The organism is Vreelandella azerica (genome assembly GCF_013112225.1).
GTDB classification, from domain to species: domain Bacteria; phylum Pseudomonadota; class Gammaproteobacteria; order Pseudomonadales; family Halomonadaceae; genus Vreelandella; species Vreelandella azerica.
Genome location: NZ_JABFHI010000003.1, coordinates 57,672 through 469,004, shown reverse-complemented (window position 1 = coordinate 469,004; position 411,333 = coordinate 57,672). Strand labels below are relative to the sequence as shown.

General features: G+C 56.2%; 309 protein-coding genes, 10 tRNA genes and 73 pseudogenes (1 of these 392 cut by a window edge). 154 read left to right on the top strand and 238 right to left on the bottom strand.

Annotation, left to right across the window (positions count from 1 at the left end; genetic code table 11):
• Window positions 1-40: 40 nt before the first annotated feature.
• Window positions 41-418, bottom strand: coding sequence for a L,D-transpeptidase scaffold domain-containing protein (locus HLB35_RS16505; protein WP_216601476.1), 378 nt, complete (start codon window positions 416-418; stop codon window positions 41-43).
• Window positions 369-794, bottom strand: coding sequence for a L,D-transpeptidase scaffold domain-containing protein (locus HLB35_RS10075; protein ID WP_171702465.1), 426 nt, complete (start codon window positions 792-794; stop codon window positions 369-371). Before HLB35_RS10075 ends, HLB35_RS16505 begins: the two co-directional genes overlap by 50 nt.
• Before the next feature lie 127 nt (window positions 795-921).
• On the opposite strand from HLB35_RS10075, the gene HLB35_RS10070 reads away from it, so the two are divergent.
• On the top strand, window positions 922-1,641 hold the full coding sequence (locus tag HLB35_RS10070; RefSeq protein WP_171702464.1) for a murein L,D-transpeptidase catalytic domain family protein: 720 nt from the start codon (window positions 922-924) through the stop codon (window positions 1,639-1,641).
• 88 nt (window positions 1,642-1,729) lie between these two features.
• Here the strand turns inward: HLB35_RS10070 and HLB35_RS10065 are convergent, their stop codons facing one another.
• Both HLB35_RS10065 and HLB35_RS10060 read right to left on the bottom strand, forming a co-directional pair.
• A complete protein-coding gene (locus tag HLB35_RS10065) occupies window positions 1,730-3,478 on the bottom strand; it encodes a methyl-accepting chemotaxis protein (protein WP_171702463.1) in 1,749 nt (582 codons plus the stop codon).
• A gap of 281 nt (window positions 3,479-3,759) precedes the next feature.
• Complete coding sequence (locus tag HLB35_RS10060) at window positions 3,760-4,317, bottom strand: DUF1415 domain-containing protein (protein ID WP_171702462.1); 558 nt, start codon at window positions 4,315-4,317, stop codon at window positions 3,760-3,762.
• 165 nt (window positions 4,318-4,482) lie between these two features.
• Here HLB35_RS10060 and HLB35_RS10055 point away from each other — a divergent pair, with 165 nt between their 5' ends.
• From HLB35_RS10055 to ltaE, 4 genes and pseudogenes are all read left to right on the top strand, one after another.
• The gene (locus HLB35_RS10055; protein ID WP_171702461.1) at window positions 4,483-6,324 is read left to right on the top strand and encodes an ABC transporter ATP-binding protein; all 1,842 of its coding nucleotides are present in this window, start codon (window positions 4,483-4,485) and stop codon (window positions 6,322-6,324) included.
• A 115-nt stretch (window positions 6,325-6,439) separates the two neighbouring features.
• Window positions 6,440-8,009: pseudogene (locus HLB35_RS10050) on the top strand (Re/Si-specific NAD(P)(+) transhydrogenase subunit alpha).
• A 66-nt stretch (window positions 8,010-8,075) separates the two neighbouring features.
• A complete protein-coding gene (locus HLB35_RS10045; RefSeq protein WP_422822443.1) occupies window positions 8,076-9,521 on the top strand; it encodes an NAD(P)(+) transhydrogenase (Re/Si-specific) subunit beta in 1,446 nt (481 codons plus the stop codon).
• 519 nt (window positions 9,522-10,040) lie between these two features.
• Window positions 10,041-11,066, top strand: coding sequence for a low-specificity L-threonine aldolase (gene ltaE, locus HLB35_RS10040; protein ID WP_171702460.1), 1,026 nt, complete (start codon window positions 10,041-10,043; stop codon window positions 11,064-11,066).
• Here the strand turns inward: ltaE and HLB35_RS10035 are convergent, their stop codons facing one another.
• A complete protein-coding gene (locus tag HLB35_RS10035) occupies window positions 11,067-11,681 on the bottom strand; it encodes a LysE/ArgO family amino acid transporter (RefSeq protein ID WP_171702459.1) in 615 nt (204 codons plus the stop codon). It abuts the gene before it with no gap.
• A 124-nt stretch (window positions 11,682-11,805) separates the two neighbouring features.
• Between HLB35_RS10035 and HLB35_RS10030 the strand changes: the two genes are divergently transcribed.
• On the top strand, window positions 11,806-12,675 hold the full coding sequence (locus HLB35_RS10030) for a LysR family transcriptional regulator ArgP (protein WP_171702458.1): 870 nt from the start codon (window positions 11,806-11,808) through the stop codon (window positions 12,673-12,675).
• Between the two features lie 24 nt (window positions 12,676-12,699).
• Here the strand turns inward: HLB35_RS10030 and HLB35_RS10025 are convergent, their stop codons facing one another.
• A complete protein-coding gene (locus tag HLB35_RS10025) occupies window positions 12,700-13,257 on the bottom strand; it encodes a cytochrome b (RefSeq protein ID WP_171702457.1) in 558 nt (185 codons plus the stop codon).
• Window positions 13,258-13,591: 334 nt separating this feature from the next.
• On the opposite strand from HLB35_RS10025, the gene HLB35_RS10020 reads away from it, so the two are divergent.
• Window positions 13,592-13,933: a septal ring lytic transglycosylase RlpA family protein gene (locus HLB35_RS10020; RefSeq protein ID WP_171702494.1), complete on the top strand. Its 342-nt coding sequence runs from the start codon at window positions 13,592-13,594 to the stop codon at window positions 13,931-13,933.
• Window positions 13,934-13,946: 13 nt separating this feature from the next.
• On the opposite strand, the gene HLB35_RS17265 is transcribed toward HLB35_RS10020, so the two are convergent.
• On the bottom strand, window positions 13,947-14,165 hold the full coding sequence (locus HLB35_RS17265) for a cytidine/deoxycytidylate deaminase family protein (RefSeq protein WP_235937107.1): 219 nt from the start codon (window positions 14,163-14,165) through the stop codon (window positions 13,947-13,949).
• Between the two features lie 53 nt (window positions 14,166-14,218).
• Window positions 14,219-14,422, bottom strand: a complete 204-nt coding sequence (locus HLB35_RS17260; RefSeq protein WP_235937106.1) for a hypothetical protein — start codon at window positions 14,420-14,422, stop codon at window positions 14,219-14,221.
• A 110-nt stretch (window positions 14,423-14,532) separates the two neighbouring features.
• On the opposite strand from HLB35_RS17260, the gene HLB35_RS10010 reads away from it, so the two are divergent.
• On the top strand, window positions 14,533-14,709 hold the full coding sequence (locus tag HLB35_RS10010) for a hypothetical protein (RefSeq protein WP_171702456.1): 177 nt from the start codon (window positions 14,533-14,535) through the stop codon (window positions 14,707-14,709).
• 12 nt (window positions 14,710-14,721) lie between these two features.
• On the opposite strand, the gene HLB35_RS10005 is transcribed toward HLB35_RS10010, so the two are convergent.
• Window positions 14,722-14,798: transfer RNA gene (locus HLB35_RS10005), tRNA-Ile, on the bottom strand.
• A 116-nt stretch (window positions 14,799-14,914) separates the two neighbouring features.
• On the opposite strand from HLB35_RS10005, the gene HLB35_RS10000 reads away from it, so the two are divergent.
• Window positions 14,915-15,490, top strand: a complete 576-nt coding sequence (locus HLB35_RS10000) for a hypothetical protein (protein ID WP_171702455.1) — start codon at window positions 14,915-14,917, stop codon at window positions 15,488-15,490.
• Here the strand turns inward: HLB35_RS10000 and HLB35_RS09995 are convergent.
• Window positions 15,487-15,793: pseudogene (locus HLB35_RS09995) on the bottom strand (ABC transporter); the annotation flags it as partial. The gene HLB35_RS10000 and the pseudogene HLB35_RS09995 sit on opposite strands and share 4 nt — an antisense overlap.
• A gap of 294 nt (window positions 15,794-16,087) precedes the next feature.
• On the opposite strand from HLB35_RS09995, the gene HLB35_RS17255 reads away from it, so the two are divergent.
• The 7 genes and pseudogenes from HLB35_RS17255 (at window position 16,088) to HLB35_RS09965 (ending at window position 24,815) form a co-directional block, all read left to right on the top strand.
• Window positions 16,088-16,501: a TonB-dependent receptor plug domain-containing protein gene (locus HLB35_RS17255; RefSeq protein ID WP_268895901.1), complete on the top strand. Its 414-nt coding sequence runs from the start codon at window positions 16,088-16,090 to the stop codon at window positions 16,499-16,501.
• A pseudogene (locus tag HLB35_RS17250) lies at window positions 16,498-18,212 on the top strand (TonB-dependent receptor domain-containing protein). The gene HLB35_RS17255 and the pseudogene HLB35_RS17250 overlap by 4 nt, the downstream one beginning before the upstream one ends.
• Before the next feature lie 101 nt (window positions 18,213-18,313).
• Window positions 18,314-19,189 carry an AEC family transporter gene (locus HLB35_RS09985; RefSeq protein ID WP_171702454.1) on the top strand — a complete coding sequence of 292 codons (876 nt, stop codon included), beginning with the start codon at window positions 18,314-18,316 and terminating at the stop codon, window positions 19,187-19,189.
• Window positions 19,190-19,269: 80 nt separating this feature from the next.
• Window positions 19,270-20,487 carry a PQQ-dependent sugar dehydrogenase gene (locus tag HLB35_RS09980; protein ID WP_171702453.1) on the top strand — a complete coding sequence of 406 codons (1,218 nt, stop codon included), beginning with the start codon at window positions 19,270-19,272 and terminating at the stop codon, window positions 20,485-20,487.
• A 324-nt stretch (window positions 20,488-20,811) separates the two neighbouring features.
• Complete coding sequence (locus HLB35_RS09975) at window positions 20,812-21,237, top strand: universal stress protein (RefSeq protein ID WP_171702452.1); 426 nt, start codon at window positions 20,812-20,814, stop codon at window positions 21,235-21,237.
• 70 nt (window positions 21,238-21,307) lie between these two features.
• Complete coding sequence (locus HLB35_RS09970) at window positions 21,308-22,963, top strand: BCCT family transporter (RefSeq protein ID WP_171702451.1); 1,656 nt, start codon at window positions 21,308-21,310, stop codon at window positions 22,961-22,963.
• 205 nt (window positions 22,964-23,168) lie between these two features.
• Window positions 23,169-24,815 carry a BCCT family transporter gene (locus tag HLB35_RS09965; RefSeq protein ID WP_171702450.1) on the top strand — a complete coding sequence of 549 codons (1,647 nt, stop codon included), beginning with the start codon at window positions 23,169-23,171 and terminating at the stop codon, window positions 24,813-24,815.
• Window positions 24,816-24,907: 92 nt separating this feature from the next.
• Here HLB35_RS09965 and HLB35_RS09960 read toward each other — a convergent pair whose 3' ends face one another.
• The 3 genes and pseudogenes from HLB35_RS09960 to HLB35_RS09950 all read right to left on the bottom strand — a co-directional run bounded on the left by HLB35_RS09960 (window position 24,908) and on the right by HLB35_RS09950 (window position 28,198).
• Entirely contained in the window at window positions 24,908-25,633 is a 726-nt protein-coding gene (locus HLB35_RS09960) for a 3'-5' exonuclease (protein WP_171702449.1), read from the bottom strand.
• Window positions 25,633-27,545, bottom strand: a pseudogene (locus tag HLB35_RS09955) (DUF294 nucleotidyltransferase-like domain-containing protein). The gene HLB35_RS09960 and the pseudogene HLB35_RS09955 overlap by 1 nt, the downstream one beginning before the upstream one ends.
• Before the next feature lie 263 nt (window positions 27,546-27,808).
• Window positions 27,809-28,198 (bottom strand): DUF4168 domain-containing protein, encoded by a 390-nt coding sequence (locus tag HLB35_RS09950; protein WP_171702448.1) that lies wholly within the window; start codon window positions 28,196-28,198, stop codon window positions 27,809-27,811.
• Between the two features lie 238 nt (window positions 28,199-28,436).
• Between HLB35_RS09950 and HLB35_RS09945 the strand changes: the two are divergent.
• Window positions 28,437-29,310 (top strand): annotated as a pseudogene (locus HLB35_RS09945) (DMT family transporter).
• A 29-nt stretch (window positions 29,311-29,339) separates the two neighbouring features.
• Here HLB35_RS09945 and mtgA read toward each other — a convergent pair.
• The 6 genes and pseudogenes from mtgA to rpsU all read right to left on the bottom strand — a co-directional run bounded on the left by mtgA (window position 29,340) and on the right by rpsU (window position 36,675).
• Window positions 29,340-30,071, bottom strand: coding sequence for a monofunctional biosynthetic peptidoglycan transglycosylase (mtgA, locus tag HLB35_RS09940; protein ID WP_171702447.1), 732 nt, complete (start codon window positions 30,069-30,071; stop codon window positions 29,340-29,342).
• A gap of 9 nt (window positions 30,072-30,080) precedes the next feature.
• A complete protein-coding gene (fghA, locus tag HLB35_RS09935; protein WP_171702446.1) occupies window positions 30,081-30,935 on the bottom strand; it encodes an S-formylglutathione hydrolase in 855 nt (284 codons plus the stop codon).
• Window positions 30,936-31,046: 111 nt separating this feature from the next.
• Complete coding sequence (locus tag HLB35_RS09930; RefSeq protein WP_171702445.1) at window positions 31,047-32,156, bottom strand: S-(hydroxymethyl)glutathione dehydrogenase/class III alcohol dehydrogenase; 1,110 nt, start codon at window positions 32,154-32,156, stop codon at window positions 31,047-31,049.
• 196 nt (window positions 32,157-32,352) lie between these two features.
• Window positions 32,353-34,203 carry an RNA polymerase sigma factor RpoD gene (gene rpoD / locus HLB35_RS09925; RefSeq protein ID WP_171702444.1) on the bottom strand — a complete coding sequence of 617 codons (1,851 nt, stop codon included), beginning with the start codon at window positions 34,201-34,203 and terminating at the stop codon, window positions 32,353-32,355.
• A 229-nt stretch (window positions 34,204-34,432) separates the two neighbouring features.
• A pseudogene (gene dnaG, locus HLB35_RS09920) lies at window positions 34,433-36,252 on the bottom strand (DNA primase).
• Between the two features lie 207 nt (window positions 36,253-36,459).
• A complete protein-coding gene (gene rpsU / locus HLB35_RS09915; protein ID WP_086622362.1) occupies window positions 36,460-36,675 on the bottom strand; it encodes a 30S ribosomal protein S21 in 216 nt (71 codons plus the stop codon).
• A 299-nt stretch (window positions 36,676-36,974) separates the two neighbouring features.
• On the opposite strand from rpsU, the pseudogene tsaD reads away from it, so the two are divergent.
• From tsaD to folK, 3 genes and pseudogenes are all read left to right on the top strand, one after another.
• Window positions 36,975-38,032: pseudogene (gene tsaD, locus HLB35_RS09910) on the top strand (tRNA (adenosine(37)-N6)-threonylcarbamoyltransferase complex transferase subunit TsaD).
• A 90-nt stretch (window positions 38,033-38,122) separates the two neighbouring features.
• Window positions 38,123-38,476 carry a dihydroneopterin aldolase gene (gene folB, locus HLB35_RS09905; RefSeq protein ID WP_171702443.1) on the top strand — a complete coding sequence of 118 codons (354 nt, stop codon included), beginning with the start codon at window positions 38,123-38,125 and terminating at the stop codon, window positions 38,474-38,476.
• 2 nt (window positions 38,477-38,478) lie between these two features.
• On the top strand, window positions 38,479-39,024 hold the full coding sequence (folK, locus tag HLB35_RS09900) for a 2-amino-4-hydroxy-6-hydroxymethyldihydropteridine diphosphokinase (protein WP_171702442.1): 546 nt from the start codon (window positions 38,479-38,481) through the stop codon (window positions 39,022-39,024).
• On the opposite strand, the gene HLB35_RS09895 is transcribed toward folK, so the two are convergent.
• The 7 genes and pseudogenes from HLB35_RS09895 to HLB35_RS09865 all read right to left on the bottom strand — a co-directional run bounded on the left by HLB35_RS09895 (window position 39,021) and on the right by HLB35_RS09865 (window position 46,914).
• Window positions 39,021-40,184: a tRNA nucleotidyltransferase/poly(A) polymerase-related protein gene (locus HLB35_RS09895; RefSeq protein WP_171702441.1), complete on the bottom strand. Its 1,164-nt coding sequence runs from the start codon at window positions 40,182-40,184 to the stop codon at window positions 39,021-39,023. The genes folK and HLB35_RS09895 overlap by 4 nt on opposite strands.
• A pseudogene (locus tag HLB35_RS09890) lies at window positions 40,181-40,997 on the bottom strand (symmetrical bis(5'-nucleosyl)-tetraphosphatase). The gene HLB35_RS09895 and the pseudogene HLB35_RS09890 overlap by 4 nt, the downstream one beginning before the upstream one ends.
• 58 nt (window positions 40,998-41,055) lie before the next feature.
• Window positions 41,056-41,433 carry a Co2+/Mg2+ efflux protein ApaG gene (gene apaG / locus HLB35_RS09885; protein ID WP_171702440.1) on the bottom strand — a complete coding sequence of 126 codons (378 nt, stop codon included), beginning with the start codon at window positions 41,431-41,433 and terminating at the stop codon, window positions 41,056-41,058.
• Window positions 41,430-42,248 carry a 16S rRNA (adenine(1518)-N(6)/adenine(1519)-N(6))-dimethyltransferase RsmA gene (gene rsmA, locus HLB35_RS09880; RefSeq protein ID WP_171702439.1) on the bottom strand — a complete coding sequence of 273 codons (819 nt, stop codon included), beginning with the start codon at window positions 42,246-42,248 and terminating at the stop codon, window positions 41,430-41,432. Before rsmA ends, apaG begins: the two co-directional genes overlap by 4 nt.
• Before the next feature lie 56 nt (window positions 42,249-42,304).
• Window positions 42,305-43,383: pseudogene (gene pdxA, locus HLB35_RS09875) on the bottom strand (4-hydroxythreonine-4-phosphate dehydrogenase PdxA).
• Entirely contained in the window at window positions 43,383-44,441 is a 1,059-nt protein-coding gene (locus HLB35_RS09870; RefSeq protein WP_171702438.1) for a peptidylprolyl isomerase, read from the bottom strand. The pseudogene pdxA and the gene HLB35_RS09870 overlap by 1 nt, the downstream one beginning before the upstream one ends.
• A gap of 31 nt (window positions 44,442-44,472) precedes the next feature.
• Entirely contained in the window at window positions 44,473-46,914 is a 2,442-nt protein-coding gene (locus HLB35_RS09865) for an LPS-assembly protein LptD (protein ID WP_171702437.1), read from the bottom strand.
• A 70-nt stretch (window positions 46,915-46,984) separates the two neighbouring features.
• On the opposite strand from HLB35_RS09865, the gene HLB35_RS18380 reads away from it, so the two are divergent.
• The 5 genes and pseudogenes from HLB35_RS18380 to speD all read left to right on the top strand — a co-directional run bounded on the left by HLB35_RS18380 (window position 46,985) and on the right by speD (window position 50,101).
• Window positions 46,985-47,503, top strand: coding sequence for a phosphotransferase (locus HLB35_RS18380; protein WP_328731492.1), 519 nt, complete (start codon window positions 46,985-46,987; stop codon window positions 47,501-47,503).
• The gene (locus tag HLB35_RS18375) at window positions 47,461-48,006 is read left to right on the top strand and encodes a phosphotransferase (RefSeq protein WP_328731490.1); all 546 of its coding nucleotides are present in this window, start codon (window positions 47,461-47,463) and stop codon (window positions 48,004-48,006) included. The genes HLB35_RS18380 and HLB35_RS18375 overlap by 43 nt, the downstream gene beginning before the upstream one ends.
• Window positions 48,003-48,664: pseudogene (murU, locus tag HLB35_RS09855) on the top strand (N-acetylmuramate alpha-1-phosphate uridylyltransferase MurU). The gene HLB35_RS18375 and the pseudogene murU overlap by 4 nt, the downstream one beginning before the upstream one ends.
• A gap of 61 nt (window positions 48,665-48,725) precedes the next feature.
• Window positions 48,726-49,145: an OsmC family protein gene (locus tag HLB35_RS09850; RefSeq protein ID WP_171702435.1), complete on the top strand. Its 420-nt coding sequence runs from the start codon at window positions 48,726-48,728 to the stop codon at window positions 49,143-49,145.
• A gap of 161 nt (window positions 49,146-49,306) precedes the next feature.
• Window positions 49,307-50,101, top strand: a complete 795-nt coding sequence (gene speD, locus HLB35_RS09845; RefSeq protein WP_171702434.1) for an adenosylmethionine decarboxylase — start codon at window positions 49,307-49,309, stop codon at window positions 50,099-50,101.
• Window positions 50,102-50,214: 113 nt separating this feature from the next.
• On the opposite strand, the gene lpxL is transcribed toward speD, so the two are convergent.
• The 12 genes and pseudogenes from lpxL to HLB35_RS09785 form a co-directional block, all read right to left on the bottom strand.
• Window positions 50,215-51,129, bottom strand: a complete 915-nt coding sequence (gene lpxL, locus HLB35_RS09840) for an LpxL/LpxP family Kdo(2)-lipid IV(A) lauroyl/palmitoleoyl acyltransferase (RefSeq protein ID WP_171702433.1) — start codon at window positions 51,127-51,129, stop codon at window positions 50,215-50,217.
• Window positions 51,130-51,135: 6 nt separating this feature from the next.
• Window positions 51,136-52,253: pseudogene (gene alr / locus HLB35_RS09835) on the bottom strand (alanine racemase).
• A gap of 181 nt (window positions 52,254-52,434) precedes the next feature.
• Window positions 52,435-53,412 carry an RNA polymerase sigma factor RpoS gene (rpoS, locus tag HLB35_RS09830; RefSeq protein ID WP_171702432.1) on the bottom strand — a complete coding sequence of 326 codons (978 nt, stop codon included), beginning with the start codon at window positions 53,410-53,412 and terminating at the stop codon, window positions 52,435-52,437.
• 191 nt (window positions 53,413-53,603) lie between these two features.
• Window positions 53,604-54,620, bottom strand: coding sequence for a peptidoglycan DD-metalloendopeptidase family protein (locus HLB35_RS09825; protein WP_171702431.1), 1,017 nt, complete (start codon window positions 54,618-54,620; stop codon window positions 53,604-53,606).
• 8 nt (window positions 54,621-54,628) lie between these two features.
• Window positions 54,629-55,556, bottom strand: a pseudogene (locus HLB35_RS09820) (DUF368 domain-containing protein).
• Between the two features lie 38 nt (window positions 55,557-55,594).
• Entirely contained in the window at window positions 55,595-56,275 is a 681-nt protein-coding gene (locus HLB35_RS09815; RefSeq protein WP_171702430.1) for a protein-L-isoaspartate(D-aspartate) O-methyltransferase, read from the bottom strand.
• Window positions 56,259-57,008, bottom strand: coding sequence for a 5'/3'-nucleotidase SurE (gene surE, locus HLB35_RS09810; RefSeq protein ID WP_171702429.1), 750 nt, complete (start codon window positions 57,006-57,008; stop codon window positions 56,259-56,261). Before surE ends, HLB35_RS09815 begins: the two co-directional genes overlap by 17 nt.
• A gap of 14 nt (window positions 57,009-57,022) precedes the next feature.
• Entirely contained in the window at window positions 57,023-58,105 is a 1,083-nt protein-coding gene (gene truD, locus HLB35_RS09805; RefSeq protein WP_171702428.1) for a tRNA pseudouridine(13) synthase TruD, read from the bottom strand.
• Window positions 58,102-58,584, bottom strand: coding sequence for a 2-C-methyl-D-erythritol 2,4-cyclodiphosphate synthase (ispF, locus tag HLB35_RS09800; protein ID WP_171702427.1), 483 nt, complete (start codon window positions 58,582-58,584; stop codon window positions 58,102-58,104). The genes truD and ispF overlap by 4 nt, the downstream gene beginning before the upstream one ends.
• Before the next feature lie 37 nt (window positions 58,585-58,621).
• A complete protein-coding gene (gene ispD / locus HLB35_RS09795) occupies window positions 58,622-59,320 on the bottom strand; it encodes a 2-C-methyl-D-erythritol 4-phosphate cytidylyltransferase (protein ID WP_171702426.1) in 699 nt (232 codons plus the stop codon).
• Window positions 59,317-59,673 carry a cell division protein FtsB gene (gene ftsB, locus HLB35_RS09790; RefSeq protein ID WP_171702425.1) on the bottom strand — a complete coding sequence of 119 codons (357 nt, stop codon included), beginning with the start codon at window positions 59,671-59,673 and terminating at the stop codon, window positions 59,317-59,319. The genes ispD and ftsB overlap by 4 nt, the downstream gene beginning before the upstream one ends.
• Window positions 59,674-59,813: 140 nt before the next feature.
• Window positions 59,814-61,001: a GNAT family N-acetyltransferase gene (locus HLB35_RS09785; protein ID WP_171702492.1), complete on the bottom strand. Its 1,188-nt coding sequence runs from the start codon at window positions 60,999-61,001 to the stop codon at window positions 59,814-59,816.
• A 309-nt stretch (window positions 61,002-61,310) separates the two neighbouring features.
• Between HLB35_RS09785 and HLB35_RS09780 the strand changes: the two genes are divergently transcribed.
• Both HLB35_RS09780 and HLB35_RS09775 read left to right on the top strand, forming a co-directional pair.
• Window positions 61,311-61,544, top strand: coding sequence for an EAL domain-containing protein (locus HLB35_RS09780; RefSeq protein ID WP_171702424.1), 234 nt, complete (start codon window positions 61,311-61,313; stop codon window positions 61,542-61,544).
• Window positions 61,525-62,387 (top strand): annotated as a pseudogene (locus HLB35_RS09775) (MurR/RpiR family transcriptional regulator). Before HLB35_RS09780 ends, HLB35_RS09775 begins: the two are co-directional and overlap by 20 nt.
• 13 nt (window positions 62,388-62,400) lie before the next feature.
• Here the strand turns inward: HLB35_RS09775 and HLB35_RS09770 are convergent.
• Window positions 62,401-62,775: a RidA family protein gene (locus HLB35_RS09770; RefSeq protein WP_171702423.1), complete on the bottom strand. Its 375-nt coding sequence runs from the start codon at window positions 62,773-62,775 to the stop codon at window positions 62,401-62,403.
• 170 nt (window positions 62,776-62,945) lie between these two features.
• A tRNA-Leu gene (locus tag HLB35_RS09765) sits at window positions 62,946-63,032 on the bottom strand.
• A gap of 140 nt (window positions 63,033-63,172) precedes the next feature.
• Between HLB35_RS09765 and queA the strand changes: the two genes are divergently transcribed.
• The 5 genes from queA (at window position 63,173) to secF (ending at window position 68,752) form a co-directional block, all read left to right on the top strand.
• A complete protein-coding gene (gene queA / locus HLB35_RS09760) occupies window positions 63,173-64,204 on the top strand; it encodes a tRNA preQ1(34) S-adenosylmethionine ribosyltransferase-isomerase QueA (RefSeq protein ID WP_171702422.1) in 1,032 nt (343 codons plus the stop codon).
• A gap of 78 nt (window positions 64,205-64,282) precedes the next feature.
• The gene (gene tgt / locus HLB35_RS09755; protein WP_479694263.1) at window positions 64,283-65,401 is read left to right on the top strand and encodes a tRNA guanosine(34) transglycosylase Tgt; all 1,119 of its coding nucleotides are present in this window, start codon (window positions 64,283-64,285) and stop codon (window positions 65,399-65,401) included.
• 75 nt (window positions 65,402-65,476) lie between these two features.
• Window positions 65,477-65,803: a preprotein translocase subunit YajC gene (yajC, locus tag HLB35_RS09750; protein ID WP_171702420.1), complete on the top strand. Its 327-nt coding sequence runs from the start codon at window positions 65,477-65,479 to the stop codon at window positions 65,801-65,803.
• Window positions 65,804-65,937: 134 nt separating this feature from the next.
• Window positions 65,938-67,794: a protein translocase subunit SecD gene (gene secD, locus HLB35_RS09745; protein WP_171702491.1), complete on the top strand. Its 1,857-nt coding sequence runs from the start codon at window positions 65,938-65,940 to the stop codon at window positions 67,792-67,794.
• Window positions 67,795-67,828: 34 nt separating this feature from the next.
• Complete coding sequence (gene secF, locus HLB35_RS09740) at window positions 67,829-68,752, top strand: protein translocase subunit SecF (protein WP_171702419.1); 924 nt, start codon at window positions 67,829-67,831, stop codon at window positions 68,750-68,752.
• Window positions 68,753-68,888: 136 nt separating this feature from the next.
• Here secF and HLB35_RS09735 read toward each other — a convergent pair whose 3' ends face one another.
• On the bottom strand, window positions 68,889-69,683 hold the full coding sequence (locus HLB35_RS09735) for an inositol monophosphatase family protein (protein WP_171702418.1): 795 nt from the start codon (window positions 69,681-69,683) through the stop codon (window positions 68,889-68,891).
• A 290-nt stretch (window positions 69,684-69,973) separates the two neighbouring features.
• On the opposite strand from HLB35_RS09735, the gene trmJ reads away from it, so the two are divergent.
• The 16 genes and pseudogenes from trmJ (at window position 69,974) to der (ending at window position 83,613) form a co-directional block, all read left to right on the top strand.
• Window positions 69,974-70,753: a tRNA (cytosine(32)/uridine(32)-2'-O)-methyltransferase TrmJ gene (gene trmJ, locus HLB35_RS09730; protein ID WP_171702417.1), complete on the top strand. Its 780-nt coding sequence runs from the start codon at window positions 69,974-69,976 to the stop codon at window positions 70,751-70,753.
• A gap of 132 nt (window positions 70,754-70,885) precedes the next feature.
• Window positions 70,886-71,787, top strand: a pseudogene (cysE, locus tag HLB35_RS09725) (serine O-acetyltransferase).
• Window positions 71,788-71,842: 55 nt separating this feature from the next.
• A complete protein-coding gene (locus HLB35_RS09720) occupies window positions 71,843-72,310 on the top strand; it encodes an Rrf2 family transcriptional regulator (protein ID WP_171702416.1) in 468 nt (155 codons plus the stop codon).
• Between the two features lie 28 nt (window positions 72,311-72,338).
• A complete protein-coding gene (locus HLB35_RS09715) occupies window positions 72,339-73,496 on the top strand; it encodes an aminotransferase class V-fold PLP-dependent enzyme (protein ID WP_171702415.1) in 1,158 nt (385 codons plus the stop codon).
• Between the two features lie 20 nt (window positions 73,497-73,516).
• Entirely contained in the window at window positions 73,517-73,843 is a 327-nt protein-coding gene (locus tag HLB35_RS09710; RefSeq protein ID WP_171702414.1) for a HesB/IscA family protein, read from the top strand.
• Between the two features lie 153 nt (window positions 73,844-73,996).
• Window positions 73,997-74,422: a nucleoside-diphosphate kinase gene (ndk, locus tag HLB35_RS09705; RefSeq protein ID WP_171702413.1), complete on the top strand. Its 426-nt coding sequence runs from the start codon at window positions 73,997-73,999 to the stop codon at window positions 74,420-74,422.
• Between the two features lie 88 nt (window positions 74,423-74,510).
• Window positions 74,511-75,695: pseudogene (gene rlmN, locus HLB35_RS09700) on the top strand (dual-specificity RNA methyltransferase RlmN).
• A gap of 130 nt (window positions 75,696-75,825) precedes the next feature.
• Window positions 75,826-76,545 (top strand): type IV pilus biogenesis/stability protein PilW, encoded by a 720-nt coding sequence (gene pilW, locus HLB35_RS09695; RefSeq protein ID WP_171702412.1) that lies wholly within the window; start codon window positions 75,826-75,828, stop codon window positions 76,543-76,545.
• A 49-nt stretch (window positions 76,546-76,594) separates the two neighbouring features.
• Window positions 76,595-76,819 carry a helix-turn-helix domain-containing protein gene (locus HLB35_RS18370; protein ID WP_328731482.1) on the top strand — a complete coding sequence of 75 codons (225 nt, stop codon included), beginning with the start codon at window positions 76,595-76,597 and terminating at the stop codon, window positions 76,817-76,819.
• A gap of 17 nt (window positions 76,820-76,836) precedes the next feature.
• Window positions 76,837-77,727: a DUF4115 domain-containing protein gene (locus HLB35_RS09690; protein ID WP_328731481.1), complete on the top strand. Its 891-nt coding sequence runs from the start codon at window positions 76,837-76,839 to the stop codon at window positions 77,725-77,727.
• Between the two features lie 8 nt (window positions 77,728-77,735).
• Window positions 77,736-78,847: pseudogene (ispG, locus tag HLB35_RS09685) on the top strand (flavodoxin-dependent (E)-4-hydroxy-3-methylbut-2-enyl-diphosphate synthase).
• 157 nt (window positions 78,848-79,004) lie between these two features.
• Window positions 79,005-80,297: a histidine--tRNA ligase gene (hisS, locus tag HLB35_RS09680; protein ID WP_171702411.1), complete on the top strand. Its 1,293-nt coding sequence runs from the start codon at window positions 79,005-79,007 to the stop codon at window positions 80,295-80,297.
• 63 nt (window positions 80,298-80,360) lie between these two features.
• Complete coding sequence (locus tag HLB35_RS09675; protein ID WP_328731479.1) at window positions 80,361-80,897, top strand: YfgM family protein; 537 nt, start codon at window positions 80,361-80,363, stop codon at window positions 80,895-80,897.
• Entirely contained in the window at window positions 80,887-81,021 is a 135-nt protein-coding gene (locus HLB35_RS18365) for a hypothetical protein (RefSeq protein ID WP_328731477.1), read from the top strand. Before HLB35_RS09675 ends, HLB35_RS18365 begins: the two co-directional genes overlap by 11 nt.
• Window positions 81,018-82,213 (top strand): annotated as a pseudogene (gene bamB / locus HLB35_RS09670) (outer membrane protein assembly factor BamB). The gene HLB35_RS18365 and the pseudogene bamB overlap by 4 nt, the downstream one beginning before the upstream one ends.
• Complete coding sequence (gene der / locus HLB35_RS09665; protein ID WP_171702410.1) at window positions 82,210-83,613, top strand: ribosome biogenesis GTPase Der; 1,404 nt, start codon at window positions 82,210-82,212, stop codon at window positions 83,611-83,613. Before bamB ends, der begins: the two are co-directional and overlap by 4 nt.
• Here der and HLB35_RS09660 read toward each other — a convergent pair.
• Window positions 83,614-84,482, bottom strand: a pseudogene (locus tag HLB35_RS09660) (ATP-binding protein).
• 136 nt (window positions 84,483-84,618) lie between these two features.
• Between HLB35_RS09660 and HLB35_RS09655 the strand changes: the two are divergent.
• Both HLB35_RS09655 and HLB35_RS09650 read left to right on the top strand, forming a co-directional pair.
• Window positions 84,619-85,421 (top strand): annotated as a pseudogene (locus HLB35_RS09655) (M48 family metallopeptidase).
• Between the two features lie 36 nt (window positions 85,422-85,457).
• On the top strand, window positions 85,458-85,715 hold the full coding sequence (locus tag HLB35_RS09650; RefSeq protein ID WP_171702409.1) for a hypothetical protein: 258 nt from the start codon (window positions 85,458-85,460) through the stop codon (window positions 85,713-85,715).
• A gap of 44 nt (window positions 85,716-85,759) precedes the next feature.
• Here the strand turns inward: HLB35_RS09650 and aroE are convergent, their stop codons facing one another.
• The 5 genes from aroE to HLB35_RS09625 are packed head-to-tail and all read right to left on the bottom strand — an operon-like array spanning window position 85,760 to window position 90,442.
• A complete protein-coding gene (gene aroE, locus HLB35_RS09645) occupies window positions 85,760-86,578 on the bottom strand; it encodes a shikimate dehydrogenase (RefSeq protein ID WP_171702408.1) in 819 nt (272 codons plus the stop codon).
• A gap of 29 nt (window positions 86,579-86,607) precedes the next feature.
• Window positions 86,608-87,537: an oxygen-dependent coproporphyrinogen oxidase gene (gene hemF, locus HLB35_RS09640; RefSeq protein WP_171702407.1), complete on the bottom strand. Its 930-nt coding sequence runs from the start codon at window positions 87,535-87,537 to the stop codon at window positions 86,608-86,610.
• A 58-nt stretch (window positions 87,538-87,595) separates the two neighbouring features.
• Window positions 87,596-88,153, bottom strand: a complete 558-nt coding sequence (tsaC, locus tag HLB35_RS09635) for an L-threonylcarbamoyladenylate synthase type 1 TsaC (protein ID WP_171702406.1) — start codon at window positions 88,151-88,153, stop codon at window positions 87,596-87,598.
• A gap of 51 nt (window positions 88,154-88,204) precedes the next feature.
• On the bottom strand, window positions 88,205-89,353 hold the full coding sequence (gene dprA / locus HLB35_RS09630; protein WP_171702405.1) for a DNA-processing protein DprA: 1,149 nt from the start codon (window positions 89,351-89,353) through the stop codon (window positions 88,205-88,207).
• 51 nt (window positions 89,354-89,404) lie between these two features.
• Entirely contained in the window at window positions 89,405-90,442 is a 1,038-nt protein-coding gene (locus tag HLB35_RS09625; protein WP_171702490.1) for a LysM peptidoglycan-binding domain-containing protein, read from the bottom strand.
• Window positions 90,443-90,646: 204 nt separating this feature from the next.
• Here HLB35_RS09625 and def point away from each other — a divergent pair.
• From def to HLB35_RS09590, 7 genes and pseudogenes are all read left to right on the top strand, one after another.
• Window positions 90,647-91,158 (top strand): annotated as a pseudogene (gene def / locus HLB35_RS09620) (peptide deformylase).
• A 3-nt stretch (window positions 91,159-91,161) separates the two neighbouring features.
• Complete coding sequence (gene fmt / locus HLB35_RS09615; protein WP_171702404.1) at window positions 91,162-92,142, top strand: methionyl-tRNA formyltransferase; 981 nt, start codon at window positions 91,162-91,164, stop codon at window positions 92,140-92,142.
• Window positions 92,139-93,475 (top strand): annotated as a pseudogene (rsmB, locus tag HLB35_RS09610) (16S rRNA (cytosine(967)-C(5))-methyltransferase RsmB). Before fmt ends, rsmB begins: the two are co-directional and overlap by 4 nt.
• A gap of 51 nt (window positions 93,476-93,526) precedes the next feature.
• The gene (locus tag HLB35_RS09605) at window positions 93,527-93,733 is read left to right on the top strand and encodes a dodecin (RefSeq protein ID WP_171702402.1); all 207 of its coding nucleotides are present in this window, start codon (window positions 93,527-93,529) and stop codon (window positions 93,731-93,733) included.
• 89 nt (window positions 93,734-93,822) lie between these two features.
• Window positions 93,823-95,195, top strand: a pseudogene (gene trkA / locus HLB35_RS09600) (Trk system potassium transporter TrkA).
• A 39-nt stretch (window positions 95,196-95,234) separates the two neighbouring features.
• A pseudogene (locus HLB35_RS09595) lies at window positions 95,235-96,681 on the top strand (TrkH family potassium uptake protein).
• A 74-nt stretch (window positions 96,682-96,755) separates the two neighbouring features.
• Window positions 96,756-98,004, top strand: a pseudogene (locus tag HLB35_RS09590) (TraB/GumN family protein).
• Between the two features lie 9 nt (window positions 98,005-98,013).
• Here HLB35_RS09590 and HLB35_RS09585 read toward each other — a convergent pair.
• The 3 genes from HLB35_RS09585 to aceK form a co-directional block, all read right to left on the bottom strand.
• Window positions 98,014-98,751 carry a tRNA-uridine aminocarboxypropyltransferase gene (locus HLB35_RS09585; RefSeq protein ID WP_171702401.1) on the bottom strand — a complete coding sequence of 246 codons (738 nt, stop codon included), beginning with the start codon at window positions 98,749-98,751 and terminating at the stop codon, window positions 98,014-98,016.
• Between the two features lie 94 nt (window positions 98,752-98,845).
• On the bottom strand, window positions 98,846-99,556 hold the full coding sequence (locus HLB35_RS09580; RefSeq protein WP_171702400.1) for an SIR2 family NAD-dependent protein deacylase: 711 nt from the start codon (window positions 99,554-99,556) through the stop codon (window positions 98,846-98,848).
• A gap of 30 nt (window positions 99,557-99,586) precedes the next feature.
• A complete protein-coding gene (gene aceK, locus HLB35_RS09575; RefSeq protein ID WP_171702399.1) occupies window positions 99,587-101,341 on the bottom strand; it encodes a bifunctional isocitrate dehydrogenase kinase/phosphatase in 1,755 nt (584 codons plus the stop codon).
• 446 nt (window positions 101,342-101,787) lie between these two features.
• Between aceK and HLB35_RS09570 the strand changes: the two are divergent.
• A pseudogene (locus HLB35_RS09570) lies at window positions 101,788-102,425 on the top strand (class I SAM-dependent methyltransferase).
• Window positions 102,426-102,449: 24 nt separating this feature from the next.
• The gene (locus HLB35_RS09565; RefSeq protein ID WP_171702398.1) at window positions 102,450-102,725 is read left to right on the top strand and encodes a TIGR03643 family protein; all 276 of its coding nucleotides are present in this window, start codon (window positions 102,450-102,452) and stop codon (window positions 102,723-102,725) included.
• Window positions 102,726-102,732: 7 nt separating this feature from the next.
• On the opposite strand, the gene HLB35_RS09560 is transcribed toward HLB35_RS09565, so the two are convergent.
• The 8 genes from HLB35_RS09560 to lptF all read right to left on the bottom strand — a co-directional run bounded on the left by HLB35_RS09560 (window position 102,733) and on the right by lptF (window position 109,532).
• Complete coding sequence (locus HLB35_RS09560) at window positions 102,733-104,730, bottom strand: RecQ family ATP-dependent DNA helicase (RefSeq protein ID WP_171702397.1); 1,998 nt, start codon at window positions 104,728-104,730, stop codon at window positions 102,733-102,735.
• A 34-nt stretch (window positions 104,731-104,764) separates the two neighbouring features.
• Complete coding sequence (locus tag HLB35_RS09555) at window positions 104,765-105,001, bottom strand: DUF1653 domain-containing protein (RefSeq protein ID WP_216601475.1); 237 nt, start codon at window positions 104,999-105,001, stop codon at window positions 104,765-104,767.
• Window positions 104,979-105,818 carry a tRNA cyclic N6-threonylcarbamoyladenosine(37) synthase TcdA gene (tcdA, locus tag HLB35_RS09550; RefSeq protein ID WP_171702396.1) on the bottom strand — a complete coding sequence of 280 codons (840 nt, stop codon included), beginning with the start codon at window positions 105,816-105,818 and terminating at the stop codon, window positions 104,979-104,981. The genes HLB35_RS09555 and tcdA overlap by 23 nt, the downstream gene beginning before the upstream one ends.
• 33 nt (window positions 105,819-105,851) lie before the next feature.
• Window positions 105,852-106,628, bottom strand: coding sequence for a pseudouridine synthase (locus HLB35_RS09545; protein ID WP_171702395.1), 777 nt, complete (start codon window positions 106,626-106,628; stop codon window positions 105,852-105,854).
• A gap of 236 nt (window positions 106,629-106,864) precedes the next feature.
• On the bottom strand, window positions 106,865-107,185 hold the full coding sequence (locus HLB35_RS18360) for an RDD family protein (protein WP_328731517.1): 321 nt from the start codon (window positions 107,183-107,185) through the stop codon (window positions 106,865-106,867).
• Window positions 107,101-107,361, bottom strand: a complete 261-nt coding sequence (locus HLB35_RS18355; protein WP_328731469.1) for a hypothetical protein — start codon at window positions 107,359-107,361, stop codon at window positions 107,101-107,103. The genes HLB35_RS18360 and HLB35_RS18355 overlap by 85 nt, the downstream gene beginning before the upstream one ends.
• A gap of 30 nt (window positions 107,362-107,391) precedes the next feature.
• Window positions 107,392-108,456, bottom strand: coding sequence for an LPS export ABC transporter permease LptG (lptG, locus tag HLB35_RS09535; RefSeq protein WP_171702394.1), 1,065 nt, complete (start codon window positions 108,454-108,456; stop codon window positions 107,392-107,394).
• Complete coding sequence (gene lptF, locus HLB35_RS09530) at window positions 108,456-109,532, bottom strand: LPS export ABC transporter permease LptF (protein WP_171702393.1); 1,077 nt, start codon at window positions 109,530-109,532, stop codon at window positions 108,456-108,458. The genes lptG and lptF overlap by 1 nt, the downstream gene beginning before the upstream one ends.
• 137 nt (window positions 109,533-109,669) lie before the next feature.
• On the opposite strand from lptF, the pseudogene HLB35_RS09525 reads away from it, so the two are divergent.
• From HLB35_RS09525 to HLB35_RS09495, 7 genes and pseudogenes are all read left to right on the top strand, one after another.
• Window positions 109,670-111,188, top strand: a pseudogene (locus HLB35_RS09525) (leucyl aminopeptidase).
• Window positions 111,189-111,338: 150 nt separating this feature from the next.
• The gene (locus HLB35_RS09520) at window positions 111,339-112,439 is read left to right on the top strand and encodes a branched-chain amino acid aminotransferase (RefSeq protein WP_171702392.1); all 1,101 of its coding nucleotides are present in this window, start codon (window positions 111,339-111,341) and stop codon (window positions 112,437-112,439) included.
• A gap of 52 nt (window positions 112,440-112,491) precedes the next feature.
• Window positions 112,492-112,923, top strand: a complete 432-nt coding sequence (locus HLB35_RS09515) for a DNA polymerase III subunit chi (protein WP_171702391.1) — start codon at window positions 112,492-112,494, stop codon at window positions 112,921-112,923.
• 124 nt (window positions 112,924-113,047) lie between these two features.
• Window positions 113,048-113,461 (top strand): Fic family protein, encoded by a 414-nt coding sequence (locus tag HLB35_RS17240; protein ID WP_171702390.1) that lies wholly within the window; start codon window positions 113,048-113,050, stop codon window positions 113,459-113,461.
• Window positions 113,462-113,524: 63 nt separating this feature from the next.
• Window positions 113,525-113,905, top strand: coding sequence for a hypothetical protein (locus HLB35_RS09505; RefSeq protein ID WP_171702389.1), 381 nt, complete (start codon window positions 113,525-113,527; stop codon window positions 113,903-113,905).
• A gap of 85 nt (window positions 113,906-113,990) precedes the next feature.
• Window positions 113,991-115,078: pseudogene (locus HLB35_RS18890) on the top strand (MFS transporter).
• Window positions 115,079-115,178: 100 nt separating this feature from the next.
• Window positions 115,179-118,026, top strand: a pseudogene (locus tag HLB35_RS09495) (valine--tRNA ligase).
• A gap of 77 nt (window positions 118,027-118,103) precedes the next feature.
• Here the strand turns inward: HLB35_RS09495 and HLB35_RS09490 are convergent.
• Window positions 118,104-119,162, bottom strand: a complete 1,059-nt coding sequence (locus HLB35_RS09490) for an NAD(P)-dependent alcohol dehydrogenase (RefSeq protein ID WP_171702388.1) — start codon at window positions 119,160-119,162, stop codon at window positions 118,104-118,106.
• A 423-nt stretch (window positions 119,163-119,585) separates the two neighbouring features.
• Between HLB35_RS09490 and HLB35_RS09485 the strand changes: the two genes are divergently transcribed.
• From HLB35_RS09485 to HLB35_RS09450, 9 genes are all read left to right on the top strand, one after another.
• On the top strand, window positions 119,586-121,346 hold the full coding sequence (locus HLB35_RS09485) for a sensor domain-containing protein (protein WP_171702387.1): 1,761 nt from the start codon (window positions 119,586-119,588) through the stop codon (window positions 121,344-121,346).
• A 13-nt stretch (window positions 121,347-121,359) separates the two neighbouring features.
• Window positions 121,360-122,178, top strand: a complete 819-nt coding sequence (locus HLB35_RS09480) for an alpha/beta fold hydrolase (protein WP_216601474.1) — start codon at window positions 121,360-121,362, stop codon at window positions 122,176-122,178.
• Window positions 122,179-122,522: 344 nt separating this feature from the next.
• Complete coding sequence (locus tag HLB35_RS09475; protein WP_171702386.1) at window positions 122,523-123,344, top strand: bacteriorhodopsin-like; 822 nt, start codon at window positions 122,523-122,525, stop codon at window positions 123,342-123,344.
• A 34-nt stretch (window positions 123,345-123,378) separates the two neighbouring features.
• Window positions 123,379-124,524: a polyprenyl synthetase family protein gene (locus HLB35_RS09470; RefSeq protein WP_171702385.1), complete on the top strand. Its 1,146-nt coding sequence runs from the start codon at window positions 123,379-123,381 to the stop codon at window positions 124,522-124,524.
• The gene (locus HLB35_RS17885; protein ID WP_216601473.1) at window positions 124,521-125,183 is read left to right on the top strand and encodes an FAD-dependent oxidoreductase; all 663 of its coding nucleotides are present in this window, start codon (window positions 124,521-124,523) and stop codon (window positions 125,181-125,183) included. The genes HLB35_RS09470 and HLB35_RS17885 overlap by 4 nt, the downstream gene beginning before the upstream one ends.
• Window positions 125,108-126,094 (top strand): phytoene desaturase family protein, encoded by a 987-nt coding sequence (gene crtI / locus HLB35_RS17880; protein ID WP_216601486.1) that lies wholly within the window; start codon window positions 125,108-125,110, stop codon window positions 126,092-126,094. The genes HLB35_RS17885 and crtI overlap by 76 nt, the downstream gene beginning before the upstream one ends.
• Before the next feature lie 55 nt (window positions 126,095-126,149).
• Entirely contained in the window at window positions 126,150-127,169 is a 1,020-nt protein-coding gene (locus tag HLB35_RS09460; RefSeq protein ID WP_171702384.1) for a phytoene/squalene synthase family protein, read from the top strand.
• 2 nt (window positions 127,170-127,171) lie between these two features.
• On the top strand, window positions 127,172-128,371 hold the full coding sequence (locus HLB35_RS09455; RefSeq protein ID WP_171702383.1) for a lycopene cyclase family protein: 1,200 nt from the start codon (window positions 127,172-127,174) through the stop codon (window positions 128,369-128,371).
• 1 nt (window position 128,372) lies between these two features.
• Window positions 128,373-129,236, top strand: coding sequence for a Brp/Blh family beta-carotene 15,15'-dioxygenase (locus HLB35_RS09450; protein ID WP_171702382.1), 864 nt, complete (start codon window positions 128,373-128,375; stop codon window positions 129,234-129,236).
• A 2-nt stretch (window positions 129,237-129,238) separates the two neighbouring features.
• Here the strand turns inward: HLB35_RS09450 and HLB35_RS16485 are convergent, their stop codons facing one another.
• The 7 genes from HLB35_RS16485 to HLB35_RS09425 all read right to left on the bottom strand — a co-directional run bounded on the left by HLB35_RS16485 (window position 129,239) and on the right by HLB35_RS09425 (window position 136,387).
• On the bottom strand, window positions 129,239-130,753 hold the full coding sequence (locus HLB35_RS16485; protein WP_216601472.1) for a PH domain-containing protein: 1,515 nt from the start codon (window positions 130,751-130,753) through the stop codon (window positions 129,239-129,241).
• On the bottom strand, window positions 130,750-131,343 hold the full coding sequence (locus tag HLB35_RS18340) for a PH domain-containing protein (RefSeq protein ID WP_216601471.1): 594 nt from the start codon (window positions 131,341-131,343) through the stop codon (window positions 130,750-130,752). The genes HLB35_RS16485 and HLB35_RS18340 overlap by 4 nt, the downstream gene beginning before the upstream one ends.
• Before the next feature lie 45 nt (window positions 131,344-131,388).
• Window positions 131,389-131,676, bottom strand: a complete 288-nt coding sequence (locus HLB35_RS09435) for a hypothetical protein (protein ID WP_235937104.1) — start codon at window positions 131,674-131,676, stop codon at window positions 131,389-131,391.
• 104 nt (window positions 131,677-131,780) lie between these two features.
• On the bottom strand, window positions 131,781-131,903 hold the full coding sequence (locus HLB35_RS17875; protein ID WP_268895900.1) for a hypothetical protein: 123 nt from the start codon (window positions 131,901-131,903) through the stop codon (window positions 131,781-131,783).
• A gap of 118 nt (window positions 131,904-132,021) precedes the next feature.
• Window positions 132,022-133,866: an efflux RND transporter permease subunit gene (locus HLB35_RS17870; RefSeq protein WP_268895899.1), complete on the bottom strand. Its 1,845-nt coding sequence runs from the start codon at window positions 133,864-133,866 to the stop codon at window positions 132,022-132,024.
• The gene (locus HLB35_RS17865) at window positions 133,836-135,143 is read right to left on the bottom strand and encodes an efflux RND transporter permease subunit (RefSeq protein ID WP_268895898.1); all 1,308 of its coding nucleotides are present in this window, start codon (window positions 135,141-135,143) and stop codon (window positions 133,836-133,838) included. The genes HLB35_RS17870 and HLB35_RS17865 overlap by 31 nt, the downstream gene beginning before the upstream one ends.
• A complete protein-coding gene (locus HLB35_RS09425; protein WP_171702380.1) occupies window positions 135,143-136,387 on the bottom strand; it encodes an efflux RND transporter periplasmic adaptor subunit in 1,245 nt (414 codons plus the stop codon). The genes HLB35_RS17865 and HLB35_RS09425 overlap by 1 nt, the downstream gene beginning before the upstream one ends.
• Window positions 136,388-136,513: 126 nt before the next feature.
• Here HLB35_RS09425 and HLB35_RS17225 point away from each other — a divergent pair, with 126 nt between their 5' ends.
• From HLB35_RS17225 to HLB35_RS09405, 5 genes are all read left to right on the top strand, one after another.
• The gene (locus HLB35_RS17225) at window positions 136,514-136,900 is read left to right on the top strand and encodes an ABC transporter transmembrane domain-containing protein (RefSeq protein ID WP_235937103.1); all 387 of its coding nucleotides are present in this window, start codon (window positions 136,514-136,516) and stop codon (window positions 136,898-136,900) included.
• A 14-nt stretch (window positions 136,901-136,914) separates the two neighbouring features.
• Complete coding sequence (locus HLB35_RS09420) at window positions 136,915-138,294, top strand: ATP-binding cassette domain-containing protein (RefSeq protein ID WP_328731459.1); 1,380 nt, start codon at window positions 136,915-136,917, stop codon at window positions 138,292-138,294.
• Window positions 138,295-138,345: 51 nt separating this feature from the next.
• Window positions 138,346-138,540, top strand: coding sequence for a hypothetical protein (locus HLB35_RS09415; protein WP_216601470.1), 195 nt, complete (start codon window positions 138,346-138,348; stop codon window positions 138,538-138,540).
• A 91-nt stretch (window positions 138,541-138,631) separates the two neighbouring features.
• A complete protein-coding gene (gene mntA, locus HLB35_RS09410) occupies window positions 138,632-139,042 on the top strand; it encodes a type VII toxin-antitoxin system MntA family adenylyltransferase antitoxin (protein WP_171702379.1) in 411 nt (136 codons plus the stop codon).
• A 155-nt stretch (window positions 139,043-139,197) separates the two neighbouring features.
• Complete coding sequence (locus HLB35_RS09405) at window positions 139,198-139,968, top strand: DNA methyltransferase family protein (RefSeq protein WP_171702378.1); 771 nt, start codon at window positions 139,198-139,200, stop codon at window positions 139,966-139,968.
• A 37-nt stretch (window positions 139,969-140,005) separates the two neighbouring features.
• On the opposite strand, the pseudogene HLB35_RS09400 reads toward HLB35_RS09405, so the two are convergent.
• Window positions 140,006-141,137: pseudogene (locus tag HLB35_RS09400) on the bottom strand (IS3 family transposase).
• 294 nt (window positions 141,138-141,431) lie between these two features.
• Here HLB35_RS09400 and HLB35_RS09395 point away from each other — a divergent pair.
• Window positions 141,432-142,016 (top strand): hypothetical protein, encoded by a 585-nt coding sequence (locus HLB35_RS09395; RefSeq protein ID WP_171702377.1) that lies wholly within the window; start codon window positions 141,432-141,434, stop codon window positions 142,014-142,016.
• A 62-nt stretch (window positions 142,017-142,078) separates the two neighbouring features.
• Entirely contained in the window at window positions 142,079-142,414 is a 336-nt protein-coding gene (locus tag HLB35_RS09390; protein ID WP_171702376.1) for a YnfA family protein, read from the top strand.
• Window positions 142,415-142,904: 490 nt separating this feature from the next.
• On the opposite strand, the gene HLB35_RS09385 is transcribed toward HLB35_RS09390, so the two are convergent.
• The 6 genes and pseudogenes from HLB35_RS09385 to HLB35_RS09360 all read right to left on the bottom strand — a co-directional run bounded on the left by HLB35_RS09385 (window position 142,905) and on the right by HLB35_RS09360 (window position 147,336).
• Window positions 142,905-143,714, bottom strand: coding sequence for an Ldh family oxidoreductase (locus HLB35_RS09385; RefSeq protein ID WP_216601469.1), 810 nt, complete (start codon window positions 143,712-143,714; stop codon window positions 142,905-142,907).
• 294 nt (window positions 143,715-144,008) lie between these two features.
• Window positions 144,009-144,929, bottom strand: coding sequence for a heme o synthase (locus HLB35_RS09380; RefSeq protein ID WP_171702375.1), 921 nt, complete (start codon window positions 144,927-144,929; stop codon window positions 144,009-144,011).
• A pseudogene (locus tag HLB35_RS09375) lies at window positions 144,922-145,976 on the bottom strand (COX15/CtaA family protein). Before HLB35_RS09375 ends, HLB35_RS09380 begins: the two are co-directional and overlap by 8 nt.
• 162 nt (window positions 145,977-146,138) lie before the next feature.
• Window positions 146,139-146,417 carry a hypothetical protein gene (locus tag HLB35_RS09370; protein ID WP_171702374.1) on the bottom strand — a complete coding sequence of 93 codons (279 nt, stop codon included), beginning with the start codon at window positions 146,415-146,417 and terminating at the stop codon, window positions 146,139-146,141.
• Window positions 146,414-146,557 carry a hypothetical protein gene (locus HLB35_RS09365; RefSeq protein ID WP_171702373.1) on the bottom strand — a complete coding sequence of 48 codons (144 nt, stop codon included), beginning with the start codon at window positions 146,555-146,557 and terminating at the stop codon, window positions 146,414-146,416. The genes HLB35_RS09370 and HLB35_RS09365 overlap by 4 nt, the downstream gene beginning before the upstream one ends.
• Window positions 146,558-146,568: 11 nt before the next feature.
• A complete protein-coding gene (locus HLB35_RS09360; RefSeq protein WP_171702372.1) occupies window positions 146,569-147,336 on the bottom strand; it encodes an SURF1 family protein in 768 nt (255 codons plus the stop codon).
• Between HLB35_RS09360 and HLB35_RS09355 the strand changes: the two genes are divergently transcribed.
• Complete coding sequence (locus tag HLB35_RS09355) at window positions 147,332-147,523, top strand: DUF2909 family protein (RefSeq protein ID WP_171702486.1); 192 nt, start codon at window positions 147,332-147,334, stop codon at window positions 147,521-147,523. The genes HLB35_RS09360 and HLB35_RS09355 overlap by 5 nt on opposite strands.
• 33 nt (window positions 147,524-147,556) lie before the next feature.
• Here the strand turns inward: HLB35_RS09355 and HLB35_RS09350 are convergent.
• The 8 genes and pseudogenes from HLB35_RS09350 to HLB35_RS17220 all read right to left on the bottom strand — a co-directional run bounded on the left by HLB35_RS09350 (window position 147,557) and on the right by HLB35_RS17220 (window position 156,393).
• Window positions 147,557-148,431, bottom strand: a pseudogene (locus HLB35_RS09350) (cytochrome c oxidase subunit 3).
• Entirely contained in the window at window positions 148,424-148,990 is a 567-nt protein-coding gene (locus tag HLB35_RS09345) for a cytochrome c oxidase assembly protein (protein WP_171702371.1), read from the bottom strand. Before HLB35_RS09345 ends, HLB35_RS09350 begins: the two are co-directional and overlap by 8 nt.
• An 18-nt stretch (window positions 148,991-149,008) precedes the next feature.
• A pseudogene (ctaD, locus tag HLB35_RS09340) lies at window positions 149,009-150,561 on the bottom strand (cytochrome c oxidase subunit I).
• 196 nt (window positions 150,562-150,757) lie between these two features.
• Window positions 150,758-151,903 (bottom strand): cytochrome c oxidase subunit II, encoded by a 1,146-nt coding sequence (gene coxB, locus HLB35_RS09335; protein ID WP_171702370.1) that lies wholly within the window; start codon window positions 151,901-151,903, stop codon window positions 150,758-150,760.
• Window positions 151,904-152,035: 132 nt separating this feature from the next.
• On the bottom strand, window positions 152,036-152,773 hold the full coding sequence (locus HLB35_RS09330; protein WP_171702369.1) for a DUF2189 domain-containing protein: 738 nt from the start codon (window positions 152,771-152,773) through the stop codon (window positions 152,036-152,038).
• A 499-nt stretch (window positions 152,774-153,272) separates the two neighbouring features.
• Window positions 153,273-154,592, bottom strand: a complete 1,320-nt coding sequence (locus HLB35_RS09325; protein ID WP_235937102.1) for a serine hydrolase domain-containing protein — start codon at window positions 154,590-154,592, stop codon at window positions 153,273-153,275.
• A 321-nt stretch (window positions 154,593-154,913) separates the two neighbouring features.
• Window positions 154,914-156,083 carry a metal-dependent hydrolase family protein gene (locus HLB35_RS09320; RefSeq protein ID WP_328731456.1) on the bottom strand — a complete coding sequence of 390 codons (1,170 nt, stop codon included), beginning with the start codon at window positions 156,081-156,083 and terminating at the stop codon, window positions 154,914-154,916.
• Complete coding sequence (locus HLB35_RS17220; RefSeq protein WP_235937101.1) at window positions 156,034-156,393, bottom strand: hypothetical protein; 360 nt, start codon at window positions 156,391-156,393, stop codon at window positions 156,034-156,036. Before HLB35_RS17220 ends, HLB35_RS09320 begins: the two co-directional genes overlap by 50 nt.
• A gap of 217 nt (window positions 156,394-156,610) precedes the next feature.
• Here HLB35_RS17220 and HLB35_RS09315 point away from each other — a divergent pair, with 217 nt between their 5' ends.
• The 4 genes from HLB35_RS09315 to HLB35_RS09300 are packed head-to-tail and all read left to right on the top strand — an operon-like array spanning window position 156,611 to window position 161,374.
• Window positions 156,611-158,011: a TolC family protein gene (locus HLB35_RS09315; RefSeq protein ID WP_171702367.1), complete on the top strand. Its 1,401-nt coding sequence runs from the start codon at window positions 156,611-156,613 to the stop codon at window positions 158,009-158,011.
• Window positions 158,008-159,009 carry an HlyD family secretion protein gene (locus HLB35_RS09310; RefSeq protein ID WP_171702366.1) on the top strand — a complete coding sequence of 334 codons (1,002 nt, stop codon included), beginning with the start codon at window positions 158,008-158,010 and terminating at the stop codon, window positions 159,007-159,009. The genes HLB35_RS09315 and HLB35_RS09310 overlap by 4 nt, the downstream gene beginning before the upstream one ends.
• Window positions 159,006-160,154, top strand: coding sequence for an ABC transporter permease (locus tag HLB35_RS09305; RefSeq protein ID WP_171702365.1), 1,149 nt, complete (start codon window positions 159,006-159,008; stop codon window positions 160,152-160,154). The genes HLB35_RS09310 and HLB35_RS09305 overlap by 4 nt, the downstream gene beginning before the upstream one ends.
• Window positions 160,151-161,374 carry an ABC transporter permease gene (locus HLB35_RS09300; RefSeq protein WP_171702364.1) on the top strand — a complete coding sequence of 408 codons (1,224 nt, stop codon included), beginning with the start codon at window positions 160,151-160,153 and terminating at the stop codon, window positions 161,372-161,374. The genes HLB35_RS09305 and HLB35_RS09300 overlap by 4 nt, the downstream gene beginning before the upstream one ends.
• A gap of 49 nt (window positions 161,375-161,423) precedes the next feature.
• Here the strand turns inward: HLB35_RS09300 and HLB35_RS09295 are convergent.
• From HLB35_RS09295 to doeA, 12 genes and pseudogenes are all read right to left on the bottom strand, one after another.
• Window positions 161,424-161,770 (bottom strand): annotated as a pseudogene (locus HLB35_RS09295) (putative quinol monooxygenase).
• A 76-nt stretch (window positions 161,771-161,846) separates the two neighbouring features.
• Window positions 161,847-162,522: pseudogene (locus HLB35_RS09290) on the bottom strand (haloacid dehalogenase type II).
• 156 nt (window positions 162,523-162,678) lie between these two features.
• The gene (locus tag HLB35_RS09285) at window positions 162,679-164,112 is read right to left on the bottom strand and encodes an aspartate aminotransferase family protein (RefSeq protein WP_171702363.1); all 1,434 of its coding nucleotides are present in this window, start codon (window positions 164,110-164,112) and stop codon (window positions 162,679-162,681) included.
• Between the two features lie 118 nt (window positions 164,113-164,230).
• Window positions 164,231-165,732 (bottom strand): annotated as a pseudogene (locus tag HLB35_RS09280) (NAD-dependent succinate-semialdehyde dehydrogenase).
• Window positions 165,733-165,960: 228 nt separating this feature from the next.
• A complete protein-coding gene (locus HLB35_RS09275) occupies window positions 165,961-168,738 on the bottom strand; it encodes an aminotransferase class I/II-fold pyridoxal phosphate-dependent enzyme (protein ID WP_171702362.1) in 2,778 nt (925 codons plus the stop codon).
• Window positions 168,739-168,829: 91 nt separating this feature from the next.
• Window positions 168,830-169,870, bottom strand: a complete 1,041-nt coding sequence (locus HLB35_RS09270; RefSeq protein ID WP_235937100.1) for a C45 family autoproteolytic acyltransferase/hydrolase — start codon at window positions 169,868-169,870, stop codon at window positions 168,830-168,832.
• Window positions 169,870-170,952, bottom strand: coding sequence for a biotin carboxylase (locus tag HLB35_RS09265; protein ID WP_235937099.1), 1,083 nt, complete (start codon window positions 170,950-170,952; stop codon window positions 169,870-169,872). The genes HLB35_RS09270 and HLB35_RS09265 overlap by 1 nt, the downstream gene beginning before the upstream one ends.
• Complete coding sequence (locus tag HLB35_RS17215) at window positions 170,853-171,341, bottom strand: hypothetical protein (protein WP_235937098.1); 489 nt, start codon at window positions 171,339-171,341, stop codon at window positions 170,853-170,855. The genes HLB35_RS09265 and HLB35_RS17215 overlap by 100 nt, the downstream gene beginning before the upstream one ends.
• A 255-nt stretch (window positions 171,342-171,596) precedes the next feature.
• The gene (locus tag HLB35_RS09260; protein WP_171702361.1) at window positions 171,597-172,466 is read right to left on the bottom strand and encodes a carbon-nitrogen hydrolase family protein; all 870 of its coding nucleotides are present in this window, start codon (window positions 172,464-172,466) and stop codon (window positions 171,597-171,599) included.
• Window positions 172,467-172,643: 177 nt separating this feature from the next.
• The gene (locus HLB35_RS09255) at window positions 172,644-173,120 is read right to left on the bottom strand and encodes an Lrp/AsnC family transcriptional regulator (protein ID WP_171702360.1); all 477 of its coding nucleotides are present in this window, start codon (window positions 173,118-173,120) and stop codon (window positions 172,644-172,646) included.
• A 33-nt stretch (window positions 173,121-173,153) separates the two neighbouring features.
• On the bottom strand, window positions 173,154-174,170 hold the full coding sequence (gene doeB / locus HLB35_RS09250) for a N(2)-acetyl-L-2,4-diaminobutanoate deacetylase DoeB (protein WP_171702359.1): 1,017 nt from the start codon (window positions 174,168-174,170) through the stop codon (window positions 173,154-173,156).
• A 27-nt stretch (window positions 174,171-174,197) separates the two neighbouring features.
• Complete coding sequence (doeA, locus tag HLB35_RS09245) at window positions 174,198-175,400, bottom strand: ectoine hydrolase DoeA (protein WP_171702358.1); 1,203 nt, start codon at window positions 175,398-175,400, stop codon at window positions 174,198-174,200.
• 221 nt (window positions 175,401-175,621) lie between these two features.
• Here doeA and HLB35_RS09240 point away from each other — a divergent pair, with 221 nt between their 5' ends.
• From HLB35_RS09240 to HLB35_RS09225, 4 genes are all read left to right on the top strand, one after another.
• Window positions 175,622-176,548: a 2-hydroxyacid dehydrogenase gene (locus tag HLB35_RS09240; protein WP_171702357.1), complete on the top strand. Its 927-nt coding sequence runs from the start codon at window positions 175,622-175,624 to the stop codon at window positions 176,546-176,548.
• A 204-nt stretch (window positions 176,549-176,752) separates the two neighbouring features.
• The gene (locus HLB35_RS09235) at window positions 176,753-177,409 is read left to right on the top strand and encodes a hypothetical protein (RefSeq protein ID WP_235937097.1); all 657 of its coding nucleotides are present in this window, start codon (window positions 176,753-176,755) and stop codon (window positions 177,407-177,409) included.
• Between the two features lie 3 nt (window positions 177,410-177,412).
• Entirely contained in the window at window positions 177,413-178,345 is a 933-nt protein-coding gene (locus HLB35_RS09230; RefSeq protein ID WP_171702356.1) for a LysO family transporter, read from the top strand.
• A 31-nt stretch (window positions 178,346-178,376) separates the two neighbouring features.
• The gene (locus HLB35_RS09225) at window positions 178,377-179,642 is read left to right on the top strand and encodes a nucleoside recognition domain-containing protein (RefSeq protein WP_235937096.1); all 1,266 of its coding nucleotides are present in this window, start codon (window positions 178,377-178,379) and stop codon (window positions 179,640-179,642) included.
• A gap of 130 nt (window positions 179,643-179,772) precedes the next feature.
• On the opposite strand, the gene HLB35_RS09220 is transcribed toward HLB35_RS09225, so the two are convergent.
• The 8 genes from HLB35_RS09220 to HLB35_RS09185 form a co-directional block, all read right to left on the bottom strand.
• The gene (locus tag HLB35_RS09220) at window positions 179,773-180,069 is read right to left on the bottom strand and encodes a type II toxin-antitoxin system RelE/ParE family toxin (RefSeq protein ID WP_171702355.1); all 297 of its coding nucleotides are present in this window, start codon (window positions 180,067-180,069) and stop codon (window positions 179,773-179,775) included.
• Window positions 180,066-180,290, bottom strand: a complete 225-nt coding sequence (locus tag HLB35_RS18885) for an addiction module protein (RefSeq protein WP_171702483.1) — start codon at window positions 180,288-180,290, stop codon at window positions 180,066-180,068. The genes HLB35_RS09220 and HLB35_RS18885 overlap by 4 nt, the downstream gene beginning before the upstream one ends.
• A gap of 134 nt (window positions 180,291-180,424) precedes the next feature.
• Complete coding sequence (locus tag HLB35_RS09210; RefSeq protein ID WP_171702354.1) at window positions 180,425-182,605, bottom strand: OsmC domain/YcaO domain-containing protein; 2,181 nt, start codon at window positions 182,603-182,605, stop codon at window positions 180,425-180,427.
• A gap of 317 nt (window positions 182,606-182,922) precedes the next feature.
• The gene (locus HLB35_RS09205) at window positions 182,923-183,240 is read right to left on the bottom strand and encodes a HigA family addiction module antitoxin (RefSeq protein ID WP_171702353.1); all 318 of its coding nucleotides are present in this window, start codon (window positions 183,238-183,240) and stop codon (window positions 182,923-182,925) included.
• A gap of 9 nt (window positions 183,241-183,249) precedes the next feature.
• Entirely contained in the window at window positions 183,250-183,543 is a 294-nt protein-coding gene (locus tag HLB35_RS09200; protein ID WP_171702352.1) for a type II toxin-antitoxin system RelE/ParE family toxin, read from the bottom strand.
• A 309-nt stretch (window positions 183,544-183,852) separates the two neighbouring features.
• Window positions 183,853-184,890, bottom strand: coding sequence for a Fic family protein (locus HLB35_RS09195; protein ID WP_216601467.1), 1,038 nt, complete (start codon window positions 184,888-184,890; stop codon window positions 183,853-183,855).
• Window positions 184,891-185,525: 635 nt separating this feature from the next.
• Window positions 185,526-186,296 carry a toll/interleukin-1 receptor domain-containing protein gene (locus HLB35_RS09190; RefSeq protein ID WP_216601466.1) on the bottom strand — a complete coding sequence of 257 codons (771 nt, stop codon included), beginning with the start codon at window positions 186,294-186,296 and terminating at the stop codon, window positions 185,526-185,528.
• Between the two features lie 214 nt (window positions 186,297-186,510).
• Entirely contained in the window at window positions 186,511-187,032 is a 522-nt protein-coding gene (locus tag HLB35_RS09185; RefSeq protein WP_171702351.1) for an AAA family ATPase, read from the bottom strand.
• A gap of 27 nt (window positions 187,033-187,059) precedes the next feature.
• On the opposite strand from HLB35_RS09185, the pseudogene HLB35_RS09180 reads away from it, so the two are divergent.
• A pseudogene (locus HLB35_RS09180) lies at window positions 187,060-188,075 on the top strand (IS30 family transposase).
• 11 nt (window positions 188,076-188,086) lie between these two features.
• Here the strand turns inward: HLB35_RS09180 and HLB35_RS18880 are convergent.
• The 3 genes and pseudogenes from HLB35_RS18880 to HLB35_RS09170 form a co-directional block, all read right to left on the bottom strand.
• Complete coding sequence (locus HLB35_RS18880; protein WP_422822440.1) at window positions 188,087-189,175, bottom strand: AAA family ATPase; 1,089 nt, start codon at window positions 189,173-189,175, stop codon at window positions 188,087-188,089.
• 11 nt (window positions 189,176-189,186) lie between these two features.
• Window positions 189,187-189,858 (bottom strand): annotated as a pseudogene (locus HLB35_RS18875) (AAA family ATPase); the annotation flags it as partial.
• An 18-nt stretch (window positions 189,859-189,876) separates the two neighbouring features.
• Window positions 189,877-190,891, bottom strand: a protein-coding gene (locus HLB35_RS09170; protein ID WP_171702350.1) for an IS630 family transposase whose coding sequence is annotated in 2 segments (ribosomal slippage) — window positions 189,877-190,501 and window positions 190,500-190,891 — 1,017 coding nt in all. Because the reading frame shifts where the segments join, the coding sequence is not laid out codon by codon here.
• 456 nt (window positions 190,892-191,347) lie between these two features.
• Between HLB35_RS09170 and HLB35_RS09165 the strand changes: the two genes are divergently transcribed.
• The 5 genes and pseudogenes from HLB35_RS09165 (at window position 191,348) to HLB35_RS09145 (ending at window position 198,998) form a co-directional block, all read left to right on the top strand.
• Window positions 191,348-192,362, top strand: a protein-coding gene (locus tag HLB35_RS09165) for an IS630 family transposase (protein ID WP_171702350.1) whose coding sequence is annotated in 2 segments (ribosomal slippage) — window positions 191,348-191,739 and window positions 191,738-192,362 — 1,017 coding nt in all. Because the reading frame shifts where the segments join, the coding sequence is not laid out codon by codon here.
• A gap of 367 nt (window positions 192,363-192,729) precedes the next feature.
• Window positions 192,730-193,800 carry an efflux RND transporter periplasmic adaptor subunit gene (locus HLB35_RS09160; protein WP_235937095.1) on the top strand — a complete coding sequence of 357 codons (1,071 nt, stop codon included), beginning with the start codon at window positions 192,730-192,732 and terminating at the stop codon, window positions 193,798-193,800.
• Window positions 193,797-196,886, top strand: coding sequence for an efflux RND transporter permease subunit (locus tag HLB35_RS09155; protein ID WP_171702349.1), 3,090 nt, complete (start codon window positions 193,797-193,799; stop codon window positions 196,884-196,886). The genes HLB35_RS09160 and HLB35_RS09155 overlap by 4 nt, the downstream gene beginning before the upstream one ends.
• Window positions 196,883-198,285, top strand: a pseudogene (locus HLB35_RS09150) (ATP-binding protein). The gene HLB35_RS09155 and the pseudogene HLB35_RS09150 overlap by 4 nt, the downstream one beginning before the upstream one ends.
• Window positions 198,286-198,305: 20 nt before the next feature.
• Entirely contained in the window at window positions 198,306-198,998 is a 693-nt protein-coding gene (locus HLB35_RS09145; RefSeq protein WP_171702348.1) for a response regulator, read from the top strand.
• Between the two features lie 6 nt (window positions 198,999-199,004).
• Here HLB35_RS09145 and HLB35_RS09140 read toward each other — a convergent pair whose 3' ends face one another.
• A complete protein-coding gene (locus HLB35_RS09140; RefSeq protein WP_171702347.1) occupies window positions 199,005-199,973 on the bottom strand; it encodes an alpha/beta hydrolase in 969 nt (322 codons plus the stop codon).
• A gap of 202 nt (window positions 199,974-200,175) precedes the next feature.
• Here HLB35_RS09140 and HLB35_RS09135 point away from each other — a divergent pair, with 202 nt between their 5' ends.
• On the top strand, window positions 200,176-200,643 hold the full coding sequence (locus HLB35_RS09135) for a hypothetical protein (protein ID WP_216601464.1): 468 nt from the start codon (window positions 200,176-200,178) through the stop codon (window positions 200,641-200,643).
• Window positions 200,644-200,675: 32 nt separating this feature from the next.
• Here HLB35_RS09135 and HLB35_RS09130 read toward each other — a convergent pair whose 3' ends face one another.
• The gene (locus HLB35_RS09130) at window positions 200,676-200,858 is read right to left on the bottom strand and encodes a hypothetical protein (RefSeq protein WP_171702346.1); all 183 of its coding nucleotides are present in this window, start codon (window positions 200,856-200,858) and stop codon (window positions 200,676-200,678) included.
• Between HLB35_RS09130 and betT the strand changes: the two are divergent.
• A pseudogene (gene betT / locus HLB35_RS09125) lies at window positions 200,850-202,900 on the top strand (choline BCCT transporter BetT). The gene HLB35_RS09130 and the pseudogene betT sit on opposite strands and share 9 nt — an antisense overlap.
• 175 nt (window positions 202,901-203,075) lie before the next feature.
• Here the strand turns inward: betT and exaC are convergent.
• Window positions 203,076-204,596 (bottom strand): acetaldehyde dehydrogenase ExaC, encoded by a 1,521-nt coding sequence (gene exaC / locus HLB35_RS09120; RefSeq protein WP_171702345.1) that lies wholly within the window; start codon window positions 204,594-204,596, stop codon window positions 203,076-203,078.
• 116 nt (window positions 204,597-204,712) lie between these two features.
• Here exaC and HLB35_RS09115 point away from each other — a divergent pair, with 116 nt between their 5' ends.
• Window positions 204,713-205,384, top strand: a complete 672-nt coding sequence (locus HLB35_RS09115) for a response regulator (protein WP_171702344.1) — start codon at window positions 204,713-204,715, stop codon at window positions 205,382-205,384.
• On the opposite strand, the gene HLB35_RS09110 is transcribed toward HLB35_RS09115, so the two are convergent.
• The 20 genes and pseudogenes from HLB35_RS09110 to puuE all read right to left on the bottom strand — a co-directional run bounded on the left by HLB35_RS09110 (window position 205,361) and on the right by puuE (window position 226,856).
• Complete coding sequence (locus HLB35_RS09110) at window positions 205,361-206,722, bottom strand: ATP-binding response regulator (protein ID WP_235937094.1); 1,362 nt, start codon at window positions 206,720-206,722, stop codon at window positions 205,361-205,363. The two genes, HLB35_RS09115 and HLB35_RS09110, sit on opposite strands and share 24 nt — an antisense overlap.
• Window positions 206,700-207,878 carry a nitric oxide-sensing protein NosP gene (gene nosP / locus HLB35_RS09105; RefSeq protein WP_171702342.1) on the bottom strand — a complete coding sequence of 393 codons (1,179 nt, stop codon included), beginning with the start codon at window positions 207,876-207,878 and terminating at the stop codon, window positions 206,700-206,702. Before nosP ends, HLB35_RS09110 begins: the two co-directional genes overlap by 23 nt.
• Window positions 207,862-210,108 carry an ATP-binding protein gene (locus HLB35_RS09100; protein WP_171702341.1) on the bottom strand — a complete coding sequence of 749 codons (2,247 nt, stop codon included), beginning with the start codon at window positions 210,106-210,108 and terminating at the stop codon, window positions 207,862-207,864. Before HLB35_RS09100 ends, nosP begins: the two co-directional genes overlap by 17 nt.
• Window positions 210,098-210,610 carry a putative pterin-binding protein gene (locus HLB35_RS09095; protein WP_171702340.1) on the bottom strand — a complete coding sequence of 171 codons (513 nt, stop codon included), beginning with the start codon at window positions 210,608-210,610 and terminating at the stop codon, window positions 210,098-210,100. Before HLB35_RS09095 ends, HLB35_RS09100 begins: the two co-directional genes overlap by 11 nt.
• A 132-nt stretch (window positions 210,611-210,742) precedes the next feature.
• Window positions 210,743-211,540, bottom strand: a complete 798-nt coding sequence (locus HLB35_RS09090) for a DUF2189 domain-containing protein (RefSeq protein ID WP_171702339.1) — start codon at window positions 211,538-211,540, stop codon at window positions 210,743-210,745.
• Window positions 211,541-211,810: 270 nt separating this feature from the next.
• A complete protein-coding gene (locus tag HLB35_RS09085) occupies window positions 211,811-212,239 on the bottom strand; it encodes a universal stress protein (RefSeq protein ID WP_171702338.1) in 429 nt (142 codons plus the stop codon).
• Window positions 212,240-212,250: 11 nt separating this feature from the next.
• Window positions 212,251-214,844: pseudogene (locus tag HLB35_RS09080) on the bottom strand (TRAP transporter permease).
• Between the two features lie 187 nt (window positions 214,845-215,031).
• On the bottom strand, window positions 215,032-216,012 hold the full coding sequence (locus HLB35_RS09075; RefSeq protein ID WP_171702337.1) for a TAXI family TRAP transporter solute-binding subunit: 981 nt from the start codon (window positions 216,010-216,012) through the stop codon (window positions 215,032-215,034).
• 506 nt (window positions 216,013-216,518) lie between these two features.
• On the bottom strand, window positions 216,519-216,755 hold the full coding sequence (locus tag HLB35_RS09070) for a DUF2798 domain-containing protein (RefSeq protein WP_171702336.1): 237 nt from the start codon (window positions 216,753-216,755) through the stop codon (window positions 216,519-216,521).
• Window positions 216,756-216,856: 101 nt separating this feature from the next.
• Window positions 216,857-218,163 (bottom strand): annotated as a pseudogene (locus HLB35_RS09065) (TRAP transporter large permease).
• Window positions 218,153-218,632: a TRAP transporter small permease gene (locus HLB35_RS09060; protein WP_171702335.1), complete on the bottom strand. Its 480-nt coding sequence runs from the start codon at window positions 218,630-218,632 to the stop codon at window positions 218,153-218,155. Before HLB35_RS09060 ends, HLB35_RS09065 begins: the two are co-directional and overlap by 11 nt.
• 78 nt (window positions 218,633-218,710) lie before the next feature.
• The gene (locus tag HLB35_RS09055) at window positions 218,711-219,721 is read right to left on the bottom strand and encodes a DctP family TRAP transporter solute-binding subunit (RefSeq protein WP_171702334.1); all 1,011 of its coding nucleotides are present in this window, start codon (window positions 219,719-219,721) and stop codon (window positions 218,711-218,713) included.
• A gap of 89 nt (window positions 219,722-219,810) precedes the next feature.
• Window positions 219,811-220,356 (bottom strand): DUF192 domain-containing protein, encoded by a 546-nt coding sequence (locus HLB35_RS09050; RefSeq protein WP_328731432.1) that lies wholly within the window; start codon window positions 220,354-220,356, stop codon window positions 219,811-219,813.
• Between the two features lie 10 nt (window positions 220,357-220,366).
• Window positions 220,367-221,506: an ABC transporter ATP-binding protein gene (locus HLB35_RS09045; protein ID WP_171702333.1), complete on the bottom strand. Its 1,140-nt coding sequence runs from the start codon at window positions 221,504-221,506 to the stop codon at window positions 220,367-220,369.
• Complete coding sequence (gene modB / locus HLB35_RS09040; RefSeq protein ID WP_235937093.1) at window positions 221,499-222,188, bottom strand: molybdate ABC transporter permease subunit; 690 nt, start codon at window positions 222,186-222,188, stop codon at window positions 221,499-221,501. Before modB ends, HLB35_RS09045 begins: the two co-directional genes overlap by 8 nt.
• A complete protein-coding gene (gene modA / locus HLB35_RS09035; protein WP_171702332.1) occupies window positions 222,166-222,954 on the bottom strand; it encodes a molybdate ABC transporter substrate-binding protein in 789 nt (262 codons plus the stop codon). Before modA ends, modB begins: the two co-directional genes overlap by 23 nt.
• Window positions 222,955-222,957: 3 nt before the next feature.
• Window positions 222,958-224,435 (bottom strand): annotated as a pseudogene (pyk, locus tag HLB35_RS09030) (pyruvate kinase).
• 143 nt (window positions 224,436-224,578) lie between these two features.
• Window positions 224,579-225,073: an ureidoglycolate lyase gene (locus HLB35_RS09025; protein WP_171702331.1), complete on the bottom strand. Its 495-nt coding sequence runs from the start codon at window positions 225,071-225,073 to the stop codon at window positions 224,579-224,581.
• Window positions 225,074-225,084: 11 nt separating this feature from the next.
• Window positions 225,085-225,909 (bottom strand): bifunctional allantoicase/(S)-ureidoglycine aminohydrolase, encoded by an 825-nt coding sequence (locus tag HLB35_RS09020; protein WP_171702330.1) that lies wholly within the window; start codon window positions 225,907-225,909, stop codon window positions 225,085-225,087.
• Window positions 225,910-225,918: 9 nt separating this feature from the next.
• Window positions 225,919-226,856, bottom strand: a pseudogene (gene puuE / locus HLB35_RS09015) (allantoinase PuuE).
• A gap of 325 nt (window positions 226,857-227,181) precedes the next feature.
• Between puuE and HLB35_RS09010 the strand changes: the two are divergent.
• The 3 genes and pseudogenes from HLB35_RS09010 to HLB35_RS09000 all read left to right on the top strand — a co-directional run.
• Window positions 227,182-227,928 (top strand): aspartate/glutamate racemase family protein, encoded by a 747-nt coding sequence (locus HLB35_RS09010; protein ID WP_171702329.1) that lies wholly within the window; start codon window positions 227,182-227,184, stop codon window positions 227,926-227,928.
• 141 nt (window positions 227,929-228,069) lie between these two features.
• A pseudogene (locus HLB35_RS09005) lies at window positions 228,070-229,435 on the top strand (NCS1 family transporter).
• Window positions 229,436-229,475: 40 nt separating this feature from the next.
• A pseudogene (locus HLB35_RS09000) lies at window positions 229,476-230,281 on the top strand (cytosine permease); the annotation flags it as partial.
• 128 nt (window positions 230,282-230,409) lie between these two features.
• On the opposite strand, the pseudogene HLB35_RS08995 reads toward HLB35_RS09000, so the two are convergent.
• The 3 genes and pseudogenes from HLB35_RS08995 to HLB35_RS08985 form a co-directional block, all read right to left on the bottom strand.
• Window positions 230,410-231,116, bottom strand: a pseudogene (locus HLB35_RS08995) (GntR family transcriptional regulator).
• Window positions 231,117-231,247: 131 nt separating this feature from the next.
• Window positions 231,248-231,613, bottom strand: a complete 366-nt coding sequence (locus tag HLB35_RS08990; protein WP_171702328.1) for a phasin family protein — start codon at window positions 231,611-231,613, stop codon at window positions 231,248-231,250.
• Window positions 231,614-231,806: 193 nt separating this feature from the next.
• Window positions 231,807-232,520 carry a glutathione S-transferase N-terminal domain-containing protein gene (locus HLB35_RS08985; RefSeq protein WP_171702327.1) on the bottom strand — a complete coding sequence of 238 codons (714 nt, stop codon included), beginning with the start codon at window positions 232,518-232,520 and terminating at the stop codon, window positions 231,807-231,809.
• A gap of 297 nt (window positions 232,521-232,817) precedes the next feature.
• Here HLB35_RS08985 and HLB35_RS08980 point away from each other — a divergent pair, with 297 nt between their 5' ends.
• From HLB35_RS08980 to HLB35_RS08955, 6 genes and pseudogenes are all read left to right on the top strand, one after another.
• Complete coding sequence (locus tag HLB35_RS08980) at window positions 232,818-234,524, top strand: L-lactate permease (protein WP_171702326.1); 1,707 nt, start codon at window positions 232,818-232,820, stop codon at window positions 234,522-234,524.
• Window positions 234,525-234,784: 260 nt separating this feature from the next.
• A pseudogene (gene dld, locus HLB35_RS08975) lies at window positions 234,785-236,511 on the top strand (D-lactate dehydrogenase).
• 145 nt (window positions 236,512-236,656) lie between these two features.
• Window positions 236,657-238,156, top strand: a complete 1,500-nt coding sequence (glcD, locus tag HLB35_RS08970; protein WP_171702325.1) for a glycolate oxidase subunit GlcD — start codon at window positions 236,657-236,659, stop codon at window positions 238,154-238,156.
• Between the two features lie 16 nt (window positions 238,157-238,172).
• Window positions 238,173-239,272: pseudogene (glcE, locus tag HLB35_RS08965) on the top strand (glycolate oxidase subunit GlcE).
• Window positions 239,273-239,286: 14 nt separating this feature from the next.
• Window positions 239,287-240,518: pseudogene (gene glcF / locus HLB35_RS08960) on the top strand (glycolate oxidase subunit GlcF).
• An 89-nt stretch (window positions 240,519-240,607) separates the two neighbouring features.
• Window positions 240,608-241,006: a heme-binding protein gene (locus tag HLB35_RS08955; RefSeq protein WP_171702324.1), complete on the top strand. Its 399-nt coding sequence runs from the start codon at window positions 240,608-240,610 to the stop codon at window positions 241,004-241,006.
• Window positions 241,007-241,095: 89 nt separating this feature from the next.
• On the opposite strand, the gene HLB35_RS08950 is transcribed toward HLB35_RS08955, so the two are convergent.
• The 6 genes from HLB35_RS08950 to HLB35_RS08925 all read right to left on the bottom strand — a co-directional run bounded on the left by HLB35_RS08950 (window position 241,096) and on the right by HLB35_RS08925 (window position 242,503).
• Window positions 241,096-241,172, bottom strand: a tRNA-Asp gene (locus HLB35_RS08950).
• Between the two features lie 57 nt (window positions 241,173-241,229).
• Window positions 241,230-241,305 (bottom strand) — tRNA-Val (locus HLB35_RS08945).
• 49 nt (window positions 241,306-241,354) lie between these two features.
• A tRNA-Asp gene (locus HLB35_RS08940) sits at window positions 241,355-241,431 on the bottom strand.
• Between the two features lie 48 nt (window positions 241,432-241,479).
• Window positions 241,480-241,556 (bottom strand) — tRNA-Asp (locus HLB35_RS08935).
• 69 nt (window positions 241,557-241,625) lie between these two features.
• Window positions 241,626-241,701, bottom strand: a tRNA-Val gene (locus tag HLB35_RS08930).
• Between the two features lie 121 nt (window positions 241,702-241,822).
• Window positions 241,823-242,503, bottom strand: a complete 681-nt coding sequence (locus tag HLB35_RS08925; RefSeq protein ID WP_235937122.1) for an alpha/beta fold hydrolase — start codon at window positions 242,501-242,503, stop codon at window positions 241,823-241,825.
• Window positions 242,504-242,728: 225 nt separating this feature from the next.
• On the opposite strand from HLB35_RS08925, the gene ccoN reads away from it, so the two are divergent.
• The 11 genes and pseudogenes from ccoN (at window position 242,729) to fnr (ending at window position 253,900) form a co-directional block, all read left to right on the top strand.
• Window positions 242,729-244,156, top strand: a complete 1,428-nt coding sequence (ccoN, locus tag HLB35_RS08920; RefSeq protein ID WP_171702322.1) for a cytochrome-c oxidase, cbb3-type subunit I — start codon at window positions 242,729-242,731, stop codon at window positions 244,154-244,156.
• An 18-nt stretch (window positions 244,157-244,174) separates the two neighbouring features.
• Window positions 244,175-244,783, top strand: a complete 609-nt coding sequence (ccoO, locus tag HLB35_RS08915; RefSeq protein ID WP_171702321.1) for a cytochrome-c oxidase, cbb3-type subunit II — start codon at window positions 244,175-244,177, stop codon at window positions 244,781-244,783.
• Window positions 244,784-244,786: 3 nt separating this feature from the next.
• The gene (locus HLB35_RS08910) at window positions 244,787-245,005 is read left to right on the top strand and encodes a cbb3-type cytochrome oxidase subunit 3 (RefSeq protein WP_171702320.1); all 219 of its coding nucleotides are present in this window, start codon (window positions 244,787-244,789) and stop codon (window positions 245,003-245,005) included.
• Entirely contained in the window at window positions 245,002-245,931 is a 930-nt protein-coding gene (gene ccoP, locus HLB35_RS08905) for a cytochrome-c oxidase, cbb3-type subunit III (protein WP_171702319.1), read from the top strand. The genes HLB35_RS08910 and ccoP overlap by 4 nt, the downstream gene beginning before the upstream one ends.
• Window positions 245,932-246,167: 236 nt before the next feature.
• Window positions 246,168-247,607 (top strand): annotated as a pseudogene (ccoG, locus tag HLB35_RS08900) (cytochrome c oxidase accessory protein CcoG).
• A 4-nt stretch (window positions 247,608-247,611) separates the two neighbouring features.
• On the top strand, window positions 247,612-248,136 hold the full coding sequence (locus HLB35_RS08895) for a FixH family protein (RefSeq protein WP_171702318.1): 525 nt from the start codon (window positions 247,612-247,614) through the stop codon (window positions 248,134-248,136).
• On the top strand, window positions 248,136-250,589 hold the full coding sequence (locus HLB35_RS08890; protein WP_171702317.1) for a heavy metal translocating P-type ATPase: 2,454 nt from the start codon (window positions 248,136-248,138) through the stop codon (window positions 250,587-250,589). Before HLB35_RS08895 ends, HLB35_RS08890 begins: the two co-directional genes overlap by 1 nt.
• Window positions 250,586-250,822, top strand: a complete 237-nt coding sequence (ccoS, locus tag HLB35_RS08885; protein WP_171702316.1) for a cbb3-type cytochrome oxidase assembly protein CcoS — start codon at window positions 250,586-250,588, stop codon at window positions 250,820-250,822. The genes HLB35_RS08890 and ccoS overlap by 4 nt, the downstream gene beginning before the upstream one ends.
• A pseudogene (locus tag HLB35_RS08880) lies at window positions 250,819-251,503 on the top strand (sulfite exporter TauE/SafE family protein). The gene ccoS and the pseudogene HLB35_RS08880 overlap by 4 nt, the downstream one beginning before the upstream one ends.
• Window positions 251,504-251,645: 142 nt before the next feature.
• Window positions 251,646-253,076, top strand: coding sequence for an oxygen-independent coproporphyrinogen III oxidase (gene hemN / locus HLB35_RS08875; RefSeq protein WP_171702315.1), 1,431 nt, complete (start codon window positions 251,646-251,648; stop codon window positions 253,074-253,076).
• 77 nt (window positions 253,077-253,153) lie between these two features.
• Window positions 253,154-253,900 carry a fumarate/nitrate reduction transcriptional regulator Fnr gene (gene fnr / locus HLB35_RS08870; RefSeq protein ID WP_171702314.1) on the top strand — a complete coding sequence of 249 codons (747 nt, stop codon included), beginning with the start codon at window positions 253,154-253,156 and terminating at the stop codon, window positions 253,898-253,900.
• A gap of 1 nt (window position 253,901) precedes the next feature.
• Here the strand turns inward: fnr and ttcA are convergent, their stop codons facing one another.
• Together ttcA and HLB35_RS08860 are read right to left on the bottom strand one after the other, a co-directional pair.
• A complete protein-coding gene (gene ttcA, locus HLB35_RS08865; protein WP_235937092.1) occupies window positions 253,902-254,831 on the bottom strand; it encodes a tRNA 2-thiocytidine(32) synthetase TtcA in 930 nt (309 codons plus the stop codon).
• 115 nt (window positions 254,832-254,946) lie between these two features.
• Window positions 254,947-256,762: pseudogene (locus HLB35_RS08860) on the bottom strand (DUF294 nucleotidyltransferase-like domain-containing protein).
• Window positions 256,763-257,461: 699 nt separating this feature from the next.
• Between HLB35_RS08860 and HLB35_RS08855 the strand changes: the two are divergent.
• The 4 genes from HLB35_RS08855 to HLB35_RS08840 all read left to right on the top strand — a co-directional run bounded on the left by HLB35_RS08855 (window position 257,462) and on the right by HLB35_RS08840 (window position 264,276).
• A complete protein-coding gene (locus tag HLB35_RS08855) occupies window positions 257,462-257,722 on the top strand; it encodes a DUF4212 domain-containing protein (protein ID WP_171702313.1) in 261 nt (86 codons plus the stop codon).
• A 6-nt stretch (window positions 257,723-257,728) separates the two neighbouring features.
• The gene (locus HLB35_RS08850) at window positions 257,729-259,525 is read left to right on the top strand and encodes a sodium:solute symporter family protein (protein ID WP_171702312.1); all 1,797 of its coding nucleotides are present in this window, start codon (window positions 257,729-257,731) and stop codon (window positions 259,523-259,525) included.
• 178 nt (window positions 259,526-259,703) lie between these two features.
• Window positions 259,704-260,219 carry a hypothetical protein gene (locus HLB35_RS08845; RefSeq protein ID WP_171702311.1) on the top strand — a complete coding sequence of 172 codons (516 nt, stop codon included), beginning with the start codon at window positions 259,704-259,706 and terminating at the stop codon, window positions 260,217-260,219.
• Window positions 260,220-260,334: 115 nt separating this feature from the next.
• The gene (locus tag HLB35_RS08840) at window positions 260,335-264,276 is read left to right on the top strand and encodes a hybrid sensor histidine kinase/response regulator (RefSeq protein WP_171702310.1); all 3,942 of its coding nucleotides are present in this window, start codon (window positions 260,335-260,337) and stop codon (window positions 264,274-264,276) included.
• 130 nt (window positions 264,277-264,406) lie between these two features.
• On the opposite strand, the gene HLB35_RS08835 is transcribed toward HLB35_RS08840, so the two are convergent.
• The 3 genes from HLB35_RS08835 to HLB35_RS08825 form a co-directional block, all read right to left on the bottom strand.
• Entirely contained in the window at window positions 264,407-265,069 is a 663-nt protein-coding gene (locus HLB35_RS08835) for a response regulator (RefSeq protein WP_171702309.1), read from the bottom strand.
• Between the two features lie 330 nt (window positions 265,070-265,399).
• Window positions 265,400-267,349, bottom strand: coding sequence for an acetate--CoA ligase (acs, locus tag HLB35_RS08830; protein ID WP_171702308.1), 1,950 nt, complete (start codon window positions 267,347-267,349; stop codon window positions 265,400-265,402).
• Between the two features lie 277 nt (window positions 267,350-267,626).
• Window positions 267,627-268,214 (bottom strand): SprT family zinc-dependent metalloprotease, encoded by a 588-nt coding sequence (locus tag HLB35_RS08825; RefSeq protein WP_171702307.1) that lies wholly within the window; start codon window positions 268,212-268,214, stop codon window positions 267,627-267,629.
• Between the two features lie 51 nt (window positions 268,215-268,265).
• Here HLB35_RS08825 and HLB35_RS08820 point away from each other — a divergent pair.
• Window positions 268,266-268,942 (top strand): annotated as a pseudogene (locus HLB35_RS08820) (YecA/YgfB family protein).
• 38 nt (window positions 268,943-268,980) lie between these two features.
• On the opposite strand, the gene HLB35_RS08815 reads toward HLB35_RS08820, so the two are convergent.
• The 6 genes and pseudogenes from HLB35_RS08815 to ampD form a co-directional block, all read right to left on the bottom strand.
• Window positions 268,981-269,685 carry a class I SAM-dependent methyltransferase gene (locus HLB35_RS08815; RefSeq protein ID WP_171702481.1) on the bottom strand — a complete coding sequence of 235 codons (705 nt, stop codon included), beginning with the start codon at window positions 269,683-269,685 and terminating at the stop codon, window positions 268,981-268,983.
• A pseudogene (gene tsaB / locus HLB35_RS08810) lies at window positions 269,682-270,379 on the bottom strand (tRNA (adenosine(37)-N6)-threonylcarbamoyltransferase complex dimerization subunit type 1 TsaB). Before tsaB ends, HLB35_RS08815 begins: the two are co-directional and overlap by 4 nt.
• Before the next feature lie 169 nt (window positions 270,380-270,548).
• Window positions 270,549-271,202, bottom strand: a complete 654-nt coding sequence (adk, locus tag HLB35_RS08805; RefSeq protein ID WP_171702306.1) for an adenylate kinase — start codon at window positions 271,200-271,202, stop codon at window positions 270,549-270,551.
• Between the two features lie 343 nt (window positions 271,203-271,545).
• Window positions 271,546-273,537, bottom strand: a complete 1,992-nt coding sequence (gene aceF / locus HLB35_RS08800) for a pyruvate dehydrogenase complex dihydrolipoyllysine-residue acetyltransferase (protein ID WP_171702305.1) — start codon at window positions 273,535-273,537, stop codon at window positions 271,546-271,548.
• A gap of 57 nt (window positions 273,538-273,594) precedes the next feature.
• Complete coding sequence (gene aceE / locus HLB35_RS08795; protein ID WP_216601460.1) at window positions 273,595-276,297, bottom strand: pyruvate dehydrogenase (acetyl-transferring), homodimeric type; 2,703 nt, start codon at window positions 276,295-276,297, stop codon at window positions 273,595-273,597.
• A 363-nt stretch (window positions 276,298-276,660) separates the two neighbouring features.
• Window positions 276,661-277,232 (bottom strand): annotated as a pseudogene (gene ampD / locus HLB35_RS08790) (1,6-anhydro-N-acetylmuramyl-L-alanine amidase AmpD).
• A gap of 101 nt (window positions 277,233-277,333) precedes the next feature.
• Between ampD and nadC the strand changes: the two are divergent.
• On the top strand, window positions 277,334-278,191 hold the full coding sequence (gene nadC, locus HLB35_RS08785; RefSeq protein WP_171702304.1) for a carboxylating nicotinate-nucleotide diphosphorylase: 858 nt from the start codon (window positions 277,334-277,336) through the stop codon (window positions 278,189-278,191).
• Between the two features lie 209 nt (window positions 278,192-278,400).
• On the opposite strand, the pseudogene pnp reads toward nadC, so the two are convergent.
• From pnp to rlmE, 14 genes and pseudogenes are all read right to left on the bottom strand, one after another.
• Window positions 278,401-280,562 (bottom strand): annotated as a pseudogene (gene pnp / locus HLB35_RS08780) (polyribonucleotide nucleotidyltransferase).
• 183 nt (window positions 280,563-280,745) lie between these two features.
• Window positions 280,746-281,015, bottom strand: a complete 270-nt coding sequence (gene rpsO / locus HLB35_RS08775; protein WP_171702303.1) for a 30S ribosomal protein S15 — start codon at window positions 281,013-281,015, stop codon at window positions 280,746-280,748.
• A gap of 92 nt (window positions 281,016-281,107) precedes the next feature.
• Window positions 281,108-282,024 (bottom strand): annotated as a pseudogene (gene truB, locus HLB35_RS08770) (tRNA pseudouridine(55) synthase TruB).
• On the bottom strand, window positions 282,024-282,437 hold the full coding sequence (gene rbfA / locus HLB35_RS08765) for a 30S ribosome-binding factor RbfA (RefSeq protein WP_171702302.1): 414 nt from the start codon (window positions 282,435-282,437) through the stop codon (window positions 282,024-282,026). Before rbfA ends, truB begins: the two are co-directional and overlap by 1 nt.
• Before the next feature lie 18 nt (window positions 282,438-282,455).
• Window positions 282,456-285,022: pseudogene (infB, locus tag HLB35_RS08760) on the bottom strand (translation initiation factor IF-2).
• Between the two features lie 27 nt (window positions 285,023-285,049).
• Entirely contained in the window at window positions 285,050-286,564 is a 1,515-nt protein-coding gene (gene nusA, locus HLB35_RS08755; RefSeq protein ID WP_171702301.1) for a transcription termination factor NusA, read from the bottom strand.
• Window positions 286,565-286,633: 69 nt separating this feature from the next.
• Window positions 286,634-287,095 carry a ribosome maturation factor RimP gene (gene rimP / locus HLB35_RS08750; protein WP_171702300.1) on the bottom strand — a complete coding sequence of 154 codons (462 nt, stop codon included), beginning with the start codon at window positions 287,093-287,095 and terminating at the stop codon, window positions 286,634-286,636.
• A gap of 315 nt (window positions 287,096-287,410) precedes the next feature.
• A tRNA-Met gene (locus HLB35_RS08745) sits at window positions 287,411-287,487 on the bottom strand.
• Between the two features lie 117 nt (window positions 287,488-287,604).
• Window positions 287,605-287,691, bottom strand: a tRNA-Leu gene (locus tag HLB35_RS08740).
• A 30-nt stretch (window positions 287,692-287,721) separates the two neighbouring features.
• Window positions 287,722-288,090, bottom strand: a complete 369-nt coding sequence (gene secG, locus HLB35_RS08735; RefSeq protein ID WP_235937090.1) for a preprotein translocase subunit SecG — start codon at window positions 288,088-288,090, stop codon at window positions 287,722-287,724.
• Between the two features lie 4 nt (window positions 288,091-288,094).
• Complete coding sequence (tpiA, locus tag HLB35_RS08730) at window positions 288,095-288,844, bottom strand: triose-phosphate isomerase (protein WP_171702299.1); 750 nt, start codon at window positions 288,842-288,844, stop codon at window positions 288,095-288,097.
• 75 nt (window positions 288,845-288,919) lie between these two features.
• A complete protein-coding gene (gene folP / locus HLB35_RS08725; RefSeq protein WP_171702478.1) occupies window positions 288,920-289,720 on the bottom strand; it encodes a dihydropteroate synthase in 801 nt (266 codons plus the stop codon).
• Between the two features lie 289 nt (window positions 289,721-290,009).
• Entirely contained in the window at window positions 290,010-292,043 is a 2,034-nt protein-coding gene (gene ftsH / locus HLB35_RS08720) for an ATP-dependent zinc metalloprotease FtsH (protein WP_171702298.1), read from the bottom strand.
• 252 nt (window positions 292,044-292,295) lie between these two features.
• Window positions 292,296-292,943, bottom strand: a complete 648-nt coding sequence (gene rlmE / locus HLB35_RS08715; RefSeq protein WP_171702297.1) for a 23S rRNA (uridine(2552)-2'-O)-methyltransferase RlmE — start codon at window positions 292,941-292,943, stop codon at window positions 292,296-292,298.
• 99 nt (window positions 292,944-293,042) lie between these two features.
• Here rlmE and yhbY point away from each other — a divergent pair, with 99 nt between their 5' ends.
• Window positions 293,043-293,381: a ribosome assembly RNA-binding protein YhbY gene (yhbY, locus tag HLB35_RS08710; protein ID WP_171702296.1), complete on the top strand. Its 339-nt coding sequence runs from the start codon at window positions 293,043-293,045 to the stop codon at window positions 293,379-293,381.
• Window positions 293,382-293,484: 103 nt separating this feature from the next.
• Here the strand turns inward: yhbY and greA are convergent, their stop codons facing one another.
• From greA to grpE, 7 genes and pseudogenes are all read right to left on the bottom strand, one after another.
• On the bottom strand, window positions 293,485-293,961 hold the full coding sequence (gene greA, locus HLB35_RS08705) for a transcription elongation factor GreA (RefSeq protein WP_171702295.1): 477 nt from the start codon (window positions 293,959-293,961) through the stop codon (window positions 293,485-293,487).
• Window positions 293,958-297,187: pseudogene (gene carB / locus HLB35_RS08700) on the bottom strand (carbamoyl-phosphate synthase large subunit). Before carB ends, greA begins: the two are co-directional and overlap by 4 nt.
• 68 nt (window positions 297,188-297,255) lie before the next feature.
• A complete protein-coding gene (gene carA / locus HLB35_RS08695; RefSeq protein WP_216601484.1) occupies window positions 297,256-298,401 on the bottom strand; it encodes a glutamine-hydrolyzing carbamoyl-phosphate synthase small subunit in 1,146 nt (381 codons plus the stop codon).
• A gap of 315 nt (window positions 298,402-298,716) precedes the next feature.
• Window positions 298,717-299,532: a 4-hydroxy-tetrahydrodipicolinate reductase gene (dapB, locus tag HLB35_RS08690; RefSeq protein WP_171702293.1), complete on the bottom strand. Its 816-nt coding sequence runs from the start codon at window positions 299,530-299,532 to the stop codon at window positions 298,717-298,719.
• 106 nt (window positions 299,533-299,638) lie between these two features.
• Window positions 299,639-300,799: a molecular chaperone DnaJ gene (dnaJ, locus tag HLB35_RS08685; RefSeq protein WP_171702292.1), complete on the bottom strand. Its 1,161-nt coding sequence runs from the start codon at window positions 300,797-300,799 to the stop codon at window positions 299,639-299,641.
• Window positions 300,800-300,926: 127 nt separating this feature from the next.
• Window positions 300,927-302,855 carry a molecular chaperone DnaK gene (gene dnaK, locus HLB35_RS08680; RefSeq protein ID WP_171702291.1) on the bottom strand — a complete coding sequence of 643 codons (1,929 nt, stop codon included), beginning with the start codon at window positions 302,853-302,855 and terminating at the stop codon, window positions 300,927-300,929.
• A 142-nt stretch (window positions 302,856-302,997) separates the two neighbouring features.
• On the bottom strand, window positions 302,998-303,630 hold the full coding sequence (gene grpE, locus HLB35_RS08675) for a nucleotide exchange factor GrpE (RefSeq protein WP_171702290.1): 633 nt from the start codon (window positions 303,628-303,630) through the stop codon (window positions 302,998-303,000).
• A gap of 223 nt (window positions 303,631-303,853) precedes the next feature.
• On the opposite strand from grpE, the pseudogene recN reads away from it, so the two are divergent.
• Window positions 303,854-305,526: pseudogene (gene recN, locus HLB35_RS08670) on the top strand (DNA repair protein RecN).
• A 116-nt stretch (window positions 305,527-305,642) separates the two neighbouring features.
• On the opposite strand, the gene ilvN reads toward recN, so the two are convergent.
• From ilvN to rluD, 5 genes are all read right to left on the bottom strand, one after another.
• Entirely contained in the window at window positions 305,643-306,134 is a 492-nt protein-coding gene (gene ilvN, locus HLB35_RS08665) for an acetolactate synthase small subunit (protein WP_171702289.1), read from the bottom strand.
• Entirely contained in the window at window positions 306,134-307,858 is a 1,725-nt protein-coding gene (locus HLB35_RS08660; protein ID WP_171702288.1) for an acetolactate synthase 3 large subunit, read from the bottom strand. The genes ilvN and HLB35_RS08660 overlap by 1 nt, the downstream gene beginning before the upstream one ends.
• Window positions 307,859-308,346: 488 nt before the next feature.
• Complete coding sequence (gene clpB / locus HLB35_RS08655) at window positions 308,347-310,950, bottom strand: ATP-dependent chaperone ClpB (protein ID WP_171702287.1); 2,604 nt, start codon at window positions 310,948-310,950, stop codon at window positions 308,347-308,349.
• Between the two features lie 116 nt (window positions 310,951-311,066).
• Entirely contained in the window at window positions 311,067-311,822 is a 756-nt protein-coding gene (gene pgeF / locus HLB35_RS08650; protein WP_171702286.1) for a peptidoglycan editing factor PgeF, read from the bottom strand.
• A 9-nt stretch (window positions 311,823-311,831) separates the two neighbouring features.
• Window positions 311,832-312,791, bottom strand: a complete 960-nt coding sequence (rluD, locus tag HLB35_RS08645) for a 23S rRNA pseudouridine(1911/1915/1917) synthase RluD (protein ID WP_171702285.1) — start codon at window positions 312,789-312,791, stop codon at window positions 311,832-311,834.
• 204 nt (window positions 312,792-312,995) lie between these two features.
• On the opposite strand from rluD, the pseudogene HLB35_RS08640 reads away from it, so the two are divergent.
• Window positions 312,996-313,735: pseudogene (locus HLB35_RS08640) on the top strand (outer membrane protein assembly factor BamD).
• Window positions 313,736-313,866: 131 nt separating this feature from the next.
• Here the strand turns inward: HLB35_RS08640 and HLB35_RS08635 are convergent.
• Window positions 313,867-315,500: pseudogene (locus tag HLB35_RS08635) on the bottom strand (NAD+ synthase).
• Window positions 315,501-315,613: 113 nt separating this feature from the next.
• On the opposite strand from HLB35_RS08635, the gene HLB35_RS08630 reads away from it, so the two are divergent.
• Both HLB35_RS08630 and HLB35_RS08625 read left to right on the top strand, forming a co-directional pair.
• Complete coding sequence (locus HLB35_RS08630; RefSeq protein WP_171702284.1) at window positions 315,614-315,937, top strand: PP0621 family protein; 324 nt, start codon at window positions 315,614-315,616, stop codon at window positions 315,935-315,937.
• Window positions 315,938-316,072: 135 nt separating this feature from the next.
• Window positions 316,073-316,585: a GspH/FimT family pseudopilin gene (locus HLB35_RS08625; protein ID WP_171702477.1), complete on the top strand. Its 513-nt coding sequence runs from the start codon at window positions 316,073-316,075 to the stop codon at window positions 316,583-316,585.
• 19 nt (window positions 316,586-316,604) lie between these two features.
• On the opposite strand, the gene trxB is transcribed toward HLB35_RS08625, so the two are convergent.
• Window positions 316,605-317,555 (bottom strand): thioredoxin-disulfide reductase, encoded by a 951-nt coding sequence (trxB, locus tag HLB35_RS08620; protein ID WP_171702283.1) that lies wholly within the window; start codon window positions 317,553-317,555, stop codon window positions 316,605-316,607.
• Between the two features lie 323 nt (window positions 317,556-317,878).
• On the opposite strand from trxB, the gene acnA reads away from it, so the two are divergent.
• A complete protein-coding gene (gene acnA, locus HLB35_RS08615; RefSeq protein WP_171702282.1) occupies window positions 317,879-320,614 on the top strand; it encodes an aconitate hydratase AcnA in 2,736 nt (911 codons plus the stop codon).
• A 72-nt stretch (window positions 320,615-320,686) separates the two neighbouring features.
• On the opposite strand, the gene HLB35_RS08610 is transcribed toward acnA, so the two are convergent.
• The 8 genes and pseudogenes from HLB35_RS08610 to HLB35_RS08575 form a co-directional block, all read right to left on the bottom strand.
• On the bottom strand, window positions 320,687-322,366 hold the full coding sequence (locus HLB35_RS08610) for an NAD-dependent malic enzyme (RefSeq protein WP_171702281.1): 1,680 nt from the start codon (window positions 322,364-322,366) through the stop codon (window positions 320,687-320,689).
• Window positions 322,367-322,683: 317 nt separating this feature from the next.
• Window positions 322,684-325,047, bottom strand: coding sequence for a DUF5801 repeats-in-toxin domain-containing protein (locus tag HLB35_RS08605; protein WP_171702280.1), 2,364 nt, complete (start codon window positions 325,045-325,047; stop codon window positions 322,684-322,686).
• Window positions 325,004-328,984: a retention module-containing protein gene (locus HLB35_RS08600; protein ID WP_171702279.1), complete on the bottom strand. Its 3,981-nt coding sequence runs from the start codon at window positions 328,982-328,984 to the stop codon at window positions 325,004-325,006. The genes HLB35_RS08605 and HLB35_RS08600 overlap by 44 nt, the downstream gene beginning before the upstream one ends.
• A gap of 269 nt (window positions 328,985-329,253) precedes the next feature.
• On the bottom strand, window positions 329,254-329,892 hold the full coding sequence (locus tag HLB35_RS08595) for a response regulator transcription factor (protein ID WP_171702278.1): 639 nt from the start codon (window positions 329,890-329,892) through the stop codon (window positions 329,254-329,256).
• Window positions 329,892-331,321 (bottom strand): annotated as a pseudogene (locus HLB35_RS08590) (HlyD family type I secretion periplasmic adaptor subunit). Before HLB35_RS08590 ends, HLB35_RS08595 begins: the two are co-directional and overlap by 1 nt.
• Window positions 331,321-333,466: pseudogene (locus tag HLB35_RS08585) on the bottom strand (type I secretion system permease/ATPase). Before HLB35_RS08585 ends, HLB35_RS08590 begins: the two co-directional pseudogenes overlap by 1 nt.
• 124 nt (window positions 333,467-333,590) lie before the next feature.
• Entirely contained in the window at window positions 333,591-335,618 is a 2,028-nt protein-coding gene (locus tag HLB35_RS08580; protein ID WP_268895906.1) for a TolC family outer membrane protein, read from the bottom strand.
• 224 nt (window positions 335,619-335,842) lie between these two features.
• Window positions 335,843-336,085: a hypothetical protein gene (locus HLB35_RS08575; RefSeq protein WP_171702276.1), complete on the bottom strand. Its 243-nt coding sequence runs from the start codon at window positions 336,083-336,085 to the stop codon at window positions 335,843-335,845.
• A 221-nt stretch (window positions 336,086-336,306) separates the two neighbouring features.
• On the opposite strand from HLB35_RS08575, the gene HLB35_RS08570 reads away from it, so the two are divergent.
• Both HLB35_RS08570 and HLB35_RS08565 read left to right on the top strand, forming a co-directional pair.
• Entirely contained in the window at window positions 336,307-336,978 is a 672-nt protein-coding gene (locus HLB35_RS08570) for a transglutaminase-like cysteine peptidase (protein ID WP_328731513.1), read from the top strand.
• A 105-nt stretch (window positions 336,979-337,083) separates the two neighbouring features.
• On the top strand, window positions 337,084-338,979 hold the full coding sequence (locus tag HLB35_RS08565) for an EAL domain-containing protein (protein WP_171702274.1): 1,896 nt from the start codon (window positions 337,084-337,086) through the stop codon (window positions 338,977-338,979).
• A gap of 67 nt (window positions 338,980-339,046) precedes the next feature.
• Here HLB35_RS08565 and HLB35_RS08560 read toward each other — a convergent pair whose 3' ends face one another.
• The 30 genes and pseudogenes from HLB35_RS08560 to HLB35_RS08425 form a co-directional block, all read right to left on the bottom strand.
• Complete coding sequence (locus HLB35_RS08560; protein WP_171702273.1) at window positions 339,047-339,370, bottom strand: tryptophan synthase subunit beta like protein; 324 nt, start codon at window positions 339,368-339,370, stop codon at window positions 339,047-339,049.
• A 138-nt stretch (window positions 339,371-339,508) separates the two neighbouring features.
• Complete coding sequence (locus HLB35_RS08555; protein ID WP_171702272.1) at window positions 339,509-341,485, bottom strand: hypothetical protein; 1,977 nt, start codon at window positions 341,483-341,485, stop codon at window positions 339,509-339,511.
• 11 nt (window positions 341,486-341,496) lie between these two features.
• Window positions 341,497-342,906: a VWA domain-containing protein gene (locus tag HLB35_RS08550; protein ID WP_171702271.1), complete on the bottom strand. Its 1,410-nt coding sequence runs from the start codon at window positions 342,904-342,906 to the stop codon at window positions 341,497-341,499.
• Between the two features lie 211 nt (window positions 342,907-343,117).
• Window positions 343,118-343,405, bottom strand: a complete 288-nt coding sequence (locus tag HLB35_RS08545; RefSeq protein WP_171702270.1) for a hypothetical protein — start codon at window positions 343,403-343,405, stop codon at window positions 343,118-343,120.
• Window positions 343,375-344,292: a Calx-beta domain-containing protein gene (locus HLB35_RS08540; protein WP_422822441.1), complete on the bottom strand. Its 918-nt coding sequence runs from the start codon at window positions 344,290-344,292 to the stop codon at window positions 343,375-343,377. The genes HLB35_RS08545 and HLB35_RS08540 overlap by 31 nt, the downstream gene beginning before the upstream one ends.
• Before the next feature lie 118 nt (window positions 344,293-344,410).
• Window positions 344,411-350,062: a retention module-containing protein gene (locus HLB35_RS08535; RefSeq protein ID WP_171702268.1), complete on the bottom strand. Its 5,652-nt coding sequence runs from the start codon at window positions 350,060-350,062 to the stop codon at window positions 344,411-344,413.
• A gap of 305 nt (window positions 350,063-350,367) precedes the next feature.
• Complete coding sequence (locus HLB35_RS08530) at window positions 350,368-351,003, bottom strand: response regulator transcription factor (protein WP_171702267.1); 636 nt, start codon at window positions 351,001-351,003, stop codon at window positions 350,368-350,370.
• Window positions 351,003-351,266: a beta-barrel domain-containing protein gene (locus HLB35_RS19110; protein WP_479694262.1), complete on the bottom strand. Its 264-nt coding sequence runs from the start codon at window positions 351,264-351,266 to the stop codon at window positions 351,003-351,005. Before HLB35_RS19110 ends, HLB35_RS08530 begins: the two co-directional genes overlap by 1 nt.
• On the bottom strand, window positions 351,263-352,339 hold the full coding sequence (locus tag HLB35_RS08525) for an HlyD family type I secretion periplasmic adaptor subunit (RefSeq protein WP_422822438.1): 1,077 nt from the start codon (window positions 352,337-352,339) through the stop codon (window positions 351,263-351,265). Before HLB35_RS08525 ends, HLB35_RS19110 begins: the two co-directional genes overlap by 4 nt.
• A gap of 91 nt (window positions 352,340-352,430) precedes the next feature.
• Complete coding sequence (locus HLB35_RS08520; protein WP_171702476.1) at window positions 352,431-354,578, bottom strand: type I secretion system permease/ATPase; 2,148 nt, start codon at window positions 354,576-354,578, stop codon at window positions 352,431-352,433.
• Window positions 354,579-354,705: 127 nt separating this feature from the next.
• Window positions 354,706-356,931 carry a TolC family outer membrane protein gene (locus tag HLB35_RS08515; RefSeq protein WP_235937088.1) on the bottom strand — a complete coding sequence of 742 codons (2,226 nt, stop codon included), beginning with the start codon at window positions 356,929-356,931 and terminating at the stop codon, window positions 354,706-354,708.
• A gap of 632 nt (window positions 356,932-357,563) precedes the next feature.
• Entirely contained in the window at window positions 357,564-358,793 is a 1,230-nt protein-coding gene (locus tag HLB35_RS08510; protein WP_171702266.1) for a YeeE/YedE family protein, read from the bottom strand.
• Window positions 358,794-358,941: 148 nt separating this feature from the next.
• A pseudogene (locus tag HLB35_RS08505) lies at window positions 358,942-359,963 on the bottom strand (tryptophan--tRNA ligase).
• A gap of 110 nt (window positions 359,964-360,073) precedes the next feature.
• Window positions 360,074-360,577 (bottom strand): pilus assembly PilX family protein, encoded by a 504-nt coding sequence (locus tag HLB35_RS08500; protein WP_171702265.1) that lies wholly within the window; start codon window positions 360,575-360,577, stop codon window positions 360,074-360,076.
• A complete protein-coding gene (locus tag HLB35_RS08495) occupies window positions 360,577-361,134 on the bottom strand; it encodes a PilW family protein (RefSeq protein WP_171702264.1) in 558 nt (185 codons plus the stop codon). Before HLB35_RS08495 ends, HLB35_RS08500 begins: the two co-directional genes overlap by 1 nt.
• Window positions 361,135-361,136: 2 nt before the next feature.
• Window positions 361,137-361,550, bottom strand: coding sequence for a type IV pilus modification protein PilV (gene pilV / locus HLB35_RS08490; RefSeq protein ID WP_171702263.1), 414 nt, complete (start codon window positions 361,548-361,550; stop codon window positions 361,137-361,139).
• Between the two features lie 36 nt (window positions 361,551-361,586).
• Entirely contained in the window at window positions 361,587-361,991 is a 405-nt protein-coding gene (locus HLB35_RS08485) for a type IV pilin protein (RefSeq protein WP_328731402.1), read from the bottom strand.
• 76 nt (window positions 361,992-362,067) lie between these two features.
• Window positions 362,068-363,080 (bottom strand): annotated as a pseudogene (gene ispH, locus HLB35_RS08480) (4-hydroxy-3-methylbut-2-enyl diphosphate reductase).
• A gap of 48 nt (window positions 363,081-363,128) precedes the next feature.
• Window positions 363,129-363,575, bottom strand: a complete 447-nt coding sequence (gene fkpB / locus HLB35_RS08475; protein WP_171702261.1) for an FKBP-type peptidyl-prolyl cis-trans isomerase — start codon at window positions 363,573-363,575, stop codon at window positions 363,129-363,131.
• Between the two features lie 35 nt (window positions 363,576-363,610).
• A complete protein-coding gene (gene lspA, locus HLB35_RS08470) occupies window positions 363,611-364,138 on the bottom strand; it encodes a signal peptidase II (RefSeq protein WP_171702474.1) in 528 nt (175 codons plus the stop codon).
• Window positions 364,131-366,961 (bottom strand): annotated as a pseudogene (gene ileS / locus HLB35_RS08465) (isoleucine--tRNA ligase). Before ileS ends, lspA begins: the two are co-directional and overlap by 8 nt.
• 7 nt (window positions 366,962-366,968) lie before the next feature.
• Window positions 366,969-368,036: a bifunctional riboflavin kinase/FAD synthetase gene (ribF, locus tag HLB35_RS08460; RefSeq protein ID WP_171702260.1), complete on the bottom strand. Its 1,068-nt coding sequence runs from the start codon at window positions 368,034-368,036 to the stop codon at window positions 366,969-366,971.
• An 87-nt stretch (window positions 368,037-368,123) separates the two neighbouring features.
• Window positions 368,124-368,294 carry a hypothetical protein gene (locus tag HLB35_RS17200; RefSeq protein ID WP_235937087.1) on the bottom strand — a complete coding sequence of 57 codons (171 nt, stop codon included), beginning with the start codon at window positions 368,292-368,294 and terminating at the stop codon, window positions 368,124-368,126.
• Window positions 368,294-369,528, bottom strand: a pseudogene (murJ, locus tag HLB35_RS08455) (murein biosynthesis integral membrane protein MurJ). The gene HLB35_RS17200 and the pseudogene murJ overlap by 1 nt, the downstream one beginning before the upstream one ends.
• 302 nt (window positions 369,529-369,830) lie before the next feature.
• Complete coding sequence (rpsT, locus tag HLB35_RS08450; protein WP_171702259.1) at window positions 369,831-370,097, bottom strand: 30S ribosomal protein S20; 267 nt, start codon at window positions 370,095-370,097, stop codon at window positions 369,831-369,833.
• Window positions 370,098-370,367: 270 nt separating this feature from the next.
• The gene (locus tag HLB35_RS08445; protein WP_328731398.1) at window positions 370,368-371,507 is read right to left on the bottom strand and encodes a putative bifunctional diguanylate cyclase/phosphodiesterase; all 1,140 of its coding nucleotides are present in this window, start codon (window positions 371,505-371,507) and stop codon (window positions 370,368-370,370) included.
• Window positions 371,501-371,962, bottom strand: coding sequence for a diguanylate cyclase domain-containing protein (locus HLB35_RS18335; RefSeq protein ID WP_171702257.1), 462 nt, complete (start codon window positions 371,960-371,962; stop codon window positions 371,501-371,503). The genes HLB35_RS08445 and HLB35_RS18335 overlap by 7 nt, the downstream gene beginning before the upstream one ends.
• A complete protein-coding gene (locus HLB35_RS08435; RefSeq protein WP_171702256.1) occupies window positions 371,929-372,984 on the bottom strand; it encodes a transporter substrate-binding domain-containing protein in 1,056 nt (351 codons plus the stop codon). The genes HLB35_RS18335 and HLB35_RS08435 overlap by 34 nt, the downstream gene beginning before the upstream one ends.
• Before the next feature lie 26 nt (window positions 372,985-373,010).
• Window positions 373,011-373,682, bottom strand: coding sequence for a glutathione S-transferase (locus tag HLB35_RS08430; protein ID WP_171702255.1), 672 nt, complete (start codon window positions 373,680-373,682; stop codon window positions 373,011-373,013).
• Between the two features lie 137 nt (window positions 373,683-373,819).
• Window positions 373,820-374,050: a DUF2835 domain-containing protein gene (locus tag HLB35_RS08425; RefSeq protein WP_171702254.1), complete on the bottom strand. Its 231-nt coding sequence runs from the start codon at window positions 374,048-374,050 to the stop codon at window positions 373,820-373,822.
• Window positions 374,051-374,071: 21 nt separating this feature from the next.
• Between HLB35_RS08425 and HLB35_RS08420 the strand changes: the two genes are divergently transcribed.
• Window positions 374,072-375,061 carry a putative metalloprotease CJM1_0395 family protein gene (locus HLB35_RS08420; RefSeq protein WP_328731397.1) on the top strand — a complete coding sequence of 330 codons (990 nt, stop codon included), beginning with the start codon at window positions 374,072-374,074 and terminating at the stop codon, window positions 375,059-375,061.
• A gap of 7 nt (window positions 375,062-375,068) precedes the next feature.
• Here the strand turns inward: HLB35_RS08420 and HLB35_RS08415 are convergent, their stop codons facing one another.
• From HLB35_RS08415 to HLB35_RS08390, 7 genes and pseudogenes are all read right to left on the bottom strand, one after another.
• On the bottom strand, window positions 375,069-375,854 hold the full coding sequence (locus HLB35_RS08415) for a PAS domain-containing protein (RefSeq protein ID WP_171702252.1): 786 nt from the start codon (window positions 375,852-375,854) through the stop codon (window positions 375,069-375,071).
• A gap of 117 nt (window positions 375,855-375,971) precedes the next feature.
• Window positions 375,972-376,217 carry a hypothetical protein gene (locus HLB35_RS17190; protein WP_328731395.1) on the bottom strand — a complete coding sequence of 82 codons (246 nt, stop codon included), beginning with the start codon at window positions 376,215-376,217 and terminating at the stop codon, window positions 375,972-375,974.
• A gap of 174 nt (window positions 376,218-376,391) precedes the next feature.
• Window positions 376,392-378,369, bottom strand: a pseudogene (locus tag HLB35_RS08405) (alkaline phosphatase D family protein).
• An 8-nt stretch (window positions 378,370-378,377) separates the two neighbouring features.
• Entirely contained in the window at window positions 378,378-379,181 is an 804-nt protein-coding gene (locus HLB35_RS18330) for a sensor histidine kinase (protein WP_328731393.1), read from the bottom strand.
• Window positions 379,064-379,744, bottom strand: a complete 681-nt coding sequence (locus HLB35_RS18325; protein WP_328731392.1) for a hypothetical protein — start codon at window positions 379,742-379,744, stop codon at window positions 379,064-379,066. Before HLB35_RS18325 ends, HLB35_RS18330 begins: the two co-directional genes overlap by 118 nt.
• Complete coding sequence (locus HLB35_RS08395) at window positions 379,741-380,415, bottom strand: winged helix-turn-helix domain-containing protein (protein WP_171702251.1); 675 nt, start codon at window positions 380,413-380,415, stop codon at window positions 379,741-379,743. Before HLB35_RS08395 ends, HLB35_RS18325 begins: the two co-directional genes overlap by 4 nt.
• Before the next feature lie 24 nt (window positions 380,416-380,439).
• Window positions 380,440-380,727 carry a PepSY domain-containing protein gene (locus HLB35_RS08390; RefSeq protein WP_328731390.1) on the bottom strand — a complete coding sequence of 96 codons (288 nt, stop codon included), beginning with the start codon at window positions 380,725-380,727 and terminating at the stop codon, window positions 380,440-380,442.
• A 212-nt stretch (window positions 380,728-380,939) separates the two neighbouring features.
• On the opposite strand from HLB35_RS08390, the gene HLB35_RS08385 reads away from it, so the two are divergent.
• Both HLB35_RS08385 and HLB35_RS08380 read left to right on the top strand, forming a co-directional pair.
• Window positions 380,940-381,410, top strand: coding sequence for a PepSY domain-containing protein (locus HLB35_RS08385; RefSeq protein ID WP_171702250.1), 471 nt, complete (start codon window positions 380,940-380,942; stop codon window positions 381,408-381,410).
• Window positions 381,411-381,498: 88 nt separating this feature from the next.
• On the top strand, window positions 381,499-382,539 hold the full coding sequence (locus tag HLB35_RS08380) for a DUF1853 family protein (protein WP_235937086.1): 1,041 nt from the start codon (window positions 381,499-381,501) through the stop codon (window positions 382,537-382,539).
• 24 nt (window positions 382,540-382,563) lie between these two features.
• On the opposite strand, the gene proB is transcribed toward HLB35_RS08380, so the two are convergent.
• The 4 genes and pseudogenes from proB to rplU form a co-directional block, all read right to left on the bottom strand.
• Window positions 382,564-383,697 carry a glutamate 5-kinase gene (gene proB, locus HLB35_RS08375; RefSeq protein WP_171702249.1) on the bottom strand — a complete coding sequence of 378 codons (1,134 nt, stop codon included), beginning with the start codon at window positions 383,695-383,697 and terminating at the stop codon, window positions 382,564-382,566.
• A 46-nt stretch (window positions 383,698-383,743) separates the two neighbouring features.
• Window positions 383,744-384,930 (bottom strand): annotated as a pseudogene (gene cgtA, locus HLB35_RS08370) (Obg family GTPase CgtA).
• A 156-nt stretch (window positions 384,931-385,086) separates the two neighbouring features.
• Window positions 385,087-385,344 carry a 50S ribosomal protein L27 gene (rpmA, locus tag HLB35_RS08365; protein ID WP_171702248.1) on the bottom strand — a complete coding sequence of 86 codons (258 nt, stop codon included), beginning with the start codon at window positions 385,342-385,344 and terminating at the stop codon, window positions 385,087-385,089.
• Between the two features lie 43 nt (window positions 385,345-385,387).
• The gene (rplU, locus tag HLB35_RS08360; RefSeq protein ID WP_171702247.1) at window positions 385,388-385,699 is read right to left on the bottom strand and encodes a 50S ribosomal protein L21; all 312 of its coding nucleotides are present in this window, start codon (window positions 385,697-385,699) and stop codon (window positions 385,388-385,390) included.
• A gap of 290 nt (window positions 385,700-385,989) precedes the next feature.
• On the opposite strand from rplU, the pseudogene ispB reads away from it, so the two are divergent.
• A pseudogene (ispB, locus tag HLB35_RS08355) lies at window positions 385,990-386,993 on the top strand (octaprenyl diphosphate synthase).
• A gap of 127 nt (window positions 386,994-387,120) precedes the next feature.
• Window positions 387,121-387,197: transfer RNA gene (locus tag HLB35_RS08350), tRNA-Pro, on the top strand.
• Between the two features lie 84 nt (window positions 387,198-387,281).
• Here the strand turns inward: HLB35_RS08350 and HLB35_RS08345 are convergent.
• Window positions 387,282-387,659: a hypothetical protein gene (locus HLB35_RS08345; protein WP_171702246.1), complete on the bottom strand. Its 378-nt coding sequence runs from the start codon at window positions 387,657-387,659 to the stop codon at window positions 387,282-387,284.
• A 25-nt stretch (window positions 387,660-387,684) separates the two neighbouring features.
• On the bottom strand, window positions 387,685-388,164 hold the full coding sequence (locus tag HLB35_RS08340; RefSeq protein ID WP_171702245.1) for a hypothetical protein: 480 nt from the start codon (window positions 388,162-388,164) through the stop codon (window positions 387,685-387,687).
• A gap of 218 nt (window positions 388,165-388,382) precedes the next feature.
• On the opposite strand from HLB35_RS08340, the gene HLB35_RS08335 reads away from it, so the two are divergent.
• Window positions 388,383-389,132 (top strand): CLCA_X family protein, encoded by a 750-nt coding sequence (locus HLB35_RS08335; RefSeq protein ID WP_171702244.1) that lies wholly within the window; start codon window positions 388,383-388,385, stop codon window positions 389,130-389,132.
• A gap of 137 nt (window positions 389,133-389,269) precedes the next feature.
• Here the strand turns inward: HLB35_RS08335 and HLB35_RS08330 are convergent, their stop codons facing one another.
• Window positions 389,270-389,731, bottom strand: a complete 462-nt coding sequence (locus tag HLB35_RS08330) for a nucleoside deaminase (protein WP_171702243.1) — start codon at window positions 389,729-389,731, stop codon at window positions 389,270-389,272.
• A gap of 504 nt (window positions 389,732-390,235) precedes the next feature.
• Between HLB35_RS08330 and HLB35_RS08325 the strand changes: the two genes are divergently transcribed.
• The 7 genes and pseudogenes from HLB35_RS08325 to HLB35_RS08305 all read left to right on the top strand — a co-directional run bounded on the left by HLB35_RS08325 (window position 390,236) and on the right by HLB35_RS08305 (window position 397,314).
• The gene (locus tag HLB35_RS08325) at window positions 390,236-390,454 is read left to right on the top strand and encodes a hypothetical protein (protein WP_171702242.1); all 219 of its coding nucleotides are present in this window, start codon (window positions 390,236-390,238) and stop codon (window positions 390,452-390,454) included.
• Between the two features lie 159 nt (window positions 390,455-390,613).
• Window positions 390,614-391,687 carry a DUF4145 domain-containing protein gene (locus tag HLB35_RS17185; protein WP_328731386.1) on the top strand — a complete coding sequence of 358 codons (1,074 nt, stop codon included), beginning with the start codon at window positions 390,614-390,616 and terminating at the stop codon, window positions 391,685-391,687.
• Window positions 391,624-393,402, top strand: coding sequence for a type I restriction-modification system endonuclease (hsdR, locus tag HLB35_RS17180; protein ID WP_328731384.1), 1,779 nt, complete (start codon window positions 391,624-391,626; stop codon window positions 393,400-393,402). The genes HLB35_RS17185 and hsdR overlap by 64 nt, the downstream gene beginning before the upstream one ends.
• A gap of 35 nt (window positions 393,403-393,437) precedes the next feature.
• Window positions 393,438-394,139, top strand: coding sequence for a type I restriction-modification enzyme R subunit C-terminal domain-containing protein (locus HLB35_RS17175; RefSeq protein WP_328731383.1), 702 nt, complete (start codon window positions 393,438-393,440; stop codon window positions 394,137-394,139).
• 202 nt (window positions 394,140-394,341) lie between these two features.
• Window positions 394,342-395,969 (top strand): annotated as a pseudogene (locus HLB35_RS08315) (class I SAM-dependent DNA methyltransferase).
• A complete protein-coding gene (locus tag HLB35_RS08310) occupies window positions 395,970-396,659 on the top strand; it encodes a restriction endonuclease subunit S (RefSeq protein ID WP_216601458.1) in 690 nt (229 codons plus the stop codon).
• Window positions 396,637-397,314: a restriction endonuclease subunit S gene (locus HLB35_RS08305; RefSeq protein ID WP_171702471.1), complete on the top strand. Its 678-nt coding sequence runs from the start codon at window positions 396,637-396,639 to the stop codon at window positions 397,312-397,314. Before HLB35_RS08310 ends, HLB35_RS08305 begins: the two co-directional genes overlap by 23 nt.
• Before the next feature lie 1,095 nt (window positions 397,315-398,409).
• On the opposite strand, the gene HLB35_RS08300 is transcribed toward HLB35_RS08305, so the two are convergent.
• Together HLB35_RS08300 and HLB35_RS08295 are read right to left on the bottom strand one after the other, a co-directional pair.
• Window positions 398,410-399,069, bottom strand: a complete 660-nt coding sequence (locus HLB35_RS08300; RefSeq protein WP_171702241.1) for a hypothetical protein — start codon at window positions 399,067-399,069, stop codon at window positions 398,410-398,412.
• Complete coding sequence (locus HLB35_RS08295) at window positions 399,035-399,997, bottom strand: DUF262 domain-containing protein (protein WP_171702240.1); 963 nt, start codon at window positions 399,995-399,997, stop codon at window positions 399,035-399,037. Before HLB35_RS08295 ends, HLB35_RS08300 begins: the two co-directional genes overlap by 35 nt.
• A gap of 83 nt (window positions 399,998-400,080) precedes the next feature.
• Here HLB35_RS08295 and HLB35_RS18860 point away from each other — a divergent pair, with 83 nt between their 5' ends.
• Both HLB35_RS18860 and HLB35_RS18855 read left to right on the top strand, forming a co-directional pair.
• The gene (locus tag HLB35_RS18860; protein ID WP_328731156.1) at window positions 400,081-400,482 is read left to right on the top strand and encodes a helix-turn-helix domain-containing protein; all 402 of its coding nucleotides are present in this window, start codon (window positions 400,081-400,083) and stop codon (window positions 400,480-400,482) included.
• An 80-nt stretch (window positions 400,483-400,562) separates the two neighbouring features.
• A pseudogene (locus tag HLB35_RS18855) lies at window positions 400,563-401,092 on the top strand (IS630 family transposase).
• Window positions 401,093-401,173: 81 nt separating this feature from the next.
• Here the strand turns inward: HLB35_RS18855 and HLB35_RS08285 are convergent.
• The 9 genes from HLB35_RS08285 to HLB35_RS08245 form a co-directional block, all read right to left on the bottom strand.
• Entirely contained in the window at window positions 401,174-401,626 is a 453-nt protein-coding gene (locus tag HLB35_RS08285; RefSeq protein WP_171702239.1) for a helix-turn-helix domain-containing protein, read from the bottom strand.
• A gap of 12 nt (window positions 401,627-401,638) precedes the next feature.
• Entirely contained in the window at window positions 401,639-402,052 is a 414-nt protein-coding gene (locus HLB35_RS08280; protein ID WP_171702238.1) for a hypothetical protein, read from the bottom strand.
• Complete coding sequence (locus HLB35_RS08275; protein ID WP_171702237.1) at window positions 402,049-402,435, bottom strand: hypothetical protein; 387 nt, start codon at window positions 402,433-402,435, stop codon at window positions 402,049-402,051. The genes HLB35_RS08280 and HLB35_RS08275 overlap by 4 nt, the downstream gene beginning before the upstream one ends.
• Before the next feature lie 398 nt (window positions 402,436-402,833).
• Window positions 402,834-403,031: a type II toxin-antitoxin system RelB family antitoxin gene (relB, locus tag HLB35_RS08270; RefSeq protein ID WP_216601457.1), complete on the bottom strand. Its 198-nt coding sequence runs from the start codon at window positions 403,029-403,031 to the stop codon at window positions 402,834-402,836.
• A 490-nt stretch (window positions 403,032-403,521) separates the two neighbouring features.
• Window positions 403,522-403,815 carry a HigA family addiction module antitoxin gene (locus HLB35_RS08265; protein WP_171702235.1) on the bottom strand — a complete coding sequence of 98 codons (294 nt, stop codon included), beginning with the start codon at window positions 403,813-403,815 and terminating at the stop codon, window positions 403,522-403,524.
• The gene (locus tag HLB35_RS08260; protein ID WP_171702234.1) at window positions 403,815-404,093 is read right to left on the bottom strand and encodes a type II toxin-antitoxin system RelE/ParE family toxin; all 279 of its coding nucleotides are present in this window, start codon (window positions 404,091-404,093) and stop codon (window positions 403,815-403,817) included. The genes HLB35_RS08265 and HLB35_RS08260 overlap by 1 nt, the downstream gene beginning before the upstream one ends.
• A gap of 366 nt (window positions 404,094-404,459) precedes the next feature.
• Window positions 404,460-404,669, bottom strand: a complete 210-nt coding sequence (locus tag HLB35_RS08255) for a BrnA antitoxin family protein (protein ID WP_235937084.1) — start codon at window positions 404,667-404,669, stop codon at window positions 404,460-404,462.
• Window positions 404,670-404,790: 121 nt separating this feature from the next.
• Entirely contained in the window at window positions 404,791-405,243 is a 453-nt protein-coding gene (locus HLB35_RS08250; RefSeq protein WP_171702232.1) for a helix-turn-helix domain-containing protein, read from the bottom strand.
• A gap of 511 nt (window positions 405,244-405,754) precedes the next feature.
• Window positions 405,755-407,206 (bottom strand): NAD-dependent succinate-semialdehyde dehydrogenase, encoded by a 1,452-nt coding sequence (locus tag HLB35_RS08245; protein WP_171702231.1) that lies wholly within the window; start codon window positions 407,204-407,206, stop codon window positions 405,755-405,757.
• Window positions 407,207-407,443: 237 nt separating this feature from the next.
• Here HLB35_RS08245 and HLB35_RS08240 point away from each other — a divergent pair, with 237 nt between their 5' ends.
• The 5 genes from HLB35_RS08240 to HLB35_RS08225 form a co-directional block, all read left to right on the top strand.
• Window positions 407,444-408,706, top strand: coding sequence for an aminotransferase-like domain-containing protein (locus HLB35_RS08240; protein WP_235937083.1), 1,263 nt, complete (start codon window positions 407,444-407,446; stop codon window positions 408,704-408,706).
• Window positions 408,667-408,876, top strand: coding sequence for a hypothetical protein (locus tag HLB35_RS17170; RefSeq protein WP_235937082.1), 210 nt, complete (start codon window positions 408,667-408,669; stop codon window positions 408,874-408,876). The genes HLB35_RS08240 and HLB35_RS17170 overlap by 40 nt, the downstream gene beginning before the upstream one ends.
• A gap of 386 nt (window positions 408,877-409,262) precedes the next feature.
• Window positions 409,263-410,282 (top strand): TRAP transporter substrate-binding protein DctP, encoded by a 1,020-nt coding sequence (dctP, locus tag HLB35_RS08235; protein ID WP_171702230.1) that lies wholly within the window; start codon window positions 409,263-409,265, stop codon window positions 410,280-410,282.
• The gene (locus tag HLB35_RS08230) at window positions 410,275-410,817 is read left to right on the top strand and encodes a TRAP transporter small permease subunit (protein ID WP_171702229.1); all 543 of its coding nucleotides are present in this window, start codon (window positions 410,275-410,277) and stop codon (window positions 410,815-410,817) included. Before dctP ends, HLB35_RS08230 begins: the two co-directional genes overlap by 8 nt.
• 71 nt (window positions 410,818-410,888) lie before the next feature.
• A protein-coding gene (locus tag HLB35_RS08225) for a TRAP transporter large permease (protein ID WP_171702228.1) crosses the window boundary here: on the top strand, window positions 410,889-411,333 show its 5' portion. The gene runs 875 nt beyond the window's last position; the window shows 445 of its 1,320 coding nt (coding positions 1-445); it begins with the start codon at window positions 410,889-410,891; its stop codon lies beyond the right edge, outside the window.

Genomic DNA, 411,333 nt, shown 5'->3' with positions numbered 1-411,333 from the left:
CCCGGTTGCCCCCAGTAGGTTAGCCGTTGGCGCAGTATCATCACATCCGCATGACGCCCCCCTGACGTAGCGCTTCATCGCGTGCGGGGAAAAAGGCCACACTGGCCTGCTCCATGGCACGATATTCAGCCAGCGCCTGGCGCAACTGTTGATAATGCGCCTGCTTGGGGCGAACACGCTCAAAGGCACCCGCCACATCATCAGCAAGAAGACGTTGAGCAATGTCTGCCATCGGTAAAGCACGTTGTTCAGGCCCATCCCAACCTGGCATCAAGCGGCGAGGATCCGTTTTACCATTTTGAAGATGGGCCAGAGCGTTAAGTAATTGACGTGTGGCATTGAGATCAAAATCCGCTTTACCCGCGGCATCAGCCGAACGACTGGCCTGATATGTCAGACAGCAACCCATCAGTGGCATAGTCCTCTACTGTCAAACCATCTTTTGTCAGCTCTCTGAGTGCCTCCACCAGAGCATTAACGCGGCGTTCGCTTTGCCACACAAACGCATTGTCCACTTGCTCATAGAGGGCCTGTAGCTGCTCATTCGCCAGCCCTGGATTGTCAGTGCTGATTTGCGTCAGGGCAGCACGTATTGCCGACTCGCCCGCCACCCGAGCTTGTGTACTTTGGGGCGCAGGCTCCAGTAACAGTGAGTCGGCAAAGGCGAACATCACAGTGTCGTTTTCAGCCGCCATGGCAGGCAGCATGGCGCCAAGAGAGACGCTCAGAACAACACCCAGCGGCCATCGACGCCTGGTTCCCACCCAATGTTGTATGGATCTTTTCTCGTTCATCGCCCCTCCTTGCGTTATTATCCTAAGCGGTTTTCCTTAGCTTTCCCTTTACGCTCTAGCAGGTTGGGTTTGCTGAATTCATCAACCCGAATTCACAGACCTGGATTCACAAATATGGGACTTTAAAATGATGCTTACATTCAAGATAGCAGCATTGCTGGTCAGCTTACCTCTCACCTTATCGACCATACCAGTTCACGCTGCTAATTTCTTCGCCAACAGCGCCACTACCCCGCCTCCCGGCACGTCACCGCTTCATCATCAACTCAAGCAACTCGCGCCCCAGGCATCCCCTGACGCCTTGCGAATGGCCGCACAGGCACTCAGCTGTGCCGACCCGGATGCAGAGCGTCTGGCAGTGATTGACTACTCACTTCCTTCTTCCGAGCCGCGTATGTGGGTGTTTGATCTCAAACAGCATGAATTGTTGTTCGAAGAGCTCGTTTCCCACGGCCAAGGCTCTGGCGATGCGCTGGCTGAAGTGTTTTCCAACACCCCAGACAGCCATCAGTCTAGCCTGGGGCTGTTTCGCACCATGAACAGCTATTACGGCAGCAATGGTTACTCATTACGCCTGGAAGGGCTGGAGCCCACGGTCAATGACCTGGCCTATGAACGTGCCATTGTGATTCATGGCGCTGATTACGTCAGTGAAGACTTCATTACTCAGACAGGCCGTTTAGGCAGAAGCCATGGCTGTCCGGCAGTGCGTACCGACGTGACCTACTCGTTGATCGATAGCATCAAGGAAGAGCAGTACGTCTTTGCTTACTATCCTGATCCTGCGTTTCTGGCCGAATCTACTTACCTCAATTGCAACAATGACACTCAGATGGCTCAGCGCTGATGTACTCAGGCATTGAAAAGCAAGCCGCTCATATTGAACGGCTTGCTTCACTTAACGGCTCTTCACCATCCCAGGAACTTTACTCTTCCTAGAAGGTTTCCCAGTTGTCTTCATCACGGATTGGACGGCGGTTGGATGGTGCAGCAGGGCTAGCAACTCTCGACGCCCCCGCGGGCAATGACGCCTGGCGTTGTTCGGGTGCCGCTGGCGTATCTCCCAATACGAACGAATCCAGCAGATGCGACAGGTGTTCGGCGCCTTCACGCAGCTTTTGGGCAGCCAAGGCGCTCTCCTGAACCATGGACGCATTCTGCTGCGTCATGGAATCCATTTCTGCCACTGCGGTGTTGATTTCACCAATGCCGGCATTCTGCTCTCTGGCACCGGCGCTGATCTCAGCAATAACATCCGTCACCCGAGTCACACTCTGCATGATGTCCTGCATGGTGGCACCGGCATCACGCACCAGCGCACTGCCTTCCTTAGTGTGCTTCATAGAGCTGTCAATCAGGGTGCGAATTTCACTGGCGGCATCGCTTGAACGACTGGCCAGCTTTCTGACCTCTTCGGCCACTACCGCAAAACCTCGCCCGTGCTCGCCTGCCCGTGCCGCCTCGACAGAGGCATTCAAGGCGAGAATATTGGTCTGAAAGGCAATTGAGTCGATCATGGTGATGATGTCACCAATCTGCGTTGCTGAATCGTTGATCGTCCCCATGGTGCTTTCAACTCGCTGCATGGCGTCTCCGCCCTGGCGGGCAACCTCCAGCGCACTCTGCGACAGCTGCGAGGCCTGCTCGGCTGATTGCGTAGTATGTTGAACAGTCGAGGTGATTTCCTCCATCGAAGAGGAGGTTTGCTGCAGATTAGCCGCTGACTGCTCCGTGCGTGTCGCCAGCTCATTGGTGCCGTTGTTAATCTCCAATGAGGCTGTTAATACCGTGCGTGACGTCGAGTGGACATCGCGCAGGGTGTTTTGCATACGCTCGACAAAGGCATTGAACTGGCGCGCCAGATTGCCCACTTCATCATTGGTTTCCACGGCCAGCCGCTGAGTCAGGTCTGCCTCACCGGTTGCCACACCGTGCATTGCCGCTGCTGCACGGCGCACCGGACGCAGGGCGCGATGCACTAGGTAGGCCGCCACAAAGCCAACGCCTATCAGGATCAGCAAGGTGACCCCGGCCTTGATCAACAGATCCTGCTTGAATTCCTGCCACGCCAGTACTTCAACCTGTGCCAACCCGGCATCAATATCACTCAGGTAGATCCCTGTGCCTATCATCCAGTCCCACTCTGGAATCTTTACAGCCATGGAATGCTTGGCCTCAGTTTCGCCCGTGGCAGGGTTGATCCATTGATAATCATAGAACTGCTGATTGCCGCTACGCGCCCGTTCAATCAGGTCATCCACAAAGGCATTACCATTGCTATCAGTCATACCCGACATGCTTGTTCCGACCCGGTCAGGCGCTGCCGCCAAAGCGATAGCCGTACCATCAAACTCAAAGGCAAAAACATAGTTTTCATCGCCGAAACGGAAGTTCTGCAAAATCTGCTGGGCACGCTGCTTGGCGATCCGTTCGCTCAAGCGGGTATCTTCTACCAGCGGCAAGATGGCATTGCGCGCCGATTCGATCAGGTAACGTACCGTCTGCTCACGCTCTTTGACGAGCAGTTCACGCTGCTCATCCAGTGTTTCCTGAATACGCCCAGCAGAGTTTCTGGCTTCCAGCACTGACAGCACACAGGCTAATACCAGCATGGGAAACAACACCAGAAAAACGATTTTGGTCTGCAAACTGAACGCAAACCGCGAATTACCTTGAACCGACATATGATTACCCCACCCCTTGGAAACTGGCGTTATTCAGCGTGTTATCTGCTTGAGGCTCGCTGCTTATCGTTGGCCGACCGACACGCTTGCACGGTGGCAGACCTATTAAACACGCCACACTTTATGAACAAATGTTTCAAAAAACAATCTGATACCGTTTTATAAGCTGAAACACAGTTAATAAGCAAAGGCGAATATATGAGGGGAAAAATAAAGCTGGCCCAGCAGAAGTAGGCCAGCCAAGAAGCTGTAAGCAACATCCAGGGATGGTTTGAAGCTAATTACGGCAGATTGTCAAAGCAGGCCGCCAGGCGGCGTTGGGCTTCGGCAGCGCCAATCTGATTCATTTTAGCAATATTATTTTCAGGAATCTGCTGGGTATCACCGTAATACTCAATCGCCTGAGTCAGGCTTGCTTCACGCAGCAAGTGCACCATGGGGTAAGGAGAGCGATTGGTATAGTTAGACGCATCATCCGGGTCAGCCTCTGCAAAGCAGTAATCCGGGTGAAAGCTGGCAAGCTGGTAGGTGCCTTCATAGCCCTGATCCACCAACAGGCTGTCCGCTAACTCGACAAAATCCAGATAGTGTTCGAAATCCTTAAACAGAGTCGGAAACACCAGCAGGGTGGTTTCCGTTGCCGGATGCTCATCCAGCCACTGGATTTCCTTCATCAGTTCTTCAAGCGCCAGCGCCAGCTTTTTAACCCGGGACACTGCTACCCTGATGCTGTCTCGGGCAAGTTCCCGCTTGGCAAACGGGCAAATATTCATGGCCACAATGACATCACTGACCCAATGACGGGTGTGGCGAATCACCTCTTCATCGCTGCTTTGCATAACTACCTCTTTCTGGAAAAACGCTGACTGAATATCCCTGAACGCTATGTTCCTGGACGCTATATTCCCAAACAACAGGCCGTGATTTGGCTGTCGTCGCTGGTACTCATGGCGTATCTCACGCATCATAGTGTTTTAACGCTTCAATAGGCAGCTTCCTTCGCCATGTCACCCAACCTGATACCTGCTCCACCGCGCCCCTTCCAAGGGTTTTTCGGCGTTTTCCGCTACAGCAGCAGAGCGCTCTCTCTGGTATGGCAAACCTCGCCGAAAATGATGATTGGCCTTGCCGTGTGCACGCTGGTGGCGGGGGTACTGCCTGCCGTCGCCACCTGGATCGGGCAGCTGATTGTCGATGGCGTGGTCGCTGCCATGGACACCTATCAGGCCAGCAGTTCATTGATGGAGGTGATTACGCCGGTGCTCTGGCTGGTAGCTTTGGAGGGCGCCATCATTGCGCTGATCACCCTCGCCCAACGCGGGCTTAGTGCCCAGCAGTCGCTGCTACGGGCAATGCTGGGGCAGAAAGTCAACGTCATGATCCTTGAAAAAGCCGGTACGCTGTCACTTAGCCAGTTTGAGGATTCCGAGCTTTACGACAAGCTTACCCGCGCCCGTCGCGAAGCGTCGACCCGCCCCTTGGGGCTGGTCAATAAAACCTTCAGCTTGCTACAGAATGCCATTTCGCTGGTCAGCTTCGGAGTGTTGCTGGTGCAGTTTTCTCCCTGGGCGCTATTGATCCTGATAGCGGGCGCCTTGCCGGTTTTTCTCTCTGAGGCCAAGTTTTCCGGTGATGCCTTTCGCCTGTTTCGCTGGCGTTCGCCCCAGTCACGTATGCAGATGTACCTGGAGACGGTGCTGGCCCGAGAAGACAGCATCAAAGAGGTCAAACTGTTTGGCCTGGAATCACTTTTTCTGCAGCGCTATCGCGATATTTTCACTCGTCTGTTCAAAGAGGAAAGGCTGCTTACCCTGCGCCGCGAAGCCTGGGGGTTCGGGCTTGGTCTGATCGGCACCCTGGCCTTTTATATGGCTTATGGCTGGGTCGTGCTTGAAACCGTGGTCGGCGCCTTGACCCTGGGGCAGATGACCATGTACCTGATGGTATTCAAGCAGGGCCAAAGCGCGCTATCAGCCTGCTTGACCTCAATTAGCGGCATGTACGAGGACAACCTCTATCTGTCCAACCTGTATGAATATCTTGAACAGCCCACCGAGCAGGAGAACGGCGAGGTCACCATTGGCGCCATCCCGGGTGATGGCCTGCGCTTTGAGCAAGTCAGCTTCGCCTATCCGGGCGGTGGTGAAGTCCTGCACGATATTTCCCTGCACTTGAAACCCGGCGAAAGCCTTGCTCTAGTGGGTGAAAATGGCTCAGGCAAGACCACTTTGATCAAATTGCTGACTCGCCTTTATCACCCGACTCAAGGGCGCGTCCTGCTGGATGGCAGCGACTTGCGCGACTGGGAAACCGGCGCACTGCGACGGCGTATCGGGGTAATCTTTCAGGATTTCGAGCGCTATCAGCTACAGGTAGGTGAAAACCTGGGGGTCGGCGATACCCAGGCGTTCAGCGATGAACAGCGCTGGGCGCGAGCGGCGCATCACGGCCTGGCCGATGACTTTATCAACCGCATGGACAATGGCTATCATACCCAGCTTGGCCGCTGGTTCAAAAACGGCCAAGAGTTGTCCGGTGGTCAGTGGCAGAAAGTCGCGCTCTCCAGAGCCTATATGCGCGAGAATGCCGATATCCTGGTACTTGATGAGCCGACAGCCGCAATGGATGCCGCTGCGGAAGCTGCCGTCTTTGCGCGCTTTCGGGAGCATAGCCGCGACAAAATGACCATCCTGATTTCACATCGCTTTTCGACAGTAAGAAGCGCCGAACAGATTATCGTGATTGACCAGGGCCGCATCATTGAGCGTGGCACGCATCAAGCGCTTCTGGAAAGTGATGGCCGCTATGCATCACTGTTTCGCCTGCAGGCAAAAGGCTACCAATAAACAGGGAGCCAGCAGGCAGATTGTTGCATTGGCCAGTTGTGCCGAATCGCAATGTCAGGTATAGCTATTAACTACATTTGTAACTCACCAATAACAGCCATTAGGGAGATCCAACGTGAAGATTGGTGCACCCAAGGAGATTGCTCCCGGTGAAGCGCGCGTTGCGCTGACGCCGGATAGCGCTCTGCAACTCCAAAAGCTTGGACACGACTGCTTCATCGAAGCCGGTGCCGGCAAAGCCGCCGGCTTCGATGATGCGGCCTACCGCGACGCCGGCGTTAACGTCATTGATGGCGCCAAAGCGCTCTGGGATGCGGTTGACACCGTCATCAAGGTGCGTGAGCCTTCTGAAGAGGAAGCTCATTACCTGCGCGAAGGGCAAACTCTGATCAGCTTCTTCTGGCCCGCCCAGAATGAAGCGATGCTGGAAACCTGCAAAGGCCAGGGCGCCAGCGTTATCGCCATGGATATGGTGCCGCGGATTTCCCGCGCCCAGAAGATGGATGCCCTGTCATCCATGGCCAATATCGCCGGTTATCGTGCGGTGATCGAAGCGGGTAATAACTTTGGGCGTTTCTTTACTGGCCAGGTAACGGCGGCCGGTAAGGTTCCACCTGCCAAAGTGCTGGTTATTGGTGCTGGCGTTGCAGGGCTTGCGGCCATCGGCACCGCAACCAGCCTGGGTGCCGTGGTGCGCGCTTTTGATGTACGCCCAGAAGTCTCCGAGCAGATCGAATCCATGGGCGCCGAGTTTCTGTTCCTCGATTTCGACGAAAGCCAGGACGGTTCCGAGACCGGTGGCTATGCCGCGCCGTCAAGCCCTGAGTTCCGTGAGAAGCAGCTGGAATGCTTCCGCGCCCAGGCACCAGATGTCGATATCGTGATCACCACGGCACTGATCCCCGGCCGCCCTGCCCCCAAACTGTGGCTTGAGGACATGGTTCAGGCCATGAAGCCGGGCTCCGTCATCATCGACCTGGCCGCAGAGAAAGGCGGTAACTGTGACCTGACCAAGCCCGATGAACGGGTTGTCTCTGACAACGGCGTGATCGTCGTGGGTTACACCGATTTCCCATCGCGTATGGCAACACAGTCATCACTGCTGTATGCCACTAATATCCGTCATATGATCGCCGACCTGACACCGGAAAAAGACGGCGTGGTGGTTCACAACATGGAAGACGACGTCATTCGTGGCGCCACCGTCACCCATCAGGGGAAATCACCTTCCCCCGCCGCCGCCCAAGGTTAAAGCGATTGCTGCCGCCAAACCCAAGCCCAAGGAAAAAGAGCCCACGCCAGAAGAGAAAAAAGCGGCTGAACTTGCTGCCTTCAAGGCCCAGACCAAGCAGCAGGTCACCCTTATTGCCGTGGCAGCAGCCTTGTTGCTGGCCGTCGGCCTGGTGGCGCCTGCCAGCTTCATGCAGCATTTCATAGTCTTCGTACTGTCGGTCTTCATTGGCTTCCAGGTGATCTGGAAAGTCGCACATTCGCTACATACGCCGCTCATGTCCGTGACCAACGCCATTTCGTCCATCGTTATCCTGGGTGCGCTGATCCAGATTGGTTCATCCAGCATGCTGATTACCGTTCTGGCGGCGGCTGGCATCTTTATGGCGTCGATCAATATTTTCGGCGGTTTCCTCGTAACACGGCGCATGCTCGCCATGTTCCAGAAATCGTAAAGCGGGGGATAACAGTATGATATACGGATTCACGATTGCGACCTATGTGGTCGCGGCAGTTCTTTTATCCTCTCGCTGGGTGGTCTGTCTGGGCAGGAAAGCGCTAAGCGCGCTGTCTGGTACGGCGCCGCTGGCATGGCAATCGCCGTCATCGGCACGCTGATCGGACCGGGTCAAGGGCTTTGGCCAGCGTCCCTCGTGCTGATCGCCTTGGGCGCAGCCGTCGGCTATCAACTGGCCAATAGGGTGCAGATGACCCAAATGCCCGAACTGGTGGCGATCATGCACAGCCTGGTCGGGTTGGCGGCGATTATTGTCGGCTTCAATGCCGATATCATGATCAACACCATTGCGGATATCTACACAGCCAATAACCTGGTCTTTGGCGCGGTTGGTGCGGATGGTTACACTGCCATCGGTCTGCCGCAGGGAATTAGCGATGGCCTGTCGTCTTTCGGTCAGCTTATCGCCAAGAAATCCTCGGTCGAAATTACCATTCTACGGGTCGAACTGGTGCTGGGCATCTGGATTGGTGCTGTCACCTTTACCGGGTCGATCATTGCCTATGGCAAGCTCGCAGGCAAAGTAGATACCGCCGCCAAGAAGTTGCCGGGCGGGCATATGCTGAACGCAGCGGCGGCCATCGGCTCTCTGGTACTGATGTTTGCCTATCTGGGCGGCGCGGGTAGTTGGACCCTAATCCTGCTGACGCTGCTGGCGCTGTTTATTGGCTACCACCTGATCATGGGTATCGGCGGTGCTGATATGCCGGTCGTGGTGTCCATGCTGAACAGCTATTCCGGTTGGGCAGCAGCGGCCATCGGCTTCAGCCTTGGTAATGACCTGCTGATTGTGGTGGGTGCGCTGGTGGGCAGCTCTGGTGCGATCCTGAGCTACATCATGTGCAAGGCCATGAACCGCAGTTTTATCAGCGTCATCCTGGGTGGCTTTGGTGGCCCCAGTGGCCCAGCAGCGGAAATCGAAGGCGAGCAGATCGCTATCGATGCCGCCGGTGTGGCGGCGGCCCTTAACGATGCTGACAGCGTGGTTATCGTACCAGGTTACGGCATGGCAGTGGCCCAGGCCCAGAATGCAGTGAATGAACTGACCCGCAAGCTGCGCGCGGCGGGTAAAGAAGTGCGCTTTGGCATTCACCCCGTCGCTGGGCGTTTACCGGGGCATATGAACGTACTGCTGGCAGAAGCCAAGGTGCCTTACGATATCGTACTGGAAATGGACGAAATCAATGATGACCTCTCCTCCACCGATGTCGTGATCGTGATTGGCTCCAACGATATCGTTAACCCAGCCGCCCAGGACGACCCGAACAGCCCAATTGCAGGTATGCCGGTACTTGAAGTCTGGAATGCCAAGCAGGTGTTTGTCTGCAAGCGTGGTCAGGGTACTGGCTACTCAGGCATCGAAAACCCGCTGTTCTTCAAGGACAACACGCGGATGTTCTATGGCGATGCCAAGTCTACTATTGAATCACTGCTACCGCAGATTGATTAATGGCGGGCTGATCAGCAGGGCATTCAAAGCCTTGTTGTATAAACGTCAGTAACAGGAACGCCCCTTCGGGGGCGTTTTTTTATGGTTCTTACCTAATGGTTCTGGTGTCACAACAAACATTAGGTAATTAACATGCTGCAACGCAACAAATAACGTCTATACTGATCAGGACACCCTCTGAAGGAGTTACATTATGACAACCCTGATCAGCTGCCCGACGTTCGATACCGAAGTTTTACGCGCCTGGTTACGTCAGGCTGAATGTCAAACAGCATTGGCCAATGCCTGGATACGCCATTTCGACGCATAATGGCGTTTGCCTTTTAAAATAATACCCACGCCGGACACCCGTCCGGCGTTTCAGTTTGTGCTGGCAGGTTTTTACTGACCGGGTGATTCTCAAGCAGGCATTTCTCAAGTAACTTTTCTAATCAGTTTTCGCATGGCTGTCCATCGCCTATTGTCAGTCGTGTTTTCAATATAAACACCATGTACACCATGACGTGATCAGGAGCCTAGATGATTGACCTGCGTAGTGACACCGTTACCCGCCCCACCCCCACCATGTATGCTGCCATGCAAAATGCGCCAGTGGGCGACGATGTATGGGGTGATGATCCAACTGTTAACGCCTTTCAGCAGCGTCTTGCGCAAGAGACAGGCAAAGAAGCGGCGCTGCTGTTCCCTACCGGCACCCAAAGCAATCTGGTAGCGCTGATGGCTCACTGCGAGCGCGGTGACGAATATATTGTCGGTCAATCGGCTCACACCTACCGCTACGAAGCCGGCGGCGCAGCGGTGCTGGGCAGTATCCAGCCACAGCCCATTGATAATGCCGCCGATGGTAGCCTGCCGCTGGAAAAGATCAGCACAGCGGTAAAAGCAGATGATTTCCATTTTGCCCGCACGCGCTTGCTGGCACTTGAGAACACCATCAGCGGCAAGATTCTGCCTGCAGATTACGTCCACCAGGCCACTGATCTGGCTCGCCTGCATGGCCTCTCGACACATCTCGACGGTGCTCGCCTGTTCAATGCCGCCGTGGCCAGCCAAACGCCCATCCAACAGCTTTGCCAGCCATTTGATAGCGTTTCGCTGTGTTTTTCCAAGGGGCTGGGGGCACCTATCGGTTCAGCGCTGGTAGGCTCTGACGCTTTGATTGATCGCGCCCGCCGCTGGCGTAAGATGGTTGGCGGCGGCATGCGCCAGTCAGGCGTGGTCGCCGCCGCCTGCCTGCATGCGCTTGAGCATCATGTTGACTCACTGGCCGAGGACCATCGTCGGGCCACGGCGCTGGCAGATGCATTGGCGGAACTCCCTGAGGTCGAAATAGCGTCAAAGGCTACCAATATGCTGTTTGTACGCTTTCCCGCTGATCATCTGGATGCCTTGACCGCGTGGTTCAAACAACACGCGATTCTGATTGAACCCCTTTACAGCCAGGATACGACCCGACTGGTTACTCACCGGGATATCAGCGACGAAGATATCAACACCGTCGTCGCAGCTACCAAGGCTTACTTTGAACGCGTCCCAACGCCTTGATCAGTTCAGAAAGGCACTACCCAGCGCCAGTTGAATGGCGACAGCCGCCATCATGGCGCCTATCAGACCATCGATACTGCGCCACACCCTGGGGCGTGACAGCCAGGGCGACAGCCTGGCGCCTCCCCAGGCTAGCAGGCTGAACCAGCCCACAGAAGCGGTTGCAGCCCCTGCCACAAATGTGGAGGCACTGCTTTGCTGGGCGCCAATGGCAGGGATCAGCAGCAGGGTATCCAGATAGACCTGAGGGTTAAGCACCGTGACCGCCAGTGTCGCCAACAGCACCTGAACCAGGCTGCGGCTTTTTTCCGCTGCAGCCTTCAAACCCTGGCGCCCCGTGGCCGTACGTATAAAGGCCATGGCCGCCAGATAGCTCAAGAACACCACGCCGACCCAGCGCAGGGCTTCCATGGCACTGGGCATGGTCAGTAAGACCGCGCTGACACCGAACATACCCGCTGTCAGCAGCACGATATCTGCGCTGATACACATGCCGGCTGACCACCAATGATGTTCACGGCGGATGGCCAGCCCCAACACATAGGCATTCTGAGCACCAATCGCCATGATGATGCCACCGCAAACGAACAGCCCTGTCAGGTAACTTTCCCACATGGTACGCCTCACTCCTGTGCTATTGATTCAAATTGACAGCAGCATAGCGGCTGGTCTTCATATTAAAAAATCATCATGCTAATGCTGCATTAATTTTTCTAATAACGACATTGCGAGGCACGTCATGCTGGATTACAAGCTATTGCAAGCACTGGCGAGCGTGGTCGAGTGCGGCGGCTTTGAACGGGCTGGAGACTTGATTGGCCTGTCCCAGTCGGCCATTTCACAGCGCATCAAGGCGCTTGAGGTGCGTATTGGCCAACCCGTGCTGGTTCGACATCCGCACCTGGCGCCCACGCCTGCTGGCCAACGCCTGTTGACTCATTATCAGCAGGTGCAGTTGCTGGAGCGCGACCTGAGCGGCGCCCTGCCCACCCTGGATGATGCAGCACCGCGTCTGCGCATTGCCATCAACGCCGACAGTTTGGCTACCTGGTGGGCGAAAACAATAGCCGCCAGTTGCCAGCAGCACGGTGTGCTGGTTGACCTTGTCGTCGAAGACCAGGATGTGGGGTTAAAGCGTTTGCGCGATGGGGATGTTGCTGCCTGCCTGTGCGCCACGCCAACCCCCATTGCTGGGGCTCGCTGCCAGCCATTAGGTGACATGCACTACCACCCGCTGGCCACGCCCGACTACCGGCAACGTTACTTTCCAGAAGGGGTAACGCCTGACGCACTGGCACAGGCACCTGCCATTGTCTATGGTCCGAATGATCAGTTACAGCACCGCTTCATGGCACAGTGCGGCTATCAGGGTTATTTTCCTCACCACCTGTGCCCGTCCTCGGAGGGCTTTGTTCAGCTTGCTGCAGCGGGCATGGGGTACGGTATGATCCCCTTCATGCAGGCAAGATCACTGATCGAAAACGGGGAATTGGCCAGCATTGCCCCCTCACAAACGCTCAAGGTGCCCCTTTACTGGCACTACTGGCGCCACAGCGGTGAACTTATCCAGCACCTCTCCCAGGCGCTTGGCAATGTCACTCTGCAATAAACCTGCTGGCATCATGCCTTGCTATTACTCAAAAAGGCTCATGCGCTTCATCACGTTATCGCGCTTGATTCGCCAGTGATAAAGTGCCCCCGTGATGTGCAAAACCGTCAAGGCCAGAATGGCCCAGCCCAGGCGCCCGTGCCAGATGAACAGGGTTTCCGAAAGCGCTTTGTTTTCAGCAAAGATGGGCGGCAGCGTCCATTGGAAAAACTGTACCGGGAATCCCCCCGTCGCCGTTGCCCACCAGCCCAACAGCGGCATGGCAATCAGCGCCAGATACAGTAGATGATGCACACTGGTACTGACCACGCGCTCAAACGCATTCAGCGGTGGCTCATGGTCTGGCACAACAAAGGCCAAGCGCGTGATAATCCGCAGGGTCATCAATAACAAAAGCCCCACACCCAGGGTTTTATGCGCCGTATAGAATGCGTTGGTAACCTCCTGCCCCGCCAGTGCCACTGCACGTTCAAAGCCCAGCGTTCCCAATATGGCGCCGCTGGCCAGCGACAGCACGATGACAGCGGCTACCAGCCAGTGAAGTACCCGATGTGGATAAATATAGTGGTCAAGTTCGTGCATTGTTTTTCTCCAGGCGTTTTTATCGGCAGGATCATTAGCTTCCTGCCCTTTTTGTCATCAGTTTCAGTGGCTGATCGTCCAGAAAATCTGCTAGAAACTGTAGGCAAATCAACCTTTGTTGGCTTCAAGAGCCGCTACAGGCATTACCAACGGCTAACAACTCGGACAGAAAATGCGCACAAAATCGGTTAAACTTGCCTAAAACCAGTGTAAAAGCCACTATAAGCAAATTTTAATATTTATGTGATACATTTCTTGCTAGCTGCAAGAATCAATTCTACGAGGTCATTTTATGCCAACTATCAAGCGTGTAGTGCCGCTCCTATGTTTTATCATGGTGTTGTTGGGCACATCCAGCACCTTGCAGGCCAGCACTGATAACAGCGTTATTCAAAAAGGCTTTGCCTCTTATTACAGCGATTACTTCCAAGGTAAAACCACGGCCAGTGGGGAAAGCTTCGACCAGCAGGAACTGACCGCGGCACATAAAAGCCTGCCTTTTGGTACTCGGGTTAAAGTTGTGCGTACCGATACAGGCCAGACGGTCGAAGTGGTTATCAATGACAGAGGGCCCTTCATCAAAGGTCGCGTGATTGATCTATCCAAACGGGCTGCCCAGAAGCTTGGCATGTTGAACCGCGGCGTCGCCCCGGTGTTGATTACTCAGGCAGACTGAACATCAGTCGCTTTCAGGCATGGTGGCAGCGCCAATGTAATGCCTGCATTGTGCTTTCCATTTCAAGCCAGGGGCCATCAACTTGCAACCCCGGCACAACTTGCTGGATAGGCAAAGTGGCCACCGGTGGAGGCGCCACGCCCCACTCGCTCAACCAGCGGCCTAGCTGTTGTGAAGAGCTAACATACACAATGCGCCCGAGGCCTACCCAGCCATGGGCAGCCGCGCACATGGGGCAATGCTCGCCTGAAGTGTAGACACAGGCTTCCTGACGCTCTTCTGGCGTCAGGTGATTAGCGGCCCAACGAGCCAGGGCAAACTCAGGGTGACGGGTCGAGTCACCCCCGCAATCCGGTTGCGGTCTTCCCTCAACACTTCTCCGCTCGCCCCCACCAGTAGGCTACCGAAGGGCTCATCACCAGCAGCCAGGGCTTCTTCAGCCAGCTCAATACAGCGTTGTAGGTGAATCTTGTCTGTGGGGCTAATCATAGCAGGCTCCATAATGAGGGGTTTGATCTCACCATAGCGCCTGAACAGGAGCGCGTACAAGGTACGCATTCAACAAGCAGAATCAGAGTAAGGATTAGCCAAGTTGCCCCATGAGCATTTTTGATGACCTTTACACATCGCTGCGGGAAGCTGTTGAGACCCAACAAGGCAAAGCGCAAGTCAGCCGTATCACCCGCCATGAACTGGTCGATAGACCAGCGCGCAAAATTTGGTTGACACTTGGAATAAAAAAACAGTACGGCGAGGCAGGAATAAAACGCGGGTAAGTCATTGAAAAATGGTGGGCCCAGTAGGACTTGAACCTACGACCAAGGGATTATGAGTCCCCTGCTCTAACCAACTGAGCTATAGGCCCGTAAAGCGCGCATATCATAGCGAAACTTGTTCGCTGGGGCTAGCCCTTTCCATTCGGCACAGGGCACTTTTATGCGGGCTTCGAGTCTATGAGGGTAACCCATATGGAGATGACTTATGAAAGGCTTGTTTGCCGTGGTGTTTTTACCTCTGGCGCTGGCAGTGCAGGCGGATTGGCAACTCGACCCCCAGTATTCGAAGCTGACCGCTTCACTTACCCAGAACGAGGGTGAGGCAGCCAGAACCGAACAGTATGAAGTGCGCCAGCTACGCGGTGATATCAGCTCGGAAGGTGTGCTGCGTTTACCGCTAAGCCTTGATCAGACAGATGTTTTTACCCGCCTCGGCAATCTGCCTGCCTGGGTCAGACTGCTGGCCAGCCAGCCTCTGGTGACGCTTGAAGCGCAGATGGCACCTGAGCGACTAGACCAACTGGATCTTGGTGAATCAATGATTGAAACGCTGACATTTCGTATCCAGACGGATCTGATCAATCAGGAAGAGGCTATTCCGCTGCGCTTTACCCGTGAAGGGCTGAATGACATCCGTGTCACTCCTGCCGCGCCGATGGCACTGGATGGCAATGCACTGATGGCCAACCCGACAGTACGCACTCTGCTAGCGCTGTTAGGCTATCAGCAGCTTGATCCCCATGTGCCAGTCAACCTGTCCGCCCGGCTGATCAACCGCTAGTCGGCCAGGGTCTCCCTATCGTGCGCCCGGGCAGCCCCGGTCTGTACCCGCCATTGGGCGGCATAATGGCTGTTGGCTGCCAGCACGCTTAAGTAGTTACCTCGCTCAGCGACCTGCCCTTTTTCGATCACCACAATTTCATCAGCGTCAACTATGGTGGACAGCCGGTAGGCAGACGGTACGCCCGCGGGCAATGCGTTCAAGGGAGCGCTGAATCGCCGCCTCAGTTTCGTTATCAACCGCGCTGGTAGCTTCATACAGCACCAGTATGGGCGGGTCTTTAAGTAGCGCTCTGGCCAGGGAGGTCAGCGGCCAGAGCTTCTCGACTCAAAAAACGCCATATCTAACCGCTGGGCATGTTCATAGGTGTCCTGACACATATCAGCCTGAAATCGCTGAGCCAGATTGCGCCATAGCACCTGAAAAAGAACACAGCATATTAGACGCTAGACGCTGGATTTACAGCTCTCAAGGGGAGTAAACGAAAACAAGTCGCAAATAGGAATATATTGCATTAGACTCCAGGCAGCAGATGATAACAATAACCATTAAAAAATCAGTGCTATTTGTTAATTAATATCATTAAAGGAGATCATAATGCCACGCTTCCCTCGCACGGCCCTGGCCGTCACCATCAGCCTTACCACGACGATGGTTCACGCCCAGGAGTCTGAATCACTGGATAAGATCGTCGTCTCGGCCAGTGGTTTTGAGCAGGCGATGGTCGATGCCCCAGCAAGTATCTCGGTCATTTCCCGACAGGAACTCCAGCGCCAGCGGGTTACCAGCGTGGCAGATGCCCTGCGCAATGTAGAAGGTGTCGATGTGGGCGGGCAAGTGGGCAAAACCGGCGGCCAAACTATCAGCCTGCGTGGCATGCCTAGTGACTACACCTTGATCCTGATTGATGGGCGGCGCCAGAATGCGGCTGGCAGCGTCACGCCAAACGGCTTTGGCGCAACGGCTACCCGCTTTTTCCGCCGGTTTCCAGCATTGAGCGTATCGAAGTGATCCGCGGGCCAATGTCGACCCTCTATGGCTCTGATGCCATGGGCGGTGTGATCAACATCATCACACGCCGGGTGGATCGCGAATGGGTCGGCTCGGTGGGCATTGAAAACACGTTTAATCAGGATCGGGAGTTTGGTGACCGTCGCGAGGTCAACCTCTACACCAGTGGCCCCCTGATTGAGGATACCCTGGGTGTTCAGCTACGTGGGCGTTTCTATCAACGCGATGCATCAGCACTCACTTACACCGACGCCAGCGGTAACCCCATAGAGGTCAGTCAGCGTGGCCCCAGCCCGGTGGAAGGCGACATCTATAACCTGGGTGGCAAGCTGACCTGGACACCTTCCGATAACCATGATCTGTGGCTGGATGGCGAAGTGAATCGCCAGCGCTATACCAATGACGACTGCCAATTAGGCACGCTGGATGGCCGTACCCGCAGCTGCGCGCCCAACCCAGGCGTCGCCAATGGCTATTCAGACGAATTGCGCTTCGAGCGCGAGCAGCTGGCGATCGGCCATACCGGGTACTTTGCGGCGGGGACGCTTGAGTCCAGCCTGATGCGCAACACCACACAAACCAAAGGGCGCACCATTCCAGGTGAAGAAGGGGTGGCCTATGAAGGCTTCCCAGGTATTGTGGGCGGCGCACCCCGCGAGCTTAAAACCACCAATAGCGTTCTGAATAGCAAGTTTACGCTACCGCTTGACGAGCATATGACCACTCTCGGGCTGCAGTGGTGGGATGCCGAGTTGGATGACGGCCTGGCGAATGAAACCTTCGCCCAGACGACCTGGTCGCTGTTTACTGAAGACGAATGGCTGCTGCGCGATGATCTCGCCCTGACCCTGGGTGGCCGCTACGATCACCACGACGCCTTTGGCAGCCAGTTCAGCCCGCGTGGCTACCTGGTGTGGAATACCACTGCCCACTGGACGCTGAAAGGCGGTATCAGCCGAGGCTACAAAACGCCTACCCTGAACGCGCTTCACTCAGGCATCAACGGTGTCACCGGTCAAGGCACCATTCTGACCATTGGCAACTCGGATCTTGAGCCGGAAACCAGCACCAGCAGCGAACTGGGCGCCCATTACGATAACCAGGCTGGGTTCTCTGCCAGTGCGGCCCTCTTCTACAACGAGTTCGACGATAAGATTGCCAACGGTGACGACATCCTGGTCGAGAATGATCCTCTGGTACCGGATGGCATCTACAGCCAGCAGGTTAATATTGATGAGGCCGTGACCCAGGGGTCGAGCTGTCAGCCCGCTATCAGTTCACGCCTGCATGGCAGTTGAGCGCTAACTACACCTATACCGATAGCGAGCAGAAAAGCGGCAACAACCGTGGTGAGCCGCTGACCGATACGCCCGAACACGCTCTCAATACTACTTTGCGCTGGCAAGCCACAGCGAAACTGGATACTTGGCTCTCAGCTGAATACCGCAGCGAGCGTTACCGCAACCGGGAAAGCGTCAGGGGAGCGCCGTCTTTTGATGACCTGGGTGATTTCAAGGCCTATTCATTGTTCCACCTGGGGGCCGACTATGCGTTTACTGATAATCTGGACCTTAGCGCCACTCTCTACAATCTGTTGGACAAGGACTTTGTTGATTACCGCGCTTACGGCGACGGCACCCGCTTTGGCAATGTGTATGCCAACAGCGAAGAAGGTCGTCGACTGTGGCTATCGGCACGCTATGCGTTTTAACCCCTTGCAAGGTTATTAGCTATTCACTCTCGGTCATTCACCTTGCCAGTTAGCGGCCTAATTAACGACAATAAGGGCTGAATAATCATCAAGGAATGTTAATGCTTGCCGAGCTTTTTGCCGTCATGGCCCCTGTCCTTGCGGGCGCGGGCCTGGGATACACATGGGTACGCCAGGGGCACCCTTACCCCGTCGACTTTGTGACCCGCTTGGTATTTAACATCGGCACGCCTGCTCTGGTGCTGGCCTCACTCAGCGGCGCGGATATTGATGCCACTACCTTCGGGCGCACCATGCTGGCAACCTCGCTGGTGATGATCGCCATGGCAGCCGCCACCTTTGCGGTGGCCAAACTGCTGGCCCGAGACTGGCGTGTGCTACTGGCCCCAATGATGTACCCCAATACCGGCAATATGGGGCTGCCCGTGGTACTTTATGCCTTCGGAAGTGCGGGGTTTGCCTACGGCATTACCGTGATGGTGACGGTATCACTGTTTCAGTTCACCCTGGGTAGCCTGCTCGGTAGCCAGGGTAACCCACTGAAGACCTTGGCCAAAACTCCAACGGTCTATGCCATTGTCATCGCGATGACGCTGCTTTTGACCGATACATCGCTGCCACTCTGGCTAGCCAACAGTGTCGATTTGATGTCTGGTTTCACCGTACCTCTGATGCTGATCACGCTGGGAGTATCGCTGGCCAGCATTCAGGTCAAGAGCCTGAGCTCCGGTGTTCGCTTCAGCCTGATACGCATCCCTCTAGCGGCGGTGATCGCCTGGGCCATCGGTTATCTGCTCCAGCTGCCCACCATGGCGCACAGCATCTTGATTCTACAGATGAGCATGCCGGTCGCGGTGTTTAATTACTTGTTTGCCCAACGCGCCAAACGTGAGCCTGGGTACGTGGCAAGCCTGGTATTCTGCTCAACCCTGATGGCGTTGCTCTACCTGCCGATTCTGCTGGCTTTATTGATGTAGCGACAACAGACAACAGCCGTTGAAGCTCCTCTTGTCTATCCCTGCTAGTCTGTAAAGACTGTTTTGGAAGGAGAGTCAACATGGCCATTTCTCATTGCTTGCCTTTGGGCAGGCGGATAACCAGCATCCTTCTTGCCCTCATAGGCGCCCTGGCCATTAATACGGCGGTCTATGCCCAATCCTCGCTCAGCGTTGCCACCCAGCACTTTACGCTGAATATTGAGCGCGTGGCCCATGGGCTGAATCACCCCTGGTCGCTCGCCTTCCTGCCGGATGGCCGCTATCTGGTCAGCCAACGCTCAGGGGAGCTGGTGCTGATTGATCAACAAGGCAACCAGCAACCCCTGACAGGCATGCCCAACGTAAGCACCCAGGGCCAGGGCGGTTTGCTGGATATTACCCTTCACCCCAGTTTTGGACAGGCGGGTGGCCAAAACGACTGGATCTACTTTACCTGGAGCAAACCTGAGGGCAACCAGAGCCGAACAGCCCTCTCTCGAGCCAAGTGGCAGGGGGATTCAATCGGAGCCGTTGAACATCTTTTTGAACAGGACCGTGCCTCTGCGCCCGGACGCCATTACGGTTCACGCTTGGCTTGGCTTGAAGATGGCACCCTCTTGATGAGTATTGGTGATCGCGGACGTGACCCGAGCCGCGCTCAGGCCCGGGATGATCATGCTGGCTCAACCCTGCGCCTGACCGATACCGGTGGCGTACCTGACGATAACCCCTTCATTGACGACCCCAATACGTTGGATGAAATCTATACCCTGGGCAACCGCAACATCCAAGGGTTAACGGTTCTCAGCAACGGCGAAGCCTGGGCGACCGAACATGGCCCACGCACCGGGGACGAACTCAATCAATTGCTAGCAGGTGAAAACTATGGCTGGCCAAGGGTCAGTCGAGGCAACGATTACACCACCAATCAACCCATTGGTAAGGATTCACTTCCCGGCATGCGCGACCCTGTGCATGTTTTTCAGGGCCGTTTCGCACCATCGGGATTAACCCAGGTAATGTCCGATATTTTCCCGGAATGGCAGGGACACCTGCTTGCCGGAGGGCTGGCAAGCCAGCAGCTTGTTCGTCTGGTACTGGCTGAAACGGGGCAAGACACTAGTTATGACAATAGCGATACGACCGCTAAGAACACCGAAATTATCGGCCGTGAGGTCGTTTTAAGCGGGGAACTGGGTCGCCTTCGTGACATTCGCCAGGCCCCCGACGGTGCACTCTATCTATTAACGGATGCCCCGCAGGGAAGCTTGCACCGTTTAAATAGACAGCAACCCTAAACTGTTAATCGCCTTAAAAAGTGCGTAAGGTTTCGCTTGGAGAATATTGAACAACCCCTGTACTCTGACATCGGCACCTCATCCATGTATAATTGCATATGATAGAAATTACGCTTTTATCCACTTTTTAATTAATAGTAGTTCTTGAGCAAGCCCTAAAAAGCATTACCTGTATTCAACATTTTTTTACCGCAGGCTTGATAGCGATCGCACCACATCAACACGGCAGTACGCTTTACTTAGCTGATCGCCAGGCCAGTCAAATAGATTGGCGTTGATATTTCGCCATGATCTTTGTCTTTGACAAAAAAGAAGGAGTCTCGCATGTTCAAGCACATCATGGTTCCCGTCGACCTCGCCCACATCGAGGTACTTGAGCCCTCGCTGGAAGTCGTTGCCGATACGGCCAAACACTACGATGCTTCCATCACCTATGTGGGGGTCACCTCTACGGCGCCTAACAGCGTAGCAAGAACACCAGACGAATATCAGCAGAAGCTTGAAGCTTTCGCACAAAAGCGTCATAGCGTTCACGGCCAGCCTGTCACTGCCAAGGTATACAGCTCCACTGACCCGATCGCCAATGTAGATGACATCCTGGTGAAATCCATTGATGAACTCGGCATTGATCTTGTCATCATGGCGACACACCTTCCGCGCCACTTGGATGCTGTTATGCCCTCCCACGGTGGCAAGGTAGCCACCCATACCGACGCGTCTGTTTTCCTGGTACGCCCGACTGAATCGTAAGCCTAGTGTTCAGCGCCTCCCAGTGATGCGCGAGACTGGCTAGCCACAATATCATTGACGGAGATGTCCAATGGACAATAACTCTAAGAGCCCGGATGATTATACGCCGGCTCCTTCGGAGGGTATTCCCGCTCCGGAAGGTGCGGCGAATCTGATTGACACGGATTACGTGATCGGTCAGGACAATATCACTGCCTCGCCGATGGGCTTCAATATCGACCTGCACGGCAAGGTATTCACTATCTCATCTTTATTGATAGTGCTGTTCGTGGTGCTGACCCTGGCACTTCAGGATCAGATTGCGCCCATATATGATGCGGTCTTCAACTTTCTAACCGGCAATCTGGCCTGGTTTTTCATTTTGGCGGCCAATATCTTTGTCGTTCTCTGCCTTTTCCTGATTGTTTCGCCATTAGGTAAAATCCGCATTGGCGGCGCGGCTGCCAAGCCGGACTTTACCTACATGGGCTGGTTTTCCATGCTGTTTGCTGCCGGTATGGGCATTGGCCTGATGTTTTACGGGGTCAGCGAGCCATTGACGCACTTTGGTACTGCCTTTGACGGCAGTGATTGGGCGCCACTCGGTGGTGCCGTGGGTGATTTTGAAGGCAACGAAGCAGGCTCAGTTGCTGTCGGCATGGCCGCTACGATTTTCCACTGGGGCCTACACCCCTGGGCGATCTACTCGGTGGTTGCGCTATCGCTGGCGCTGTTTGCCTTCAACAAGGGCTTGCCACTTTCCATGCGCTCGGTGTTCTACCCGATTCTTGGTGAGCGCGTCTGGGGCTGGCCAGGGCATATCATCGATATTCTGGCAGTGTTTGCCACCCTTTTTGGCCTGGCAACTTCACTGGGGATAGGCGCTTCGCAGGCTGCCGCTGGTTTGACTTACCTGTTCGGTGCGCCAGAAAGCGATATCACCATGATTCTGCTGATTATCGGGATCACCATTATCGCTATCGCCTCCATCCTTGCCGGGGTGGATAAAGGCGTGCAGCTGCTCTCGAAAATCAATATTGGCCTGGCGGCGGCACTTTTGTTCTTTGTGATTGGTGTAGGCCCTACCCTGATCATCGCGACGGGCTTCTTTGAAAATCTGATGAGCTATGTGGTGAACCTGCCAGCGCTCTCTAACCCTTTCGGCCGTGAAGATGCCAACTTCAGCCAAGGCTGGACGGCCTTCTACTGGGCCTGGTGGATTTCCTGGTCTCCGTATGTGGGCATGTTTATCGCCCGGGTATCCCGTGGCCGCACCGTACGTGAGTTCATCATCTCAGTGCTCCTGGTACCTTCCACCGTATCAATTCTGTGGATGACCGCCTTTGGTGGCACTGCCATTGATCAGTATCTGTCCCAGGGTATTGAGGCCGTACGCGATGCCGGTCTGGAGCTGCAGCTCTTCGTCATGCTGGAACAGCTGCCGCTGTCGAATATCACTTCCTTCATTGCCATTGTGTTGGTGATTGTCTTCTTTGTGACCTCGTCGGATTCCGGCTCGCTGGTCATCGATTCGATCACCGCAGGCGGTAAGGTCGACGCACCCAAGCCGCAGCGTGTGTTCTGGGCGATCATTGAAGGCACTATCGCCATTGCCCTGTTACTGGGTGGCGGCTTGACCGCCCTGCAGACGATGGCGGTTTCCACCGGCTTCCCATTCACGATCATTCTTTTGGTGGCTTGCTACGCCATTATCAAAGGCTTGATGAGTGAACCTAAAGCCGTCTAATCAAGCAGACAGCACTATAAGAGTGAGAGCAGCCCCTGGGCTGCTCTTCTTGTGTATTGCTTTCGCTAAGTTTTCTATCGTTTACAGTTTGATGAACACCGACGTGAAAAGATAACGTCGATTCGGTCAACGATAGATACCTGCGAGTGTTGTATTATCCAAACTGCAATGCTCAACTATTACCCACCTATGACGGAGATGTCCTATGGACTCAAACTCTCAACGTCCTGAAGAAAAAAGTTCGGAGGGTATCCCATCCCCCGATGGCCCCGCCAACCTGATCGACACCGATTATGTGATCGGTCAGGACAACCTGACGGCCTCGCCAATGGGATTCAATATTGATCTGCATGGCAAGGTATTCACCATCTCATCCTTGGTGATTGTTCTCTTTGTGGTGCTGACCCTAGCGCTACAAGATCAGGTTGCCCCCATCTATGATACTGTTTTTAACTATCTAACCACCAATCTGGCCTGGTTCTTTATTTTCGCAGCTAACATCTTTGTGCTGCTCTGCCTTTTTCTGATTGTCTCGCCGTTCGGTAAAATCCGCATTGGTGGCGCGCACGCCAAGCCGGACTTTACCTATGCAGGCTGGTTTTCCATGTTGTTTGCTGCGGGTATGGGTATTGGTCTGATGTTCTTCGGCGTCAATGAACCGCTGGCCCACTTCGGCACCTCCTTTGATGGCAGTAACTGGGCGCCGCTGGGTGGCGCAACAGGTGAGTTTGAAGGCGATGCGGCAGGTTCTGCGGCACTTGGCATGGCTGCCACCATCTTCCACTGGGGCCTACATCCCTGGGCGATCTACGCCGTTGTCGCCTTGTCCCTGGCCTTGTTTGCTTTCAACAAAGGCCTGCCACTGTCCATGCGCTCGGTGTTTTACCCAATTCTGGGTGAGCGTGTTTGGGGCTGGCCGGGGCATATCATTGATATCCTTGCCGTATTTGCGACGCTCTTTGGGCTGGCAACCTCTCTTGGCCTGGGCGCTACCCAGGCAGCAGCGGGCCTGACCTACCTGTTCGACGCTCCCGAAGGTGATGTCACCATGATATTGCTGATCATCGGGATTACTATTATCGCCATTGCCTCCATCCTTGCCGGGGTAGATAAAGGCGTTCAGCTGTTATCAAAAATCAACATCGCCATGGCAGCGGGCCTGCTGTTCTTTGTTATCGCCGTAGGGCCGACACTACTGATTGTCACAGGTTTTTTCGAAAACCTGATGAGTTATGTGGTTCATCTGCCTGCCCTTTCCAACCCCTTTGGCCGTGAAGATGCCAACTTTAGCCAGGGCTGGACAGCCTTCTACTGGGCATGGTGGATTTCCTGGTCTCCGTATGTCGGCATGTTTATCGCTCGGGTATCTCGTGGACGCACCGTACGTGAATTCCTGGTTGCGGTTCTTCTGGTGCCTTCGATTGTGTCAGTCCTGTGGATGACCACTTTCGGTGGGACAGCCATTGATCAATACCTGTCCCAAGGTATTGAGGCAGTACGTGACGCTGGCGTCGACCTTCAGCTGTTTATCATGCTTGAACAACTGCCGCTGTCTAACATCACCTCATTCCTTGCCATCGTGCTGGTCATTGTCTTCTTCGTCACCTCGTCGGATTCCGGCTCGCTGGTGATTGACTCAATTACCGCAGGCGGTAAGGTCGATGCCCCCAAACCACAGCGTGTGTTCTGGGCTATCATTGAGGGCACCATTGCCATTGCACTGCTGTTGGGTGGCGGTTTGACGGCACTGCAGACCATGTCGGTCTCCACCGGCTTCCCGTTCACTATCATTCTGCTGGTGGCCTGCTATGCAATCATCAAAGGCTTGATGAGCGAACCCAGGCCAGCCTGATAGATATACCTATCAGCATGTTAAAGGGCAGCCCGAGGGCTGCCCTTTTTATTGGAATCGCGTTGCCAGTGCGTTGGCCGCAGGTTAACCGCTCAGGTCCAGATATCGCGCAGTGGCGTTTCCGGTTGGTAATGATGGGCAATCTGTGCCTGAAGCAGTTCCGCTGTAGCCAACGCATCCACCAGCGCATGGTGACCTTGATAGGCAGGCAGGCCATAGCGTTGGCGGCTGGCATTCAGGCGGATGGACACCGGTGGACGACCCAGCCAGCGGCGAAAGCGCGCCCACAGTGACTGACGATGCAAACGCGCTTCCAGCGACATGGTATCAATCATTGGGAAAAGCACGCTTTCTCCGCGACGTGCCTTGACAGCCGCATCCAGAAATGGCCGTTCGATATGGCGGAAGTGAACAACCACCAGACGGCCTGCCAGGGCATCCAAGAGGTCATTCAGCACCTCGTTGAGATCCGGTGCGTGAGCAATTTCCGAGTGGGTAATATGGTGAAAGGCGATCGACTCTTCTGCTAACGGGCGCGGCGGCTTGATCACCCAGTAACGGCGCTTGGCCAGCTGAATCCGGTTCATATCAAAGGGCACAATGCCAATGCTGACAATCGCATGACGACGCTCATCCAGGCCGGTGGTTTCCATATCCAAAGCTACCATGGGCACTTGATCAATCGGCGTATCACCACTGGGCATAGAAGCTTGAAAGAAACGTTGGATGGCAGAGTCCTGAGCCTGCTGGCCACGCTGTTTCAAATAGGCATTCCAGTCCGACTGAACGATCTTCTTACGTGGACGTATCATCACCATTAGCTACGCCCCTGCCGGCTAGCCGGCATCGGGTAGCGGAATTTCAGAAACTTTTGGGCATTACTCAACACTTGAAAAGCATCTTTCAGCGTATGCCGCTCGTTGCTGGTGACATTTTCCGGCTCGATATTATTATCCGGTGTGCGCTCTTCCTGCAGGTCAATCACCTGATGGCGAATACGCGACATGCATAGAAATTCCAGCGCATAGCGCAGTTTATCGCTCACCCCATTGGCCAACAGCTGTGTCTTGGCAATATCGTCAAGTCGCTCAAAAGAATTCTGGGCTTTTGAACCACAGGCCAAGGCATGGATACGGATAAGATCTACCATGGGCGCGGTGCCACGCCGTTTGAGGTTGATGGAATTATTATGCTTACCATCTTTTCCATCACAAAGGTACGGAAGAACCCCAGAGGCGGCGTGCGGTTGAGTGCATTTCGAGCCATGGCTGACAAAAACAGCGGTGACTTTGACGCCTCAGTTGCCACCAGGTCTTGTAAGGTCTCGATATAGACTTCTTCACCGTAGGCGCTGTCAAGGTCGAAAAAAATCGAACTATGCAGGAGCTTTTCAGGTGACGGATTATTGATCCAGTCACGAAAATATTCTTTCCAGACCCGCAGCGGTTGCCGCCACTGCGGGTTGGTCGCCATAACATCACCTTTACAATAGGTGTAGCCGCAAGCATCCAGTCCATCGCTGACAAACTTTGCCAGTTGGTAAAAATATGCATCATGCAGCTCAGGATCAAAGGCATCATCAATCACCAATGCATTATCCTGATCAGTCACTATGGTCTGTTCATTACGTGCCATGGAGCCGTTGACCATAAAACTATAGGGCACGGGTGGTGGACCAAGCTCTTCTTCCGCCATCTCCAGTAAACGGCGAGTAAAGCTGCGGCCTATGGTTGACAGCGCGCTGCCTACCATATGCGAGTTGGCCTCTTCCTGCACCATACGCACAAAGGCGGCGCTGACATCCGGCGCTAGGCGCGCCAACCCTTCCACGCTGGACTGACTGAAAATATTACTGACCAGATAAAGCCCGCTGTGGGTTTCATAGCGGATAATATCGGATAAATGCACCACACCTACCGGGCGCTGGCGATACAGTACCGGCAAGTGATGCACATTACTGCGCAGCATGGTCAGCATGGCTTCATACACCGATACATCCGACTGTACGGTAATCAAATGAGAGCCAATCACATCGCCTACCGGCGTTTCAGGCGGCAAGCCCTTGGCGACAATGCTCTTGCGAAAATCGCTGTCGGTCAGAATGCCGCACATCTGCCAGGCAACACCTTCGCTATCACTAAAGCTGAAGCGTGGGTTCTCTTTGCCTCGCTTGAGTACCAGTAGCGCCGAGGCCTGAGCATTGCTCATCTGTTGGGCTGCCGCTTGCACCGTGGTGGTGGTTTCCACCATGACCGGATAACGCGATAACAGTTTGCGAATCCGGGTGACCATCATGTCATTGGATTTTTTCTGCTCTTCTGCCACGCTTTCCAGCCGTGGCCTTTCCACTTCGATAAAATCCGCAAAGTGGTCGTCTTCATCACACAGCTGCTGGAACACAGCCCCGGGAATAAAGTAGATCAGGGTATCTTCAATCGCCTTAGCCGGATAACGCACCCTGTGCCCGCGCAACAAGCTGAAATGGCCGAAGATATCGCCTTCACCCAGACGGTTGTAAAGCTCGCCCTGGCGGCGATAGACCTCAACGGCCCCGCTGCGTATATAACACAGCTCATTGACGGTTTCATTAAGACGCAGAATCTCACTACCTGTTTTGAAGTAGCGAACCTCGACGTTTTCGGCAATACGATCAAGCAGCTCATCTGACAAACCGTCAAAGGGCGGGTACTTGCCCATGTGCTGATGAATTTCCAGAAGCTCAACGTCCATGCACTTCTCCTAGTTGACGGGCTGTTTCCGCGCCCTTGATAACCAACCGTTACTGACAATACCTCGCCAGCGGCTTACCTTTTCGGCATATTGTATACAGTGTGCAAGTATCAAGGCGCAAGATAAAGCAGGGCGCTATAAAAAAAGCTCGGCACCATCAAAGTGCCGAGCCTTATATATTGCTGACCATTTTTATAACATGGTTGTGGATAATATTGGCATTAACCCACTAATCCGCCATTGGCCAGATAACACGAGTGGTATTACGACTGTGATGCCATTTCCTGCACGCGCTGCATCATCTCAGGATTTTGCTGGATGGCTTGGCCAATCGCATTGAAGGTCTCGACATCCAGACCGCTGTCTTCGACAACTTCAATCATCTTATCGTTGGCTTCAGCACGCACTTCCTGTTGGCCCTGCTCATCTTCAGCAGCCTGAAGGCGTTGGGTGTACTCTTGAGAAATAACGGCAATTTCCTGAGAGGCATCTGCAAACTGTTGCAGCTGTTGATCAGAAAAATCCTGCGCTGGCGCCTGCTGGGTGGCCATGGGATCTTGGGCAGGGTCTTGCGTCTGCTGGGCATGAGCGGCGGTAGCCATCAGACCAGTGGCTAACAGAGCGGCGGAGAACAGTGCAGTTAAACGTTGCATAGAGAACCTCGGTAACTACTGAGGTGAATTTAAGGCGTACGTTAGTCAACGTACCCACTCTGACGCATAGCAAATATACAGGTTCAATTTTTTGTGTAACCTACCGTAAAAAAATAAGATTGGATAATCCCAACTACTCTACTTATCAGACAGGACAGCCTTTATGCTCAGCCGCTCGCTCAAAGATGTGATCTCGACCACCCGTCACGCCACACCGGGTGAGCTGGGCCTGGCCGCCATGCCCGTCCTGTTCGTGCTGTTATGGAGTACCGGCTTTATCGGCGCCAAATTTGGCCTGCCTTACGCCGAACCCTTTACCTTTCTGTTTATCCGCATGATGCTGACGCTTTTGATCCTGATCCCGTTGGCACTAGCCATGCGCATTCCCTGGCCTTCCAAGGCCAGCCTGTGGGGCACATAGCCGTCACCGGCTGCTTGGTGCATGGCGCTTACCTTGGAGGCGTTTTTTACGGTATCTACCACGGCATGCCCGCCGGGCTCGCTGCACTTTTGGTCGGCTTACAACCACTGCTAACGGCCGCCTGCGCAGGCCCCTTGCTGGGTGAAAAACTCAACCAGCGCCAATGGATCGGTTTAGTACTCGGCCTGGTGGGCATTAGCCTGGTGCTGGGTAGCAAACTCGACATTAGTGACACCTTGTTTACCGGCTTTGGGTTACCGGCGCTGTTTAGCGTGATGGCGGCCCTGACGGGTATCTCAATCGGTACGCTTTACCAGAAGCGTTTTTGCACCAGCATGCATCTGATTTCAGGCACGGCGATTCAGTATCTGGCTGCAGGTACCCTGTTTGGCGGTGGCGCCCTCCTGTTAGAAACCCGCAGTGTGGACTGGACACCTACGTTTTTATTGACCCTTGGCTGGCTGGTACTGGTGCTGTCCATTGCCGCCATCATGCTGTTGATGGCGCTGATCAAAAAAGGCGAGGCTTCAAGAGTGGCCAGTCTTTTCTACCTGGTCCCCCGGTAACCGCCCTGCAGGCCTGGTGGCTATTTGACGAACGCCTGCCCTGGCTGGGCCTGTTGGGAATGGCGATCACTATCCTGGGTGTTGTTATGGTGGTCAAATCATCTCAGGCGGGCACCAAGGCATGATGAAGAATAACGCCTCTGCTTATGAGGGTTCAGGTGGCGGGAGGTGACAACCGCTGAAGATAACGCAAGCCGCCCAGGTTATGCATCTGCTGGCGAATCCACTGGCTGCGCTGTTCGACCTGGGGGCTTGGCACGGACGCACTGCGGGTCAGCGGGCTGGGCAGGATGGCGGCTAACAGGCTTGCCTGACGTTCACTCAACGCACTGGCCGATATGCCAAAATAATGCTGAGAAGCGGCTTCCAGGCCGAAAACACCTTCATCCCATTCAGCGACGTTCAGATACACCTCAAGAATCCGCTGCTTGCCCCAGATCAGCTCGATCAATACGGTGAACCAGGTCTCCAGCGCCTTACGCCCCCAGTTGCGCCCGCTCCACAAAAAGACATTCTTGGCGGTCTGCTGGCTGATGGTGCTGGCGCCGCGCAGGCGTCCACCGCTGATAGCAGTGGACAGCGCCTGGCGAATTTCAATCAGATCAAACCCGGAGTGAGAGGGAAAGCGCTGGTCTTCGGCGGCAATCACCGCCAGCTTGGCCGCGTCCGCCATGGCTTCCCAATCCCGCCATTGATGGTCAATGGTGATCGGCTCATTGGCTAGCCAGCCCTGAACCTTACGCTCCAGCATCACCATGGAACCCGGAGGTGGCACATAGCGAAAGAGCAGCACCAGGGCAATGGATAAAAGCACAAAAACGAGCGCTACTCGCCAGAGAATTCGCCAGACAAAACCGGCAGCATACGCGAGCGCTCGTTTCAACATCAGGGTTCCTTACCGCTTATATAAATGCTCAGCATGATAGCGCAGATGGTCTTCAATAAAGGTGGCAATAAAGAAGTAGGAATGATCATAGCCCGGTTGGCGCCTGAGCGTCAGCGGATGGTCATGCTTCTCGCAGACGGCTTCCAGATGTTCAGGCTTAAGCTGTTCTTCAAGGAACTGGTCAGCCTCACCCTGATCAATAAACAGCCGCTGGCGTGAAGCGCCGTTAGCCACCAGCTCGCAGGCATCGTACTGGCGCCAGCGGGTAATATCATCACCAAGGTAATGGCTAAAGGCATTGCGCCCCCAGGGGCACTCCATAGGATTGACCACTGGGGAAAAGGCCGATACCGAGCGAAAGCGCCCTGGATGGCGCAAGGCCAGAATCAAGGCACCATGGCCGCCCATGGAATGGCCGCTGATCGATTCGCGCCCGTTAACCGGAAAATGCTGACGCACCACAGAGGGCAGTTCTTCAGCCACATAATCGTACATACGGTAATGCGGCTTCCAAGGCGCTTCAGTGGCATTGACATAGAAGCCCGCGCCAGAACCCAGATCATAACTTTCATGTTCACCGGGCAGGTCGGTGCCTCGTGGGCTGGTATCCGGGCAGACAATGGCCACCCCAAGCTCGGCGGCAAGGCGGTGGGCGCCAGCCTTCTGCATGAAGTTTTCATCGTTACAGGTTAAACCTGACAGCCACCAGAGCAGTGGCACCCGTTCCTCTTCCACCTGGGGCGGCAAATAAACGGCAAAGATCATATCGCAGTCCAGCGCCCGCGAATAATGACGATAGCGCTTGTGCCAGCCGCCAAAGCTACGGTTGGCTGATACCAGCTCTAGGGTTTCACTCATGCTCATAGGCACGCTCCTGACAACAGGCTCTGGGATCCTTGCCCGGCTGCAACCACCAAGGCCGCACCGGGCATCCTACGCCCTTACGGGCGCCAGGTTATGATGTCACCATCATACTCAGTAATGCAGTACGGTTCGAATACTCTTGCCCGCGTGGAGCAGGTCAAAGGCTTCGTTGATCTGCTCAAACGGCATATCGTGGGTGATGAAATCATCGATATTGATCTCACCATTCATATAGCGTTCGACATATCCCGGCAATTCGCTGCGGCCTTTTACTCCACCGAACGCAGAGCCTTTCCAGACCCGCCCGGTCACCAGCTGGAAAGGCCGCGTGGCAATTTCTTCCCCAGCACCGGCTACTCCGATGATGATCGACTCTCCCCAGCCTTTATGGCAGCACTCAAGCGCCGAACGCATGACATTGACGTTGCCGATACACTCGAAGGAGTAATCAACGCCGCCGTCAGTCAGCTCAACAATCACCTGCTGGATCGGGTCGCTGTAGTCCTTGGGGTTAACAAAATCGGTCGCTCCGAACTGCTTAGCCAACTCAAACTTCTCCGGGTTGACGTCAATGGCAATAATCCGCGCAGCCTTGGCCATCATGGCACCCTGAATCACCGCCAGACCAATCGCCCCCAAGCCAAACACAGCCACGGTTGAACCTGGCTCTACCTTGGCAGTATTGAGCACGGCACCAATGCCGGTGGTAACGCCACAACCCAGCAGGCAGATCTTGTCCATGGGCGCTTCCTTGGAGACCACGGCCAGAGACACTTCCGGCAGCACCGTATACTCACTGAAAGTAGAGGTGCCCATGTAGTGATGAAGCATCTTGCCATCCAGCGAAAAGCGCGAGGTGCCATCTGGCATGACCCCTTTCCCCTGGGTGGCGCGCACTGAACCACACAGGTTGGTCTTGCCCGAGAGGCAGAATTTGCACTGGCCACATTCTGCCGTATACAGCGGAATGACATGGTCACCGGGTTTGACACTGGTGACTCCAGGCCCCACTTCCTGAACAACGCCCGCGCCCTCATGACCCAGCACCGCCGGGAAGTTACCTTCCGGATCTGCCCCTGAAAGGGTATAGGCATCCGTATGACAGACGCTGGTGGCAGCCATTTTGACCAGCACTTCACCGGCTTTCGGGCCTTCCACATCAATTTCTACCAGCTCAAGTGGCTTGCCTGCTTCAAGCGCCACTGCCGCACGTGATTTCATGGTCATCGTCCTTAGGTTGTGGGTAATGTTAGATAGATGTTCATATTCAACAATATAAACAACAACATCAATGCCGACTTGTCTGAATGCGTCATCATAAACAGCCAAAAGCCCTTGTAGAAGGTTATCTACAAGGGCTTTGTCTTACCAGTACACTTGGCGGTTTCTACAACTCAACCACCGGCACCACATCACCTTACTCATCAAGGAATGAGCGGAGCGGCTCCGAGCGGCTGGGGTGACGCAATTTGCGTAGCGCCTTAGCTTCAATCTGGCGAATCCGTTCCCGGGTAACGTCAAACTGCTTGCCCACCTCTTCCAGGGTGTGGTCGGTATTCATATCAATACCGAAACGCATACGCAGCACCTTGGCTTCTCGTGCGGTCAGCCCGCCAAGAACATTGCGGGTGGCTTCAACCAACCCTTCGCCAGTGGCCATATCAATCGGCAACAGCATGGAGCTGTCTTCGATGAAATCACCTAGGTGTGAATCGTCATCATCACCAATCGGTGTTTCCATCGAGATCGGTTCCTTGGCGATCTTGAGCACCTTGCGAACCTTGTCTTCCGGCATTTCCAGACGCTCACCCAGCTCTTCAGGTGTCGGCTCACGGCCCATTTCCTGCAGCATCTGGCGAGAAACACGATTGAGTTTGTTGATGGTCTCAATCATGTGTACCGGAATACGGATTGTACGTGCCTGGTCGGCAATCGAGCGGGTAATCGCCTGACGGATCCACCAGGTCGCATAGGTCGAGAACTTGTAGCCTCGGCGATATTCGAACTTGTCGACAGCCTTCATCAAGCCAATGTTGCCTTCCTGAATCAGATCCAGGAACTGCAGGCCGCGATTGGTATACTTCTTGGCGATGGAAATCACCAGACGCAGGTTGGCCTCGACCATCTCCTTCTTGGCACGACGCGCCTTCGCTTCACCGATAGAAAGCTTGCGATTCACCTCTTTGAGTTCGCCCACATTGAGCTGAACCATATTTTCTTCAAAGGCAATCTTGCGCTGGGAGCGGGCGATATCGGCGCGTAGCGGCTCCAGGCGATCGGCATACTTGGGGAAAGCTTCCTGAAAATCATCCAGCCATGCCCTGCGTGATTCATGCCCCGGGAACGACTTGATAAACGTCTTGCGCGGCACCTTGGCTTTCTTCACGCATAGCTGCATGATGGTCTTTTCCTGGGCACGCACCTGCTCGACGCTGATACGCACCTGACCGACCAAACGCTCGAAATGCTTGGGCACCAGCTTGATCGGCGAGAACAGCTCCGCCAGACGCGCCTGCTCGGCTTTCAGCTCCGGGCTGCCACTGCCATGCTTAGCAGAAGCAGCCTCAACGGCGGCATTCTGTTCACGAATTTGTTCAAAACGCGCCCGCGCTTCTTCAGGGTCCGGGCCACCCTCGTTGGCGGTCGAATCTTCTTCGTCGTCGTCAGCATCAACATCCGTATCGTTAAGCTCGGGGTCAACCTCCGGCTCTTCAATCACTTCAGCCTCGGCGACACCGGGGATACCCTCATCGGGATCGATAAAACCCGAGAACAGGTCGGAAAGACGTCCCGGCGCTTCCTCATCCTGAGTCGCATCATAGGCATCCAGAATCGATGCCACGGCGCCGGGCAGATAGGCCAGTGCCGACATGACTTCGCGGGTGCCTTCTTCGATACGCTTGGCAATTTCGATCTCGCCTTCACGGGTCAGAAGCTCAACCGTACCCATTTCGCGCATGTACATGCGCACTGGGTCAGTGGTTCGGCCAACATCGCTTTCCACTGCAGCCAAGGCTGCCACTGCTTCTTCAGCAGCGGATTCATCCGTGGAGTGATCCGACATCATCAAGGTGTCTTCATCTGGCGCTTCTTCAACGACACTGATTCCCATGTCGTTGATCATGCCGATGATGTCTTCCACTTGATCCGGATCAGCGATATCCTCGGGTAGATGGTCGTTGACCTCAGCGTAGGTCAGGAAGCCTTGCTCCTTACCCCGCGCGATCAACTCCTTCAGACGTGACTGCTGCTGCGCATTTCCAGCCATAGAAACCCTATCTCGACGAAGAAGAATGAAGCACCTGAAACGCTGGACGTCTTACATCCAACAAGCCAAACAGTATAGCGTTAGCAATGGGTATTTTTCCAGCTTGGTATATTTGCGCGGTGTTTCAGGTGTGTTAGTTTGTTCTGTTCGGCCAGTGCCTTTCGACATAACCTTTATGTGGTGATATTTCCGGGGAATTCAACCCCGCTTACCTTTCCCTAGCGCTGGGTCAGCTCCTGATCAACTGCGCAAGGCGCTTGCGCTGCTCACCGTCCAGCTTTTTCCGGCCCGCTCCTGATCAATCAGCGCCGCATATTCCTGCTCCGGCGAGCGCTTGCGCTGCGCCTGCTGCAAGTGCTCAATGATACCTTCCACCTCAGCCTTGCGCGCTTCACGAGGCATCAGTAGCTCCTGCTGCGCCAGCGAGGTCAACCACTGCCCCTGGGTGCTGCCCTGAAAGTGCGCCAACACGACTTGCGGGCTACGAAAGCGGCCGGCCCGCAAGAGCACAATCAGTTCTCTGCACAGACTGCCTTCTTCATCATCCGGCAACCATTCAAGCGATTCGTCGACGACATCCACCAGCGTCGGCTCATGCAGCAATAGCTGAATCACTCGCTCAATGGATGACAAGACGCCTCGCCGCCGTGCACCTGACAAGGGCGCAGCTGCCGTTTGTGCTGGCTCACTTTCAGGTGTAGCACTAGAGGCTGGCTGGCCCGCCGCAGGTAAACGACGCGCTTCCTGTTGCTGAAGCAAGGCGTTCAGCTGAGCTTCCTTAAGCCCACTACGCCGCGACAACTCTTCAAACAGCAGGGAACGAAGCATGCCTTCAGGCACCTTACTCAGCGCTGCCAATACCTGGCTGGCAAAACGCTCGCGTCCTTCAACGGCATTCAGGTCACGCCCTTGGGCGGCCTGTTCAAACAGAAACTCTGACAGCGGCATGGCGCAGGTCACGCGATCCTTGAAGGCCTGTGCGCCTTCGCGACGCACCAGATCATCCGGGTCGTCGCCTTCCGGCAGAAACAGAAACCGCGCCTCACGGCCATCAATCATCTGCGGCATCACCGTTTCCAGTGCGCGGCTGGCCGCCTGGCGCCCGGCTCGGTCACCGTCAAAACAGAACACCACCCGGCTAACCATGCGAAACAGCCGTCTGAGGTGATCTTCCGTTGTTGCCGTTCCCAGAGTCGCCACCGCATTGCGAATACCGAACTGGGCCAGCGCTACCACGTCCATATAGCCTTCCACCAGCACCAACTGTTCCAGCTTTTCCGGCGCCTGACGGGCCTCATAAAGGCCGTATAGCTCGCGCCCCTTGTGAAAGACCGGCGTTTCCGGCGAGTTCAGATACTTGGGTTTGGCATCGCCCAACACCCGGCCGCCAAAAGCAATGGTGCGCCCGCGCAGATCACGAATTGGAAACATCACCCGGTCACGAAAGCGATCATAGGTGCGGCCAGAAGACTCATGGTGAATCAGTAGACCGTACTCAATCTGCACAGCTTCACTGACACCCCGTTCGGACAAATGCTTTTTAAGCGCATCCCAACCTGCTGGAGCGTAGCCCACGCCATAGGTTTTCACCACCTCTGGCGATAAACCGCGCTGATCCAGATAGGCGTGGGCGGCCTGGCCCTCCTGCATGGCCATCCGCTCGCGATAAAAGCGCGCCGCCAGTTCCAGCAAATTCACGCCCTGGTCACGTTTTTTCTCACGCTCCCTGGCCCTGGGGTCATCAACACCTTCCCGCGGCACCTCCAGCCCAAGCCGCCCGGCCAATTGCTCAACCGCTTCCGGAAAGGGCAGCTTGTCGTATTCCATTAGAAAGCGCAGCGCACTGCCATGAGCACCACAGCCAAAACAATGATAGAACTGTTTATCAGCGCTAACCGTAAAAGACGGTGACTTTTCCTGATGGAAAGGGCAAAGGCCAGAATAATTACGACCGGACTTTTTAAGCTGCACACGCTCGCCTACCACTTCGACCACGTCGACGCGGCTCAACAAATCATCGATAAAGCGTTGAGGAATCTGGCCTGCCATAGAAACGCGGATACTCGCTGGGTCGATGCACAGCTTCCGAGAAACTGGCTTGTTCAGCTGTCTGGGTAACACCCACCGTCATTATCTGTCTATCATGAAGGCGTTAACCGGACATCTGTCAAAACGAAAACAAGCGGCCACCGCAGTGGTAGCCGCTTGGCATCCTTCTAGAAGAACTTTCTGAAAAGAAAGCGCTTCCGGTACGGATCAATAGAGACGTTCGAAACGCTTACGCTCACGCTGAAGCTTCTTCGCGTGACGCTTCACGGCAGCTGCCGCTTTGCGCTTGCGTTCAGCAGTCGGCTTTTCGTAGTTCTCACGACGACGGACTTCAGAGAGAACACCGGCTTTTTCGCAAGAACGCTTGAAACGACGCAAGGCGACGTCAAACGGCTCGTTATCACGTACTTTTACAGAAGGCATTAAGCACTCACCTACCTTAAGGAGTCTTGAGTTCGAATAGCCCGTAAGATAGCCAGACCGGCAATGCACATTGATTACTTTACCTAGCCTATACGGACCTGTTTTTACAGCGCACAATAGTTTAGTGGTGAATCCAACGCTTTGCAAACAATCCCCACCCGAAAGCCTGGCTGCCCGCATACAAAAACCTGCTCAGCTGGTATTATAGCGGCCATTGCAGGGCAAGCCGCCATCGCGTTTATGTCTGGTTTTCATGCCCTTAACTCTCATTTTTATCCCGACAATGTCAGGAAGCTCCCATGCGTGTACTCGGCATCGAAACATCCTGTGATGAAACCGGCGTAGCCATTTATGACACCGCCCACAGCGGGGGCCAAGGCTTGTTGGCCGACGCCCTCTATAGCCAGATGGAGATGCACGCTGAGTATGGCGGTGTAGTGCCGGAACTAGCTTCACGGGACCACACCCGCAAGCTTTTACCGCTGGTAGAAGAGGTACTGACCAAGGCCAACATGACGCGTCAGGAGCTTGACGGCATCGCCTACACCGCAGGGCCTGGCCTTGTGGGGGCGCTGATGGTGGGCGCGGCCACGGCTCACGGCATGGCCCGCGCACTGGATATACCCGTGCTGGGCGTTCATCACATGGAAGGCCACCTGCTCGCCCCCATGCTCGAAGACGACGCCCCCGCGTTTCCGTTTGTTGCCCTGCTGGTCTCCGGGGCCACACCCAGTTGGTCAGTGTTGAAGGTATTGGCCAGTATCAGCTGCTGGGGGAATCCGTAGATGACGCTGCTGGCGAAGCCTTTGACAAGGCGGCCAAGATGCTCGGCCTGCCCTACCCCGGCGGCCCCCACGTGGCCAGGCTCGCCGAACAGGGCAACCCCAAACGCATGCGCTTCCCACGCCCGATGACCGACCGGCCTGGGCTTGATTTCAGCTTTTCCGGACTGAAAACCCATACCCTGACCGCCATCCGCGACCTGCAATCAAAAGGCGCTCTGGATGAGCAGGCCCGCGCTGATGTGGCCCGCGCCTTTGAGGAAGCCGTGGCCGATACCCTGGTCATCAAATGCCGCCGTGCGCTGGACCAGACCAGCCTGAAGCGCATCGTCATGGCTGGCGGGGTCAGCGCCAACACCCGACTGCGCGAACGCCTGGCCGTGGAATGTGAAAAACGCAACGCCAAGGCCTACTACCCCCGCGGGCGCTTCTGCACCGATAACGGCGCCATGATTGCCTACGTCGGCGCGCAACGCCTGGTCGCCGGCGAACGCGATGCCCCTGGGCAAATGCAAGCAACGCCGCGCTGGCCGCTTGATCAGCTGCGTGAGCCCAGTGCCACTCAGACTTCCTGAAAACGACGTCTGCGCGGCGTTTTCCGACCTGGGTGGCTGTTGTTTAATCAGTGGCTCAAGTACAATTCCGGCTCACTGCAGGGGGAGTTTATGGACTGTATTTTTATTGAAGCGCTCAAGGTCGATACCATCATTGGCGTATATGACTGGGAGCGTACCCTTCATCAGTCATTGAGCCTGGATCTGGAAATGTCCACGGATATCCGCCCGGCAGCGGCCAGTGACGATGTCAGCCTGACCCTGGATTACGCGGCTATTTCCCAGCGCATCCAGCACTTTGCCGACGAGCATCAGTTCGCCCTGATTGAAACCTTTGCCGAACAGCTGCTGGACACCCTGCGCCATGAATTCCCGATCGGCCGTGTCAAACTAACGGTGCGCAAGCCAGGTGCCGTGGCAGCAGCACAGAGTGTCGGGCTGACCATCATCCGCGGTGAGGCCTGACGATGGCATTGATTACCCTGAGCCTGGGCAGCAATATCGCCCCCATCGAACATATCCGGCTATGCCTGGATGCACTGCATGGCACCTTTGGCGACCTGCAGGTTTCCCGTGTGTTTGAAAGTGAACCGGTAGGTTTCAAGGATGCCCGCAATTTTTACAATCTGGTGGTCGCTTTAAATAGCGACTGGTCGCCGGGTGACATTCAGACCTGGGCCAAGGCGCTGGAAACCCGTCATGGGCGACGCCCGGACACCCCCAAGTTCAGCCCCCGCGCCCTGGATATCGATCTGCTGACGGTAGGCGACCAGCAAGGAGTGGTCGATGGTATTTTGCTGCCCAGAGCGGAAGTTACCCATAACGCCTTTGTGCTCCAGCCGCTGGCGGAATTACTGCCCGATCAACGCCATCCGAGCTGTGGCACACCCTATGCCGAGCTATGGGCGCAGTTTGATCTTGGCAAGCAGCGCCTGTGGGCAGTAGATTTTACTTGGCGCGGTCAGTTGATTTCTCAGGCTGACCGGCCTATTGCCTACGCAGCAGCTCGCTAGACGCCTTCATCAGTTAGGCTATCGGCAATCGCTTGCTGGCGTTGGGTTTCTAGCGCCCGGCCAATCTCAGCACCTTTAAGCCCCTGGTCTACGAGCGCTTTGGGGTTGATGGCAGCGGCGTCTTTCCAGGCCTGACGCAGCACCGTCGCCAAGCGTTCCGATGCCAGCTGCGTCACCAGCGCCAACTGGACTTCCACCTGTTCAGGCTTGCGCCAGGCATCCAGCTGGTTTAGCCAGGCCAGCACCGACTCTGCAGTGGGAGAAGATGGCTGCCAATGACTCAGATAAGCCTGGGTCAGCGCCACCTGAGCGGCTAGCCGGGCCACTGCCTTGGGCAGTTTGAGCCGTTCGGCCAAAGCGTCACGCTGCTGATCCGTCAAACCCGACACCAGCCGCGCATAGCGCCAATGGGCCAGACTAGCATTCGTATCCACCCCGTCCGTTTCTGGCACTGCTGCCATGGCAGCTAGCCCTTGTGCCAGAGAGTCACCATCAAGCTCAGGCCACCAGACAGGCAGAGCCTTGCACTGTTCTAGAGCCTCGAAATACACCTGCGGGGACGGCTCGCCCAGCGCTTTCTCGGTTTCCACCCAGACGCGCTCCGCCGCCAGGTGAGTTAGTTCACCGCTTTTGCTAACGCATGTCATCAGCTCAAGCGTGGTTGCGGCAATCTGAAAACCACGGCTTGCATAGCGGGCCAGAAAACGCGCGGTGCGCAGTACTCGCAATGGGTCTTCACTGAACGCCGCCGAGACGTGGCGTAACTGGCGGGCTACCAGATCCTGCTGGCCATTGAAGGGGTCAAAAATCTGGCCGTCAGAGGCTTCAGCCATGGCATTGATCGTCAGGTCGCGGCGCCCCAGATCCTCTTCCAGGGTCACCTTCGGGCTGGCATGTACTTCAAAACCACTATAGCCGTGGCCGGACTTGCGCTCTGTACGCGCCAGGGCGTATTCCTCTGCCGTATCCGGATGTAGAAAGACCGGAAAATCCCGCCCGACCGGCTTGAACCCACGGCGCTGCATTTCCTCAGGCGTCGTGCCGACCACCACCCAGTCGTTGTCATACACTGGCCAGCCTAGCAGTGCATCGCGAACCGCGCCGCCTACCCGATAAACGTCCAGCCCGGCCAGGCGGTTATCGCAACGAAACCCCTTCATGGCCGGACAACATTATGGTTGGCCACGGCGATACGTTCACCGCTTTCCAGGTTCAATGCCGTCAGGCTTCCCCCAGGCGCAGCCGGTGTCCAGCGCATCCACCTGGATACGTGCGCCAGGAGTACGCCCTTCCAGCGCCGCCCAGTGGCCAAACAGCAGGTGGGCGTTGTCCTCACGAGGGTATTGGAACCAGGGGGCATAACCTTCCGGTGCGCTTTCCAGGCCCTGCTTGGCCGCAAAATCCAGACGTCCCTGAGGTGAGATAAAGCGCATTCGGGTAAACACATTAACAATGCAGCGCAGGCGATCCGTGCCTTTCAGACCATCCTGCCAACGGTCAGGCTGATCGCCAAACAGCTCGGCCAGAAAGGCGCCTGAATGCTCACTGCGTAGCGCCGTTTGCACTTCCTTGCCCAGCGCCTCCGCCTTGGCAAGTGACCACTGTGGCAGAATGCCGGCATGGGCCATCAGGGTCGCGTCTTTTCTGACGCTGAGCGATTGCTGCTGCAGCCAGTCCAGCAGTGGCTCACGGTCCGGGGCATCGAGAATTGCCTCCAGAGTATCCTTTTTGCGCAGCTTGCCGTTGCCGCGCGCTACCACCAGCAGGTGAAAATCATGATTGCCCAATACGCAGCTGACAGCACTCCCCAGTCGGCGCGCTTCACGCAGGCATTCCAGCGAACCCGGGCCGCGATTGACCAGATCCCCCACCAGCCACAGGCGGTCATGCGCCGGGTTGAAGGCAAGCTTGTCCAGCAAAGCGACAAACTCTGCATGACAGCCGTGAAGATCGCCGATCACATAAGTGCTCATCATGACTCCTTGTTGCTAGGTGTGAGTTGCTAGGGGTGTGAAAGGGCGCGATAGAGAATCAGTGAATCGCCAGCGGCGTTGCCAGCCGAAAGGGAGCGATTTCAACATCAAAAGAACGCTGGGTAGACGTATCCAGCAGGGTATAGGCGCCTTCCATGGTACCCACTGGCGTCTGCAGAATCGCCCGGCTGGTGTAGCGAAAGCGCTGCCCCGGGCCAATCAGGGGCTGCTGGCCAACCACGCCCTTGCCACGTACTTCCTGATGCTCACCGCTACCCTGGGTGATCTTCCAATAGCGCGCCAGTAGCTGCACGCTGTGCGGGCTCTTATTATCCAGGGTGACACGGTAACTGAACACATAGCGCCCCTGGGCAGCATTCGATTCTTCCGCCAGGTAGTGGCTCACTACAGAGACATGGATATCAAGTACGCTCACGACTCACCGCCTTGGGCTACATCATCACACGCCACCCGGTTGGCAATCCGCACATATTCCTCGACGCTCAAGGTCTGCGGACGGCGCCCTGGGTCGATGCCAATATCCTCCAGGGTTTCGGCGCTGACCCGGCCCTTGAAGTTGTTGCGCAGCGTTTTACGCCGCTGGCCAAAGGCCATCTTGACCAGCGCAAACAGCAGTTCGGTATCGTCGGCGGGATGAGGGATTTGCGCATGCGGTGTGAGGCGGACAATCGCAGAATCCACCTTAGGGCGCGGCACAAAGGCTTCCGGTGGAACGATAAACAGCTGCTCTACCTGGCAATAGTATTGCGCCATGACCGATAGCCGCCCCCAGTCGGGCCCACCCGGCTCGGCGGCCAAGCGCTCGACCACTTCCTTTTGCAGCATGAAGTGCATATCTGCCACGGCGTTTTCCGCCTGCAGTAAATGCACAATCAGGGGTGTGGAGATGTTGTAGGGCAGGTTGCCCACCACCCGTAGCGCCGGGCCGTCGCCTTTCAGGGCAGCAAAATCAAACGCCAGAGCGTCGCCTTCATGGATCTCGAACTGCGGGTAGTTGAAAAATTTGACTCGCAGGCCGGGAATCAGGTCGCGATCCAGCTCGATCACCTCAAGCTTGCCGGTCGCTTCCAGCAGCGGCTCGGTAAGCGCACCCTGGCCAGGGCCGATTTCTACCAGGCGGTCCTGGTCACGCGGGCCAATTGCCCGGATGATGCGCCCGATAATACCGGAGTCGCGTAGAAAGTTCTGGCCAAAACGTTTGCGCGCGCGGTGCTGCGGAACTTGAGACATTAAACAGTTTTCCAGGGGTTGATCATGTTAAAGCGAAGCCGGAGAGCATTTTAGCGTCAGGAAGGTGGCGATGCATGTAGACTGGCGGACTGGGTATCCGCCAGCTGGCGGGCCAGACGAATGGCCACTTTCAGGCTATCCGGTGATGCCCTACCTTGCCCGGCCAGATCAAGCGCCGTACCGTGATCCACCGAGGTACGCACCATCGGCAGGCCCAGGGTGATATTGGCCGCATTGCCAAAGCCTGCATATTTCAGCACGGCCAGACCCTGATCATGATACATGGCCAGCACCGCATCGACCTCGGCCAGGTGGCGCGGAGTAAACAGCGTATCGGCCGGAAAGGGCCCGCGCACATCCAGCCCTTCTGCCTGGAGTGTCGCCAGGGTAGGAATAATGATATCCAGCTCTTCGCGGCCTAAGTGGCCATCCTCACCGGCATGGGGGTTCAGGCCACACACCGCGATTCTGGGCGCCGCAATACCGAACTGGCGGGTCAGGTCGTCGGCCAGAATACGGCTGACCCGGAGGATGCGTTCGGCGCTGATAGCATCGGCCACCGCTCGCAGCGGTAAGTGAGTGGTCACCAGCGCTACCCGCAGACTGCCATCATGTTGCCAATCGCTAGCGCGGGTATGCAGGGCATCGTCGGTGGCCAGTAGCATTACCACTTCTTCTACCTCACAGGCATCGCGCAACCATTCGGTGTGGCCAGTAAAGTCCGTGTAGCCCCCTCAATGATCACACCCTTATGCAGCGGTGCGGTGGTCATGGCTGCTGCGTGGCCGTTACGGCAGGCATCTACGGCGAACTGCAGGGTATCTATCACATAGCCAGCATTGGCGGCGTCCAGCACCCCAGGCTGGCAGGGTGCTCTCAGGGCACAGTGCCAGACGGCCAGTACGCGATCGCCTTCTGGCACTGGGTCTCCAGGTTGGCAAGCCATCAGCGTGACGGCTAACCCTAGCGCGTCAGCCCGAGCGGCGAGTAAATCGCAATCACCAATCACCACGCAGTTACTCGGCAGCTGGTTGTAGGCCGCTAGCATCAGTACCAGTTCAGGGCCGATGCCTGCTGGCTCACCGCTGGTAATTGCTACCGGCAACAAGGTTGAAGAAGTCGCTTGACCCACCATCAGAGCCGCTTTTCCACAAAGGCCTGTTCACGGATTTCACGCTTCCAGGTGTCCACTTCCTGGTTGGCACGGCGCTGGAAAATCGCCTGACGAACCTGTTCACGCACATTTTCATTACTGGCCGACGAACGCCGACGATCCAGCACTTCAATAATATGATAGCCAAACTGCGAACGCACCGGAGAGGAGACCTGACCCACTTCCAGTTCGTTCATGGCGTTATCAAACTCGGGCACTGTCTGCCCGAGGCTTAACCAGCCAAGATCACCGCCATTGACCGCGCTCCCCTGATCGTCGCTCATTTCACGCGCCACAGTGGCAAAGGATTCACCCTGCTCCAGGCGTGTCATGGCCTGCTCGATCAAGGTTTGCGCCTGAGCTTCACTGCGCCCAGAGCCCACCCCGACCAGAATATGGCGCGCCCGGGTCTCGGCTAGATTGACATCGCCTCCCTGCTCTTCAAGGAAGCGTTCGACATCACGGTTGCTGACCGATACTCGCTGCCCGACCTGGCGCTGCTGTACCTGGCGGGTGAGCATCTCGCGGCGGATTTCCTCGCGCACCTGAGCAAGGCTGGTGCCGTCCGCTTCCAGTCGTTCGGCAAACGCCTGCAGCGTCATGCCATTGGATTCAGCAATGTTGCGCATTTGGCGGTTAAGCTCGGTGTCATCAATACTCAGATTGACATTACGCGCCATTTGCAGCTGGATTTCTTCAAGTATCATCTGCTCCAGCACCTGCTGCTCTAACTGACGGCGGCTGGGGGCGTCTTCACCCTGAGCGCTGATCTGGCTGATCACTTGGTCCAGGCGCCTGTCCAGATCACTGCGCATGATGGCACCGTCGTTCACCACCGCCACAACGCGATCAAGCATTTGGCGTTCACCGCCTGAAAACGACTGGGCCGCCACGCTGGAAGACACCACCAGGGTGCCCGCCCCTACCAGCAGCGATAGTGCACTGCCCCAGGCAAGGTGTTTCGCCTGGCGCAGCAGGCGCTTGCCATGGGGGCTGTTCAAAGGATGAGTGGATGTTGGCGTATTAGCATTGTGGATCATTTAAACGGTCTCTTTCTTGAGTCCTGAACGGTTAAAGCGCCGAGGGGCGATAGCCAGGAATAGTGCGTTCGAAGTAGCTGTCAGCGTCTTGCCCGACGCCGCCCAGGCCGTGAAGTACAAAGCGCAGGAACAGGCCACGGTCGTTAAAGTCATCGGCAACCCGTGCCGTGTCGTTATCGTCTACCCACTGACGCCAGACCAGTTGCAGGCCATAGCAGCAGTCATTCCACTGTACGCCGGCAAGCTTTTCCAGCGCTCGGTCATTGGTTTGATCGTGCAGGTAGCGGCCAATCAGATCAAGGCTGGGGCTGGCCTTCCAGGCAAAGGAGATATCCCACTCTTCGCGGTTGTAGGCACGGAAATTATCGTCCACCAGGTCCAGCGCCGGGTCGAAGCCTTCAATTTCCCAGCGATAGCCCAGGTTTACTACATGGCCACGGGAATGCCGGTATGCAATATCGACGCCTGTGCGCTCAGTGAGTTCACGTTGATCATCATAAAGCCATTCAGCCGATGTGCTCCAGCGTGGGTTAAGCTGCCATTCAAGCCGGGATACCAGGGGTGAGCGGTCTCGAGTGGCCTGATAAAAGCGCTCCGGGTTAACATCAGGATTGACGTCTGCCTGCTGTGGCAACGACTGATCATCGCCATCGATACCCACACGTCGGTCAGAAAAATACAGGCTCTGGCCAACGCCGACGCTCAAGTGCTCCTGGCTGTTGTCATCCTCGATCAGGCGGGATTCAAACCCGAGCGACAGACGATTAAGGTCCCCCACCCGGTCGCTGCCAGAGAAGCGCTTGGGCGACCACAGCTGATCCCACGAAAATGCCCGCTCACGGCTGTCGAACTCTGGCAGATCGACCTGATCCGTTCGCGGCACAAAAGCATAGTTGACGCGCGGCTCCAAAGTCTGACGGTAATCACGCCCGCCGAGAACCAGTTCACGCTCAAATTTCAAGCCAGCATCAACTGAAGTGATTGCCACACTGCGGTCAGGCGATGTATCCCGGCTGGTCTGGCGATTGCCGTAATCCAACGCATAGGCGGTGTGCCAAAGCTCAGCGCGGGGTGCCAGATAGCCCCAGGGCTTTTCATAGCGCCAGCCCAAGGCAGGCGCCAAGTGCACCCGGCTTCCATTGGCTGCTTCACGAATTGGCACCTGACGCTGATCCACATCCCGCCAGAAGTAGGTGGCATTACTGTTCCACTCTGCATACAGGCCATTATCTCGAATCCAGCGAGCCGCTGCGGTCAGGCTAGGCAGGCGGTAGAAGGGTTTGTCGCTGTCACTAAGCGGGTCATCCAGGCGTTGATAGCCTTGCATGCGAGCATCCAGCCGCCAGCGCTCGCCCTGGTAGTCCACCTGGGCCAGGCGCTCCATGCCGGAACGTTCGCTGGAACCGAAGTTATCACTGAAATCGTTAAAATAACGCCCATCACTGGCCCCACCGTAGCGCAGCTGATAGTCACTGGCAGCATTGATACTGCCCGTATGCTGCACATCCAGATACCAGCGGTCCTGCCCTTCATAGCGGTTGGCATCGCCCCCGGAGCCACCGTCATCGCTGTTCAGCCAGGCGCCTTCCAGAGTGCCGCTACCGTAGTGCTCGGTCAGGTAGCGGTATTGGCCACCCAGCAGCAGCCCACGATCGCTCAGCCAGCGTGGGGTAATGGTGGCATCCTGATTGGGCGCGATATTCCAGTAAAACGGCTGTGTATAATCCAGTTGCTCACTGGAAAAACTGACCGATGGCGATAGCAAACCCGTCTGACGTCGGTCATCAATTGGGAAGCGCAACCAGGGCCAGTAGAACACTGGCACCCCCTTAATCTCCAGCCGCGCATGGCGGGCAACCCCAAACCCTTCCGACTGGTTAAGGCGGATATCACTGCTGACCAGCTGCCAGCTATCCTGTCCGGGTTCACAAGTGGTAAAGCTGGCCTCCCTCAGGCGATACAATTGTTCACCTAATTGTTCCAACCGGCGGGCTTCACCGCGTACGCGCTGCTCATAAAGAACATACTCACTGTCTTCAATCGAGCCGCGATCCTGCTCTAGATACAGGGTCGCTTCTTCCCCGCGCAGCAGCGCCTGACCATCGCGCAACTCAAAATCACCCTGAGCCTCAACCCGTTCGCGATTGGCGGGTACGAACAGCCTTTCCGCCTGCAGCTCTCTATCCCCCTGGCGCAGTACTACGTCTCCTCGTAGCATGGCCTCGCCATCGGCGGCATAGTCTGATGCATCCGTTTCAATCCCGATTTCACGCACGTCGCTGCCGGCGGGCAGCCGATAGCCGGGCATGACATAACGCCCACGGCATACCTGGCGGCGCGCTTCTTCCTCGGCCCAGGGCTGCCAGTCCAGGCGTGCGCCCTCTACCGACTGGGCAACCGCTGTCGTTGCAGTAACAGCCAACAGGCCCCCTGCAAACGTCATTGGTATAGCGCGCAAAATTCGCTGGCCCATAATCATTATCCTTGGCATCGAGAATCGGTATTATACAGCTAGCATAATGCCCGACCAGCCAGGAGCTTGCATGTCTTCATTGCGAATGAACGACCTTACCCGCTGGGCTGCCCAGCAGCACGGCCTTGAAATGGATAAAATCAACCTGCAGGAGGCAGGGGGCGACGCCAGTTTTAGGCATTATTTTCGCCTGACCCTGCCCGACGGCACTACTCAGGTAGTGATGGACGCGCCACCGGAACAGGAAGATTCAACGCCGTTTGTAACGATCGCCAAGCAATGGCAGGCCGGTGGGCTTCCGGTTCCGGATATTTTGGCCAGTAACCTTGAAGACGGATTTCTACTGCTTGAAGATCTCGGTGACACTCCCTTACAGCACTGCTTTAATGATTCGGTCAGCGTTCACCATCACATCCACAATGGTCTGACACTGATTGGCGAACTACAGAACCGTGCCTCCCCGAGCCACTGCCACGCTATGATGCCGAACTGCTCGGCCGTGAACTTGATCTTTTCCCGACCTGGTGCCTTGAGCAATGGCTATCCATGCCGACTCCTGCCGAGTGGCCTTCAGTACGCAACGCCCTGATTGAACAGGCACTGGCCCAGCCTTTTGTCAGCGTCCATCGGGATTTCGATGCCATGAACCTGATGGTGCATTGTGAAAAGCTGTATATGATTGATTTCCAGGATGCCGTGGCTGGGCCATTGAGCTACGATGTGATCTCCCTGCTGCGAGGTCGCTACTGGCGCTTCAGTGCCGAAGAGTTTGCCGATGCCGTTCAGCGCTTCTATCAGCGCGCTCGCCAGGATGGTCGCTTGACCTCAAGCATTGATGAAACCGCCTTCCTGGGTCAGTGCCAGGCCATGGCCGCCCAGCGTTCTCTCAAGGTGCTGGGGATTTTCTGCCGTTTAACGCTGCGTGATCACAAGTCGGGCTATCTGGCCCGTCTACCGCATTTTCTTGATCATCTGGAAGACAGCCTTGCGGCGCTGCCAGAACATGCTGGCTTCGCCCAATGGGTTAGCGAGCAGCTGCGCCCGGCCCTTCTTCAGCGCTGCGCCGAGACAGCTTCAACGGAGTCAACATGAAAGCCATGATTCTTGCGGCCGGACTGGGTAAACGGATGCGCCCGCTGACGGATACCTGTCCCAAGCCGCTGTTGCCTGTGGCTGGCAAGCCGTTGATTGTGCATCATTTAGAACGCCTTAAGCAGGCAGGCATCAAGGAAGTGGTGATTAACGTCAGCCATCTGGCAGAGCAGATTATTGCGGCGCTGGGTGACGGCAGCCAATACGGCCTCACGTTGCGTTTCAGCCGTGAAACGACGCCACTGGAAACCGGGGGCGGCATTCGCCAGGCATTGCCGCTTCTCGGCGAGGCGCCTTTTTTACTGGTTAACGGCGATGTATGGTGCGAAGCACTGCCCAAGCAGCGAGCCTTGCAGGACGACGACCTTGCTCACTTGATGCTAGTGGATAACCCTGATCATCATCCTGAAGGCGATTTCCGTCTGGATAATGGCCGCGTTCAAATCGACGGCCAGCCAAAGCTGACCTTTTCGGGGTTGAGCATTCTTCATCCTGCATTGCTGGCCCATCAACCAGAAGGTGCCTTTGCACTAGCCCCTGTGCTGAAAGCCGCCATGCAGCAAGGGCGTGTCAGCGGCGAACACTTTAGCGGACAATGGGTTGATGTTGGCACCCCCAACGGCTCACTGCTCTTGATCAACAGCTCAGCCGCAATTAACGACTCACTGCCCAACTCACGATTCACAACTCACGATTCACCAACCGATGGAGCCTAACACGTGAAAGCACAAGTTAAATGGACAGATGGCCGCCAGTTTGTCGCTGAATCCGGCAGCGGACACAGCGTGGTGGTTGACGGCCCACCCGAACACGGTGGCCGCAACACCGGCCCGCGCCCGATGGAAATGCTGCTGATGGGCATGGGCAGCTGCACCGCCTTTGATGTGCTCAACATTCTCGACAAAGCTCGGGCTGATGTCACCGATTGCGTTGCCCAGCTGGAAGCCGAACGTGCCGACAGCACACCGTCGGTCTTCACTCGTATCCACGTGCATTTCGTGGTCTCTGGCCGCAACCTCAAGGAAAAACAGGTACAGCGCGCGGTTGAACTTTCTGCCGAAAAATACTGCAGTGCCTCTATCATGCTGGTCAACGGGGGCGTTGATATCACGCATTCCTTTGAAATCGTCGCCGCCTGACAAGTTTCCAACGCAAAATATTGGCTCGCTGGGTGCATCATGGCGTTCAGCTGGGCATAATACGCGCGCTTGTGTTTAACGGCGTTTAACCGCACAACAAGTGAACCGGTTCCGGCGCTGGCTCGTCGGGGTGTCTTCATCCGCCATAAGGAGGCTCGGACATGTCAGATAATCTCCGACTCCACGGGTTTAACAACCTGACAAGCTCTTTGAGCTTTAATATCTACGACATCTGTTATGCCAAGACCGAAGAACAGCGGTCTGCTTATATCGATTATATCGATGAGCTATATAACGCTGAACGCCTGACTCAGATTCTCAAGGATGTGACCAATATCATTGGTGCTCATGTGCTGAATATCGCCCGTCAGGACTATGAGCCCCACGGTGCCAGCGTCACCATTCTGATTGCAGAGCATGAACTGGAAGAATCGGCCCTGGAGCAGATTGAGCCCGGCCCGGGACCACTGCCGGAAACCGTGGTCGGACACCTGGATAAAAGCCATGTCACAGTGCATAGCTACCCAGAATCCCACCCGGACAACGGCATCAGCACGTTCCGCCTGGATATTGATGTTTCCACCTGCGGCCATATCAGCCCGCTAAAAGCCCTGAATTACCTGATTCACAGCTTTGATTCCGATATTGTCACCATGGATTATCGGGTGCGCGGTTTTACCCGGGATGTAGACGGCAAAAAGCTGTTTATCGACCACGAGATCACCTCAATTCAGGATTATCTGGCCAACGATACCAAAGAGGCCTACCAGATGATTGATGTGAATGTGTATCAGGAAAACATGTTCCACACCAAGATGCTGCTCAAGGATTTCGACCTGGATAATTACCTGTTCGGCACCTCACGGCGCGATATCACTTTCGAGGAAGCCCGCGATATCGAAAGCCGCCTGCGCAAGGAAATGTTGGAAATTTTCTATTCCCGTAACATGTCCTAGCGCCTGCCTTATAGCGACATCAAGACCTGAAAAAGCCGGGCCGCCAAATATGGCGGCCCGGCTTTTCGCGTTGGCAATCGTGGTACTGTCAATAGCTGTTCAAACAATGCAGTCTAATAGATTTTCTCTTCGCCTTCTGGGCGGGTCTTGAAGCGGCGGTGCAGCCAGAGATACTGTTCGGGGTGTTTGCGAATGGCCTGCTCAATGATGGCATTGATGCGGGTAGCATCGGCCACTTGATCGCCGCTGGGGAAGTTTTCCAGCGCGGGGAGCCACTCGATGGTATAGGTGCGGTTATCGGGGTTGCGGTGGAACATCATCGGCACCACTGGCGCGCCGGTCATACGGGCAATTTTGGCGGTCAGTTTGATGGTTGCTGCCTGGTTGCCAAAAAATGGCGCAAACACACTGGCATTACGCCCGAAATCCTGGTCCGGCGAATACCATACGATACGCCCGGCTTTAAGTTGACGCACCACGCCGCGCAGATCATGGCGGTGGATGGTCCGGCCAAAGGTACGCGAGCGTGCCTGCGTCATGAAATGATTAAATAGCGGGTTGTTATGCGGCCGATAAACCGCATCCGCTGAGTAAAACAGTGAATGCAGGGCACCGCCCAGATCCAGCGTCGAAAAGTGGATACCTATCACCAGAGCGCCCTGATTGCGAGCCAGCGCCCTGGAAAGGTGATCCTGGTTAATCCGGCTCACCCGATGACGCAGATCTTCCGCATCCCGACACCAGGCCGTGGCCGTCTCGACCAGACCAATACCGTTAGCAATAAACGTATCCTTGACCAGTTGAGCCTGCTCAGCGGTGGTTTTGTCAGGGAAGCACAGGGCAATATTGGTTTCGGTAATCCGTCGGCGACGTTTTGCCAAACGCCAAGCCAATAGCCCAATGGCTTTCCCACCGCCTATCTTCACTGGCCAGGGCAGCCAGGCAGCCGTATACATGGCGGCTATCGCCAGCCAGGTGCTCCAGTAACGGGGATGAAAATACGCACGCGGGAAAGCTGATTTGGCCATGGCTGTTTACAATACAGTGGGTGAAGGCGACGAAGCACTCTGATAGCGACGCGGCACACGCGGCAGGATACCGGTCAGCAGCGTATAGCTGATGGTATCGCAGTAGCGGGCGACATCATCAACCGGCAATACCGCTCCATTGGCCGCCCGACCCCACAGCACCACTTCACTGCCAATGCGCGTATCAGGCAAATGGGTGATATCCACGGTTAACATATCCATGGATACCTTGCCTGCAATCCTGGCTGGCTGACCCTCTACCAGCACTGGGGTACCATCCACAGCATGACGGTCATAGCCATCGCCATAGCCACCCGCGACCACGGCAATTCGCGCTCGCCCCGGCGTTCGCCAGCGGCCGCCATAGCCCACCGGCTCACCGGCTTCCAGCTCACGGATCGCCATTACTTCAGAGCGCAATGTCATCACAGGTGCTAGCTGGCGCGATATGGCGTTTGGCATCTCCAGTGGATCGCTGCCATACAGCATGACGCCTGGGCGGTTCCAGCGACCATGGGCAACAGGATGGGCCAGGGTAGCGGGCGAGTTGGCCAGACACAGGGGGCATTCAGCCGCTCTGCCAGCGCCTGCAGGGTCGTCATCTGCTGCTGCAGATAGCCTGCATCCTCGGCATCTGCAGAAGCAAAATGGCTCATCAGATGCAGTGCTGTTACCTGAGGTGCCTGTGAGAGCACCTGCCATACCTGCTCGGCGCGCTGAGGAGAGAACCCCAAGCGATGCATGCCAGAATCAACTTTCAGCCATACAGGAATCGGCTGGCGCGGCGTAAACGCCAGCAGTGCTTCCAACTGCCAATCGGTATGCACCGCCATCCACAGACGATGTTCATCCACCAGCGCCAGCTCTGAAGCCTCAAAAATACCTTCAAGCAGCACAATCGGCGCTTGGATGCCTGCGTGACGTAAGGTGAGCGCCTCTTCAATACAGGCCACAGCAAGCGCCGGAGCCAGGCCTTCCAATGCACGGGCGCATTCAACCGCACCATGGCCGTAGGCGTCCGCCTTGATCACAGCAACTGATTGGCTGTGGGGTGCGCACTCACAGGCCAAGCGGTAATTATGACGCAAGGCGTCAAGGTCGATTTTAGCCACTAAAGGGCGCATACGCTTTCTCACAGCAGGGTTTTGACAACGCCAGGATCGCAAGCTTGGCAAGGCACTATTGCTGCCGCTGGCTTGTCCCTTGCTGCCATTATACACGCCACTACCCGCATGGCAGCGGGTAGCAGACAGTCATTTAAACCAAGTAAAAGCATCAAGCAGGGTGAAAACCACTAAACTAGAATCAGCTTTCGAAAATAACGTCCAACGAAAGCCCTTGTTTTTCCAGCGAGCGGCGCAGTTTCTTGAGTGCTTCTACCTGAATCTGACGGACACGCTCACGGGTCAAACCTATTTCCGCGCCGACGTCTTCAAGAGTAGCGGCTTCATGGCCGCGCAGTCCGAAACGCCGAACCACTACTTCACACTGCTTTTCACTCAGCTCGCTGAGCCAATGATCAACATGGGCTTTCACATCTCCGTCGACCAGTAGCGCTTCAGGCCCGTGATCTTCATCATCCGTCAGCGTATCCAGCAGGGGCTTATCGCTATCACCGCCCATGGGGTAGTCCACTGAGGAAACCCGCTCGTTGAGACCCAACATCTTCTTGACGCTTTCTACCGGTTTATCCAGATGTTCGGCAATTTCTTCCGGCGTTGCCTCATGATCCAGTTTCTGGGTCAGCTCACGGGCGGCGCGTAAATAGATATTGAGCTCTTTGACAACATGAATGGGCAGGCGGATGGTGCGCGTCTGATTCATCAGAGCGCGTTCAATGGTCTGACGAATCCACCAGGTGGCATAAGTCGAGAAACGAAAGCCGCGCTCCGGGTCAAACTTCTCGACGGCCCGAATCAACCCCAGATTACCCTCTTCAATCAGGTCCAACAGAGTTAACCCACGATTCAGATAGCGCCGAGCAATCTTGACCACCAGACGCAGGTTGGATTCGATCATCCGCGAACGCCCAAGCGGATCTCCCTTGCGCGCCAGACGGCCGTAATAAACTTCCTCTTCCGGTGTCAGTAGTGGCGAAAAGCCGATTTCGTTAAGATAAATCTGTGTAGCATCCAGGCTCTGACGAGGTGCTTTACCTTCTCGACCCAAGGCTTTCTCGAAGGCTTCTTCTTCAGCAGCAACCGCCTCGTCGTCTACTTCACCCAAGGCTTCTTCCACAGCATTCAGGTCTATGTCCTGAAGATCCTGTTCCAGCATGCTCATCGCTCTCCCCCATCATCTCACCTTGTTTATGCCATCGGGCTTATCATTACAGAAATGAGCGTTGATATCCCGAAGGTGCAAATTTCTACTTGACGCACGAACGCTTGAAGCTGGTTTTATAGTAATTATCTTTGCTATGTGCTGTGTGAAAGGCCGAAGCTGAATGATGCACTGGAATGCTGACAGAATGATTACCGCCCGGGTAAATACGTCAAAGGGTCTTCAGGCTGACCGTCCTTGCGGATTTCAAAATGCAGCCTTGCTTCTTCTGCGCTGCTATTTCCCATGGTAGCAATGACTTCACCGCCTTCAATCACATCATTTTCCTTCACTCGCAGCGTATCATTGTGAGCGTACGCAGACAGATACTCGTCATTGTGCTTGATAAGAATAAGGTTGCCATAACCTCGCACACCGCTACCCGCATACACGACAATCCCTGGCCCGGCTGCTTTTACAGATTGCCCCTTTTGCCCTGCGATATCAATCCCAGCGGTAATGCTTCCGCCTTCGCCAAAGGTACCAACAACTTCACCATCTGCTGGCCACTGCCATTCAATATTCTCTGCCGGTGTATACGTCCGTTCACTGCGATCCACTGACGCCTGCTGGGTAGAAGGGGCACTCACCTGCGTTTCGGTTTCAGGCTGAGTCTCTGGCCTATCTGGCTGTCGTCTTTCAGATGCGTCTGACTGCGTTACTTGTGATTCAGTCTCTGTAGGCTCTGGCTCTGGTTCGACTTGCGCACCGATCGCTTCATCATCCTGAGCTGTCTCTTCGGACGTCGGTTCATCGGGCAACAGCCAGTCGACCTCCTGAGCGTTAGCGGCAACCTGTACAGGCGTTTCACCAATACCTGTGGCCACCGCGCCGGAGGATTCACCTGCCTCGCCATCCACGGGCGCCGATTGCGATACCTGAGTGACTTCGCGGTCGACTTCAGCACCCGACGAACGCAGCACAAGCTGCTGGCCAGGGTAGATGTTATAGGGCGGTTCAATATCGTTGAGGGCTGCAAGCTCGCGGTAATCCAGGCCTTGCTGCCAGGCAATACCGTAAAGGGTATCGCCTTGCGCCACCGTGTACTGGCCATCGGCATTCAGGTGGCGCCTCACCTCGCTGATATCACGTACTTGCGGGACTCCCTGGTGATTTGCGCAACCGGCAACAGCAAAGGCAAGCGCCGATAAAAGAAACATTTTACGCATTGAGGTGACTACTCCTTGTTAGCGCCTGATTGATCGCTTGATAATGAAGACGGTGAATTATGCGCCTGATAGTTCAAGCCTACTACCAGAAGAGCGCCCACCAGCATCAACAGGATGACTGTTCCCAATTGGGACGAATCGCCGATCAGGACGGCATACTCGCTCGGCATCAGATAACGAAATGCCAGGGGAATCATTTGGCCGTCCGGGCCTAGCTGATAGCCTACCAGCTCTCGCCAGGGCCAAAGAATCGGCAACGAACCAATAATAAACCCTAATAGTAACTGCATGGTGGCATCGTGCTGACGTTTGAACAACCAGGCTAAAAGGCGTGAAAACAATGCCAGCCCAATTAGACAGCCGACGCCAAACAGACCGATCACCGCCAGATCAAAACCGCGAATCGCCTGCATGATGGTGCCATAAAGCCCCATGGTCAGAAGCAGAAAACTGCCTGACACCCCTGGTAACAGCATGGCGCTGATAGCAATGGCACCGGCTACCATCACCACTAGGTTTTCATTACCCAGTAGCAACACCGTTGGCATTAAACCAGGCAGCGCCTTGACCCAGCAGCAAGCCGGCTGTTAGCGGCAAAAGATACCAAAACTTCCAACTTCTCATGGCGTTATGTACCACCAGCGCTGACGCCGCGACCAAGCCAAAAAAGAAGCCATCCAACAACAGAGGGTGGGCTTCCATCAGCCACAATGCCAGGTGCGCAACACTGACCAGACTCGCCGCCACACCCGCCAGCAAAGGCAATAAGAACGCCAGATTAAGATGCGCGTAGAGTCCCTTGATACCACCCTCTCGCCAGGCCCCCCAGGCGCTTGGGCCAAACTGACGGATGGTATAGATCAACTGCTCATAGATGCCGGTGACGAAGGCGATGGTTCCGCCTGATACGCCGGGTACTGCATCAGCGGCACCCATGCCAACCCCTTTCAGGAAAATAGCTAACCTCTCGCGCTTCAATTCACTACTCCTTGCAGTAGCGGGACAAACCGAACCGGCTCTAATCGACGTTTTTCGTACACACTGCCTACCCGACGCACCTGGGTTAGCCACTGGCTACCGCTACTGTCCTCGATGGGCGCAATCAGTACACCACCATCACGCAACTGTTCCAGCAGCTCACTTGATAACGTCTGGGCACAGGCAGTCAGCAGGATGACATCAAAAGGGGCAGCGTCTGGCCAGCCGTGATTGCCATCTGCCACAGCAAGATTGGCTTGCACCTTAAGCCGCGCCAGACGTTGTACAGCGCGTTCGTGGAGTATCTGGATTCTTTCCAACGAGTAAAGTTCATCCACCAGGCTGGAAAGCACCAGGGTTTGATACCCGGAACCGGTACCCAGCTCCAGCACTCGCTTTGGCGCTTCACGCAGGATAAGTTCTGTCATCCGCGCCACGGTCAGAGGCTGCGAAAGGGTCTGGCCAAAGCCGATGGGCAGGGACGCATCTTCGTAAGCGTGATGCGCCAGAGCTTCATCAACAAACAGGTGGCGCGGCGCCTGAGCCATGACGTTGAGCACACGCTCATCGCGAATACCCTGGCGCGCTAATCGATCGACCATCCGATCACGGGTACGCTGAGACGTCATCCCGCGGCCACGCAGTTCAAGGGGTGATATTTCAGGCTGTAAAGGCATCCAACCAGTCCTGTACATCACTGCACGCCGTATGGCGCGTCAGATCGGTCTGCAGAGGAGTAATCGAGACAAAACCGGCCTCAATAGCAGCAAAATCAGTATCCTCACCGTCGTCAGCGTTAGCGCCTACAGCGGCAATCCAATAGCGGGTACGCCCACGCGGGTCCTGCATGGCCAGTGGTTTTTCAGCCGGGCCGCGATAGCCCATGCGGGTGACTTTAACGCCACGAATTTCGCTCCACGGTAAATCAGGCACGTTGACATTGAGCAGCGTACGCGGCGGAAGGGAAAGCTGATCCGCAGCGCCTACCAGCGTTGATGCGACGCGGGCCGCCGTGGCAAAGTGGCGCTCGCCACACAGCGACATGGCAATGGCCGACATACCCAGATTGCGCCCTTCCATCGCCGCCGCTACTGTGCCGGAATAGAGCACATCATCGCCCAGGTTGCTGCCATGATTGATACCTGAGATCACCAGATCAGGTTTTTCATCCCAGACACCATTCACACCAAGGTAAACGCAATCGGCCGGCGTGCCATCCACGCTGTAAAAACCGTTATCCAGCGCGCTGAGCAGCAGCGGACGCGAGAGCGTTAGCGAGTTACTGGCGCCACTGCGATCACGATCCGGTGCCACAACACGTAAATTGGCATGCGGCGTGAGCGCATCGTGCAAGGCTCGCAGCCCCGGGGCATGAACACCATCATCGTTAGAAAGCAGCAATCGCCGCATTGGTTTTCTCCTGATTAAATATTGTTAATACCTGCTAGCGTATCAGTATTTGCCACATCAGGTTGGGTGATCAACTCACTCAGTACTGCGGTCGCAAAGGCACCGCGTGGCAAGGAAAAGCTCACCACCACCTCGTCATTGCGCTGGCCGCGTTCCAGTGCAGGCGCATCAAGGCATACGCGCAGCGCACGTCTTGCCGACTTGACACCGCTTTGAGCAAGCCCGGCAGTCAGGACAGGGTGGCGCTCGGCAAGGGCGGCTTCCAGACGCTGGGCCACTGAATGATCTGCACTGAAGTCAGCGCCCCAAAGCAGGCCAGTCGGGTGAATATCACACTTCGCCGCCCGTTCATTCAGCGTGGCATCTGGCTGTTCAACCCGAAACAGGCTATGGGTTCCCTCAAGCATGACCGTATCGCCCTCAAGCAGCGTCTGCCAATCGCCGCTGGCCACCCGCTGGCCAAGCAGTTCATTGAACAGAAAACTCCGCGCGCAGGACAACAACATGCCCTGACGATCGTCACGCTTGCGCCAGCCTCGCGCTAACAGGGCTTCAGCACGCTGCAGGTTACGCCCGTTGGCACCAAAACGCTGCGGCCCAAAGTAATTGGGCACGCCCTCACGGCAAAGCATTTCCCAGCGGGCATGGAAGTCATGCTGTTCAACCGCTTCGCCTTGCAAGCGTAAAATAAAGCGGTTGGTGCGATGTACGCCGCGCTTGAGCTTACGCGGGTGACGCGCCTGCTCCAGCACAGTGATACCCAAGGTGGCCAGCTGTGCAGCCAAGTCATCAGGCGCATCTCGGCCAGGCAGTTGAACACTTAGCCACTGGCGCGTCACTGCCACACGATCCTTCATACCCGAATAGCCCACCACCTTGGGCGAGACATTACACAGCCGGGCAAGCTGCCTGACCGCTTCCAAGGTGGTCTGGTTGCGTTTTTCGATCCGCAGCCAGAGGTGTTCGCCCTGCCCTTCCGGCTTGAAATCAAGCTGTTCATCGACCCTGAAATCTTCTGGTGAGAGGCGGAAGCTGGCGGGGCTGGGGGCGCCCAGGGTAGCGTCCAGATAGCGCGGCCAGACGGGAAGGCCAGTCATTCAGCACTCCGGGGCAGCAACAGCACCACCGCTTCTGCGGCAATTCCTTCACCACGCCCGGTAAACCCCAGGCGCTCCGTCGTTGTGGCCTTGACGCTGACCTGATCCAGCTCGACATCAAGATCTTCTGCAATCACCGAACGCATGGCGTGGATATGTGGCGCCATCTTGGGCGCCTGGGCCATCAGGGTGGCATCCAGGTTGCCCAACTGCCAGCCTGCCTGGCTAACCAGTGCATTGACCTTGCGCAACAGAACCCGACTATCCGCACCCTGATAGGCGGGGTCGGTATCAGGAAAATGGTGACCAATATCCCCCAGCGCACAGGCACCTAACAGGGCATCAGCAATGGCATGCAGCAGTACGTCGCCGTCTGAATGGGCAACAAATCCTGCATTAAACGGCAGCTTCATACCGCCGATCACCAGGTGGTCTCCCGGCCCAAAACGATGAACATCAAAGCCGTGGCCGATGCGCATGACAGTCTCCTGAATACGTTGAAATAAGGGTCATTTTTTAAATATATGCATGCTTTTGAGCATTCAGAATGGCGCTTGCCAGGGCGAGGTCATCCGGGTGAGTGACCTTGATGTTATCGCGCCGCCCGCTAATCAGCTGCGGAAACTCACCCATGGCTTCGAGCGCCGAGGCTTCGTCAGTCACCTGGGTGGCATGGGCCCGGGCATGCTCGAGGGCGCGTCGAAGCGGGCCATAGCGAAACCCTTGGGGCGTCAGCGCATGCCAAAGGCTTTCACGCGACTCGGTATGGGCAATGCTGCCTGAGGCCGCGGCACGCTTCATGGTGTCGGCCACCGGCATCGCCAGCAAGGCGCCACTGGTGTTGTCACGGGCGGCTTTTTCCACGGCTTTAAGGTCTTCCACAGCGACACAGGGCCTGGCCACATCATGCACCAGCACCAGATCATCTTCTGCGGCGTTCAATGTCTGCAAGGCGTTGAGCACGCTATCCATACGCTCTGTACCGCCCGGCACCCGCTGCCAGTGCTCAAAGGGCACCCAACTCGGCGCAAACCAGTGATCCTGGGTATCCAGACACAGCACCAGTCGGGCATCCGGCAACGCTGCGTACAGGCGTTGCAGGGTCAGCGCCAGAATCGGCGTTCCCTGCAAGGTAAGATACTGTTTGGGAATCTCTGCACCCATACGCTTGCCTTGGCCAGCGGCGGGCACCACAAGCCAGGTGGTCTCGCTCACTCAGGGTTCCTCATCTGTGGAAAGTCATCCAGCGTCACGCCGGGTACCCAGAAAAACTGCTCATCCGAACGCACCATGCCAATATCACTGCGCGCGCGTTCCTCAATAGCATCCAGGCCGGTTTTAAGATCCGCAATTTCGGCGCTCAGCCGCGCATTGCGATCCCTTAGCGGCGCATTGAAGGCTTCCTGATCGGCGACCCGCTGCTCGACCTTTTTAAGGTCATACCAGCCACCCGTTCCCCACCAGAGCTGGTATTGCAGCAGCGCGAACACCACGAAAAGCACTACGACCAACCATTTTCGGGCTGGCCATCGGCGTATTTTTGTGTCTTCCTTTTCACTACTGTGCATATTGCCATCCACCTGATTATCAACTGCACCGCTTGATTGCCTGAATCAAGCGGCGTCTTCGCCTGGTGGCCAGCATTATGCCACCAAGCAGGGCTAGCAGCGAGCCACCAACCCCTTTCAGCTGGCTTTCAAGTGCGCCATTATCCGGGTACTTTGAACGGTAAAGCATCCAGCGCCGCCTGGCGGTATGCCTTAACATGCTGGGCTTCTTCTCTGCAGAACTGCGCTACACCAGCTTCAAGGCCAGGGTGCGCTACATAATGTAACGAGCACAGCCGCTGGGGGTGAAAGCCTCGCACCAGCTTGTGCTCGCCCTGGGTGCCCGGGTCAAACAGGCTCAGGCCGTTCTCCAGGCAATACTCGATACCCTGGTAATAACACGCCTCAAAGTGCAGACAGTCCGCTACCACTTCACTGCCCCAATAGCGCCCATACAGACTCTGGCTGCCTTTCAGATAAAGAGCGGCGGCTACCGGCCTTCCCTCTAGGCTGGCCTGTACTAGCATCAGGGCATCAGGCATGGCGTTATGCAAGCGTTGAAAGAAGTCCAGGTTCAGATACGGTGGGCGACCACGCTCATGGTAGGTAATCGAATAGCAGCGATAGAAGTGTACCAACGCTAGCGGCGTAATCGCCTCGCCTTCCAGCCGCTGCAGGGTAAGGCCCTGATCGGCGACCAGGCGCCGTTCGCGCTTGATCATCTTGCGCCGTTTGGACGTCAGGGCTGCCAGAAAGCCATCAAAATCCCCATAATCCGCATCGTGCCACTGGAACTGCACGCCCTCACGGGCCATTAGCTCGGGCCACTGGCGCTGCCAAGCGCTGACATCGGCCGCACTGCCAAACAGAAAGTGCCAGCTGGAAAGCACCTCTTCATCGCAGATGCGTTTCAGCTCACCGGCGAGCACCTCAACCACGCCGTCAACCGCAAGCTCTGACGCCACCAAAATGCGCTGCCCAGGCACCGGCGTGTAGGGAATGGCACTCAATGCCTTGGGATAATAACGCCCGCCAGCACGCTCAATAGCATCCGCCCATGCCCAGTCAAAGACATACTCACCGTAGGAATGGTATTTACGATAAAAAGGCATGGCCCCGACAAGCGTCTGGCCCTGCCAGACAACCAGATGGGCAGGCACCCAGCCGGTCTTTTCACTAACCGAACCACTGGCTTCCAGCGCCTGCAGGTAGGCATGACGCAGAAACGGCTGGTCAGCATCCACCAGCGCGTCCCACTGACTGGCAGCTACATCGTTAATACTGGCCAGGGAAACGCATACCAGGGATTCTTCTGTCGCACCTGCCGTCAGGCGAGTGGATGTCGACATCGGTAGCTCGCTGCCTTGTGACATAAATTGCCTCCGCCAGAATGGCGCCATGCTCAGATGAAATGATGCCGTCAGCATCGCTGAAAAACCATCAGACCCTTTCATCGTCGCCGCTGGCGACATTTTTGACAAGACTCATACAGCCTATAATATTAGTTATACTTTTATGCAACTGTGTTTTCAATGCGCCACTCGGCGACTTAAGATAACAATCATAGACGACAACAGCGTCACCTTATAAATAGCCGATAGACCATGAGCGGCCCATGCGAATAGGGCGAAATGTTGTTAATCTATCAATTCAGATGAGTGCTTTTACTTACTATTATACACTCGGCAAAAATAGCTGAGAGGTACGTTGTTGCAGAAGGCATCGAAACCGCTGGTCAAGCACACTATTTAAGTGCCATTGGCTGCGAGGTTGGCCAAGGCTACTATTACTCTCGCCCACTGCCTGCTGTAGAGTTTGCGCGATGGTGCGCGCAATGGACACCAACCATCACATCAAACGGAGACACACTGAATGGCTCACGACCTGATTGAGCGTTTACGCCAACGTCTGGAAGAACTTAACCGCTCCGAGCGCAAGGTCGCCAACGTAATTCTTGAAGATCCCACCTCCGCCACCAGCCTGAGCATCGCAAGCCTTGCCCAAGCGGCCAGCGTCAGTGAGCCCACCGTCAACCGTTTTTGCCGCAACTTCGGGGCCAAGGGGTTTCCCGACTTCAAGATCAAACTGGCCCAGAGCCTGGCAGGCGGCACACCTTATGTCACCCGTGCGGTTGAGCCTGATGACTCCGCCAGCCAATATACCGACAAGATTTTTGACGCCACCATTGCCGCCCTGGACGAAGCGCGTCGCGCTGTCGATATGCAAGCCATCGAACGTATGGTGGATTACCTGACCCAAGCCAAGCAGATTCATTTTTTGGCCTAGGGGCGTCAGGCGCCGTGGCTCAGGATGCCCAGCACAAGTTTTTTCGTTTCAACCTGCCGGTAATGGCCTATGTGGACGTGCTGATGCAGCGTATGGTGGCGGCTGCCTGCCATACAGGTGATGTCGTGGTGGTGATTTCCTACACCGGGCGCACCCGTGAACTGGTCGATATTGCCCGCGTCGCCCGTGAAGCCGGTGCTGTGGTACTAGGCATTACCGCCCCCGCCTCACCGCTGGCCAATGAATGCACCGCGACCCTGGAAGTGGCGACCCCGGAAGATACCGACCACTACCTGCCTATGACCTCACGGATGATCCAGCTGACCCTACTTGACGCACTGGCAACTGGCGTCACCCTGCGCCGCGGCGAAGACTTCCTGCCCCACCTCAAGAAAATCAAAGACAGCCTGCGTGACACCCGCTTCCCGATCAAGAAAGCGGGTGGGTAATCAGCTGAAGGCTTCAGGCATTGACGGCGGTGGTAATGGTAACTTCCACCTTAAGCTCATCCGCCGGTAGCGGCGCGCAGACACAGGTACGGGCTGGCGCATAACCTTCTGGCACCCAGGCGTCCCAGACGGCGTTCATGGCGGCAACATCATTACCGTCTTTCAGGTAAACGGTTGCACTAAGAAGTTGCTCACGGCTGGAGCCAATTTCCTTGAGCAGCGCATCGACTCGCGCCAGCATACTCTGTGTCTGCTCGGTAATATCCCCTTCGCGGGCTTCCGGCCCTGCCACCTGGCCGCATAGATAGGCCACACCATTATGGATAACCGCACGACTCATACGTGCCTTGGTATCGTGACGCGTAATGGCATTGGTTGCCGTTGACATAACTCTGACTCCTTGAAAAACATCGTAAATCACCAGCTTCCTGCCTATCAGAAATACCGGCGGCGCACCCAGAAACGCAACATAAAAATCTTACAGATACGAAAAAGCCCAGCGATGTAACGCTAGGCTTTTGAATTCGTTTGCATAAATCGTATCTAATTTGCTTTAGTTGGTGCCGGTGGCCAGACTCGAACTGGCACACCCGTAAAGGCGGCGGATTTTGAATCCGCTGCGTCTACCAATTCCGCCACACCGGCAACGAGGCGCATTATACGTTATCTACCTTGCAGGTCAATCACATTGGCCGTTTTTTACCTGCCTGCTTTACTTTCCTGCCTGACTTTATAGGACTAAAGCGCTATCCTGTGCGCCCTGTTTTCATCGAAAGAGCTTCGTCATGCAGCGTGCCGATTTTTCCTACGAGCTTCCTGAAGAGCTGATTGCCCGCTATCCTTCCGAGCAGCGCAGCGACTGCCGCCTGTTGCATGTAGACGCTCAGGATGGTGGTTTGGCGCACCGTCGCTTTACCGATCTACTGGAGATCCTTGAGCCTGGTGATCTGCTGGTCTTCAACGACACCCGGGTAATACCGGCACGGCTACACGGCCAGAAAGCCAGCGGCGGCAAGGTCGAAATGCTACTCGAACGCCCGCTGGATGCCTACCGCGGCCTGGCCCATCTACGCTCCAGCAAGTCTCCCAAACCGGGTACCGAGCTGATCTTTGAAGGCGATATTCATGCCGTGGTGGAAGGGCGTCGCGACGCCCTGTTTGAGCTGCGCTTTCTGGGTGAGACACCCATGATCGCCCTGCTGGAAAAGCACGGCCATATGCCGCTGCCGCCGTATATTACCCGCGAGGATGAGCTGAGCGACCGTGAGCGTTATCAAACCGTGTACGCTCGCCGTGATGGCGCGGTTGCTGCCCCCACAGCGGGGCTGCATTTTGACCAGCCCCTGCTTGATGCCCTGGCTGAAAAAGGCATTAAGAGCGCCTTTGTCACCCTCCACGTTGGCGCTGGCACCTTCCAGCCTGTGCGGGTTGACGATATTCGCGAGCACCATATGCACAGCGAATGGGTTGACGTTTCTGAAGCCACCTGCCAGCAGGTTCACGACGCCCAGGCAGCGGGCAAACGGGTGATTGCCGTCGGCACCACTAGTGTGCGCTGCCTGGAAAGTGCCTGCGCCCAGACTGCGGATGGCAGCATTGCGCCACTAACCGGTGATACCGATATTTTCATTTATCCCGGCTATCAATGGCGTTGTGTTGATGCCTTGATTACCAACTTTCACTTACCTGAATCTACCTTGATGATGCTGGTATCGGCGTTTGCCGGTTATGACACCATCATGCGGGCCTATCAAACAGCCGTTGAAGAGCGCTATGCCTTCTTTAGCTATGGCGATGCCATGCTACTGACGCGCTGATCACTGTTATCTCGTTCAGCCACGCCTATCGCCTTAACCGAGAATTTGACGAGTTACCTGATGCGAAATGAATGCTTTATGCGCTTTGAGCGCCTCGCCAGCGACGGCCGTGCTCGTCGCGGGCGCCTACACTTCCCGCGCGGTACGGTAGAAACCCCAGCCTTTATGCCGGTGGGCACCTACGGTACCGTCAAGGGCATGACACCTGAGTCAGTCAAGCAGATTGGCGCGGAAATCATTCTCGGCAATACCTTCCATCTCTGGCTGCGCCCCGGCACTGATGTGATTGAAGCCCATGGCGACCTGCATGACTTTGCCCAATGGGACAAACCCATCCTGACCGACTCCGGCGGTTTTCAGGTATTTTCGCTGGGTGAAATGCGCAAGATTACCGAGCAGGGCGTTCACTTTCGCTCGCCGGTCGATGGCGCCAAGGTGTTTATGGGGCCAGAAGAGTCCATGGCCGTGCAGCGCTCGCTGGGCTCGGATGTGGTGATGATCTTTGACGAATGCACCCCCTACCCGGCCACCTTTGAGGAAGCTGAAAAGTCCATGCAGCTATCGCTGCGCTGGGCCAAGCGCTCGCGTGATGCCCACGGCGATTCACCCTCGGCACTGTTCGGGATCATTCAGGGCGGCATGTACCCAAAACTGCGCGAGCGCTCACTGAAAGGCCTGCTGGACATCGGTTTTGATGGCCTGGCAATTGGCGGACTTTCGGTCGGCGAACCCAAGGAAGAAATGATCAAGGTGCTTGATTACCTGCCTGACTGGATGCCGGACGATAAACCCCGCTACCTAATGGGCGTCGGTAAGCCAGAAGATCTGGTAGAAGGCGTGCGGCGTGGCGTTGATATGTTTGATTGCGTGATGCCCACTCGCAATGCCCGCAACGGCCATCTGTTTACCCGTCATGGCACGGTCAAGATCCGCAACGCCAAGCATCGCTTTGCGACCGGGCCGCTTGAAGAGGGCTGTGATTGCCATACCTGTCAGCACTTTTCGCGTGGCTACCTGCATCATCTGGATCGCTGCAACGAAATGCTGGGTTCCATGCTCAATACCATTCATAATTTGCGTTATTATCAGCGCGTCATGGCTGATTTGCGCGCGGCTATCGAAGCGGGTACATTGACGACCTTTGTGGAGCATTTTTACGCTGAACGTGGTTTACCAGTGCCTCCCAACCAAAATTAGGGCGAAGTGCGCATGTGGCGCACTTCGCTTGGGCTTTCCCACTCACCGTGATTAATAAACTCAGGAGTTGCATTCATGCTGGATTTCTTTATCTCCCCAGCCCACGCTCAGGAAGCAGCCGCCGGCGGCGGTATTGCTCAGATCGTCATGCTGGTTGGCTTTGTGCTGATTTTCTATTTTCTGCTGTGGCGCCCTCAGGCAAAACGCGCCAAGCAGCATAAACAGCTGATCAACAGTATCGACAAAGGTGATGAGATTGTCATTGGCGGTGGTCTGGTGGGGCGTATCACCAAGGTAAGTGATGAGTTCGTTACCCTGGAAGTCTCTGAAGGCACCGAGGTCAATGTGCAAAAGAATGCCATTGCCGCTGTGCTGCCCAAGGGAACCATTAAGTCCATCTGATCTGCCCTTTTGCCCCTGCCGAACAGGTGCCAGCCACCCCGGCAGGGGTGAGAGAGTCAGAAAGATGATGAACCATGCCGTGCGTTGCCCAGGCAATGCACGGCATTCCGTTTGACACTGAAGGCAGGGCTTGCATGCTCAACCGTTACCCCCTGTGGAAGTATCTTCTGATATTGGTCATTCTAGTGGCCGGCCTTATTTATTCGCTTCCCAATCTGTTTCCTGAAGATCCCGCCGTACAGATCAGCACTCGCCAGGCTGACAGCACTCTAAACCAAGACGATATCGAACGCATTGAAACTACGCTTACCGACAACGATATCCGTGTTAAATCCACCGAAGCCAGCGGTGATCAGTGGTTAATCCGGCTACGCAACAGCAGTGACCAGCTAGCCGCCCGCGAACTGATCAGCGAGCAGCTAGGTGATGACGTCACCGTCGCACTCAACCTGGCAGAAGCCACGCCTAGCTGGCTGCGCGCTTTTTCAGCATCGCCCATGACACTGGGGCTTGATCTGCGCGGTGGCGTCCACTTTCTACTTGAAGTGGATATGGAGGCAGCGGTAACCCAGCGCCTTGAAGTCAACGCCAGCGCCATGCGTGAGCTGCTGCGCGATGAGCGTATTCGCTACCGGGATACCGAGATTGACGGGCGCACGCTTTCCCTGACGTTTGTTAATGCCGAAGACCGCGCGCAGGCACGTACCCTGATCAGCCGTGAATTCCCGGAGTTCGAATACACCAGTGAAGGCGATGGTCGCGGCGCTCGCCTGCTCATGACCATGAGCGAGCAGGCCGTCACCGAGATTCAGGATTACGCCATCAACCAGAACCTGACCACCTTGCGCAACCGCGTCAATGAACTGGGGGTTGCCGAACCGCTGGTGCAGCGCCAGGGGCCCAATCAGATTGTGGTCGAATTGCCCGGGGTTCAGGACACCACGGCCGCCAAGCGGATTGTCGGTGCCACTGCCAATCTTGAATTCCGCCTTGAGGCGCGCCCGGATACCCCTGAACAGGAAACCGAAGAGCACACCTTCCGCAATGATCCGAGCCGCACCGCCACCCTGATGCGCGATGTGATCATTACTGGCGACCGGGTATCCAGTGCCAACCACAGCTTTGATGAAAACGGACGTCCTCAGGTCAACATCGACCTGGATGGCACCGGCGGCACCCTGATGAACCGTGCCACGCGCACCAATATTGGGCGCAACATGGCGGTGCTGTTCATTGAGCACAAGAGCGAAGAACGCACCGTCACTGACCCGGAGACCGGTGAAGAAACCACGGTGCGCGACCCTTATGTTGAGCGCGGCCTGATCAGCTTGGCGACTATTCAGAGCGCGCTGGGTAACAGTTTCCGGATTACCGGGCTTGATTCTGCCAATGAAGCAGCTGACCTAGCGCTGCTGCTGCGTTCAGGCTCATTAGCGGCGCCCATTTACTTCGCCCAGGAGCGCACTATTGGCCCAAGCCTTGGCCAGGAAAATATCGAGCGTGGGATTCTTTCCGTACAGATCGGCCTGCTACTGGTGGTGCTGTTCATGCTGGTGCGTTACAAGATGTTTGGCGTGTTTGCCAACGTGGCACTGGCGCTCAACCTCACCCTGCTGGTAGCCGTCATGTCAATGCTTGGCGCTACTCTGACCCTGCCCGGCATTGCCGGCATCGTACTGACACTCGGTATGGCCGTGGATGCCAACGTACTGATATTCGAACGTATACGCGAAGAATTGCGTAATGGTTTATCGGTGCAGCAGGCGATCAACGCAGGTTATGAGCGCGCCTTCACCTCTATCGTGGATGCCAATATCACCACCCTGCTGGTGGCTATCATCCTGTTCTCAATCGGCACCGGGCCGGTCAAGGGCTTTGCCGTGACGCTGTCCATCGGCATCCTGACCTCACTGTTTACTGCGCTGCTGGTCACACGTGCCATGGTGAACCTGACCTACGGCGGCAAACCCGTTAAAAAGCTGTGGATCTGATCTCAGCGTTTGGCACAGATTTCAAGAGGTAATAATGAAACCCATCACGGATAGGCAGATCGACTTCATGGGCCGCCGCAAACTGGCCTTTATTGTGTCAGCGGTGATGCTGGTGATCTCGGTCATTGCGACCTTTTCCCTACAGCTCAACCTGGGGCTGGACTTTACTGGCGGCACCTTAATTGAAGTACGTTACGCAAGCGCTCCCTCACTGGACGCCATTCGCCAACTGCTCGAAGAGCAGGGTTTTCGCGATGTTGCCGTACAGACCTTTGGTGCTTCCACTGAGGTGCTGATTCGCCTGCAGCAGGCGTTCGACCCGGACGTGGGCGATCAGGTAGTCAGCTTATTGCGCGACAGCGGCACACAAGTGGATCTTGTACGTGCTGAATTTGTTGGCGCCCAGGTGGGCGATCAACTGCGCGACCAGAGCGGCATGGGCATGCTGGTCGCCCTTGGCGTGGTGATGCTCTATGTGGCCTTTCGCTTTCAATACAAGTTTGCGATTGGCGCACTGATGGCGCTTTTGCATGACGTGATTATTGTTATCGGCATCTTTGCGCTCTTCAACATCGAGTTTGATCTGACCGTCCTGGCCGCCATCCTGGCAGTGATCGGCTATTCGCTGAACGACACCATTGTTGTCTATGACCGCATTCGTGAAGCCATCCGCACCTCGCAGATCGACGACATGCCGGCCATTTTCAACGAAGCGATCAACGCCACGCTATCGCGTACATTGGCCACGTCAGGTACTACTTTGCTGGTGTTACTGGCCCTGCTGCTCTTGGGCGGCGACATGATCGAGAACTTTGCCCTGGCCCTGCTGATTGGCGTGGTGATTGGCACATTCTCCTCCATCTACATTTCAGGTGCCTTGCTGCTGCCGTTGAAGCTCAAGCGCGAAGACCTGATCCCTGCGCGCAGAGATGTTGACGAGGAAGATGAACTGCCTTGAATCAGGCCTGACCTGACGCTTGATGGCCAGTAAAACGAGCCATCAAGCGCCTACAAAAACGCCCTGCGGAGTAAGACTCCACAGGGCGTTTTTCATGGGCATAAAGCTAACCCGCCAAACGGTTATCAGCAGCGTTTCAGAAGTGCGGCGCTAACTGTTTGATCAGTGCCTTGTAAAGGCGCGGGCCAGCGGCCATCAACAAACCTTCTGCACTGATTGTCGGCTTGCCGTCCGGGGCACCGATCAGTGCGCCGGCCTCTTTGAGCAGCAGAGTACCCACCTGCATATCCTGTTCCTCGATGCCCAGCACAAAGGCACTATCAACGCGACCGGTGGCTACTTCACAAATGTCCAGCAAACCACTGCCTGTAGCCACCAGGGTTTCCAATTGCGGTGCCAGCTGCTGGGTAAGCGTCAGGTAGGCAGGTAAATGACGCGAGCGCAGCGAGCTTTCCGGCAGGCTCATGGCGCTGCGCGTTCCAGCCACCGCCGTCGGCTTGCTGACCCGCATACGCTTACCGTTGTACTGAGCACCCCGGCCACGGCTGGCGATGTATTCGTCATCAGCAAAGGGGGCGAGGATGACCGCATGTTCAGGGCGGTTCTTCACCAGACATACGACTGACAGCGCAAAACCTTTGCCCGCTACGGCCAGATTGGAATATCCGTGCATGGGCTCGATTTTCCAGACGACATCTGCGCCTTCATCCACGCCTTTCTTATGGTCAGTGTAACGGCCTACCAGGCCATGCTGAGGGTAACCACGCTCGAGCTGCTGCACGATGGTGGCTTCAGCCTTGCGTGCGGCTTCTTCAAGCAAACGCTCAAGGTTGGCTTCATCGTGAGCGTTTTCAATGCGCTCACGGATACGTAAAAATTGCTCGACGGCGCTACGCGCAGCACGCAGGGTAAACTGAACCATTGGATTCATGAGAGGGCCTTTATGCGAACTTCCGGCCTGCCCTTGAAAACGGGTTTTCAAGAGCGGCGCTAAAGAACAGAAATGTTAAAGAACGAATATCGTCAACGGCACAATACGCTGCCGTCGTGGGGGCGCATTCTAACAGAGCCCCCACCGGCTCGCCATGCGCTTTATAGCATCGGCCGTCATTCGTGCTAGAATTTTACCTGACCCGTCATTTACTTGAGTCATAACCGCTAGCCCCGTTTATCAGCTCATCAACGCCATTTCCTTCACCTGCTCCTAACGCGGATCCTATTATGCTTGATCGTCTGCGCATTGTTCTGATTGGTACCAGCCACCCTGGCAATATCGGCGCCGTTGCCCGCGCCATGCACAATATGGGGCTAAGCGACCTTGCCCTTGTCGCCCCACGCTGCGAGGTGATTCATCAGGAGAGTATTTCACGCGCCTCTGGCGCGGATCATCTGCTGCATAATGCTCGTATTCACGCAGATCTCGAAGACGCCGTGGCTGACTGCACCTTCACCGTGGGTGCCAGTGCCCGCTCGCGCACCCTGCCCTGGCCGATGGTCTCACCACGGGAGCTGGCGGAACGTCTGCCCTCAGAGTGCCAGCCGTCTGGTTCGCGGGTGGCACTGGTGTTCGGGCGCGAAGATAGCGGCCTGACCAACGCCGAACTGCAGCGCTGCAATGCCCATGTGCACATCCCCACCAACGCTGACTTCAGCTCACTCAACCTTGCCGCTGCCGTGCAGGTGGTGGCCTACGAATGTCGCCTGGCCTGGCTGGCAACACAAACCCAAGCGCCTGAGCTTTCGTCTGACGAGCACGATGACACCCTGGCCACTCACGCTGATCTGGAACGCTATTTTGAGCACCTGGAGCGCACCCTGGTTGCCATCGAGTTTCATGATCCGGCAAAACCACGCCAGCTGATGGCACGTTTACGCAGACTTTACCTGCGCGCCCGGCCAGAACAGATAGAGCTGAATATCCTGCGTGGCATATTGACCGCCACCGAAAAGCAGGCAGCCAGGACAAAGACGACCCCTGACAACCCATCGACACACGAATGAGCTGGCTTGAATAGCAGCGCCACTGCCCTCACCATAAACACTTAATTCATTTTAAAATCCTTTTTAACGACTGACATCGCGCTGCTGACCTGGCCGATGACATGTGTCGATAAACCACGATAGGACTACCGCATGTTTGAACGCCTGCGTGAAGATATCAATAGTGTATTTGACCGCGACCCGGCGGCGCGTAATTTCATGGAGGTGCTTACCAACTATCCGGGTCTGCACGCTTTGTTATTGCATCGGTTGAACCATTGGCTGTGGAAAAAGAATGCCAAATGGCTGGCGCGGACACTTTCAACTTTTTCCCGCTGGCTGACAGGGGTCGAGATTCACCCTGGCGCCACCATAGGGCGGCGATTTTTATTGACCATGGCATGGGCGTGGTGATTGGCGAAACAGCGATCATTGGCAATGACGTCACGCTTTACCATGGTGTGACCTTGGGCGGCACCAGCTGGAATAAAGGCAAACGCCACCCTACCCTTGAAAACGGCGTGATCGTTGGCGCTGGCGCCAAGATCCTCGGCCCTTTCACCGTCAGGGAAGGCGCCAAGATTGGCTCCAACGCCGTGGTCACCAAGGAAGTACCGGCTGGCGCGACCGTGGTCGGGATTCCCGGCAAGATCGTCAAGCGCGCTGACCCGGATGTCGAGGAAGAACTTGATATTGATCCTGCGCGTCGGGAAGCCATCCACAAGAAATTCGGCTTTGACGCCTACGGGGTCAGCCAGGATATGCCAGACCCGGTAGCACGCTCCATGCAGGCCATGCTTGACCATATGCATGCGGTGGATGAGCGGATTGAGCGGATGTGCTCAACGCTTTCCAAGCTGGACGCCAGCTACCGGGGTAACCAGCTGCCGGAACTGCGCGATGAAGACTTTGCTGACATTCTTGACGAAACCGATAATGGCTGTCCGCCGCTGTCAGCCCAAGGCAAGGCGGCGCGTCGCTCAAGCGACGCTAACGCTCATGCAGCAGCAGATAAAGATACTGACACCGACAGCACCTCCTCAAGTAAAGGTTGACCAAAGCAGTCGGGCTTTCCCATAATGGCGCATCAATGTTATTCAAGGTGTCGCCATGCGATTAACGACCAAAGGCCGCTATGCGGTGACCGCCATGCTCGATCTGGCGATCAACGCGGGCATTAGCCCCACCAGCCTGGGCGATATTTCGCAACGCCAGGGGATTTCCCTGTCATATCTTGAGCAACTGTTTGCCCGCTTAAGACGCGCAGGCCTGGTGAAAAGCGTTCGCGGCCCCGGAGGCGGTTATCTGCTGGCACTATCGGCCAGCGAGATTACCGTTTCCCGGGTGATTGACGCAGTCAACGAAACCGTTGATGCCACCCGCTGCCACGGACTTTCCGATTGCCAGCAGGGCGACACCTGCCTGACCCATCATCTGTGGTGTGAACTATCCGGCCAGATTCGCCAGTTTCTCGACGACGTTACGCTGGAACAACTGCTACAGCGCAACGATGTCCAACAGGTAGCGTCTCGCCAGCAGGCGCGACTGGATGCCGGTATTTTTGCCTCAACGCCATAATCACAGCGTATTTATCACAGAGTGCTCCATGTCTTCCACGCCTACCCGCCCCATTTACCTTGATTACGCGGCCACTACCCCAGTAGATGAACGCGTGGCGACAGTAATGCAGCGCTATCTGACCGTTGATCAGTTGTTTGCCAACCCGGCCTCACGCAGCCATATGTCTGGCTGGCAGGCAGAACAGGCGGTGGAGCACGCGCGGCGCCAAGTGGCAGATACCATCAACGCTGACCCAAGAGAAATCGTCTGGACCAGCGGCGCGACCGAAGCCGACAACCTGGCGCTTACCGGCTTCATGCGGGCCAATCGGGCTCGTGGCCGCCATCTGATAACGTCAATTATCGAACACAAGGCCGTAGTGGACACCGCCAAGGCGCTGGCGTCCGAAGGCGTAGAAGTGACCTGGCTCAAACCAGGCAATGATGGCTGCATAACGCCTACGCAATTGCGTGAAGTCATGCGCGATGATACCGCCCTGGTATCCTTGATGGCGGTCAATAACGAGCTTGGCAGCATCAACGATATCAAGGCGCTGGCTGAAGTTGCCCATCAGTTTGGTGCCGCCTTCCATACCGATGCGGCTCAGGCCGTTGGCCGCATTGAACTGGATGTCGTTGCCCAGTCGGTGGATCTGATGTCGCTTTCCGGCCATAAGGCCTATGGCCCCAAAGGCGTGGGCGCCTTGTATGTCAAGCGTGACCCCTCGTTGCGTATTGAAGCCTTGATTCACGGTGGTGGGCATGAACGCGGCATGCGTTCCGGCACCTTGCCCACTCACCAGATTGCCGCCATGGGAGAAGCCTTTGCCCTGGCGCAGCAGTACAGTTTAGAAGAGCAGCAGCGCATCACCCATCTCAGGCAAAATTTTCTCAATGGCCTGCAGCAGATTGGCGGTGTCTTTCTTAATTCACCCGCTGACAATGCGGTACCCAACATTATCAACGTTGCGTTTGACGGCGTTGAGGCAGAACCCTTGTTGATGGCGCTGCGTGATATCGCCGTATCCACCGGCTCTGCCTGCAACTCAGCCAGCGTGGACCCTTCCTATGTGCTTCTGGGCGTAGGTATTCCGCGTCGGCTGGCATTGGCATCCCTGCGTTTCAGCCTCGGGCGTTACACCACCCAGGACGACATTGAGCATACCTTGCACGTACTGGCCCACGCCGTCGACGGCTTACGCTAATATTTTCAGGAGACACCCTCATGGCATCATTAACCATCACACCCGCCGCTGCCAAACAGATTCACCACGTGCTTGACGAGCGCGGCAAAGGGCTGGGGCTGAAGGTTTCAGTTAAGCCCAGCGGCTGCTCCGGCTTCAGCTATGTTCTCGATTTTGCAGATGAAGCTGACCCTGCCGATATCAGTTTCGAAGCCCACGGCGCCAAGGTGTTTGTCGACCGTGAAGCGCTGGAGATGCTTGACGGCAGTGAGGTCGACTTCGTCAACGAAGGGCTCAACCGCTATTTCCGCTTCAATAACCCGAATATCAAGGATGAATGCGGCTGTGGCGAAAGCTTTACGGTTTAAAAGCGCCAGCACCAAGACGCCCGTATTCATTATCGGCGGGAAACGCTATAATCGCCCCGCGCAGTTCGGGATTCCCGGCTGCTGACTTTTTTGACATGCCGCTCTGGTTATTCAGAGCGGCGATTTCTGTTATAGCCTTTTCTGGAGATCCACATGGCAACTGAACGTACGCTCTCTATTATCAAGCCCGACGCCGTAGCAAAAAACGCCATTGGCGACATCATTGCCCGCTTCGAAAAAGCTGGCCTCAAGGTAGTGGCCGCCAAAATGCTGCACCTGTCTGAAGAGAAAGCCGGTGGTTTCTATGCCGAACACAAAGAGCGTCCGTTCTTCAAGGATCTGGTTGGCTTCATGACGTCTGGCCCGGTCGTGGTTCAGGTACTTGAAGGTGATGATGCGATTAGCAAAAATCGCGAACTGATGGGCGCCACCAACCCGAAAGAAGCCGCTCCCGGCACCATTCGTGCGGATTTTGCGGAAACTATTGACGCCAACGCTGTCCATGGTTCTGATTCACCGGAAAGCGCCGAGCGTGAAATCGCCTATTTCTTCGGCAACGACGAAATCTGCCCGCGCTAAGCAGGCAGACCAGCGCCGTACCAACGCCTGTTGCCGGCCATTTTCGCGGGGGCCCAAGCCCCCGCCTCTTTTCTGAACGCTGACCATCATGACCACCACCGCTGCCCAATCAGTTCCTGCTGTATCGTCACACACGCCAGAGCAAACGCCGACGGCTGAATCCACCCCACAACGCCAGAATCTGCTCGGAATGTCCCGCGAGCAGATGGAAGCTTTCTTCCTGGCTATTGGCGAAAAGAAATTTCGCGCCAGCCAGATGATGAAATGGATCCACCACGAAGGCTGTGACGACTTTGCAGCAATGACCAACCTTTCCAAGCCGCTGCGCGAAAAACTTGCCAAAGTGGCTGAGATTCGCGGCCCCGGAGTTGTCTACGAAGGCGCTTCCAACGACGGTACGCGCAAATGGGTGCTGGAAGTGGAAGATGGCAGCTATGTCGAAACCGTGCTGATTCCTGCGGATAACGGCAAGCGCCGAACTCTGTGCGTCTCTTCACAGGTGGGCTGTTCGCTTGACTGCAGCTTCTGCTCAACCGGTAAGCAGGGCTTCCAACGCAACCTGACCGCCGCTGAAATCATTGGCCAGGTATGGGTGGCTCAACGTAGTGTCGGCCCGCGCCGGGATTCAGGCAATCGCCCGGTAACCAACGTGGTAATGATGGGCATGGGCGAGCCGCTGCTCAACTACGATAACGTTGTACCCGCCATGAAACTGATGCTTGATGATAACGGCTATGGCCTGTCAAAACGCCGAGTGACCCTGTCAACCTCTGGCGTTGTACCGATGATCGACAAACTGGGCGACGACATAGACGTCAGCCTGGCGATCTCCTGCATGCGGCCAACGATGAATTACGCACTGAACTGGTGCCGCTTAACCGCAAGTATAATATCCGCTGCCTGATTGATGCCTGTCATCGCTACCTCTCAAAATGCGCTGATAATCGCCTCATCACGATTGAGTACACCCATCAAGGACGTTAACGATCAGCAGCAGCATGCCGAAGAACTGGCAACACTGCTGGATGAACTGCCTTGCAAGATCAACCTGATTCCATTTAACCCCTTTCCTCATTCAGGTTATGAAAAGCCCTCACGCAATCAGTGCATGCGTTTCCAACAGTGGCTTTACGATTTGAAACATACTGCTACAATCCGTACCACGCGCGGTGACGATATTGATGCCGCCTGCGGCCAACTGGTGGGCCAAGTCAAAGACCGCACCAAACGCCATGCCCGCTATATTCAGTCGATCCAGATCGATGCCGATTAAGCTGGCCATTATAGCCTCTACTGGAATACATCATCAGGCAGAGGCTTGACTTACGCCTTGCACGGCGCTTTGATGGACACATTTTGACGACTTACCCTGCACTGAGGATAGCGATGATCAATCAACGCAGATGTCATCTCCCCGTTCAGGGGCATTGCTGACAGCGCTATTGATCACGCTGTGGTTATCTGGCTGTGCCGCAAACACGGACATGACAGCCCAGCAACGCCCTGACGCTGCAGATGCCTACACACAGCTGGGCGTTGCCTACTTTGAACGTAACAATCTGAGCCGCGCTCTGGATGCGTTGAGTCGCGCGTTGGAAATTGCGCCTGAGCATGCCGAAGCACTTCAAGCACTGGCTTTGGTCTATCAACAACAGGGCGAAATGGCCCTTGCCAGAGAGCATTTTCAGGAAGCACTACAGAATGCGCCGGATTTTACCCAGGCGCGCAATAATTTTGCTGCTTTTCTGTATGCGCAGGGTGACTTTCAGACGGCTTGTGAACAGCTTGAAATAGCCTCTCAAGCCGCCAACTACCCACGCAGATCACAGCTTTTTACTAATTTAGGCCAGTGCTATATTGCACAAAATCAGATTAACCCGGCGCGCAATGCCTTACAGCGCGCCCAACAGATAGACCCGCGCTATGCGCGCAGTTATTACCTTTTAGCCGAGTTAGAGTTTTCACAGGGCAATGATTCCCAAGCCTGGCGATCAATGCAGACTTATTTGCAGCTGGCAAATCCAAACCGTGAAGCGCTGCAGATAGCCATTGATATTGCTTACAGTCGTGGCGAAGATGCCATTGCCGCCGACTATCAGCGCCAGCTTGACCAATTTGAATAATGTTGCCTGAAGCCCTGTTCACCGCTTATTTATTGAAGGATGCTCAGCCATGAGCGATACACACACCCCAGAACAATATAATCAAACGCCTACCGCTTCTCCCGGTGAGCAATTACAGCGTCAACGTGAACAACTTAACATCTCTGTCGAAGAGGCTGCCGAAGCACTGCATCTGCGCCCTGCCGTCATTAACGGCCTTGAACACGACAATTATGACGGATCCCGGTACCTACCTATCGTCGTGGTTACCTGCGCGCCTACGCCAGATATCTGAATATCGATGAAACGCTGGTGCTCGACGCCTATAAAGCGCGTAATGGCAGCCAGGAAAACGCTGACCGTAAGGTGTCGCCCGTATCGGTCAGCAAGCCACCTTCACGCATCGGTGCTGTGCTGTTCAAACTGTTCACTCTGGCGGTCATCCTCGGCTTGATTGCGGTGACCGTGATGTGGTGGCAAAGCCGTGGTGGCAGCACTCCCCCAGGGTTGGAAGACACCTCTCAGCTAAGCGCCAATGATAGCAATATTGCAACCAGCAATTCGGCTGCCCGCAACGCCGATAACAACGCGGCGACGGCCATCGCGGCTGATGACGACCAGCGCACAGACAACGCCAGCACAGCCAGCGCTGACCTTGAGGCGCCACTGAATGATTCCATGCCTCTCACACAGGCCAATGAAACTGCTGACACTAGCGGCACTGTCAACAATTCCCTGCCAGACACGGATACTGCGCAGATCAGCGCTGACGCCGGTAGGACGTTACAGGACGCTGACCCACAGGCCAGCAATGGGCAGGCTGACGACCAACTTGACGAAGCACAGACAAGCAATGAACAGCTTGGCGAAGAAGCATCCGAAAACGTAGCAACTCTGGCTGCTTCCCAGGAAGCATCAGATACGGATGCAGCAGCAGACGATAGCGCGACCGAGGACGTTAGCAATCGCCTTGAACTCACCTTCAACCAGCAGTCCTGGACCGAGATATTCGATGCCAACAACCAGCGTGTCTTTGTTGGCCTTCAGGAGCCTGGCACGTCAGCAACCGTTGAAGGAGAGCCGCCCTATCGGCTAACAATCGGTAACTCCACTGGCGTTGAATTGCGCTACCAGGGTGAGGCCGTCGATCTTGGCGAGCGCGCCGGTGCCAACAACGTTGCCCGCTTCACTTTAGGAGAGTAAATCACCGTATGCATGCCCCATCCCCGATCAAACGTCGCCACTCGCGCCAGATTCATGTCGGTCATGTCGCTGTCGGTGGAGATGCGCCCATCTCAGTGCAGAGTATGACCAACACCGATACGCTGGATGTCGCGGCAACTGTGGCGCAGATTCGCCAGCTGGAAACTGCCGGTGCTGATATTGTGCGGGTCTCGGTGCCCGATATGGAGGCCGCCGAAGCCTTTGGCAAGATCAAGCGCGAAGTGCAGGTACCTCTGGTGGCCGACATTCATTTCGATTACAAGATTGCCCTGCGCGTGGCTGAACTGGGCGTTGATTGCCTGCGCATCAACCCTGGCAATATTGGCCGTGAAGAGCGTGTCCGCGCTGTTGTCAGTGCCGCCCGCGATAACGGCATCCCGATTCGCATCGGGGTTAACGCCGGTTCGCTGGAAAAAGACCTGCAAAAGAAATATGGCGAGCCAACCCCCGCGGCCCTGGTTGAATCCGCCATGCGCCATATCGATCACCTTGACCGGCTGGATTTCCAGGAATTCAAGGTCAGTGTCAAGGCCTCAGATGTGTTTATGGCTGTGGCGGCCTATCGTGATCTGGCCAGCCGCATTGAGCAACCTCTGCACCTGGGCATTACTGAAGCGGGCGGGCTGCGTTCCGGTACGGTCAAGTCCTCGATTGGCCTGGGTATGCTGCTGATGGATGGTATCGGCGACACTATCCGCGTCTCTCTGGCCGCTGACCCGGTAGAAGAAATCAAGGTCGGCTTTGATATGCTGAAAAGCCTCAAGCTGCGTTCCAAAGGTATCAACTTTATTGCCTGCCCAAGCTGCTCACGTCAGAACTTTGATGTTATCGACACCATGAACCAGCTTGAGGAACGTCTGGAAGATATCATGACGCCCCTTGATGTGTCGGTAATTGGCTGTGTGGTCAACGGCCCGGGGAAGCCAAGGAAACCGATATCGGCCTGACTGGCGGCTCACCTGCCAACCTGGTTTATATCGACGGCAAGCCCGCTAACAAGCTGCGTAACGACCATCTGGTGGATGACCTTGAGCGGCTGATTCGCGATAAAGTGCATGAAAAAGAGCAGCGCGAACAGAACACTATTGCCCGCAGCTGACAGCGGCTCCCACGCCATATTGTCTGCCCCGTCGCTAAAGGTTGCCGATTGGCAACCTTTAGCCATTAAGCAGTGTCTGACAGTTTTATCCGGCTACCTGCACACAGCGGTATTTACTGAATCGTCTTTGCAAATAAAGTCAAACAAGGAGTTATCATTGAGCCAGCCTGCTGCCAAGAAAATCCAAGCCATCCGGGGCATGAATGATCTGCTGCCCGGAGACAGCCCTCGCTGGCAGTTCTTCGAAGGCAAGGTTCGCCAGCTAATGGCGCGTTACGGCTTCGACGAAATCCGCACGCCGATTGTTGAGCAGACAGCCTTGTTCGCTCGCTCGATTGGCGAAGTCACTGATATTGTCGAAAAAGAAATGTACACCTTCGAAGATCGTAATGGCGACAGCCTGACCCTGCGGCCTGAGGGCACCGCTAGCTGCGTCCGGGCAGCAATGGAGCATGGCCTGCTGCACAACCAGACGCAGCGGCTTTGGTACCAGGGGCCGATGTTTCGCCATGAGCGCCCGCAGAAAGGTCGCTATCGCCAGTTCCATCAGGTCGGGGTGGAAACCTACGGCTTTGAAGGCCCGGATGTTGACGCCGAAGTGATTCTGCTCTCGGCACGTCTATGGCAGGAACTCGGGCTCACCCAGCACGTGACCCTGGAGCTTAACTCGCTTGGCTCGGCTGAGGCTCGCGCAGCCTATCGCGAGACCCTGGTAGACTACTTTGAGCAACACCGTGAGATCCTCGACGAAGATTCGCTGCGGCGCCTATCCAGCAACCCGCTGCGGATACTGGACTCCAAGAACCCGGCCATGGCCGAAATGCTGGAAAACGCGCCGCGCCTGATGGATCACCTGGATCAAGAGTCCCGCGAGCACTTTGAACAGCTTAAGACCATGCTGGATGCGGCGGGCATTCACTACGTAATTAATCCACGGCTGGTACGCGGCCTGGACTATTACTGCCGCACAGTGTTTGAGTGGACGACCCAAGCTTTAGGCAGCCAGGGTACGGTTTGTGCAGGTGGCCGATACGATGGCTTGGTTGAACAGCTTGGCGGCAAGCCTACCCCAGCCGTTGGCTTTGCGATGGGTATTGAACGCCTGATTCTGCTGCTGGATACCCTACAACTGGTGCCTGAAGAGGCACTGGGTGGCTGCGATGTCTACCTGCTCCCCATGGATGAGGCTGCGACCCTCACGGCTCTCACCCTGGCCGAGCAGTTACGCAGCCAATTGCCCGAACTACGTTTGCAGCTGCACTGCGGCGGCGGCAGTTTCAAAAGCCGCATGAAGAAAGCCGATAAAAGCGGAGCGACGATTGCCTTGCTGATTGGCGAAGACGAACGGCAAACCGATGCTGTTACGCTCAAGTTCCTACGCGAAGAGCGTGAACAGCAACGCCACCCCCAGGCAGCGCTGCCTGAACGGTTGCAAGATCTGATTGCCTGATATACCGATTTCCTGACCCATGCGCCCAAACGCCATGACAGAAGACAGATAAGGAGGCCGCCCATGGCGGAGCTGAGAACAGAAGAAGAGCAGCTGGAAGCCATCAAACGCTGGTGGAAGGACAATGGAACCTCGCTCATTGCTGGCGTTGCCATTGCGGCGGCGGGCGTGTTTGGCTGGAATGCTTGGCAAAACTACCAGGACAACCGTGCAGAAGCCGCATCAATACGCTACCAGGAACTGGTCAACCTGACCGCCAGCAACTCAAATGATGACGCCATGCTGGCTCAGGCCCGCGAGCTGGTGACGGAAATCAACGACGAGTATGACGGCACTCTCTACGCCGAGCTTGCCCAGCTGCTGGACGCACGTCTGGCGGTTCAACAGCAAGACCTGGAAGGCGCTACCCGTGCCCTTGAGCAGGTGGTTGACAACTCTTCGCGCCTCTACGTACAGAGCCTGGCACGGCTGCGCCTGGCACGGCTGGCAATTGCCCGTGACGAACCACAAGAGGCGCTTGATCTATTGGATCAATCCATTGTTGATTCACTGGCAGCCCAGCGTGACGACCTGCGTGGTGATGCCCATTTTGCCCCTTAACCAACATGATGATGCTCGCGATGCCTGGCAAAATGCCCTGACGCTGGCACAGGAACAAAGTCAACCGCTTTACGGCGTACAGCTGAAGCTGGATGACCTCGGCACCAAGGAGACTGCGCTATGAACGCCCCCTCTTGTCTACACACGGGCACTCCACGTCCACGTTTGCCACGCGCCCTGCGTTTGGTGCTAGGCGCCAGTATCGTGGCACTGGTGGCCGGCTGTGCCAGTAAAAGCGAGCCTCTCTACACACCCAAGGAGTTGCAGGCATTTGAAGCCAGCGCTGAACTGCAAGAACGCTGGAGCACCCGCGTAGGCGATGGCCTTGGCCGCGCCCGCTACCCGATTGCCCCCGCACGCGATGGCAACCGCCTGTTTGCCGCTGATGCTGAAGGCATCGTGGCGGCCTATAACGCAGACAACGGCCAGCGCCAATGGGAAGTTGACCTGGACGCAGACGTTTCCAGCGCCTTGAATGCCATTGCCGGTGAGCTTTATTTTGGCACCCGCAACGGCGAAGTGCTGGCACTTGACCAGGAGAACGGCAGTGTCCAGTGGCGTTCACGGGTATCCAGTGAAGTTCTTGCTGCCCCCAGGCCAATCAACAGCAATTGATCGTACAGAGTACTGACGGGCGGATTACCGCACTGAACCGGGCCACCGGTGATCCGTTATGGACCTATTCCAGTCAGCTGCCTGCCTTGACCCTGCGCGGCACGGGTACGCCGCAGACTATTGATCCGGTGACCTTTGCAGGCTTCTCCAACGGTCGTCTGGCCACCCTGGACAATCGCAATGGTCAGCCCCTGTGGGAACAGCAGATTGCCACACCCAGTGGGCGCAGTGATGTTGAACGTCTGGTTGATCTTGCTGGCCAGCCAGTGATCACCCCAGATGGCCGATTGTTCGTAACCAGCTATAACGGCGAAGTGGTGGCCCTTGAAGCCCTGCGCGGTGATGTCATGTGGTCACGTTCGCTGTCCAGCCGCCACACCCCTGTACTGGTGGGCGACCTGCTGTTTGTGGCCACGGATGAAAGTCATGTGGTAGCCCTGACCGCCGATAACGGCCAGGAAGTCTGGCGTAACCGCGATCTGGAAGGCCGCTGGATAACCGCCCCGGCCTTTGCCGCTGGCCATCTGGTATTCGGTGATTATGAAGGTTACCTGCATCTTATTGATGCCCGCGACGGTGAACTGGCCGCACGCCATGAAGTCGACGATGCCGGCATTAGCGTTCGCCCGGTTACCGATGGCAGCACCATTCATGTTCAAGCCGACAATGGTCGGTTGGAAACTCTGGAAGTCACTCAATGACACCTGTGATTGCCCTGGTTGGCCGCCCCAATGTGGGCAAGTCAACCTTGTTTAACCGCCTGACCCGCTCCCGCGATGCGCTGGTCGCTGACTTTCCTGGCCTGACCCGTGACCGCAAATACGGCAACGGCATGCTGGGCGGCAAGACCTATACGGTGATTGACACCGGTGGCATCAGCGGTGATGAAGAAGGTATTGATGCCGCCATGGCTGAACAGTCGCTGGCTGCCATTGATGAAGCCGATATTGTCCTGTTTATGGTTGATGCCCGTGCCGGGCTGAACGTGGCGGATGAGGCCATCGCCAATCACCTGCGCGTCAACCAGAAAAAAACCTGGCTGGTGGTCAACAAGACCGATGGCCTGGAAGAACATTCGGCCATGGCCGACTTCTGGGCCCTTGGGCTTGGCGACCCCTGGCCAATTGCCGCTGCCCATGGCCGTAACGTCTCGACCCTGATGGATGTGGTACTGGCGCCCTTTCCGGAGCGTGATGAAAGCATCCCTGCTGATACCGGCACCAAGGGCATCCGCATTGGCGTCATTGGGCGCCCCAATGTGGGCAAGTCCACCCTGGTCAACCGCCTGCTGGGCGAAGATCGTGTTGTCGTCTTTGATGAAGCCGGCACCACTCGGGATGCCATCGAGATACCTTTCGAGCGGCGCGGCAAACCCTATGTGCTGGTCGATACCGCAGGCGTCAGGCGGCGCAAGAATGTCAGCGAAATCGCCGAAAAGTTTTCCATCATCAAGACCCTGGAAGCCATCAAGGAATGCCATGTAGCCATCATGGTGCTGGATGCGCGCAACGGCCTGGTAGAACAGGATCTGCACCTGCTTGACTATGTACTGACTACAGGGCGCGCCCTGGTATTGGCCGTTAACAAGTGGGATGGCCTGGAGCAGGATGCCCGGGAAAAGATTCGCGCCGACATCAAGCGCCGCCTGGGGTTCGCCGACTATGCAGAGTTGCACTTTATTTCAGCGCTGCACGGCACGGCCGTTGGTGATCTTTACCCTTCGATTGAACGCGCCTTCAATGCTGCCAATGCTCACTGGTCCACTAACCGGCTGACGACTCTGCTTCAGGATGCCGTCAGCCAGCACCCGCCGCCGATGATTCATGGCCGGCGGATCAAGCTGCGCATGGCCCACCAGGGCGGCAGCAACCCGCCGATCATAGTGGTGCACGGCAACCAGACAGAATCACTGCCGGAATCCTACCGCCGCTTTCTGATCAACACCTTCCGCAAGGTGCTCAAGGTACGCGGGACCCCCATGCGCTTTGAATTCCGTTCGGGCAATAACCCCTATGATCATATGGCAGGTGCCAACGACAAGGAAAAGGCCAAGAAACGCGAACTCAACCGCACCAAGGAAGCTCGCCAGAAACGCCGTTAATCAGGCGCCAGAATGCAGCCGTTTGCGACCCACCCATTGGGTTGCAAACTGCCACGCTGCCCGCCCACTGCGACCACCGCGCAGGGTAGCAAAGCGCACCGCTTCAGCTCGCGCCTCGGCGTTCCAGTCGCTGGCCTTACCCAGCTGAGACACCCAGTGGCAACAGGCTTCCAGGTAAACATCCTGATTGAAGGGATGAAAGCCCAGCCACAGCCCAAAGCGGTCTGACAGGGAGATTTTTCCTCGACAGCATCGCCATGGTGCAACTCCTCCCCCACCAACCGCGACCCGGCGTTATCGTCCATTGATTCAGGCATCAAATGGCGACGATTGGACGTGGCATAGAGCAGGACATTTTCTGGCGGCCCGGTCAGCGCCCCATCAAGTACGCTTTTCAGCGCCTTATAGGCATCATCATGGCCTTCAAAGGACAGATCATCGCAATAGACAATGAAGCGTTGAGGCATATTGCGCAGCTCTTCAACCAGCATCGGCAGGCTGCTCAAATCATGGCGGTCAACCTGAATCATGCGCAACCCTTCACCAGCCAGAGAGTTGAGCAGTGCTCGCATCAGTGACGACTTGCCGCTCCCTCGCGAGCCCCACAACAGCGTATGGTTGGCAGGATACCCCTGCAAGAATGCCTGGGTATTATCTACAAGAGCCAGTTTTTGGCGCTCAATACCTAAAAGATCGTCCAAATCAAGCGCGTCTCTGGGTGGCACAGGCACCAAACGGCCACCCAGTGGATGAGGTTGCCATAAGGCAGCCACATGGGTGTTCCAGTCAACCTGCTCAGGCACTGGCGGCAACCAATGCTCAACCCTATCCAGCAACAGCGCCAGACGGCGCCCTAATTCAGCATCCATACAGCCCCCTTCTTGATGATTATTCATCCTTCAAATCTCGCCCTATGATACCCATTGCGTTCTGGCGCAAGGAAGCTGACAATTCAGAAGGAAATTCACACAAGTGTGACCCTGTTTCGACTACAAGGAAATGTTTATGCGCTGGCTTCGCTTGATATCCATTATCACAGTCTGTGTATCACTGACCGCCTGTTCGACATCACCTACCGGCCGCTCCCAGCTGTTGCTGTTGTCAGAAGATCAACTCAATCAGATGGGGCAACAGGCATTCAACCAATACCAGTCTGACCTGCCCGCTGCTAACGCGGCCAGTCAGCGCTATGTGCAGTGTATTACCCGCGCGATTGTGGCAGCGCTACCGGCTGAACAGCAGCAGATGGACTGGCAGGCTAAGGTATTCGAATCCGAACAGCCCAATGCCTTCGCCTTGCCGGGGGCTACATGGGTGTGAACAGCGGCATGCTCAAGGTGGCCAGCTCCCAAGATCAGCTGGCGTCTGTAGTCGGCCACGAAATTGCCCACGTCCTGGCACGTCACGCTAATGAGCGTGCATCCACCAAGAGCGCCACCCAGATGGGGTTGTCGATTCTGGCCAGCACCTCCGGCATGCAAACACCGGGTGGCCAGCAGCTGATGGGCGTGCTGGGAATGGGCGCCGAATACGGCATTATTCTGCCCTTCTCACGCAAGCATGAAAGTGAAGCGGATGTTATCGGGCTGGAATTAATGGCCAGGGCCGGTTTTGACCCCCGCGCCAGCATTGTCCTGTGGGAGAACATGCAGCAGGCTTCTGGCGGCGGCCAGCCACCCGCTTGGATGTCGACACACCCAAGCCATGGCCAGCGCATTGATGAATTGGATGCCAACATGCAACGTGCCCTAGCAATCTATGAGCAGGCGCGTCAGCAAGGCCGCACACCCAACTGCCCGCGTCCCTGAGAGGGGCCTTAACCACACACTGATAACGGGAGCGCCATGATTCGCCTCGGCTTGTTACTACTGATTTTGCCACTGTTTGTGCTGATGGGCGTGTATTTCTGGGAACTTAACGACGTTCGCGCCTGCCATCTGGATGGCGGCCACTGGAATTACCTGACGGAAACCTGCCGCCAAACGCCTCAGCCCTTTGTGCCCTGGGTGGATCGTGCACCTTTACTGGTTAACGGCGGCATGCTGCTCTCAGTGCTTGGGCTGGTACTGTGTATGATTGGGTTTTATCAAAAGCGGCGCTAAGCCGCTTTTGTGCTGATCACTCACTTGGTTTAGCAGACAAGCCGTCAATAGTTAAGCGATTGACGCAGCGCCTCCCTGACAGAGGCAGTTTCAGGGCGCATATTGCGCCACAGAAAGAAGGATTCTGCAGCCTGCTCGACCAGCATCCCCAGGCCATCCAGCAACCTGGCGCCACGCGGGCCTGCCCACAGCAGAAATGCCGTTGGGTCAGCGCCATACATCATGTCATAGGCCCAGGCGCCTTTGGCGAACAGGTTCTCCGGTAACGGCGGCACCTCCCCTGCGATACTGGCGCTTGTGCCGTTGATGACCAGATCAAACTGCCCGCTGATCGCTGCAAAACCACCGCCTTCAATCTTACCCAGATCCGTAAAGTCGCTGGCCAGTGCAGTGGCTTTTTCGGCTGTGCGATTGGCGATCACTACTTCACTGGGTGAAGCCGCCAGCAAGGGCTCAAGAATACCGCGCACAGCCCCGCCTGCCCCGACGACCAATATCCGTTTGCCTTCCAGCGTCAGGCGATGATAGGCCAGATCACGCACCAGGCCGATGCCATCGGTAGTGTCGCCATAAAGGCGTCCGTTACCACCTACAATCAACGTATTAACCGCCTTGGCCCGCAGCGCCCGATGGCTTAGCGTATCGCAGAGCGCAAAGGCTTCCTCCTTGAAAGGCAGGGTAACATTGGCTCCACGCCCACCTTCAGCCACGAAGGCCTGCCAGACCTCGGCAAAACCATCCAGCGGCGCTTCAATGGCGGTGTAATCCAGTTTTTCGCCGGTATCATGGGCAAACTCGGCATGAATCATCGGCGATTTCGAATGACTCACCGGGTTACCAAATACGGCATAACGATCCGTCATCACAAGACTCCTGGCTTAGGGGTTAGGAATTAGGGGTTGGCAGAGGCTTCGCCCAACCAGTCACGCGGGCGAAGAAATTCTTCGGTGAGACGCGCTTCCGGGCTACCAGGCACGGGCGTATAGCCATATTCCCAGCGCGCCAGCGGCGGCATCGACATCAGAATCGATTCGGTGCGCCCGCCACTTTGCAGCCCAAACAGGGTGCCTCTGTCCCACACCAGATTGAACTCCACATAGCGGCCGCGTCGGTAGAGCTGAAAATCACGCGCCTGGGCATTCCAGTCATCATCTCGACGGCGCTCCACAATCGGCACGTAGGCTTCCAGAAAGCTGTCCCCGACGGCGCGCTGGAAAGCAAAGCAATCCTCAAAGCTGCCTGCATTCAGATCATCAAAGAAGAGCCCGCCAACGCCACGGGTTTCATCGCGATGCTTGAGATAGAAGTAGTCATCACACCACTTTTTATAGCGCGGGTAGACGTCTTCGCCAAACGGCTGACAGGCAGCCCTGGCAACGCTGTGCCAATGCACCACATCCTCCATCACCGGATAGAAAGGGGTGAGGTCGTAGCCGCCGCCAAACCACCAGACCGGCGGCTCTCCAGTTTTTTCAGCGATAAAGAAACGCACATTGCCGTGGCTGGTAGGTACATGCGGGTTTTCCGGATGCAGCACCCAGGAAACGCCCACCGCATGAAAGGCCCGGCCCGAAAGCTCCGGGCGTGCAGCCGTGGCGGACGGCGGCAGTTCAGCACCGTAGACGTGGGAATAATTTACTCCGCCTTTTTCAAAGACAGCGCCACTTTCAATCACCCTGGAGCGCCCGCCACCGCCTTCTTCGCGCGACCAGCTTTCTTCCTTGAAGCTTGCCTGGCCATCGGCCTTGGCAAGGCCTTCGCAGAGGCGATCCTGAAGGTCCAGCAGGTAATGTTTTACGTTATCTAGGTGCTCGTGAGCCAAGATATGCTCCTCGCCTTGCGTCGTTGATTCGGGAATGCGTTGTAGTACGCCACATTTATCAGGCGCGTAATACCTGACCGCTGGCCAGATCGCGAATGGTGCTGGGGCGCGGGTTATCGCCCAACTCGCCGTGGATGACAGCGCCCAGCTCATCACCAAACAGCGCTGACACTTCATCTGCCGTCATCGCCGGTGGCTCACTGGCAAGATTGGCCGAGGTAGACACCACAGGGCCACCAAAGGCGTTGCATAGTGCTTGCATAACAGGGTGTGCGGTGACCCGCAGAGCAACGCTCTGATGCGCGCCACGCACTAAAGCATGGCTACGCCCGTTGTCGGGCACCAACCAGGTATTCGGGCCAGGCCAGCTGGCCACCAGGGGCGCGTGAAGCTCCAATGGCAGACCGGCAAGCCAGGGCTGCAGCTGATCTATCGAGGCAGCGACCACAATCACCCCTTTGGCAGGGTCTCGCTGTTTCAGGCGCATCAGATGCGCCAGCGCTTCATCATTATCCGGGTCACAGCTCAGCCCCCAGACCGCTTCCGTGGGGCATGCCACAATTTGCCCCTGACGCAGGGCGTGAACCGCTGATTGTATATCGAACGCCATCGACATGAATCTCCTGACGATACGGTGGGCAGGTACAGGTGTTTAGCCGCTATCCTATCATGGCCTCGGCAGCCGTACCCATCCTCCTGAGCGCTGTTCGACCCGGTTATCCAGCTCCAGCATCAAAAGCCGCCGCTGGCACTCGCTCACCGCTATGTCCGCCAGTTGCACCAGGCGATCAATAGGCGTGGGTGTCTCACTCAGCAGTCTCAGCAGTTCATCGGGCAGGTCTTCTTCGAGTAACGACAAAGACTCAGGAGGGGAACCACCATTAGCGGAAGCAGCCGCTTGTTTCGGCTGCCCATTAACAGGCACGGGTGGCATGAAGTTCTCTGCCCAGTGCTGTAGCTCATCAAGAATATCCTGGCTACTGCGTGCCAGGGTCGCGCCGTTGCGTAACAGGCGCAAGCAACCATGGGCCTGAAGGTTATGCACCGAACTGGGAATGGCAAACAGCTCGCGTCCCTGCTCCAGGGCCAAGCGGGCACTGACCAGGGAACCACTCTTTTCAGCCGCTTCCACCACCAGGGTACCCAGAGACAGCCCGGTAACAATGCGATTGCGACGCGGGAAAAACGCGGGCCGTGCCTGAGTGCCCAAAGGATGCTCAGCCAGCACCAGGCCACCCTCTGACTCGCTTAAGCGCTGGTAGAGATCACGGTGGCGAGCGGGGTAAATAGTATCGATACCGCTGGCCAGGACGGCAATGCTGGCGCCGCCTGCGTCCAGGGCTGCACGTTGCGCCAGAGCATCCACGCCCAACGCCATGCCACTGACCACACACCAGCCACGGCTTGCGAAATCCCGGGCGAAGGCTTGGGCGTTCTGCGCGCCTTCCGATGTCGGGTGACGCGTGCCGACCATGGCAAGCCCAGGCAGTGCCAGCGCGCTCAGGTCGCCTTGCGCCCACAGCACCGGAGGCGGGTCAGCAATTTCCCCCAGCAGCCCAGGCCAGGCCGAATGACCACGATGCAAAATAGCACGCCGTGGGCTGGCCGCTTCCCAGGCCAGGTTGTTTTCCAGCATGGTTTGCAGCGGGCTGCGATTGGGGTGATCCAACCACAGGCGCAACTCGGAGGCTGCCTGCCCCGGCAACAGCGCCAACCAGCCATGAGGCCATTCAGGGGCTTGCTCCGCCAGCTTGGCAATCCGCTGAGCACCCAGCCCCGGTAGGGCATTCAACACCAACCATTCACTCGCTTGCATACCACCTCCTTGTCTGAAAAACCGCTATCCTTGCTGGGTATTGCCACCACGTCAGCGCGGCGTACGTACCGAGTCGCCTACTTCAAGCGTGCGCGATGCCTCCATAACCAAGGCATAACTGACATTGTCGTAGGGCTTGAATACCATCAATAAACCGGCTTCTTCTGCAGGTATCTGGAGCACTTCCTGGGTGCGCGGATCATTCACCCGCTCACCGGCCTGATCAATACGCAATACATGCCCCGTCTGCAAGCCATCGCGGCTGCCCAGGTCAATAGCCACCACCTGCAGGCGGCCAATAAAACGCACTCCTCCAGGAACTGCCAGAATCGTACCGGAAAGCTCAGCTCGCGGCGCACGGGGCATGAAGTTGTCATCCAGTGCAGTCTCTTCCAGCGGCAATATCAAGTCGTCGTTGCGTACTTCCTGATTGGCGCGGCGAACTTCCAACTGAATAATCTCGCCTTCGCGACGCGCAACATAGGCTTCCCCGATCTTGATCAACTCCAATCCCAGTATTTCACCGCTGGCACTCTGGTAGGGTTCGCCATGTCGATAGATCTCGACCGGGTCTCCGCGCACGATGCGGTTTTGACCCGTATCAGCGTCAGTCGAGCGGGCAAAGATCAGGTCACCGGCACCGCTAATCAGGCGCTGGTTATCGCCGGCGACCACATACGCCAGCTCCTCCAGCGCTTCTTTTTCATTAATAATGCGATGATCACGCAAGAAAGCCCTGACCGTTTCCAAAGGAAGTGGTGTAATGGCTTCGCGATGGGGCAAGGTACGCACCTGAGGTGACAGCTTGACGGTCTGCTGGCCACGCTCCATGACAATGCAAGGGTTTCCCTGGCAATTATCCAGGTTCAGATTATCACCAGGATAAATAAGGTGCGGATTCTCGATCTGCGGATTGGCGCGCCATAGCTCGGGCCACTGCCAGGGGGCATACAGAAATTCCCCGGCAATATCCCATAAGGTATTCCCCTTAGTGACGGTGTATTGGGAAGGCGCATCATCGCGCACACGCTCCCAGGCCTGAACCGGCAACGCTGCCAACAGCAGACCAACAATACTGAAAATACCCAGAGCGCGGGGCGCTCCGTGAACGCTTGAGAAAAGGTTACAGCTATGCGGCTTCACTGTGATGCTCCCGATTTATCCAAGACGTCAATGGCGCCCCATGCTCAGTGGTTATTGGCATGCTATAGTGGCCAGTAAATGGAACACCGCCAGTCAAAACTGTGTGGCGTGTTCACTTCAAAGATTCAGCATAACGGTAATTGTAACGCTATGGCTAAACTTGTGATTCTAGAATTTCCTGATGAGCGCCTACGTACCAAGGCAGCAGAGGTTGAAAAGGTCGACGACGAAGTGCGTCAACTGGTTGATGACATGCTGGAAACCATGTATGACGCCAGTGGCATCGGCCTAGCAGCTACCCAGATTGATGTTCACCGCCGTGTGGTGGTCATGGATGTCAGCGATGATGGCAGCCAGCCGCTGGTATTGATCAACCCAAGCTATACGCCCATTGGGGATGACAAGGACTTCCTGTCTGAAGGCTGTCTCTCCATCCCTGAGTACTATGCTGAAGTGCCGCGCTATCTCAAGGTCAAACTCAGTGCCCTCGACCGCAACGGCGACGCCTATGAGCTTGAAGCCGATGGCCTGCTGGCCCATTGTATCCAGCATGAACTGGACCATCTGGAAGGCGTGCTGTTTGTCGACTACCTCTCCCCCTGAAACGCAACCGGGTCGCCAAGAAAATGCAAAAGCGCCATAAACAGATACAGGGTGCCTGATTGATGTCTCCACTGCGCGTTGTGTTTGCCGGCACCCCCGACTTTGCCGCCACCAGCCTGGCGGCGCTGCTTGAAAGCCCGCATCAGGTGGTGGGCGTCTTTACCCAGCCTGACCGCCCTGCTGGCAGAGGCAGAAAACTTGTGCCAGGGCCGGTAAAACAGCTGGCGCTGGATAACAGCCTGCCCGTTTACCAGCCCACCTCGCTAAAAGCCGCTGACAGCCAGGCGGAGCTGGCCGCCCTGCAGGCAGATGTCATGGTGGTGGTCGCTTACGGTCTGCTGCTGCCGCAGGCAGTGCTGGACATTCCTCGCCTGGGCTGCGTTAACGTGCATGGCTCACTGCTGCCCCGCTGGCGCGGCGCGGCCCCGGTTCAGCGTGCAATAGAAGCCGGTGACAGCGAATCCGGTGTGGCCATCATGCAGATGGATGCAGGGCTTGATACCGGCGCCGTCTTCAGTGAAGCGCGTACACCGATTACACCGACCACTACCGGCGGTGAACTGCATGACACCCTGGCTGAACTGGGCGCGGCGCTGCTGGTGGAGACCCTCAATGCCCTGGCCAAGGGCGAGGCCACCGCCACGCCTCAGCCTGAAACAGGGGTTACCTACGCGGCCAAGCTCACCAAGGCCGAGGCAGAACTCGACTTTACTCAACCGGCTGGCGTTCTGGCCGCCAGAATCCGCGCCTTCAACCCCTGGCCGGTGGCCTGGTGCGCTGCTAAAGACAAGCGCCTGCGTCTGTGGATGGCTACTGCCGGTGATAATGCCGATCAACACGCAGCACCCGGCACCCTGCTTTCCCCCGGCACCGACCATTTACGCATTGCCTGCGGGGCTGATGGGCGGCAGGTTCTTAATATCTTCCAGGCGCAGCTGCCCGGCGGCAAGGCGCTTTCCGCGCGTGAACTGCTCAACGCTAAGCATGGCTTGCTAACACCGGGTACACGGCTGGGTCAGCCGCTATCAGGAGGCCTCTCATGAAATCCACGCCATCCGCCCCTACCGGTAGCGGTCAGGAAGTGCGCGCTGCGGCTGCACGCGCACTGTTGCCAGTATTAACCGACCAGGGTTCACTGGCTGGCCTTGATGAGCACAGCGTCATCGCGCGTGATCGTGCGCTGCTCAAGGAGCTGTGTTTTGGCACCTGCCGCCGCTTGCCACGCCTTGAAGCGTTGGCGCGGCTGTTACTCAAGCAACCGCTGAAAAAGCGCGATCAGGATATACAGGCACTGCTGCTTCTGGGCATTTATCAGCTGCTGTATATGCGCATTCCCGCCCATGCGGCGGTGGGTGAAACAGCCGGTGCGGCGCGTCTTTTGGGCAAAGAATGGGCTACCCGAGTACTGAATGGCTGCCTGCGGCGCCTGCAGCGGGAGTCAGAGGCTCTTCAGGCACAGGTTGATCAGGAAGTGCATATTGCCCTGGAGCACCCCGCATGGCTGCTAGCAGAGTTGCGCGAGGCCTGGCCGGATCACTGGCAGGCGATTGCCACTGCCAACAACCAGCCCGGCCCCATGACACTGCGAGTCAACCAGCGCCATAACGACCGTGAAGCCTATATGGCCAAGCTTGATGAACAGGGCATACAGAGCCACCTCTGCCCCCACGCAGCGGATGGCATCACCCTGCAGACACCGTGTGATATCAGTATTCTGCCAGGCTTTGACCACGGCGATGTCAGCGTTCAGGATGAAGCGGCACAGATCAGCGCGGCGCTGCTCGGGCCAGCGATTGCCCCGCGCCCCGGTGCCCACGTACTGGATGCCTGCTGCGCGCCGGGCGGCAAGACAGCCCACCTGCTGGAGCAGTTCGATATTGCCCTCACCGCCGTCGATAGCGATAACGAACGCCTGGCGAGAGTGGAAGACACCCTTAGCCGCTTGAAGCTGAAAGCCGATCTGCATCACGGCGATGCCGCTGACCGCCAATGGTGGCAAGGCACCGCCTTTGACGCCATTCTGCTGGATGCCCCCTGCTCGGGCACTGGCGTGATACGCCGCCACCCGGACATCAAGAAGCTACGCCGCAAGGAAGATATCCGCCAGCTGGCAAAGCTTCAGGCACGCCTGCTTGATAACCTCTGGCCGCTGCTCAACCCGGGCGGTACCCTGCTGTATGCCACCTGTTCAGTGCTGCCTGAGGAAAACGCCCAGCAGATTGACAGCTTTCTCAAGCGCACCCCGGATGCCTGGGTGACCACGCCGAAAGAACTTGCCTGGGGTATCGAAAGTGGCGCCGGAAGACAACTTTTCCCGCAGCCCGACAGTCACGACGGCTTTTTTATGCGAGACTGGAAAAGCAGTCGGGCATCTAAGCGATGTGACGTCGGCTATTTAATCACTAACGACTTTCTGAGGAGTCATTCATGAGCCATCATACCTACAAGCATATCGAACTTACCGGTTCGTCTCCCGCAGGTATCGAAGAAGCCGTGCAGAACGCCTTGGCCAAGGCCGCAGAAACCGTCAAAAATATGCGCTGGCTTGAAGTCACCGACACCCGTGGCCACATCGAAGATGGTCAGGTAGCCCACTGGCAGGTCACTATCAAGGTAGGCTTTACCCTCGAATGATGTGACCCTGCATTCTGGCGGCGACTGTTCATACGAGTCGCCGCTTTTTATTGCAATGTAACGTCTGCGCATTGAGATAACCGCAAACCATGAAAATTATCATCCTCGGTGCTGGCCAGGTGGGCGGCACGCTGGCAGAACATCTCGCGCGTGAAGAAAATGACATCACCGTGATTGATACCGACGCAGACAAGCTGCGCGAGCTGCACACCAAGCTGGATATTCGCACCGTGACAGGGCCAGGTTCCTACCCCATGGTATTGCGCCAGGCCGGCTGTGAAGACGCCGATATGCTGATCGCCGTGACCAGCGCCGATGAAATCAACATGATTGCCTGTCAGGTCGCTCACACTCTGTTTCGCACCCCGACCAAGATTGCGCGAGTGCGCGCCACCGCCTACCTGACGCGTAAAGGATTATTTGCCCACGAAGCCATTCCGATTGATGTACTGATCAGCCCCGAGCAGGTAGTGACCGACCATGTGCGTCGCCTGATTGAACACCCAGGCGCCCTCCAGGTGCTGGAGTTTGCCGGCGGTCTGGTGCAATTGGTGGCCGTCAAAGCCTTTTATGGTGGCCCTCTGGTCGGCCAGGATCTGGCTTTTCTGCGCCGCCATATGCCCAATGTGGACACTCGGGTAGCGGCCATCTATCGGCGGAACCGCCCTATTATTCCCCGTGGGGATACCGTCATCGAAGCCGATGACGAAGTGTTTTTTATCGCCGCCCGTCGTGATATCCGTGCTGTAATGAGCGAACTGCGCCGCGTTGAGCGTGACTTCAGGCGCGTGGTGATTGCCGGTGGCGGCAATATCGGTGAGCGCCTGGCCGAACACCTTGAGCATAGCCATCAGGTCAAGATTATCGAACACAGCCTGGAGCGTTGCACCACCCTTTCCGAGCGGCTCGACCGCACTGTGGTGCTGCACGGAAGCGCCACCAGCAAGCGCCTGCTGGAAGAAGAAAATATCGAAGACTGCGATATTTTCTGTGCGCTAACCAATGATGATGAAGTCAATATCATGTCGTCACTGCTGGCCAAACGTCTCGGCGCCAAGAAAGTCCTGACCCTGATCAACAATGCTGCTTATGTCGATCTGGTGCAGGGGGCGACATTGATATCGCCATTTCGCCCCAGCAGGCCACTATCGGCAGTCTTTTGACCCACGTGCGACGTGGCGATATTGTCAATGTCCACTCCCTACGCCGTGGCGCCGCTGAGGCCATTGAAGCCATCGCCCACGGTGATAAACAGTCTTCCCGGGTGGTAGGTCGCACCATTGGCGATATCGACCTGCCTGAAGGCACCACCATCGGTGCCATTGTGCGCGGCAAGGAGGTATTGATTGCCCATGATAACGTCATGGTCGAATCCGGCGATCACGTCATTCTGTTTGTCATCGACAAACGCCGCATCCGTGATGTGGAACGCCTGTTCCAGGTTGGCCTGACGTTCTTCTGAACCGCCCTTGGGCAGTCAAACTAGGAGTAAACGCTTACTATGAGCCTAAGGGTGATATTGCGGATTCTGGGGCTGCTGCTGATGCTGTTCAGCCTGACCATGCTGCCGCCCATACTGATTTCGTTATGGTTTCGCGATGGCGTCTGGGAGGCTTTTCTGACCGGCATTGCCATCACGGTGCTGACGGGCTTGCTACTTTACTTGCCCAACCGCCGCGCCCATAAGGAACTGCGTATTCGCGACGGTTTTATTATCGCCGCCATGTTCTGGACGGTGCTGGCACTGTTTGGTTCGCTGCCGCTGATGCTGTTCGGCGCTGATTCGCTATCGATTACCGATGCGGTGTTCGAGTCCTTTTCCGGGCTGACCACCACGGGCGCTACGGTGATCACCGGTATCGACTTTCTGCCCGAATCGATTCTCTATTATCGCCAGCAGCTGCAATGGCTGGGCGGAATGGGGATTGTGGTGCTTGCCGTTGCGATTCTGCCAACCCTTGGCGTGGGGGGCATGGCGCTCTACCGCACAGAAATCCCCGGGCCGTTGAAAGACTCCAAGCTGACCCCGCGCATTACCGAAACCGCCAAGGCGCTGTGGTATATCTACGCAGCGCTGACCGTGACCTGCATGGTCGCCTATATGGCGGCCGGCATGAGCTGGTTTGACGCCTTGGGGCACAGCTTCTCGACCGTGGCGATTGGCGGTTTTTCCACCTACGATGCCAGCATCGGGCATTTTGACAGCGCGACCATTGAGCTGATCTGCGTCGCCTTCATGCTGATTTCCGCCTTGAGTTTCAGCCTGCACTTTATGGCCTGGCGAGAAAAAGCCTAAGCCACTATTTTCAGGATCCGGAAGCACGTTTTTACTGCTCTTCCTGCTGGGTCTGACGACGATCACTGTGGTGTCTCTCTGGCTAACCGGCACTTACGATACTCAACTCGGCCTGCGCCACGGCTTGTTCGAAGTGGTTTCTGTGGCGACGACCGCCGGCTTTGCAGTGGCTGATTTTTCTGCCTGGCCAGGCGCTCTGCCCTTTCTGCTGTTTATGGCCGCCTTTGTGGGCGGCTGCTCCGGCTCTACCGGCGGCGGCATGAAGGTAATCCGTATCATTCTGATTATCAAGCAGGGTATGCGTGAGGTCATGCGCCTGATTCACCCTAATGCGGTCATTGCCGTCAAGGTTGGCAAGGTCAGCGTGCCTGATGGCATTGCCCAGGCCGTCTGGGGGTTTTTCTCGGCCTACGTCATGCTGTTTTTCCTGATGCTGGTAGGCGTCATGGCCACCGGAGTGGATCAGGTCACCGCCTGGTCAACGGTTGGCTCAGCGCTTAACAACCTCGGCCCTGCACTGGGAGAGGCCAGCGGCCACTACGGCAACCTGCCGACCCTGGCCAAGTGGATTCTGGTCTTGGCCATGCTGCTGGGTCGCCTGGAGATTTTCACTATTCTGGTGCTGTTTACCCCAGCTTTCTGGCGGCGTTGATCGCAGGGTTAACGCCTTGATCAATGCCCTGATTAACGCCTGCCTGCCTTTTACTTTTTGACTGAGAATACTGCATGAGTCTCACTGATCCCTTATCAAATTCCGATTCAAGTACCTTGCCCGCGACCAGCGGGCCGCTCAAGACCCTGACCGTTGGCAATACCCGGTACACCTTGCTGGGCACCGCCCATGTGTCGGCGGAAAGTGCCGATGATGTCACCAAACTGATCGACACCGGCGCCTTTGATGCAGTAGCCATCGAGCTATGTGATGCCCGCCACCAGAATATGGCCAACCCCGAGGCCATGGGCGAGCAGGATCTGTTTCAGGTGTTCAAGCAGGGCAAGGCGGGCATGGTCGCGGCCAGCCTTGCTCTGGGGGCTTTCCAGCAACGTATTGCCGAACAATCAGGCATTGAGCCAGGGGCTGAAATGCGGGCCGCCGTTGAACAGGCACAGCGCCGCAAGCTGCCCCTGCTGCTGATCGACCGGGATGTAGGCATCACCCTCAAGCGCATCTATCGCAACGTGCCCTGGTGGCAGCGCTTTTCACTGTTTTCCGGTCTGCTGGGAAGCGTCCTGTCACGTCAGGATGTTTCTCATGAGGATATCGAGAAGCTCAAGGAAGGCGATATGCTGGAGGCCACCTTCAGTGAGTTCGCCGCCCAGTCAGAAGCTCTTTATACGCCCCTCATCCGCGAGCGTGACCGCTACATACAGCGCTGCGCCTGGCCGAGGATGCACCGCCAGGACGCTACCAGCATGTACTGGTGGTGCTTGGGGCAGGCCATTTGAAGGGCACAGGTGAGCACCTGAAAGCGCCGCTTCCCGAACAGCCGTCCACCGAGCGTCAGGCGCTGGAGCATTCCCCCCGCCGGGCAAATTCTGGAAACTGCTGCCCTGGATGATTACCGCTCTGGTACTGACCGGTTTTGCGATTGGCTTTTCCCGCAATACAGATCTCGGCTGGCAGCTGGTGCTGGAATGGTTTCTGATCAACGGCGTCTTGTCCGGCGCGGCCACCATTGCCGCCCTGGCGCATCCGGTCACTGTGATTGCCACCTTCTTTGCGGCCCCGCTGACCTCGCTTAACCCGACCATTGGCGCAGGCTTTGTGGCCGCAGGCGTTGAGCTTTACATGCGCAAGCCCAAAGTGCGTGATTTCTCAACCCTGCGCCATGATGTCACCCAGCTCAAAGGTTGGTGGAAAAACCGCGTCTCTCGCACACTGCTGGTGTTTATTATGGCTACCCTGGGTTCAGCGGCGGGCACCTGGATTGCAGGCTTTCGTATTGCAGGCACCCTGTTTGGCCAAGCTGGCTAAACGCTGGCGCTACCCCTTGCGATCTAACAACCGCTGCATGGCAGCGGTTGGTTGAGCAATTTTGCGATAGTAGCGGCTCTCTGCATAGCTATCGTTAAAGACATCAAAGTAATCGTCTAGCACATCAGCAGCATTCTCATCGCCACTTTGGCGCAGCAGCTCAATAGCAACTTCTGCCGTACACAGGTGCGCTTTAGAGGCAGGTTTGCGGAGCCGATAGCGAGTCTCTCGTTCGGTGCGCAGCGGCAATACCGGCAGCGCATCCAAATAAGGGCTTTTGCGAAACATCCGCCGCGCCTGGCGCCAGGTGCCATCTAAAATCACAAATACCGGAATACGTGCTTGCTGCTTCACCGTATGCACGGCATTAATATCGACCACGCGTTCTGCGTAATCAGGCTGGTCATCAGGAAATATCACAAAAGGCGCGTAGCGTGGGTCTTCAAGCAGCGCTGCCAATTCTTCGTCCGGCGCGGTGCGATACCAGGTAAACACTCTGGTTTGCGTCAACACATCCCCAATTAATCGTCCCGTATTGGTGGGTTTGAAATGCTCAATAGAGTGAGTCAATAGCCATACCTGGGCGATGCTATCCGCTTTCACTTGGTAAGGGCACAGGCAGTTGAGCTCAGGAAGATTACACCCTTCGCAACGTGTGACAAAACTGCCCCGCGCCTTGAATTCACGCCGCGGCGGACGTGGATGCCCGGTAGCGGGGTCACGTTCGCCATTCTCTGAATTGGACATTACCGCCTTCACCTCTGGCAAAAGGCGAGCAGTATACGGCAACGCGCCAATGCCCACCATTAACACAGGCATGACGGATTGTCGTTAGCGGTCTTCAAGGCAGCATCAGGCTGCCCTGGCGCTGCCACTGATTGGCCAGCGCGGGAACGCCTTTACCTGCTGTGGTGTTGATAGCCAGCACCCCGGGCGGGCTGAGGGCATCTGCATCAGGATCAACAACGACACAGGGCGTTTCCATCGCCACATGGTTCAAAAGCGATGCCGCTGGCATGACCGCCAGCGAGGTGCCGACCACCAGCAAAAAATCAGCCTCACTGACAATATCGCAGGCCTCTGGAAACAGCGGTACCGATTCGCCGAACCACACCACATCCGGACGCAGTTGGCTGCCCATATCGCACAGATCTCCGATCCGGATGCCGCCTTTGGGCAGTGGGTAACGCATACGGTTATCCACCGAGGAGCGGGCATTGAGAATCTCGCCATGTAGATGCAGCACATGGCGAGAGCCTGCCCGTTCATGCAGGTCGTCGATATTCTGGGTGATCACGCTGACCTGAAACCCTGCCTGCTCCAGCGCAGCCAGCGCTTTATGAGCGGCATTGGGGCGAGCCTTGCGTACCTGTTCACGGCGCTGATTGTAAAAATCCAGCACCCGCTGCGGGTCGCGCCGCCAGGCACTTGGCGTTGCCACGTCTTCAACAGGATGGTTATCCCACAGGCCATCGCTGGCGCGAAACGTCTTGATGCCGCTTTCAGCACTAATGCCCGAACCGGTAAATACCACCAGGTGCGGTGCTGCCATACCCACCTCATCGCTGTTGTGTTTGAAATATCAATATACTAGCTGCCCCATACTGCCCGCAAAACGCTGCTTGTTACGGTAGGGGTAGACATCTATCACACGCCCGTCGCGAATGGTCTGCTGCAACCCCTGCCAATAGTCTGCGTCCAGAAGCTCTGGGTGCAGTTCGAGGAAGCGTTCACGCAGTTTTGGGTTAGCAAACAGGAAGGGGCCGAATTCTTCCGGGAAAATATCGTTAGGCCCCACCGAAAACCCGGTATCACCGTCCAGATAGGATGACTTGGGAATATGGCGGAAGTTGCATTCAGTCAGGTAACAGATCTCATCATAATCGTAGAAGATCACCCGCTTTTGACGAGTTACACCGAAATTTTTCAATAACATATCACCGGGAAAGATATTCGCTGCTGCCAACTGCTTGATAGCATTGCCGTAATCCTTGAGCACCATCAGCGTCTCTTCTTCGCTGCACTCCTCCAGATAGATATTCAGAGGCGTCATCATCCGCTCGGTATAACAGTGTTTGATGATGACCTTATCCCCTTTCAGGTACACCGTTGACGCACACACCTCCAGCAGATGTTCCAGACACTCTGGGTCAAAGTGATCCTGTCGGGCAATGAAATTGGAGAACTCTTGGGTATCTGCCATGCGCCCAACCCTATCGTGGCGTTTGACCAGACGGTATTTTTCGCGTACATCCTCACGGCTCATTTCCTTGACCGGGTCAAACTGGTCCTTGATGATCTTGAACACCGTTCTGGATGACGGCAAGACAAACACCGCCATCACCATGCCGCGCACCCCAGGAGCAATAATGAACTGGTCTTCACGCTTGGCTACCTGATGATTCAGGGCACGGAAAAATTCCGTCTTGCCGTGCTTGAAAAAACCGATCGCCGCATACAGCTCACCTTCCGGCTTATGTGGCATCAGCTGCTGAAGATAGTTGACGAATTCACCCGGCACTGGCACATCCACCTGAAAATAAGCACGGGTGAATGAGAAAATAATCGAGACCTCATCGGTTTCGATCAACACCGTATCCAGGTGCAGGCGGGAATCAGCGCCCTCCTGTTCGCCATACCCCTCACCGTGTAACACCGGCAGCACCAGCGGCACCTGCTCGCCGCCGCCCAGGATGCGCCCGACCAGATACGCCCCCTTGTTACGATAGAAAACCGGCATCAACAGCTCAACCTGGCTGTCATCGGCATCCAGAATCGCCTTGGGGAGATGATTTTCCAGAAAATTCGCGCCCAAGGCAGTATCACTGTCCAGGTCGGCAAACGGATTATTAAAGCCAGCGCCTTCCAACGCCCATGCCAGGGCGCCCTGCCAATCCCCATGAACAGCGCGGCGCCGACACAGCTCAATGCCCGAATGATGCGCGGCGTCTTCCCGGGAGCTATAGACGAACATCCAGTCATTACGGATATGGCGGTGATGGAAAATCGAACAGAACAGCGAGTTGAAAAAGGTTTCTGCCAACTCGTAATCCAGCCGCTGACTGATCAGCTCTGCATAGTGGTTGCGTGCCTCGCGCCAGCATTCGCAGTGCGCCATGACTTCATGAGGAAAAGTACGCTGCATGCGCGCCAGCGTATCCCCTACTTTTTCTTCGTACAGGTTGATACGCTCAGCCGAGGCCTGCTGGGCTTCTCGCCAGGCTGCTTCGCAAAAACGCCGACTGGCATCTCGGGTGATTTCCTTGAAACGTGCCCGGTATTCATCAAAACCATGCAGAATAGTCGTAGCCAAGCGGTAGGCGGGGGATAATTTCACGGCATATCTCCTAGGGTCTGTTGACGTTTCATCGCGAACCGCGTTGCTGCGCCAAAGGGCGTCGGGCAAGGCGCGACACGACGGCAATGGTGGTGCCCTTACCGAGTGGCGCAACGCCGCATGGCGTTCTTTGGTGCGCAACCCGAAGGGACAGGGCCCTTTGGCACAGCCCTGCGTTGTTCGTCACTGATTGGGAACCACCCAACCACGCTCCTCACGCCTTGCTCTGCACCAAAAGTGCCTCTGTCGCGGCCGTGAGGAAACGTCAACAGACCCTAAGGTTTTTGTTCAGCTTCCCTGACGGTGGCGCTGGATGCGAGGCGAACCTGATAAAGGTCAGCCACTCACTTTAGCAATACCCGGTTGGCGTGTAACGGGGACTTTGGCTTAGACTCATGTCTTGTGGGTCAGCTTCAATTACCCGCCCATTGACTGCGGGAGTCACCATGCTCAACTCAACCGATTGGAACCGTTTGCGCTATACGGCTTATGCGCCTCTCTATGATGCCGTTGCCGAACGCGCATTGCGTCGCCCAAGGCGCATTTCCCTTGGCCAGATAGACTGGCAGCCGAGCATGCGGGTGCTGTTGATCGGGGCGGGTACTGGCCTGGATATTCCCTTCATTCCCCGGATATTGAGCTGCATGCCACCGATATATGCCCGGCCATGGTCAAGCGCAGCCAGCAGCGCGCTAAAGCGTTGCGCCGCGACGTGGCCTGCCAGGTAATGGATGCTGAAGCGCTGGCCTATCCGGATGGCCATTTTGATGTGGTGATCATGCACCTGATTATCGCCGTAATGCCCGACCCGGTGCGGGGCCTGGCGGAAGCTCACCGCGTGCTCAGCGACGACGGCCAGCTAGGGGTGATGGACAAATTTCAGCCCGACGACCACCCTGCTGGAGCGCTGCGTCGCGGCTTCAACGTGGTAACTTCAGCACTAGCCACTGATATCACCCGCCAGGCGACCCCACTGCTAGACAACGCCGGTTTCAGCATCCTTCACGACGAACCCGTGATGATGAACGGCCTGTTCCGCGCCCTGCTGGCCGCCAAGCAGACAACGCCCGACAGCGCTCACTGAAGACTTCAACAAGGAGACATTTTTATGCCCTCAGCGGCCATCAAGCACTTTCGCCGGCTACCGGAAGACGAGCAATCCCGGATCATTGAAATGGCCTGGGAAGACCGCACCCCCTTTGAAGCCATCGAAAACCTGTTCGGGCTGGGCGAGCCGGACGTAATCAAGATCATGCGCCACCAGCTCAAACCCAACTCGTTCAAGCTCTGGCGCCAGCGAGTCAGCGGGCGCAACACCAAACACAAGGCACTGCGCTCACCAGACGTCAGCCGCGCCTACTGCCCCACCCAGTACAAGCGTTGAGCAGTAATCAGCTTATTTCCAGAACCCCTAACGCCCATTCACGCACATCGCGGTAACTGCGTTGCTCAAACACGCCAAAACCGTTAATACTTCGGGCTTTGAGCGGGGTAAACACTGGCATGCTCAGGCCGCATAGAAAGTGGGCCAGCCGCCGGGCATTGGGTGGCTGGCCCAACTGGGCAGTGTGGCGTTCAATAAAGGCACTCGCGTAGCGGTTAACATCAGCCTCGATTAAACCGGGCAGAGGCGGCGCTTCGGGCAGCCGAGCGGGGTGGCCGGCGCATACCGAACAATGGTCGCAGCGGCCCTCGGCGGTATCTGGTGGCGCATCAAAGGTGGTGTCGCCAAAGTGCTCCGCCAGGCGCCGCGTCAAGCAGGTATCGGATTCAAACAGCGCCAGCATGGCATTAAGCCGTTCGATTTCGGCGCGCTCGCGCATCAGGCAGTCGTCGTATAGCTGACGGGCAAGCGTCTCGATGGAAAAATCAGGCTGACGGATGTCATAGACATCGGTCATTCGCTTGCCTTCCAGGGTCAGCCAGCCTTTTTCCTGGAAGTATTCAAGGGCGGTAATCACCCGAGCGCGGGAGGCGTCAATCTGGCCTGCCTGCCCGGCCTGGTGCAGGCGATCAAAATCCACGGTTCCCCAGGTGTGGGCAATCGGAATGTTATCGACCAGCAGGCGCACAAAGGCAGCTCGCTCACCTTCAAAGCGGTTGATCAGCGCTTCGGGTGCCACATGATAGCGCAGCCGGTATTCCGCCAGAAACGCAAAACGCGGCGCAATGATACCGTGCATTTCCAGACGCACCAGCAGAGTTTTCAGCGGCAGCAGGCGGATATTGGTATCCCGCGAAAGCGTGTTCAGCAGCACTTCCCATTGGTGATCCGGCGTTTGCGCCGCTGACTGTATCTCTTCCAGTAGGCGGCAAATACCGGCGTACTCCGGGGTATCGCCGTACACAAAGTTCTCCAGCACGCGCAAGCCGTCACGCCCAGCGAGGGTTAAACAGGTCGCCGGCTGGCCATCGCGCCCTGCCCGGCCAATTTCCTGGCTGTAGTTTTCGATCGATTTGGGCAGATCAAAATGCACCACATTGCGAATATTGTTTTTATCAATACCCATACCAAAGGCTATCGTGGCCACAATGCAGGGCGACTCCCCCTGCATGAACTGGTGCTGAATAGCCTCCCGGCGAGCGGAATCCAGCCCCGCATGGTAGGCCTGGGCCGCAATGCCTTGGGCACTGAGCGCGCGGGCCAGCTGCTCGGCCGTTTGTTGCAGGGTCACATAAATAATGGTGGGGGCTTGATGACCTGGCTGCATCTGCGGCACTAGCCACTCAATCAGCTGCTGCTGGCGATTTTCCATGGCAGGCGTCACCCACAGCGTCAGGTTGGGCCGGTAAAAACCGGTGGTGGTGACGTGCTCCTCGGCAATGGCAAATTTTTCGCGCATATCGGCAATGACTGCAGGCGTTGCCGTGGCGGTGAGCAGCAATACCTGGGGAATCGCAAACTCCTGTTGATAAACCGCCAGCTTGAGGTAATCCGGGCGAAAGTTATGCCCCCATTCAGATAAGCAGTGAGCTTCATCCACCACCATCAGGGAAATACGCACCTGACGCAAAAAGTGGCGAAAACGCTCGTTTTTCAGCCGTTCTACCGAGATCATCAGAATTTTTAGCTCGCCACGCCGGGCGCGCTCCATCACATCACGCGCCGAGTCGCGATCCTGAGTGGAATCAATACTGGCCGCCGCAATGCCCAGGCGTTGGAGGAAGGCGAGCTGATCCTGCATCAATGCCAGCAGTGGCGACACCACCAGGGTCAGATGCGGCAGATGCAGTGCAGGTAATTGATAACACAGTGACTTACCTGCACCGGTGGCAAAAATGGCCGCCGCAGAATGCCCGTTCAGAATATTCTCGACCACCGCCTGCTGGCCGCCGCGAAAGTCATCAAACCCGAATACATTTTTCAGCGTCTGCTGCGGTGTCGTCATGTCGCTCCCCTTCCCTGTGGGTATTGGTGCAGGCTTAAAATGGCTTCTCAAGAGCAAAACGCGGCTGGGTTTGACCGTCCCTGGTCACGTTTTCGGTAAACATATCAAGCGGACGTACCCAGAGGCCGTAATCACCGTAGAGCGCCCGGTAAACCACCAGCGGCTCTTCACTTTCGCTATGCTGTGCCGTGCCCAGCACTTCGTAAAGTGCGCCTTTATAGTGGCGATAAATACCCGGAATGGGGGTGTCATGATGATGCTCCTTGATCAAGAGTGGCTTTTCGCGCCAGCCGCGCCAACACCCGTGAAGCGGCGACAAAGCCAAAGGTGCCGGTCACAAAAGTAGCGGCACCAAAGCCCGAGGCACAATCCAGACGGGTGGCTTCTGCGTTGGTTGGTTTCTGCGCGCAGACTTCGCCATCGGCGCCCGGATACATAAGTTGCTCATCCGAATAGACACACTCCACCGCAAAGCGCCGCTTGGGGTTGCGTGAAAAACCATGGTCGCGGCGCAGGCGCGAGCGCACCTTGGCCAGCAAAGGGTCTTGTTCGGTGCGGGTGAGATCAGCCACCTGAATCCGCGTCGGGTCGCTTTGCCCTCCGGCCGCTCCGGTAACGGTAATCGCTATCTTGCGCCGCTTGCACCAGGCGATCAGCGCCGCCTTGGCCACGACGCTGTCAATCGCATCCACCACATGGTCAGCGCTATCGGGAATGCGTTCAGCCAGATTCGTCGGCGTGACAAAGGCACTGTCAGCGATCACCTCCATCTCCGGGGCAATCAGCCGGCAGCGCTCGGCCAGCACCTCTACCTTGGGGCGGCCAATGGTACCATCCAGTGCATGCAGTTGGCGGTTCACATTGGAGACACACACATCATCCAGGTCAATCAGGGTCAAGCGGCCAATACCGGAACGCGCCAATGCCTCAGCGGCCCAGCTACCCACCCCACCAACACCTACCACCACTACATGCGCCGTGCGAAAAGCCTCTGCTGCACGGCGGCCATACAAGCGCCGGATGCCGCCAAAACGCAACTCATAATCCTGACCAGCTAGTTCACGCACAGGGCTTTCTTGCACCGCCATGAAAACTCCACAAAGATAATCAACCAGCGATATTCACACTGGAGAAATGGATGAACGACCTTCACTGCAGGGCGGCGTTCGCACGCTATCCAACGGCAGGTGCCCTGCCCAGCCGAGGTGTTCGAACAGTGCCGTCATGGTGTCATCCAGGGCACAACTGAGTTGAACGCGCTTGGCCTGTTGCGGGTGATCAAACGCCAGCCAGGTCGCTGCCAGCAACAAGCGTGGGGCCGCAAAACGCTCGGCAAAAAAGCGGTTATGGATACTTTTGCCATGTTTGGCATCACCGATGATCGGGTAGCCACGCCGGGAAAGATGACGGCGTATCTGGTGGCGTCGCCCGGTCAGGGGCCGGGCTTCAACCAGCGAATAGCGGGCCACCGGATAACGATCCACCTGCACCGGCAATTCTACGCTATCCAGGCGGCGGATATCGGTCATGGCGGGCATTGCCGGCATTTGTGCCTTGGGGCGCGTGCCGTCTTCCTCGCGCAGCGGGTAATCCAGCCGTTCCTGTTCGGGGGCCACGCCGCGCACCACTGCCAGGTAGCGTTTTTCTACCTGACGCTCCGAAAAGGAGGCACTTAGACGTGCCGCAACCTCGGATGAGAACCCAAACACCATCACACCTGAGGTCGGGCGATCCAGCCGATGCACCGGATACACCCGTCTGTTCAGCTGATTACGCAAACGCTGGAGCAGAAACTCACGCTCTCCCCGAGCCAGTTGCGAACGGTGAACCAGAAGCCCAGCTGGTTTGTGAACCGCCACCAAATCATCATCCTGATAAAGTATTGTCAGTGGCAACATCCTAGTCTCCGCCAGCGTTCAGCTGATCATCGTTAATCCTGATAAGGGTCAGGCAACCATTGTCGCGGCTTGCGGGAAGAATGTCACCCAGCTGCCAGATAAAGCATAACGGGCAGCCGCTTGGCTGCCCGTTATGCTGGTGAATACTTGCTGTGTGAATCACTCTTCGTCGGAGGCCAGCTGCATATATTTTTGCAAGTAATTTCTGACTCGTCGTTATCAGCTGTCGTTATTGGCTATTGCTTAGCCTTGTCCTTTCTGGATGCTGGTTTGGGCTGTACCACCGTCCGGGTGCCGGATACAATATCCGGCCAGCTACGCCGTTCACCATCAAACAGTACCCACCAGTAGCCCAATCCGAAAACGGCTAGCGAAACCCAGGCAGTCAGGCAGCGCAAAGCACTTTGCAGCCAGGTAATCGAATACCCATCGGGCGTTTGTACGCGCAACCGCCAGGCCTGCATGCCCAGTGTCATGCCGCCTCGGGTCCAGGAGTAGGCAAAAAGAAAAAGGCCGACAGCACCAGCAGAAGCCGTAGCGAGATAACCGCAAAAAATGTTGGCTCAGCCTCTTCAAGGTTTTGCCCCAGTACAAAGTGAAAGAACGCAAGATGGGCCACCGTCACGCCAATCCAGATGGCAGCAACCAGAAAACCATCATAAATCATTGCACCCAACCGTCGCCCCAGGGCGGCAGGCCATACGCTATCCAGTTGATCAAAACGTCGTTGCATGATGCCTCTCTTGTGAATCAGTTTAGAGCGCTAACCATTGCGGCGCAGAAAGTAAACACCCACCAGCGCACAGGCCAGGGTCGGCACCAACACCGCCCAGACCGGCGAAAAACCAAACAGCGTCGACGCAGGCGCCAGCAGATCCTGGGTGTATTTGAACAACAAACCGGTAATCACGCCGTAAAACACTCGGGTACCTGCCGCCACACTGCGCAAAGGGCCAAACACAAAGGAGGCGGCAATCAGTACCAGTGACCCCATGGTCAGCGGCATCAGCATCTTTTGCCAGAAATGCAGTAAAGGTTCATCCGCCTGCTGCCCCTGAGCGCGCAGAAAGCCTGCATAAGCATAAAGCTCACTGGGTGCCTGGCTGTCAATATCGCGCAGCAGCCGCTCCAGCTGCACAGGGGTCAGGTTGGTTTCCCAGCGCTGGGTGGCATGCTGTTCGGCTTCGGTGCGCTCCTCATAAAGCCGGGTAGTGGCGACATTTTCCAACTGCCACTGATTACCTTCCCAGCGCGCCCGTTGGGCATAGGAGATTTCCACCAGCTGGCGATCATCAAAGCGATAGCGGGTAAGGTCCAGCACGACATTATCAGCCCGAATGGCGCCAAATCGGTAGATGCTGTCATTCTCGATCTGCCAGCCGCTGCGGCTGGTCAGAACCGCGCCTGAGCCCTGGCGTTTTTCCAGCTTCCAGGCTTCGGCGAACTGCTCGGTACGCGGGCTGACGTATTCTGCCACCAGCAAGACCGCCACAATCACCAGCAGCACCGGTTTCATAACACCCCAGACAATGCGGGCCAGCGAGCGCCCAGATGCGCGCATCACCGTCAGCTCATTGCTGGAAGCCATACTGCCCAAGCCAATCAGAGCGCCGATCAATACCGCCACCGGCGCATACTGATAAAACCGCCAGGGTACGCGCATCAACAGGTACATCAACGCATCCAGAGCGGTATAACCCTGCTGCACATCGCCCAGGTCATCAATATAGGCAATGGTGATATCCAGCCCCAAGAGTACAACCTGCACCACGACAATGGCGGCCAGCACGTTGCGTGCAATGTAACGGTCCAGCTGATCCAGTAGCATTAGCGCATCCCCTTGCGTTGTGAATGCCACAGTAACATCAGCCCCAGCACCAGGAATAACCCGTGAACCGGCCAGACACCCAGCGTTGAAGACCAGCCTCCGCTGCCGATCATGTCAACCGCCGCCAAGAGCAGACTAAGATAAGCAACGTACAGAAAAACTGCGGGCAGGAGTTTGGCGAAGCGCCCCTGACGCGGATTAACCCGCGATAACGGCTGAGCCATCAGGGCAAGAATAAAGACCATCAACGGCAACCCGGCTCGCCACTGCCATTGAGCCTGAGCGCGTGGGTCAGGGTTGGCCAGCAGTGCAGGCGTGGTGGCGTACTCCAGCGATTCCACCGCTTCAACCCGCCCGGTAGCGCCAAGCCGCAAGGTATAGCGCTCAAACATGAGTTTTTCTGCGCCAAAGCGGCCCGGGGTTACTCCGTAGCGTTCACCGTTTTCCAGCACCAGAAAGCGGCTGCCAGTATCATCACGCAACTCCTGATAGCCTTGGGCGGCACGGGTAACGTAATGATGTTCGCCTTCAGCCGTATTACCCATCTCGTTAACGAAAACATTTTCCATCTCGGTGCCGTCGCTGGAAAAACCGCTGATATAGGCCGTGCGCCCCTGGCCAAACTCCTGAAAACGCCCGGGTGCCAGGATCGACACATCCAAACGGCTGCGCTGCTCTTCCAGCATGGTTTCAGTATTGTAGGCGCCCAGCGGCGTCAGCCACAGGCTGCAGACGCCCACTAGCACGGCCACCACGATCGCAGGCAACAGCGTTACCTTCAGCAAGTGCGTCGGGCTGACACCGCAGGCCACCATCACGGTGATCTCGCTGTTCATATATAGCTGACCATAGGCGAGCAGAATGCCCAGAAAAAAGGCCAGCGGCAGAATCAGCTCCATAAACCCAGGCAGATGAAAAAGCATCAGGCTACCCAGAATATTTAACGGAATATCGCCTTCGGCAGCGCTGGAAAAATAACGGATAAACCTGCTGCCCATGATCACCAGCAGCAGAATACCCGCCACTGCGGTCATGGTGAGTAGCACTTCGCGGGTTAAATAGCGAAATAAAATCAAGGCGTTCTCCAGCCAATCGTGCAGGATGCCATGCAATGCGCCCAAGGCTTGGGTACACTTGCTTCAGAGGGCACAATAACAGCTCACTTTTGGGGCATTATCCCGAATCCTGCGATGCTTGTCTTGTTGGAGACGTCATGGAATTTTCCGTTCATACCGCTAATCCGGCGAAAGCCGAAACCGCTTGTCTTGCTGTACCGGTGTTTAACGATAGTGAACTCCTTCCCGCGGTTGCGAAACTCGATGACGCCAGCGAGCGTCTGATCAGCCAGCTGGTTGAAAGCGGCGACTTCGACGCGGCACTGGGCAGCACCCTGATGCTGCCCTTTGCCCCCGGGCTTGGCACCGAGCGTTTGCTGCTGGTAGGACTAGGAGCGCGCGAAAAATGCAAGGATGCCGCCTTTCTGAAAGCGCTGGACGCCGCTGCCAGTGCGCTTATCAAGCTTCCCATTGACGAGGCCTGCCTGGCGTTTACCGATGTGCCGCTGGAAGGCCGCGACTCAGCATGGAAAGCACGCAAGATCATGGAAGCAGGCGAGCGCGCGCTTTACCGCTTTGATACCTTTAAATCGCAACCCGCCCCACCTTCTTCCCTGCAGCGCTTTACCCTGCTGCTCAGCGATAGCGATGAAGCCGAGCAGGCCCGGGAAGGTGCCCACATTGGTGTGGCGATCGGCCAGGGCATCAACGCCGCTCGCACCCTGGGCAACCTGCCGGGTAATGTCTGCACGCCGCGCTATCTGGCGGAGCAGGCCGAAAAGCTGGCCGCCGGTTCCGAAGGGCGCCTGACCACCGAAATTCTGGATGAAGACGACCTGGAAACTCTCGGCGCCCATTCGCTGCTGTCAGTCGGCCGTGGCAGTCGCGAGCCTTCACGCCTGATTGTAATGCGCTATCAGGGCGCAGAAGACGCCGCAGACGCCCCCATGTGCTGGTAGGCAAGGGTATCACCTTTGACACTGGCGGTATCTCGCTCAAGCCCGGCGAGGCCATGGACGAAATGAAGTTCGATATGTGCGGCGCCGCCAGCGTGTTTGGCACCGTTAATGCCGTTCTAGCCATCAAACCCAGGCTCAATCTGGTGTTTATTGTAGCGGCGGCGGAAAACATGCCGGACGGCGCGGCCACCAAGCCGGGGATATCATCAACACCCTCAAGGGCTTGACGGTTGAAGTTCTCAACACCGATGCCGAAGGCCGTCTGGTACTGTGCGATGCGCTCACCTACGCCGAGCGTTTTGAACCCGCCAGCGTGGTGGATATTGCTACCCTGACCGGCGCCTGCATCATTGGGCTTGGCCACCACGCGACCGGGCTTTTATCCAACGATGATGACCTGGCGCTGGATATTCTCGATGCGGGCGATACCGCCTGGGATCGCGCCTGGCACCTGCCGCTGTGGGATGAGTATCAGGAGCAGCTGGATTCCAACTTTGCCGACCTGGCCAACATTGGTGGGCGCCCAGCAGGCACCATCACCGCCGCCTGCTTTCTGTCGCGCTTTGCGGATCACTTCCCCTGGGCACACCTGGATATCGCTGGCACCGCCTGGCATTCCGGCAAGCAGAAAGGCGCCACTGGCCGCCCGGTTGGGCTGCTGACTCAATACCTGCTGGATCGTGAAACCGATGTCCAGGTAGAAAATAGCGACGACTAACTTCAAAATCAGGCACCTGACGGTTGCCTTTCACTGACGCAACCGTTACATCTTGGGGCAGTGATACGTCGTGTAGGCACTGGGCTGGCCGGTGCCTATATCTGGTTAACAAGATTAAAAGCGTTTTAACGCTAGCTGTGGAGAATCATCGTGCCCACCGACCGCTTTACCCTGCTGCCATCCAATCAGCCGACGGCAGACAACATCCGCGATAACATCCTGCAAAACCCCGGGTTTGGCAGCCACTTTACCGATCATATGGCCCATGTACGCTGGACCCTTGATACCGGCTGGCATGCCCATGAAGTTCGCCCCTACGGCCCTTTGACCCTTGACCCGGCGGCTTCAGTGCTGCACTACGGCCAGGAAATTTTCGAAGGTATCAAGGCTTACCGGCATGCCGATGGTTCCGTATGGACGTTCCGCCCGGAAAAGAATGCCGAGCGCTTTCGTCGCAGTGCCCGCCGTCTGGCCCTGCCGGAGCTGTCCGATGAAGACTTTATCGGCTCACTGAAAGCCCTGCTGGCTCAGGATCATGCCTGGGTGCCCACGCCTGCCAGCGATTCCGACGAATGCAGCCTCTATCTGCGCCCCTTCATGATTGCCTCAGAAGCGTTCCTGGGCGTACGCCCCGCTCACGAGGTCGATTATTACGTGATCGCTTCACCCGCGGCGGCTTACTTCAAGGGCGGCATTGATCCGGTTTCGATCTGGCTATCCACCCACTACAACCGCGCGGCACCAGGTGGCACCGGTTTTGCCAAGTGCGGCGGCAACTACGCCGCTTCACTGGCCGCCCAGAAAGAAGCCTCCGCTAACGGTTGCAGCCAGGTGGCGTTTCTGGATGCGGCGGAAGGCAAATGGATCGAAGAGCTTGGCGGCATGAATCTGTTCTTCGTGTTCAAGGATGGCCGCGTCGTCACTCCGCGCCTGACCGACACTATTCTGGAAGGGGTCACCCGTAACTCGGTACTTACCCTGGCCAAGGACGAAGGCCTGACGCCAAAAGAGCGCGCCATCAGCATCGACGAATGGCGTGAAGGCGCGGCCTCCGGCGAGATTACCGAAGTCTTTGCCTGCGGCACGGCAGCGGTGATTACCCCGGTAGGTGAGCTGGTCACCGATAACGAACGCATCACCCTGACCGCTGGCGGCAACAACGAGATCGCCAAGCGTATTCGCACCAAACTGCTTGACCTGCAGTATGGCCGCAGCGAAGACAAGTACGGCTGGCTGACCCGGCTGGTCTGACCCTCGCAAACGCCTGCCACCCAAATTGCGGGGGCAGGCGCTGGAAACCGCCATGGCCCGCATTGATTTCTACATCCTGCCAGACACTACGCTGGACGCCCGCCTGCAGTTTGCCTGCAAATTAGCAGAAACCATCTGGCGCAAGGGCTACCGGCTTCACCTGCACTGCGAGGACGAAGCCCTGGCCAGGCAGGCCGATGACGCCCTGTGGAACTTCCGCCCAGATGCCTACCTGCCCCACGCCCTGGAAGACAGCGACCTGGCCGCTCAGGTGCCGGTCACCCTCGGCTGGAAGGCCCTCCCCGCCCCGACACAAGACGCCGCTCTGCTCAACCTGCACCCGGAAATCCCCGACGGCTTCGACGCCTACGCCCGTGTTGCAGAAATCATCAACCAGCACCAGGACGTACTCATCGCCAAACGCGCCTGCTGGAAACGCTACAAGGAAATGGGCCACGAAGTCGTGCCGCATCAGTTGGGGTGAGGAACAAGCACCGGAAAAGGAATATTGACCCAAGCAGGAAGCATAAAAATGGATCAGAACCAACTGCAGAAAACACTCACCCGAGGCGAAGACAGCCGCCACCAGTTCAAACCCGATGCTACCAATGCAGATGGTCTTGCGGCTGAGCTGGCGGCCTTTGCCTTTTGGCGTCCTGAGGCAAACACCCCACAAGAGCCCCCAAGTCACCGACCAAGTCACCGACCAAGTCACCGACCAAGTCACCGACCAAGTCACCGACCAAGTCACCGACCAAGTCACCGACCAAGTCACCGACCAAGTTAGCAGGGAAGTATTCCGCCTGCTTGAATCTTTGAAGGGAGAAATGACGCGGTCCGAGCTACAGGATATTTTAGGTCTCAAACATCAGCCCCATTTCAGAAAAGCGTACCTAAGACCGGCATTGAACGCTGGCTTGATTGAGCAAACGATTCCGGAAAAGCCCAATAGTCGCTTACAAAGATACCGTTTGACGGCTGCCGGTCAGCAGTGGGTAAAACATCAAGGAAGGCAGCCTTGAAATATTATCCTAATCAACAGATTGTCCCGACGCTGTCGAGACAATTGTCCTGGAGCCATTTTAATGAATAACACCAAAACATGGCTGACTCTTTTCTTCACCATGACCTTATCGGCCTGTTCGACGCTGGACGAAAACAAGACATCGAGCGTTACCCCGCTAAGCGAACAGGATCAGTATGCGCTGGAGGTAGGGCACAAGGTGCTTGCTATTCAGGCGGCGCTGGAAAGCCCTGAACAGCCTGCCTCGGTGGAAGTTGTTAAAGCACTGGGGCTGGATTCAAGACATTATGTGATGGTCAGAGGCTGGTTGAGTCAGGCGCTGCGTTCAGCCGAAAGCTGGCAAGATACGTCCACCTACCAGACCTCAGCCGCCTATAAAAACACCACCAATAAGCGGATTAGCGCTTTGCGTCGTATGATACGCGCCATTGACCTGGAGTAGCTCCACCATGCTCAAACGCCACCCGCTGATCACTATCGTGATTGCCCAGTTATTCGGCACTTCGCTGTGGTTCAGCGTCAATGGCGTGGGCACTGCCCTGCAGCAATCTGCCGGGCTGAGCGGCGCGGATCTCGGTCTGCTGACCATGGCAGTGCAGGCGGGGTTTATCAGCGGCACTCTGGTGATTGCCACCAGCGGTCTGGCAGACCGTCTGCTTGCCAGCCAGTTGTTTGCCATGGCTGCCGTCTGCGGGGCAATCATCAATGCGGCGTTTATTTTCAGCCTGGAAAGCCTGACAGGTGCCATCCTGCTGCGTTTTATGACCGGGCTTTGCCTGGCCGGCATTTACCCTTTGGGCATGAAACTAGTGGTCAGCTGGACGCCACATCAGGCGGGTGCAGCGCTGGGCTGGCTGGTGGGTATGCTGACCTTGGGCACTGCCTCACCGCACCTGTTGCGCGGGGTGACCCTACACATGCCCTGGCAGACGCCTCTGCTGCTGTCCTCCTTGCTGGCGCTGGTGGCCGCCGCCATGATCTACCGTCTGGGGTTGGCCCCCACCTGCCGCCAACAGCCGCAGGTGGCCGCCCCTGGGCGGGGTTGGCGGCCTTTCGTCGCCGGGACTTTCGCGCGTCAGCACTGGGCTATTTCGGCCACTGCTGGGAGCTTTATGCCTTCTGGACGCTCACCCCTTTTCTGGTCGCCCGTGAGCTGGCTCGCCTGGACGCGCCGGTCACCCGCATTGCCTGGCTGAGCTTTGCGGTGATTGCCATCGGCATGCCCGGCTGCGTGCTGGCAGGCCGTGCCAGCCGACGCTTCGGCAGTGCCCGGGTAGCCTTTGTTGCCCTGGCCACCTCCGGCGCCCTTTGCCTCTTTTACCCCTGGCTGGGTAGCGCGCCGCCTTTAATGCTGCTGGCCTTACTGCTGCTGTGGGGCTTAAGCGTCATCGCCGATTCAGCACAGTTTTCTGCCCTTGCTTCAGTGTCAGCACCCAGCGACCGGCTAGGCGCGGCGCTAGCGATGATGAATGCCATCGGCTTCAGCCTGACCCTGCCGGCCATTGCGCTGGTCACCTCGCTGTGGAGCACCCAGGGGCTGATGGTGATCTGGTGGCTGCTGCCCGGGCCGCTGCTTGGCTTGCTGGCCATGCGGCGGCTAACGCTCAGGGCCTGACGTCAGTGCCTGTGACGCGCTATACTAGCGGCCATTTTGCGAACCCAATCAATGCATTCGCTGCCCGGTAACGCTGGGCACCGCCGCTGTGAGCCAATCCATGGAAAAGACCTACCAACCCGAACAGATCGAAACCCGCTGGTACACGCGCTGGGAAGCCGATAACCGCTTTGCCCCTTCCGGCCAGGGCGAGCCTTACGCCATCATGATTCCGCCGCCCAACGTGACCGGCAGCCTGCATATGGGCCATGCGTTTCAGGATACCATCATGGATACCCTGATCCGCTTCAAGCGCATGCAGGGCAACAATACCCTCTGGCAGATCGGCACCGATCACGCCGGTATCGCCACCCAGATGCTGGTGGAGCGCAAGGTGGCCGCTGAGGAAGGCAAGACCCGCCATGAGCTGGGCCGCGATGCGTTTATCGACAAGGTATGGGAGTGGAAGGAAGAATCCGGCGGCCATATTACCCGCCAGCTGCGCCGCATGGGCGCCAGCGTGGATTGGTCGCGGGAACGTTTCACCATGGATGACGGCTTCTACAAGGCCGTGCAGGAAGTTTTCGTGCGCCTGCATGAAGACAACCTTATCTATCGCGGCAAGCGGTTGGTCAACTGGGACCCCACCCTGCACACCGCCATTTCCGACCTGGAAGTGGAAAACAAGGACCAGCAAGGCAGTTTCTGGCACTTCCGCTACCCGCTGGCGGATGGCGTGACCACCGCCGATGGCAAGGATTATCTGGTGGTGGCGACCACTCGCCCGGAAACCCTGCTGGGTGATACCGGCGTGGCGGTCAACCCGGACGACGAACGCTATGCCTCACTGGTCGGCAAGTTTATCGAGCTGCCGCTGGTCGGTCGGCGTATTCCTATCGTCGCTGATGAACATGCCGATATGGAAAAAGGCTCCGGCTGCGTCAAGATTACCCCGGCCCACGACTTTAACGACTACGAAGTCGGCAAGCGCCAGAATCACCTGCTGATCAATGTGTTCAGCAAGGATGCCACTATTCTTGAGCGCGCGGAAATCTTTGACCTCAAGGGTCAACCACAGCCTGAAGAAGACGCCACCCTGCCCGCCAAATACGCAGGGCTTGACCGCTTCGAGGCACGCAAGCAGATCGTCGCCGATATGGATGCTCTGGGTTTGCTGGCGCAGGTCGAAACGGTCAACAACACCCTGCCCTATGGCGACCGTTCCGGCGATGTGATTGAGCCACTGCTCACTGATCAGTGGTTTGTCGCGGTGGAAGAGCTGGCCAAGCCCGCCATTGCCGCGGTGGAAAACGGCGATATCCAGTTCGTGCCCAAGAACTACGAAAACATGTACTTTGCCTGGATGCGCGACCTCCAGGACTGGTGTATCTCCCGCCAGCTGTGGTGGGGCCACCGTATTCCCGCCTGGTACGACGCCGACGGCAATGTCTATGTGGCGCGCAGCGAAGAAGAAGCCCGCGAAAAGCACAAGCTGTCGGCAAACATCACCCTGACTCAGGACGAAGATGTTCTCGACACCTGGTTCAGTTCAGGCCTGTGGACCTTTGGCACCCTGGGCTGGCCGGAAAAGACCCCGGAACTGGCAACCTTTCACCCTACCAGCGTGCTGGTGACCGGTTTCGACATCATCTTCTTCTGGGTCGCCCGGATGATCATGATGACGCTGAAGTTCATGGACGAAGTACCGTTCAAGACCGTCTATGTGCATGGCCTGGTGCGCGATGGCCAGGGTCAGAAGATGTCCAAATCCAAGGGCAACGTGCTCGACCCCATCGACCTGATTGACGGCATCAGCCTCGAAGATCTGGTTGAAAAACGCACCGGCAACATGATGCAGCCGCAGAAAGCCAAGGCAATTGCCAAGGCGACCCGCGACGAATTCAAGGGCGGCATTGAAGCCCACGGCACCGATGCCCTGCGTTTCACCTTCCTTTCCCAGGCCACCACCGGGCGGGATATCAAGTTTGATATGAACCGCCTGGACGGCTACCGCAACTTCTGCAACAAGCTGTGGAACGCCTCGCGCTACGTGCTGATGAACGCCGAAGGCGAGGACTGCGGCGCAGAAGGCGGCGAAGTGAGCCTTTCCCTGGCGGATCGCTGGATCATTTCCCAGCTACAGAAGACCGAAACCCAGGTGACCAGGGCGCTGGACGAATACCGCTTCGACCATGCCTCCCAGGCGCTGTATGAGTTTGTCTGGAACGAATATTGCGACTGGTACCTGGAGCTATCCAAGCCGGTACTCTGGGACGAAAATGCCAGCGAATCCGCCAAACGCGGCACGCGGCGAACCCTGGTGCGGGTGCTGGAAGTAATTCTGCGCCTTGCTCATCCGATGATGCCGTATATCTCCGAAGAGATCTGGCAGCGGGTTGCGCCACTGGCAGGCACCTACGCCGGTGATAACCCTTCCATCATGAACCAGCCCTGGCCACAGGCCGATGAAAGCCGCATTGACGAGCAGGCCACCCGGGATATCGAATGGCTGAAGGGCGTGATTATCGCGGTGCGTAATATCCGCGCTGAGATGAACATTGCCCCCGGCAAGCCGCTGGATATCCTGCTCACCAAAGGCAAGGCGGAAGATGCCGAACGTCTTGAAAGCAATCGTCACTTCCTGGCTAAACTGGCCAAGCTGGAAAGCGCCACTTGGCTTGCCAACCCGGACGACGCACCGCTGTCAGCCACCCAGCTGGTGGGTGATATGGAAGTCCTGGTGCCCATGGCGGATTTAATCGACAAAGACGCCGAACTCAAGCGGCTGGCCAAGGAAATCGACAAGCAGGACAAGCTGATCAACGGCATTGAGAAAAAAACTCGGCAACGAAGGCTTTATCGCCAAAGCCCCGGAAGCCGTGGTGGAAAAGGAACGCGGCAAACTTGCTGAATTCCAGGCCGCTAAAAAACTCTTGGAAGAACAGCAAACTAAAATCTCCGCTTTATAAAGCGGCTACGTCAAAACAGCAACGGCACCCTTGGGTGCCGTTGCTGTTTATTACTGGTTGGCGTTAACGCTTGGCGGCTAGGCAGCGTTTTTCATAGACGCCATGTCGATGACAAAGCGGTAACGCACGTCGCCTTTTTGCATACGCTCAAACGCAGTGTTGATGGTTTGCATATCAATCATTTCCACGTCGCAGGTAATCTTGTGCTCAGCGCAGAAATCCAGAAGCTCCTGAGTTTCAGCAATACCGCCGATCAGAGAACCTGCCAGTACACGACGTTTAAAAATCAGGTTAGCGCCTTGAACAGCCGGTTCAATCGGGTCCATCAGGCCAACCATGATATGGGTGCCATCGTAGCGTAGCGCAGCGAGGTAAGGGTTAATATCGTGCTGCACCGGCACGGTATCCAGCATGAAGTCGAAGGTTTCAGCCACGGCTTTCATCTGTTCCTCATCAGAAGACACCACCACATGGTGGGCACCGTGCTGTTTGGCCTCTTCCACCTTGGCATCAGAACGGGTAAACACCGTCACCTCAGCACCCAGCGCCTTGGCAAGCTTGACGCCCATATGGCCAAGCCCACCCATGCCGATAACGCCCACCTTGTGGCCCTTACCCACACCATGATGGCGCAGCGGTGAATAGGTAGTAATACCCGCACACAGAATCGGCGCAGCTGACGGCAGATCAATGCCTTCCGGCATAGTCAGCACAAAATGTTCGCTGACCACGATGGATTCAGAATAGCCCCCTTGGGTCATGGTACCATCATGGCGATCATCGCTGCCGTAAGTCATGGTGAAGCCGTTCAGGCAGTACTGCTCTACATCATCCTGGCAGGCAGAACAGGTGCGGCAAGAGTCCACCATGCAGCCCACGCCCACCACATCGCCGGGCTTGAAACGCGTGACATCGCTGCCAACACCGGTCACCCGGCCAACAATTTCATGGCCTGGCACAACAGGGTAGCGGGTTAAGCCCCAGTCATTTTTAGCGAAGTGCAGATCACTATGACAAACGCCGCAGTACAGAATCTCAATCGCCACATCATCGGGACGCGGGTTGCGGCGGTCAATTGACAATGGTGCCAGTGGTTGATCATCAGCATGGGCAGCAAAGGCTTTAACTTCAGTCATTATATTCTCCGTTAAATTCGCTAATGATGGTGCGCTTCAGAATGTTTAACTGTCAAGGAAGGGCTGGTTCGAGGTGCTTGTTCAAGATACCTGTTTGAGATGCCCATCCAAGTCAGTTAATTAACCCAACGCTAAATTATTTAATTGAATATCTATTTCTTATTCCCACGCCACTGCGTGGAAATGCATACAAAATTAATATAATAAAATTAACTTTAGATATAGTACTTAAATTATACCTGTCTTTTAAATGGGCTCTGGACGGCAGCTATCAACCTCGGCACAGTAAGCAGGCTGACCAACCTGAAAAGGGTCGAGGCACCAACCAAGGCACGGGTCTGGCCGCATCGTCGATGCCAGGCAGTTATATATTTTTGTCGAAACCCTATTAATAGAACTTCGGCCATTCTTTGAGGACTCATCATGGATGACTCAGCTATTGCATCTATTGATCAATTCCCCGTGGGCTGCCTGGTTTCAGACATTAATCGCCAGATTCACTACAGTAACCAGTATTTTGAAAAACGTTACGGCTATGCACGCAATGAGCTCCTCGGCTGCGATCTGTTCGTTTTGTTAAGCAAAGCATCGCAGATAATGTATGACAGCTTCATCATGCCAATGATTGTTTATGAAGGCTTTTGTGATGAAATACGGGTAACCTTGACAACAAAAGCGGGAGAACCTCTTCCTGCTGTTATAAGCGCTTATCGTGATCCAGAAAACAACGAGCGGATTTTCTGGAGTGTCGGCAGTGCCGCACGCTCCGAGCAGCTTTTTCAGGAGTTAACAGAAACCAAAGAGCTGCTAAGTAAGAAAATCTCTCTTTTACGGTCATTATCTGAGACGGATCAGTTAACCGGTTTACCCAATCGCAATGCCTTGACGCAACATATGGATCATGAGATGGCGCACCGTGACCCTGAAACGCTGGCGTTTACACTTGCGTTTATTGACCTCGATGGATTCAAGGAGGTCAACGACACCTACGGCCATGATATGGGCGACAAGGTATTACGTTGGGCCGCCAACCGCTTGGTCAAGAACCTCAAAAAAGAGGATGTGGTGGCCAGGTTTGGGGGCGACGAATTTGTTGTTTTTCTGGATACGCTGGATGACATCGCTTCGGCGAAAAAGGTTTTTAATCGTTTGATCAACAAGCTATCTGAGCCGTTTGAAGTTGACGCGATGACTATTCAAATCTCTGCCAGCATCGGTATTACGTTTTACCCTCAGACGGAAAACGTCGATACTGGCCAACTGCTTCGTCAGGCCGACCAGGCTATGTATCAAGCCAAGATTGCAGGTCGTAACCAGCTTAGCGTTTTCGACACAGCGACCGAACAGCATCAGAAATATACACTTAAAAGCCGCAACGTGGTTCAAACCGCGATGCTGGATAACCAGTTCGAGCTTTATTATCAACCCAAAGTTAATATGCGCACTGGCGCCGTCCTCGGGGCTGAAGCACTTCTGCGCTGGAATCATCCCGATGAGGGTCTGAAGAGTCCCGCCACTTTTCTGCCTGCAATAAGCGGCACCTCCACAGAGTTGAGCCTGGGCAGATGGGTGCTCATTACGGCACTGGCTCAGCTACAGCAATGGCTCGATCAAGGGCTGGATATGTCTGTCAGCATCAATATTGATGGCTATCACCTGCAGCATCCTGAATTTCTTAACGACCTGACCACAGCGCTATCCGGCTTCCCAGACCTCCCTCTCCAGCGGCTTGAGCTGGAAGTGATTGAAACCAGCACCATTGAGGATATCAACCGCGTTGCAACGGTGGTTACCTCGTGCCGTAAAATCGGTATCCGGGTTTCTCTGGACGATTTTGGAACCGGCTATTCGACGCTAGGACATCTGAGAGACCTTTCGGTCGACGTATTGAAAATTGATCGCAGCTTTGTCCAGAACATGCTGCACAGCAGCGGCGATCTGGCCATTATCAAAGGGGTTATCGGTTTTGCATCCGCTTTCGAATGCGACCTAATTGCCGAAGGTATTGAAACCTTACAGCATGCCCAAAGCCTGATGGAACTGGGCTGTGAAAATGGTCAGGGTTTCTATATTGCACGCCCCATGCCCGCCAATATGCTTGAAGGCTGGATAGAAGACTGGCAGCGACAAGGATTCCACCGACATTTTCCCAGTCTAAAACCTCTTGGCCCAACACAGAAATAGAGCACAGAACCAGATGATACTGACGAAAGAAAAAGTCATTGCCCGCAATAATATAGAAATCTTGGGTTCGGGAAGTACGACCTTACTGATGGCCCATGGTTTTGGCTGCAACCAGACCATGTGGTATCGCCTGACGCCGGAATTGCAAAGCCGCTATACGCTTGTCCTATTCGATTATGTCGGCTCTGGCCAGTCCCAGCTGTCTGCCTACAGTGAAGCCCGCTACAGCTCGTTGGAAGGTTATGCTGCGGATATCAACGAGATCTGCACCACCCTTGATCTCACTCAGGTTCACCTGGTTGGCCATTCGGTCAGCTGTACTATTGGCATGCTGGCGGCTAATAACGACCCGGAACGCTTTGCAAGCCAGATCATGGTGTGCCCATCGCCGTGCTTTTTGAACCTGCCACCTGATTACCATGGCGGTTTTGAGCGCTCAGACCTGGAAGAACTGGTTGAATTGATGGATCGCAACCACATGGGCTGGGCCAGCTACCTCGCCCCGCTGGTAATGGGCAGCACCAGCCCGGATTTGATGGTGGGAGAGCTTTCCGACAGTTTCTGCTCAACGGACCCTTTGGTGGCCAAGACCTTTGCAAAAGCGACGTTCTTTTCTGACTATCGCCACCTGCTGCCCAAGAACCAACACCCTACCCTGCTCCTGCAAAGTCAGGTTGATGCCCTTGCCAGTGTAAGTATTGGTCATTATATGCAGGCACATATACCCAAGAGCACGCTTCATGTACTGCCCACCGAAGGCCACTGTATCCACATGACACACCCGGAACTGGTCAGTCAGGAGATGATCACCTGGCTGAATAGGTTGGCTTGAACGTTGCAAGGCAGCTCAGGCTACCAAGGTTAGGCAGGTGTGCGCATCAATCTCAGTATATGAGCGAAACTGCCAGCAAAAAACATTTCTCACTCAAAATATTATATATCACTAAATTAACATGTATTTATTTATACAATAGTATCAATTTGGATAAATCCTGTATAACTTCTTGAAGTTCCGCTCCAGCATGACTAAGCTCGTCTTAGTTGTTCAGCACTTGAATGCTGAACAACTTCTGTAACGGATTATCTGTCGGCAGTTCACCGCTTGCGTGCTCAAAAGCACCTTAAAGTGCGTATCCGGTGCCTGCTTGCATAAACAACGCTGCTGGAGACAAACTCATGGAAATTGAAGCTTTATCCCTAGGGCAATATTCATTCGTACAGAATGGCTATTCGTTCGGCTTTGCTGTCATGGCAGCTGCCACCCTGTTTTTCTGGTTGATGAAATCAGAAATTGCACCATCCTATCGTCTCGCTATTACCATTACCGGTCTGGTAACTGCGGTAGCGGCCTATCACTACCTGCAGATCATGCTGTCGTGGAATGCTGCTGCTGATGTCACCACAGGTGAAGTACTGGCGACCGGCAAGCCCTTCAACCAGGCTTACCGGTATGTGGACTGGTTGCTGACCGTACCGCTGCTGCTTATTGAGCTGATTCTGGTCATGCGCCTTTCCAAGGCGGAAACCATCAAGAAATCAACTGTTCTCGGTGGTGCTGCAGCATTGATGATCGTCCTGGGCTATCCGGGCGAAGTATCCGATATTGGCGGTCTGCGCTTTGTATTCTGGGTACTCTCCATGATCCCGTTCGTGTTCATCGTGTACCAGCTGGTCGTCGGTCTGAAGGAGTCTATCTCCAAGCAGCCTGAAAGCGTCCAGAACCTTGTACAGATTTCTATCTACTTGGTCATCGGTTCCTGGTTGTTCTACCCGATCGTCTACCTCTTCCCGCTGGTAGGCCTGGACGGTGGCGCCGCCATCACAGCTGTCGAAATCGGCTACACAGTGGCAGATATCGTGGCGAAAGCAGTCTTCGGTGTATTCATCTTCGTCATTGCGATGCGCAAGTCGCAGGCCGAAAGTGAAGAAGCCAACGGCGCGACTGCCACACTGGCAGACGATGACGCTGAAGGTGAAGAAACGTCGAAACTCTCGTAAGCCTCGGCCTTTCATAACAGGAGTTCTACCGGCCATGGATGGCCATGATCAAAAGGACGTTGGTATGGTCACTGCAACATTCAATCAAACTGCCATGTTCAATGTCACAGATGCTGTCAGCATCAATCAGCCATTGTCGGAGCACGCCGACGTTTCTGTTACCGACAGCATTGATGGCGACATTGATAGTCAACTTGTCCGCGTCGGGGAACTGATGCGCAATAGTCTGAATGCACCTGTCGACTGGCCTGCAACCGCTGCCAGTCTTTATCATCTGAGTACCCAAGGTAGCCAATTACGTGCACGTCTGGCGCTGTTGAGCGGCATGGCGTTTGGCGCTTCCGTCAGCCACCGTATCGCTGCTGCTGCTGCCGCAGAACTGATTCATAACGCGTCACTGGTTCATGATGATCTGTGCGATGGTGATACTCAGCGTCGTGGGCAAGCGGCCGTCTGGCAACGCTACAACCCTAATGTGGCGCTATGCACGGGAGACATGATGCTGACTGCGGCTTTTCGGGCTGCACTGGCAAGTGACTCCTCTGAACACCAGTTGGCACTTGTACAACTATTGACCGACCGCACCAGCCAAGTGATTGCCGGACAAAGTATTGAAATTGCCAACCCTACAACCCCCACTGAGAAGTCTTCTGAAAATACTCCTCAGGTTTCCCATAAGCATCAGAAGAAAGTCTGTTTGACCGACTATCTGCAGGCGACATTAGCAAAGACAGCTCCCCTGATTGCCCTGCCCCTTGAGGCTGGCGCATTGGGTGGTAAGTTGACTAGCGGGGAACACGACCAGATCCGCTATTTTGCCAATGCCGTCGGGCTGGCCTATCAGATTATTGATGATCTTGACGATGTCGATGTCACCCATCTGAGCGCCTGCCAGCCAGATAACTTTCATGACTACCATGCCTGGCCGCAACACTGGCCATCAGGTTCCACGCACTCTGGTTTCACATACCCTGGCGGCCCAGTGGCAAGCGCCATGCAGCGCGCTGTGCGCCACGCCTCAGCGGCGTTGTCTCGCGCTGAGAAGCTGATTGCAAATTTTCCTGATCAGCTGGCAAGCGCCTTAGCCGCCATACTTGCCAAGCTTCGCCAGCAGCTTGTGGAACATCGCCAGTCAATCGCGAGCCACCTTCATTATTACCCAGGGAAATCGGCCTCATGAATACATCCGACGCCTTTGCAGCGCACTCATCCGCCGACTCGGTCAGCCATACCAACAAGGCGGTTGTCATTGGTTCAGGTTTTGGTGGCCTGGCCATTGCCCTGCGTCTTTTGTCAGACGGCTGGAATGTGGAGCTGCTGGAGCGTCATGGTGACCTTGGTGGCCGAGCCCGGGTATTTCATCTTGATGGGGTGGCTTTTGATGCCGGCCCCACCGTCATTACCGCCCCATTTCTCTTTGAAGAATTATTTGAGCGTTTTGGGGAAAAATTTGATCAACATGTAACGCTTTTGCCAGTCGAGCCGTTCTATCGGATGGATTATTCCGATGGCAGTTATTTTGATTATAAAAGCACTACCGATGAGATCATGGCTGAAATTGAGCGTTTGGCACCTGGCACTAGCAAGCGCTACAACGACTTTTTGACGGCCACAGAGAAGATGTATCAGCGCGGCTTTGTCGATCTGGCCGAGCAGCCATTTACCAAGGTTACCGATATGCTCAAGGTGCTGCCGGATCTGGTGCGCCTGCGGGCAGATAAAAGCCTGTATAGCTTTGTCTCGCGCTTTTTGACGACGAACGCCTGCGGCGCGCGTTCTCCGTACCTTCCCTGCTGGTCGGTGGACACCCATTTCGTACTTCCTCACTGTATGGCTTGATCCATGCCCTGGAACGGCGCGGTGGCGTCTGGTTTCCCAAAGGCGGTACCGGCGCCCTGGTCACGGCACTTGCCGAGCTTTTCCAACGCAACGGCGGTGTGATTCGTACCCGTCAGGATGTTACCGGACTGAGTGTCGAGAATAACCGCGTGACCGGCGTTGAAGTCAGTGGCGGTCAACACTATCCGGCCGATATTGTGGTCAGCAATGCTGACCCCTTGCACGTCTATGAAAACTGGCTGCCGATGAAGCGCTGGGGCAAGCTCCTGAATGGCTTCCGGCGGCGCATGAAGCAGTCCATGGGGCTCCTGGTTGTGTATTTTGTGACCAAGCGCCGTTACACCGAGCTTGAGCACCACACCATCGTATTTGGCGACACCTTCAAGGAAATCCTCGATACCATTTTTGATGATCATGAAGTGCCTGAAGATCTGAGCCTGTATCTGCACAGGCCCAGCGCCACCGACCCGGAGATGGCGCCGCCAGAGGGCGATGCCTTCTATGTCCTGGCACCAGTGCCTAACCTTCAGGGCCGTCAGGACTGGGAGACACTCGAACCGCAGATGACCCAGAATATCCTATCGACCTTGCAGCAACGCCTGATGCCGGACCTGTTTGAACAGCTTGGCGCGACCCACACGGTGTCGCCGCGCTATTTCCACGCCGCACTTTCCAGCCCCTTTGGCAGCGGCTTTTCCATCGCCCCGACGCTGACCCAGTCAGCGGGTTTTCGCTACCATAACCGCTCACCGCATTATCAGAACCTCTATTTTGTCGGCGCGGGCACTCACCCCGGCGCCGGGGTTCCTGGTGTGGTGTCGTCGGCCGGCGTGGTGGAAAAGCTGGTCAGAGAAGATCGCGCCGTCAGCCGTGAACAACTCACTGCGGTTCAGGACAAAACTGCCGTATGACCACAGCGGCCGCGACCTCCCAGGCCACTCTGCGCCAGCATGGGAAAAGCTTTCATTGGGCAGGATTTTTCTGCCCCGCGAGCAGCTACAGGATGGCGCACGGCTGTATCACGTCTGCCGCCAGGTGGACGATATTGCCGATAATGCCGCAACCGATGCACAACGCCAGCGCGCACAGAAAGTGCTTACCTGCCTGCAAGCCAGGCTGAATGCTCGGTTACAGCCCCAGCTGACAGCCGCGGAAACCGGCACTAAGCCAAGCACCGAGCCCAGGCTGTCAAACAGCGAGCAACAACTTGTTAGTGCTCTCGAAGCCGATATTGTTGCGCTGTTTGCGCAGGACTCTCGCTGCCTGCACGCCATGCAGGATCTGGTGGCCACCATGGTCGTTGACCTCTCCCCCGTTCAGCTTGAAGACGAGCAGGCCCTGCTGAGCTATGCCTACGGCGCTGCGGGCACTGTCGGGGTGATGATGTGCCAGTTGATGGGCGCCCGTGAGCCGGATCACTCCCTGGCCTTTGCGATTGATCTGGGGGTGGCGATGCAGATGACCAATATCGCTCGGGATGTGCTGGAAGACGCCCAACGCGGTCGGGTTTACCTGCCGCAAACCTGGCTGAAGCAGCCGATAACGGCTGACGCTATTGCCCATGGCGAACCACAGGCGCGCCACCAGGCCTGGCAAGCAATTGGTCAGCTGATTGAACGGGCGGAAGCCTATTACACCAGCGGCTGGCGGGGGTTGGCGTATCTACCCCCGCGTACCCGGCTGGCCATCGGCATTGCCCTGCGGGTGTATCGTCAGATCGGGCGGCGTATTCAAGGTTTAAGCGCAGAGGACTATTGGGCTCAGCGGGTAGTGGTGCCCAAAAGCCGCAAGTTGCAGCAAAGCCTGCTGGCGCTGCCAGCGCTGTTTAACACCTCAGCCGCCTGGCACGATGCGGCCTTGCATCAGCCGCTGGAAGCCCAACTGTCAGGGTATGCGCTGACTCCCAAATCCCTTGATGATATTGCTGCTCCCCTGCCAGAAGATCATCCGCCTGGAAGGGAACAGCGCCATTCAGAGAAGGCATGACCATGAGCCTGCCAAAGGAAACCGACATTGCCATTCTCGGCGCTGGGCTGGCGGGGTTGAGTATTGCCAGCTGGCTGGATGAGCTGGCACCGGCAAACGCAGCGTTGCCACGCCTGCATCTGCTTGAAGCCCGCGAAGAAGATACTCACGACCGCACCTGGTGTTTCTGGGATCAAGCTCCTCACCCCTTTGGGGATGCCATCAGCCACCGCTGGCCAAACTGGCAGGTCAGCCATGCAGGTCAGCAGGTGGAATATAGCGACCCTGACCATCCTTACGCCATGCTACCCGCCGATGCCATGCGCCGCTCGGCCTACAACAGGATAGCAATACGCGATGAGTTCTCGCTGGTGCGGGGCGTCAAGGTTAATGCCATCGCGCCACAAAGTGAGTCACTGCGCATCACCACGTCCCAGGGTCAGCTCAACGCCAAGGTGGTGATTGATACTCGCCCACCGCCGATGAACGCGCTGGCAGAATCACAGGGCGTCTGGCAGGTGTTCCACGGTGTGGAAGTTCACCAGCCCCACCACGGCCATGACCTGTCTAAAGCCTGCCTGATGGATTTTCAGGCTGGGCACAGCGGTATCCATTTTGTCTATCTGCTCCCACTGGATGAGCACCACCTGCTGGTAGAGTGGACCTGCTTTGCGGCTGACAGACACAGTGAGGTATGCCAGACCCTGCTGGCGGCCGAGTTACCCTGGATGCTGGCAAGCTGGCTGGATGATCATCTCGGCAAGGGGTGGGTAGTACAGCGCAGTGAAACCGGCTGCCTGCCCATGATGCCGGTCACCCCTCCCAGCCTGAATTCACGCTATCTGTCTGCAGGCATTCGCGGCGGCTGGATGCGCCCGGCGACTGGCTATATGTTTGCCAGCTGCCAGCTGGGGGCCGCCGATGTGGCCAGACAGCTACTCAAGGCACATACTCACAACCGCTGGCATCTGGCCCCACCACGCCTGCGTTCACCGGCGCTCGGCTGGATGGATAAAGTCTTTCTACAGGCAATTCGTCAGCACCCGGACGCCGCTTCCGGCTGGTTTCTACGCCTGTTCGCCAACACCACGGCAGCTCAGCAGCGGCGTTTTCTGGGTGACCAGCCCAGCGCTGGCGACCTGCTGGCCATCATGCAGGCCTTGCCCCCTGGCCCCTTCATGCGCGCTGCATTGCCGCGTTTTTCAACATCAGGAGGGCACTGATATGCAGGCGACTAACCGTCCACCCGCTTTCTGGCTGTTTCCCATTGGCCTGGTCGTTGCCCTGGGCGTTTCTGCACTGCCCGGCGAATGGCCGCTGTATGCCATCCTGGCGATCAGCACTGCCCTGCTCGGCCTGCCCCATGGCAGCCTGGATACCGCCGTCGCCAAGCAGCATCTACCGCTGAAGGACCCCTTGCAGTTGGTCGGGTTTCATCTGGGGTATCTGGCACTGGGCGGAGTGGTGCTGGCGATCTGGTGGCAGGCGCCCAATGCGGCATTGGCGGCTTTTCTGCTCTATTCAGCGGTACATTTTGCCGATGATGTTGCCGTGCGGATTGGCCATATAGGCGGTACCGCCTATGGGCTTTGGGTGCTGTCACTTCCAGTCACCTTTCACCCTGAGCAGGTGCAGCCGCTGTTTGAAATGCTCGGCGCTGATCAGGCCGCTCAGATCGTCGCAGTGGCGCCTTATACCCTGGCACTTGGCGGTGGGGTGCTGGCCATCTGCCTGGCGCTGCGCCCCCAGCGGGCAACCAGCGACTGGCGTGACCCCTTGCTGCTGGCAGCCGGAGCCGCCCTGCTTCACCCGCTGGCCTATTTCATTGCTTACTGGTGCTTTCTGCACAGCCCGCGTCACCTTGAGCTGGCCGCGCGGGATCTGGGCATCTATGGCTGGCGCGAGCGCCTCAAGGCGGTCGCGCCCATCACCCTGGCGACCTACGCCCTGGCTCTGGCCGCCCTACCGTTCCTGATGGAGTTGCCCAGTGATGCCGCCCTGATGCGCATCGTGTTTATCGGCCTGGCCGCCTTGACAGTGCCCCACATGGTGCTGGAGCTGATTGCCAGCCCGCGTCGCGCGGGTTAGCGTTACCAAACCAATCTTTTGATATTTCTATAAAATATCGCCGCTGGCCACTTCACACAATAATTCGTCGCGCCAGCGCTCTGCTTGCTCACGTGGCATCCAGGGCAACGTAATCCGCCCGCCGGCGGCGCGCACATCCAGGCTGGCCAGCCCCAAACGGCGCTGCCAAAGGGGCTGCAAAAGCGACACGGACTGCACGCGTGCGGTCGGCACCCAGCGCACAGTGCGCCCAAACACCCCTGACGAAGCCCCACCCAGCTTGCCTCGCGGCACAGCCGCAGGCGCCACCAGCCGAGGGCGGAAACCATGCTGATCACAAGCGCCACCGCCGCCAACGAGACCAGTAGAGAACCCGGCGCCCCTTGCAGCATCAGGCTGCCGATCAGGAGTGCACCCAGCACCCACCAGCGGCAGGCCCCCGTCAACATGGCGCCGCTATGCGGACGCTGCCAGGCTGGCTGGTGCGGCAAGTGCAGCTCCTGCGCCAGCGCTTCCAGGGCAGGCCTGTTCAGTACCGGTACCACAAAACGCTCGGTGTCCTGGCCTGCCTGCCGATCACCGGCCTTGCTGATCACCAGCGAATGTCGCCCCAACAGTCGCCCCATCCAGCTAAGGCGTACCGTCACCATCTGAATGCGCTGCCTGCGCACGCTGCGGGTCAATACAGTCGTCAAACCAGCGCGATAGCGGAACTGCTCAGCATGGCGCTCCAGCCGATAGCCGTGATAACGCACCAGCCCCAGCACCACCGAAACCAGCGCCAGTAACAGCAGCATGCCGAACAGCAGCCCGCCAACCGCCAGAAACCGCTGCCCTCCGGCCAGGGACTCGGCGGTCAGCCAGTTAGGCGCGATCACGGCGATGAGTTCTTCAAGACGGCGCAGCAGCACCTCCGAAAAGGGAGCCAGCACCGGCAAGATGACCAGCAGAGTGTTGTGCATCAGTCCATAGCGGAGCACTTCAGAACGGGGCAGAGACAGGCTGAAATCGGCGCTGGCATCGGGCTCTTGCGTCTCTGTTGCCGCGGGAGCCGCCTGGGCACGTACGATCAGAATCTGCTCGCGCAGATCTTCGGCGCGCGCCGCTGGAATGCCGGATAAATGCAGCGTCTCACCGCTGGCGCCAGCGCTATCAAGGCTAAGCACGGCCAGCCCAAAGGGCCGATAATACCAGGGCACCTGCACATCAGCCTGCTGCACGCGCTGAAAATCCAGCGTCAGCGTGCGGCGCCGAAAGACGCCTTGGCGCAGCAGGATTCGTTCGTCGCTGACGTCATACAGGAAAGTCAGATACCAGGCCAGCGCTCCACCTATTAACAGCAAAAATGCAGCCAGCGGCCCGTATTGGATGGCCAGCTGGCGCAGAGTGTCATTGAACAGTACCACCACCAACAAGGGCGCCAGGTTAGCCGATGCGCCCACCAGCCGACGCAGCCCGTGCAAGGCAAAGAACACAACGGCAACCGGTGACACCCGCTGCCAGTGAACGGGCTGGCAAGAATCGTCGCCAGGCTTCATGCGTCGCCCTCCGCTGCCTCCCGCTCCCCTGCTTCAGGCTCACCCAGTTGCTGTAGCACGTGCAGCCTTAGCTGGTCGGCACGCGCCTTTGCTAAACCTGGAATGGCCAAATCCTGGCCACTGCCACCAGCGGTGTAGACCAGCAGGCGGGCAATGCCCAACAAGCGCTCCAGCGGCCCTTGGCTGACTTCAAGATGCTGGATGCGGTTGAGGGTGACCGAGGTGGTGCATCGCCACAGCGCGCCGGTACGCAAATGCAAGTCATGCTGGCGCAGGCAATAGCCGGTCAGCCAATAACGCCTGGGCGCCCAGAACAGGGCCATCAGGAGTACAGCAACGCCGGGGATCAGCAGAGCGAGGCTGGCCACCAGCGGCAGGCTAATGGGTAGCTGGTACAGCTGCCACCCAAGGGGCGCAGCCAGTAGCAGGACAGGTAGCAGCGTTAGCCGCAACTGCTTCAGGTAGGCGGGATCTACCGGCTGGAAATCCGCCTCCTGCAGAGGCGTAAAACGGTCTGGTTCAAGTACAGGGTTTGCCTGCTCAATCATCAGCGATTCTGCCATTTCGTGACTATCTGTGGGCTGTCGCACCCAGGTCATCAGGTGCTGGAACTGATCGCCAGCGGGCAGGCTAGCTCAGGGGTTAACCGGGCTGACGTTTTCGACCTGCAGCAGGCGGCCAGTTTCCCGTGAGAAACTGAAGTGGCCTTCCACTTTCACTTCCTTACCCAGGTACGGGGCAATCAGTTCGTGCGGTTTGATTTCCACCCGATTGAGATCAACATCTTCGATCCAGTAATGCAGCGGCTCATCAAATGAGCGCACCCGGCCTTCAGTGACCACGTTTTGCTCGTCATGGGCACTGCTATTGGCGACCAGTACGGCGAGTGTGACCTCCGCGGCTTGGCCGCATCGCTGTCGCATCCGGCCAGTAGTAGTGCTATTACCAGCCCGGCGGCCAGTGCCGCCGGGCCAGCGGTGAGTTTTATCCTCATTAAATACCTCGCACTAGGTGGGCTTGTGCGCTATTAGCGCGCTGGCATCCGCCAGGGGCGGCCGCCACAGGTGGCAAAGTTCTTGCAGTCAGCGGTGCAGCCCCGGCAAGGCAGGCGAGTAGGCTGGGCGGTATTGGGTGTGGTTGACGTCGTCATGGCGGTCTCTTTTGTGAATCGTGAATCGTGAATCGTGAATCGTGAATCGTGAATCGTGAATAGTGAATAGTGAATCGTGAATCGTGAATTAATAGTAGCCTGATAGCAATCTGGCGTTTCAACCCTTTTGCGGCCGCATTCTCTCGCGGGCATTTTCCAGCCAGGACAGCAAGGCCGGAATCACCAGCAGCACCAGAAAGGTAGAGCCCCCTAGCCCAAAGGCAATCGAGGTGGCCATCGGGATCAGGAACTGGGCCTGCAGCGAAGTTTCAAACAGCAGCGGCAAGAGGCCACCAATGGTGGTCAATGAGGTCAGCAGCACCGCCCTGACCCGCTGCACCACCGCCTCGTTGAGGGCCGCGGTAATGTCCAGCCCCTTATCGCGCTGCTGGCGGTAGAAGCTGACCAGAATAATGGCGTTGTTCACCACGATACCGGAGAGCCCGAACAGACCAAACAGCGACAGTATCGTCAGATCGATACCCAGCGCCCAGTGGCCCAGCAAGGCCCCTACCAGCGAGAAGGGGATAATCGCCATCACAATCAATGGCAGGCTCCAGGACGCAAACACCCAGGTTAAGACGCCGTACATCAGCCCCAGCCCGATCACCAGGCCGGTGCGCATATCCGCCAGGGTTTCACGCTGGTCAGCGGCGCGCCCTTCAAAGCTGGCCTGGAGGAAATACTCGCGCTCCAACTGAGGAATCAGCTCAGCGGAAAGGCTATCAAGCACCTCCTCGGCTGACGTTACTTCGCCGTTGATTTCCGCCGTGACCTCGACCGCCAGCTGGCCTTCGGCGTGGCGCAATGTCTCAAAGCCCTGGCGATGGGAGAATTCCACCACCTGGGCAAGCGGCACCTTGCGGCCATCGGCCAGATTGACCGCCAGCTGCGACAGGGTCGAAAGGCTTTCGCGCTGCTCTCTGGGCAGCTGGACACGCACTTCAATTTCATCCGCGCCAGACTGGTGAATCTGCACAATCTGGCCATCAAAAGCAGTACGCAGCTGGTTACCCAGATCGGCTGTAGTTAAACCCAGCGCCTCACCGTAGGCGTTAACCCGATAGATCAGCTGCTCGCGCCCCCAGGGCATATCATCTGCGGTGCTCAACACCCCAGGCAACCCGGCCATCCCTTGGCCCAGGCGGTCAGCTGCTTCTCGCAGCCCTTCGGCGTCTTCGCCAGTCAGGCGCACATTAACATCCTTGCCCGGCGGGCCTGCCGCGCGTTCGTTGATATTCAGGCTATCCAGTCCAGCGGGCTGCCGGATGCGCTCCCGCCAGGCCTCGATAAAGGCGGCATTGCGCACCTCGCGGGCATCCGGCGAGATCATTTCCACCATCACTGAGCCCACCCCATCGCCGCTGCGGGCAGACCCGTCGCCAGACTGGCTGGTGCCATAGTGAGAGACCGCCGTACGCACCAGGCCGCCGCCCATTGCCTCGTCGGTTTCTTCCAGCGCGGTTTGCAGGTGGTCAACAAAGTCTTCCATCCGGGAACGCTCGGTGCCCGCCACAAAGCTGGCGTTCGCGTAGATAATGCTTGATTCGGGCGATGGAAAGAAGTTGAAGCCCACGCGCCCACCGGCCAGAAGCCCAGCGGTGACCAGGGTCACCGCCAGTGCAGACGCCACTGTGGCGCCACGGTGACGCAGAGTAAACATCGAAAAGCGCCGGAAAGGCCCTTCGCGGAACGCATCAAAGCGCGCTTCGAAGCCTTCTCGCAGCCGCTCCACGCTGAATGTTGAACGGCGGGGTTGCTTGGCAGGTGTCTTTTTCGGCAGAAAGGCGTTGCGCAAGTGGGCAGGCAGAACAATAAAGCATTCCATCAAGGAGGCGATCAACACGCAGATCATGATCACCGGAATATCACCGAGGATATTGCCGATCACCCCGCCCACCATCAACAGCGGCATAAACGCCGCCACCGTGGTCAGCGAGGACGCCACCACCGGCCACAACATACGCCGCGCGGCCCTGCGGAGGCCAGCCGAGGATCTTCCCCCATGCGATGATGGGCATCGGCATCTTCACCCACCACAATAGCGTCATCGACAATCACCCCCAGCGCCATGATCAGCGCAAACAGCGACAGCATGTTGATCGAACCGCCAATCAGCCAGAACACGCCCAGGGATGCCATAAACGCGGTCGGAATCCCCACCGCCACCCAGAACGCCACCTGAGCGGGGAGGAAAAAGTATAAGAGCACAACGACCAGCAGCAGACCGGTCAGGCCGTTCACCAGCAGCAGCGAAATACGCTCGTCAATCAGCTGCCAGGACTCATCAAACACCTCAAGCTCGACCCCAGGCGGCAAGGTCGGGCGCGCTTGCTTTAACCAGTTATCCAGACGTTGGGCTGACGCCAGCGAGTCGCCGCTTTCGGCGCGCTGAAGAATCATCTCTGCAGCGGGCTCGCCACCATAGGAAAGGGTCACTTCCCCTTCGCGTGCTTCCTGATGGATGATGGCAATATCCCCCAGGCGCAGCTGCAGGCGGTCACTGCTCATCACCGTGACATCTTCAAACCCCAGCGCATCGCGGCGCTGCTCCAGCGAGCGCAGTTCGCGGGTGCTGTCCTGCTGGCCCAGCAGCCCGGCAGGTAAGTCCCGAGACATGCTTTGCACCCGAGAGGCAATTTCCTCAAGCGAAAGCCCCAGCGTCTGCAGGCGTTCAGAAGGCACTTCAATACTGATTTGCTGAGCAGGCAGGCCATTGATTTCAATCCGGTCAATGCCATTCATCAGCAGCTCGTCTTCAAAGCGCTGAGTTACCTGGCGCAGTTCCTGAGGCGACATATTGCCGTGCACCAGCAAGCGGGCCACCGGCTCATAGCGGGCCAGGCGCGATACTTCCGGGGCTTCGGCATCCGCTGGCAGGTTGGTAAAGCTATCCACCTGTTGGCGCACGTCATCCAGCACCAGGACAGGATCGCTGCCTTCCTCAAACTCCAGGGTGATGTTGGAAATCCCCTGGGCTGAGGTCGAGGTCATGCGTTTCAGGCTATCCAGGCTGCGCAGGCGCTGCTCAAGGGGGTTAGTGATGCCCTGTTCAATATCTTCGGCAGAGGCACCGCTCCACACTACCCGCACGCTGACCACATCCAGCGCAAAGGTCGGGAAAAACTGGATATTCATACGCGCAATGCCCAGCGCACCGCCCAGCAGCATCACCAGCATTATCAGATTGGCGGCCACCCTGTGGTGGACAAAAAAACCGATCAGGCCACCGCGTTGCATCATGAATCCTGCCCTGTTGCTGCTGGCGCGTTAGTCACTTCCACCCGCAGGCCCTGCACCGCATTGGGCAAATGGGTCGACATGATACGCTCGCCGTCATTCAACGCTTCGGCGCGTACCAGCAGCCAGCGTCCACCGTCGCGCTGGCGAACTTCACCCAAGCGCTCGACCCGCTGGCGCTCAAGGCGATTATCGGCGTTGATACGGTAAATCAGGTCAGCGCCATGCAGAGCGGCATAAGGCACTGCCAGGGCGTCTTCCACCGCCGGGCGGCGCAGCTGCAGCGTGACCATGGCGCCAGGGCGTAGCCCGCTGGCCTCGTCCTCCACTGCAAAAATGGCTTCGATACCGATGGGGTCACTTTCTCCCGCCAGACGTTCCAGCCTGAAGCGCTGTCCGCCTTCACCTACGGCCACCAGGGGCGTGCCCGCATCGAGCGCGGCTTCCAGCTCCGTTTGAAAACGGCGTGGAATACGTGCGCGCACTTCCAGGCCATCCAAGGGGAAGAGTGACAAAAGCGATGCCCGGGCGGCGACATCATCACCGGGGGCCACGTCAACACGGGTGACCCGGCCATCAAAAGGCGCTTCTACACGGCCACGAGCCAGATCACGACGGGCGTTTTCCTCCACCACTCGCGCGCGGGACAGGCGCGCTTCCAGACTCGCCTGCCGCGAGGGATACTCGGCAATCGCGCTTTCCCGGTTGGCAACACTCAGCTGCGCGCGGGCCACGGCATCCCGGGCAGCATCAACATCGGCCTGAGATGTCAAGTTGCGCCCTGCCAGCGAGCGGCTACGCTCAAGCTGGCGGTTGGCACTGGCCAGAATGTTGCGTTCCTGGGTTAATAGCTGACGGTTGTTCTCATGACGAATACGTTCATTTTCCAGCTGAGCTTTCAGGTCGGCTACCTCGGCCTCGGCCTGGCGCACCGGCGATAGCAGATCCTCATCATCCAGCGCCACCAACAGCTCACCCTCAGCCACCCGCTGGCCATCACTGACCGGACGGGCCGTCACGCGGGCCGCAATGGGCGCTACTAGATTGACCATCTCAGGCGCCACCACTTCACCATAAAGCGGCAGTAACGGCACATGCTCGCTCAGCGAGATTGCCAGCGCCTCTACCGGCCAACTGCGTTCCTGAGCCTCAACGGGCACCGGCTCCGGACGCGTCAGACGCAGTGCCATAAAACCGCCCACCCCAAGGGCCAGAATGATAACGGGAATTAAACGTTTAAGCATAAGGATATCTATGTATAGAATAAGTCAAAGCCATGATAACGCATTGTCGCACTTAAGGTCTGTACCGCTGTTAAAGGTTGTACAATACAGCCTGCGACACACCCGCGCAGCACAAAAAGGCCGCTCATGAGTCAACGCCCGAACCACCGTGTACTGTTTAGATTATTAAGCTTACTGCGCCCTTATAGGCTGCGCCTTGCCCTGGCGGGCCTGGCCCTGCTGCTGGCGTCCGGCAGCGTGCTGGCGCTAGGCAACGGGCTACGACTAGTAATTGATAATGGCTTTCTCGCTGAAGACGCCCAGGCGCTAGGCAAGACTCTGGGCCTGATGTTGGGCGTGGTCAGCGTGCTGGCCATGGCATCGGCGCTGCGCTATTACCAGGTGAGCTGGATTGGCGAGCGCCTCGCCGCTGATCTGCGCCAGCAGGTATTCGATCACCTGCTGAGCTTGGAGCCAAGCTTTTTGAAAGCGCCAGCGAAGGGCGCTCAGCCGGTGATATCGCCTCGCGGCTGACCGCCGATACCAGTGTGCTGCAGAGCCTGTTTGGTTCTTCCATTTCCATGGCGTTGCGCAATCTGGTCATGCTGATAGGCGCTGTTGTGCTGATGCTGATCACCCAGCCGTGGCTTTCGGCCATGGTGCTCATCGGCATCCCTACGACCCTTTTGCCGATTGTCTGGTACGGGCGCCGGGTGCGTCGGCTGTCGCGCACCAGCCAGGACAGGGTGGCCGAGCTTGGCCGCTATGCCGAAGAAGCGCTGCGCGGCATTCAGACCCTGCAGGCGTTTTCCCATGAAGCGCAGGACAAGCGCCACTACCGCCAGCGGGTTGAGCAGGCGTTTAGCTCAGCGGTGGCGCGCACCCTCCAGCGCGCCTGGCTTACCGGCATCGCCTTACTGGTGATCTTCAGCGCCGTGGGCCTGATGCTCTGGCAAGGCGGGCAGGCGGTGCTAGCAGGCACCTTAAGCCCCGGCGAGCTGTCAGCGTTTATCTTTTACGCCATACTGGCCGCCGGGGCGGTGGCTACCCTGGCGGAAGTCGCTGGTGATGTGCAACGCGCCGCCGGAGCCGCCGAGCGGCTGCTGGAACTGCTCGATACTCAACCCAGCATCCAGGCGCCCAAGGCCCTCGCCACCCTGAAACAGCCCGCCCAGGGCGCTCTCACTCTCAGCAACATTCACTTTACCTATCCAGGGCGCACGTTTGCGGCGTTGGATGGCATCGACATTACTATTCAAGCCGGTGAACAGGTCGCCGTGGTAGGCCCCTCCGGGGCGGGCAAAAGTACCCTACTGGGGCTGCTGCTGCGCTTTTACGACCCGGCGGCAGGCCGCGTGCTGCTTGATGGTGTGGATATCCGCACGCTTGATCTCAACCAGCTGCGCGCCACTATGGGCTTGGTGGCTCAGGAGCCGGTGCTGTTCAGCGGCTCGGTGGCGGACAACCTGCGCTATGGCGACCCTAATGCCAACCTCGACAGGTTGCGCCGCGCCGCCCAGGATGCCAGTGCGCTGGGCTTTATTGATGCCCTGCCCAATGGCTTTGACACCCCGCTTGGCCCAGGCGGTGTGCAGCTTTCCGGCGGCCAGCGCCAGCGTCTGGCGATTGCCCGCGCTCTGCTCAAGAACCCGGCTGTACTGCTGCTGGATGAAGCCACCAGCGCCCTGGATGCCGAAAGCGAACGGCTGGTACAGCAGGCGCTGGACCGCCTGATGCAGGGGCGCACCAGCATCGTGATTGCCCATCGCCTGGCCACCGTGGTCAACGCTGACCGCCTGCTGGTACTCAAGGATGGCCAGCTGGTGGCGTCAGGCACCCATAGCGAGCTGATTCAGAGTAGCAACCTGTACCGCCACCTGGCCGCCCTGCAGTTTGGCGCTGAGGCGCCTGTTGCTCAAGCTCACTGAACACTGCCACTCAACTCATTCAGTGCTCAACTCATCAGGAGGTTAACGACCATGCCACCCCGTCTACGTGACCGCCGCGTCTGGTTCTCGCTGCTGCTTGGCCTGCTGGGGCTTATCTACCTGTTTAGCATGTCCCAAAGCGGCTTGGCCGAATTCCCCCACCTGATGGCAGGCCTGACAGTGCTCATCCCCTTGACCCTGTTCGGTGTGGTGCTGCGCAGCCCTGGCCCGCCGTCGGCGCACTGATGATGCTGGTGGTGATCAACATCACCCTGGGGTAGCGGCCTGTGGGCATCTGATATACTTGCTAGGCACTCGCAACGTGTAGGCAGCTATCATGGCACTTGCTTCGCCGGACCCTCAGACGCTGGACATACTTCAAACCCTGCTGGCAAGGTTTCCGCAGGTTCAGCTGGCGGTGCTGTTTGGTTCCATGGCCAGCGGTAGCGAAACACCAGATAGCGATATTGATATTGCCGTACAGATGCCACGCCCCATGAGCGCAGCTGAGCGCATCGCCTTAACAAAAGCCATTGCACTGGCCTTCAAACGCCCGGTAGATCTGATCGACCTGCGTACCGTTGGCCAGCCTCTGCTTGACCAGATTGTCGGCAGCGGCAAGCAAGTAGCAGGCACTCGCCACCTGTGGGGGGATCTTATCTATCGCAACATCATGGAAAACGAAGATTTTGTTCCCTATCAGAAACGCATACTTGAAGGACGCCGCCGCCAATGGATGAAGGACTAGTTGCCCAAAAGCTCGAATCACTCAGGCGCTGCATCCAGCAGGTTCCGCGTCCACCTTCTGCCTGACGTGCTAACATCCTTTCCAGACTACAACCTGCCGGAAAGGATGTTTGCCGATGTTCGACTCACCCGCTGCCGTTGCCACGCCGGATGCTATTGAAGCCTTTAAACGATGCCAAAAAGCCGCTTTCGCTGACCTTTGCGATTCCTGATCACCCCTGGGTGGATGGCAACGACGGCGGCGCCGTGCGCATCGCCATGACCGTCGGCCGCGCCGGTGAAACGCCAGGGCTATTGCAGCAGGTCACCCAGGAAAGCAGCGACGAACACCGCGAAGCCCGCGATGTAGTGCTGAATCGCCGTGAGGGTGAAGTGTTTGCCGATTTAACGATTGGCGCAGATGTGGCGGGAGCAAAGCCGCTAAAGTCCAATGAAAATTTGTGTGCTGAGGGAGTGAAACCTCATGGTATGGGCTTTGTACTGTCTCGCGAAGAAGCTAAGTCACTTGGTTATGAGGCAGATGGAAAGCTAGCCAAAGTAATTCGTGAATACAGAAATGGAAGAGATTTAACTCAAAAACCTAGAGATGTGCTCATTATTGATCTTCATGGTCTATCGATTGATGAAGTACGTAATGATTATCCGTCTGTATATCAGTGGATATTAGAGCGGGTTAAGCCTGAGAGAGACCAAAATAGAGAACCTTATCGGAGACAAAATTGGTGGCTTTTTGGAAGAAAAAATACTGATCTCAGAAACTCGATGAACGACATCGACAGGTACATTGCTACCGTAAAAACATCTAAGCATAGACTTTTTCAATATTTATCAACCGAAACATTACCTGATAGCAAACTCATTGCAATTGCTATTGCAGAGAGTTTTGAGTTGGGGGTTGAGGTGGACCCAATCAGTTGGACAACCTGATGGTATCCCTAAGCTATAATCCGGTTGTTTCCCTGACTCAGGCTGCCAGAGATATGGGTTGCCCGTAGTACACCTCATCGGGCGTTTGGTAATCAAGGGTTTGGTGGTACCGGGTCTGATTGTAATGCCAGAAGTACCGGTGGAGCGCCTGCTTCAAGTGTTGTCCATCCTCGAAAGCGGCAAGGTAAACACACTCGTATTTGACGCTGCGCCAGAGCCGTTCCACGAATATATTGTCATGGTAGCAGCCCTTGCCGTCCATGCTGATCCGGATGCCATGATCTTTGAGAACGTTTGTGAAGGCCTCACTGGTGAACTGGACACCCTGATCGGTATTGAAGATCTCCGGCGCTCCATGGCGCTGTAGAGCCTCCTCCAGGACATCGACACAAAAGTCTGTGTCCATGGTGTTGGAGACCCGCCAGGACAGCACCTTGCGGTGTACCAGTCGATGATGGCGACCAGATACATGAAGCCCCGGGCCAGCGGAATATAGCTGATATCTGTTGCCCACACCTGGTTGGGGCGGTCGATTTTCAGCCCTTTGAGCAGGTACGGATAAACCTTGTGCCCGTCGCCCGGAATGCTGGTTCTGGGGCGTGGATACACCGCCTGAATGCCCATGGTGCGCATCAGCCTCTGCACCCGCTTCCGATTGACCCGATAGTCCTGGTGCTGCAAATGGGCACGCATCTTGCGAGAGCCATAGTACGGCGTTTCCAGGTGTTGCTGATCAATCAGATACATCAGGTCCAGATCCTCCTGACATGGCTCACGAGGGACGTAGTACACCGATGAGCGGCTCAGCTTGAGCAGCTCGCACTGGCGTGAAAGACTGATTTGGGGATGACCACGCTCGATCATTGCCAACCGCTGTTGGCGGCTTACTGATCGAGCTTGCGCGACAAAAAATCGCGTTCCACCGTCAGTCGACCAATCTCACGGTACAGCTCGTCTGTGCTGGGCTCATCGGATTGCTTGCCGACCTTCTTCTTGCCTTCGAAGAGGTCGGTAGCGTTCTCCAGCAAGTCGCGCTTCCAGGTGCTGACCATGGTGGGGTGGATCTGAAAACGAGCAGCAATTTCGGATGTGGTCTGGTCGCCCTTGATGGCGGCCAGAGCGACTTTGGACTTGAATGATGCGCTGTATTGTTTGCGTTTCTTGCTCATGATTCTCCTCCTTGTGGAGATGATGAATCATAGCTTAGGCACCTGTCCAAATTTTGGGGTCCACTTCAGGTTCTATCCTCAAAATTACATTTCACTTGGTCTATCGCAACAGGAAGCACGCTAGAAGATAGGCCAACCTATGTTGTATCTCGTTCCTTTGAGACTTTCCCATTCCCTGAACCCAGCGACGAGCAGGCCGCAAAAATCGGCCAACTCGCCGAGCAGATCGACGCCCACCGCAAGCGCCAGCAGGCCGAACACCCCGCGCTGACGCTGACCGGTATCTATAACGTCATGGAAAAGCTCCGCGCCGGAGAATCCCTGACCCAGAAAGAACAAACCATCAACCAGCAAGGGCTGGTCAGCACTCTGCTGGATGATCACGACAAACTTGACCGCGCGGTATTCAGCGCCTACGGCTGGGAGGATCTCGCCGAACAACTGGTCGGCCTGCCCGGCGCCACCACCCCACTGCCGGACAAACCCGCCGCCCAAGCCCAAGCCGAAGAAGAACTGCTGATGCGCCTGGTGGCCATCAACAAAGAACGCGCCGCCGAAGAAGCCCAAGGCAAGGTGCGCTGGCTGCGCCCAGAGTATCAGGCGCCGCAAGAAGCCGCCCCGACCCAGGCCGAAATGGCCAGCGCCACCCGCGCCGACGCCGCCCCCGCTGCCGACAAAACCAAGGCCAGCTGGCCCAAAGACCTCGCCACCCAAGTCACCCTGCTGCGCGATATGCTCGCCGCCAGCCCCCACAGCGCAGAAAGCCTGGCCAGCCAGTTCAAACGCAAACCGGTCAAAGGCGTCAGCGAAGTGCTCTCAGCGCTGGCCGCCCTCGGCCAAGCCCAGCAGGAAAATGAACAATGGCGGCTGGTGAGGTGATAGTGGATAAGCCAAATGACAGTCAGACCCAATACAACCACCACTAACAAAGAGGCCCTGCTTTGCCCATAGACCTCAAAACCCTGGGGCTGTTTCTGGTCACCGCCTTGATGGAGATTCTGGGCTGTTACCTGCCGTACCTGTGGCTGCGGGAGGGCAAAACCATCTGGCTGTTAGTGCCAGGGGCGTTGTGCCTGGCGGCCTTTGCGTGGTTGCTGTCGCTGCACCCTACCGCATCGGGGCGGGTGTATGCCGCCTACGGTGGGGTGTATATCTTTATGGCCATTGTATGGCTGTGGGCAGTGGATGGCGTGCGCCCTACCGGCTGGGACTTGCTCGGTTCAGCGGTGGCGCTTACCGGCATGGCGATTATCATGTTTGCGCCCCGAGCGGCTTGATGCCCAGTGATCAAGGTTTTCTCCCATCATGTGCTTTCCAAACGCTGAATAGACACGTCCAAGAACTTGACCGGAGACCTTTCTTATGAAGAACCAAGTCCTTAACTCAGATCTCAATCGGCGTTACCAACCCCTGGCGGCAAAGCTCCTGAAGCATATCAATAAAGAACGTTGTCGTAACTTTGCTGCAGTTGGGAAACGAGTTCTGTGGTCATAGTCCATTATTGTATTGTTAGTGCACCAAAAGCCTTCTTGGCGCATGGTTTGGAACAGGAATAAACGCCTCGCTGAAGACCTCTGGATTAACCAATCAGGCCGCCACGCTGGCCAATTCGGTCACCCGGTTCCATAGCGCATCGGGCACCTCAACCAGCACTTTCTCTTCGCGCACCGCGCCGGGTAGGCGCGCATCTGGCTGTTCGTTCACAGCTTCTGCCAGGCGGGCAAAGCGTTCATCAAAATGATCCCCAAAGGTGCTGGAGTCAAGCAGCTAGCACTGTCCCAGGTCGTGAGGGGCGCCTTCTGGTGCCTTGAGCGCTTTGACATCCAGCGAGTTTACGCCTCCGGCAATCCCCGCCGCCAGCAATTCGGCCAGCAGGCCAAAGCCCCAACCTTTATAGCCGCCCGCGCTCACCAGGGAACCGCCTAACGCAGCTTCGGGGTCGGTGGTTGGGTTACCTTCTGCGTCAATCGCCCAGCCTTCAGGAATCGGCTCGCCCGCTGCCTTGGCCATAGTAATCTTGCCAAGGGCAACTGCTGAGGTTGAAAAATCAAAATGCAGGCGCAGCGGGTCATCAGTCTGGCGACCTGGCACGCTCAGGGCAATCGGGTTAGTACCAATAGCTGCTTTTGTGCCGCCTGGGGGCGCCACTATCGGTGAAGCATTGGTAAAGCCAAGGCCAATCAGGCCGTGGGCGGCAATCTGTTCGGTGAAGTAACCCAATGAGGTGCAGGTGTGCGCGTGGCAAACCGCCAGCATGGCTATCCCTTGCGCCTGGGCAGCGGCAACCGCTAGCGGTAGCGCCTCAGCAAAGGCAGGCTGAGCAAAACCGTAGCCAGCATCTGCCAGCACAGAAGCTGGCCGGGGTTGGCTGATCGTTGGTTTGGCCTCACCCTTCACCCGCCCGGATACCAATTGCAGGCAGTAGCTTTCCAGGTAATACAGGCCACAGATCACGTTGCCTACGGCCTCCGCCCGGCGCACCGCATGGGCCACGGCGGCGGCAGGCGTTGGTTCGGCACCGTGGGCAATTAACGCACGGTGGGTCGCTGCTTCAATCTCGTCCAGAGTGACCTGCATGAGCACCTCATCATTATCGGTTGTTATTACAGTCAGCTATCTATAGCCATTTACATCAGTCATACATTATATAGCGCTCATTTTATGTTCGCAGCGGCAGTGCGGCACCAATGATCATAAAAACGCCACCGCAGGTGCGGTTAAAGCCGCGGCCAGGTGTTGAACAGCATGAGAGTGCCTCATCAATGGGGAGTTTAGTATAGTAGGCGCCCCACCCTGCGGCGGCGCCCAATATCAGCACCGTGGCAATGACAATAGCGATGGATGAGCGCCGCATAAGGGTCCCTCAAGTGATTAGCCCATCAGGGCCAGATAATGGTCCAGCAACAGCCAGCCAAACAGATACATGATGTAGCGGATGGAAAACCAGAAAGCGCCCAGCGGAGTCTTGGGATCATCGCCGCGCCAGACTTTCCAGTTCCAGTACATGAACCGGCCGTTGAGACCTATGACTCCAAGCAGATAGACCCAGCCGCTCATTCCCGTTGCAAATGGCAGAAGTGTGGCGGCCACCGTCAACCAGCCGTACAGCCAAAGCTGCAGGCGGGTGAAGCTGTTACCGTGGGTGACCGGCAGCATTGGCACACCGGCAGCGGCGTATTCTTCGCGCTTGTGGATGGCCAATGCCCAGAAATGTGGGGGCGTCCAGGCAAAGATGATCAGCACCAACAGCAAGGCATCCGGGCTTAGCTGGCCGGTCATGGCCGTCCAGCCCAGCAGGGGCGGTGAGGCCCCGGCCAGCCCGCCAATAGTGATATTCTGCGGCGTGGCGTGTTTCAGAAAAGCGGTGTATATCACCGCGTAGCCCAAGAGTGCTGATGCAGTCAGTATGGCGGTCAGCGGATTAACCTCGCTCCACAGAAGCCCCAGGCCCGCTAACGACAGCAGGCAGGCATAGGCCGCCGCCTGCCAATCACCAATCCGGCCTTCTGCCACCGGGCGCCGGGAGGTTCTCAGCATCAGCTTGTCCAACCGCCGATCCAGCAGGTGGTTGAAGGCCGCCGCGCCCATTGCCGCCAGGCCAATCCCCACCAGCCCGGTTATGGCCAGCCAGATGTCCGGCAACCCTGGTACGGCCAGCGCCATGCCAACGGCGGCACATATCAGCATGACCAGCACCACGCGAGGCTTACCCAGTTCAAAATAGTCTCTGGCCAGGTTTAAGTACGCTGCCAGTTCCTGCTTTGGATCTATTACCAGTCCTGTATTACGCATGAACCACCTTCCTGTCAGCAAAGACTTGCGGTGTGGATTGACGGTTGCCGAGCGCCCAGCCGCTCTGCAGCAACAGCAGCATCAGCAAGGCCGCACCGGCGGTGTGCAGCAGCGCCACCGAGAGCGGCAGGGCATTCAATACCAGAATGATGCCCAGTGAGACCTGCAGCAGATAGGCGCCCAGCGCCACGCCTAACCAGTGGCGCGCCTGGGCGTGGTTTCTATAGCGCAGCGCCAGGGCCAACAGCACCACCCCCAGCAGCAGCGCCCCAAGGCGGTGAGTGTAATGAATGGCAGTGCGTGCCCCGGCGTGCAGCTGGCCGTACAGATAATTGGGGCCGACCTCCTGTGTCAGGTGGAAGCCTTCATTGAAATCCATGTAGTCAGGCCACCACTGGTGGTTACAGGTAGGAAACCCGCTGCAGGCCACACCGGCGTAATTGCTGGATGTCCACCCCCGAGCGCCACCTGCAAGGCCAGCAACGCTACCACCAGCCACCAGAGACCAGGCAGCTTCAAGCTGGGCGGGTGGCCGTCGCGACAGGCTTTGAGGCGGCGATATAGCCAGAAAAAAGTGGCCAGGACACTAAAGCCGCCCATCAGATGCAGGGTCACGACCTGGGGCCAGAGTTGGAGAGTAACCGTCCAGGCACCAAAGGCTCCCTGCAGGCAGATAAGGCCAAGCAATACAAAGCTTGCCAGCAGCGGATAGCCGGGGATATGCCGATTGCGCCACCCCAGCCAGGCCAGCGCCAGCGCTACCAGCCCCAGGCCGGAGGCAATATAGCGGTGGAACATCTCAACCCAGGCCTTGAAGGTATCCAGCGGCGCATCCGGTGCGAATCCGGCGGCGCGCTCGGCATCCGGCACCACCAGGGCGCCATAGCAGCCAGGCCAGTCCGGGCAACCCAGCCCGGCATCCACCAGGCGCGTCCAGACACCGACAAGAATGACCACAAAGGTAAAACCCACGCCAAGCCCAGCCAACTGCAAGGCCCGTTGAACGGCATGGCGATCATGTTCCTGAAGATTGCCGTCAGCTATCATCATAGCGACCCCTTGTTATTGTTATCCGGGTATATCTTTATCCGGGTCATATGGTTTTCCGGGTATATGGTTTTCCGGCCAGTTACTCCGGGTTGCGTTTGAGCAAACGCGTCAGGTCTTTATGTACATCCTCTATATCAGGGAGCGCCGCATAGCGGGTCACTACGATGCCCTGAGGGTCGACCAGCCAGACCTGAAAGTCCTCCACCCATGACGGCGGGCTGCCTTGCCATTGCAGGTTGGCTTCCCCGGCAACACCTTCTGTTGCTGCTCACTCAGGCGCAGGCGCTCTACCCGAATTGCCTTGCGCCCCAAGGCTCTGTGCATCCGCCACCATTGATCCGCCTGGGCCTGACATTCGGCCGCGCAGGCCTGCGGTGCGCTCCACACCAGTGACCAGCGCTCATTGCTGGCCTGCCATTCCAGCGGCCACTGGTTCAAGGGCGGCAGCTGATGATCCAGTTCCCCCGGGCCACATCGCTCTGCGGGATACCGACCTGCCAGTGCAGCATCGCCCAGGCAACCGGCACGGGCGCCCCCAGCACCACTATCAGCACAATAAACTGCAGTTTGGCTTTCATAGTCTCTCCCCTCATGCTCTCTCCTCACGGCGGTTGTGAGGCTTGTCCTGATAAAGCACCCGGTGCCCGACCACGCCCATCACCAACGCCAAAAGCGCCAGCAAGAGCCACTGAACGGCATAGCCAATGTGCCGTTCGGGAGGCATCTGGCTAGGCTTCCACCAGCTTGCCAGCTTGCCCTCGCCGGCATTCTGGTGCAGCACGCCCTGAAAATGCGGTTGGGTCAGCGCTTGCCAGGGGCTTAGCGCAACCGACTGAAGGCGGTTACCTTCGCGGTTGTCCCCCAGCACCAGATTGCCTGACTGAAGATGCTGCCAGACACCGCTGATTTCCTGTGGCCCCTGCGGTGTGCTGACCTCCGGCTCGACGCTGCGATCCACCACGGTGGGCATAAAACCGCGCTGCACAAGCCACCAGTGGCCGCTATCCGCCACGAAGGGCGTCAGTACCGCAACCCCGACCTGCCCCTCCAGCACCCGGTTATCCAGCCATAGGGTCTGTTCGCCCAGAAAGTGGCCTGAGAGCGTTACCTTGGCCAGATTGGCGGGGGCCGCCTGGGGGTTGTGCAACTTTTCAGTGGCGGCTTGCTGAGCAATCAACTGGGTTTTCTCTGCGGCCCGCTGCCACTGCCAATGAGCCAGCAAGAGCCCCACCACCGTCAGGCTCACCCAGAGCGCCCACCAAGCCGTCAGGCTGACCAGGCGTTTGACCTGGCGGCGGTTATTTGGTCGACTGAATGCCCTGCCATTTCTGCGCTTCAGCGCTGTGGAGTTGATCATGCTAAAGCTCCTGATCGCCCTTACCTTTATCGCCATGCTGGCCAGCCTGGCGGCAGGCGCCGGTTTTCTGCTCAAGGATGCCTCTAGTTCCAGGCGTACGCTGACCTCTCTGAAACTGCGCATCACCCTGGCCGTGGTGCTGATGCTGCTGTTGATCTATGGGTTTTCCCAGGGCCAGCTCAGCTAGGCGAGCGGCTTTAGAAAACCGATCTCAGAAAACCTATTTCAGAAAACCTAGTTCAAAAACATAGACAAACAGAAAGAGGCCAATCCAGACCACATCCACAAAGTGCCAGTACCAGGCACCGGCTTCGAAGGCAAAGTGGTTATCAGCGCTGAAATGGCCTTTCAGCACGCGGACCAGCAGCACCGCCAGAACAATGGCACCAATGGTGACATGCAGGCCATGAAACCCTGTCAGCATGAAAAAGGTCGAGCCGTAGATACCCGCTTGCAGCGTCAGGCCCAGATGATTCCAGGCTTCCACGTACTCGACGCCCTGAACCACCAGAAACACCAGCCCCAACAGCAAGGTAACGATCAGCCACTGGCGCAGCCTGGGCCGGTCGCCGCTTTCAGCGCATGATGGGCAATGGTGAGCGTCACACTGGAAGTCACCAGGATCAGGGTGTTGATCAGCGGTAACTTCCAGGGGTTAACGACTTCCCACGGCCCACCAATGCTGGGGTCCGGGGTATCCATCAAGGGCCAGCTGGCGGTGAACTCCGGCCACAGCAGCGCAGTAACCCCCTTGGCGCCCTCACCATCCAGCCAGGGCACGGCAAATACTCGGACGTAGAAAAGCGCCCCGAAAAAGGCTGCAAAGAACATCACTTCCGAGAAGATGAACCAGGCCATTCCCTGGCGGAAGGAGCGATCCATCTGGCTGTCGTAGAGCCCGCCCATGGATTCATTGACCACATCCCTGAACCAGCCCGCCATCACCAGAGCAATCCCCACCAGCCCTGCCACCAAAAACGGCAGACCCGTTCCATAGCTCATCAGGGAACCGGCGCCAATGGCAGTGCTGCCTATCACTACCACGGCAATGATCGGCCACTTACTGGTAGGGGGAACATAATACTGACTAGTCATACGCGCCTCCCAGTGCGACCACTTCATCTTCATCGCTTGGATAAAGCGAATAGGCCAGCGTTAATGTCTTGATATGCTCAGGCAGATCCGGGGCAATCTGGAAGACCAGCGGAAGCTGTAGCGTTTCGCCCGCCATCAGCGATTGCTGCTGGAAACAGAAACATTCCACCTTGCGGAAATGTTCTGCCCCTGCCGACGGCGTGATACTTGGCACCGCCTTGCCTGAACTGGTGATATCGCCCAGATTGGTAAATCGGAACATGGCCTGAGAAATTTCCCCGGGATGCACGGTGATCACAGGATCCAGCGCCTGCAGCTGCCAGGAAAGCCCAGTGCCCGTACGGGTGACCAGCTGAACCCGCACCTCACGGGATTTATCCACCTCACCTGCACTGACCACCTGGGCCGAACTGGCCGTCTTGCCATTCAGGCCGGTGATTTCACAAAAGACGTCATACAGCGGTATTAAAGCCAGGGTAAAGCCCACCATGCCCACCAGAACGCAGAGCGTCTTGATCACGGTTCGCCTGACTCCGGCACGTGCTTGTGTTGTGCGCATGGCAACCTCCAAAAGCGGCTAGTGACGACTCGGTGATTCAGTCAGTGGGTCGAAAGGGGGTGGTGTATCAAAGGTATGCAATGGCGCTGGGCTGGGTACCGTCCACTCCAGGCCGTCCGCCCCTTCCCAGGCATGGGCATGGGCTTTTTCTCCGCTGCCACGGATGGCTTTGATCAGCACCCAGACAAAAATCAGCTGAGAGAAACCAAACAGGAAGCCGCCAATTGAAGAAAGCATGTTGAAATCGGCAAACTGCAGGGCGTAATCAGGAATGCGCCGCGGCATACCGGCCAGGCCGGAAAAATGCATGGGGAAGAAGGTCAGGTTGACGCCGATCACCGACAGCCAGAAATGCCACTTGCCCAGGGTTTCACTGGCGTAATACCCGGTCCACTTGGGCATCCAGTAATAGGCGGCTGCCATGATCGCAAACAGCGCCCCTGGTACCAGCACATAGTGAAAATGCGCTACCACAAAATAGGTATCGTGATACTGGAAGTCCGCAGGCACGATGGCCAGCATGACCCCCGACAGGCCGCCAATGGTGAACATTACAATAAAGCCCAAGGCAAACAGCATGGGGACTTCAAAGGAAATCGAGCCCCTGAACAGGGTGGCGATCCAGTTGAAGATTTTCACCCCAGTGGGGACCGCAATCAGCATGGTGGAATACATGAAAAACAGCTCCCCCACCAGCGGTATTCCCACCGTAAACATATGGTGCGCCCACACCATGAAAGAAAGTAAGGCAATGGCCGCCGTGGCGTAGACCATGGAGGCATAGCCAAACAGGCGCTTGCGGGCAAAGGTCGGCACGATCAGCGAGACGATACCAAAGGCCGGCAGAATCATGATGTACACTTCCGGGTGTCCAAAGAACCAGAAAAGGTGCTGGAACAGCACCGGGTCGCCCCCCCGGCGGCATTGAAGAAGCTGGTACCAAAGTTGATATCCATCAGCATCATGGTCACCACACCCGCCAGCACCGGCATCACCGCTATCAGCAAAAAGGCGGTAATCAGCCAGGTCCAGACAAACAGCGACATATCCATCAGGCGCATGCCTGGCGTACGCAGGTTGAAGATGGTGGCGATAATATTGATCGCGCCCAGAATCGAGCTGATGCCTGCCAGGTGAATCGACATAATGAAGAAGCTGGTAGAAGGTGGCGCATAGGTGGTCGACAGCGGCGCGTAGAAGGTCCAGCCAAAGTTTGGCCCGCCGCCTTCCATGAACAGGGTGGATAGCAGAATGCCGAACGCTACCGGCAGCAGCCAGAAGCTGAAGTTGTTCAGCCGGGGCAAGGCCATATCCGGCGCGCCGATCTGCATCGGGATCATCCAGTTCGCCAGGCCGACAAAAGCAGGCATGATGGCGCCAAACACCATGATGAGCCCATGCATGGTGGTCATCTGGTTAAAGAATTCCGGCTGGATAAACTGCAGGCCAGGCTGAAACAGCTCAGTTCGGATCACCAGCGCCATACTGCCGCCGACAAACAGCATTACCAGTGAGAACAGCAGATACAGAGAACCGATTTCTTTATGGTTGGTGGTGACGACCCAGCGCATTATGCCAGTCGGCCCGTGCGATGCGTGCGCGGCACCGTCATGTGCGACACCGCTCGTACTCGCCTGCACGGTCGCTTGCGACGTATCAGATGCCATAACATTAGCCTCTTGTTTTTACGCTCTTTTATACGCTTTCCGTATTTCTTGTTATGAGCGTTGTTAAGAGCAGTTTATGATTGTTGTTGTCAGCGCTACGCTATTCAGATTCCAGCATGGCCTGAATCTCCGCTGGCTGTACCTCATCACCCGTCTCATTCCCCCAGGCATTACGCTCGTAGGTAATCACTGCCGCAATTTCGGAAGGTGACAGGTTTTCCCCGAAGGCAGCCATTGCCGTACCCGACCTGCCGTGCAGCACGATTTGCTTGTGGTCTTCCAGCGCACCCGGATCAACCGAGATACCTTCGCCAGCCAGGGCGGGGAAAGCCGGCGGCACCCCTTTGCCATCCGGTTGATGACAGGCAGCACAGTAGGTGGCGTAGGTCGCCTCGCCGCGCTCCATCAGCTCATCCATTGACCACTCACGCCCGGCGCCTTCGGCTTCAGCAGCGGCGGCGGCGCGTTTGCTTTCCAGCCAGACGGCATAGTCTTCCGGGGTCACAGCCCGCACCTCAATAGGCATCATGGCGTGGCCACTGCCACATAGCTCGGCACACTGGCCACGGTAAACGCCGGGTTCATCCACTTCGAACCAGGTCTCGTTGACAAAGCCGGGAATGGCATCCTTCTTGACCGCCAGATCAGGCACCCACCAGGAGTGAATGACATCGTTGGCGGTCAGCAGCAGGCGGATTTTCTGGCCCGTGGGCACCACCATGGCTTCATCCACTTCCACCAGATAGTTGTTACCCTTGGCTTGGGTTCCGTGGATCTGCTCTCTGGGGGTGGCCAGATTACTGAAAAACTCGACGTCATTTTCAAGATACTCATAGCGCCAGCGCCATTGATAGCCGGTCACCAGGATGTCGATATCGGCCTGTGAGGTGTCGTACATCTTTTTCAGGGTGGCGGTTGCCGGCACTGCCATCAGCACCAGTATCACCATGGGAACAGCTGTCCAGAGTATTTCAACGACGGTATTTTCATGGAAATGCGCGGCGCTGGCGCCTTTGGATTTGCGGTAGGCAATCAGCGAGTAGAACATGACGCCAAAAACCACGACGGCAATGGCGACGCAGATCCAGAAGATGGTCATATGCAGCCCGAACACTTCCCGGCTGATCTCGGTGACCCCAACCGGCATATTCCATCCGGATGATGTATTGATAGATGATGCTTGTACGGTAGCCGTTAAAAACGGCTGAGACGCGGCGCCCAGGGCGGCCCAGGTAAGTCGGCTCATCAATTCCCCCTCTTGTTGTTATCAGTCAGGAAGTGCAGCCAGAAAATAAATAGCGTTAAGGTTTTGCAGGTCTCCTTAGAGTTTTTGAGTCAATCACCCTGGGGGCGCTCCCCACGCCCCAGGATGCCTGTTTCAGGATTTTGCAGGTTCGTCAAAGCGCACCAGGTCTTCATAAGCATGCCAGCTGGCATAGCCGAGTACCGGCAGCACCAGTGCCAGCCCGATATAAAAGGTCAGCACACCCGCGACCACACAGCCCGTCAGGATGGCGGCCCACAGCAGCATCGGGCGGAAGTTATGGGCAACACTGCGGATACTGGCTTCAATGCCTTCCATAAAGGTGAGGTCGCGATCCATCAGGGTAGGAATGGCCACCACGCTGATAGTAAAGGCGCCAAAAGCCAGGACGCCGCCAATGGCCGTTCCCACCGCCAGCATGGTCAGCCCCTGCAGGGTAGTAAACAGCGCCAGATAGATCGTATCGACGTTGGGTACGTTCATGCCGAAGAACAGCGCGAACAAAAGTGTTGCCAGCCGAATCCAGGCCAGAAAGAAGATCATCATCATCAGACCCATCATTGCCAGCTGGCCAGCATGTGGCCGCCAGCAACCCAGGGCATGCCCCAGATGAGGCGTTTGCCCGCGCTCAATTGCCTGGCTAACGCCATAAGTACCTACCGCCACCAGCGGGCCGATGAACATAAAGCCAGCGATCAGCGGCAGCAGTACGTGCCAGAACCCCATGGTCACCGCACCTGCAGTCACGGCAAGACTCAGCCCCACCCAGAAGATCCCGTAAGACAGGCTGACAACCGGCGCCCGGCGGAAATCTTCCACACCTGCCAACAACCAGGATTTAGGTCGATCCATACCCACTGAGTTGATATAGATCTTGGTTATCGGCGGTTGTTGAGAGGCGGCGGAGGTAGTTTCTTCGCCATGCCCGCCAGTGTCGGATGCCCCCTGTTGGCGAGTTAGCTGTTTCTGGCGAATCTGTTGCAGAGCTGTTCACATCAGAGCTGTTCATCGCATAACCATCTATGGAAGAACTATTCATGGCAGAACTCCTTTTATTGTTATTGACCCCTGACTTTGCCAAGTCGATATCGTCTTTCAACATTAAGGTTTTATTAAGCATTCCAGATTCACTATAGATGATTACTCCGATGTCATAGACATCCCATGGCAACGAGTACAAAAAGTACATAGAAAGGCCTTCCGACGTCGAAAAAATTGGCGGGCAGACCCTGTGAATAACATTGTTTCTTGATAGTAGTGCTGACTCACCCACTCCCCAGCCAGCGCAGAAACGCCAACCCCCTCAATTGAGGGGTTGGCGATGACAGCTGCTGTGTTTAAAACCAAAACCTTACTGAGGCGCTTCAGCCTCCATCAGATAACGGGCAACGGCATTAAAGGCGGGTAACGTGGTGGCATCGTTGGCAGCATTAGCTGATACCGGGTGGCTGGCAAAACGGGCAATCACCATCTCTGCTGTGGGGTCAATATACAACGCCTGACCATGAACGCCTCGGGCCATAAAGGCCCCCTGCGGGTTGTGAGTTACCCACCACATGTTGCGGTAACTCCAGCCATCCAGCTGGGCGTAGCCCGCCTTGGCAAAGGCCTCTTGACTGCCTCCGGCGCGAATATCCTCAACCACTTCGGGAGCGAGGATCTGCTGGCCGTTATAGCGGCCCTGTTGGCGCACCATCTCACCAAAGCGCGCCAGATCCCGCAGGCCAAGGTTAAGCCCACCGCCTGCAAAAGGAGTGCCGGTGGAGTCAACGCTCATATAGGCATCCTGCTCGGCACCCAGATGACGCCAGACTTTCTCGCTAAGCAGCTCAGCCACCGTGCGCCCCGTCACGCGGGCCAGCACCCAGCCCAGGGCATCGGTGTTAGCTGTACGATAGTGAAAAGCCTCGCCGTGCTCGCCTTCAGACTGCACGGTTTGCAGAAATTCATAGTAGGAACGCGGGCCAGTATAGCCTTCGGGTTTGGGCAGCGGATTACCCGCCGCCGCGTGGGCCCAGACGTCGGCATTGGGGTCAGAATAATCTTCGCTGAAGCGGATACCCGTGGTCATGTCCATCAACTGGCGCAGCGTGGCCGAGCCAAAGGCGGACGCAGCCAGTTCAGGCACATAGCTTGCCACACTGCGCGCTGGGTCAAGCTTACCTTCTGCCACCAGCTGAGCGGCCAGGGTGCCGATAAAGGTTTTGGTCACCGACATGGCGCCATGCTGGCCTTCCGGTTTCATAACACCAAAATAGCGTTCATAGACAATATCGCCCTGATGTAGCACGACAATGCCATCGGTATAATTTTCCTGCAGGGATTGCGCCCAGGTCATGGGGGTATCTGATTGCGTCGGTGTAAACGTCAGGTCATCGATACCTTCATCCAGCCGCTTATCCAGGCTGCCCGGCGCTGACAGCCCACGGGATACATTGACCGTAGGCATCAGCTGGCGAAAGTGGGCGACGCTCCAGCGCATGGCAGGAAACTGGAAATAACTGCCATCCGCAAAGCGGATCATACGCTCTTCAGGAGGCGGTGAACCGACCATCCAGCCCAGGCGTGCCGGGTCACTTTCCGCTGCACTGGGGAAGTCCGCTGCCAAAGCGGTAGCGCTCATAGCCGACAGAAACAGGGCAGCAGCGGCGCAAGGTTTATTCCATTGCATACTCATATTAACTCCTTTTAATAGCTCGTTTTATCAAACAAACAATAGCGCTGATTTAGGGTCTGTTGACGTTTCATCACGGCCGCGACAGAGGCCCTTTTGGTGCAGAACAAGGCGTGAGGAGCGTGGTTGGGTGGTTCCCAATTAGCGACGAACAACGCAGGGCTGTGCCAAAAGGGCCCTGTCCCTTCGGGTTGCGCACCAAAGAACGCCATGCGGCGTTGCGCCACTCGGTAAGGGCACCACCATTGCCGTCGTGTCGCGCCTTGCATGACGCCCTTTGGCGCAGCAACGCGGTTCGCGATGAAACGTCAACAGACCCTAGCGCTGGTCTTTATAGATGCGCCCTCCTTTCATGATCATGGTCAGGTTGCCTTCAGGGTCATGCAGGAAGTCCAGATTCTGACTCGGATCGCCATCCACCAGCAGCAGGTCAGCCAGTGCACCTTCTTCTATCTTGCCCAGCACGCCGGGGTAAGGGTTACGTGGGCCGGAAAGCGCCAACAGTTCGCCGTTGCGCCCGGTGGCCATGGCCAGCGCCGTCAGCGGGTCGTAAAAGCGCGTCAGCTTGGCCAGGTGGCGCAGCTGGTTAGGGGTGTTCTTGGGGTTAAAGAGAATATCGGTTCCCCAGGCGGTCTTGACGTTGAAACGCTGGGCCATTTCGTAGGCGCGCAGCGTGCCTTCCGCCACCTGGCGCTGGGATTCGCGGCGCGCGGCATCCGGGTAGACGTTGGAATCTTCATCCTGCAGAAAGGGCTGCAGGCTCCACCAGGCATCGTGGTCGGCCATCATGCGCACACTGTCTTCATCCGCCAGTTGGCCATGCTCGATCGACTTGACACCTGCCCGCAGCGAACGCTGAATTCCCTTGGAGGTATACACATGCACCATGACGTAGGTGCCCCAGTCGTCTGCCGCCTCTACCGCTGCGCGCAGTTCACGCTCGGTAAACTGGGTGCTGTCCAGGGGGTCATAGGATGACGCCACGCCGCCACCGGCCATCAGCTTGATCTGCGAGGCCCCGAGCATCAGCTGCTCACGGGTACGGCGTAATACCTCCACTTCACCATCGGCAATCATGGCAACGCCCTGACGCTCGGCTTCGCTCAGCGGCGTTGTAGTACCACGGGGTACTTCATGGCGCATACGGAAATCGCCATGCCCAGAAGTCTGGGAGATCATCGCACCGGCCGGAAAGATACGCGGCCCAACCGCCACGCCGTTATCAATGGCGCGCTTAAGCGCAAAGGAAGGCCCGCCCACATCACGCACCGAAGTCACCCCGCGCATCAGGGTGCGCTCAGCTTCCCGAGCCGCCACCAGATGCACATAGCCGATATCAGCGGTCATGGCTTCCACCTGGGAAATCGCCGCCAGCGTGGTATGCCAATGGGCATCAATCAGGCCGGGCATCAATACCCGCCCACCGCAGTCAATCACATCAGCCTCTCCGGCTTCCCCCGGCAGGCAGAATGGCGGTGATCTTGCCACCTTCCACCCTGACCGCCATGCCTTCCTGCAAGGCGCCGCCGGTGCCATCAAACAGCTTCAGATTGGTCAACAGCATGGGCCCATCTCGCTGCTCCGGCTGCTGGCCCACCGCAAAGGGCGTATGCAGCCCCGCGAACATAGCCATGACCGCAGCCGTTCCGCCCAGCATCTGCCGCCGGGTGATCTCTGCCATCACCCGGTTATGAAACTGCTGTAGCACAGGCGAACCGCAGCAGCAGGCGCCATGGTGATGCCCTAGCGCTGGCTGACTTTGGGAAAGTGGGGTAAACACTGAACGGGCATAGGACATGCAAACATCCTTTATATGAATAAAATACTTATAAGCGAAGACTGAACAAATTAATTCCAAACGCAGGAATGACTACATAATTACAATAGGCCATATGTATTAACTATATACCAAGATACAGATTTCACTAGGCCAACAGGAATATACATTTTGCTTACATAAGCGGGACGCTATGGTCTAAGCTAAAAAAGATAACGGCTCAAAACAGGAAAAACGCGTGAAGAATACCGTCAGTGGAATAGGGATATCCCTGTTGTTTGTCTTGTCTGCCGTGCCTCTTCAGGCCTCTGCGTTAACTCTGGAACAGGCCTGGCAGCAGGTGCGCACCCTCAACGACGAGGTCGCGGCGGGGCAAGCGGCTCAGGAGCGGGCAGCCGCCTTGCTATCAACCCGCGACAACTTGCTGATGCCACAGCTTGATCTGATTGGCTCCTACACCTATCTGGACAGTGAGATTGAGCTTGACGCTCTGGCGCTCAACCCGCTGAGCAGCGTATCCAACACCCTGCCCGGGCAAGCCCTGGTTGGCCTGGCTGGCGGCCCTGACGCCTTCACCACACCGGTCACCGAGCGACATATTGCACGCAGTTCGCTGGCCATGTTCTGGCCGGTTTATACCGGCGGTAAGATTACCGCCGCCAGGGATTTACTGAGCCTGGAAGAACGCAAAGCCGACCTGCTGCTTGAAGAGATTTATCGTGAACGCTTTATCGAGCTGGTCAGCGTGTATTACGGCCTGGTGATGGCCCAGCGGGCACTGGCCACCCAGCAGCAGGCGGAAGAAACCCTTGGCCAGCACTTCCGCTCCGCCCGTTCGCTGGAAAACCAGTACCAGATTGCCCGGGTTGAACGCCTGGCCGCCGAAGCCGCTTACGACCGTTCACGCATCACCACCCGTGCCGTGCAGGAACAGCGGGATAGCGCTCAACAGGCGCTTGGCTCATTGGTTCATTACCAGGGTACATCGTCACCCTCACCTGCATCGCTGCTGTTCACTCTGGAATCACTGCCGCCCATTGAGCACTTTCAGGCAGGGCTTGCCGACCATCCCGTTCTGCGCCTGCTGGCTACCACCCAGGCACAGGCCGAAAGCGTGGTAGACGCTCGGCGCAGTGAGTACCAACCGGATGTATTTGTCTACGGTAGCGTTAACCTGTACGAAAACGACTCATTGGCCAGCGACCTGACCCCCGACTGGTTGGTCGGTGTGGGAGTTCGCATGCCGTTACTTGACCGCAGTGGCCGCAGCGGCAAGCTTCAGGCAGCGGTCAGCACAGTTTCCGAGTTGGGCTACCGCCAACGCGGCGCAGCGCGCAAGCTCGGGCTGCTGCTGGATCAGCAGTACCGCGAGGCCCATCAGGCATTGGCGGAGTATCAGGATCTGGCCAGCACCGTCAATCTGGCGAAAGAAAGCCTGCGCCTGCAGCAACTGGCATTTTCAGAAGGCCTGGGGCGCGCGCTCGATGTAATTGATGCCCAGACCTTTCTCTCGACCACCCATACCCGTCGCGATGCCGCCGCGTTCCGGTTTGTCCTCTCCTTTGCCCGCCTTTTGAACCTTTCCGGCCAGCAGGATGCGTTTTTCACCTATCTCAATGAAGGAGATCAGATTCCGTGACCCAACGTTCAGTAACCCCGCGCAGACTGCTTATTCTGGCTGTACTGGCGATTGTCGCTGTCACGGTAGCCGTGGTGTTCTGGCGCACTTATAGTTCTCCACCTTTGCGCCTGCAGGGGCAGGTGGAAGCTCACCAGTATATGGTTGGCTCCAAGGTACCGGGGCGGCTGGCCGAGATAGAGGTGCGCCGTGGCGACCGCGTTCAGGTTGGCGATGTGGTGTTTCGGATTGATAGCCCGGAGCTTGAAGCCAAGCTGACCCAGGTGGATGCCCTGGACACCATCAGCCGCTCGATTGCCCAGGCGGTGGAAGGCGGCACCCGTGAAGAAAAGATCGCTGCTGCCCGCAGTGAGTTCGAAAAAGCCAGGAGCGCCGAAGCCATGGCGCGCACCACCTATGAGCGCCTACGGGTACTGGTAGAAGAAGGCGTAGTGGCTCGCCAGCGTCTGGATGAAAGCTTCACCCTGCTGCGTGTGGCCGAGCAGACCCGCATCACCGCCGGTGAAATTCTGCGTCTGGCCGAAGCCGGCCCCCGTGAAGAAGCGCGAACCGCCACTCAGGCAGGCACAGAGATCACCACCAGTCTGCGCGATGAAATCAATGAGCTGCTGGAAGACACTAAAGGCTATGCCCATCACGCCGGGGTCGTCAGCAATGTGCTGCTGAACAGCGGCGAACTGGTGCCCCAGGGCTTTCCCGTGGTGATGATTACAGACCTGGAAGAAGCCTGGGGGCTGTTCCATGTGCGCGAAGACTTGTTACAGCGCTTTCAGGAGGGCGCTGAATTTGCCCTGTATATTCCCGCCCTTGACCGGCAGGCCCGCTTTGAAGTTCGCCATATCGCCGCTCTGGGAGATTACGCCACCTGGCGGGCCACCGTGCCGGGGCGTGGGTTTGATATGCGCACCTTTGAGGTGGAAATGCACCCGCTCGAGCCTGTGGACGGCTTGCGCGCAGGCATGAGCCTGCTGTTAGAGCTGCCGGAAGCTGACGGATGAAGCCCATCCGACTTGATGGCTGGCAGGCGTTACGCTGCCAACCCTGGTTACTGGCGCTGGCGGTGTGGTTACCGCCGCTGCTGACGCTGATGTTTATCGCCCTGTTTGCCTCCGGCACCCCTAAATCGCTGCCGGTGGGCGTGGTGGATCTTGACCACAGCACGGAATCACGCGCCTATCTTCGCCACCTGGACGCCAGCCCCGCATTGGCGCTGTATCACCCTTACCCTTCTGCTTACGAGGGCTCAGCGGCGTTGCAGCGCGGTGATATTCTGGCGCTGGTGATTGTGCCGCCGGAATTTGGCCGCGAGCTGCGTCTTTCGATCAGCCCGGAAAGCGTGGCTTTCTACAACAGCCAGTACCTGCTGGCAGGCAAGTTTATTGCCTCAGCGTTGACTCAGGCCAATTTCAGCTTTTCGGCTAAGGCAGGCGTGGCATTGCGCTTAGGGCGCGGCTACTCGCTGCCGGATGCCATCGCTGCAGCGGCGCCGGTGCGCCCGCAGATCACCGCGCTTTACAATGCCGGCATGAGCTATGCGCTGTTTCTGGTGACCTCTATCATGCCCGCGCTCTGGCAGATCCTGATTGTGGTGGCCACTGTACTGACGCTGTCCTGGCGCCTGGAGCAGGCCAGCTTGCCAGCCGGTTTTGCCGCGCGCAGCCGAGCCCTCTGGCAGTTGATGGCACCCCTTTCACTGATCCTCTGGCTCCAGGGGTTGATCATGCTGGGAATGTTTTCAGTCTTTCTCGGTTGGCGGCCGGAAGGCAATATTCTCTGGCTGGTGGCCGGTATGGCGCTAATGGTAATGGCGGTGCAAAGCATGGCCACGCTGATTCTCTCCCTGGTGGCCAACAAGGTGCGGGCGCTGAGTCTGTGTGCCGCCTACCTCGCCCCGGCCTTTGCCTTTATGGGCATGACCTTCCCGCGTGGCGACATGAACATGCTGGCCCGCTGGTGGGGCAATCTGATGCCGTCAACCCACTATATGGAGTTGCAGGTAGCAGTCGCGGATCACGGCGCTTCCCTGCAGACTCTGGCGCTGCCATTAGCCGCTTTGCTGGTGTTTCTGGTTCCGCTGGCGCTGGCTATTCCTGCCCTACCCCAACAGATGGCGATAGACCCTGCTGAAGAGGTGCCGTCATGAAACGGGCGCCTACTCCACCACAAGCTCTCTGGCAGGCCTTTCAGGCAGAACTGGCCAATATCTTCACCGACCGCGCCGTGCTGCTGGTGATTGTCGGTGGTCTATTATTCTATGCGGTGCTTTACCCGCTGCCGTATCAGAAGAGCGTACCCGGCGAGCAGGCCATCGCCGTCATCGACCACGACCGTACCCATTTGGCGCGCAAACTGATACGTATGGCAGATGCCACGCCCCAGATCCGGGTGGCGGCACGGCCAGACAGCATGCTGGAAGCTGAAGCCCTGCTGGCCAATAATGCGGTACACGGCCTGCTGGTGATTCCCAGCAACTTCGAGCGTGATGTGTATCGCGGCCGCCCGACCAGCCTGTCCTTTGCCGGAGATGCCAGCTATTTCCTGATTTACGGTAACGTGGTCGAGGGCCTGTTGACGGCGGCGACCACGCTCAGCGTTGAAACCCAGATAGTCGCCAGCCTGATGAAGGGCGAAAGTGCGGCGCAGATTCCCGGCCAGGTCATGCCCGTGCGACTGATCAGCAAACCGGCCTTTAATCCGACCTCCGGCTATGTCAACTATATTGTTCCGGCGGTATTTGTATTGATTCTGCACCAGACGTTACTGATTGCGGCGGGCAGCGTGACCATCAAGGATCGCGCCCGGCGCTTTCTTGGCAGGCCAGCAGCGCCGTTACATCTGGCGCTGCCCCTCAGGGTGATGACCTTTGTGCTGATCTACCTGCTGTTTGCCATGCTTTACTTTGGTTTCTTCTTCCAGCTGTACGGCATACCCCATCAGGCATCGCCCTGGGCGCTGTTGCTGTTCAGCCTGCTATTCTTTACCACCACCTGCCTGTTTGCTCTCTGGCTGGGCGCCCTGTTACCCCGGCCAGAGCTGGTGACCGTCATTGTGCTGGTAACCTCACTGCCCATCGTATTTACCGCCGGCTTTGCCTGGCCAGCTGAAAACCTGCCGGCCTGGCTTGACTACCTGACCCTGCTGATACCGGCCAAGCCCGGCATCCAGGGGTTTCTGGCACTTAATCAGCTGGGCGCTCCACTGGCCAGCCTGGGGCGCGAAGTCGCCATACTTGTAGGGCTATGCCTACTTTATGGCGGCGGCCTGATCTATCTAATGCGTACCCAGGCCAGACGACGTGCTCGTAACGCTGCTTATGACCATCCCGCACCATCATCGGCGTGGGGTGCGGCTGTTGATGAATGAAGCCTAACCAGTATCGGGTTCAGCCCAGCTCCATTAGTGTTATTACCGTTCAGACCTTGGGCGCGTCAAAGTTCCAGGGTTCATCGGTGTAGACACACACATTGGCATCTTCAATATCACCGTCTTCGGCTTCCACATGGCGGGCAAAAAGTCCTGAATCTCGCTGCGCTGGCAGTGCGCTTCAAATTCTTCTCGGCTGGCCCAGATTTCGTGAAAGACAATCGGGTAGCTGCTGCCCTGGGCAAAGGGGTTATCAATCTGGCGGGTCACAGTGTACTGCAGGCAGGCATCTTCACGTCGGGTGTTAGGTTCCAGTGCCTGCAGCGCCTTGAATACGGCTTCTTCCTTGCCGGGCTTGGGTTTGAAACTGGCAATACAATAGATCTTTTTTGACATTTTAGCGCTCTTTATAGATATCAATAAGAAGTGGCAGCTTACTCGCCCGCTGCGGTTTCGGCTACACCACTAGGGCCTATGCCAGTAAACGTTCCGTTAGCGCCTGCAAGTCCATGACTGTCATATCCGGCTCAATCCCCCAGGGGTCGAACGGCGCATCCGCATGGCGACGTACCCAGGCGCTGCGTAATCCGGCATGGGTCGCCCCGATGACGTCAAAGGCGTTGCTGGAAATCAGCCAGGTATTTTCAGGGCGGGATTCCAACCGGGTGCGCAGGTGGGTGTAAACCGCTGGGTCGGGTTTAAAGCGTTTTACTTCGTCGACGCTGATAATGTCATCCATGAATTCACCCAGGCCGCTACTTTCAAGCAGCTGACTGACGGCCTCCCGGGTGCCGTTGGAAAAAGCCACACAGCGCACACCGGCCGCTTTCAGGCTTTGCAGGGCAGGCGCGGCGTCGGGAAAGGCGGGCAGCTCGGCATACACGGCCATCAGGTGGTAGTAATCATTATCTGTCAGCCCTGTCTGTAATGCTCGGTCGGTAAAAATCAGCGCTTCGCGGGTACATTGTCCAAAAGGCAGGTAATGCCCCATCAGGGTATGACGAAAGCTGTACTCCAGCTGTTTATCGCCAGCGGCGGGCAAATTCGACGGCTTTACCAGGCTCACCCAGGCGCTTTTCAAGCTCGGCGGTCACACCCTGGGTGTCAATCAGGGTGCCGTACACATCAAAGGCAATAACGGGGTGCATACTTTTCACTCCTGTTGTTATGAGCTGTCACGTTACCTGAGTTAATAGATATAACACCATCCCCCGCTGCACAATCTCCAGCGACCCAAAAAACAACGCCGCTGCCTGGTATGCCAGGTAGCGGCGTTGAGGAAAACAAGACTGAAAACGTGTGGCTTATACCGCCAGCACTTCTTCCTTCTCGCCTTTGCTCAGATCACCGGAACGTACCAGTTCGTCGGCGACGTTATCCACGGCACGCTTGGCGCGGCTGATCATTTCATCCACTTCGGCGCGGTTGATGGTCAGCGGCGGAGCAAAGCCGAGAATGTCACCCTGCGGCATGGCGCGCGCAATCAGGTTTTCTTCCAGTGCTGCTGCCGATACCCGTGGGCCGACTTTCAGAGCCGGGTCAAAGTGCAGGCGCTGCTTGGCATCGGGTGAGAACTCCAATGCGGCCATCAGGCCAACGCCGCGCACATCACCAATCAAGGGGTGACCCTCAAAAGTCGCCTTGAGCTGCTGCTGGAAGTAGGCGCCGGTATCCGCGGCGTTGCCCACCAGGTTCTCGCGCTCAATGATATCCAGATTGGCCAAGCCAGCGGCGCAGCCCAGGGCGTGGCCGGAATAGGTCCAACCGTGGCCGAACGGGCCGAATTCGCCGGTGCCCTGCTCCAGCACTTTCCAGACTTTATCGCCAACAATCACCCCGGACAGCGGCTGATAAGCGCTGGTCAGGCCTTTGGCGATAGTGATCAGATCCGGCTGCATGTTGTAGTGGTGGCTACCGAACTCGGAGCCGGTACGGCCAAAGCCGCAGACCACTTCATCGGCAATCAGCAGAATATCGTACTTGGCCAACACTGCCTGAATACCTTCCCAGTAGCCTTCCGGCGGCGGCACGATACCACCGGTGCCGAGCACTGGCTCGCCGATAAAGGCAGCAACGGTATCCGGGCCTTCTTCAAGAATCATGGCTTCGAGCTTTTCCGCGCAGAACGAGGAGAACTCACGCTCGGTCATACCGTGCTGCTCCGCCGCACGGTGATAGTAATAAGGCGCTTCCGTGTGACGAATGGTGTCAATCGGCAGGTCAAACTTGTCATGGAACGCCTTCAAGCCAGTCAGCGAGCCGGAGGCAATACCGGAACCGTGGTAGCCACGCATCCGCGAGATGACCTTCTTCTTCTGCGGACGGCCCAGTACGTTGTTGTAGTAACGTACGATCTTGAGCTGGGTTTCGTTGGCATCAGAACCGGACATACCGTAATAGACCTTGGACATATTCATGCCAGCGGCCTTGATGATGCGCTCGGAAAGCTCGATCTGCGGCTCGTTGGAGTGGCCTACATAGGTGTGGTAGTAGGAAATTTCCAGCGCCTGCTTGTAAATCGCTTCCGCGACTTCGGTGCGGCCATAGCCAATGTTGACGCAGTAAAGGCCAGCAAAGCCATCGATGAACTCACGGCCATCCTTGTCGACGATATTGATGCCTTTACCCCCGGTGATAACACGGCCCGGCGCATCGCCGTGGGCGAAATCACGCAGGTGGGTAGAAGAGTGGAAGGTCACCTTGCGGTCACGTTCAATCAAATCCTGATGCAAGCTCATAGCGTACTCTCTGTTTCGATGATGTCTCCTCTTCCATGACGGGTCTATGAGGAGAATGTTTATAGATTAAGGCACCACCTTAGTCAGGCGGTGCCTGTCAGACGTTAAGCGTCTGGAATCAACTTCCTGACACTGACCCCAAGGCGCCCAGGCAGTAGTATTTGGTTTCCAGATATTCATCTATACCGGTTGCCCCGCCTTCACGACCAAGGCCAGACTGCTTGACGCCACCGAAAGGCACGGGTGGGCCTGTCATCTTGACCGAATTGACGCTGACCATGCCGTATTCAAGTGCGCGCATCAGCTTCCAAATGCGGCGGATATCATGGGTATAGACGTAGGCAGCCAGGCCATATTCGGTATCGTTGGCCAGTTCGATGACTTCATCATCATCGCTGTAGGCGGTGATACCGGCAACAGGGGCGAAGTTTTCTTCCCGCCATACCTGCATGTCCGGGGTTACCTGAGTCAGCATGACCGGCATAAAGAAGTTCTCACCCGGCGCCTGGCTTTGGTCACCCGCTACCAAAGTCGCCCCGCGGGCAATGGCATCATCGACGATTGCGCTGGCTTTTTCCACTGCCTGGCGATGAATCAGCGGGCCAAGATCAACTTCACTCTCCATACCGTTGCCCACCGTCAGAGCGGCCATGCGCTCGGCAAACTGCTCGACGAATTCATCGTGGATGGATTCGTGAACCAGAATACGGTTGGCCGCAAGGCAATCCTGGCCTGAAGTCTGGAACTTGGCATCCACGGCAGCGTAGGCGGCTTCTTTCGGGTCCATATCCGGGCCAACAATAAAGGGCGCATTGCCACCCAGTTCCAGCGACAGGCGCTTGACGGTGCCAGCGCTCTGCTCCATCAACAGGCGACCTACCCGAGTGGAACCGGTAAAGGACAGCGCCTTGATGCGCGGCTCGGCGCACAGGATCTTGGAGACTTCAGCCGGCTCGCCCAGCACCACATTGAAGATGCCTTTGGGGATACCCGCGCGCTCGGCCAGCTCTGCCAGTGCCAGGGCAGAAAACGGAGTCTCGTTGGCGGGCTTGACGATTACTGGGCAGCCTGCGGCCAGGGCAGCGGCTGCTTTGCGGGTAATCATCGCCAGCGGGAAGTTCCAGGGCGTAATCAGCGCGGCAATGCCCACAGGCTCCTTGATAGTGCCCAGGGACGCATTGGGAATATGGCTGGGAATGGTTTCGCCATAGGTGCGCTTGCCTTCTTCAGCAAACCAGCGCACAAAGCTGGCGCCGTACTCGACCTCACCCCGGGCGTCCGGCATCGGCTTGCCCTGCTCCAGGGTCATGATGGTAGCCAGATCTTCACGGTTGGCTTGAAGCAGGTCATACCAGGCTAACAGGCGCTCGCAGCGCTCATCGGCACGCATCGCACGCCAGTGAACGAAGGCGGACTCGGCGGCATCAACGGCAGCAGTGATCTGGCTGGCATCCAGCAAAGGGATATGGCCCAGAACTTCCCCGTCGCTGGGTTGGTCACCGCTTCTTCCCGATGGCCATGAGTCCACTTACCGTCGATATAGGCATACTGACGGAACAGGCGCGGGTCTTCCAGGCGCTCGGCCAGTGTAATAGCGTGGATTGCAGTCAGTGCTGACATGAAAAACCTCCCTGAGCGGCCACGCCGTGGCATTAACCACGGCGCTGCATCATTGATTCACGATGTAAAAAGCTCAACGGCCGAATGGCCGTTGGCGATTTTATGTGCTCAGAGTACGCCATAAGTCGCACGAAGTGCTTTTGAAAGCGCCTGTTAAAGATGGCGTTTTTGTGGCAGGCGGCTTTACATGGTGTTTTTTTGGTGCCTGTAGCCCCTCATCCGCTGTTATCAGCCTGCTGCTGGGTTGATCAGCGCTTCTTCAGTAAATACCACCAGGCCCAGTTCAGGCCTGTAGCCATGGATTTCCGTCACATCCAGTGCCTGCAGGAAGTGAATAATTTCTTCACTGATGACCTGGCCCGGCACCAGTACCGGGAAGCCGGGCGGATAGGGAATCACGAAACTCGCTGATACCACATCGCGCCCGTCACGCATCTGGGCCTGAAGCTTGCCGTTGTCAAAGCGCAGGTACTCGGTATTTTCCTCATCGTAGCTAAGGAAATAGGCGCAGCGGATATCCCCCTGTGAGGTTTCGGTGCTGGGCCGGAAGGCATCGTGGAAGCGGCTGAAGTCCGGTAGCGGCGGCAGATCATGGTTCAGGGAGTGCACCTGATTTTCGATGATCGTGCGCTCGGGTCGGCTGCTGTCTTCCAGCTGGTAGTCGAACTCCTTGGCCAGCTTCAACAGTACGTCGAGCAGGTAGGCAATCGAGCCGCGCGTGGTGCCGATATTGGTCATGAACAGCACGGTATTGCGTGAGGTCTTGTTGATCTGAATACCGTACTTGTTCATCAGGTATTCATTCTTGAAAGTATCGCCATCCACCCCGGTGTTGCCGATGGCGATAGTGATACGGGTGGGATCGACCACAAACTCATCCCGCGCCCAGGCTTCTTCCATCTTGTTCCAGCCGGTGACGGGGTCATAGAAGGACTCCACCTCGGATTCCCGGTAGGCGGCAGGCACCATGTCGCTGTTCTTGAGCACACGGAAGTATTTCTGCAGCAGCGGATGGGTGTAAAGCTGCTCGCGCAGGGACAGCGCGGTTTCCACCTGGGAATGCACCAGCTCAAAGCCCTCCATCTCCGCCTGCATACGCCCGACATCCAGCGAGGCCACAATCTGATAGTTGGGCGACGTTGAGGTGTGGGTCATATAGGCTTCGTGGAAAGCGGACTCCACTTTCTGGCGGTAATCCTGATCCCAGATATGGATCATCGACCCCTGGCGCAAGGAGGTCAGCGTCTTATGAGTCGAATGGGTCGCATAGGTGCGGATACGCACTTTATCCGGGTCCGGCATCAGACGCTGATCCAGCCAGGTTGCCTCATCTTCAGGGTCAAGCTGATCAAACTCGGCCTTCCAGGCGGCGTATTCCTCGCGGTACTCTTCGCTGCGGTAACGGTTACGCAAGGTTCGGGCGGCATTCATCGCCGTACGCGGGCGGTAAGTCGGGTTAAAGCCGGCAAAGGCAAACCAGGCTTCATCCCACAGAAAGATCAGATCCGGCTTGATGGCCAGGCACTCTTCCATCACCCGGCGCACGTTATAGACAATGCCATCAAAGGTGCAGTTGGTCAGCAACAGCATCTTGACCTTATGCAGCTGGCCGGAACGCTTGTAAGCCAGCAGGGTTTTCTTGATCTCGCGCAGCGGCACGGCCCCGTACATGGAGTAGTCGTTAAGCGGATAGGAATCCAGATAACTGACGTGGGCACCGGCCAGCACCATGCCGTAGTGGTGGGATTTGTGGCAGTCCCGGTCAACCAGCACAATGTCGCGGGGTTTGATCAACGCCTGCACGACGATCTTGTTGGCCGTCGAGGTGCCGTTGGTGACAAAGAAACTGCTTCGCGCACCAAAGGCCCGGGCGGCATATTCCTGGGCTTTCTTGATCGGCCCATACGGCTGCAGTAAAGAATCCAGCCCGCCGGACGTCGCTGAGGTTTCGGCCAGAAAAATATTGATACCGTAAAAATCGATCATATGCCCCGCCCAGTGGGAACGGGTGACCGACTTGCCTCGGGAAATAGGCATGGCGTGAAAAACGCCAGTGGGCTTTTTACTGTATTCACGCAGGGCATCAAAAAACGGCGTGCGATAGCGGTTATCAATGGCGCGCAGGATCGTATGATGCTGCTCGATATAATCGGTTTCGCGATAGAAGATCCGATTGAAGTGTTTGATATCACGGCTTGCCGTGGCTTCCACATCGCCGCTGGTGACCAGGAACTGATCAATTTCCGGGCGCAGCTCGTGAATCATCGAACTGAGCAGGATGTTGCGCTCGGCTTCGCTATGGTTGGCCAACTCATTCTCTGACAGGCCTTCCAGGTAGTTGCGCAGCGCGCTGAGGTTGTACTTGGATTTATAGGGAAACTCGTAGCGGATCAGGCACGCCTGGATATTGGGGTTCACCAGAATCGCAATCAGGGCATCTTCAAAGCTTTTGACCGTTACTACGTCGTAAACAAAGCGGTCTTCGGGGCGGCGCATGTTATGAAAGGCTTCGCGCACCACCTCTTCTTCCTGATTGGACAGGTTATCCACCACCAGAAGCTCAAAGTACGGCTGGGCCGAACTGTTGGAGGCAGGATGCCCACGGCGCAGCTGATTGAGGGCATCGCGATTTTCCATATCCTCGGCGCCTGCATCCGTCTCGGAGAGATCAACGTTGCGCCGACGGTAGGACTCGCTGATCAGGGCCCGCACCAGGCGCCTGACCACCTTGTCCAGCATGGTGTATTCACCGCGCTGGAAGAGTGTCCACAGGTGACGAAAATCTTCCTTGGAGGGGAAGGCGTGGTAGTCCTCAATGATTTCCAGGCGCGTCAGCTTGATCTCAATCGACTTGACCAGATTCTTGACCCGGTTTTCCTCTTCCAGCCGAATCAGAATCCCCAGATCACGCTTGAGGGCATTCCAGGTATCGGCACGCAGCTGGGAAATCTTGTGATAAAAACCCAAAGCGGTATAGGGAGTTTCAGTAGTATTGTTTTCTGGCATAACGACACCCATCCATTGTCGGTATTTATCGGAAAGAAACACGGGTTGCGGCTACGCTGCCTTTCACTCAGCTATCCGATCCGCTATTGAGTCAACCATATAGGCCACGAGATGCGTAATGTACGGTGAACTGCTCTTCAGGAAAGCTATCGAAACCCAGGCTCAACACCTTGCCAGGCCAACGAAATTCGGTTTTCCCTTCGTTGGGACGGTAGACAGACGTGTATACCGTACCCAGGCCCCGCCGATAATCATGGCGAAACAGCGGAGGCGCTGAAAAGGCCGCAATCAGGCGCTCATCCGTGGTGGCGTCATCATCCACCAGAATGGATAACTGACGTTCGCGAATCAGGGTTTCCGAGGCCAGTGCGTGGGCATACCATTCAATCTTCTTCTGATGATTAGTGGCCACGGCGACCCGCTTGATACTGGCAGGCCGATCCGGCGCGATCATGGCAGTCACGTAGCGTCCGGCGGCATCGGCTACCGTGATGTTATAGGCCATATGCGTCGGCACCCTTTTCAGTACAGCCGCCGCTTCGGGTACAGTGGCGCAGAACTCCAGAATGTAACGCAGAATAATCGGAGCACCGAAACCCTCACCCACCACCTTACGCCCGCCAAAAGCCAGTGAGACGGCAAGCCCCGCATCATTCATGCCGTCCAGTACGCCCCACAGGCAATCCGACATGGCAATCACCTGACGCTGGTTCCAGCAGGTGTAGAGAATAGTGCCCTCGCAAAGCTCTGGCGGGTAATCGTAATTACGTGCCAGCACGGTTGACTGTGGACTTGCCAGCACCGCCTGAGAGCAACCGGTGATGTACGGCGGTGGCCGATACAGGCTTAACAGCCGCGATGAAAGATCGCCGCCCCCGGCCAGCTCGCACAGGGTGTTGTAGGTCCCCAGCAGCTCCGGCATATGGTGACGCAGGGCGTTGTAGCACTCCAGATAAGAGGGGCGCTCACGCTCACCTTCAGTCAGGTACCAGGGCCGATAAGCCGGCCAGTGGTACTCGAACAGCGACTGCCATTTTGGCCCTGCCATTGGCTCGTGAACGACGCGAAACGTCAATGCCTTGTTCAGTTCGCCATCCAGCGCCGAGCCTGCAGCATGATGGCCATCCATCATCACAGGATCTTGAAGTTGCCACCGCCGATAGCATGGCTGACGGCAACTTCCTCCACCACAGGGTCTTGCAGTGCTTGCCCGGTGTATTGCTGACGAATCCCGTCTATCCAGGCCTTGGCCCGGTCATTGAGCTGGAAGTCATCATCCATCAAGCGGCCGCGGGTAATCAGAATACCCAGATCAGCGCCTTCATAGCGGAAATCACCCGCTCCACTGATGCGCAGGAAGAAGGCTTCGTTTTCATTTTCTGCTGCATGCGGGTGGTAGCTGTAATGATCGTAGCTGATATCGCCTCCTTCATGCATGCGCCAAACGCCGGTCTGCGGCGCCTGGGTCAGCAGGTCGACGCTTTCATCAGTATGCTTGATCACCAGCTGGCTCCAGCTATCGACACTTTCAGGATGCGCCCAGCGCTCATTGATGTCGTCGATATCCAGGTCGAAGTCGACCTCGGAAAATTCCAGCAGATGGAACAGGAAGAGCGGAATATCCGAGTGGGCAAAAGCCGCCACGTTGGTCAGTGAGCTTGCACCCGTCACGCGCGGGTTAAGTTCGCCCAGATAGACATCATTGGTGTCCATATCAATCAGGAAGTCGAGCTCGAAATAACCGCGATAGCCTTCTTCGCGCAGGGCTTCACCAAACTTGAAGGTATATTCACGGGCCAGGTCGCGCACTTCCTGACTGAAAGCACCCGCAAACATCTCGTTACCGCACCAGCCACCCTTGTAAGGTGTCAGGGTCTTGAAGCCCACCAGCTCGGTCATCAGCGGGCCCACCACGGTGCCACAACGGGTCGCGCAGGCTTCTATCGCGGAGCCGCGACAGTTGATGCGCTTCATGATCTTGACTTCAGGCTCCGCCTCAATCTCTTCGGCGTGCTTGTAGTAGTCTTCTTCATTGGCAATAAAGAAGGTGGTGTGACCAGAGTCGCCAAAGGCTGTCTGTACCACAAGGTCAGTACCCAACGCCTGGCTGGCTTCTACCAGCTCCTGGTAGCTGCCGACCTTGGCCAGCACGTTGGGCACGCTGGGCACGCCGGCTTTATTGCCGATACGTACTGTTTCAATCTTGTTGTCCATGCGCGTACGCAGCTCGGCTGGGGGAAGGCGACCCGTAGTCCCAGCTGCTTGCAGATTTCTTCGGTATGCTCGTCAAACATCAGAAACGAGGCCACACCGGCATTTTCGCCATCCGCGCGAGATTGAATGAAATCAATCACTTCCTTGTGCTCAAGCAGATAGTTATTAATATCTTCAATGCTTTCGAAATCGCGGGGAAACTTCTGCTTGGGAACAAAGACGTTACGCTGTTTGCCTTCAAAGCAGTCAATGTAGTTGATATGGCGGAAAGCACCGACCCAGTCGCCAATCCCCAAAAGGTTGAAGTTGGTGGCAGAAATAAAGTAGATGGGTTCTTTGTTGTTACGAAAATGACGACGAACATCAGCAATGGACGTAATCTTGTTCATTGTTATAGCTCCTTGTTTAACAGCTGCTTCAGGTCGCACTGGGCCAGTGCCGACCAGGCGTTTTGTTATATAGCGCGCTAGTTGCCTGAACCTGGCGGTTAGTCTGGCGCTGAATGAGTCTTGCCTATCTCGATCGGTCAAATCCGAACACCCCCAGCATCTTCCTGTCAGTCCTGTCAGACGGTGTCCTCAAGGAAGATGCTTTCTTGGTCATAATCTCTTGGCAATTGGCGATTAGCTGTTAGTAATTACTTTTCAGAACACTTCCTGGTCAGCACGTACCGGCTTGGCCAGTGGCCCCAAGGTATCCAGGAAGGGCGAGGAACCGTTTTCACTGCGGTACAGCGAGAAATCCACATCACGGTCGCGAAAGCTTTTGAGCGGCTGTCCCAGGCCATGCAGGCCATTTTCACGTTCACGGCGCACACGGTTAAGATCAATTTCAATCGGGATGACTTCGTCTCCAATCCCCGACTGGTGAATCACATCGCCCGATGGCCCTACGACAATCGAACGCCCATTGCCCAGGGCGCCAGCGCCGTTGATATCAAAGAAGTAGCACTGATTGATGGCCGCATTGGTGCGCGCGATGGAAAGCTCGATATCCCGGTCGATGGTATCGGTCATGGTTGGATGCAGAATGACTTCAGCGCCCATCGCTGCCAGGGTACGTGTTGTCTCGGGGAACCACATGTCATAGCAGATAGAGACACCAAAACGGCCTACTGTCGGCACATCAAACACCACAAATTCAGTGCCGCCTTCAATACCTGCTTCATAAGGCCGGAAAGGAAACATCTTACGGTAACGGGTCACCACTTCTCCCTGTGGGTTAATCACCACCAGGGTATTGTAAACATGCTCGCCTATCTGCTCGAACATCGAACCGGGGATCAACCAGATGCGATGCTGGGCCGCCAGCTGGCAGAACATCGCCTCAGTATCGCTGGGCAACACCTGGGCATTGAGCGGCGAGGCGCCCATGGGCATCAGCTCACTGAACATGACCATCTGAACTTTCGGAAAGCGGTTCATCAGGGCATCAACGCGATGACGCATGGCGTCGGTATTGTCGCCGTGGTGCAGGGCATGCATTTGAACACCGGCAATGGTGAAATAAGACATTAGCTTCTCTCTGCGTCAGGCGATCTGACTGTTTTAGCCTGGCTGGACGAAAGGAATGTTGGTATTAGCCAGGCAAGTGGTGAATGGATTTGACTTCATGTTAAGCCAATCAAGCGCTGAATTGGCGTTGACCAGACCACTGGCCAAATGATTAATTTCTATTTACATGAGTAAATATCACACAATATCTTTTGGGTCGATCTCCAGTTCACAGCGTTTGACTGATTTGGTCACAATATAAGTGAAATAGCGTTCTATGCCCGCGTCAGACACCAGCCACTGATCGATCAGACGCTGATAGCCATCAATAGTGCGGGTTTCAAATTTCACCAGGTAATCCACGCCACCGCCCACGGCAACGCATTCCGTTACTTCCGGGGTCTGCATCACCAGAGCTTCAAAGCAGGCAAAGCTGGCAGCATCGTGCTTTTTAAGCTCGATCTGCACCCAGACCGGGTTACGTGGCACCAGTATCTGGGTGTTGATGCGGGCACTGTACCCCTGAATAACGCCGGCTTTTTCCAGCCGTTTTACCCTTTCCCAGCAGGGGCTGACCGAAAGATTGATCGCCTCGGCCAGCTTGGATTTGGTGATCCTCCCGTCACGCGAGAGGATTTCCAGAATTTTCAGATCATAGCGGTCAATTTTCATCATGACAGGTATTTACCACCCAAGGTATTTGTCGCCTCAGGCGTCAAGGGTCTCCACCACGTCGGCAATCACGGCCAGCGTATCGCCCATATTGATCAGCGCCGGGGCACGTCGTGCCATCAGCACGCCGTCACGCTCGGCATAATAGGTCACCGGTGCGCTGCCGCTGCGGGTCATGTCGTACACATGGGCAATCGGCTGGCCCTTGGTCACGCTATCACCCAGCGCCACCATCAGTTCCAGCACGCCACTATGCTGGCTTTGCACGTAGCAGCTGGCATCCGGCATATCCAGGTACTGCTGGCCACTTTGAGGCATTTCCACCTCGCCCTGAACCAACCCATAATGAATCAGGAAGTTGCGCACACCGCGTTCGGTAATGGCCATGCTTTCCGGCGTGGAAGTGCCGCCGCCACCCAGTTCAGTGGCGACAAACACCTTACCCTGGCGCTCACAGGCGGTATCAAAGAGCTTTTCCGCATCCAGCTCGAACATCACCATGGCATAAGGTGCACCAAAGGCCTTGGCACCTTCTAACGCGGCTTGCTGCTGGTCTTTATCGTCCAGCACGTGAGAAGCGCCAAAGGGCAGAATATCCAGCGTGCGACCACCGGAGTGCAGATCCAGCACGACGTCGCTCATCGGCACCAGGACGCGGGTAAAGTAATCGGCAATCTGCTCGGTAACGCCGCCGTTAGGGTCACCGGGAAAGCTGCGGTTGAGGTTGCCCCCATCCAGCCCTGAGGTGCGCTTGCCGGCCATCACCGCCGGGGTGTTCATACAGGGCACAATAATCACCCGCCCGGATACATCTTCCGGCTGCAGGGAAGAAGACAGCTTCAGCAGAGATGTAATGCCTTCGTATTCATCGCCGTGATTACCCCCGATTAACAGCGCCGTCGGGCCTTCACCATTCTTGACCACGGTGACCGGGATCATCACCGCGCCCCAGGCGGACTCATCGGTAGAAATCGGCAACTTCAGAAAACCGTGCTGGATGCCTTCGGCATCAAAATCTACGGTGGCAGAAATCGGGCTGGGCCGCATGCTCATGGTATTTCCTTGTTCACTGATAGAAAGTTATTTAACGAACAACTGACGCGGAAAATCCGCCAGCGTTTCACAGCCGTCTTCGGTAATCAGGATGCTTTCGGTAATTTCCAGCCCCCAGTCGTCTACCCAAAGCCCGGGCATGAAGTGGAACGTCATGCCTGGCCGTAGCTCAGACTCGTCTGAAGGGCGCAAACTCATGGTACGCTCACCCCAGTCTGGCGGGTAGGAAATCCCGATTGGGTAACCACAGCGGGCGCCGCCGCGGTCAAAGCCGTATTTATCCATCGCCGAACCCAGGGCCATGGCAATATCCGCCGTGCGGTTGCCAGGCTTAGCCACGGCCAGACCGTTTTCGATGCCTTCCAGTAGCGCCGATTCAGCGCGCAAAAAGTCTTTAGGGGGCGTACCCAGGAAAACCGTCCGCGACATAGGCGCATGGTAGCGTTTATAGACACCGGCAATCTCGAAGAAGGTACCTTCACCTTCACGAAACGGCGTGTCATCCCAGGTCAGGTGAGGGGCTGCCGCATCCTTGCCGGTGGGCAGCATGGGCACGATGGCCGGATAATCACCGCCAAACACCTTGCCGTTGTCATCAATATAACCTTCGATACCCACCCGGTAGATTTCAGAAACCAGCTTGCTTTTTGGCAAACCCGGTTCAATCATTTCCAGAATACGCGAATGCATGCCTTCAACAATCTTGGCCGCACAGCGCATGTAGGCAATCTCCTGGGGAGATTTGATTGCCCGGCACCAGTTGACCAGACTGTTGGCATCCATAAAGCGCGCATGAGGCAATTCACGCAGCAGGCTCAGGTAGGCCTTGGCAGAAAAGTAGTAGTTATCCATTTCCATCCCGACCACCCCTTCATGCCAGCCGCGATCCGGCATGATGGACTGGGCAAGATACTCCATCGGGTGCATGTCAGGATTCTGCACATAGTGATCCGGGTAGTAGGTTATATTCTCCGGATCAATCCAGCAGGTGCGCAGCGCGCCATTCGCATCCATACGACGGCCATACCAAACCGGCTCGCCTTCAAGACCTACGAGCACACACTGATGCACATAAAAAGACCAGCCGTCATAGCCGGTCAACCAGGCCATATTGGAAGGGTCACTAACGATCAGAACGTCAATGCCGCGGCTTGCCATTTCAGCGCGCACCTTCCAAAGCCGATTAGCGTACTCTTCACGTGTGAAGGGCAGGGAAACCTGAGTCGTCATCGGGCAACTCGTTATCAAAGGGATCACCAAGAACCGAAAAAGCGACTCTCGTCGCTTTTTCGGACCACCGGATCGACCTGGCCACCCCCGCAGTAGGCCCGCCAATGTCGTCTTGAGACGATACTAGCACCCTACCTTGGTTGCGGGTCAAAGCCTTTATGACAAAAAAACCATTCACCTCAGAAACCGAAACCATCGTTAACACAAAAAGCGGAGCCAACATGAAAATAGTGGTACATATCGAAGACGCTCAACGCTGGCAAAACGCCCTCGCCAGCGCTTTCCCGGACGCTCAGGTCATCACCAGTGATGCTCCATCCGAAGAGCGCATCAACGCTGATTACCTGGCGGTCTGGAAGCCTTCAGAATCACTGCTGCGCGAGCAGACCCAGCTCAAGGCGATCATCAACCTCGGCGCCGGTGTCGACTATCTGCTGCATACCCCTGGCCTGCCCGGTAATGTCCCTATCGTTAAACTGCGCGATGCGGGCATGGGTGAGCTGATGGCCGATTACGTGCGCTATGGCGTGCTGCATTTTCAGCGTAGCTTTGACCGCTATCGTGCCCAGCAGCCCAAGGCCCACTGGCTGACCCATGAAGTGCCTGACAAGGCCGACTGGCCAGTCGGCATTCTGGGCCTGGGCGCTATCGGCACCCATGTGGCCCAGGCGCTGAGTCACGATGGTTTTCCGGTGCTGGGCTGGAGCCGCTCGCCCAAGCAGATTGACGGTGTCAGCTGCTATTACGGTGAGCAAGGCCTGGCCGATGTATTGCGCCAGTCGAAAACGCTGGTGACACTGCTGCCGGATACAACGGCCACCCGTGGCCTGATCAACGCCGAGCGTCTAGCGCTGCTGCCTGATGGCGCCAGCCTGATCAACCCCGGACGCGGAACCCTGCTTGACCATGACGCCCTGCTGGAAGCGCTAGGCGATAACGGCCATCTGCGCGGCGCCCTGCTGGATGTGTTCCCGGAAGAGCCGCTGTCTGAACAAAGCCCGCTGTGGCAGCAGCCTAACGTGATCATTACCCCGCATATGTCAGCCCCTACCCCGCTGAATGAGGCCATCGACCAGGTGATCGACACCCTGCGCGCCTTTGAGGCGGGAGAAAAGGTCGCCACCATCAACCGCCAGGAAGGCTACTGATGATACATTTTTTAAATACGCGTTTTAAAAACACTTTTTTATTAGCAGTTGATCAGGAACCGAATGGCCCCTGACAGGCTCACAACAGAATGCACGCTTCCTTCAGAGACACGCCGCCTAATGATAACCCTTAAAAACCCAACGTTATCGACATCACAACCCAAATCCTGGCTGAAAGCCCTGATCGCTAGTACTGCGCTCCTGATGCCGCCGGTTAGCGGCTTGGCCGTGGCTGACAACACCGCTACGCAGGGTGATCTTCAGCCATTGGCCCCCTTTGAAGCCCAATATCGTCTGGAAGTGAGCGGCTGGCCAGGTGCCACCATTACCCATCAGCTGAGCGAGGAAAGCCAGCACTGGCTCAGTGATATGCGCTTTTCCATCACCATTGCACGGGGCCAGGAACGCAGCCGCTTTACTGCCGATGAAGCCAACACGCACTCCTTGATGTATGACAGCAGTTATTCAGTCCTCGGTATCGGTGATAGCTATCAGCTCAGGGCGAGCGAACTTACCGTCCTGGACCGACAGACCGCGATTATCGACCTGGCCAGGCGCGCGGGTAGCGAGACCTGTACTGTTCAGGCACCCTGCGATATGTATTTTGCCGACCACCGTGGCCGCAACGAGCACTTCAGCTACTACCTGGCTGATATCCACCGCCTCAAGGTGCCCGCTGGCGAATTTGATACTCAGTCTGTGATACTGTTCGATAACGAAAAACCTGATCGCCAACTGCGTATCAGCTTTCATGCCGATTACCCAGGCTTAATCCTCGAAGCGCTTTACCAGAAAGATGGCAAGCGCAATACCCATATCACCCTCACCCGGCTGAATTCACTGGGTGATAGCACAGACTGATTTATGCTCTCCGGACTCGTTATCGTTTTATTGCCGCTGCTGCTCGGTTATCTGGTGCCTGTGCGCCAACCAAGCTGGCAGGCGGTTATCAATCACGCCGTCAATGGCTCGGTGTACGTCATCCTGCTGCTCATGGGCATCAGCCTTGCCGGGCTTGAAAACCTGGCCTCCCAGCTTTCCGCTCTGGGCAGCAAAGCGCTTTTACTGTTTACCCTGACCACTTTATTTAATCTGGTGGCGTTGTGGTGGCTATCACGGCATCTCAAGCTCAAGGCAGGCACCTCGCCAGTCATCAACGACGCCCCCACCAGCAAACTGGCGGCCATGCAGGGTTCGCTGTTGCTGGTGGCAGTGGTGGCCGCTGGCGTCATTATCGGCCTGCTCTTGGGGCCAACCGTTGGCGACATCTTGTTTGATACCGCTGACCGCCTGGCGGAATGGGTGCTGTATGCACTGCTGGCGCTGATTGGCTGCCAGCTGCGCAACTCCGGCATGCCGCTGCGCCAGATCCTGCTGAACCGCATGGGGCTTGGCATAGCGGTAACGCTGGGGGCCAGCTCACTATTGGCGGGGCTGGCGGCGGCACCGCTGCTGAGTTTACCGTGGAACGAAGGCCTGGCCATGGCCGCTGGCTTTGGCTGGTATTCGCTCTCGGCAATTCTGATTGGCGATCAGCTTGGCCCCTTGATGGGTGGCGTGGCGTTTTTCAACGACCTGACCCGTGAGCTGCTGGCCTTTATCCTGATTCCTCTGGTGATTCACCGCTACACCGCCATGGCGATTGGCTATGGCGGCGCGACCTCGATGGACTTCACCCTGCCGGTGATTCAGCAGCATGGCGGCGTGGCCTGCGTACCGGTCGCCGTGGTCAGCGGCTTTATTCTGTCCCTGCTGTCGCCACCGCTGATTCTGTTCTTTTTATCGTTATCGGGGTGAATGTCGTCTAAAAAATGGCCTAGCATACGTATTGAGCCTGTTCATCCACGCAAGGACGCTTTGGCACCATGTTAAACGGCATCTGGTTAAGCTTTTTATCGCGGCCTTTGCCGCCTCGCTGTGGCAATGGCTGATCGGCGGTGATCATGAAGTCTTCGCCCGCCTGGTCCAGTCGCTGTTTGATATGGCCAGGGTCAGCGTGGATATCATTCTGGTGCTGCTGGGCACCATGACCCTATGGCTGGGGTTTCTGTCGATAGCCGAAAAAGCTGGGCTGATCCGCCTGCTGGGGCGCGCGCTTGACCCACTGTTCAGCCGCCTGATGCCTGAAGTACCGCCCGGCCACCCCGCCATGGGGCTGATCAGCATGAACTTTGCCGCCAACATTCTTGGCCTGGATAACGCCGCCACGCCAATTGGCATTAAGGCAATGCACTCCCTGCAGGAACTCAACCCCAGCCGCGATACCGCCAGCAACGCCCAGATTCTGTTTCTGGTGCTCAATACATCCTCGCTGACACTGTTGCCAGTGACCATCTTCATGTATCGCGCCCAGCAGGGCGCTGAGGACCCGACGCTGGTCTTCCTGCCTATTCTGCTGGCCACCAGTACCTCCAGCCTGGCCGGGCTGCTGGTGGTAGCTATCGTGCAACGCATCAAACTCTGGCAGCCGGTCATCCTGGCCTACCTGCTGGCCGCGGCTCTGAGTCTGGGGCTCTTGCTGACAACACTTGCCGGCATGTCCGCTCAGGCGCTGGCCGCCGCCTCTACCCTGGTGGGTAACCTGACGCTGTTCAGTATTGTCATGCTGTTTCTGTGCGTGGCCGCGCTGCGCGGGGTCAAGGTCTACGATGCCTTTATCGAAGGTGCCAAGGAGGGCGTCAGCTTCACTATTACGCTACTCCCCTACCTGATTGCCATGCTGGTGGCGGTGGGCGTATTGCGCGCCAGCGGCGTGCTGGATGGCGGCTTGAGCATTATTCGCTGGCTGATTGAAGGCGTGGGCTGGGATACCCAATTTGTCGATGCCCTGCCCACGGCTTTCGTCAAACCGCTTTCCGGCAGCGGCGCCCGCGCCATGATGATTGAAACCATGGACACCTTCGGCGTCGACAGCTTCCCAGGCCTGCTTGCCGCCACCATGCAGGGCAGCACCGAAACCACCTTCTACGTACTGGCGGTGTACTTTGGTGCCGTCGGCATCACGCGCATCCGCCACGGCCTCGGCTGCGCCCTGTTTGCCGATGCGGCAGGCATCATCACCGCCATTCTGGTGTGCTACTGGTTTTTTGGTTAGGAACCGGGATGTTTTTTAGGCTTTGGGCATGTGGTTCTTAAACCATCAATGCCAGGTCTTCCTGAACCACCTAAGAATGGCGAAACGCAATGTCGATAAGTGCCTTCTAGCCCGGTAACGAAGTGACTTATCACTTAAGCCTTTCAAGCCAATATTGAGGGCGTCGACGATCATGGGCAACCGCCAGAACCTGAAAGCCATCCGGCTTCTCTCGGTAAACGATGGATAGCGGAAACCTGTGCAGCGGTGCCCTGCGAATATCAGGCTTTAATTCAACTTGCCAGGCGCATGGTGACTCACCCACTAGATTGGCAAGGGCCTCAAATTCCTCGATCAAGGCACCGCCCAGCCCTGGAATTTTTGATTCGTAATAACCAACAGATTCCAAAAACTCGGCTTCCGCTGCCGGGTGGAAGGAATACTTCATTTGATCAGGGCTCGAGCCTTCCTTAGAACATCCTCACTGCAGACAGCCTGTACCCACCCGTTGTCGAGCTCTTCCCCCCTTCTTTCGGCTTCGAGTAGCCAGTCTGACCTGAGCTCTTCCTCTGAAGGAGACTCCAGACTCAACACCAGGCGCTGAACCAACTGAGCTCGTTCTTTTTTGGGCAGATGAAGCGCTTCGTCTGCAATTTTCTGGAGATTCATTAAAAGAAACCTCTCGTTCACGTATCACTCAATATTGGCACGGATAAATACCCGCTGCCACCGCCAACATAACGGTTTATTACCTATCACCCCTTCCAGGCAACCATAAACAGCAGGCTGCCCGGATTGTGACATCAGCTAGCCCTTGCTGCCCTCGCGGCATGGAGTTTTTGATAGCTTTCGATCAGGCGCTGGTGGCGCTCCAACCCTTCCAGCGCCATGCTGGTGGGTTCCAGACCAAAGAAGCGCACCTCACCCGCGACCGACCCCACCACTGCTGACATGGTGGCTTCACCAAACATGCGTGTCAGGTTAGGCAGGTAGTCTTCCAGCGCCAGCTCATCATCAAGGACAATTTCCAGCACCGCATTTACCGCCTGATAGAAAAGCCCGCGCTCAACGGTGTTGTCGTTGTACTGCAGGAACATCTGCACATACTCCAGCGCCGCCTCATGCTCCTGAAGCGCCAGATGGATCAACAGCTTAAGCTCCAGCAGGGTCAGCTGGCCCCAGACGGTATTTTCATCAAACTCGATGCCAATCAGGGTGATGATATCGCTATGCTCATCCACTTCGCTGTCTTCCAGGCGTTCCAGCAGTGCTGCCAGCTGCTCATCATCCAGGCGATGCAGATTGAGGATATCCTCACGAAACGCCAGCGCCTTGTTGGTGTTATCCATGATCAAGTCTTCCAGCGGGTAGACCTCTGAATACCCCGGCACCAGAATACGGCAGACTGGCGCCCCCAGGTCTTCATGCACGGCCACATAGACTTCGGCTTCAAGGTCTTCAAAAATGCCGAACAGGGTGTCCGCTTCTTCCTGAGTGGAACCGGAGAAATTCCAGTCGCAGAAATCGAAATCCGCCCGGGCGCTGAAGAAGCGCCAGGACACCACGCCCACGGAATCAATAAAGTGCTCAACGAAGTTGTTCGGCTCGCTGACCGTCTGGGAATTGAAGGTCGGCAGCGGCAAATCGTTCAGGCCTTCAAAACTGCGCCCCTGCAACAGCTCGGTCAGGCTGCGTTCCAGCGCCACTTCAAAGCTTGGGTGCGCGCCAAAAGAGGCAAACACCCCGCCGGTACGCGGGTTCATCAGGGTCACGCACATCACCGGGAACTGCCCGCCCAGGGAGGCATCCTTGACCAGCACCGGGAAGCCCTGGGCCTCAAGCGCCTCGATACCTGCCACGATGCCAAGGTAGCGGGCCAGCACTTCAGCGGGCACATCAGGCAGGGTCAGTTCCTGCTCCAGAATTTCCCGCTTGACCGCTCGCTCGAAAATCTCTGACAGGCACTGCACCTCGGCTTCCGCCAGGGTATTGCCCGCGCTCATACCGTTGCTGAGAAACAGGTTCTCGATCAGGTTGGAGGGGAAATACACCGTCTCGCCATCGGATTGGCGGGTAAACGGCAGCGCGACAATCCCACGGTCGGCGCGGCCGGAATTGGTATCGATCAGGTGCGAGCCGCGCAGCTCGCCTTCCGGGTTGTAGATCGCCAGACAGTGCTCATCCAGCAGCCCTTCCGGCAGTTCATCATTCGGCCCTGGTTGAAACCAGCGCTCCTTGGGGTAGTGGACAAACTCACTGCCCGCGATCTCCGGCCCGAAATACTGATCGTTATAGAAGAAGTTACAGCTCAGGCGCTCGATAAACTCGCCCAACGCCGAACACAGCGCGGCTTCCTTGGTCGCGCCCTTGCCGTTGGTAAAGCACATGGGCGCCGCCGCATCACGAATATGCAACGACCAGACGTTGGGCACGATGTTGCGCCAGGAAGCAATCTCGATTTTCATGCCCAGGTCGGCCAGCAGGCCACTCATGGTGGCGATGGTCTCTTCCAGCGGCTTGTCCTTGCCTTCGATATAGGTCTCGCCACCTTCTGGGGCGCCCATCAGCAGCGCCTGGGCGTCCTCGTCGATATTATCGACCGTCTCGATGACAAACTCTGGCCCGGTCTGCACCACCTTTTTCACCGTGCAGCGGTCAATCGAGCGCAACATGCCCTGGCGGTCTTTCTCGGAAATATCCTCCGGCAGCTCGATCTGGATCTTGAAGATCTGCTTGTAGCGGTTTTCTGGGTCGACAATGTTGTTCTGGGACAGGCGGATATTTTCGGTGGGAATACCCCGGGCATTACAGTAGACCTTGACGAAATACGCCGCACACATGGCGGACGACGCCAGAAAGTAATCAAACGGCCCCGGTGCCGAGCCATCGCCCTTATAGCGAATCGGCTGGTCAGAGATAACGCTGAAGTCGTCAAACTTGGCTTCCAGACGCAGGTTATCGAGATAATTGACTTTAATTTCCATGCGGAGTCCCGGATAAAGGAATGAGGTGCGCCATTGCATTGGCGAATGGCGCCATTATCCAGTTTTTACCCCGGTACGTCTTGGGCCGTGTAGCGAGCGGACGAAATATCCAAGTAATTTCTGAGACAGTCAAACGACGGGAGGGCTCGTTATTCCCGCATACTCACCACCCCGTCATTCCCGCAGGCTTTTAGCGGGAATCCATGTTGACCTTGAGTTTCAGGCTCTGGCGAGAAAGGTCAAGGTGGATTCCCGATTACTCCATTCGGGAATGACAGTATCCAACGACGAGTCGATTTGCTGCGTAAATTGTAGGGTTAAACAACCTTTTTCCAGTGCGTGACATCTTGAATTTCCGCCAATTCATCTTCTTCGGCTTGTTGCGTCTTATAAAGATCCCACCTGATTTGCAGGTTCAACCAGAAATCGGCTGAGACACCAAAGAACCGAGCCAAACGCAGCGCAGTGCTAGGCGTAATACCACGCTTCTGATTAACTAGTTCATTAACCCTTTGATAAGGAACATGAATAGCATCTGCTAGCTGGCGCTGCGTAATGTGCATTGGACGCAGGAACTCCTCTACCAGCATTTCGCCAGGATGAGTCGGCTGCCTATGTGTAGGAATGCGGACCATACTTCACCTCTAATGATAATCAGTTAACTCTACTTCGTCGGGCCCAGCGTCAGTCCATTTAAAACAGATCCTGTATTGATCGTTCACTCGAATGCTGTGCTGCCCCTTTCTGTCGCCAGATAAGGATTCCAAGCGGTTACCTGGAGGAACTTTTAACTCATCTCTATGCACAACAGAATCAAGTAATTCGAGCTTTATTGACGCGATTCGCCACAAAGACTGCGGACATACTTTACGAGCGGCCTTTGAGGCCACTCCGTTGAATACGTCTTCCGTGCCTTTATCTTTGAAATGAATGATCATGGTATAACGGTAGCACGGTATTCATGCTACAACAATGCAAGTAAGATTGAGATTAACGCGACCATATCGTGCGGCCCGTCGCCCCGTCATTCCCGCAGGCTTTTAGCGAGAATCCATGTTGACCTTGGGTTTCAGGCTCTGGCGAGAAAGGTCAAGGTGGGTTCCCGATTACTCCATTCGGGAATGACGGAACTGGGGGATTCGGGAATGGTTCACCAGTACTACATCCCCCGTGCCGTCGTCATCCATGCTTGCCATTGAGTACAGCCTTGCATCATTTTTTTATCAGACTCAACATATTAGCAGGCGCTATAAAAACGTCTTTTTACCGATTTTGTATTTTTTCAGTAGATGGTATTTGTCCGCTAGCGCCAGCAAGTCGGTGCGTGCCGTTTGATACGCGATGCCATGCGCATTTTGGTGGGACTTGATCGTGTATTCCATGCCTGGATTATCCAGCGCATTTTTTAAAAGCCCTAATTGACGGTGATTCAGTAATCCGTTGAGCTGTGATTTCTTGAGAATTTTTTCAGCCTCTCTGACCTCGCCTGCCTTATCTGCAAGATAGCGATGCAGGTCAGCAATCGATTTTTTGATCACTTCAAGCTGATGGATAATGAAATAGGTCACATCATTACCATCCGTTTCAGTGTGCAGATAAGCCGCCATGTACTGTGCCGGCGCCTGCTTTAACACCCGGGAGATGGAGATATACTCCATCAACCAATACCCTTCCTTCGCCATCACCCAATAGAAAAGCGCCCGCGCTGTTCTACCATTTCCATCCACAAAGGGATGGTCATAGCCAATCATGAAGTGGACAACAATGGCCTTGATAACCGGCGGTATAAAACTCGTCCCGCTGTCACTTTCTGAATTAACAAAGTCACATAGCTGCTGAATACGGTCATCAAGCTGTTGATAGGCTGGCGGCGTATGTAGCAGCTTGTCATCCAGTGAGTAAACCCTGATATCGTCATCCTGCCCGCGAAAAACACCTGCTTTATCTTCGTTTCCAGCAGGTAAGGTATCTTCTGTCACTATTCTATGCAGTTCACAGATCATTGATTTTGTGAGCGTTTCATCCTTGTACTCGCGAATAAAGCGCATGGCATTGTAGTTATTACGAATCATTTTTTCTGAATGATCCTTTGGTGCTCTGCCTGAACGCAGCATATCCTTGGCCACCTGGCGGGTGGTGGCAGCGCCTTCCAGTTGGCTGGAGCTAATCGCTTCTTCAATCAGGGAGTTGATCAGGTAGGTTTGCTTTGTTTGCGGGTCTGAGATGCGGCTGTCCGCCTGGATAGCGCCCGTGGCATTTTCGCTTATCCAGAGGATATCGCGCATGACGGTATCCGGTACGCAAAACCGAAAGGGCGCCCCCTGCTTGTCTTTGAAGGGTAGGTCTTTTGAAATACTCTCCCGCGCATGGCGCATGGCCAGCCAGTAAAGCTCGGCATCATAACCTTCTGGCATCGCCAGATGCCTGAGCTTGTCCCAGTGCAGGTAACGCCCTTTGCTGTCTGTCGGCCCCACCGTGCCACCGAATAGCAACGCTATTTTCGCAATATCACCACTTTTAAGCAGCTCAAGCAGCCTTTCTTTAGGTGGTGGAGAGACAGGTACCTTCATCGAGACCACCTTTGTTACTAATTTTAGTCAGATTAGTATATGGAAGGGCACGATAAATTAATACTAATGATCAGAATTTTAGTAGATAAGAGGGCATAGCACCGCCTCGCAACCTAGTCATACAGTAGTTTGCCAACGCTGATACTTGCCCATCTCGCCTCCGCTCAAGACTGAAGGCGTATCTCCACTGCAAATTCATCGATGCTGGGAATGAAGAGGTTCTTGATCACCACAGGTGTCTTGGCCGCTATCGGCCAAAAGCGGAAGTTAAGGTAATGCTGATATAACGCCAACGGCAGGGGCGCGACGTCAGGAGCGTCCCTTGACCGTACTTGTTACGTGGGTCTAGATCAGAATGGTATGTCATCGTCCCACTCTACTTCAGCTTTTGTCTCGACTAGCACAAGCTTAGCGACTCCAAATTTTGCGAGCATTTCATTAAATGATGCCAAGAACTTTTCAGATTCAGATAGGACACTGTTGTCTTTCACTCTGTCCTTCAGGTTCTCCAGATTATCCTGCGGGACAGCATCGACGGACTTCAGAATGGTAACTTTATCCAGTGCCTCACCAATATCTGTTGATTGACCTATGGCGTTACATAATGCGAGCAACATTTTAGATCGTGTTTTTGGAGACTTAACGATCGTGATAAATACTTGCTCAGCAACCTCACCGACGGTTTTGTTTACCCCTTGAATACCTTGGTACTTTCCAATAAAACCATAAGGGTCCATGCCTTTTCGGATTGGTATGATTAAAACATCCCTACCGACGGCCACGCCGATTTCTTGATCGCACCAATTACTCTCTTTAAAACCATCCATTAAGATAGCCGCAAGCGCATCCATCGTTGCGAGCCCTGCCTCAATTTCCTGCTGCCACTCCCGAGATGGTTCAATATCTTCATGAGCAACGAAAGCGGATATAGCATATCTTTTGAGAACTGATTGTAGGTGAGACGTCTGAACCTTGAATGAAGCAAGATGGGTGAGGAATAGTCGAAAGAAGCCTGGTTTCCAGAAAGTTGCTTCGAGTGGCAATTTCGTTGAAAAATTATGTAGAATTTCAAGCTCTTCTGCGATCTTCAAGATTAGATCGTCACTCTCTTTTGCCAGCACTTCCTTGGCGTAAATGCGTTTGCTGTTGGCACTTGGAACTATCCCAGTGTACTCGACTCTGTGAGCATCAAAAAGATGTCTATTTCCGAAAATGTCATTCGGGATTGAAGCTCTTGAGCAATTTTTTCCAACAGCTCTATTTTCTCTATAGCTCTCATCTAAGGCCCAGCTCCAAAAGGATGTTTTTGTACACGTAACGCTAAAGTTGGGCGTTTTATTCGCCGATACTTTGAAGCAATGCTGAATACTGATCGGGGTCCTTTTCCCTGATTTTCCGCAAAATGAAGTTTGCTGTTGTCTTCATCTCTGGAACATCAATAGGTAAAACACTCCTCTCAAATACACCCGCTAAATGGGAGAACTCATTGTTGATGCGATCCGTTAGTGACGCAGCCAATGCATCATCTCCGAAAAAACGCGCCAACTTATCATCTTTTTCTACGGCATTGGGGTATTTGTAGTACAAGAATGCTTCAAGGAACTTTCGGGCATTATTCCCAAAGTTGTAGTAGCAATCATGATTTTCATCACACTCGATCTGGGCGTAGGCGCATTTATAAATTTGATGAAACAGATAATTAAACTCCGTGACGTAGTCTTTCAGGTATCGAGGCATTAATGAAATGTCACTGACTTGATCTGCTCGGGCAATGATAAAGTATTGAGACTTGTTTTTTTTCAAAGCGCCGGGAAGCCTCTTCAGATACTTCTTGGCCGCAGAAACTGAGTGCAACACCTGAGTATTTCGCTAAGGTGTTGTCCCATGTCTTACCTCGAACTCAGCATTGAAGAACGTGCCAACATCCAAGTGGGTCAAGCCCAAGGGATGAGCCTTCGGCATATTGCCCAGCTCTTAGGGCGAGCTCCTTCAACCATATCTCGTGAAATACGCCGTAACCAAATGGCCCAGAACGGTTACTGTGCCCGGCACGCCCAACGTCAGCGAGAAAAGCGTCGAGTGGTCTGTCGTCCTGCGCGTAAGCTTTTGCCAGGCACCGAGCGGTTTGACCTCATCGTTTATATGTTGCGGCGACGCTTGTCTCCCGAACAGATTAGCGGCAAGCTCAAGGCCATGAAATTACCTGACCTAAGCGATGCCTACGTCTGCCGAGAGACGATATATACGGCTATTTATGCACTGCCCGTTGGCCACCTGCGCAAGGAGCTGATTCACTGTTTGCGACAAGGAAAAACCACGCGTAAGCCTCGCCGTGGCGAAGTGGATCGACGTGGTCAGATCCCTGACATGGTCAGCATTCACTTACGTCCGCCCGAGGTCAGTAAGCGTGAAATGCCCGGCCACTGGGAAGGCGACCTGATCAAAGGTAAGAATAACGCGTCCGCGGTAGGCACCTTGGTAGAACTTAGCAGTGGCTATCTGATCCTCGCAAAAATGGACGACGCCACCGCCACATCCGCTGTAGCAGGCTTTAGTGCTGCTCTGAACCGAATGCCGACCACCGCTCGAAAAAGCATGACCTATGATCAGGGGCGTGAAATGACACACCATGCAAAAATTACTCAAGAAACCGGTGTTGCGATTTACTTTTGCGATCCCCATAGCCCCTGGCAACGGGGAGCCAACGAGATATCAATGGCCTTATCCGTCAATATTTACCGAAAGGAACAGACCTTTCAGTACATAGCCAGGAAGAGCTGGATGCCATTGCCTTTGAGCTGAATATGCGGCCTCGAAAACGCTTTGATTTTAAATGTCCGATAGAAGTGATGAGCGAGCTGATGGCCAAGTACCATGAAAGCCCATCAACCATCCAATGAGTGTGTTGCACTCAGAGCCTGCATCCGCCCTTCAAAAAATCCAGATTGTGAGTCGAAATAAATAACTGCTTAAAACGGTCACGTTCCTTGATCTCACCGCCATCTTCATATTTCTCCGGCGTTACAATCTCAGCATTAATAAGGCTGTAGACAAAAAAGATATGGTTTGCATCCAAGCTGGAAATGGGATCATCGATCCAGATGATCGGCTGGTTACCTTTAGTTTCTATATCTTCAAGCTTAGCCATGAAGTAACAGAAAGCTATCAGGCTGCATTCGCCCTCGCTGAGATGGAATGCTTTTTTGTCGTTTCGAGTTACCTCAAACCGGTATCCAGATGACGCGTCCCCCGGGGTTTCTTCAATGGCTTTGAGTGAGAGTGACTGGTGGCCGAAAAAATTGTTCAGATAATCGTTTACCCGATCCGCTCCCTTGCTTTCATCTTTTAACTGGGCCTTCAGTTCAGCGATCTTTTCTCGTTTTACATCAACTTTTTCTTTTGCGGTGTTTTTAGCGTCCTCCGCTTTGCCCATAGCCACATTCAATCCCTCAATGGCCGTACACTCGTCTCCATACTTAATGTCGTTTATGAATGTATAAACCTCATGGAGGCGGAGAGCTGCACGAGCTTTAGATTGATCGGCGCTTAGTGAAGCTGTAAGCTGGTTAGATTCGTTTCTGAGCTGCTCATACGAATCCCTGACCGCATTCAAAGCATCTTCAACGGACTCAGGTGCATCAAATTCGAGAGGTGTAAAAATGTCGTTTTTCCGTTTTTCGATCTGCTTTTTTATGAAGTTCAGGCTTGTACAGTAAGAAGTTGATTGGGTTGATAACTGTTCTGCCAGCGAATCCAAGTCAGCGGAGAAATTAGAATAGAAATCAGAATTCTTGATTTTCAGTAGATTGGGAACTCGTGACCGCTCATGTTCAATCGATCCAAGCAGGGTTTCCAATGCTTGACGAAGCTCTTCAGACTCCTGATTAAAATGCTTGTCCAGCTTCTCCCACAAATCGTCAGGAAGATCGCTGCCACAAAATGCACACGTATCTCTTTTCTCTTGATGGTGGCCCCGACCAGCCCTCACCCAAGTGGCCAAAGCCGCATCGTTTAGCAATTCCTGAATGGGATCAGATGCCTGAATCTTTTTTCGATTAACTCTTTAGTTTTTGAATCGATAGCAGAGTATTGTAGATTGAAAGTTGATGATTCAGGGATTTCTGATTTGGGTTCTTCTCTGAGAAGGTAATGAAACTTGACAACCTGCTCATCAGAAAGCTGAGAATAAGTGTCTTTGGTAACAGTCGAGATGTCTGCTTTTATTTTAGGAACATTGTAGTTGGCATCACCAAACGTTTTATTGTGCTTGATTCCAGTGCCTGCCTTATTGGCTTTATCACGTAACTTTCCCTCCAATTCTGACGACTTGTCGCCATGGTCTTTTTGGGCTCCTTTGAATTTTTCTTCAGCCCCGTGGAATTCTCCCAGCAGTCCAGACTTGTCCTCTTCGCTGCCAAGTTCGACTTCATGCTTTTCGATTTCCTCCTCAAGCTTTGTATTGTCTTCCCCCAAGATGGCGAATGAATTAATCGTCTGCTCGTCATCAACAATGAACCGAAGGTTGTCCCGGACAAAGTCCTCATTGAAAACCCGAAAGACTTGACCATGATTGCTTAATGAATTTTGCATGGCAGTGCTGCCGCCATCAAAAGCCAATTGAAACTCAGGTGAACTATATTTGTCTGAGATCGTACCGGTTTCGAGAGCTCTGAAAATCCGCGAGAGCGTTGTTTTAAGTAGTTATGCAAAAGTTATCGTGTTATCTACGCCATAACCGTTACAGACGCCTTTCACCGCCTGACAGAGCCTATCGAAAGAGCTATAGGCCGTCAGTGGTAACCAGCGATATTTGATTTCACGCCAAAGAATTTCGATCAGATTCAACTCAGGCGAGTATGGCGACAGATAAATCAGGTGAATACGGTGGGTCATCCAATCAATGATTTTCCGTCGAAATGCCTTGGAGTGATGCATTTTGGCATTGTCTAGCACAACAACAGCGAAGGCATCAGGATCTTTCTGTGCTGCAAATTGGTCAAACGCCTCTATAACCGTTTCACTATTCACCGTGTCCATTGTCATATGATGAAAGAACATCCCTTTTCTGGATAAAAAACCTAATACATTCAATCTCTTGCTATGAGAGTAAGCAGTGACTTCCCAGGGTTGCCCTATTGGGCTCCATGCATAAGGCAGTGATGAAGACTGCGAAAATCCAGTTTCATCAAAGAAGTAAAGATCACAGGTGCCGCTGTCTTCCCATTCTTTCAATGCGTTGATCAGGCCTTGCGTATTGCGGAAATCTGTCTCGTCACGCCGTGCCTTCAGCGAGTAGCGAACACGTTTACAACTGTTACCGTTTTTTTAGAGCACGACGTAGGGTATCTCGACTGACCACTTTCCCGGTTTTTTCTTGAAACTTGGCATGCAGCACCGGCAACTGATGAGGATGATCTTCAACAAGCTGCTGCAATAACGCTATCTCGCCATCATTGAGAAGGTTTGGCCGCCCGTCGCGGGGTTTGTCTTGCAGACCGTCAATACCGTCTGCTTCCCACTGGGATAGCCATGTCGATACCGTATCGCGCTTGACCCCGAGAATGTCACGAATTTGATTGATCGTGTGCCCTTTATGGCTCAATAAGATGGCATGAGCGCGACGGCGTAAGGCTCGCTTTTCACCGTACTGATAAGCGTTATTTACAATGCGCTGTTGGTCTGGTGTCAAAGAGATGAAGCGTAACGGCTTGGACATGATGTATCTCCTCGTTGAGTTACATCTTTATACCCTATAATTATTGCATAGGCACTTACCAGAGTAGTTCCGGCCATAAAAAATGTTGATCTTTTTAAACTCAGCGATGTTGTTGCCGTGATCCCGCAGAGACGACGCCCATCGGAAGTTCTGAAAAACCGCCATATTTTTGATCAAGTCAATTTTCTTGATTCCGTCACTCATATGAGACCCTAATTATCACGCCCAACGCCCGCAGCACGCGCGGCTTTGTAATGGAGGCGCAGCCGCAATGAAGAAGCCGTCGCTGTGCCTGCGATTGTTAGATTTCAGGCTGCACACAAGATTGGCCAGCCGAATTTCGTTCGCCATACCTGCTCACCCAGCTTGAGGATGAACACATCTGAAACTTCATCAACTAAGTGCCTATGCAATAATTATAGGGTATAAAGATGTAACTCAACGAGGAGATACATCATGTCCAAGCCGTTACGCTTCATCTCTTTGACACCAGACCAACAGCGCATTGTAAATAACGCTTATCAGTACGGTGAAAAGCGAGCCTTACGCCGTCGCGCTCATGCCATCTTATTGAGCCATAAAGGGCACACGATCAATCAAATTCGTGACATTCTCGGGGTCAAGCGCGATACGGTATCGACATGGCTATCCCAGTGGGAAGCAGACGGTATTGACGGTCTGCAAGACAAACCCCGCGACGGGCGGCCAAACCTTCTCAATGATGGCGAGATAGCGTTATTGCAGCAGCTTGTTGAAGATCATCCTCATCAGTTGCCGGTGCTGCATGCCAAGTTTCAAGAAAAAACCGGGAAAGTGGTCAGTCGAGATACCCTACGTCGTGCTCTAAAAAAACGGTAACAGTTGTAAACGTGTTCGCTACTCGCTGAAGGCACGGCGTGACGAGACAGATTTCCGCAATACGCAAGGCCTGATCAACGCATTGAAAGAATGGGAAGACAGCGGCACCTGTGATCTTTACTTCTTTGATGAAACTGGATTTTCGCAGTCTTCATCACTGCCTTATGCATGGAGCCCAATAGGGCAACCCTGGGAAGTCACTGCTTACTCTCATAGCAAGAGATTGAATGTATTAGGTTTTTTATCCAGAAAAGGGATGTTCTTTCATCATATGACAATGGACACGGTGAATAGTGAAACGGTTATAGAGGCGTTTGACCAATTTGCAGCACAGAAAGATCCTGATGCCTTCGCTGTTGTTGTGCTAGACAATGCCAAAATGCATCACTCCAAGGCATTTCGACGGAAAATCATTGATTGGATGACCCACCGTATTCACCTGATTTATCTGTCGCCATACTCGCCTGAGTTGAATCTGATCGAAATTCTTTGGCGTGAAATCAAATATCGCTGGTTACCACTGACGGCCTATAGCTCTTTCGATAGGCTCTGTCAGGCGGTGAAAGGCGTCTGTAACGGTTATGGCGTAGATAACACGATAACTTTTGCATAACTACTTAGTTCCTCCATGAACACCCGACCGACTGACATAATATAAATCACTCCTAAATTAAATCACCCTTTGTGGTGCCAATACAAAAGCGCGAATTACCGATTGTCATCCCGGCCTTGCCACTGAGCACCTTTCCCACCTTCCACACACTTTGCACATTGTGTGTCGATTGGTTGCGCGTGCATCGCGCATGCTGGGTCATGTTATCTTTATGGCCTTTTCGCCTGACGTTATTTTGAATCCCGGAAGTGTTCACGCCTATGCCTGCTGCTCGCCTGTGCCTTACTCGCCAACGGGGCCGTTTTCGGCCCGGTATTCTGATTGCCCTGCTGGTGCTGGTGGGCGGGTTGGGGGTGCCTGGTGGTTGTTGAATGAACCGCCGCGGGTGGAGCGTCGCCCGCCGCCGGAGCCGGTGCCGCCTCGGGTGGAGGTGGTGCGCGTGGAGGCCAGCGAGCAGGCGCCGCGCTTGCTCGCCTTCGGGCGTGTGGAGGCCGAACAGCAGGCCAATATCGCCAGCCGTGTGGCGGGGCAGCTGGAGCGCTTTGGCGATAACGTGGTGCCCGGCAGCGTGGTGGAAGCCGGGGCGGCGCTGGCACATATTGACCAGGCCGACCTGCAGCTGGCGCTTCAGGATGCCGAGGCTCAGTTGGCCAATGCCCAGGCCCAGCTGGCCCTTGAGCAGGCAGAACAGCAGCGGGCGCGCAGCGAGTACGAATCCTTTGGCCGCCAGCTCTCGCCGGAGCGCCGTGCCCTGGTGCTGCGTGAGCCGCAATTACGTCAGGTACAGGCGCAGCTGACCCAGGCGCGGGTCGCTCGCGATCAGGCGGCGTTGAACCTTGAACGCGCCACCCTGCGTGCGCCCTTCCGGGCCATGGTGCAGGAGCGTTTGGTGGGTGCGGGCAGCCTGCTTAACCAGGGCACTGAAGTAGTCAGCCTGATCAGCGTGGAGCAGTTCTGGGTGCGTGCCTCCCTGCCCGGCGAGCACGCAAGCTGGCTGGCGCCTGGCGATAGCGTCACCCTTACCAGCCGGGGCTGGCCTGACGATAGCCAGCGCCCGGGCCAGCTGCTGGCCGTGCTGCCCAGCCTGGAAGAAAACGGCCTGCAGGTGCAGCTATTGATTGGCGTGGATGACCCCTTGGCTTTGGAAAGCCCCGGCCCGGCCCTGCGCCTGGGGGACGTGCTGCGTGCCGAGATTGACCCGGCAAACACGCAAACCCTGATCGCCCTGCCCGCCGCAGCGCTGCGGCCCGGCAATCTGGTGTGGTGGCTGGATGATCAGAACCAGCTGCAGCAAAGCCAGGTCACCCTGGCCCACCGTGGCGAACGGGAGGTACTGGTCAGCAGCGGCCTTGAAACGGGCCAGCGGGTAGTGGTTGCGGGGCTTGTTAACCCCCGTGAAGGCCAGCGCGTTCGCACGGGTCAGGAGGAAACACCATGAACCGCCGTGGCCCGCTTGCCTGGATGGTCGACCATGGCGTCGCCCCCAACCTCTTGATGGTTCTGCTGATTGCCGGAGGCTTGCTCGCCTCGCTGAGCATCAAGAAGGAGCTGTTCCCTGATTTCGAGATGGAAATCATCAATGTCAGCATCAGCTACCCGGGCGCCACGCCTGAGGATATCGAGCAAAGCATTCTGCTGCCGGTGGAAGCGGCGCTGGCCGATGTTGAGGGCATTGACGAACTGACCGCCACCGCCAATGAAGGCAGTGGCCGGCTGCGCGCCGAGCTGACCGAAGGTATCAACGTGATGCGCGTCTACCAGGATATCCAACAGGCGGTAGATGCCATCACCATCCTGCCGGAGGCCGCCAACCCGCCGCGGATCAGCCTCTCGGGCGGGTCGCGCAGCGTGCTCAGCCTGCAGGTTTACGGCCAGGTGGGCTTAAGCGCCCTGCACGACGCCGCTGAAAACGTGCGCGCTGAACTGCTGGCAGCCGCAGGCATCTCCCGGGTGGAGGTTTCCGGCGACCGTGACCGGGAAATCCAGATCCATCTGGACGAGGAAGCCATCCAGCGCTACGGCATTGACCACCAGGCGTTGGCCAACCTGATTGGCCAGGAAGCTCTGGACCTGGCCAGCGGCCAGCTGAGTACCCGGGAAGGCGAATGGCTGGTGCGCTACCAGGGGCGGCGTAACGGCGCCGAAGAGTTTGCCGATTTACCGGTCATCACCAGCACTCAGGGCGCGCCGGTGCGCCTGGGGGATATTGCCCGCGTGCAGGCGGGCTTTGCCGAAACGGATCGCGAAGTTTTCTATAACGGCGAGCCAGCGCTGTCGGTCAATGTGTATCAGGTGGGCAACCAGACCCCGACCGGGCTTTCCGGTGCGGTTCAGGGCGAGCTTGAGCGCCTGCGCGCCAACCTTCCTGACGGCGTGAGCCTGGATATTTCCCGCGATACCTCGGAGATCTATCAGGGCCGTCTGGATCTGCTGCTCAAGAATGCCTGGCTGGGGCTGACCCTGGTGATGGTGCTGATGGCACTGTTCCTGCAGGCCCGGCTGGCCTTCTGGGTCACCTTGGGCATTCCGATTGCCTTTCTGGGCGCCCTGCTGTTTCTGCCCTGGATGGGCGTCTCGCTGAACATGATTTCCATGTTCGCCTTTATTATCGCCCTCGGCATCGTGGTGGATGACGCCATCATGGTGGGTGAAAACATCTACAGCTACCGCGAGCAGGGCTATTCCCTGCGCGATGCGGCGGTGCTTGGGGCACGCGAGATTGCCACGCCGCTGACCTTTGCCATTCTGTCCAACATCGTCGCCTTTCTGCCGTTGCTGTTCCTGCCCGGTTTCCTGGGGCTGATTTTCGCCACCGTGCCCATGGTGGTCATCACTGTCTTCCTGATTTCCTGGGTGGAAGCGCTGTTTATCCTGCCCAACCATCTGGCCCATAGCCGAGCGAACAAGAAAGCAAGGGCCAACTGGCTGGACCAACTGCGCCAGCGTATGCAGGCTGGGTTGCATCATTTCACCTACCAGCGTTTTGAGCCTTTTCTGCAGCACGCACTGAATCAGCGCCTGCTGACGATTTCCATTGGGGTGGTCATCTTGGCGCTGACCCTGGCCTGGGCAATGAGCGGACGGCTGGGCTTTTCGCTGATGCCCAGAATCGAATCCGATCAGGTGCAGGCCAGCGTCACTCTGCCGATTGGCAGCCCCATTAGCCTGAGCCGTAGCCTGAGCCAGCAACTGCTGGATGCCGCCGACACCCTGGCAGAGAGCGAAGACAGCCTGAGTTTTAGCAGTTCACGCACCCAGCTGGATGGCGAAAGCCTCAGCATACGCCTGGATATCGCCGCGGAAAGCCTCGACGACTGGCCGCCCTCACGTATCGCCCCGGCCTGGCGCGAGCTGAGCGGTGATCTGGTGGGCGCCCAGTCGGTGCGTTTTGAATCAGACGTTGGCGGCCCGGGAAGCGGCGCGGCGCTTAGCCTGCGGCTTTCCCACCCGGATACCCAGGTGCTGGAAAGCGCCGCCGAACGGCTGGCGACTGAGCTGACAAACTTTGGCCTGATTGATGTCGACAGCGGCCTGGGCGATGGCAAACCCCAGCTTGAAATGCGCCTTTCCAGCGAGGGCCGGGCGCTGGGCCTGACCGGCAGTGAGCTGGCGCGCGCTCTGCGCGGCCCCTTGCAGGGCGCCACGGCCATCGAGCAGTTCAGCGGCCGCAGCGAGGTCAGCATTGAGGTACGCCTGCCCCCTGATGCCCGCGACAGCCTCGACGCGCTTTATCGGCTGCCGATCCAGACCCCGGAGGGGCTGAGCGTGCCGCTGTCCCGGGTCGCAGAGTTCACCCTGAGCCAGGCGTCCAGCAGTATTCAACGCATTGACGGCCGACGGATCATTACCGTGACGGCGGACAGCGAGGGCGATGTGGCGATCAATCAGGTACTGGCGACCCTGCGCGAGGAAGTCTTCCCCAACCTTCAGGCGCAGTTTAGCGGTCTGGAAGTCGGCCTGGGTGGCCGCCAGCAGGACACCGCCGATAATCTAGCCACACTACGTACCGCCATGTGGCTGATGCTGGGCGCGCTGTATTCTCTCATGGCTATTCCGTTTCGCAGTTATACCCAGCCGCTGCTGGTGCTGGCGGCGATTCCGTTCGGCATCGTTGGGGCCATGGGCGGGCATGTGATTCTGGGCTTTGGCCTGTCGATTATCAGCCTGCTGGGCATGCTGGCGCTCTCTGGCGTGGTGATCAACGATGCCCTGGTGCTGATTGACTACGCCAACCGCAAGCGCCGCGAAGGCATGGCCGCCCGCGAGGCGATTGTCGCCGCTGCGACCCGCCGCCTGCGGCCGATCATGATGACCACGTTAACCACCTTCCTGGGGCTGGCCCCCATGATGCTGGAAACCTCCCGTCAGGCCCGCTTCATGATCCCCATGGCCATTTCGCTGGGCTTTGGCATGCTATTCGCCACCTTGATCCTACTGGTGCTGGTGCCCTGCCTTTACCTGGGCCTTGAAAACATGCGCGAGCGCTTTACCCGCCAGACGAACACGGCGGAGGCCAGGCCATGAAGCTTTTTGCCGCACTGCGCCAGACCTCGCGGCTGGGAATCAAGCTGTTTGTGATCATTCTCAGCGTTAACGTGGCGATTTCTGCCGGGGTCTTCATGGCGGTTTCCCACAGCATTGATCGCGGTTTTTTCGAGTATCTGAACCAGGCCCAGGAACGCCGCGCCCAGGTGCTGGCCGAAGGGCTGCAGACTCGTTGGCAATATCATCAGGGTTGGGCGTGGCTGGCCGACGAACCTGACCGCTGGCCTGCAGTGGTGCGCCATGCGCTGGGCAAATCCTACCGTGAGCGGCCTTCCTTGCTGGGGGAAGCCCGCGACTTTGTACTCCGCGACCCGGATGGCGACTTCGTGATTCAGGCCGATAACCGCCGGGCAAGCGGGCCGGATGCCTGGCACTGGCTACGGCTTGAGGTGGAGGGCCAAACCATTGGCACCCTGGGTTACCGCCCACCGCGGCAGGTCATGGAGCGCATGGAGAGCCGCTTTCTGGAACGCCAGCAGCGTAATCTGGTGATTATTGTGGCCTCTCTGGGCCTTGCTTCCCTGCTGCTGGCCGGGGGCTTGCCTGGTGGCTGGGTCGTCGTGCCCGGGTCCTGGCAAGCGCCACCCAGCGCCTTACCCAGGGGGATTACCATACCCGCCTGAAAGAACGCGGGCGTGATGAGCTTTCACGCCTGGCCCGAGACTTCAACGTGCTGGCCGCGACCCTGGAGGCCAATCGCCAAGCTCGCGCCCGCTGGGTCTCGGATACCGCCCACGAACTGCGCACTCCGCTGGCCGTGTTAAGAGGTGAGATCGAAGCCATGCAGGATGGCATTCGCCCGCTGACCCAGGAAAATCTCGGATCTCTGGGCCAGGAGGTCGCTCAGTTGGAACGCCTGGTGACCGACCTGCGGCTACTCTCGCAAAGCGACGCCGGTGCTCTCGAGATCCAGCTGGCGCCGCTCAACCTCAGCGATCACCTGCAACACCGTCTGGACGATGCCCGCTACTGGCTGGAAGACACAGGCCTGACCCTGAAAAGCCGGATCGAACCTGATATTGAGGTGCACGGCGATGCCCAACGCCTGCGCCAGCTATGGAGCAACCTGCTGGATAACAGCTGCGCCTATACCCAGGCGCCCGGCATCCTGCGCGTGACGTTACGCAGTGACGGCCAGCATGCTGTGCTGGTATGGGAAGACAGCGCTCCCGGCGTGCCTGAAAGTGAGCTGGCCCGTTTGACCGAGCGCCTCTACCGGGTGGAAGGCTCGCGCAATCGCGCCAGCGGCGGCAGTGGCCTGGGCCTTTCAATTGCCAATGCCCTGGTGCACGCCCATGGTGGGCAACTGCAGGCCAGCGCCTCACCGCTGGGCGGGTTGCGCTGGACTTTGACCCTGGCACTTTTACCAACTGATTGATGGCCTTCAAGGAGAGACTTATGGCGGATGACCACCGCTTGCTGATTGTCGAGGATGAACCCAAAATCGCCCGCCTGATGGCTGATTACCTGCAGGCCGATGGGTTCACCACCCAAGCGCTGGAAAACGGCAACGATGTCCTGCCCTGGCTGGCCAACAACGCCCCGGCGCTTGTCCTGCTGGACTTGATGCTGCCCGGCAAGGACGGCCTGACGCTGTGCCGCGAGATTCGCCAGCACCACCCCGGGGTCGCCATCATCATGGTGACTGCCCGGGTGGAAGAGGTCGACCGCCTGCTGGGCCTGGAGTTGGGCGCCGATGACTATATCTGTAAGCCGTTCAGCCCCCGTGAAGTGGTGGCGCGGGTAAAAGCCGTGTTAAGACGCGGCTTGGCCAGCGAGGCAGGCGTTTCATCCGACGCCGCCCTGCTGACACTTAACGAAGACGGCTGGCAGGCTTTTGCCGCTGGCGAGGATTTGAGCCTCACGGCGGTTGAGTTCCAGCTGTTGCGGGTGATGATGGACGCCCCCGGGCGTATCTTTACCCGCGAGCAGCTGATGGATCATATGTACCGCGATAACCGCATTGTCTCCGAGCGTACCGTCGACAGCCATATCAAGAAACTGCGCCGCAAGATCGCCGATACCCTGCCCGACAAGGAAATCATCCGCTCTGTCTACGGCGTGGGTTACAAGTACCAGCCGCTGGGATGACGCCTCTCAACGCGGGTTCACCTGCTGGTTAAGAAAGGCGATACCCGCTTCGATCGCCTGCCCTTCCAGAACAAAGCTGGTGATATGGCCGCGCCCGCGCAACAGGTAAAGTTCACTTTCAACGCCCTCTGCTTTGAGCTGGGCATAGAAATCCGTGGCGTGATCCACCGGCACCAGCTGATCCAGTCGGCCGTGGTAGATAAAGAAAGGCGGCGCATTGTCACTGATCTGGCGCGCCGGCGACGCCAGCGCATAGGCCTCTGGTTTTTGCGCCCGAGTGCCGCCGATAAACTGCACCACCAGGCGGCCATCGTCGAACTTGAGCAGGTCACTGGGCACACCGCCCGCCATCACCGCTGCCAGGCGCGCATGCTCGCCGCCATAAGGCTCCGCCAAGGGGCCTTCAGCACCGGACAGGGCCAGCAGGCTGACCAGATGCGCGCCGGACGAAAAGCCTACGCCAACGATCCTGTCGGTATCCAACTGCCAGTCATCGGCATTGTCATTCAGCCAGCGCATGGCCTGCTGCAGATCATGCACCTGAGCCGGAAAGCGGTAGTCCGGGGCAAAGCGATGCTCGATATTGACGGTGACATAGCCCTGGGCCGCCAGCTGTTCAGCGATATCGGTCATATCCTCCGGCCCACGGTTGCGCCAGCCGCCGCCGTGCACCACCAGTGCCGCCGGACGTAGCTCGCCGTTGGCCTCGGGCAGGTAGACATCCGCATTAAGCGGCTGTGGCCAATCCTCCGGGGAATAGCGCTGAGCAGGCAGGCGGGTAAAGGCCACCGGCGCATTCAGCCCCTGGGTTTCCAACGCCGTTTCACCCTGGCTGGCCTGATGAATCACGCCACAGCCTGAAAGCAGCGCCGCTGCAAGACTCAACCCGGTTAAACGAGCAAACTGGCTGAATAGGCCAGAACCTTGGGCATTATCCACAGCTGACGACGTTCGGTGCGGTTTGGCAAGCTTCATGGTATAGCTCCTTGAGCGTGATAACCTCTCCCCTGAAGCACAGTCTGACCCGCCCTTACCTGGATGTCACGCTTGCCCGTTGGGTGAATCACCTTCTTTATTGCACATTCTGTGCAATGCCCTTGCATGAGCTAATGCCATTATTTTTGTGTCCAGGGGCCGTTACCTTCTTCCTTCCCGCCCCTTCAACAGGAGAACTTCCATGCAGACATCACCATTGACTCCTACATTACGCCGTTCACTTGCCCCGGCACTGCTGGCACTCGCCCTGATGCCGCTTGCCCTGACCGCTCAGGCTGATCAACACGGCAAGCATGGTGGCGAGCGCAGCAACAAAGCCGAGCAGATGCAGGAACGGATGCAGGAACGCCGGGCAGAGCTGTACCAGCGTGCTGGGATCAGCGAATCAAAGCAGGCCCAGCTGAATAAAGCGCGCGAACAGCATTTCAACGCCATGCGCGAAGTCCGTGAAGAGCATCAGGCACGTATTCAGACCATTTTAAGCGACGAAGAGCGCCAGTCGCTTGAGTCAACCATGCGCGAAATGCGTGAGGAGTTTCATGAGGGCCGTGGCCAGCAGGGCCAAAAAGGTCATGGCCAGGGCAACCAAGGCCAGGGGCATGGCAATCAAAGCCAGGCTCGGGGTAATAGCCCACAAAATGCCCAATAAACGTTAATTCTTACTTAATTTAATACAGTCAGCTAATGCCCGGTTTCCCGGGCATTTTTGTGTCCAATCAGCGTTGAATCGCCATTTTCCTGACGAAGAATCTCTGTTCCGGCCTTGAAGCCTGCGGGTAAAGTGCGTATTTTATTTGAACGTTCATTCAAAAATAAAAACTTTTCCCTGAACTGCGAACCAAGGAGATCGTCTTTATGGCGCATAATGATTCCGACCTTCCTTCGCGAGACCGCTTAAACCCCGTGGTTTTTCACGGCAGCGTTGCGGGTATCCTCGTTTTTCTTGTCATGACCATGCTGTTTACCGAACAGGCTGGCGCGTTTTTTGATGCGGGCCTGGCCTGGGTCAGCAAGACCTTTGGCTGGTACTACATGCTGGCTATCGTGGCCTATCTGGTCTTTGTGGTGATGATTGGCATGTCCCGCTTTGGCAGCATTCGCCTCGGGCCTGACCACTCGCGGCCCGAGTTTTCGCTGCTGTCCTGGTCAGCGATGCTGTTTGCCGCCGGTATCGGCATTGACCTTTATTCTTCAGCGTTGCCGAGCCGGTCGCGCATTACCTGGCACCGCCCGACCTGACGCCGGAAAGCCAGGCCGCCATGCGTAATGCCGTCGTCCAAACCTATCTGCATTGGGGGCTTTCCGGCTGGGGCCTTTACGTGTTGATGGGTATGGCGCTGGCCTACTTCAGTTACCGCCACCGCCTGCCGCTGGCAATCCGTAGCGCCCTTTACCCGCTGCTGGGCAAGCGCATTCACGGCCCGATCGGTAATGCGGTGGATATTACCGCTGTCATTTCCACCGTTTTCGGTATCGCCACCAGTCTGGGGATTGGCGTCCTGCAGCTGAATTACGGCCTGAACTACATGTTCGATGTGCCGGAAAATCTTGGCGTGCAGATCATCCTGATCGTGATGGTGGTTGTCATGGCGACCATTTCGGTGGTCAGCGGCGTGGATAAAGGTATCCGTCGTCTATCCGAGTTCAATATGCTGCTCGCGCTGGGGCTGATGCTGTTTGTGCTGTTCAACGGCAATACCCTGGTGCTGCTGGATAAAGTGGTTAACAACGCCGGGGATTACTTTGCCGGTTTTGTTGCAGCTAGCTTTGATACTTATGCCTTTGCGGATGAAGGTGCCCAGGAATGGAAGATGTGGTGGACCATCTTCTTCTGGGGCTGGTGGATTGCCTGGACGCCTTTTGTGGGGCTCTTCCTGGCGCGTATTTCCCGTGGACGTACCATTCGCCAGTTTGTGGCAGGCGCGCTGTTTATTCCGCTGGCCTTCATGATGATCTGGATGTCGATCTTCGGTAACAGCGGTATTGAGCTGGTGGCCAACCAGGGTGTCGCCGCACTGGGTGAACAGGCACTGAATACGCCGCAGACCACCATGTATACCCTGCTGGAATACTACCCCTATGTGGCTATCTCAGCGGCAGTGGTCACTGTTCTAGGCATTGTGTTTTTCATTACCTCGGCGGACTCCGGTGCCCTGGTTCTAGCCAACTTCACCTCGATTCTGTCAGATGTGAACCATGACGCACCGATCAAGCTGCGTATTTTCTGGGCGGCCGTGATCGGCTTAATCACTATTGCGCTCTTGATGGCAGGTGGCCTGAATGCGCTGCAAAGCGCTGTGGTAATTACCGCCCTGCCGTTCTCGGTGGTGATCTTTGCCATCATGATAGGCATGTATAAAGCCCTCAAGCTGGAAGGCAGCAAGGCGGATGCTCGCCGTATGATAGCCGGAAGTGCACCGGGTGGTGACTGGCGTGAACGGCTTGACCGGGCGCTGGACACTTCCAACCGTGCGGGTGCTGCGGCGACAATCAAGCACTCCATTCGCCCAGCGATGACCCAGTTTGCCCAGGAGCTTGAAAGCCGTGGCCAGACAGCCAACGTGACCGAAGAAGCCCTGGAAGGTGAATCGCTGCCACGCCTGACGCTTCAGGTGGATCTGGAAAATGCGGCAAGCTTTGTCTATCAGGTTTGCCCACAGCGGCTGCGCACCCCCAGCTTTTTGCCCGCCGACGATGATTACTATGTGCGCCTGGATGTCTATCTTGCCGAAGGTGGTCAGGATAAAGATCTCAACGGCTACACACGGGGTCAGGTGATTGGTGATCTGGTTGCGGAATACGAGCGCCACATCCACTTCCTCACCCTGGCCGGCCAGCAACTGGGCAACGTCCAGGCCATGCCGGGCACCATCGGTGAGCTACCCGAGGATTCCCAGCAGACATAACGCGGCGCTAGCGTGTTGGATTAGCAGGCCTCGCAACGAAAATCCCGGCCCCGAATGTTTAAAAACACCGGGGCCGGGATTTTTGTGGCGTAGGTTTTGTGATGTGGGTTTTGTGGTATGGGTTTTGTGATGTAGATTTTATGGCGTTAACGCCAGCTCAGCGGATATCGGCTGCCTAGAAAAAGCCCAGCGGGTTGATATCGTAGCTGACCAGCAGGTTCTTGGTCTGCTGATAGTGCTCCAGCGCTACCTTGTGGGTCTCGCGCCCGACGCCGGACTTCTTGTAACCACCAAAGGCCGCGTGTGCCGGGTACTGGTGGTAGCAGTTAGTCCACACGCGCCCTGCCTGGATGCCACGCCCCATACGGAAAGCAACGTTCATATCACGGCTCCAGACGCCCGCCCCCAGGCCAAACTCGGTATCGTTGGCAATCGCCAGCGCTTCCGCTTCATCCTTGAAGGTGGTGACCGCCACCACAGGCCCGAAGATCTCTTCCTGGAAGACACGCATCTTGTTGTCGCCCTTGAGCAGGGTCGGCTGGATGTAGAAACCATCATTGATGCTGGCATCCAGTGTTTCCCGGTCGCCGCCGGTCAGGAACTGGGCGCCCTCATCACGGGCAATATCCATGTAAGACATGATCTTGTCGAACTGTTCCTGGGAGGCCTGGGCGCCTACCTGTACATCGGTATCCAGGGGGTTACCGCGCTTGATGTTCTGGGTACGCTCAACCACCTTGGCCATAAACTCATCATACATGGATTCCTGAACCAGAGCCCGCGATGGGCAGGTGCAGACTTCGCCCTGGTTGAAAAACGCCAGCACCAGCCCTTCCACGCATTTATCAATGAACTCAGGCTCGGCGTTCATGACATCGGCAAAATAGATGTTGGGTGACTTGCCGCCCAGCTCAACGGTCGAAGGAATAATGTTCTCGGCCGCGCATTTAAGAATATGTGAGCCGACTGGCGTTGACCCGGTAAAGGCGATCTTGGCGATGCGCTTGCTGCTCGCCAGCGCCTGGCCAGCTTCAGCGCCATAGCCGTTGACGATATTCAGCACGCCTGGGGGTAGAAGATCGCCGACCAATTTGGCAAATTCCAAGATGGAGGCTGGCGTCTGCTCGGCGGGCTTGAGTACCACGCAGTTACCCGCGGCCAGCGCCGGGGCCAGCTTCCAGGTCGCCATTAACAGTGGGAAGTTCCACGGGATAATCTGCCCGACCACACCCAGCGGTTCATGGAAGTGATAGGCGACGGTGTTGGCATCAATATCCGCTGCGGTACCTTCCTGGCTGCGGATACAGCCAGCAAAATAACGGAAGTGGTCAACGGCCAGCGGCAGATCAGCGTTCACGGTCTCGCGTACCGCCTTGCCGTTATCCCAGGTTTCGGCGACGGCGAGCATTTCAAGGTGCTGCTCCATGCGGTCGGCAATCTTGAGCAGAATATTGCTGCGCTCGGCGGCAGAGGTTTTCCCCCAGGCAGGCGCCGCGGCGTGGGCGGCATCAAGCGCCTTGTCGATATCTTCCTGGGTGGAGCGGGGAATTTCACAGAATACCGCGCCGTTAACAGGGCTGACGTTATCGAAATATTGACCATTGACTGGCGCTACGAACTCGCCACCAATATAGTTGCCGTAACGCTTGTCGAAGGTAATGACTGAGCCGGTCTCACCGGGGTTGGCGTAGATCATGAAAGTGCTCCTGAGTATTATGATTATTAAAGGTGCTTTCACAGTGTTGGCCATGCCGAGAGCGGACAACATCGCCCATTGGCACTAGCCACCCTCATCCATTGGTAGGAGTTCGCATGGTTTCACTGCTGGTTGCTGATGACCACCCGCTGTTCCGCGATGCATTGCAGGCGGTGATTCTGGGCGGCATGGCGGATTGCCAGCTACATGAAGCCGATTCGCTGGACGCAGCGCTTACCCTGGCTGAGCAGCACCCGGATCTGGATCTGTTACTGCTGGATCTCAGCCTGCCAGATGCCCAGGGGCTGGAGGGTTTGCAGCAGGTGCGTCAGCAGCAGCCCTGGCTGCCGGTGGCCATTATTTCGGCCAGCCAGACCCGCCAGCATATACTCGATGCCTTAGCATTAGGTGCGGTGGGCTATATTCCCAAATCCACCCCGCGCGAAGCACTGCTGAATGCACTGGAACAGATTCTTGGCGGCCAGGTTTACCTGCCTTCCGACATCATGCGCCGCCCAATTGACGAGGCCCCGGCGGCCAGTGCCATCGCGCCGCCTGTCATCAATAGTGCGGTACTTAAGCTGACCGATAAACAGCTGGCGGTGCTGGCCTGCATGGGGCGCGGCAGTTCTAATAAGGAAATTACCCGGGAACTGGAGATTGCTGAAACCACGGTTAAAACCCACGTCTCTGCCATCCTGCGCAAGCTGGGCGCCAGCAGCCGGGTGCATGCCGTTGTAATGGCGGGGGATGCCGATATCGAATCACTGCGCCAGCAGCGACGTTAACAGCATACGCAGGCGTAGCGGTTTCAGCGGCTTCAACAGGCAATGCATCCCGGCTTCACGGGCCTGACGGCTGATTTCAGCATCATGGTTGGCAGTAATCACCACCGTTGCCAGCCCCGGATACCGTCTTTCCAGGCGCTTGGCCAGCGTCAGGCCATTTTCACGCCGCTGGCCCAGCTGATAATCAACCAGCAGTACCTGCGGGCGTTCACCGTCACTGGCGGCTTCCAGCGCCGTGACAGTCCCCGCCGCCCGCACCCGGCAACCCCACTGCCCCAAAAGCGCCTGCATCCCTTCCAGAATGGTCGGGTCATCGTCAATCACCCAGACCACCTGACGGCTAAAGTCCGTTTCCAGCCGCGCGGTTACCGGGCCAGGCAGGCGCGGCGCGTGTTGGCCATAAGGCACAGTCACCGAGAAGCAGGCGCCCTGGCCTGGCGTGGAGACCAGGGTCACTGGGTGGGCCAGCATGGTGCTGATGCGATCGACAATCGCCAGCCCTAATCCCAGCCCACGGCTATGCTGTTGGCTGGTCAGGGCATCTCGCTGAAACTCCTGAAAAATCCGTTCACGCTGCTGCTCGGCAATGCCCGGGCCGGTATCCGCCACCATTATTTCAAGCCCATTCGGACGGCGGCGACAGCCAAGCAGAATCCGGCCTTGAGGGGTGTAGCGCACGGCATTGCTGAGGAAATTACGAATGATGCGTGCCAGCAGCGAAAGGTCAGACTCCACGACCACCGAAGAGCCCACATAATGCAGTGCCAACCCTCGCACCCCCGCCACCTGGCGGTATTCCTCGGCCAGCGCATCCAGCAGCGTATCGACGCTGAAAGGTGCTTTATCGGCCTGTAATACGCCGGCATCAAGACGTGACATATCAACCAGGGTGCCGAGCAGTGATTCGACATCCTTCAATGAACGGCCAATCCGCCCCACCAATGGCTGGGCATCTTGTGGCAAGGCGTGGGTTTCCAGAGCGCTGGTAAACAGGCGGGCCGCGTTAAGCGGCTGGAGAAGATCATGGCTGACCGCTGCCAGGAATTTGCTCTTCGACTGATTGGCGGCCTGGGCCTCGGCATGGGCTTCGCGCAGTTGCGCATTGACCTGGTTGAGCTCATCCAGGGCGCGATGCAGGGCATCCGTGCGTTCGCGCACCTGTTCGGCAAGCAACACAGCGTGCTCGAACGCCGCATAGGGGGCCCCATTGGCAGCGCTACCGGATTCCACCCGTTCGATCAGTGCCTGACAGACCTTGCGCAAGCGGCGGTTTTCTTCCACCAGCGCCTGAGGGTCAGCGTTCTGGTCATACTCATCATCCAGCTGAAAGAGTGCCAAAGGCCACCCCCGTAAAGGTCTGGTTAACGTGCATACCATGATGCTGTTCGCCGTAGGTATTGAAGCCAACCACCTGGGAGGCGCGCAACAGCGCTGAGGCTGATTCAAGCTGGCCGAGTGCTTCAAGTTCCATGCGGCGCAGAAAGCAGTCACAGCCGATCATCAGGGCAGGTGGCCCCACACGCGCCTTGATCTCATCCAACATGTTTTCCAGATCCGCCAGCAGCGGCAAGGGCCGCATGGCGCTGAGCACAATGCCGTTTTCCACCGCGCAGTAGAAACTCAGGCTGCCATCCTGATTGGCGCGCTGGATCGAGCGCACAAAATAGTGATCCCCCAGACGCACTGCCAGCGGGTAGCGGGCAAACAACGCAGGCGTCAGGTCTTCCACCGCCACACCCACCCATTGAGCATACAGGGTGGCGGCAGGCACACCGTTAAGCTCCCGCACCCGGCGTTGCTCCCGGTCGGCGGCGGTTACCACAAACTTCTCGGTGCGCGGGGCAAGATGGTGGGTAGAAAACACATCAAAGGGCAGCCGGGTGTTGATCATCAACATGACCGCTGCCTGGGTATGAAAAGCCCCTTCGGCAAACACATGGGTATGGGTCAGGTGATTGTCATCTCCGGCAGAACCGCCAAAACTGGGAATACGTCCCAGAGCGGCATCCAGGGTCGCCAGCACCTGTTCTTCACGGCTGGAAAGGCCGTCCAGTAGGGTCATGACAAAGCTGTTTTCATTCAGTGGCGCCACTGCCTTGGGCCGACAGTTGGCCAGCAGGGAATCCACCAGCTGCTGGGCGCGGGGCAGATCAAACCCGACCAGATCATCTACCAGAGCAGGCACCACGCTGAATACCCGGCCATCAAAACCAATCGCAACGATACAGCCGCGCCCGTAGCCAGAAGGCGTAATTTCTCCGGCTGTGGTACAGCCACATATGGGCACTTTGGCAAAGCTGTTCGATAGCGCCTGCCCCAGCGCCTCAAGGTCGTATTCAGCCGTGCAGAAAAAGACCACGCCACCTAATGCCGGGTGATAAAGCCTGGCGGCCAGCTCAGCCACTGCTCGCCAGGCATCGCGTTGGCTGCTCACAGCAGTGATAATGCCATTGCCAGGCTCGTGAGCACCTTGTTCGTCAAGAGGATGAAACATCAACCTCCTTCTTCAGAACCTTAAATGCGCCAAAGGTATCCTGGGAAAGCTGCTCAAGAGCTTTCCAGCGTTGCTCTATCGCGCGCTCAGCTTCTACAGCCTGTTGCAGCTTATGGGCAGCATCGGCCATGGCAAAAGCGCCCACGCTGGCTGATTCACCACGCAGTTGATGTGTCAGGCGCTGAATATCTTCTGTGGGCATGGGCTGAACAGCGAGCTGTGCGCGAAGCTGTTCAAGGTACTCGGCGGCATGTTTCAGGAAAAGGCCAAGCAGTTCATACAACGCTGGCTTACTCAAACTGGTTTCCAGCTGTTGCAGTACCCAGCCATCAATCAATTCATCAACCCGCCCGTCAACGCTCAGCGGTGCTGTTGAGGATGTTTTTTCGAAAATCTGACTGTCGATATCGATATACAGCGCCAGCCGTTGACTTAGCGTGGCAAGGCTTAACGGCTTGGTCAGGTAGTCATTCATTCCTGCGCTCAGGCAGCGTTTGCGATCATCGACAGCGCCACCGGCGGTCATGGCCACAATCGGCACCTTTGCCAACCAGCCAGGCTGCTGGCGAAGCTGACGGGTCAACGTCAAGCCATCCTGATCGGGTAGCTGGACATCCATCAGAATAATATCGTAGGATTTGCGCTCAATCAGGCTAAGGGCTTGCTGGGCATTTTCTGCCACCTCCACCTGACAACCCAGGCGCCTTAGCATCCCCACCGCCACGCGACGATTGACAATATCATCTTCCACCAGCAGTACCGGGCAATCACTGAAATGACTTATTTGTGGCGTAGCCAACGGCGCTTGCGGCTGCGCGTCCACTCTTGGCAAGGTCATCCAGAAGGTGCTGCCCCGGCCCTGCTGACTCTTGACACCTATCTGACCTCCCATGGCATCGCAAAGACGTTTACAGATCGCCAGCCCCAGCCCTGTGCCGCCATAGCGCCGTGTGATCGAGACATCTGCCTGTTGGAAGGGTTCAAACAAATAATCCTGCTGTGTCGCTGGAATGCCGCAGCCCGTATCCGTCACCGTCAATAACAGCTGATTTTCATCATGGCAGCTTAGCGACAGCTTCACTTGGCCCTGCTCGGTAAACTTAAGCGCATTGGCCACCAGGTTCTGCAACACCTGACGCACCCGATAAGCATCCAGGCTGACCCAGGCAGGCGCCGTGTTATCAATATGCATTTGCAGCTGAATGCCTCGGGCTTGGGCACGCGGTTCGTACAGGGCAATAACGCCACGCATCAACGCTTCCAGCTCAACAGGTTTTTCTTCCAAGGTTAAGTGCCCGGCTTCAATCTTGGAAAAATCCAGGATGTCGTTGATCATGTTCATCAGCTGGGTGGCGCTGTCATGAATCGTACGAGCGTATACACGGACTTCGTGAGGACTTGGCGTATGCTGCTGCGGCTGGATCAGCAGCTCGCTCATACCCAGCACCCCATTCAACGGTGTGCGGATTTCATGGCTGACCACTGCGAGAAAATCAGACTTGGCCTGATTGGCTGATTGTGCTTGTTTGGCTGACTCTTCAAGCCGCAGGCCAAGCAGTTCCTGTTCGCGTCGCGCCGCAGCACTTTCACGCATTTCACGCACCAGAAATACCACGACCAGCAGAGCCGAGACGCTCATGCCAACAAGTAGCGTGATCAACAAGCGATACAGGGCACTTAACTGAGCGCGCTCTTGTGTAGCAGCTTCGGCTTGATAGGCGTTGATGGTCATCACCAAACGCTCAGTGTGCCGCGCCAGCACTTGCAGGCCGTCTTCAATATCAGCTACCGCCAAAGGGTTTTGCTGCTCATAGGGCATAATCAACTGGTCAAGAACATCCAGCGCCTGGCGAATGTCTTCAACCAACACCCGGGCATTGGGGATTTGCCCCAACAAGCGAGTGAACTCGCCCTGAGTTAACACATTGATACGACTATAGAGGAGTTCAAAGCGCAGATTGATTGCATCCTGCTCTTTCGCCGACAGTGACTCGCCAGACGCCGCCAGGAGGGCATTCAGCAACTGGACAGTATCTCGGTCAAGTTTGTAGACCACCCAGGACGTATCTTCACGCAATCCTTGGGTCAGGCTATCCTGACGCCACGCCGCTAGTGCCGCTACCATCAAGGCCAAGGCAAACAGCAGGACAGAGACAATGGTGACAAACTTGAACCGCCTGGGGTAGCGCAGCAAGGACGGCTTGCGTAGGGACACAGTGTCAGCGCACATCAATCTTCATAACCTGCCAGACTGCCCGGGAACGAAACGTCTCATTCAAAAGTTCCGTATGATGATCAAAAGGATAGAGTACCCAGAGCGGGCCATATTCGCGAATGGAAATAGGCTCATTATTACGCTTCAGGGCCAGTAGCACATCGTATTCAGCAAAGTCACGAGTGGGAATATAGGCTTCATAACCGTTCAGCGCCGATACATGAATATGCTTGCCATCCGCCTCCAGATAGGCCAGCAGATCGCGCATCAAGGGGCCACTATAGTGAAAGGGCTGACGAGTCCAGGGTGTGCCTGTGTAATACTGATGCTGAGGCAGGTCAGTGAGCATGGCGAAGTCAAAATGCGCCTCTTCACTGACATTAGTGCGGTCAATATTACCGGATACTTTCAGAATGACCCGACCTTCGGGGTCAGGCAGAACCTGCTCGGCATTGGCAACCCCTACCTGTAAGACACAAGCCAGCCACAAAACAGCAATTGATAAGCGTTTTTTCATTCATGGCCTCCTCGCAAGTGCCCTATGAAAAGAGATGGCGTAAGAATACGCCATCTCGCTTGCAAGGTCAGTCAAAAGGCACTTGGTTAACAGTTACCAAATGAAGCCGGAATGAAACCCACGATCAGAAACTCACTCAAAGCTCACCAAGTCTTCGTAGGCGTGCCAGCTGGCGTAACCCAATACGGGCAATATCAACGCCAAGCCAATATAGAAAGTCGCTACGCCTATAATGAAACTAAGCGTCAGCATGGCTCCCCACAGTAGCATGGGACGGAAGTTGGTGGTCACACAGCGAATGCTGGCTTCTATGCCTTCCATGAAACTCATGTCACGATCCATGACAACCGGAATGGCAATCGCACTGATCGCAAAGGCACCAAATGCCAGCAAACCGCCGATAACAGTACCCACTCCTACCAAGCCTAGCCCCTGGGGCGTTGTCAGCAAGGAAGCGTAAAGTACTTCCGGGCTGGGCACTTCAAGACCAAAAAATAGCGCGAACAGCAGAGTTGCCAGGCGAATCCAGGCAAGAAAGAAAATCATCATCATCACACCGACCATTGCCAGCTGGCTGCCATGCGGCCGCCAATGGCCCAAAGCATGGCCAAGATGCGGTGTTTTTCCATCCTCTATCGCTTTGCTGATGCCATAGCATCCCACTGCCACCATGGGGCCCACAAACATGAAGCCAGCGATCAACGGTAACAGCCAGTGCCAGAACCCCATGTTGACGGCACCGGCGGTAATGGCAATGCTCAAGCCCACCCAGAACAACCCATAGGTGAGACTGACAATCGGCGCCCGACGGAAATCTTCAAAGCCGGCGGCAAGCCAGGCTTTAGGACGGTCTGTATCGATGTGCTTGACGTTGATTTTGGTCACGGCTGAATCCGCCTGGTCAAGTGGCTTTGTTATTGATGTACCCATAGTGAAACTCCTTTATCACGCTTACCTGTCGCTAGCTGCCGGTAAAAATCCAGACTGATTAAGTACTCATTAGCATGTAAAGTATCACTTAATCGCATATTTTCACTGTAGCGGACTTCACGGCATCCGCAAATAGTTATTCAAAATATGTACAAAAACCCTACCAAAGTGTTAACCAAGAATCAAAAGCGCCCTTCAAAAGCTCGAAAAAAGCCCCGATCAAATGACCGGGGCTTTAAACACGTCTTAAGGCCTTACCTGCGTTGGCCGTTAGCGCACTATCATCACTGACATTTTGGCATGGTGTACAACATGTTCAGCGTTAGGGCCCAGCACGTAATCCACAAACTTGCGCTTGTTGTGCGATGCCATCACGATCAGGTCGACCTCCAGCTTCTTGCCTGCCTTGATGATGGCTTCCCAGGGCGAACCGTCGACAATCACGCTCTGAGTCACAATGTCCTCAGGAATATGCTCCTTGATAAACGCATGTTGCGCTTCAGAAATCGCTTCATGCGCCTGTTTGGAGAAATTCTTCGGAAAATAGGCACCCACCATGGGCATGTTGAACTCCGGCATCACCGTCACCACATGCAGGGACGCCCCAAAGGTTTGGCAAAGCGTGATCGCCGTTGGCAAAGCCTTCTGCCAGGATTCTTCTGCATTAAGGTCAACAGGCAATAAAATTTTCTTGTACATCTGTACGCCTCCTATGCCGTTGCCGTTTGCGCGTCAGCCTTGCTGCGCCGACGGCGTTGCAACACAACCACAAACCCGAATACCACAAAGGCTGGAATCCACATCAGCTCCTTAGTCCAGCGTTCAACCGGGGCCAGTACTTCAATGATTTCCTGATCAAAGTCAAAGCCAATGTCGGCTGCCTGGCTTCCATAAGTCACCATGTCAACAATCGCCCTATCATCCTCAAACAATAGCATCAGCCCCAGGTTATCCAGGCGCTCCTGACCTGTTTCACCTTCAGGTACCGGCACTTGCATATAGGTTGTCAACGGGTCACCAAAATCATCAAGCCCTTCAATCTGAACCCGCAAAGTGGAATCTTCATCAACGTTACCCAGCGCCTGCACAAACTGTGAAGGCGGCACAGAACGGTAAGGGTCATGAAGCATGTCCATGAAGAAGCCAGGACGGAAAAGCGCAAAAGCAACCAACAGCAGCAGAATCGATTCATACCAGCGGTTGCGGGTAATCATGAAACCTTGCGTCGCCGCTGCAAATATCAGCATGGCAATGGTGGAAATGATAAATATCACTATCCCCTGTAGCCAGGTCACATCAATCAGCAACAGATCCGTATTGAAGATAAACAGAAACGGTAAAGCAGCCGTGCGCAGGCTATAGTAAAAGGCCTGGAAACCGGTACGTATCGGGTCGCCGCCGGACACCGCTGCCGCGGCAAAGGAGGCCAGCCCCACCGGCGGTGTCACATCCGCCATGATGCCGAAGTAGAACACAAACAGATGCACGGCGATCAGCGGTACAATCAGGCCATTCTGCTGGCCCAACTGAATAATTACCGGTGCCAACAGGGCAGACACCACGATGTAGTTGGCCGTGGTCGGCAGGCCCATCCCCAGGATCAGGCTCAGAATGGCGGTGAAGAACAGGATCAGCATCAGGTTACCCATGGAGATGGTTTCCACCACATCCGCCAGCACCAGGCCAACACCGGTTTGCGACACAGCACCAACAATAATCCCCGCCGTTGCCGTGGCGATACCGATACCGATCATGTTGCGCGCACCAGTGACCAACCCGTTCCATAAATCCATGGCACCTTCGCGTAAATCGGCCTGCATATCGCCTTTACCGCGGAAAATGGCGGTAATCGGGCGCTGCGTCAGCATGATAAAAATCATGAAGACGGTTGCCCAGAAAGCCGAAAGCCCTGGCGACAGGCGCTCCACCATCAGGCACCAGACCAGCACAATCACCGGCAGGATATACTGCAGGCCGACCATGACGGTTGGGCGCGTTTGCGGCAGTTTGATGACAGGTTCATTGGGGTCATCCATTTCCAGCTCTGGGTAAGCCGCCGCCATTTTCAAAAGTGCAATATAAATGACCACCAGACCTGCCGCTATGACCCAGGGAGCAGCGCCGCCCAGGGTTGGCTTCAACCAGCCCAGGCCGTAGTAAACCGCCAGCGCGGTAATCATCATCAACAACAGGCCACCCAAAAGCCAATCACCTTGCGTACCAGCGGCTTGGGCGGATTACTGCTTTCCAGCCCCTGCATATTGGCTTTCAGCGCTTCAAGATGGACGATGTAAATCAGGGCAATATAGGAAATCAGCGCAGGCAGGAAGGCGTGTTTGATCACTTCGACATAGGAAATGCCCACATATTCAACCATCAAAAAGGCCGCTGCACCCATAACCGGCGGCATAATCTGGCCATTCACTGACGAAGCAACTTCAACCGCACCGGCTTTTTCTGATGAAAAACCAACACGCTTCATCATCGGGATTGTAAAAGTCCCTGTGGTGACGGTATTGGCAATGGAAGAACCGGAAATCAGACCAGTCATACCAGAGGCTACCACCGCAGCCTTGGCCGGGCCGCCCTTGAAATGGCCCAACATTGAAAAAGCTACCTTGATGAAATAGTTACCCGCACCGGCTTTATCCAGCAAGGCACCAAACAGCACAAACAGAAAGACAAAACTGGTAGAAACCCCCAGGGCGATACCAAATACACCTTGCGTGGTCAGCCACTGATGGTTGATCAGGCCATACAGGCTAACGCCGCCATGAGCCAACAGGCCTGGCATATAAGGCCCTGCCAGCGAGTAGATCAGAAACACGGAAGCGACGATCATCAAAGGTGGCCCCAGCGCCCGCCGGGTTGCTTCAAGCAGCAGCACCAGACCGATGACGCCAATCACTACATCCTGCAGCAAAGGTGCCCCAGGGCGCGCCGACAGCCCTTCATAGAAAAGGAACATGTAAGCACCGCAAAACGCAGCGACGCTGGCAAGTACCCAGTCCTGAATGGGAATACGGTCACGCGGTGAGCGCTTGAGCGCTGGATACGCCATATAGGCGAGAAAGAGTGCAAACGCCAGGTGTATGGAACGCGACTGCGTCGCGTTGAACACCCCAAACCCAAGCATATAGGGCAGCGGTGAAGCAATCCAAAGCTGAAACAGCGACCAGATGGCCGCAATGCTCACTAGCAGCTTGCCCGGCATACCCGTGGGCTTACGTGCCCCGGAGTCGGATGAGGCGACCATATCCTCAAGATCAACAGCCGCATCGGGGGCCCTGTTGTTCTCTGTCATAAGCATGCCCTGCTATAAGTAGAAGACGCTATTGATGCATGACGTCTTGTTAATCCAATGCCTTTTGGCACCCTAAACACAATGCGCGGCCCCAAGAGGGACCGCGCATCACTTCCGTTGAGGCAGTTTACCTCGCTTGTACAGCCGCTAATGATGATAACGATGTTAACGGCTGAACAGGCTGAACTTACTCGATCCAGCCCTGCTCACGGTAATAGCGAGCGGCGCCATCATGCAGCGGCGCTGACAGGCCTGAGGAAATCATGTCTTCTGGGTTCAGGTTTTCAAAGGCAGGGTGCAGACGCTTGAAACGATCAAAGTCATCAAAAACAGCCTTAACTGTTTCGTAGACGGCTTCTTCTGATGTTTCTGTTGTGGTGACCAATGTGGCCGCTACACCGAAGGTTTCCACATCATCCGGGTTGTTCTTGTACAGGCCGCCCGGAATGACAGATTTGGAGTAGTAGGGGAACTCTTCAATAATGCCATCAATATCTTCATCGTTGAGCGGAATCAGGTGCGAATCGACCGTGGTTGTCGCTTCCTGAATGGAACCATTTGGATGGCCTACCACGTAAACCATGGCATCGATGTTGTTATCTGACAGTGCTGCCGCCTGCTCAGCAGCGCCCAACTCGGAAACCAGTGAGAAGGTATCACGATCCCAGCCTTTGGCATCCATGACCACTTCCATGGTGTTACGCTGACCGGAACCTGGGTTGCCGATGTTTACGCGCTTACCTTCCAGATCACTCAGTGTTTCGATGCCAGAATCAGCACGGGCCAGCAGTGTCAGTGGCTCACCGTGGATACGGAAAATAGCACGCAGATCTTCGTAGGCGTCACCTTCAAAATTGCCAGTGCCGTTATAAGCCTGATATTGGACGTCAGACTGGGCAACCCCCATATCCAGCTCGCCGGACTTGATGCCGTTGACGTTGGCAACAGAACCACCGGTAGACGGGGCGTTACAGCGAATGTTGTGCTCATCGCTGCCACGGTTTACCAGACGGCAGACCGACTGACCGACGACGTAATAAACACCCGTCTGGCCACCGGTACCAATGGTAATGAACTGTTCATCCTGGGCCACTGCAGGAGAGGCAAACGTTGCTGCTGCGATCAGCGCACCAGAAAAAGCTGCGGTCGAAAATACATGACGATTCATTGGCTTACCTCTTTTCTTGATGTTATCTAGCTAACGCATATGGTGCTGTGGTGACAGAGCACCGCCAGCACTCTTTTTATTGACGACCCATGACTGCAGGTCATCATTTCAAGATGAAGCACTCAGCACACCAGCTTTGCAAACTGGCAAGTGCTACTTTAGCGAAAAAACCTGTTGGCGAATATGCAAGCATTAACAAGCAAAAACGTTACGTCGCATTTGACAGGTTATACCTGAGTCTAACGGCTTGCAGCGTTGGTAGGCGTTTATTTTTATGCCGACGTTGCATAAGGCATTACAGAAAAGTTTAGAACCTACCGACGTTTCGTCTTCTCCTGTTCAAATCGCGATAAGCAATCTAAAAATTTAAACTTTCAATCCAGCATGGCATAGATGCCTGTTTTTTCAAACACTTTATGAAAACAGTGGCTTCTCAGGTAGGCGACACGAGATTTTATACGCCCATAGCACCTCATTGCAGGCGCCCACAAGCGATGTTTAACGCACTATTGTTCAGGCTTTTTAACCAGCTTGGCGGTGATCTTCTGCAACTGCGGTGCACCGATCAAAATCAGCACGAACGCAACTGGCCACGCAATATAGAAGGCTCGCCACCAGCGCCCTAGAAAGCCTTCAGCCAGACCTGTATTTGCCCAGGTGATCACGAGTGTCATCAATGTCACCATGTAGATTGACATCAGAACCGCAAAAATCCAGCGCGCATAACGGGGTGGAAAAAACATGACCTCTCCTCATCGAATGTTGATGAACCTGCATATAGCATAAATAACCATAAGAAATACACTAATAACTTAAACACCCATCAATGCACGTTTGCCTCATTTTAGACGTTGTAGCCAAGTAGTGTTGGTAGCCATAGCGCTATACTGGGAAACACCGCCACCATCGCCAAGGCAGTCGCCATGGCTAACACAAACAGCAGCGCCCAGCCCACTGTCTGCTCCAACCTTATCTTGGCGACCTCAGTTGTCACCATCAGGTTGACAGCCACCGGCGGGGTAAACTGCCCAATGGCAATATTCATGGCCAACAAAATACCGAACCAGACCGGATTCCACTCAAAGTGCTGCATCACGGGAATCAGAATCGGCATCATGATCAGATAGATTGAGATGGCATCCAGCAGCATACCCGCGACGAGTACCGCCAGCATGACCAGAACCAATAGCAGCACGCCGTTATCTGTCAGGCCTATAATCCATTCAGCCAGGTGACGGAAGGTACCCAACATGGTGCCTGCCCAGGCAAAAATACCGGCCAGCGCGATAATCAGCATCACCACGCCGGAAATGATCGCCGCTTCGCCAAGCAGCTCCCAAAGATCTTTTAACGTCATTTCACGGGTGAGCAGCAGGCCAACGGCCGCCCCATAAGCCACTGCCACCACAGCTGCTTCAGTGGGCGTAAACAAGCCGGAACGCAAACCACCGAGAATGAGCACGGGAGCAAACAGCGCCGGCAAGGCTTGCCGAAACGTAGTACGGATACTGAGCCGCTCAACCTCCTCACCGACTGCCGGGCTGCCTTCCCAACCACGCCGACGAGACATTATTAATGCAGGCACCAACAGTGCCAGCCCAGCGAGAATGCCGGGGAACAGCCCCGCAGCAAACAGCGCTCGCAAATCCACTCCTGGTACCACAATGGAATACAGGATCAAGGCGACCGATGGCGGAATAAGAATCGCCGTCGAAGCAGAGGCCGCGATCAGGGTTGCAGAAAATGGCTTCGGATAACCCGCCTTGGTCATGCTCGGCAGCATCACCATGGCGACAGCCGCTGCATCTGCCGGGCCGGAGCCGCTCATGCCGCCCATCATCATGCAGACCAGAACAGCGACCAGCGCAAGCCCCCATGGCGCGGCCCGATCAAGGCCTGGGCAAAGCGCACCAAACGTATCGCGACCCCCGCACGTTCGAAAATAAGCCCGGTCAGGATAAACAGCGGAATCGCAATCAAGGGGTATTTGGCGATGCTGTTATAGGTGTTGGTGCCCATGGTGGCGAGCATATCTGGCGATAGCCCGATCATAATCCCCACTGCGCCAGATAGCGCCAGTGAAAAAGCCACCGGCACACCCGCGATCAAGAAACCGGCAAAGGCCAGGATCATCCAGACATCAGGACTCATCTTCAAGTCTCCCGCTCAAGCGGTCACGGGTTTGCTGCACAAGACGCACCAACATGGCAAACGCCAGTAAAGGCAGCCAGAACAGATACCACCATTGTGGCAGCCCAAGCCCTGGAGACAGTGATTCCCACTGATATTCCTGCCAGACGAGTTTTACCCCAAACCAGATAATCAGCCCCAGCACCAGCGCACCGCAACCTGCCTGAAAGATAGTCAGTGCCTGGCGTAGCTTTGCAGGCAACGCCCTCTCCAGCAGGCCAATACGAATATGGCGATTGCGGCGCAGCGCCACCGAAGCACCGGCAAAGGTCAGTACCACCAACAGAAAAACGGAAAACTCTTCAGTAAACGAAAAGGATCCACCGGTCAGGTAGCGCGTCACCACGTTGCCCAGGCTGATCACAGCAATGATCACCAGTGCCAGTGCCCCAAGCCAACGTTCCGGGCGCGCATCAGGCGTTTGTTTCATCACGATTCCACCCTGTTCAAACAATGACCGGCCACCTGGGCCGGTCATCAATTTTGCCTATAGCATGAGAGATATCGCTTAACGGGACTCAACGGCTTCCCGAGCATCCTCAACCAAGCCTTCACCAATCCGCGGTACCCACTTTTCATAGACCGATTGAGTGGCATCCACAAAGCGCTGGTACTGGTCGTCGGTCAATTTGGTGACCGTCACCCCACGTTCCTGGATAGCCGCCAGACGCTCGCTTTCCTCTTCACGGGTCATGGCAATTTCCCAGGCGCCGGCCTCTTCGGCGGTTTCACGCAGCAGCGTCTGATGCTCTTCGCTCAGCGACTGCCAGACGCTCTGATTCACCGCGAAGATAAGCGGATCATTCATATAGTTCCAAAGCGTCAGGTATTCCTGACCGACCTGATCAATACGCGCCACATCAAACACCGACAGCGGATTTTCCTGGCCATCAACGGCGCCGGTGGTCAGGGCAGGCTGGGCATCCGTCCAGCTCATCTGGGTCGGGTCAGCATCGAGTGCCGAGAACGTATCCTGAAAAAGCGGCGAGCCAACCACGCGGATCTTCAGGCCGTCCAGGTCACCGGGCTCATCCACCGGGCCGCGGGAGTTGGACAGCTGGCGAAAACCGTTTTCGCCCCAGGCCAGCGGCACCACGCCTCTGGATTCAATCGCTGCAAACACTTGCTCGCCTGCCGCACCGCCAGTGACGGCATCAACCGCAGCTTCATCAGGCAGGAGAAAAGGCAATGAGAAAAGATTCAGCTCAGGCACCTGCGGCGACCAGTTAATGGTGGAACCCACGGCGGCATCAATCAGGCCAGAGCGCATGGCTGAGAACTCACGGGTCTGATCACCAGAGACCAGCTGGGAATTGGGGTATACCCGCAGAGTCAACTCACCTTCACTGCGCTCTTCAACCAGATCTGCCCATTTTTCGGCCGCCTGCCCCCAGGGAAACGCATCCGAAAGCACGGTTGAAACCGACAACTCACGGGCTTGAGCGGACAGGGCGCCTGCCAGGAATACCGCACCGGCCAGACCTGCCGTTACATGAGTCATCTTGCGTGTCAGCGTCATAATGAATCCTTATTGGTTTTATCAGTTTTATTGTATTGAGCGGCGTGTTATGCGGCTTAAATTATAGGCCCTTTATGGATGAAAGACAGTCATCCAGATCTCGCCCGCTTAAACGCTGGGTGAGCAAGCTGCTTGCCCCTCACCCGGCAAGGCCACGCAGTCACCTTCGCGAATCCCCGCTTGGCGAAGTAACCGGCATTGACTTCAAGCGCCGCCGCATAGGGCGTATCCGGCGTATAGGAGCGGCAGTCGCTGGGGGATGATGAGCCGCACGGCTGCATGGTTCTGATCGCTACTATCGTACCCTCACTGTTGATGAAGGCAATATCCAGCGGAATCAGGGTCTGAAACATCCAGAAGCCATTACGCCCGGATTGCTCGCGGGGATACATGAACAGCATGCCGTGGTCGGCTGGCAGGCTTTCCCGCCCCATCAGGCCACGCTGGCGCTGCGCTGACGTACGGGCGACCTCAACATCCAGACGATGCGGCCCTTCAGTCCCATGCACGGCCAAGGCCATCCGTTCAAGCGGAGCTGCTTCTGGTGTCGTGGCCAGTGCCGATAGCGGCCAGGCCAGCGCCAGAAGCGGTACTGCCAGTGAGGCGGTTAAAAATGCACGGCGATTGAGATGCATGGTGGTTTCCTCAGGTTTCATAAACGCCAGGGGGTGTGGATACTTCATTAGCCACTGGCCCCATCACATGAATGCCGGATGCCAGCAAGGACACCTTCACCATGGCGCCGGGCGCCAGCTGGTTACGACGCGCCGCATGGGTGCCGACTTCAAACCGTAGCATATCGCCATGGGCAACCCTCAGAGCCACCGATGTCATTCCCCCAAGCGCGACAACTTCGCTGACCATGGCGGCGACCGGGTTTTCCCGCTCGCCATTGGAAGGGCGCTCGCGGCGATGCAGCACAATATCTGAAGGCGGCAGATACCATTCCAGCTTGTCACCTACCCTATAGCCTCCCAACTGGGCTTGCACCTCAGCACTTACTTCGAGCAGAAAACGCCCCCACTCAAGGCAGTAGCGGCCCTGGTAGTGTCTCAGCGTGGCACGATAAAGGTTATGGCGGTCCAGCAGCCTGGCCACAGCAGATGATGCCGGACGACGAAACAGCGCCTCTGGCGGGCCGCTTTGCAGGGTGGTGCCATTATGTAGCACGCACATGGTATCTGCCAGGGCCGCCGCTTCAGTCAGGTCATGAGTCACCAGCACAATCGGAATGGCAATCTGCTGACGTAGCAAAGCCAGCTCGCGCTGCAGGCGACGGCGGGTGACCTGATCCACGGCGGAAAAGGGCTCATCCAGCAGCAGCACTTCAGGTTCACGGGCCAGGGCGCGCGCTAGCGCAACCCGCTGACGCTGGCCACCCGATAGCTGATGGGGAAACCTCCCTCCCAACCCTTCGAGCTTGACCCGCGCCAACCATTCTTCGGCCCGATGGGCCTGAGTGGGCTTGGGCAGATGGCGTAGCGGTATGGCAATATTATCCCGCGCACTCAGATGCGGAAACAGCGCATAATCCTGAAAAACAATCCCCACTCGGCGCTGCTGTGGCCTAAGTGAGTGCTTACGCTGAGCATCAAACCAACATTCTTCGCCACAATGGATGACACCCGCAGCGGGCTGATAAAGACCGGCAATGGCCCGCAGCAAGGTGGTTTTTCCGCTGCCAGAAGGACCGACCAGCGCCAGCAATTCGCCACTCCGGCAGGCAAACTCAGCCTGCAAGGGAATCGGCCCCGGCTGGGCGAGCTGTAGCGATAGTTCAGCCATGCACCCTCCTGCGTCGCCCGGCAAGACCATACACCACGCCAATGGTGATAAACGAAACGCTTAGCAGCACAGCGGACATCATGGCGGCGGCGGCCTCGTCAAACGCCTGCATGCGGTCATAGATGGCAATTGCCAGGGTGCGCGTTTCAGCATCGATGGAGCCGCCTACCATCAGAACAACTCCAAACTCACCCAGGGTATGCGCAAAGGTCAGCGCAAACGCCGACAGCAAACCCGGCCATACCAGCGGCAACTCAATCTGCCATAGGGTTTGCCAGGGTGACAGGCCACTGCACCAGGCCGCTTCTCGCAAATTGGCAGGGATGCTTTCAAAGGCACGCTGAATCGGCTGGATGGCAAAGGGCAGGTTGGCGACCAGGGAAGCCAAAAGAATACCCGTAAAGGTAAAGTTCAGACCGCTGCCAAACACGCTGGCCCAGAAAGCGCCAAAGGGCGCATCGCGGCTGAAAGCCGTCAGCAGATAAAATCCCAGCACCGTCGGCGGCAACACAAGGGGCAAGGCCACCAGCGCCTCAAAAAACCACGCCCCTTGAAACGCGCATAGGCCAGTGCCCGCCCGGCCCAGATGCCCAAAGGCAGCAGAATAAGGCAGGTCAGCACGGCCAGGCGCAAGGATATGGATAGCGCTGCCCAATCCATCATTGCGGCACAACGAAACCATAGTCACTCAATATTGCCCGCCCGGTGTCCTGCTGCAGCCATTGATAGAACTGTTCGGCGACTTCACCGGCCTGGTTTGTCAGCACCATGCGCTGGCGCAGCGGGTTGTGCCAACTCTCAGGAATCAGCAGGTGCTCGCTGCGCGCTTCAAGTGCAGGCGCCAGTGCCAGGGAGTAGGCCACCAGGCCACCGCTGACGTCGTCGGAAAGGGCGTATTGCGCCGCCTGGGAAACGTTTTCGCCAAGAATATGCAAGTCGGCCGTCGCCGCCCAAAGCCCAGCATGCTCAAGCACCTCCTGGGCGGCGACGCCATAAGGGGCATGCTCCGGGTTGGCCAGGGCAATCCGCTGGCGCTCGCCCGACTGGTGAGCGGCCAGCGCCTGCTCCACGGCGGCCAAGGGGTCATCCTCATCAAGCTCAGCCGTACCGGGGCTTTGTAGCCAAGCAAGGCGCCCAATCGCATAAATGACACCCTCATCCTGCACATGGCCTTCCTGATGCAGCGCCAGCACATAGGATTCATCGGCGGAAAGGTAGAGCTCGAACGGCGCGCCCTGGGCAATCTGACGCCGGAAGTTACCGGAAGAGCCAAAATTAAGTCGCAAGGCATGGCCACTCTGCTGCTCGAAACGTTCGGCTGCCTCGGTCAGCGCAAACTGCAGATCCGACGCGGCGGCCACCACCGGCGGCGCTGACTGTGCCTGTACGCTGGCAGGCAAACACAGGGTTGCCAGCCACAGGCATAAGGCAGTGACAAGACCGCGCATGGTTTACTCCTTACCCAGGTGCTGTTCGGTAATTGTCATTACTTTCATGGTGTTGGTGCCGCCATGGGCGTTCATATGGTCGCCACGGGTCAGGATCACATGGTCACCTGGGGCGACAATGCCCTGCGCCACCAGCAATGACAGGGCGCGGTCATTCAACTCAGTGGCGCTCATTTCAGAGGTATCAAACGGCAACGACACCACGCCGCGATACAGCGCCATACGGCGCTGGGCAATCGGGTTATGCGCCAGCCCGACAATCGGTAACCCGGAACGAATCCGTGAGGCAATCAGCGGGGTGTAACCTGAGGCGGTCATGCAGGCAATCGCCGTGACACCCTGCATATGGTTGGCCGCATACATGGCAGACAGCGCTATGGTTTCATCCGCGCGCAAAAAACCCTCATGAATACGGTGGCCGGATTCCTGGGCAATTTTTCCCGCTCTGCGCCCAGGCAGACCCGCGCCATCGCCTCGACGGTCTCCACCGGGTAATCCCCTGCAGCGGTTTCTGCTGACAGCATGACCGCATCGCTGCTGTCCAGCACGGCATTAGCCACATCAAACACTTCAGCGCGGGTGGGCAGCGGCGCGCTGATCATGCTTTCCATCATCTGGGTCGCCGTGATGACTGCACGATTCAGGGTGCGCGCACGTTTGATCAGCTGCTTCTGAATACCCACCAGCTGGGCATCACCAATTTCAACGCCCAGATCGCCCCGCGCTACCATGACAGCCTCGGAAGCTTCAATAATCCCGTCCATGGTGGTTTCATCCATCACCGCCTCTGCCCGCTCCATCTTGGCCACCAGACCAATGTCAGCGCCCGCCTCGCCCAGCAGTTCACGCGCTTCCAACATATCCTGTGCCGAGCGGGGAAATGAGATCGCCAGGTAGTCAACGCCAATGGCAACGGCGGTTTTCAGATCCTGCTTGTCTTTTTCCGTCAGTGCGGGCGCCGACAGGCCACCGCCCTGTTTGTTGATGCCTTTGTTATTGGAAAGCTTGCCACCGACAACGACCTTGGTGAGCACTTGCTTTCCTTCTACGCCAGTGACATCCAGCACCAGGCGGCCATCATCCAGCAGCAAACGGTCACCTGCGCTGACATCATCTGCCAGCGTCTTATAGTCACAGCCTACCCGCTGGGTATCGCCTGCATCGCTATCAAGCGCCATATCGAGGATAAAGGGCTCACCTTCCTTCAACACCACTGCCCCTTCCTTGAAGCGGGCAATGCGAATCTTCGGCCCCTGCAGGTCGCCCAGTGCTGCAACGCTGCGGCCCAGGCGGGCGGCGGTTTCCCGTACCGCCTGCAAACGGCGCTGATGGTCTTCGGGGCTGCCGTGGGAGAAGTTCAGCCGCACCACATCCACTCCTGCCGCCAGCATGGCTTCAAGCACACCTTCGCGATCACTGGCTGGCCCCAGGGTGGCGACAATTTTGGTGCGACGAATAGAGGAATAATGCAGTGCGTTCATAAAGCTCCCAGGTTATGCGGATAGACTATCCAAAAACATTTCTGAGACTGCCTTTATCAGGTACTCAGAAACATCAGGTTTTAACCAACCATTTTCTAGCCTAGCATTGTAGCGCCATCAAGATGACGGTTTCGATCATGACGTTATGCCAGTGCCAACCTGATCCGCATGGGCAATGGATACTCATCGCAATTATCGCCCTCGCCGCCACGGTCAATCACCAGGAACTCACCTTCCCGATCGAGCACTGACTGAATCGCATGCCAGGTACCCGCCCGGTAGTTAACGCCCTGGCGGCCGTCGGTCACAAAGGCACGCACATCGGCCGCGTCAATGCTTTCTCCGGGCGGCGCCACAACAACAATAAAGCGCTCCTCGTGCAGCGGCATAAAGGCCTGGCTGCCCAGCGGGTGACGCTCAAGAAACGTCAGCTCCAGTGGCAGGGTCACCGGCTGGCTGACAAAGAGACTGATCAGGGGTCGGGCGTTTTCCCCCAGGGTCTGCACCGTCGCCAGGTCGTGATGGCGCTGGGTGCGGCCAGCATTGATGGGAAATGACGCTGACGTACGGGCATCGATGACCTCGCCAAAGGGAGCAAAGGCGTCAGCGGTCAGGGGTTCAGCAATCAGTTCGAGCATGAAATTCTATCCTAAAGCGTTAGCGCTGCGTGGCGGTTAACGTCCTTGTAAAGCAGGTAGCGAAACGGCCCCGGCCCGCCGGCGTAACAGGCTTGAGGGCAGAAGGCACGCAGCCACATGAAATCACCGGCTTCGACTTCCACCCACTGCTGATTGAGGTGATAGACCGCCTTGCCTTCCAGCACGTAAAGGCCATGTTCCATCACATGGGTCTCATCAAAAGGGATCACACCACCGGGCTGGAAGGTGACGATATTGACATGCATATCATGGCGAACGTCAGCGGGGTCGACAAAGCGCGTCGTTGCCCAGCGCCCTTCGGTGCCGAGCATTTCAATCGGCGTAACGGTCTGCTCGTTGGTGACAAAGGCGGCGGGCACCTCCAGGCCATCCACAAAGGCGTAGGCTTTGCGTATCCAGTGAAAACGTACTGGCGCGGCGGATTCATTGCGCACCTGCCAGCGGCTGCCCGGCGGAATGAACGCATAGCCGCCCGGCTGCATAAGATGCGGTTCGTCTTCCAGCGTCAGCGTTAATTCCCCCTCCACGATAAACAGCACGCCTTCGGCCCTGGGGTCCAGCTCAGGCTTGTGGCTGCCCCCTTCAGGCTGCACTTCCATAATGTATTGTGAAAAGGTTTCCGCAAAACCGGACAGCGGCCGAGCCAGCACCCACAGGCGGGTTTTTTCCCAGAAAGGCAGGTAGCTGGTGACGATATCGCGCATGACGCCCTTGGGAATCAGCGCATAAGCCTCGGTGAATACCGCGCGGTCAGCGGTCAGCTGCGTTTGCGGCGGATGCCCGCCCTGGGGCGCATAGTAAGGTGATGGGTGCATGATTGACCTTTAGCGATTAGGCGCAGGATGGTGTTCAGCCCAGTGACGGGCAATATCCACACGACGGGCCACCCAGACATGGTCATGGGCTTCGATGTAATCCAGAAAACGCTGCAATGCGCGAAAACGCCCGGGGCGCCCGAGCAGGCGGCAGTGCATACCTATCGAGAGCATCTTGGGCGACTCGCCACCTTCGGCATAGAGCACATCAAAAGCATCGCGCAGGTAAGTAAAAAAGTGCTCGGCGGTATTAAACCCCTGGGGGCTGCAAAGCGCATATCGTTGGTATCCAGGGTGTAGGGCACAATCAGGTGGTCATGCTCGCGCCCCTGGCTGTCCGTCACCTGCGTCCAGAAGGGCAGGTCATCGCCGTAATAATCGCTATCGTAGAGAAAGCCACCTTCGTCAACAATCAAGCGGCGGGTGTTCGGGCTATCCCGTCCGGTATACCAGCCCTGGGGCTTTTCGCCATAGAGCTTTTGGAAGATGGCCATTGCCTTATGCAGATGATCGCGTTCAACCGCCTCAGGCACTTCCTGATAGTGAATCCAGCGATAGCCGTGGCAGGCAATTTCATGCCCCAGCTCCTTGAACGCCATGGCCACGTCGGGATGACGCTCCAGCGCCATGGCAACGCCAAACACGGTGAGCGGCAGATCACGTTTTTCAAACTCGCGCAGAATCCGCCACACGCCTGCCCGCGAACCATACTCGTAGATGGATTCCATACTCAGGTGACGATCAGGATAACTCTGCGCACCAATAATCTCGGAAAGAAACTGCTCTGACCCCGCGTCGCCGTGCAGCACGCAGTTTTCACCGCCTTCCTCATAGTTGAGCACAAACTGAACGGCAATACGGGCCTTGCCGGGCCAGTTGGCCTGAGGTGGCTGACGGCCGTAGCCGATAAGATCACGCGGGTATTCCGACAGGGTATCCACAGGCATAAAACACTCTCACAAATGGGTTGCAGGACATGACAGCTTCACAAGTGAAGATATCTCCAAGTTGAGTAAGCTCAGATCAATATAGCAGCTAAATTGTATACAAATTAAGGCCACAAGTATTCAAACACTGTTTTATAATATTTTGATACCAAGGTCTAACTACCCAGTAAAACCTTTATATATATACAAAATTTCTTTTATTTCTTCATTTTACCCGCTCATTGGCTGAAAAATGCACCTCCTTGCATCCTACTACTCTCTTGCACTGCACATAAAAGGAATCTATTTTGTATACAAGATTACCCTTTATCTTTCTGGATGATTCATGAAGCTACGCATCATTAACCCCAATACCACTCACGGTATGACGCAAACCATCGGCGAGGCTGCTCAAAGGGTGGCAGCGCCAGGGACACATATCGTGGCGACGCAACCTGATGCTGGGCCGGTCTCGATTGAAAGCCATTTTGACGAGGCCATCAGTGCCGTCGGCGTGGCCGAAGAAATCATCAAAGGTGAGCGTGACGCCACCGACGCCTATGTGATTGCCTGCTTTGGCGACCCGGGCCTGCTGGCCGCGCGTGAGCTTACCCGCGCTCCAGTGGTGGGTATTGCCGAAGCGGCCTTTCATATGGCCACCCTGATCAGCACGCGTTTTTCAATCGTCACCACCCTGGGGCGCACCGGCATCATTGCTGAACACCTGCTTGAGCAGTACGGGTTTTCCCAGCACTGCCGACGGGTGCGCGCGGCGGAAATCCCGGTGCTGGATCTGGAAGAAAATAGCGATGCAGCGCTTGAGCGCATCATTGCCGAGTGTCAGCGCGCCCGGGATGAAGACAATATCGGCGCCATTGTACTGGGCTGCGGGGGCATGGCCGATCTGACCGAGACGATCTCTCGTGAGGTGGGCCTTCCCGTTCTGGAGGGCGTGACCGCAGGGGTCAAGCTCGCCGAAGCGCTGGTCGGCCTGGGGCTGGGTACCAGCAAAGTTGGCGATCTTGCCTTCCCGCGCCCCAAACGCTTTACCGGCCAATTTGAGCATCTTTCAGATTGGCAGCCAAAACGCTAAGTGGCACACCACTTGCTTAATTGCACTAACAATAATTGCACTAACAACAATCGTTGACGCCATTAACAGGCACGCCAGCCGCAAGCCTTCCCGGTCAGGTAGACCGGAAGACAACCATAATTTCTTGCGAGGAAACACATCATGACTCAATCAACACCCTCTGACCTGGCAGCGGGCACCGCCAAGCCAGACACCTCTCCGGGCAAAGCCCCTGGTGAAGAGTCCCTAGCCCCCAGCAGACCCGGATCATGGGCAGGGCCTCCTACTTTCTGGCCTGGTTTGGTGGCTGTGTTTCTATTGGCACCTTTGCTATGGGCTCAAGCGTGGTAGGAACGCTCAATCTACTCCAAGCAACCCTGGCGATTGCCATTGGCTGCTTTGTGATCGGCATCGCCCTGGCGCTTAACGGTGCTGCCGGCTACAAGTACGGCATCCCCTTTATGGTGCAGGCCCGCAGTGCGTTTGGCTTTGCCGGTACGCGTTTGCCGGGACTTGTGCGTGCGGTTCCTGCGATTGTCTGGTATGGCTTTCAAAGCTGGATCGGCGCAGGCGCGCTTAACATGGTCTCCGCCACCCTGTTTGGCTTTGATAACCTGGTGTTCTACTTCATTACCTTCCAGTTCCTGCAGATCGGCCTGTCCGTGATGGGGTTCCAGGGCATCAAGTGGCTGGAAAATATCGGCAGCGCTTTTATTCTGCTGTCCTTGATGTACATGTTCTATGCCACCGTGCAGCGCTACGGTGATGAGCTGTCCGCCAGCCTGCTGACCATGGAAGGCTCCTGGGGAATGCCGTTCTGGGGGCCACCATGCTGTTTCTCGGCATTTACAGCACTATGATGCTGAACGTTAGTGATTACTCACGCGAGCATAAAAAAGGCACTGCCCAGAGCTTGTTGACCATTATTTATGCCATGTCGATTCTGCCCTGCACCCTGTTCATGGGGCTGATTGGCTATATGGTATCGGAAGCCACCGGCACCGCTGACCCGATTCAGGTGTTTGCCAACGCCGTGGATAACACGCCGCTGCTGATGACCACCTTGCTGTTCATCGCCTTTGCCCAGGTCACGACCAACGTACTGAACAACGTCGTACCACCCACCTATGTGTTGATGGATGTGTTCAAGCTTAAATTCACCACCTCAACCGTCATCGTTGGTTTGCTGGCCTTCGCCACCTTCCCCTGGAAGCTGGTTCAGCCGGATTCTGCGGCCGGTTTGCAGCTGTTTGTTCAGACCTACTCAGCTTTCCTTGGGCCTATCTTTGCCATTCTGGTGGTGGATTACTACCTGATCCGCAAGCGCACGCTTGATCTCGACAAGCTCTACGACGAACAAGGTCCTTATAAAGGCGTCAATGCGGCTGCTCTTATCGCCACGGTGGTGGGCATTATTGCGGCCCTCACCTTCTCGGCAGTTTCCTGGTATGCCAGCCTGATCCCGGCCGGTGTGACCTATTACCTGCTGATGAAGTCATGGGCTCCCTGCCAGCGGTTCAACCAGTAAGCCCGAGCCAGTCAAGACACCGGACAAGAGAGCATTAACCATGAATGAACCACCAGCGTATAGCGATCTCAACATCAAGCAAATTGACCCCAGCCTTTGTAATGAGGATCTTGCTCCTTTAAAGCCTGAGCACCGTAACTGGGGCGCCTTTGAAATCTTCAATGTATGGTCAAACGACATCCAGAGCCTGTTTGGCTATACCCTGGCAGCCTCGCTTTTTCTTTCCTACAGCCTGAACGGCTGGGCCGTTATGGCGGCGATCATTGTCGCTGGCATCATCGTCATGTATCTGGTCAACCTGACCGGCAAACCCAGCGTTAAATACGGCATTCCCTTTCCCGTGATGGTGCGCGCCGCGCCAGCATGGGGGTACGTGGCGCCAACCTGCCCGCCATGCTGCGTGCCATCGTGGGCATTTTCTGGTACGGCGTGCAGACCTACTTTGCCTCAACCGCCGTGTCCTTGCTGATCACTGCCCTGCTTGGCGCAGGAGATGGCAGCACTTTCCTGGGGCTCTCTGGCGTCGCCTGGCTATCCTTTGTAATTGTCTGGCTGTTTCAGATTGCAATTTTCTGGCAAGGCATTGAGCGCATCAAGCACTTCCTTAACTGGGCAGGCCCGCTGGTCTACGTGGTCATGGTTGTATTGATGCTGGTTGTCTGGTTTCAGGCCGGGAGTGAGCTGCTGCCTGCCATCGGTAGTATCTTCAGTGGCAACGAGGCAGAAGGTAGCAGTGGTATCGGTGCCTTTATGGCGATTGTAGGCACCCTGGTGGCCTACTTCGCGGCCGTTGTGATCAACTTTGGTGATTTCACCCGCTTTGTCAAAACCGAGCGCCAGATGAAGCCTGAGTGATTGAATGACCATCCCGCAACGCTAACACTTACCTGCCTGTATCAATAGAAACGCCCGGTTTAGCCGGGCGTTTTTAATGGCACCACTGTTTGTCATACCTATTTATCACACACCCAAGGTTAAACGCCAAATACCTGACGCAGGTCGGGGGCGCTGCTGTCTTCTTCAATGATCGAAAGCGACGATTCGATGGTTTTAAGGTGGCGACTCATAAAAGCCTTGGCGCGCTCTCCGTCACCTTCCTCCAGAAAGCGGATCAACTCATCGTGATCGTGGGACTCACACCCCAGATGGCCCGGGTTGCCGTAGACGGCCAGAATCAAGGATGACCGCGAACATAGCCGTTCAACAAAATCCGCCAGCACCTCATTGCCAGACAGTTGTGCCAGGCGGACATGAAAATCAGCGGAGAGTCGAATCGCTATGCTCTGCTGCCCTTTACGCAAGGCCTGTCGTTCCTGATTTGCCATCTCACGTAACTCGGCCGCCTCAGCGGCGCGCATGTTACGCGCCACATCCGGCATCAGGCCACACTCGACCAGCTGGCGGGCATCAAACACATCCTTGGCATCATCGGCACTGGGCCGCGTGACACTGGCGCCGCGATGGGGGCAATAGTCACCAGCTGTTCCAACGCCAGGCGTTGCAGAATCTTGCGAATCCCGGTACGACTGATACAGAACACATCCGCCAATGCATCTTCACGCAGACGCGCGCCTGGCTTTAGGCGGTGCTCGATAATGGCATCACTGATTGACCGATAAATCTCTTCATGGCGATGTTTGCCTTGCTTGCCGGTGGTCTGCGATTGCTGAACGCCCTGCATATCAATCTCCTTTGCAAGGTCGTTATGTTACCCGCCAGAGGCCGATACTTGCCATCTCCACTGACGCCTGGACATAAAAAACCCCGTTGGCAGCTCGGGCTGCTCAACGGGGCTCTGGCGGTCAGTCAGTATTAGCTGGCGGCTTTCTGGGTGGCCTCAGTCACGCTTTTCAGACTGTCTTCAGCCAGTTTCTGGCTGTCCTGAAAGAAGCTCTGGCTAAGAGCGTTCATTTTTTCTGCGTCGCCTTTGAAGCGTTCCATCAGATCCGTCGCTGCCTTTTGCTGACTCTCGGCGGCTTTTTTCATGCTGTCGGCATCTTTCACATCCAGCCAAGTGCGCATCTGGGCGACAGAAAAATCGCTGTAGGCGCGTGCTGCATCAACCTGGGCGCTTAACATCTGATCGCAATAATCAAGCGTTTTGGCAGCATAGGCGCGCATTGGTGCAGCCACGATGGATTCCAACTGCTGGGTCGTCTTTTCGGTAGCTTTATTCATACTTCCTCCGCAACGTTTTTGATCGTTCATCTAAAACGTTATGACAATAAATAGGCAATGAATGAGCAGCGATGAGCAACAACCCTCTGGTCATAATCAATCTCTACGCTGCAAGGTTCATGCAGTGGCCTCTGCTATCCATAAAGCTAGCAGGCATTTTTGTGCAGTGCAACATAATTTACCCAGAGATTTATCATGCCGACTGTTCGTCGCCCAGGTCACGTACGGTAAGTGCTTGATCACCCAGCCCGTTATGGGCAGCACATAGCCGTTTGAACCAGTCGCCAACCAAAGGCTCTTCAATCACCGGCGCCTGTCGGGAGACGATATTTGCCCACATGACGCTACCAAACAGCAGGTAATCAGCACCGCTGGGTGTCTCGCCATCCAGAAATGGGCTGGTGCGTAACACTTCCCTTACCGGCGCCAGGGCTTTATATAGCAATGCCTGGCCCTGTTCGGGTGAGTGAAACTCTTCCAGCGTGCAACCAAAACGAGCCTCACGGGTGGCACGGAAGTAATCTCGATCATCCGGGTGAATGGCGGCCAGCAGATCCAAGGCGACAATGCGAAACAGGGCCGGCGAAATCTGGCGATCAACAAAATGGCAAAACAGCAGCGCGCGCTGATAGCTGACACCGCTACCCAGCACAGCCGGCGTTTCGGGGTAGGCATCGTCAAGGTAACGCATGATCGCGAAGCTATCGGCAACGACCTGGTCGCCATCACACAGCACCGGCACCTTATCGGTATTGGCAAAGGCAATGGCGTCTTTTTGTTGAAAACGCCAGGGTTTCACCTCGACATCCAGCCCCTTATGGGCCAGTGCCATCCTTACGCGCCAGCAATAGGGCGAAAAACGTAGTTGCTCATCGCGACCGTAAAGGTCATAAAGAACGCGCGCCATTGTTGATTCCTTTTGTTGGATCTTGGAAATATTGGATCTCTAAAAATTGTCTATTAGTCTAATAAAGCTGACCTTTAATCTTTCTGAAACTTGCACATATTCCATTTATAAACAATATTTTAATCTTTAGTCGTTGTATTACTCGCAGAAAAGTACACCTACATATTGGTATGACCAATTATCCAGCAATAGCCATGCGCCGACTGACTACGTATCTTTACAGCCGTTACGATGACTGCTTATGCAGTTGATCAATAGCGGAGCATATCATTATTAATAACAGGGGAAATGCCTCCCATGAATGACACACTACTCGCATTACTTGCCTTCGTACCTCTGGTGCTGGCAGGTGTGCTGTTGATCGGATTACGAATGGCGGCCAAAACGGCCATGCCGATTGTTTTTGTGGTCACAGCACTGATTGGACTGCTCGCCTGGGATATGACGTTCTCTCGTGTGCTGGCGTCAACCTTGCAAGGGTTGATCCTGACGATCTCGATACTCTGGATTATTTTCGGGGCCATCCTGCTCCTCAACACGCTGAAGCACTCCGGTGGCATCACGGCGATCCGTAAAGGTTTTTCGGGTATCAGCCCTGACCGCCGCGTGCAGGCAATTATTGTCGCCTGGCTGTTTGGTTGCTTCATTGAAGGGGCGTCCGGTTTCGGTACGCCAGCGGCGGTTGCCGCACCGCTGCTTGTAGCGCTCGGCTTCCCGGCCCTGGCGGCTGTTGTAGTGGGCATGATGATCCAGTCCACGCCGGTTTCCTTTGGCGCCGTGGGCACGCCTATTGTCGTCGGCGTCACGGGAGGTATTGACCGTGGCGGTATTACTGAAACGCTGGCAACCGGCGATGTCACCTGGATGGAATACTTCCGCCTGGTCGTCAGCGAAGTCGCCATTGTTCACGGGCTTGTCGGTGTACTGATGCCGCTGTTGATGGTAATCATCATGGTGCGCTTCTTCGGGGCCAACCGTTCCTGGAAGGAAGGCCTTTCGATTACGCCCTTTGCGCTGTTTGCCGGTGTGTCCTTTGTCGTTCCCTATATGCTGGCTGGGGTTTTCCTTGGCCCGGAATTCCCGTCAATGATTGGCGCCATGGTTGGCCTGGCGATTGTAGTGCCCGCTGCACGGCGCGGCTTCCTGCTGCCGAAAGACACCTGGGACTTCCCGGATTCCAAGTCCTGGCCTGATGAGTGGATTGGCAAGCTGGAAATCAAGATGGACGACATTGCCGGTAAGGCGCCTGTTTCCACCTTCATGGGCTGGGTTCCCTACGGCCTGCTGGCTATCATTCTGGTAGCCTCACGCGTGGTCGACCCTTTCCGTGAAGCCCTTCAGTCACTCAGCTTCGGGTGGAGCAATATCCTCGGTGAAGCGGGTATCTCCGGCGCCATACAGCCGCTCTATCTTCCCGGTGGGATTCTGCTGATGGTGGTTATTTTGACCGCCCTCTTGCACCGCATGAAGCTTGGCGAGTTGAAGGATGCCTTCACTGACTCTTCCAAGACGATTCTGGGTGCTGGCTTTGTGTTGATTTTCACCATCCCGATGGTACGTATTCTGATCAACTCAGGTGTCAATGGTGCCGATCTTGTTTCCATGCCAGTGGCCATGGCGCAACTGGTGTCCGACAGCTTCGGCGGTGTCTACCCCTTCTTTGCCCCCGCCGTGGGTGCACTGGGTGCCTTTATTGCAGGTTCCAACACCGTCTCCAACCTGATGCTTTCAGACTTCCAGTTCAACGTGGCCAATCAGCTGGGGCTTTCAACGGCCTTTATGGTGGCCCTGCAAGCTGTAGGTGCTGCCGCCGGTAACATGATTGCCATTCATAACGTGGTGGCCGCATCGGCAACGGTCGGGCTACTTGGACGTGAGGGAACCACCATTCGCAAAACCATCCTGCCGACTATCTACTACCTTGTCGCTGCGGGTGTGATTGGATTGATTGGTTTCTATGTTATTGGCTTAAGCGATCCGCTTATGCAGGTATTGGGAGGATAACGCCTTACTCCCTGCAAGCACCTTCGCCGGGGCAACCCCGGCGAAGGTCAACGTTACTTCCATGACGTTGTGCAAACGCAGACGCTTCCCCTACCTCCTAGCGCCCTGCTTCCCGCCAAGCCATCTCCACCAACACGGTTTTCAAGAGCATGTTGCAACCGCCTTCTCAAGGTTAATGCTCAACTTAATGCTCAGGATTCGTGTCAAAACGTTATGACACCCCAGGATTCCAGAGCCTTACTCGACACTATTGACTGTCCATGGCGATTCAACTGCTTGCCGCCACTCGACAGACACAGGAGCAGCCAATGTCCGCATCGACGCTTATTAACGCCCTTTCTGCCGCCACCGGCAGTGACAACATTGCCACCGACGACGCTACCAAGCGCCCGCACCAGATCGGCTACCGCTCTGGCTATGGCGAAGCCGCTGCCGTGGTCTATCCCACTTCACTGCTGGCGCTATGGGAAGTGCTTAAAGCCTGTCATCAGCATGATGCTGTCATCATCCCCCAGGCGGCCAACACCGGCTTGACTGAAGGCTCAACGCCCAAGGACGACTACGGGCGGCCAGCCGTCATCCTTAGCACCATGCGCCTGAAAGGCCTGCACTTTCTGCAGGAAGGCAAACAGGTGGTTGCCTTGCCGGGTGCGACACTGTTCGAGCTTAGCCAGCAGCTAGCGCCCATTGGCCGCGAGCCCCACTCGGTGATTGGCTCCACCTCGATTGGCGCTTCTGTGGTGGGCGGTGTGTGCAACAACTCCGGGGGCGCTCTATGCCGCCGCGGCCCGGCCTATACCGAACTTGCCCTCTATGCCCGAGTGAATGAGAACAACGAGCTTGAATTGATCAATGAGCTGGGTATTGATCTGGGTGACACCCCAGAAGAGATCCTGCCACGGGTTGAGCAGGGTGACTTCCCGGAAGATAGTGTGCGCCATGATGTCGGCAAGGCCTCCGACGATGACTATCAGACCATTATCCGTGGCGCCGACCAGCCTGGGGCCGCGCGCTATAACAACGACCCGCGCCTGCTGCATGGTGCTTCCGGCAGTGCCGGTAAGGTCGTGGTGTTTGCCGTACGCCTGGACACCTTCGAGCAGGAAAAAGATGTCACTACCTATTACGTGGGTACCAACGATACCCAGCAGTTGGCGGACTTCCGTTTCCGCTTCCTGCTAGAAGCGTCACGCCTGCCGATTACTACCGAATATCTGCACCGCGAGCTGTTTGATGTCGCCAAACGCTACGGCAAGGACAGCTTCCTGCTGATCAAGTGGTTGGGCACCCAGCGCCTACCTGGCGCCTTCCGCCTCAAGAACCGGGTGGATAGCCTGTTCCGCAAGATTCCGTTTTTACCAGAACCCTTTACCGACCACGTTCTACAAGCGGTTTCCCGCGTACTGCCATCTCCCTTGCCCAAGCGCCTGCACACCTGGCGGGATGCCTATGAGCACCACCTGATCATCCGCGTTAACGGCGACATGTGTGAAGAGACCGAGCGCTTCCTGAGCGAATGCTTTGGCCAGGATGCATGGTTCCGCTGCACGCCGGATGAAGGCGAGCGCGCCATGCTCCATCGCTTTGCGGCGGCTGGGGCAGCGGTGCGCTACCGCACCATCCACCATAAGGACGTCGAAGACATTCTGGCCCTGGATATTGCGCTGTCACGTAATGATCCTGAATGGTTCGAACAACTGCCGGAAAGCATCTCCAAGGATATTGTCCATCGGCTTTATTACGGCCACTTTTTCTGCCATGTGTTTCACCAAGACTATATCTTCCGCCGCGGCGCTGATGTGGATGCGCTGAAAAAGCCATGCTGAAAATTCTTGATGAAAGGGGCGCTGAGTACCCTGCCGAGCATAATGTCGGACACCTCTATCCTGCCAAGAAGGATCTGGCGGCGTTCTATCGCAAGCTCGACCCGACTAACTGCTTTAACCCTGGCATCGGCAAGCTACCGCGCACACCCTATTACAAGTAGGCAAGCGCTCAGTCACTGATGAGCTCGTCTGATTAGCGGGCGCTAGGTTAATGCTTTTTAATGGCAGGGATAGATTTATGAAAACATTTTCCATAGAATTAAAACCAGCGTTTTTCTTACGCCCTCCTTGCCCTCAGGAGCAGCCATGAACATTCTTTATGATGAACATATCGATGGTGAACTGCAGTCCTTTGAAAAAAGCGACATTCTCGCAGATTTACAGCAGTCAGTGCCCTCACTGACGCTACTGCATCGCGAAGAAGACCTGCGTCCTTTCGAATGCGATGGCCTAGCCGCTTACCGCGTTCTGCCCATGCTGGTCGCCCTACCCGAGACACTTGAGCAGGTGCAGACACTGCTGAAACGCTGTCACGCGCTGGGCGTCCCCGTGGTCACTCGCGGCGCTGGCACCGGCCTTTCCGGCGGCGCATTGCCGCTGGAGCGCGGTGTCCTGCTGGTAATGTCACGCTTCAAGAAAATCCTGTCCATCGACCCGGATGCCCGCCTTGCCCGCCTTCAGCCCGGGGTACGCAATCTGGCCATTTCCGAGGCCGCTGCGCCTTACGGGCTTTACTATGCGCCAGACCCGTCTTCCCAGATTGCCTGCTCCATTGGCGGCAACGTTGCTGAAAACGCCGGTGGTGTTCACTGCCTGAAATATGGCCTGACCGTTCACAATGTCATGCGTGTCGATATCATTACCATCGAAGGCGAATGCATGACGCTCGGCTCCGAGGCGCTGGACGCCCCTGGTTTTGACCTGCTGGCACTGATGAATGGCTCTGAAGGTATGCTCGGCGTGGTTACCGAGATTACCGTCAAACTGCTGCCCAAGCCGGAAACCGCCAAGGTGCTGATGGCAAGCTTTGATGATGTTGAAAAAGCTGGCCGTGCCGTGGGCGATATCATTGCTGCGGGGATTATTCCCGGTGGCCTGGAAATGATGGACAAGCTGGCTATTCAGGCCGCGGAAGACTTCGTCAAGGCGGGCTACCCCGTTGAGGCCGAGGCCATTCTGCTGTGCGAACTGGATGGCGTGGAAGCCGACGTCGACGACGATTGCCAGACCGTTCGCCAGGTGCTTGAGAAAGCCGGCGCTACCGATATCAAACTGGCCCGTGATGAAGCCGAAAGAGCCAAATTCTGGGCGGGTCGCAAGAACGCCTTCCCGGCGGTGGGGCGCATGTCACCGGATTACTACTGCATGGACGGCACCATTCCGCGCCGCGAACTGCCTCGCGTACTCAAGGGCATTGCGGCGCTGTCCCAGGAAAGCGGCCTGCCCGTGGCCAACGTATTCCATGCCGGTGATGGCAACATGCACCCTCTGATTCTGTTTGATGCCAACCGCGAAGGCGAACTGGCGCTGGCAGAAGAGGTCGGCGGCAAGATTCTTGAACTCTGCGTGGCCGCCGGTGGCTCGATTACCGGTGAACATGGCGTTGGGCGCGAGAAGATCAACCAGATGTGCAGCCAGTTCCAGGCCGACGAGATCAGTGTCTTTCATGCCCTGAAAGCGGCCTTTGACCCTGACCGCCTGCTCAACCCTGGCAAGAACATCCCGACCCTTGCCCGCTGCGCTGAATTTGGCGCCATGCATGTACATAACAACGAGCTTCCGCATCCGGAACTGCCCCGTTTCTGAGCCTGCAGGAAAAATTATGACTGAGACCGCCACGCTGAACGCTGATCAAGACATTGCTGATTCTCTTTGCGCCCAGGTCAAACAGGCCTACGCCGAACGCGCACCGCTGCGCATTGTTGGCGGTAATACCCGAGCCTTCTACGGTCTTCCGGTTGACGGCGAACCGCTGGAAATGGCTGGACACACCGGCATTGTCTCCTACGACCCCATCGAGCTGGTGATTACCGTGCGTGCCGGCACCCGCATCAGCGACCTTGAGGACGCTCTTGCCGAGCATAACCAGATGCTGGCCTTTGAACCGCCGCGCTTTGGTAGCGCCAGCACCATTGGTGGCGCGGTGGCCACCGGGCTTTCCGGGCCACGCCGCCCCTGGGCAGGCGCCGCCCGCGATTTCGTGCTGGGCGCACGGGTCATCAGCCAGGAAGGCAAGCTGTTGCGCTTTGGTGGCGAAGTTATGAAAAACGTGGCCGGATACGATATGTCGCGCCTGATGGTGGGTGCCCAAGGCACTCTAGGTGTGCTGGCAGATATTTCCTTCAAGGTGCTGCCCAAACCCACTGTAAGCCACAGCCTGAAGCTCTCCATGCCCTTGGATGATGCGCTCAAAAAACTCGCCAAGCTGGGCCGCCAGCCGCTGCCAATCACCGCTGCTGCCTGGCACGCCGGTGAGCTGTTTGTGCGTCTGGAAGGCGGCAAAAGCTCCGTCAACGCGACGCGTGAACAACTGGGGGTGAGGAAATCAGTGCGGACCTGTGGCGCGAACTGCGCGACCTGGAGCACGCTTTTTTCACTCAGAATAACGACAAGGCACTGTGGCGGCTGTCGTTGCCACCCAACACCCCAGCCCTGGCGCTGGATATTGCCGAGAACGATATTTTCTATGACTGGGCGGGCAGCCAGCGTTTTATCAAAACATCCCTTGACGCCGACACCCTCCGCGACGTCTGCCAACAGGCAGGCGGCCATGCCACCTGTTACACGCCTGCTGTCTATGGCGGTGCGCAAGCCCCCTTCACACCACTCAATCCAGTGGTGGAAAAATATCACCGTCAGTTGAAAGCACAGCTGGATAGCCAGGGTATTTTCAATCCCGGGCGTCTTTATGCGGCGTTTTAACCAGGAGAGCTGACATGCAGACGCATTTTACCGACGCAGACCGCCAGAAGCCGCATATTCAGGAAGCTGAACGTATCTTACGTAGCTGCGTTCACTGCGGCTTCTGTAACGCGACCTGCCCAACCTACCAGATACTCGGTGACGAGCGTGATGGCCCGCGCGGGCGCATCTACCTGATGAAGGAACTGCTCGAAAGCCAGGATGACGATGACCAGGTCACCGAGGAAACCCGGCTTCACCTTGACCGCTGCCTGACCTGCCGCAACTGTGAAACCACCTGTCCGTCTGGGGTGGAGTACCACAAACTGCTGGATATCGGCCGCGCTGAAATTGAACGCCGCGTCCCGCGCCCAGCGGCAGAACGCGCCCAGCGCTATGCGTTACGCAAGATGCTGGTCGAGCCCAAGCGCTTTTCTGCCCTGCTCAAGCTTGGCCAGACCTTCAAGCCCCTGGTGCCCGGCAAGCTGCGCGACAAGATGCCCCCGCGCCCCTTGATGCTGGGGCACGTCCTTCGGCTACGACTCATTCGCGCCGCATGCTGATGCTCGAAGGCTGTGTACAACCTGGCCTGTCGCCGAACACCAATGCTGCCACTGCCCGCGTCCTCGACCGCCTCGGAATCAGCATCACGCCTGCGACAGAAGCCGGTTGCTGCGGCGCCATCGACTTCCACCTTAACGCCCAGGACGACGGGCGGGAACGCATCCGCGCCAATATTGATGCCTGGTGGCCCCAGGTTGAACAGGGCGCAGAAGCCATTGTGCAAACCGCGAGCGGCTGCGGCGCCTTCGTTAAAGAGTATGGCGAAATGCTCAAGGATGACCCGGACTACGCGGCAAAGGCCAAGCGTATTAGCGAGCTGGCAAAAGATCTGGTGGAAGTGCTGCGCGAAGAGCCGCTGGATGAGCTCAGCGTCAAGACAGACCAACGCCTCGCCTTCCACTGCCCTTGCACCCTGCAACACGCACAGAAGCTTAACGGTGCCGTAGAAGGCGTACTGACCCAGCTCGGTTTTGAACTGACGCCGGTTCAGGATGCTCACCTGTGCTGCGGCTCGGCAGGCACCTACTCAATTACCCAGCCTGAACTTGCCACCGAGTTGCGCAATAACAAGCTTGACGCACTGGAAGCAGGCAGCCCGGAAATGATTGTCACCGCCAATATCGGTTGCCAGACCCATCTGGCAGGCGCCAACCGTACCCCGGTCCGTCATTGGATTGAAGTGGTCGATGCCGCGCTTGGCTAAGCGCGGCTACCGCCCAGTTCATCACTGTTTGGTTGATCATTAACCTTTTGATCAACCATTCACTTATCACCCACCCAAGAGAAGTCACCATGCAAAGCAAAGCTGTATTAACCCAGGATGATGTTGCCAAGGTACTGGATGCTGCCCAACAGGAAGCCGAACGCGAAAACTGGGCGATTACCGTGGCGGTTACCGATGATGGCGGCCATCTGCTGGCCTTGCGCCGTCTGGATGGCGCGGCCCCTTTCACTGCCGATGTAGCTGCCAACAAGGCGCGCAGTTCTGCCATGGGGCGCAAGGAAACCCAGGTATTTGAAGAAATGATCAACGGTGGCCGTACGGCCTTTGTGTCTGCGCCCATGCAGGCACTGCTGTCAGGCGGTGTACCCATCATCGTTGACGGCCAGGTAGTGGGCGCTGTAGGCATCTCCGGCGTCAAGCCTGACCAGGACGTGCAGGTTGCCAAGGCTGCCGTCAGCGTGCTCTGATCAACGTACTGTGATCAACAGACACAAAAAACCCGGGCCAATGACCCGGGTTTTTCAGGAATCTTTCCAGCGTTGCTGGTATCACTTAATGGCGGACCGGACGAGACTCGAACTCGCGACCTCCGGCGTGACAGGCCGGCATTCTAACCAACTGAACTACCGGTCCGCATCTAAGTGCGATCTATCTTTTGCTTTTTCCACATGCCAAACGAATTTTGGCAAATGGTGGGTGGTACTGGGTTCGAACCAGTGACCCCCAGCTTGTAAGGCTGGTGCTCTCCCAACTGAGCTAACCACCCGACTGCCATCATACTAACTTAATTTTACAGATAATACATCTCATTATCGTGGCGGACCGGACGAGACTCGAACTCGCGACCTCCGGCGTGACAGGCCGGCATTCTAACCAACTGAACTACCGGTCCACTTGACGACAATAATAAACATCTATGGCGAAAATTCTGTGATGATAATGGCGGACCGGACGAGACTCGAACTCGCGACCTCCGGCGTGACAGGCCGGCATTCTAACCAACTGAACTACCGGTCCGCATACTATCTATCGCATTACTAACAACAAGATGCCTTTTCACGTGGCCATATGACGCTTTTTAAGGCGTGGTGGGTGGTACTGGGTTCGAACCAGTGACCCCCAGCTTGTAAGGCTGGTGCTCTCCCAACTGAGCTAACCACCCGCTGGTCACGTGGCGCTGCATTCTACCGAAGCGCCGGGGAAGTCAACAATGAATTGACAACTTTTTTACTCGGCTTTGAAAAGAGCGCACTGCTTAGGCCGTTTCTTATGCTCACACCCCATTAGCACACCCCATTAACATCACGGTGTGTCAGCATGAAATTCGCGGCTTTCCGAGTCGCCTGCTGAATCAGCGCGCTTTGATCCCATCCACTGGCACGCAGTGGCTTGAAGTCGTGATCGCCCGTTACCAGCCATTCAACTTCCGTATTTGCGGGCAGCGAATAGGCAGCCACTTCATCACGGCGGCCAAATGGATCACGCTCGCCCTGGATAATAAGACTCGGCGCGGAGACGTCTCCCCAATGTGCCAACCTGAGTTTATCGGGTGAGCGTGGCGGATGAAACGGATACCCCGCGATAATCACGCCAGGCACCTGGCGCTGAGCCGCTAACAGGCTGGCCACTCGGCCGCCCATCGATTTGCCACCCACCCAGATGGGTTGATCGGTCGCCGCAAGGAGTGACTCATACCAGGCTGACATTTCTGTGACGAGCTGCTCAATTTTAGCGGGCGGGCGTCGACGGCCTTCAATGTTCATACGTTGCATATAGGTAAAATCGAAGGTCATCAGCTGGATACCGTCCTGAGCAGCTGATGTGGCAAATTGCCGCACAAAATCAGACTCCTGGCCTGCTCCGGCGCCATGGGCAAACAGCAGACAGCCCTTCTCTGCACTCCCTTGTAAAGTAACGGGTATATGATTATCTACGTAAAACCGCCCGCAGGCGCCTGCCTGCATTGTGGACACAAATAAATCAAAATTAATTTCAACATAACCCTGTTGGGCATAATATAGCGTGTGATTCACTCTCATACCGCCAGCTTAAACAATTGGCTTGTTCAGCTTGGGCGCCTCCTGCGTTAAAATCTTTAACGGATCTTGACCTGCGTCATCAAGCGGGCGGTCGCATCCAGACAAAATAGCACTGGGTTACCCCCTAACCGCGTTCGATGGGAACATGAAATGAGCACAGCACTAGAACACCCGACCTACAACTACAAGGTAGTTCGGCAGTTCGCGATCATGACTGTTGTGTGGGGCATCATAGGCATGACGCTTGGCGTCATTCTTGCCGCACAGCTGGTATGGCCGGAACTGAACCTTGGCTTACCTTGGACTAGCTTTGGGCGCCTGCGTCCTCTTCATACCAATGCCGTTATCTTCGCCTTTGGCGGCTCGGCACTTTTTGCCACCTCATACTACGTGGTGCAGCGAACCTGTCAGACGAGACTCTTTTCTGACAAGCTCGCCGCCTTTACGTTCTGGGGCTGGCAGGCAGTGATTGTCTCTGCCGTTGTGTCACTTCCGTTGGGCTATACCACTACAAAGGAATATGCCGAGCTGGAGTGGCCGATCAACATCCTGATCGCCATTGTCTGGGTCACTTACGCCCTGGTCTTCCTGATGACCATCAAGCAGCGTAAGACCTCGCATATCTATGTGGCGAACTGGTTCTTTGCTGCCTTCATTCTGACGGTAGCGGTGCTGCATATCGTCAATAATGCGGCCATCCCCGTTACGCCGATGTTCTCAACCTCCATCTATGCGGGCACGATTGATGCCATGGTGCAGTGGTGGTATGGGCACAATGCTGTAGGCTTCTTCCTGACTGCTGGCTTCTTGGGCATGATGTACTACTTCGTCCCCAAGCAGGCTGAACGTCCGGTCTATTCCTACCGCCTGTCGATCGTGCATTTCTGGGCACTGATCATGGTCTACATGTGGGCTGGCCCACACCACCTGCACTACACTGCACTGCCTAACTGGGCGCAGTCACTGGGCATGGTGATGTCGATCATTCTGCTGGCACCTTCCTGGGGCGGCATGATCAACGGCATGATGACCCTCTCCGGCGCCTGGCATAAGCTGCGCACCGATCCGACCCTGCGCTTTCTGGTGGTTGCCCTGTCCTTCTATGGCATGTCGACCTTTGAAGGCCCGATGATGGCGATCAAGACCGTCAACGCTCTATCGCACTACACCGACTGGACCATTGGTCACGTACACTCCGGCGCGCTTGGCTGGGTCGCCATGATCACTATCGGCTCCATGTACCACCTGATCCCGCGTCTGTTCGGCCGCACTGAAATGCATTCCGTCAACCTGATTGCCGTGCACTTCTGGCTGGCCACCATCGGCACCGTGCTGTATATCGCCTCCATGTGGGTGAACGGTATTCTGCAGGGCCTGATGTGGCGTGCCATCAACGCGGACGGCACTTTGATGTACACCTTTGTTGAAGCCGTTGAGGCGAGCGCGCCAGGTTACTTCGTACGCTTGATTGGTGGTTTGTTCTGGGTCACCGGCATGCTGATCATGGCCTACAATGTCTACCAGACGGTTAAACGTAGCGAAGCTGTCAGCCAGCAGCCGATGCCACAAGCCGCTTAACCGGGGAAGTTGAGACCAATGAAACACGATATCGTTGAAAAGAACGTTGGCCTACTTGCCGTACTGATTTTGGTTGCAATCAGTTTCGGCGGTCTGGCTGAGGTTGTTCCACTGTTTTTCCAGAAACAGACCACTGAGCCGGTTGAGGGGCTGGAGCCCCTCACCGCTCTGGAACTGGAAGGACGTGACATCTACCGCCGTGAAGGCTGTGTCAGCTGTCACTCGCAAATGGTTCGCCCCTTCCGCGCTGAGACCGAGCGCTACGGCCACTACAGCGTGGCGGGCGAGTCTGTCTATGACCATAACTTCCTGTGGGGTTCCAAGCGTACCGGGCCTGACCTGGCACGTGTAGGCGGCCGTTACAGCGATGACTGGCACCGTGCGCATATGTATAACCCGCGCGACGTTGTGCCAGAGTCCATCATGCCTGCCTACCCATGGCTGTTTTCAAACCGCTTGGATGGCGAAGATACACCGGCCAAGATGCGTGCGCTCCAAAGCCTGGGCGTTCCCTATACCGATGAGCAGATCGCCAACGCGACTGCCGAGGTCAATGGAACTCAGGAAATCACTGCACTGATCGCTTTCTTACAGCAACTGGGAACTGTGCTTGAGGGCACTCGCTAAGCTATGGATACGGGAACTTTTCGCGGCCTCATCACGCTGATATTAATCATCGCTTTTCTGGGCATCACCTGGTGGGCCTATTCCAAGCGACGTAAACCAGACTTCGAGGAAGCGGCCAACCTGCCCTTCGCTGATGATGATGAGCAACCGTCCCGTGACAAGCCTGCTGCATCCGGGGATGAAGCAGATTCCCGCCACGACAGGGGAGATAAAAATACATGAATAATCTATGGGGCGACTCCTTGCCTGGCTTCTGGAGCGCCTGGATCATCGTCATCACACTAGGCACGATCGCGCTTAGCGCCTGGCTGCTGTTTGCTAACCGGCGCACCGATAAACAGCCGGACGCTGAGGGTAATGTCGAGACTACCGGCCATGCGGCTGACGGTATCGAAGAGTACGATAACGCACTACCCAAGTGGTGGTTCCAGCTGTTTGTCGGTACCGTTATTTTCTCATTGGGCTATCTGGTGCTCTACCCGGGCCTGGGTAACTTTGCCGGGGTTCTGGGCTGGTCTCAGGAAGGCCAGTGGGAAGAGGAAGTTGCCCGCGCCGAAGAGCGCTTCACGCCTATCTTTGCCCAGTATCAGGAAGTTCCGATTCCTGAACTGGCAAAGGACGCGGACGCCATGCAGGTCGCTGAGCGTATCTACCTCAACAACTGTGCGGTATGCCATGGCTCCAATGCTCAGGGCGGCTACGGCTTTCCCAACCTGACCGACGATGACTGGCTGTATGGCGGCGAGCCTGACAACATCATGATGACGCTGAACAATGGTCGTAATGGTCTGATGCCTGCCTGGCAGCAGCTAGGTGAAGAAAACATCGAGAACCTGACCCAGTACGTTCTGTCGCTGTCTGAGCTTGAGCACGACGCCGAACGGGCCGAACAGGGTGAAAGCACCTTTATGTCGGTCTGTGCTGCCTGCCATACGCCTCAAGGTACAGGGAATATTGCCTTGGGTGCGCCTAACCTGACGAACGATATCTGGCTGTATCTGGCTCAGGGCCAGACCGTTGCCGACTCTATTCGCCAGACGCTGCGCAATGGACGTAACGGGCACATGCCATCTCAGACCGCCTACATTGGTGAAGAGCGCGTTCATCTGGTAGCCGCTTATGTCTACAGTCTAAGATTTAGCAACTAACTGCTATAACTTAACTCTAAGCTGTTGATATTGAAGGGTGCGGCTTGAAGCCGCACCTTTTTTGACAGTATCTGCCTTAAACTGGTGCATAGATTGTGAGTAGTGAATAGTGAATTATAGGTCGTGAATAACGTGTAGTGAGCCAGATCGCGTCTGTTGGTGAACTAGCGCCCAGACACGTTCCGCCATTTTCGGGCGGTTGCCAGTCTCCCGCCTCTTTGAGCCGCAAAATTGCCATGGAAAAGATACCCAGTAAAGACGTTACCCCTCGTCAAGCCGATCATCACGGCGCCAAAGGTGAAGCCGCCACCCAGGAAATGTATGCCCAGCGAAAACATATCTATGTGCGTGAGATTAAGGGCTTTTTTCAAAAACTCAGACGTAGTGCCAACTGGGGGTTAATGCTGGCTTTCTTTTTACTGCCGTGGATTAATATCGGCGACAGACCGGCCATCTGGTTCGATCTGCCAAGCCGAGAATTCCATATTTTTTTGGTACCTTTTACCCGCAGGAATTTGTTCTGCTCTCGTGGTTATTAATTATCTGCGCCTTTGGGCTGTTTTTTATTACCGTGTTCGCTGGGCGTGTCTGGTGCGGCTATACCTGCCCCCAGAGCGTATGGACATTTTTGTTCATCTGGCTTGAGCACCGCATTGAAGGGCCGCGCAACAAGCGCATCAAGCTCGACAACCAACCGCTGACAGGTGAGAAACTTCGCCGTAAAACCCTCAAGCACATCGCCTGGCTTTTAATCGCGTTCGCGACAGGCGCTACCTTTGTGGGTTATTTCACCCCCATCCGTGATCTGATGCCTGACCTGGCCACCCTGCAGGCCCACGGCTGGTCATATTTCTGGGTGGGTTTCTTTACCGTATTCACCTATCTCAATGCTGGCTGGTTACGCGAGCAGGTATGCATTTACATGTGTCCCTACGCGCGTTTTCAGTCCGTTATGTTTGACCGTGATACACTGATTGTTTCCTACGATACGGCTCGAGGTGAACCGCGCGGCAGACGCAAGCGCAGTCTCAGCCATGAAGAGGCCCGAGCAGAAGGCCACGGCGACTGCATCGACTGCGACCTGTGTGTACAGGTTTGCCCAACGGGAATCGATATTCGCGATGGCTTACAGTATGAGTGCATCACTTGCGCTGCCTGCATCGATGCCTGCGACAGCGTCATGGACAAGATGGGCTATCCGCGTGGTCTTATTCGCTATACCACCGAAAATGCCCTGGAAGGTAAGCCCACTCATATCCTTCGCCCACGTTTGATCGGCTATCTGGTTGCTCTGCTGGTGATGATTGGCGCCTTTGCCTGGGCAGTGAATGACCGCATGCCGCTCAATTTTGAAGCAGAGCGTGAACGCACCGAGCTTTATCAGGTCACCCGCGACGGTCAGATCAGCAATGTCTATAACCTGATAGTGCGTAACCTGGACAAACGCGACCACACCTACCAACTGAGGCGCTTCCGGTCTTGCCGGGCTGACACTTGACCAGCAGAGCATTAGCGTTCCTGCAGGCGAATCACGCTCAACGGTCGTCACTGTCACCGCTGACGGTGACGCCATCCAACAGCCCAGCCATGACATCGTGCTGACCATCGAGTCCGAGCTGGATGACAGCATACGACTGGAACGCGACACACGCTTTATTGGCGAACTCAGGAGATAGTGCAATGTCATCCACTCCGGTGACACCGTGGTACAAACAGTTCTGGCCGTGGTTTCTTCTCGGCCTGCTGTTCTCATCGATTATTGTCAGTACCACCTTTGCCGTCGTCTCGATCAAAAGCTTCGACGGCATGGTGGTTCAGGAGGATTACTACGAGCATGGCAAGGCCATCAACATGGTGCTAGCCAAACAGGAGCGCGCCCGTGAGCTCAACCTGATAGCAGATATGCGCCTCGACCCGCTGACCAGCGATATCGTGGTGGATCTCAGCGGCGATGCTCGCCCGGACGAGCTTTACCTGAGTCTGGTCTTCCCGACTGAAAATGACCGCGACCAGACGTTTGTGCTTGAGCATGTCCGCAATGGCCGCTACATCACGCAAGGCCCGGACAACCTGCGCTATCGCTGGTATCTACAGATTCAACCTGAGCTTGAACAGGATGATGCCGAATGGCGGCTGATCGGCGAAGCCACCTTCCCGACTGAAGAAAGCATTGTGCTGCGCCCTGGAGGCCGCTCGGAGAGCTGATGGCCGATACCTGTTACCACTGTGGCAACCCGGTGCCAGACGGGGCACCCTGGCATATCGAGATTAACGACACTTCCCACCCTCTGTGCTGCCCCGGCTGTGAAGCCGTGGCCCACGCCATCATCGAGGGTGGCCTTGAAAGCTACTACCGCTACCGAACCGAACTCCCTGAACGCCCGGATGACCGCCAGACCGCCAATGCGGATACCTGGCAGGTGTTCGACGACCCTGGCCTGCAGGCCAAGTTCGTTCATCCTGACGGCGATGAAGGCCATGTACGCGCCACCCTGGCGGTCGATGGAATTACCTGTGCGGCCTGTGCCTGGCTGATCGAGCATCGCCTCAATGCCTTGGAAGGGGTTGCCAGTAGCGCCGTCAACCTGACCCACCATCGTGTGCGCATCAGTTGGGATCCAGAGATCATCCAGCTTTCCCAACTGTTGGCTGAACTGGCAGCGATTGGCTACACCGCCCAACCCTATGAGCCGGATCAGGCCCAGTTACGCCTGCAGAAAGAAGAGCGCATGAATGTACGCCGCCTGATCATTGCCGCCGTTGGCATGATGCAGGTGATGATGTTTTCCATTCCGATCTATGTCGCCGGGGCAGACGGCATGTCGGAAGATTTTTACGTGCTGTTTCACTGGCTGTCGTTTGCTCTTGCCACACCGGTGGTGTTTTTCTCCGCCCAGCCGTTCTTTCACAATGCCCTGCGCGACCTCAGAACCGGCGTGCTGGGCATGGATGTACCGGTATCACTGGCAATTGGCTGTGCCTATGCGGCCAGCGCCTACGCGGTAATCTTCAATGTCGGCGAGGTGTATTTTGACTCAGTCGCCATGTTCACCTTCTTCCTGCTGTTCAGCCGCTATATCGAGGCCCGCGCCCGACGCCGCAACGGCCAGAGCGGTAATGCGCTCAGCAGTGTGCTGCCGGTGTCGGCTACCCGCCTGGAAGCGGACGGTAGCGAGCGCATCCTGCCTGCCAGCGAACTGCGTGAAGGCGACCGAGTGCTGATCAAGCCCGGCCACGGGGTTCCGGCTGACGGCATTATTGAAGAAGGTGACTCCAGCCTGGATGAATCCATGCTGACCGGCGAATACCTGCCGGTAACCCGCCAGACGGGCGAACGCATTGTCGGCGGCAGCCAGAACATGGAAAATCCCTTGGTTATGCGGGTCACTCATGCCGGTAACGATGCTCGAGTGGCCAGTATTGTCGACCTGACCGACCGTGCCTTTGCCAGCCGCCCACGCCTGGCCCAGATGGCTGCGCGTATGGCGCATCTGTTTGTCCTGCGACTGCTGGTGGTCACCGTCTGCGTCACCGCCGTCTGGTGGTGGGTCGACCCCTCACGGGTGCTTTGGGTGATGCTGTCCGTACTGGTCGTCACCTGCCCTTGCGCTCTGGCGCTGGCCACCCCCACCGCCCTGACCGCCGGGCACGGCCAGTTGCGACAACGTGGCGTGCTGATTACCCGTGCGGATGCTCTGGAATCGCTTTCCAGCGCCACCCGAGTGATTTTCGACAAGACCGGCACCCTGACCCGCGGCGAAATGCAGCTGACCGAAACGCACCTGTGCAGCGATACCCTGGATGCTGAGCGCGCCAAGGCGATTGCCGCTGCGCTGGAGTCACGCTCCGAACACCCGATTGCCCGCGCTTTTCGCCCTTACCGAAATGCGACTCTTAAGGCCACTGGCCTGCGCAGCCTCACCGGCCAGGGGCTTGAAGGTTCTCTGGATGGCGCCCTCTGGCGGCTGGGCAAGCCCGCCTTTGCCTGTCAGGAGGCCGCGCCAACCGCTCCCGGTTCGGGCCAGTGGCTGCTGCTCAGCGAAAACGCCGCACCAAGGGCCTGGTTTCGTCTGTATGACGGCGTGCGTGATGATGCCGACGATACCATTGCCGCCCTTAAAGCCAACGGTATTGCCGTTGAACTACTGTCCGGCGACACGACCGCCACGGTCAGGGAACTTGCCGAGCAGCTTGGCATCGATACCTGGCAGGCAGGCGCCAGCCCCGAAGGCAAGCTCGCCCACCTTCAGGCCCTGCAGGAAAAGGGCGAATGTGTCGTCATGGTGGGTGACGGTATCAATGACGTTCCCGTGCTGGCGGGCGCTGATGTTGCTATTGCCATGAACAGCGCCACTGACCTGGCGCGTACCCGCGCCGATGCGGTGCTGCTTAACCCGCGCCTGCTGCGCATTGCCGATGCCGTTGATATCTCGCGGGCGACCCGGCGTATCATGCGCCAGAACATGATCTGGTCGGTGTGCTACAACTTTACTGCCCTGCCACTGGCTGCCCTTGGGCTGGTGCCGCCCTGGCTGGCCGCGTTGGGTATGTCATTCAGCTCTCTGGTGGTGGTCGGTAATGCGCTACGCCTGACCCGCTGGAAAAGTCGTCGGCCAGCACCTATTTCGCCCCCCACCCCCAAACCGGTATCAGCATGACCATTTTATATCTGCTCATTCCACTGTCGCTTATTCTGCTGGGACTGGCCGTCTGGGCGTTTTTCTGGGCGGTCAAGCACGACCAGTTTGACGACCTGGAAGGGCCTGCCCATCGCATTCTGTTTGATGAGGATGAAAACGACCTGGCCCCGGAAGAACGCCAGCGGCGCCAGCAGGCACGCGATAAGAAAAGTGCCGCCCGCAAGTCACACGATGACAGTGAACAACCATGAACCCTACCGGCTTTGACCTGCCCCCATGCTGGCAGCTTTCATTTTTGGCTTGATGGGGGCGCTCACTGTATTGGTATGTGCGGCGGCATCATGAGCGCACTGACCTTTGCTGTGCCGCCTAGCATGCGCCAGCCAGCGCGCCTTGGCGGGCTTTTGCTGAGCTACAACCTGGGCCGCATTCTGAGCTATATGATCGCCGGCGCTATCGTGGCGGCTCTGGGCACCCTGCTTTCGTTATCTCCCAGCGCCGGCATGGCGTTGCAGGCATTTGCCGCTGTCATGCTGATTCTGATGGCCTTGTATATCGCCAACTGGTGGAAGGGCTTGCTCAAGGTAGAAGCCGTGGGACGACGCGTTTGGAAGTATATTGAGCCTTTTGGGCGGCGCCTGATGCCAGTAGTCAAGCTCCCCCAGGCCTTTGCCTTGGGCGCCGTATGGGGCTGGCTGCCCTGCGGTCTGGTCTATTCCATGCTGGCCTGGAGCCTGGCGATTGCCGACCCGCTGGAAGGCGCGCTGCTGATGGGCGCCTTTGGACTTGGCACCCTGCCCGCACTGCTGGCCACTGGGATTGCCGCTCGCCAGCTGAGCGGGTTGATTCGCCACCCCGCCACGCGCAGCATTGCCGCATTGAGCATCATCGCTTTTGCGCTGTGGCAGCTTTACGATCTGGCCATGGCCTGAGAAGTGATCAGGGGCCAATTAGCCCCTGCCAAGTCAACTTTTCAGCCACATCCATGCTTCCTTGACGCAGCTCAATTCTTGCCAGGTTCACCAGGAGTAGGATGGTATTTAATCCTTATTCACTGAGCACTGGAGTTCCTTCATGGCCGTTCACGCTCTCGCTGCTACTTCAACCGCTAACAGAGCGGCGCCGCCAAACAACCCAGTATGGGATGAGGCGCTGTTGCGTCGCTACGATAAAAGCGGGCCACGCTATACTTCTTACCCAACGGCCCTGTCGTTTCACGACCAGTTTGGCGCCGCTGATTTTACCGCAGCGCTGGAGCGCAGCAACGCCACCCAAAAGCCGCTGTCGCTTTACGTTCACGTGCCTTTTTGCCGCAAGATCTGTTTCTATTGCGCCTGCAACAAGATTGCCACCAAAAACACCGCCTTGGCCGAGCCTTATCTGTCACGCCTCGACCGTGAAATGGTACTGACTTCACAGCATCTGGATACCACACGCAACGTTGAGCAGCTGCACTGGGGCGGCGGTACGCCAACCTTTCTGACCTTGAGCCAGATGAGTGACGTCATTGATCGCCTGGATGCGCGCTTTGGCCTGTCATCATCCCCCAGCCGCGACTATGCCATTGAGATCGACCCCCGCGAGGCGGATGTGTTCACCCTGCGCCATCTGCAATCATTGGGGTTTAACCGCATCAGCCTGGGCGTACAGGATCTTGACCCTGTGGTACAGAAAGCCATCAACCGCGTCCAACCTCGAGTGCTGACGGAAACCCTGATGGATGAAGCCCATCGGTTGGGCTTTCGCTCATTGAACCTTGATCTTATCTACGGTCTGCCCCACCAGACTCAGGCGGGGTTTGCCGATACCCTGCGTCAGGTGATTGACCTGAACCCGGCACGTCTATCGGTGTTCAACTATGCCCACATGCCTCAGCGCTTCGCGCCACAGCGACGCATCAATGAAAGCGACCTGCCCAGCGCCGAAGAGAAACTGGATATCCTACACACCACCATTGATATGCTCACCAGCGCAGGCTATGTGCATATCGGCATGGATCACTTTGCCCGCCCGGATGACAGCTTGGCCATTGCTCAGCGCGAAGGCACTTTGCAGCGCAACTTCCAGGGCTATTCAAGCCATGCCCAGTGTGACCTAGTGGGCCTGGGCGTTTCGGCCATTTCGCGGGTCAATGACGTCTACGCCCAAAACCCGACTGACCTGGCAAACTATGAACAGGCGCTGGATCAGGGCCAGCTGGCCACGGTCAAGGGGCTGCGCCTGAGCACTGATGACCTGATTCGCCGAGATGTGATTGAGCGCCTGATGTGCGATATGCAGATTGACCTGGCAGACGTGAGCAAACGTTGGAATATTGATGCGCCACGCTACTTCGCCGCTACTCTGACGCGTTTACAGGGTGCGCTGCGTGATGGTTTGGTGGAGCACAACGGCGACCTGCTCCGCGCCACCCCTATCGGACGGCTGCTGATTCGTCATCTTGCCATGGCCTTTGATGCTCATCTGCCCAGCGATACCACTCAGCGTTATTCCAGAATTGTTTAACACTCGCACCTAACACACTTGTCGGCGGTATGCTCTTGCTCGCATAATGGATAAATTACCTTTTCAAGGAGGAGCCCATGCCGGAACTAATGAGCCGTCGGCGAGCTCGGCTCAATGAGGCGCGCTGCCAGACATGCAGCCTCAGCTCGCTGTGTCTGCCCCTGGCCCTTGAGCTGGATGACATGAGCCAGTTTGATGCCATCATCCGTCGTCGTGCGCCACTGAAAAAGGGTGAACCCCTGTTTCGTCAGGGAGACCGTTTTACCAGCGTGTTTGCGGTGCGTTCCGGCAGCCTCAAACAGTTGACGACCGAGGGCAGTGGCACCGACCAGCTGACCAATTTCTATTTGCCCAGCGAACTGGTTGGGCTTGACGGGATTGATGAGCAGCATTATCCGGGCAGCGTGGTGGCGCTGGAAACCACCACGGTATGCGAGATTCCTTTTGACCGCCTGGATCTGCTCTCTGAAGAATTGCCGGAATTACGCGGCCAGCTATACCGCAGCATGAGTAAGGAGCTACGCGATGATCGGCGCATGATGCGCCTTCTTTCCCGCAAGACTGCCGACCAGCGCCTAGCCACTTTCTTGATCACGCTGTCTGAGCGCTTTCGCCGCCGCGGTTACTCCCCCTACAGCTTCCGGCTTTCCATGGCCCGAGCGGATATCGGCAACTATCTGGGGCTTGCGGTAGAAACCGTCAGCCGCATTCTAAGCCGTTTCCAGAGCCAGGGCGTTGTTGCCGTTTCCGGCCGGGAAGTGAATATCCTCGATATGCCGATGCTACTGACCCTGGCCGAAGAAGAAATCGAAGACGCCAGTTGAGTCAGGAACCTACTTCAAAGGCGTGAATACGGTCGGCCATCAGGTCGGCCTGCTTGGCTTCCAGCCCTTTAAAATCAAATAGCTGCCGGTCACCAAGCTGAGACGGGGCCACGTTGGTCACTGCCTTGAACATGCTTTCCAGTCGCCCTGGGTGTTTTTGATTCCACTCGGCCAGCATCTCCTTGACCACCTGGCGCTGCATATTGGGCTGCGAACCGCATAGGTTGCAGGGAATGATCGGAAATTCCATCTGGCGGGCAAACTCGGCAATATCCGCTTCCTTGCAGTAAGCCAGGGGGCGAATGACAATATTCTTGCCATCATCTGATAACAGTTTGGGCGGCATGGCTTTTAGGCTGCCACCAAAGAACATGTTCAAAAACAGGGTTTCCAGAATGTCTTCACGATGATGACCTAATGCCACCTTGTTGGCGCCGATCTGTTCGGCAAATCCATACAGGGAACCGCGCCGTAGCCTTGAACAAAGCGCACAGGTAGTCTTGCCTTCCGGCGTTTTTTCCTTGACCACTGAGTAGGTATCGCGTTCCAGGATATGGTAGTCAACGCCGAGTTTTTCCAGATATTCGGGCAGCACGTGCTCAGGAAAGCCCGGCTGTTTCTGATCCAGATTGACTGCTACCAGCGAAAAGTTCACCGGCGCATTACGCTGCAGGTTGCGCAGAATCTCCAGCAGGGTGTAACTATCCTTGCCACCAGATAGGCACACCATCACCTTGTCACCTTCTTCAATCATCCGGTAATCAATAATGGCATGGCCGACGCAGCGACGCAGGCGCTTTTGCAGCTTGTCGAACTCGCGTTTTTGTCGCGCCTGTGCTGTTATAAGGCTAGACGTCGCTTTGCTCGGCGCGGGATCGAAACGGTCAACAGCGGCATTGACCGCTTGTGGTGAAGACATGATGGTTGACATAAACAGGGCCCAGACAGTCGTGCTGCAGCAAAAAAGAATTCAACGGCTATTTCAAACCGCGCATTCTAACAGCTTATCTCCCTTACTGCCGACGGCCCGAAACCATAATGGCTGCTTACGAATACTCAAGATGATAGCGGTGTGACAGGCGCTGTTTGAGATCCTTGACGATATGCAACGCTTCACGCATGAGATCCCGCTCCAGCGAGGAAAGCTCCTGCACCACCACCCGGTCGGAGCGCTTGCTGACATTCGATTCGCCCTCTTCCAGCTGCTGCTTCAGGCGTAACTCGGTAAACAGCGCCAGCGCTTCCCCCAGGTCGTCGGCAAAGCGACGCTTAAGACGACCATCTTTGACCAAGGCATCCAGCCGGTCGAGAGTCGATGTGGCCAGTATGCCGCGTTCCAGCGCCATGGTACGCACGCCATGCACAATGGGAAAGATACCGCCTTTCTTGATATCAATGCCGTGCTGAGGCTTCTTCAAGGAGCCAAACAGGGTCAGCGGAGTAGAGAAGCGCAGCGTGGTGCGGGCAAAGTAGGAAAGCAGTAATTCATCCTTGGCACCGGCTTCAAACAGGGTGCTGCGCACCCGCTCAAGCAGTGCCGGATTGCCAGCAACCGCATGGGCATCAAGCATGATCGCCAGCTTCATCAGGCTGTCCCCATCACGCGCCTCAACCCAGCGGGCAATCCGCCGCTGCCACTGGCTGACCGTGCCGACCCACTCCGGATTGGAGACCATGATATTCCCTGGGCAGGGCGGATATCCCAGCTTGATCAGGGTCTCCGTCAGGCGCTGCATATCGCCTTCTACCTCAGGCCATTCCAGATGATCTTCCAGGATCAAACCATTGTCCTGATCAGTTTTCAGAATCTGCTCGCCGCGCCCTTCGCTGCCCATCACCATCAGGCAGCTATCGGCATGAAAACGCTCATCAACGGTAAACTGCCATGCCTTACTGATAATCCGCCCGTTCAATGCCGCCAGCAGATCCATGGCAAAGCGTAGTTTGACCCCTTGAGCCATCAGCGCTCTGACCAGCTCAGGGGTGCGCTGGCTGGCCGCGGCCAGAGTCTCCAGATCATTGGCCTGCTCAACCTGCAGGCTGACCACATAGCTGCGGCTGGAGAAGTAGCTGAGCACATCGGTCAGCTCAACCACGCCTTTCACTTGATTGCGCTCAACCACCACCACCCGGGACACCTTGTAGCGAGTCATCAGCACCAGGGCTTCAAACAGGTATTGTTGTGGTGTCACGGTGACCAGGGAGAAGTGGGCGATGTCCACCACTGGGCTGCTCTGCTCCCGTCCATCCATGACCAGGGCATTTAACAGGTCCGTCTTGGTGACCATGCCAGGTGCGCCATCATGCATGACCAGAACGCTATCGGCATGGCGCTCGTTCAGCTGCTTTACCGCGTCGGTAATATTGGCATTGGCCTCCATCATGACCGGCTCGCGCATGCACTCCTTGGCCTGGGCCAGCATGAAACCCGCCATGGTTACCCCGCCTTCAGCGCGTTTTTCTGTCATCAGACGGGCTTTATGCGCCAGGGTCTGACGGAAAAAATCGCTGAAATCAGAGTAATCACGGCATAACTGCTCAAATAGCGCCTTGGGCAGCAAGTGACACAGGCACTCCTGTTCAGCGATAAAGCGGTAACGGCTTTTCCCATTTAGGATGCTGATGGCGCCAAACAGATCGCCCGCCGTGTAGTGACCGATCCTGGAGGATGAGGAAGGCAAGGTAGGGTCGACTTCGGCCACTTCCCCTTGTGGATCAGAAAAACATACTCCCCGTCTGGCCTGTTTCCAGAATGATCTCATCACGATCGTAATACACCATATCCATACTACGACGCACCTGCTCACGGCCCGTCTCGTCGAGCATGTTAAAAGGGGGTTGCGTCAGATCCACTTCGACCATAATGGTCACCTCATTGATTGGCGTATTAAACGTCGTAACACTCGGCCGTTCAGCAATCCACTGCGAATTGGCTGTAGCGAGAGTCGCCCTGGAAATCAGAGTCGGCTGGCATTGCCTCACCGCTGCTATAAAACGTCAACAAACTCCAATATAAAAGTATTAGCTTAGTGTTGCAGTATAGCCAAGCTGTACAGCGATAAGGGCACAAAGCATCATGTAGGGGAGGTCAAAGCGAGCCCCAAGCATCCGCTAATATTAAAACAAAAGACTCCTGATCGCTCTATCAACGTCCAAAACAGTGATTTTGAGGCCTTCTAGACTATTGTCCCATAGCCTGAAAGGCACCCCTAAAAACCACCTAAAAACATATAAAAACCAATAAAATCAAATGATTAAAAACAACCCCTTAAAACCGCCAGTGTTTTGATACCAAAGTCTGGGATTTATTTTCATGCGTTATTGCCCACTATGTTCTCGAGCCATTCAGGGTCAACGCACGTTACACGCTTTTTCACATGCTACAGCGACCTGATTTTCCCGCTCACGACGACACTACAAGCATTAAAGGTCAGCGTTTTCCGGAAAAACAGACATGTGAGATATCAACTTGAGTGGCGCCCAACGTGCGATTGCCCTGATGGGCCAAACGCTATGGGTTAACTTTCCAAACCTATAAAATCACAAGTGGAGAGCAACACAATGGCAGATGATAAATCTAATGCTGCTGAATACTGGAAAGCGAACGTCCGTACCATCATCGGATGTCTCGTTGTCTGGGCATTCGTTTCATATGGCTGCGCTATCCTGTTTCGTCCGCTCCTGGCGGGTATTCCAGTAGGGGGCACGGATCTTGGCTTCTGGTTCGCCCAGCAAGGTTCCATCCTTACTTTCATCGGGATCATCTTCTTCTACGCCTGGAAGATGAACAAGCTCGATGAAAAATTTGGCCTGGGGGAGTAAGCCAATATGAGTCAGTTTGCAATTAACCTTCTGTTTGTCGGGGCCTCGTTCGCGCTCTACATCGGTATTGCGATATGGGCGCGTGCAGGCTCAACAAAGGATTTCTACGTTGCCGGTGGCGGTGTTCACCCGATCACCAATGGTATGGCAACGGCGGCTGACTGGATGTCAGCGGCTTCGTTTATTTCCATGGCTGGCCTTCTAGCCTCCGGCGGTTACGCCAACTCCACCTTCCTGATGGGTTGGACAGGCGGCTACGTTATTCTGGCCATGCTACTGGCCCCTTACCTGCGCAAGTTCGGCAAGTTCACGGTACCCGATTTCATCGGCGACCGTTTCTACAGCCGTACCGCGCGTCTGGTAGCGGTTATCTGTCTGATCGTCGCGTCAGTAACCTATGTTATCGGTCAGATGACCGGTGCCGGGGTTGCTTTCTCGCGCTTTCTTGAGGTCTCCAACACCTGGGGTATCTGGATCGCCGCCCTGATCGTCTTCCTGTACGCCGTATTCGGTGGCATGAAAGGCATTACCTACACTCAGGTAGCCCAGTACGTGGTACTGATCATTGCCTATACCATTCCGGCCGTGTTCATTTCGCTGCAGCTGACAGACACTGTCATTCCTGGCATCGGCATGTTCAGCACGCACACGGAATCGGGCATCCCGATGCTGGAGAAGCTTAATCAGGTTATCAATGAGCTAGGCTTCCGTGACTACACAGCAGATGTGGATAACAAGCTCAACATGGTGCTGTTTACCCTGTCGCTGATGGTCGGTACTGCCGGTCTGCCCCACGTTATTATCCGCTTCTTCACTGTCCCGAAAGTCGCTGATGCACGTTGGTCTGCTGGCTGGGCTCTGGTCTTCATCGCCTTGCTCTACCTGACAGCTCCTGCGGTAGGTTCCATGGCGCGCCTGAACCTTGCAACTACGGTCTATCCGGAAATGGCAGGTCAGGTTGAAGATTACGAATCAGCGGCTGAAAACGCGCTGGTTTACGAAGAGCGCCCGCAGTGGATTCGTACCTGGGAAGAAACCGGTCTGATCACGTTTGAAGACAAGAACAACGATGGTCGCGTCCAGATCTATAACGAAGGTAACGAAGACTTTGCGGAAACGGCCGAGGCACGTGGCTGGAACGGCAACGAGCTGAACGTTAACAACGACATCCTGGTATTGGCTAACCCTGAAATTGCCAACCTGCCACCCTGGGTTATCGGTCTGATTGCTGCTGGTGGTATCGCTGCAGCACTCTCAACCGCAGCCGGTCTGTTGCTGGCGATTTCCTCCGCTATCAGCCACGATCTGATCAAGACTATGATCAATCCGAACATCAGTGAAAAAGGTGAGATGCTGGCAGCGCGTATCTCGATGGCCGGTGCCATCCTGCTCGCTACCTATCTGGGCCTGAACCCACCCGGGTTTGCGGCACAAACCGTGGCCCTGGCCTTCGGTATTGCCGGTGCATCACTCTTCCCGGCGCTGATGATGGGTATCTTCTCCAAGCGCATCAATAACGTCGGCGCTGTTGCCGGCATGCTGACAGGCCTGATTGCCACCCTGCTGTACATCTTCACCTACCTGGGCTGGTTCTTCATTCCTGGCACTAACATGCTGCCCAACACGCCGGATAACTGGATCTTCGGCATCTCGCCGCTGTCCTTCGGTGCGATTGGCGCTATCTGTAACTTCGCAGTCGCCTTCGTGGTGGCCAACGCGACCGCAGAGCCGCCGCAGGAAATCCAGGATCTGGTGGAAAGCGTACGCTATCCGAAAGGTGCTGGCGGTGCAGTGGATCACTGATTCATAGAGTGACCCAGGCATCATCAACCCGAGCAAGGTATCTGTAAGTCGTTCGGGTTGATCACACATCGGGCTTCCCCTTGGGAAGCCCGATTGCGTTTACCCCCTGCCACGCTGATATTTTGGCATAATGGGCTGATCACAGCTCAATACCCCTCAGTTCAAGGATTTACCTATTATGATTTGGCATTTGATCGCCGCCATATTTGCTGGCCTCGCGGCTGCAGGTATCGGTCTTTTCCTGCGCACCCTCAGCGGCAAGCGCCTGCCCAAGTGGATTATCCCTGTGTTTGGCGGCCTGGGCATGCTGGGCTATCAGATCTCGACGGAATACGGCTGGTTTGAACTCAAGCAACAACAGTTACCGCCTTCTGCAGAAGTCGTCTCAAGCCAGGCCAGCAGTGCAGTATGGCGCCCCTGGACCTTTGCCTTTCCGATGGTCACTGAGTTTACCGTGGTTGACCGCGAGAGCGTGCGTGTAAGCGATGGCGCCACACCTGTTGCTGACTTCATGCTCTATCACTTTGAGCGCCACTACACAGAAACCGTTATCCCCCAGCGCTATGTGCTTAATTGCGACTCCCGCGAACTGGTGCCTATCGAGGATGACAGTGGCGAGCCAGACACTCAGGCCACCCGCACCCTGCGCCAGGATTCAGGCATCTATTCGGCTGTGTGCCCGGCAGGTACCTAACGTCATGTATTTCACTGACGCTGTGGCTGATTTCTCCTAAAATGGGTCAGAATCTGTCAGCCCTTAACTAAGTTCAGTGGCCTGGCGCCTGTTTTTGTAATTGCGGGGAAATAACATGTTTCACGGCGGACTCCTGGTTGCCGTATCGCTTGCATATATCGCGGTACTGTTTGGCATTGCCTGGTATGGTGACCGGCGCGCCCGCACCCATGGCGCTAGCCATAAACGCCCTATTATTTACAGCCTTGCCCTGGCGATCTACTGCACCTCCTGGACGTTTTATGGTGCCGTTGGCCAGGCGGCCACCAATGGCTGGTCGTTTGCCAGTATTTTTGTCGGGCCCATTCTGACCTTTCTGCTGTTCTGGCCGGTGCTGGCCAAGATGATCCGGGTGGCCAAGCACCAGAATGTCACCTCAATTGCCGACTTTATTGCCTCACGCTACGGCAAAGCCCAATCGCTGGCCGCGTTTGCCAGCCTGGTGGCTCTATTTGGCACCCTGCCCTATATCGCGCTGCAGCTTAAGGCCGTTGCCACCTCCTTCAGTATTCTCACCGATGCAGGCGATGTGGCCAAGGCGCCCCTGTTTACCGATACAGCCTTCTACGTGGCGATTGTCATGGCCATCTTTGCGATTATCTTCGGCACCCGTCACACCGATGCAACGGAGCATCACGAGGGGCTGATTCATGCCGTTGCCTTTGAATCCCTGGTCAAGCTTCTCGCCTTCGTTGTACTGGGCTGTGTTGTCACCTGGGGCATGTTTGATGGCCTGGGCGAGCTAATGAATTTTGCTGAAAGCCAGCTTGAACTGCAGCGTCAGCTGGCGAATCAGGATTTTGGTCAGGGCTTCTGGGCCCAGACCCTACTGGCCATGCTGGCGGTGCTCTGCCTGCCACGCCAGTTTCATGTAGCCGTGGTGGAAAACACTCACAGCGACGATGCCCGCAAGGCGCGCTGGCTGTTTCCACTTTATCTTGTAGCGATTGCCTTCTTTGTCGTACCGCTGGCGGCGGCTGGCCTGTGGATGTTTGGTGACAGTGGCATTGAGGCAGATAGCTATGTGCTGGCCCTGTCGATGGCTTCCGGACACGACTGGCTGACACTGCTGACTTTTATCGGCGGCTTTTCGGCTTCCACCGGCATGGTGATTGTCGCCGCTGTAGCAGTCTCGATAATGATTTCCAACGAGATTGTCATCCCCGCCCTGTTCCGGCTGCGCTGGTTTGATACCAAGGCCCGTGACTATGGCCGCCTGGTGCTACGTGCCAGGCGTCTGACCATTATCGCGGTACTGGGTATGGGCTACGGTTTTTACCAGCTGATTGCTGAATTTACTTCGCTGGCCTCCATCGGCATGCTGTCGTTTGCCGCAGCGGCCCAGTTTGCGCCTGCCCTGATTGGCGGCTTGTACTGGAAGCGCGGTAACCGTTTCGGGGTGATTGTCGGCATGAATGCCGGTTTCATGATCTGGACCTACAGCCTCTTGATGCCGGCTATGATCAATGCCGGCGTGTTACCTGATGCCTGGCTGCTCGGCGGCCCCCTCAGCCAACACTGGCTAACGCCCACTGCCCTGTTCGGCCTGAATCTTGGCGACCCCTTCACTCACGGTGTCATGCTGTCTCTTGGGGTAAACCTGTTCTGCTATATTTTTGTTTCCCAGGTGACTTCCCAACGGGTAGTTGAGCGCATCCAGGCCTCGTTGTTTGTCGATAGCGTTGAAACCCGCCAGACGTCGGTTAACCGTCCCTGGACAGGCGCCACCACAGTAGGGGATCTCAAAGTACTGTGTGAGCGTTTCCTTGGTGCCAACCAAGTCGCCCGCGCCTTTGACGATTACGCCCGGCGTACCGGCAAGCCGCTTGAAGACAGCACTCGCGCCTCGATTGATATCATCCAGTTCACCGAGCGTTTCCTGGCCTCAGTACTGGGCGCCTCTTCGGCGCGAATCGTTGTCAACTCAGCTTTGCAGGGGCGCGGCATTGGTATTTCGGATGTTATCTCCATCGTCGACGAAGCCTCCCAGGTACTCGAATTTAACCGCGCTCTTTTGCAAGCGACGATCGAGAACATCAACCAGGGCATCAGTGTGGTGGATCAAAACCTGCGCCTGGTGGTGTGGAACCAGCGCTACCTGGAGCTGTTCCGCTTTCCTGACCACCTGATAAGAGTGGGCGCCCCTATTGATCGCATCTTCCGCTACAACGCCCACAACGGCGAATATGGCCCCGGTGACCCAGAAGAGCATGTGCAGTTGCTGCTGGATAACATCCGCGATGGGCAACCCCACCGCTACGTGCGTTACCGCCAGGATGGCAGCGTGTTGGAAGTACAGGGCAACCCCATGCCGGGCGGCGGCTTTGTGTATACCTATCAGGATATTACTCAGCAGAAGCGCATCGAAGAAGCCTTGATCCGCTCAGAAAACAATATTCGTATCTACACCGATAACGTTCCGGCGTTGATCGCCTACTTTGATAAGGAATGCCGTTACCTGTTTACCAACCGCGCCTACGAGCAGGCTTTCGGGATTGACCGCAACGCCGTAATTGGCAAACGCAATGACGAGGTGCTTACCCGGCAACAGGCCGAGGAGCGCGCGCCCTGGGTAGCGCGCGCTCTGAACGGCGAGCGGGTCAGTTTTGAAGTGTCTTTAATGTTCAATAACAGCATGCATTACATGCTGGTCACCTATACGCCGCACTTCGGCGATAGCCAATCGATACTCGGCTTTTTTGCGCTGTACCAGGATATTACCGAGCGGCGCCAGGCAGAAATCGCCCTCAAAGAAACCAACGAGACCCTGGAAGAGCGGGTGCGCGAGCGGACTCAAGCGCTTTCCGAAGCCAATGCCGCCCTGCGCCAGGAAAATCAGGTGCGCGCCGAGGCTGAGCTGGCCCTCCGCCAGGCCAAGCAGTTGGCAGAAGATGCCAATGCGTCCAAGACCCGTTTTCTGGCCGCTGCCAGCCACGACCTGCTGCAGCCGCTCAATGCAGCTCGTCTGTTTACCTCGGCGCTGATCCAGGGGCAACATGACGACAATACCCAGCGCACTATCCATCATATCGATAATTCACTGCAGGCGGCCGAAGAATTGCTCAGCACCCTACTGGATATTTCCAAACTGGATGCTGGCGCCCTGACCCCACGGCGCAGCCATTTTGCCCTGGCCGATATTTTTCAGCCATTGCGGGCTGAATTCGATGTCATGGCGGAAGATCGCGGCCTGGATCTGGATGTGGTGCCCACCCAACAGTGGGTCGACTCTGACCCCCAGATGTTGCGCCGCATTGTGCAGAACTTTCTTTCCAACGCCCTGCGTTATACTCAGGAAGGCCGTGTGTTACTTGGCTGCCGCCGTCATGGCGACCGGCTGAGCATAGAAGTATGGGATAGCGGCCCTGGCATTCCGGAATCCAAGCTATCCGAGATATTCCAGGAGTTTCGCCGCCTTGATCAGGCATCTCGGCATAAAGAAAGTGAAAAAGGTCTGGGGCTTGGCCTTTCGATTGCTGACCGTATGAGCCGTGTGCTGGATCACCCTATCAAGGTGCGTTCCCGGGTCGGCCTGGGTACCGTCTTTGCGGTTAGCGTGCCGGTGGTTACCGCACGCGAACAAAGCAGCATCGAAGAGCCCAGCCGGCGCCGTGCCAGTAATAAGCTCTCAGGCACACGCATCGTCTGTATCGACAATGAAACGCTGATTCTTGAAGGCATGAGCGCCATGTTGAGCGGCTGGGGGTGTGAAGTCTTTACCGCTACCAGCATTGGCGGTGCCAAGTCCATTCTGCGCAACATGGACGGCGACCCGGATGCGATCCTGGCCGACTACCATCTGGACAATGAAGTGACCGGCATGATGGCGCTTGAAGCTCTGAGTGAACGGCTGGAAGGCGCGGTGCCCGGCATTGTGATTACCGCCGACCGCACCGAAGCCGTTGCTGAAGAAGTTAAACGTGCTGGCTACCAGCTACTGCTCAAACCGGTACGCCCCGCCGCCCTGCGCGCCCTACTCACCCGGACGCTACAGGCAAGCAGGGCGGGTGAGGCGTGAATCGTGAATCGTGAATCGTGAATCGTGAATCGTGAATCGTGAATCGTGAATCGTGAATCGTGAATCGTGAATCGTAAAAAGTGTGGCGTCATTCCTGGGACCATACCAATCATTCACTACTCACTACTATTCAGGAAGACACTTTCGGCGGTTCAACTTCCAGTTTCTGGGCGGCGATAACCGCCTGAGTGCGAGAGTGGACGCCGAGCTTACGCAAAATGGCCGTGACGTGGGCCTTGATGGTGGCTTCTGAAACGCTCAGTTCGTAGGCAATCTGCTTGTTGAGCAGGCCTTCGGTGAGCATATTCAGCACCCGAAACTGCTGGGGTGTCAGCGACGCGATAGCTTCAGCAAACTTGGTTTCATCTTCGCTGCTTTCATCAAGAACGCCCGCCAATGCTTCTGGTAGCCAGACTTCGCCGTCAAGGATCTCACCAACGGCTTCGGCAATCAGCTGCAAGGAAGACGACTTGGGAATAAAGCCGGAGGCACCGTAATCAATCGCACGGCGCACCACGTAAGGCTCGTCACTGCCTGACACCACCGCTACGGGAATGTCCGGCATTTGGCCACGCAGCTGAATCAGCCCCGAGAAACCGTGAGCCCCCGGCATATGTAGATCCAGCAGGATCAGGTCAGCGTCCGGGTGGCGGTTAACCACGTCGGCAGTGGCTTCCATGGTATCGGCTTCAACGATCTCCGCCTGGGGAGCCAGTTGCCGCAGCGCTTGAGTCAGCGCAGCGCGAAACAAGGGGTGATCGTCTGCAACAATGAATTTATGAGCTATGGCCATGGATATTCCTCCGGTTCTTAAGCAGCTAGCGTATTGCCGCGACGTTAGGCTTATTCTGTGTTGGCATGGTACCCCATGGCGTTATCCATTCCCAAGCGCCACGGGCACAAATTGTTATATTTACAGCAATAAAGCTATTATCCGCTTTTCAATACAATGCTAATACATGAACCTGCAAAACGCATCTTTACAGAATAAGTGACGGGTACGACCACACAAACAACCGTGCCGGCTTTAGAAGCCGGCACGGTATACATCAATCTTGAAAAAGGCGAACCATAAGTAGCGCTCGCCCTTATCTGGATGAGTCAACTAAGTGACAGGGCGCTACTACTTGATAGCGCGATGCTCGATCAGCTCATCCACAACGCTTGGGTCAGCCAGCGTACTGGTATCGCCCAGACCATCACATTCGTTAGCGGCAATCTTGCGCAGGATGCGGCGCATAATCTTGCCCGAACGGGTTTTCGGCAGGCCAGGCGCCCACTGAATAACGTCTGGCGAAGCAATCGGGCCGATATCTTTGCGTACCCATTTGGTCAGCTCTTTCTTCAACTCATCGGTAGGCTCGGCATCATCATTCAGGGTGACATAGATGTAGATACCCTGCCCCTTGATATCATGCGGGAAACCAACCACAGCGGCTTCTGCTACCGCTTCATGGGCCACCAGAGAAGATTCGATCTCGGCGGTACCCATACGGTGACCGGACACGTTCAGAACGTCATCAACGCGGCCTGTGATCCAATAATAGCCGTCTTCATCACGGCGGCAGCCGTCACCGGTAAAGTACATGCCATCGTAGGTAGAGAAATAGGTCTGCACGAAGCGGTCATGGTCGCCCCAGATGGAACGCGCCTGACCCGGCCAGGCATCCAGAATTACCAGATTGCCTTCGGTAGCGCCTTCCAGCAGGTTGCCTTCGTTATCCACCAGCGCTGGCTGAACACCGAAGAATGGCCGCGTGGCTGAGCCTGGCTTGAGCGGTGTGGCGCCAGGTAGCGGGGCAATCATGATGCCGCCGGTTTCTGTCTGCCACCAGGTATCGACGATCGGGCATTTTTCGTTACCGATCACTCGGTAGAACCATTCCCAGGCTTCAGGGTTGATCGGCTCACCCACTGACCCCAGCAGACGCAGACTATCGCGCTTGCTGGAATCCATGACGTTGTCGCCGTGCGCCATCAGGGCGCGCACGGCTGTGGGTGCTGTGTAGAGAATATTGACGGAATGCTTGTCAACGATCTCGCCCATGCGGCCATGGCTCGGGTAGCTCGGCACCCCTTCAAACATCAGGGTGGTCGCGCCGTTGGCCAGCGGCCCATAGACAATATAGCTGTGGCCGGTGACCCAGCCAACATCCGCCGTACACCAGTAGACCTCACCTTCCTGATAGTCAAAGACATACTGGTGAGTCATAGCAGCATAAGTCAGGTAGCCGCCTGTGGTGTGCTTGAGCCCCTTGGGCGCACCGGTCGAGCCTGAGGTGTAAAGGATGAACAGTGGATCTTCAGCGCCCATGGCTTCAACATCACACTCGGTTGACTGCTTGTCGACCATGTCGTCGAACCACAGGTCGCGACCGTCGCTCCAGTCCACATCGCCGCCCGTACGCTTGACGACCAGAACGTTCTTGCACACATCTGTGCCGTCACGGGTCAAGGCAGCATCGACGTTATCCTTCAGCGGCACGTGCTTACCACCACGCACCGATTCATCGGCGGTAATCACCAGCTTGGAGTCCGCCCCGATCACGCGCTGAGCAACCGCATCCGGCGAGAAACCACCAAACACAACCGAGTGAACTGCGCCAATTCGGGCACAGGCCAGCATGGCCATGGCCGCTTCAGGAATCATCGGCATATACAGAGTAACGGTGTCGCCTTTCTGAATGCCTAGTTCCTTCAGCGCGTTGGCGACCTGATTGGTGCGCTCATAGAGTTCACGGTAGCTGATGTGCTTGGCATCGGCAGGATCATCCCCTTCCCAGATAATCGCCGTCTGGTCACCCCGGGTCGCCAGATGACGGTCAAGGCAGTTGGCTGCTACGTTCAGCTGGCCATCTTCAAACCAGCGAATGTCGACGTTATCGCGGGCATAGGAAGTGTTCTTGATCTGGGTGGGCGCTTTGATCCAGTCAAGGCGTTTCGCCTGCTCGGCCCAGAAGCCTTCCGGGTCATCCACTGACTGCTGATACATGGCCTGATAAGTCTTTTCATCGGCCCACGCATTGGCGGCGAAAGTTTCGCTCACCGGATAGACGTTCTGTTGTTCGCTCATGAAGTTGCCTCTGTCCGTGAAAAATGCACTTTCTGTTGAACCAAGCCGCTTGCTCAAACGTTCAATAAAGCATGTTGCAGAAGACGTCAAACCAAGCTTTTAATAAAGATGTTTTAATACAGCCCAACGTCAGAAAGTGGCTTTGGGAATGTTACCGGCTTTTTATTATGATGCTGTTCCGGCGTTAAAATAGTGTTACTAGCATAAACCTCACAGCGCAACCTTCCCTTTAGACATTGGTATTAACATTTTTCCTTTTTATAACAATAGCTTATGTCTAACTTTTCGGCAATTCCTGGCCACAATAGACCAAGGTCTGAGCACATAACCGGCAGCGATAGCGGCGTCCACGGCGTACCTGCGCGTGACGCTGAGCAGTAAATCTATATTGGTTACCACCCTGTTCCTGACAGCCACATTGATAGAGGTAGGGGCGCGGCTGTGCTTTCACAATATCAAAGCGGTGAGTTACCCGGGGTGGCAAACCAAACAGGCCCACCATCACCCTTTGCCATTCACGGCCGTGGGGCTTGAGGCGCGGGCCATCCTGCAAATGAAATACCAGCCAGTGGGCCATTTCGTGCGGAATCACCTCATCAAAGAAGGCCTGGCGATTCTCACCCAGCAAAACCGCATTAAAGCGCAAGCCCCCACGTCCAAGATGCGCCTGCCCGGCGCTGGCTCCCTTGAGATCAAACCACACTTGTGGAAAAGGCAACGCCGGATAGACCTCACGGCAGCGCTGCCAAGCTTGTTCCACACGCTCTCGGGCAGCCTGATGTAGCTCGCTAACGCCCATCCCGTTCAGCTGGTTTTCCGGCCAGGCTGGCAGAGGCACCGCCTTATTTAATGGTAAACTGCCCATCATTGATCCTGTTACTTGTTCCCTTCATGCCAATCGCTAGTGAGACTTTGTATGTCAACCCGCCCTGACGCTCCCGAGACACCTTCCCAACAAACCCTTCCACCGCAACCCCTGCTGGAAGATGAGGCGCTAGACCGCCTGGATGAATTCCTCGATTCCGATAAGGTCGATGAAGATGCCCTCGACCTGATTTCTGCCCATGGCTTCATGCTGGCACTGGCCGTGGCGCCCAGTGAATTGCCCGCCGAACAGTGGCTTGTGGAGTTGTTTCAGGGCGAACCGCGCTACCAGGATGATGCCGAGCGCGATGATATCATCATGCTGCTTTCCAGCCTGCGCCGCAACGCCATGGCAGTGCTCGAACAGGGTGGCCTCCTGAGTTGCCTTTCGAGCTGACCCTGGGCGGATTAAGCGCGGAGGAAACCCCAATTGGCGACTGGTGCGCGGGCTTTATGGAAGGCGTCTTCTGCGATGAAGCTACCTGGTTCGCTGAGGACGAAGAAGCCGCTGCCACCCTGTTACTACCTTTTATGCTACTTTCCGGGCTGTTTGAAGACGAGCCGGATATGGCGGAACTGGCAGGCGATATTGAACGCCAGGAAGCGCTGGTCGCCCAACTTCCTGAACTAGTGCTAGATCTTTACCTGCATTACCGGGTACCGCCTGAACCCATCAAACCCTCTCCTCGCGGTAAACAGCCCCGCGGCAAACGCCAGCGGCGCTCTTAAAGGCCGTGATTGGTGATTGGTGAGTGGTGAGTGGTGAATCAACGCTTCAATGAGCGGTGCACATAAAGGTCATAGCGGCTGGTTTTGCCTTCAATCACATGCTGCGGCGCTGGCCCTTCAATCGGCGGTGCCTTGCGTGGCCGCTTGACCACCACCCTATGGGTGGCGGTCTCCAGCGCGGCTTCCAGCAAACGGGGCGCATCGTGATCGTCACCGGCCAGTTCGCGAAACAGACGCATTTCCTTTTTGACCAGCGCTGACTTTTCGCGATGGGGAAACATAGGATCCAGGTGCACCACCTGAGGGGCAAACCCAGCCTGGGCCACTAGAGTGGCCAGCGCTTGGGTAGCATCTCCCGTATAAAGCCGCATTCTGGCGGCAATCTCAGCGGTTTCCTGATCACACCGGGCCCGGTTCAGGCCATCTTCCAGCAGGGCGGCAATCGCCGGAACGCGTTCAATCATCAACACCTCAGCCCCCAGGCTGGCCAGCACAAAGGCATCGCGGCCAAGCCCGGCGGTGGCATCCACGACACTAGGCGTAATGCCTCCCGCTAACCCACAGGCTCTGGCAATCAGCTGGCCTCGGCCACCGCCAAACTGACGACGATGAGCGACCTTGCCAGCGGTAAAATCCACCCTTAGCGGTTTGCCAAAGCGCTTTTCATCCCCCACCAACACCATGCCTTCACTGCCCAGCTCAAGCGCCAGTCCTGGGGGCAGTGCAATGCTTGCCAGCGTCATGCCGGCTTTTTCCACGCCACATCATTACGCAGGTAGATCGGCTGTACCTGCCAGGCGAGCTGGCCCAGCCCTGCGGCAAAATCGTCAGCAGCCAGCCAGGCCATCTCCTCGGCCCTGGGTTCAAGGTCATCCAGATGCTGCAGCATGGCGGCCTGAACGTCGGCTGGAAACGTCTCCCAAAACGTAAAGCCTGAACCAACGCCGACCCATTCAACCTGATCATTGGGCAGACGCAAATGCTCAGGGGCTAGCACTGCTTCATCGCTCAGCGGCGTCAGCTTGCCTTTCACACACTGCCAACTGGCACAGTAGATTTCGCCCATACGCGCATCCAGTGCGGTTACCAGATGCTGCAGATGAAAGCGGCGATGCGCCTGTAACGCCAGCGCCGCCAGGGTCGACACCCCCAACAAGGGACGATCAAGCCCGTAGGCCAAGCCTTGCGCCGTGCCCGCGGCAATACGCAAGCCCGTGAAGGAACCCGGGCCACGCCCAAAGGCAACCGCATCCAGCTGGGTGGGGGCAAGGCCCGCCTCTGCCAGCACCTCGTTGACCATCGGCATCAGGCGCCGGGTATGCGCGCGGGGGTCATTTCAAAACGCGCCAGGCAGGTCGTTTGCTCGGCATCACGGCGTAAAAGGGCAGCAGAACAGGCGCTGGAAGACGCATCCAGTGCCAGCAGAGTTAACGACATAGCAGGGTCACTCTTATCGGTATCATTCAGGGGTCAATGGCGTCAGCCATGGACGCTAAAAGCCATAATGGCTGCATTATAGCGCCCGTGCCCCCTACGACGATGGCCCGCACAAGGCGGGCCATCAAAAAAGACGAGAGGCAAGCTGTCACGTCATTTATTACGCCTGTTAGGCCAGCGCTTCTTTCACCTGACGGGTAATGTCATCCACGCTGCCCACGCCTTCCACGCGGTGGTAGGCCGGTGCGGCGGCTGGGTCTTCCTTGGCCCACTGCTGGTAGTAATCCACTAGAGGTGCGGTCTGCTCGTGGTAGACGGCCAGGCGGTTGCGCACCGTGTTTTCCTGGTCATCCTCACGCTGGATCAGGGCTTCACCGGTAACATCATCCTTGCCCGTTTCCTTGGGCGGATTGTAGTCCACATGATAGACGCGGCCAGATGCCGGGTGGACGCGACGGCCTGCCAGGCGGTTGACGATCTCTTCATCCGGCACAGCAATTTCCAGCACATGATCAAGCTTGACGCCCGCCTCTTTCATGGCATCCGCCTGGGGGATAGTGCGGGGGAAACCATCAAACAGAAAGCCGTTCTCGCAATCCGGCTGGCTAATGCGCTCCTTGACCAGATCAATAATGATGTCATCAGACACCAGACCGCCGGTATTCATGATCTCCTTGACCTTGAGGCCCAGCTCGCTGCCGTTCTTGATTGCTGCCCGCAGCATATCACCGGTAGAAATCTGCGGAATATTGTATTGCTCACAGATAAATTGAGCCTGAGTCCCCTTGCCTGCGCCCGGGGCGCCTAACAGGATCAAACGCATGGAATTGCTCCTTTTTCGTTAAAAACACTGTCAATCAAGACGGTTTCAATTAAAACGCATTTAAGAAAAGCGTTATCAAATAAATATGGAAAGAAAGCCCAACCCAAAAATTTAATGATCGACAATACCTGCGCCTCACTGACGGCACAACTCCCCTAAAGGCTCAGACGATCTTTTTCTTGCTATTTTAATAGGTAAAACAGTCAGGTAGAGCTTGTTGCACTTTGGTCGCCAGGTCAATATCACCGCTCGCTGGCCGCGCCTGATAAAACCGGTTGCAGTTAAAAACGGCGCCCTAGGGCGCCGTTGTGCAATCAAGCCAAAGCTCACCAAGCCGAACTTACTAAAGCAGCAAGCGGCGAATATCCGTTAACGCATCCGCCAGGAAGGCGGTGAAGCGCGCCGCATCGGCGCCATTAATCGCCCTGTGATCATAGGAAAGCGATAGCGGCATCATTAAGCGTGGCTGGAAGGCTGAGCCATCCCAGACTGGCTTCATCTGCGCCTTGGAAACCCCAAGAATCGCCACCTCTGGCGCGTTGACAATCGGCGTGAAGGCCGTGCCACCAATCGAACCAAGGCTTGAAATAGTAAAGCAACCGCCGGTCATTTCATCGCGTTTGAGCTTCTTGGTCTGAGCCTTCTTGCCAAGCTCCGCCATTTCCTTGGCAATCTCAATCAGCGATTTCTGATCGGCGTTACGCACCACCGGCACCATCAGGCCATCCGGGGTATCCACGGCAATCCCGATGTGAGCATACTTTTTCCAAACCAGGGTTTCGCCATCGCCTTTCAGGCTGACATTAAACTGAGGGAATTTCTTCAGGGCAAAAGCACAGGCCTTGACCATGAAGGGCAGCGGCGTCAGCTTGGCACCCTGTGCTTCCGCTTCCGCTTTCATCGCCTTACGGAAGGCTTCCAGCTCAGTGATATCCGCTTCATCAAACTGAGTGACGTGAGGCACGTTCAGCCAGCTGCGATGCAGATTGGTCGCACCCATTTTGAGCAGGCGGCCCATCGGCTTTTCTTCCACTTCGCCAAACTGACTGAAGTCAACTTCTGGAATCGGCGGAATGCCTGCTCCACCAGCGCCAGCCGCCGGTGCCGCACTTGGCTTGGCACTGGGCGGGTGGGCCAGCGCCTGCTTGACGTAGTTCTGCACGTCTTCTTTCAGCACGCGCTCTTTCGGGCCGGTGGGCTTGACCAAGCCAAGATCCACACCCAGCTCACGGGCCAGCATCCGCACAGCCGGACCAGCATGCACCAGCTTGGCATCACGCGGCTTTTGCGCGGCCACCTGGGCTTCCGGGCTGGGCGTGCCACCGGCGGCAGGAGCCTTAGCCGCGGCAGGGGCTTGCGGGGCCTCTTTGGCGGGTGCTGAGGTAGCAGCGCCTGGGGCGCCAGCCACTTCGATATAGCCGATCACATCGCCTTCGGAGACCGTGTCGCCTTCTTTTACGGTCAGTTCAAGCAACTTGCCCTTGTAGGGGCTGGGCACATCCATGGAGGCCTTGTCAGACTCCAGGGTGATCAGGGCATCTTCTTCGTTGACCTCATCACCGGCAGCTACGCCAATTTCGATAATCGGCACATCCGCCGAGCCGGACAGATCCGGTACGCGGATTTCCTTGCGCTCCGGTGCGCCACCGCTTGATGCTTCAGGTGCGGCCTGCTGTGGCGCAGCAGAGGCCGGTTCGGCAGCAGGCTGTGCGTCACTGGAAGCAGGCGCGCTGTCGCCGCCATCACTGCCACCGGCAATTTCCATCTGGCCGATCACATCGCCTTCGGAGACGGTATCGCCTTCCTTGACGGTCAATGCAATCAGCCTGCCACTATGGGGGCTGGGCACATCCATGGAGGCCTTGTCAGACTCCAGGGTAATCAGGGTATCTTCAGCGTTGACCTCATCGCCGGCGCTGACGGCCACCTCAATGATTTCAACATTATCCGAACCACCCAGATCGGGTACCTTGATGTCAACAGTCTGCTTGCCACCCGCAGCGGGTGCAGCCGCCTTGGGGGCTTCACTGGCGGGCGCGGCAGCAGGTTCAGGTGCTGACTCTGCAGGCGCAGCACTCTCTGTGCTATCGCCACCGCCTTCGGCTTCAATTTCAACGATGGCGTCACCTTCGGAAACAGTGTCGCCTTCCTTGACCAGCACCTTGATAACCTTACCGCCCTTGGGGGCGGGCACATCCATGCTGGCTTTGTCGGATTCCAGGGTGATCAGGGTGTCTTCCGCTTCGATAACGTCGCCTTCTGACACCGCAATCTCGATGATTTCAACATCGGTGTCACCACCGATATCGGGGACTTTGATGATTTCGCTACTCAAGGTCGCGCTCCTTTAAAATCGGATCAAGCCGGCGAGCAAGACCCGCCGGGCTGCGGATCAGCTGGTCAGCGGGTTGGGTTTGTTAGGGTCAATGCCGTATTTCTTCAAGGCTTCGCCAACATGCTTGCGCTTGATATCGCCACGGTCAGCAAGCGCCTTCAGTGCCGCCACAACCACAAAGTAACGATCCACCTCAAAGAAGTAACGCAGCTTTTCACGGGTATCTGAGCGACCAAAACCATCAGTACCCAATACGCTGTAATCCGTCGGCACCCAGGCGCGCACCTGATCGGCGTATAGCTTCATGTAGTCAGTGGAGGCAATCGCCGGGCCATCGCGGCCTTCCAGACATTGAGTAATGTGCGGTTTGGGCGCTTCGTCATCCGGGTTGAGGAACGCTTCGCGGTCTAACAGCAAGGCTTCACGGCGCAGCTCGTTAAAGCTCGGCACACTCCAGATATCCGCCGCAATGCCCCAATCCTTTTCAAGCAGTTCAGCACCGGCCTCCACTTCACGCAAAATGGTGCCGGAGCCGAGCAGCTGAACGCGGCCTTTGTCACCCTGGGTTTCACGCAGCAGGTACATGCCCTTGATGATGTCATCCGCGGGCACTTCGTCCAGCGCAGGATGCTCGTAGTTCTCGTTCATCACCGTCAGGTAGTAGAAGCAGTTTTCCTTATCGACAAACATCCGCTTCAGGCCATTCTGCATGATCACCGCGACTTCATGGGCGTAAGTCGGGTCATAGCTTCTGCAGTTGGGGATGGTGGACGCCTGAATCAGGCTGTGGCCGTCCTGGTGCTGCAGGCCTTCGCCGTTGAGCGTGGTACGTCCGGCGGTGCCGCCGATCATGAAGCCACGCGCCTGCATATCGCCAGCGGCCCATGCCAGATCGCCGATGCGCTGGAAGCCAAACATCGAATAGTAGACATAGAACGGCAGCAGCGGCAGGCTGTGGTTGGCGTAAGAGGTGGCGGCAGCAATCCAAGCGGACATGGCACCGGCCTCGGAAATACCCTCCTCAAGAATCTGGCCTTTCTGATCCTCGCGGTAGAACATGATCTGGCCTTTATCGACCGGCTCATATTTCTGCCCTTCAGAGGTATAGATACCCAGCTGACGGAACATACCTTCCATGCCGAAAGTACGCGCTTCGTCAGGCACAATCGGCACGACCTGGCTACCGATATTCTTGTCCTTGACCAAGCCATTGAGCACGCGCACAAACGCCATGGTGGTGGACACTTCACGGCCCTTGGAACCGCCCATCTGGGAGGCAAAGGCCTTGTCATCCAGCCCCGGAATCGCCAGTGGCTCGAAATCATGGCGGCGCTGGGGCAAGAAGCCACCCAGGCGCTCACGCTGCAGGTGCATGTACTTGAGCTCGGGCGAATCATCGTCCGGCTTGTAGTAAGGCACGTCTTTGAGCTGCTCGTCAGTCAGCGGAATGCCAAAGCGGTCACGGAAGGTCTTGAGCGCTTCGTACTCCATGCTCTTGACCTGGTGGGCTTCGTTGGCAGCTTCGCCGTCGCCGCTGCCCATGCCATATCCCTTGACGGTGTGAGCCAGGATGACCGTCGGCTTGCCATTGGCGTTATTGACCGCCTCGTGATAGGCCGCGTACACCTTGAAGGGGTCATGGCCGCCGCGGTTGAGCTTCCAGATGTCATCATCAGACATATCCTTGACCATGGCTTCGGTCTCAGGATATTTGCCAAAGAAATGCTCACGGGTATAGTTGCCGCCATTGGCCTTGTAATTCTGGTATTCGCCGTCAACGGCTTCATCCATGCGTTTTTGCAGGATGCCTTTCTTGTCCTGCTCGAACAGCGGATCCCAGTGACGCCCCCAGACAACCTTGAGCACGTTCCAGCCAGCGCCACGGAAGACGCCTTCCAGTTCATCAATGATCCGCCCGTTGCCACGGACAGGGCCGTCAAGGCGCTGCAGGTTACAGTTGATCACGAAAATCAGGTTATCCAGGTTTTCGCGGCCAGCCAGGGAAATCGCCCCGAGAGATTCCGGTTCATCACACTCACCGTCACCCATGAAGCACCAAATCTTGCGATCCTGCATGTCCTTCATTTCGCGGGAGTGGAGATACTTCATCACATGGGCCTGATAAATGGCCATCAGCGGCCCCAAGCCCATGGATACCGTCGGGAACTGCCAGAAATCTGGCATCAACCAGGGGTGCGGGTAGGACGACAGGCCATCGCCATCGACTTCCTGGCGGAAGCGATCCATCTGCTCTTCAGAGAGGCGACCCAGCAGGTAAGCGCGAGCATAAACGCCTGGGGCAACGTGGCCTTGGATATACACCAGATCACCGTCAAAATCGCCCTCAGGGCCACGGAAGAAATGGTTGAAGCCTACATCGTAAAGGGTAGCCGATGACATGAAGCTGGCAATATGGCCACCCAGGCCCGGTTTGGCACGGTTATTGCGAATGACCTGAGCAATGGCGTTATAGCGCACCATGGAACGGATACGGCGTTCCATGAACAGATCGCCCGGCATAGGGGCTTCGCGATGAACCGGAATGGTGTTGCGGTGCGGAGTCGTCACCGAAAAGGGCACCTTCATACCATCCCGGCGCATGCGATCCGCCAAGCGAGTCATCAGGTGCCGGGCACGTTCTTCACCCTCACGATCCAACACCGATTCCAGGGAATCAAGCCACTCCTGGGTTTCGAGCGGATCGAGATCTTCTTTGTCTCCAGACTCATTGAGGTCTCTCCGAATGACGATAAATGACAAATGCCCCGCAAACCGAAATGGGGCCTGAACTGTCCTGACAATCAGCGGCTCTGCAATAAAGGCACCGACTTAACAGTTCAATATAGACCCTGATGCAGCGGCAATGCCACTGATTCAGGAAGAACAGCAAAATGTAGTAAAGCTACTAATATGAATTTGAAATTAGCTTTTCGTATAGCAGAAGATACCGCAAAGTCATCACACTGCCAATTCTGAATCTTGGTAAAACCGTACCAAAAACAGCATAATGCACTGCAGCACAAACAAAAGATTACAGAACCCATTGTGCTGCATCATTTTTTTGGATGTAGTTAAACTACCGTTTTATTACGCGTTTTTAACTACCTGGATGCTAATCACGGCTTAATCATCGAGATATTGGAAAAAATAGGCCCAGTCGAAGGCTGGCCCAGGGTCACTCTTGCGAAGGGGGCCACCTTGGAATGACTGGTAATCCGGGAAAGGTCGAGTTGAGGATGGTGAACCAGCAAATCACCTACCAAGCTGGCCAGCGTCGCGTACTGCGCCTGGGTAAAAGGCGTTTCGTCATCGCCTTCAAGCTCTATACCGACAGAAAAATCATTCAGCGCCAGCCGCCACTGTTCACAGCGCGTATCCCACCAGCGCGAACGACCTGCATGCCAGGCGCGGCGCTCGGTCTCCACAAACTGCACGCATTCACCGTCGCGGCGAATCAAAAAGTGGGCTGACACTCTCAAATGGGCAATGCCGGTAAAGTACGGGTGCGCCTGGGTATCCAACTGGTTGGTAAACAGCGCCTCAATGGCATCGCCGCCAAACTGACCCGGCGGCAGGCTGATGGCATGCAAAACGATCAGGGATACTTCCCCATCAGGGCGCTCATCGGCATTTGGCGATGGCACCCAACGGCTGACTGGCTTTAAGGGAGCGCGTTGATCTGAAAACTCCGGCATTTGTTGCAGACTCCATTCTGTTAGACATGACAATGACGTTCAGGGATCTAATTCACTATACTGGTCGCCAGACCATTAACGCCAAGGGAATTGACACTGCCATGCACTACTACACTGCCCTCGCTGAAGAAATCCGCGCCAATGCTGCCCACCTGCTGGCAGAAGATGTTGGCCCAGGCGATATGACGGCACAGCTGATTCCTGATTCACAGTGGGCCAAGGCCAATGTAATCACTCGCGAGCCTGCTGTTTTGTGCGGGGTTGCCTGGGTGGATGAAATTTTTCGCCGCCTGGATAGCCGCGTTATTCTGCACTGGCAGGCGGCTGACGGTAACCGCCTGGAAGCAGATCAGACCTTTCTGACCTTGGAAGGCCCAGCCCGCAGCTTACTGACCGGTGAGCGCGCTGCATTGAATGTGCTGCAAACGCTTTCGGCAACGGCAACGGCCACTCGGCGCTATGTGGATTTACTCGCCGGAACGGATACGCGCCTGCTTGATACGCGCAAAACCCTGCCCAATATGCGCCTGGCACAGAAGTACGCCGTGACCTGCGGAGGCGGTCATAACCACCGCATCGGGCTTTGGGATGCTTTTCTGATCAAGGAAAACCATATCGCTGCCTGTGGTGGCATTGGCGCTGCAGTGAAAGAGGCCCGCAAACTGGCCAGCGACCTGCCCCTGGAAGTCGAGGTGGAAACCTTTGCTGAGCTTGATGCCGCATTGGAAGCCGGTGCCGATACCATTATGCTGGATAATTTCTCGCTGGAAGAGCTACGCGAAGCGGTCAAGCGCACAGCAGGACGTGCCACCCTGGAAGCCTCAGGCAACGTCGACGCCACCACGCTCAGGGCGATTGCTGACACCGGCGTTAACTGCATTTCCAGCGGCGCACTGACCAAGGACATAAAAGCCATTGATCTGTCGATGCGAATTACAGAGACCTATAGTGAGTCGTGAATAATTAAGGCCTGTTGACGTTTCATCACGAACCGCGTTGCTGCACCAACAGGCCCTAATGGTGACCCCCACCCCGGCAAAAAGTGTACCGCACCTTCCGATGCAGGAATGAAAAGAGCAAGTTTTTTAAATACCCTTTCAAAACGCCACCGCCCCCGCAACGAGACGCTGCGGGGGCGGTAGTAACCTCTGAACAGCTATTTATTCAATCAGCCTTCAGTTGTTTCTGCTTCAGCATTAAAAGCAGCCTTTTCTTCTTCCGTGATTTCCTTGATGGTCAACTTGACGCGATTACGGTTGTCAATATCGAGCACCTTGACGATCACATCATCCCCTTCGTTGAGGAAGTCACGTACATTATTGACGCGCTCCGGCACGATCTGGGAAATATGCACCAGACCGTCGGTACCCGGCATGATATTGACAAAGGCACCAAAGTCAGCGATACGCACTACCTTGCCCATGTACAGCTTGCCGATTTCCGCTTCAGCGGTAATCGCCAGCACGGTATCGATGGCTTTCTTGGCGGCCGCCTTGTCTTCTGCGTAAATACGCACGGTGCCGTCGTCGTCCAGATCCACCGATGCGCCGGTATCATCACAGATCTTACGGATGGTCGCGCCACCTTTACCGATCACATCACGGATCTTGTCGGGTGAAATCTTGATAGTCGCCATGGAAGGCGCGTTATCCGACACGTCCGAACGGCTCTGGCCAATAATCGTATTCATCTGGCCAAGGATATTCAGACGCGCCTTGTTGGCTTGCTGCAGGGCCACTTCCATGATTTCTTCGTTAATGCCTTCGATCTTGATGTCCATCTGCAGGGCGGTGACACCCTCTTCAGAACCGGCCACTTTGAAGTCCATATCACCCAGATGATCTTCGTCACCGAGGATATCGGTCAGCACAGCAAAACCGTCATCATCCTTGACCAGCCCCATGGCGATACCCGCTACCGGCGCTTTCAGCGGCACACCAGCATCCATCAATGCCAGAGAAGCGCCGCACACTGACGCCATCGAACTTGATCCGTTGGATTCAGTAATTTCAGATACCACGCGAATGGTATAGGGAAGGCATCTTCAGCAGGCAGCATGGCTTCAACACCGCGTCGTGCCAGACGGCCGTGGCCAATCTCGCGGCGCTTGGGGCCACCCATAAAGCCAGCTTCGCCCACGCAATAGGGAGGGAAGTTGTAGTGCAGCATAAAGCGGTCCTTACGCTCGCCTTCCAGCGACTCAATCAGCTGGGAGTCGCGCAAGGTGCCCAGGGTCGCAATCGCAATTGCCTGGGTTTCACCGCGGGTAAACACAGCAGAACCGTGGGTTTTGGGCAACACGCCAACTTCGATATCCAACGGACGCACCGTCTGGTTATCACGGCCATCAATGCGCGCTTCGCCCTTGATCACCCGTGAACGCACGATGCGCTTTTCGATACCAGCGAAGGCGCCTTTGACTTCATCCTTGCTGAACTTGCCGTCAGTTTCTTCACCTTCAGCGGCGACAAGCTGTGCAACTGCCTCGTCCTTCAGGGCTGACAAGGCATCCTGACGCTGCATTTTGTCGGTGATCCGGTAGGCGTCGCCAATCTTGGCTTCAAACGCTTCGGCCACGGCGGTTTTCAGCGCGACGTTTTCTTCAACCGGCTGCCATTCCCAGCGCGGCTTACCGGCTTCTGCTACCAGCTCATTGATCGCCTGGATAGCCACCTGCATTTCCTGATGACCGTAAAGGACGGCACCAAGCATTTCATCTTCAAGCAGTTCCTTGGCTTCGGATTCCACCATCAGCACGGCTTTTTCAGTACCGGCCACGACCATATCCAGCTCTGAGGTAGTCAATTCTTCAACCGTGGGGTTGAGGAAATAACCTTTTTCCTCGTTAAAGCCCACTCGTGCCGCGCCAATCGGGCCATTGAAGGGCACACCCGCAATCGACAGCGCCGCCGAGGTACCGATCAGGGCTGCAATATCCGGGTCGTGGTTGCGATCCGTCGACAAGACAGTACAGATCACCTGCACTTCATTCATGAAGCCTTTGGGAAACAGCGGGCGAATGGGGCGATCGATCAGGCGGGAGGTCAGGGTTTCCTTCTCTGTTGGGCGCCCTTCACGCTTGAAGAAGCCACCGGGAATCTTGCCTACCGCATAGGTCTTTTCCTGGTAATGAACCGACAGCGGGAAGAAGGGTTGAGCCGGATTGGCTTCTCTCTTGGCGACCACCGTACACAGGACGACGGTATCATCCATGGTGACCATAACAGCGCCAGTAGCCTGGCGGGCAATACGCCCAGTTTCGAGCGTGACGGTGCTACGACCGTATTGAAACGTTTTCTTTACCGGATTCACGGCGACTTCCTTTAACATTAAATATCTACTTGTCTTTTCGCTTGGTCGTTTTGACTCGCCACTATTCTAGGCGCTGGCGCGCTTCAGGGCTACCACAAACAAAAAACGGGCAGCTCTCAAAGAGAGCTGCCCGTTCCGATCACGATAGCAAGGCAGGGGGTTGCATCAGGTGCAAACGCTGCTTGTTATCTGACGACCTGATTAGCGACGCAGGCCAAGGCGCTGAATCAGCGACTGGTAACGTTCGAAATCCTTACGCTTGAGGTAGTCCAGCAACTTACGACGCTGGTTTACCATGCGAATCAGACCACGACGCGAGTGGTGATCCTGCTTATTGGTCTTGAAGTGATCCTGCAGGCCGTTGATGTTGGTGCTCAGCAGCGCTACCTGGACTTCAGGTGAGCCAGTGTCGTTCTCGCCACGACCGTATTCATTAACAATCTGGGCTTTCTGTTCAGCCGTTAGTGCCATGTCTATCTCCAGTAAGCAATATGCCTAATGTGTGAATGGGTGAGACCACGCATATTTGCAGTCTCAGTCGTACTTTTCGTGTAAGCCTGAACTTACACAGCGACGTTGCTTAACAGCCGCTTGGGCGCCACTTCATCGTCGCCCTTGACTACCCCCAAACCAATAAATACTGATGCGTGATAAAGCCGCATCAAGGTATCCGGTGCAAAGGAGGAAGCATCCAACCGTGCAGACTGACCGTGACTCAAACACCGGTAGGCCTGCTCATCAACAGCCTGGGCGGGCAAATGCTCGACCAGAATATCCACCCGCATCAGCTCGGCTTCACGAGCGGCCTGGTCGTCCAGTTGTTCGAGCGCGTCCAGCGTCCACATGTTACTAGCGCCAAACGGGCCGGTTTTTAACCGCCGCAGCGCGCTGATATGTGCGCCGCAACCTAACATAAGACCAATATCTTCAGCCAGTGTGCGTATGTAAGTCCCTTTACTGCAGCTCACTTCGAGCTCAAAAGCATGATCGTCTAACGATAGCAGGCGCGCATCATACACGTTTATGCGCCTGGCTGCACGCTCCACGTGCTTGCCCTCGCGGGCGAGTTCGTAAAGCTTTTGCCCTGGTGCTTAAGCGCTGAATACATCGGCGGCACCTGTTCTATCTCACCGCGAAAGTGAGACAGCACATTTTCAACCTGTTCGGCCGTAAAATCAGGCACCTCGCGACGTTCAATCACAGCACCTTCGGCGTCACCAGTATCTGTAATCACTCCCAACTCGACGCGGGTTCGGTAAACCTTATCCGCTTCAAGCAAGTGTGCAGAAAACTTGGTGGCTTCACCCAGACAAATGGGCAAAAGCCCTGTCGCCATAGGGTCCAATGTGCCCGTATGGCCCGCTTTCTGTGCTTCAAGCAACCGGCGTACCCGCTGCAAAGCATGATTGCTGGACATGCCTTTAGGCTTATCCAGCAAGAGCACACCATTGACCGGCAAGCCTCGACGGCGACGCGCCATTAACGCGCCTCCTCGTTACCTGCCTCATCCTCCGACTGATCATCACCCTGACGGTCACGATCACTGGACACTGCTTCATCGATCAAGGAGGACAGATGCTGACCACGCACCACGCTTTCATCAAAATGAAAGCGTAATTCGGGCACATGGCGAAGTTTGATTCGCTTGGCAATCTGGCTTCTCAGAAAACCACCGGCGCGCTTAAGCACCTGGAGGTTTTCCTTGATGCGTTCAGGGCTCTGCTCACCAAGCAAAGTGACATAGATATCAGCGTAGCCAAGGTCGCGGCTAACGGTTACACCACTGACCGTGACCATTCCCAAACGCGGGTCTTTGACTTCGCGCTGAATAAGTACCGCCAGCTCCTTCTGGAGCTGGTCGGCTACTCGGTCGGTACGCTTGAATTCGCGCATAGTAAACTCCCGGCGAACTTAGAGGCTGCGTTCGACTTTAACCTGGTCGAAGACCTCGATCTTGTCGCCCACCTGAACATCGTTGTAGTTTTTCACCCCGATGCCGCACTCTACGCCGCTGCGTACTTCCTGAACGTCATCTTTGTAGCGGCGCAGGGATTCCAGCTCACCTTCGTAAATGACGACGTTATCGCGCAGTACACGAATACGCTTGTTACGGAAGACGCTGCCTTCAACCACCATACAGCCTGCCACCGCACCGATTTTCGGCGCACGGAAGACATCACGAACTTCAGCCACACCGACGATTTCTTCTTTCCATTCGGGGGCCAGCATACCGCTCATCGCCTGCTTCACTTCATCGATCAGCTGGTAGATGACGCTGTAGTAACGCAGATCCAGACCTTCACGCTCGATGATTTCACGAGCTGCCGCGTCAGCACGAACGTTAAAGCCCACTACGATCGCTTCAGAAGCCAGCGCCAGGTTGGCGTCCGTTCCGGTAATACCGCCAACACCAGAGGACACCACGGCAACCTTGACTTCTTCAGTGGAGAGCTCTTCCAGAGCGCCTTTAATCGCTTCCAGCGAGCCCTGCACATCGGCTTTCAGCACGATGTTGACCTTGGCAATCTCATCCTGGCCCATCTGGCTGAACATGTTCTCAAGCTTGGCTTTCTGCTGACGTGCCAGGCGAACTTCACGGTATTTGCCCTGACGGAAGTTGGCCACTTCACGCGCTTTCTTCTCATCGGCAACCGCCATGAACTCTTCACCGGCTTCCGGCGTACCATCCAGACCCTGAATTTCGACCGGCTGAGAGGGGCCGGCACTATCCACCTGTTGGCCCAACTCGTTGGTCAGTGCACGGACGCGGCCATAATGCAGGCCAGCAAGCACGATATCGCCTTTCTTCAGGGTGCCGTTCTGCACGAGTACGGTTGCTACCGGGCCACGACCTTTATCAAGGCGTGACTCAACCACAACCCCTTTACCCGGTGCAGAAGGTACTGCCGTCAGTTCCAGTACTTCAGAGACCAGCTGGATCGCTTCCAGCAGCTCCTCAATACCGTCGCCGCTCTTGGCGGACACGTGCACAAACTGGGTATCACCGCCCCATTCTTCCGAGATAACGCCATGCTGGGAAAGCTCGTTACGAATGCGGTCAAAGTCAGCGCCTTCCTTGTCGATCTTGTTGACCGCCACCACCATAGGCACTTCTGCGGCCTTGGAGTGCTCAATCGCCTCGACCGTCTGGGGCATAACGCCATCATCAGCCGCTACCACAAGGATAACCACGTCAGTTGCCTTGGCACCGCGGGCACGCATGGCAGTAAATGCCGCGTGACCTGGCGTATCCAGGAAGGTCACGCCGCCGTGGTCGTCTTCCACGTGATAGGCGCCGATATGCTGAGTGATACCGCCCGCTTCGCCCGTCGCCACCTTGGCGCGACGGATATAGTCCAACAGCGATGTTTTACCATGGTCGACGTGACCCATGACGGTAACCACCGGTGAACGGGTGATTTCCTCACCTTCGTAGGAAATGCTGTCCAGCACTTCCGTCTCCAGCGCATCATCCTTGACCAGACGTGCCTTGTGGCCCATTTCTTCCACCACGATGGCCGCTGTGTCCTGGTCAATCGTCTGGTTGATGGTCACGGCGGCGCCCATATTGAACATCGCCTTGATGACTTCGTTGGCCTTGATCGACATCTTGTCAGCCAGTTCCGCCACACTGATGGACTCAGGGATAGACACTTCGCGGACTATCGGCTGTGTCGGCTTCTGGAAAGCCTGCTTGCCGTTGCCGCTTTGGCCACCACTGCTGCGACGGCCACCGCGACGTTCGGAACGCTTGGCTTTCTTGGCACCACCGCCGCGTTTACGTTCTTCGCGGTCAGTACGATCATCTTCCTGGTCATGACGGCCTTTTTCTTGGCCGCTGCTTTCTTGGGCGGTGCGGTACGGCGATCAGAGCGGCCTTCCTTGGGCGGTGCCGGCGGCATTTCTTCTGCAGCTGGCTCGCTGCTTTCCAGTTCAGGAACCGGAATTTCAAGATTGGTCGGCACGTCTGCCTGCTTGGCTTTTGCTGCTACCGCCTGGGCTTCCTGCTCCTGACGCTTTTTACGTTCAGCTTCATCGGCCTGGCGCTTGGCTTCAGCGGCCTTGCGCTCTTCGGCATCGCGAGCATCCTGAACCTTACGCTCTGCCTCAGCCTCAGCCATATCACCTACCAGCTGACGAGGGCCGCTGTGCTTGGGCTCCTGTGCTTTAGGCTTATCGTCTTCGGCACGCTTCACATAGGTTTTTTTCTTGCGTACCTGAACTTCAATGGTCTTGCCGCGATCACCGGTCTTGATTTTGCTACGCGTTTTACGCGTCAGGGTGATACGGTTTTTGCTGGTATCATTATCGCCGCCATGGCTTTTCTTCAGGTGGCGCAACAGGGTCTGCTTGTCTTCTTCAGACACTGCATCGCTTTCCGAGCTATGGGGCAGCCCAGCTTCTTTCATCTGTTCCAACAAACGAGGCGCTTCACGCCCCACTTTTACTGCAAAATCTTTTACTGTCATATCTGACATATTGATCCTCCTCAGCCCGTGTCCTGTTTACTGTGTGTTCGAATCAGATGCGGCATCATCTTCGAACCAGGGCGCACGGGCAGTCATGATCAGTGCCGCTGCGCGCGCTTCGTCCAATTCCTCGATATCGACCAGATCATCGACAGACTGCTCTGCAAGGTCTTCCATGGTCACAATGCCACGGCTGGCCAGAATGAAGGCCAGGTGGCGTTCCATACCGTCCATTTCAAGCAGGTCATCTGCCGGCTGAGCGCCGTCAAGTGCTTCTTCCGAGGCAATCGCCATCGTCAGCAGCTCGTCTTTTGCCCTCGCGCGTAACGCTTCAACCAAGTCTTCATCGAATTCTTCGATTTCAAGCATTTCGTCAAGCGGCACGTAAGCAATTTCTTCCAGGGTGGTGAACCCTTCTTCTACCAGCAAGCGGGCGACATCTTCATCCACTTCCAGATGCTGGATAAAGGTATCTACCAGGCTATCAATTTCCTGTTCGCGCTTTTCGTCGGCTTCGGCTTCAGTCATGACATTGATTCGCCAACCAGTCAGCTCAGATGCCAAACGCACGTTCTGACCACTGCGACCAATCGCTTGAGCGAGATTGTCCGCCGCAACGGCAACATCCATGGCGTGGGCGTCTTCATCGACCAGAATGGAAGCGACATCCGCCGGCGCCATGGCGTTAATCACCAACTGGGCAGGATTGTCGTCCCACAGCACGATATCAACCCGCTCGTTCTGAAGCTCAGACGACACTGCCTGAACGCGCGAACCACGCATGCCCACACAGGCGCCTACCGGGTCTATGCGGCGATCATTGGTTTTCACCGCAATCTTGGCACGTGAACCAGGATCACGAGCAGCACCCTTGATTTCAATCAGCTGTTCAGCAATTTCCGGCACTTCAATCTTGAATAGCTCAATGATCAGTTCAGGGCAAGTACGTGACAGTAAGAGCTGGGCGCCACGCGCTTCCGGATCAACCTGAACCAGCAGTGCCCTGACCCGCTCATTCATGCGGTAACGTTCACCGTGAATCATTTCATTGCGCGGCAAAAAGGCTTCAGCGTTATCACCCAGGTCGATAATCAGACCATCACGGGTGGTTTTCTTGACAATACCCGCCACCAACTCGCCTTCGCGATCAGCGTATTGGCGTACGACTTCAGCACGCTCGGCCTCGCGTACCTTCTGTACGATCACCTGCTTGGCCGTTTGCGCAGCAATGCGGCCAAATTCGGCGTTTTCGATCTGCTGTTCAACCACATCGCCGAGCTTCAGCGGCGGATCACGTTGCTCTGCAATGCTTTCCTTGATCTCGTAGTCCGGCGTTTCGAACTCGTCATCTTCAACGACTGTCCAGTAGCGGAACGTCAGGTAATCACCCGTGCGACGATCAATGTGAACACGAACGTTTGCTTCTTCCTTATCAAAACGCTTACGTGACGCGCTAGCCAATGCGGCTTCAACCGCCTCAAAGATGACATCGCGGGGAACGCCCTTTTCATTGGAGATCGCGTCCACGACCATTAAAATTTCTTTACTCATGCGCTTGCCTCGCCAGAAAACCTGTCCTTATATGCAAAAGTCCGGCACTCCGCCGGTCGCGTCACCCGATCAATCATCGAACTGAGGAACAATGGTCGCCTGATCAATACTTTCGATCGGAAAGCAGAATTCTTCTCCGTCCATATGCAACAGCACCTCATCCTCTTCTACACCCGCAATCAAGCCACTGAATTTGCGTCGACCATCAAAGGGTATACGCAGCTTGAGTGCCGCTTGATGGCCGATATAACGGGTAAAGTGGTCAAGGGTATAAAGAGGGCGCGCCATTCCCGGGGAGGAAACTTCCAGCCGGTATTCGCCGGGGATCGGGTCTTCCACATCCAGCACAGCACTGACCTGGCGGCTGATATCGGCACAGTCGTCAACGCTGACGCCACTCTCGCGTTCAATGTAAATGACCAACCGCGAGTGCTTGCCCTGGGACAGGTGGTCGACACCCCACAGTTCAAAACCCATCGCAGTAACAACAGGCTCGATTAGCGCATGAAGCGCAGCATGTTTTGTGGCCACAGACAAAGCTCCTATAGCCGTTGCATCAGGCACCTGGCCAGGAGTCGAAAGGAAAGCTAGGTGGCTGATTGGCGTTACCCGAAAACGTGCCTGGCGTATAAACGCAGGGCATCCGTTAGTGAGATACTGATTCTTCGTGAACGTCGTATGATCAAACGCTCTGCTATTGATTCTACTACCAGCACACTCGTTACCGACCATGCTGCTAACAAAAAGCCCCTTCACAGGAAGGGGCTTTTTAAAAAACCTGTAGTACCATCAAGTGATTTGCAACTGATAAGGCTATTTCTAAAACCGTTTTCAGCACACTTGAGATGGTAGCGGGGACCGGATTTGAACCGATGACCTTCGGGTTATGAGCCCGACGAGCTACCAGACTGCTCCACCCCGCATCAATCTAGATGGACGATAATAGACCTTTGAATCAGTTTCGTCAAGGCTTATTTCGTCTTGGTTGCTAATCCCGACCTGGAAAACTGACATCTTGAATAAACTGTCAGTGAATCAGTTGGTGCCGAAGGCGGGACTTGAACCCGCACGACCATACGGTCACTACCCCCTCAAGATAGCGTGTCTACCAATTCCACCACTTCGGCAACAGGGGAGGCTTTCAAAGAAACGCCGCTTTATTGGTCGTCGTTCTCCTCTAGCACTGGCGCAGTATTATCCACACTTCTCGAGGACTCGTCAAGCATCGGAGCCTCATTACGTTGCTGGATCAGTTGCGCATCAGGGATGCCCATTTCCGGCGCCTGACCGGCTTGAGTGGCAAAGTAAGCCAAGGTCAGCGAGGTCACAAAAAATCCAGCTGCCAAAATACCGGTAAACCGAGCCAGAAAATTGCCGCTACCGCGCGATCCGAAGACCGTCTGGGAGGCGCCACCGCCAAAGGAAGCGCCCGCCTCTGCCCCTTTACCTTGCTGCAGTAGAATGAGCACCACCAAGGCGATCGCAATCACCACATGAACCATCAAAATTATTACTTGAACTTGCATGAGTTTATCCTGCTGACTGACAAATAGCGTAGAAGTCGTCGACCTTGAGCGAAGCACCGCCCACCAGGCCGCCGTCGATGTCTGGCTGGGCCAATAACTCAGCCGCGTTGCCTGCGTTCATGCTGCCACCGTAAAGCAAGCGCAGTTGCGCTGCCAGTTGCGTATCAAAGCCTGCCTGATACTCACGAATACCGGCCATCACCTCTTGAGCCTGCTCAGGAGAGGCGGTGCGTCCTGTACCAATAGCCCAGACCGGCTCGTAGGCAATGACTATCTGCTGCCGCTGAGCGGGCTCCAGACGCGCCATAACATGGCCAACCTGGCGCAGCACAACCTGCATGGTATCACCGGCATCGCGCTCTTCGAGTGTTTCACCCACACATAGAACAGGTGTTAACCCCACACTGAGCGCTGCCTGGGTACGGTCATAAACATGGTCATCAGTTTCCCGGTAAAGCTGGCGACGCTCAGAGTGCCCAATCAACACATAGCAAACGCCGAATTCCTTGAGCATCTGGCCACTCACTTCACCTGTATGGGCGCCGGAGTGAACGGGATTAAGCGTTTGTGCGCCCAACCCAAGCCGGGTGCCCTCAAAGGCATGCTGGGCTGCATCCAGATAGGGAAAGGGCGGAATAATGGTAATATCCAGCGCTTCCGGTAAACCTGCCTGAGCAAAGCGCTCACCAAACTGGCGAATGAGTTCGGCAGAACCGTTCATTTTCCAGTTACCGGCAATTAAAGGCGTTCGCATAGGAATTCCTCACAGAAAGTGGTGCAAAATGGTATAGGAGCTACGCCAGCAAGACAACCGCTATTGCTGTCTCTGCTAATCTTGCTGGCGGCCGCAGCCCTCCTGCATAACCGCCCAGGTCATGTTGACTGCATCTACATTGGGGGCCACATCATGCACGCGCAGGATTTTCGCACCGCGCTCAACGGCTAAAGCCGTCAGCGCCAGCCCACCTGGCAGACGCTCCTCAACCGGGCGCTCCAGCACCTTGCCAATCATGCTTTTACGTGACGTACCCACCAAAAGCGGGCGACCCAAAGCGCGCAAACGCTCCATATGCTTAAGCAGGCGCAGGTTATGTTCAACCGTCTTACCAAAACCGAACCCCGGATCCAACAGCAATCTGTTCTTGCGCAAGCCTGCCGCTTCACATATTTCCATGCGCTGCATAAGGTAATCCGCGACCTCATCTTCAATGGCACACTCATAGCGGGGTGCTTGCTGCATGGTCTGAGGCTCACCCTGACGGTGCATCAAGCACACCGGCAAAGCACTGGCAGCGGCGGCAGACAAGGCACCCTCCAACTCCAGGGCACGCACGTCATTCAGCATACCCGCTCCCAGCGCGGTTACTTCACGCATGACGCTGGCACGGCTGGTATCCACCGACACCAGCGCATCCAGTTCGCGCACAAGCGCTTCTACCACAGGGGCAACACGATCAAGCTCCTGCTGTTCTGCCACCGGCGAGGCGCCCGGGCGCGTTGACTCACCGCCAACGTCAATAATCGCCGCACCTTCAGCCAGCATGCGTTCAGCGTGGCGCAAGGCCTCATCCAGTGAGGCATGCTGCCCACCATCCGAGAAAGAATCAGGAGTGACATTCAGGATCCCCATGACTCGTGGAAAGGAGAGATCCAATAAATGACGACCACAACGCAACTGCTCACCGTCTGCGGGCACATTGACATCTACTGGAGAAGGGGTTCGAGTTGGAGAAGAGATTAGAGTTGAAGTAGGCGCTGAAATTGATGAAGTATTTGAGATCATGCAACCGCCTGGTCAAGTAAAAAAGTGGACAGAAACCATCTGAAGATATGGAAGCAAAGAACTGTCGAGCAATACCTTTTCAAGACGAACAAAAAGGCGCCCCTGTTATGGGGCGCCTTTTTGCCTGGCAAAAGGATCAGGGTCCGGCTGGGCCTCCTAGGGGGTCAGAAGGACGGCGACGTGGTCCGTCTTCGTCACTTTCATCCCCAATATCATTGCCCTTATCGTCAGCGCCGCCATCAGTGCCGTTACCGCTATTACCCGACACTTCTTCCTTAGGCTCTTCAGAAGACTGCTTGCCGGTTACCGGCGAACCACCACCGGATGAATCGCCTTCATTCCAGTCTTCCGGAGGACGCGGCGTACGGCCTTCCATAATATCCTTCAGCTGGCTGGCATCGATGGTCTCGTATTTCATCAAGGCATCTGCCATGGCATCAAGCTTATCGCGGTTGTCTTCAAGAATCTTTTGCGCTTGCTCGTAGCAACCATCAATAATCTTGCGGACTTCCTTATCCAGACGCGTGGTGGTTTCACCCGACTTCATCTTGGCGCCGCCCTGGCTTGAACCGAGGAACTGGTGCGATTCATCTTCGTCGTAAAGAATCGGCCCCATTTCATCGGAAAGCCCCCACTTGGCCACCATATTGTGGGCAAGCTCGGTCGCACGCTTGATGTCGTTGGATGCCCCTGTGGTGACACCGTTTGGCCCAAGCGTCATCTCTTCGGCAATACGTCCTCCGAACAGCGAGCAAATCTGGCTGATGATCTGCTGGCGTGACAGGCTGTAGCGATCTTCCTCCGGCAGGAACATGGTGACACCCAGCGCACGACCGCGAGGAATGATGGTCACCTTGTAGACCGGATCATGCTCAGGCATCACCAGACCAATAATCGCATGGCCTGATTCGTGATAGGCCGTGTTCAGCTTCTCTTTGCTGGTCATGACCATGGATTTGCGCTCTGCGCCCATCATGATCTTGTCTTTGGCCTGCTCAAGCTCATCCATGCCCACCAGACGCTTGTTGCCACGTGCCGCAAACAAGGCTGCCTCGTTGACAAGGTTGGCCAGATCCGCGCCGGAGAAGCCAGGCGTACCGCGGGCAATCAGCTGCGGTTTGACATCTTCCGCCAGCGGCACCTTGCGCAGGTGAACGCCCAGAATGTGCTCACGACCCCGAATATCCGGCAGGCCTACCGTAACCTGGCGGTCAAAGCGGCCCGGACGCATCAACGCCGGATCAAGCACGTCAGGGCGGTTAGTGGCGGCGATAACAATGATGCCTTCATTAGCCTCAAAACCATCCATTTCAACCAGCAGCTGGTTGAGCGTCTGTTCGCGCTCGTCGTTACCGCCGCCCATGCCAGCACCACGCGAACGGCCTACCGCATCAATCTCGTCAATAAAGATAATGCAGGGTGCCTGTTTCTTGGCCTGTTCGAACATGTCACGTACACGTGAAGCGCCGACACCCACAAACATTTCAACGAAATCCGAACCAGAGATCGAGAAAAACGGCACCTTAGCTTCACCGGCAATCGACTTGGCCAATAGCGTTTTACCCGTACCTGGAGGCCCGACCATCAAGACACCGCGCGGGATGGTGCCGCCCAGACGCTGGAACTTGGTCGGGTCGCGCAGGAAGTCGACCAGTTCTTCCACTTCTTCCTTGGCTTCATCGCAGCCTGCCACATCGGCGAAAGTCGTCTTTATCTGATCTTGGGAGAGCAATTTAGCCTTGGATTTACCAAAACTCATCGGCCCGCCTTTACCACCACCGGCACCGCCCTGCATCTGGCGCATGAAGAACATGAAAATAGCCAGTATCAGCAGAATCGGGAAGCTGGCAATCAGCAAGCGCGTCCAGATGCTTTGCTGATCAGGCTCCTTACCTACAACGGTTACGTCGTTGGCCAGGAGATCATCCATCAGTTTAGGGTCTTCCGCTGCCGGACGAATCGTCTGGAAGCTTGAACCGTCGCTACGCTCACCGTTGATGGTATAACCATCAATAGTGACGCTGCGCACCTGCTGATTTTGCACCTGCTGCACGAACTGTGAATAGTTCATGGTCTGTGTCGGCGCTTCGGTGCTGAAATTATTGAACACCGTCAGCAGTACTGCTGCGATGACCAACCAGAGAATCAGGTTCTTTGCCATATCATTCAAGGGGCTACCCTCATTACAAGAATCTTTCGGTTAACACTCGTTACTGAGACAATACACCAGCAGCAAGCGTTCAACCATTGCCAAAGCAGATGTCGCTTTGGGCCATATGCATCAAACTTGATCAAAAACCGTCATTATGCAAGACATACTTTGACACAACTTAGACACGGAGTGCGACAAGGTTTATATCTATCAAGATGATAGCCTGTCGCTATCAATCATTAAAGCCTCTTTTACCTATGAGTCAGAGTATTACTTTTTGAAACCTTCAGCCAGCAGATAGACTTCCCGGGAACGCGCCCGAGAGGCGTCTGGCTTACGGGTGACCACGCGCTGAAAATCATTACGTAGTGCCTTAAGGTAGTCATCAAAACCCTCACCCTGGAACACCTTGGCCAGAAAGCGCCCACCTGGAGACAGGGTATCACGCGCCAACTCCAGTGCCAGCTCGACAAGATACATTGCCTGAGGTTGATCAATCGCCGCCATACCACTCATATTGGGGGCCATATCCGACATCACAAGGTCAACAGGGCGATTCTGCAAGCGATCAAGAATCGCGTTAAGCACCTGCTCTTCGGTAAAGTCGCCCTGAATGAAATCAACGCCTGCCAGCGCATCCATTTCCAGAATATCCGAGGCAATCACGACACCCTTGTCGCCAACGCGCTCAGCCGCTACCTGGCTCCAGCCGCCGGGGGCCGCGCCCAGGTCAATCACCGTCATCCCTGGGCGGAACAGCTTGTCCTTGTCGTCCAGTGCCAACAGTTTATAGCTAGCACGGGAGCGGTACCCATCCTGCCAGCTCTGTTTGACGTAAGGGTCGTCAAAATGCTCTTTCATCCAGCTTGCGCTGGTCTTGCTTGCCTGCTGTTTACGGTCTTTAGGCTTTTGCTGCATAAGAAATCTGATGGTGGAAGTCAGGATAGGTGCTTTCACCTTGCGGCATTTCACCGTAAGATGGAACGTTAAGCGCAAACTGGGATACCGCACGATACCATGAGCTTGTCACAGGCACAAAAAAAAGCATTTCGCAGCATTGGCCATCACCTCAACCCGGTGGTGACCGTTTCTGAAAACGGCGTTTCAGAGAATTTGCTGGCGGAACTCGACCGCGCACTGCGCGACCATGAACTGATCAAGGTGAAACTGGCCATTCCTGAACGCGAGGATCGCGCCGCCATACTTGAAAACCTGTTGGCGGAACTACCCGGCAATGCCAAGGCTGAGCTGGTTCAGACCATAGGCAAGATGGCCCTGCTCTATCGCCGCAACCCGCAGGCCAACCCCAAGCTTTCCAATATCAGCCGTTTCGAAAATCACCACGGACGTTTTTAGGCACTTGACGGCAACAGCTAAATCTTGCCGCTAATAAGTAAGCCATCTATAAAAACATGCCCCACTGCCTGAGTTGGCAGCGGGGTATTTTTTTATGGCTCAATCAAAGGTGTTCAACACCTTCAATTTCATATTCAACGTCGCCGCCGGGCGTCTTGACCATGACAACATCGCCCTCTTCTTTGCCAATCAAGGCACGAGCGATGGGTGATGTCACTGAAATACGCCCTTCTTTAATATTGGCTTCGTCCTCACCCACGATGCGGTAGGTCACCTGCTCGTCGGTATCCAGATTGAGCAACTCAACCGTGACGCCAAAAATTACCTTGCCGGTTTGCGGCAACTTGGTCACATCAATGACCTGGGCGCTGGAGAGCTTGCTCTCGATTTCCTGGATACGCCCTTCGATAAACCCCTGCTGCTCACGCGCCGCATGATATTCGGCGTTTTCCTTAAGGTCGCCGTGCTCACGCGCTTCCGCGATAGCGGCAATCACTTTAGGACGAGCTTCGCCCTTCAGGTGATTGAGTTCTTCACGAAGGCTTTGTTCTCCCGCAACCGTCATCGGGACCTTATTCATTGACTTGCTCCTGCGTGCAGTTCCTGAAGGCGCCGCACCGTAATCTCCCGACCGTATTCAAGCGCCATACACACAGCATTAGCGCCCGCCAAGGTGGTGGCATAGGGCACCTTGCGTGATAGCGCAGTACGGCGAATGACCGAAGAGTCGTTAATCGCTTGGCGACCTTCGGTAGTATTAACGATGTAGGCGATTTCGTCGTTCTTGAGCAGATCGACGATATGCGGCCGGCCTTCATAGACCTTGTTGACATGCGTAACGGAAAGTCCGACGGCCTCTAGGGCGGCTGCCGTTCCCCGTGTTGCACATAGTGTGAAACCTAATGTTAGCAGAGAACGAGCCACTTCGATAATCCCCTCCTTGTCCGGTTCACGCACGGAAAGGAACGCCTTACGCTCGCCCTCAAGAGCAGGAATGGCTTCACCTGCGCCCAGTTGCGCCTTGAAAAAGGCTTCGGCAAAGGTATCCCCAGAGCCCATCACCTCACCGGTTGACTTCATTTCAGGGGATAGAATCGGGTCAACGCCCTGGAACTTGTTGAATGGGAAGACCGCTTCCTTGACGCTATAGAAGTGCGGAATGATTTCTTTCTCAAAACCCTGTTCTGCCAGGGTTGTACCGGCCATGCAGCGGGCGGCAATCTGCGCCAGCGAGGTACCTATGCATTTGGAAACAAAGGGCACGGTACGCGAGGCACGAGGGTTGACCTCAATGACATAGATCTCGCCATCCTGCCAGGCCAGCTGGACATTCATCAGCCCCTTGACGCCCAGCTCTACGGCCATGCGCTTGACCTGATCACGCATTTCATCCTGCACATCAGCAGGCAATGAGTAAGGCGGCAGCGAACAGGCGGAATCACCGGAGTGTACGCCCGCCTGCTCAACGTGCTGCATGATACCGCCGATGACGACCTGCTTGCCGTCAGACACCGCATCAATATCCACCTCGACGGCAGCACTCAGGAAATGGTCGAGCAGGACAGGCGAGTCGTTGGATACCTTGACCGCATTGGTCATGTAGTTCTCAAGCTCGGAGGCGTCATAGACGATCTCCATGGCGCGACCGCCCAGCACATAGCTGGGGCGCACTACCAGCGGGTAGCCGATTTTCTCGGCCTTGGCAAAGGCATCTTCAAAGCTGCGCGCTGTGGCGTTGGGTGGCTGCTTGAGGCCAAGCTTGTCGATCATCACCTGGAAGCGCTCACGGTCTTCGGCACGGTCGATGGCATCCGGTGTGGTACCAATAATCGGCACGCCTGCCGCTTCCAGCTCGCGGGCCAACTTCAGCGGCGTCTGGCCGCCAAACTGAACAATCACGCCGACCGGCTTTTCTTTATCGGCAATTTCCAGCACATCTTCCAGGGTAACCGGCTCAAAATAGAGACGATCAGAGGTATCATAGTCGGTCGACACGGTTTCCGGGTTGCAGTTGACCATGATGGTTTCATAGCCGTCATCGCGCATGGCAAAGGCAGCATGCACACAGCAATAGTCAAACTCGATACCCTGGCCGATACGGTTAGGGCCACCGCCCAGCACCATGATCTTCTGACGGTCTGACACTTCCGCTTCGCACTCCTCTTCATAAGTGGAGTACATATAGGCGGTATCCGAGGCAAACTCAGCCGCACAGGTGTCAACACGCTTGTAAACCGGACGAATGCCCGCCGCCTGGCGATTTTTACGGAACTCTTTTTCCGACACCCCAAGCAACCTGGCCAGCCGCGCATCGCCAAAGCCCTTGCGCTTGAGCTGATACAGCTCACGGGCGGAAAAATCGGACAGGGAGCGTTTGGTAACAGCACTTTCCGTCAGCACCAGATCTTCCATCTGCACCAGGAACCAGGGGTCGATATTGGTCAGTGCAAACACCTCGTCAACACTCATGCCCGCACGCATGGCATCTGCCACGTAAAAATACGCTCGGCACCAGCGGCCTGCAGCTCCCCCTGGATGATCGCCATGTTGTCTGGGGTAAAATCGGTGATGATCGGGTCCAGGCCATCATTGCCGGTTTCCAGGCCACGCAGAGCTTTCTGGAGCGATTCCTGGAAGGTGCGACCGATAGCCATCACTTCACCCACTGACTTCATCTGAGTCGTCAGACGGTCATTAGCCTGGGGGAATTTTTCGAAGGTAAAGCGCGGAATCTTGGTAACGACGTAATCAATCGACGGCTCAAACGATGCCGGCGTGCGGCCACCGGTAATATCGTTCTGCAACTCATCCAGGGTGTAGCCGACCGCCAGCTTGGCGGCGATCTTGGCAATCGGGAAGCCGGTGGCCTTGGAGGCCAGCGCCGATGAACGCGAGACACGCGGGTTCATCTCGATCACCACCAGGCGACCGGTTTTCGGGTCCATACCGAACTGGACGTTAGAGCCGCCGGTTTCTACTCCAATCTCACGCAACACCGCCAGGCTGGCGTCACGCATGATCTGGTATTCTTTATCGGTCAGCGTCTGCGCGGGGGCAACGGTAATCGAATCACCAGTATGGACACCCATGGGGTCAAAGTTTTCAATCGCACAGACGATGATGCAGTTATCGTTCTTGTCCCGCACCACTTCCATTTCGTACTCTTTCCACCCCAGCAGCGATTCATCAATCAACAGCTCGTGGTTGTTGGAAAGCTCGAAACCGCGGGTGCAGATTTCCTCGAATTCTTCCTTGTTGTACGCCACACCACCGCCAGAGCCGCCCATGGTGTAGGAAGGACGAATAATAGTCGGAAAGCCGAGCTCCGCCTGAATTTCCCAGGCTTCACTCATGGTATGGGCGACTTTTGCCTTCGGGCATTCCAGGCCGATACGTTTCATCGCCTGGTCAAACAGATCGCGGTCTTCTGCCATGTTGATGGCATCCGCATTGGCGCCAATCATCTCGACGCCATATTTTTCCAGCACGCCGTGTTTTTCCAGGTCCAGCGCGCAGTTCAGCGCTGTCTGCCCGCCCATGGTCGGCAGGATGGCGTCCGGCTTTTCGGCTTCGATAATTTTCTCGACCGCCTGCCAGGTAATCGGCTCAATGTAGGTTGCATCGGCCATGGCCGGGTCGGTCATGATGGTCGCCGGGTTGGAGTTCACCAGCACGACGCGGTAGCCCTCTTCGCGCAGCGCTTTACACGCTTGGGCGCCGGAGTAGTCAAATTCACAGGCCTGGCCGATGACAATCGGGCCAGCGCCAATAATCAAGATGGTGTTAATGTCGGTACGCTTAGGCATATCGGTTCCCGCAAAAATGATGACGATGAATCAGATGCTTCCTGACCCTGAATAAGTGTGCTGGCCGGTTAGCGACGCGCCTGCATCATGGCAACAAAGCGGTCAAACAGCGGCGCCACATCGCGCGGGCCGGGGCTGGCTTCAGGGTGCCCCTGGAAGCTGAAGGCCGGCCGGTCGGTACGCTCAATGCCCTGCAAAGTGCCATCAAACAGTGAACGATGGGTGGCGCGCAGGTTGGCAGGCAGGCTGGCTTCATCGGCGGCAAACCCATGGTTCTGGCTGGTAATCATCACTTTTCCACTATCCAGATCCTGAACCGGGTGGTTGGCACCATGATGGCCGTGGCTCATCTTGATAGTTTTGGCGCCAGACGCCAATGCCAGCAGCTGGTGGCCCAGGCAGATACCAAAGACCGGCACCTCGGTTTCCAGCACCTCTTGAATGGCCTTGATGGCGTAATCACAGGGCTCAGGGTCACCCGGGCCGTTGGCCAGGAAGATACCGTCCGGCTGCATGGCCAGTACCTCAGCAGCCGGCGTCTGCGCGGGCACTATGGTCAAGCGGCAGCCACGGGAAGCCAGCATGCGCAGGATGTTGCGCTTAACGCCGTAGTCGTAGGCGACCACATGGAAGGGGCGTTCGCTTTGGGTGGTGTCGGCGTAACCCTCACCCAGGGTCCACTCACCTTCGCTCCATTCATAGGACGACTGGCAGGACACCACCTTGGCCAGATCCATCCCCTTTAGCCCAGGAAACGCCTTGGCAGCGGCCAGCGCCCGCTCTACCGCATCGTCACCCTCTGCGTCTGCGCCTGCCAGAATCGCGCCGTTCTGAGCGCCTTTATCGCGCAGAATCCGGGTTAAACGGCGAGTATCAATATCGGCAATGCCCAATACGTTCTGGCTGACCAGATAATCAGACAGGGTCTGCTCGGAACGGAAACTGCTAGCCAACAGCGGCAAATCACGAATCACCAGCCCCGCCGCCGCAATGGCGCCAGACTCAACGTCTTCAGCGTTAACGCCGGTGTTGCCGATATGGGGGTAGGTCAGGGTAACGATCTGGCGGGTGTAGGAGGGGTCGGTAAGAATTTCCTGGTAGCCGGTCATGGCCGTATTGAACACCACCTCACCGCTGGTTTGTCCTTCGGCGCCTATCGCCGTTCCGTGGAATATGCTGCCATCTTCCAGGGCCAATATTGCGGGTTTGCTCAATGCGGGGTTATTCAAGACAAGTCCTCCCATGCTGGTAGGCGCCGCAAGGCGCAGGCTCGGCAATCTGATGATAATGGTGGCTGGGCAACCATCGGGTCGTAAAAAAGCGGGACGAAGCCGATTAAAAAACCGGTCTCATCCCGCTTGTTGTTCTTCGCTATAGTGCTGCATGCTGCTGGCATCGCTAAATGTGGCCAGCGCAACAAGCGCTGTATTCTAGGGTACTTGGGTAGCCACCCGGGCAAAATTTTGTGAATACTACAGGATTTATCGACCTTCGACTAGCCCTTATCGCCGTCGAAACGTTGAAGGCGCTCAGGCATCAACAGTCAGCCCTAATACATCCTGCATATCATAGCGACCGTTAGGCTGGGCAGCGACCCAGCGGGCAGCGCGCACGGCACCTTTGGCAAAGGTCATCCGGCTAGAGGCTTTGTGGGTAATTTCAATCCGCTCGCCTTCAGTGGCAAACATCACGGTGTGCTCACCGACGATATCGCCCGCGCGAATGGTTGCAAAACCAATCTCCTTATCGCTACGCGGCCCGCACTGCCCGACCCGTTCAAACACACCGTCCTCGTTCAGGCTTCGGCCAAGGCTGGCTGCCACTACTTCCCCCATCTTCAGTGCCGTGCCAGAAGGGGCATCCACCTTATGGCGGTGATGGGCCTCAATGACTTCAATATCATAGCCCTCATCGCCCAGCGCCTTGGCGGCGGTTTCCAGAAGCTTCAGCGTCAGATTGACCCCCACGCTCATGTTAGGCGCAAACACCATAGGCACACGCTCACGGTAGCTATCCAGCTCGGCAATCTGTTCATCACTCATGCCGGTGGTACCAATCACCATCCGCTTGCCGTGCGCGGCACAGTACGCCAGGTTTGCCAGAGTGACCTCAGGTGCGGTGAAGTCAATCAGTACCTCGACGTCATCCGCCAGTGCCTCCAGAGAATCCACGGCGGCAACCCCTTTCTTACCCACGCCAGCCAACTCACCGATATCAGCCCCGGCCAGCGAGCTTCCCGGCTCCACCACGCCGCCTGCCAAGGTCGCCTCTGGGTCCAGCTCCACGGCATTTACGAGTGTGCGGCCCATACGGCCAGCCACGCCAACAATGGCAATTCGGGTCATGGAAACTCCTGTTATGTCCTTGAGGATGAAATAGAAAGCAGTATACCAGAAAGCAAAACCCCCGATGACGCGAGTCACCGGGGGTTTATAACATCTGCCTGAAACCTTAGGGCTTCATATCTTCAAAGAACTTCTTGACGCTGTCGAAGAAGCCGGTTTTCTTGGGCGAGTGGCTGTGACTGTTGCTGCCGTCAAAGCTTTCCTGCAACTGGCGAAGCAGGTCTTTCTGCTCGTCGTTGAGGTTGACCGGGGTTTCCAGTACCACCTTGCACAGCAGATCACCGGGGGTGCCACCGCGGACTGGCTTGACGCCTTTGCCACGCATGCGGAAGAGTTTGCCGGTCTGGGTTTCCGGTGGAATCTTCAGCTTGACGCGGCCATCCAGAGTCGGCACTTCCAGCTCGCCGCCCAGTGCTGCATCCACAAAGTTGATGGGTACATCACATTGCAGGTGTTTACCATCACGCTGAAAAATGTGGTGCGGTTTGATCGATGCCTGGACATAGAGATCGCCCGGCGGGCCGCCGTTAATACCGGCTTCGCCTTCACCGTTCAGACGTATGCGGTCACCGGTATCCACACCTGCCGGAATCTTCACTGACAGGGTACGGGTCTCACGCACACGGCCTTCACCGTTACATTTGTGGCAAGGCACTTTAATGTGCTGGCCACTGCCGTGACAGGTCGGGCATGTCTGCTGAACCGCGAAAAAGCCCTGCTGCATACGCACCTGACCATGGCCATGGCATGTGGGGCAGGTTTCCTTGCTGGAACCGGGTTCGGCACCGTCACCGTCGCAGCGGTCGCAGTTGATATGGCGTGGCACCCGGATATCGACCGTGGTGCCGGCGACAGCGCTTTCCAGATCAAGCTCCAGGTTGTAGCGCAAATCGGAGCCACGTGCAGGAGCATTGGGGCCGCGACGACGACCACCGCCACCTCCGCCGAAAATATCGCCAAACACATCGCCGAAGATGTCGCTGAAATCACCAGCACCACCGCCGCCAAAGCCACCGCCGCCGCCAAATCCGCCACCTTGGCCATCTACACCGGCATGGCCAAACTGGTCATAGGCAGCACGTTTTTCGCCATCGGCCAGCACTTCGTAGGCTTCTGAGACTTCACGGAATTTCTCAGCCGAGGTGTTATCGTCAGGGTTTCGATCGGGGTGATATTTCTGGGCCAGGCGGCGGTAGGCCTTTTTGATCTCTTTCTGATCGGCCCCTTTATCGACCCCCAGGACTTCGTAATAATCGCGCTTGGACATGGGTCCTACGCCTCCTGGTTAGCTATACATTCTGATTAGCTACGCATTCATTCAAACGTCATGACCGGAAACAGCAACGCGGGAGTTGCCTCCCGCGTCACCACTTTCCTGGACAGAAAGAGGGTGTTTACTGCTTTTTCTTATCGTCGTTGACTTCTTCGTATTCAGCGTCAACCACGTCTTCTTCCGGCTTGGCGTTTTCGGCGCCATCACCCTCTGCCTGCTGCGCGGCTTCAGCCTGCTCGGCGTACATCTTCTGCGCCAGCTGACCGGAGGCTTCCGTCAGTGTATCCAGTTTTTTCTGGATATCGTCCTGATCGTCACCCTTAATGGCTTCTTCAAGCTCAGTAATGGCGGTCTCGATGGCCTGCTTCTCGTCATCAGTCGCCTTGTCGCCCGCTTCTGTCAGCGTCTTGCGTGTGGCATGAATCATGCCATCTGCCTGATTGCGCAGCTGCACCAGCTCTTCGAACTTTTTATCTTCGTCCGCATGAGCTTCCGCATCACGTACCATCTGTTCGATTTCATCATCGGTCAGACCACTAGAGGCCTTGATGACAATCGACTGCTCTTTACCAGTGGCCTTATCTTTCGCCGAAACGTTCAGGATACCGTTGGCATCCAGATCAAAGGCGACTTCAATCTGCGGAACACCGCGCGGTGCCGGCGGAATATCAGCGAGGTCAAAACGGCCCAGCGATTTATTCTGCGACACCTGCTTGCGCTCACCCTGTACCGCGTGAATGGTGACCGCTGTCTGGTTATCATCCGCCGTGGAGAAGGTTTGCGTCTTCTTGGTCGGGATGGTGGTGTTTTTCTCGATCAGCGGTGTCATCACGCCGCCCATGGTTTCGATACCCAGGGTCAGCGGAGTAACGTCGAGCAGCAGTACGTCTTTAACGTCACCGCCCAGAACACCACCTTGGATTGCCGCACCGACGGCCACAGCTTCATCCGGGTTGACGTCCTTGCGAGCGTCCTTACCGAAGAAGTCAGCCACTTTCTGCTGAACCTGCGGCATACGCGTCTGGCCACCGACCAGAATCACTTCATCCACATCACCTGCAGACAGGCCAGCATCTTTCAGGGCCACCTTGCAGGGCTCCAGCGAACGCTGAACCAGGTCTTCCACCAGCGATTCCAGCTTGGCGCGGGTCACCTTGACGTTCAGGTGCTTGGGTCCGGTGTTATCTGCAGTGATATACGGCAGATTGACGTCGGTCTGCTGAGCGCTTGAAAGCTCGATCTTGGCTTTCTCGGCGGCTTCTTTCAGGCGCTGCATGGCCAGGTTGTCGCCGGAAAGATCCATACCGCTATCTGCCTTGAACTGGTCAACCAGATAGTTGATCAGCGCCAGATCGAAATCTTCACCGCCCAGGAAGGTGTCACCGTTGGTCGCCAACACTTCAAACTGGGTTTCGCCATCAACGTCAGCGACTTCGATAATTGAGATATCGAAGGTACCGCCGCCCAAGTCATAGACCGCGATGGTTTTATCACCACGTGACTTATCCATACCGTAGGCCAGGGCGGCAGCCGTCGGCTCATTGATGATGCGCTTGACTTCAAGACCAGCAATGCGTCCGGCATCCTTGGTGGCCTGACGCTGGCTGTCATTAAAGTAAGCTGGCACGGTAATGACCGCTTCAGTCACTTCTTCGCCGAGATAATCTTCGGCGGTTTTCTTCATTTTCTTAAGCACTTCCGCGCTGACCTGCGGGGGTGCCATCTTTTTGCCTTTTACGTCAACCCAGGCATCGCCGTTATCGGCTTCTGTAATCTTGTAAGGCACCATCTTGATGTCTTTCTGAACGACGTCGTCCTTGAAACGACGACCGATCAGACGCTTGATGGCGTACAGGGTGTTTTCCGGGTTAGTCACCGCTTGGCGCTTGGCGGCCTGACCGACCAGCGTTTCGCCGTCGTCAGTGTAGGCGATGATGGACGGCGTAGTGCGGCCGCCTTCTGCGTTTTCGATGACCTTGGCGCTATCGCCGTCGAGCACTGCCACACAAGAGTTGGTGGTGCCCAGGTCAATACCAATAATGCGTCCCATAGTAGAAACCTCGAATTCGTATTTGGAAACGGATGACAAAAATGTCGTCTGAGTAATAGCGGCTGCTAAATATTAGCCATACCGCGTGGTTGCTATTCTATTTGGGGGCCACTGACAGCATTTCAAGGGCCCTTTCGCTTGGTTATCCCGCTTTTTGGCTCACTACCACCATTGCCGGGCGCACCAGACGGCCATTAAGTAGATACCCTTTCTGCATCACGTCCATTACCGTATTCGGCTCCAGATCAGGGTTAGGTACCATGGTCATGGCTTCATGCACCTGCGGATCAAAGGGCTCGCCGTGGGGTTCAATCACTTCAACGCCGAATTTGTTCAATACATCCAGCTGCATTTTCAGCGTCATGGAGACACCTTCACGGTGTACCTCTGAGGCTTCTTCCTGCATGTTTTCCAGCGCTTTCTCAAGGCTATCCACCACGGGCAGCAGTTCCTTGATAAATTTTTCCAGCGCAAACTTGCGTGCTTTCTCGGCTTCCTGCTCGGCGCGCCGACGTACGTTCTGCGCTTCCGCAGCCGCGCGCAGGGCTTGATCCTTGGCCTCGGCCAGGCTTTGCTCAAGCTCTTCCACCTGAGCAGCCAGCACCTGAGCTTCCGGGTTATCGTCGGCTGTATCGATGGTGTCCCCTTCATCGTCAATCAGGCTTTCGAGCTCACCTTCAGCCAGGCGTTCTTCAGCCTCCTGTTCAGGGGTCTCGGATTCCTGCTCGTGGCGAGCCAGTTCATCATCGAGTGGGGTTTGTGGTTCTTTGGCCATGGGATACTCCTGCAAAGCGTGTTCTTAAAACGAAACTGGGTCTTAAAACATGAGATGACTAAATGGTTTGCAGGGTATATGGGGGCCATAGCGTTCATCTCAAGAGGAAAATGTGAAGAGATGGCATTGAAGTGCATCATCAGCTACTGTATATAACAACAATAATTGGATGCCTATCCAGTCATTCGCCACCGTTGATCTGCCCAAGCGCCGGGAGGAAAGCATGCTGACCCAGCTAGCGATACAGGACTACGCCATCGTCGACCACCTTGAACTGGAACTTTTCGGTGGAATGACCGCCATTACCGGGGAAACCGGTGCAGGCAAATCTATTCTGTTAGGTGCGCTGGGGTTATGCCTGGGTGAACGGGCAGATGCGGGCAGCGTCCGTCACGGCTGCGAACGCGCAGATCTTTCCGCGCGCTTTGATATTCATCACTTGCCTGCCGCTCAGGTCTGGCTTGCCGAGCGCGAGCTGAACGTCGATGAATGCTTGCTGCGCCGGGTAATTACCGCCAACGGTCGCTCCAAGGCATGGATTAACGGCCAACCAGCCACCATTGCCGACCTTAAATCGCTGGGTGAGCATCTTATTCAGATTCACGGCCAGCATGCCCATCAGGCGCTACTGCGGGAAGAAACTCATTTGGCACTGCTGGATGATTACGCAGGCCTCAACGCTGATGTCAGCGCCCTGACCGAGACTTTCCGTGCCTGGCAGCGCACCCGGCGGCGGCTGAAGGAGTTGAGTGAAGCGGGCAGCGAGATTGAAGCCAAGCGCCAGCTGCTACGTTATCAGGTGGAAGAACTCGACCAGCTAGGCCTGGAAGAAGACGAACTTCCTGAGCTGGAGGAAGAACAGCTACAGCTGGCCCATGCCGATGAAATCCTGCGCGAGACCGAATTTGCCACCGAGTGCTGCGCCAGTGACGAAGGCGGTGTTCTTAACCTGTTACATCAGGCTCACCAGCGCTTAAGTGCACTGCCGGGTAGCGACAAGGGCGCGCTGGCCAATACGCTCAACCTGCTTGGCGAAGCACAGATTCAGATCGAAGAGGCCACCAGCGAGCTTTCACGCCTGGCAGGCCACACCGAGCTTGACCCCGCTCGGCTTTCTTATGTGGAGGATCGCCTGGGTGATATTCACCGCCTGGCGCGTAAGCATCACATCACCCCGGAAGAGTTGTATGCGTTTCACCAGCAGCTGGCAGCGTCCCTCAACCAGCTGGATACCAGCGATAATGACCTGGATGCCCTGGGCGAGAAAGCCAATGAGCTACGCGAGCGCTATCGCCAGCAGGCCAGAGCGCTTAGCGAGGCGCGCCAGAAAGCCGCACTGAAGTTGGGCAAGGAAGTTCAACAGCAGCTCGCCTTTTTAGCCATGGGCAAGGCCCACTTTGAAGTGGCGCTACAGGCGCGGGAAACGCCCGCGCCCGAAGGGCTGGATCGGGTGCAGTTTCTGATCAGCGCCAACCCTGGCCAACCGGCGCGGCCCTTGGCCAAGGTGGCCTCAGGGGGTGAGCTTTCCCGGGTCAGCCTGGCGATTCAGGTAGTGGCGGCCAGCCATTCGACCATTCCCAGCCTGATATTTGATGAGGTAGATGTGGGTGTTTCCGGCGCTACCGCAGAAATTGTCGGCCAGCTATTGCGCAAACTGGGCAAGAACGGCCAGGTGATGACCGTGACCCACTTGCCTCAGGTAGCGGCCCAGGCACATCAGCACCTGCATATTGAAAAGCGCGCCAAACGCAATACTACTTTGACCAATATGGCCCTGCTGGACGAAAGTGGCCGCGTCAGCGAGCTGGCGCGCATGCTGGGGGTGTTAACCTGTCTGAGCAAACCCTGGCCCATGCACGGGAAATGCTCAACGCCAGCCAGAATCCGCCCCACTGAAGCGTTTTCCCCTATCGACACTCAAGCGATAAAAAAGCCCGCACCGTTCAGAACGGGCGGGCGTTTTTATTACTTGGGGCTTGGCTTAGCCAGCCTCACCTCTCCATAACAAGTGCCTAGAGCGACAGCACCTTGTCACCACGGGCAATCCCGGAAACCCCGGTACGCGCCACTTCCAGAATACCGATCGGCGCCATGGCCTGCAGAAAAGCATCCAGCTTGACGGCATCACCGGTAATCTGAACGGTGTAGAGGTTAGGGGTGACATCCACTACCTGGGCACGGAAGATATCTGCCGTGCGCTTGACCTCATCGCGAGCGGCCCCGATGGCCTTGACCTTGACCAGCATCAGCTCGCGCTCAATGTGATTACCTTCCGTCAGGTCAACCAGCTTCACTACATCAATCAGCTTATTAAGGTGCTTGGTGATCTGCTCGATCACTCTGTCATCACCAATAGTGGTTACCGTCAGGCGTGATAGCGAGGGATCTTCCGTCGGGGCAACGTTAAGCGTTTCAATGTTGAAGTTACGCTGAGAAAACAGACCGACCACACGCGACAGAGCACCCGGTTCGTTCTCCATCAGAATCGAGATGATATGACGCATTAGGTACGCTCCGTTTTAGACAGCAACATGTCACGCATGGAACCCAGCGGAACCTGCATCGGATAAACGTGCTCATGGGGATCGACCTTGACGTCCAGGAACACTAGTTCGTGCTTGTCGGCAAAGGTACGTTCCAGTGCCGCATCCAGCTCATCAAGAGTGTTAACGGTAATGGCGGTAAAGCCATAGGCCTCAATCAGCAGGTGGAAGTCAGGCAGCGATTCCATGTAGGAATTGGCATGGCGGGACTTGTAGTTCAGATCCTGCCACTGGCGAACCATGCCCAGAGATGCGTTGTTGAGGTTAACAATTTTCACCCCGATGCCGTACTGCTTACAGGTCGACAGTTCCTGCATCATCATCTGGAAACTGCCTTCCCCGGTCACACATACCACATCATCGTCCGGGTAGTTCTGCTTGATGCCCATGGCCGCTGGAAAACCGAAGCCCATGGTACCCAGGCCACCTGAGGTAATCAGACGGTTGGGCTTCTCGAACTTGTAATACTGGGCAGCAAACATCTGGTGCTGGCCGACATCCGTGGTCACAAAGGCTTCACCGCGGGTCACTCGGCACAGCGCTTCAACCACTTCCTGCGGTTTGAGCACTTCGCCCGGTTTGGAGGACTCATAAAGTTTGCCTTCACGCTCGGCGCGCCAGCCGTTGATCTGCTGCCACCAGGCACTGACCGCTTCCGGATTGGCAATTTCCTTGCCTTGCACCAGGCTGATCATCTCATTGATCACGCTTGAGGCTGGTCCAACGATAGGCACATCAGCGCGTACCGTCTTGGACACCGAACTGGGGTCCACATCCACATGGATGATCTTGGCCGTTGGGCAGAACTTGGACGTATTATTGGTCACACGATCATCAAAGCGAGCGCCGATAGCAATGATCAGATCAGCGTGGTGCATGGCCATGTTGGATTCATAGGAACCATGCATGCCCAGCCAGCCCAGGCACTGATCGTCACCCTGTGGATAGGCACCAATCCCCATCAGCGTAGTGGTAATCGGGTAGCCCAACTGCTTGACCAGATTGGTCAAACCTTCGCTGGCCTTGCCCGTGACCACACCGCCGCCCGTGTAGAATACCGGGCGCTTGGCCTTGAGTATCATATCGACGGCTTTCTTGATCTGGCCGGTATGGCCACGCGTCACCGGGTTGTAAGAGCGCATCTTGACCTTTTTCGGGTAGACGTACTCATAGCGCTCGGTGGGAGCGGTCATATCCTTGGGGATATCGACAACAACCGGCCCTGGGCGGCCAGTAGCGGCCAAATGGAAGGCCTTTTTCAATACTTCAGGAATTTCCGAAGGGTGCCGGATCGAGAAGCTATGCTTCACGATCGGGCGCGTAACGCCGATGATATCGGTTTCCTGGAAAGCGTCATCACCAATCAGGTGGCTCATGACCTGGCCACATAGCACTACCATGGGAATCGAATCCATGTAGGCGGTGGCAATACCGGTCACGGCGTTGGTAGCACCAGGGCCTGAGGTCACCAGCACTACGCCGGGTTTTCCTGCCGCACGCGCATAACCATCAGCGGCATGGGTTGCCGCTTGTTCATGACGTACCAGAATGTGTTTGACTTTATCCTGACGGAACAGCGCATCATAGATATGCAGCGCTGCTCCTCCGGGATACCCATAAATATATTCAACGCCCTCATCCTGTAAGAAGCGGGCGATCATGTCTGCGCCGGAAAGCAATTCCACTGTGTATCTCCCCTGGAGGTCTCGAGTGCCATCAACAGGCCCATGCCTGCCGTGTCGAGTGCGGCGGTATGCCGCTGCCGGTTACGCCGGCACCTGATGCCAAACCCTGGCAATAAGACCCGGTTAGGGTCTGCACTCTCATCGCAGCAGGTCGCTGCGTCGGGGCATTGGCCAGGTTGAGCGGTTAGCTCAAACCCGGAAGTCCTTCGGCGGGTAAAGGCTAAAGCCTACCCTTCACGCGGGGATTGGGGGTTACCCGTTGATTCCGCGTCCGCAAATCAGGAATCCACAAGATTCTATCAGTGCATCAAGCTGTCAACCTATTAACCTGACTCTTTGTTGACTCTGCGACAAAAGAACCCCTTTGTTATAACTATTTAACAATCACGCTCTCAACAAAAGCACTCCAAAGAAAAACCCCGCCGGGCAATCGCCAGGCGGGGTTAGCGTTATTTACGTTCAGGGTAACACCCTGTGCAAAGTACCGTTTACTCGGCGTTAAACACCAGCGCTCCCTCTTCAGCCGTGACGCGAATCACACTGCCCGGTGCAAACTTGCCCGCCAGCAATGATTGCGCCAGCGGGTTTTCAATCCGGCTCTGGATCGCCCGCTTGAGCGGTCGCGCCCCAAACACCGGGTCAAAGCCAACCACGGCAAGCTGTGCCAGCGCTTCATCGCTGAGTTCCAGACGCAAATCGTGCTCGGCCAGACGCGCCTGCAGACGTTCAAGCTGGATCCCGGCAATCGCCTGAATCTGCGCCTGACCCAGGGCATGGAAGACCACCACTTCGTCAATGCGGTTGATCAACTCCGGGCGGAAATGGTTGCCGACCACTTCCATCACCGCGTTTTTCATTGCTTCGTAGTCACTGTCCTTGTCAGCCGTCACATCGCCACCCATGCGCTGAATGATGTCCGAGCCCATATTAGATGTCATGACGATCACGGTATTGCGGAAATCCACTGTCCGCCCCTGGCCATCGGTCAGACGACCATCTTCCAGCACCTGCAACAGGATGTTGAACACATCCGGGTGAGCTTTTTCGACCTCATCCAGCAGCAATACCGAATAGGGCTTGCGGCGCACGGCTTCGGTCAGGTAACCGCCTTCCTCATAGCCCACATAGCCTGGCGGTGCACCAATCAGGCGAGCCACAGAGTGCTTTTCCATGAACTCGGACATATCGATACGCACCATGGCCTCTTCGGTGTCAAACAGGAAGTTGGCCAAGGATTTGCAAAGCTCTGTCTTACCCACCCCGGTTGGGCCGAGGAACAGGAAGGAACCGTTTGGCCGGTTCGGATCAGACAGCCCCGCCCGGGAACGGCGCACCGCGTTGGCTACGGCTTCTACAGCTTCATCCTGGCCGATGACACGCTCATGCAATGCTTCTTCCATACGCAGCAGTTTATCGCGTTCACCTTCCAGCATCTTGTTGACCGGAATGCCTGTCCAACGCGAGACCACTTCGGCAATTTCTTCCTCGGTGACGTTGGAACGCAGCAGCTGATGGCTGGCGGTATCCGCCGCTTCACCTTCATTGCTTTCGGCAATCTTTTTCTCCAGTTCCGGAATCTTGCCGTATTGGATTTCCGACATCCGGCCCAGATCGCCCTGACGGCGCGCCTGCTCAAGGTCAATGCGTGCCTGCTCAAGCTCGGCCTTGAATTGGGCAGCGCCCTGAATACTGGCTTTTTCCGCCTTCCAGATTTCATCCAGATCGGCGTATTCACGCTCCAGCTCGTGGATGTGCTGATCCAGCGCTTCAAGGCGCTTCTTCGAGGCATCGTCGGTTTCTTTCTTGAGCGCCTCACGCTCCATCTTGAGCTGAATCAGACGACGGTCAAGGCGATCCATTTCTTCCGGCTTGGAGTCCAGCTCCATACGAATCCGCGAAGCCGCTTCATCAATCAGGTCAATGGCCTTATCCGGCAGCTGGCGGTCAGTGATGTAGCGAGTCGAGAGCTTGGCAGCGGCAATGATCGCCGAATCGGTGATATCGACGCCGTGGTGCACTTCGTAACGTTCTTTCAGGCCACGCAGAATCGCCACGGTATCTTCTTCACTGGGTTCATCCACCAGTACTTTCTGGAAGCGGCGTTCCAGGGCAGCGTCTTTTTCAATGTATTTGCGATACTCATCCAGCGTCGTCGCACCTACGCAGTGCAGCTCACCCCGCGCAAGGGCTGGTTTGAGCATGTTACCCGCATCCATGGCACCTTCGGCCTTACCGGCACCCACCATGGTATGCAGCTCATCAATGAACAGGATGACGCGCCCTTCTTCCTGGGAAAGCTCCTTGAGCACCGCCTTCAGGCGCTCTTCAAATTCCCCGCGAAACTTGGCACCGGCCAGCAGTGAGCCCATATCCAGCGAGAGCACGCGCTTGTCTTTGAGACCTTCCGGCACCTCGCCGTTAACAATCCGCTGAGCGAGCCCTTCGACAATCGCCGTCTTGCCCACGCCCGGCTCACCAATCAGCACAGGGTTATTCTTGGTGCGCCGCTGCAACACCTGCACGGTGCGACGAATTTCATCATCGCGGCCAATCACAGGGTCGAGTTTGCCGTCCAGCGCATGCTGGGTCAGATCCAGCGTGTACTTGTTCAGGGCTTCGCGCTGGTCTTCAGCATTAGGGTCGTCAACCGAATCACCGCCGCGGAGCTGGTCAATAGCGGTAGTCAGGCTTTTACGCGTCAGCCCTGCATCTTTCAGCAGTTTGGTCAGCGCCTGATTCATTTCCAGTGCCGCCAGCAGCACCAGTTCAGAGGCAATAAACTGATCGCCCCGCTGCTGGGCTTCACGATCGGTGAGGTTAAACAGCTTGAGCAGTTCACGCGACGGTTGAACCTCACCATCAAACTGGCTGACCTTGGGCAAGTCATCAAGCTGGTGAGTAAGGCCATCGCGCAGGCGGGCAGCATCGCCACCGGCTTTCTGTACCAGCGCCTTCAGGCCAGTATCACGATTGTCCAACATGGTGAACAACAGATGCACAGGCTCCAGCTGATTATGCCCACGCCCTACCGCCAATGACTGTGCATCAGCAATGGCATTTTGTAACTTTGCAGTAAATTTATCGAATCGCATTATATTCCTCCCGGGATGGCGATGCTTTTGGACGCATCGCTTGGCCCTTTTATCTTGACTTGAGAGAGGAAATGGTGCTTGGCAGGGGTGTTTTCAAGTCGCCACGGCAATATTTGTTAACGCAGCCAGATGACACTGGCCATGCGACCGGTGCGTCCTTCATCGCGACGATGGGAGTAAAAGCGTGATTCACAGGCCGTACAGAAGTGCCCACCACTGAAGTTACTCACACCGAGCGCCTCCAATCGCAACCGCGCCAACTTGTAAAGATCCGCCATGCGGTGGCCCATGCGGTAGGGGCTGTGATCAAAGGCCTCTTCTGCTTCGGGCTGTACAGCTACAAAGGCATCGTAGACCTCAGGCCCCACTTCGAACTGGGCCGTGGAAATCGCTGGCCCCAGCCAGACAAGAAGCTCTTCAGCAGGCGTATTCATCGCCGCCACTGTGGCCTCCAACACGCCACCGGCCAGCCCTCGCCACCCGGCATGGGCGATGGCGACCCGGGTACCCGCACGGTCACAGAACATCACCGGCAGGCAGTCAGCGGTGAGCACCACACAGGCATACTCCTGTGTGGCCGCAAGCGCCGCATCCGCTTCCGGCGGTGGCGCCTGAAACGCCTGCTGAACCCGCGCTCCGTGGGTTTGATTCAGCCACAGCAAGGGGCGCTCGTCACCAACTTCCTTTTGAAGCAGACGACGGCAAAGCGCCACATGATCCGGGTTGTCTCCTACATGATCAGCAGGATTGAATGCCGCAAAATCCCCCTGACTTGGCCCCGCCTCACGAGTGGTCACAAAGGCGCCCACGTTGGCAGGCGCCGGCCAGTCCGGAGTGATCAGGGATGGGCGCAGGTCAATGGCATCACTCATGCAGGCTCCTTAACGCATAGTGGCGTGATCTTCACGCAGGTAGTCCAGCAGCATCAGTAAATCATCCGGCAGCGCAGCGCGAAAGCTCATGGTGTCGCCCGTGCGTGGATGAATAAAGCTCAGCTTGCGCGCATGCAGCGCCTGGCGGGGAAATTCGCGCAGAATGTCTTTCAGCGCGTCGGCAGCACCAGGGGGCAGCTTGGGGCGGCCACCATAGAGCGGGTCACCGATCAAAGGGTAGCGGGCATGGGCCATATGCACACGAATCTGATGGGTGCGGCCGGTTTCCAGCTGGCAGCGCACATGGGTATGCGCACGGAAACGCTCCACCACCCGGTAATGGGTTACCGCTGGCTTGCCGGAGGCCGTCACCGCTTGGCGCTTGCGATCCTTGGGATGTCGACCAATAGGAGCATCCACGGTGGCGCCGGAAACCGGTGTACCAATCACCACCGCATCATATTGGCGCGACACCGTACGCGCCTGCAGCTGCTGAACAAGGTTGGCCTGGGCTGGCAGGTTCTTGGCCACCATCATCAGGCCGGTGGTATCTTTATCCAGACGGTGAACAATCCCGGCACGCGGTACCTGGCCAAGCGTCGGCTCATGATGAAGCAGCGCATTCAACAGGGTGCCATCCGGATTGCCTGCCGCTGGATGCACGACCATACCGGCAGGCTTGTTAAGCACTATGACGTCCTCATCTTCAAAGACAATCTCAAGCGGAATATCCTGCGCCACAAAGCGCCCTTCTTCCTCAAGCACGGCACTCAAGCTTAACACTTCTTCACCATGCAGACGGGTTTTAGGCTTTACCTTATGGCCATCAACGGTTAATTCTCCCGCATTGATCCATGCTTTCAAGCGCTCGCGCGAATAATCACTGAACAGCTCAGCGGCCGCTTGGTCTAAACGGCTGCCAGCAAGCGAGGCTGGCACCTGCAAGGAGGCTTCAACAGTGCGGGACATAACGGTTCCTTTCTTATCACCTGCTGCGCATTGCGCTTTACGCCTGCGTTTTCTGCCAAGGTGATTTATAGTGGGGCAACGAAAATCTATTCTACCATGGCCGCTAGCGCTTTTTAGTGTCAACGGCCTGATTGTCACGAGGATAACCATGCGCGTTTTTCTGCCGCTACCCGATTCGCAGCGCTCGCTCTTAGTCTTGCCTTCCTGGCAGGCTGTGCCAGCAACCCTGCAGAAGAAGAAGGTAAATACGATGCGCTCGCGGAACGTGAGCTGTACGAAAGCGCCCGGGATGCACTGGACCGCAATATATTGCCTACCGCGATTGAGCGCCTGGAAGCGCTGGATACCCGCTTCCCGTTCGGCGCCCACGCCGAACAAGCCCAGATCGAGCTGATCTACGCCTATTACGAAAATGGCAACTGGGAAGAAGCCCGCGCGGCCGCCAGCCGCTTTATCCGCTTGCACCCGGATCACCCTGAAGTGGATTACGCCTATTACGTACGTGGGCTATCCGCCTGGCAGGCCGGACGTTTCAGCCTGGAGCGCCTGCGCCTGATTGATATTTCCAAGCGCGATGTGGGCGCCACCCGAGATGCCTACAACGATTCCGTGAACTGATCCAGCGTTTCCCTAATAGCGAATACGCCGCCGATGCCCAGCAGCGAATCGTCTACCTACGCGAACTACTTGCTCGCCACGAACTGCATGTAGCGGACTATTACCTGCGCCGTGGTGCCTATGTGGCCGCCGTTGAACGTGGCCGCTGGGTGGTTGAGAACTATCCGGCCTCCAATGCTTCTGAAGACGCCCTGGCCGCCATGATTGAAGGCTACATGGGCCTGGGCATGGACGACCGTGCCAAGGAAGTGCTCGACGTTTTGCGCGCCAACAACCCGGATCATGCCCAGCTTGACGGCAGCCGCTTCTCACCCAAGCATCTGTGATCTCACCCGTGGGTGATCACCTCGGTTGATGTCAGAAGCAGTGACATCCAGCCATTAAATAAAAAGCGCCCTTTGAACAAGGGCGCTTTTTTCGTTTTCGCTATCTGTATGTTTTTCCTTATCTATAAGGTTTATTCACCCGGCTGCCAGCCGTTGACGATGGGATAGCGACGGTCGCGCCCAAAGCCTCTGGGAGTCACCCTGACGCCAACCGGTGCCTGACGGCGCTTATACTCGCAGCGATCCACCAGTTTGACCACCTTGTAGACATCATCTCGTTCGAAGCCAGCGGCGATAATCGCTTCGGCACTCATATCGCCTTCGATATAGCGCATCAGAATGGCATCCAGGGTGTCGTAATCCGGCAGGGAGTCGCTGTCCTGCTGATCTGGTGCCAACTCAGCGCTGGGTGGGCGTTCGATCACCCGTTCGGGCACGGCCAAAGATTCGCGGTTACGCCAGCGTGCCAGACGATAAACCCAGGTCTTATAGACATCCTTAAGCGCGTTATACCCCCCACCATGTCGCCGTAGAGAGTGGCGTAACCCACGGCCATTTCACTCTTGTTGCCGGTGGTCAGCACCATCAGGCCTTTCTTGTTGGAAATTGCCATCAGCAGCACACCCCGGCAGCGCGATTGCAGGTTTTCCTCGGTGGTGTCCCGCTCAGTGCCCTCAAAGCTTTCGGCCAGAGTGCCCATAAAGGCTTCCACCATGGGCTCAATCGGCATGACCTCATAATGCACACCCAATAACTCAGCCTGTTCGGCGGCATCTTGGCGGGAGATGTCCGCCGTGTAGTGATAAGGCATCATGACCGCTTGAACCCGCTGCGGGCCAAGGGCATCCACGGCAATGGCCAGCGTCAGAGCAGAGTCAATGCCGCCTGACAGGCCGATCACCACGCCTTTGAAACCGCTCTTGTTGACATAATCACGCACCCCAGTCACCAGCGCACAGTAAAGGCTTTCTTCTGCTGTTGAGTCTTCTTCTATCTCGCCGGGTTGTGGCACCCATTGATCGGCGCTTTGCTGAAGAAACTGCACGGGCATCAGGCCAGCCTGCCAATAAGGCGCCAGCACCTTAAGCTGACCACTGGCATCAACACAGCCTGAGCCGCCGTCAAACACCAACTCATCCTGGCCGCCAATGGTGTTGACGTAGACAATCGGGCGCTGCGCCTCAGCTGCACGCTGCTCCAACAAGCGCAGCCGTTCGCCAGGTTTGTCCTGATGGTAAGGTGAGGCATTCAGGGTGATCAGCACCTCAGCGCCCGCCGCACAAGCCGCTTTGACCGGCGTGCCTTCCCATAAGTCCTCACAGATCAAAAGCCCAAGCCTGGCACCCTTGTGCTCGTAGACCAAGGCTTGCTGGCCGGGGGCAAAATAGCGCTGCTCATCAAAGACCTGATAGTTGGGCAGCGCCTGCTTGGCATATTCAGCTTCCCACTGACCGTTATACAGAATGCCTGCCAGATTGTAGCAAACCCCTTCACGTACGCCGGGGTAACCAATAATCACCAGAACATCGCGAGATACTTTTTCGGCCATCACTGCCCGTGCCTCGCGCAGACGCGTTTCCATTGAAGGTCGCAGCAGCAGGTCTTCCGGTGGATAGCCGGACAAAAACAGCTCGGGGAAGACCACGATATCCGCGCCATGTTCTATACGCGCCTCGCGCACGGCTTCAATTGCACGCGCCGCATTACCGGGAATATCGCCTACCAGGGGGTCAAGTTGAGCCATGACCAGCGTTAAGTCTTGCATGGGCGTTTAAATCTCTTGAGAATCGTTAAATCACAGGGGCGCTTATTATGCCTATTGTCACGCAAGCACCACCTTGTGGCAAAGGTAGCGCTAACATTGAGGAGCCACATAGGATGAATCTCTTGATCATTCGCTTAATTATTTTCGCCGTGCTGTTTTTTGCCGGCCTAAAACTTTACGGTATGTACCGACAGTGGAAGCTTGACCGAGAAGCGCTGGAACATAAGCCTGAACGTCGAGAGGGTGGCCAGATGGTGCGCTGTAAATGGTGCGATGTACACGTGCCGGAAGATGAAGCACTACGCGACCAGCAGCATTGGTTCTGCTCCAGCGCTCACCGCGACCGCTTTCTGCAAGAGCAACGCGACCTGAACGCATCAACGCCCCCAAGGATTCATCAGAAGATGACAAGCACTGACACCTGGAAGCGCTGCTAATTTAATGGAAATTCACTTACTTAAGAGATATCTTACAAAAAATGCCGACATCGGCTGATAGCGTAACGACGTCCGCCTTCTAATGTGAAATAAAGCATTGCAAAGTTGCATGCGCTATTTGCCGAGGGTCGCAATATGCAGCCCATTTCACGAGGGTTCACGCTGCTGGAAATGTTGGTTGTGGCCGCCCTGTTCAGCTTGCTGACACTGTTAAGCTTGCCAAGCTTCATGGCTTTTGGTGAACGTAATGCACGAACTGCGGCGGTTAATCACCTGCACAGTACCTTGGCTTATGCTCGCCAACTGGCTATCAGCGAACAGACCCATGTTAGCGTCTGCGCTACCAATCCGGCACGCGACACCTGCCTGAACGATTGGCACGGCGATTTACTGGTGATGATTGGCGATAGGTATCATGCTGTTCGGCAAGAGGATATCGTACGAATTGTACCTGCTTTACCGTCTATCGCGATTAGTTATACCCGAGAAAAGCAGCGCAAAGCAGTAAAGTTTAATCCTATGGGGTTCAGCAAAGGCTATAACGGGCGTTTTCACATCTGTCCCACGGGTGCCGAGACCGGCAGCACCCTGGTACTTAGCCAATATGGCAGGCTGCGCCTGGATGATCAGGCGCATGCCTGCCTTTAGAGGATCATAATTATCGCTATCAACTCAGGCCATCCAGATAGCGCTCAGCATCCAGGGCAGCCATGCAGCCGCTACCCGCTGAGGTGATCGCCTGTCGGTAAATATGATCCATGACGTCACCACAGGCAAATACACCGGGTACGCTGGTCGCCGTGGCATTACCGTCAAGGCCGGAGTTGACCTTGATATAGCCACCATTCATGACCAACTGGCCTTCAAAAATGCCGGTATTTGGGCTATGACCAATCGCAACGAACAGACCCGGCGCATGAATTTCCTTGGTTGAGCCATCTTGGGTGGATTTAACTCGCACGCCGGTAACACCGGTGTTGTCGCCTAACACTTCGTCAACTTCATAGAACCACTCTACGGCCATATTGCCTGACGCTACTTTCTCGAACAGCTTGTCCTGGAGAATTTTTTCGGCACGCAGACTGTCACGACGGTGAACCAGAGTGACCTTAGAGGCAATATTGGAAAGGTACAAAGCTTCTTCTACTGCTGTATTCCCTCCGCCGACAACGACAACCTCCTGATTACGGTAGAAAAAGCCATCACAGGTTGCGCACGCAGAAACCCCTTGCCCCATGAATTTCTGCTCCGACTCAAGGCCCAAATAACGGGCGCTGGCGCCTGTGGCGATAATCAGCGCATCACAGGTATATACACCATTGTCGCCCTTGAGCGTAAACGGCTTTTCACCTAGTGTGACCTCATGAATATGGTCAAACAATACCTCGGTATTAAAACGCTCGGCGTGCTGTTTCATCCGTTCCATCAGCTCAGGCCCTTGCACACCTTCAGCATCACCCGGCCAGTTATCAACATCCGTGGTCGTCGTCAGCTGACCACCCGCCTGCATCCCGGTAATCAAAAGCGGTTTGAGGTTAGCACGCGCCGCATAAACGGCGGCTGTGTATCCTGCCGGGCCAGAGCCAAGAATAATCAAGCGTTCATGACGCGTTTGCATACAGTTACCTTTTAGTTTCAACAGTTATCTTGCTAGGAATGAGATGGGCAGTCTGCCTGAGACATATCTGATCGCCAACGGTTGTGAAGCAAAATCCACATGAAATAACCAGACGTCTCTTGAAAGCGCTGGATGACATCCTCACAACTGACTTGCATCTATGCTATTAATGTAAGGACATGATGTTTTGAGTACGACATGCCACCTGCAGCACATTAGTTGCATTTTATTATAAAACCCTGTTTGAGGTACCGACGAAAGGCACAGATCGCCGCACTGTAAAACAGTCCAGAGCCGAATCATTGAATGAAAAGGAGCGCATAATGAGCAAGATTCCCGAGACGCTACAATCGCTTGACATAGATTCCCATACGTATCATTACCATAGCCTTCCACTCGCCGCCGATACGCTTGGCAACATCGACCGCTTACCGAAAACACTCAAGATTCTACTCGAAAACCAGCTACGCAACGCGGACGATGAAAGCGTTTCCTCGGAAGATATGCAGGCTCTGGTAGACTGGCAGCAGGAAGGAAAGTCCAGCCGCGAGATCGGTTATCGCCCGGCCCGTGTGCTGATGCAGGATTTTACCGGCGTGCCTGGCGTCGTCGACCTAGCTTCCATGCGTGCAGCGGTTGAGAAACTGGGTGAAGATCCTGCCTGTATCAACCCGCTGTCGCCGGTTGATCTGGTCATTGACCACTCAGTCATGGTCGACAAGTTTGGTAACCCTGCCGCCTTCCAAGACAACGTTGATATCGAGATGCAACGTAACCGGGAGCGTTACGAATTCCTGCGCTGGGGCCAGAAAGCGTTCGACAACTTCAGTGTTGTCCCTCCGGGCACAGGCATTTGTCACCAGGTTAACCTGGAATACCTGGGGAAAACCGTCTGGACCAAGGAAGAAAATGGCGCCACTCTGGCTTACCCTGATACCCTCGTCGGTACTGACTCCCACACAACCATGATCAACGGTTTGGGCGTTCTTGGCTGGGGTGTTGGTGGTATTGAAGCCGAAGCGGCCATGCTCGGCCAGCCAGTATCAATGCTGATTCCCGAAGTCATTGGCTTCAAACTGACCGGTAAACTGCGTGAAGGTATCACCGCCACTGATCTGGTGCTGACTGTCACCGAGATGCTGCGTAAAAAAGGTGTGGTGGGCAAGTTTGTTGAGTTCTACGGTGACGGCCTCAAGGATCTGCCGCTGGCCGACCGTGCAACCATCGCCAATATGGCACCGGAATATGGCGCTACCTGCGGCTTTTTCCCGGTGGATGACGAAACACTCAACTATCTGCGTCTGACCGGCCGTGAAGATGCCCAGGTGGCACTGGTGGAAGCCTATAGCAAGGCTCAGGGATTATGGCGCGAACCCGGTGATGAGCCCATTTTCACCGACACCCTGCATCTGGACATGACCGAGGTTGAAGCTAGCCTGGCCGGGCCAAAACGTCCGCAGGATCGGGTTGAATTGAAAAACATGCCAGCTGCCTTTGCGAAAGTAATGGAAGATGATGGCAAAGCAGAAGAGCTTCAGACAGTAGGCAAACTAGCATCCGAAGGAGGTCAGACAGCCGTTGGCGTTGATCGCAGCTATGAACACTCTGACAGCCAGGCCGTTTCCTTTAAGGGACAGGATTTTAAGCTTGACCCTGGCGCTGTGGTGATTGCGGCGATTACCTCCTGTACCAATACCTCCAACCCAAGCGTGATGATGGCGGCGGGGCTACTGGCGCGCAAGGCGCTCGAGAAAGGCCTAGTCACCCAGCCCTGGGTAAAAACTTCATTGGCGCCTGGCTCTAAGGTGGTGACCGACTACCTGGAAGCCGCCAACCTCAGCGATGACCTGAATGCCCTTGGCTTTAACCTGGTCGGTTATGGTTGCACCACCTGTATCGGTAACTCTGGGCCACTGCCTGAGGAAATTGAAAAAGCGGTCTCCGATGGCGACCTGACCGTTGCCTCAGTGCTATCAGGTAACCGTAACTTTGAAGGCCGGGTTCACCCGCTGGTCAAAACTAACTGGCTGGCATCACCGCCCTTGGTGGTCGCCTACGCTCTGGCGGGTAACGTTCAGTGTGACCTGACCCAAGACCCGCTCGGCACGGATAAGCAAGGCAATCCGGTTTACCTGAAGGATATCTGGCCGAGCCAGGCCGAAATTGCCACCGCCGTCGAGAAGGTCAATACCGCTATGTTCCGCAAGGAATACGGCGCTGTCTTTGAAGGCGACGACACTTGGAAAGCCATCAAGGTATCGGAAAGCAAAGTTTACCAGTGGCCCGCCTCCACCTATATTCAGCATCCGCCTTTCTTTGAGGGTATGGGCCGCGAACCAGATGCCATTGAGGATGTTAAAGACGCTCGTATACTGGCCATGCTGGGTGACTCTGTTACCACAGACCATATTTCCCCGGCAGGGGCCATCAAGCCGGATAGCCCGGCAGGACGCTACCTGCAGGAACACGGCGTTGAACCGGTGGATTTCAACTCCTACGGCTCACGGCGCGGTAACCATGAAGTCATGATGCGCGGCACTTTTGCCAACGTACGAATCAAGAATGAAATGCTCGATGGCGTTGTCGGTGGCGAAACCCGCCATGTGCCCAGCGGTGAGCAGATGGCCATTTATGATGCTGCCATGAAGTATCAGGAAGCCGGCACACCGCTGGTGGTCATTGCTGGCAAGGAGTACGGCACAGGCTCCTCGCGCGACTGGGCCGCCAAAGGCACACGCTTGCTTGGTGTACGCGCTGTTATCGCTGAATCGTTTGAACGCATTCACCGTTCCAACCTGATCGGCATGGGCGTGGTGCCGCTGCAGTTCCCTGAGGGTGAAAGCCGGGAAACGCTAAGTTTGACCGGAGATGAGGAAGTTTCCATCGCAGGCCTGAGTGACCTCAGCCCGGGCGGCAGCGTTAAGGTAATCATTAAAAACGCCGAAGGCGAGCGTAGCGTTGACGCCAAGTGTCGTATTGATACCCTGAATGAGCTGGCGTACTACCGCCATGGTGGTATCCTTCATTACGTGCTGCGCAAGATGATTGGCGCAGCCTGATAGGGAAACCTACCAATGCTCGCCTCGCCCCCACCTAGGTGGGGGCTTTTTTTTGAATAACTACCCAACAAATCAGTAAGCACGCCGCCGATAGGCACGATATTTGGGCAGCCAACAGCTGCGCTCAATCGCCTCACGCAGCTCGGTACCACCGGTTTTCAACGCAACGCCATTCTGCTGGGCCTGAGCGGCCACTTCAAACGCTATTGACTTACTGATGTCACTGATCCGTGACAGCGGCGGCAGCAAGGCGCCTTTACCGTCTTTCACCAGCGGGGCTTCACGGGCCAGGGCACGGGAAGCGCTCATCAGCATATCATCAGTGATGCGACTGGCTTTAGCGGCCACCACTCCCAGGCCAATCCCCGGGAAAATATAGGCATTGTTACACTGGGCAATCGGGTAACTGCGGCCATTGTGAACCACAGGCGCAAAGGGGCTACCAGTCGCCACCAGCGCCTGACCGTCGGTCCAGCGGATGATATCTTCCGGCACCGCTTCGGCCTGCGAGGTCGGATTGGACAACGGCATGATCACCGGATTTTCACAGTGGGCATGCATGGTGCGCACGACCTGTTCAGTAAAGATCCCCTGCTGACCACACACGCCAATCAACACAGTGGGCTTTACCCGCGCTACAGTTTCTTCAAGCCCCTGCCCGGTCCATTCCGCTACCAGAGCAGCATCATGTGCCAGACGACGCTGGAAATCGCGCTGCCATTCCTGATCGTTGGTCATCAGACCTTCGCGATCAATCATGAAGATACGTCCGCGGGCTTCGGATTCACTCAAGCCTTCCGCCATCATTGAGACCACCACCTGCTCGGCAATCCCACAGCCTGCTGAGCCACCGCCTACAAAAACCACCCGCTGCTTCGCAATGGTTTCCTGGCGCGCCTGACAGGCTGCCATCAGGGTGCCTACGACGACCGAAGCCGTGCCCTGAACATCGTCATTGAAGCAGCAAAGCTCGTCTCTGTAACGCTCCAGCAGAGGGACGGCGTTTGCCTGGGCAAAATCCTCAAACTGCAGCAGCACGTTCGGCCAACGACGTTTTACCGCACTAATAAACTCTGCCATAAAAGCATCGTATTCTTCCTGGCTGACCCGTGGATGACGCCACCCCATGTACATGGGGTTCTCCAGCAACGACTGATTATTGGTACCTACATCCAGCATGATCGGTAACGTGTAGGCGGGGCTGATCCCCCCACAGGCGGTGTACAGTGCCAGCTTGCCGATGGGAATCCCCATTCCCCCAATGCCCTGATCCCCCAGGCCAAGAATCCGCTCGCCGTCTGTCACTACTATGACCTTGACGTTATCCTTGGTGGCGCTACGCAGAATATCATCCATGTGCTCGCGGTCTGGATAGCTGATAAACAGCCCGCGATGATTACGGTAAATATTCGAGAACTCCTGACACGCCTTACCCACCGTTGGGGTATAAATAATCGGCAGCATTTCCTCCAGATGCTCGGACACCAGCCGGAAGTACAGGGTTTCGTTATCATCCTGTATCGCGCGAAGATGGATATGCCGCTCCAGATCACTGTTGCACTGCTGGTACTGGCGATAAGCGCGAGCCAGCTGCTCATCAATGGTCTCCACTTTCTGTGGCAACAAACCAATCAGATTGAACGACAGGCGTTCCTCCCGACTGAAAGCGCTGCCTTTATTAAGCAAGGGCATTTCCAGCAAGGACGGGCCAGCATAAGGAATATACAGGGGGCGTTTGTTAGACGTCGTCATAGGCTTTCTCGCTATCTTCACATGGCAAGCTTGTTTTTTTAGCTCTGTCGTTATGGCTTTAATGACACAGTATGAAAACGACAAAAGTTTGTGCAATGCAGTAAAATCCGTCACTTACTGCGATTTAAAGCTAATGTAACATGCTTAGGTGACAAAAGTAGGGGGAGTGGCCACGTTAGCAAGATACACAATGACACAACCAGGTTTTGAACCAAGCTGACACATTGAGCTGAAGGGAAGTGGCTTGTTGGCGCTAATAGCAGGTTCCCGCCTGACATAGCCAAGCGGGAAAGGATCAGACGATCAGCGGTGTCGCTTTATTGATCGATGGAGTTATTGGAGGTGTCCAAATCTTCATGTGCATTGGCAGCATAAGCTGGGGTAGCCAGCGAACTTTCGGGCTCCTTGGCCTGCCGCGTGCCGGACGTACGATCTTCTTCTGTGAAAAGCGCCTCCTCATCGTCTACTAGCAGTTCGTTAGCATTCAAGCTAGTGGCATTGGCCGGCTGTGTCGCTTCATCAGCGTCATTTTCAATAGCCAGGCTTTCCTCATTGGCCTCGTCATTGATAGCGAGCAAAGGCTCTTCTTTGGCCAGCAACCTGTTGAAAGAAAAAACTCCCTGATTGGTCCCAGCACTGCTGCCTTCTGCAAAGACAAGATTGGCACCAATGTTCAGAACACCAGTCAAGCTGTCACCATCGCCATCTTCAGCCGTGGCATTGAGTTTTATTGCCTGATCCAGGAGGTTTATCTGATTGTCTTTATCGTCATTGATCTCAATAACGCTGCGGTATTGGGCAAGTGTCACAACCCCCTGGTCATCTACGCTTGCCTCAAAGGCCAGTTCGCTATCTCTCTCTGTGCGGCCTTCAACCCTGCCATCAACCAGGCTCAATAGGATTGCCTGACCAGTCTCGGCATCGGTCAGGTTAGGTTCACCACCAATAGCCAGTTCATAGCTGATACCACCCTCACCATCAGAACCAAACCCGGTGACAAAAGCACGTGAAAAATCCGCAACACCTTCTTCTTCGAGGCTCGCTTCAGCGAGGGGGAGATCCCGGCTGTCAATCATGATCATAGGACCGTCATCACGCACTTGCAGATATTGCCCAAGGCTTATTCCTTCTGTAGTACTGTCGCCATCACTATCTATCGCTGTTGCATTCAATGTAATGCCATTTGGAAGTGTCAAAGTGTTATTTGAGCCACCTCCAACCGGGTGTTGAAGAGCTAAGAATTGAGTGAACGTTACTTCCGCGTTTTCATCAACCTCTACGGTCAGCACAAGTTCGTTACTATCAAGAGTGCGTCCTTCAATATTGCCATCCGGAGTGGTCATTAGCTGAACCTCTTCGCCACTCAGTGTCGCGACCAGGTCAGTGCTTCCATCTCCTTCAATTTCGAGCGTATAGTTAACAGCCGCTTCACCGTCAGCGCCAAAATCTACATTGAAGGCGTTTGCAAAGTTTCCAGAGACAGACTCCTCCAGATATCTTTCATCAACCTTCATTACCAGATCATTGTTATCCAGATACTGGCCATTGATTTCAACAACAGGTACGTCATCTTTCACCTCGACCACGCTACCCAGATCGGCTGCCAGGCGATCGCTGGCGGTATCACCATCCTGGTCGGTGACCGTGACATCCGCACGGAGACTCACCAGGCCGGCAGGCAGGCTGAGGGTATCCATGCCCGGTTCCGGGTGATCCAGCGGCGCCGACTGGGTCACGGTGAGCGTACCACTGGTCACATCGACCTCTATACGCAGCACTTCCGTGCTGCCATCGTCCACGGTGCCGGTAATGACACCACCATCAAGGCTGAATACCACCGGCGCGCCTCGGCTGGTGATGGCGCTGGTATCAGCGGTGGTGTCCAGCGTCAGGGTATAGTTATCGACCACGGTACTGCCCGCACCGTCGGCGCCGTACTCGGCCGTAACGGCTGCTTCAAACGCCGCCGCTGCGCTACCACTGGCCTGCGAGGTCCCCGCGAGGGTTTCGCTGTCCAGGGTGGTCAACGTCAGCTCCTCCAGATCAACACGCCGCAGCGTGACCTCCGGGATATCATCGACCACCTCGACCACGCTACCCAGATCGGCTGCCAGGCGATCGCTGGCGGTATCACCATCCTGGTCGGTGACCGTGACATCCGCACGGAGACTCACCAGGCCGGCAGGCAGGCTGAGGGTATCCATGCCCGGTTCCGGGTGATCCAGCGGCGCCGACTGGATCACGGTGAGCGTACCACTGGTCACATCAACCTCTATACGCAGCACTTCCGTGCTGCCATCGTCCACGGTGCCGGTAATGACACCATTATCAAGGCTGAATACCACCGGCGCGCCTCGGCTGGTGATGGCGCTGGTATCAGCAGTGGTGTCCAGCGTCAGGGTATAGTTATCGACCACGGTGCTGCCCGCACCGTCGGCGCCGTACTCGGCCATAACGGCTGCTTCAAACGCCGCCGCTGCGCTACCACTGGCCTGCGAGGTCCCCGCGAGGGTTTCGCTGTCCAGGGTGGTCAGCGTCAGCCCCTCCAGATCAACACGCTGCAGCGTGACCTCCGGGATATCATCGACCACCTCGACCACGCTACCCAGATCGGCCGCCAGGCGATCGCTGGCGGTATCACCATCCTGGTCGGTGACCGTGACATCCGCACGGAGACTCACCAGGCCGGCAGGCAGGCAGGCTGAGGGTATCCATGCCCGGTTCCGGGTGATCCAGCGGCGCCGACTGGGTCACGGTGAGTGTACCACTGGTCACATCGACCTCTATACGCAGCACTTCCGTGCTGCCATCGTCCACGGTGCCGGTAATGACACCACCATCAAGGCTGAATACCACCGGCGCGCCTCGGCTGGTGATGGCGCTGGTATCAGCAGTGGTGTCCAGCGTCAGGGTATAGTTATCGACCACGGTGCTGCCCGCACCGTCGGCGCCGTACTCGGCCGTAACGGCTGATTCAAACGCCGCCGCTGCGCTACCACTGGCCTGCGAGGTCCCCGCGAGGGTTTCGCTGTCCAGGGTGGTCAACGTCAGCTCCTCCAGATCAACACGCCGCAGCGTGACCTCCGGGATATCATCGACCACCTCGACCACGCTACCCAGATCGGCTGCCAGGCGATCGCTGGCGGTATCACCATCCTGGTCGGTGACCGTGACATCCGCACGGAGACTCACCAGGCCGGCAGGCAGGCTGAGGGTATCCATGCCCGGTTCCGGGTGATCCAGCGGCGCCGACTGGGTCACGGTGAGTGTACCACTGGTCACATCGACCTCTATACGCAGCACTTCCGTGCTGCCATCGTCCACGGTGCCGGTAATGACACCACCATCAAGGCTGAATACCACCGGCGCGCCTCGGCTGGTGATGGCGCTGGTATCAGCGGTGGTGTCCAGCGTCAGGGTATAGTTATCGACCACGGTGCTGCCCGCACCGTCGGCACCGTACTCGGCCATAACGGCTGATTCAAACGCCGCCGCTGCGCTACCACTGGCCTGCGAGGTCCCCGCGAGGGTTTCGCTGTCTAGAGTGGTCAGTGGAATATCCAGCTCAACGTCTGACGCTGTCACCGTTGGCACATCATCATTGAAGCCAACGCGTTCCCCCAGATCAATGCTTTCACTTTTACTGGTGGTGTAGCCGTTGTCATATTCAACTGTCACCGCACCCTGCAAGTTAATCACACTGCTTTCGAGCAGTAGTTGGTCAACATCCGCACCACTTGTACCTTCAGTGACATGGTCGATGGCACCACTCTGAGTCAACTTAATTATTGCATTGCCATCGTCATCTTCAGTTAGGCTGAGGCGAAACACTTCATCCTCTTCAGCAGTACCGACGATATCGCCACTGCCTCCCTCCTCGACTAGGCTAATGGGGCTGTCGTCACTTGTCAGGCCAGTAGTGGCATTCTCTACCAATTCTAGAGAGTAGCTCCATGAAGCGGTGGCCTGTACGCCATCTTCTCCATAATTTGTCTCTCTATAGCTGAAAATATCGCTCAGGCGAACACTGTCCTGATCGACAAGCTCAGCATCACTGGTAATTAACGACAGGTCGCTCGTCGTTGTTATGACTTCAATAATCGGATTTTCATCAACAATGGTGGCGTTGCCACTGTCGGTAATGCCATCCGGCAGGGCATTGCCCGCGGCGGTCTCGCCAGTGAGAGTGGCGGTCAGGGTAAAGTCTTCCGGCCCTTCAAACACATCGTCATCGATGGTTGGCACGCTGATCACGATGCCGTCGGTGGTACCCGCGGGCACGTCCAGGCTGAAGGTGCCGTTACCGTTGTCAGTGATCGTGACGTCCGTGCCGCCAATACTGGCGGTGGGGGTGCCAATATCGTCGCTGTCAATCTCGCCGTCCAACTCAAAGGTCAGGGTGGTGGCGTTATCCACCGGGTTGCTCAGGCTGACCTCGAAGGTGCCGGCATCGCCTTCGTTGATGGTGCCGGCATCGGCGACGCTGAGTACTGGAATATCGTTATCCGGATCTTCCTCGGGGTCATCTGGCGTGCCGCTGCCGTCATCAACAATCGTAGCGTTGCCGGTGTCGGTGATGCCTTCTGGCAATACGGTGCCACTTTCAATCTCACCAGTGAGAGTGGCGGTCAGGGTGAAGTCTTCCGGCCCTTCAAACACATCGTCATCGATAGTTGGCACGCTGATCATGATGCCATCGGTGGTACCCGCGGGTACGTCCAGGCTGAAGGTGCCGTTACCGTTGTCGGTCACCGTGACGTCCGTGCCATCAATGCTGGCCGTGGGGGTGCCCACGTCATCGGCATCAATCTCGCCGTCCAGTTCAAAGGTCAGGGTGGTGGCGTTATCCACCGGGTTGCTCAGGCTGACCTCGAAGGTGCCGGCATCGCCTTCGTTGATGGTGCCGGCATCGCCCACACTGAGCGCTGGGGTATCGTCATCCGGCTCTTCATCGGGGTCTTCCGGGGTGCCGCTGCCGTCATCCACGATGGTGGCGTTGCCACTGTCGGTAATGCCATCCGGCAGGGCATTGCCCGCGGCGGTCTCGCCAGTGAGAGTGGCGGTCAGAGTAAAATCTTCCGGCCCTTCAAACACATCGTCATCGATGGTTGACACGTTGATCACGATGCCATCGGTGGTACCCGCGGGTACGTCCAGGCTGAAGGTGCCGTTACCGTTGTCGGTCACCGTGACGTCCGTGCCATCAATGCTGGCCGTGGGGGTGCCCACGTCATCGGCATCAATCTCGCCGTCCAGTTCAAAGGTCAGGGTGGTGGCGTTATCCACCGGGTTGCTCAGGCTGACATCAAAGGTGGCGGTGTCGCCTTCGTTAATGGTGCCGGCATCGCCCACACTGAGCGCTGGGGTATCGTCATCCGGCTCTTCATCGGGGTCTTCCGGGGTGCCGCTGCCGTCATCCACGATGGTGGCGTTGCCGCTGTCGGTAATGCCATCCGGCAGGGCATTGCCCGCGGCGGTCTCGCCAGTGAGAGTGGCGGTCAGAGTAAAATCTTCCGGCCCTTCAAACACATCGTCATCGATGGTTGGCACGCTGATCATGATGCCATCGGTGGTACCCGCGGGTACGTCCAGATTGAAGGTGCCGTTACCGTTATCGGTCACCGTGACGACCGTGCCATCAATGCTGGCCGTGGGGGTGCCCACGTCATCGGCATCAATCTCGCCGTCCAGTTCAAAGGTCAGGGTGGTGGCGTTATCCACCGGGTTGCTCAGGCTGACATCAAAGGTGGCGGTGTCGCCTTCGTTAATGGTGCCGGCATCGCCCACACTGAGCGCTGGAGCTTCCTGCTCGGCTGGTGAAGTATCAATCCTGCCATCGTCACGATCAGTGGCGCTATTTCCTTCAGGGTCAGAAACCGTGGCAGTCACGCTCACAGAGGTATCATCGTTATCTATGTCTGTGACGGTGACCGACAGACCATCATCCAACATCTCTTGAGAAACTGGGCCTTCAAACAAGATATTGTCTTTACCATCGACAATAACAAGATCGTCGCCAACCTTGACATCTCCTCCCAGGCTGACATTTGCCTTGATGCCATCGGCAATTTCATCCTCGTCGTATGCATCCTTGCTAGGGGCCTCCAATACAACGTCAATCAATTTTACGATTTTAGCTGGCGTCAAAAAAGCCGAAAACTCAGGTGCTGTCAGCTCATTATCTCTACCTGTATCAAATGCATATTCCACACCTTCAATAGACTCGGTGATGCGTGCGAGTCTTACAAAGGAGATTCCACCTCCACCACCTACTTCACCACTACCGGCTGCAGTGGCTTCAAGCAGCTCAAGAATATCGCCCTCTTCATCTTCCAGGACGGCAAGAATCGCTTCCAGCTCATCATCCTGAGTGGCAAACTCATCATCACTAGCAGCGTTGTCCGCGTCAATCTCATCATTTATGGCGACTTTCTCATCCCCACCAATGACTGCAGGCGATAGACCATCATTAAAATCAACCTTGACCTCACTCATCGGTGCGGTGATCAGAACATCACCTTCCTGCAACCTATCGCCTACGCTAAGCTCGCGCAGGTTACCGTTTTCATCACGCGAAAATGCCCGACCCACAATGTTAACTATAGTAACAATTTGCATAATATAGCCCTATATTTAAATCGCATTAAAACTACTACTTACAAATAGTAACTTAAAATGCGGCAATAAATATTGGACTGCAGTACAACCAGCAAAAGCTAATTAAGATTAATAAATTATTATTTTCAATAACTTAAAGAAAAAATAGCGCTTTTTATTAATTTTTAACATATTAGCATGCGTACTATCATGACATTTATGAATCAATAAAAAGAAACATATAGTAACAATTAGCCAGGTGTTAACGAGTAAGGAAGCGAGATCGGCTGCTACATACCAAGAGGGAGGTTAACTGCTCTATCTGCAAGTTTGAGAATCAGCTGCATCCGATCCGTAATCTCAAGCTTATGAAAAATCGAGGTCAGGTGCGCCTTGACCGTGCGCTCGGTGATGTTAAGGGTGCGCGCCACCTGTTTGTTGCTTGCCCCTTGTACCACCGCCAGCGCCACCTCGCGTTCGCGCTCGGTGAGTTTGTCCAGCAGCGCATGCCTGAGGCGCTGTTCGCCGTTGAGCGCTTGCCAGGTGTGCCCCATCACCTGGGCCATCAGGTCGGCCGGTACCCAGATCCCGGCATTCGTCACCACGGTGGCGATCTGTTGCAGCGTGGCCACCGGGCTGAGCGCGTGGGCATAGCCTCGCGCCCCGGCTTGCAGGGCCTGCAGGGCATCGGCCTGCTGAGGGGCGTTGGCCAGCACGACCACGGCGCTCTCGGCGGATAAACGGGTTACTGCCTCCAGAAGGGGCGCTGAGAGGGGTTGCTGTTCGCCTTCGCAGACAATCCATATGATATCCGGCGGTGGTGTCAGGCGGTCTGTTTCAGGGGCGACGGCGGCGAGCGTGGCCTGTGGAAACGCTGCCTGCCAGCGGGGCTGTAAACGCGCGGCGGGGGTGATAAAGAGGTGGTTCATCAGCGTTCTCCCAATGAATTGTTCCAGGCCCGTAACACCGGCTTGAGCAGAAATTCCATCACCGTGCGCTTGCCGGTCATGATGTCGACCTGGGCGGTCATGCCGGGGATGACGTCTATTTCGTCGGTGTCGACCTGGCCTTCCTGGGTGCGCACCCGCACCTGGTAAAAGGTGTTGCCTTCTTCGTCGGTAATGGTGTCGGCGCTGATATGCTCAAGCTCGGCCTCCAGCCCGCCGTAGACGGCGTAGTCGTAGGCGGTCAGCTTGACGGTGGCCGGCTGGCCGGGGCGTAGGAAAGCGATGTCCTGGGGGCAATCCGCGCTTCAACCAGCAGCTGTTCGCCGCTGGGGACGATGTCGACCACCTCCTGGCCGGGCTGAACCACCCCGCCGCGGGTGTTGATATACAGCTGCTGGACAACGCCGTTGACCGGCGAGCGAATTTCTGAAAGTTGGACGCGGTCTTCCAGTCCGGTACTGGCTTCTTCAAGCGATTGGATATCCCCAATGGTGTTGGCCAGCTCATCCCGCCATTCGCTGCGCCGTTCGGCGCCGAGCTCACGCAGCTGGGATTGACTTTCTTCCACCGCGGCCTGCAAGCGGTCGATGGCGGCGTTGGCTTGGTCGCGCTCGCCGCGGTTGCGCGAGACTTCCCGCTCCAGGCGCAGGACTTCGACCTCGGAGACGGCGCCGGATTGCAGCAGCGGCCGGGTGAGCTGGAGTTCCTGGTTGGCCATGTTGAGTTCCCGGGAGGCGGTATCGCGGCGCAGCCGGGCTTCCAGCAGCTCGGCCTCACGCTGGCGGATACGATCACGCAGCACGGTTTCCTGTTCGCGCAGTTCTTCCCGGCGGCTGTCGTAGGCTTCGCGCTCCTGGGCCACCACGGAGGGGGCGTCGCGAAGCAGGTCTTCATCAGGGGCAAAGGGGGTATCGGTGACCAGGGCGCGCAGCCGTTCGGCGCGGGCGCGCAGGGCTTGCACCTGGGACTGGTTTTCGCGGAAGTCCGAGACAAAGCGGGTTGGGTCGATTTCCATCAGCACTTGCCCCGTCTCGATCAGCTGGCCTTCGCGTACCTTGATGGCCTGCACCACGCCGCCGTCAAAGGATTGCACTTTCTGCAGCTGCTGGGCGGGTATCACTCGGCCCTGGCCGCGGGTGACTTCGTCGATCTCGGCAAAATAAGACCAGGTGATCAGGGCCACCACCGCGAGCACTACGGTGTACAGAAACAGCCGGGCACGCAGCGGGTTCTGCTGCAGCCGCGCCCAGTCGGCGTCGCTGGCCCAGTCACGGTTGAGGTGGGCGGAGGTGACCCGCTTGGAAAACAGCCGGTCCATAAAGGGGCGGAAGAACTTGCCGCCTTTGGCAGTAAAGCGGCCAAGGTTCTCGAAACTTTTTTCTTCGGCGGTTGGCTGCTGTTTTTTCGCCATTAGCTGGCCCTCCCGATTTGCCCTTTGCGCAGCGCTTCCACCACCTGCTCGCGGGGGCCGTCGGCCATCACCTTGCCGCCGTCCATAACGATAATCCGGTCGACCAGGGAGAGCAGTGAGGTGCGGTGAGTCACCACGATCAGGGTTTTGTCGGCGGCGTAGCGGGTCAGCTGTTTCTTGAGCCGGTCTTCGCTGGCGTGGTCCATGGCGCTGGAGGGCTCATCGAGCAGCAGCACCTGGGGCGCATGCACCACGGCGCGGGCAATTGCAATTGCCTGACGCTGGCCGCCGGAGAGCAGGCTGCCGCCTTCCCCCACGGGTAGATCCACGCCTTGCGGGTGGGAACGCACCAGATCGGCCAGGCCGCTGAGGTTGATGGCGTCGAGCAGCTTGTCGTCATCCACGCCGTCAATACCGCCGCCAGCGACAATGTTGTCGCGCAGAGAGCCGTAGAACAGGGTGATATCCTGGGGCACATAGCCGATATGGCGGCGTAGTTGCAGGGGGTCGTACTGGCGAATGTCCACATCGTCGAGCAGCACAGCACCGCTGGTGGGCTGGTAGAACCCCAGCAGCAGCTTGTTGAGGGTGGATTTACCGGAGCCAATCCGCCCGATCAGGGCGACTTTTTCGCCGGGTTTAAGGCGGAAACTGACCTCGCGCAGGGCATCGCGTTCTTCGTCCGGGTAGCGCAGTGAGACGCTGTCAAAGCGAAGGTCGCCCTGCACCACGGGGCGGTCAATGTAGCGTTTGCTGTCGGTGCGTTCCTGGGGTTTGTCCATCACGCCGTTAAGCGCTTCCAGGGCGGTGGCCGACTGGTGGTATTAAATATTAGGCCGGCGGCCTGGCTGATCGGCGCCATGGCTCGGGAGGACAGCAGGTAGGCGGCTATCAGGCCGCCCTGGGTCAACTCACCTTCAATGATCAGGTAGACGCCGATGATAATGATCACCACCGAGACGGTGTGCTGGGCCCAGAGGGCCACACTGGTCACCGAGGTGCTGACCAGACGCAGCTGGGCGGCGGTGCGGGACAGAAAGGCCGAGGCCCGTTCCCAGTTGCCCTGCAGGCGGCTTTCGCCGCGCAGGGCCTTGACGGTTTCCAGATTGCCCACTGCTTCCACTAGGGTGGAGTTACGCTGGGCGCTGATCCGCCAGGTGGTCTCGGAGAGTTCGTGCAGCTTGCTTTGGGCGGCCATGGCGTACAGCAGGACAAACACCGCGCCCACCACAATCGGGATCACCAGGGGCACGCCGATCAGGGCAATAATGGTCATGAACAGTAGCACAAAGGGCAGGTCCACCAGGGCAACGATAGTGGCCGAGCCGATAAAGGCCCTGACCGATTCAAACGACTGCAGGGTGGAGGTGAAGGAGCCGGTGGAGGCCGGCTTGGCTTCCATGCGCATGCCCAGTACCCGCTGCATGATTGAGGACGTCAGCTTGACGTCTGCCCGACTGGCGGCGAGATCGACAAAGAAGTTGCGCATCAGGCGCAAGGCTAGATCAAAACACAGCACGATCAGGATGCCTACTGCCAGCACCCAGAGCGTTTCAGTGGCGGCGTTGGGCACTACCCGGTCGTAGACGTTCATCACAAACAGCGGCATGGCCACGGCAAACAGGTTGATCAGCACCGAGCCCAGGATCACATCCCGATAGAGTTTGCGGTTTTCGCGGATCACCCCCAGAACCAGTGGCGCTCGCGGGACTGTTTGACTTCCGGCCCGCGGGCGTCAAAGCGGAACTTGGGGCGCACATAGATAGCCTGGCCGCTGTAGGCCTCTGCCAGGCCGTGCAGGCTGATATCGGTGGTGGCGTCGCTGAGTTCCGGAAAGCTGACCGTCGCCTGCCCGGTGCTCAGATCCACCGCTTGCAGCAGACAGGCGCGGCCTGATTCCAGCAGCAGGATGACCGGAAACAGCGCCGGGTTCAGCTCGCCCAGCGGGCTTTTGACAATCCGCGCGGTCAGGTCAGCGCGAGCAGCGGCGCGGCCCACGACGCCCGGGGTCAGCTTGCCCTCTTCCAGCGGCAACCCCGCCCGCAGCGCTTCCCGGGTGGTCTCGTAGTGGTGCTGGTGGGCAATACTCAGCAGGCATTCCAGCAGTTCATCCGCCTCCGCCAAGGTCGCGGGCTCTTCTGGCATTGAGTGGCTTTCGTTAGGCACACAGACCTCAACATAATCCGACTTAAAGTAAGCTACAGAAATATTGCCACACACCAAGAATTTGGTGCATGGCAATAAACTATAAGTGAGGTGTATTGATTACTTACCTGCTGACAGGAAAGGTCTCAGTGTAACCCAAGGCATCCAGCTCACGTTTCAGCTCCGCAATACTGTTATCGGTACCTACCTGAACACGGTATAAACCACCACCTTCGAGGACACGAACAGGACCATCAAGATTATTCTGCAAACGTTTCTGCAATTCAGCGGCGGATGCCTGTTTACTTAAAGCCGCCACCTGCAGATAAACACTCGCACTTGCAACAGTTGGTGAAGCATCAGTCGCATTAGTGTTAGCAGTAGGAGTTGGTGATGAAGACCGTGGTGTAGCAGCCTGACTGCCCTGTAAAGCAGCTACTTCTTGAATGGTTTCCAGGGTTATTTCAACCCGCCTGTTTAAACGACGCCCCTCAACGGTTTCATTAGTAGCGGTAGGTTTGCGCGAACCAAATCCTTCAGTTTGGATAAGTGCACGGCTAACCCCTTCGCTAGCCAGGAAGTTGGCTACGCTTGCAGCACGGCGGCGTGAAAGCGGTTCGTTGATGGCGTCATTACCCGTTATATCCGCATGACCAGCAATATATATGCGGGCTAGATCGGATCGTTCACGGATACTTTCAGCCAAGCGCATCAATTCCTTGCGAGCTTCTGTGCCGATTTTAGCGCTGTTTATCTCGAACAAGGTCTCGGCTGATAAAATAATATCAGGTGCTCTTGTCGGTGCTCCACGCTCTCCAATTAAGTCATTTAGAGAAAGGCTCGCAGGCGATTCAACTGGGCACACCGACTCAGGATCAATCTTGACGCCTTGACTGTTCAATTCAGCGAGGCTTGGGATATCAGTATTAGCCACTTCGAGCGTTTGTAACAACTGCCCCATAGAAGCCAGGGTTCTTACATTGGCAATCACTACATCGTACTTTGCATTGACATAAGCACGGCTCGCTTCAAAGTATTCGTTTTCACTATCAAGTACATCCAACAATGTACGCATGCCAATATCAAACTGCTGCTGATAAGCGCCACGAACGCGCTCAATGGACTGACGGTGCTGTTCAATATATTCCATCTGCTCACGCAGGCGCTGAGTATCGTTATAAGCAATCTGGGTCGTTTGGCGCACGTTGCGGCAGATCAGCTCGCGATCATACACAGCCTCATCAACTCGTTCACTGGCCGCACGGAAAGAGGCCAGGTCAGAGCCACCACGGAACAGGTTGACGCTTGCAACCAACTCAACACTTTGCTCATCGCGACGCCCTGACAGGCCCGTATCGCTACTGTTATTCGTTCCGGCACGGCCAACAAGATCAACCCGCGGTTGGAATCCAGAACGAGTACCGTCACGTTGGGCTCGGACAGATTGAATATTCTGAATAGCAGCATGAAACTCAGGATTACCTTCAAATGCCATGTTAACGGCGTCAACAACCGATACAGGCAGATGGTGGTCAAGATCAGGAAATGGCGCAAGACTTTGTGCAGGCAAGGTTCCCACTATGCGTTTGTAACGCGCAGACACATCATGAAGGTTTGAGGCTTCTGTCAACAGATTAGATTCTGCCAATGCCAAACGGCCAGCAATTTGTTCAAGATCAACGCCACGCCCGGCCCCCGAAGCGGCTCTTTCTTCCATTTTGTTATAAATTTGCTGATGTTCTGCATAGTTTTCGCGCGCAAGGTTCACAAGTTCACGGTAGCGCTGGACATCAGCGTAGGCCCTTGCCGCTTCAAGAGATACCTGCTCACTGGCATTGAGTAACTCGTAATAACGCACCAGCCGGGCACTGTTCAGGCGCTCAACTTCATTGGCAGTCGCAAAACCATCAAATACCATCTGGTTAAGCTCAATCTGCGCGAAGTCCGTATCAAAACTGCCGCGGCCATCATCTTCAAGGTTTTCACGACCAACACCCGCTGTCGCATCAATCGACGGCAAATAATTGCCGCGCGCTTCATCAGTATCAAAGCCTGCTGCTGCAAACGCCTGAAACGCTGCTTTTACTTCAGGGTTTTGCATAATCGTCTGTTGTATCACTGACGGAAGATTAATGGGTGAAGGGGATGTCATATCAGCAGAAGAAGACTGTGCACCAACCTCTGCTGCCGATAGAGGCATTAGTGCGGCCCCGAATGAACATAGCAAAATTGTGCGTATCGATGCCTTACCTACTGTAAGTTTTGAGCTTACCTTCATTGTTGATCCCTTGTGTGTCAGTCGTCCGAGCCACTGCAATAAAGCCTTCACATAAAAATTAAGTAACGTTTTGATTTATAAGACATTCACCAATTTGGTTAGATATGTGCTTTCCAGATACATGAGTTGACAAGCTGCACCAAGTGCTCGCCAAACACTTTTTGATACATAAAATTCTCAAAGCAATCAAATTGAACATTATGCAAATAAAATACACAGCAAATAACATTTTCTAATTTAGCCAACTTTTCCCCTTCTTGCAAAAAAGACTCAAAAAAATCTTTATTTAATATTATTTTACCAAGCAGTAACCCCCACCACCCTCCACGCACTTCGTCCACAACCCTTCCGTCATCAGCAAGCCTCTGTGCATCTCAAAATAGACGCACTCTTCGCCCCGTACCGGATGCTTGCGCATTTTGCTATGGGCTGAATAACAGATAAAAACTCACTGGCCAGGTAAAGCCGTAGGCTTTCATTATCTGCTAAACTAAATGTAAATTATTATTTCGGTGAAACTTATGGCGCAACGGGCTCCTGTTCGCCCCCACAGCCTTCTTCTATTTCCCGACGCCAATTTCTGACGGCAATGGGCGTAGTGGTGGCCACTGGTGCACTAAGCTACTTCCCTGGTTCAGCGAATGCCTTCAACCCTCAGCGTCTGCGCAACAGCATGAACCGCCTTTACGGCACCCGTGGCGTACAAACGCTGGAAGAGTGGTTTGCCTTGCTTAACCGTTTGCGGGGAGCCAACGTAGCCACACAACTGCGCAATGTGAATGGCTTTTTCAACCGACGTGTTTTATGGCGTGATGATATCCAGATATGGGGACAGGAAGACTACTGGGCTACTCCCCTGGAAACCATGGGCAAGGGTGAAGGAGATTGCGAGGATTACTCGATTGCCAAGTACATTACCCTAAAAGCGCTGGGCGTATCGGGCAACAAACTGCGCATGATTTACGTGCGCGCGCGGATTGGTCGTTCACAGATCACCCAAGCGCACATGGTGCTCGGGTTTTATCAGACACCCGCCTCAGAGCCACTGGTACTTGATAATCTGGTCGCTTCCATTCAGCCCGCTTCACGGCGTAATGACCTCGATCCTGTTTTCAGTTTTAACAGCAGTGGCCTATGGGCGGGTAACAGCAATAATTCACGCGCTGACCCCATGGCGCGACTCTCCCGTTGGCGTAGTGTGGTCTCACGCATGCAGGAGCAGGGCTTTGTATAAAACAGCTTTCGGACGGGGAGCCTTACATCTCCATCACGTTCAGACAGTACACCATCTATCCGCCACCAACGTTTATAGGCCAGATGTCATTAAGAGGATGTGCCCATGTCGTTAATCAAACAACTCTGGCTCACTGTGATTGCCATACTGCTACTGGCGTTTATAGGCAGCCTAACCATCAGCGTGACCAGCAGCCGGCACTACATCGAACAGGAAGTGCAAATCAAGAACGCGGATAACGCCAACGCACTGGCACTTTCAATGACCCAGCTGGAAAAAGACGACGTCAGTATGGAGCTACTGGTAGCCGCACAGTTTGATACCGGCCACTACCGCCGGATTGAACTGCGCTCGCCGGAGGGAGAAATCCTGCACCTGCGGGAAGCCGAAGAACATATCGACGATGTGCCTCAATGGTTTATCAATCTGGTCAGCTTTGAGGTTTCGCCCGGCCAAGCCGTAGTGCAGGACGGCTGGAGCCAGTACGGCACCCTGACGCTGGAAAGCCAGCACAGCTTTGCCTACCGTACCCTGTGGCGCAGCAGCCTGGAAATGACCGGATGGTTTGCGCTCGCCGGTATGGTCAGCTTCTTGTTGGCCTGGTGGATTGTTCGTACCATCCGCAAACCACTGGTAGACGTCATTCAGCAGGCCAAAAGCATCAGCGCCCGGCGCTTTACCACCACGGAAGAGCCCTACACTCTGGAACTCCGCCAGGTAGTTCGCGCGATGAATACCCTCTCAGGTGCCGTGCATGAAATGCTCAGCGAGGAAACCAGCAAGCTGGATGTTCTACGCCGACGTTTGCAGGAAGACACGACCACCAAGGCGTTGACCCGGGAGTCCTTACTTGAACGCCTTAAGCGTAACCTGGAAAGCAACTCCCATCGCGCTAGTGGCGCGTTGGCGCTGGTACGCGTTGAGCAGCTTGCAGAGCTTAACGAAACACTCGGGCGGCGCGGTGCTGATACGCTGCTAACCTCTCTCGTTCAACATCTGCGTGAGGTAGGCGAACACTACGGTGATGCCGATGTTGGGCGCCTGAATGGCAGTGATTTCATGTTGATCATTCCGTCAGCGACTGACCTAGAAAGTGTCGCTCAGGCGCTAAATACTCACCTAAACAGCCTGAAAGCGAGCATTAACGACGATGTTGTGCTGGCCTCTGTGCTGGCGGACTACCAGGAAGGCGATACCCTGTCGCAGCGTCTTGCTGCTTTGGATAGCACTCTGGCTGCCGCTGAAGCCAGAACAGACTGCCTTACCATGATCACCCAGGGTGATCAGCGCCATGCTCTCTGCACTACCCAAGAGGAATGGCGTGAAGCCATTGATCAAGCGATGGCAGCAGGTGTTCAGCTGGCCTCTTACCCAGTGCGTGACAGTAAAGGAGGCCTGATTCATTACGAGGCACCTTCACGCTTATATATGCAGGGAAGTTGGCGTAATGCCGGCATCTTTATGCCTTGGGTACATCGCTTGCAGCGCGACGATGCCTTGGATATGGCCGTACTTGAAGCCGCGCTGACGCATATCAGCAAGCATCACCAGCCCGTGGGCATCAATGTATCGGCGCGTTCCCTGCGCGATGTTCACTTCATCAAACACCTCACCCAGCGGCTACGCCAGGCAGGAAGGGCCACTCAGTGGCTATGGATGGAACTACCTGAACACGTGGCCATTCATGATCTGGCCAGCTTCCGCCTGCTGTGTCGTGAGCTTCAGCCGCTGGGGGTCAAGGTCGGCCTGGAACATGTGGGCAGCGAGTTCAACAAGCTCGCCGACCTGCACGATCTAGGCCTGAGCTTCCTCAAGTTCGATGCCTCTCTGGTTAGCGGCATCGAAAGCTCGACTGATCAGCAAACCATCTTGCGCGGCATGGCCACCCTCGCCCATTCGCTTGGCATTCTGGCGATTGCTGAAGGTGTGAAACACGAAGCTGAAGCCGAAGCGCTGTTTGACCTCGGCCTGGACGGTATTACCGGCCCAGGGGTGAAGTAAGCCGTAACATCTGTTTTGAAACTATCCTGACGCCCGCCTTTTTGGCGGGCGTTGGCATTCAGCACGCCTAGATCACATCACTGTCATCATCATCCATCAGGCCAACATCGTTCACCCGCTTGCGCAATGTCTGGCGATCCAGCAGCTTTTCCTGAGCTTTTTCCGGCAGATCCGTAAAACGCAAAATCCCCTTGTCCATCAGCAAGGTAATCACGTCTTCTAGTACCCGCACAAACTCCATATCGGATTCACGCAGCCTTGCCGTCTCGTCCTCAGCCGCAAAAAACGCCACCAGCTCCGCCGAGCCTGGCGTCAGGTACTCCTTGCAGTCAGGCGTTGGCTCCTTACACACCTGGACAATGCTGCCCTTTTCATCACGTTTTACGTACATTCCAAGGCTCCTTGACACATTTATTCATCATCTTAAAGGCTTTGATGGCACAACGCTGCCTGTTCTTTGGGTGGATAATAAAAAGCCCCGCCGGGCAAGCCAGGCGGGGCGAGGTTATCTACTTATTGCGCTGTAAGGTTATTGATCAATTGAATTGTTGGACGTATTCAAATCGTCATGTGGATTAGTAACATGAGCCGGAGCTTCCGCCTGATCAGCAGGCACCTTGGCTTGCTGGGCACCGCCTTCCTCACCTTCATCCTTGAAGAGTTCGTCTTCGCTACTGTTGAGTAACTCGTCGGCAATTAGCGAAGCGGCCTCACCGGCTCCATCAGTGTTTTCAAGGCTAGCTACAGATGCCTCTTCTACAGACTCCCCTTGATCGGAAGACTCATCATGAGTAAACAAGGGCTCTTCGTCTTCGCCAATCAGGCTAACAACATCAGCATCTTCATTCAGCCTATTGGTTCCTGCCAGTTCAGCTTGCGGAGATAACAAGGCGTCGAGTTCTTCGTGACTAACAGTAAAGCCTGCCTCGTCGAAACTGATAACACCATCATCACCTACCCTATCGGCAGAGAAACTGGCTACCAGCTGCTCACCAACAAACAGCTCGATGGTATCACCATCACCGTACTCAAAGACGCCATCTACCATTTCTCCTTGCAGGCCAGAAGAGGCCACGTAGCTGAGACCTTCAAGCGTGCCTTTGGCAAGGGTGGCAGTCAGCAGGTCGTTATCCGCCACACGCTCATCGAACTCGCTGATACCAGCATGCAGTTCCAACATCTCACGAACGTGCTCCATCGCCTCCGCTTCCGTGACGTAGGTGTGGCCCGCTGTTTCGATTGCCGCTTTCAACTCGGCTTCTGATGCGCTGCGCAGGTCCAGATTGGCCTCAGCGAACTGGGCATGCATCTCTGGTGTAATGGTAATGCCGTTTTCCGCATTGCCATCGGCATCCAGCGATTGCAGGAAGACCGCCATGTTCTCGACGTATTCGTCATTGAGATCCGTGCGTTCAACATCCGCCAGATCCTGCAGGAAGACCTGCCCGGCCGCCAGATCCTCAGGTGTTGCACTACCGATTACAACATCCCCCACCATAAAGGTGACACTATCGCCCTCACGGTAGCTGAAGGCACCTTTGGCATCGGTGGTGCCGGTGACACCCGAGGTGGTGGTATAAACCGCACCCTCAACGATGCCGTCGACCAAGATACCATTCAGAATAGGCGATGAGTCAGGCTCCACAATGGCCTCTACGCGATCAATATCAAACAAGTACTCATCCGTATTTCGAATTACGACCTCATCAAAGAGATCACCCGACCCGAACGTATTGATTGATTGGTTACTACCATCAAACACATTATCAAGATCATAGTTTTCAACAGTAATGCCATCTTTCTTCAGTACAATCTCGCCATTTTCGACCCCATCACGATAGCCGCTGATATCAACTTTTACTGACGAGGCAAGACCGCCAAGTTGATAAACTTCTTCAGCATTTATATTTTGTATTATTGATCCGTTAAAGATCTCGGCACTTTGTGTTGTTAGCACAAGTGAGGAAGTGTCTGTCGAGCCGTCTGCATCCTGAACAGTATAGCTCACAGTCGCGGTTTGGTCTGCTGTAATGCTATCTGCCTGGGTAAACTCATACGAGCCGTCATCACGAATCAACAGATCACCCGCATCTGTGTTAATCGTATGTTCCGTTTGTGACGAATTAAAGGTATAAGTTGTTCCGCCAAACTCGACAGATACCAGCGTGGGATTACCCCAGCCATCAACACCTTCATCATCATTATCCGTAACGTTACCACTTGCTCCCACTGTAAGCCCAAGTAGTGACTGCAACTCTGCGCTCAGATTGTCATTATCAACGGTTAAGACAACATCACTATTATCAAAAGTATCAGAATAATTGCCATCAGCATCTGGCTTAGCCGCTATCGGTAAAATTTCAGACGTGTCGTTACCAAATCCTGAACCAAAACCAACAACATAGGAGGCATCGAAACCATTATTTTCAAGGAAGTTTAGCCATTGAGTTTCCTCGCTAGAGTTAACTCTGTTATCACTACCATAACTTGGCTGGCCATCGGTCATAAAAACAGAGGCTAACGACGTACCGCCTGTCGGTTGCGTGAAGTTTTGCTGCGCTTCCTCAAGCGCGTCATCATAATCCGTGCTTCCGCTAGCTTCAGAGCGCTATTGATAGCAGCATAGGCATCAACCGTATTGGTGTACCACCCGCCACCATTAAGCGAAGATGCATCGCCTGAGAAAGTGATAACCCGTACGCTATTGATATTTCCTGTATTGAACAGATCAGCAATGGCTTGCTTCATGGCATTCAGGTTAGCATCATTGTTAAAGCCCATACTGCCACTGTCATCAAGTATCAGCTGGAGGTTCAAGCTACCTTGATTTTGGCCCTCAACCACAGTGACATTGTCTACTTCTGCAGACGGTGCGCTGTCAGTTGTCTTTAGGCAAAGATCGGCTGTAGCCGTATCACCATCGCTATCCGTGACTGTGTAGGAAATAGAGTCCTCAACATCACTAGATGTCTGATCCAAAGCTGTGAATGTGTAGCTACCATCCTGATTAATAGTTATTTTACCTGCATTTGTATTAAAAGTTTCCGACGAAGTATTCGCATCGAAGACTGTCGTGTTGCCGTTATAGGTTACTGACGTTAATTCAGGTTGCGTAATTTCATCCGCCCCGAAGTCAATGGTATCAATAACACTGCCAGTCACACTATCAGGCGTAGTTGTCACTGTAGACTCAAGTGTGGACGATAGATCATCGATATTATCAAGAATGATGACATTATCATCGTTTGCCACAGAACTACCTTGGTTTGTTACGGCAGTTTCACCTTCTGTCCAGGCAATGGGTTCTAAGGCAGCTATATCAGAAGAGTCCAAGCCGCCATAACCGACTGAGAATGATTCGTCAAAATCATTATTTTTAAGAAAATTAATCCAGCCTGATTCTTCTTCACTATCAATACCAACAGATCCAGAGCCATTGTCTTGATTTGGCTCGCCATCTGAAACAAACATTGAAATAAGCTTTCCACCAACGCTTGGTGGTGCTGTGAAATTATCAGTTACAGCCTCAATTGCCGCATCATAATCTGTAAATCCATTATTAATAAAGCCATCTATAATATCAATTGCCGCATCAAGATCGGTAAACCATCCACCGTTTTCGCCGGAATCATAGAAAGTAGCATTCGATGCAAAACTGGTAAGGAAAACTGAGTTTACCGCTCCACTATTGAACAGCGTTTGAAGTGAGTCACGAATGGAATCCAGATCCGACGAGCTTACACTACCTGATGTATCAATCATCAATACAAGGTCAGCACCCAGGGTAGACGTTACTACTCCGCCAGTTTCAACATCAACAACACATTCAGCGTCTGTGATTGTCGGCATGTCGTCGTCGATGGTTAGGGTGAAGCTTCCGTTACCCTCATTGCCAACAGAATCCGACACTGCAACACCAACATCCAAGTCGATGTTATCTTCCGTGCCAGAGGCAGTGTGTTGAACCGCCTGCAACAGTTCAGCCGTATAGCTTGCCGTGTTGTTGGTTGCGTCGATCGCATCAATGTAATAGTGAACACATGGCTATCTGTGTCACTGGCATCACTGCCGGTATAAGCAACCAGGGTATTACTGCCTGCATCCCAAACACTTGAAACAGACTGCCCATCCGAGGTTGTTAACGATGACACATCCACCGAGAGTGCAATCGGCTCGGAGGATGCCAGTGTATTCCCCGTGGGCAATACACGATGGTACCGCTCAATACCTGATCATCATCGCCTGCCGCTGAGTCATTGTTACCTATTATTGGTAAGTCGTCTTCATCAACAATCAGATCATTGCTAGTAGTTACGCTTACATCGTTGTCGAGGATCGTGGCCGTGTTGGTGGCACTGCCGTTCACCGTGCTGTCGGTGGTTTGTTCGCTCGCCGTCAGCGTGAACGCTTCCGTCGGTTCTGCCACATTGTGTCGGTGATCGGGGTGCGGACCAGCACACTGGTATCACCTGCCGCAAACGTGGCAACCGTGCTTGCCGTCCAGGTATTACCGCCGTCCGTAGAGACCTCCAGACCAGGCCCGAAGTCGTCTGCCAGGTCCGCAGTCCCTGCGTTCAGAGCCAGATCAAAACTCAGGTCGCTGGCCGCGGGATTACTCAGGTTGACTTCAAAGACGGCAAAGTCATCCGTGCCTTCGGTCACGGTGACTGCGTCATCGTCCACGGTATTACTCACCGAGATCGTCGGCAGGTCATCGTCGAGGATCGTGGCCGTGTTGGTGGCACTGCCGTTCACCGTGCTGTCGGTGGTTTGTTCGCTCGCCGTCAGCGTGAACGCTTCCGTCGGTTCTGCCACATTGTCGTCGGTGATCGGGGTGCGGACCAGCACACTGGTATCACCTGCCGCAAACGTGGCAACCGTGCTTGCCGTCCAGGTATTACCGCCGTCCGTAGAGACCTCCAGACCAGGCCCGAAGTCGTCTGCCAGGTCCGCAGTCCCTGCGTTCAGAGCCAGATCAAAACTCAGGTCGCTGGCCGCGGGATTACTCAGGTTGACTTCAAAGACGGCAAAGTCATCCGTGCCTTCGGTCACGGTGACTGCGTCATCGTCCACGGTATTACTCACCGAGATCGTCGGCAGGTCATCGTCGAGGATCGTGGCCGTGTTGGTGGCACTGCCGTTCACCGTGCTGTCGGTGGTTTGTTCGCTCGCCGTCAGCGTGAACGCTTCCGTCGGTTCTGCCACATTGTCGTCGGTGATCGGGGTGCGGACCAGCACACTGGTATCACCTGCCGCAAACGTGGCAACCGTGCTTGCCGTCCAGGTATTACCGCCGTCCGTAGAGACCTCCAGACCAGGCCCGAAGTCGTCTGCCAGGTCCGCAGTCCCTGCGTTCAGAGCCAGATCAAAACTCAGGTCGCTGGCCGCGGGATTACTCAGGTTGACTTCAAAGACGGCAAAGTCATCGCGGTCACGGTAACTGCCTATCGCCGCCCACGGTATTACTCACCACCGTCGGCAGGTCATCGTCGAGGATCGTGGCCGTGCTGGTGGCACTGCCGTTCACCGTGCTGTCGGTGGTTTGTTCGGCCGTCAGCGTGAACGCTTCCGTCGGTTCTGCCACATTGTCTTCGGTCACGGTGACCCTATCGCCGCCCACACTGTTGATCGACACCGTCGGCAGGTCATCGTCGAGGATCGTGGCCGTGTTGGTGGCACTGCCGTTCACCGTGCTGTCGGTGGTTTGTTCGCTCGCCGTCAGCGTGAACGCTTCCGTCGGTTCTGCCACATTGTCGTCGGTGATCGGGGTGCGGACCAGCACACTGGTATCACCTGCCGCAAACGTGGCAACCGTGCTTGCCGTCCAGGTATTACCGCCGTCCGTAGAGACCTCCAGACCAGGCCCGAAGTCGTCTGCCAGGTCCGCAGTCCCTGCGTTCAGAGCCAGATCAAAACTCAGGTCGCTGGCCGCGGGATTACTCAGGTTGACTTCAAAGACGGCAAAGTCATCCGTGCCTTCGGTCACGGTGACTGCGTCATCGTCCACGGTATTACTCACCGAGATCGTCGGCAGGTCATCGTCGAGGATCGTGGCCGTGTTGGTGGCACTGCCGTTCACCGTGCTGTCGGTGGTTTGTTCGCTCGCCGTCAGCGTGAACGCTTCCGTCGGTTCTGCCACATTGTCGTCGGTGATCGGGGTGCGGACCAGCACACTGGTATCACCTGCCGCAAACGTGGCAACCGTGCTTGCCGTCCAGGTATTACCGCCGTCCGTAGAGACCTCCAGACCAGGCCCGAAGTCGTCTGCCAGGTCCGCAGTCCCTGCGTTCAGAGCCAGATCAAAACTCAGGTCGCTGGCCGCGGGATTACTCAGGTTGACTTCAAAGACGGCAAAGTCATCCGTGCCTTCGGTCACGGTGACTGCGTCATCGTCCACGGTATTACTCACCGAGATCGTCGGCAGGTCATCGTCGAGGATCGTGGCCGTGTTGGTGGCACTGCCGTTCACCGTGCTGTCGGTGGTTTGTTCGCTCGCCGTCAGCGTGAACGCTTCCGTCGGTTCTGCCACATTGTCGTCGGTGATCGGGGTGCGGACCAGCACACTGGTATCACCTGCCGCAAACGTGGCAACCGTGCTTGCCGTCCAGGTATTACCGCCGTCCGTAGAGACCTCCAGACCAGGCCCGAAGTCGTCTGCCAGGTCCGCAGTCCCTGCGTTCAGAGCCAGATCAAAACTCAGGTCGCTGGCCGCGGGATTACTCAGGTTGACTTCAAAGACGGCAAAGTCATCCGTGCCTTCGGTCACGGTGACTGCGTCATCGTCCACGGTATTACTCACCGAGATCGTCGGCAGGTCATCGTCGAGGATCGTGGCCGTGTTGGTGGCACTGCCGTTCACCGTGCTGTCGGTGGTTTGTTCGCTCGCCGTCAGCGTGAACGCTTCCGTCGGTTCTGCCACATTGTCGTCGGTGATCGGGGTGCGGACCAGCACACTGGTATCACCTGCCGCAAACGTGGCAACCGTGCTTGCCGTCCAGGTATTACCGCCGTCCGTAGAGACCTCCAGACCAGGCCCGAAGTCGTCTGCCAGGTCCGCAGTCCCTGCGTTCAGAGCCAGATCAAAACTCAGGTCGCTGGCCGCGGGATTACTCAGGTTGACTTCAAAGACGGCAAAGTCATCCGTGCCTTCGGTCACGGTGACTGCGTCATCGTCCACGGTATTACTCACCGAGATCGTCGGCAGGTCATCGTCGAGGATCGTGGCCGTGTTGGTGGCACTGCCGTTCACCGTGCTGTCGGTGGTTTGTTCGCTCGCCGTCAGCGTGAACGCTTCCGTCGGTTCTGCCACATTGTCATCGGTGATCGGGGTGCGGACCAGCACACTGGTATCACCTGCCGCAAACGTGGCAACCGTGCTTGCCGTCCAGGTATTACCGCCGTCCGTAGAGACCTCCAGACCAGGCCCGAAGTCGTCTGCCAGGTCCGCAGTCCCTGCGTTCAGAGCCAGATCAAAACTCAGGTCGCTGGCCGCGGGATTACTCAGGTTGACTTCAAAGACGGCAAAGTCATCCGTGCCTTCGGTCACGGTAACCCTATCGCCGCCCACACTGTTGATCGACACCGTCGGCAGGTCATCGTCGAGGATCGTGGCCGTGTTGGTGGCACTGCCGTTCACCGTGCTGTCGGTAGTTTGTTCGCTCGCCGTCAGCGTGAACGCTTCCGTCGGTTCTGCCACATTGTCGTCGGTGATCGGGGTGCGGACCAGCACACTGGTATCACCTGCCGCAAACGTGGCAACCGTGCTTGCCGTCCAGGTATTACCGCCGTCCGTAGAGACCTCCAGACCAGGCCCGAAGTCGTCTGCCAGGTCCGCAGTCCCTGCGTTCAGAGCCAGATCAAAACTCAGGTCGCTGGCCGCGGGATTACTCAGGTTGACTTCAAAGACGGCAAAGTCATCCGTGCCTTCGGTCACGGTGACTGCGTCATCGTCCACGGTATTACTCACCGAGATCGTCGGCAGGTCATCGTCGAGGATCGTGGCCGTGTTGGTGGCACTGCCGTTCACCGTGCTGTCGGTGGTTTGTTCGCTCGCCGTCAGCGTGAACGCTTCCGTCGGTTCTGCCACATTGTCGTCGGTGATCGGGGTGCGGACCAGCACACTGGTATCACCTGCCGCAAACGTGGCAACCGTGCTTGCCGTCCAGGTATTACCGCCGTCCGTAGAGACCTCCAGACCAGGCCCGAAGTCGTCTGCCAGGTCCGCAGTCCCTGCGTTCAGAGCCAGATCAAAACTCAGGTCGCTGGCCGCGGGATTACTCAGGTTGACTTCAAAGACGGCAAAGTCATCCGTGCCTTCGGTCACGGTGACTGCGTCATCGTCCACGGTATTACTCACCGAGATCGTCGGCAGGTCATCGTCGAGGATCGTGGCATTGCCGGTGTCGGTCAGGTCGGCCGGGAGTGCATTCCCCGCCGCCGTCTCGCCGCTCAAGGTCGCAGTCAGAGTGAGGGCTTCCGGCCCTTCAAACACATCGTCATCGCTGGTCGGTACGCTGATCGCGATGCCGTCGGTGGTACCGGCGGGCACGTCAACACTGAAGGTGCCGTCACCGTTGTCAGTGACCGTGACCTCTGTGCCGCCGATATTGGCGACCGGGGTAGCCACGTCATCGCCGTCGATCTCGCCGCCCAGCTCAAAGGTCAGGGTGGTGGTGTTATCGACCGGATTCGTCAGCTCTACATTGAAGGTGGCGGTATCGCCTTCGTTGATGGTGCCTGCATCGGCAACCGTCAGGGTCGGGGTGTCGTCATCCGGGTCTTCATTGGGATCATCCGGGGTGCCGGTGCCGTCATCGACCAGGGTGGCATCCCCACTATCAGTGATGCCGTCTGGCAGGGCATTACCGGCAGCAGTCTCGCCGCTCAGGGTCGCGGTAAGGGTGAGAGCTTCCGGCCCTTCAAACACATCGTCATCGCTAGTCGGTACGCTGATCGCGATGCCATCGGTGGTACCGGCGGGCACGTCAACACTGAAGGTGCCGTCACCGTTGTCAGTGACCGCGACACCCGTACCGCCAATGCTGGCAGTGGGCGTCTCCACGTCATCGTCATCGATATCGCCGCCCAGCTCAAAGGTCAGGGTGGTGGCGTTATCCACCGGGTTGCTCAGGCTGACATCAAAGGTGGCCGTATCGCCTTCGTTGATGGTGCCTGCATCGGCAACCGTCAGGGTCGGGGTGTCGTCATCCGGGTCTTCATTGGGATCATCTGGGGTGCCGGTGCCGTCATCGACCAGGGTGGCATTGCCGGTGTCGGTCAGGTCGGCCGGGAGTGCGCTACCTGCTGCAGTCTCGCCGCTCAAGGTCGCGGTAAGGGTGAGAGCTTCCGGCCCTTCAAACACATCGTCATCGCTGGTCGGTACGCTGATCGCGATGCCGTCGGTGGTACCGGCGGGCACGTCAACACTGAAGGTGCCGTCACCGTTGTCAGTGACCGCGACACCCGTACCGCCAATGCTGGCAGTGGGAATCCCCACGTCATCGCCGTCGATCTCGCCGCCCAGCTCAAAGGTCAGGGTGGTGGCGTTATCGACCGGGTTGCTCAGGCTGACATCAAAGGTGGCGGTATCGCCTTCGTTGATGGTGCCCGCATCGGCGACCGTCAGGGTTAATGCCGGAGAAGCGTCGATATCAACATCACGCGTTGCGGTGGCGGTCTGGCTATTACCAGCCTCATCGGTAGCTGTAACGCTGGCTTGAATGCTGTTATCTGCCAGAAGGTCAGCGGTAGCCACTGTAGTGCTGTAAATCAGGTTGCCATCGCCATCTGCCAGCACATCAGTCGTCGTGGTAGTTCCGTTGACGCTTAGGGTGACAGTGTCACCCACAACGACATCACCACTAACCGTACCGCTGATGGTGGTAAACTCTTGATCAGCCTCTTCAGTATTGATTATGTCGTCACCAGCAATGGTGTCGATGGTCACAGTAGCAATAGCTTCCAGATCAACGGCGTAATCACGGCTGGTCTCAGCCGTGAACTCATTACCATTTTCATCGATGCCGGTGACTTCACCTCCAACATTACTGTTCTCGGCCAGCACACTGCCCGGCACGTCGATGGCGTAGGTCAGGTCTTCACCCACCGTACCTGTGTACGTGTCTTCACCTACGGTAAGAGTGACGGTATCGCCTTCACTGGCGTCGCCGCGGACGCTACCGGTAATGGTAATGTTGTCTTCAGCCTCTTCACCGTTGATCACATCGTCATCGGTGATGGTGTCAATGATAATGGTTGCCGTGGCTTCCAGATCAACGGTGTAATCAGTGCTTGTCTCAGCAGAATAATCGATATCGTTTTCGTCTGTACCGGTCACTTCTGCATCAACACTATCATTCTCAGCCAGCAGTGCCCCCGGTACATCAATGGCGTAGGTCAAATCTTCCGTGACGGTGCCGTTAAAGGTGTCATCACCCACTGTCAGTGTAATCGTATCGCCTTCACGGGCGTCACCACCGACTGAACCTGTGATGGTGATGTTATTGCCCTCTTCAGCATCAATACTATTGATCACGCCAATCTCATTAATCGAGATGGTAGGCTCAGGCAGCGGCGCGGATTCAGGCTCTTCTTCTACCTCGGCAGCTGCGATTCCTGAAAATTCAGCCGTTGTCAGGCCACCCTCTATGCCGCCATCAAAATCATATTGGAGACCTTCAACAGGCTCAACAATGCGCGCCAACTGAACAAAGTCAGAGCCACCACCACCACCACCGGCGGCGCCACCACCGGCTGCAGTGGCTTCGAGCAGCTCAAGAATATCGCCTTCTTCATCTTCCAGGGCGGCGAGAATCGCTTCCAGCTCATCATCCTGAGTAGCGGACTCACCTTCATCCGCGGCGCTTTCTGCGTCAACATCACCGTTCATGGCAACTTCTTCACCCCCTCCAATGGAGGTGGGTGGAAGGCCATCGTTAAAGTCCAGTTGAACCTCGCCATTGGGCGAGGTCACCAAGGTTTCGCCTTCCTGAAGGGTATCCCCGACGCTTAGCTCTCGAAGGTTTCCATCTTCGTCACGGGCAAAGGCCTGACCGGTAATGGCAACAACAGTAGCAATACTCATGGGATACCCCTTTTTTGACTTGGCCTGAATGCTTTGCGCGTTTTAAACAGGCGCAAAGTTTCAAAATGTTAATTTTGATTTATTAACAAGTGTATCCAGGCAGGGCAAGAAAAGTATTGGACTGAGGTACAGTTAAAAAATGTTAATTTAGAGCTTCCTGTACTTGCTTGAGAGATGTACTGCTACAGAGGATATGAGACAGGAAGGGATAGGGCGGGAGAAAAAAATGCCAGCGAATATTACTGATGTGGATATTCGCTGACGACCTGCATCTACAGTTAAAATATTGATTTTATTTGTAGTTTTTAAATTCTTTCTTTAGCTGATACCTTCTCCGTCAATTTCAACATCAGCTGCATCCGATCCGTAATCTCAAGCTTATGAAAAATCGAGGTCAGGTGCGCCTTGACCGTCCGCTCGGTAATGTTGAGGGTGCGTGCCACTTGTTTGTTGCTTGCCCCTTGTACCACCGCCAGCGCCACCTCCCGTTCGCGCTCGGTGAGTTTGTCCAGCAGGGCGTGCCTGAGACGCTGTTCGCCGTTGAGCGCTTGCCAGGTGTGCCCCATCACCTGAGCCATCAGGTCGGCGGGTACCCAGATCCCGGCATTCGTCACCACGGTGGCAATCTGCTGCAGCGTGGCCACCGGGCTGAGCGCGTGGGCATAGCCTCGCGCCCCGGCTTGCAGGGCCTGCAGGGCATCGGCCTGCTGAGGGGCGTTGGCCAGCACGACCACGGCGCTCTCGGCGGATAAACGGGTTACTGCCTCCAGAAGGGGCGCTGAGAGGGGTTGCTGTTCGCCTTCGCAGACAATCCATATGATATCCGGCGGTGGTGTCAGGCGGTCTGTTTCAGGGGCGACGGCGGCGAGCGTGGCCTGTGGAAACGCTGCCTGCCAGCGGGGCTGTAAACGCGCGGCGGGGGTGATAAAGAGGTGGTTCATCAGCGTTCTCCCAATGAATTGTTCCAGGCCCGTAACACCGGCTTGAGCAGAAATTCCATCACCGTGCGCTTGCCGGTCATGATGTCGACCTGGGCGGTCATGCCGGGGATGACGTCTATTTCGTCGGTGTCGACCTGGCCTTCCTGGGTGCGCACCCGCACCTGGTAAAAGGTGTTGCCTTCTTCGTCGGTAATGGTGTCGGCGCTGATATGCTCAAGCTCGGCCTCCAGCCCGCCGTAGACGGCGTAGTCGTAGGCGGTCAGCTTGACGGTGGCCGGCTGGCCGGGGCGTAGGAAAGCGATGTCCTGGGGGCAATCCGCGCTTCAACCAGCAGCTGTTCGCCGCTGGGGACGATGTCGACCACCTCCTGGCCGGGCTGAACCACCCCGCCGCGGGTGTTGATATACAGCTGCTGGACAACGCCGTTGACCGGCGAGCGAATTTCTGAAAGTTGGACGCGGTCTTCCAGTCCGGTACTGGCTTCTTCAAGCGATTGGATATCCCCAATGGTGTTGGCCAGGTCGTTGCGCCATTCGCTGCGCCGTTCGGCGCCGAGCTCACGCAGCTGGGATTGACTTTCTTCCACCGCGGCCTGCAAGCGGTCGATGGCGGCGTTGGCTTGGTCGCGCTCGCCGCGGTTGCGCGAGACTTCCCGCTCCAGGCGCAGGACTTCGACCTCGGAGACGGCGCCGGATTGCAGCAGCGGCCGGGTGAGCTGGAGTTCCTGGTTGGCCATGTTGAGTTCCCGGGAGGCGGTATCGCGGCGCAGCCGGGCTTCCAGCAGCTCGGCCTCACGCTGGCGGATACGATCACGCAGCACGGTTTCCTGTTCGCGCAGTTCTTCCCGGCGGCTGTCGTAGGCTTCGCGCTCCTGGGCCACCACGGAGGGGGCGTCGCGAAGCAGGTCTTCATCAGGGGCAAAGGGGGTATCGGTGACCAGGGCGCGCAGCCGTTCGGCGCGGGCGCGCAGGGCTTGCACCTGGGACTGGTTTTCGCGGAAGTCCGAGACAAAGCGGGTTGGGTCGATTTCCATCAGCACTTGCCCCGTCTCGATCAGCTGGCCTTCGCGTACCTTGATGGCCTGCACCACGCCGCCGTCAAAGGATTGCACTTTCTGCAGCTGCTGGGCGGGTATCACTCGGCCCTGGCCGCGGGTGACTTCGTCGATCTCGGCAAAATAAGACCAGGTGATCAGGGCCACCACCGCGAGCACTACGGTGTACAGAAACAGCCGGGCACGCAGCGGGTTCTGCTGCAGCCGCGCCCAGTCGGCGTCGCTGGCCCAGTCACGGTTGAGGTGGGCGGAGGTGACCCGCTTGGAAAACAGCCGGTCCATAAAGGGGCGGAAGAACTTGCCGCCTTTGGCAGTAAAGCGGCCAAGGTTCTCGAAACTTTTTCTTCGGCGGTTGGCTGCTGTTTTTTCGCCATTAGCTGGCCCTCCCGATTTGCCCTTTGCGCAGCGCTTCCACCACCTGCTCGCGGGGGCCGTCGGCCATCACCTTGCCGCCGTCCATAACGATAATCCGGTCGACCAGGGAGAGCAGTGAGGTGCGGTGAGTCACCACGATCAGGGTTTTGTCGGCGGCGTAGCGGGTCAGCTGTTTCTTGAGCCGGTCTTCGCTGGCGTGGTCCATGGCGCTGGAGGGCTCATCGAGCAGCAGCACCTGGGGCGCATGCACCACGGCGCGGGCAATTGCAATTGCCTGACGCTGGCCGCCGGAGAGCAGGCTGCCGCCTTCCCCCACGGGTAGATCCACGCCTTGCGGGTGGGAACGCACCAGATCGGCCAGGCCGCTGAGGTTGATGGCGTCGAGCAGCTTGTCGTCATCCACGCCGTCAATACCGCCGCCAGCGACAATGTTGTCGCGCAGAGAGCCGTAGAACAGGGTGATATCCTGGGGCACATAGCCGATATGGCGGCGTAGTTGCAGGGGGTCGTACTGGCGAATGTCCACATCGTCGAGCAGCACAGCACCGCTGGTGGGCTGGTAGAACCCCAGCAGCAGCTTGTTGAGGGTGGATTTACCGGAGCCAATCCGCCCGATCAGGGCGACTTTTTCGCCGGGTTTAAGGCGGAAACTGACCTCGCGCAGGGCATCGCGTTCTTCGTCCGGGTAGCGCAGTGAGACGCTGTCAAAGCGAAGGTCGCCCTGCACCACGGGGCGGTCAATGTAGCGTTTGCTGTCGGTGCGTTCCTGGGGTTTGTCCATCACGCCGTTAAGCGCTTCCAGGGCGGTGGCCGACTGGTGGTATTGGGCCATTAGGCCGGCGGCCTGGCTGATCGGCGCCATGGCTCGGGAGGACAGCAGGTAGGCGGCTATCAGGCCGCCCTGGGTCAACTCACCTTCAATGATCAGGTAGACGCCGATGATAATGATCACCACCGAGACGGTGTGCTGGGCCCAGAGGGCCACACTGGTCACCGAGGTGCTGACCAGACGCAGCTGGGCGGCGGTGCGGGACAGAAAGGCCGAGGCCCGTTCCCAGTTGCCCTGCAGGCGGCTTTCGCCGCGCAGGGCCTTGACGGTTTCCAGATTGCCCACTGCTTCCACTAGGGTGGAGTTACGCTGGGCGCTGATCCGCCAGGTGGTCTCGGAGAGTTCGTGCAGCTTGCTTTGGGCGGCCATGGCGTACAGCAGGACAAACACCGCGCCCACCACAATCGGGATCACCAGGGGCACGCCGATCAGGGCAATAATGGTCATGAACAGTAGCACAAAGGGCAGGTCCACCAGGGCAACGATAGTGGCCGAGCCGATAAAGGCCCTGACCGATTCAAACGACTGCAGGGTGGAGGTGAAGGAGCCGGTGGAGGCCGGCTTGGCTTCCATGCGCATGCCCAGTACCCGCTGCATGATTGAGGACGTCAGCTTGACGTCTGCCCGACTGGCGGCGAGATCGACAAAGAAGTTGCGCATCAGGCGCAAGGCTAGATCAAAACACAGCACGATCAGAATGCCTACTGCCAGCACCCAGAGCGTTTCAGTGGCGGCGTTGGGCACTACCCGGTCGTAGACGTTCATCACAAACAGCGGCATGGCCACGGCAAACAGGTTGATCAGCACCGAGCCCAGGATCACATCCCGATAGAGCTTGCGGTTTTCGCGGATCACGCCCCAGAACCAGTGGCGCTCGCGGGACTGTTTGACTTCCGGCCCGCGGGCGTCAAAGCGGAACTTGGGGCGCACATAGATGGCCTGGCCGCTGTAGGCCTCTGCCAGGCCGTGCAGGCTGATATCGGTGGTGGCGTCGCTGAGTTCCGGAAAGCTGACCGTCGCCTGCCCGGTGCTCAGATCCACCTCTTGCAGCAGACAGGCACGGCCTGATTCCAGCAGCAGGATGACCGGAAACAGCGCCGGGTTCAGCTCGCCCAGCGGGCTTTTGACAATCCGCGCGGTCAGGTCAGCGCGAGCAGCGGCGCGGCCCACGACGCCCGGGGTCAGCTTGCCCTCTTCCAGCGGCAACCCCGCCCGCAGCGCTTCCCGGGTGGTCTCGTGGTGGTGCTGGTGGGCAATACTCAGCAGGCATTCCAGCAGTTCATCCGCCTCCGCCAAGGTCGCGGGCTCTTCTGGCATCAAGTGGCTTTCGTTAGGCACACAGACCTCTATCTAGGGTAGGATCAGCATTTAGCAGCACGCTCACTCTAGCTACTCCGCTTCCTGTTCAGGATGCGGAGTAGCCGGCTTCATTAAACGCGATTAATTAACTGCTGACAGGGAAGGCATCATAGTAGCCCAATGAATCAAGTTGACGGCGCAACTCCATCGGATTGCCATTGGTGCCTACCTGGACGCGGAAGAAACCACCTCCGTTAACCACCCGAACCGAACCATCCACGCGCTGCTGTAGTGACCGTTGTAGCTCACGAGCAGATTCCTCGTTGCTCAATGCCATAACCTGCAGATAGAAATTGGCGGTTGACTGATTAGCGGTTTGGCGCATTGTTTGCGCGGGTTGCTGACGCGACGAAGTTGACCCGGCGTAGCTCGCATTCAAGCTGCCCTGCTGTTGCTCAGCCGATAAGGTCGGCACAGGTTGGGCGCTGCGAGTATCGGTTACCATATAATCGCCGAGTTCACCCAAGGTTTCCAAGGTCACCTCAACGCGCCGATTTTGGCGTCGCCCTTGCGCTGTGTCGTTGCTGGCTACCGGCTGGCGGGAACCGAACCCTTCGGTTTGTATCAGGCTGCCGTTTACTCCTTGCTGGATAAGGAAGTTAGCGACACTCTCAGCGCGCCGACGTGACAACGGCTCATTAATCGCGTCATTACCGGTAGTATCCGCATGGCCAGCGATATAGATGCGCCCAAGATCTTCGCGACCACGAATCTGATCGACCAGCTGCATCAGCTCCGAACGCGCTTCTGCACTAAGCACCGCACTGTCAATAGCAAACAATGCATCTGCCGACAGAATCGCATCCGGTGCACGGGTAGGCTGTGCTGTCACATCACCTACCAGGTCGGCTAACGTAAAGCCTTCCGGGCCCTCAACCGGACACACGGTTTCCGGGTCGATATTGACACCCTGACTGTTAAGATCAGACAGGCTCGGGATATCACTATTGGCCACTTCCAGAGTTTGCAACAGCTGCCCCATCGAGGCCAGTGTACGCGCATCCGCAATCAGCACGTCATATTCAGCGTTAACGTAAGCGCGGCTGGCTTCGAAGTATTCGTTTTCACTGTCAAGCACGTCCAGCAAGGTACGCTCGCCAATATCAAACTGCTGCTGATAGGCGCCGCGCACGCGGTCAATTGACTGACGGTGCTGGTTAAGGTACTCCATCTGCTCGCGCAGGCGCTGGGTATCGTTGTAGGCAATCTGAGTAGTCTGGCGAATGTTATGACAGATCAGCTCACGTTCATTAACTGCAAGATCAATACGCTCACTGGCTGCGCGGAAAGAAGCCAGGTCAGAGCCACCGCGGAATAGATTAACGCTGGCCACTAGCTCAATGCTCTGTTCATCACGGCGCCCCTGCAGGCCTGCATCGCTGTTATTGTTGGTGCCAGCACGCCCAACAATATCCATACGTGGTTGAAAGCCGGAGCGGGTCACATCCTGCTGAGCACGGGCTGCGTCAATATTCTCAATGGCCGCATGAAATTCCGGATTACCTTCAAAAGCCAGGTTGACCGCGTCAGTGACCGAAGGTGGCAAAAACCCAGCCATTTCAGGCGCCTGCTCAAGGGTTTCAGCAGGTAAATCACCCACTATGCGCTTATAGCGAGCTGACACATCGTGAAGGTTGGAAGCCTCTGTCATCAGATTGGATTCGGCCAATGCCAGTCGGCCAGATATCTGCTCAAGATCCACGCCTCGCCCAGCCCCTGAGAGAGCACGCTCTTCAATCTGATTATAAACCCGCAGATGCTCGGCATAGTTATCTTGCGCCAGGCGCACCAGTTCCCTGTGACGTTTGACATCTGCGTAAGCACGGGCAGCTTCAAGAGCGACCTGCTCACTGGCATCCAACAGTTCGTAGTAACGTACTAGACGTGCCTTGTTGAGACGCTCAACTTCATTGGCCGTTGCAAAACCATCAAAAACCATCTGATTGAGTTCAAGTTGCACAAAATCGCTATCAAAACTGCCTCGACCATCCCCTTCCACACTTTCACGCCCGATACCTGCTGTGGCGTCCAGCGTGGGCAAAAAACCTCCGCGCGCTTCATCAGTATCAAAGCCTGCAGCGCTAAACGCTTGGAAGGCAGCCTTCACTTCGGGGTTCTGAGTAATCGTCTGCTGAACCACCGAGCGTAGATCGGCGGAACCTGCTGCCGACATACCGTTGGGCAACGACTGAGCAACGGCCTGTGTCAACGGCAACAGTGCCAAGCCTCCTCCTACAAAAGCCGCTGTAGAAAGCAGTGTCGCTTTGCGAACCGCTGACTTGCCTAGTGTGTACATTGGTTTCATATCCATTGTTGATCCCTTATGTGTCACTCAGTCAGGCTATTTCAGCAGGACTGTTGATGAAGACGTTGTGGTGAGCGCACGCAGTGCCTAGAGAAACATTTTTTAATTATTTTCTTCCGGCACCAAGCTTTTGGACGATTTATAGCCAGCCGCTTCAGACATTGCCTCTACGTCCATCAAGAGCAAAATGACCCAGTCGTGCGGCGCAAAATTTTTGCATGGAACAGATAAATTTTATTTAAGTGCTGCCAGAGTATTTCAATGCTATGAGCAATATAACGTAACCCGATTTAACATTCTAATCCACGCAAAAAATTTTCGCCTAAAAAATCTGATAAATTCCCACGCAACTAGGGTTACATCCTGCCTTACTCCTAAGTTCGCTTTAGAACAACCACATCATCCACCATAGCACCTGCTATCAGGCGACAACTTCCACTCAGCGCTACTGATACGGATATTTTTTACCTTCTACCATAAGCGTCTACCAAGCATTTCATGACTCACAGCCACCGGCTATATAAGAATTTTGCATATAAATAAAGTTATAATATACTGCTATAAACTCAGTTTAATTGACTATAACTATTCGAATTGCTTAAAAAACCCCGATCACTGATCGGGGTTTTTAATATGGACTAGCACCCTTTGGCGATTGGAGAAAGTTGACGTTCACCCGGGAAGAACAATGGCCGTAACCGAATGCCTGCCATGTTGCCGACAAAAGCGGCAATCAGCCATATCCAGCCATGCAGACTGCCTGATGCAATACCACTGAAATAGGCGCCAATGTTACAGCCAAATGCCAGTCGCGCGCCGTAGCCCAACATGATGCCGCCAATCACTGCGGCTGCAACTGAACGTAAAGGTATCCTGAAGTTAGGCGCAAAGCGCCCCGCCAGGCTCGCCGCCATCAAGGCACCCAACATAATGCCAACGTTCATGACGGTAGTGATATCGCCCCAGATGCTGGAATTCAATGCGGCTGCATTCCATGAAGATTGCCAGTAACCCCACTGGGTGACATCACCGCCCACTAACTGATACGCCTTGGCTCCCCATAGTGCAAAAGCCGATGTAATGCCCCAGGGGCGGCCTGCCAGTGCCAGAGTGGCAAAATTCAACAGCGCCAATGCCACTGCCCCAAACAACAGCGGCCAGGGGCCACTCAACCAACGTTCAGTCCCTTGCTTGTTGACGACGCTGGTACGCTCAAGCTGTCCATGACGACGTTTCTCCATGACTACCGTAAAGACAGCAATAGCGGTGAAAAGCGCAAGGCTAATGGCGACACCGCCCCAAGCGCCAGCAAGTTTGACCAGCGAGACGGGCGCAAAGGCCGGCAAGCTTTGCCACCAGGTAAAATGTGCCGAACCAATCACTGAACCGACAATAAAGAACACTAATGTAATCAACATGCGGGCATTACCGCCACCGGCAGTAAACAGGGTACCTGACGCACAGCCACCGCCTAGCTGCATTCCTACGCCGAAGATAAAGGCCCCCACAATCACTGAAAGCCCAATCGGGGCGACAAAGCCATAAACAGAGGTGCCGAACAGTGAACCTGCATCCAACGCTGGGAAAAACAGCACAACCGCAAGGGCCAGCATTACCATCTGGGCGCGTAAACCGCGCCCTTTGCGTTCAGTAATAAAAACCCGCCAAGCGGCAGTAAAACCAAAGGCCGCGTGGTAAAGCACCATACCCAGCAGGCCACCTACCAGCATCAACAGACCGTTACTGGCATCAAACACCATACCCACCAACAAGGAGCCAAGAATAATCAGGGCGCCAGCCGCCAAGGCAAGGCGCGAAGGTGGCGAAGCGGTCAGGGATGAAGAAACAGGGGAGGAAGCGGTCGACATGGTAATCACCTTGAGCAACTCGAAGTAAAAGCGCCGGTTGAGTAACCGGCGTTCAGGGGCTGTTGACGAATTGGCTCAGGGTACCGTGAGGGTGAAATAGCGTAAAATTACTTATTCAAAGGTTAATAGACAAAACAAGAATATCAGCTTAGATAAAGCGCCCAAGCCCAGCGGCACTGCGCAATTTATCCATGGTGATGGCAGCTTCTTCACGGGCGCGCTCGGCGCCTTTTTGCAGTACCGCCTCAATATGCGCTGGGTCTTCCATTAGCGCATTGTAGCGCTCACGAGGAGCTTCCAGATGGGCATTGAGATATTCAAACAGCTGATTTTTGGCATCTCCCCAACCAATACCCTGGGCATATTGCTCGCGCATGGCAGCCACGTCTGACGCTGAGGCAAAGGCAGAATAGATCTGAAACAGCGTGCAGGTCTCCGGGTCTTTTGGCTCGCCAGGCTCCAGCGAATTGGTCTTGATCTTGCGCACCAGCTTCAGCAGTTTTTTCTCACTGACAAACAGCGGAATAGTATTGTTGTAGCTTTTTGACATCTTGCGGCCATCCAGGCCCCCAACACTTCCACTTTTTCATCCACCACTGCTTCCGGCAGAGTGAAGTACTGGCCTTTGTAGAGATGATTAAAGCGCCCGGCGATATCCCGCGCCATTTCAATATGCTGAATCTGATCACGCCCCACCGGCACCTTGTTGGCATTGAACATCAGAATATCCGCCGCCATCAGCACTGGGTAGCCAAACAGCCCCATGGTAATGCCTTTATCCGGGTCCTGATTACCCGCTTCTTCGTTTTCAGCCACGGCGGCTTTATAGGCATGAGCGCGGTTCATCAGACCCTTGGCGCACACGCAGGACAGCATCCAGGTCAACTCGGGGATCTCAACGATATCCGATTGACGGTAGAAGATGGCGTTATCGGTATCGAGCCCCAGCGCCAGCCAGGTGGCCGCGATTTCCAGCCGCGATTGCTGTACGCGTTTAGGATCCTGACACTTGATCAGGGCGTGGTAATCAGCCAGAAAATAGAACGACTGGACGTTAGAGTCCTGACTGGCTTCGATCGCCGGTTTGATCGCTCCGACATAGTTCCCCAAGTGCGGCGTACCTGTGGTGGTAATACCGGTAAGAACGCGAGTTTTGCTGGTTGGATGCATGCGGTTAAGGCTCTTGGTCAAATGCGTCAATGATAACGCGACGCCTGCGCCAAGGCGACCATCGCCAACCGTCAATCCATGCCTGAACATTCAGCGCTACGGGCAACAGGCTATAACGCATGCCAGCGTAGCGTCGCGGCTGCGTCAATCTCATCATACAGACGGGTCATCACCAGGGTTCGGCTGGCAATTGCGCGCGCCCTGGCCTGGTCAATCAGCTGTGCACGCAGCAAGACGGTGGCCGTGACACTGTGCTCAACCGCCACGCCATCGATTACAACGTCAAGCTTATCTCCATTGCTCAGGCAATGACCGGCAATGCTGTCAACACATTGACGACACTCAAGCTGTACGGCTGGGTATACACTGCTGAAAGCGTTAAAATCACCCCAGTCGTGATGACCTGCACAGCTGGCCAGCGCTGAATTCGCCGGATTTTCCAGCAGCATGACAGCCACACCTTCGCTGGCCATCTGCACCAGCGCCGCCGCACGGTAGCTGGCCGCCTGTTTATTTTCCAGCAAGCTGGCATGCATGGCGGAAATAGCTATTAGGGCGGTACTGGCCAGCAGCACCATAACAATCACCAGCGCTACGCCGCGCTGCGCCTGCATCACTTACCTCCTGTGAGCACTGTGCTCGCATCATGCTGGGCCAGCGCAGCAACCCTGCTCTGCACGTTGAAGGCAATGGTTTCATAGCCCTGGGAGTTATCAGCGCTAAGCTGCAAAGTCAGCTGATAGCGGCCCTTGCCTTTCGCCTCTACGGCAAACGCACTGTCATCATGAAAGCCACTGATCAACGGCTGGCTGGTTTTCCATCCCCCAGGCTCCCTGCATTCGCTGAGAGTCAGTGAATAACCGCCCGATGGAGCCGGATTGAGGTAATAACGTTTATCCAAGTCAGGTGTTGCACAGCTGGATAACGCATCCTTGGGCACCGCCAGCTTGATGGCATGGCTTTCATGAGTGACCGTATGAGCATTGCGGATATCGCGGATCAGCGTTTCCGTTACAAAAATCAGCGTTTCCTGACGACGGCTTAAAGCGTCTACCTGCTGGAAAGTAGTCAGTGCTGACAAGTAAAGCTGCCCTGCCCCGAGGATGGTAAGCGCCGCAATGGCCAGAGCGACCATCAGTTCCACCAGGGTAATCCCCGCCTGACGCTTCATGATCAGGCATCGCTCAGGTCGGGCAAGCGGAAGGTATAGGAATAAGCAGGGTTACCATCGTTCAGGGTAACCTCAACTTCAAAGGTACAGCCGGAACCTTTGAGATGGCCGCTTAGCGCCGCAAGTGGTGTCTGGCTATCGGCAAACCAGGCGGTTTGCCAGTCACTTCTGACACTGGCGGTAAGCCCGCTGCAGTTGCCGTCCGGGGAATTGGCCAAGGCTGCCCAAAGACGTTCCTGGGCATCAATAGCCGCCAGGGTAGCAACACTGCGCTGATAGCTTTGGGTAGCACTTTTCAGCGCATTCAGCTGGAGTGCAGCCATCCCCAACAGCCCAAAGGCCAGAACTACCAGCGCTACCAAGACTTCTATCAGCCCAAAACCCGCTTGTCTGCCCGCTGCGATTCGATATGCCATTGTGCCTCCCTGCACATGCGCGATGTTATCCCATGATTACCAGCATTCTTGCGGTGCACGCTCTCCAAGGGCATTGAGGGTAATACCACTGTCACAGCCATCGCTGCGCTCTGTGGCTGCGGTTAGCGTAAACCCGCCATCATCGTCTTCTACTGATTTAGTAATAGTATAGCTGCCGTCCGGGGATTCTGCTGTATCAGGCGTGCAGTCTTCATAGGAATATTCACGCGAATAGCAGCGCTCCATTTCCGAGGCTGCCTGCAGCAGCCCTGCGTGGGCATCGCTGCGCAGGGAACGCTCCACATAGGCGGTATAGCGCGGGTAGCCGATGGCTGCCAGTATTCCGATGACGGCCACGACAATCAGCATTTCGATCAGCGTAAAGCCGTGCTGGAAGCGTCCAGCACGCAGGCGTAAAACGTAAGGGGAGTAAGAGGACACGGGGTGCTCCATAGGCTGCTCGAGTAGACAGGCAGTATGTCGCAAGCCCCCGTTGATTGCATTAGAAGAGAGTGCTCTAACTGCTGGCAATAACCCGTTCGCGCAGTTCGCTGGGCATTGAAAACGTGATCGTTTCCTCACGACCCACCAACTCCTGTGGTGCTGTCGCCCCCAGTGACTGCAGCCGCTCAATCACACCTTTTACCAGTACTTCAGGGGCACTGGCACCGGCGGTGATGCCGATACGGCTGACGCCTTTCAGCCAGCTTTCGTCAATCTGTTCAGCGTCATCCACCAGATACGCGGCCGTGCCCATACGTTCGGACAGCTCACGCAGGCGGTTGGAGTTGGAACTGTTGGCGCTGCCGACGACCAGCACCAGATCGCTATCTGCGGCCAGTTCACGTACCGCATCCTGACGGTTCTGGGTGGCGTAGCAGATATCGTCCTTGCGCGGCCCCTGGATCTCAGGGAACTTGTCACGCAGGGCATCAATGACCCGAGCGGTATCATCCATGGAGAGCGTGGTCTGGGTAACAAACGCCAGGGTTGTCGGGTCATTGACTGTCAGGCGGGCCACATCCTCTTCGTCTTCGACCAGATAGATACGCCCCCTTTCGAGTCGTCGTAGCGACCCATGGTGCCTTCTACTTCAGGGTGGCCCTCATGACCAATCAGAATACATTCCTGACCGCGCTTGGCGTAGCGCAGCACTTCCATATGCACCTTGGTGACCAGCGGGCAGGTGGCATCAAACACCTTGAGACCGCGGCGCTCGGCATCCTGCTGCACCGCCCGAGAAACGCCATGGGCCGAGAAGATCACGATGACGTCATCCGGCACTTCATCGAGTTCCTCAACAAATACTGCCCCACGTTCACGCAGGGTATCGACCACATAGCGATTGTGTACCACTTCATGACGTACATAGATCGGTGCGCCAAACACATCCAGCGCACGATTGACGATATCAATTGCCCGGTCGACGCCCGCGCAGAATCCGCGCGGGTTGGCCAGCTTGATCTGCACCGGCTGAGTCGGCTCGGCAAGCTCTGTTGCACCTTGTGATGAAAGCTCTGGTGACTGCATAAAAGCGCCTTGATGCCTCACGCATCGGTTAATAAATAAAACTAGCCCCTAATGCTTGGTGACCGGCGTCACATTCAGCACTTCAACTTCAAACGTCAGCGTACGCCCTGCCAGCGGGTGGTTGAAATCCACCTCGACCCGCTCGTCATCAATGGTTTTGACCACTCCGGGCAGTTCGGTTCCCGCTTTATCGGCAAACGACATCACCATACCAATCTCGGGTTCCTGGTCACCAAAATCTTCACGTTTGAGGGTCTGAATATTCTGCGGATTATGCTGGCCAAAGGCATGCTCAGGCGTAATGGTGTAGCGTCCGCCCTGGCCAACCCCCAGCCCCTTGATCGGGTTTTCAAAGCCCGGCGGCAGGTTGCCATCACCAAACTGGAAGGTGGCGGGGGCTTTTTCACGGGTTGAATCCACTACCGTGCCATCTTCAAGCGTCAAGGTGAAGTGCAGGGTAATTTCCATACCATCGTCAATCAGATAATCGCTCATCGGTAATCTGTGCCCTTGAAAAGTAGAAGCAGGCATCAAGCCTTGCGTTGTTTACGCCGACGGTCGGCAAAGAGTGATTCCCAGATCATGCCCGCAGCGCCCAGGGTAATACCGATATCCGCGATATTAAACGCTGGGTAATACCAGCCCGCCACGTGGAACGACAGAAAATCCACCACATAGCCGTGTACTAGCCGATCATAAAGGTTACCCAAAGCGCCGCCAATAATCAGCGGCAGTGCAATCGCCAGCAGCTTTTCATCCGTCTTCAACCGCGACAGCCAGACCGTCAGGGCAATACTTGCCCCAATAGCCACCGCAGCAAAGAACCAACGCTGCCAACCAGGGTGCCCGGCCAGAAAGCTGAACGCCGCGCCGGTATTGTGCAACAGCGTCAGGTTAAAGAACGGCAGCACCTCTACCGGCTGGGCATAATTCAGCCAGTGGCTGGCGGCATATTTAGTTGCCAGATCCAGCGCTATCACCACCAGCGCCAGCCACAGCCAGCGCAGCGGTTGACGCATGGGCGCCAGCGGCGCTTGCGAGCCCGCCTGATCAGGCATAGCGGCGCGTCTCCCCGGGCCTTCCGGCAGGTTGCTGATACAGCGTCCGCATAGATCCGGATGATCCGCATGGGTGCCGACATCTTCACGGTGATGCCAGCAGCGCTCACACTTGGTGTGTTCGCTGGCCGCTACAGCCACCTTGAGGTTAGCAAGCTCAGTGACTTCGGCGTTGTCTCCCTCGGCAAGCGGCGCCAGATGTACCTCGCTGGTCAGCATCACGAAACGCAGCTCATCGCCCAGCTTGGTCAGCGTCTGCTGCAGGCTGTCATCTACATACAGGGTAACATCCGCGGCCAGGCTGCCCTTGATCACCTTGGCATTACGTGCATCTTCCAGGCACTTGTTGACCGCATGCTTGACTTCCAGCACCTGCTCCCAGAAATCACGCCCCAGCTCCGCCTGATCATCCAGGGTGCCAAGACCCTGATAATACTCTTCCAGCAGAACGCTATCGCCCCGCTCACCCGGAATATGGGTGTAGATTTCTTCAGCGGTGAACGACAGGATCGGCGCTACCCAACGGGAAAGCGCTTCCACCACATGATAAAGCGCAGTTTGCACACTGCGCCGAGCCAGCGAATCTACCTGAGTGGTGTACTGGCGATCCTTGATCACATCCAGATAGAAACCGCCCAGCTCCCGGGCGCAGAACCCATGAACCTGCTGGTAGACATCCAGGAAGCGGTATTCTTCATAGGCTTTTTCAATCCGCCTCTGCAGCTGGGCAGCGCGGTCGACCACCCATTGATCCAGCGCCAGCATATCGCCAAAGGCGACCTGATCACGCGCCGGATCAAAGCCGTTGAGGTTGGAAAGCAGGAAACGCGCCGTGTTGCGAATACGCCGATACACATCCGCCGTGCGCTTGAGGATTTCATCGGAAACCGCCATTTCACCGGAGTAATCCGTTGAGGCCACCCATAGACGCAGGATGTCAGCCCCCAGCTTGTCCATCACTTCCTGGGGCGCTACCACATTGCCCACAGATTTTGACATCTTGCGACCCTGGGCATCGACGGTAAACCCATGGGTCAGCAGGCCACGGTAAGGCGGGTGACCGTCAATCGCGCAGCCGGTCAGCAGTGACGAATGGAACCAGCCACGATGCTGGTCGGAGCCTTCCAGATACAGGTCAGCCTGCGGGCCGCTGGCATGCCCATGCGGGTGAGAGCCGCGCAGCACGTGGCGGTGGGTGGTGCCGGAGTCAAACCACACATCCAGGGTATCGGTGACCTTATCGTACTCCGCGGCTTCTGCCCCCAACAGTTCAGCGGGGTCAAGCTTGAACCACGCCTCAATGCCATCCTGCTCGACGCGCTTGGCCGCTTCCTCCATCAGCTCAAGCGTTCTAGGATGCAACTCGCCAGTCTGCTTGTGAAGGAAGAAAGGAATCGGCACGCCCCAGTTACGCTGGCGGGAAATACACCAGTCCGGGCGATTGGCAATCATGCTGTGCAGCCGCGCCTGACCCCAGGCAGGTGTAAAGACGGTATCCTCGATCCCCTTGAGCGCCTTGTCACGCAGGGTCTGGCCGTCTTTACCCTGAATATCCATGCCCACAAACCACTGCGCCGTAGCCCGGTAAATAACCGGCGTTTTATGGCGCCAGCAGTGCATATAGCTGTGCTGATAGCGCTTGTGATTCATCAGCGCGCCCACCTCGCGCAGCTTTTCGACAATCTGCGGGTTGGCCTTCCAGATCATCTGGCCGCCAAAGAAAGGCAGATCATCAACATACACACCGTTGCCCTGCACCGGGTTGAGCATGTCATCAAAGCTCATGCCGTGCTCACGGCAGGTGTTGAAGTCATCAACCCCGTAGGAAGGCGAGGAGTGAACAATACCGGTGCTGCCTACCTCAGATTCCACATAGTCGGCCAGATACACCGGTGAGAGGCGCTCATAGAAAGGATGGCGGAAGTTGATCAGATCCAGCTGCTTGCCCTGAGTCGTGGCGATTACCTCGCCGCTCAGCTCATAGCGTTCCAAGCAGCTTTCCACCAGCTCTTCTGCCAGTACCAGCAACTTGTCACCCACATCGACCAGCGCATAGGTAAACTCAGGATGAACGTTAAGCGCCTGGTTGGCCGGAATCGTCCAGGGTGTGGTGGTCCAGATCACGATGGAGGTCGGCTTGGGCAAAGCATCAAGGCCGAACGCCGCCGCCAGCTTGTCAGCGTCTTCCACCGGGAAAGCCACATCAATGGCGTCTGATGTCTTGTCGGCATATTCAACTTCGGCCTCGGCCAGCGCCGAGCCGCAGTCAAAGCACCAGTTAACCGGCTTTAGCCCCTTAAACACGTAGCCCGCATCGACCATATCGGCCAGGGCACGCATCTCACCCGCTTCGTTGGCGTAATCCATCGAGCGGTAGGGGTGTTCCCAATCGCCGATAATACCCAGGCGGACAAAATCCGTCAGCTGGGTTTCAATCTGTGACGTGGCATAGTCACGGCACAGCTCGCGAGCTTTATCCGCTCCCAGATGCTTACCGTGGGTGGTTTCCACCTTATGCTCAATCGGCAGGCCATGGCAGTCCCAGCCCGGCACGTAAGGGGCATCAAAACCGGCCAGGTTCTTGGACTTGACAATAATATCCTTGAGAATCTTGTTGACGGCGTGACCGATATGAATGCTGCCATTGGCGTAGGGAGGGCCATCGTGCAGAACAAACTGTGGCCTGCCCGCGCGCGCCTCGCGCAGGCGCTGATACAGGTTCATGTCCTGCCATTTGGAAACCCGGCCAGGCTCCTGCTTGGGCAGCATGCCGCGCATCGGAAAGTCTGTTTCAGGCAGGTTCAGCGTGTGCTTGTAATCCATAATCCGGTCAGCCGTCGTTAGCGTCAGCGGAATCGTCCGCTGACCTTGTGTCAGAGAAAATAGCTGTCGCTGCGGGAATATCAGCGGCAGAAATATCAGATAAAGGGGCCGGCGCCGAGGCAAGTGGCAAGGCCTGGTTTGCGCCCTGATAATTGGCCAGATAGCGTCGCGCGCGCGCCTGATCCGCGTAAATCTGTGCTTTCAGGGTATCAAAATCATCAAAGCGGGTTTCGCCCCGCAGCCTGGCGCAGGGGTAAACCGTGCAGCGCTGGCCATAGATATTACGGTCAAAGTCAAACAGGTGCACTTCCAGCGTCGGGCGCTGCGCGCCGACGGTAGGGCGATAACCAATATTGGCCACGCTCGGGTAGCAGCACCCGTCTTCAAGCTCTGCTACCGTTGCAAACACCCCACGCAAGGTCAGCGGTTGCGGTAGCAGCGGCAGGTTAGCGGTGGGCACACCAATGGTGCGCCCCAGCTGCTGGTCGCGCACTACGCGCCCGCTTAGTGAATAAGGACGCCCCAATAGACGCGCTGAGGCGTGAAAATTACCGCTGGCCAGCAGAGTTCTCACCCGGGTGCTGGAAACCCGTTCGTCAGCCACGGTGAACGTACGGGTGTGTTCGACGCCAAACCCCTGCTCGCGACCGACTGCTTTCAAGAGATTGAAGTCACCGCGCCGGTCGCAGCCAAAGCGGAAATCATCCCCCACTACCAGATGGCGGACGTCCAGCCCCTTGATCAGCACTTGATCAATAAATTCACGCCCGGTGAGACTGCGTAGCGCATCGTTGAACGGCAGACACAGCACCTGTTCAGCGCCATGAGCCATCAAAAGGCGAACTTTCTCACGCAGGCGGGTCAGCCGTGGCGGTGCCTGCTCGCCAGCGAAGAACTCACGCGGTTGAGGTTCAAATACAACCACCGTCAGCGGCACATCATGGCGGGCCGCGTGTTCGCGGCACTGCTGCAAAATGGCCTGATGCCCACGGTGCACACCATCAAAGTTACCGATGGTTGCCACGCAACCCCGGTGTGCATCGGTCAGATTGTGCAGCCCTCGAATAACGCGCATGGCACCTCAACTGTGTGAAACCTGTAACATCAGGCGATTATAACCAACCTGCCCGCGTCAATGTATGCCTGGCACCGTATTGTAACCTTAACTGTGCATTTTAAGTTGTTTAAGGCGCAGACCAAAGGCCGCCAGCCAGGCAAAGTAGACACCGGCGCCCAACCCTACCAGCACGCTCACCCAACCAACCCGCTGGAAAAGCGAAAACTCGAGCCAGGCCTGCCATTCCGGTGCCAGCCAGTAAAGGCCAATGCTCATCACCGCACTGCCCCCACCAGCTGGAGTGCAAAACGCGGCCAGCCTGGCTGAAACACCAGAATACCTTGCTTACGCAATAGATAGCCCAGCATGCCTGCATTCATAAAGGCCGACAAAGCCGTCGCCAGCGCCAGCCCGGCATGGGCTAGCGGCCAGATCAGAATCAGGTTGAAGACCATATTCGCCAGCATGGCAATGATACCGATTTTGACCGGCGTCTTAGTGTCCTGACGGGCAAAGAAACCCGGCGCCAACACCTTGATCAGCATGAAGGCCAAGAGGCCAAACGCATAGGCGCGCAGGCTCATCGCGGCCATCTGAATATCGTGATCGGTCATGGCGCCATAGTGGAACAGGGTAATCAGCAGCGGCTCGGCCAGCACCGCCAGCGCCAGCGCCGCAGGCAGGCCCAGCAACAGCACCATGCGTATTGCCCAATCCAGCATGGCTGAAAAATGCTCCCGAGACTGGCTGGCATGGCGTTTGGAAAGCGCCGGCAGAATCACCGTGCCAATCGCAACGCCAAACACCCCTAGCGGCAGCTCGACCAGACGGTCTGAATAATACAGCCAGGAAACGCTACCCGCTGCCAGAAATGAAGCCAGAACGGTATCCAATAAGAGGTTGATTTGCGATACCGAGACCCCGAACAGCGCCGGTGCCATCAGCTTCAGAATGCGCCGCACTCCTTCATGGGCAAAATTCGGCCAGGGCTTAGGCAAAAGCCCCAGGCGAAAAAGAAACGGCACCTGAAAAGCCAGCTGGGCGGCACCAGCAATCAGCACCCCCAAGCCAGCGCCATGGCCGGAGTATCCATCAGCGGCACCAGCAAAAGCGCAGCGCCAATCAGTGAAAGATTCAGCAGCACAGGCGTAAAGGCCGGTACTGCAAAACGGTTCCAGGTATTCAGCACGCTGCCTGAAAACGCTGTTAATGAGATCAACAACAGGTACGGAAAGGTCAACTGCAGCATGTCCGCCGTCAGCGCCAGCTTTTCTGGGTCACGCCCGAAGCCGGGCGCAAACACCCATACCAGCCAGGGAGCTGCGAGCATAGCCAAGGCGGTAATCAGCGCCAGCACGGCGGCCAGACTACCGGCGACCGCGTTAAGCAAATCGCGGATCTCTTCCCGGGTGCGCGTCGTGGAATACTCCGAGAGCACCGGAACAAAGGCCTGGTTGAAGGCTCCCTCCGCAAATAGACGGCGCAAAAAATTGGGGATCTTGAACGCCACAAAAAGGCGTCTGCACCGGTGCCTGCCCCTAAAAGGGCGGCAATCACCACATCCCGCGCCAACCCCATGACGCGAGAAAGCATCGTCATTGCACTGACAATCAGCCCCGAGCCCATCAGCCCACGACGGGCGGGCGGCTGATCAGTGCGATCAGGCGTTGGTCTACTCATGGCAGCCTCTCTTGCGTCTCATCCATTAAGACGGGCGTTGACCCAATCGTGTTGACGTCGTTATGGCAGGCAACACAGCTGACAGACACAAAAAAACCGGCCTTGGCCGGTTTTTTTAAGGCGCTTGCCGGCTTACGCCGCCAGAGCCTTGATACGCTTGTTCAAGCGGCTCTTCAGGCGAGCAGCCTTCTTCTTGGAGAGCACGTCCTTGTCCGCAATGCGGTCGATAACCGGCTGCATGGCATGGAAAGCTTCCATTGACTTGGCATGGTCACCAGTATTGATCGCCTTGATCACGTGCTTGATATAAGTACGGACCATGCTGCGCTGGCTGGATTTCAGGACGCGACGCTTCTCGGCCTGGCGGGCGCGCTTGCGAGCTTGCTTGCTGTTCGCCACAGGGTATCTCCTTGGAGAAAAAGGTTGCCGTTAATGGCAACGGATTAACTGTATATTCATCGCTTGGCACCTGGCTGTTAATCAGACAGTGCCTGCTGCGACGTTTCCGACACTCAGTTACCGCTCAGTAAATAATGCGGTAACCGCTTAATTGGATTGGCGTTTTGCCTTACCAAAATGTGCAACTGGCAGTGTTGAAAACTGCCCGTTCACGGGTCTTGTCTGAGAGGATGGCATAGTCTATCACCTGTCAGCCAGGCTTGCCAGCGGTTAGGCGTGTGTCGTGTCGCCGTCAAAGGCAACCTCTATCGGGGCGGGGCGACCAAACAGGAATCCCTGATACAGCCCGCAGCCATGGGCTTTTAACCAGGCAAGCTGCTCCGCCTCTTCAACCCCTTCTGCCACCACTTTCAAGCCAAGACTGCTTGCCAGCAGAATCGTGGTCTCGACAATCGCCGCATCGGCTTTATCAGCCAGCAGTTCACGCACAAAGGATTGATCGATCTTCAACTCATCCAGCGGCAGACGCTTGAGATAGCTTAATGACGAATACCCGGTACCAAAATCATCCAGGGCAAAACGCACGCCATGCTCACGCAGCTGCAACATGGTCAGCCGCACACGGGCTGGGTCGTGCATCAGAAGGCTCTCGGTGACTTCCAGCACCAACCGTCCAGGCGGTGCCTCGGTGCGGTGCAGAATCTTCTCCACATCACTAACAAATTCGGACTGCTGGAACTGAACCGAGCTGACATTGACGGAAATGGTCAATGTCGAATAAGCGGCATTCTGAGTCCACAGCGCCAACTGGCGGGCAGCTTTTTCCAACACCCAGCGGCCAATCGGCACAATCAGCCCGTTGTTTTCCGCCAGAGGAATAAAAAGCCCAGGAGACACCATACCACGCTCAGGGTGCTGCCAGCGCAGCAGCGCCTCCACTCCTGTTGTCACTCCCTGCTCATTGACCTGGCGCTGATAGAAAAGCCTCAATTCATCGCGCTCAAGCGCCTGGTATAAATCTGCTTCAAGGCTGGCTCGTTCCAGCACACTGGTCTGCATGTCGGCATTGAAAAAACGCAGCGTATTGCCGCCTGCCGCCTTGGCTTGCTGAAGCGCCATGTCAGCCTGCTGCAACACCACATCAACCTGTGCCACGGTTTCCTGAAAGAGAGTAATGCCGATACTGGCACTGATCGGCAGGGCATCCTGCACGCTGAGGCGCCCAACGGCATCAATCAGCTGACGGCCCAAGCGCTCAATCTGATTAGCGACGTCCTCAGAGTTGCCATCGATATCATCTACCAATAGCACAAACTCATCGCTACTGAAGCGTGAAAGTATCAAATGTTTATGGGTTTCACCGCCTGACTCTGCGGCTTCCAACGTAGCGGTATCGCCACCTGTCAGCACAGCTTTATGCTCATTGAACGCTGATGCCAGACAGTGCTGTAGGCATTCTGCCACCCCCGCCTTAAAAGCCGGTCTCCGCTATCATGGCCATGAATATCATTGACCAACCTGAAGCTGTCCAGATCAACCACCAGCAGGGCGGTAAAACGGCCATCAGGTATTTTTTTCTCTAACACGGATGCCAGCGACTCAAGCAACAGGCGGCGGTTTGGCAAACCTGTCAGGGCATCGTAAAACGCCAGATAATGAGTGCGCGACTGCATTTCAAGGTAGTCGGTCAAGTCGGTGGAGATACCACACAACGATGGTGCTTCCCCTGGCGCCATCACCAATGGCATCTTGATAGACAGAAAAGTGCGCACCTGCTTATCACCTTTGAGCGCCAGGCTTTCTTCGGTAGTGGTCTTTTTACCACTGGCCATCACACGACGGTCAATGTCGGCCCACTCAGCCACCGTTGCCGCGTCAAAAACTCACTATCACGATGCCCCAGAATCTCGCTGGAAGAACGCTTAAGAAAGTTACACAGTTTGTTATTGACGTAGCGGTATTCAAGGGTCGGCGATTTGATATAGACGTGAGCTTCAAGACTGTCCAGGATGGTTTCCAGCATTTCCCGCTGAGCTTCAAGGCGCGCCGCGCTATGCGCACTGCGCTGGCGCTGCAGCCAGTAACCAGCAAGTGCCGCCAACAGCATCATCAGCAAGGCCGCCAGCGTCCAGGGCAGCCATGCCGGTGTCCGGGGTACGCCAGGCTCAGCGCGCCACTCGCGCAGTGTGGTGTAATAGACAGAACCCGCCTGTGCCTTCCACTCTTTCAGATACTCATCAATGCGCGCCAGAACGCCTTGCGGCGCCTGAACAGAAACAGCGTAATAAAGGCGTACAGGCTGAAAAATGATCGCTGTTTCCTGCAAGCCCATTTCAGCGGCGCGCCAGCCACCAAAGAGATGATTGGCAACGGCAGCATCAGCCCTGCCCTCCTTGACCGCGTCAAAACCATCGGCAAAGCTCTCCACACCCAGCCAGTCAATCTCAATGGCAAAACGTCCGGACAACTCAGCCAGATAACGCTGCTGGATGGAGCCGTTCACCACGGCCAGGCGCCTACCGTCCAGATCCAGAATGGCATCCAACCCGAGCCCCTCACGCTGATAGATCTGCGACCAGCTGTGCAGGGCCGGTTCCTGATGAAACTCCATCCAGCCTGCACGGCTGGCACTCCAGGCAACATCCGGCAGGATATCGATCTCACCAGAGGCAAGCCCATCCAGGCACTCTTGCCACTGGCAATTGACACTCTCAAGCTGCCAGCCTTCGGCATTGGCCATCTCAACCAGCAGCTCGCCTAAAATACCGCGGAGTTCGCCTTCCGCACCGGCAAATAGTTTGGGCGGATTGTCGTAGACACCCACTTTCAGCGACAGCGACTGAGACTCAGCAGGCGTCAGGAGCAGCAGCGACAAGGCAACGGGCATAAGGCAGGCAAACACACCCCGCACGGCTATATGCCCGGCAGCGTCATGGGTCCGGCGCGCTCGACAACACGCTGCCAGGCCGAGTCAGCTTCAATACGTGCCACATAGCGGCTGATCGCTGGATAATCGCGCAATGAATCAGACAGGGCCAACGCCTGCAGCGGAAAGCTCATCTGCACATCCGCACCGCTTGGCCAGGTGCTGGAGAACTGGCCGCGTGGCTCCAGGTGTGCCTCGATCATGGAGAGGTGCTCTGCCAGCTGAGGCGCCAGAAAACGCTCATTGACCGTGGCATTGATGCCCTTGGCGATTGGCTTGATCAAAAGGGGTGATTGTTTGGGCAACTGGCTAAACACCAGACGCATCACCAGCAGCGGCATCAAGGAGCCTTCCGCATAGTGCCGCCAGTAACGTTCATTGACCCAGGCCGCGCTATTATCCGGTGACGGCTCCGTTTGCCCTTGGCCATAACGCATCAGCAGGTAATCGACGATAGCGCCTGATTCGGCAATGGTAATATCGCCATCAGTGACCACCGGCGACTTACCCAGCGGGTGGATCTCTTTTAATGCCTGAGGCGCCAGTTGAGTGTCGTTATCGCGGGCATAGGTAACGATTTCATAGTCAAGCGCAAGGATCTCCAGAAGCCAGAGAACCCGATGCGAGCGAGACTTTTCCAGATGATGGACACGAATCATAACGACTCCACGGTCAAAGAAAGGATGTGCTGATAAACGTCAGCAACAGGTAAACAAGCCTACCTACTTGTTGTGCTAAACCCTACTGGCACTCATCTGGCAACACCAGAGACAAACGTCACACTCGCCTTCGGCCACTAACGCCGCGCGGCCAAGGGTTCGATGCTGATAAATTTTCCCTGGTCGGAAAAGTTCAGCCGAAACGCCCCATGTACGCCGTCTCGGCTGACGACGCGGCGAATGGCTTCCGCCGGAAAAATCACCCAGCGGCCATCCAGGCTGCGGGTGCGCACATTACCTATCCGCCCTTCATAGTGGGCTAGGCATTCGTCATAGGAAAGATGCAATACGATATCAATAGAAGGCATTGACGTTGTGATGTTCCTGTCTTGCAGTCTGAGGACGAGTTGCCGATACTGGTCTACAATGTTACTTCATCGTTTACTTTCTCGGTACCGCTTATGTCCATCTCAGCTGTCAGTAGCGCATTACCGTCGACCTACTGGTCGGTCACTGCCTCTGCGACGAACCGCATAGGCGGTAGCGAGCGTGCCGCAGGGGCGACACTTTCACAGGCAGACCAGCGCCCGTTTGCCGAAACAGGCAATGACTACGCGCGGGTAGCTTCCTCTACCGCCAACCCGGCTGAAGGCACCGCCAACGGCCGCCGGTCTACCGAGCGTTCCACTGATAATGCTGCGCCTGTCAACGCGCCGGAAGGGTCAGAACAGAACCGCCCCGCACAGCCAGGCGACGAGACTCAAGAAAGCCGGGAAAGTAACGAAAACCCTTTTGGTAACGCTCCCACACGTCCGGACGGCACGCCGCTGAACGAACAGGAAATTCGTCAGGTTGAGCAGCTCAAGCAGAGAGATCAAGAAGTTCGCCAACACGAGCGTGCCCATGAAATTGCCGGCGGCCCCTACACCGGCAGTGCCAGCTATGATTATCAATCCGGCCCGGATGGCAACCGCTATGCGGTGGGCGGCGAAGTGCCGATTGATTACGGCCCAGTGAAAGGTGACCCTCAAGCTACCGTCGAGAAAATGCAAACTGTAATTTCTGCGGCCTTGGCACCGGCAGAGCCTTCATCCAAGGATCTGCAGGTCGCTGCTCAGGCGCGCCAGTATTTGCTGGAAGCCAAACTGGAAGCCTCCAGGCTGCAAAGCGAAATGAACAATGCCCGCGCATCGGGCGCAGAAAACAGCAGCGCTGCTGATGCTGAGAATGCACAAGCCGACACCGCCAGCAGCGCTGCTGGCAATACGGGAGACGGCATTGACGCCAGCGCCATGCCTGCCAGAGGCAATCTGGCCGCTGATACTGGTGGCCAAGCGGTTGATCCCAGCATGAGCGCTGACAACTCCCGCGCCGCCTGACGGTTTATTAAAGGGCGTGAAACACGGCCACAAAGCGGAGCACTTGGCCCTCATCATCATGCACAGCGGTGATGGCTTGCCAGTAAAGGGCAATGTCACCGCTTTTGTTGCGGTTCCACACCTGGCCCTGCCAGTGCCCCTTTTCACGCAGTGAACGCCACATCTGCTGATAGAAGTCGTCATCGTGGTGGCCAGACTTAAGCAGGCGTGGCGTTTGCCCTACCGCTTCAGCGCTTGAATAACCGGTAATCTCCTCAAATGCCTGATTCACCCGCTCAATGACCACATCCGCATCGGTAATCAGGGCAGCCTGGCCGGTTTCAAACGCGGCGGCCATCAAGCGCAGCTCATTTTCCTGGCGACGCCAGTGGGTAATATCTTCCTTGACGGCAACATAGTTGAGAATCTCACCGTCGGAATGCTTGACCGGCGTGATGGTCTGCTTCTCCCAGTACAGCTCGCCATTCTTGCGTCGATTGAGAATTTCACCTTTCCAGACATCACCGGCCTTAAGCGTTGCCCACATGGTGTCGTAGACCGCATTCGGTGTCATGCCAGACTGAATCAAGGCGGGCGTTTTACCCAGAAGCTCCTCACGGTCGTAGCCGGTGATTTCCAGAAAACGCTGGTTGACGAACTCGATGCAACCATTCGCATCGGTAATGGCTGTCGCCACCGGGCTCTGCTCAACGGCCACATAAAACTGCTCAAAGCGCAGTCCGGAAAGCGTATCAACCGTTGAGGCTTTTTTATCGGGGTGGCCACTACTGGCAGAGTTAAAAGGATGGGTCATGGCCAGAGGCCTCCTACCTACGCTGATCGTCAATATCCAGGCAGACTCTCTGGCAAAAATGCCTTAAGACAGCCAGGCGCTCGTTATAAAAGCGCCCAGATATCATGACGGCTGTGGCTAGGAAGACGCAAGCCGCGGCGTGGTGCCCACGTCGTGAACCTGATATTTACCGATCATTTCTGCCATTTCTTCTGCCTGCTCATCCAGCGAGCGGCTGGCAGCCGCGACTTCCTCTACTAGAGCAGCGTTCTGCTGGGTAACCTCTTCCAGCTGGGTCATGGCACGGTTGATTTCCTCAATCCCTGATGACTGCTCTGTGGTCGCAGAGGCCATTTCATCGACCAGATTAGCGACTTTCTGCACCCGCTCGGAAATTTTCTTGAGCGTTATCAGCGCTCTGGCGAACGGTCGCGGTGATTTCTTCCATACTTGAGGCCGTCTGCACCAGAGAAGCCTACTGCTCCTCAGTACGCTACGTGGGAATACAGAGAAAGAGAATTCGGGGGAGGCAGAAAAGTGTGATAAGGAGTGGACTGTTTAACGCCTCAATGCTTTGGGCGGCGGAAAGACCACATCCATGCCATTGGCATCCAGTTGGCGGATGTCTAACGGTCGGCCTTCTTTATCCAGAGTCACAAGTCCAATGCCACTACCGTTCCATAGCCGCTCACCTGCCTTTGCCTGTTCAGGGTCGCGGGGATAGACAGTGAATTTGCGGCGCCGGGTCAACCAGTTGAGCGGCGACAGGGGGCATAAAGCCAGCGGTTAAGGCGGTCAAAGGTATTTAACAGCATCTCTGGAAAAGTATTCTTGATCCCGCTTGAAGTAACCTGCCAAAGGTGAGGTGCATCCTCGCGATGGCTGATCAGAATGTCATAAGCAAATGAATAGTGCACATCACCGGAAAGGATGACGAAATTACCCGGGGTTTTTGAATGCCGCCAGATCTGCAACAACACGCTGGCCGCACCGCGATGGGCCATCCAGTTCTCGGCATCGACTACCAAGGGTTTGCCCAGCCAGGTGAAGATCTTCTGGATGCCCTCGATCAATTTGACGCCAAACATCGGCGCGGGAGACACAATGATCGCGCCTGGAGCATCAATCAGTGCCTGCTGCAATTCCATCAGCGCTTCCCAGTCCATCAGCCCAGAGGGCCGCTTGGGGTTGCTTTCACTACGCCAGCGGCGGGTACGGGTATCCAGCACAATCAAGGGCGGGCTGCCCGACAGCTGGTATTCCCAGCCCTGAAAGCGCAGCAGTTGTTCGATAAACTCATCATGCTGTTCAGCCACTAGCGGCCTGGGTGCGGGTGAAGAAGTGCGCAACAGCGCCTGAGCGCTATCAATCAGCCCTTGCAGTTTTTCCGGTGCATTCCCCCAGCCCTGGCAGAGCAGATAGGCAAACAGCGCATTACCGATAATCCGCTTGGAAAACGGATGGCCATAGGCCGTCATTTCCCAGTCAGCGGTCAGGTTCCAGTCGTCGGTGACGTCATGATCATCAAAAATCATCAGGCTGGGAATATGCGCCATCACCCGGGCACACTGGGGCAAACCCTCCACAAAGGCATCAATAATGCCTCTCTCCTGCTGGTAAAGCTGCGCTTCTGACGCCTCCAGCTTGGGCGCTGTCACCTCGATCAGCCGCCAGGGCGTGGGTGACCAGGTCAGAAAATACATGGCTAGCATTTCTGCCAGTGTCATCAGGTGATTCTGAGCATTGGCCGAGGTGAATATCGGTTTTTTGACGCCACCAAAAAGCGCTCGCGCAAGGCGGCATTGCTGGTCGCATCAGGCAACAACGCCTCACGCTGGTAGTAGCTGTTAGCTGATTGATACAGCGCCTGGCTGTCGCCCACGGTCGCCCCTTCCAGCACTTCATCTACCAGCCCCAGGCGCGCAATCAGGGCATGAATTGCCCGCAGCAGCGGGCCAGCCACGTCATCGACATACACCTGGTCACCGGTCATCAACAGCCAGGCCGGGCGCTGCTCGCTATCCATCAGGCGGCTCTCCAACCAGCTATCAGCGCGCACCAGGCCATCCGGGCCATCATGATGAGGCTTGCGACAGGAACCATGCAGCAGCCGTCGATGATCAGAGGCAATGACCAGGTTCGGGCAGTTTCTATCTTCATAACATAGCCAGGGCGCCCATTGTCCGATACCGGACACCTCACCATCCGCGCCTTCCACCAAGACGTCATAATCAATCAGCATATCGGTCGGCAGCGGCGATTCCAGTTCCAGGTCAATCAGGTACAGGCAAGCGTGGCGCCCTAGCCACACACATTGCTGGGCATCTTCAAGCGCGTAGTGTCGTGCGGGCTGACTTTCAGGCTGTAACTTGAGCTGAAGTCTCACGTCCCGAGAGGCCACTAACCACATCACCCAGCGGCCTGACGTTATTCTACGCAGCAAGGGCCCCACCAGAATATCTGGCAGGGTGTCTGTCGACGGCGTTTGTGTCGATAGGGTTGGCGCAAATAAAGGTGTCTGTTCTGATCCAGGCATGGAAACCCTCAAGGCTGTGCTACGACAGGCAACATCACGGTGACCTGCAACCCTCCCTGTGCTGCCCGTGATAGCGTCAATTCTCCCTGATAGAGTGCCACCAGATCTGCCACGATGGAAAGCCCTAAACCGCTCTGCGAGCGCCGCTCATCAAGGCGGCTGCCGCGTTCAAAGGCGGCTTGGCATTGCTCATCCGTCATGCCGGGGCCATCATCGCTGATCTGCAGGGTCAGCCACTTCCCCTGGCAGGCAGCTTCCATCATGACCGCATGGCTTGCCCAGCGCAGCGCATTATCCAGAAGATTGCCAACCAGCTCTTGGGCATCCTGCTCATCAAGGTAGACAGAGCGTTCCCCATGCCATTGGGAGCACAGTGTGAGCCCGCGCCGCTGGGCCAGCCTGGCAAGGCCTGAAAGCATAGGTGCAAGGGTGGTGGATAGCTTCAAGGGGGCTATGCGGGCACCTTCCCCTACCGCTGATGCTCTTGCCAGGTGATGACGAACGGCATTATCAATACGCGCAAGCTCTGCCTCCCAGCGAGGCCGCTGGGCCTCTGGCAGTTGGGCGAGCTGCAAACGCATCACACTCAATGGGGTTTTAAGGGCGTGGGCAAGATTGCCTGCTGTATGCCGCCCTCGCTCAATCAGGCGTTGATCTCTAGCTAGCAAGGCATTCATTGCGCTGGCCAGGGCATTCAACTCATCCGGAAAGTCATTGGGCAGCTGCTCGGCGCGTCCGTCATGAATGGCTTGCAGATTAGCGCGCAAGCGGCGCAGTGGGGACAGCCCCCAGCGAACCTGCAGCGCCAGCACAACCAGTAAAACGCCCCCAATGCGGCCAGCCCAGCCCATAACCATTGGCTGAAGGAGTGAATATCAGCGTTCAGTTCCGCATCACTGGCGGCGATACTGACATGCAGGACAGATGGCAGCGACGCCAACTGGATAACGCGCTCAACCATCCGCAAGGTTTGTTCGCGCGGGCCGCTCAGGGTATTCGCGGCTTTTTCACCGCTATGCACGGGCAGGCGCTGATCCCATAACGAACGTGAGGTCAGAGTACGCTCGCCGCCATCACTGATCTGCCAGTACCAGCCTGAGAACACCTGCTCAAAGCGCGGATCGCCCAGCGCACGATCCATCATCAGCTTGCCCGTCTGCGGATCAACTTCCACCCCGGCCAACAGAACGTTAAGCACTGCCGTCAGGCGGTTATCAAACCCCTGCGTGGCAGCTTCACGATAATGCTGGGACAGCAAAATACCCGCCGCAGGGAGCGCCAGGCCCACGATCAATAAGGCAGCGAGCAGCAAACGGCTGGCAATCGAACGCCGCCTCCAGCGACGATGATAGTGAGTCAGGCTAGGTCGCGTCATGGCGTATCAAGTGGCTCCGCCAGCAACCGATATCCTTGACCACGCAGGGTGGCAATCCGCCAGGCTCCCAGTTTGCGGCGTAGACGGCTGACCTGGACGTCAATCACGTTGGAATCCGGCTCATGATCGCGATCATACACATGCTCGGAAAGCTCAGTACGGCTAACCACGCGGGGCGCCGCCTGCATCAGATAGCACAGCAAGCGGGTTTCCTGGGCGGTTAGCGACACCGGCCGACTGGCCAGAGCAACGTGCTGAGTATGGGTGTCGAGGGTCAACTCACCCACGCTCAGCAGCGGATGGGCATGGCCGTGGCTACGCCTTACCAGCGCATGCAGGCGAAACAGCACTTCAGCGGCTTCAAAAGGCTTGGTGACATAATCATCGGCACCGGCGGAAAATCCTGCCGCCTTGTCAGCCCAGCGCTCGCGGGCGGTCAGGATCAACACAGGCAGGTTGATTCCGCCTTCTCGCCAGGCACTCAGCCAGCGCACGCCGTCACCATCGGGCAAGCCCAGATCAAGAATGACAGCATCATAGGTTTCGGTACGCACCAGGAAATCCGCTTCCTGGCCGGTGGCGGCAGATTCCGCCAGCCAATCGCCCTGACGCAGAACATCCATCAGCGCCCCCGCCAAAGCCAGGTCATCTTCTACCAACAGGCATTTCAAATGACATCCTCCTTAGAGGGCGCATCACGGCCTGCGCATGGCATCAATGTGCACTCCCTCGATTTCCATCAGCTGGCCGGTGTGGCCATCAAACTCGAACTCAACAATCTGGCCCCGCTCACCGAGCAGCTTGATTTCATACTCTACCTCACCGTCATCCCGTTCGACTTCCACTTCCAGCACGTCGCCGATATAGTGCGCTTCCAGCCAGTCCAGAATATTTTCCAGGGGCACCACTTCACCTCGCTGGACATCATCATGCAGCGAATGCCAGTGCTGGTCTGCCCACGGGGAGGCAGAAAAAGCAGGCACCCCAAGGCAAGCAGGCCGCCCTTCAGGGCACGGCGATAAAGGTAGTGATCAAATCTCATCATTTACTCAGCATGCCAAAAGGAACATGAACCGTCGATGAACCCAGGTGTCAGCTCCAGGTAAGCCAAGCAGTGCTATAACAGTGATCACGGTCACGCTGACGTTCCTTTCAATCCACATGCGTGACGTTTGATTCACCCAAGGAGAATATGATGACCTCTATCAAGAAAGCTCTGCTGATCCCCGCCGCGGCCCTGCTGTTTATCGGCACTGCCCAGGCGGACGACACCATGGATATCAACCGCATCGACCACATTCTTGAACGGACTTCCGCTTATGGGTTTACCTATCTTGAAGAAATCGAAATCAAACGCCCGGGGCAGGCTGAAGTAGAAGGCTGGCTGGATGATGAATGGAACGCCGAGGTTCGTTTTGATCTGGAAAACGGCGACACTCTAAGTGAAAAACGCGAACGCCTGATCACCGGTGCCTGGGGCATGAGTGACGAGGAGGTGCGTTCAGCCTTTGAGCTCGCCCGCTCAGAAGGCATGACAACCTTTGAAGAAATCGCGATTGACGAAAGCGGTATGATCGACATTGAAGGCCGGGATGCCAATGGGCGCGAGCTTGAAATCAGGCTACGCCAGGGTGCTGCTCAAATCAGCCACATCGAACGTGACTGACACCGGGCATTAGTGGCAGGATAACCTCAACCATCATCGGCGTTGGCCAGCGGCTACGCCGGTGATGGTGCTACAGGAGGCAAGCCTTTTGAGACACTTTTTCCTGCCACAGGATGACACAGGCGGACACACTCACTCTGCCACACTGGAAGGCGTGCCATCAGGCTGGCGCAGTAGCGTGATGCGCGATATGGCCTGGCTGCTGAACGCGCCGGATCTGGTGACGCTGGGGAATATTCCCGGGCGCCCGAGCCTTGCAACCCTGGGCTTGCAGTCATCGGCTGATATTGATGCCTGGCTGCATTGTCAGCAGGATGCCCTACATCATCTGCCACTGCGTGAACTGCGCCACGCGCGGATGGGCCATTACCATGAACGGCTGTGGCATTACTTGCTTGACCACGCTCCTGGCACGCGGCTACTGGCCCGCAATGTACGCATCTTTGCCCAGCGCAATACCCGCGGTGAGCTGGATATGCTCTACCGCACCTGCCAGAACCCCACGCCCATTCATCTTGAAGTGGCCATCAAGTTTTATCTGGGGTTACCGGACGGGCCGGGGGCCGCCGATAGCCAGAGCCGCTGGATTGGCCCCGGCGGATTCGACAGCCTCGATATCAAGCGCTACCACATGCAGCATCGCCAGTTGCCGCTTTCCACCACGGCAGACGCCCGGCGCGCCTTACGCCACTGGCTTACCCCGCGCGACAGCCTGGCAAATAACGGCCCCGAACCTGTGGCAATAGCGCATCAGATGGCCATGCCAGGCATTCTTTATTACCCGTGGCATGCGGATTTACCGCCACCGGAAGGGGCTACGCCGGAACATCGTCGTGGTATTTGGTGCCATGCCAGCGACTGGCCAGCGCTGGCCGCAAGTCTTGCACCGGACACTCTGGCCACCTGGCTGACCAAACCTCACTGGCTGGCGCCACCGCCGCTGGAGCAATGGCACTCCCTGGCAGAGATTGTAGAGCAGACACACCTATACGCAGACCAAAAGCAAACAGGCCCAAAGCGCTGGCCGCAGCAGCTGATGTGCTATACCCCTGCCGACGACCAGACAACACGTATTTTTATTGTGCCCAATCAGTGGCCAACGCATATCCCGCTCCCAGCGCCGCCTTAGCCAACCAGCCTCAAGCCGGTTGGATCAGACAATCACCAGATTATCGCGGTGAATCAGCTCGTGGGCCTCAACATAACCCAGAATGGCTTCGATCTGGTGGCTGGGTTTACCCGCCAGCCGACGCGCTTCGTCCGCGCCATAATTGACCAGCCCTTTGGCTACCCGAGTGCCCTGCTCATCCACGCAGAGCACCATATCGCCGCGTTTGAAGCTGCCTTGCACCTCACGCACACCGACCGCCAGCAGGCTGGAGCCTTTATCACGCAATACCTTGACCGCACCGGCGTCCAGCACCAGCGAACCGCGCACCTGCAGCTGGCCCGCCAGCCAGCGCTTGCGCGCGGCCATCGGCGCCTGCTCAGGGCGCAGCAGGGTGCCCAGGGCTTCACCGGCCATCAGGCGGGTCAAAACATTCGGCTGGCGGCCACTGGCAATCACGGTGACAGCACCGGAGCGCGCGGCCAGCTGGGCAGCGCGCACCTTGGTGCTCATGCCACCGCGCCCTAACGCACCACCGGTGCCTGCCACCGCTACCAGACGCGGGTCATCGGCCCAGCCTTCGGCAATAAGTTGAGCGTCTGCATGGTGGCGAGGGTCGGCATCAAACAGGCCTTCCTGGTCGGTCAGCAGGAACAACGCTTCGGCTTCGAGCAGATTGGCGACCAGCGCCCCCAACGTATCGTTGTCGCCAAAGCGGATCTCGTCGGTCACCACGGTGTCATTTTCATTGATCACCGGCACCACCCGCATTTCCACCAGGGTGCGCAGGGCCGAGAGCGCATTCAGGTAGCGCTTGCGGTTGGAAAGGTCATCGTGAGTCAGCAGGACTTGGGCGGTCAGAATACCGTGGCGGGCAAAATGCTGCTCATAGCACTGGGTCAGGCCGTTCTGTCCCACTGCAGCGGCGGCCTGCAACTCATGCACCGCACTTGGCCGTGCCTGCCAGCCAAGGCGCACCATGCCCGCCGCCACGGCCCCTGACGAGACCAATACCACTTCAACACCGCGCTGATGCAGCTCGGCAATCTGGTCAACCCAGCCACCGATGCCATCGGTATCCAGGCCACGCCCGTCGTTGGTCAACAGGGCGCTACCGATCTTGACCACGACGCGGCGCGCGCGACTCAGACTTTCCCGCCCCAGCTCATGCTCGCTCACAGTCTTTCTCCCATACCGTCGCTTCCCTCACTATGATGCAAGGTGTTCAGGGTGCGTATTCCACATCCACATCATAGTCATCATCATCGAAATCATCGTCATCCGCGTCACGGGGTTTGCGTTTGCGACCCAGCCGCGCTTCAGTACGTGCCACCGACTCCTCTTCCATACGCCGACGCATTTCCTGCTCACGGGCATGGGCTTCCTCGTCTTCGTGCTCCAGACGCTGCTGCTCGGTCAACCAACGGTGCGCCGCCTGCACCAGAGCATCAGTACCCTCGCCGCTGATGGCACAGATACGAAACACTGGACCTTCCCAGTTCAGCGCCTGAATAATGGACTGGGCGCGCGCTTCACGCTCATCTTCCGGCAGAAGGTCAAACTTGTTCAGCACCAGCCAGCGCGGAAGCTCCGCCAGGGCCGGTGAAAACTGCCCCAACTCATGCACGATGGCCTGTGCGGCTTCAATCGGGTCGGATTCATCAAAGGGCGCGACATCCACGACGTGAAGCAACAAACGGGTACGGGTCAGGTGCTTGAGAAAGCGCAATCCCAGGCCCGCGCCGTCAGAGGCGCCTTCAATCAGGCCCGGTACATCGGCCATCACAAAGTGTTCATGCATCCCCAGCTTGACCACACCCAGGTTCGGCACCAGGGTGGTAAACGGGTAGTTGGCCACCTTGGGCTTGGCCGCCGACACTGCACGAATCAGCGTCGATTTGCCCGCATTGGGCATCCCCAGCAGGCCAACATCCGCCATCACCTTCATTTCCAGGCGCAGGTTGCGGCGATCGCCTTCGGTGCCCGGCGTTGTGCGCCTGGGCGCCCGGTTGGTGGAAGACTTGAAGTGGATGTTGCCCAAGCCACGACGCCCCCTTCCGCCACCAGTACCACCTGGCCGATATCGGTCACGTCGGCAATCACTTCCAGGGTATCTTCATCAATCACCGTAGTGCCGACCGGCACCTTGACGTGCAGATCTTCCCCTGCCTTGCCACTCATCTGGCGACCCATACCGCCCTGGCCGTTTTCAGCCTTGTAGAAACGCTGAAAGCGAAAATCAATCAGGGTGTTCAGCGCATCATCACCAATCAGGTAGACGCTGCCACCGTGGCCACCGTCACCACCGTCAGGGCCGCCCTTGGGTACGTATTTTTCGCGGCGAAAGCTTAAACAGCCGTTACCGCCTTTGCCGGCCTCAACAATGATTGAAGCTTCATCGACAAATTGCATGGAATATTCTCCTGGCCGCTTTCGCCGCCGGTTGCCTCCAGATGTCTGCCCTGCGCATCCGCTAAAAGCGGGCTTCAAACGTCAATGACGTTAGCAGACAAAAAGCCCCGCCGTAGCGGGGCTTTTCCTGTTCAACGTCTTGCCTGGCAAAAATGCTTAGGCAGAAACAACGCTGACGAACTTGCGGCTTTTCGGGCCTTTGGTCTCGAACTTCACAACGCCTTCGTCAAGTGCGAACAGCGTGTGGTCACGGCCCAGGCCAACACCCGCGCCCGCATGGAACTTGGTGCCGCGCTGACGAACAATGATGTTACCCGGAGCGACGGCCTGACCGCCGAAAAGCTTCACACCCAAACGTTTGGATTCGGAATCGCGGCCGTTACGCGTGGAGCCCGCTGCCTTCTTATGTGCCATGGTAAAAACCTCCTACAAAGGAAATAACCTAGAAAATGACTGCTTACGCAGAAATTCCGGTAATTTTGACTTCAGTGAACCACTGACGGTGGCCCTGACGCTTCATGCTGTGCTTACGACGACGGAACTTGATGATGTTGATCTTCTTGGCACGGCCATGATCAACGATCTCAGCGGATACCTTAGCGCCTTCAACCAGCGGAGCGCCAACGGTAACGTCGTCACCGTCTGCTACCAGCAGAACTTCGTCAAACTCGATGATTTCGCCGGTCGGAATTTCCAGCTTCTCGAGCTTCAGTGTCTGACCTTCCTGAACGCGGTACTGCTTACCACCGCTTTTAATGACTGCGTACATGTTTCTCTCCGAGACGGCTTATAAATGCCGCGGCACATTGCCACGGCGCTCATCTGCGTGGCTCTTGATCGACCTGCTGCGAGTAGCGCCCCTTTCGGCAGCCATCTGACAGGGAGCATGATGAGCGGGCCGCGAATTATAGCGACTTTACCCGCGTACTACAACTATTCTGGCCGTTGTCAATGGCTGGCTTTTTTGACACGGCTTGACGGCCAACAGAGCTGACCATAGCATGACATCAACTCTATTTGGCGCTGTCGCCACTTTCACCTGCCGCGATGAATGAATCAATGACTGCGAACGCTTCTCCAACCTCGCCTGCCAGCTCCTCTCCTGCCCCGCTGCACGCCGTGGTGGCGGATGATTTCATCGCGGTTAACCGCACCATTGTTGAACAGCTCAGCTCCAAAGTGCCACTGGTAGCGACCATCAGCGAATATATTATTGAAAGCGGCGGCAAGCGTCTTCGCCCGCTGATGGTCCTGCTTGCAGCGCGCTCGCTTGGTTATCAGGAAGATAAACATATCCTGCTCGCCACCCTGATTGAATTCATGCACACCTCCACCCTGCTGCACGATGACGTAGTCGACGAGTCGCACCTGCGGCGCGGCAAGAAAACTGCTAACGACGCCTGGGGCAACGCCCCTGCGTACTGGTCGGTGACTTTCTGTATTCCCGCTCCTTTCAGATGATGGTCGATGTAGGCTCCATGCGCATCATGGCCATCCTGTCTGCCGCCACCTGCACCATTGCTGAAGGCGAAGTGCAGCAGCTGACCAATATCGGCAACCCGAGCATTTCTGAAGCCGACTACTTCGAGACCATTCAGGGCAAGACGGCCATGCTGTTCGAAGCCGCCTCACACAGCGGCGCCGTGCTTGCCAACGCCACCCCCGAACAGGAAGAAGCCCTGAAGCTGTATGGCCGCTATCTGGGGCTAGCTTTTCAGCTGGTGGATGACCTGCTGGACTATCAGGGCAACGCGGATGCCATGGGCAAGAACGTGGGCGACGATCTGGCCGAAGGCAAGCCAACGCTGCCACTGATCAACGCCATGGAACGCGGCACTCCCGAACAGGCCAAGCTGATTCGTCAGGTGATTCGCAAAGGCGGGCTGGAGCAGCTGGATGCAGTGCTTGAGATTGTGCACACCACCGGCGCCCTGGACTACACCCGTGCCCGCGCTGATGAAATGGCCGACCGGGCTCTGGCACAGCTGGACGCCCTGCCCCCTAGTCCCTTCCGCGATACCATGGCACATCTTGCCCGCCTCGCCGTAGACCGCGACACCTGATCAAGAATTGATCAAGAGCAACAACAGCTGGCGTTATAATCAACAGTTTTCAGCCAACAGGGCTTGAAAAAAAGCCACACCGCCCCGTATTATCCTCCTCCGTTGAACGGCACATACCGCAACGCATCGGAATATAGCTCAGCTTGGTAGAGCGCTGCCTTCGGGAGGCAGAGGTCGTAGGTTCGAATCCTGCTATTCCGACCAAAGAATTCAATGAAAACGGCCACTTAGCTAATAAAGCAAGTGGCCGTTTTTGGTTGAAGATGAAACGTCAACAGCCCCTAACAGTCAGCCTGACTGGCCAGCGCGGCTGTTCAAAAGTACGGCTAGCAGATCCGCATAAGCCTGTTCAGACTTCTCTGCCTGCCTGTTCGCCCCATCAATAGCCCGGTCAACGTCATTGTTCGCTTTTACCAGTTCCCTCTGGATTGTCTTTTCAATGTGAAGATGCCCCGAGTAATCGCCTTCCGGCAAGGCCTTGATTGCCTCTCTCACTTCGTGACGAAGCCGCTCTGCCAATTCGCGGGCCTGTTCTTCCTCAAGGCGTTTCTTGCGCGCCTTATGTACCGCTGATGCGAGCTTCTGGGCGGCTGTCAGAATATCACCGGAATGCGCCATCGCTTGGGGTAAGCTGATAACGGCGTTGCTGGATACATTAGTACGCATATATTTCCCCGTTTGCTTAAAGCGCTTAGTTTGGCGGAGTAATAATGCTCAGCAATTCCTTGTAAGCGCCCTGTGATTTTTCCGTTTCTTCATCAGCGCTTTCCACTGCCTTGTCGAGTTTTTTCAATGCTTTCAATACGTCCTTCTGAACCTCTTCAAAGCTGCGCATCTCCGCTGTCACCCGTTTTGCCAGGCGGGCCTCAAAGGCATCATTGGCCTCTTTTTGAAGCGCCCTTGCGGCCTGCTCGGCTTCCTCTTTTTCAACAAGATTTTTCTCACGCTTTTTTGCTGCCGAGGTAAGGGTTTTGGCCGCTTCCAGAATATCGTCCACCCGTGGGGTGACCTCTTCCAGGGATAAGGCGGGATACTCATGACCGTCAACAGCCGCAGAGCGACTGTCAGTATCCACAATGGCTTCAGATTCCGTATGACGTTCTACGCTGGCATCAAGGCCAACGCCATGTTCGTGCAGATCATTCATCAGATGTTGCTCTCCCGTGTACATAAAGGATTCCTTCGGACGTGCCTGGCATCGCCCACTGCATATTCATCCGGCAATCAAACAGGTTGCTCAGGATACGCCCTGTCCCACGGCTATAGGCCGCTGTAGAATATATAAACGACTGGCGTGTTAATATAGCCGTTCAAAAAATCTGCTCGTTTGCGTTGGCATGAAGTCGTCGTACCGAAGGCGGTGCCTTCATTAAGCCGAAGGAGACATTCATGACAGCTCATGCGGATATTTCCTTCGTCACGATACGACGCCGATTTGATTTTCGAAGTATCGAAATCGGACGCTGGGTCACACCGGCTGAGCGTGATCGTGCCGCCGGTTATTTCCTGCACGCACTGGAAGATTTAATGGCGGCACTCCAGGGCCCGGAACACCTGGTGTCCCTGCGTGGCACCCTGGGGTTGCAATATGGCATCGGAGGCCAGCTGGGTGTGGCCGCGCATTATTTACCTGCCAGCCGACAGCTGGCGCTGGCCAAAAATGCCGGTGCCGGAAGCCTGGCCCACGAATGGTTTCACGCGTTTGATCACTACATAGGGGCGAAAGCCTTTCTTCATACCGCCCCTCTTCAGTTCGCCTCCAGTGCCTGGCTGGAAGGAACGGCGCAAAGGCGCCACCCTCTCAATCAGCGGCTGGCCGATTGCCTCAAGGCGGTCTTACTCACCGATGATGGCACCGCACCCAGTCAGCTTTTTGAGGCGTCACAGAAAGCCGATAACCAGTTAAAAGTACTGTATTACGCCAGGCCTGAGGAGATGTGTGCCCGGGCATTCGAAGCCTTTGTGGAAGATTGCCAGCCCGGCAACCGTTTCCTGGTGAACGGCACTATCCAGTCCGATGAGGCTCATGCGGGCTTATACCCTCAGGGACGGCAGCGCCAGCAAATTAATCAGGCCTTCGAGAGGTATTTCTCAGCACTTGGTCAAGCGCTCTACCGGGAGCAGGAAAAGCCTGGGTGAAGCTTTCTGTTATTCCCCTCTCCATGCGCTTGTCACCCTGGCTGCAGGGAAAATGGTCATTGATTGACCTTGTGGCGCGGTGGCGTCATAGCCACAAAGCCTGAGCCTCTCCACATAGAATGTGCCAGCGCTGGTGCCTACGCTCCGGCGCTGTACGCATGGTTAAAGGGGCGACGAGGATCTATGTTATCGGGGGTGGCCTGCACCATCTGAACACGGCGTTCATGGGCAACGCGGCACAATTCTGCGTACTGAAACGCTGGAAGCTCATCGAATGCCGCCTGCTCCGCGACAGAGAGCCCGTAATAAACCTGCGTGATGCCACTCCAGTAAATGGCACCCAGACACATGGGGCAAGGCTCGCAGCTGGTATAGAGCACACATCCCGCTAAGCGCCTGGTACCCATGTACTTGGCAGCAGCCTGAAGCGCCCGAATCTCGGCATGACCGGCCACGTCTTGAGTAGCTTTTACATCGTTGACGCCTGTTCCGACCAAATGACCATCCTGCACTACCAGAGCGGCGAAAGGCGCCTGCCCCTGTTTAGCGTTGTCGAGAGCAAGCTCGATGCACTGCGCTACCCATTCCTGATGTGTCATGGCTTTCTCCTTTTTGAACGAACGTATTGGCGGTGTTTAAGACCTGAGGAACCCCACGTATATTTTCAATAAAATCAATCAACCCACTCGGCAAGTGTCTATCCTCGAACGTCTTTCACGAACTCGATTCGATGAGCGTCACAAAGCGCAACAGGACCACAGGAAGCAGGTTCTTTCGAGTGCACAAGATCACAGAAATGCCGTCAAATCCATCACAAATATTAAACAAGGCCTGGACATCCTGTACAGGAATGTATTGACTGTACCCGTGGCGCTAACTTTAAGTAGGCCGCCTGATAGCCCAGTCTATCGACGGAGCGTCTGACTGAAACACGGTCAATCCATTGAACGTTCAGACGGGAGATACTTGATGAGCATATCCATGATGGCACGAAGCGCGTTTGCAGCGGCTGTTGTAATGGGCACGATGACCACGGCGGCCATGGCCGCGTCCAGCGAGGAGGAAGTGCGCTCGGCGCTGGTCGGCAATACCTTCAAGGGGGCATGGGCGGAGGCATCTATAACAGCTACTTCGCCGAGGATGGCACCTACGAAGATGCCTCCGGTGGAGGTAACTATGAGATCACCGAAGACGGTGTCTGCTACCCCGACACCGATTACGGCTGCTATGCAGCCGAGATCAATGGTAACCAGCTGGAATGGTTCAAGGACGGCGAAAGCGTTGGCACAGGCATGATCGAAGAGGGCAACACTCTTCAATAATCGCACATGGCATGCGCCTCGTGGCCTGCTATGCGAGGCCATGCCAGTAGTTTACACCCAGGCTATTCATTTCACCTGAACCGGATAAAGGCTTAAGCTGGCAGCATACATTGAAGCATCTTGATTAATGGACAAGTGCGACAGCAAAGGGAGCCGTGTGTGCCAGCCAGCAACCCGACATCACAGAACTTCGCGTTTCTCAACGAGCATAATGCTCTGTTTGTGGAGCTGGCGGAATCCGCTGAGCGTGCCTTTGCCAGCGACCCCAACACCACCCTGATCAAGCTGCGCCAGCTGGGCGAGGCGCTCTCCCAGCATCTAGCCGCCCTTTCCGGTATCCCCTTTGATGACCAGACCACCCAGGCGGAGCTCCTTTACCGCCTGAACCGTGAGTTGCGCCTGGAACCGCAGATCAAGGAGCTGTTCCACATCCTGCGGGTTGAAGGTAACAAGGCCACCCACCAGTTTCGCACCCAGCATAAAGAGGCCATGAGTGGCCTCAGGGTGGCCCGCGATCTGGCCATCTGGTTTCACCGTTCCTTTGGCAAAGCGGGTGCTCAATTCAAGCCCGGCCCCTTTATCCCGCCCGCTGACCCCAGCGCCCAGCTGCGCCAGCTGCAGAGCGATATCGAAAAGCTCCGCCACGACCTGCAAAAGGCCAACAGCGAGCTGGACAGCAGCCAGCAGCTCAGCCAGCTGATCGAGAAAGAAAAAGCCGAATACGAAGCCCTGGCGCTGGCCATGGATGAAGAATCCCGCGCCCTGGCCAAGCAGGCCCGCCAGCACGAACAGGCCTTGAGCCAGCAGCAAACCGCCTACGAGCAGAAAATCAGCGCCCTGCAACACAAGCTGGCCCAACAGGACGCACAGAGTGCCGACCAGCAGCGCCAGCAGGTGGCCAGAAAGACTCAGGCGGCTAGCTATAGCCTGGTGATGAGCGAAGAAGTCACCCGCATCCTGATTGACCAACAGCTGCAGGATGCCGGTTGGGAAGCCGACAGCCAGGAGATCACCTACCAGAAAGGGGCCCGCCCGGAAAAAGGCACCTACCGGGCCATTGCCGAATGGCCCACCCAGAGCGACGCTCAACAGCGTGGCCGGGCTGATTACGTGTTGTTTGCCGGGTTAACCCCCATTGCCGTGGTGGAAGCCAAAAAGAAAACACCAACGTGGCGGGCAAGATCCGTCAGGCCGAACGCTACAGCAAAGGCCTCAAGGTCGACGCCCCACTAATCGCCGCCTGGGAATTGATCGGCCGCACCATCGCCTGGCCTGCCGAGGAAGATAGCCACTATCATGTGCCCTTTGTGTATTCCTGCAACGGTCGCCCCTATGTGCCGCAGCTGGCGGAGACCTCTGGCACCTGGTTCCGCGATGTTCGCGACCCCAGCCACTTAAGCCGCGCCCTGCCCCGGTTTCACACCCCAGGTGGCCTGCTGGACATGCTCCAGCGCGACAGGGAAGACGCTGAAAAACGCCTGCAGGCCGAACCCTTTGGCTACCTGAAATTGCGTGACTACCAGCAGAAGGCCATTGCCGCCACCGAACATGCCCTTTCCCACGGCCAGCGCACCGCACTTCTGGCCATGGCCACCGGCACCGGCAAGACCCGCACCATCATCGGCCTGATGTACCGCTTCCTGAAAGCCGAACGCTTCCAGCGCATCCTGTTTCTGGTCGACCGCACCGCCCTCGGCCAGCAGGCCCTTGATGCCTTTAATGAAGCGCCGCTGGAGCAGAACCACACTCTCAGCAAGATCTACAACGTCGCGGAGTTGGGCGATATGGCCGCCGAGGCGGAAACCCGCATTCAGGTGGCCACCGTGCAGGCCATGGTCAAGCGCATCTTCATGAGCGACGCAGCGCCGCCGATTGATCAGTTCGACTGCATTATCATCGACGAGGCCCACCGCGGTTACACCCTCGACCAGGAAATGACCGAAGGCGAACTGGCCACCCGGGATTCCCAGCAGTACCTCTCCAGCTACCGCCGGGTGCTGGATTACTTCGATGCGGTAAAGATTGCCCTCACCGCCACCCCGGCCAGGCACACCAGCGAGATTTTCGGCAAGCCGGTCTACACCTACTCCTACCGTGAAGCAGTAGCCGACGACTGGCTGATCGACCACGAACCGCCCATCCGCTATGAAACCCTGCTGACCCAGAACGGCATCACCTTCGAAAAAGGCAAGCCGGTGGACACGCTCAACATTCGCACCGGCGAAATCGACACCACCGAGCTGGAAGACGAGCTCAACTTTGAGGTGGACGCCTTCAACCGCCGGGTGATCAACGAAAACTTCAACCGGGTGATCTGCGAACAGCTGGTGCAGGAGCTCGACCCCTTCGGCGACGAAAAGACCCTGATCTTCTGCGCCACTGACCTGCATGCCGATATGGTGAAAACCCAGCTGGATAGCGCCTTCAAAGCGCTCTACAACGGCAGCTACCACGAGGCGGCGGTGGCCAAGATCACCGGCCAGAGCGAAAAGGTCGGGCAGCTTATCCGCCGCTACAAGAACGAGCGCTACCCCAATATCGCCATCACCGTCGACCTGCTCACCACCGGCATTGATGTACCGCGCATCAGCCATCTGGTGTTTATGCGCCGGATTCGTTCGCGCATCCTGTACGAACAGATGATTGGCCGCGCCACCCGCCGCTGCGATGAGATCGGCAAGACGGTGTTCCGCATCTACGACCCGGTGGATATCTATGCCGCCCTGCAGGATGTGAACACCATGAAGCCGCTGGTCAAAGACCCGCATATCACCCTGGAGCAGCTGGTAGAAGAACTCACTGATGATGACCAGCTGGAACAGGCGCTGGCCAGCCCCGGCGGACACCCGGAGGAAAGCCAGGCCGATGTGGTGCTCAACCAGCTCAGCCAGAAGGTCATGCGGGTACTGCGCAAGGCCGACAAAAAGCCGACAACAGCCCACCGCTGAAGCATAAACTCGCTGAACTGGAACACAGCTGGGGCGTGGAACCCAAAGCCCTGCACAGCCACCTGCATCAGCTAGGCCCGCGTCAGGCATCCGCCTTCATCAAGCAGCACAGCGGTCTGTTGCACCAGCTGGCCGAGGTCAAAGCCCTGGTGGGCAGCGAGCACCTGCCGATTATCTCCGAGCACGACGACGAAATCCGCGAACGCAGCCAGAGCTATGGCCAACATGCCAAACCGGAAGACTACCTGGACGAATTCAACCGCTTTATCAAGGAACAGCTCAACCAGTCGGCGGCGCTAGCAGTGGTGGTCAACCAGCCCCGCGATCTGACCCGCGAACAGCTGCGCGAAATCAAGCTGCTGCTGGATAACCACGGCTATTCCGAAGCCCGCCTGCAAAGCGCGGTGCGCAACCAGACCAACCAGGATATCGCCGCCAGCATTATCGGCTACATCCGCCGCGCCGCCCTGGGCGAGGCGCTGATTCCCTTTGAACAGCGCGTCACCCACGCCATGGACCGCATTCTCACCCAGCACAACTGGACCCCGAACCAGCGCAAATGGCTGGAGCGCCTGGCCAAGCAGCTCGTCCACGAAGTGATTATCGACCGGGAGTTCGTCAACCAGCGCTTTGCCGATGACGGCGGCGCCAAACAGATGGACAAGATACTCGGCGAGCAGCTGGATAGCGTGCTGAAGGAGTTGAACGAGACCATGTGGCCAGAGCAGAGCGCCTGATGTGGCTTGTGAAGGCTATGTTGATGCCATCGACATAGCCCCAACCTATGTCGATTTTTTGGGCTTTTTTTCGACATAGGTCGGCTGGCATGTATAGAAAACCGGCTTTTCTATACATGCCGCCCACAACGTGCAAAGATTTTGCCACTTTTTATACATGTAGCGCTGTTCCTTGAACGCGCTTAAAAAACACCGGAACCCCATGACCCACAACGATATCGTCCAGAAACTCTGGAACCTGTGCGACGTGCTGCGCGATGACGGCATCAACTACTCGGATTACGTCACTGAGCTGGTGATGCTGCTGTTTATCAAGATGGTGCATGAGAATACCGAAGCCGGCACCCTGAAAAAGCACCCGCTGCCGGCGGGCTGCCGCTGGAGCGACCTGAACGGTAAATCCGGCCTTGACCTGCTGAATGACTACAAACGCATCCTGCTCAGCCTTTCCAGTGGCCGCGACGGCACGGGGCGCCTGATTCACAGCGACCCGCTGATCAGCGCCATCTACGCCGATGCCCAGACCCGGCTGCGCGAGCCGCGCCATCTGGAGCAGATGATCAAGACGCTGGATCAGATCGACTGGTTCAGCGCCCAGCAGGATGGCCTGGGGGATCTCTACGAAGGCCTGCTGGAAAAGAACGCCAACGAAACCAAATCCGGCGCGGGGCAGTATTTCACCCCCGCGCCTTGATCAACACCATGGTCAACTGCCTGAAGCCCCAGCCCGGTGAGCGCATTCAGGACCCCTCAGCGGGAACGGCGGGCTTTCTGATTGCCGCCCACGAGTACATCAAGGCCCACACCGATGACCTCTACGACCTGACCGGCGAGCAGAAAACCTTTCAGGCCACCCGCGCCTATGTGGGTATCGAGCTGGTGCCAGGCACCCGCCGCCTGGCGCTGATGAACTGCCTGCTGCACGGCATGGAAGGCGACGACGAAGGCGTGGTGCACCTGGGCAACGCCCTGGGCCAGGCAGGTGCCGGGCTGGAAAAGGCCGATATGATTCTCGCCAACCCGCCCTTTGGCACCAGCAAGGGCGGCGATGCCAGCATCACCCGCGACGACCTGACCTATAAAACCAGCAACAAGCAGCTGGCCTTTCTGCAGCATATCTACCGCAACCTCAAACCCGGTGGCCGCGCCGCCGTGGTGCTGCCGGATAACGTGCTGTTTGAAGCCGGTGTGGGCACCGAGGTACGCCGCGACCTGATGGACAAGTGCAACCTGCACACCATACTGCGTCTGCCCACCGGTATTTTTTACGCTCAGGGCGTGAAAACCAATGTGCTCTTTTTCACCAAGGGCAGCGCGGCAGACAAGTATCAGGAAGAGTACTGCACGGAAAACGTCTGGGTGTATGACCTGCGCACCAATATGCCCAGCTTTGGCAAACGCACGCCGTTCGGTGAAACGCACCTGAAGCCGTTTGAAGCCGTCTATGGCGAAAGCCCCAATGGCGACAGCCCGCGCCAGGAAGGCGAATACAGCTTTCACTCGGACAAGATCGAGCTGCCGGAAGCCACCAAGGCCACGGATGAAAACCAGGGCGTGGACGAGCGCATGCTTCACAGCCGCTGGCGCTGTTTCAGCCGGGCGTGGATTGCCGAGCACAAGGGCGACTCGTTGGATATCAGCTGGCTAAAAGACAGCGACAGCGTAGACGCCGCCAACCTACCCGCGCCGGAGGTACTGGCGGGTGAGGCTATGGGTGAGCTGGTGCAGGCGTTGGGGGAGCTTGATGCTTTGATGCGGGAGCTTGGTGCTGAAGAGGAGGCGGATGGGGCTAAGGTGCTTTTGCGGGAAGTGATGGGAGAGGTGAAGTAAATGAACTCCCAACCCTCAGAATGGAAAAATATAATAGCCGCAGATGGATTCACCCAGATATCCACGACTGGCAAAAAGGTCAAAACAAAGGATTGTACTCCTACCGGCAAGTACCCTGTTGTCGATCAAGGCCAAGGGAAGATTAGCGGCTATGTCGATGACTCTGAAAAACTGATTTCAGTTACTGAACCACTGATTGTCTTTGGCGATCATACTCGTGCAGTGAAGTGGATCGACTTCAGTTTTGTACCAGGGGCAGATGGAACAAAAATTCTAAAGGCTGAACCATACTTTATACCTCGGTTTGCTTATCTCCAGCTCCGATCACTAGAGATTCCCAACAAAGGTTACTCACGTCATTTCAAGTTTCTAAAAGAACTTGAATTTAGCGTGCCCCCTATAGCCGAACAAAAAGTCATCGCCGATAAACTCGATACCCTGCTGGCTCAGGTGGAAACCACCCAAACCCGCCTTGAACGCATTCCGCAGATTCTCAAGCGTTTTCGTCAGTCTGTGCTGGCTGCGGCGGTCAGTGGGAAGTTGACGGAAGAGTGGCGTGATGGAAGATCTCTCGAAAAATTCGGAGACATAACATGGGAGGAAGTCCTTCGCGACAAAAAAACTTCTTTTAAAAGAGGCCCCTTTGGTAGCGCCTTGAAAAAAAAGCATATTTGTAGAGTCAGGTTATAAAGTCTACGAGCAATATTGTCCGATTAATGATGACTGTTCATTTGTCAGGTATTACATTACACCCGAAAAATTTGAAGAACTTAAAGCTTTTGAGGTAAAAGACGGCGACTTTCTAATTAGCTGTTCTGGCGTAAGCTTGGGTCGAATAACTCAAGTTCCGACGGGGAGTGAGCCAGGGGTTATCAATCAAGCTCTACTTCGAGTTCGTCTTAACAATCATATTTATGATGATAAATTTTTCAAGCTAGTATTCCGTTCGCCTGAATTTCAAAAAGCAATATTTGCAAATAGCACAGGCTCTGCGATTCCCAATCTAAAGGGAGTAAAGGAGCTAAAATCCATGCTATTGCCACACCCATCTATGGCTGAACAAACCGAAATCGTCCGCCGCGTAGACGAACTCTTCGCCCACGCTGACCGGATCGAGCAGCAGGTGAATAACGCCCTGGCCCGCGTTAATAACCTCACCCAGTCGATACTCGCCAAGGCCTTTCGCGGCGAGCTTACCGAGCAGTGGCGCAAGGACAACCCCGAGCTGATTAGCGGCGAGAACTCAGCCGAGGCGTTGCTGAAACGTATCCAGGCTGAGCGGGCGGCGGTGGCCGGGAAAAAGAAACCGCGTAAGGTGGTGAAGAAGGCGGCTGATGGTGATTAGCGGCTAGCGAGGTTAATGGCTTAAGAGCAGCTTTTTAGGAGCAATTGATATAGCGCTTTACGCTGCGCTTAGCGGCGCCCGACTAGAGCGCCCATAAGACTATTGCCTGGTCGGGCATAAACTTGAATGACATCTACCGTTAAGAGGAAATGCTGCCTCCGCTAACTGTGCTCGTAATCGCAAGGGAAACTAGAGTACCAATAGCTTCAGAAGCTTTTGACCGCCCGAAACTTGAGAGCCGCTCACCAATAGATGCCGTTCCCTCGAGTGATATAGGGACCCTGCGCAAAGATTCTAATCCTTTCTCACTGAGCACGACATCGAACTCTGGTCCTGCATCGTCGGAAAGATCCTGATTGACCCAAATATACCCGGCAGTCTCGAGCCACCTTACGGTGCTCTCAAAATACTCTACGAAATTGAATGAGCCCCGTAATCATCTTCTTCGATTGCTTCCTCGAGAAATTGCGCAGGCGTCACTCGTAGAGCTACAGGGAACTCCTCATAAAGCCTCCCAAACAACAGGCCGACTAATAAATTGAACTGCTCCACCCGCAATCAACTCCTTTGCTCGTTTGCCTCTTAAAACCGTCGCCGTATTTAGCCTTTGTTAGAGCAGGTCCTGGAATCAACCTCCGAGACTAATAAAAGCGCCTCCGCCATGTATTGCATTACCTGAGAACACACTTATTCTCGAGAAACAGTATTACTTTTTTCGCTTCATCAGACTCTATGGCTGGCGCATTCCACTGATAACCGAAAATCGGGCAGCTAAGGCCAGTGATATTTTTATAGATTATTTAAAACTTCAAAACTCACTCTTTGTGTACACACTTAACGAGTCTGTAGAAAAACTCCCGCCCCTTTGTCCGACCGCGTTCCTACGTAAAATCTAGGAGTGCTTTCAATCATAAGTGCTCCAGATTTTAAAAATAGACCCTATTTTTAGCTTATTTATTGTCCAATTTCGACTCAAAATAGGCCTTAGACCTTTTCCTACAGCCTCAACGCTTACAGCACCGACACCCTTGCCGAAGCGACGAAGGAGCGTAGACAAGGGTGTCCGAGTGACTGTGATTGTTATAGATACTCATCTTAGGCGGTAAGCTCATCTATTTTAGATACCACCTCACTCGCCCTACGATCTATGAACGTTTTATAATCATCTTTTTGATAAATCGTTTTATTTATTGGCAATACATTGCTTGATAGTACGTCAGTAAAGGTATCTTGCGGGACTAATGTCTCAAAATATGTCGATGGCGCTTTTCTTGAAATCGCCTTATTAGAATCAGACGAAAGGAAACAAAAATTTAAGACACAAAAAATATCATCATGATGCACACTTTTAGATTTTAAGTATGCCTGCGGAAAGACGTGATGATATTCTTTTCTGTTGTAGCTTGCGAGCGACGTTCCTAAATCTACCCTTTGATTTTTTACAAGGTCAACAGGATGGTATTGCGCCATCAGAAGAAGAAACGCCCTAGTCAAAGGATTTGCTTTCGAAAACTTTGTGTTTATTAGAGTATTTTCTGTAACGGTGTACTCATAAGACGAAAAGACGTTCGACTCACCGTCTGCTATTTCCTTAATCCTCTCAATATCAGAGTCCATTTTTGCATTTGACTGACCAGAAGTATATCTATTAGAAAACGATGTTTTCCAGAAATACTGTTTAACTTGTGATATTTGCTGTGCAGTCGGCCTTTTAATAGAGTCAAAAAAGCAGGTTAAGGGTATCAGTTGCTGCATATGGTAAAAAGTCCAAATGAAGACACTTCAAGTCAGTTGCCAGAAAATCAATGGCTTTCTTTATTGCATCAACAATTCTATCCCAGTTGTCGCGTACATCTTCCCCTTTAAGGTTAAGAATATTTTTACTTATAGTTGTTTCCTGAATAACTCCGGATATTATCTGCAATATTACTTTGTGCTTAATCCCGCCAAAGCCCTTATCTTCCAACTCTCCCAACAAACTGTTGCTGGCCTCGAGAAGGTGAAAGTCATCGGTCCATGTCCAAGCGGTCATCAAATCCAAGGGGCCAAGCTTTGTCCCTGTATTATTGATTCTTTCGAAAATTAGACCGACATCCTCTCTATTTCGATTTTCAATCGTGACGACGGGGACTTCATAATTTAGGAATTGGGAGGCGAGCGATTGAGCCCTTTGATGATATTTTGAATCCAAGCTACCCAAAGCAGGTATCAGAGTTTGTACGTCAAGCAGAGACCGCAATGGTATAGCCGCGTCTGCATTCTTAACTTCATTGTTTGGAACAAAAGAAGAAGAGATAAAATCGTAGCTAATTTCAAAAATATCAGGATTGGGATTATATCCTGTATCATCAGGCTCCTGAACAGTTTGTTGGCTGAAAACGCCATAAATACTAGCCATGCGCTGTTGACCATCCAACGCATAGTTTACGGGGTAGTTTTCTCCTCTCTCTGGAATCTTATATCCTGCGATGTTTCTCGTGGACTTCAACTTTTCTTCCGTATTCCACAACAAAACACTACCTATTGGAAATTCAGCGACAACACTTTCCAACAACTCAATTACCTGGCTTTGATTCCAAACATAACCACGTTGAAAAGCTGGAATTTTGATGTCGCCCTCATCGATCCGCCTAATAAGACGGTCAATTTTTTGTGCTGTTGGCGTTAACTCTGCAGTTCTCATAGCTTTTCTATGGTGCTCCATTGGTTAAGTGCCTATGCAATAATTATAGGGTATAAAGATGTAACTCAACGAGGAGATACATCATGTCCAAGCCGTTACGCTTCATCTCTTTGACACCAGACCAACAGCGCATTGTAAATAACGCTTATCAGTACGGTGAAAAGCGAGCCTTACGCCGTCGCGCTCATGCCATCTTATTGAGCCATAAAGGGCACACGATCAATCAAATTCGTGACATTCTCGGGGTCAAGCGCGATACGGTATCGACATGGCTATCCCAGTGGGAAGCAGACGGTATTGACGGTCTGCAAGACAAACCCCGCGACGGGCGGCCAAACCTTCTCAATGATGGCGAGATAGCGTTATTGCAGCAGCTTGTTGAAGATCATCCTCATCAGTTGCCGGTGCTGCATGCCAAGTTTCAAGAAAAAACCGGGAAAGTGGTCAGTCGAGATACCCTACGTCGTGCTCTAAAAAAACGGTAACAGTTGTAAACGTGTTCGCTACTCGCTGAAGGCACGGCGTGACGAGACAGATTTCCGCAATACGCAAGGCCTGATCAACGCTGAAAGAATGGGAAGACAGCGGCACCTGTGATCTTTACTTCTTTGATGAAACTGGATTTTCGCAGTCTTCATCACTGCCTTATGCATGGAGCCCAATAGGGCAACCCTGGGAAGTCACTGCTTACTCTCATAGCAAGAGATTGAATGTATTAGGTTTTTATCCAGAAAAGGGATGTTCTTTCATCATATGACAATGGACACGGTGAATAGTGAAACGGTTATAGAGGCGTTTGACCAATTTGCAGCACAGAAAGATCCTGATGCCTTCGCTGTTGTTGTGCTAGACAATGCCAAAATGCATCACTCCAAGGCATTTCGACGGAAAATCATTGATTGGATGACCCACCGTATTCACCTGATTTATCTGTCGCCATACTCGCCTGAGTTGAATCTGATCGAAATTCTTTGGCGTGAAATCAAATATCGCTGGTTACCACTGACGGCCTATAGCTCTTTCGATAGGCTCTGTCAGGCGGTGAAAGGCGTCTGTAACGGTTATGGCGTAGATAACACGATAACTTTTGCATAACTACTTACGTTGTATTTATAACGCCTTGCTCACCGGTAAATTATGAGCACAGCGAGTAATTTATCCGAGTGCAGCAATTTGTTATGCCTTGACTGCCCGGTGCAGCCTTTTTAGCTCTGAGATTACGCTAGGCATACTTATCGGGGAAATGAAGTTACCACCGTGAGCAATTGAATTACGCTCTTTATAATAATCAACAACTAAATTGTAGTCGCTTCCACCTTTTTCTAACAACAGAGCTAGGCGCTTCTTGAACGGCATTTCACCTCTTGATGCACTTGGCAGAATATCCCATACAGCTCGTTGCTTCCATGATGTTATAAAGGTCTGCTTCCTTGTTATTAGTTGAGAGCTTTCATCCCTTATTCTATCTTCAAATCGAGAGAACATAAAAAGAAAATATGCCTGATCATTAAGTTCTCGCTTCCTTTTATACTTCTCTTCTTTTTTTTCTCCAACCTCTACTGGTAGCTTCGAACTCAATTGATGCAAATTTGTTATCAATATCATTGTATTGCGCTTCCAGTTCGTCAAAAATACCCATGACTAAATCAGCCCTAGCACAAATTCTCTATCGAAAGGTATGCTTTTCTTCCTGTTTTTAGGTGTGTAAACACGCCAATCCGATGGTTTATCTTTACCTTCTAGGTCAACCAATATATAAGAACCTTCTTTAGTTAAAATATCGATCCGTCCATTGGCACCGATTACCCATAATCCGATCGGCTTAAAAGATGCAACGAGAACACCTTTCCGCTTAACCTCTAGAACAGGCAAAGAAACAGGAGAGACACCAAACTTCTGCATCAACTCCTCATTCATCTGTAGTGTTTTATTTTCAACAAATTCAATTTCCGAGTTGCCAGACAACGAATTCTTTACAAGCGAAAAGACGCTTTCTATACGTTGCTCCCAATCTTCCACTCTATTTTTGATATGTTGTTTGTTTATTTCACTCATTTATAGAACTCATGTTTCATTTTAAAGGCATAACAGTGATTGGACTGCGCATCCTGATATTGGATGAACACCGTTGCGCTTTTAACAGTATTATCCGACGCGCCACATTTCTTCCAACCCATTGATTTTAGATGCGCATAAGCATATACCTGCCACATATCCAGAATTCGCGCGCGAGCAAGTTTTGCCCAAATCAATAACGCTGGGTAGTTCACCACGCTGTAGGGAGCTGGATCGTCGTTATTGGCATGTGCCGAGTTGATAGGGACACAGACTGATAGTGTCGCTAGCTGGGCGATTGGGCTGCCAACGTATTGATAAGCCAACCTGGATATACCGGGCTGGCGGAGTGATGTTTGGGTGGTTGTCGCGTCTTGCGTCATTAGGTGCTCTTCCTTGGCGTCTTTGAAGTCACATTATCAGCTAATGCAGCATGTTTCTATAGGTTACAATTGGTAATTTGTGATACTGGGGATAATACTTTTGTCGCTATCGTCAAAGGCGCTGTGCTGAGCTTGCTGTCTGCTAACCCCGCTCGCCTGCGGCGAGTTGGTGGCTTGCTTCGCGAAGCCGCCCTACGTTTGTGGCCCACCTCCGTCATTCCCGCATGCTTTTAGCGGGAATCCATTGTGGCTTTTGGGTTGGGTGGCTTCGGCGGAAAAGGTCAAGGTGGATTCCCGATTACCCCATTCGGGAATGACGGTGAGGGGGGCAGTTCAGGAATGACGGTGTTAGGGGAGTTCAAAGCTGACGGAGACGTGCGAGGGGCAAGCCGTTAGCGTCAACGTATGCGTTCGAGCTTGCCAGGGCACTCGCATCCAGCAGCATGAGGACGTTTTGCATCTATCAAGGCGTCCATTTCCGCCATGACTTCATCATGGGGAATACCCGGACGGGAATCAGCTAAGCTGGCTTGGACGCGTTCACGGAACCAGCGTTTGTAGCTATCTGCTTGCTCCTGAGTTTCAAACTCACTCACAATCGGATCTAAGGGGTGCTCATGGGTAGCTCCTCTGTGGTTAGCAAAAGTATAACGCACTCCAACGGCACTTGCGTAAGTCGGTTTTTACGTCGGAGTCAACACACACGATAAGAACCGTGATCGTCAATTTGCTGCGTACGCATTATAGAGAGGCCTGGCTTGGGTATTGCTATTCACCATTTCGATGGGCGCAATATCGTTGTCCGCCGCCTGCTAACCCCGTTCGTCTGCGGCGAGTTGCTGGCTTGCTGCGCGAAGCCACCCTACGTTTGTGGCCCACCCCCTCGTCATTCCCGCATGCTTTTAACGGGAATCCATTGTGACCTTAGGATTGGGTGGCTTCGGCTGAAAAGGTCAAGGTGGATTCCCGATTACCCCATTCGGGAATGACGGTGATGAGATGGTTTCAAGAATGGCAGTGTTGAGGTGCTTTCGGGAATGCCGGTGTTGGGGTGTTTGCGTAGGTGCGTTGGTCAACGGCTACTGGTTACGCTGCATCAAAATCCAGAGGGTGAATTTCATCAAGATTGACAGTATTTCGAGCTAACCAAAGGTCGTACATATCCTGCATCGCCAACCAGCTCTCAGGAGTACGCCCGAGAACCTTGGATAGCCGCAGAGACATTTCCGGGCTGACACCACTATCCCCTTTTAGAAGACGAGACAGCGTAGAGGGCGAAACCTTCAGGTTAGACGCAAGCTGACGGGAACTGATGTCAAAAGGCTTCAGGTAAACTTCCCGAATGAATTCCCCAGGATGCGGCGGTTTGTGCATAGTCATTAGTGATAATCCTCATAGTCAAGAACGTAGGCGTTGCCATCCTTAAACCCGAACGTCATACGCCAATTTCCATTAACCCGAATCGACCATCGCCCTCTGTCTTTACCTTTCAATGGATGAAGCCGAAAACCGGGAATGTTCATGTCTTCCACTGAAGTGGCGGTATCCAAAGCAGCCAACTGCATACGCAGTTTCTCGGCGTGATCCGGCTGGATGCCAGATGTGCTGCCGGTCGAGTAGAAACGTTTCAGCCCTTTGTGACGAAATGATTTGATCATTAGGAGATAGTAGCATATTGCGCACCGCGCAACAAAATAGCTGAATGCCGAGGTACAGGGTCAAGTTGCTGGCTTGCTGCGCGAAGCTACCCTACGTTTGTGGCCCACCGCCCTGTCATTCCCGCATGCTTTTAGCGGGAATCCATTGTGGCTTTAGGGTTGGGTGGCTTAGGTAGAAAAGGTCAAGGTGGATTCCAGATTACCCCATTCGGGAATGACGGTGCTGGGGCTCGAAAATATCCGCTACGTGTACCATCTCTATTCCAACTCTGCTTGATATAACGCCTGGCTCTACGGCAAGCCAGCATGGAGACCGTTTTTTGTCCAGAGCGTTGAACAGTTCGACATAAGCTGCTTGCTAACTGTTCACTGCCACTCGATTTTCAGATCCTTGTGTGATTGAGCGCAATCACGCAGGTATAGGTTTATAAGGCTTTGATACGGAAGTCCCTTTTCCTCAGCAAGATCCTTAAAGTAGGCAACGGTGTCTTCATCCAGCCGGATCGTAACTTGCTTCTTGAGCTTCTTGGCATATGGATTCTTGACGGATTCGGAAAAGTCGTAGTGATCACGCATGTCTGTACCCTTCATAAGTATTTCGTTCTCGCGTAGAGCCCCGAAGTGGCCAGGCGCATCAACAGATCTCGCAAAGGGGCGGGATAAAGCACGCAGGCGTCATAGACGACCACGAAGCGCATCAGTAGCCCATGTCCAGATCCTGGGCCTGGTCGGCCAGCGCCTGCAGTGCGGCCTCGGATGCTTCCTCCTGCTGGCGCTTGTAGGCCAGCAAGTCCGGCAGGCGAATGCGGCGGTGCGTGCCCACTCGGGTGAAGGGAATCGCACCCTCCTCGATCAGCTTGACCAGATGGGGCCGCGAGACATTGAGCATGTTGGCGGCTTCCTGGGTCGTTATCTCGGCATGAGTCGGCAGAAGAGTCACGGCATTGCCCTGAGCCATTTCGGTCAGTAGGTCACGCAGCAGCACCAGCGCCTGACGAGGCAGCACTAGATCCGCCCCATCCAGCTTGATATGCGCCCGGTCGCTTTCGGGTCGCCCACGGAGCAGTTGGCTGAGTTCGGTGGCGCTGGCCCTGGCCAGACGGGTGAGTTCCACGTCGTGGGGCAAGGTATCCGGGGTGGCTGTGTTCATGGCATGACCTCCTGGCAGAACTTGCTATTGCTGGCTGCTTTTCGTGTTTCATTGTTACCATCAGGCTATTCGAAATAAACAAAAATCGCAATATCCGAAACGAGCTGCCAGCCCATAAGTTACATTTGGTGATTAGGGATGCTGTGCGTTATTCACCTTCACGCTATCGTCAAAGGCGTTGAGCTGGGCTTGCTGCCCGGTAACCCCGCTCGCCTGCGGCGAGTGGGTGGCTTGCTTCGCGAAGCCACCCTACGTTTGTGGCCCACCACCCCGTCATTCCCGCATGCTTTTAGCGGGAATCCATTGTGGCTTTAGGGTTGGGTGGCTTCGGCTGAAAAGGTCAAGGTGGATTCCCGATTACCCCATTCGGGAATGACGGTGCTGGGGGAGGTTCGGGAATGACGGTGCTGGGGTGTTTGCGGGAGTGACAGTACTGGGGGCGTTCGGGAATGATGGTAGGGGATGCTCGCGCAGAAAGGCGATCATCCCCGCTACCATCAGGCCGTGTGGTTTACAGCCCGCCGACGCAGACGTATTTCAGCTCGGTGAATTCTTCCAGGCCGTGGTGGGAGCCTTCGCGGCCGAGGCCGGATTCCTTCACACCGCCAAAGGGCGCCAGTTCGGTGGAGATAATGCCTTCGTTGACCCCAACCATGCCGTATTCCAGGGCTTCCATGGTGTGCCAGATGCGCCGGTAATCGCTGGCGTAGAAATAGGCGGCCAGGCCAAAGGGCGTGTCGTTGGCCATGGCGATGGCGTCTTCATCCTTGGTGAAGCGGAAAACCGGCGCCAGCGGGCCAAAGGTTTCTTCCGTGGCGACCCGCATATCCGGGGTAACATCCGCCAGCACCGTGGGGGCGAAGAAGCGCTCGCCTGCCGCATGGGGCTTGCCGCCGCAGATCAGGCGGGCGCCTTGGCTTACGGCGTCATCCACATGGCGCTGCACCTTATCAATCGCCGCCTGGTTGATCAGCGGGCCAATGGTGGTGCCGTCTTCCAGGCCATTACCTACCTGCAGCGCTTCCACCCGTTCTGCCAGCTTGGCAACAAAACGGTCGTAGATGCCGTCCTGAACCAGGAAGCGGTTGGTGCAGACACAGGTTTGCCCGGCGTTGCGGTATTTTGATGCCAGGGCACCGCTGACCGCCGCATCAATATCGGCATCATCAAAGACAATAAAGGGCGCATTGCCGCCGAGTTCCATGGCGGTTTTCTTGACGGTGCTCGCGCACTGGGCCATCAGGTGCTTGCCTACTGGGGTGGAGCCGGTGAAGGACACCTTGCGTACCCGCGCATCGCTGGTCAGCACATCCCCCACGGCCGCCGGTGTTTTGGCGGTCACTACATTGATGGTACCCGCGGGCAGGCCTGCTTCCAGCGCCAGGTAGGCTGCGGCCAGGGCCGTCAGCGGCGTGGCTTCGGCGGGCTTGATCACTACCGTGCATCCCGCTGCCAAGGCGGGGGCGCATTTTCGGGTGATCATCGCCAGCGGGAAGTTCCACGGGGTGATGGCGGCGACCACACCGACCGGCTCGCGCAGCACCAGCAGGCGCTTGTCGGCGGCGTGGGTGGGCAGGGTTTCACCGGCCATGCGCTTGGCTTCTTCGGCAAAAAACTCGATAAAGGAGGCGCCGTAGGCCACCTCGCCGCGTGATTCCACTAGCGGCTTGCCCTGTTCCAGGGTCATCAGGCGGGCCAGGTCGTCGGCATGCTCCATGATCAGCGTGAACCAGCGGTGCAGCAGCGCATGGCGCTGTTTGGCAGGCGTCTTGCGCCAGGCGCTGCCCGCTTCATACGCCGCCGCGACCGCATCGCGGGCATCGTCTGCGCCCATATCCGCTACCTGGGCGATGATCTCACCGGTAGCCGGGTTGTCGACGTCAAAGGTGGTGCCGGTGTGGCGCCATTCGCTACCGACCAGGCCGGGCACATCGGCTTTCAGCCACTGATCAATAAAGCCCATGAATATCTCCTGTTATCTGTTTATTTTTAATAACTTGTGTAATGGCAGCCATCAGTGCGGGCCAGGAATGCGACCCTGATGGACAGCCTTGTGTGGCATAGACGCTAGCACCTTCGGCGGCAAAGGCGAATGCACCACTTTGCCGTTCAACCAGACCACTTTAGGGATTTGGCGACAAGCAGATTACAATGACTGCCGAGCGGTGCATTCCACACTGTGAAACGAAGGCGCACGCATATGGCTCCCACGCCTGAACAGGCCAGCATTCAGCGGCTCACCGAGCATTACCGCCAGCAGTCGCCGCACCTGAGCAAGCAGGTGCGCATAGAGCAGACGCTGCGCCACGCGGCAACCCAGCTATGGCCAGCGGGAACGCGCCTGCCGCCCCACCGCCAGCTTGCCGAGGCTTTCGGGGTTGCCCGGCACACCCTGGCAAGGGCGATGGCCAGCCTGATCAACGACGGCTTGCTGGCCACCGCCCATGGGCGCGGCACCTGGACCCGCCAGCCCGCTGAGCCCGCTCAGCTGCCGCCGATCAATACCCAGCTTTCCCGGCGCGCCAAGCGGGTGCTGGCAGGGCCAGGGGCGAGCCTCGTCCAGACCGGCTCCTTTATGCCCGGGGTGCCGGATATCGCCCAGTTCCCGATGCGTAAATGGCGCGAGCTGTACGCCAGCGTGACGGTGCCCCAGAACACCCTGTTGCTGACCTACTCCACCGGCGGCTATGGGCCGCTGAAGCGGGCGATTCGCGATTTTCTGCTGCGCTGGCGCCAGCTTGACTGCGATACTGACCAGATCATCATCACCGACGGCGCCCATAACGGCTTGCAGCTGTGCGCCATGGCGCTGACCGATCCGGGCGACCGAGTGGCGATTGAATCCCCCAGCTACTGGGGCGCGCGCAAGATTTTCAGCGCCTTTGACCTGGCGCTGGACATGCTGCCCTGGTGGCCGGGCCAGGGCCACAGCCTGCCGGAACACCCCCTGCCCACCCAGCTTGCCTACCTGATGGGCGGGCACCATTACCCGCTCAGCGTGCCCACCCAACTGGAAGAAAAGCGCCAGCTGTGCCAGGCATTAAACCCGGCGTATGTGATTGAGGATGACTACGAGTTCGGCGAGGAAACCCACAACAACCTGCTGTACACCGCGCGCTCGGAGCGGCATATCCTGGTGGGGTCTTTTTCCAAGATCATGTTTCCCGGGCTGCGCCTGGGGTATCTGGTGGTGCCCAAGCATCTCGCCCCTTCCATCAACCGCCTGCGCAGCGAGCTGTTCCGCGAAGGCCGCATGCTCGATCAGGCGGTACTGGCACGCTTTATGTTTGATGGCCATCTGGACCATTGGTGTCAGCGCATCCACCGGGAATACCTGGGCCGCCAGCAGGTGGTACACGATATTCTGGGCAGCCTGCCCCAGGTGAAGCATATCTCTCCCCCAGCCATGCCATCAGCCTGTGCGTGGAGTTCGAGGATGGCGTTAATGATGTTGCCCTGGTAGATGCGCTGATGAAGGAACAGCTGGTCATGCGCCCGCTGAGCATTGCCTGTACGCCTGCTGATCAACGTTCCGGGTTGATCATGGGGGTGGGCATGCTCTCGGGAGAAACCCTGCTGCATGAAGTGAAACGCTTAAAGACTGCACTTTTAAAATTACTTAAAAATATATAAATATTATATTAAAGAATAATAGGTAGTTAACCTTGATTCACTTATCACCCCCATAAGACCTTTTATCCAGGTTTTTATGCCGCACCTTGCCAGCGTTTGAATAACGTTATGCACCACTTATTTATCGGCTTTGCTTACCTTGACAAAGATACGCCAACTGCCTGTTTTAACGATAAATAAACTACTTTAGGGAATGACTAAACCTAACTGGCAGGCTAACTTACTGTTTAGCAAGCTAACTTCTATAGTGTTGACATTAGACGATTTTATAGAAATTCTTATGGAATGATCACTTTCTGTGTGATTAACTCAGTTGGCAGCTTGATGGCTTGGCTAACTAGCCGTCTTCTAACTATAACGTCCAACTGCATCATCAAAGAGGTCCTATGAAACTCTCAACATTCGTCAAAAGTGCTCTGGCAACCTCCATCGCCGCCTCCGTCGTGGCTAGTCAGTTCGCCTATTCCGATACCGTGCGCCTGCGCATGCACACCTTCTATGGCACTGAAGTGGATCAGATGGCCGAAGACCTGCAGGAGCGCGTTGAAGAAGCCAGCGATGGCTCCATCCGCATTCAGTTCTTCTATGGTGGTGAGCTGGTGGATAGCGACCAGTTCGTTGATTCTGTTGCTCGCGGCACCATTGACCTGGCCCATGGGGTAGGCAGCTACTGGCCCGGTACGGTTGAAATCGGCACTATTGAAGGCGGCCTGCCAGGTGCCTGGGTTAATGTTGAAGAAGCCCGCGATATCTTCGCTAATCAGGGCCTCGAAGAGCTGGTGTCTGAAGCCTATGCCGAACAGGGTGTTGAGGTAATCGGCCGCGGCTTTGGCAGTGATTATGGCCTCTTGACCCGCGAGCCGGTCGAGAGTCTGGAAGACCTCAAGGACATGCGCATTCGCGCTACCAGCTCCATTGCCACCGTGCTGGACAAGTTTGATATCCCGACCACCTTCCTACCCGGTGAGGAACTCTACGTTGGCCTTTCAACCGGCGTCATTGATGGCGCTGTCTACGGTGGCCCGGTCGAATACGAACAGCTCAAGCTGCAGGAAGTTGCTGAGCACTACACCGACATCAACCTGCTCAACCCGGGCTGGACTGAAATCGCCTTCGTTAACCCGCGCAAGTGGGAAAGCATGAGCGAAGAGCAGCAGCAGATTCTGACCGAAGCGATTGATCAGTACCTGCTGGATGTACATAACTGGCTGGAAGAAGGTAATCAGAAGATCATCGACGAAGGGACGCTGTTCCAGTTTGCCACCCTGCCGGAAGAAGATTCCCGCCGCCTGGCCGAAGCCGCCCTGCCGATCTGGGAAGAGGAAGCCGAGCGCTCAGAGCGTAATGCCAAAGCGATTGAAATCCTGATCAACAACGCCAAAGAGCAAGGACGGCTGAGTGAGTAAGGTCACCCGCTATCTACGTTTTCAGGATGGCCTTTCCGACTGGGTCGGAAGGGTCATCTCATGGCTGACGTTAGGTATCATCGGGGTCCTGCTGTATGAGGTCGCCGCCCGTTACATATTCAATGCCCCCACGGTGTGGGGGTACGAGCTGGCCACCATGTTCTTCGGTGCGCTCAGTGTACTGGCGGGAAGCTACACCTTGCGTCATCAAAGCCATGTTCGCAGCGACGTCATCTATCGCCTGCTGCCACCCCGCGGGCAGGCGTTCTGTGATGTCATCGTGTTTGCCCTGGGGATAGTGGTACTGGCAGTGGTATTCGACATGGCCGTGGATTTTGCCTATCGCGCCTGGGAAATCGGCGAATACTCCAACCGCAGCAGTTGGCGTCCGCCCCTGTGGCCGATCAAGGCGACCATCCCGCTAGCCGTGGGTCTGTTGATCCTGCAGTGCCTGGCTGAATTTGTGCGTGCCGTGCTCAAGCTGTTTAAGGTGCCCTTCGAAGATCCGCGCAAGGATCCGGAAGAAAGCACCTGACACTGTCACGCCACCCTCAACCATCATCTTCCGGCATGCTGGCTTAAGCGTGTCGCGTAAAGGGTTTTCTTATGGCTAGCCTAGATCCCCTCGTAATCACCGGCATCATGTTCTTTTCCATGATTGTGCTGATGGCCATGGGCGCGCCACTGGCGTGGGCCCTGATGATTTCAGGCATGAGCAGTGCCTATATGATGTTTGGCCCTGGCGGCCTGGATCTGCTGCTCTCCTCGGCCTACAGCGCCATGGATAACTTCCTGCTGGTGTCGCTCCCTCTGTTCATCTTCATGGGCCTGGTGCTTGAACGCTCGGGCATCACCGATGATCTGTTTGAAATGATCCACCGCCTGATGGGCAGCATCCCCGGCGGGCTGGGTGTGGGTACCGTACTGATCTGTGCGCTGATTGCGGCCATGGCCGGGGTATCCGGTGCGGCTACCGTCAGCCTCGGCATCATAGCGTTACCTGCCATGCTCAAGCGGGGTTACCACAAGCGGTTGGTAACGGGCACCATCA

Bases quoted from the DNA above. Each gene is read 5' to 3' on its own strand.
- HLB35_RS16505 (WP_216601476.1), bottom strand. From the start codon at position 418: ATGCCACTGATGGGTTGCTGTCTGACATATCAGGCCAGTCGTTCGGCT.
- HLB35_RS10075 (WP_171702465.1), bottom strand. From the start codon at position 794: ATGAACGAGAAAAGATCCATACAACATTGGGTGGGAACCAGGCGTCGA.
- HLB35_RS10070 (WP_171702464.1), top strand. From the start codon at position 922: ATGATGCTTACATTCAAGATAGCAGCATTGCTGGTCAGCTTACCTCTC.
- HLB35_RS10065 (WP_171702463.1), bottom strand. From the start codon at position 3,478: ATGTCGGTTCAAGGTAATTCGCGGTTTGCGTTCAGTTTGCAGACCAAA.
- HLB35_RS10060 (WP_171702462.1), bottom strand. From the start codon at position 4,317: ATGCAAAGCAGCGATGAAGAGGTGATTCGCCACACCCGTCATTGGGTC.
- HLB35_RS10055 (WP_171702461.1), top strand. From the start codon at position 4,483: ATGTCACCCAACCTGATACCTGCTCCACCGCGCCCCTTCCAAGGGTTT.
- ltaE (WP_171702460.1), top strand. From the start codon at position 10,041: ATGATTGACCTGCGTAGTGACACCGTTACCCGCCCCACCCCCACCATG.
- HLB35_RS10035 (WP_171702459.1), bottom strand. From the start codon at position 11,681: ATGTGGGAAAGTTACCTGACAGGGCTGTTCGTTTGCGGTGGCATCATC.
- HLB35_RS10030 (WP_171702458.1), top strand. From the start codon at position 11,806: ATGCTGGATTACAAGCTATTGCAAGCACTGGCGAGCGTGGTCGAGTGC.
- HLB35_RS10025 (WP_171702457.1), bottom strand. From the start codon at position 13,257: ATGCACGAACTTGACCACTATATTTATCCACATCGGGTACTTCACTGG.
- HLB35_RS10020 (WP_171702494.1), top strand. From the start codon at position 13,592: ATGGTGTTGTTGGGCACATCCAGCACCTTGCAGGCCAGCACTGATAAC.
- HLB35_RS17265 (WP_235937107.1), bottom strand. From the start codon at position 14,165: ATGTGCGCGGCTGCCCATGGCTGGGTAGGCCTCGGGCGCATTGTGTAT.
- HLB35_RS17260 (WP_235937106.1), bottom strand. From the start codon at position 14,422: ATGATTAGCCCCACAGACAAGATTCACCTACAACGCTGTATTGAGCTG.
- HLB35_RS10010 (WP_171702456.1), top strand. From the start codon at position 14,533: ATGAGCATTTTTGATGACCTTTACACATCGCTGCGGGAAGCTGTTGAG.
- HLB35_RS10000 (WP_171702455.1), top strand. From the start codon at position 14,915: ATGAAAGGCTTGTTTGCCGTGGTGTTTTTACCTCTGGCGCTGGCAGTG.
- HLB35_RS17255 (WP_268895901.1), top strand. From the start codon at position 16,088: ATGCCACGCTTCCCTCGCACGGCCCTGGCCGTCACCATCAGCCTTACC.
- HLB35_RS09985 (WP_171702454.1), top strand. From the start codon at position 18,314: ATGCTTGCCGAGCTTTTTGCCGTCATGGCCCCTGTCCTTGCGGGCGCG.
- HLB35_RS09980 (WP_171702453.1), top strand. From the start codon at position 19,270: ATGGCCATTTCTCATTGCTTGCCTTTGGGCAGGCGGATAACCAGCATC.
- HLB35_RS09975 (WP_171702452.1), top strand. From the start codon at position 20,812: ATGTTCAAGCACATCATGGTTCCCGTCGACCTCGCCCACATCGAGGTA.
- HLB35_RS09970 (WP_171702451.1), top strand. From the start codon at position 21,308: ATGGACAATAACTCTAAGAGCCCGGATGATTATACGCCGGCTCCTTCG.
- HLB35_RS09965 (WP_171702450.1), top strand. From the start codon at position 23,169: ATGGACTCAAACTCTCAACGTCCTGAAGAAAAAAGTTCGGAGGGTATC.
- HLB35_RS09960 (WP_171702449.1), bottom strand. From the start codon at position 25,633: ATGGTGATGATACGTCCACGTAAGAAGATCGTTCAGTCGGACTGGAAT.
- HLB35_RS09950 (WP_171702448.1), bottom strand. From the start codon at position 28,198: ATGCAACGTTTAACTGCACTGTTCTCCGCCGCTCTGTTAGCCACTGGT.
- mtgA (WP_171702447.1), bottom strand. From the start codon at position 30,071: ATGTTGAAACGAGCGCTCGCGTATGCTGCCGGTTTTGTCTGGCGAATT.
- fghA (WP_171702446.1), bottom strand. From the start codon at position 30,935: ATGAGCATGAGTGAAACCCTAGAGCTGGTATCAGCCAACCGTAGCTTT.
- HLB35_RS09930 (WP_171702445.1), bottom strand. From the start codon at position 32,156: ATGAAATCACGTGCGGCAGTGGCGCTTGAAGCAGGCAAGCCACTTGAG.
- rpoD (WP_171702444.1), bottom strand. From the start codon at position 34,203: ATGGCTGGAAATGCGCAGCAGCAGTCACGTCTGAAGGAGTTGATCGCG.
- rpsU (WP_086622362.1), bottom strand. From the start codon at position 36,675: ATGCCTTCTGTAAAAGTACGTGATAACGAGCCGTTTGACGTCGCCTTG.
- folB (WP_171702443.1), top strand. From the start codon at position 38,123: ATGGACTGTATTTTTATTGAAGCGCTCAAGGTCGATACCATCATTGGC.
- folK (WP_171702442.1), top strand. From the start codon at position 38,479: ATGGCATTGATTACCCTGAGCCTGGGCAGCAATATCGCCCCCATCGAA.
- HLB35_RS09895 (WP_171702441.1), bottom strand. From the start codon at position 40,184: ATGAAGGGGTTTCGTTGCGATAACCGCCTGGCCGGGCTGGACGTTTAT.
- rsmA (WP_171702439.1), bottom strand. From the start codon at position 42,248: ATGTCTCAAGTTCCGCAGCACCGCGCGCGCAAACGTTTTGGCCAGAAC.
- HLB35_RS09870 (WP_171702438.1), bottom strand. From the start codon at position 44,441: ATGATCCACAATGCTAATACGCCAACATCCACTCATCCTTTGAACAGC.
- HLB35_RS09865 (WP_171702437.1), bottom strand. From the start codon at position 46,914: ATGGGCCAGCGAATTTTGCGCGCTATACCAATGACGTTTGCAGGGGGC.
- HLB35_RS18380 (WP_328731492.1), top strand. From the start codon at position 46,985: ATGTCTTCATTGCGAATGAACGACCTTACCCGCTGGGCTGCCCAGCAG.
- HLB35_RS18375 (WP_328731490.1), top strand. From the start codon at position 47,461: ATGCCGACTCCTGCCGAGTGGCCTTCAGTACGCAACGCCCTGATTGAA.
- speD (WP_171702434.1), top strand. From the start codon at position 49,307: ATGTCAGATAATCTCCGACTCCACGGGTTTAACAACCTGACAAGCTCT.
- lpxL (WP_171702433.1), bottom strand. From the start codon at position 51,129: ATGGCCAAATCAGCTTTCCCGCGTGCGTATTTTCATCCCCGTTACTGG.
- rpoS (WP_171702432.1), bottom strand. From the start codon at position 53,412: ATGAGCATGCTGGAACAGGATCTTCAGGACATAGACCTGAATGCTGTG.
- HLB35_RS09825 (WP_171702431.1), bottom strand. From the start codon at position 54,620: ATGCGTAAAATGTTTCTTTTATCGGCGCTTGCCTTTGCTGTTGCCGGT.
- HLB35_RS09815 (WP_171702430.1), bottom strand. From the start codon at position 56,275: ATGCCTTTACAGCCTGAAATATCACCCCTTGAACTGCGTGGCCGCGGG.
- surE (WP_171702429.1), bottom strand. From the start codon at position 57,008: ATGCGGCGATTGCTGCTTTCTAACGATGATGGTGTTCATGCCCCGGGG.
- truD (WP_171702428.1), bottom strand. From the start codon at position 58,105: ATGACTGGCCTTCCCGTCTGGCCGCGCTATCTGGACGCTACCCTGGGC.
- ispF (WP_171702427.1), bottom strand. From the start codon at position 58,584: ATGCGCATCGGCCACGGCTTTGATGTTCATCGTTTTGGGCCGGGAGAC.
- ftsB (WP_171702425.1), bottom strand. From the start codon at position 59,673: ATGCACAGTAGTGAAAAGGAAGACACAAAAATACGCCGATGGCCAGCC.
- HLB35_RS09785 (WP_171702492.1), bottom strand. From the start codon at position 61,001: ATGTCGACATCCACTCGCCTGACGGCAGGTGCGACAGAAGAATCCCTG.
- HLB35_RS09770 (WP_171702423.1), bottom strand. From the start codon at position 62,775: ATGTCAACGGCAACCAATGCCATTACGCGTCACGATACCAAGGCACGT.
- queA (WP_171702422.1), top strand. From the start codon at position 63,173: ATGCAGCGTGCCGATTTTTCCTACGAGCTTCCTGAAGAGCTGATTGCC.
- tgt (WP_479694263.1), top strand. From the start codon at position 64,283: ATGCGCTTTGAGCGCCTCGCCAGCGACGGCCGTGCTCGTCGCGGGCGC.
- yajC (WP_171702420.1), top strand. From the start codon at position 65,477: ATGCTGGATTTCTTTATCTCCCCAGCCCACGCTCAGGAAGCAGCCGCC.
- secD (WP_171702491.1), top strand. From the start codon at position 65,938: ATGCTCAACCGTTACCCCCTGTGGAAGTATCTTCTGATATTGGTCATT.
- secF (WP_171702419.1), top strand. From the start codon at position 67,829: ATGAAACCCATCACGGATAGGCAGATCGACTTCATGGGCCGCCGCAAA.
- HLB35_RS09735 (WP_171702418.1), bottom strand. From the start codon at position 69,683: ATGAATCCAATGGTTCAGTTTACCCTGCGTGCTGCGCGTAGCGCCGTC.
- trmJ (WP_171702417.1), top strand. From the start codon at position 69,974: ATGCTTGATCGTCTGCGCATTGTTCTGATTGGTACCAGCCACCCTGGC.
- HLB35_RS09720 (WP_171702416.1), top strand. From the start codon at position 71,843: ATGCGATTAACGACCAAAGGCCGCTATGCGGTGACCGCCATGCTCGAT.
- HLB35_RS09715 (WP_171702415.1), top strand. From the start codon at position 72,339: ATGTCTTCCACGCCTACCCGCCCCATTTACCTTGATTACGCGGCCACT.
- HLB35_RS09710 (WP_171702414.1), top strand. From the start codon at position 73,517: ATGGCATCATTAACCATCACACCCGCCGCTGCCAAACAGATTCACCAC.
- ndk (WP_171702413.1), top strand. From the start codon at position 73,997: ATGGCAACTGAACGTACGCTCTCTATTATCAAGCCCGACGCCGTAGCA.
- pilW (WP_171702412.1), top strand. From the start codon at position 75,826: ATGTCATCTCCCCGTTCAGGGGCATTGCTGACAGCGCTATTGATCACG.
- HLB35_RS18370 (WP_328731482.1), top strand. From the start codon at position 76,595: ATGAGCGATACACACACCCCAGAACAATATAATCAAACGCCTACCGCT.
- HLB35_RS09675 (WP_328731479.1), top strand. From the start codon at position 80,361: ATGGCGGAGCTGAGAACAGAAGAAGAGCAGCTGGAAGCCATCAAACGC.
- der (WP_171702410.1), top strand. From the start codon at position 82,210: ATGACACCTGTGATTGCCCTGGTTGGCCGCCCCAATGTGGGCAAGTCA.
- HLB35_RS09650 (WP_171702409.1), top strand. From the start codon at position 85,458: ATGATTCGCCTCGGCTTGTTACTACTGATTTTGCCACTGTTTGTGCTG.
- aroE (WP_171702408.1), bottom strand. From the start codon at position 86,578: ATGACGGATCGTTATGCCGTATTTGGTAACCCGGTGAGTCATTCGAAA.
- tsaC (WP_171702406.1), bottom strand. From the start codon at position 88,153: ATGTCGATGGCGTTCGATATACAATCAGCGGTTCACGCCCTGCGTCAG.
- dprA (WP_171702405.1), bottom strand. From the start codon at position 89,353: ATGCAAGCGAGTGAATGGTTGGTGTTGAATGCCCTACCGGGGCTGGGT.
- fmt (WP_171702404.1), top strand. From the start codon at position 91,162: ATGTCTCCACTGCGCGTTGTGTTTGCCGGCACCCCCGACTTTGCCGCC.
- HLB35_RS09605 (WP_171702402.1), top strand. From the start codon at position 93,527: ATGAGCCATCATACCTACAAGCATATCGAACTTACCGGTTCGTCTCCC.
- HLB35_RS09585 (WP_171702401.1), bottom strand. From the start codon at position 98,751: ATGTCCAATTCAGAGAATGGCGAACGTGACCCCGCTACCGGGCATCCA.
- HLB35_RS09580 (WP_171702400.1), bottom strand. From the start codon at position 99,556: ATGGCAGCACCGCACCTGGTGGTATTTACCGGTTCGGGCATTAGTGCT.
- HLB35_RS09565 (WP_171702398.1), top strand. From the start codon at position 102,450: ATGCCCTCAGCGGCCATCAAGCACTTTCGCCGGCTACCGGAAGACGAG.
- HLB35_RS09560 (WP_171702397.1), bottom strand. From the start codon at position 104,730: ATGACGACACCGCAGCAGACGCTGAAAAATGTATTCGGGTTTGATGAC.
- tcdA (WP_171702396.1), bottom strand. From the start codon at position 105,818: ATGGCGGTGCAAGAAAGCCCTGTGCGTGAACTAGCTGGTCAGGATTAT.
- HLB35_RS09545 (WP_171702395.1), bottom strand. From the start codon at position 106,628: ATGTTGCCACTGACAATACTTTATCAGGATGATGATTTGGTGGCGGTT.
- HLB35_RS18355 (WP_328731469.1), bottom strand. From the start codon at position 107,361: ATGCAACGACGTTTTGATCAACTGGATAGCGTATGGCCTGCCGCCCTG.
- lptG (WP_171702394.1), bottom strand. From the start codon at position 108,456: ATGCTACTGGATCAGCTGGACCGTTACATTGCACGCAACGTGCTGGCC.
- HLB35_RS09515 (WP_171702391.1), top strand. From the start codon at position 112,492: ATGGCCCGCATTGATTTCTACATCCTGCCAGACACTACGCTGGACGCC.
- HLB35_RS17240 (WP_171702390.1), top strand. From the start codon at position 113,048: ATGCAGATGGTCTTGCGGCTGAGCTGGCGGCCTTTGCCTTTTGGCGTC.
- HLB35_RS09505 (WP_171702389.1), top strand. From the start codon at position 113,525: ATGAATAACACCAAAACATGGCTGACTCTTTTCTTCACCATGACCTTA.
- HLB35_RS09490 (WP_171702388.1), bottom strand. From the start codon at position 119,162: ATGACTGAAGTTAAAGCCTTTGCTGCCCATGCTGATGATCAACCACTG.
- HLB35_RS09485 (WP_171702387.1), top strand. From the start codon at position 119,586: ATGGATGACTCAGCTATTGCATCTATTGATCAATTCCCCGTGGGCTGC.
- HLB35_RS09480 (WP_216601474.1), top strand. From the start codon at position 121,360: ATGATACTGACGAAAGAAAAAGTCATTGCCCGCAATAATATAGAAATC.
- HLB35_RS09475 (WP_171702386.1), top strand. From the start codon at position 122,523: ATGGAAATTGAAGCTTTATCCCTAGGGCAATATTCATTCGTACAGAAT.
- HLB35_RS09470 (WP_171702385.1), top strand. From the start codon at position 123,379: ATGGATGGCCATGATCAAAAGGACGTTGGTATGGTCACTGCAACATTC.
- HLB35_RS17885 (WP_216601473.1), top strand. From the start codon at position 124,521: ATGAATACATCCGACGCCTTTGCAGCGCACTCATCCGCCGACTCGGTC.
- HLB35_RS09455 (WP_171702383.1), top strand. From the start codon at position 127,172: ATGAGCCTGCCAAAGGAAACCGACATTGCCATTCTCGGCGCTGGGCTG.
- HLB35_RS09450 (WP_171702382.1), top strand. From the start codon at position 128,373: ATGCAGGCGACTAACCGTCCACCCGCTTTCTGGCTGTTTCCCATTGGC.
- HLB35_RS16485 (WP_216601472.1), bottom strand. From the start codon at position 130,753: ATGAAGCCTGGCGACGATTCTTGCCAGCCCGTTCACTGGCAGCGGGTG.
- HLB35_RS09435 (WP_235937104.1), bottom strand. From the start codon at position 131,676: ATGCGACAGCGATGCGGCCAAGCCGCGGAGGTCACACTCGCCGTACTG.
- HLB35_RS17875 (WP_268895900.1), bottom strand. From the start codon at position 131,903: ATGACGACGTCAACCACACCCAATACCGCCCAGCCTACTCGCCTGCCT.
- HLB35_RS17870 (WP_268895899.1), bottom strand. From the start codon at position 133,866: ATGTTGTGGCCGGTGGTGGCGTCCTCGCTGACCACGGTGGCGGCGTTT.
- HLB35_RS17865 (WP_268895898.1), bottom strand. From the start codon at position 135,143: ATGCAACGCGGTGGCCTGATCGGTTTTTTTGTCCACCACAGGGTGGCC.
- HLB35_RS09425 (WP_171702380.1), bottom strand. From the start codon at position 136,387: ATGCTTAAACGTTTAATTCCCGTTATCATTCTGGCCCTTGGGGTGGGC.
- HLB35_RS17225 (WP_235937103.1), top strand. From the start codon at position 136,514: ATGAGTCAACGCCCGAACCACCGTGTACTGTTTAGATTATTAAGCTTA.
- HLB35_RS09415 (WP_216601470.1), top strand. From the start codon at position 138,346: ATGCCACCCCGTCTACGTGACCGCCGCGTCTGGTTCTCGCTGCTGCTT.
- mntA (WP_171702379.1), top strand. From the start codon at position 138,632: ATGGCACTTGCTTCGCCGGACCCTCAGACGCTGGACATACTTCAAACC.
- HLB35_RS09395 (WP_171702377.1), top strand. From the start codon at position 141,432: ATGGAAAAGCTCCGCGCCGGAGAATCCCTGACCCAGAAAGAACAAACC.
- HLB35_RS09385 (WP_216601469.1), bottom strand. From the start codon at position 143,714: ATGCAGGTCACTCTGGACGAGATTGAAGCAGCGACCCACCGTGCGTTA.
- HLB35_RS09380 (WP_171702375.1), bottom strand. From the start codon at position 144,929: ATGCGTAATACAGGACTGGTAATAGATCCAAAGCAGGAACTGGCAGCG.
- HLB35_RS09365 (WP_171702373.1), bottom strand. From the start codon at position 146,557: ATGAAAGCCAAACTGCAGTTTATTGTGCTGATAGTGGTGCTGGGGGCG.
- HLB35_RS09360 (WP_171702372.1), bottom strand. From the start codon at position 147,336: ATGATCAACTCCACAGCGCTGAAGCGCAGAAATGGCAGGGCATTCAGT.
- HLB35_RS09345 (WP_171702371.1), bottom strand. From the start codon at position 148,990: ATGCGCACAACACAAGCACGTGCCGGAGTCAGGCGAACCGTGATCAAG.
- coxB (WP_171702370.1), bottom strand. From the start codon at position 151,903: ATGAGCCGACTTACCTGGGCCGCCCTGGGCGCCGCGTCTCAGCCGTTT.
- HLB35_RS09330 (WP_171702369.1), bottom strand. From the start codon at position 152,773: ATGGATCGACCTAAATCCTGGTTGTTGGCAGGTGTGGAAGATTTCCGC.
- HLB35_RS09325 (WP_235937102.1), bottom strand. From the start codon at position 154,592: ATGCAATGGAATAAACCTTGCGCCGCTGCTGCCCTGTTTCTGTCGGCT.
- HLB35_RS17220 (WP_235937101.1), bottom strand. From the start codon at position 156,393: ATGTCCTATGCCCGTTCAGTGTTTACCCCACTTTCCCAAAGTCAGCCA.
- HLB35_RS09305 (WP_171702365.1), top strand. From the start codon at position 159,006: ATGAAGCCCATCCGACTTGATGGCTGGCAGGCGTTACGCTGCCAACCC.
- HLB35_RS09300 (WP_171702364.1), top strand. From the start codon at position 160,151: ATGAAACGGGCGCCTACTCCACCACAAGCTCTCTGGCAGGCCTTTCAG.
- HLB35_RS09285 (WP_171702363.1), bottom strand. From the start codon at position 164,112: ATGAGCTTGCATCAGGATTTGATTGAACGTGACCGCAAGGTGACCTTC.
- HLB35_RS09275 (WP_171702362.1), bottom strand. From the start codon at position 168,738: ATGCCAGAAAACAATACTACTGAAACTCCCTATACCGCTTTGGGTTTT.
- HLB35_RS09270 (WP_235937100.1), bottom strand. From the start codon at position 169,870: ATGATGGATGGCCATCATGCTGCAGGCTCGGCGCTGGATGGCGAACTG.
- HLB35_RS09265 (WP_235937099.1), bottom strand. From the start codon at position 170,952: ATGGACAACAAGATTGAAACAGTACGTATCGGCAATAAAGCCGGCGTG.
- HLB35_RS17215 (WP_235937098.1), bottom strand. From the start codon at position 171,341: ATGAACAAGATTACGTCCATTGCTGATGTTCGTCGTCATTTTCGTAAC.
- HLB35_RS09260 (WP_171702361.1), bottom strand. From the start codon at position 172,466: ATGTCTTATTTCACCATTGCCGGTGTTCAAATGCATGCCCTGCACCAC.
- HLB35_RS09255 (WP_171702360.1), bottom strand. From the start codon at position 173,120: ATGATGAAAATTGACCGCTATGATCTGAAAATTCTGGAAATCCTCTCG.
- doeB (WP_171702359.1), bottom strand. From the start codon at position 174,170: ATGAGCATGCGGCCCAGCCCGATTTCTGCCACCGTAGATTTTGATGCC.
- doeA (WP_171702358.1), bottom strand. From the start codon at position 175,400: ATGACGACTCAGGTTTCCCTGCCCTTCACACGTGAAGAGTACGCTAAT.
- HLB35_RS09240 (WP_171702357.1), top strand. From the start codon at position 175,622: ATGAAAATAGTGGTACATATCGAAGACGCTCAACGCTGGCAAAACGCC.
- HLB35_RS09235 (WP_235937097.1), top strand. From the start codon at position 176,753: ATGCCGCCGGTTAGCGGCTTGGCCGTGGCTGACAACACCGCTACGCAG.
- HLB35_RS09230 (WP_171702356.1), top strand. From the start codon at position 177,413: ATGCTCTCCGGACTCGTTATCGTTTTATTGCCGCTGCTGCTCGGTTAT.
- HLB35_RS09220 (WP_171702355.1), bottom strand. From the start codon at position 180,069: ATGAAGTATTCCTTCCACCCGGCAGCGGAAGCCGAGTTTTTGGAATCT.
- HLB35_RS18885 (WP_171702483.1), bottom strand. From the start codon at position 180,290: ATGAATCTCCAGAAAATTGCAGACGAAGCGCTTCATCTGCCCAAAAAA.
- HLB35_RS09210 (WP_171702354.1), bottom strand. From the start codon at position 182,605: ATGGAAATTAAAGTCAATTATCTCGATAACCTGCGTCTGGAAGCCAAG.
- HLB35_RS09205 (WP_171702353.1), bottom strand. From the start codon at position 183,240: ATGGTCCGCATTCCTACACATAGGCAGCCGACTCATCCTGGCGAAATG.
- HLB35_RS09200 (WP_171702352.1), bottom strand. From the start codon at position 183,543: ATGATCATTCATTTCAAAGATAAAGGCACGGAAGACGTATTCAACGGA.
- HLB35_RS09195 (WP_216601467.1), bottom strand. From the start codon at position 184,890: ATGCGCGATATCCTCTGGATAAGCGAAAATGCCACGGGCGCTATCCAG.
- HLB35_RS09155 (WP_171702349.1), top strand. From the start codon at position 193,797: ATGAACCGCCGTGGCCCGCTTGCCTGGATGGTCGACCATGGCGTCGCC.
- HLB35_RS09145 (WP_171702348.1), top strand. From the start codon at position 198,306: ATGGCGGATGACCACCGCTTGCTGATTGTCGAGGATGAACCCAAAATC.
- HLB35_RS09140 (WP_171702347.1), bottom strand. From the start codon at position 199,973: ATGAAGCTTGCCAAACCGCACCGAACGTCGTCAGCTGTGGATAATGCC.
- HLB35_RS09135 (WP_216601464.1), top strand. From the start codon at position 200,176: ATGCAGACATCACCATTGACTCCTACATTACGCCGTTCACTTGCCCCG.
- HLB35_RS09130 (WP_171702346.1), bottom strand. From the start codon at position 200,858: ATGCGCCATAAAGACGATCTCCTTGGTTCGCAGTTCAGGGAAAAGTTT.
- exaC (WP_171702345.1), bottom strand. From the start codon at position 204,596: ATGATCTACGCCAACCCCGGTGAGACCGGCTCAGTCATTACCTTCGAC.
- HLB35_RS09115 (WP_171702344.1), top strand. From the start codon at position 204,713: ATGGTTTCACTGCTGGTTGCTGATGACCACCCGCTGTTCCGCGATGCA.
- nosP (WP_171702342.1), bottom strand. From the start codon at position 207,878: ATGTTTCATCCTCTTGACGAACAAGGTGCTCACGAGCCTGGCAATGGC.
- HLB35_RS09100 (WP_171702341.1), bottom strand. From the start codon at position 210,108: ATGTGCGCTGACACTGTGTCCCTACGCAAGCCGTCCTTGCTGCGCTAC.
- HLB35_RS09095 (WP_171702340.1), bottom strand. From the start codon at position 210,610: ATGAAAAAACGCTTATCAATTGCTGTTTTGTGGCTGGCTTGTGTCTTA.
- HLB35_RS09090 (WP_171702339.1), bottom strand. From the start codon at position 211,540: ATGGGTACATCAATAACAAAGCCACTTGACCAGGCGGATTCAGCCGTG.
- HLB35_RS09085 (WP_171702338.1), bottom strand. From the start codon at position 212,239: ATGTACAAGAAAATTTTATTGCCTGTTGACCTTAATGCAGAAGAATCC.
- HLB35_RS09075 (WP_171702337.1), bottom strand. From the start codon at position 216,012: ATGAATCGTCATGTATTTTCGACCGCAGCTTTTTCTGGTGCGCTGATC.
- HLB35_RS09070 (WP_171702336.1), bottom strand. From the start codon at position 216,755: ATGTTTTTTCCACCCCGTTATGCGCGCTGGATTTTTGCGGTTCTGATG.
- HLB35_RS09060 (WP_171702335.1), bottom strand. From the start codon at position 218,632: ATGAAACAAACGCCTGATGCGCGCCCGGAACGTTGGCTTGGGGCACTG.
- HLB35_RS09055 (WP_171702334.1), bottom strand. From the start codon at position 219,721: ATGACGCTGACACGCAAGATGACTCATGTAACGGCAGGTCTGGCCGGT.
- HLB35_RS09050 (WP_328731432.1), bottom strand. From the start codon at position 220,356: ATGCATCTCAATCGCCGTGCATTTTTAACCGCCTCACTGGCAGTACCG.
- HLB35_RS09045 (WP_171702333.1), bottom strand. From the start codon at position 221,506: ATGGCTGAACTATCGCTACAGCTCGCCCAGCCGGGGCCGATTCCCTTG.
- modB (WP_235937093.1), bottom strand. From the start codon at position 222,188: ATGGTTTCGTTGTGCCGCAATGATGGATTGGGCAGCGCTATCCATATC.
- modA (WP_171702332.1), bottom strand. From the start codon at position 222,954: ATGCGCGGTCTTGTCACTGCCTTATGCCTGTGGCTGGCAACCCTGTGT.
- HLB35_RS09025 (WP_171702331.1), bottom strand. From the start codon at position 225,073: ATGCTCGAACTGATTGCTGAACCCCTGACCGCTGACGCCTTTGCTCCC.
- HLB35_RS09020 (WP_171702330.1), bottom strand. From the start codon at position 225,909: ATGCACCCATCACCTTACTATGCGCCCCAGGGCGGGCATCCGCCGCAA.
- HLB35_RS09010 (WP_171702329.1), top strand. From the start codon at position 227,182: ATGAAGCTACGCATCATTAACCCCAATACCACTCACGGTATGACGCAA.
- HLB35_RS08990 (WP_171702328.1), bottom strand. From the start codon at position 231,613: ATGAATAAAGCTACCGAAAAGACGACCCAGCAGTTGGAATCCATCGTG.
- HLB35_RS08985 (WP_171702327.1), bottom strand. From the start codon at position 232,520: ATGGCGCGCGTTCTTTATGACCTTTACGGTCGCGATGAGCAACTACGT.
- HLB35_RS08980 (WP_171702326.1), top strand. From the start codon at position 232,818: ATGAATGACACACTACTCGCATTACTTGCCTTCGTACCTCTGGTGCTG.
- glcD (WP_171702325.1), top strand. From the start codon at position 236,657: ATGAACATTCTTTATGATGAACATATCGATGGTGAACTGCAGTCCTTT.
- HLB35_RS08955 (WP_171702324.1), top strand. From the start codon at position 240,608: ATGCAAAGCAAAGCTGTATTAACCCAGGATGATGTTGCCAAGGTACTG.
- HLB35_RS08925 (WP_235937122.1), bottom strand. From the start codon at position 242,503: ATGCAGGCAGGCGCCTGCGGGCGGTTTTACGTAGATAATCATATACCC.
- ccoN (WP_171702322.1), top strand. From the start codon at position 242,729: ATGAGCACAGCACTAGAACACCCGACCTACAACTACAAGGTAGTTCGG.
- ccoO (WP_171702321.1), top strand. From the start codon at position 244,175: ATGAAACACGATATCGTTGAAAAGAACGTTGGCCTACTTGCCGTACTG.
- HLB35_RS08910 (WP_171702320.1), top strand. From the start codon at position 244,787: ATGGATACGGGAACTTTTCGCGGCCTCATCACGCTGATATTAATCATC.
- ccoP (WP_171702319.1), top strand. From the start codon at position 245,002: ATGAATAATCTATGGGGCGACTCCTTGCCTGGCTTCTGGAGCGCCTGG.
- HLB35_RS08895 (WP_171702318.1), top strand. From the start codon at position 247,612: ATGTCATCCACTCCGGTGACACCGTGGTACAAACAGTTCTGGCCGTGG.
- HLB35_RS08890 (WP_171702317.1), top strand. From the start codon at position 248,136: ATGGCCGATACCTGTTACCACTGTGGCAACCCGGTGCCAGACGGGGCA.
- ccoS (WP_171702316.1), top strand. From the start codon at position 250,586: ATGACCATTTTATATCTGCTCATTCCACTGTCGCTTATTCTGCTGGGA.
- hemN (WP_171702315.1), top strand. From the start codon at position 251,646: ATGGCCGTTCACGCTCTCGCTGCTACTTCAACCGCTAACAGAGCGGCG.
- fnr (WP_171702314.1), top strand. From the start codon at position 253,154: ATGCCGGAACTAATGAGCCGTCGGCGAGCTCGGCTCAATGAGGCGCGC.
- ttcA (WP_235937092.1), bottom strand. From the start codon at position 254,831: ATGTCAACCATCATGTCTTCACCACAAGCGGTCAATGCCGCTGTTGAC.
- HLB35_RS08855 (WP_171702313.1), top strand. From the start codon at position 257,462: ATGGCAGATGATAAATCTAATGCTGCTGAATACTGGAAAGCGAACGTC.
- HLB35_RS08850 (WP_171702312.1), top strand. From the start codon at position 257,729: ATGAGTCAGTTTGCAATTAACCTTCTGTTTGTCGGGGCCTCGTTCGCG.
- HLB35_RS08845 (WP_171702311.1), top strand. From the start codon at position 259,704: ATGATTTGGCATTTGATCGCCGCCATATTTGCTGGCCTCGCGGCTGCA.
- HLB35_RS08840 (WP_171702310.1), top strand. From the start codon at position 260,335: ATGTTTCACGGCGGACTCCTGGTTGCCGTATCGCTTGCATATATCGCG.
- HLB35_RS08835 (WP_171702309.1), bottom strand. From the start codon at position 265,069: ATGGCCATAGCTCATAAATTCATTGTTGCAGACGATCACCCCTTGTTT.
- acs (WP_171702308.1), bottom strand. From the start codon at position 267,349: ATGAGCGAACAACAGAACGTCTATCCGGTGAGCGAAACTTTCGCCGCC.
- HLB35_RS08825 (WP_171702307.1), bottom strand. From the start codon at position 268,214: ATGGGCAGTTTACCATTAAATAAGGCGGTGCCTCTGCCAGCCTGGCCG.
- HLB35_RS08815 (WP_171702481.1), bottom strand. From the start codon at position 269,685: ATGACGCTGGCAAGCATTGCACTGCCCCCAGGACTGGCGCTTGAGCTG.
- adk (WP_171702306.1), bottom strand. From the start codon at position 271,202: ATGCGTTTGATCCTGTTAGGCGCCCCGGGCGCAGGCAAGGGGACTCAG.
- nadC (WP_171702304.1), top strand. From the start codon at position 277,334: ATGCACTACTACACTGCCCTCGCTGAAGAAATCCGCGCCAATGCTGCC.
- rpsO (WP_171702303.1), bottom strand. From the start codon at position 281,015: ATGGCACTAACGGCTGAACAGAAAGCCCAGATTGTTAATGAATACGGT.
- rbfA (WP_171702302.1), bottom strand. From the start codon at position 282,437: ATGCGCGAATTCAAGCGTACCGACCGAGTAGCCGACCAGCTCCAGAAG.
- nusA (WP_171702301.1), bottom strand. From the start codon at position 286,564: ATGAGTAAAGAAATTTTAATGGTCGTGGACGCGATCTCCAATGAAAAG.
- secG (WP_235937090.1), bottom strand. From the start codon at position 288,090: ATGCAAGTTCAAGTAATAATTTTGATGGTTCATGTGGTGATTGCGATC.
- tpiA (WP_171702299.1), bottom strand. From the start codon at position 288,844: ATGCGAACGCCTTTAATTGCCGGTAACTGGAAAATGAACGGTTCTGCC.
- folP (WP_171702478.1), bottom strand. From the start codon at position 289,720: ATGGGGATCCTGAATGTCACTCCTGATTCTTTCTCGGATGGTGGGCAG.
- rlmE (WP_171702297.1), bottom strand. From the start codon at position 292,943: ATGCAGCAAAAGCCTAAAGACCGTAAACAGCAGGCAAGCAAGACCAGC.
- yhbY (WP_171702296.1), top strand. From the start codon at position 293,043: ATGAGCTTGTCACAGGCACAAAAAAAAGCATTTCGCAGCATTGGCCAT.
- greA (WP_171702295.1), bottom strand. From the start codon at position 293,961: ATGAATAAGGTCCCGATGACGGTTGCGGGAGAACAAAGCCTTCGTGAA.
- dapB (WP_171702293.1), bottom strand. From the start codon at position 299,532: ATGACCCGAATTGCCATTGTTGGCGTGGCTGGCCGTATGGGCCGCACA.
- dnaJ (WP_171702292.1), bottom strand. From the start codon at position 300,799: ATGTCCAAGCGCGATTATTACGAAGTCCTGGGGGTCGATAAAGGGGCC.
- dnaK (WP_171702291.1), bottom strand. From the start codon at position 302,855: ATGGGACGCATTATTGGTATTGACCTGGGCACCACCAACTCTTGTGTG.
- grpE (WP_171702290.1), bottom strand. From the start codon at position 303,630: ATGGCCAAAGAACCACAAACCCCACTCGATGATGAACTGGCTCGCCAC.
- ilvN (WP_171702289.1), bottom strand. From the start codon at position 306,134: ATGCGTCATATCATCTCGATTCTGATGGAGAACGAACCGGGTGCTCTG.
- clpB (WP_171702287.1), bottom strand. From the start codon at position 310,950: ATGCGATTCGATAAATTTACTGCAAAGTTACAAAATGCCATTGCTGAT.
- pgeF (WP_171702286.1), bottom strand. From the start codon at position 311,822: ATGAGTGATGCCATTGACCTGCGCCCATCCCTGATCACTCCGGACTGG.
- rluD (WP_171702285.1), bottom strand. From the start codon at position 312,791: ATGTCCCGCACTGTTGAAGCCTCCTTGCAGGTGCCAGCCTCGCTTGCT.
- HLB35_RS08630 (WP_171702284.1), top strand. From the start codon at position 315,614: ATGAATCTCTTGATCATTCGCTTAATTATTTTCGCCGTGCTGTTTTTT.
- HLB35_RS08625 (WP_171702477.1), top strand. From the start codon at position 316,073: ATGCAGCCCATTTCACGAGGGTTCACGCTGCTGGAAATGTTGGTTGTG.
- trxB (WP_171702283.1), bottom strand. From the start codon at position 317,555: ATGCAAACGCGTCATGAACGCTTGATTATTCTTGGCTCTGGCCCGGCA.
- acnA (WP_171702282.1), top strand. From the start codon at position 317,879: ATGAGCAAGATTCCCGAGACGCTACAATCGCTTGACATAGATTCCCAT.
- HLB35_RS08610 (WP_171702281.1), bottom strand. From the start codon at position 322,366: ATGACGACGTCTAACAAACGCCCCCTGTATATTCCTTATGCTGGCCCG.
- HLB35_RS08600 (WP_171702279.1), bottom strand. From the start codon at position 328,984: ATGCAAATTGTTACTATAGTTAACATTGTGGGTCGGGCATTTTCGCGT.
- HLB35_RS08595 (WP_171702278.1), bottom strand. From the start codon at position 329,892: ATGAACCACCTCTTTATCACCCCCGCCGCGCGTTTACAGCCCCGCTGG.
- HLB35_RS08580 (WP_268895906.1), bottom strand. From the start codon at position 335,618: ATGACATCCCCTTCACCCATTAATCTTCCGTCAGTGATACAACAGACG.
- HLB35_RS08565 (WP_171702274.1), top strand. From the start codon at position 337,084: ATGTCGTTAATCAAACAACTCTGGCTCACTGTGATTGCCATACTGCTA.
- HLB35_RS08560 (WP_171702273.1), bottom strand. From the start codon at position 339,370: ATGTACGTAAAACGTGATGAAAAGGGCAGCATTGTCCAGGTGTGTAAG.
- HLB35_RS08555 (WP_171702272.1), bottom strand. From the start codon at position 341,485: ATGACCGATGGCCAGCCAAGTTATGGTAGTGATAACAGAGTTAACTCT.
- HLB35_RS08535 (WP_171702268.1), bottom strand. From the start codon at position 350,062: ATGAGTATTGCTACTGTTGTTGCCATTACCGGTCAGGCCTTTGCCCGT.
- HLB35_RS08530 (WP_171702267.1), bottom strand. From the start codon at position 351,003: ATGAACCACCTCTTTATCACCCCCGCCGCGCGTTTACAGCCCCGCTGG.
- HLB35_RS08525 (WP_422822438.1), bottom strand. From the start codon at position 352,339: ATGGACCGGCTGTTTTCCAAGCGGGTCACCTCCGCCCACCTCAACCGT.
- HLB35_RS08520 (WP_171702476.1), bottom strand. From the start codon at position 354,578: ATGCCAGAAGAGCCCGCGACCTTGGCGGAGGCGGATGAACTGCTGGAA.
- HLB35_RS08515 (WP_235937088.1), bottom strand. From the start codon at position 356,931: ATGGATATGAAACCAATGTACACACTAGGCAAGTCAGCGGTTCGCAAA.
- HLB35_RS08510 (WP_171702266.1), bottom strand. From the start codon at position 358,793: ATGTCGACCGCTTCCTCCCCTGTTTCTTCATCCCTGACCGCTTCGCCA.
- HLB35_RS08500 (WP_171702265.1), bottom strand. From the start codon at position 360,577: ATGCAGGCGCAGCGCGGCGTAGCGCTGGTGATTGTTATGGTGCTGCTG.
- HLB35_RS08495 (WP_171702264.1), bottom strand. From the start codon at position 361,134: ATGAAGCGTCAGGCGGGGATTACCCTGGTGGAACTGATGGTCGCTCTG.
- pilV (WP_171702263.1), bottom strand. From the start codon at position 361,550: ATGGCATATCGAATCGCAGCGGGCAGACAAGCGGGTTTTGGGCTGATA.
- fkpB (WP_171702261.1), bottom strand. From the start codon at position 363,575: ATGAGCGATTATCTGATTGACGATGGTATGGAAATTACCCTGCACTTC.
- lspA (WP_171702474.1), bottom strand. From the start codon at position 364,138: ATGCCTGATCAGGCGGGCTCGCAAGCGCCGCTGGCGCCCATGCGTCAA.
- ribF (WP_171702260.1), bottom strand. From the start codon at position 368,036: ATGCGCGTTATTCGAGGGCTGCACAATCTGACCGATGCACACCGGGGT.
- HLB35_RS17200 (WP_235937087.1), bottom strand. From the start codon at position 368,294: ATGAGCATTGGCCTTTACTGGCTGGCACCGGAATGGCAGGCCTGGCTC.
- HLB35_RS08435 (WP_171702256.1), bottom strand. From the start codon at position 372,984: ATGCCCGTTGCCTTGTCGCTGCTGCTCCTGACGCCTGCTGAGTCTCAG.
- HLB35_RS08430 (WP_171702255.1), bottom strand. From the start codon at position 373,682: ATGATTCGTGTCCATCATCTGGAAAAGTCTCGCTCGCATCGGGTTCTC.
- HLB35_RS08425 (WP_171702254.1), bottom strand. From the start codon at position 374,050: ATGCCTTCTATTGATATCGTATTGCATCTTTCCTATGACGAATGCCTA.
- HLB35_RS08415 (WP_171702252.1), bottom strand. From the start codon at position 375,854: ATGACCCATCCTTTTAACTCTGCCAGTAGTGGCCACCCCGATAAAAAA.
- HLB35_RS18325 (WP_328731392.1), bottom strand. From the start codon at position 379,744: ATGACGCGACCTAGCCTGACTCACTATCATCGTCGCTGGAGGCGGCGT.
- HLB35_RS08385 (WP_171702250.1), top strand. From the start codon at position 380,940: ATGACCTCTATCAAGAAAGCTCTGCTGATCCCCGCCGCGGCCCTGCTG.
- rpmA (WP_171702248.1), bottom strand. From the start codon at position 385,344: ATGGCACATAAGAAGGCAGCGGGCTCCACGCGTAACGGCCGCGATTCC.
- rplU (WP_171702247.1), bottom strand. From the start codon at position 385,699: ATGTACGCAGTCATTAAAAGCGGTGGTAAGCAGTACCGCGTTCAGGAA.
- HLB35_RS08345 (WP_171702246.1), bottom strand. From the start codon at position 387,659: ATGCGTACTAATGTATCCAGCAACGCCGTTATCAGCTTACCCCAAGCG.
- HLB35_RS08340 (WP_171702245.1), bottom strand. From the start codon at position 388,164: ATGTACACGGGAGAGCAACATCTGATGAATGATCTGCACGAACATGGC.
- HLB35_RS08335 (WP_171702244.1), top strand. From the start codon at position 388,383: ATGACAGCTCATGCGGATATTTCCTTCGTCACGATACGACGCCGATTT.
- HLB35_RS08330 (WP_171702243.1), bottom strand. From the start codon at position 389,731: ATGACACATCAGGAATGGGTAGCGCAGTGCATCGAGCTTGCTCTCGAC.
- HLB35_RS08325 (WP_171702242.1), top strand. From the start codon at position 390,236: ATGGGCGGAGGCATCTATAACAGCTACTTCGCCGAGGATGGCACCTAC.
- HLB35_RS08310 (WP_216601458.1), top strand. From the start codon at position 395,970: ATGAACTCCCAACCCTCAGAATGGAAAAATATAATAGCCGCAGATGGA.
- HLB35_RS08300 (WP_171702241.1), bottom strand. From the start codon at position 399,069: ATGCAGCAACTGATACCCTTAACCTGCTTTTTTGACTCTATTAAAAGG.
- HLB35_RS08295 (WP_171702240.1), bottom strand. From the start codon at position 399,997: ATGAGAACTGCAGAGTTAACGCCAACAGCACAAAAAATTGACCGTCTT.
- HLB35_RS18860 (WP_328731156.1), top strand. From the start codon at position 400,081: ATGTCCAAGCCGTTACGCTTCATCTCTTTGACACCAGACCAACAGCGC.
- HLB35_RS08280 (WP_171702238.1), bottom strand. From the start codon at position 402,052: ATGAGTGAAATAAACAAACAACATATCAAAAATAGAGTGGAAGATTGG.
- HLB35_RS08275 (WP_171702237.1), bottom strand. From the start codon at position 402,435: ATGACGCAAGACGCGACAACCACCCAAACATCACTCCGCCAGCCCGGT.
- HLB35_RS08265 (WP_171702235.1), bottom strand. From the start codon at position 403,815: ATGACTATGCACAAACCGCCGCATCCTGGGGAATTCATTCGGGAAGTT.
- HLB35_RS08260 (WP_171702234.1), bottom strand. From the start codon at position 404,093: ATGATCAAATCATTTCGTCACAAAGGGCTGAAACGTTTCTACTCGACC.
- HLB35_RS08255 (WP_235937084.1), bottom strand. From the start codon at position 404,669: ATGCGTGATCACTACGACTTTTCCGAATCCGTCAAGAATCCATATGCC.
- HLB35_RS08250 (WP_171702232.1), bottom strand. From the start codon at position 405,243: ATGAACACAGCCACCCCGGATACCTTGCCCCACGACGTGGAACTCACC.
- HLB35_RS08245 (WP_171702231.1), bottom strand. From the start codon at position 407,206: ATGGGCTTTATTGATCAGTGGCTGAAAGCCGATGTGCCCGGCCTGGTC.
- HLB35_RS08240 (WP_235937083.1), top strand. From the start codon at position 407,444: ATGGCTCCCACGCCTGAACAGGCCAGCATTCAGCGGCTCACCGAGCAT.
- dctP (WP_171702230.1), top strand. From the start codon at position 409,263: ATGAAACTCTCAACATTCGTCAAAAGTGCTCTGGCAACCTCCATCGCC.